The sequence below is a fragment of the Porphyrobacter sp. ULC335 genome (genome assembly GCF_025917005.1).
In the GTDB taxonomy this organism is placed as follows: Bacteria; Pseudomonadota; Alphaproteobacteria; order Sphingomonadales; family Sphingomonadaceae; genus Erythrobacter.
The window spans coordinates 2,708,042-3,159,357 of the sequence record NZ_CP078091.1 but is presented as its reverse complement, the minus strand read 5'-3'; the positions used below and the strand labels follow the sequence as shown (position 1 = coordinate 3,159,357).

Sequence of the window (451,316 nt, the reverse complement as noted above, 5' to 3'; positions counted from 1 at the left end):
CCGCGTGATCCGCGACTCCATGCCGGACCAGCACCGCGACTTCTACCGCCAGCTTCCTTTCATCGTGCTCGGTTCGGTCGATCCGGCGGGCGATGCTTGGGTGACGCTGCTGACCGGCAGACCCGGCTTCATGACGAGCCCCGATCCCAAGCGCCTCGCCTTTGCGGCGAAGCCCGATCCGCAGGACCCGGCAACCGCATCGCTGGCCGATGACGCCGCAGTCGGCCTGCTCGGCATCGAACTTCATACCCGGCGGCGCAACCGCATGAACGGCACGATGCGCCAGAAAGCCGATCAAGGCTTTGCCATCGCGGTCGAACACGCCTTTGGCAATTGCCCGCAATATATCCAGCTGCGCGACTTCGCCTTCGTGCGCGAGCCCGATGATTTTTCCGCTGTGCCCGCCGCACAAACGCTCGACATGGATAGCCGCCAAGTGCGCGCGATGATCAGCGCCGCCGATACGTTCTTCGTGTCATCCTATGTCGATGACGCGGATGGCCGCCACGTCGATGCCTCGCACCGCGGCGGCAAGCCCGGCTTCGTGCGCATCAACGATGATGGCTCGCTGACCATTCCGGATTTTGCCGGAAACCTCCATTTCAACACACTCGGCAATTTCCTGCTGAACCCCAAGGCGGGGCTGATCTTCCCCGACTTTGAAACCGGCGACATGCTGCACCTGACCGGTGATGCCGAGTTGGTGCTGGAATCCGACGAGATCGCCGCCTTCCAGGGGGCCGAACGGCTGTGGGTGTTCCGCCCGCGCAAGGTGGTGCTGCGGCCCGAAGCCTTGCCACTGCGCTTTGTGATGCAGGCGGGTGGGATGTCACCCAACAATCTGATGACGGGCGACTGGCAGCAGGCCGCCGCACGGATCGAGGCCGAAGAGTTCCGCAACAGCTGGCGCCCGTTCCGGATCGCACGGATCGTCGATGAGAGCAGTGTCATCCGCTCGTTCCATCTCGAACCTGCCGACGGCAAGGGCATCGTCACCCACGAAGCGGGCCAGCATCTGCCGATCCGCGTGCGCCCCGATGCCGCCGCCGAGCCCGTGCTGCGCACTTACACGCTCTCCACCGCGCCGTCCGACGGCTTCTACCGCCTCAGCGTAAAGCGCCAAGGGCTCGTCTCGAACCACTTGCACGATGATCTGGCGGTGGGCGACATGATCGAAGCGCGCGCGCCGGCGGGCGGGTTTGTCATCGATCCGCTCGAAGCCCGCCCTGCCGTTCTGCTCGCCGCCGGTGTCGGGATCACGCCGATGCTGGCGATGCTGCGCAGCATCGTGTTCGAAGGGCTGCGCAAACGCCGCATCCGGCAGACCTTCATGTTCATCGCCGCGCGCTCGCTGGCAGAGCGGGCGTTTGATCAGGAGATCGCCGCGCTGGTGGCACAGGCGGGCGGCGCGGTGCGGGTGATCCGGCTGCTTGAACTAACCGAAGGCGCGGCGCCCGGCATCGATTATGACTCCGAGGGACGCATCAGCGCCGACCTGTTCCGTCAAACCCTGCCGTTTGACGCCTATGATTTCTACATGTGCGGCCCGCCGCCCTTCATGCAGGGGCTGTACGATCAACTGAGCGACATTGGCGTCGCCGATGCGCGGATCCACGCCGAAGCCTTTGGCCCGGCCTCATTGAAGCGCGGCGAACCGGCCAGCGTGGACGCCTTGCCCCCGATTGCCGAAAAGCCGGTGCCGGTGGCCTTCATGAAATCGGGCAAGGAAGCGCGCTGGGATGCCGCTTCGGGAAGCCTACTTGACCTTGCCGAAGCACGCGGCCTGACGCCCGAATATAGCTGCCGCGGCGGTTCTTGCGGGACCTGCGCGGTGAAGGTGCTCACCGGCAAGGTGACCTATGCATCGCGCCCATCTGCCAAGGTTGATGCCGACAAGGCGCTAATCTGCTGCGCCGTCCCTGCCGACCCTTCAGCGGGCGGCGGAGACCGCTTGATCCTCGACGTTTAACCTCATCATCAAGGTACAAGAATTAATGGCGAAGAAAGTACTCCTGTTGCTGGCCGATGGCTTTGAACCGCTCGAAGCAGCCGGATTTACCGATGTGCTGGGCTGGGCGAATATCGACGGTGATGAGCCGATCGAACTCGTCTCGGCAGGCTTGCGGCCGCGCCTTCGCGCGACTTTCGGCTTCTCGGTTATTCCCGACGCTTTAGTCGCCGACCTCGACCTCGACAGCTTCGATGCGTTGGCCGTGCCCGGTGGTTTTGACGGTGCCGGGTTTTACGAGGACGCTCTGTCCGAGCCGTTCCTTGCGGTGATCCGCCATTTCGAGGCGCGCGGCCAGACGGTCGCATCGGTCTGCGTGGCGTCGCTCGCGCTCGGTGCGGCAGGGATTTTGCGCGGGCGGCGGGCGACGACCTATCATCAGGTGGGCGGCCAGCGCAAAGCCCAGCTTGAAGGCTACGGCGCGCAGTTCATTGACGAGGCGATCGTCATAGATGGCAAGCTGATCACATCGACCGGGCCTGGCACAGCCATCGAAGTGGCCTTTGCGCTGCTACGCGACCTGACCTCGAAGGCGGTTGCTGACCAAATCCGCGCCCAGATGCGCGTGCCTCGTCCCGATGCGACCTGGCAGATCGCGCCGCAGGTTCCGACGGCATGACCCAGCGCCCTGTCGATGTGGCGTTCACGCCCGCGGTCAAGGCCGCCCAGGTGCGCAAGGGATCGCGCGCCATTTACGAAGGGATGGAGATGGGCCAGTCTTTGGATGATCTTGCGGCCTTCATCGCCAGCGTCCGCAGCTTCTACCTCGCCACGGCCAGCAAGGAGGGCCAGCCCTATATCCAGCATCGCGGCGGCCCGCCCGGCTTCCTGCACGTGGTCGGAGAGCGCCAGCTTGCCTTCGCCGATTTCAAGGGCAACCGGCAGTTCATTACCACCGGCAACCTCTCCGAGAACCCTCGGGCTTATATCTTCCTGATGGATTACGCCCATCGCCAGCGGATCAAGATCTGGGGCACCGCACGGGCGGTTGAGGGCGATGCCGCGCTCGAACAAAGCCTGATGCCCGAAGGCTACCGCGCGCTGCCTGAGCAGGTCATCCTGTTCGATGTCGAGGCGTGGGACTCCAATTGCCCGCAGCACATTCCGCAGATGTTTCATGCCGATGATGTGCATCAGGCGATCGATCAGCGCGACGCGAGGATTGCTGAACTGGAAAACGAACTCGCGGCGTTGCTCGGCGCGGAATAATCCCTTTCGCGCTTCCGCGGTTCTCGGTCCAGCCGCCGACCTCTAACTTGCAGTTGTTATCGGATCCCCCCTCTCTCTCCCGATGACCATGCGCGGATGCTTCCCCCCGATTCCATCCGCATGCTGACCGGGCGGGGCTTCCCCCCCCTTTACCCCGCCCGGTCCTTTTTCATTCCCAGCCAATGGAGCCTGCCATGACCCGTCCGCCGCTTCCCCCCTTCACCGAAGCAACCGCGCGCGAGAAAGTGCGCTTGGCCGAAGATGGCTGGAACAGCCGCGATGCCGCCAAGGTGGCGCTTGCCTATACCGAGGATACGGCGTGGCGGAACCGCGCCGAGTTTCCCCGCGGGCGCGCCGAGGCGCAGGCGTTTCTTGAACGCAAATGGGCGAGGGAGCTCGATTACCGGCTGATCAAGGAACTGTGGGCCTTCACCGAAAACCGCATCGCGGTGCGCTATGCCTATGAATACCACGATGACAGCGGCAACTGGTTCCGCGCCCACGGCAACGAGAACTGGGAATTCGTCGAAGACGGGTTGATGCGCCGCCGCTTCGCCAGCATCAACGAACACCCGATCCGCGAGGAGGATCGCCTGTTCCGCTGGCCGCTGGGACGCCGTCCCAATGATCATCCCGGCCTGTCGGATCTGGGGCTGTAGGCGCGGCCATGCCGGTGGAACTCAGCCCCTCGGCCTTCAAAGCCGCCGTCATCGATGCCGATCATCCCGTCCTCGTCAGTTTCTACGCGGGCGGGTGCGGCCCGTGTCAGATGCAGGCCCCCATGCTGGATGCGCTCGCATCCCGGTTTCGCGGAACGGCCACGATCTTCAAGGTCGACGCCGGGCGAAACCCCGAACTGGCCGCGCTGTTTGCAGTGCAATCAGTGCCGACCATGATCCTGTTTGCAGGCGGCAAGATCGCCCGGCGCTTCACGGGCCTGACCGAAGGCCGCGACCTGATCACAGCGATGCTGGCCAGTCTGGACGATTGCTAGGCCGGCGTTACGCCTGCTGGTTCGCCCCACTTCATTGTGAGCCCTTGCGTTGGTCAGCGACGATCTGCTGGCGTGCCTCATCGCGATTATCACTGTCGCGAAGCGCGCTGGCGAGCCTGCCGGCCCGGTCGCTCCCGAAGCGCGTGGTGCTGCTTCCCAATACCTGTTCATAGGCAGCAATCCGGTCTGCCTTTTCGGCACGCGCCGACAGCACCGGCGGTGCCATCACCGCACCTGTCAGCACAAAGCCGGCCAAGGCTGCAATAAGCCCATCTGTATGATTTTGCATCGGAAGGCTCCTGCTCGCATGGACCGCGCCTTGCGGGTTCAGGCGTGAAGTAATCCGCGCGACGCTGCGCCAGAACGGCGAAACGGTGCAGCAGATCATTCCGGAGAATGGAACGCCACGGTCATGGGCGGATCAGGAGCGGATCAGGCAGCCACCATTGTCACAGGCGCAATGGATCATTGCCATAGGCCCGCATTCTCATCGCCCGGCGAATGGATAGATTGGCCTGATCAAGCGCTGCCCCATTCACGCTTCCGGCCTCTCGGGAACGACAATGCGCGCCAGCCGAAAGAGAATAGCCATGGACGATCCCTCGTCGAAGTGCGGCCAGCCCGCGATGGTGCTTGGGGAGGCAGAATGATGGACCTGTGCGTCGATTGCCTCAAGCGCGAAAACCCGAGCTGGACCGAGCGCTATCGCAAGGGATCAGCGGCGCTCCTTGCCTATGGCGCGGGGGTCTTTCTGCTCCCTGACAGCCCTGCCGCCTTTGCGCTCCAGGGCCTGTTCTTCCTCGCCGCGTTCCCGTGGATCGTGTGGCCGCTTGTTGCCGCCGCTCGTCCGAACAAGTCTTTCTAGGAGATATCCGATGCCCGAAATTGAAATCTACACCAAGGATTACTGCCCCTATTGCAAGATGGCCAAGGCGATCCTGCAGCGCAAAGGCGCAGCTTTTCTGGAACATAGCGTCAGTGACAATCCCGAGCTGTTCGACACCATGGTCAGGCGTGCGCAAGGCCGGAGATCCGTGCCGCAGAGCTTCATCGGCGGTGTCGGGATCGGCGGCGCTGACGAGCTTTCATTGCTGCAGGAGCGCGGTCAGCTTGATCTCATTCTGCAAGGCGAGCGATCGACCCTTGATACGGATGAGCCGTGTTTCCGCTGTCTTGTGCAATAGCCGGGCGAACAGCCCAGCATGCGTGAATTTGATGTTGCTGCCCCGGACCGTGACTTGGCCTCTGTCCGGGGCGGTGACGAAACGAGGCTAAAGCTGGAGCGCCATCTGCCTGACCGTTTCGAGCAGGCGATTGGCAAAGCCCCATTCATTGTCATACCAGCCGACAACGCGGACAAGACGTTCGTCCGTCACTTTCGCTTCTGCCAAGTCGACCGTGACGCTCGCCGGATTGTGGTTGAAATCGACCGAAACCAGCGGCTCATCCGTGGTGTCGAGTATCCCTTTCATTGAGCCGGCAGCCGCGTCGGCAAGGATTGCGTTGACCTCGTGTTCGTTCGTCGGCCGTGCCGCGTGAAAAACGAAGTCGATCAGCGAGACATTCGGCGTCGGCACCCTGATTGAAGCACCGGACAATTTGCCCTTAAGCTGCGGAAGCACCTCTGCCACGGCCTTGGTGGCGCCCGTTGAGGTCGGGATCATCGACATTGCCCCGCCGCGCGCGCGCCGCAGATCGGGGTGATACTGATCGTGAAGCCTTTGGTCATTGGTGTAGGAATGGACGGTAGTCATATGGCCGCGTTCAATGCCGATCATCCGGTCCAGCACGGCCGCAATCGGGGCGAGGGCATTGGTCGTGCAGCTAGCATTGGACACGATCGCGTGTTCCGGGCGGAGCAAGCCGTGATTGACGCCTTGCACCACGGTTATGTCGGCGTCCTTTGCAGGCGCGGAGATCAGCACCCGCCGCGCACCGCGCGCGATGTGGCCCGAGGCACTTTTGCGGTCGGTGAACTGGCCGCTCGCTTCGATCACAAGATCGATACCGACAGCTCGGTGATCCATCGCTGCCGGATCGGGAATGCGGGTCACGGCTATCCGGTGGCCGTCGACCATGATCCAGTTATCGCCGAATGCAACCTCGCCCGCCGCAGGTCCATGCACGCTGTCGCGTTTGTAGAGCGCTGCGCAGCTGTGCGGGTCCATCATGTCGTTGATGGCTGCAAGCGCGATGCCTTCCGGTCGCTGTTCGAGGATGAGCCGGGCCAAAAGGCGTCCGATCCGGCCGAAGCCGTTTATGGCAACTAGCTTGGTCAGGGGTTCTATCCTTGCTGTGGGGGGACGAGGCGCAGGCCGCTCACGATCACGCGGCGGGCCGGCAGTCGAGGCAGGGGCGATGCGCGGGCGAGCGTTCATGCATCGCATCACGGGCGGCCCGCAGCGCGGTGCGCACTCCCTCCTCGATCACCGGATGGTAGAAGGGGCTGTCGAGCATTTGCTGGACCGAACGGTCGGCCTCGACCGCCCAGGCAAGCAGGTGGGCGATGTGTTCGGCTGCCGGACCAACCATTTCGGCCCCGAGGAACTTGCCAGTTACAGGGTGGGCATAAACGTTGAGCCTGCCGACATTGCGTTTCGCCACGCGGGCACGCCCCTGCCCGGTGAAATCGACCGAGCCGGTGATGAAGCTCGCCTTGGCCTGCCTCAGTTGCGCGTGACTTTGTCCGACCATGGCGATCTGCGGGTCAGAAAACACCACGCCGATTGGCGTGCGGCGATGGCGCGGCGCCACGAAGGGAAAGCGCGCGGCATTCTCCCCGGCGATCCGTCCGGCATCCGAGGCTTCATGCAGCAGCGGCGCATCGGGCGCAGCATCGCCGGCGAGGAATATGGTGCTCTCGCCGATCCGGGCCGTGCGGCGATCCCAGCTGACTGGTGTGCCGTTTTCATCGAGCGCAATGCCCGCATGTTGCAGACCCAAACGGTCAAGATTGGGGCGGCGGCCGGTGGCAGCGATCAGATAGTCGAAGCGTTCCTCAATGTCCCGGCCATCGACCTTTTCGCTCACCACGACTTGGTCACCCTGGCGCTCGACAGCAAGAATTTCAGCACAAGGCGAGAAGCGATATTCAGCGGCGTAGGCAGCGTGTGCGGCCTCAGTCACACCCGGATCGGTCAGCGGGCCGACCCGCCCGCTGCGCCCGAACAGCTTGACCCGCACGCCCAACCGGCCAAGCGCCTGAGCCAATTCCAGACCGATAACGCCGTTGCCGAACACCGCGACGGATGCCGGCAGGTCATCCCAATCGAAGACATCGTCATTGATGATGAGCCGATCGCCCAGCGCATTCCATGCCGCAGGCCAAACGGCACGCGATCCGGTTGCGATCACCACGCGCCCAGCTTCGATTGCGGTTCCATCGTCCAGCATCAGACGGTCGGGGGCAGTGAAGCGGGCTGATCCGCTGATCTTGTGGGCATCCGGCCAGCCTTCAACATCTTCCAGAACGAAGCCGACAAAGCGGTCGCGTTCGGCGCGGACCCGGGCCATCACGGCCCTGCCGTCAACCTCGACCTGCGAGACCCGGATACCGAAGCGGCCCGCGTGATTGGCGTGATGCGCTGCCTCAGCTGCAGCAATCAGGAGCTTCGATGGCATGCAGCCAACCCGTGCGCAGGTCGTCCCGTAATGCGCTTCCTCGATGACGAGGACCGAGTCTGTGAAATTGCGCGCCGACTTGTAGGCGGACATTCCGGCGCTACCTGCACCGATAATCACGACATCGGCTTTGATGGATCCGGTCTGTGGCATCGCAATCTCGCTCGTTCAGTTGATGGGCGAGAAGTAGGGCTGCGGGGTTGGAGCAACAATCGCACAACGGGGAAACACTCCGTGCCGCGCGGCGGAACAATCATGGCTTGGCACCGATCTGGCCTCGTTGCGAAAATTCCCACAGATGGAATGAATCCTTGCGCGCAAGGCCCACTAATTCGCTCCGCCTGAGCGCTTAGACGTGTGCTAGGCGGCCCCGCTACTGAATCGCCATGACGACGGCAGCAGAGGACTGCGAGTTTGATGCTGAGGAACTGATATCGTGAAGAGAAGCGCGGTCACACTCAACCACGTGGGCATCCCTGCTCGTGATCCTGATGCCCTTGCTGCATGGTATGGCCGTCATTTCGAATTAATGGTCGAAGGTGCCTTCGCCTATGGCGATGGCTGGCTGATCGCCTGCGAACAGGCGGTCCAACCGACGAAGATGCCCGCGCATTTCGGTTTCATGCTGGACAGCAGGGGCGAGGTCGATCGCTGGAAAGCCTATTTCGACGATCAAGGTATCGGAGTGGACACCCAGCGCGGCGGCAACGCGATCTTCATGACCGACCCTGAGGGAAACATCTTCGAGATTTTTTTTGATCCCACGGTCTTTGTTGCGCCGCGGTAAGGGCCGAGATTTAAAAGCGGATCAGGAGGGTGAACGCTCGATGTCGCCTCCTGACAAAACTCGCCGTGTGGCAGGTTGCCCGTGAACGGCACGAAAGTCCCAATTTCAGCTGATCCGAGCTCCATGAACACGTGGCCGCTTTCAGAAAGTCGCAGGTCATAACTGGACGTCTGACTTGGGGTCGCTTTCAGAATTTCGTCTTTCGGCGAGAAACCCGCTGAAGCTGCCCGGCAGGTATCGGGATCGCGCATCCGCCTCGCTCATGGCCGCTCGTGGGTGGGAAGCGGACAAATCGTTCAGTGTGCTTGCTTCATCCGTTCAACAATGAATGCGGCTTTCGAACGAATGCTGGTGGAGCGATCATTGAGGAATGACCCTGCCAGAGCGATAAGGTCCGTATCATGTGAAGCATGGTCGATGATTGCCTCAAGCGCGACCTTTCGCACAGCGGTTGAGCGATCACGCAGGCCGCTGCGAATCGCTTCAGAACGATCAGAATGGATGGTCAGAGCCCGCTGCCAGACACGTGGCCGCCAACCGCTAATTCCCATCGGCTTATCTATCCAGAAGCGCTCCCCTGAGCCGTCAGTTGAGCGAGCATAGCCATACGCCAAGGTTTGTAGGGCGACGGCGCGCACTCCCGAAATTTTCGCCTCCACTGCGAGCAGCTTGAGGTGGGGGTCGATCCATTCGTATTGGAGTAGAGACCGCAGCCACGAGGGTAGTGGTCCGTTTCGTTGCCTGAGAAGCTGCGCCACGATCTCTGCTACCGCCTCCGGGCGAGCTACGAGCGCATCCATTGACTGTCGCTCGGCGTCCGACCAGCGCCGCCAAGTCGACCTACGCCCTGCCGTCTCAAGAAAGAATACGGATAGCACGTCGGGGCTAGTGAACGGTAGGCACCGATCCATGCAGGCTTTGGCGCTAGAACGAACCTGATGAACCCAGTCGTTCCGACGCCACGCCAAAGCGGCGACCAGAAAGGCATTGGGGATGGGGCCTGATATTCTCTCAAGTGCAGCTTGTCGCAGGAATCCGTTTTTGTGGAACAGAAAGAGAAACGGCAGCCCAGGAACCTCATCCAGCAGATCCCGATCACTCCTTTTCCCAAGGACGTTGCGATCAAACCAGCTTAGCTTCTGAGACCAGCTCCACAGCCCCGCAGCTGAGGCAATCGCTCCATCTGCATCGGCGATGGATGCCGGGCTTTGATTTTCCGTTGCCGCAATGAAATCGGCAATGGGCTTCGCAAGATCGGCCTTCGCCTCGCGCGCTGCCGCATATCGCTCGATTGCAGTGAGCAAAAGTGGCGAAAGTGCCTTGGACATTCCTCAGCTTAGTCGCGCAGCTGTATGGCAGCAACGGGGTCGGTAGCTGAAAGGCAGGAATTTTTCGCGACCGGGGTCAAGCCGCCGTGCCGCTTTCGGGATGTCGCATCGACCCTGCTCATGGCCGGTCGTGGGTGGGGAGCTGAATGGCTGCTTCGCGCTCGGACTGGCAGAATAATTGCCTCGCATCAGTGCCAAGGGTGGCACTCACGTAAAGTGGCCTTTGATGAAATTCGCGCGCTCGCTAACGTTGTCCCTCGGAACGATGATCGTCTCATAGTCGAGCTCGCTGAACGCGCTCACAAGGCGATCATACTCCGCAATCGCCTCTGCGAGATCGTGCCGACGGCTTTCATCGGTCGCGTAGATTTCCGGCCAAGGCGGAGCCAAAAAGACACGTGTATGATAGCGTTCGAACGGTGCGAGGGTGTCATGAATTGATTTACCCGTCGCGTGCTGGAGTGCAACAGCTGCATCAACCAAGCCGCGATCAAAGAAAACCCAGCCAGTCTCACTCGCAACATGTTTCCTATCGGCAGCGGCAAGCTCGATGGCTCGCTCGGCAAATGCTGCCTTATTCACCCAAGGCAGCGCGCGACCTTCGCCTCGTAACTCCTCTTCAACAATCCTCAGTCCAGGCTCGGAAACGATCGTGAACCCATCACGTCCTAACTTCGACAAGATTGTCGACTTGCCGGCCCCCGAGCAACCAGAGATGACAATATGCTTGGTCGCCAAAGCTACTCTCCATCGGGACGAATCTCAGTCAGTTAGAGCGCATCTGCAATGCGTAGGACCGGTGCGTGCGCTCGGGCGCGGTGCTTCTGGCGGCTCCTCCGCCTATTTGCTGCCGTTGGTGTCTATTGAAGACGATAGGGCTGCCGGTGATTGTCTGAAAACACCCAAGAGCTCAGGGTAGAAATCTGCGATCCTAGCCATGGCGTCGCGGTTCTTCTCATAGCGGCGAAGCTCGTCCACCAGTGCGGGGACATAGACAAAGCCGCGCCTCACCTCCTCGGCGACCTCGGCATTCGCAGCCTCTTCTCCCCGATCAGCAGCAGTGAGCCGCGAAGTGATCGCCCTAATTATGCTCTCATTGATGACCTGATCCCAACTGCCATAGCCTTCACGACGCATGGCCTCGCGAAGCTGGCCGAAGTTCCCCTCAGTAGCTGCCACTTGGGAAGAATGACGCGCCGTCAGCGGGTTAATCACGGTATGGGCGAACTCATGAGCCACCAGAGGCTGAAGCCTTGCGGCATCACCGAAGTCAACAGAACCCGCTGTAAGTGCGTTCGGCCCGATAAATGCAAATGCAGCCGACTGTCCTCGAATGCCATCGACGCGTGAGGCAAAGCCGCCATCGTGCAGAAGTGGCCCTAGAATAACTTGCGTCGAACCGAGCGGAATCCCCAGGTAGGCGACTAGGGAACGCGTTGAAGCCACCACCGTTGGTCGGGTCTGTGCGACCATCCGCTCGTATTCCGGCTGATGGGAGGCATAGAACTCTTCGAACCGACATTCCTGCGCGAAATCACGCGCTGACGCCCAAAAGCCGGCAAGGTTCTCCTCGCCGCCAGCGCTGGCAATAACGCTGTCGCCCAACGGGAACCGAGGCTGAAGCTCTGGAGGCTCCGAAAGGGAAATGAAGGCTTCAGGGACATTGTTGAAGTCGAACCCGTTTGCGGACAGCGCCGAAAACTTCTTCACCGCAGCATGTTCAGAGCAAGCCGCAAAGAAGCTTGCTGCGTCGCGCTTGTATCCGGAATCGAGATAGGAGACGAGGAAGTAGCCCGACAGAAGCTGTATGACACCCATAAGCTCGATCCGTTGATCGACCGTAACGGTGGTTTGTGAAACCGGTGCGGACCGAGGCTCTTCCAAGGGCGTACAAGCTTGGCTGGCTACCGCCAGCAGCGAAAGTGCCGCGATACGCATTCCAAGTCTCCCAAACTATCGAATTCACACGCTATCACAACTCCTTAGGCTCTGAAAATCAGGAAACGACCAAACACCGCAACGACCGCATCGGGGTCGGTATGAGAATTTCAGCTTCCGGCGGAAAACCCGTCGAAGCTGCCGGGCAGGTTTCAGAGCCGCGCTGGGCTGCGGCGGATGACTTCAAATGGGTGGTCAGCTGACTGACCATATGTGGGGAGGGTTGACCCCGGCCCTACCAAACGCCCAATCGCTTGGTGGACCGGTCGAAAGAGGAGCCGAGACTCTATCCGGGGATGTGGATCCCGCAAAGTTTGTTGCCGTCAGGATCGCGCACGTAGGTCAGGTGGATCGTCCCCATCGCTGACTCCCGCGGGCCGGGAGCGTCTTCGATTGACGTTCCGCCGTTGGCGACGGCCACATCATGAAATTGCTGAACTTGTTCGGGCGAATTGCACGAGAAAGCTACCGTAGCCCCGTTCGCCACGGTGGCAGGTTCATCGTTGATCGGCTGAGTGACGATGAAGTTTGTTCCGCCCGGGTTCGGGTAGAAGAGGCGCATATGCCCGCTTCCGGCAATATTGTTCATTGGCTCTGGCATTCCCAGAACACCTAGAACCGCGTTGTAGAACTGCCGCGACCGCTCGATGTCGTTGGAGCCTACCATTGTGTGGAACAGCAATCTCTTTCTCCCTCGCGTTTCGCGGACGCTTGTGGAGGCAGTGGGAGATCAGAGCAAGCGGCGAGTTACGAGCTTAGCCCTTGAAGACCTTAGGCCGAATGGCGGCAAAGTTCCGATTACAGCGGTTCCGGGCCCATGAACACGTGGCCGCTTTCAGGACGTCGCCGCTCGCAAGCAAACGTCCGCATGGGGGTCGTTTCGAGAAATTCCGCTTTTTGCCATATCATCAGGAAATCTGCCCGTCCGGTTTTGGGTGTCCGTCAGATCGAGCGCGCATACACGCGAGCTCATGTTGCAGTGTGACTTTATCATAGTGCTATAGCGAAGCCGTAGTGATCATCTTCATCGGTCACGGCCCGCCATTAGCTTAAATAATCATCTGATTTATTGGCATGATTCTGCATGATATCGTTTTGGTCCCGCTATCGGTCCCATTTCGGCATGGCGCACGATTGATAAGATCCAACAGGGTGTCGTGGCAGTGTGCACGGGCGCGCGATCCCTCCTCCGCTACCATTCAAGCGATTTGTCCAATTGATTCTAAATGATTAATTTCCCATTGGCGGAAGTTGGCACCACATCCGATCCCACACTTTGAGCAGGATGTAGTGGTCTCTCTTGGTCGATCATTGGACCATGATCCGAGCGGGCAAGAGCTCGCTCCCCAACAAGTCTGAAAAGCTCCTTGCTGGTCAGATTTAGATTTTTCGGTGCGCTGCGGTGCCGTTGGGTCAGCCAATCAGCAAACGCACCTCGCGACCCTGGCTCAGTCTGCTCCCGATCGTCAGTATAAATGTCTGCTCCCGAACCAGACTCAGTCGTTCACGATCGCCAGAATGAACTTCCGATTCCGCCCGGAGCCGCCATGCCGCTTTCGGGAATGAGCCTCGCCCCGCTCATGACCGAAGGTGAGCGACGGGATGAGCCAGTCGGCAGCATCCCGACCGATGAAGCCGAACGACTAAACATGGATCGTCGCTAATGGGTCTACGGCCTAGCTCGGTGACGATGGAAATGGTATGTTTGTGCAATTTCTAGCAAAAACGGAATATCCTTCATGGTCGCCAATTTTCGCGTAGCAATCATAAAAATTAAAAATTTTGGGATCTTTTGAAATGAATTTAATATAGTCAAAATTAGGGGACTTAAAATAGGATTTATTATCACGTTCATCTACAATTACCAAGTCAGGCTTAAATTTATTTAGGTCTTCGATAATTGCATTTCGGGCGTAATCCATTATTTCGACCATCTTCACGCAATCGTCTGAGTTTTCTGCGCAATTTAATGACTGCGCGCGATTATAGGCGCCGGGAATAAACCACTGCGCTGGAAACCGGCTTGCCCATGAACCTGAAACTTCGTTGACGAATGGAAATGCTGCCCAGACATTCGTACTCAGCACGAGAATTTTTTCATTATTATTCTTTACGAAAGGCTTGAAGGCCTCAGTCGTAGCGCTTCGGTAAGGCCCGCGAGCGATTTGTTGTCCAAGTGTGATAAGTGCAATCAGAGTGAAGCTTGAGACTATTATCATGTCACGCCTGATTACATGCCACCTGCGGACACAGAGCCACGCTACGCTCAGCAGCACAAAGGACGACAAAGGCAGGATGTGATAGTTCCATCCCTTGAACTGGAGCAGATACGCCGCGGCTGCCCCGACACTTGCGCTCGCAAAAAGCTGGGTTACCGGATCCGAGAATGCCCTAACAACACGCCGCGCTGCGACTATGCCCAATACCAGCCCAAAGAGTTCGGGCTTCAACAGGACTTGCTCTGCGCTTGCTCCGTAAGCCGCATATACGTCACGCGCGACGGGGACGATGGATACAAGATATGCGGGATGAACTATGACCACGAACGCCACGTAAGTGATCGTTATCCCAGCGAGTGCCAGCAGTCCCGGATCGAGGAGCGATCGAAGGTTGCGTTCCTGCCATAGCCGCACGATGGCGATGCTTGCAGGGATTACGAGAAAATGGGGTTTCAGCAACAAGCCGAGCGCTGCAAACAGGGCCAGCGCGATCTGGTGTGACACACCAATCTGCGGCGTCGCGGGACGAAGGATAAGGCCCAGCAAAAACGGCAGCGCGAAAGCGAGCATCAGATGTTCGCGCTGTCCGAACTCCGCAATCGGCAGCACGAAGAGTGCGACCGTGACGAACAGCAGCAGGGTGGTCCGTTCGATACGCTGCAATGCCGCAGCGTTCAGCACCTTCAACGTCCAGAGGCACGAAGTCAGGCAGAGTGCGCAGACATAAACGAAATAAGTTGTGGTTGGATTGCTCCCCAGCGCGCGAGAAACCGTTATCGCCGGAATGGTCAGGTAGAAGGCAAGCGGTGGATTTATCTCGATAATGTCTTCGTAAAGACGCGATCCATCGAGAAACATGCTGGTCGCGGTAATATACCAACTGGCATCGTGGTTGAGCGAGAATTGTGGATAGATCACCGCAGCGAGAAGGGCTACCGTGACAAGAAACCACGCGCTGGCGAGTGAACTTCCCGGCTTCAGGGTTGCGTGTACTGAAGTCATGTCGCTGCCCCTCGATCTACGCAGTTCCGGTTGATGTATTCGCACGGTGCGAGGTAGCAAGAGCGCGACGCGGATAAATCGAGCGATCGATCCCGTCCTGTTGCTGCCCAACAAGATGATGGTGCTGATCTGACGGCACCTTCGCAGGATCCAGCTGACGACCTTGCGACCGCGCCACTACGCGCGACCCGAAGCTGACTCCGGCTCGCCTTGCTGAAGGGGACGCTTGAACGCCCAGAACTTCGCCAGCAGGAATGTTACCAGGGGAACTGTCATCACTACAAGTAAACCATAGGCGTATGTCGGAAGGCCGCTGCTCTGCGTCAGCACAAGGATCGCGCTCGACAGCGCCAGACTTGCGAAGGTCACCACCAGATAGCGGGCAGCTCCGTTCCACAGTCCGCGCTGGCTGGCGAAGGTGACGCGGGCGTTGCCGAGATAGGAAACGATGAAAGCCGCTGCCGCGCCGCAAGCATTGGCGACCAAGCCGTCCAGCGCGGCACGGTCGATCAACAGCCAGGCCACGCCGACGTGGAGCAGCGTCGCAGTGGCTCCCGTTACGCCAAATGAGGCGATCTGGCGCAACAGGGCCACGCTATGCGCGCCGCTTGCGCGCCACCGCGAAGAGCGACAAGCCGATCGGAAAAGGAATCCGCCCGAGGAGCCCGACTTCGAGCGAGAAGATACCGGTCATAAGCGCGTTCAAGGGCTCGGGTGGCACAGCGTGATCGACCCCTCCGGCGCCGACCAGCCGCGCTATCAGCCGCTGGGCCAGTGCCAGCGGGAACAGCAAGGTGTTAAAGTAGCCTATTCCCGCAATCTCGAAGCCAGCCGCATGAAGTCGCTCCGCCAAGAGCGCCCGCGTGTAGCGCCGCTTGTGCTGATGCAGTACGTCATGATCTGACCACAGCCACGGCACAGCAGGCACGGTGAGCAGCAATGCCCCCCCCGGTGCCAGCCGCTCTCCTAACGTGCGCAGCGAGGCGACATCATCATCGATATGCTCGAGCACGTCGAGCATGGCGATCAGATCGAAGCGATCATTGTCGAAGCCGATCTTGTCGGGAAGCCTGCCATAGGCGACAGGCCGCCGAAGCAGGTTTGCGGCATGAGCCCGGGCATCATCGTTGAACTCGAAGGCCTGCACCTCCCCCAGCTTATCCAGCATCGCAAGATTGCCGCCATAGCCGCAGCCTGCTTCGAGCACACGGGCGTTGGCAGGAAGTGGGACAAACATGGAAATCAGCTGCGCGACAATCCGGCGGCGACCCACGAACCACCAGTGACGGTCCTGCGAAGCACGCAGCGACTGATAGGCCGCCAGTTCCATTTCAGAACCCCACTGTTTCGGCGACGACATAGAGCGGGCGGCCGCGAACCTGCACAGCGATCCGACCGACGTATTCGCCCATCAGACCGACGCTAAACAGGTTCAATCCGCCCAGGAAAAGCACAGCGACCATGATTGATGCATAGCCGGGTGTGTCGGCTCCTGAGATAATCGTATAGGCGATCAAAAATGCGGCGTAGGCGAAGGCGGCGAGCGATATGATCGCCCCGACCATGGTCCACACGCGCAATGGAAAGGTCGTCGATGCGGTGATCCCGTCGAGTGCCAGCGCCACGAGCCGCGAAACGCCCCATTTGGTGGAGCCCGCCTGGCGGGCAGGCCGTGCATACTCGACTGTTTCGGTGCGAAAGCCGATCCATGAAAACAAGCCCTTGTTGAAGCGGCACCGTTCGGTCATCTCGTTAAGGACGGCAACCGCGGCGCGATCAAGCAAGCGGAAGTCGCCGACGTCGACCGCGATGGGATGCTCGGCAAGGGCGTTGATCGTCTTGTAGAACATTCGGGATGTGGTGCGCTTCAGGAAGCTGTCCTGGAGGCGGTCGATCCGCTTGGCGTTGACGATCTGCGCCCCGGCCTGCCACTTGTCGATCATCGGTCGGATCAGTTCCGGCGGATCTTGCAGGTCGACGTCCATCGGGATCACGGCGTCTCCGGTGGCCGCTCTCAGCCCGGCAGACAACGCCGCTTCTTTCCCGAAGTTGCGCGAAAGCGAAATAAGCCTGATTGTGCGATCAACCCGGCACATCGCCCTTACGATTGCGGCGGTGGCATCACAGCTGCCATCGTCGACAAAGACGATCTCGAAGCGTGGCGCGGTCTCGCCGGTCGGCCAGCTTTCGGCAATTACAGTCCTGATCGCGGCTGCGAAATGGCCGACCGAATCTTCTTCGTTGTAAACTGGCACAACGATCGAGATCAGAGGTTCCGCCGGCGCCGTGTGGCTGTGCAGCTTGAAATCTTCAATCATGATGCAAACCAGGCTGTGTTATGTTCGACAAGCCGTAAGCTTTGGTCGCAGAGCGCACGTTTGCATGAGACTGGTTTACCGGCACTGCCCATCCTTTCGTTTCGGTCGGATCGAGCTTAAGGGACTATGGTTAAGAAAAACTTCATGGACTAAAGATTTCGGGGGCCGTCAAAGCTTTAGCTCATGAGCATGCCGCGCGTTCTGTTATTGCTGTTGCCGATGCGGTTCCCTCCTAATTGGAGCCGAAACAGTGAGGCTCCCAGCGCTAGGTCCTGAACCACCCCCGCAGCCGTCACAGGGCAAACCCTTTGACCCATATGCAGGCAGCAAGCCGGTTCAGTGACAGTTCCATATGACGTAGTCGGACCTGCTGGCTCCGAGTTTGGGTCAACGCAGTAGCGAACGAACTTGTTAATCACGTCTGATGCATCACCTCTGGCGAGCAATCGAGCGCTACACTGGCTGATTGGCGGAACATGATGGGCAGAGCTCACAGCCGTAGGGGTAAGGCTCTGCATAATTGGAGGCGGATTGCCATCAGATTGGTAGCTCCGCCAGTCACCAGTCCTCAGATGTCCGAAAATCCCCTGTTTTCCCTTTTTTGCAGCCATTTCGTGCTGGATGGCGTTCGGCATTTTTTCGATATCTCCGTAGGCGTCCGTAACGATTGGGGGCATTTCTGGGGGCATCAAAATGCAGTTTTGGGGGCACAGATGCTCAGCGAATTGATGCCAAGGAGCGTCATGGTTCGGTCGAGCCGGCTCTACCTTGATGTTGCGCTGCTGCCACACCGGACCGCCTACGGGCCGTTGAAGCGTCCTTGGAGAAGGACGAAAATCAGGAACAAGCGCAAACGACCAAGCTTCTGCCACTGGCCTGCCTGTACTGCTGCTGGCCGGATGACGGTGTTCTAGATACCCTGATATCGAGCGCCCGCAGACTGAACTACAACGCGATGCCGTTGTACGTCAGAGCGATCTCTTACGCAGACTTGAAGCCGATCTCCATGATGATCCCGGCTGCGGCGACACATTCTAGAGCGCCCCGATCAGATCGCACGGTTTCGGCCTCAGCTTCTGTCGCATCGACAGACCGCCCGTCCCGATCGCGGCATAGGCTCCGCCGGCAAAGGGGCCCCAGACGGGAAGCCCGTCGGCATTGGGATCACCGGCTCTGGCGAAATTGACCCAGTAATCCTGCAACTGCACCTGCTGACCGGATAGACCAAGCGGTTCACGATTCAAGATGTAGCCGATCTCCGCCGCGTGCGCGGTGAGATTGTCGCGCGGTGCGCCCGGCGCCGGGGCATCGAATTCATAGCGCCACACCGGCCATCTCCGCTCTGCAAGCAAGGCGGCCAGATTGCCTGCCGGACACCGGAATACAAAGTCGGTCTCGATCCGGGCTTCGATAGGGCCAAGGCGGGGGTCAGCGCCGGCGCTCTCCTCGGCGCGATAGAAGGCCAATGCCTTGGTCGCTTTCCGGCCCAGCCAGTGCTGGACATAGGCCGTGATATCGACGCTTCCCGGCGACGGCCCGAATTCGAAACGGTTGCTGCCGACAATCACGGGGCGCGGCGACGCGGCGGCCAGAAGCTTGTCCGGCGCACGATGCAGCACGTGTCCGTCGATTGTCGTGCGTAACCACAGGAAATTTTGGTCCCACAGGGCGGCATCGCGCAGTTGCAGGTCCGCCGCTAGCAGTGCCGCTGCGTCAGCCCGCCGCAACGCTGCCAGATCGCCTCCGCCTGTGAGGGCATCGAGCTGATCGCCAAGATCAAAGGCCGCGTCACGCGGCCGGAACGCCATGCCGAACCCGGGCGTCCCGCTTTGCATGATGGCCTTGTGGAAGAGGCCGCGCGTCAGGGGTGTGGCCAGCAGCAACGACACGTCCTGGCTGCCCGCGCTTTCTCCGAACAGCGTGACATTGCCCGGATCACCGCCGAAGCGGGTGATGTTGTCCTGCACCCACTGCAAGGCGGCAATCTGGTCCATCAGCCCGTAATTGCCGCTCGCCCCAGCTTGTTCAGCAGCCAGTTGACGGTGGGCGAGGAAACCGAAGATACCCAGCCGGTACTGCACCGCGACCAGGACCACGCCCTGCTCCGTGATGCGACTGGAAACCGTCCCGCCTGCCCCGCCAGCGCGGTTGGAGCCGCCGTGGATCCACACCATCACGGGAAGCCGCTGGCCCTTCAGCGGCGCCCGCACGTCCAGTGTCAGGCAATCTTCCGAGGCGAACAGATGGTTCGCGCGGTTCCATCCATAGTCGTTCTGCATGCAGGAAGGAGCAGGCTTGTCGACCTTGCGGATGCCCGTCCAGGGAATGACCGGGGCGGGCGGACGCCAGCGCCGGTCGCCCAGCGGAGGGGCGGCAAAAGGGATGCCTTCGAAAATGCGCGCATCGCCAGCCTCGCCGAGACGCCCCTGAACCATCCCGCCGCTGACCCGGACGGGCAGGTTTCCCGGTCCAGCCGCCTCCGAGGACGCGCCTATCAGCAGCAGACCCAAAACAAGCCCAACCCCCGTCTCGCGCCAACCGGTCGCCCTGTGCCCCGGTCGAACGCCCACTGCCGGGTTCACGGTGCGGCTCCCAGGGTGACGGTGCATGGAGTCCCTCTCGGCCGCGAATGCGGACGCTTGTCCCGAACTTGGCCAGAGGTTATCCATGGCCAAGGTTAAAGCAATCAAATTGATTTTATAATCGGAACGCGAACCGGACGTGCCTTCAGATCGCTTCTTCGCTTCGGCGGAAGTAGCAACTACAATCGACAGCCAATGCCCCTCTCAAGGATCGAACAATGCCCCAACAGTCCCGGAATGCCGTCCGCTTGTCGGGAACAAATCTCGAGCGGGCAGCCGATCACAACCAGCGGATCACGCTGCACGCGATCAGGGTTCAGGGCACAACCACCAGGGTCGAGCTGGCCCGGCTGACGGGTCTGACCACTCCGGCCATCGCCAATATCGCCAAACGCCTGATCGCCGATGACCTTGTCCACGAAGCCGGACAAGTCCGCGAAGGGCGGGGCCAACCGGCGATCAAGCTGAAGCTCAATCCCGACGCCTGCTTTGCGATCGGCGTCAATATCGACCGCGATCACATCGCGATTGCGATTGTGAACTTCGTTGGCGACACGCTGGCGCGCCGGGCGATCGAGATCGATTTTGCGTTGCCCGAAGATGTCCGCAATTTCTACCGCCAGTCGATCACCGAACTCGTGGCGGAATCCGGAATAGACGTGAGCCGCCTTGTCGGCATCGGCGTGGCCACTCCGGATGACCTTGGCTCGATCGAACTTGCCGGCCGGCCGAAGCAGTATTCGGCGTGGGACAAGACCGACATTGCCGGACTGTTCGTGGTGCCATATGCTCTTCCGGTGTTCATCGAGAACGATGCCGCCGCTGCGGCGATGGGCGAGCAGCAGCTGGGCAGCGGGCGGCGCTATTCAAGCGCATTCTACATCCTGATCTCGTGGGGCCTGGGAGGGGGTTTCTTTGCCGATGGCACCTATGTGCGCGGGGCTGACGGCCGCAGCGGCGAAATCGGTTTCCTCAATTGCCGGACAGCCGGGGGGCAGGCCGAACCCTTGCAGCAATGGGTTTCCCTGTCCGGGCTGTCGACGCACCTTCAGGCACAGGGTCTGAAACTGTCGGAACTGTTCGCCGATGAACAGAGCCCGGCGTTCACCAGGGCGCTCGACAGCTGGATCGATGGCGCCGTCGAACGGTTGCTCGATCCGATTCTGGCGATCAATTGCCTGCTGAACCCGTCTGCCATCCTGATCGGCGGGCGATTGCCGCTCAAATACCTCAAACTGCTGGAGGAACGGCTCAATGCCTCGCTCGCGGTGCATGCCGCCCATCTGCCCGGCATCGCTCCGATCGAGCGCGCCGAACTGGCCGAGGACGCGCCCACAGTCGGCGCCGCGATCCTGCCGCTGAGCCACTATCTCCTGCCCAAGGCCGCGACCTTGTGGAAACAGGAGCACGATGTGGAGCCGGACATCGAAAGCACCGGTGCCTGGATGCAACGGGCCTGAACGCCTATTCGGCGGCAAGCTCCAACGGATTCGTTGCTGCGCCTGCCTCTGCCGCAATGCCGAGGAAGATGGAGCCGAGCGGTCCGGCCTGATCGCCAAGCTCGGGAGCGACGATATAGGGCCGGTCCGTTGGCAGGCGCATATAGCCTGCCAGACTTTGTTCCAGCTGGGCTTCGATCCTTGCAAGCAAATGGGGCTGGCGGTTCATCACCCCGCCGCCAAAGGCAATGCGCCGGGGGCCGGTGGTGCAGACCATGTTGTGGCACAGCGCGGCCAGTGCGTTGACGACGATGTCCCAGACAGGATGATCCGGTGCCACGTGGGCGATCTGTTCGACACCCAGCCGCGCCTTGATTGCGGATCCCGATGCCAGTCCCTCGACACAGCAATCATGAAACCGGCAAATGCTCGGAAAGTCGTCTCCGGGCGTGCGCGGGATCACCATATGGCCCAGCTCTCCATGGAGCAGGCCTCTGGTCGCCATGCCGTTGACGATCAGGCCGACGCCGACCCCGGTGCCGACCGTGACATAGGAAAAATCGGAAAGACCGCGCCCGCTGCCCCAGGCCATTTCGGCCAGCGCTGCCGCGTTGACATCCGTGTCGACCCCGCAGGCGACGGGAAACTCGCTGGACAGGGTGCCCAGAACATCGAAGCCGCTCCAGTGCGGCTTGTTGGTTTCAAGGATGTGGCCGTAGAGCGGCAATGCCGGATCGAGGCAGATCGGGCCAAAGCTGGCAATTCCAAGCGCGCGGAACCTGCGTTCTGCCCACCATTTACGCAGCATATGCTTGATGGCGCCGAGCGTCTCTTCGGGATCGGAGGTCGGGATTTCGGCCTGATCGATGATTGCATCTGGCCCCGCAGCCAGAGTGCAGACGCACTTTGTTCCGCCCAGTTCCACTCCTGCTATCGGCATGGATGACTCGGAAAGATGGCTGCTGGCTGTCACGATCACACCTTCTGTCGATAGCGACGTTTGTGTTCTGGGCCGACGGGGCAAGCAGACCACACAGGTGTGTTCTGCTTGCCCGAGCGCCGGTCAGAATGTCAAACGGAGCGTCAGGGAGTAGCGGCGATCGCTCACGAATGCCCCGCGTTTTGCCCGCACGATATCCTCATCCCTTGCGAACAGGGCGAAGCTTGTCTGGGTGACTTCGTTGAGCAGGTTGTTAGCCTGAAGGCCGACCTTGATGTTTTCGTTGAACGTGTAGAACAGCGAACCATCCAGCTGCCCCGTCGGCTCGGCAAAGACCGGCAGGAACGGGAAGCAGCAGTCTCTCGTGCTGAGCAGGAACCGCGAGCGCCAGGAATAGGCCAGACGGGCGTAGAAACCGCTCTTTTCGTAGAAACCTGCCAGGTTGACGTTGTGCCGGGACAACTGCGGCAGCGGAAGCAGACCGTAGAGTGCGTTCACTTCACCCGGCGGGCGTGCCCCATCGCCGGTGCCGTTGGCAGGCGTGCTGGTGGGGATCTGGCCGGGATCGATAAACGTGTAGGATGCCTGCATCCCGAGACCCGAAAGCGCGCCCGGCAGGAAGTCATAGGTCTGCTGGTAGGCGAGTTCGAAGCCCTTGATGCTGGAACTGGAGTCCGTGTTGGCAGGCCCGTTCAGTACCACATCGTAGGTCTGGCCATTGTTGGTCGCCGAAATGACCCCCTGACCATTATTGTCGATCACATTGCTCAGGCGCTTGTAGAACAGCGCCGCCGTGAGCGAACCGACCGGGTCGAAGTACCATTCGCCGGTCAGGTCGAACTGCGTTGCCTCAACGGGGCGGAGATAGGGATTCCGGGAGTTTGACTGGAACACCAGATCGCCCGCCTGGGTCACCCCGGCATTCACCCCGATAAACGCACGCAGGTTGTCAAATGTCGGCCGCGAGATCGCCTGCGATGCAGCAAAGCGGAATTGCAGCTTGTCATTGGCATGGAAGCGGACGTTCAGACTGGGCAGGAAGTGGCCGAACTGGTTCCTTGCCGCCAAGGGCTCGCTGGCGCCATTGGCAAAGGCCAGCACGTTGGTCTGCTCGGTCGCGGAGAGGCGGCAGATCGGCGGGACCGGGTCCTGCGGCCCACGCGGTGCGGAGCAATAGGCGGTCACGCTCGGGAAGTTCGACGGCAGAACGGTCTCCCGCAGGGGAGCCGTCAGAGCGCCGAAGGACACGCCCAGCGTATCGACGTAACGCACGCCGATATTGCCGTCGAAGTAGGACCCGTTGCCCTTGTCGGTCGAGAAATCGACCCGGACATACCCCGCCATCGTGCGCTCGGAATTCCGGAACACCTCATTGGGGCAGAAGTAGGTGTTCACCGTGGCGCAGGCACGATCCTCGATCGGCTGGTAATTGCCGACAGCGCGGGCGGTGATGGTCCGCAGAAGCTCCTGCGTGCCTTCGTAGTTTTCGGCGAGGTTGCCTTTGAGGAAAACCGCACCCGGCGGCTGGGTGGATGCGCCGCGGAAGAAGTTGTCGAAGCCGACCACTTCGTACAGCGAAGAGTCGATCGTGGCGTAGGTTTGTGCTCCGTTCGGGCCGGTCCATGTTTCGGAGGGCGCGCCCCAGTTGTTGTAGTTGTTGTTGCGCACCACCTGATCGCGATCGGCATAGCGTCCGCCGACCCGCACGCGCCGCAGGAAGCCTTCGTCGCTCAGATCATATTCGGCATCCGCGCGGAACGCCCATTCCTCGCCGTTATTGTCATCACGATCGGTAAAGGCATCGCGGAAATACAGGCTATTGGGATTGGAGAAGTAATCTGCGGCGGTCGGCGTGGTGCCATTGGGCAGGCGGCCGATGCTGAAGTTGATCTGGGGAATGCGCCCCGAATTATCGATCTGCACATTGGACCACGTGGCCGTGTCGATGATCTGGTCGATCTCCAGCGCCCGCGCTTTCACATATTGCGCATCGAACATGAAGCGCAGCCGGTCAGTGGCCTGGAACTTCACTTCCAGACTGTGGTCATCGGTCCGGTAGTCGGTCAGGAAGCCCCGGTTCGACTGGGTGGTGAAGATCCCACCCTCCTGGAAGTTGGGGAGTTCGTTAAGGTAGTTGCCATTGCTCCAGCCTTGCTTGAAGCCGCCGGGCCGGTTGATGGAGCCGTTGAGGAAAACGCCGTTCTGGTCAAAGGTGTAGTTGGTGCCGGCGGCCGGGAAGGTCGCGTTGACGTCCGGATACCAGACGTTCGGCTCGATCGTCTGCTCGGTCCAGCTATTGCGCCCCTCGGTGCGCAGGAACGCTGCGGTTGCTTGCAGACGGTCGTCCGCAGAAGCGAATTGCAGTGCGGCAGCAATCCCGATCCTTTCGCGATCGAAGTCCTGCGTACGCACCCCGCCGCCGGTCGGGGCATAACACGAGGTTAGCCCGCCGCCGCAATTGAAGGTATCCGTCACGGTCGACTGGAAGGGCGAGCCCACGTTGAAGGTGCGCGTACCGTTGAAGCGTTCGAACGGCGAGGCGATGAACGCCGAGTCCGCGCGGGAATAAAGCTTCGAGTAGGTCACGGAAGCGAGGAAGCCGACCCGCGCACCGCTCGGCAGGTCCCACTGGTTGCTGTAAAGGCCGGTCACGTTGGGCGCCGTGCGCTCGACCAGATCGCCGTAATTCAACTCACCCGAGAGGAAGATGAGCTGCTTGCTCGAATCGAACGGGCGGCGGGTGTTGATGCTGGTCGTCCCCGATATCCCGCCTTCGATCATGTCGGCCGTGAGGTTCTTGAAAACCTCGATCGAACCGACCAGTTCGGGCGCGATGTCGTTGTAGCTGATTTCGCGGCCACCGCTCACGGAGAAGGTGTCGCGCCCGTTGAACAGGCCCTTGACGAAATTGAGGCCGCGGATCGTGACGCCGGAACCTTCGACCGAAAAATGCTGTGAATCCTCGGCCGATGCGAAGCGCGTGATCGCCACGCCGGGGACGCGCTGCAACGCCTCGTTGACCGAGCGGTCCGGAAGTGCGCCCAGATCTTCGGCGGTCAGCGCATCGACAACGGTGTCCGCGTTCTGCTTGATAGCCTGAGCGCGCTGAAGGCTCGCCCGCAGGCCGGTCACGATGATCACGTCTTCGGAGGATGCCTCAACGGACGCGTTCTGATCGTCCTCGCCGGTGCCATCGGATGCGTCCTGCGCCAGCACTGCCTGCGACCCGAAGGCCAGAACAGCGAGCGAGACACCGCAAGCCAGCTTCCCCAACGTGGTGCTCGAATCACTTGATCGCCGTTCGGCCATCGATCTTCTCCCCTCATGCCCTGCCTGTATCGGCAGTTTCCCGTGGCCCTGCTGGTTCACAGGGCCATTCCCTTCAAAAAATCATAAAGCGGCAGCGATGACAAGATAAAAAAATTTGGTTTTCTTATTCGGGCCTGATAACCCGATGCCAAGCGCGGTGGAAAATCGTGGAGGGTGGGAGCGATCGTGGCGGGCCGTAAGCCGATGAAAATCGTCATTATTGGCGGAGGAACGGCGGGCTGGTCCGCCGCCGCGGCCATCGCTCGGCTGCTCCCCGGAATAGCAGATGTTCGCGTGATCGAATCTGCGGATATCGGCATCGTCGGAGTGGGCGAGGCGACCCTTCCCCATGTCCGGCAGTTCGTGCAGCAGCTCGGGATAGACGAGGCCGCATTCATGCGCGCCACCCATGCGACGTTCAAACTTGGCATCGATTTCCGGGACTTCGGCCGCATCGGGGACAGCTACATCCACCCGTTCGGCACCTTCGGGCGCGAGCTGGCGCAGGTGCCTTTCCATCACTTCTGGCTGGAATCGCGGAAGACCGGCTCGCCGCCGGATATCGGCCGCTTCTCGCTCGCCGTGCAGGCCGCGCGGGCGGGCCGGTTCCAGATCCCGCGGGACGACGATCTCTCGCTGGCCTCGAGCTATGGCTATGCCTACCAGTTCGACGCGAGCCTGTTCGGTCCGTTCATGCGGGACTTCGCACAGGCACACGGTGCGCAGAGGACGGAGGGGCGGGTCGTGGAGGTCCGTCAGGACCCGGAAACGGGCGACATCGCCAGCGTCACCCTCGAAAGCGGCGAAAGCTTCGCGGCCGATCTGTTCATCGATTGCTCGGGCTTTCGCAGCCTGCTGCTGGGCGAAACGCTGGAAGAGGCGTGGGAGGATTGGTCCCACTGGCTGCCGTGTGACCGCGCCATTGCCATGCCGACCGCTTCGCCGCCGGGCGAGATCGAGCCGTTCACCCGCGCCACCGCGCTGGAGGCGGGATGGGCGTGGCGCATCCCGCTGCAGCACCGGGTCGGCAATGGTTATGTCTATTCGAGCGCGTTTCTCGATGACGAGACGGCGGCAGAGAGCCTGCGACGGACTGTGCAAGGCCCGGCGCTTGCCGATCCGCGGCTGCTGCGTTTCCGGGCCGGGCGGCGGCGGCAATCATGGGTGCGCAATGTGGTGGCCATCGGGCTTGCCAGCGGGTTCCTCGAACCGTTGGAATCAACCAGCATCTACCTCTCGCACATGGCAATCATGCGCCTGATCGAGCTGTTCCCGGTCGGCGGCATCAATCCCGCCGACCGGGCCGAGTTCAACCGGATGGTGGACAAGGAGTATGACCGGATCCGCGATTTCCTGATCCTGCATTATCACGCCACGACGCGCAGCGATTCGCCCTTCTGGGACCACGTCCGGACCATGACCGTACCCGACAGTCTGTCGGGCAAAATGGAGATGTGGAAGCGCACCGGCCGGATCGAGAAATACGGCGAAGGGCTGTTTTTCGAACCGAGCTGGATCGCTGTCTATCTGGGGCAGAACATTGTGCCCGAAGGCTGGGATACACGCGCCGCCTTGCCCGAACCCGATGGACTCGTGCGGGCGCTGGACGGGCTTCAGCAGGAAATCGGCGCGCTGGTGCAGGCGATGCCCGGGCACCGGGCCTTCCTGCAGGCAGAGGCGCAGCGGCTGGCCGATGCAGCGTAACGCGCGCGCCCCCTTGCGCACAGTGGCCGTCGCTGGTGATGGCCCGACCGGCCTTGCGGCAGCCATCGCCCTGCGGCGCGCTCTGCCGCGCTGCGAGGTTATCGTCATCTCCACCCCCGCTGACCCCGCGGCGCTTGCCGATCATGCCATCACATCCACGCCGCAAAGCAATGGCTTCCTGAGCCGGATCGGGATCGGGGAGGGCGGACTGGTGGTGCGGGCCGGGGCAAGCCATCGCGTGGCGGTGGAACTGGTCGGCTGGACGGGTCCGCAAAGCCGGTCATTGCATCCCTATGGCGCCGCCCCGCCAGAAGGTGCCGCGGCCCCGGCAGTTGCCGCAGCTCTGGCGGCGGAGGGCCGCTTCGCCCATCCCTCGGACGATCCAGCCTCGCCCTTGTCCGACATCGATTACGCCTTGCGGATCAACCCGCCGGCCTATCGCAGGCATCTGGCCGCCCTTGCGGCACAGATCGGGATCGTCAGCCGCCGCGCCGGATTGTCCGCCGCCGTGCCCGATGCCGAAGGCGGGATCGCGCACCTCAGGCTTGCCGACGGCGAAATCCTCGCGGCCGACCTGTTTGTCGACTGTTCAGGACCGGCGGCGCTGGTCGCGCGCGCCCTCCCCGGTGCGTGCGCCGCCGGGGCCGAGGTCGACTGGTCCCGCATCCTGCCCTGCGATCGCCTGTTGCTGCCGGCTGCGCCGCGGCCCCCTTGCCTGACCCCGCTCGATCGCGTCACGGCGACAGAATTCGGCTGGCGGTCCGAGGTCCATGGGCGCGATGGCACCCACGTCGTCTTCGCCGCGCATTCGGCGGCAGGATCGCCCGAAGCATGGGCGAGGGCGGCGGGCTTTGATCCGGCGCAGATCGTGACCATCAGACCGGGGCAACGCACCCGTATCTGGCAAGCCAATGTGGTATGCATCGGCGATGCTGCCGTCAGACTAGAACCGCTGCACTGGCTCAATCAGGCACTGGCCCATTCCCAGATCGCGCTGCTGCTGGAGCTTTTGCCGGGGTGCGACTCCGATCCGCTCGAGATAGCGGAATTCAACCGGCGTGCCGCAGCCATGGCTGACCGAGCGCGCGATTATGTGGCGCTGCATTATTGTGCGCCGCAACGGCCATCAGGTCCCTTCTGGGCCCATGCCGCCAGCCTCGAACGTCCCGAAAGCCTGCAACGGACCCTTGGCGAATTCGCCCGGCGGGGAAGGCTGCCATTCTTCGAGGAAGATTTCATGCCGCGCGAGGCATGGATTTTCGCAATGGCATCGATCGGGCAACAGCCAGCGCCGACGCCCAGATCGCTTGCTCTGTCTGAGGAACAGCGGATCGCGCTTGCCGATGCGCAGCAGGCCCGGGCGCAGTCGGCAGTCCGCATCGCGCCGCCCTATGCCGAATGGCTGGCATCCTATCTCAGGGGACTGCAATGAACGCCCATTCTCCCATCGAAACGCTGGTGATCGTCGGGGGCGGCACTGCCGGCTGGATGGCAGCTGCGGCGGCAAGCCGGTTTCTCGACGATGGCCGCCGCAAGATCGTACTGGTCGAATCCGAAGAGATCGGGACGGTCGGGGTCGGCGAGGCGACCATTCCCCCGATCCTCAGTTTCAATGCCAAGCTTGGGATCGACGAGCAGGACTTCGTCCGCGCCACGCAGGCGACGTTCAAGCTCGGGATCGAGTTCGTGAACTGGGGTGGCTTGGGCGAGAGCTATATGCACCCCTTCGGTTCGATCGGTCGCGATTTCGACGGGGTCGCCTTCCACCAGATCTGGGGCAAATTCCGCGAGCGGGCGAAGCTTGGCCCGATCACCGATTTTTCCATGGGCTGCGTGGCGGCGGCGGCCGGAAAGTTCGCGCCATCGTCCAGCGATCCGCGCTCGCCGCTGTCACAGTTGGGATATGCCTATCATTTCGACGCCGGGCTCTATGCGCGGTTCCTGCGCGATTATGCCGAAGCGGGCGGGGTGGTGCGCCACGAAGGAAAGATTGCCGGGGCCGAGCAGGATGCCAAGACCGGCTTTGTGACCGCGGTGGTCCTGGAGGACGGGCGCCAGATCGCCGGGGACCTGTTCATCGACTGCTCGGGCTTTCGCAGCCTGCTGCTCGGTCAGGCGCTGGGTGTGCCCTATCACGACTGGTCGGAATGGTTGCCCTGCGACACCGCCTTCGCCGTTCCCAGCGAGCGCACCGCGCCGCTGCTGCCCTACACGCGGTCGACCGCACACGGCGCCGGCTGGCAATGGCGCATTCCGCTGCAACACCGCACCGGCAACGGCCATGTCTATTGCTCGGCCTTCATGGACGAAGACGAGGCCTGCCGGACGCTGCTGTCACACTTGGACGGCGCAGCCCTCGCCGAGCCGCGCAAGATCGCCTTCACTGCCGGGGTCCGCGACCGGTTGTGGGAGAAAAACGTGATCGCGCTGGGCCTCTCGGGCGGCTTCATAGAGCCGCTTGAATCCACCTCGATCCACCTGATCCAGACCGGCATTTCCAAGCTGTTCTGGCTGTTCCCCGACAAGCGTTGCAGCGCGGTCGAGCGGGACGAATACAACCGGATGATGCGCGAACAGTTCGCCTATATCCGCGATTTCATCGTGCTCCACTACAAGGCGACGGCGCGGGACGACACGCCGTTCTGGCGCATGGTGCGCGACATGGCGATCCCTGACAGCCTTGCCCGCAAGATCGATCTGTTCCGCGAAAAGGGCCGCATCCTGCGTTATGACCATGACCTGTTCGACATCCCCAGCTGGGTCGCGGTGATGCTGGGCCAGAACATCATTCCAGACGGCTATGATGCCGTGGCCGATGCGCTGGATGACGAGCGTGTGCTGGCAGCGCTCCGGACGCTGTCGGGGAACTATGCCGAACAGGCACAGCGCATGCCTTCGCATGCGGAGTATATTGCACGGTTCTGCCTGGCTCCGGCGATGGAGGCGCACGCATGAACGGGCAGCCGCTCCGCAAGGTGCTGATCGTTGGCGGCGGCACGGCAGGGTGGATGGCTGCGGCGGCCTTTGGCACCGCGATGCCGAACATGGCGGTGGAGCTGGTCGAATCCGATGACATCGGGATCGTCGGCGTCGGTGAGGCTACCATCCCGCAGATAAACCTGTTCAACGCGATGCTCGGGATCAGCGACGCCGATATGCTGCGCGAAACGCAGGCGACCTACAAACTCGGGATCGAGTTTACCGACTGGCTGCATCATGGGCACAGCTATCTCCACCCGTTCGGCGCCTTTGGCGTGCCGATCAATGGGGTCGATTTCTGGCACTACTGGATCAGATCCGGCGGAAATCTGGCGGGCCTGCACGAATTCAACGCCAATTCGGTCGCCGCGGCTACCGGACGCTATGCCAAGATCAACCCCCAGCCGCCCGCCAATTCTCCCCTTTCCAAGCTGTTCAGCGCCTTCCACTTCGACGCATCGTTGTACGCACGCCTGTTGCGCCGCGTGGCCGAAGCGCGCGGTGTGACGCGGCACGAGGGCCGGATCGTCACGTGCCACCGCGATGGCGAAAGCGGGCTGATGACGGCGGTGACTCTCGACGATGGCAGACGGCTCACGGCCGACCTGTTCCTCGATTGCAGCGGGTTCCGCAGCCTGTTGCTGGGGGAGGCGATGGGGGTGGGCTATCGCGACTGGTCGGCGTGGCTGCCTTGCGACCGGGCGCTGGCCGTGCCGACAGAGCGCCATGAGGAGCCCCGACTCTACACCCGCGCGACCGCGCAAGGCGCGGGCTGGACGTGGCGCATTCCGCTGCAACACCGCACCGGCAACGGCTATGTCTATTCAAGTGCGCATGTTTCCGACGACGAGGCCGCGGCAACGCTGCTGTGCGCGGTCGACGGCACGCCACTTGCCGATCCCCGCCCGCTGCGCTTTGTCGCCGGACACCGGGAGCAATTCTGGGCCGGCAATGTCATTGGCCTTGGTCTGGCCGGCGGATTTCTCGAGCCGCTCGAGTCCACCAGCATTCACCTCATCCAGCTGGCGATCAGCCGGGTGCTCAATCTGATGCCGCGCAGCCTTCCCGCGCCGGGGGCAGCGGCCGAGTTCAACCGGCTATCGGTCAGAGATTACGAAGGCATCCGCGATTTCCTGGTCTTCCACTACTGGGCCAACCGGCGCGAAGAGCCGTTCTGGCAGGAACGCCGCGCCATCGATCCGCCGGGCGGCCTGATCCGCGAGCGGATTGCGCTGTTCCGGGAAACCGGCCGGATCGCGCATGCGGGCGATGACCTGTTTGCCGAGGCAAGCTGGCTGGCGGTGATGCTGGGGCAGGGGATTGCGCCCGGGGGACACTCGCCGATGGCCGATCTCGTGCCGCAACCCGAGCTTGAAGAGATCATGGCCATGCTGCGCAATGCCGTTGCCAAAGCGGTCACGGGGCTACCGATGCAGGCTGACTTCATCGCCGCACAAACCCGGGGCTAGCGCACCCCGAGGGCCCGCATCACAAAGGCGCGAATGCCCTGCGCTCTGGCCGGACCCGGCGCCCCGCCAACTCCGCGCGCGTGGGGCGGCAGATGGCTTGCCGCGTCGGCGGCCTGCGGATCGAACACGAAATGGTCGAACCAGTGCCGCCAGGCTGTCTTCTCTGTCTCCGGCAGATCGCGCACCGCCAGCATCGCATGGACAAGCGCTGCAAATGGTGACGAGTTGACCGGCGCATTGTACCAGTAATTGACCAGGATATTGGCGGGATCGAGCGCTTCGATGCAATGCCACCACAGGGTCGGCATGTAGATCGCGTCACCCGGTTCAAGCTCGGTCTGAATGGCGTGCTGCATGGCCTCGGCATAGCGCGGATAACGCGCAAGGTCGGGCCTGCGGATATCTACCATGCTGACCGGCTGTCCGGCGATCGTCACGTCGAGCGGGCCGACGTAGAGGTTTGGAGTCTGCGCTGGCGGAAAAAGCGTCACCCGCCGCCGCCCCAGTGCGGCAACGGCAATATTCTCGGAGATGTCGAAATGCGGGGCGACATGGCTGGCATTGCCGATCCACACCCGGGCGTTCGCCTGCGGGATTGACAGCGGCAGCGGATTGGCGGCGGCAAAGCCGGGAAGAAAGGTGTCGACGGGATTGGACCCGGCATAGATCGCGGGCGGATCCGTATGGTCGGCCAGCGCGAGGATCTGTTCGAATACCTTCGCAAAACCCACCGTGTCGACGGCGAAATTGTACCCCAGCATATCATCGGCATAGAAGAACCGCCCGCCAAGGCCTGGCCCACCAAGCATGGTCTTGGTCCCTGCGCCGGAATCGAACTGCGACAGGTAATCGAACGCCTGCTTGGGCCCGGAACGCCCTGCAGCGACCAGTGGCCAGTCACGCAGCAGCTTGCGGAACACAAGCGGTTCACCGGCGCTGGCAGCCGCGGCCAGCGCCGCGGCAGGGTCTCCCGCACATTCCGGCACGCGGCGCTCCACCTGCCAATTCCAAGGCTGCAACATCCGGCCCTCTCCTCCGGCTTCACGATCCCGCTTGATTCACCCTTCCTATTGCGCCATCCAATAAGATAAGCAAAATTATTTAATCCTTGGGAGGGGAACTTTGTGGCTCAGAATGGCCGGACCAGCCTTGCGTTTGCGGCTGTAACCACGCTCTTTTTTGCATGGGGTTTCATCACCTCCATGCTCGATCCACTGGTCGCGTCGGTCAAAGGCATCTTCACCCTCAGTGACTTCGAAGCCCAGCTCAGCGCCTTCGCCTTCTTCATCGCCTATGGTGTGATAAGCCTTCCGGCAGCGGTTTTGCTGACCCGCCTGTCGGCGGTGCCGACGATCAAGATCGCGCTGGCGATGATGATCGCAGGATGTCTGACGATGCTGTTTGCGGCCAACGTGGCCCTTTATCCGCTGGTGCTGGTGGGGCTGTTCATTCTGGCGAGCGGCATCACCGTTCTGCAGGTCGCGGCCAATCCCCTCGCTGCCGCGCTAGGCGCGCCAGAACGCAGCCATTTCCGACTGACCCTGAGCCAGACATTCAATTCGGTCGGCACCTTCATCGGCCCGATCATCGGGGCCAGCCTGTTCCTCAAGGATCTTGAGGTGAAGCCCGGGACTGTCGTGACCGAGGCCGTCCGCGCCACCGCTCTGGCAGGGATCGACCTGGCCTATTTCTGGATCGCAGGCATGATCGCGGTGCTGCTGCTGTTCTTCCATCTCAGCCGGCGGGTGGTCGCCATGGCCGCGCCGCCTGCCGACGGGGCCATGGCAGGACGCGGGATCAGGGCCACGCTTGCCGATGCGCTGTCCTCGCGTTGGGCAGTGTTGGGCGGGCTGGCGATCTTCCTTTATGTCGGCGCGGAGGTCGCGATCGGCACGCAGATGGCGTTGTTCCTCAATTCGGATCAGGTCTGGGGGCAATCGGAAGCAGCTTGGTCCTTCCCGGTGATCGCCTGGCTGTTCGGCAATGACGGTGTGCCCGGCATTTCGCTGGAGGAAGCGGGCAAGTTCACCGCGATCTACTGGGGCGCCGCGATGGTCGGACGCGCGGTGGGCTCGGTGCTGCTGGCCCGCGTCAAAGCGGCATGGTTGCTGGCGATCTTCACGGTGCTGGCGGCGTTGATGTGCCTATACATCATGATGATCGGCGGGACATCTGCCGGGTTTGTCGCGCTGGCGATCGGGCTGTTCAACTCGATCATGTTCCCGGTAATCTTCACGCTGACGCTGGAACGCTCGACCGCCGGTCAGGAAGCGACATCGGGTCTGCTGTGCACGGCCATCGTCGGCGGGGCGTTCATCCCGCTGGTGTCGGGCGCGGTTTCGGGCGCGACCAGCTACGCGGTGTCCTTCATTGTCCCGGCGCTGTGCTATGCCGCGCTGACAGGCTTTGCGATCGCGGCGGGCCGAACCTCGCCCAAGCGGCACGTCGATGCGCAGGCCGGTGGGCACTGAGGGTGAAGGCGCCCGCCTTCACCCTGCTGCTTGCGGTGCTGCTGTGTGGAGGGCCGCTGCTGGCCGCGCCTTCCGAGGCGGCACCGATCGACGCGCAAGCCACGGCGGAAACGCGCAACCTGTTCCGCAACATGCTCCTCATCGCGCCGCGCACTGTGCTGTTCGGCCACCAGAACACGCTGGCCTATGGCACCACGTGGCGCGACGAGGGTGCTGCGGGGCCTGACCGGTCGGACGTGAAGGATGTGGTCGGCGATTTTCCGGCTGTCTATGGGTGGGATCTGATGGACGCGGTCGGCACGCCTGCGCCCGGGACAACCCCGGTCATCGATGCAGACCGCCTGCGCGGCTATGTCCAGCGCGCCCATGCCCGCGGCGGCATCAACAGTTTCAGCTGGCACATGGACAATCCGGTGACGGGCGGCGATGCGTGGGACAAGACCCCCGCGGTCGCGCGGATCCTGCCGGGCGGCGACCATCACGAGGCCTATCTGTCCCGCCTCGATGCCGCCGCCGCATTTTTCCTGAGCTTAAGGGACCGGCATGGGCGGCTGATCCCGGTCTGGTTCCGCCCCTTTCACGAACAGACAGGCGATTGGTTCTGGTGGGGCAACGGCCACGCCGCTCCCGATGACTACAAGGCGCTGTGGCGCTTCACGGTCGAATATCTGCGTGACCATCACGGCGTGCACAACCTGCTCTACGCCTATTCGACCGATGTGTTCGACAGTGCCGAGGACTATTTCAGGTTTTACCCCGGCGACGAATATGTCGATCTGCTGGGGTTCGATGACTACCAGTCCGTCACCCCGTCCGGATCGGAACGGGTCCTGACCCATCGCTTGCGCATGGTGGTCCGCTGGGCCCGCGAACGCGGCAAGCTGGCGGCGCTGACCGAAACCGGGCTTGAGGCCATACCGGCGCGCAACTGGTGGACCGGGCGTCTGCTGAACGGGATCATCGCCGATCAGGAGGCACTGGGAATCAGCTACGTCCTTGTGTGGCGAAATGCCAATCCGGCCTTCGACCGCAAGGACCACTTCTACGCCCCTTACCCGGGCCAGAAGAGCGCGGCCGATTTCCAGCGCTTCTATGATGACCCGCGCACATGGTTCGGCAGCGATCTACCCAACCTTTACGCGGATCAGGGCGGATAGGACGCCGTGCAGCCCGCGATCTGGCCGGGGGCGGATTGGATCGCAGATTAAATAAATTTACTTGCCTTATTCGGCGGGCTTTTGCAGCATGGGATCAACCGGCCGGATGACGACAGGGCCTGACAGAGGGAGATTGCGAATGTCTTTGCGGGCGACCCTTGTGGCTGCACTGCTGGCGACGCCATGCGTGGTGGCTGCCGAAGTGCTTCCTCCGGCCGGGCCATGGAACGCCCGCTTCGTCGCAGGCGGGATCGGCATCGAACGCGAATTGCCGGCCAAATCCTCCCTGCTCGCGCCGAACGCACAATGGACGATCTCGGGCTGGGTGAAGCGCGATCCGGATACCTCCGGAACGATCGTGGCGATGGGCGCGGATGCACGTGCGCTGTCGCTCGACGCGCAAGGCCGGCTGGTCATGCGCACCGGCAATCTCACGGCGGTCAGCAAGGCGAGCGTCGCCGCCGGTCAGTGGACCCATATCGCCGTCGTGCGCAACGGCGCCGGCGTGACCTTCTACATCGATGGGGCAGTGGCAGGTAGCGGGCCTGCCGAGGATGTCGCCATCGCACCGCGCATCGCCATCGCCCCGGTGGAGGAAGGCAAAGCGCACCTTTCGGCAACTGTTGTTGGTCTTGGCGTCGATGACGCAGCGCTCGACGCCAAACAGATCAAGGCCGCAGCCGCACGCCGCCCGGATTTCGCGCTGGTCCACATCTGGACCGTGGGCAAGGGCTGGGAGTGGCAGAACCGCGCCAACACCGGATATTGGCGTCCGCAGGACCCGTGGACCTTGCCGCAGGGTAAGGCCGCATTCGACAAGCCGGTTGCCAAGCCGCTTGTCAGCCGGGAACCGCTGGCCGCCATTCGCGACGGGGTCTGGCAGATCAATGACTGGTTTCTCGCCGCCGCGCCCGATGTCACGCAGGGGGGCGATGCGCTCTCGCGGGCCGGGGCGCAAGCGGCAGGCTGGCATGCCGCAACCGTGCCGGGCACCGTGCTGACCACACTGGTCGACCGGGGCATCTATCCCGATCCCTATCGCGGGCTCAACAACATGGCGATCCCTGAAAGCCTTGCCCGGCAGGACTGGTGGTATCGCGCCGAATTCGATGTGCCTGCCGCCGCCGAAGGAAAGCGGATCGAGCTTGTCGTCAACGGGGCCAACTATGCCAGCGAGGTATGGGTCAACGGCGAGCGTCTGGGCGAGACGCGCGGGGCCTTCATCCGCGGGACCTTCGGCTTCGTGCCGCGGGCCGGCCGCAACGCCGTGGCAATCCTTGTCCACCCCGCGCCGCACCCGGGCACGCCGCATGAGGAATCGATCCTAGCAGGGCCGGGCGAGAATGGTGGGCAGCTGGCCATCGACGGCCCCACCTTCGTTGCTACCGAAGGCTGGGACTGGATCCCCGGCATCCGCGATCGCAACACGGGGCTTTGGCTTCCGGTCGAACTGAGGACGTCGGGCGCGCTCAGCATTGGCGACCCCCATGTCATCACCGATCTGCCTCTGCCTCGCACTGACAGTGCCGATGTGCATGTGCTGGTGCCGGTGACAAATCATGGTGATGCGCCGCTTGAAGCGCAGGTCGAGATCCGGTTCGACGATGTCATCGTCACCGCGCGTGAGACCATCGCACCCGGTGCAACGCGCGAACTGCGCTTCTCCCCGGCGACCCATGCCGCCTTGCGCATCGCCAACCCGCGCCTGTGGTGGCCCAACGGCTATGGTGAACCGGTGCTCCACGATATGGCCATCGCAGTGGCCGGGCCGGATGGCGCATCCGACACCCGCAAGCTGCGCTTCGGCATCCGCGAGGTCAGCTATGATCTCGGGCTGATGACCGGAGCGGGCAAACTGGAACGGGTCAATGTCCAGACCACCGACGGCGGGCTTGCGGGCGAACAGCTGATCGATGTGCGGCATGAACAGATATGGCAGACGCCGAGGGGCTATGCGGCATCGCTGACGCCCGCCGGAGAGCGATCGGCTGCGGTGGTTCCGGTCACCGATTATGCCATCCCCGAGCCGCATCTGGCGCTGCGCGTAAACGGCGTGCGGATCGCGGCGCGCGGCGGCAACTGGGGCATGGACGACGCCATGAAACGCGCCGACCGGGCGCGGCTCGAACCCTATTTCCGCCTGCAACGCGATGCCGGAATGAATATTATCCGCAACTGGATGGGCAACAGCAACCAGCCTGATTTCTTCGACCTTGCCGACGAAAACGGCATGATGATCCAGAACGATTTCTGGCAATCGACGCAGAATTTCCAGGTCGAACCGCAGGATGCCGCCCTGTTCCTCGCCAACGCCCGCGACACCATCGCGCGCTATCGCACCCATCCCTCGATCGTCATGTGGTTTGGCCGCAATGAAGGCGTGCCATACCCCTTGCTGAACGAGGGGCTGGACAAGCTGGTGTTCGAACTGGACGGCACGCGCTGGTTCACCGGTTCATCCAATGTGGTGAACCTCCAGTATTCCGGGCCGTACAACTATCGCCCGCCGGTGGGATACTTCACCGATCTGGCGACGGGCTTTTCGGTCGAGACCGGCACGCCTTCGCTCGCCACACTGGAATCGATCGAGGCGACCGTGCCCGAGGCCGATCGCTGGCCGATCAGCGACACGCTGGCCTATCACGATTGGCACTTCGGCGGGAACGGCGACGTCAAGACGTACATGGCAACGCTCGACCAGCGCTTTGGGGCGGGCACCAGCCTCGCCGATTTCGAACGCAAGTCGCAGCTTATGAACATCGAGACCTACAAGGCGATGTTCGAAGGGATGCAGGCGCATCTGTGGACGAAGAACACGGGTCGGATGCTGTGGATGACCCACCCGGCATGGCCGTCGAACCACTGGCAGATCTACAGCTGGGACTACGATACGCACGGCGCCTATTACGGCGTGAAAACGGCAAGCGAGCCGCTGCATATCCAGATGAACCTGCCTGACAACAGCGTTGCGGTGGTCAACACAACGCAGATGCCTGTCAGCGGGCTGGTGGCAAGCACCCGAGTTATCGCGCTGGATGGCGCGACGCTGTGGACGCGCGAGGACCGGCTGGATGCCGGCGCATACGCGGTCACCACGCTTGCTCCGGTTCCGCTTGCCGATCTGTTCGGCGTGCATCCGATGGTGCTGGTCGAACAGCGCCTGACGAAGGCGGACGGCAGTCTGGCCAGCCGCAATGTCTATTGGCGCGGCAAGGATGACGCCGCTTACCGCGCGCTCACGGCGATGCAGCAGATCGATCTGGAGACCAGCGTGGCACCGGCCCCGGCGCGCGCTGGCCACCGCGCTGTAACGGTGACCTTTCGCAACCCGGCGAGCACACCCGCGCTGGCGGCCAAGCTTACGCTTGTGGACGCTGCCGGCGCGCGCATCCTGCCGGCTTTCTATTCCGACAATTACGTCTCGATCATGGGCGGTCAGACCGCGCAGGTTACGATCGAATGGCCCGAGCGCACGCCCGACGGCAAACCGACCCCGGTGACGGCGAAGGTCAAGCTGCGGGGCTGGAATGTGGCCGGGGAAACCGCCGAGTGAAGCTGGCCACCCATCACGTCGAAAAGCCGTGGGGCCGGACCGATCTGCCCGCCGTGTTCGCCGCCCGCGCAGGAGCGATGACCGGCGAGGTTTGGTTCGATGCCCCGGAGCGGCCCTTGCCGCTTCTGGTCAAATGGCTGTTCACCTCCGACCGGCTGTCGATTCAGGTTCACCCCGATGACACGCAGGCGCGCGCCGCCGGTGCGGTATCGGGCAAGGAGGAGTGCTGGGTGGTGACCAGTGCCGAACCGGGGGCAAGCCTCGGTATCGGCACGCTGCGCCCGCTCGCCGCCGAAGAACTGCGCGCCGCCGTGCTGTCGGGGGAGATTGAAAACCTGATGGACTGGAAGCCGGTGCGTGCCGGCGATTTCTACTTCATCCCGGCCGGCACCGTCCATGCGATCGGCGCGGGCGTGACCCTCGTGGAAGTCCAGCAGAACGCCGACATCACTTACCGGCTTTATGATTACGGCAGGCCGCGCGCCTTGCATCTGGACGAAGGCCTCGCCGTATCCCGGGCAGAGCCCTACACCGATCCGCGTTCGGGCCGGATCGATCAGTCCGCCGAGCAGGCGCTGGTCGATTGCCCGCATTTCAGCCTGTGGCACATGCGCGGCGATGCGCTTGTGCAGCGGGCTGAAAGCGCAGCTGCGCGCTGGATCATTCCGCTGTCCGGCACGGCCGCGGCGGACGGCGCGTCGGCTGGCTGCGGGGAATGCCTTTATCTCGAAGACGCTGCCGCGATGTCGGTCACGGATGATTGTGCGGCGCTGGTCGCCTTCGCAAGGCCAAGCCATGGCGGCTAGAGTGATGCCATGGCTGCTGGCCGCCGCGCTGGGCACCTCGTCGGTTGCCGCCGCGCAAAAGGCACCCGATCTTGCGCTGACCCCGCCGATGGGATGGAACAGCTGGAACCACCACGGCTGCGACATCGACGAACAGCTCATCCGCGAAACCGCCGATGCGATGATCGCCAACGGGATGCGCGACGCCGGTTATGTCTATGTCAATCTTGACGATTGCTGGCAGGGCGAACGCGACAAGGATGGCTTCATCCAGCCCGATCCCAAGCGCTTTCCCTCGGGGATGAAAGCACTCGGTGATTATCTCCACCAACGCGGGTTCAAGTTCGGGATCTATTCCGATGCCGGCAGCAAGACCTGCGCCGGGCGCGCGGGAAGCCAGGGGTTCGAAAACCAGGACGCGCTGCAATATGCGCGCTGGGGGGTCGACTATCTCAAGTATGACTGGTGCAACACCGGCACCGGCCCGGCCCAGCGCAATCCGCGCGAAGCCTATGCCACTATGCGCGATGCCCTGCACCGCAGCGGGCGGCCGATCGTGTTCTCGATCTGCGAATGGGGCGACAACAAGCCATGGGAATGGGCTGGCGAAATCGGCCATCTGTGGCGCACGACCGGCGACATCACCAATTGCTGGTCGTGCCGGATCGGTCATGGCAGCTGGGAAAGCCTCGGCGTGCTCGACATTGTCGACAAGCAGGCAGGTCTGCGGCGCCACGCCGGGCCGGGTCGCTGGAACGATCCCGACATGATGGAGGTCGGCAATCTGCCCGAACTGGCGCAGAACCGTTCGCACTTCGCAATGTGGGCCATGCTCGCCGCGCCGCTGATCGCCGGGACCGACGTCACCGGCATGAGCCCGCAGATCGCCGAAGTGCTGACCAATCCCGGCATTATCGCCATCAATCAGGACAAGCTGGGCCTGCAGGGCTTCACCTGGTTCAAAAGCCCCGAGATCGATGTCTGGGCACGGCCACTGACCGGCGATCGCTGGGCCATCGCTATCGTCAACCGGTCGGCTGCGGCGCGCGCACACACCATCGACTGGGGCCGCGAGCCGCTGGGTGACGATCTCAATCAACGCTTCGCCAAGATCGGTGAGCGGCACTATCGCCTGATCGACGCCTGGAGCGGCAAAGCGATCGGGGATACGGCGCAGCCCCTGTCGGTCAGGCTCGCCCCCTTCGACAACGCGGTGTTCGTGCTGGAACCGCGCCCGTGAAAGTCGCCCCCGGCGTCATCGCCACCCCGGCACGGATCGCGCTGTGGTCTGCCGCAGCCGCGCTTGCAGGGTTACTGTTCGGGTTCGACGTCGCGGTGATTTCCGGCGCGGAACAGACCATTCAGCACCACTGGAACCTCAGCCCGCAACAGCACGGCCTGATCCTGTCGGCAGCCTTGTGGGGAACGGTTATCGGGGCGCTGGGCGGCGCGTGGCCGACCGACCGGATTGGCCGGAAGGGCGCGCTGATCGGCGTTGCCGTCGGCTATGTCGCGGCTTCGCTTGGCAGCGCGCTGGCGCAGGACCCTTGGACCTTTGCCGCCTTCCGGTTCATCGGCGGGCTGGCGATCGGCGTGTCCTCGATCGCCGCGCCTGCCTACATCAGCGAAATCGCACCCCCGGCGCGGCGCGGGCAATTGGTTGGATTATACCAGTTCAACATCGTCGCTGGCATTCTGCTTGCCTACCTGTCCAACTGGATCATCGGCGGGCAGGGCTGGCCGCACGCATGGCGTTTGATGCTGGGCGTGCAAGCGGTCCCTTCGCTGCTGTTCCTGTTTGCCGCCTGCGCGATCCCGGATAGCCCGATGTGGGAGCGCGCGCGGTCGGAGGGAGCGCCGCAGCATGCAAGGTGGGCCGACTACCTTAAACCGCCCTTGCGCAAGCCAGCCAGCCTCGCCTTCACGATTGCGCTGTTCAACCAGCTTTCGGGGATCAACGCCGTCATCTATTTCGCCCCCCGGATCTTCGAAATTGCAGGAATGGCCCAAAGCGCGGCCTTGCTGGCATCGGTGGGTATCGGACTGGTCAATCTGCTGGCCACCGGAATGGCGGTGCTGCTGATCGACAGAATCGGACGGCGTGCCCTGATGCTGGCCGGCGGAGTAGGGTATTGCATTTCGCTGGGCGCGGTCGCCCTGGCATTCGCCACAGGAAGCGGCGCGCTGGTTGTGCCGTTTGTTTTTCTGTTCATCGTCGCTCACGCCATCGGGCAAGGGGCGGTGATCTGGGTGTTCATCGCCGAGGTCTTTCCGACCAGCGCGCGGGCGCGCGGACAGACGCTGGGCAGCGGGACACACTGGATTCTGGCTGCACTGGTCACGCTGGTGCTGCCCTTTGCATTGGCAAGCTTTGCGCCAGAGATGATCTTCGGGTTCTTCTTCGTCATGATGGCACTGCAGCTTGTGTGGGTGCTGCGGGTCATGCCCGAGACGGGCGGGCTTGCGCTTGACGATCCTAGCCGCCCAAGCGGGCTGTGAGGCGGATGGCGTGCATAGGTGAGACGCCGTTCGGGCAGTGATTGCCATAGCACGTTAGCATGACATCAGAGTCATGCTCGGCACGATCTTGCCTGCGGCCCGATTTCCATGGCGCCCTAGCCTTGAGACAAGGGCCGAAGTTGCCGCCCGCAAACGTCTTCTCGCGGCTTTGGCATCGTCCTCAGGTGTGCAATTTGTCGATTACACGCCAGCACTGGCGGACGCTCCGGGCACGCCCCATCCCGGGCATGACTTATGACGGCGTTTATCCAAGCCCGGACGGCTACGAAATGGTGCAGGCGGTGATGGCCTGGCACGCCCGCTGATCCCCCCTCACAAGAATATGGCCCAAACCCGCCGATGCGCACTTTTTTACATTGACAATCATTCGCAATAGCAAGAAATGCGGGCCTCGAATCTGACCTGACGCGGAGCCCCGATGTCCCTTCCTCCTGTGCCTTTCCGCCCTATCATCGCCGCTCTGCTTGCCACCGTTGCCGCGCCTGCGCTGGCTGCGGGGGAAGCGCCGGCTGCCGATGTGGGCGAGGGGCAGACTGCCAGCACAACGGGCTCCAGCCAGGCGACCTCGATCATCGTCACCGCCAACCGTGACGACGACCGCCTGCCCGACCAGTCCGGCACCCTGATCTTCGCCGGCAAGCTGGGCGACATCGCCGTGCTCGAGAACATTCCCCCCGTGCCGTCGCGCAACCTGCGCGTTGCGCTGGCCGATATTCCGGGCCTGCTGGTCTCCGAAGTCTCGAACGGTTCGTGGGCCTCGCTGTCCTATCGCGGGCTGGGCGAGCCGCATGAAAGCTGGAACATCCTGACGCTTCAGGACGCGATCCCTGCCGTGCCGGACATGTATTCCTACCCCGCGGGCTACTTCATCCCGCCGCTGGAGATGGTCGAGCGGGTCGAGTTCATCCGCGGCGCGTCTGGCCTGCTCTACGGGCCGCAGCCGGGTGGGGCCATCAACTACGTGATGCGCGGGCCGCGCCGTGAGGCGGGCGTGGAAGGGCAGGCGCGCATGACAATCGGCAGCTGGGATGCACGACAAGGGCTCGCCAGCATTGCCGGTTCCAACGGCCAGATCGCTGCCGACGGCTTCATCCAGTACGCCGAGGGTGATGGCCCGCGCCGCGTCAATAGCGATTCCGAACAGACCACCGCGCGCGTGCGCGGCCATTATCTGGGCGACAATGTCACGGCGACGCTTTCGCTCGATTACTATCAGGGCCGCTTCGGCGAGCCCGGTGGCCTGACCCGCACGCGTATGGAGGCTGACCGTCGCGACAGCTCCACCGCGCTAGACCGCATCCGCCTTGAACGCTTCGCCCCGACGCTGGCGATCGACTGGCAGGTGGATGACGCGACTCAGGTCACCGCGCGCGCCTTCTACAGCCGGTTCGAACGGGAGAGCTGGCGGCAGGCAGGTGGCAGCTTCGGGCAGGTAACGCCCACCGCCAACGTGATCATCCGCCAGTTGCAGGTCTTCGACACGGCGGGCGTCGATCTGCGCGCCCGGCGTGATTTCGGCGGGCAGGGCCAGCACAGCGTCACCGTAGGCGTGCTGGGTCACACTTCGAACGCGCCGGTGTTTGTCGACAAGGGTGCGAGCAATGCCGATTTCAACGGCACGGCTGGCGCGCTGTCGCGGGCACAGCGCAGCGGCGATACCGCAGCGATCTTCGGCGAGGTGAAGCTCGGCTTCGGCAATGTCCAGATCGTCCCCGGCTTCCGGCTTGAGCGTCTGCGCCAGAGCGTGGTCGAAACGCTCGATCTTGGCCTTGGCAGTGCCACCGGTGGCGCGCCGGGTACGGCCAACGGCACGCTCGGCAACCGCGAGGATACGCAGACCGTTCCGCTCTATGGCATCGGCGTGACGTGGGATGCCTCGCAATCGCTGCGCTTCGTTGCCAATGCCAGCCGCGGGTTCAAGCCGCTGCTCTATAATGACGGCGTGACCTTCCAGGCCGGGATCGACGCGGCGGGCACTTTCGATGCGTCCTATGCCTTCACGGTCGAGGCGGGCCTTCAGGCCGAACCGGTGCCGCCGGTGCGGATCGATGCGAGCCTGTTCCGGGTCGAGTTCGAAAATCAGGTCGGCTTCATTTCTGGTCCGCTTCCTGCATCGGCCCCGTTCGGCGCAGTGGGCGCGGGCGGCGCGCGGCGGCAGAATGTCGGCAATATGCGCAATCAGGGCGTTGATCTGGCGCTGCGGCTCGATCTGGTCGGGCCGGAGGGCATCGCCAAGGGCGAGAACACGCTGCACCTTTCGACCAATCTGCAATTGCTCGATGCCGATTTCACCGATGGTGTGGCAGAAGGCTTCACCCCGCAATATGCCCCCGGCCACCTGCTGCGCTCCACGCTTGCCTATATCGGCAAGGATGGCGAACGCGCGGCGCTGGTCTTCACCTCGGTGGGTGACCAGCAGGGTGCGGACAACAACGTCGCGGACTTCTTCCTGCCGGGTTACGAGGTGGTCGATGCCTCGTTCGAATGGCCGGTGGCGGGCGGTTTCACCGTGGGGGCAGGGATCAATAACCTGCTCGACGAGGAGTATGCGGGACGCGTGCGTCCGGGCGGCGGCGGCGGGTTCGATCCGGGCGCACCGCGCAATTTCTTCGTATCGATCGGCTGGCGGGGCTGAGGCAAGCGTCCATTTCCCGTTCGCCCTGAGCTTGTCGAAGGGCTGCACTTCTCTTTTGGCGCCGCGTGCGACCCTAAGAAGGACGGTGCTTCGACAGGCTCAGCACGAACGGAGGTTTGTCAGGAGCACTGGCCGATATAGGCCAGCGCCTCGGCCTCGCTGATCACCTCGGCATATTTGGCCTGAAGGTCGAACAGGTTGGCGTCGTGCGGGGCCGCGTGCCGGTCGGCGCAAGCCTCGCGCACGACCAGCGGCACGAAGCCGTATTGCATCGCATCGAGCGCGCTGGCGCGGACGCAGCCCGAGGTGGAATAGCCCCCGATCAGCAGCGTATCGATCCCGTCAGCGTGCAGCGCCTTGGCCAGCCCGGTGCCGAAGAAGGCTGACGGGTATTGCTTAGTGAAGACCCTGTCGCCCGCGTGCGGGGTGAGGTCAGCGGGAAAGGCGCCGAGCGGCGAGCCTTCGATGAAGGCCTTCAGCACCGGCGCCTTGCGGTAGAACACGCCGCCATCCGATCCATCCGCCTTGTACTGGACGTTGGTGAAGACCACCGGCACGCCGCCCGCGCGCGCCGCTGCGGCCAAGCGGCGGTTGCTGTCCTTTGCGGCTGCGGCGGTGTCCATGAACAGCGCCGAGCCTTCGGTCAGGTAGGCCGTCACCACATCGACGATCAGCAGCGCTGGGCGCGATCCCGGCTGGAGCCGCCCTTCATAGACCCCGGCGTAATTGTCGGCTGCCGAGGGGCCGCCCATCAGATGATCCCTGCTTCCGCAAGCCGCGCCAGTTCCGCCGCATCGAGGCCCAGCCTTTCGGCAAACACCTCGGCATTGTCCTGGCCCGGCGCAGCGGGCGCGGGGCGGCGGATGGTCGAAGGGGTCTTGGAGAGCTTGGGGAAGGCGTTCTGCATCTTGATCTTGCCGCGCTGCTGCGTCTCGACCTCGATGATTGCCTCACGCGCCTGAAAATGCGGATCGGCGAGCATGTCCGGCGCGCGGTAGACCCGGCCTGCGGGGATCGAATACTCGATCATCAGCGCATCGACTTCGTCGACCGTCAGCGTTCCCGTCCAATCGTTGATGAGGGCGTCCAGTTCGTCCTGATGCACCCCGCGCGGGATGTGGGTGGCATAGCGCGGGTCGCTCGACAATTCTGGCCGCCCCATCGCCTGACACAGCCGCGCGAAGATCGCATCGCCATTGGCGCCGATCATGTAGCTGCCGTCGCTGCAAGTATAGACGTTGGACGGAGCGATGCCTTTCAGCACCGATCCCGAGCGTTCGCGGATCACTCCGTTGCGGTCATATTCGGGGACGAGGCCTTCCATCACCTGCAACACAGCTTCGTAGAGCGCCGAGTCGACCACCTGACCCTCGCCGGTCTTCTCGCGGTGGTGAAGCGCTGCGAGGACACCCATGCAGCCATAGGTGGCGCACAGGGTGTCGCCGATGGAGATGCCCATGCGGCTGGGTGGACGGTCCGGCTCGCCAACAATGTATCGCCAACCGCCCATCGCCTCTCCGATCCCGCCGAACCCGGCGCGGTCGGAATAGGGCCCGTCCTGTCCATAGCCCGACATGCGGGCGATGATGAGGCCCGGGTTCACGGCGTGAAGCTCCGCCGGGGACAGGCCCCAGCGTTCCAGCGTGCCGGGCTTGAAGTTCTCGATCAGCACATCGGCCTCGGCGATGAGACGCTTCGCAAGCGCCTGACCTTCCGGCACGCGCAGGTTGCATGTGACCGAGCGCTTGTTGCGGGCGATCACTTCCCACTGCACTTTCTCGTCGCCTTGGCCCCAGTTGCGCATCGGATCGCCCGCGCCGGGCGGCTCGATCTTGACGACGTCCGCGCCCATATCGCCGAGCAGCTGTCCGCAGAACGGCCCCGCGAGCAGTTGGCCCATCTCGACAACCTTGATCCCCTGAAGCGCGCTCATTCGGCGGCCTCCCGCAGGCCGTTGAGGGCGTTCCAGACCGGCTGGACGGGCGCGGGGAGGCCGGTTTCTGCCTCGCAATTGGCGCGCAGGACGTCGATGCCGGGGCCGTAATCGAACAGCGGAAGTTCGCCGCGCGATGCAGTCATGTCCGCGCGCAAACCTGTGGTGGCGGCGGCATCGACCGTGCCGTTTTCATCCGCGATCACCCCATAGGCGCGCGCGCCTTCGGAAGTGACGAGGCCCTGCCGGATTTCAAGGCCCACCAGCTCCGGATCGCGCGCCAGCGGGTCGCCCCAGCCGCCGCCGCCCCAAGTGATGAAGTGGAGCAGGTCGCCCGCCTTCACGGCCACGCTCTCGACCTTATTGCCGACGATTTCCTGCGAGCCGTCTGCGCGTTCCAGCACCTTCTTCGCCCGCGCTCCGGGATGGCCGCCGTTGACGCCCCACGGCGGCACGAACCAGCGGTCATCATGGATCGCGATCTCGCCGTCCGCGAGGAAGCGGTAGGTCATGTGGATGCCGTTGCCGCCGCGATGCAGACCCGCCCCGCCGCTATCGGGCGCGGTAGCATAACGCTCAATCCGCAGCGGGAAGTAGCGTTCCAGGAACTCGTTCGGCACATTGGTGAAGCCCGGCCACAGCGAATGCCCGTCCGGCCCATCGCCCAAGGGCCGCCCCGGAATTCCGCCAAAGCCAATCTGGAACAGCTGGAACCAGTCGCGCGTCCCGTCTTCGCGGCTGTCCCACCCGGAATAGAACAGGTGGGGGCTGGACGAGAACCCGGCGGCGTTGAGAAACTCCGGCGTTTTCTGGCCGAGCAATCCGCCCAGAATATCGAAGATGCGGCCCAAAGCGTGCGTCCGGCCCGACAGCGCAGCGGGGAAGTGGGGCTTCAGCAGCGAGCCTTCCGGTATGCGCACCTCGATCAGGTCGTAGAACCCGTCATTAAACAGGATCTGCGGATCGAAGACCATGATCATGTAGATGCCGAAGAACATCTTGAACATGTTTTCATTGAGGAAAAAGTTGATCGACGCGGCCGATTGCGGATCGGTGCCTTCAAAATCGAGGATCACGCGGTCGCCATCGCGCCACATGGTGCAGCGGATCTTGTAGGGGCCGTAGCCCTTGCCGTCGTCGCAGATGTAATCTTCGAAGCTGACGGGCTCCTCGGCCACGGCCATCGCCAGCAGCGACTTCATCGCGCGGTGGTTGCGAGCGAGCAGCTCCTGCGTGGCGGAGACGTAGACATCATCGCCGAAGCGGTCGGCCATCTCGACCACGCGGCGCGCGGCGACGCGGCAGGATGCGATGAGGGCGTTGAGGTCCGCCTGGCACCAGTCGGGCTTGCGGGTCTGGTGCATCACCAGCTTCATCAGGTCTTCGTTATATTCGCCGCGCTTCCAGATCTTGACCGGAGGAATGCGCACGCCCTCTTCGAAGATCGAGGACGCACCGATCGGCATGGAGCCGGGCACGGAGCCGCCGATGTCGCTCTGGTGGCCGAACATCGCCGTGTAGGCGAGCAGGCGGCCGTCCTTGAACACCGGCAGCATCACCAGCCAGTCGTTGGAGTGGCTGACCGCCCCGCCGCAGGAATAGGGATCGGACAGAAAAATCATGTCCCCGTCCTCAATGGTGCCGTCAAACTGCTTGAGGAAACCGTCGATGAAGCTGCCGAACTGACCGACGATCATCTTGCCCGCAGGGTCGGAGATCAGCGGAAAGGCGTCGCCCTGTTCGCGGATGCCCGGCGACATGGCGGTGCGCACAAGGGTCGCGTCCATTTCGATGCGCGCGTTGCGCAGGGCGTTCTCGATAATGTCGAGCGTAACCGGATCGATGGCGATCTTGGCAAAAGGGGTGGTGTTGGGTTCGATGATGCGAGCCGGCATGGTCTTAGCCCTTCGCTTTCAGAGTGATGAGGATGTTGCCGACCGCGTCGACGACCGCGCGGCAATCATGTTCGACCAGAGTGGTCGAATCCATTTCCGTGATGATCGCCGGGCCTTCGATCACGTCGCCCTGCCGCAGCTTGGCGCGGTCATAGATCACCGCCGGACGCTCGGCCCCGTCGATCCACACCGCATGATCTCGGATCTTGGCGGCGGCGGGATTGCCATCACCCTTGGGCAATTCTGTGGCGGGCAGGGCGGGGGCCTGCCCCTGCGCCACCGCGCGCAGGTTCACGATCTCGTGCGGGGTATCCATGTTGAAGGTGAAGAGGCGCAGATGCTCCTCGTCGAAGCGGGCGAGGATGCCTGCGATTCCGTCCGCTTCCAGAATATCCTGCGTGATCGTCAGCGGCACTTCAAACGCCTGCCCCGCATAGCGCACGTCGATTTCGAACAACGAGGTAATCTGGTCTTCGGGAATGCCGTCGGCGAGCAATTCGCTGCGGGTTTGCGCGGCCATCTCGTCGAGCACCGCGACGAGATCGGCGATGGTCGTATCCTTGGCGAGGCGGGAGAAGCTGCGCGCGGTCTCGGTGCGCATGCGTGTGGTGGCATCGCCCAGCGCGCAAAGCACGCCGGGGGAGACCGGCGAGATCGCGGGCCAGCTGCCCATCAGCCGCGCGACCGCATTCACATGCAGCGGGCCAGCCCCGCCAAAGCCCATCAGCGCGAATTCGCGCGGGTCGTAGCCCTGCTGGACAGAGATCATCCGCAAGGCGCCGAACATGTTCTCGTTGACGATATCGATGATCCCGCGCGCTGCCTCCATCAGGCTGATGCCCAGCGCATCGGCGATGGTCTGCACCGCTGCTTTCGCGCCCTCGCGGTCAAGCTTGAAGCTGCCGCCGAGAAGGTCTTCGGGCAGGTAGCCGAGCACCACGTTGGCGTCGGTCACGGTCGGCAGCGTGCCGCCCTTGTTGTAGGCGACCGGCCCCGGCACAGCGCCCGCGCTCTCCGGCCCGACGCGGAGCGCGCCGGTCAGCTGCGGCACGTGGGCAATCGACCCGCCGCCCGCGCCGACGGTCTTCACGTCGAGCGCCGAGGCACGGACAGACAAGTGCCCGACTTCGGTGGTGCGCTGGCGGCGCGGCTCCAAGCCCTGGATCAGCGCCACATCAGTCGAGGTTCCGCCCACATCCAGCGTCAGGATATTCTCGAAGCCCGCATTCTTCGCCACCCACAGCGCGCCGGTGACGCCGCCCGCGGGGCCGGACATGAGGATGTTGACGGGGTGCTCCTCGGCCTTCTGGCTCGACATGAGGCCCCCGTCCGAGCGCAGCAGCGAAAGGCGGCCCTTGAAACCCTCGGCCGCCAAGCGGTCGCGCAAGTTGGAGACATATTTGCTCACCACCGGACGCACTGCGGCATTGGCGACGGTCGAAAGCGTGCGCTCGTATTCCTGCATTTCCGGCAGGACTTCGTGGCTGAGCGAAACCGGAATGCCTGGCAGCTCCTCGGCAGCGATGGCACCGATGCGGGCTTCGTGCGCACCGTTGAGGTAGGCGTTCATCAGGGAGACGGTGAGCGCTTCGATCCCGTCACCCTTCAGCTTGCGCAACGCCACGCGCACCGCGTCTTCGCCAAGCGGCGCAACCTCGCGGCCCTGCGCGTCCATCCGGCCCGGCACTTCGACCGTGTGTTCCAACCGCGCGAGCGGCTGCGGCTTGGGCCACACGATCCACGCGGCAAGGCCGCCGGGCACGAAGCTGCGGGCGATCTGCATGATATCGCGGTAGCCCTGCGTGGTGACGAGGCCGACTTTCGCACCCTTGCCCTCCAGCACGGCATTGGTGGCCACCGTGGTGCCGTGCAGGAAATAGCTGATCTCCGCCGCGGTGATCCCGGCCTGCGCCAGAATCGCCTTCACGCCGTTGAGGATGCCTTCGGAGGAATCATGCGGGGTCGAAGGGGTCTTGTGCCGCCAGAAGGCGCCGCTCGCCTCGTCGAACAGCAGCAGGTCGGTAAACGTCCCGCCTACATCCACACCCAGCCTGTACGTCATGCCGTTTCCTCTTGTTATGCTGCGCGGGCGACAGCCGAGGGCAATTCGCGCCCCAGATGTCCCGCAAACCATTTGTTGGCGGCGATTGCCGCGTCCAGATCAATGCCGGTCGCCACCCCTGAACGTCCCATCATGTAGATAAGGTCCTCGGTGGCGATGTTGCCCGTCGCGCGCGGGGCGAAGGGGCAGCCGCCGAGGCCACCCAGGGAGGCGTCGAAGATGCGCACCCCCGCCTTGTAAGCCTCCCACGCATTGGCGACGCCGGTGCCGCGGGTGTTGTGGAAATGCGCGCGCATCGGGATCTTGTCAGCGAGCAATGCGCCGAGCTTCCCGAACAATTCGCCCGCCTCCCACGGTGTGCCGACGCCGATGGTATCGGCGAGCGCAATTTCTTCCGGGTGATCTTCGGCGATAGCTTCCGCGATGGCGAGCACGGTGTCGTGCTTCACCTCGCCTTCGAACGGGCAGCCGAAGGCGGCGCTGATGGTGACCTGCGCACGCAAGCCTTCCTCGCGGGCGAAGCGCAGCATGGCGCGGGTTTCGGCGATGCCTTCGGCGATGGTCTGGCCCTGGTTCTTCTGGCCGAAGGTGTCACTGGCGACGATGACGCAGCCGACCTGATCCACGCCGCGCGCTCCGTTATCCCGCGTGGCGAGCGCGCGCATCACGCCGCGCTTGTTGAGGACCAGGCCAACGTAAGTGCAGTCTTCGCGAGATGGCAGGCCAGCGATCACCGCCTCGGCATCGGCCATTTGCGGCACGCGTTGCGGGTGGACGAAGCTCGCCACCTCCAGCCGCCGCGCGCCATAGCCGATCATGCGGTTAATGAGTTCGAGCTTCACATCGGTGGCAATGATGTCCGGCTCGTTCTGCAACCCGTCGCGCGGGCCCACTTCGACCAGTTCGATCTGTCCGCCTGACATGATGAATCGCCTGTTGCTGTTGCCGGAGCCCGGGGATCGTCAATTACCCGGTTTGTATACAATTGCAATCATGCATGCAGCCAAGGTTGAGGTCAGGAACCGTAACGCGCGGGCTGCGTTGTTACGGCTTCGCCGTGTCATGGCCATTGGTTTTCGGGCCGACCGCATTGGCAAAAGTGTGGAACGCGCGGCGCAGGTGGCTGCCCATCACCGCCCGTGCCCAATCGGGGTCGCGGGCGGCGAAAGCCGCGACCAACTCGTCATGATCGCGCGCGGATTGGCGCAGGTCCTGGGCCGAGTAAGTGCGCGCCGTGCGCAGCACCACCGGCGCTTCCACCAGCTTGCCGAGCAGCTGCCCGAGGCGCGGCGAATGGGCGGCGTCGATGATCACTTCATGAAAGGCGCGGTTGGCATCGAGGAAGCGGCCCACGTCCGGCGCGCTCTGTTCGATCGCGGCCTTCAGCTCGCGGTTCAGGCGCTCCAATTCGGCGATCTGCCCCCGTGAAAGGCGCTTGGCCGCGCGTTCGGCAGCATGGCATTCGAGCATCTGCCGAAGGGTGAACATTTCCTCGATATCGTCGCGGCTCCAATCGGCGACGAACAGGCGCTTGGTATCGCTGCGCACCAGCAGCAATTCGTCCTCGAGCCGCCGCACCGCATCGCGCACTGGCGTGCGGCTGACCCCGGTGATCTGCGCCAACTGGTCTTCGGTCAGCTGCTCATTCGGCTTCACCGCCCCGCTCAGCAGATGGGCGCGGATCTTGGCATAGGCCTGTTCGGAAGCGCGGCTCATCGGGGGGTGACCTTGTGGAAAGGGGGCAATGCGGCTGCGGTCATGCGGTTCCCTTGTGCGATCAGCAGCTTCCCCCCGCAAGCCCTGCGGCGGCAAAAACACACTCCACGAATGCGTTTCGTCGCATTTGTGCAAAGTGCTTGACGGCGACGATTTGTATACAATAACCACGCATGCCGAGGCAACAGGGGAGTGCCCGTGAACCGCATCAAGGTTATCGTACCGATCGCAATGGATGAAGCCGGGGTCGCCAATCGCGCCCAGCAGCTTCCGGCCGATTTCGTCCGCCCGGGCTTTGCGCCAACCTTCGAGGCGGTGCGCTGGGGCGCGGCGCTCGGCGATTCCTATCATGACACCTTGCTTATGGACTGGACGGTGTTCCAGGCAGGCGTGACGGCCGAGGACGAAGGTTACGCCGGGGTGCTGATCGATACGGTCAGCGATTCCGGACTGTGGCCTTTGCGGTCGGCATTGCGCATCCCCGTCGTCGGCCCGGGCGAGGCGAGTTTCGCCGCCGCGATGATGCTCGGCAAGAAGTTCTCTGTCATTACCATGTGGCCGCAATGGTTCCCGCTTTACGAGAAGGTGCTGAGCCAGCACGGCTGGGAACACCGCTGCGCCAGCGTCCGATCAATCGACACGCGGCCCGACGTCACCGAGTTGCTCGAAGGCAAGGAAGAGGTCGTCTTTGCCAAGCTCAAGGCCGAGGCCCTGCGCGCCATCAATGAAGACGGGGCGGACGTGATCGTACTCGGTTCCACCACCATGCACCAGTCGGCCGCCTACCTCGCCAGCGAGCTTCCGGTGCCGGTGCTGAACCCCGGACAGGTCGCCTACAAGCAGTTGGAAACCCTGATCGAACTGGGCCTCACCCATTCGAAAAAGGCCTTCCCCGCACCCGAAGTGCCCAAGCACGCCGATATCCGAAAGGGCTGGTACTGATGAGCGAATGGCAAGAAGGCGGAGCGGGTCAGACGCCGCTGCCCTATCCAGTCTATGTCGATATCGTCACGAAGCGGTATTTCGACGGGGTCGATAACAAGCACATGGACAAGGTGCTGGATTGTTTCACGCCTGACGCGGTGCTGACCGAAGTGACCAGCAACACGGTGCATCAGGGACGCGAGGCGATCCGGGCGATGTTCGTCAAGCTGTTCGCCGATTTCGAGAGCATCTGGCACGGCAATTTCGTCCACACGGCTGATCCCGAAACCAACGCGGTCTGTTCGCAGTTCACGGTGCTGATCACGCCCCATGGCGGAGAGGAACTGCGGTACGAAAACTGCAACCGCTTCTATCTCAAGGACCGGTTGTTCCACCGCGTCTATGTCTACATGTCGGGTGACAACCTGCTGAAAGAGGGGGACGCCTGATGCAGTACGAACCCGTCATGACGCGCGCCGAGCTGATCGATTTCGCGCTGAACAAATACTTCGCCCGCGTCGATGCCAAGGACATGGAAGGCGCGCTGTCGTGCTTCCATGATACCGCGCTGTTCTGTGTGCAGACCGCCTTCACCCGCCACAGCGGCAAGGCCGAGATACGCCGCATGTTCGAGGATTTCTTCGGCGCCTACGAAACCATCATCCACCGCGATTTCACCTGCACCGTGGACGAGGCGAATGGCCGCATCACCGCCAGCTTCACCGCTGAACTGCACGATGCAGCCGGGCAGGTGACATTGCTCAACAACACCAATTTCTGGCGTCTGCGCCCCGGCCCCGAAGGCCCGAAGTTCCAGGAAGTCTATGTCTACATGAGCGGGGCCAACGTCCTCGTCTGATCCCTTCGTTTATCCTCTCGTTTCCTTTCAGGAGAGCCGTCCCATGAATGTCCGTTTGGTTCTTGCCTCTGGCGCGGCTCTTGGCGCCATTGCCCTTGCCTCGCCTGCCCTCGCGCAGGATGTCCCTGCCAGTGATCCTGCCGCAGAGGAGGAAGGCGGCATCGTCGTCACCGCCCGCCGCCAATCGGAAAGCGTGGCCGATGTGCCCGCCGCGATCACCGTGTTCGGTGCGGAAACGCTCGCCAAGACCGGCGTGCAGCGCGCCGATGACTTCATCCAGCTGACGCCCGGCGTCACCATCGTCACCGGTACGGCCGAAGCGGGCGACACCCAGATCAACATCCGCGGCATCAACGGCGCGCGCGATGCGGAAAGCTCGGTCGCGCTGGTGGTCGACGGTATTCTCAAGACCAACACCGCGCAGCTCAACCAGAACCAGGGCACGCTGCGGCAGGTCGAAATCCTGAAGGGCCCGCAGGGCGCGCTGTACGGCCGCAACGCGGCGGCGGGCGCGATTGTGCTCCAGACGCTGAAGCCGGGCGACAGCCTTGAAGGCGGGATGCTGGTGCGCGCGGCGCAGGACAACACCTATCTCGCCAACGGTTTCATCTCGACCCCGATCGGCGAGACTGCGGGTCTGGTGCTGTCGGCCAACTATTCGACGACCGACGGCTTCTTCCGCAACCGCTTCCTCGGCAATTCCAAGACGATTGACGATCAGGAAGTGTTCGGCGTCGACGCGCGGTTCGTGGCCGAGCTTGGCCCCAATACCGAACTCGACGTGAAGGCGCGCTATGCCGATCTGCGCGGCGCATCGATCAACTTCAACGCCGCCTTCCACCTGCCCAACTTCGCGGCGGTCGATCCGGCCTTCTTCGAGGATGTGAACGAGCATCCCTTCGGCTTCTATTCCAATATCCGCCCCACCAATGATCAGGTGACCTTCGAAAGCTCGGCCAAGATCGAGCATGAATTCGAAAGCGCCACGCTGACCGCATGGGTGCTGTACAGCGATGTCGACCAGTCGCTGACCGCTGACAGCACCTCGGCCGATTTCGCGCGCTTCACCTTCCCCGGCGCGACGCCGGCATCGGTGGCGGCGTCGAACGCCTGCTTTGCCAGCACCGCTGCGCTGACCGGGTTCGAGCTCAACGCGCCGACATTCATCGGCAACAATCCGGTTCCGTTCATCTTCGATCCGGTCAACGGATCCACCTTCGGCCCCTACAGCCCCACAACCTGTGACGGCACCCAGTTCCAGATCCGCAAGCAGGAAGACATCAGCGGCGAAATCCGCCTTGCTTCGAACGGGGATGGCGCGATCAACTGGCAGGTCGGCGCCTATTACCTGCATATCGACCGCGAAGTGGGCATCAGCCTTGGCGCGGATCTCGGGCAGGGGATCATCCGCGAGCTTTACAACGCGCCGGGGACAACCAACCCGACGACGCAGCTCTATCACGATGCCTTTACGACCGATGTCTACGCGCTGTTCGCCTCGGTCGATGCCGACGTTTCGGATCGCTTCAACATCAGCGTTGCGGGCCGGTATGACATCGAGGACCGCCAGGTCGAAAGCCTGGTGCCGGCGGTGCGCGATCCGATCACCGGTGGGCCGATCAACCCCGGTCAGACGGTGGTGGGCGGCAATGTCCAACCGATCGCCGCGCAGTCCGAAACCTTCAAGCAGTTCCAGCCGAAGATCTCGCTGCGGTATGAACTGACCGACGATATCAATGCCTACGGCAACTGGGGGATCGGCTTCAAATCGGGCGGGTTCAACAACCAGGGCTCTGCCGCGATTGTCGACAGCGCGTTCAATGATTTCATCGGCACCAATGTGCTGATCGATGACCAATACCGCAAGGAAGTCTCCAGCGCCTTCGAAGCCGGGGTCAAGGGCACTCTGCTGGACGGTGCGGTCACCTTCGATCTGGCGGGCTATTACACCAAGGTCGAAGACATGCAGTTCTTCGAATTCTTCGTCGGCGGCTTCGGCCTGCTGCGCGTGGTCTCGAACATCGACGAGGTCGAACTGTATGGCGCCGAACTCAACCTGACGGCGGAAATCCTTGAAGGCTGGACGGTGTTCGGATCAGGCAACATCACCGAAAGCGAGATCAAGGAAAACGCCTCGCGGCCCGTCACGGTGGGCAATAATTCGCCTTACACCGCCGATTACACCATCAATCTGGGCACCCAGCTTGATCTGCCGGTGAATGACAGCATCGATTTCGTCACCCGCGCGGATTACCGCATCACCGGGCCGACGTGGTTCCACACGCTGCAGGACGATACCAACCCGACGCTGTTCAGCGGCCTGCTGCCCGGTTCGGCGCTGGCGCTGCCGGCGGTGGTGGGCAATGCCGATTACTCGGTCTCGCAGCGTGATACCTTCGCGGTCATGGACCTGCGCGTCGGGATCGAGGGCGAGACTTGGTCGCTCACCGCCTTTGCCGAGAACCTGTTCAACGAAAAGTACTTGAACGAGGTGATTACTGCGGTTGAATTCGGCGGATCATTCATCTCGCCCGGCGGTCGTCAGCGGTTTGGGGTGGAGCTGGGTTACAAGTTCTGATTTCCGGGCCCTTCGGGTAAACGATCCGGGAACAGAAAAGCGAAGCGCGCGGGGAAAATGCGACCCTCCCCGCGCGCTTTTTGCTGTCCGTTGATTTGATCCGCTCCGTTACGGGGCGGGCGTTTCCGCCGCGGCGGCGGGCGCGCTCCACCATGACAGTGTCTGGTTGTCATGCGCCGATGTCCAGACGCCCTTCGGCGTCCACCGCAGCGCGCCGCTGCCCACGCTCGGCCCCATGCGGGCGCGGATCTTGAGCGTCTGGGGATCGATCACCACCATCGTCTGCTGCTCGGTGGTGCGCAGCCACACTGCGCCGTCGCCGGTGTCGATATCACCCCACTTCAGCGCATCGCCAATCTTGGCGCGGCCTGCCACTTTCAGGCTGGCCGGATCGACCTTGGCCACGGTGCCATCGCCCTGTTCCTGAACCCATACCGCGCCTTCACCCGCCGCAAGGAAGCCGGGCGTGTCGCCGAGCGTTACCTTGCCGGTGACGGCATTGGTGGCGGGGTCGATCCGTTCGAGCGTTTTGCCCTCGCTGCTCACCGCCCAGACGGCATCGAATCCGTAGGCGAGGTACCATGTCTCTGCCGTCACGCTGACGGTGGCGACGACGGCGTTGGTGGCGGGATCGATCCGCGCGACCTTGCCCGCCGCGTCGCTCGGCACCCAGACGGCGCCTGCGCCTGCGACCACGTTGGTCTCACCCTTGGGATTGGCGAGGCCGGTGGCGATTTTCGCCTCGACCGCGGCGGTGGCAAGGTTGATGCGCCACACCTCGGCCCCGTCGCAATTGGCGACCCACAGCGATCCCGCTGCAATCGCCATGGTGCCGCAGGGGCGGGGGACTTCGGTGCTGGCAAGCTTTCCGGTTGGCGACCACTTTTCGACCCGCCCGTCATTGGTGACCCACACCGCGTCGCCATCGACCGCAAGGAAATCGGCAAAGCCGGGCACCTTCAGCGCGTTTTCGACCAGATCGGGCGCGGGGCCGACGGCATCGGCGGGCGGCGGAGCTTCCTCGCAGGATGCAGTGGCCAGTGCGGCGGCGGTAATTGCGGCAAGCGGAAGGGCAACGGTTTTGCGGATCATGGCATGTGCCTCCATGCGCGGCAGGGGAGGGAGAGGGCGCACCCGGCGGGCGCATTTCCTGCCATCGTGGAGCCAATGTCTCCTATATTACGTTTCCAATCAATCGTAATAATTCGTGGTGGACAAACGCCCCAAAGGCGCGGATGTTCGCAAGCGCAACATAGGGGACGAATCAATGCTCCAATTGGCCCGACGCGCAGCCCGTTTCCTTCTCATCGCCTGCGCGCTTGCCTTGGCCGCCTGTTCGGGGGGCGAGGAAGAAGCTGCCGCGCCCCGCACCGAATTCAATGTCGGCTGGTCGATCTACGCCGGGTGGATGCCCTGGCCCTATGCCGAACAGGTCGGGATCGTGAAGAAGTGGGGCGACAAGTACGGCATCACGATCAAGTTCGTGCAGGTCAACGACTACATCGAAAGCGTGAACCAATACACCGCAGGCAAGCTGGACGGCGTGACGGTCGCCAACATGGATGCGCTGACCATTCCGGCAGCGGGCGGCAAGGATACCAGTGCGATCATCCTCGGCGATTATTCCAACGGCAATGATGCGGTGCTGCTGAAGGGTGCGGACGGGGTGGCGGGGATCAAGGGCCGCCAGGTGTACCTCGCCGAGCTTTCGGTCTCCCACTACCTCCTCGCCCGCGCGCTGGAGACTTCGGGGATGAAGCTGACCGACGTGAAGACGGTCAACACCTCCGACGCCGATATCGCCGCCGCCTTCGCTTCGCCCGATGTCACCGCTGCGGTTGCGTGGAACCCGCAGGTCACGACGATGAAGGGCGTGGCAGGGGCAAAGGCCGTGTTCACCTCGGCCGATATCCCGGGCGAAATCCTCGACCTGATGGTGGTCGATACCGCGACGCTGAAAGCCAACCCCAACCTCGGCAAGGCGCTGGCGGGCATCTGGTTCGAAACGATGGCGCTGATGGCGAAGCAGGACGCCGAAGGCGCGGCAGCGCGCGCGGCAATGGCCAAGCTGGCCGGCACCACGCCTGCCGAGTTCGAAGGGCAGCTGGCGACCACCTTCCTCTATACTGATCCCGAGGCGGCGGTGGCGGCGATGGGCTCGCCCGATCTTGTCACCACCATGACCCGCGTGCGCGATTTCAGCTTTGCCCAGGGCCTGTTCGGGCAGGGCGCGCGCTCGGCCGATGCGGTGGGGATGGAGTTCCCGGGCGGCGGGACGCTCGGCGACAAGGCGGCGATCACGCTGCGCTTCGATCCGACCTTCATGCAACTCGCCGCCGACGGAAAGCTCTAGGCGCATGCGCTGGGTGACCGCCAGCACCGGGCGGCGCGGGGCCTTCCTGCTCGGCGCGGCGCCGCTGCTGGTGCTGGCTATCGGCTATGTGATTGCTTCGGCCGCGCGCCATGCGGATAACCCCGCCGACAAGATCTTGCCGCTGCCCGGAGCAATGGCGACAGCCATGGCAGGGCTGCTGTTCGAGGCCGATCCGCTCTCGGGCCAATTCCTGTTCTGGGCCGATACGCTCGCGAGCCTGTGGCGGCTGGGGGCAGGGCTTGGCATCGCCACGCTTTCGGCGCTGCTGGTCGGGCTGGTACTGGGCGCGCTGCCGCCTGTCAGAGCGACGCTCGGTCCGCTGGTGACGGCGATTGCGGTGATCCCGCCCATCGCGCTGCTGCCGATATTGTTCATCGTTTTCGGGTTGGGAGAGACCGCAAAGGTGGCGCTGATCGTGGTCGGGGTCGCGCCCTTCATGATCCGCGACGTTGCCGGGCACATCGGCGCCCTGCCGCGCGAACAGGTGATCAAGGCGCTGACACTCGGCGCGAATTCCTGGGGCGTGATCCTGCGCGTTGCCCTGCCGCAGGCGATGCCGCGCCTGATCGAAGGGCTGCGGCTGTCACTTGGCCCCGCATGGGTGTTCCTGATCTCGGCCGAGGCGATCGCGGCGGATGTGGGGCTGGGCTACCGCATCTTCCTTGTGCGCCGTTACCTCGCGATGGATGTCATCCTCCCTTATGTCGCGTGGATCGCCGTGCTCGCAGTGGTGATGGACCTTGCACTCTCGCAGACGAGCCGCCGCCTGTTCGGCTGGGCCCACGCGGGGGCGCACTGATGGCGCTGCTCAGCCTCAGCAATGTCTGGGTCGAATATGGCGAGAAGGTCGTGCTCGAGCGGATTTCGCTCGATATCGAGGAAGGCTCTTTCGTCTCGATCATCGGGCCTTCGGGCGCGGGCAAGAGCAGCCTGCTGCGCGTGATCCTGGGACAGGAGAAGCCGACGCGGGGACGCATCACGCTGGACAGTGCGCCGCTGCCGCCGGAGTGCGGGCCAGACCGGGGCGTGGTGTTCCAGCGCTACTCGGTGTTTCCGCATCTGACAGTGCTGGGCAATGTGCTGCTGGGGCTGGAATTCGGCGCATCCCCCTTTGCTGCCCGCCTGTTCGGGGGCAAGCGCCGTGCCGCGATTGCCGAGGCCGAAGCCATGCTGGAGTCGGTCGGGCTGGCGGACAGCCGCAATCTCTACCCAGCGCAGATGTCGGGCGGGATGCAGCAACGGCTCGCCATAGCGCAGGCGCTGATCAAGCGGCCGCGCATCCTGTTGCTCGACGAGCCGTTCGGCGCGCTCGATCCCGGCATCCGCAAGGATATGCACGCGCTCATCACGCGGCTGTGGGGCGAGCACGGGCTGACCATCATCATGGTCACGCATGACATCAAGGAAGCCTTCGGCCTCGGTACGCGGGTGCTGACGCTCGACAAGCGCCGCCACGATCCGCACGCCCCCCACCGCTACGGGGCGGGGGTAGTCTATGACCTCGCGCTGACCCGCAAGCAGGCGGAGGAAACGCCCGAGGATGAGTCCGGTATTACGATTGACACGAAAGTTAATACCTGAAAAGGTCCGCCCATGAGCAGCCCCGAACCTTCGCGCCTCGCGCGCCTCAGCATGAGCCTTCCGGCCGAGCTGTTCCGTCAGCTCGATGTCATGGTCGAGGAACGCGGCCTGCCTTCGCGCTCGCAGCTGATCGCCGAGCTGATCCGCCATGCGCTCGCGGAGCATGAGGCGCTGACCCGGCCCGATGACATGCTCGCTGGCACCGTCACCATCGTCTACGCGGGCGGGGGTGGACGCGTGCGCCAGCAGCTGGCCGAGACACAGACCGCTTACCTCAAGGAAGTGATCTCCTCGCAGCACGTGTTCCTTGAGGAGGACCAGTCGCTGGAGGTGCTGCTTGTGCAGGGCCCGGCGGTGCGGCTGAAGCAGCTGTGCGACGCTTTGCGGGCCATCAGGGGCGTGCAGCAATTGCAGCTCGTCACCACCACCGCGCTGCTCCCGCCGCTCTACGAGCAGGACGCGCCGCCGACCAAGGAGGCCGCGGAATGAGCAGCACTGCTGATCCCAAAGCCGCGCGTGACCACGCCCGCGCGCAAGGTGGCACGCAGGTCGAGACCATGCCGGTGCTTCCGCCGGTCGCCGATGATCTTCCCGAAGGCGTGGCGGCCCAAGACCTGCTGTGGGAGGAGACCCTCGCCCCCGGCGGCTATGCTTCGCGGCGCATCGCACGCGGCACGCGGCTGCGGCTGATCGACAAAGGCGGCGATGCCTGTGCCAGCCTCAACATCTTCAACGCCGAGATGCCGACCGAGCGGCTGAATGTTGCCGATACGGTCAAGGTGCAGTGGAACGCCTATCTGGGCGCCGGCAAGCTGCTGCTCTCCGATATGGGCCGCGTGCTCGCCAGCATCCTCGAAGACGATGCGGGCACGCATGACACTTTCTGCGGTGTCTCCAACGCGGCGAGCAATGCGCGCAAATATGGCGAAGGGCGCAATTCGGGCGCCTATCCCAACGGGCGTGACCGGTTGATCCTGGGCGCGGCGAAGCACGGCCTTACACGCCGCGATGTCCACCCTTGTGTGACCCTGTTCAAGGGGACGAAGATCGAGGAGGGCGGCGCAATCACGCCGATCGTCGGGCCGTTCGCACCGGGCCGCGAAGTGCTGCTGCGCGCCGAGATGGACCTCGTCATCGTCATCGCCAATTGCCCCCACGTGCTCGACCCGCGCGCCGAATGGCACAGCACGCCGCTGCGGCTTACCGCATGGCGCGGTCCCGTCACGCCCGAACACGACCCCGTGCGCAACGCCACGCCAGAAGGGCTGCGCGCCTTCCTCAACACCGAGGACAACTACCGCCGCTGACCCCTCTTCCGAAGCAAGGCACACCATGACCAGCGATCCGGCCCTTTCCGGCCTTTCCGGCTCCATTGTCCACGACGAAATCGTGCCTGCGCGCGCGCCGTGGCTGCATCATGTCGCCGCCGGGCAAACGCTGCGCATCGTCGATGTCGAGGGCAACCAGGCGGTCGATTTCCTGATCTATTCCGCTGCCGATGATGCCGAGCGTTACTCGGCGCAGGATACTGTCGCGGCGCAGGGCAACCTGTTCCTCAAGACGGGCAGCGTGCTGCTGTCCAACGAGGGCAACCCGCTGATGACCATCGTCGATTCTGCCGTGGAGTATCACGACACCATCGGCGGCGCGTGTTCGTGCGAGAGCAATACACTGCGCTACGGCCATCACACCAAATACCAGCACGCCTGCGTCGACAATTTCCTTGAAGCGAACCTGACGCAAGGGCGCGGCAAGCGCGATATCGTCTCCAACATCAATTTCTTCATGAATGTGCCGGTCGAGGATGATGGGACGCTCGGCATCGTTGACGGCATTTCCGCGCCGGGGCTGACGGTTGATCTGCGCGCCGAGATGGACGTGATCGTGGTCGTCTCAAACTGCCCGCAGATCAACAATCCCTGCAACGGTTTCAACCCGACGCCGGTGCGCATGATCGTCGCCCAAAACGCAGCCTCATGAGCTTCGATACCGTCCTCATCGCCAACCGGGGCGCGATTGCGACGCGGATCATCCGCACTTGCAAGCGGATGGGGCTGCGGTCGGTGGCGGTTTATTCCGATGCTGACGCAGGTTCGCTCCATGTCAGCGCAGCAGACGAGGCGGTGTGCATCGGGCCGGGGCCGGCGGCGCAGTCCTATCTCAACGTCGAGGCCATCCTTGCCGCAGCGAAGGCGACCGGGGCGGGGGCTATCCATCCGGGCTATGGCTTCCTGGCCGAGAACGCTGACTTTGCCGAGGCCTGCGCCGCGGCGGGCATCGCCTTCATCGGGCCGACGCCGGACAATATCCGCACCTTCGGATTGAAGCATTCCGCCCGCGCTCTGGCATCGGCGCATGACCTCCCGCTAGCTCCCGGTACCGGGCTTTTGACCGGCGAGGATGAAGCTGCCGAAGAGGCCGCGCGGATCGGCTACCCCGTCATGCTCAAGGCGACTGCCGGGGGCGGGGGCATCGGCATGCGCATCTGCGAAAGCGAGGCGCAGGTGCGCGAAGGCTTTGCCGCAGTGGTCCGTCAGGGCGAGGCGAGCTTCGGCGATGCGGGCGTATTCCTCGAACGCTACATCGCCCGCGCGCGCCATATCGAAGTGCAGATCTTCGGCGACGGGCAGGGCCGGGTGATGGCCTTGGGCGAGCGCGATTGTTCGCTCCAGCGCCGTAACCAGAAGGTGGTGGAGGAGGCGCCCGCGCCGTGCCTCTCGGCCGAGAAACGCGCCGAACTGATCGCCGCCGCCGTGCGGTTGGGCGAGGCGGCGGGGTATCGCTCCGCAGGCACGGTCGAGTTCCTCTACGATGCGGCGCGCGACGACTTTTTCTTCCTTGAAATGAACACGCGTCTTCAGGTCGAACACGGCGTCACCGAGGAGGTGATGGGGATCGACCTCGTCGAATGGATGATCCGCGGAGCGGGCGGTGATTTCGCCTTCATGGATGCGCCTGCGCCGACGCCCACGGGCCATGCGGTGCAGGTGCGGCTCTATGCCGAAGACCCGGCAATGGATTACCGCCCGACCACGGGCACACTCGTCAACGTCGCCTTCCCGGACAATATCCGCGCCGAGACGTGGGTGATGGCGGGCAGCGAGGTCAGCGCTTTTTACGATCCGATGCTGGCGAAGCTGATCACTCACGCGCCCACCCGCGACGGGGCGATTGCGGCGATGCAGGCGGCGCTCGATGCCAGCCGCGTCGACGGGATCGAGACCAACCTCAGGTGGCTGCGCGATGTGGTGCGGCATGAAGGCTTCACCAGCGGCGCAGTCTCGACCCGGATGCTCGACAGCGTGACCACGGCGCGCCGCGCGGTGCGGGTGATTGCGGGCGGCACGGCCACATCGGTGCAGGACTTCCCCGGCAGGCTCGGGCTGTGGGATGTGGGTGTGCCGCCGTCAGGGCCAATGGATGATCGCAGCTTCCGGCTCGGCAACCTGATCCTCGGCAATCCCGAAGGCACGGCGGGGCTGGAAGTCACCGCGAGCGGTCCGACGCTACAGTTCGAAAGCGCGGCGACGATTTGCCTGACCGGCGCTGATTTCGGCGCGACGGTGGACGGCGTGATGGTGGCGCGGGGCGTCCCGCTCGCCATCGCCCCCGGACAGACGCTGGCGATGGGCCGCGCTGCGGGCGGGGGGATGCGCGGCTACATCCTGGTCGCGGGCGGGCTCGATGTGGTGCCCTATCTCGGGTCGTCGGCGACCTTCACGCTCGGGCAGTTCGGCGGCCACGCGGCGCGCGCGCTGGTGGCAGGTGACGTGCTGCATCTGGGCGCGGGCAAGGCGGGCGAGGGGCAGGCAGCGACACTTCCTGCGCTGGGCCGCGAATGGACGGTGCGGGTGCTCTACGGCCCGCACGGCGCGCCCGATTTCTTCACCGATGGCGATATCGCGCGCTTCCTCGAAGCCGAGTGGCAGGTGCATTACAACTCCAACCGCACCGGCGTGCGCCTCGTCGGCCCCAAGCCCGAATGGGCGCGGCGTGACGGCGGGGAGGCGGGGCTGCACCCCTCCAACATCCACGACAATCCCTACGCCATCGGCGCGGTCGATTTCACCGGGGACATGCCGATCATCCTCGGCCCCGATGGCCCGTCGCTGGGAGGCTTTGTCTGCCCCGTCACGGTGATCGCAGCCGACCGCTGGAAAATCGGCCAGCTCAGCCCTGACGACCGGGTGCGTTTCGTGCCGGTGAGCATCGACGACGCCATGACGGCAAACGCTGCGCCGCTCGCCGCGCCCACCGCAAGCGCGCCCGCTCGCGCCATCGCCGACCTTTCGCCGATCCTCGCCGAAATCCCCGCGCATGGGCAGCGCCCGCGCACCACCTACCGCCAGCAGGGTGATCGCAACATCCTCGTCGAGTATGGTGACATCGTCCTCGATATCGAACTGCGCATTCGCGTCCATGCGCTGATGCAGGCGCTTGAGCAGGCCGCGCTTCCCGGCGTGATCGACATCACCCCCGGCATCCGCTCGCTGCAATTGCATTTCGACGGCACCACGCTCGACCAGCCGCGCTCACTCGCCGCGCTGATGGCTGCCGAGGAGGCGATGGGCGATCTGGAGGATTTCACTGCCCCGTCGCGCATCGTCCACCTGCCGCTGAGTTGGCGCGATCCGGCGATCGAGGAGACGATCCAGAAATATATCGGCACCGTGCGCGACGATGCGCCGTGGTGCCCTGACAACATCGAATTCATCCGCCGCATCAATGGGCTGGCCGATGCTAAGGCGGTCGAGGATCTGATCTTCGACGCGAGCTACCTCGTGCTCGGACTGGGCGACGTCTACCTCGGCGCGCCGGTCGCCACGCCGGTCGATCCGCGCCACCGGCTCGTCACCACCAAGTACAACCCCGCGCGCACTTGGACGCCGCCGAACGTGGTCGGGATCGGCGGGGCCTATATGTGCATCTACGGGATGGAGGGACCGGGTGGCTACCAGCTGTTCGGGCGCACCATTCAGGTGTGGAACACGCATCGCCAGACCGACGCCTTTGTTGATGGCAAGCCGTGGCTGCTGCGCTTCTTCGACCAGATCCGCTTCTTCCCCGTGTCAGCGGAAGAGCTGACCGATTGGCGGCGCGATTTCCCGCATGGGCGGCGCGCAATCCGGGTCGAGGACAGCACTTTCCGCCTCGCCGATTACCGCGCGTTCCTGAGCGACAATGCCGAAAGCATCGCCGCCTTTGAAGCGACCCGCACGGCCGCCTTCGACGCCGAACGCGCTGCGTGGCAAGCCTCGGGCGAGTTCGACCGGGTCAGCGATCTGCTGTCCGAAGATGCAGGCGCGGGCGATGCGGCCGCCATCGAAGTGCCCGAGGGGGCAGACCTCATCGAAGCGCCGTTTGGCGGGTCGGTGTGGAAGCTGCTCGTCAGCCCCGGCGATACCGTGGCCGAAGGCGACGTGATCGCCGTGATCGAGGCAATGAAGATGGAATGCCCCTTTGAAAGCCCCGCCAGCGGCACGGTGGAGGCGGTCTACATCGCGGAAAGCCAGTCGTTGCAACCCGGCGCGCCGATGCTGGCTTTGCGGAGGGCCACATGAACCGCCTCAGCGCCAACGCGATCGCGCAGGCCGTGAACAGCGGCGAGACGACAGCGCTTGCGGTCATGGAAGAAAGCCTCGCCCGCCTCGCCGCCTATGACGCGCTTCAGCCACAGGTGTGGATCAGCCGCGCCTCGCCTGACGCACTGCGTGCTGCCGCCCGCGCCATCGACGCGCGCGTGGCGGCGGGGGAGCATCTGCCGCTTGCCGGTGTGCCCTATGCGGCGAAGGACAACATCGACGTCGCGGCGCTGGAGACGACTGCCGCCTGTCCCGCTTTCGCCTATCAGCCCGAGCGTTCGGCTACGGTGATCGAAAGGCTGGAAGCGGCAGGCGCGATCTGCGTGGGCAAGACCAATCTCGATCAGTTCGCCACCGGCCTCGTCGGCACGCGCAGCCCCTATGGCATTCCGCGCAACGCTTATAACCGCGACTACGTGAGCGGCGGGTCGAGCTCCGGTTCGGCGGTGGCCGTGGCGGCGGGGTTGGTGGCCTTCGCGCTCGGCACGGATACGGCGGGATCGGGCCGGGTGCCTGCCGCCTTCAATCACCTCGTCGGCCTCAAGCCCAGCAAGGGCCGGTGGAGCACACGCGGGCTGGTGCCCGCTTGCCGCACGCTCGATTGCATCACGGTGTTCACCGATGCGCTCGCTGATGCGCAGGCGGTGGATGCGGTGCTGGCCGGGTTCGATGCCGAGGATGCCTTCTCCCGCCCTACCGCCGACGTGCCTCTGACGGGGCGCCGTATCGGCGTGCCGCGCCGCGACCAGCGGGTGTTCTTTGGCGATGTTCACGCGGAGTATTTCTACGACCGCGCGCTCGGCGTGCTGGCAGAGCTGGGCGAGATCGTCGAGATCGATATTGCCCCGCTGCTGGAGGCCGCACGGCTGCTGTACGGCGGGCCTTGGGTGGCAGAACGCACCGCAGCCATCGCGCAGCTGCTGGAAAGCAATCCCGATGCGATCCACCCGGTCGTGCGCGAGGTCGTCGCGCCGGGAGCCGCCATGTTGGCGACCGATCTGTGGAACGGCATCTACCGCCTCGCCGAATTGCAGCGCCACGCCGAAGGCATGTGGGGCGAGGTGGATGTTCTCGCCTTCCCCACGACCGGCACCACCTACCGCGTTGCCGAACTGCTTGCAGCGCCCGTGGCGCTCAACAGCAATCTCGGGCTCTACACCAATTTCGTGAACCTGCTCGACATGGCGGCTGTCGCCGTCCCTGCCGGTGCGCGGGACAATGGCACCGGCTTCGGAATTACGCTGATCGGGCCTGCGCATAGCGATACGGCGCTGATCGCGCTTGCGGACACTTACCTGCGTGCAGCCGATCTTCCCCTGCCGCCACAGCTTGATATTGGAGAACGCATGGACACCGTCAAACTCGCCGTCGTCGGCGCTCACCTTGAAGGCATGCCGCTGCACTGGCAGCTGACCAGCCGCAACGCGAGCTTCGTCGGCGCTTTCACCACTGCGCCCAACTACCGGCTCTATGCGATGGCTGATTCTGTGCCGCCCAAGCCCGCGCTGGTGCACAGCGAGGAAGGCGCGGCCATCGCGCTGGAGGTTTACGAGCTGGGCGTGGCCGAGTTCGGCAGCTTCGTCACCGAAGTGCCGTCGCCGCTTGCGATCGGCACGGTGACGCTGGCCGATGGTAGCAGCGTCAAGGGCTTCGTGGCCGAGCCGCGCGCCCTGACGGGGGCAGAGGACATTACGCATCTGGGCGGCTGGCGCGCCTATATCGCTTCACGGTGATCTGATGGCGGGGCGGCTTACCAACTGGTTGAAAGGTCAGGGCGAGGGCGGGAGCGGGACGGCAGCGCCGGACGATGCCGTCGCACAGCTGCGCGCCGCCAAGGAAGCCGCCGAAGCCGCCAACGAGGCCAAGACCCGCTTCCTCGCCAGTGTCAGCCACGAAATCCGCTCGCCGCTCAACGCGATCTATGGCTATGCCCAACTGCTCGAGCGCAACGAGGGCAAGGACGCGGTCAGCGCCGCGCGGGTGATCCGCCGCAGCGCCGAGCACCTGTCGCACCTTGTGGAAGGCCTGCTCGACATATCGCAGGTCGAAGGCGGAGCGCTGCGATTGAGCCGCGAGGCGATCCGTTTTCCCGAATTTCTCGACCAGCTGATCGCGATGCTGGAGCTTCAGGCGCAGGCCAAGGGTCTGGCGCTGGTTCTCGACCGTCAGGAACACCTACCCGAGTTCGTCCATGCCGATCCCAAGCGTTTGCGGCAGGTGCTGATCAACCTCGTCGCCAATGCGATCAAGTTTACCGATCACGGTGCGGTGACGCTCAAGGTCGCCTATCGCAACCAGCTGGCGACCTTCACCGTTATCGACACCGGCATCGGCATCGCGCCCGAGGATACGGCGCGTATCTTTGCCCCGTTTGAACGCGTCGGCGGAGAGGCGGGTGAGCGGGCAGGCGTCGGGCTCGGCCTCGCCATTACGCAGGCGCTGGTGCACATCATGGGCGGAGAAATCCGCGTCGAAAGTGCGCTGGGAGAAGGCTCGCGTTTCACGGTGCGACTGATGCTCTCCCAGCCGCTTGCCCCGCCGACCGATCCCGCGCCGGAACCGGGCGCGGTGACCGGCTATCTCGGCCGCGAACGCTGGGTGGTGCTGATCGACGATGATCCGGCACATCTCGCGATGGTGCGCGGGTTGCTCGAACCACTCGGTTTTCAGGTGCGCACCGCCAGTGACGGGGAGGGCGCGCTTGCGCTGGCGGCGCAGGTGCAGCCCGATCTGGTGCTGTGCGATGTGATGCTGGTGGGTGAAAGCGGATGGGATGTCGCCGCCCGGCTGCGCCGCCGCCACGGCGCGGCGCTGAAGATCGTCATGCTGTCGGGCGAAGGGCCGCGCTCTGGCGGTCCGCTCGCCGATGGGCCGGCCAATGATACCTTCATAATGAAACCCTTCGATTTCACCGTGCTGCTTGATGTGATCGCTGCGCAGCTGGGGATGGAATGGGTGCGCGCGCCCGGTCTGTCCGGCACTGCTGCCGAAGCTCCGGGGGGCGCCGCGCCGCTGCCTTTCACGATTGCCCCGCGCGCTGCCGCCCATTGCGCCGAGATCGAACGGCTGGTGCGGATCGGCCATGTCCGCGCGATCGAGGCCGAGATTGACGCCATCGCCGCGCTCGCTCCCGAAGCCGCACTTCTGGCGGACCGGATGCGCGGCGCGCTCGACAGTTTCGATCTGAAGGCGCTCGCCAGCCTCGCCAAAGCGGTGCAAGCCGATGCAGCTTAAGGACTGTATCCTCGTCGTCGACGACAATCCGGAATCGCTCCGCTTCCTGGTCGATACGCTGGACGCCGGCGACATGACCGTGCTGATCGCGCGCAGCGGCGAGGCGACGCTGGAACTGCTCGGCGAGGTGCAGCCGGACCTCATCCTGATGGATGCGATCATGCCCGGCATCAGCGGGATCGAGACCACGCAGGCGATCAAGCGCAATCCGGCAACCGCGCATATCCCGGTGATCTTCATGACCGGCCTCAATGATCCCGAACACGTTGTCGCCGCGCTCGGCACGGGCGGAGTGGATTATGTGCGCAAGCCGATCGTGATCGAGGAACTGCTCGCGCGCATCCGTGTCCATCTCGCCAATGCCCGCGCGACCTATCGTTCGCGGCTGGCGCTGGGGCTGGCCGGACGCAGCCTTGCCGCGGTGAGCGAGGATGCGGCGCTGATCTGGTGCACCCCGCAAGCCGAAAGCCTGTTCGTGGCGATTGACCCGGCCTGGTTGCCAGATCGCGGGACCCTGCCGGAAGCGCTGATCGGCGCGGTGCAGGCGCTGCTCGCTGCCGATCCTGCGCAACCCTCCACCAGCGTCCGCACGACGGTGCGCGGCATGGACATCGACCTCGCCACGGTCGAAAGCGACCGGACGGGCGAGGTGCTGCTGCGCATCACCGAAGTGCGCGAGGGCGGGAAAATCGACGCGCTCCAGAAGCAGGGCGGGCTCACCCGGCGCGAAGCGGAAGTCCTGCTGTGGGTAAGCTATGGCAAAACCAACAAGACGATCAGCGAAGTTCTTGGTATAAGCCCGCGCACAGTCAACAAGCACCTCGAACAGGTGTTTCGCAAACTGGGGGTTGAAACGCGCGCAGCGGCCACAGCAATTGCCGTGCGGCACATGACTGACTGATACGTTCAAAGCTTGCATTACAAGCACTTGGTTCGGGGTCGCAGAATTCTACGTCATTTGGCCACTTCCTCGCACGCGCGAGGTCGCCATGGCTGTTGCGACGGGGAAAAGGGCAATTCTCTCGACTGGAGTGCGATATGGCCGGAGTACAGGTGGGCAAGCGGATCATTGGTGCGGATGCGCCCGTGATTGTCGGCTGGGAGAACATCGGCAAGGTCGAAGGCGGGCCGATCAAGCAGTTCGTCTTTACCTATTTCCAGCCCGCGATGCTCTTTGCCGCGATCCTGTTCTGGTACTACGCGCCCAACTGGCTCGCCGTCGCTTCGACCGCGATTGCTATCCGGCTCGGCTGGACGATCCTGCTGCTGGTCCTCGAATGGGTCAATCCGCGCTACGAGAGCTGGCAACTGACCTGGAAGGAGTTCGCCTCTGACGCCTTCTACGTGGGCCTCGGCATGACCTTCCTCGGGATGGTCGATAGCTACATCGGCGACGGCGTGATCATCAAGGCGGTGCAGGGCGCCTTCGATTGGGAGAAATTCAGCTGGTTCACCGGCCTGCCGCTGCTGTTGCAGGCGGTGCTGATCTCGATGATCTTCGATTTCGGCCAGTACTGGATGCACCGCGGGATGCACAATTGGCATCCGCTGTGGCTGACCCATGCGCCGCACCACTATGTCACCCAGCTCAACATCAACAAGGGCGCGGTCGGCAATCCGGTCGAGCTGTTCCTGATCGGATTGGGCATCGGCGGATTGTTCGACTTCCTGCCGCGCGCCTTCCTGCTGGCGGGTGCGATCGGGATGACGGTGTCGGTCTATCAGCACATCAATGTGCGCTTCAACACGCCGCGCTGGTGGCGCTTCATCTTCAACACCGTCGAACACCACTCGGTCCACCACTCGCAGGATTACGAGGCGACGCGCAGCAACTACTCGGGCACCTGGATCATCTGGGACCGCATCTTCGGCACCTGCGTCGATGGCGAGGCCGAGTTGCTCGGCATGGAAGGCGGGCGGCGGATGCACATCGGCGAGACGATGGTGTTCCCCTTCCGCGAAGGCTGGCGCAGCACCAAGGCCGCTTTGGCCAAGCGCTTCGGTAACTCCGCTGCGCCGCAGCTGGAACCGGCGGAGTGAGCGGCGAGGTTGCGGGAAAACTCTCTGCCGGACGCGCGCTGATGCCGCGCCTGAAACTGCCCTACATCGACCTCATCTGGCGGGTGCGCGGCGAAGTGCCGCTCGACCCGAAGCTGACACCTGCGGAGACCTTCGCCCGGCTTGAGCCCTTGCTCCGGACCCCCGGCACGACCTTGTCGGCGGATGGCAACACCCTGGCTTATACCAAGGACAACCCCAACCCGCAGGACAAGCTGGCCACCTTCACCCGCGGCCGCATGTGGATCGAGCCGGCCGGGGCGGGGGCGGTGCTGCGCTTTGACCTGTTCAGCCACGCGCTGCTGATGTGCTTCCTCGCGCCGCTGCTGTTCCTCGGCTTTGCGCAGTTGGCCGTGGCCCTTAATGCCTGGGAAGCTTCCGGTCCCGAAGCTGCCGAAAAGGCGGAGAAGAAGGACGAGAAACCAAAGCCGGTGAAGAAGCTCAACCCGGTCGACGAGTTCCTCGGCGCACCCGCGCCCGAGGACCCGAACAAGAAGAAAAAGGACGAGAAGAAAGAGGACGAGGGCCGCCATTCGCCTGATCAGGGCTATTTCATGGCGGGCCTGTTCGCGCTGATCTATCTGGTCGGGCGCTGGCTGGAACCGTGGCTGGTCCGGCGACGCTTGCGCGCAGCTTTGGCCAGTGTGCCGGAGACCGCGACACCCGCCTGATTGCGCCATTCCGGCGGCACCTGTTCTGCGTACCTCTCGGCCTGTCCTGCCCGCCCGCAGCGACGCCTTGCAACCCTTTCGGCTCCAAACCGTATATTGGGTGCAGCGATTGCAATTGATCGCCGCTGGCAAGGAACTAGCTGCGGATCATGCTTGAGAACCTCGACGCCCTGTTGCTCGCGCGCATCCAGTTCGCATTCACGGTGAGCTTCCACTTTTTCTTCCCGGCCTTTTCGATCGGGCTGGCGAGCTACCTCGCGGTGCTCGAAGGGCTGTGGCTGAAGACCGGCAAGAGCGTCTATCTTGATCTGTTCAAATACTGGCTCAAAATCTTCGCCATCGCCTTTGCGATGGGCGTCGTGTCCGGCATCGTCATGTCTTACCAGTTCGGCACCAACTGGTCGGTGTTCTCGGACAAGGCCGGCCCGGTGATCGGCCCGTTGATGGCTTACGAGGTGCTGACCGCCTTCTTCCTTGAAGCCGGCTTCCTTGGCGTGATGCTGTTCGGAATGAACAAGGTTGGCAAGCGCCTGCACTTCGCTGCCACGCTGATGGTGGCGCTGGGTACGTTCGTGTCGGCGTTCTGGATCCTGTCGGTGAACAGCTGGATGCAGACTCCCACGGGCTACGAGATCGCTGCGAATGGCCAGTTCCTGCCCGGCCCCAGCTGGTGGGACATCGTCTTCAACCCCAGCTTCCCCTATCGCCTCGTCCACACCGTGATGGCCGCCTACCTGACCACCGCCTTCGTGGTTGGCGCGGTGGGGGCGTGGCACCTGCTGAAGGACCGCGCCAATCCGCACGCGCGCACAATGTTCTCGATGGCGATGTGGATGGCCGCAATCGTCACGCCCTTGCAGATCTTCGCGGGCGACATGCACGGGCTCAACACCCTCGAACATCAGCCCGCCAAGGTCATGGCGATGGAGGGTCACTATCAAAGCCACCCCGAAGGCGCGCCGCTGATCCTGTTCGGCATCCCCGACAGCGAGGCGAAGACGGTGCGCTACGCTATCGAGATACCCAAGGCGTCCTCGCTGATCCTCAAGCATGATCTGAACGCGCCGATGGCCGGGCTCGACACGATCCCCGATGATCGCGAGCCGCCGGTCGGTGTCGTGTTCTGGAGCTTCCGCGTGATGGTCGGGATCGGCTTTGCGATGCTCGGCATCGGGCTGTGGAGCCTGTGGGGACGGGTGCGGCGCACGCTCTATGACATGCCGTGGCTGCACCGCGCGGCTGTGCTGATGGGGCCGAGCGGTTTTGCCGCCGTGCTTGCCGGATGGATCACCACCGAAGTCGGCCGCCAGCCTTTCGTGATTTACGGCCTGCTGCGCACCGCCGATGCGGCAAGCCCGCTCGATGCGCCTGCGGTCGCTGCATCGCTTCTCGCCTTCGTCGTCGTGTATTTCGCCGTGTTCGGCATTGGCGTGTGGTATATCCTCAAGCTGATGAGCAAAGCCCCGCACGCGGGCGAAACCGATATCAAGCGCGATATCGATGGCCCGATCCGCACCGCCGGGATCACCCCCGGCCCGACGCAGAACCCGGGCGGCGACGAACCGCTGCCGACCGAAGCCCCGTCCGAGAAGGAGCCGGTGTGATGGACCTTACCGTCATCTGGGCGTTCATCATTGCCTTTGCGGTCTTCGCCTATGTGGTGATGGACGGTTTTGACCTTGGTATCGGGATCCTGTTCCCGACTTTCCGTGTCGGCAAGGGCCGCAACCGCGCGATGAATTCGATCGCGCCGGTGTGGGACGGGAACGAGACCTGGCTGGTGCTGGGCGGAGGCGGGCTGTTTGCGGCCTTTCCGCTCGCGTATGCGGTGATCCTGCCCGCAACCTATCCGCTGATTATCGCGATGCTGCTCGGCCTCGTGTTCCGGGGCGTAGCGTTCGAATACCGCTGGCGCGATCCGGCGCACGAGAAATTCTGGGATGCGGCGTTCTTCGGCGGTTCGCTGATGGCGGCGATGGCGCAGGGGATGATCCTTGGCGCATTGTTGCAGGGCATCGAGGTCGAAGGGCGCGCCTATGCCGGAAGCTGGTGGGATTGGCTCACCCCCTACACCTTCCTCACCGGGATCGGCACCGTGGCGGGCTATGCGCTGCTGGGAAGCACCTGGCTGATCTGGAAGCTCGACGGCGGGGTGCAGGCCCATGCGCGCTATGTCGCGTTTCGGGCCGCGATCGCCACGATCGTGCTGATGGGCGCGGTCAGCCTCTACAACATCACGCTCAACGCCGAGTATGCCGCACACTGGCTCGCGACCCCGCAGCTTTACTGGGTTGCGCCGGTGCCGGTGGTGACGGCGATCATCGCGGTGGCGATGCTGCGGGCGATCCGGGGCGAGGGCAATTCCTCGCCGTTCTGGCTGGCGCTGGCGCTGTTCTTCCTCGGCATGAGCGGGCTGGGCGTTACGATCTGGCCGTACGTGGTGCCGCCGGGCGTGACGATCTGGGACGCAGCCGCGCCCGAGCGGAGTCAGGAATTCATGCTGGTGGGCGTCGCGCTGACCCTGCCGCTGATCATCGCCTACACCGCATGGGCTTATTGGGTGTTCCGCGGCAAGGTGGGCGAAGAGGGGTATCACTGATGTCCTCATGTAGCGAAGCGGTAGGACAACCAAGAACCCCCTCATGTAGCGAAGCGGGAGGACAGCAATAATGCTTGCACCACCCGAGCAACCACCGGAAGCCCCGCTCTGGCAGCGCCTGCTCTGGATGGCGGGCATCTGGGCGGCGAGCGTCGCGGTGCTGGGCGTTGTTGCCTATATCATCCGGCTGTGGATCGCGCCGTGAGCGTCAAGGTCTGGTTCGACGGTGCCTGCCCGCTCTGCACCCGCGAGATCGCGCTGATGCGGCGCTTGGACAAGCGCGGGAGCATCACCTTCATCGACGTGGCGGAGGGTAGCGATCCGTCCTGCCCCATCGACCGCGCGGCACTGCTCGCCCGGTTCCATGCCGAAGAGGACGGTGTGGTGCATGATGGCGCGGCGGCCTTCGCGGCGATGTGGCGCGCCATCCCGCTGCTCCGCCCGCTTGGCCTTGCGGCGCGCAACCAGACCGTGCTGCGGGTGCTGGAGGCGGCTTACATCCAGTTCCTCAAGGTGCGCCCGCGCCTGCAACGCTTCTTCGCCTAGAAACCGCTTGCCCTGACGCGGCGCTTCGGCTGATCTGCCCGCCAAACAAGCATCGCGCCGAAAAGTGGGAACCGGTTTTCGGCTTCAAGCGGTGCGAACACAAAATGCCGGGAGAGAACAGACACCATGAGCAATTTCGGCGCGATGCAGAACGAAGTTTACAACGCGGGCCTGCGCGGCATCCTGCCGACCTTCCCGGTCGATTTCGCCACGCTGGAAAAGCGCGCGCACGAAGCGCTGGGGCCGAGCCTGACCAACTATGTCGCAGGCGGCTGCGGCGACGAACACACGCAGGACCAGAATGCCTCCGCCTTCCATCACTGGGGCATGGTGCCGCGGATGATGGTCGATTGCGCGGTGCGCGACCTGTCGATTGAGCTGTTCGGCCATACCTATCCCGCCCCGCTGTTCATGGCCCCTATCGGCCTCAACGGCGAAGCATCGCAGGACCGCCACGGCGATATGGCCGCCGCCCGCGCATCGGCGCTGACAGGGGTGCCGTTCTGCGCCTCGACCCTCGCCAATGATCCGATGGAGGACGTGAAGGCGGCCTGCGGGGACACGCCCGCATGGTTCCAGCTTTACACGCCCAAGAACCGCGAGCTGGCGGAAAGCCTGATCCGCCGTGCGGAGAACGCCGGTTACAAAGCGCTGGTGGTGACGCTCGACACCTGGGTGACCGGCTGGCGGCCGCGTGACCTTAACGCTTCGAACTTTCCGCAGCTGCGCGGCAAGGTCTTGCAGAACTACTTCACCGATCCCGTGTTCCGTTCGCTGCTCGCCAAGCCGCCCGAGGAGGATCCGGCGGCGGCGATCTTCACCTGGGCGGCAACCTTCGGGCAGGTGCTGACGTGGGACGACATGGCCTGGTTCAAGTCGGTGACCAAGCTCCCCATCGTTCTGAAAGGCATCTGCCACCCCGATGATGCCCGCCGCGCGGTCGATCACGGAGCGGACGCGGTCTACTGCTCGAACCACGGTGGTCGGCAGGCCAATGGCGGGATAGCGACGATTGATCTGCTCGGCGACGTGGTCGCGGCGGCCGGCGACACGCCGGTGCTGTTCGACAGCGGGGTGCGTTCGGGCACTGATGCGGTCAAGGCGCTGGCGATGGGCGCGCGCGCAGTCGGCGTCGGGCGGCCCTATACCTACGGTCTGGCGCTGGGCGGCGCGGAGGGGGCCGCGTGGGTGTTGCGATCCATCCTCGCCGAGGCGGACCTGCTGATGGCCGTCAACGGTTATCCCACTCTGGCAGACGTCCGCGCGGCCGGAGTGCGCCGAACCGACCGCTAACTCGTGCCTCTACGTGCCAGACCGGAACAGGAATCTACGAATTCGTTTACGGAAAAGTGACCAATTTCGCGCAGACCCGCGTTAGGACTCCTTTTATCCACAGTTTTTGTGTTAGCTCACGCAGCATAAAAACAAGTGATTCGGGAACGCGCGACATGGAACGACCGACTATCTGGTCCAATCGGCCAGACCCGATGCGCCGCACTGTGTGTCTGAATGACGAACATTCGCGTCGGGCCAGATATGGGCGCCTTCAGCCGATGCAAGGTCATCAGACGCTGCTGTCGCGCCTCGCCAGCTTCATCGCCTGATTGTCAGCCGCCGGCCTTGGCCAGCATGACGAGCTTGGTATCGGTGAAGGCGAGATAGCCTTCTTCGCCGCCTTCCGATCCGAAGCCGCTATCGCCGATCCCGCCGAACGGGGTTTCGGGCGATGACACGATCAACTGGTTGATCCCCACCATCCCCGCGCGCAGGCTCTTGCCGAGGTAGTGCGCCTCATCAAGATCGCCCGAGAAGGCATAGGCGGCCAAGCCGTAGCGCAGCCCGTTGGCGATCCGCACCGCGTCCTCGATATGCTCGAAGGGCACGATCCCGGCGATCGGGCCGAAGGGTTCCTCGGTCATGAAGCGGCTGTCGGATGAGGGGTTGGCGATGACGGTCGGCTGGAAGAAGAACCCGCTGCCCGCGATGGCCGATCCGCCTGCAACAACCTCGCCGCGGTTTCCTCCCGCGTCGGCAACCACCTGTTCCATCGCGGAAATCCGGCGGCCGTGGGCCAAAGGACCCATGTCGACGCTTTCATCCACGCCCGGATCACCGACCTTGAGCTTGCCCGCCCGTGCCGCAAATTCGGCGACGAAGGTGTCGTAGATTTCCCTGGCCACAAGGAAGCGGGTGGGCGAGACGCAGACCTGGCCTGCATTGCGGAACTTGGTCGCCGCGCACATCGCCACGGCGCGGTCCACATCGGCATGTTTGCTCACGATTACAGGTGCATGGCCGCCAAGTTCGGGGGCGAAGCGCTTCATATGGGTTGCCGCCAGCGCGCCGAGCTGTTTGCCGATGGCGGTCGATCCGGTGAAGCTCACCTTGCGGGTGACGGGCGAGACGATCAGGTGCTCGGCAATCGGGCCCGGATCGCCGTGGACGAGGTTGAGCACGCCTGCGGGCACCCCTGCATCGACGAAGCATGCGACCAGCAATTGCGCGGAGGCCGGAGTGTTTTCGGCGGGCTTGAAAATCGCGGTGCAGCCTGCCGCCAGCGCGCCGGCGATTTTCTTGGCGGGCAGATTGACCGGGAAATTCCATGGCGTGAGCAGGATCGCCGGGCCGATGGGTTCATGCGTCACCATTTGCGCGATAAGCTGATTGCCGCGGGTCGGGATCAGCCGGCCACCCCGGCGCTTGGCCTCTTCACCAAGAAATTCAATCACATCGCATGAGCCGGTAATCTCGCCCAAGGCCTGCGCCCGGGGCTTGCCCATCTCTGCGGTGATGACCCGCGCAATCTCCGGAGCCCGCTCGCGCAGCAGATCGGCGGCGCGGCGCAGGATGGCGTGTCGTTCCGCGCCCGAGGTGCGGCTCCATGCCGGGAAGGCATCGTCTGCCGCCTTCAGCGCAGCATCGAGCTGGGCGGGGGAGGCCTTGGGGCATTGGCCGATCACCGCTCCGGTGGCGGGGTTCACCACCGGCATTGTCCCGGCCTCACCATTCTCGATCCAGCTGCCGTTGATGAACAGTTTGAGGGTCGGATAGGCAATCATCAGTGAGTTCCTCGGCATCGGGACGGGCGGCAATGTTTCACGCGAAACATTGCCGCAAAAGCGCGCTAACGGGGGTCTAGGTGGGGTCTAGACGGGGTCAAACAAGGGTCTAGAGCGCCACGACGTGCTGCTCGATCGCCCCGAAGATCGAATGGTTGTGCGTATCGCGCATTTCGATCCGCACCGTGTCACCGGCCTGCATGAACGGCGTTTTGGGTGCGCCATCGCGGATCGTTTCGATCATGCGGATTTCGGCAATGCAGGAATAGCCTGCGCCGCCCTCGGCCACCGGCGTTCCGGGGCCGCCATCCTTGCCCTTGTTCGAAACCGTGCCGGTGCCGATCACCGTGCCCGCACCCAGATTGCGGGTCTTGGCCGCATGCGCCACCAGCTGCGCGAGATTGAAGGTCGCATCCTTGCCCGCATTGGCCCGTCCGAAAGGCTGGCCGTTGAGGTCCACCATCAGCGGCAAGTGGATAAGCGCGTCGGCCCACGCATCCCCGAGCTCGTCCGGCGTCACTGCCACCGGGGAGAAGGCGCTCGCGGGCTTGGACTGGAAGAAGCCGAAGCCCTTTTCCAGCTCTGCGGGGATCAACCCGCGCAGGGACACGTCATTGACCAGCATCAGCAGCTTGATGTGCCCCGCCGCGTCTTCCGCCGAAACGCCCATCGGCACATCGCCGGTGATGCAGGCGATCTCGCCCTCCATGTCGCAGCCCCATGCGGCATCGCCCAAGGGGATATCCTCGCGCGGGCGCAGGAAGCTGTCCGATCCGCCCTGATACATCAGCGGGTCGTGGTAAAAGCTTTCGGGCACCGCCGCACCGCGCGCCTGCCGGACCAGTTCGACATGGTTGATGTAAGCGCTGCCATCGGCCCACTGGTAAGCGCGCGGAAGGGGGGAATGGGCTTGCCGTTCGTGGAAGCGTTCGCACGGCACGGTTTCATGCTCGACATCGCGGGCGAGCAGTTCCAGCTCCGGCGCGATGCGGTCCCAATCGTCGAGAGCGGCTTGCAGCGTCGGCGCGATATAGCCCGCCGCCGAGCAGCGCGTCAGATCCTTGCTGACCACCACCAGCCTGCCATCGCGCGTGCCGTCGTTCAGGGTTGCGAGTTTCATTTGCGGTGTCCTCCCAAGACGTTGTTCTATGTTGCGTCGATCTGGTTATCGGGATGCGCCGCTGCGAAAGCGGGCAGCGCGAGGCAGGCGGCCTCGATACGGGTCATGTGCGGGCTGGCGGTCAGATCGTAATCGAACCGCCGCGCATTCGCGAGCTGCGGGATCAACACGATCTCGAAAAAGCCGGGGGCATCGCCGTGCAGGAAATCGCCCGCGCCAAGCTGCGCCAGACGCGCCTCGACTGGGTCCAATGTGCGTGCCAGCCAGGTGCGATACCAGACGTCAATCTCGTCCTGCGAATGGCCGAGCGGGTCCTTGAGGTATTTCAGCACCGGCAGATTGTTGACCGCGTGGATCTCGGTCGCGATGGCATAGGCCAGCTCGCGCACCGTGTAGCGCGCCTCGATATCGCGGGGCAGAAACGCAGGTTCGGGATAGGCCTCGTCCAGCCATTCGAGCAGCGCCATCGACTGCGCCCGGTCGCGCCCACCGGCTTCCAGCATGGGCAGAGAGCCGAAGGGATTGCGGCTGGTGAATGCCGCGTCCTTGTTTGCGCCGGTGCGCAGATCAACCGGCACATTCTCGAAAGCGAGGCCCTTGAGATTGAGGGCGATGCGAAGGCGGTAGGACGTCGAGGAGCGAAAATAGCCGTAGAGTTTCATCGTGCTCATGCGCTTGCCTTCGCAGGCTTGGCATTGAGGGGCAAGGGGGTGCGCCTTTCAGGGTCGTGCGGATCGATCTTGTCCTCCACTTCTCCCCGGGCCTGACCCGCGGAGAAGTGTGGGTTTTTGAAACGCGGCTGCATTAGCCCCTCAGGCCGGCATCAGCACCCGGCTGACGGCATCCAGCAATTGCGCGGGCGGGCAGGGCTTGGCCAGCATCGTCGCGCCCGGAAAGCGCGCCGCGACCGCGCCTGCGTTGGCCGGTTCGGAATGGAGGATCACCGGCACATTGTCGTCGATCAGCTTCTGCGCCAGTTCATAGGTCAGCCCGTCGGCCAGCTCGATATCGAGCAGCGCAAGATCGGGTTTTTCCTTCTGGCAGGCGAGCATCGCGGAGGAAATTCCGGCATGCGGTCCTTCAACCTCGTAGCCCGCTTCCTCGAATGTGTCGCACAGATCGAAGGCGGTAATGTACTCGTCTTCGGCCACAAGGATTCGCAAAGCCATCGGTATTCTCCCGTCTTATCGAATCCCACGAGCGGGACTGTAACACGGATTGGACGTCAAGCTTGCGAGAATTCTATCCGTTCTTGCCGAATTGTGCAGCAAAGCCGTTTTCATCGCCTGCGGCCAACAACTTGGACTGTTCGACCCACTGGTCACGGGTAATGCGCCCTGAAAAGCGGCCGAGCTTTGCGTCGAGGCGTTCGACTTCATCCGGAGTCATGGCAGCGATCTGCGCAAAGGAATTGATGCCGAACTCTCCCAGCAAGGACGCGATCTTGGGGCCGAGGCCCTTGATGCGGGTCAGATCATCGCCTGCGCCGGGCGCCGGGGTGGTCACAACCGGGGCGGTTTCGGGGCCGGCTTCATCATCTGTGCCGAGCGGCGATGCGGCGACAGCCTGCGAGTTGGCTGCGGCAGAGGTGGCACCCTGAATGATCTCGATCCCGCGCGGGGCATCGATCAGCGCCTGATTGCGGGCGGCAGGCGCGGCGCCTTCGTCCAGCACGTCACGGCCGATGGCAGGCGCGGTGCCATCTTCATCGATCACGCGGGCCTTGCGGCTGGCGCGCGTGAACAGCCAGATGGCCAGCACCAGCGCAACCAGACCAAGCAGGATCAGCGGAAGATAGGAGGTCAGATCGGCGGCAATCATGCGTGTCTCTCCGGCAAGAATCGGAATGGTTTCGTGCCCTCTAGCAGCCTCGCCCCGCTTCGCCCAAGTGCAGGTTGCTTTTGCTCTAGGGCAGGTCGGCCACCGGATCGGGGACAACCTGCTTGCGGAACAGCACCTTGTCGCCATCGTCGAAACCGCGCCGCCAGATGGTGAAAGCATAGGTGCCAAGGATCGCGGGGATGCCGAACACCAGTTCGATCCACTCGGGCGTCCATGTGAAGGCGTATCCGACCACCACCGCCGGTGCGGCGGCATAGACCAGCGCCCAGCGCCAGTTGCTGACCGGCGCCTTGAGCAGGTGCTTGAGCAGCAGCGCCTTGACCAGGCTGGACACCGACAGCGCGATCAGCAGCGCGCCCGCCGCGCTGGCCGTCTCGAAGCCTTCGCCAAACCCGATACGTTCGGCGCCCTTGATGAGTCCTATGGTCAGCCCTGCCTGAAGCGCGATGATCCCGACCGATATGGCAAGGTTGCGCTTGCGGGCGATGTAGACAAGCACGCTCTCGGAGACGACCGCCATCGATGCGGCGACCTCGGCGGCGAGGAGGAAGGCAAGCGCAGCGGTGCCCGCGACATAGTCCGGCCCCCACAGCCCCATCACAGCCTCGCCCGGCACGCCCAGCACCAATGCGATGCCGAGCTGCACGGCGATGATCCAGAACCCCACCTGCTGCACCTGCGCGGCAATCGCGCCCATGTTGCCGATCCGCAGGTTCTTGGTGATGACCGGCGAGAGGATCGGTTCGAAACTGGTTTTCAGCTTCTGCGGCAGCGATGCGATCTGCTGCGCGGCGTAATAGATGCCGACCGCCTGCGGGGGCGCAAGCAGGCCGAGGATGAAGATATCGAGCAGCCGTGTGCCGCGTTCGATCGCGTCGGCCCCCACCAGCGGGAAGGCGCGCGAAGACATGGCGAGCAGCGCGCGGCCCTGGGGGTTCCAGCCTTTGGGAAGGCCATATCCGCGCAGGAACGGCCACAAGGCGGTCAGCAATCCGGCATAGATCGAGGTGATGAAGGCCAGCGCAAGGCCGCCGTCGCGGGTCGCGGGGATGAAGAAGAACACCCCGGCGCAAATCGAGATTGTCCACGGCTCGACGATCGCCCGCGCCCGAACCATGGTGGCGATGTCGAAGCGATAGGCCTGCGCGGCGAGCAGGATCTCGGTGACGGCGAAGGCGGGGATGGCAGCGACCAGCCAGATATCCGTTTGGCTGTTCATCCCGTTCGGGAACATCGGGTCGGGGAAGTTCAGCAGTAACAACGCCGCGGCGGTGGAAAAGCCGAGCGCCAGCAACAAGCCGTCATAGACGAGGTTGGTTTCCGCAGCCCGGTCCTGCCCCGCACCTTCGGACAGGCGCTGCGCCAGTCCGCGCTTTTCCCCCAGCGAACAGATCAGCGCGATAATCTCGATCAGCACCAGTGCCGAGGCGAAGCGGCCCAGCGCCTCGGCCCCGTAAAGGCGGGTGGCGATGACGAGGAAAGGGATACGCGCGATCAACCGGACGGCGAAGCCCATCGTGTTCGTCCGCCCGCCCTTGGCCAGCCGGGCGATGTCGTCGGTCGAGTCGGCGGCGGGGGCGGTCATGCGCCCGCACCCTCGGGCCGGTCGCGTTCGGCCTTGAGCGGGCGGGCCAGCAGCGCGGCAACGGCGTGGCGCGCGTCCTCGCCCTTCAGGATTGCATCGACCGCGGCGACGATCGGCATCGGCACGCCGCGCTTTTCGGCAAGATCGGCAAGAACCGGGGCGGTGAAGGCGCCTTCGGCGACGGTGCGCCGGTCCGCCATCAGGTCGGCGGCGCTGGCCCCTTCGCCGAGCGCCTTGCCGAGCGAGAAATTGCGGCTGGAGGTGCTGGAGCAGGTCAGCACCAGATCACCCAGACCGCACAGACCGGCGAGTGTCTCGGCCCGCGCGCCGAGCGCCTCGCCAAACCGTAGCATCTCGGCATAGCCGCGCGCGATCAGCGCCGCGCGGGCGTTCTGGCCCAGCGCAAGACCGTCAACCACGCCGCAGGCAATCGCGAGCACATTCTTGACCGCGCCGCCGATTTCCGCGCCGGTGACATCGTCGGAATAATAGGGCCGGAAGGCAGGCCGCGCGAGGGCGGGGGCAAGCCGTTCCCACTGCACACGTCCGCCGCCGCACGCCAGCGTGACGGCGGTGGGCAGGCCAGCGGCGACCTCATGCGCGAAAGTCGGCCCCGACAGCACGGCGATGGCGCTGTGCGGCGAGGCTTCGCGCGCGACATCGTTCATCAGCTTGCCGGTCCCCGCCTCGATCCCCTTGGAACACAGCACCAGATCGCGCGGCGGCGTGGCGAGGCCGGAAAGCACCTTGCCCAGCACCTGCGCGGGTGTGACGACCAGCACTGTGTCGATCGCAGCCAGATCGGTCAGATCACCCGTCGCGCGGATCGTCGGGGCGAGGGCGGCAGAGGGGAGGTAGAGCGGGTTGCGATGATCGGCATTGATGGCGGCGACCACTTCCGGCTCGTAAGCCCACAGCACCACATCGCGCCCGTCGCTGGCGAGCATCTGCGCCAGCGCTGTCCCCCACGCGCCAGCGCCGATCACGCCGATGGTTTCCGCTTGGCTCATGCTTTCACCCCCGCACCGCGGACCGCCTCGGCGCTCATGTCGAGCGGCCAGCGCGGGCGCGCCATGAAATCGAGCGGGTCGCCAGCGGCAAATTCGCCGCCAAGCGCGAGCCGCTCGCATCCCGCCCAGGCGATCATCGCTGCATTGTCGGTGCACAGCGCCAGCGGCGGTGCGGTGAAGCGCATTGCGTGCCTGGCGGCAAGTGCTTCAAGCGCCGCGCGCACAGTCTTGTTCGCGGCCACGCCCCCGGCAACCACCAATGCCGGGAAGGGGCCTGCGGTGTCCATCGCGCGCTGGAGCCTGTCGATCAGGCAATCGACGGCGGCTTGCTGGAAGCTGGCACAGATGTCCGCATTGCTGTGCGCGCCGCTGTCAGAGGCCCGCAGCACCGCGCTTTTCAGCCCGGCGAAAGAGAAGTGCGGTTCGCCCGATCCCTTCAGGGGACGCGGTAGCGGCACGGCCTTGGGATCGCCCTCCAGCGCCAGCCGCTCCACAGCAGGTCCGCCGGGGTAACCGAGCCCGAGAATCTTGGCGGTCTTGTCAAAAGCCTCGCCCAGTGCGTCGTCAATGGTCGTGGCGAGGCGGCGGTATTGGCCGACGCCTTCGACGGCAAGGATCTGGCAATGCCCGCCGGAAACGAGCAGCAGCAGATAGGGAAATTCCAGCCCGTCATCCGCCAACCGCGGGGAGAGCGCATGGCCTTCAAGGTGATTGATCGCCAGCAGCGGCTTGTCCGCCGCCATTGCCAGCGCCTTGGCGGTTACGAGGCCGACCATCACGCCGCCGATCAGTCCCGGCCCGGCGGTTGCGGCAATCGCGTCGACATCATCCAGCGCCACGCACGCTTCGGTCATCACCTTTTCGAGCATCGGCGCCAACCGCTCGGCATGGGCGCGTGCGGCGATTTCGGGGACGACGCCCCCATAGGGCGCGTGTTCGGCTTCCTGACTGGCGATGGCCTGCGCCACGATCACGCGGTCGCCGCGCACAAGCGCAACGGCGGTTTCGTCGCAGCTCGATTCGATCCCGAGAACGAGCGGCGTTTCAGAGGTGTGCGTGACCGATCCCATCCGGCTTCCATCTAGTGCCTGTGGAGGCTAGAGCAAGCGCGGCTATGACAGAAGCATCCTCAACGAGCCCGAGACTTCGCCTCGGCACCCGCAATTCTCCCTTGGCAATGGCACAGGCGGTCGAAACCCGCGCGCGCCTGTGCGCCGCCCACGGCTGGAGCGAGGACGAGATCGAACTCGTCCCCGTGCTGGCGAGCGGCGACAAGGTGCTCGACCGGCCTTTGTCGGAAATCGGCGGCAAGGCGCTGTGGACCAAGGAACTGGATCAATGGCTCGGCGAAGGCCGGATTGACCTCTCGGTGCATTCGGCCAAGGATGTCGAGACGATCCGCCCGCGTGAATTCCACTTCCCGGCCTTCCTGCCGCGCGCCGACCGGCGTGACAGTCTGGTGGGCGCAGCCAGCATTGCCGCCATCCCGCAAGGTGCGGTCGTCGGCACCAGTGCGCCGCGCCGTGCCGCGCAGCTTCTCAACCTGCGGCCCGATTGCAAGGTCGTGACCTTCCGCGGGAACGTGGCGACGCGGCTGTCCAAGCTGGCAGCGGGCGAGGCGGAAGTGACCTTCCTTGCCGCCGCCGGGCTTGAGCGGCTGGACCAGACCGAAGTCGGCGTGCCGCTGGGTTCGGACGAATGGATCCCCGCCGCCGCGCAGGGCGTGATCGCGATCGAATGCCGCGCCGATGATGCCACAACCACCGCGCTGCTTGCCGCCATCGATCACGCGCCGACCCGCGCCGAGTTGGAGGCAGAGCGTGCGCTGCTCGCCGAACTGGGCGGCACCTGCCACTCGCCTGTCGCGGTGCTGTGCGAATTGGCAGAGGGCGAACTCGCCATGCGTGCCGCGCTGTTCAGCCCGGACGGGGCAGAACGGATTGAAGGCACTGCAACCTTCGCACCTGGCGACCATGCACCGGTGAAGGCGCTGGCTGCCGACCTGCTGGCCCGCGCCACGCCTGCCATCGCCGCGCATTTCCGCGCTTCCGATATCCACAAGGGCGGATGAGCTTCCGCCTGCTCGCGCTGCGCCCGGAGCCGGGGCTGACCGCGACGCTGGACAAAGCCCGCGCGCTGGGCCTCGACATCACGGGGCAGGCATTGTCCGAAATCCGTGCGCTTGATTGGGTTTGCCCTGATGTGGCGGCAATTGACGGCCTGCTGATCGGCAGCGCCAACGCGATCCTGCACGGCGGCGACAATCTCGCGCTGCTGACCGGCAAGCCCGTTTATGCCGTGGGCGAGGCGACGGCTGCGGCCGCGCGCGCTGCGGGGTTCACCGTTGCCATGACCGGCAGCGGGGGACTTCAAGGCGTGCTCGATGCCATTGCCGGGCCTTGCCACCTGCTGCGCATCGCTGGCGAGGAGCACGTGCCGCTCACCCCGCCGCCCGGCGTGACTTTTGCCGAGGTGATCGCCTATCGCAGCGTGATGCTTCCGCTCGATCCGGTGGCTCAACTGCTGGCGCAGGGGGATGCGCTGGTGCTGCTCCATTCCGCCGCCACCGCGAGCCATTTTGCCGCCGAATGCGACCGGCTGGGCCTTGCGCGGGAACACATCACGCTCGCCGCGCTCGGCCCGCGCATTGCCGATGCCGCGGCGTCAGGATGGCGCGCGGTTCACACCGCCGCACGCCCTGACGAGGCTGCACTGTTGCAATTGGCATTTGACTTGTGCAGCCAGCCGCGCTCCATTCCCCACTCATCGCCCCGGCAGCCGTAACTACGGCGTCGGAGACGCAAAAAACATGGTCGCAAGAACGGATACAGATGGCATCGCAACCGGGACCATCGCTGCAAGATAGCGCCCGCAAGCCCGGATCGGGCCGGGCGCTTCTGCTTGCCGTTTTGCTCGCATTTCTCGCGGGCGGGGCGCTGGTGGGCTGGGCGGTATGGCAATATGTCGGGCCCGGCAGCGACCCTGCACCGCGTCAGGGAGTCGTGGCCGATGCGGGTGCGGGCGCAGAGCCCAAGCCTGCGCTCACCGCCAGCCCGACGCCGCTTGCCGCTGCCAAGGAGGCCGAGCAGGCGGTCGAGCGTGTGGCCGAACAGCAGGGCGGGCTTGACCAGCGTCTCGCTGCAGCCGAGCAGCGGCTCACCCAGCTTGATCTTCAGGCGCAGGCCGCCGCCGGCAATGCCGCCCGCGCCGAGAGCCTGCTGATCGCCTTTGCCACCCGCCGCGCTGTCGAACGCGGGGCCGAGCTTGGCTATCTGTCCGATCAATTGCGGCTGCGGTTTGGCGACCAGTGGCCCAATGCGGTGGGAAACATCATCGAATTTTCGCGCAATCCGATCCGGCTCGACAGCCTCGTCGCGCGGCTTGAAGGCCTCGCCCCGCAGCTGCGCGAAAGCGGCGAGGGCCCGTCGTGGGGTGCCTTCAAGCGCGAGATGAAGCAGCTGTTCGTGTTCCGCCGCGAAAGCACCCCTTCGCCCGAGCCGCAGCGCAGGCTCGACCGTGCGCGCTGGGCGCTGGAGCAGGGCCGCTATCAGGCGGCAATCGACGAGGTGAAGGGCATGCCCGGCGCGGCCAAGGCCGAGGCCTGGATCAAGGATGCCGAACGTTACAAGAAGGCGATGGACGCGCTGGAGGTGATCGAAACCGCCGCCGTGCTCGACCAGCGCGGCTTGCGTGACGGGGCGGGCAATCCGGTGCGGCAGTTGAGCCCGCTGATCAGGCCCTGAGGATTTCCGGCAGGTCGCCCGAAACGCCCCGCGCTTCGTCCATGAAGAAGCTCTTGAGCATCGGGGTGCGCTGCACTGCGGCCATGCCGAGCCGCCGAACCGCCGATGCAGCCTTCCCCGGAACGCCAAACAGCCGCGTCAGCCCGTCGGTCGCCAGCGCCACCATGAAGCTGTCGAGCCCGCGCCAGGTCTCGTAACGCTTGAGCAGTTCCGGATCGCCCGGATCGAGGCCGAGCCGCGCACCGTCTGCCAGCACTTCGACCAGCGCGCCCACATCCCGCAGGCCGAGGTTAAGGCCCTGACCCGCAATCGGGTGAATGCCGTGCGCCGAATCGCCGATCAGCGCGAGGCGTTCGGACGTGATCTTGGCAGTGTGGTGGAAGCCCAGCGGCCAGCTTGAGCGGTGGCCGACGGTCTTCACCTTGCCCAGCACGCCGCCCATGCGCTTTTCCACCTCGGCGAGGAAGGCGCGGTCGCCCAGCTTCATCACGCCTGCGCCGTCCGCTTCGGACACGGTCCACACCAGCGAGGAACGGTGCGTGCCATCGGCATCATCGTTCAGAGGCAGCAGCGCGAAGGGGCCTGCCGGGTAGAAGATTTCCCACGCGACGTTCCCGTGCGGCTTTTCGTGGGTCAGCCCGGCGATGATCGCGCGGTGCTTGTAATCCCACTTGGCGATCGAAATGCCCGCCGCGTCGCGGGTGGGCGACTGGCGGCCCTCGGCGGCGACCATCAACCGGCCTTTCAGCTTCTGCCCGTCTGCCAGCACGGCGGCGACGCCATATTCGCTGCGCTGCCGCTCGGTCACATGAGCCTTGGCGACCCAGTTGATGAGCGGCTCGCGCGCGGCCGCCTCGAACAGCGCGAGGCGCAAGCGGCGGTTGGGGAACATCCGGCCCAAGGTGCCGCCGCCCTCGCCGGGGACGAAATCGAGCCGTCCGGGCTTGTTCTGGTCGGTCACCGCGATGGCCGCGATGTCGCAGGCGAACTGCTCCAGCCCCTCGGCAATCCCGATATTCTCGAACAGGTGCCAGCTCGCGGTCGAGATCGCGGTGGCGCGGTCGTCAAAGCCTTCTGCGGTCAGCTCGGCCGGATCGGCGCGGTCGATCACGTGGCTCGACATGCCCTTCTTCGCCGCCGCCAGCGCCAGCGTCATGCCGACGAGGCCGCCGCCCAGGATCACCAGATCGCGGGGTTCCTGCGTATTGTCTGAAGTCGCTGTCACCTTGGCCGCTCCGATTGCGAAACTATCCCGTCATGCCTAGAGCTCTATCCGTGCGTCACGCAAGAATCTTCCCTTCGCTCACCCGACAATTCGCTGCATGGGTGCTTGCGCTTGCCGCAAGTCTGGTGCTGGCGCTGCCTGCGTTCGGGCAGGAGGCTGGGCCGCGCAAGGCGCAGTTCGGCGATGAGAATATCGCGGTCGAACTCCATGCCGAGGGCGCGCCTGCCGAGGGCAAGGAATGGCTGCTCGCGCTGCGCTTCACACCCAGCGCGCCCGAATGGCACGGCTATTGGTCGAACCCCGGCGATGCGGGGCAGGGGATGCGGCTGACGCTCGACCTGCCGCCCGATTGGGAAGTGGGCGAGGCGCGCTATCCAGTGCCCAAGCGGCTCACCATCAGCGGGCTGATGAACCATATCTACGAAGGCCCCTATACCGTGCTGGTGCCGGTCACCCCGGGGCCGAGCGTCAAAGGCTTTGCCGCAGGCGCGGTGAAGGGTCATATCGAATACCTCGCCTGCACCGACCAGATCTGCGTCCCGCAGGATGCGTTGCTCGAGGCGAAACCGGGCGGCGATTTTGCGCGGTGGCGGGCCGAGGTCGCGCCGCTGCTCGATGCCAAGGCGCGGTTTGCGATCACCGGCAAGACTTTGCGCATCGCCATCCCGCTTCCGGTGGGCATGGGCCTCAGCGATCCGCACGTGTTCATCGGCAACGAGCGGCTGGTTGCCTATGCCGCGCCGCAGACTTTCCGCCGGGTCGGCGATGTGCTGGTGGCCGAGATTCCGCTCGACCCCTATGGCACGGGCAAGGCCAAGTCTCTGTCCGGGATCCTCGCCTTTGGTGACGGGGGCGGGGTGCGCTTTACCGCGGCGCTGGGTGCGGTGCCCAAGGGCGGGGACATCGTCGCCGGAGCGCAGAACGCGCCCGCGCCGCCGCTGTGGACGCTGATCCTCGGCGCGCTGGTGGGCGGATTGCTGCTCAACATCATGCCCTGCGTCTTCCCGATCCTCAGCCTGAAAGCCATCGCGCTGGCCCGCGCAGGCGAAAGCGAGAGCCGTGCGCGCGCCGAGGGGCTGGCCTATACGGCGGGCGTCGTCGTCGCCTGCCTCGCACTTGGCGCGCTGCTGCTGGCGCTGCGGGCGGCGGGGGAGCAAGTCGGCTGGGCCTTCCAACTGCAAGAACCCGGCGTCGTGGTTGCATTGCTGGTGCTGGCCGCCGCGATCACCGCCAACTTTGCCGGACTGTTCGAGCTGCCGACGATCTCGATGAGCATGGGGGGCGAGCGCACCGGCGCCTTCGCCACCGGATTGCTGGCGGCGTTTGTGGCGACGCCCTGCACCGGCCCGTTCATGGCGGCGGCGCTGGGCGCGGCCTTGCTGCTGCCGATCCCGCAGGCGCTGCTGCTGTTCGCGTTGCTGGGGCTGGGGCTGGCGCTGCCGTTCCTTGCTCTGGGCTTCGTGCCGCCCTTGCGGCGGATGCTGCCCAAGCCCGGCGCTTGGATGGAGCGGTTCCGGCGGATCATGGCGGTGCCCATGGCGCTGACCGCGCTCGCGCTGCTGTGGCTGACGGTACAACTGGGGGGCAAGCCCTTCGGCCTGATCGCGCTGGTGCTGGTTGCGGGCGTGGTGCTGGCGCTGTTTGTGGTGGGCAAGCTGCAACGCGGGGGCAAGATGGCCTGGCCCGCCTTCGGCCTTGTCGCCGCGCCGTTCCTCGCCTTTGCCCTGATCGCGCTGCCTTCGGTCTATGAAAGCAAAGCGAGCGCTCCGAAGGCGAGCATCCACAAGCCGCAAAGCTTCACCCCCGATACGCTTGCCAAGGCGCGCGCGTCCGGCAAGCCGGTGTTCGTGTGGTTCACCGCTGACTGGTGTGTCACCTGCAAGGTCAACGAGGCCGCCGCCATCGAGCGCGAGAGCGTGCGCGATGCCTTCGAGAAGGCGGGCGTGATAACGATCGTGGGCGATTGGACGAAGCGCGACGAGGCGATCACGCAGTTCCTGACGCAGCAAGGCGCAGCGGGCGTGCCGCTCTACCTATGGTACGCGCCGGGAGCGTCAGCGCCGCAGCAATTGCCGCAGGTGCTCACCCCAGACCTGCTTGAGGCGCAGGCCTCAGGGGATCGGTGACAGCTCCGGCGTAAACTGCACGGTCTCGACCGGCGGCAACTTCGGCGGTTCACCACGGCACGCTTCGACCAGCGCCATCGGCAGCGGGCTCGGATTGAGCCGCACCAGCCCCGCGCCCGGCACCGTCACGGTCGCCTCGCGTTCGGGCTTCAGCGCGGTCCATTCGCGCTGGCCCGCAGGCACATCGCCCTGCCAGAAAGATTTGCCCGCAATCTCTGTCGCATCGACCGGGAAGCGTCCGATCCAGCCATTGCCGATCAGCGCCAGCAACGCAGATGCACCCTCGTCAGCCGGGGCGTGGCGGGTGATCCGCAGCTTGGCTTCGGGCGTGGCGGGGGAGAGACACTCGATTGCCAGCAACACCGGCTGGCCGGGAATGCCGTAAACCAGCCGCAGCGGATTAGCCGTGCTCGCCCAGACCGCGCCGGTGGTGTCGGGCGAGGGGATCGGCGCGGAAGGCCCGCGCGTGGGCGCATCCAGCGAAACCCGCGCCACGGCCGCATCGGTCGGCGGCGGCTTGCATCCTGCCAGTCCGGCGCAGAGCGCGAGCCCTGCCAGCAACGCGCCTAGGCGCACACGCGTGGGTCTCATCGGGCGCGGATGAAGTCGCGGATATCGGCCGAAAGCTTCGCCCGGTCCTCGTCGCGGATATACATCATGTGGCCCGCGTCGTAATATTTCCACGTGATCCGGTCCTGCGGAATGCCCGGCCGCTTCAGCGAATATTCCGCGCCGAAGAAGGGCGTGGCAAAATCATAATAGCCTTGCGCGTTGAACAGGCGCAGCTGCGAATTCTGGCGCATCGCCTGCCCGATCAGCGGCGCGACGTTGAGATAGGCACCGCGGAACGACCCGTCGAGGCTCCAGTCCCAATTGCGCCCGGGTTCGCGCCCGATCGACTGATATTCGCGGTCGGTCCGGTAACCCAGCGTATCGCGCGCCCAGCTGTTGATCCCGGCGGTGTAGCCCGCATCAATGCCGTAGAAGCTGGGGTCATTGTCTGGCGTCTCGCCCGCGCTGTCGTAATCAGTGCCGGTGTAGCGCGCGTCGAGCCTGCCGATGGTCTGGCCCCGGTCGCGCAGCAGCTCCTTGTAGAAGCGCTGGTCGGTGACACGCAGATTGGCGGCATCGAGATAGGTTTCGGACAGGCCGGTGAGTCGCGAGAGTTCCTTGCGCACCGCGGCGCGTTCTTCGGCGGGCAGGTCCTGCCCCTTGAGCAGCGCGGTGGCGAAAGGACCGATGGCAAAGCGGCGGGCCTCCTCGCTGATCGCCTCGACCGACTCCGCCTTGACCTTGCCGTGGTAAAAAGCGGCAGCCGCCATGTTGGGCAGGGTAACGACATAGGCCATCTCGTTGCCCGGTGTGGTGTCCTCCACGCCGAAATCGAGGATCGTCGAAATCAGGATCAGCCCGTTGAGGCCGACGTCGTTATAAGTGCCGCCTTCCAGCTCGTCGGCGACCATCGCGGTGCGGGTGGTGCCGTAGCTTTCTCCGCCGAGGAACTTGGGGCTGTTCCAGCGGCCATTATCGTTGATCCAGCGACGGATCACCTTGGCAACGGCGCGGCCATCTTGACGAAGACCGTAGTATTTCTTGGGATCGGTCCCCTGTGTCAGGTGGCTGAAGCCGGTGCCCGGCGGATCGATGAACACAAGGTCTGCGACGTCGAGCAGGCTGTCGGGGTTGTCGAGCAGCGGATAGGGGGGCGCGCCATCATCACGCGCGTCAGAAGGGATCGCGACGCGCTTGGGCCCGAAAGCGCCCATCTGCAACCAGACGGAGCCCGAACCCGGCCCGCCATTATAGATGAAGAACACCGGGCGCGTCGGGTCAGCGGGGGTTTTGATGTACGAGGTGGTAACAATCACCGCCTCGGCCTTGCCCGCATCGTCGGTCAGGATCGTATCGCCGATGGTCGCGCGGTAGGTGATGCGCTGCCCGCCGAACGTGCCCGCCAGATCGCGGGTGCGCACCTGCGGGGTGGGCGCGGGCTTGGCCGCAGCGTCGGACTTGGGTTCGTCCTGCGCAAGGGTGGGGACGGTGAGGGCGAGAGTGCTGGCAGCGGCCAGCGCGGCAAGGAATCGGGCGTTCATGCCGGTGAGGGTTGGCAGGGTTGCGCGGGCCATTCAAGGGGCGGGGCTAAGGCTTCCCACCCATCTTCTTGTAACGCGTCTTGCCGAAGCGGGTCTTGCGCGTCCCCGGCTTGCCCTCGTTGCTCCGCCCGACGATCGGCGCGCGTTTTTCGCCGTCGGGGATGCCGAGTTCATCCGCTTCCAGTCGCCGGATCTCGTCGCGCAATCTGCCCGCTTCCTCGAACTCGAGGTTCGCTGCCGCGTTGCGCATCCGCTTTTCGAGGTCTTCGATGTAGCTGCGCAGGTTATGCCCGACGAGGTTGTTGCGCTCCGGATCGCCGGTGTCGACCAGCACAGAATCCTGCGCCGCCGAATGCGCGACGATATCGTGGATGTTGCGCTTGATCGTGGTTGGCGTGATGCCGTGCTCGGTGTTGTAAGCCTCCTGCTTGGATCGGCGGCGGTCGGTTTCGGCGAGCGCGCGTTCCATGCTGCCGGTGATGCGGTCGGCATAGAGGATCACGCGGCCATCGACGTTGCGCGCGGCGCGGCCAATGGTCTGGATCAGCGAGGTTTCGCTGCGCAGAAAGCCTTCCTTGTCGGCGTCGAGGATCGTCACCAGCCCGCATTCGGGAATGTCGAGGCCTTCGCGCAGAAGGTTGATGCCGACCAGCACGTCGTACACGCCGAGGCGCAGGTCGCGGATCAGCTCGATACGTTCGAGCGTTTCCACGTCCGAGTGCATGTAACGCACCCGCACGCCGGCTTCGTGCATGAATTCGGTGAGGTCTTCGGCCATGCGCTTGGTGAGCGTGGTGACAAGCGTGCGGTAGCCCTTGGCGGCGGTTGCCTTGCATTCGACGATGCAGTCCTGCACCTGATCCTCGACCGGGCGGATCTCGACCGGGGGGTCGATCAGGCCGGTGGGGCGGATCACCTGTTCGGCGAAGACGCCGCCGGTCTGGTCCATTTCCCAATGGCCCGGCGTCGCCGAGACCGCAAAGGTCTGCGGGCGCATCGCGTCCCACTCGTTGAACCTGAGCGGACGATTGTCGATGCAGCTCGGCAGGCGGAAGCCGTATTCGGCCAACGTCAGCTTGCGGCGGTGGTCACCCTTGGCCATCGCGCCGATCTGCGGCACGGTCTGGTGGCTTTCATCAACGAACAGCAGCGCATTTTCGGGCAGGTATTCGAACAGCGTCGGCGGCGGTTCGCCCGGGAGGCGGCCCGTGAGGAAGCGCGAGTAGTTTTCGATGCCGGCGCATGATCCGGTCGCGGCGATCATCTCAAGGTCGAAATGGGTGCGCTGTTCGAGCCGCTGGCGTTCCAGCAGCTTGCCCTCTGCCTCCAGTTCCTTGAGCCGTTCTTCCAGCTCGAACTTGATGGCCGCCGCCGCCTGCTTCATCGTCGGCCCCGGCGTGACGTAGTGCGAATTGGCATAGACCCGCACCTTCTCCAGCGCGGCCCCCTTGGTGCCGGTCAGCGGGTCGAATTCGCTGATCCCCTCGATCTCGTCACCGAAGAAGCTGACGCGCCACGCCATGTCTTCATAGTGCGAGGGGAAGATTTCCAGGCTGTCGCCGCGCACCCTGAAGCAGCCGCGCGTGAAGGCGGCGTCGTTGCGCTTGTATTGCAGCGCGACGAGTTTGCGGATCAATTCACGCTGGTCGACGACCTCGCCCACCTTGATATCGAAGATCATCGCCGAATAGGTCTCGACCGATCCGATCCCGTAAAGGCACGAGACCGAGGCGACGATGATCACATCGTCACGCTCCAGCAGCGCGCGGGTGGCCGAATGGCGCATCCGGTCGATCGCCTCGTTCACGCTCGACTCTTTCTCGATATAGGTATCGGAGCGCGGCACGTAGGCTTCGGGCTGGTAGTAGTCGTAGTAGCTGACGAAATACTCGACCGCGTTTTCGGGGAAGAAGCTCTTGAACTCCCCGTAAAGCTGCGCGGCCAGAATCTTGTTGGGGGCAAGGATCAGGGCGGGGCGCTGCAAGGTCTCGATAACCTTGGCCATGGTGAAGGTCTTGCCCGAGCCGGTGACGCCGAGCAGCACCTGCGTCTTCTCGCCCGCCAGCGCGCTTTGCGTCAGTTCCGCAATCGCGGTCGGCTGGTCGCCCGCCGGTTCGTATTCCGAGACGAGCTTGAACGGAATGCCGCCCATCGACTTGTCGGGACGCGTAGGGCGGTGCGGGGTGAAGTCCGCGCCCGTTTCGGGCTCGTCCAGTCCCCTGCGGATCACGAGTTCGGCCATGGCCTATGTATGGGGAACAAAGCATGGACGTGCAAGGCGGCCCGCGGTGACTTGCGCGCTTTTCATGGCACGCTTTGCCGCAAACAGGGTTATGATCGCGAAACCGATCAGGAGACGAGGACATGAAGCGCATCACCATCATCGCGGCCGCCGGTGCTGCATTGCTCGCAGGCTGTTCGGGCGGGAATGCCGACGCCGACGGGAATGGCGAGGTTACCGTCAAGGAAGCGGCCAACAAGGCCGAAGCGGAGGGCCTCAAGCCGGAACCGGGCCTCTACAAGACCACCGTCACCATGACCGGGCTGAACATTCCCGGCATGCCGCCCGAAATGGAGGGCCACGGCGCGGGGCTCACCACCACCACCGAGGACTGCCTGACGCAGGAGGAGGTCGACAAGGGCTTCGAGGAAATGGTCAAGCAGGGCCAGAACGGCGAATGCACCTATGAACGCTTCGCGCTGACGGGCGGGAAACTCGATGCGGTGATGGTCTGCAAATCGGAAGGCCGCAACGTCCGCATGGAAATGACCGGCACGACCACCGCGACCAGCGCTGACCTTACCGCCAGCATGGCGATGGAATTCGACGGTGCGGGTGAGGGGACGATGAGCTTCACCGCCAAGCACGAACGGATCGGTGCCTGTCCGGCAAAGTAACCGCGGCATGATTTGTGTCGTATTTATTACACCTGTTACACTTCATTGAATATTCAGGCTCGCTGTGGCTAGGTGGCGGACATGGCTTCGCGCTTCGCCTTTGACTCTGTCCGTCTCCCCGCCCCGCTGCTGGCAGCGGGCGGCCGCGCGCATCAGGCCTACGCGGCAAGCAAGCTGGCACGCCGCGTCGCGCTGGCGCGGGAAGCGATCCCGGAGGGGCACGAAAGTGGCAAACCGCGACTCTTCCGCCTGCTGGGTGAGGCGCAGGTGCTGCTCGAACCCGTGCGCCGCCCGCGTCGCAAGCTGGCCATCGCGCCCACCGCCAACCCGCAAGTCGCGATGATCCTCCCCGGCTTTGCCACGCACCCGATGCGGATGCGCTATCTGGCGCGCCAGCTCGAGACCGCGGGCCATGTTGCCAAGCGTTGGGGCCTCGGCTTCAACTGGGGACCGACCGAGGAGAATTTCGCGGCGATCGAGGCGCGGCTGCTCCAGCTTTACGCGCGCCACGGCCGTCCCGTGGTGCTGATCGGGTGGAGCCTTGGCGGGCTTTATGCGCGCGAGATTGCCAAGCGGCAGCCGCACGCTGTGGCCAAGGTGATCTCGATGGGCTCACCGTTCAGCGGCTCTCCGCGCGCCAACAATGTGTGGCGCGCCTACCAGTTCATCACCGGCCATTCGGTTGACGCCCCGCCGATCGCGGCCGAGCTTCGCGTCAAGCCGCCGGTCGAGACTGTGGCGATGTGGAGCGCCAATGATGGCGTGATCGCTCCGCGCTGTGCTGCCGGTCGCATTGGCGAGCGTGATCGCGCCATTCCGGTCCGCTGCACGCACATGGGTTTCACCTATGACCCGCAGGTGATCGCCACCCTCCTTGCCGAGCTCGAAACCACGCGCGTTTGACCCGACGCGGCAGCGATCTTGCGCAAATGCGCGCAGGCGCTTTCCTTTTGCAAAACCGCGGTTAGATTGCTGCAATGCACCTAAGGGCTAGAACCCTGACAGAGTGTGCGGGGGTCAATGAACGCGGGTCACGGCAATTTCGATGAGATGTTCGATGGCGATGGTCGCACCCGGCCCGCCTATGCCGATTATTCGCGCTGGTATAACGAACAGCCGCCCGAATTCCTGCGTCGCAAGAACCGCGAGGCGGATGACACCTTCCGCCGCACCGGCATCACCTTCAACGTCTATGGCGAGGATCAGGCCGAGGAACGGCTGATCCCCTTCGACATGGTGCCGCGCATCATCACCGCGGCCGAATGGCGCAAGCTGTCGCGCGGGATCGAACAGCGGGTGCGGGCGCTCAATTCCTTCCTCTATGACCTGTATCACCGGCAGGAAATCGTGCGCGCGGGCAGGCTTCCCGAACGGCTGCTGCGCGGGAACGAGGCGTGGCTGGCCAACATGGTCGGCTTCACCCCGCCGGGCGGCATCTACACGCACATCGTCGGCATTGACCTCGTTCGCACCGGGCCGGACGAGTTCTTCGTGCTGGAAGATAATGCGCGCACGCCTTCGGGCGTCTCCTACATGCTCGAAAACCGCGAGACGATGATGGGGATGTTCCCTGATCTGTTCAGCCGGATCGGGGTGGAGAGCGTTTCCAACTACCCGCGCCGCCTTGCGCGCAGCCTTGCGGCTTGCGTCCCGCCGGCGTTCGAGGGCGGCAAGCCGACCGTGGCGGTGCTGACGCCGGGGATCTTCAACTCTGCCTATTTCGAACACGCCTTCCTTGCCGACCAGATGGGCGCGGAACTGGTGGAGGGCAGCGACCTGCGGGTCGTGGGCGGGCGGGTGCAGATGCGCACCACCAGCGGCTTCAAACCGATCGACGTGCTCTATCGCCGGGTCGATGACGAATTCCTCGATCCGCTCACCTTCAACCCTGACAGCGTGCTCGGGGTGCCGGGCATCATGGATGTCTACCGCTCGGGCGGGATCACAATCGCCAATGCGCCCGGCACCGGGGTGGCGGACGACAAGGCAATCTACAGCTTCATGCCAGAGATCGTCGAGTTCTACACGGGCGAGCGGCCCCTGCTGCCCAACGTCCAGACCTGGCGCTGCGCCGACAAGGACAGCCTTGCCTATGTGCTCGACAATCTGGCCGAGCTGGTGGTGAAGGAAGTGCACGGTTCGGGCGGGTACGGGATGCTGATCGGGCCGACCTCCTCCAAGCGCGAGATCGAGGCTTTCCGCGCCAAGCTGGTCGCGCGGCCGGAAAACTACATCGCCCAGCCGACGCTCGCGCTGTCGACCTGCCCGATCTACACCGCCAAGGGCCTGGCCCCGCGCCATGTGGACCTGCGCCCCTTTGTGCTGGTCTCGCCTGAGGGGATCGACATCACGCCGGGCGGATTGACGCGCGTGGCGCTCAAGAAGGGATCGCTGGTGGTCAACTCCAGTCAGGGAGGCGGCACCAAGGATACCTGGGTGCTGAAGGACTGATATGTTAGGCCGCACCGCCAACGGGTTGTTCTGGATGTTCCGCTATCTCGAGCGGGCCGAGAACACCGCGCGCCTGCTTGAAGCGGCGCTGCGCATGGCGCTGACCCGCGATGTTGTCACCGCCGAGGCCGAGTGGCGCTCGGTGATCGCGACGCTCGGGCTGACGCAGGCCTATCAGGCCGCGCATGATTCCTATGACGGCGTGGCGGTCTGGAACTTCGTACTGCGCGGCAGCACCAACCCCGGCAATGTGCGCGAGATGTTCGGCGCGGTGCGATCCAATGCCCGCATGGCCCGCACCAATATCTCCTCCGACGTGTGGGAAGCCGTCAACGAGAACTGGATGCGGATCGACCGGCTGCTGGCCCGCCCGGTCGGCCAGACGATGGTGGGCGAAGCGCTTGCCGCGATCCGGCGGGCGGGGACGCAGGTGCACGGGGCCTTCGACGGTTCGATCCTGCGCGACGACGGATACCACTTCGCCCGCGCGGGCACTTTCATCGAGCGAGCGGATTCCAGCGCGCGCATTCTCGACATGAAGTATTTCATCCTGCTGCCCTCGCTCTCCTATGTCGGGTCGAGCCTTGATACCGGGCAGTGGGAACAGGTGCTGCGATCGGTCGCAGGCGCGCGGGTCTATAGCTGGCTCAACGCCGGTCAGATCGAGGCGCGCGGCATCGTCGAATTCGTGGTGCTGGACGACCGCTTCCCGCGCAGCCTTGCCTTCTGCCGCAATGCCCTGCGCGATTGCCTCGGTGCGCTCGCCCGTTCGCATGGCGTCGAAGGCCGCGCGATCGCCCTGATGCGCGAGGCAGACACCCGCATCAGCCACCTCACCGTCGACCAGATATTCGAGGCAGGCCTGCACGAATTCCTCGTCGATTTCCTCGCCCGCGACGCCGCTATCGCCCGGGCGATTGCCGAGGATTACCGGTTCCACGCATGAGCAAGCTGACCCTCTCGATCCAGCACACCACCCATTATGCCTTCGCGCAGCCGGTGGTGCACGCGCTCCAGCGGTTGCGGCTGACGCCCAAGGAAACACAGGGCCAGCGCATCATCAACTGGGCGATGACCTTCGACAATGCGGCGGCAGAGGTCGAATATGACGACCAGCATTTCAACCACGTCACGCTGATCGGGCTGACCCCGGGCGCACGCGAGGTGACGGTGACTTGCGAAGGCGTGGTCGAGACAGAGGACAATGCCGGGGTGATCGGCCGCCATTCGGGCCATCTGCCGTTGTGGAGCTTCCTGCGCCAGACGCCGCTGACCCGCCCGGGCACCAAGCTGCGCGGATTGCTGCGCGAGGCTTCGGGCGGGGCCGATGCACCGCTCGATTTCCTCCACGCGCTGTCCGGCCTGATCCGCGAGCGCGTCGCCTACGAAACCGGGCGCACGCATTCGCGCACCACCGCCGAAGAGGCGGTCGGGCAGGGCGCGGGCGTGTGTCAGGATCATGCGCATATCTTCATCGGCGCAGCACGGGCGAGCGGGATTCCGGCGCGCTATGTCAGCGGCTACCTGATGATGGATGACCGCATCGAACAGGAAGCCACCCACGCCTGGGCGGAAGCCCATGTCGAAGGGCTGGGCTGGGTCGGCTTCGACGTATCGAACGGCATCTCGCCCGATCCGCGCTACGTCCGCGTGGCGACGGGGAGCGACTACCGCGATGCCGCGCCGATCACCGGCATAACGCAGGGTTCTGCCGCTGCCGAGGTGCTGACTGTGGGCGTCGCCGTGGAGGCGAAAGCCTCCGCCGCCAGCCAGAGCCAGTCCCAGCAACAGGGCCAATCGACACAATAGACAAAGCGCCCCGCCGCAGGCTTTGCGCCAGCGCCTGCTTCAAGCTAGGGCCGCGAAAACGCGCGGCGAACGGGGCAAACAGAGGATGACGGCATGACCTATTGCGTTGGCATGGTGCTCGACAAGGGCCTCGTCCTGATGAGCGATACCCGCACCAATTCGGGCGTCGACAATATCTCGACCTTCCGCAAGCTGTCTCACTGGAGCGTGCCGGGCGAGCGGATGATCGCGGTAATGACCGCGGGCAACCTTGCCACCACGCAGGCGGTGATCAGCCAGCTTGAGGAGCGCACCAAAGCGCCCGAGGACCGCGAGAACTGCCTGCTCAAGGGCGCGACGATGTTCCAGGTCGCCACCGAGATCGGCCGTCTGCTGCGCACCACCATCGAAGACGTGCAGCGCGTCAACGGCGATAACGGCAAGGGCCGCTTCACCGCCACGATGATCGTCGCCGGGCAGATCAAGGGCATGCAACCGCGGCTATTCATGATCTATCCCGAAGGCAATTTCATCGAAGCGAGCTGGGACACGCCGTTTTTCCAGATCGGGGAAACCAAGTATGGCCGCCCGATTCTGATCCGTGGCTACGACCGCGGCATGAGCTTCGAGGACGCGGTGAAGCTGCTGATGGTCAGCTTCGATTCAACGCTGAAGGCTAACCTGTCAGTCGGCCTGCCGCTGGATTTGCTGGTTATCGGCAAGGACCAGTTCGCTGCGACGCACGAACACCGTGTCACCGCCGAGGACGAATATTTCGACACGATTTCATCCGGTTGGGGAAATGCGCTAAGGTCGGCATTCCACTCGCTTCCACCCTATCGATTCAGCGATGACCCGTAAGGGATAGGCCTGATCTGGCTCCGATCCGGATCGATATTTTCTTAATTTATCAACAATTTAATGTGTCCGGGATATGGTAAATCCTCCGGATCGGCGCTGCTAATGCGTGAAAACGCACATAGGTTAGCGCAATCCGATCTTCATGACACGCAAAGCCAGCCTCCACTTCATCGATTCATGCAGCCGCCAGCGCGCCGAATTGGCGCGGGTTGGCTTCGCATTGGGCCACCATTGCGAGGTTTATGGTGACCTGTCCGAACTCGCGGTGCACCCGCCGCGCGAAGGGATCATCATCGCCCGCGATACCGCTGAAGAAGGCGGCGTGGGCATGATCCTTGACCGGCTGGGCAGGCTGGGCATCTGGCTGCCGCTGATTGCGGTGGATGTGCAGCCCCGACCGGGCCGCATCGTCGAAGCGATCAAGGCCGGCTCGCTCGATTATCTTGCCTTGCCGCTTGATCCGGAACGCTTCACCCGCTGCCTCATGCGCATCGAGAAGGAGGCCGAACAGTTCGGCGCCGCCCGCCGCCGCATGATCGAAGCGCGCGACCGCATCTCCACCCTTTCCTCGCGGGAACGTGAGGTGCTCGATTGGCTTGCCGAAGGCAGCAGCAACAAGGCCATCGCGCGTGAGCTCGATATCAGCCCGCGCACTGTGGAAATCCACCGCGCCAACATGATGACCAAGCTCGGCGCGCGCCACGCGGCGGAAGCTGTGCGATTGAAACTGGAGGCGAAGCTTGAACCCAAGATGAGGGCGTAGCGCTAACGCTTTGACCTGGCTCCATAAGGCCCCCCTTCGAGAGCCACGGCCGCCCGCAGCACGGGATGCAACAGGCTTCACCCACGGCGGCTCCGGCGCTGATCAGTCAGCAGGCCGGGGCCGCCTTTCTTTTTCCTGACAGGGGCAGGCAGCGCCAAGCGCCGCCCGGTTAGCGGCAGAATTTCGCGCCGGTGCCTTCAAGATGGAAGTGATCCTCGTGCGCGGCGTTGTATTCCGGGCCGAGCACCGTGCCGAAGCGCTTGCACGCACTCTTGTGCACCACCCGCAGGAATTCGCGGGTCGCCGCATCGCTGCCGTCCCAATCGCGCTTGAGCACGATCCGGCGGCCATCGGCGAGGACAAAGGCGGAAACGTCGATCGCCTCGGCGCGGGCATGGGCCGAACGCCGCTCGCTTCCGGCGACATTGCGGCAGGCATAGCTTCCCATCGTCTCGATTTTCGCAACCGGACTGCCAAGGATCTGGCGCGCCGCACGGTCGACGCCGAAGCGCGCCCAATCGCCGAACGCCTTGGCCACATTGCAGCGCACCGGCCCCATATTGGCGATGGTGAGCGGCGCGCGGTCCCCTGCCAGCGCCATCAGCTGGACCGTGCCAAGCTTGTTGCAACCGGGGGCGGCGTAGGTATCGGGGAGGGGATCAAAGCGCGCGCCGCTCGCGCCGAGATCGGCGAGGCAGGCGCCATCTTCGGCGCGTTGGGCATAGCTTTGCGGGGCAGAGGAAATCGTGGTGGCCGGGCGTGCGGGCGCACGGGCAGACTGGCTCGCCGCACCCGGAGCCGCGCCGCTGCTGCCGCCGGGGATCAGCGATCCGCACCCCGCCAGCGCCAGGGCGGCGGCGGTCACACTTGCTGCGCGAAGAATCTCCGAAGCCTTCATGGCTAAGGATTATTCCCCAAGAATGGTTAACAGACCGAAAACGTATTGGTTAATGCGACCTTTGACCGCACGCAGCCCGATCAGGGGAGCCGGTCTTCGATCTGCTCCCACAGTTCGATCTTCACCCCGTCCGGATCGAGCAGCCAGGCGAACTTGCCGTAACCCTCGTCAGCCTCGCCCAGGATGTCGACACCCTTGGCGCGCAGGGCCGCGACAAGGCCGGGCAGATCATTCACCCGCAGGTTGATCATGAACCCGCCGGTGCCGGGTTTGATATAGGCATCGTCCCCGAAGTGGCTGATCATCGAATAGGGGTGCCTGCGCGGCTCCTGCGCCCAATCGAATTGCGGGCCGTAGGGACCGTCGATCGCCAGTGTCTCGCGATACCAGGCGCGGCTCGCCTCCGGGTCCTTGACCAGATAGAACACACCGCCAAGTCCGGTCACCCGCGGGCCACTGTCTGCATTCGCCGCCATAAGCGCTTCTCCCCCGCAGGTATTATGCCTTAATGCGGGGATCGGTGGAAGCTCAGATAGTTTTGGGGCGCTGGCCGGTCAGAATGCTCACCAACACAATGGCCGCGAAGGACGCCGCAAAGCCCGGTACAATCTCGTAAAGGCCGGGACCGCCCATGAAGCTGGCGTTCCAGCCGAGCATGATCCACCCTGCGACCACGCCTGCGCCGGTCACCAGTCCGGCCACCGCGCCCGCGCCGGTCATCCGGTCCCAGGTCAGTGACAGCAGGATCAGCGGGCCGAAGGCGGCGCCGAAGCCCGCCCATGCGTTGGATACGAGGCCGAGCACCTCGCTGTCCGGGTCCGCCGCAATCACCAGCGCCGCCGCCGCGACCAGCCCGACCGAGAGCCGCCCGATATTCACCGCCTCTCGCTCGCTGGCGTTGCGGCGCAGGAACAGGCGGTAGAAATCCTCGGTCAGGGAGGAGGATGACACCAGCAGCTGCGAGGCAATCGTGCTCATGATCGCGGCCAGCAGCGCGGCATAAAGGAAGCCGGTCACTGCCGGGTGGAACAGCAGGTTGGCGAGCAGGATGAAGATCGTCTCCGGATCATCGACCACCAGCCCGTTGGCTTCGGCATAGGCGCGCCCGGCAAGGCCCACGGCGACCGCGCCGGTCAGCGAGATGACCATCCAGCCCATCCCGATGATGCCTGCGCGCGGGACATTCTCCACGCGGTCGATCGCCATGAAGCGGACGATGATATGCGGCTGGCCGAAATAGCCCAGACCCCAGGTCACCGCGCTGACCACCCCGATAAAGGTCGCGCCCTGCGTGAGGCTCAGGAAGCCCTCCTGCGGCACCGAGGAAAGCGGCGCGCTGCCGGTCCCGAACAGGATCACCAGCGGCATGACGACCAGCGCCACCATCATGATCATGCCTTGCACGAAATCGGTGAGGCTGACGGCCAGGAACCCGCCGATGGTGGTGTAGACCAGCACGATCCCGGCAGTGATGAGGATGCCGAGCATGTAGTCGGACAGGCCCGTCACCGGCAGCACTCCGGCAAAGGCGGTCGCAAACAGCTTGCCCCCGCCGACCATGCCCGATGCGGTATAGACGGTGAAGAAGCCGACGATCACCACCGCCGAGACGACGCGCAGCAGCGTGCCGGCTTCCGGAAAGCGGTTGGCGAGGAATTGCGGGATGGTGAGTGCATCACCCAGCCGCTCGGTCTGTTCGCGCAGGCGGGGGGCGACGATAATCCAGTTGAGCGCCGCGCCGACGGTGAGGCCGATGGCGATCCACGCCTCCACCAGCCCGCTGGCAAACAGCGCACCCGGCAGGCCCAGCAGCAGCCAGCCCGACATGTCCGAAGCCCCCGCGCTCAGCGCCGTGACCGCCGGGCCAAGCCCGCGCCCGGCGAGCAGGTAGCCCGATGAGTCCGCCCGGGTCTTCGCCCAGGCATAGACTCCGATGCCGATCATCAGCAGGAAATAGGCAGCGAGCGCCGCGAGGGTGTAGGTGTTCATGGGGCGGTGGCCTAACAAGCGTCGGGACGGTTGGCTAGCCGCGCCCGGCACTTGGCAACAGGTGACACGCCGATCATGCCGATCTAACCTGCGGTACGCGCGGGGGACGCCGGGCCGGACGGAGCAGGTCGTATGGAGCGCAGGGCTATGATCAAGGGGTTGCTGGCGAGCCTTGCGGGCCTGTTCGGGGCCGGGCGGGGCACGGCGCAGACCTCGGTGCCCAAAATCATCGTGCCGCGTATCACCACGCTGTCGTCCGACCATGCCCGCGTCAAGGCGATGCCGGGCTATCGCATCGAGGCGGTGGAAGGAGCCAGGGCGCTCGCCCGTTGGGAGGAACTGCGCGCGGGCGGCGAGGGCTATCCGGTAATTGTCGGCGATGCAGAGGCGCTCAATGCGCTGCTCGAACAGGTTGGGGACCATGATAGCCCGGACATCGCAGACACCCTTGCCAAGGCGGCAGCGCTGGATTGGTCGCAGGCGCTGAACGAACTCAAGTGCCGCACCCGCGAGGCACTGGCCGAATTCTCTGCCTCGGGCGAAATCGAGGACGCGCCAGAGCCGGAGGTCGGACTTTGGCCCGCCAGGCCCGACGTCGCATCCATGCCGAGCACGCCCTTCAACGTGCTGACAGGCGCGCCCTACGACGTCTGCTACATTCTGGTCGTACCCGCACGCCATGGCTGGGAAGTCCCCGCCTACACATCGTGGGGCGCGTGGAACGAATGTCCGCCGCCCGAACTCCACATCGCCGCCTTACGATCTTGGCACGAACGATACGGGGCCGAACTGGTCGGAATGAGCGCGGACGTGCTCGACGTCCGCGTGACGCGGCGGCCCGCTTCGCGCGAGGAGGCACTGGCCCTCGCGCGCGAACATTTCGATTATTGCCCCGATATCGTCTATCAGGGCACGGAAACGCTCGCGCCGCTCGCCGCGTCCTACATGGTCAGCGACTGGTGGTACTTCTGGTGGGATTGAGGCGGGGCGGCCGCAGCGCCCCCGCCGATCAACTGTCCTTCTTGCGCCGCATCTTCTTGCGCTCGTTCGGGTCGAGCTCGGCCTTGCGCAGGCGGATCGACAGCGGGGTCACTTCGACCATTTCATCGTCGTCGATATAGGCGATCGACTGTTCCAGCGTCATCCGGCGCGGCGGGGTGAGGCGGATCGCGTCATCCTTGCCGCTGGAACGGACGTTGGAAAGCTGCTTGGCCTTCATCGGGTTGACCTCGAGATCGTCGGGCTTGGCGTTCTCGCCGATGATCATGCCCTGATAGACCTTCATCTGCGGAGCCACGAACAATTCGCCGCGTTCTTCCAGCATGTTGAGCGCATAGGCATTCGCCTCGCCATCACCGTTGGAGATCAGCACGCCGTTGATGCGGCCTTCGATGGGGCCCTTGTAGACGTCGTACTTCTCGAACAGGCGGTTCATGATCCCGGTACCGCGCGTGTCGGACAGGAATTCGCCGTGGTAGCCGATCAGGCCGCGTGACGGGGCCGAGAAGGTGATGCGGGTCTTGCCCACGCCCGAGGGGCGCATTTCGGTAAGGTCGGCCTTGCGGCGCTGCATCTTCTCGACAACCGTGCCCGAGTGTTCGTCATCGACGTCGATCACGACCGTCTCGTAAGGCTCCATGCGCTTGCCGCCTTCTTCGCGGAACAGCACGCGCGGGCGGCTGATGCCGAGTTCGAAGCCTTCGCGGCGCATCGTTTCGATCAGCACGCCCAGCTGCAATTCGCCGCGACCGGCGACTTCGTAGGCGTCCTTGTCCTCGCTCTCGGTGACGCGGATGGCGACGTTGGTTTCGGCCTCGCGCAGCAGGCGGTCACGGATGATGCGGGTGGTGACCTTGCTGCCTTCGCGCCCGGCCAGCGGGCTGTCATTGACCGAGAAGCGCATCGCCAGCGTCGGCGGGTCAATCGGCTGGGCGGCGATGGGCTCGCTCACGGAAGGATCGCAGATGGTGTTGGCGACGGTCGCCTTTTCGAGGCCGGCCAGCGCGATGATGTCGCCCGCACGCGCGATTTCGACCGGAACGCGCTCGAGCCCGTCAAAGCTCATCAGCTTGGTGGCGCGGCCAACTTCGACAACCTTGCCGTCCATGTCGATGGCGTGGATCGGATCATTGACGCGGATCGTGCCCGACTGGACACGGCCGGTGATGACGCGGCCCATGAAGTTGTCGCGGTCAAGCAGCGTCGCAAGGAAGCTGAACTTGGCATCGGGATCGAGGCCGGGGGCGGGCACGTGTTCGATGATCTTCTCGAACAGCGGGGCCAGGCTGCCTTCGCGGCGCTCCTGATCTTCGCTGGCGTAACCATCACGGCCCGAAGCGTAGAGCACCGGGAATTCAAGCTGCTCGTCTTCGGCATCGAGGCTGACAAACAGGTCGAACACTTCGTCGAGCACTTCCTGCGGGCGGCCATCGGGACGGTCGATCTTGTTGACGACGACGATCGGACGCAGGCCCAGCGCCAGCGCCTTGCCGGTCACGAACTTGGTCTGCGGCATCGCGCCTTCCGCGCTGTCGACCAGCAGGATCACGCCATCGACCATCGAGAGGATGCGTTCCACCTCGGCGCCGAAGTCGGCGTGGCCGGGGGTGTCGACGATGTTGATGCGCGTGGTATCGCCATTTGCCCCGTGCCATTCGACACTGGTGCACTTGGCGAGAATGGTGATCCCGCGTTCCTTTTCGAGATCGCCCGAGTCCATCGCCCGTTCCTCGACCCGCTGGTTCTCGCGGAAGGTGCCGGATTGGCGGAACAACTGGTCGACCAGCGTGGTCTTGCCATGGTCAACGTGGGCGATAATCGCGATATTTCTGAGGGCGGACGACATGCGGGAGAAACTTCCGGTGAAAAGCCGGACGCTGGTCGTCCGGGGCAGGGGACAAGGGCAAGGCGCTTGGGGGCGCTCGCGTTAGGCAAAGTTTATGGCGGGTTAGCGACAGCGCCGGACGCTACGGCAAGCGCCGCGAGTGCCTCCATGTGCTGCGATGCAACATTGCCGGGCCGCCTAGCGCAAGCGGGCCGTTGGGGCAAGCGCCGGGGCTGCCAAGGCACGGCTACCGAGGGGAATCAGTGTGACTCTTGCGCAACATTATCGTGATTTGCCTTTGAAAAGCGCGGGTCTGCCGCTTGTGGCTGGCAGCGCACTGGCTTATCACGCCTCCTACACGATCACGGGAGAGAACGCACAAGGACGGTGCGTGTCCGCAACAGGACGCCGGGGTCGCGGGATTTTTGGAGAGGAGCTTCCATGCGTTCGACCTTCACCGGCACTGCCGGCGCCTATCGATTCACCTTGCTTGCAGGCGCTGCCTGCGCCCTGGCGATGCCCGGTGTGGCACTGGCCCAGGACGGCGAGCCTGAAGTCGATACGCCCGAAAGCAGCAATGTCATCATCGTTACCGCCTCGAAGCGCGAACAGACGCTTCAGGAAACCCCGATCGCGGTCTCTGTGACCAGCGGCGAGACCATCGAACGGGCCCAGATCCGCGACGTGCTCGACCTGCAGTCGGTGGTGCCTTCACTGCGCGTCAGCCAGCTTCAGACCTCATCGGCGACCACCTTCATCATCCGCGGCTTCGGCAACGGCGATAACAACTTCGGCATCGAACCTTCGGTCGGCGTGTTCATCGACGGCGTGTTCCGCTCGCGTTCGGCCTCGGCCCTGTCCGACCTCAACATGGTCCAGCGCGTCGAAGTGCTGAACGGGCCGCAATCGACCCTGTTCGGCAAGAACGCGTCGGCGGGCGTGATCTCGGTCGTCACCAAGGAACCGCAGTACGAATTCGGCGGTCAGGTCGAAGCGGTCTACGGCAACTACAACCAGATGTTCCTGCGCGGCGAATTGACCGGCCCGATCAGCGAGAACATCGCCTGGTCGCTCGACGGCACCTACCAGCAGCGCGACGGCTTCGGCCGGATCGTCAACCTCGACAATGCCGAGATCAACAACCGCGACCGCTGGGCGGTGCGCGGCAACCTGCTGATCGAGCCGTCCGCGGACATCAAGATCCGCCTGATCGGTGATTACGGCAAGATCAATGAAGTGTGCTGCCAGACCAGCAACCTCGTGGTCGGCCCGTCGACATCAGGCGCGATCGCAGGGGTGGGAGGACAGTTCCCGTCCGACTTCTTCAGCTTTGACAACTTCCTCAATGTCGTTCCGGTCAACACCAACGAGAACTACGGTTTCTCGGGCCAGCTCGACTGGAACTTTGGCAACCTGACCCTGACGTCGATCACCGCCTATCGCGAACTGCGCAATGCCTTCAACCAGGACATTGATTTCACCAGCGCAGACCTCTCCGTCGAGACCCGCGATCAGGGCGTCGACACCTTCACGCAGGAACTGCGTCTGACCTCGGACTTCGACGGCCCGATCAACTTCCTGCTCGGCGGCTACTACTTCGACGAGTCGATCCGTCAGGACAGCTCGCTGACCGTGGGTGATGATTTCCGCGAATTTGCCGCGTTCAGCGCGGCCAGCGGCGGATTTTACAACTCGGCTCCGGGCAGTGTCGGCTTCAACCCTGCGCGTAGCACCCTGCTTGCCGGATCGCTGATCCCTGGGCTGACCGCTGCGCAGCAGATTGCCGCAGGCGAGGCCTCGCTGCGTCAGGCAGAAGCAGGTCTTCGTCTGCCGGTTGGTTCGATCCTTGGCGGAGACTTCCTCACGCGGGAACGCTTCGCCCTCGACAACAAGTCCTGGTCGATCTTCGGCACCGTGGATTTCGAGCCGGTTGACGGTCTCGTATTCACCGCCGGGTTCAACTACACCGACGACAAGAAGGACTTCGAAATCGAGCTCGATGCGCTTGATCCGTTGGCCCAGATCAACGTGGTCGATGCGTTCATCGTCGGCGCGACCGGCGGCGCGGTGACCAACCGCGCGCAGTTCCAGGCGCTTCCGACTCTGAACCAGCAGGCGTTGCTGGCGGCGGCCCAATCGTCGGCCAACCCGCTGCTCGGCCTGGCGGCCCTGCAGTTCCAGACCCCGTCGCCCGACGTGCCGAACTCGGTCGAGCCGGGCCAGACGCGTGACGATCAGCTGACCTACCTGCTGCGCGTTGCCTATCAGGTGTCGAACGAGGTCAACCTCTACGCGAGCTATTCGACCGGCTTCAAGGCCAGCTCGATCAACCTGTCGCGTGATAGCCGTCCGTTGGTGTCCGATTACACCCCCGGTCCGCGCGGTTCGACCTTTGCCGCGCCGGCCTCGCCGATCATCAATGGCGGTCTGGCCACGCCCAACCTGACCACCGGCACCCGCTTCGCCGGTCCGGAAAAGGCGAAGGTATACGAACTGGGGATGAAGGCGCAGTGGGAAGGCTTCGGCTTCAACCTCGCGCTGTTCGACCAGACCATCGAAGGCTTCCAGAGCTTTGCCTTCACCGGCCTCGGCTTTGCCCTGCAGAACGCAGGCCAGCAGTCGGTGCGCGGTTTCGAGTTCGACAGCACCATCCAGCCTGACGATTCGCTGACCTTCACCTTCGCGGCGACCTACCTCGATCCGGTGTTCGACAGCTTCCCCGGCTCCGTGCTTGGCGATCTGTCGGGGCAGCGCGTGGGCGGTATTCCTGAGTGGAGCCTGCGCACCTCGGCGACCCATACGCTTGAACTGGGCGATGCCGGCACCCGCCTCATCACCCGCGTCGATTACAGCCACGAAAGCAACACGCCGATCAACAACGGCCTTCCGACCTTCAACCGGCAGCGGGGCAACACCCAGATCTTCGATCGCGAAGTCAACCTGGTGAACGCTTCGATGACGCTGGCGCTGGACAACGGGCTGGAAGTCGGCGCCTTCGCCCGCAACCTGCTCAACGAGCTGTACATCCTCACCAACTTCGACGGTGTGGCGCAGGGCGGTACGGTCTCGGGCTACCCGAGCCAGCCGCGCACCTGGGGCGGCGTGGTGCGTTACCGCTTCTGATCCTTCCCGGATCAAAACGATAAAAGGGGCCTCGCACCACATGGTGCGGGGCCTTTTTCGTTTGCAGACGCCGGTGTTCTGTGTTGGTTTGCAACACGTTCACATGCAACAAGGGGATTAGGCATATGAATTTCGCTGGCTTCTGGATTCGCGTTCTCGCCTACATCATCGACATCATTCCGCTGCTGATCATCGGTTTCGTGCTCGCGCTCCTGTCGGGAGAGGACCTGATCAACACTGACCCGTCGGCGCCGATCTATTCCTTCACGGATCTGATCGGCCTGATTGTCGGCATTGCCTATTTCGTCGGGTTTGAAAGTTCGGCCTATCAGGCCACTCCGGGCAAGATGGCGCTGGGCCTCATCGTTGTCGATACGGACGGACGGCGGATATCTCCGGCGCGCGCTTTCGGGCGCTACTTTGCGAAGATCCTGTCAGGCCTGATCCTGCTGATCGGCTACATCATGGTCGGCTTCACCGAGCGCAAGCAGGGCCTTCACGACATGATCGCAGGCACCTTGGTCGTTTACGGCAAGCCCGGTCAGGTTGGCTACGACCCCGACGTCTTCGACTGACGGGCTAGCGGCTGAAACGGGGGGAATTGCCGATGGATATCGGGCGCGTTTTCGCGACGAGTTTTGCCATGCTTCGCCAGCGGTTCTGGCTGCTGGTGGGGATGTGGGCGGTGTTCTTTGCCATCCAGCTGGCGGCCTCGATCGTGCTCGGCATCGGCATGGCGGTGCTGGGCATGGCGGGCGCTGCGGGCATGGGTGCGGGGATCGAGGATCCGGGCGCAATTGCCGGGCTGGGCGTCGGGATGATCGTCTTCATGGTGCTGTTCTACGGCGCTTACCTCGTCATCGTGCTGGCGCAGCAGGCGGCGATGGTGACGATCGCCTCCCCGCTGGAGGAGCCATCTTTCAGCGCGGCGATGACCCGCGGTTTCAAGAGCGCGCTGCCATTCTTCGGTATCGCGGTGCTGATGATGCTCGGCTATCTTGCGCTGGTCGCGCTGATGGCTGGCGTGCTCGGCGCGGCATCAGTGGGAGGCGGTACGGCCGGATCGGCTGCCGCCGTGGTGGTCGCGCTGGCATTCCTGCCGCTGCTGATCTTTTTCGCCTGCCGCTTTTCGGTGCTGATCCCGGTGGTGGCGGTCGATCAGGTGTTCAACCCGGTCGCCGCGATGCGCCGCAGCTGGTCGGTGACGCGGGGCAAGGTGCTGCGCATCATGCTGGCGTTTCTCGGCTTCTTCGGCATTACGCTGCTGGCGCTGGGCGTGCCCTTCGCCCTGCTGTTCGGTGCGATCTTTGCCGGACAGGACAACCCTGCTGCGGTGGCGGGAATTGCCATCATCGGCGTTCTCGCCATCATTCCGCTGTTCATCATCTACATGATGTTCACTTCGACCTTCACCGCAGCGCTTCATTCCGAAGTCACCGGCGGCGGGGCGGAGACGCTGGAAGAGGTCTTCGCCTGAAGCGCGCGGCCTAAAGCTCGCGCCCTATAGTTCTCTTAGCGCCCGCGCCGGTTTCGCTCCCAGCAGCGGGAGCGAACCGGCGAGCGCGAAGCCGAGCACCAGCGCCACGCCAAGGCCCAGCACGCCAAGCACCTCGCCCCAATCGGGCAGCCAGTCGAATTCGAACAGCTGGGTGATCACCACCCAGGCAAGCCCCCCGCCCAGCGCCAGCGCCACCAGCGCCAGCACCCCGGCGAGCAGGCCGTATTCGGCCAGTTGCAGCAGCAGGATCTGCCGCCTGCTCGCGCCCAGCACGCGCAGCATCACCGTGTCATAGGTGCGCGCCGCCCGCGCCGCCGCAATCGCGCCCATCAGCACCGCGAGGCCCGCCAGCACCGTCACCGCCGCCGCCGCCAGCGTGGCAAGGCTCACCTGTTCGAGCAGCTTGCGCGCCTCGACCAGAATGCCGCCCACCTCGATCACCGAGCTTGAGGGCATTTCCTTGACCAATGCCCGCAGCAAGCGTCCGCGCGCAGCGGTATCCGCGCCTTCGGGCAGGTCGATGGTGGCCGACAGGTTGTGCGGCGCATCGGCAATCGCATTGCGGCTGAACACCAGCGCGAAGTTGAAGCCCATGCTCTCCCAGTCGATCTCGCGGATATTGGCGACCCGCGCGGTGCGCTCCACGCCGAGGATGCCGATGGTGAGGTAATCGCCGACCTTCAGCCCCACCGCTTCGGCAAAGCGCGCATCGACCGAAACCAGCGGCTCACCCTTGTGGAACGGGCTCCACCATTGGCCATCGGTCAGGCTGTTGCCCTGAGGGAGGGTGTCGGCATAGGTCAGCCCGCGCTCGCCGCGCAGCGCCCATGCGCCTTCGGGGATCTCTTTCAGGTCGGCAACGCGGACCATTGTGTCCTTCGGCCCATAGGCGATCACCGCGCCGCGCATCGTCGGCACGGTGCGGATCGCGGCCTTGGGGAAGTCCTGCTGGATCAGCGCGAAGAAGCGCGGCTCCTTGTCGCGCGGCACGTCCAGCACGAAGTAATCGGGCGCTTCCTTCGGCACCCGCTGGGCGATGTTGCCATCAATCGCGCTCTGCACCGCAGCAAGCAGCACGAAGGCGGCGAGGCCGAAGCCCAGTGCTGTCACCAGCGCCCCCGTCGGCGCGCCGGGCCGGTGTATGTTCGATAGCGCGCTGCGCAGCAAGGGATTGGCCGGACGCGGCAGGCGGCGGGCGAGGGCCTGTATGCCCCAGCCAAGCCCCGCCAGCAGCACCAGCGCGCCGCCGGCACCGATCAGGAATCCGCCCGACAGCATCGGCTGCGCGGTGGTCAGCAGCGCCAGCGCACAGATCGCCGCAAGGCCGAGGGCCGTCGCCAGCAGCGCCCGCTTGTCCCGCGCCAGCGGCACGATGCCCGACCGCATCAGCGCCATCGCCGGGAAGGTGCGTGCGCGCAGCAGCGGAGCGGCGGCAAAGGCGAAGGCCACCAGCAGGCCGTAACTCGCCGCCAGCAGCAGCGCGCCCGGTGCGATGATGAAGCCGCTTTCGACCGGCAGCAGCCCTTGCAGCGCGCCCGCCAGCAGCGGTGTGACCAGCACGCCTGCGGCCAACCCCGCGATGCTTCCGGCAAGCGCCGCCACGCCGATCTGCATCGCATAAATGCGCACGATATCGCTCGATGTCGCGCCGAGCACCTTCAGCGTGGCAATGCTGGAACGGCGCTGGTCGAGATAGGACGAAACCCCGCCCGCAATCCCGATCCCTGCGATGACCAGCGCGGCAAGGCCGACCAGCGTCAGGAAATCGCTCATCTGCCGCACGAAGCGGTCTGCGCCGGGCGAAGCGCGATCGCGGGTGCGGATGTCGAACCCGGCGGTGGGGAACTGCTTGGTCAGCGCCTCCTCAACCGCGTCAGGATCAGCCGCAGGATTGGCAAAGGCGATGCGGTGCTTGCTCTGATAGAGCGCTCCCGGTTGCAGCAGCCCGGCCTTGGCAGGCACATCCTGCGCGACGATGATCGTCGGGCCGAGCTGGAAGCCTTCGGACAGGCGGTCCGGCTCGTCCCTGATGATGCCCGCTGCGCGCAGGGTGACGGTGCCGACCTTGAAGCTGTCCCCGACTGTGATGCCGAGCCGTTCCAGTGCGGTCTGCGCGATCCATGCATCCATGCCCGAAGGCGCACCCACCGTGCGGTCATCGGTGAGCGTCAGGGTGCCGAACATCGGCCAGCTGGCATCCACCGCCTTCAGCTCGATGGGCGCAGCGGCATCGGGCGTGCTGGCCATCGCCTGCATCCGGTAGCCGCTCGAAATCTTGCCATATTCGGCGAGGGCTTCGCGTTCATCCGGCTTGAGATCGCGCTGCCACACCTCGACTTCGAGATCGCCGCCCAGCAGTTCCTGCCCGCTGGAGGCCAGCTCGCGCTCGATCGCGCTGGTCAGCGTGCCGATGGCGGCCAGCGCTGCGGTGCCGAGGAAGATGCACACCAGCAGCAGCCGTAGCCCACGGAAACGCGCATTGAGATCGCGGCGGGCAATGCGCCACGCCGTCTTGATCGGCAGGCTCATGCTGCGGCCAGGGGCAGGGGGCGCGTGTCCGAGATGATCACGCCGTCCGCCATGGTCAGCACCCGCTCGCAGCGGGCGGCAAGGCTGGCGTCATGGGTGATGATCAGCAACGTTGCCCCGGTTTCGGCGCGGCGGGCGAAGAGGAGGTTGATGATCTCCTCGCCTGTGGCCGCATCCAGATTGCCGGTGGGCTCATCGGCGAAGATCAGATCGGGGCGCGGCGCGGTGGCGCGGGCGATGGCGACGCGCTGTTGCTCGCCGCCCGAAAGCTGGGTGGGGTAATGCCCGGTGCGGTGGCCGAGGCCCACGGCTTCGAGTTCGGTCAGCGCGCGCGGGCTCGCGTCAGCCATGCCCGCGAGTTCCATCGGGGTCGCGACATTCTCGGCCGCGGTCATGGTGGGGAGCAGGTGGAAGGCCTGAAGCACAATCCCGATCCGTCCGCGCCGAGCGGCGGCAAGGCCATCTTCCGAAAGGCTCGCGAAATCCGCGCCTGCCACCGTCAGGCTCCCGCCGCTGGCGCGTTCCAGGCCGGACAGCACCGCCATCAGCGAGCTCTTGCCCGATCCCGAAGGGCCGAGCAACGCCACCACCTCGCCGCGCGCGATGTCGAGATCGATGCCGCGCAGGATCGTGACCGGCGCGGCATTGCTGCCGAGGGTGAGGGTAAGGTTGCGGGCGCTGATTGCGAGAGAGGGACTTGTCACGCGGTTCCGATGGCATAGGTGAGGGGGAGCAACAAGCTACAGGTATGGAAGGCTCGCGGATGCACAAGCGCGGTTGGTCGAATATTGCGGTTATCGGGGCACTATCGCTCGCGCTGGCGGCGTGCGGGGACGCGGCGGACGAGCCCGCTGCGCCCGCAGGCGAGGTGGCCGAGGATGGCAACCCCGCGCTGCCCGCCGTACCGGTGATGGGGCCGGAGCGCAAAATCATTGCCTTCGGGGACAGCCTGTTTGCAGGCTACGGCCTCGACCCGCGCGATGCCTATCCCGAAAAGCTGGAAAACGCTCTGCGCGCCAAGGGCGTAAATGCCGATGTGATCAACGCCGGTGTGTCCGGCGATACGACCGCAGCGGGTCTCCAACGTCTGGAATTCACACTGGCGGCGCAGGATGTGCAGCCCGCGCTGTTCATTCTGGAACTCGGCGGCAATGACCTGCTGCGCGGCCTCTCGCCCGAGGAGACCAAGGAGAACCTCGGCAAGATGCTGGCTATCCTACAGGGCCAGAAGGTGCCAACCCTGCTGATGGGGATGCGGGCGCCCCCCAATTACGGGCCGGAATATCAGGCGCAGTTCGATGCGATCTACCGCGATCTGGCAAAGCAATATGGCGCGACGCTGATCCCGTTCTGGCTGGAGGATATCTACCGCGATCCCGCCCTGTTCCAGTCGGACCGCATCCACCCGACCGCTGACGGGATCGAGCGTTTGGTGGCTTCGACCTTGGGCGATGTAGAGGGGGCCTTGCCGCCGCTTGAGGGGGGTTAGACCCCCTCCAGACCCCTCTTAGACCCCCTCTAGACCCGTTCTACACCCCCTCCAGACACCCTCCAGACGGCGGATTCCTTGCGAATCGCGTCAAACGGGGCGAGTTCGGTGCCGGTCATCCAGACCTGCGCCTTGCCTTCGCGCAATCGCCGGAACAGCTCGACGCGGCGGACAGGATCAAGATGCGCGGCGACCTCGTCGAGCAGCAGCACGCTGGGGCGACCGGCAGCGGCAAGGATGCCGTGGGCGAGAGTGATCGCGATCAGCATCGCCTTCTGCTCACCGGTGGAACAGGACGCGGCAGGCTGACGGGTGGAGGCCATTTCCACTTGCAATTCATCACGTTGCGGGCCGGTCAGCGCGCGGCCCGCCGACCGGTCACGCGGACGGTTGCGGGCAAGTTCGGCACGCAGGGCAGTCTCGTCCAGCGGCCCGCCGGGGCGGTAGGTGAGGGCAGGACGGGCGAAGGGTTCGGGCGGGAGGGCGGACAGCTCGTCTGCCAGCCGCATCACCAGATCCGCGCGGGTCCGGGCAACAGCGGTGCCGTGATCCGCCGCCTGTGCCTCCACCGCATCCATCCAGCGGGGATCACCCTTGTTTTCCAGCAACTTGCCGCGTTCCCGCAGGGCCGTTTCGAGCGCATTGACCCGCCGCGCATGATCGGGCGCAATGGCCAGCGCCATGCGGTCCATGAACCGCCGCCGCGCTCCGGCGCTATCGGTGAAAAGGCCGTCCATTGAAGGGGTTAGCCAGCTGAGCGCAAGCCATTCAGCAAGGCTCGCCGCGCTCGCTGCTGCGCCATTGACCCGCACCAGCCGCCGCGCCGGGTTGCCTGCTTCGGTATAGGTGCCGATCCGTGCCGAGACGTTCCCCGCCTCGGTCAGGCTGGCGCCAATCACGAAGGGCAGGGGATCGCTGTCAGGAGTGGCCCGCCGCGCCAGATCGCCAAGGTTCGCTCGCCGCAAGCCGCGCCCCGGCCCGAGCAGCGAGAGCGCTTCCAGCAGGTTGGTCTTTCCCGCCCCGTTCTCGCCCACCAGCAAGTTGAAGTGCGCCGTCTCGCCAAGCGTCGTCGCGGCGTGATTGCGGAAGTTTTCAAGGCTGATGCGGCTGAGGCCCATGGCCTTTGAGCGGGTAGCGGGAGGGGGGCGACTTGGCCAGTGCGAGCGCGCTGAAATCGCCGATCCTAACCCTTGGTAGATTTTCCCAAGCTTTCGGATGGCTGAACGGGACGTTTGCTGGCTGAAAGCACCGAAACGGCAGAATTCCGCCACTTTTCGAGTTTGGCACACCTCCTGCAGTACACTTTGCATCCCCGGGACGGTCCCGGACAAACGCAAGAAACACTCAAAGGAGACCTCAAATGCTCGCCATCGAAACCTCGAACCGCCTGTTCGCCGCCGCTTTCTCGGTCGTGCTCTCGGCAGCCTTCTTCGCTTACGCAATCATCCCCGCCAGCCCGACCCTCGTCGCCTGATCCTCGCAACCATCACCCTCTCAAGGATACAAAATCATGTTCGGCTCTGACCAAACCGCCCGCTTCGCTTCCGCTGCCTTCGCCGTCGTACTGACCGTTGCCAGCTTCGCCTATGCGATCATCCCCGCCAGCCCCGGCATGGTCGCCTGATCCGCCAACCCATCATTGGAGACTGACTGAAATGAACGACATCATGGGCAATTCCGGCGGCAAGCCTCCCCGCGCCGGGTTCCGCCTCGACAAGGCTGACGGCAAGGTTTTTGGCGTCTGCGCCGGGATCGGCAACTACTTCGGCGTCGACACCATGCTGGTGCGGGTCGGCTTCGTCCTCGCGACGCTGCTGGGCTTCGGTAGCCCGGTGCTGATCTACCTGGCGGTCGCGCTGATCGCAGACTGAGTGCAGCGACAAAATGCGGACCCCGGTTTGTCGGGCCGCTGCACCTGATTGGAATGAACCGGGAGGGGCCCTTTGTGGCCCCTCTTTTCTTCACATCGCGGAAATACCGCCATCGAGCTTCAGCTCCGCCCCGGTCATGAAGCGGCTTTCGTCGCTCGCCAGATAGAGCACTGCGTTGGCGATATCATTGGGCTCGCCCACGAATTTGAGCGGGATCTGCCGCGCCAGCTTTTCCAGCAGCACTTCCTTGTCGAGCGATGCCGCCTTGGCGGTGCCATCAAGGATCGGAGTATCGACAAAGGTCGGGTGCACCGAATTGCAGCGGATATTCATGCCCTTCTTCGCGCAGTGCAGGGCGATCGACTTCGACAGCATCCACACCGCCGCCTTTGAGGCGTTGTAGGCGGGCATCGTATCGCTGGCGATCAGGCCCGCGATGCTGGAGATGTTGATGATCGATCCCGGCGCGTGTTCGCGCATCAGCGGCAGGGCCTTCTGGCAGCCGTGGAAGATCGAATTGACGTTGATGTCGAAGCAGCGCTGCCAGTCTTCAAAGGTGCAGGCTTCGATATTGCCCGGCACGCCGATCCCGGCATTGTTGACCAGCACGCTGAGCCCGCCCAGATGCTCGCGCGCGGCATCGACTGCGGCTTCCCACTGGGCGGGGTCCGTAACGTCATGGGCGATGCCGAATGCCGTGCCTTCCCCCATTTCCGCGTTGATGATTGCCGCCGTCTCGGCCGCGCCCGCGCCGTTGATGTCGGTCGCCAGCACCCGCGCGCCTTCCTGCGCGAGGCGGATGCAATGTGCGCGGCCAAGGCCCTGCGCGCCGCCCGTTACCAGGGCCATCTTACCCGCTACTCTGCCTGTCATGATTCAATCCTCTCCCAAGTATCCCGGTGTCAGTAGCATCGCGATGCGCACGTCTACCGCGTGCCCCGCGCGCCGCCACTCGGCCACGAAGCGCGACAAATCGCGCAGCGCAACCCGGTGGACGGTGATATTCTCGCCTTCTGTGCCGCCGCCTTCGCCGATCCGCTCAAGCCCGGTCGCCTTCAGCAGCGTGAAGCATTCCGAGACCATGCCGGGCGAGGAATAGAACTCCCCCAGCGTCTCAAGCTTCGCCGCGCGATATCCGGTTTCCTCTTCCAGCTCGCGCGCGGCGGCGGCATTGGCGTCTTCGCCTTCATGGCCGGCGTCATCACCGATCAGGCCGGCCGGAATCTCGAGGCTGAAGCGGCCCAGCGGCACACGGTACTGGCTGACGAGGATAACGTGGCGGGTGCCATCGGGGTCGTCATCCAGCGCGATGACCGCAGCGGCGCGAATGCCGCGCGCGCGGCCGACATATTCCCAGCGGCCGCGCTTCTTGGTGGTGATGAACTGGCCTTCCCACATCACCTCTTCGGGCAGATCGGCGTCGCGGTCTTTGATCACGGGAAGCTCCGTCGGGGCAGTCAGGGAGCGCCCTTCGACAGCTTCACAGGCGACCGGTCAAGAGCATTATTGGGGAAGTCCGGTCAAACCTCGATGAGCCGGTCGGGCAGCTCGTTTTCGTCATGGTTTCCGCGCGGGAAGTGCTCGGCGAGAACGAAACCGACGTCGCGGATGCCGACCGCCAGCCCCTCGGCCACGCGGCCCTTGCGGATGTGGGCGAGCATGTCGCCCATCGCCTCGCCCCACACTTCGGCCGGAACCTTGGAGGCAATGCTTTCGTCCGCAACGATCTCGGCCCGGTGTTCGCGCATAGAGAGGTAGATCAGCACACCGGTGCGCCCGGTGGTGCGGCGTTCCGCGCCCACCTTGAACTGGCGGACGGCTTGATTGTGGACGCGGATTGTCTTGGTGGGGCCGGGGATCAGCGCGAACTTCAGGGGCTGCCACTGCTGGATCAGCATCACGGCGATGAACTTGATGAGGCCGAGGCCGATCACCATGCTGGCAAGCTCGCCGGTGGTCCATTCATGGCCCCACCCGCCGAAAGACGCGTCCCATGCGTCGAGGAAGGGTTCGGGAAAAGCGGCAAACACGCTCATCGCGGTAAAGGCCGCTGCGGTTGCCCAGAGCAGTGCGACATCGGTGTAACCGTCCGAACAATCGGCGAGCACGGTGACGATCTCGCCAGAGGTCGCGCTTTCGGCTTCGGTTACGGCTGCGCCGACCAGCTGGCGCCCGGCATCATCGAGATAGGCCATGATCTACCACCCCCCCCGATGCGCCGCCGCCGCCGGAGGATCCGCCGCCGAACCCGCCGAACCCGCCGCCGCCACCGCCGCCAAATCCGCCGCCGCCATTACTGCCGCTGTTGATGATTCCGCGGGCAATCGCGCTGCCGACTTCCCACAGGATCACGTCGCGCGCGGTGTCGCCCAGATCGCGGCTGCCCCACGGGCCTGCGCCCTTGGAGCGATATTTGCGCCGCCGCCCGCGCCCGACGAGCAGCGGCAGGACGAAGAAGAAGAACATGAAGGCGATCCAGATCAGCGCGCCGACCGGAAAGCCGCCGTCGCTGCGGCTGCGCTGGGCGGCTGCGGCTTGCGCTGCCTCCTCGATGGCGATGGCATCCTCGGGGCTCTTGGCAAGGTGGGCGAGGATCGCCGCGACCCCGTCGGTCACGCCCGCGTCGAAATTGCCTTCCTTGAAGCGCGGCGTGATCACGTCGTTGATGACGCGGCCCGCCATGATCCCGCCGAACCAGCCATGGAGACCGTAGCCGACCTCGATCCGCAGCTTGCGATCATCGCGGGCGATTAGCAGAAGCAGGCCGGTGTCGCGTTTGGCTCCGCCGATGCCCCAGTCGCTGAACAGGCCGGTGGCATAGGTCTCGATCGGTGCCCCGCCGAGGTTCGGCACGGTGGCAACGATGATCGCCCGGCCGGTCTGCGCATTGTATGCGCGCAGTTCGGCATCAAGCTTCGCCTCGGTCTCGGCGGAGAGGATATTCGCTCCGTCATAGACCGGACCGTCAGGGCGCGGCGGATAGTCCTGCGCCTGCGCCACTGTGCCAAGGGCGAGCCAGACAAGGCCCGCCAACAGCAGCAGTGCCCGGCGCAGCGGGGCGGTCAGGGTGTTCACCTCAGTTCGCGGCCGCCGGGGTCTGGGTGCCGGTGATGCCGCTCATGTCGACCTTGGGGTTGGCCTTGGCCGCTTCGTCCGCCTCGAAATATTCGAGCGGCTTGGCGCCGTGGATCACGTTCGCGCCGATGCTGCTCGGGAAGGTGCGGATCTCGGTGTTGTAGTCACGCGCGAGGTCGTTGTAGCGCACCCGCTCGGTATTGATCTGGTTGTTGGCTTCATCGATCGCCACCATCAGATCGCCGAAGCGCGGCTGGCTGGCGAGTTGCGGATAGTTCTCGACCACGGTGCGCAGCTGGCCGAGCGCCTGGGTCAGCTGGTTCTGCGCGTCGTTGAATTTCTTGAACTCTTCGGGGTTCGACAGGTCATCGGTGGTGATGTTGATCGAAGTTGCACGGGCGCGGGCGTCGATCACACCTTGCAGGATGTCCTTTTCCGAGATCGCGGCGGCTTGCACCACGGCGACCAGATTGGGGATCTTGTCCGAACGGTTCTGCAGCGCGCTTTCGACATTGCCCCACTGCGCCTTGGCGGCTTCCTGCTTGGTCGGCACCGAGTTGATCCCGCAGGCGGCGAGGCTCAGTGCGGCCACGGCCGCAAAAGCGCCGCGCAGCATGGTGGTGAGTGTCATGTGGCAATCCCTCCTGAAATCGCGGGCAGGCCCGGCGACTGACGTTCTGTATTGCGCATATAGCACACCACTTCCCCGGTTCAAGCGGTGGACGGAGGGACGGCGCGGCTTGGCAGTCTTCTTCAAGGCTGCCAGAGAATGGTTAACTGGATCAATAAAGGGGATCAGCATGCTTTCGGAATTCAGGGCTTTCATCGCCAAGGGCAATGTCATCGATCTGGCAGTCGGGGTGATCATCGGCGCGGCGTTCGGCGCGATCGTCAAATCGCTGACTGACGAGATCATCATGCCGATCGTCGGCGCGATCTTTGGCAATATAGACTTTTCGGACCGCTACATCGTGCTGTCTGGTGAAGTGGCAGAAGGAACCCCGCTTGCCGCCGCACGTGAGGCGGGAGCCAATGTGATCGGGCTGGGCGCCTTCGCTTCGGTCATCATCAACTTCCTGATCCTTGCCTTCATCATCTTCATGATGGTCCGTTACGTGAGCAAGATTACCGCGCAGTTGTCCAAGCCCGAAGAGCCCGCCGCACCCGCCGGGCCGACCGAGATCGAATTGCTGGCAGAAATCAGGGATGCGCTGAAGAAGTAGGCTTTCAACTCCCCTCCCGCATGCGGGAGGGGGTTACTCACTTCACATTCAGGATTGCAGCGCTATATCAGCTGTGCCGGTTTCGACCGGATATGGCGATAAATGGCTGCGTATAATAGATGCAACGGACCCGGGGGCAGTACCCGGCGGCTCCACCAGAATCTGCGGTTCACCGCATGTCCTGATGGGGCCGAACCAGGATCGACGTGTGTTGAAAAGCGTAGTTTTTGCCCGGGCTGAGTAACCCGCATAAGGCTCAAAAACCATAAGTGCCAACGATAACGAAGCACTCGCAATCGCTGCGTAATTGATAGGCTAACGCCCTTCTTTTATTAGGCTAAAAAGCGCGGTTGGACCGAACCGGGCAACAGAATCGGATACCGGGGGCCCGGGGGAGCCTAGCAACAGAATCCCCCACCTTGCCGGTAGCTTGCGTTCAGTCTGTTATTGGCCGTGCTGGCTGGCCTTAAGCTCAGCCACTTCCTGCTCCAGCTTGATGCAATCGAGGATCTTCGCGCCCGCCAGGAACACCGCGCCGGTGGTTGCGAGGAACAGCAGCTTGCCGCCGAAGCCGGGATAATCTTGCAGATAGACCATGCCGCGCGCGCTCGACCCGAGCGCCAGCGCATAGATGATCAAAAACGCCTCAAAGCGGTTCTTGATCACGAACAGCCTTCCCAGCTTGCGAAGCATGGCGTCTCCCGACCCTTATGCGACCCGGCCTTTGCTGAGTCGCTTTAACATTGGGGTAACCTTACGCCCGGAGCCGGTGAGTCGCCAAATGCGTTAACCAAGCTGTCCCAGATTGAGCGCGTCCAGCAGGGCAAGCCGTGCTGCAATCACGCTCGCGGCGAGGGGCTCCGTCCCGATATCGGTCGGGTCGATCTGCTCGGGCCAATGGGCGGCGATGACGCTTTCGAGCAAATCGGCCTTGGCTTCATCGAGCAGGAAGCGCGGATCGACCGTCGCGGGGTCGCACACCACGCGCAGGCGCAGACAGGCGGGGCCGCCGCCGTTGGCCATCGACTGGCGCACATCGACGGGGATGACCTGCCGGATCGGGCCGTTGCCCGCGAGCATGCTTTGCGCCCAACCCCACACGCTCGGGCTGTCACGGCATTCCTCGGGCACGATCAAACCCATCGAACCGTCAGGCAGCGTCAGCAGCTGGGCGTTGAACAGATAGGTTCGGATCGCCTCCTGCAAGGTCACAGCGGAGGAAGGGACCTCCACCACCTCGAGCGCCGGGAAGGCATCGCGGATCGCGTCATACGCGCCCTGCTGGTCGGCGAAGGCCATGTCGTGGGTGAACAGCACACGGCCATTGGCGACGGCGACCACATCATTGTGGAACGCGCCCGCAGCGATAGCATCGGGATTTTGCTCGATGAAAACGGTGCGTTCGGGCGTCAGCCCATGGGCGCGGGCGACGAGGCGGCTCGCCTGCTCGTGCTGGCGGGCGGGAAAGCGGCCGCCGGGCCTGCCGTAAACGAACACTTCGACGCCCGGGGCATCGTGGCTTTCGCACAGTCGCATGTGGTTGGCCGCGCCTTCATCGCCGAAGGTGGGCGGCACGGCATCGTGAATTGCGAAGTGGCGCGCATCACCGAACGCGATTGCCAACTGGCGCTTGGTATCGGGCCACTCCTGCGCGCGGTGCAGCATGGTGACGAGGTTGGCGGGCGTCAGATGGCAGCGCCCGTCCGCAGTATCGGGCGCGGGCGAGACCGTAGCGGCATTGGCGGTCCACATGCTCGAAGCCGACCACGGCGCGGCGCGCAGCTGTGGGGGCTCGCTGCCGTCTAGGGCCAGCGCCTGTGTGAGCGCATTATTGGGCCGAGGCAGTGGCAGCAGGAAGCCCTGCACCCCCAACCGCGCGAAGTTCCCGCGCATCTTGGCCACGCCCTGCAGCGCCGCCGCGCGCGGATAGGACGGATCGCCCGCATGGCTCGCGCTGGCGATATTGCCGAGGCTCAGCCCCGCGTAATTGTGCGAGGGGCCGACGATCCCGTCAAAGTTGATTTCGGTCAGGCTCATCGCGCCACGCTCCACACCATGTCGCCTTCGCACACATCCAGCAGATCGGCGCTGGCGGAATCGATCGCGATGTTGCCATCCGCGTCGAGCACCCGCGCCCCGAAGCAGGCGCGGAACGTCCCGAGCTGCCCTGTGGCAAGGATCGCGCGCTCGCCTTCGCCGACTGCCAGCGAGGAAACGCGCGCATGGACCGCGTTCTTCACGCTGGTGACATTGTCGGTGCGCGCCACCATTGTCGGCCCGCCATCGAAGATGTCGACATAGCCTTCGGCGCGGAATCCTTCGTCCTCCAGCATCCGCATCGCCGCGCGGCCGGTGGGGTGGGGGACGCCGATCACGCTCCTCGCATCCTCGCTCAGCATGGCGATATAGACCGGGTGCTTGGGCATCAGGTCGGCGATGAACTGGTTGCCGTTGATCGCGTTGAAATAATCCGCGTCCTGGAAGCTCATCCCGAAGAAGCGGCCCGCAACGCCGTCCCAGAACGGCGATCCGCCGCGCTCATCGATGATCCCGCGCAGCTCGGCGAGGATACGGTCGGCAAAGCGTTTGCGGTGCATGGCGACAAACAGATAGCGCGAACGGGCGAGCAGCAGGCCGAGGCCTCCGGCGCGTTCATTGGGGTGGAGGAACAGCCCGCCGACCTCGCTCGATCCCTCAAGGTCGGTGACGAGACTGAGCAATTCGGCGCGCACGGTGCGGTCAAGCTCCTGCGAATACTGGGTCAGCGTGTTGAGGCGATAGGAATAGAACGGCCAACGCTGCCCGACCTGCGTCATCAGCTGGCAGGTGCCGCGCACCGCGCCGGTGCTGGCGTTCTCGAGCACCAGCACATATTGCTCGTCGGCGAGCGTTTCCCCAGCGCGCGCGAAGGCAACCTCCGCGCGTTCGAGCTTGCCCTTCAACGCGGCGCGATCCGGCGGCAGGTTGGTGAACCCGCCCCCGGTCAGCTTGGCCATTTCGTAAAGCGCTTCAAGATCGGCAGGACGCGCGGCGCGCAGGCGAAAGGTCAAGACAGGGCTCCTTGAGCAAGGCGTTCGATAACGCGGGCGGAAAGATGCGCGCGTTCAGCAAGGCTGCGGACGATCAGATATTCGTCCGGTGAATGGATTGCGCCGCCGCGCACGCCCATGGTGTCGACCACAGGGACGCCGCAGGCCGCGATGTTGTTACCATCGCACACGCCGCCGGTGGCCTGCCAACGGATGTCCTGCCCAAGCTCCGCCCCGCATGCGCGCACAAGTTCAAACAGGCGCTGGGCATGAGCGTCCACCTTCTTGGGCGGGCGGGTGACGCCGCCGTGGCGGTGCGTGGCAACCTGATGCGCGGTCTGGATGTCGATCAGCAGGTGGGTGAGGGCGTGATCGAACGCCGCGCCCGCCTCTACTGTTTTGGGCCGCACATTGAAGCGCAGCACCGCGTGATCGGGGACGACATTGTTCGCCGCGCCGCCTTCAAGCTTGGCAGGGTTGATGGTGATTTCGCCGGTCTCCAACGCCTTTAATCGCAGGATCAGATCGGCCGCTGCAACAATCGCATTGCGGCCCTCGTGCGGGTTGCGTCCGGCATGGGCGGACTTGCCGGTGATGGTGATCGAGTAGTTGCCGGTGCCGCCGCGTTCATGCGCCAACGTGCCATCGGGCAGGGCGGCGGGCTCGTAGGTCAGCGCGGCAAGCTTACCCGCCGCAAGCTCGGCAATCAGCGCGGCGCTGGCGAGCGAGCCGGTCTCCTCGTCGGAATTGATCAGCACATCATAGCCTAGCGCGCTCGCGGCGGCAGTCTGCTCGAACGCCATCAGCGCGTGGAGCATCACCGCGATACCGCCCTTCATGTCGGCCACGCCCGGCCCGTTCAGCGTCTCGCCGTCGAGCCACGACTGGCGCTGGAAGGGGTGATCTACGGGGAAAACCGTGTCCATATGGCCGGTCAGCAGGATGCGGCGGTTGGCCTGCGGACGCACGCGGACGACCAGATGCCGCCCGTGGGGTTTGTCGAAGGCGCTGCCATCGGCGGCAATTGCGGTGACCGGAGCGGGATCGACCAGTTCGACGGTACCGGGCAGCACCGCAAAGGCCTGCGCCAAGGCATCGGCCTGCGCGGCCAGCCCGGCGAGATTCGCGGTCCCGGTGTTGATCGCGCTCCACGCCTGCACCTGCGCCAGCATGGCTGCGCTGTCGATCATACCCGAGGTCCCGTCCATGTCCTCCCTCTAGCCGTGTGTGCGCGCGGGGCCAAGCCGTTGCAAACGGCTCTACCCTTTGCCATAGGGCGGCCCGAACACTGCCCTTGTCCTCTCCTCCCCAGGTTGATCCAAACCACGAGGACACCCATGACTGACATGACCACCCGCGCCGGCTTGAGCGTCGATTCCCGGCTCGCCGGATTGCTTGAAAACGAGGTGCTTGCGCCGCTCGGTCGGAATGTGGACGCGTTCTGGCAGGGCTTTGCCGCGCTGCTCGCCGAATTTGCACCGCGCAACCGCGCGCTGCTAGCCAAGCGCGATGCGTTGCAGGCGCAGATCGACGCTTGGCATATCGAGCGCGCGGGAAAGCCGCATGATGCGGCGGCCTACAAGGCGTTCCTGACCGAAATCGGTTACCTCGTCTCCGAGCCGGGCGACTTCCAGATCGGCACCCAGAACGTCGACCCCGAGATCGCGACGATGGCCGGCCCGCAGCTGGTGGTGCCGATCCTCAACGCCCGCTTCCTCCTCAACGCCGCCAATGCGCGCTGGGGGAGCCTCTATGATGCCCTTTATGGCACTGACGCGCTTGATGCGCCTGCCGCACGACCGGGTGGGTATGACGAGGAACGCGGGGCGGCGGTGATCGCGGCGGCGAAGGCGTTTCTTGATCAGGTGATCCCGATCGCACAATGCGACTGGCACGAACTTGAGGCGTCATCGCTGGATGACCTGTTTGCACAGCTGAGCCTGTTTGGATGCCAAGGCGGCGAGGAGGTTGTCGGCCGCACCGACAACTCTGTGCTGCTCCGCCACAACGGCCTGCACGTCGAACTCGTTGTCGATCGCAACCACCCCATCGGCCGGAACGATCCCGCTGGTATCGCCGACATCATGGTCGAATCCGCACTCACCACCATCGCCGATTGCGAGGATTCGGTCGCGGCGGTCGATGCCGAGGACAAGCTGCTCGCCTATACCAACTGGCTCGGCATCATCCGCGGGGACCTGTCGGAGAGCTTCGCAAAGGGCGGCAAGACCCTCACCCGCACGCTGGCGGGAGACAAGACCTACACCGCCACCGATGGCGCCACGCAGACCCTCAAGGGCCGCAGCCTGATGTTCGTGCGTAATGTCGGCCACCTGATGACCAACCCGGCGATCCGCCTGCCCGATGGCAGCGAGATCCCCGAAGGCATCATGGACGCGGTCTTCACCTCGGCGATCTCCACGCTCGACGTCGAAGGCCACGGCAAGTTCGGCAACTCGCGCTGCGGTTCGATCTACATCGTCAAGCCCAAGATGCACGGGCCGGAAGAATGCGCCTTTACCAATGATCTGTTCGACGCGGTTGAGGATTTGCTCAAGCTCCCACGCCACACGATCAAGGTCGGCGTGATGGACGAGGAGCGTCGCACTTCGGCCAACCTTGCCGCCTGCATCCACGCGGTGCGCGACCGGATCGTGTTCATCAACACCGGCTTCCTCGACCGCACCGGCGATGAAATCCATACTTCGATGCGGGCGGGGCCGATGCTGCGCAAGGGCGCTATGAAGGGGAGCGACTGGCTCAAAGCCTACGAGGCGCGCAACGTCTTCATCGGCCTCAAGCACGGCCTGTCGGGCAAGGCACAGATCGGCAAGGGCATGTGGGCCGCGCCCGATCTGATGGGGCAGATGATGGTGGAGAAGATCGGTCACCTGAAGGCGGGCGCGAACACCGCATGGGTGCCGTCACCCACGGCCGCGACGCTCCACGCGCTGCATTACCACCAGATCAATGTGTTCGACGTCCAGAAGGAACTTCCCGAACCCGCCGGGCTCGACGCGCTGCTGGCGATCCCGCTGGCCGAGGGCGCGAACTGGTCGGAGGAGGAAATCCGCGAGGAGCTCGACAACAACTGCCAAGGCCTGCTCGGCTATGTGGTGCGCTGGGTCGATCAGGGCGTCGGCTGTTCCAAGGTGCCTGACATCAACGATGTCGGCCTGATGGAAGACCGCGCCACCTTGCGCATCTCCTCGCAGCACATTGCCAACTGGCTGCTGCACGGGGTGATCACCGAGGCGCAGGTGATGGACAGCCTCGCCCGCATGGCCGCCAAGGTCGACGCGCAGAACGCGGGCGACCCGCTCTATGAGCCGCTGACGGGCAACGAGAACGGCGCGGCCTTCAGCGCGGCGAAGGAACTGATCTTCAAGGGCGTGGAACAGCCGAGCGGCTACACTGAGCCGTTGCTGCATGCTTGGCGCTTGCGCAAGAAGGGCGGCTGAGGCGGGGTACCGGTTCGCTGGAGGGTCTGGTGGCAAGCCAGCTTTTCAGGATAGGCTCTGCCCTCGTCGCATGGGGAGGACAGTGTGGACGGCAAGCGCGTAAAGGTTCTTTTCGAACAGGCAATGTCGCGTGCGGCAGTGGCCGAACGGCAGGATGATTTTGCGCTAGCCTTCGCCGAACTGGAACGGTCGCATATCCTTGGCCAGCGATGGCTGCTGCGGCACTTGCGTTCACACTGGGCCATGCTGCGAATTGCGCGCAAGACAGGTGATCGCCGCGAGGCTGCGGGCCAGATCACCCGCCTCATCGGATCGCCGTTGTTCTGGCTCGTCGGCTGGCTGCCCAAGGGCAATTCTGGCGGCGCCAATGTCAGTCCAGTCCAGCCGATGCCCCTGCAAGGGGATCTGGCGATCGAACTCGCAGGCTACAACGTTTGGTCAGATGTCGGCCAAAGGTTTGCCGTTGCAGCCTCGGTCGCAGCTATCGTGATCCTGCTAGGCTGACAGCGCCCGCGCCAGGCTGACAAACTCCGCCACGCTCACCGTCTCGGCCCGCCGCGTCTCGTCAATCCCGAGCGTCGCGAGTGCCTCCAGCGCGCCCGGCACGCCCTTGAGGCTCTGGCGCAGCATTTTGCGGCGCTGGCCGAAGGCCGCTTCGGTGAGGCGCTCCAGCATCCGGGCCGAGACGCCTTCCGGCATCGCGGAGGGTGTTACATGGACAATTGCGCTCATCACCTTGGGGGGCGGGGTGAAGGCGCTGCGGTGCACTTTCATCGCGAGCCGGGCCTCGGCGCGCCACTGGGCGAGCACGGCGAGGCGGCCATAGGCATCATCCCCTGCATCGGCGACGATGCGGTCAGCGACCTCGCGCTGGAACATCAGGGTGAGGGATTGCCACAGGGGCGGCCATGCCTCGCCCGATAACCAGCGCACGAACAACGCGGTGCCGACGTTGTAGGGCAGGTTCGAAAGCACGTGGAACGGCGTGTCGCCCATCAAGGCGTTGTGATCGAGCTTGAGGGCATCGCCTTCGATAACAGTGAGTTGTCCGGGAAAGCTCTCACCCAGTTCCGCCAGTGCGGGGAGGCAGCGGCGGTCCATCTCGATCGCGGTGACGTTCGCTCCGGCGCGGAGCAGGGCGCGGGTCAGGCCGCCGGGGCCGGGGCCGACTTCGAGCACCTGCGCGCCGGACAGGTCGCCCGGCAGCGCGGCAATCCGGGCGAGCAATTGTTCGTCCAGCAGAAAGTTCTGCCCCAGCGCCTTGGATGCGGCGAGGTTATGGCGTTGAATAACTTCGCGTATCGGCGGAAGATCAGCCATGCGCCGCTGCCCGCGCCGCCGCCATTTCTGCCGCCATCACGATTGCCGCAGCCATCGCGCCCGGATCGGCGAGGCCCTTGCCCGCGATATCGAAGGCGGTGCCGTGATCGGGCGAGGTGCGGATGATCGGCAGGCCCAGCGTCACGTTCACGCCTTCGTCAAACTCCAGCGCTTTCAACGGGATAAGCGCTTGATCGTGATACATGCACAGCGCCGCGTCATAGCCTTGGCGCGCCCTTGGCGTGAACAGCGCGTCGCCGGGGACGGGGCCGAAAGCGGCGATCCCCTCGGCTTGCAAGGCGGCGATGGCAGGAGCGATGATGCGTGCATCTTCGTCCCCGAACTGGCCGCCTTCGCCGGCGTGCGGGTTCAGCGCCGCAATCGCAAGTCTGGGCTGCAAGATACCGAAATCGCTGCGCAATCCTCCCGCGACGATGCGCGCCTTATGCATGATGAGATCCGCCGAAAGCAGCCCCGGCACTTCGGCCAGCGCGACGTGGACGGTCAGCGGCACCGTGCGCAGGCTTGGCCCTGCCAGCATCATCACCGCGTCGCGATAGGGCCGCCCGCAGGCATCGGCGAGGAATTCGGTCTGTCCGGGATAATCCCAACCGATCCCTGCCAGCGCGGATTTGGCGACCGGAGCGGTCACCAGCCCTACAGCCACCTCGGAAAGCGCGAATTTTGCCCCCCATTTGAGCGAGGCTAACGCGAGGCTAGCGCCCTCTGGAGAGGGTCTGGAGGGGGTCAAGGCACCATCAAGCCCCGCCAAAACCGGCAATCCTACGGCAGAGGCGAAGATTGCTTCGGACGGATCGGCAATCGGCACGATCGGGCAGTCGATCTTCAAGGCTTCGGCTGTCGCGCGCAGCAATTGCGGGCCGCCGACCACGAAGGCCGGCGGTGCCCGCCGCTCCGCCCGCAGCCGCATCCATGCGCCGAGGATCACTTCCGGGCCAATGCCCGCCGGATCGCCGAGCGTGATTGCCAGAGGGGCAGAAAGCGGCGTCAATTGTACTCGATATAGGCGTCGTTGCGCAGGTCGCGCAGGAAGCGCTGGGCGCGCTTGTTGACGCGCTCCTGCTCGATCTGGTCCATCACCGCCGCGAAGGTTGGTGCGCCCGAATCCTTGGGATCGTCCCGGCCGCACAGCATCAGAACGCGGACGCCTTCCTGAATGCCGCCGAAGGGCGGGGTGGCCTGCCCGATCTGGAGGTTGAGGATGATCCCGCGCAGCTGTTCGGGCAGGTTCGCCGCCTTGATCTGGTCGTTCGAGACCACTTCGGCGCCGATTGCCGCGGCACCCGCATCCACATCACCGCACCCGCGCAGTCCTTCGATGAAGGCACCGAATTCGTTGACCCGCGCTTCGGCCTGTTCCTGCGTGACGCCGGGCGCGAAGCTGATCGAGATCTGCTTGAGGCTGAGCAGCGCTTCGTTCGGATCGGCCATCAGCACCTGGCGCTTGTTGATCAGGTAGATAATCGAGAAGCCGCCCGGAATTTCGAGCGGACCCTGAAGCTGCCCCGCCTGCATGGTGCGCAGCGCTGCGCCCAGCTGCGGCGGGAGTTGCCCGATCCGCAGCCAGCCGAGATCGCCGCCGACCACTGCACTGCTCGCTTCGGAATACTGGCGCGCATAGGCAACAAAGCTGCCGCCCTGCTGCAATTGCTGCATGATCGCCTGCGCATTGGCGAGAACGGTGGCGCGGTTTTCCGTGGTGGCGGACAGGAAAATCTCGCCGACTCGATATTCGTCCGTGCCCTTGGCTTCGTTCATGCGCTTGAGCGAATCGTTCACCTCTTCGGCCGACACGTTGACGAAGGGCATGATGTTGCGGCGCAGGAGGTTCTCCCACGCCACTTCGCCTTCGATCTGGCGCTTGAGCGAGGCGGCCGACGAGCCGATGGACTCAAGATAGGCGTCCATCTTCTTGGTGTCGCCCGCGAAGTTCTGACCGGCCAACTGCGCGTAAGTCTGTTCGACTTCCTCGCGCTTCACTTCGAGTTCGGCGGCTTCCGCGGCCTGGATCTTGAGTGTTTCGTCGATCAGGTTGCGCAGCACCTGCACCCGCAGGCGCAGCAGTTCGTCTTCGGCGACCGGTGCCTCGGATGCGGCGGTGACCAGCGCCACGCGCTGATCAATCTCGGTGCCGGTGATGACGTAGCCGTTGACGATCGCCTTGGCGGTCCGCTTGTTGGGATCGGCCTGATTGAACAGGGTGATGTCCTCGGGCAGGCCGAACGGGTTCTCGGCCGTGGGAACGGCCACGGTCTGCGCCGGAGCGGCAACCGGAGTCAGCGCAAGGCCGATCATGCCGGCCACCGCCAGTGCGGTTCCGGTTCTGGCAAATAGCGCCTTGTTCAACAGCTTCACACTCACTTGTTCAATCCCGCCTTATGGCCAAAAAACCGCGCGACCCCTCACGCAATGGTCAGCCGTTTAGCCTGATCGGCTGAACGGAAGCTGAGCCTGGACTGATCCCGCAGGCGCGGCTCGCGCTTCTGAGCGCTGCCCTTAGAACGATTTCGCGCCGGTGCCAATTCGCGCGCGCGATTCGGACGGGCAAACTTCCGGCCTTACCGGAAGCCAAGATTGCGCACCGCGAAGAACAACTGGAACGCGTTGCCGCGCCGCGCATCGCCCGCGTCGATGAAGTCGCGCCGCCAGGTCGCGCCAAATTCGATGCAATCATCCGAATAGGCCACGCCGAGCCGGGTGCGGATGGGCTGGAAGCCGTCGGGCTGGAACACCGGGTCCTCTTCGCGGTCGGTCAGGTTGAACACGCCCGATCCGAACATGGACCACTTGCGTCCGATCGCCACACGGGCCGCGGCGCGCAGTTCCTCGCGGTCGCGCAGATCCTCGACCGTGGCAATGTCGCGGTTCAGGCGCAGGTAGCCGACTTCGAGATAGGTGCGCCGCGAACCGATCGCCGCGTCGATCTCGTTGCGGCGGATCGCGAAGCTATCCTTGTCGAGCCGGAAGCGGTGGGTGAACTGGACGAGATTGCGGAAGCGCACTTCGGTGCGGCCGACGAAATCGGTGACGCGTTCGGACAGGCCGGTGCCTTCGGGGAACAGGCCGGGCTCGACCGCTTCGAGGCGGAAGGACTGCCCGATCGTCGATTTGATCCGCCAGCCGGGACGCTGCAATTCCCAGTCGATCCCCCAGGTGACCCGGCTGCCATCCTCGACCCGGTCATATCCGGGGAAGCGGTTGAGCGCGAAGAGGTTCGAATCCTCAAGGTCGATGGCGCGCGCGTCTTCGTTGGGAACGGCAAGGTTGCGCACCTTGGGACTGGCGACGAATTGCACGCGTGGTTTGAACACCTGCGTGCCGCCGAACGCCTGCCCGACGAAAGGCCATTCGATATCGATGGCCGCGGTGGCAATGCCGCGCGTCGTCCAGCCTTCGGTGCCGCGGTAGCTGGGCGTGGTCGTCGCATCGACATTGTTGGAGTTGTAAACGTCGCCGCGCACCAGCGCGGTCAGCGTGACGACCTGACCCATGCCGGTCAGCCGCTTCAGATCCCACTGCGCCCCGGCAAAGGCGCGTTGCGTGTCCTGTCCGTCATTGCGCAGCAGGGCGAGGCTGTTGGCCTGGAACATGAGGTTCCCGCCCAGCACCTTGTTGGCGAGCTTCTGGCGATAATCGATGGCGGGCAGGGCGAGCGGCACCTGTCCCTGATCGGCATTGAGGCGCAGCGTCTGCGTCGCCCAGCCGGCGATGGAGAAATAGGAGAGATCGGTGATCCGCTCCAGATTGATGGTCGAACGCAGCCGGTCATCGCGGCTGAGATCATAGCGGCGCAGGAACGTGCGGTCGCTCGCAAGGCGGAGCGATCCGGTCAGGCTCCAGTCGGGCGAAAACTGGAAGCGGCCATTGGCGTCAAGATAGCCGCGCGGATCGCTCTGGAAACTTTCCGCGCCGGTGAAATCGGTCAGGCGGTCGCTGAAAGTGCCGTAGCCGGTGATCTGGTAGGCACCCTTGTCGGTAAGGTGCCGCCACTTGGCGCTGGCCATCGGGGCGACGTTGGAAAAGACATAGGCACCCAGCGTCAGATCGCGGTTGTCCGCCATGCGCCAGTAATACTCGCCGGATAGCTCCAGCCCGTTGACCTGCGTGATGCGGACATCGGGGACCAGAAAGCCGCTCGCGCCCTTGCCATCGGTGCGCAGGCCCAGACCCGGCAGCGGCAGGATGCGCGCGCCGAACAATTCGAGCATGGCGCCCGTAAACTGGATGGTGCTCGCCTTCTGGTTATAGACCACCCGCTCGGCCGTGATGCGCCAGCTGGGATCGGCCGCGCAGCCTTCGGCATCGGTGACGGGGCAGGCGGTGTAGGCGGCATCGTTCAACACAGCCGAGCCATCCGCATCGCGCGTCGCCGAGCGTGCGGCGAGCCGCCCGCCCGCGCGCAAGGCGATCAGCAATTCGCTCATCGCGCCGGTATCGAACTGTTCGGTCAGCTCGACCTGATCGGTGAACAGCTGGTTGCCCGCCTCGTCCACCAGCCGGATATTGCCGGTGGCGATGATCTGGCCGGTCTTGCGGTCCCACGTAACCTCGTCAGCCCGCACCGAGCGGTCTTCGGACCGCAGCAGCACATTGCCGCGCGCGGTGACGGTCTCGTTTTCATTATTGTAGCTGAGTTCAGTCGCCTCGAATTCGATCTGGGTTGCGGCGGCGGCGGGGGCGGGTGCTGCCGGCGCCGGTTGCTCCTGCGCGGCGAGCGGTGCGGCGGCACCGGCGAGCAGCAGGGCGAGGGCAAACGGGGATGCCAATCCCCGCGCCGGGAAGCGCTGGGCAGGGCGCGCAATATTGCGCGGTGCGACTGGCGAGCCTCCCGACATGGCCTTGCCTATTGCACCGCTCGCGCCTAATCGCAATCGCCATTGCACCCTCGGCATACGCGGTTTGTCGCAGGCCAAATGCGCCCTGCCAGCCGCGGCTTGCCGTGTCCTTCGGAGTTCCCATGCAGATCCATTTCACCGCCACCCCGCCGTCTGACGTCCGCCTCTATGCGCGGGTGGTCAATCAGGGAGCGGGGTTGGCCGGTATCGACACCGCGCTGGTCGAAGGTGCAGCAGCATCGCGCTTTGGCGGGCGGGCCGCGCAGGTTTTCGAAGGCTTTGCCAACGTCGACGGCGCGGTGAAGCGGATTGCTCTGGCAGGTGCGGGCGAGGCGGATGCCGCCGATCGCCGCGCCAATTGCGAGCGTGCGGGCGCGGCGCTGACCGCCAGATTCCTCGTCTCGGGCGAGACCGCGATGGTGCTCGATCTGGCGCACGCCGGCCTTTCGGCGAATGAGGCCGCTGCCGTGCTGCTCGGCCTGCGCCTGCGCGCCTGGCGGCATGACAAGTATCGCACAAAGCTCGCCGCCGATAAGCGTCCCTCGCTGACCACCGTCCACGTCACCGGAGTGCCCGAGGGCACCGAAGCCGCTTGGGAGCGCGAGGCAGCCGTGGCCAAGGGCGTGGAATTCACCCGCGGGCTCGTGACCGAACCGGCCAACATCATCTACCCTGCCACCTTCGTCACCGCCTGCGAGGAAGCCTTTGCCGGCACCGGCGCGGAAATCACCGTGCTGGGCGAAGCGGAGATGACCGCACTCGGCATGGGCGCACTGGTTGGCGTGGGTCTGGGATCGGAGCGCGAATCGAAGCTCCTCGCGATCCGCTGGAACGGCGGCACTCCGGGCGACAAGCCCACCGTATTCGTCGGCAAGGGCGTCACCTTCGACACCGGCGGCATTTCCCTGAAGCCGCCGCCGGGCATGGAAGACATGAAGTGGGACATGGGCGGCGCTGGCGCGGTTGCGGGCGCGATGCTCGCGCTGGTCACGCGCAAGGCCAAGGCCAACGTGATCGGCGTGATGGGCCTCGTCGAGAATATGCCCGACGGCAAGGCACAGCGCCCCGGCGATGTCGTCACCACCATGAGCGGCCAGACGGTCGAAGTGCTCAACACCGATGCCGAAGGGCGGCTGGTGCTGGGCGATGCGCTCCACTGGGCGCAGGAGCAATATGACGCGGCGCGGATCGTCGATCTCGCCACGCTGACGGGCGCGATGATCATCTCGCTGGGCAACGAATATGGCGGGATGTTCGCCAATGACGACACGCTCGCCGCGCAGCTGACGGCAGCGGGCGCGACCAGCGGTGACAAGCTGTGGCGGATGCCGCTCGGCCCAAATTACGACAAGCTGATCGATTCGCCGATCGCCGACATGAAGAACGTCGGCCCGCGCGAAGGCGGCTCGATCACCGCGGCGCAGTTCATCCAGCGTTTCATCAAGAACGGCACGCCCTGGGCGCACCTCGACATCGCGGGCATGGTCTGGTCGAACAAGCCCGGCCAGACGTGGGAGAAGGGCGCAACCGGCTATGGCGTGCGCCTGCTCGACCAGTTCGTGCGGGACGTGGCCGAGGGTTGATGCTGCGCATGTCCGGCCTCAAGTAGCGAAGCGGTAGGCCGGGCATGGCCAAAATGCGGAAAAAATCCGATCTGCCGACCAAAACCTGCCTCGCCTGCGGGCTGCCTTTCACGTGGCGCAAGAAGTGGGAGCGGGATTGGGACAATGTGAAGTATTGTTCCGATCGCTGCCGTTCGGGCAAAGGTTCCCGTCCTCAAGTAGCGCAGCGGTAGGACGGTAAGGAACGTGAAGCTCGATTTCTGGCAATATACCCACGACCCGCTTGAAAAGGTCGTCACCCTGATTGCCAAGCGCGCGGTGGGCGAGGGGCAGCGGGTGCTGGTGGTATCCTCCGACCCCGATCAACGCGCCGCAATTTCGCGCGCGCTATGGCAGGCGGGGGCGGAGAGTTTCCTTGCCAATGGCGAGGCGGACGCGCCGGGTGCGGAACGCCAGCCTATCCTTCTCTCTGCCGAGCCTGTTGCCACCAATGGCGCGAGCCACCTGATCCTTGCCGATGGCACTTTCCGCGACGCGCCCGGCTTTGCCCGCGTGTTCCTGCTCTTCCCGCCCGACGCCGCCCCTGCCGCGCGGACCGCATGGCGCGCGCAGGACGGGCGCGAGGATGTGGAGCGCGCCTATTACGCGCAGGAAGACGGGCGCTGGGTCAAGAAGGGCTGAGGGCTTGCGTCCGGCGCCACGATAGGGAATCTTCTCACCCGATTGGACGATTGGGGGACAGACATGCGCATCACGGCATTGGCCTTTGCGGCCTCGGCAACACTCGCTCTTGCGGCCTGCGGTTCGGAGAGTTCGGGCAGTTTCACCACATCGGACGGCAAGGATGCCGAATACCGGATCGACGCCGAGACCGGCGAAACCAGCATGACCATCGACGGCGAAAACGGCACCACATCGCTACGCTCCGGCGAGGGCGTGCCGCTCAGCCTGCCCGAAGGGTTCAGCCTGTTTCCCGGATCGAAAGTGCTGACCAACACGGTAGTGACCGAGGCCGGGGGCGGCGGGGCCATGGTCACCTACGAAACCGATGCCGCTGCCGACACAGTCATCGCGCATTACCGTGATCAGGCCAAGGCGGCGGGCTTCGACATCGCGGCAGAGCTGACCACCAACGGCACCATCACCGTTATCGGCGAGCGCAAGAGCGACGGATCGGGTCTGTCGGTCACCGCGACCAAAGGCGATGGCGTCACGACCGGCCAGATCACCATCGGCATCAAATAGCACCAGCGCAGGGCTTGGCTGACCATCAGCCGCTTTGGCGGTCCAGGGAGCCGCGCGCTGTCGCGCTGCGGGCGGGCTTGCCATTTTGCAGCGCAGCATCTAACGCGCGCGGCCAATATCCCCCCAAATCAAAAAGACGTTCACAGGAGCATTATCATGGCGGTTACCCGCACCTTTTCGATCATCAAGCCCGACGCCACCCGTCGCAACCTGACCGGCGCTGTCACCAAGATGCTGGAAGACGCCGGCCTGCGCGTCGTCGCTTCCAAGCGTATCCACATGACCCGCGAACAGGCCGAAGGCTTCTACGGCGTGCACCGCGAGCGCCCCTTCTTCGGTGAACTCGTCGATTTCATGATGAGCGAGCCGGTGGTGGTGCAGGTGCTGGAAGGCGAAGACGCCGTGACCCGCAACCGCGACATCATGGGCGCGACCAACCCCGCCGACGCTGCGCCGGGCACGATTCGCAAGGAACTGGCCCTGTCGATCGGTGAAAACACCGTTCACGGTTCGGATTCGGAAGAGAACGCCGCGATCGAAATCGCCTTCTTCTTCAACCCGGAAGAAATCGTCGGTTGATCTGGCTGACCTGAAGCTTCCAAAGGGCCGTCTCCGCAAGGGGGCGGCCCTTTTGCTTTGGGTCAGCTTCCGTTCGTGTCGAGCGTAGTCGAGACACTTGGCTACGGCCTCTCGACTGCGCTCGAGGCGAACGGGATCCGGTGTCAATCCGCCCCTTGGAACCGCGCCAGTTGCTCGCGGTGCGCATGGTGATGCCCGCTCTCGCTCGCCGCCATCGTGCGTCGCATTGCAGCGCGCGCCTCGGCGGTGAGGGTGAGGCCGAGATCGGCATAGACGCGGGTGATGGCGCTCTCCCAATCGGCATTGAGATCGTCGAAACGCGCGCGTGTGGTCGGGCCGTGCCATCCGGACAGAACCTCGGCCATGCGCGCCTCGCGCAGGGCGATCTTGTGCCGCCACCGCGTCTCGATTGCCTCAAGGCAGCAGCTATCGGACTGCATCGCCATCTGGTTCGCGGCAAGGCTGATCGCGCTGCGCAGCACCGCCTCCTGCTCGCGCTCGGCCATCACCAGCCGCGCATCAGGGAACAGCGCCAGCAGCGTTGCGAGGTCTTCGGCGAAGGCCGGGACTTTCAGCACGCGCGGCTTATCGGCAATGCCCCTGTGCGCGGCATCGGTCTTCAGGATGCGCGCGAACTCGCGGTAGATCGGCGCGGGGTCGCGGGCCTCGCTCCACGCCGAATAGGCCGGGATATGCCACTGGCTTTCGTAGATCGAATGGTGGAGCGCGGCGGAGATCCACGCCAGCTCCTCCTCGACCGCGGCGGGTGCCATCGGGTGGATCGACTGCATCCACGGGTTGAGCATTCCGAGCATCGCCAGTTCCATCGCCGCCTTCACCCGGTTCAGGCCGAGCGGGGCGGGAACGGGGTGATAGGCGTCGCAATAGCGGGTGTGCGAATGCGCCGGATCGGCGGCGAGCAGCGTGTGGATGCGGGTCGTGCCGCTGCGCATGTGCCCGATGATGATGATCGGCGGGGCGAGGGGGGTATTCAGCAGCTCGGGCCGATCTAGCCACAACGCGCCGAAGGCGAGGCGGTTCTTGACCACGCGCGACAGCTGCCCCCAGGCCATCGTCCGGCCCAGCGGGTTGAGACCGGCCTCGGCCTCGACCGCAGCGATAATCCGCGTGAGCCGCTCGCGGAAATCGGCAACGTCTTCGGCCGATCGTCCGCCATGCTCCACCGCCTCGGCCTTCGCGCCGTAGGGCTTGGCCGCGAGCGCCCACAGCGCGTCAGGATCGAGTTCGGGCGGGGGCAGCCAGCCGCGCTCCCACGCCTTGCCGAGAAATGTATTGGCCCGTTCCGCAAGTGGCCCGCGCGCCAGCAGATGGTCGCGAACCGGTGCCATCAGAATTCGTCCGCGATGTCCAGCAGCCGGGTCAGCCGCTTGGGCGCGACCGAGCGCCAGCTGCGCTGGAGCCACGCATCGACATCGCCCCAGTCGAGATCGGGCCGGTCGAGGATGATCCCCACCCAACCGCTCGCCCCGTAGAAGGCGGGCTTGAAATAGGTCTCGGGCTGATCCTCCACGAGGCCGTGGAGCTCGTCCATCCCGCTGGTCTTGGCGAGCAGCGCGATGCGGTCATGCCCGTGAGGGCGTTCGGAGAAATAGGCAAAATACTTGCCCGATTTGCCTTCACCGACGCGGAACCCGGCGGAGCCGAAGCTCTCCTGTTCGCTGGTTTCGGGCAAGGCGAGCGCGCGGGCGCGCAACTGTTCGAGCAGCCATCCGGGATTGCGCCAGCGGCTGACGTAATCGGCCACTGCGCGCGGATAGAGCTGGTGTTCGGCGAGCTTGACCCGTTCGGCGAGACTCTCCGCCGTCTCGCCCGGCACGATCGGCACGCGGACCTGCGCCAGCACCTCGCCCGCGTCCAATTCCGGCGTCACCAGATGGACGCTGGTCCCGCCGTGGCTATCCGCCGCTGCGATGGCGCGGGCATGGGTGTCGAGCCCTTTGTACTTGGGCAGCAGCGAGGGGTGGATATTGAGCATCCGGCCCGCCCAGCGCTCCACGAAGCCGTCCGACAGGATGCGCATATAGCCCGCGAGCACGATGGTGTCCGCGCCCGACTCCAGCACTGCGGCTTCCATCGCGGCGTCATGGGCATCGCGGGTCATGCCCTTGTGGGGCAGAGCGAAGGTGGCAATCCCCTCGGCTGCGGCCAGCGCCAGCCCTGCGGCGGCGGGATCGTTGCTGGCGACCAGCACCACCTCGTAAGGGCAGTCACCGATCCGGCTGGCATAGACCAGCGCAGCCATATTGGTCCCCGCGCCGGAGATGAGGACGACTATGCGGGCCTTTTCAGCCAAGGTGCGTCGCGCTCCAACCGGCCTTCGCCGACCAGGTCTCGATCGAGCCGCGCACGGTGCAGCCCTTCTCGCCCGCTTCGATCCGGCCCACCGTGACGACAGTCTCGCCAGCGGCTTCCAGCTTCGCGGTGACATCGGCGACCTTGTCGGCGCTGACAGCCAGCACCATGCCGACGCCGCAGTTGAAGGTGCGGGCCATTTCCTCGGGCTCGATGTGGCCCTGTGCCTGCAGGAAGGCCATCAGGCGCGGCTGCGGCCACAGATCGGCATCGACATGCGCGTGCGCGCCATCAGGCAGGATACGCGGGATATTCTCGAGCAACCCGCCGCCGGTGATGTGGGCCAGCGCGTTGATGTGGCCTTCGCGGATCAGCGGCAGCAGGCTCGCGACATAGATTCGGGTCGGCGCAATCAGCGCGTCGATCAGCAATTGCTCCTGATCGAACAGGGCGGGGCGGTTGAGCTTCCAACCCTTGTCCGCCGCCAACCTGCGCACCAGCGAATAGCCGTTGGAGTGGACCCCGCTCGACGCGAGGCCCAGCAGCACATCGCCCGGCGCCACCTTGTCGCCGGTCAGCTGCTCGCCGCGCTCCACCGCGCCGACGCAGAAGCCCGCGAGGTCATAATCGCCCGCCGAATACATCCCCGGCATTTCCGCTGTCTCGCCGCCGATCAGCGCGCATCCGGCGATCTTGCAGCCTTCCGCGATCCCCGCGATCACCCGCTCGGCGACACCGTTCTCCAGCTTGCCGGTGGCGAAATAGTCGAGGAAGAACAAAGGCTCTGCCCCCTGCACGATCAGATCGTTGACGCACATGGCGACCAGATCAATGCCGACTGTATCGTGCCGGTCATGCTCGATCGCGAGCTTCAGCTTGGTGCCGACACCGTCATTGGCTGCGACCAGCAGCGGGTCTTTATAGCCCGCCGCCTTGGGGTCGAAGAACCCGCCGAACCCGCCCAGCTCGCTGGTCGCGCCGGGGCGTGCGGTGGCTTTCGCCAGCGGTGCGATGGCCTTGACCAGCGCATTGCCCGCCGCAATCGAAACGCCCGCATCGGCGTAGGTGTAGCCCGAGCCTTGCGGCTTGCTCTCGTTTGTCCCCGAAGTCATGCAGAGGCCCATAGCCTTTCGCGCTTGGAATTCCACTCGCCATTGGGCAAAGGACAGGCGATTTTCCCCATGAGCGCTTCGCTTTCCCTCCTCGGCCCTGCTGCCGCCCATTCTTCGCCCCTGCGGCGGTGGCTGGGCGGTGCTGTATTGGCGCTTATGCTGCTCGGCGGCGGCTATGCCCTGCTGGCGCAGGTCGCGGGCGAGCGCGGGATCGCGCCCACCGCCGCCAGCGCCGATATCGAGGTGAAGGGAATCACCGTCGATGTGCAGGGCAAAAGCGCCGAGGACGCGCGCGCCAACGGCTGGCGCGAGGCGCAGCGCAAGGCGTGGGAGAAGCTGAAGGGGCCGAAACTTTCCGACAGCCAGCTTGACGGACTCGTCTCGGCCATCGTGATCGAGCGCGAGCGGCTGGGCCCCCGGCGCTATATCGCCACGCTCGGTGTGGTGTTCGATCGCCAGCGCGCAGGCAGCTATCTCGGCGGCGCCGCGCAACAGGTGCGTTCGGCCCCGCTGCTGCTGATTCCGGTGCAGGAATCGGGCGGCGCCTACATCACCTTCGAACAGCGCAATCCGTGGCAACGCGCCTGGGCCGAGTTCAATCCGGGGCAAAGCCGGATCGATTATGTGCGCCTGAGCGGGGCGGGCGGCGATTCGTTGCTCGTCAATTTCGGGCAGACCCAGCGCCGCAGCCGCGCCTGGTGGCGCTCGACACTCGACCAATATGGCGCAACCGATGTGCTGATGGCCTTCGCGCGGCTCGAACACCAGTTCCCGGGTGGGCCGGTCAGCGGGACCTTCGTCGCGCGCTATGGCCCGGACAGCCGCCCGCTGGAGACCTTCACCCTCAAGGCCGATAATCCCGACGCGGTGCCCGAGATGCTGGCGCAGGCGGTCGAGCGGATGGACCAGATCTTCACCGGCGCGCTCGCATCGGGCAAGCTGCGGCCTGACCCGAGCCTCAGGCTCGGTGCCGGGGGCGATATCGACCCGGCGATCCAGCGACTCATCGAAATCGGCCGCGCAGCACAGGCGCGCCGGTCGGCCGAAGCGGCCATCGCGAGCGGCGCGGTGCCGCGGATCGAGGCCCAGACCGTTACCGGGACGGAGCCGGGCGAGGCGGCGGTGCGCAGCATCACCGTCCAGTTCGCCACGCCCGATGCATCTACCTTCGACGCTGCACTGGGCGCGGTGCGCGGCACCGGCGGCGTGCGCGGCGTGGGCGTCACCAGCACCGCAATCGGCGGCACGTCGGTCATGAGCGTGAGCTTTGCCGGATCGCTCGATGAACTGGCCGCAGCGCTCGAAGCGCGCGGGTTCAGCGTGCGGCGCGGGGCGAACGCGCTCGCCATCAGCCGCTAGGCGGGGCTTGCCCATGAGCGAGCCGTCCCAGATCGCCCTGCCGCTGGCGGCGCGTGCGCCTGCTGCCGCCCAGCGGATCGTGGTCGGCAATGCCAATGCCCAAGTGATCGAAGCGCTTCAGACGCCAGAGCGCTGGCCGTTCCATGTCGCCGTGCTCACCGGCCCTCCGCGCTCGGGGAAGAGCTTGCTGGGTCGCTGGGCGCAGGGCCTCCACGGAGCGGAACGCCTGGAGGTGGTGGACGACGCCCGGAGCCTTGACGAGACCGCGCTGTTCCACCGTTGGAACGCGGTGCAACAGGGCGGAACGCGAGAGGGCGGGGCGCTGCTGCTGATCGCCAACGCTGACGCTGGGGGCGGCGCTGGATGGCGCATTGCCTTGCCCGACCTTGCCTCGCGCATCGGCGGATCGCTGCAACTGGAGATCGGCGCACCCGATGACGTCATGGCGGCAGAGCTGATCCTTGCCCATGCCGAGCATCGCGGGCTGTCCCTGCCCGAAGGCGCGGCCGACTATCTCGTCCCCCGCACCACCCGCAGTTTTGCCGCGATCGAGGCCTTGGTGGCGACAATCGACCGCATTTCTCTTGAACGCCAGACGCCCGCCACCATGTCTGTGTGGCGCGCTGCGCTTGAGGCCCTGCACGGGCCGGAGCAGCAGCGCCTGCTCTGAAAGCGCGCGGCCTGATTGCAATGGCTGCGCATTGGTGGGATGTTGAGGGGCCATGTTAGAGCAACTAGTCAGCTATCTGGACTCGATCCGCGCACGCGACCCTGCGCCGCGCTCGCGTTGGGAGATCCTGCTTTACCCCGGCGTCTGGGCGATGGGCTTCCACCGCGTGGCGCACTGGCTGTTTGAAGCGCAGCTTTATTTCCTCGCGCGCGCGGTCAACCACATCGCGCGCCTGCTGACCGCGATCGACATTCACCCCGGTGCCACCATCGGGAAGAACTTCTTTATCGACCACGGCTTCACTGTGATCGGCGAGACGGCGGAGATCGGCGACAATGTCACGATCTACCAATGCGTCACGCTGGGCGGCACCAATCCCGCCAACGGCAAGGGCGGCAAGCGTCACCCGACGCTGATGGACAATGTCATCATCGGATCGGGCGCGCAGATCATTGGACCGATCGTGGTGGGCGAGCGGGCGCGCGTGGGTGCCAATGCCGTTGTGACCGAAGATGTGCCCGCAGGGGCGACGATGGTCGGGATCAAGGCGCGATCGACGCTCGTTCCGGCCGAGGCGTGGATGCGCGATTTCGTGCCCTATGGCACCCCTTGCGATGATCCGCCGTGTGACGATCAGGGCCGCCCGCGCCGCGACTGCATCGAGAAGCTCGAATCCGAGGTCGCCACAATGCGCGAGGAGATGGCGGTGATGAAGGCGCTGCTGGCCGAGCGCGCGGCGCCTGCCGTTGAGGTCGCTGCCCAGCCGGTCGAGGCTCCGGCTGACACGCCGGTGCGACTGCGCAAGCGCGCATCCAAGGACTGAGCCCCGGGATGGCCGCACCCAAGACGCCGGGCGCCGCAGGCTTGGGCGCGGGCCAGGTGGTACCCTTTCCCGCGCGCGGTGCGGATCAGGTCGGGTTCGAGCGCGCAGAGCTGATGCGCATTCTCGATCTTTACGGGCGCATGGTCGCGGCGGGCGAGTGGCGCGACTACGCGATGGACTTCACCCGTCAGGCCGCCAGCTTCGCCGCCTTCCGCCGCACCGCCGAACGCCCGCAGGCGCGCGTCGAAAAGCGCCCCGCACTGCGCGGCAAGCAGGGCATGTGGACCCTCTTTGGCGAGCACGGCCAGGTCTTGAAGCGCGGGCATGATCTGGCGAATGTGCTCGCGCCAATGGAGCGGCGGCTGCTGAAGGCGGTCGAGGAGTAACGCGGAAAATTGAGGGGGGTGCCGTGAAATCGTGGCTTCGTGTCGGGCTGCTGGCAGCCCTCGTCGTATCGGTGCCCGTCCTGCCCCTTGAGGCGGGGGCCAAGTACACCGCGCAAGGTTTCGTCTTCGACACCGAGCAGAAACCTCAGGTGGCTGTTGTGCGGCCCGACATGTTCATGGGCATGCTCGATTCGGCCAATCGCCAGATCGTGGACCCCGAGTGGCTCGCGCAGGCGCATGTCAACTTGCAGGAAGCCTTGAAGCGCCACCCCGCAACGAAGACCGTGCAGTGGCGCTTCGATGACTGGAACGATCCGGCATCGAAGCCGCTTTCGCAGGGCTTCTGGAAGACCTTTCTCAATCTCAACCTCGATATCGCGTTCAAGGTGCCGCAGGGCAGCTTCCCGATCCCGCTGGATGCAAATCTCGGTCGAGCTACGAAGAACCTGCCCAAGGGACAGTTCGAATACCGTCTGCCGCCCAGTGAACTCGAGGAGGTTCGCGGGGCTAGTCTTGGCGCGCGCTACGCATTGCTTATCAAGATGCACGATGCCTACACGACCGATGGCGCCAAGCTGGGACGACTGCTCGGCGGAATGGCCAATGTGATGAGCGATGGCACCAACACCATGCCACCGCCACCGCATTTCGGGTTTTCGATGTTAGTCGATACCGAGGACGGGAAGGTCGTCTGGTATTACAATGACGGTGCGTTCGGCGGCGATCTTCGCAAGCCCGCTTCGGCGGACAAGCGGGTGGGGCAGATGCTGACCGGCTGGCCGACGCCGCGCTGAGCTTCCCGCCAAAAGCAAGAGGCCCGCCCCCTCTCGGGAACGGGCCTTGCTTTGTGATTGGCTCTAGGCTGGCTTACCCCCGCGCGCTGGCGGGGCCGGTGCCGGTGACCTTCTGCATCGCGCGCAGGATGTTGCCCGACTGCTCGGAGCCGGACTGCGGGGCGATCAGGTTGGTGAAGGCGTTGATCTCTTCCCAGCGGGCGGCGAAGCCTTCGACGGTGCGGTCTTCGTCCTTCAGCCACACGGCGTCGTTCATCACCGTCCACGAGGAGTGGAAGCCGCCAGCGCCCGCGCCGACGATGGCGTTGCTGGGCGCATCTTCACTGACGAGGAACAGCGCGGCCGGAACCACGTTCTCGGGCGCGAAGAGCTTGAAGGCTTCTTCGGGGAAGAGGTCCTCGGTCATGCGGGTGCCCGCGACCGGCGACAGGGTGTTGCAGCGCACGTTGTACTTCGCGCCTTCCAGCGCCAGCGTCTTGGTGAGACCTGCAAGGCCCAGCTTCGCCGCGCCGTAGTTGGCCTGGCCGAAGTTCCCGAACAGGCCGGTCGACGATGCGGTCATGAGGATGCGGCCATAGCCCTGCTCGCGGAAGGTTTCCCAGCACGCCTTGGTGGCGAAGGCCGATCCGGTGAGGTGGACCTTGACCACGAATTCGAAGTCGGCCGGTTCCATCTTGGCGAAGGTCTTGTCGCGCAGCACGCCCGCGTTGTTGATCAGCACATGGACGCCGCCCCACTTCTGCTTGGCGTCGGCGACCATCTTTTCCATCTGCTCGAACTCGGTGACCGAGCCGCCGTTGGCGATGGCTTCGCCGCCCATTGCCTCGATTTCGGCGACGACCTGCGCAGCCGCGTCCGAGGTGCCGGTGCCGTCACGCGAACCGCCGAGGTCGTTGACGACAACCTTGGCGCCGCGACGGGCGAGTTCCAATGCATAGGCCTTGCCGAGCCCGCCGCCTGCACCGGTGACGATGGCGACCTTGTCCTTGAAGCTGATGGTCATGTCTGTTCTCTCCTGTCTTGCGAGAGGGCGGAGCGCGATTGCGCTTTACGCCCGCGTAAACCGATATGCGGCGCGCTGCGTGGCACTTTCGTGAGCGCCTTGCAACAACGGAAAAGGCAGGAGGCGATGCCGTAGGGTCAGGCGGCGGGATCGAGGCCCGCCAGCGCGGGAATCAGGCCGTCAAACGAATCGATGACAGCATCTGCGCCCAGTTCGTGCGGGGGTCTGTCGCAATAGCCATAGGCGGCTGCGATGACCGGAACGCCGGCCGATTTGGCCGCCCGCACATCATAGGTGGAATCGCCGATGAAGACGAAGCGCCCGCCTCCCAAAGCCTCGCGCGCGGCGAGAACCGGGGCAGGGTGGGGCTTGGCGAGGAACTGGCCGTCATCGCCCTTGCCCATGGAATCGCCGCCGATCACGGTCTCGAATGTGTCGATCAGATCAAGCTGGGTGAGGACATTGCGGGCGAAGGCTTCAAACTTGTTGGTGACTACCGCCATGCGGATACCGCGCGCCGCCAGTTCGGCGAGGGCTTCGCGCACGCCGGGGTAGGGCACGGTATGCACGGCGTTGTGCGCTTCGTAATAGGCCAGCATCGCCTTGTAGAGCCGCTTGAACTCGTCCTCGGGCAGGCCGCCCTGGGCTTCGACCGCGCGGGCGAGCATGATCTTGGCCCCGCCGCCGATCAGATCCTTGGAACTTTCCACCGACACCTCGGCAAAACCGCCCAGCACCAGCGCATGGTTCACCGCCGCGCCGAGATCGCGGAAGGTATCGAGCAGCGTGCCATCAAGGTCGAAGCCGATTGCGTCGAAAGGAATGTGCGTCATGGGGTCTCCAAAGTCAGCGGCGCGGTGCCGGATGCGACTTCAAACCGCAAGCATTTGCTGGCAGGCGCTCCATTGCTTACAGGGGCTCTCATGACGACCACCACGACACATCCTTTCGCCGCCATTATCCTTGCCGCGGGCAAGGGCACCCGCATGAAAAGCGACACCCACAAGGTGCTGCACACAATCGCGGGCCGTGCCATGCTCGAACACCTGATGGCGAGCGTGGCGGAATTGGGGCCTGAGCGGACGGCGGTGGTCGTTGGCGCGGGGCGTGACCAGATCGAGAAGGCCGTGGGGGCGCGCGCGGCGACCTGCCTTCAGGAGCCGCAGCTTGGCACGGCCCATGCGGTGCAGCAGGCCGAAGGCGCCTTGCAAGGCTTCGCGGGCGATGTGCTGGTGCTTTACGGCGATGTGCCCTTCGTGAAGGCGGCCACGATGCGCGCGATGCTGGAGCGGCTTCACGGCGCGGATGCACCGGCTGCGGTCGTGCTCGGCTTCGAGCCCGCCGATCCGCTCGCCTATGGGCGGGTGATCGCGGATGACGAAGGCCGCATCCTCAAGATGGTCGAATTCAAGGACGCCGACGAAGGCGAGCGCGCCTGCCACCTGTGCAATTCCGGCCTGCTGGCCGCGCGCGCGGAAGACCTGTTCGCGCTGCTGGCGCGGGTCGGCAATGACAATGCACAAGGGGAGTATTACCTCCCCGATATCGTCAATATCGCGATTGCCGATGGCCGCAGCTGCGCGGTCATCACCGCATCGAGCGAGACCGAGGTCGCCGGGATCAACTCCCGCGCCGAGCTCGCACAGGCTGAAGCGCGCTGGCAGGCGGCGCGGCGGGTGCAGGCGATGGACGAGGGCGCGACCCTGATCGCGCCCAACACGGTGTTCTTCAGCTGGGACACGGTGCTGGGCCGGGACGTCACGATCGAGCCCAACGTGTTCTTCGGCCCCGGCGTGATGGTAGCGGATAACGTGCTGATCCGCGCGAACAGCCATATCGAGGGTGCGCGCCTTGCCAGCGGGGTCAAGGTCGGGCCATTCGCGCGCCTGCGCCCCGGCACCGTGCTGGAAGAGAACAGCTTCGTCGGCAATTTCGTCGAGGTGAAGAACGCGGTTATGCATGCGGGCGCCAAGGCGAGCCATCTGACCTATCTGGGCGATGCCACCATTGGCGCGGGCGCGAATATCGGCGCGGGCACCATCACCTGCAATTATGACGGGTACTTCAAGTACAAGACCGTGATCGGACCGGGCGCCTTCATCGGCTCGAACTCGTCACTGATCGCGCCCGTCACCATCGGCGCCGATGCGATTGTCGCAGCCGGATCAGCCGTCAGCCGCGATGTCGCTCCGGGCGAACTGCGCATGGTGCGCGCCGAACAGCTGGTGAAGGACGGCTGGGCCGACCGCTTCCACGATGCGATGAAGAAGAAGAAAGCGGCGGAGAAGAAGGGGTGAGGCGTACAGCCGCTCTCGCAGCGCTTGCCATGCTGGCCGCCTGTCAGGGCGAGCCGGTCGCCAGCCCCGCAGCCGATCCGGTCGCCGCGACGCCTTCGTCGGATGTTTCGCCCGCTCTCGCGGGAGAAATGGTGGAGCAGAAGCGCGTCCCTGCCGGAGCCTGCGCCGCTGACGAGATGCCCATCTTCACCTGCAAATTCGCCGACGGCAAACGTGTCGCGGTGTGCGGCGCGGGCGAGTGGCACGGGCGTTACCGCTATGGCGGCTCTACGTCCGAGCTTGAGCTTGAGGGCGGCAAATACGCCCACGCGATGTATTCCGGCGGCGGCGAATCGCAGATCGCCTTCGATAACGGCGATACGCGCTACGTCATCTTCAGCCGCATGGTGCGCACCGGCTTCGGCGAGGAAGGCAACAATCCGGCGATCAGTGATGGCATCGTGATCGAACGCGCGGGGAAATTTCAGTCGATCCGCATCTGCGATGATCCTGATCTCAAACCAATCGACATGAACGCCGCCAACGCGATCTGGGAAGACGAAGGCGAGCTGTTCACTGAAGAAACCATTCGCGCGGACCCCTTCGGCAATGAGTGACGATGCCAACTACACCTGCTGGCTCTGCGGCCGCCCGCTGGGCGACATCGTCCAGTGGCACCACCCCGTGCCCAAGGCGAAGAAGGGCAAGGTGAAGGTGCCGATCCATCCGATCTGCCACAAAACGATCCACGCCAACTTCACCAATAACGAGTTGGCGCGCATCGGTGACAAGCCGAGCGTGATCCGCGACAACCCTGCAATTGCCAAGTTCGTCACCTGGATCGCGAACAAGCCTGCCGATTTCGACGCACCGACGCGGTAGTCCAGCGCAACAGGCGATTGTCGGCGGGAACGATCCAAGCCTTCGCGGACTAGTAACATGCGGGGGCCTTGGATCAGGAGATACGCCATGAAAGCCGGACGCTGGATCGCCGCCGGAGTCGCCCTCTCAGCCGTGGGAGCAGCCGCCGTGTATGCCCAATACCGCCAGACCGAGCAGCCCGAGTTCGCGCTGGTGCGGGCTGATCAGGATTTCGAGCTACGCGACTATCCCTCGCTGGTGGTCGCCGAGGTGAGCCACACCGGTAGCCGAGAGCGTGCCAGCGGCGCGAGCTTCCGCCGCCTTGCCGCCTATATCTTCGCACAGGACCGCCCCGCAGGTGGCGATAAGATCGCCATGACGTCGCCAGTGCTTCAGGACGAGACCGCGCCGGGCGAATGGCGGATGCGGTTTGTCATGCCGTCCAAATACACGCTGGCAACCCTGCCACCCGCGCCCGCCGATATCGCCCTGACCCAGATGCCGGCGCGGCGGATGGCGGCGATCCGGTTTTCGGGCAATGGCGGGGCCAGCGATCTGGCGCTGATGGAAGCGCGCCTGCGCGACTGGATGATGGTGCAAGGCCTGATGCCCGCAGGCGAGGCGGAGTTTGCCTTCTACGACGCGCCGATGGTTCCCGGCCCGCTGCGCCGCAACGAGGTGCTGATCCCCGTCGCGGCCCAGTGATAGAGGTTCAGGCGTCCTGCATTCCGGTGGTTTCGCCACCGCTGGCGAGATAATCGGCTTCCCACTGTTCGAACTCGCTACGGCTGAGAAGATAGCGTTCGCGGGCCTCGTGGAAGCTGATCGCCCGGTCGTGGACCGCGCGCACGACTTCATCCTTGCGTGCCTTGGACCAGTGAACGCGGTGCGTTCTGGGCAGCTGGTTATAGCTCTTGATCGCGTCGGCAATCGAAATGTTTCTGGGATAGGCCATCACTTATCTTCCTCGTCACGCGTCATCGCCCCCGATGGGCCGAGTGTTGACGGGGAGACCTAACGAGACCTTGTCGAAAACGGTTAACAGAGCGTTGTTGAAACGCGCCGTGCCTCCTGCGCGACGAGTTGAGGGCAAAGTGTCGGACTGCTTTACAGGCACCCCGTTTGCCTCGCCGGGGTTAATGCAAAAGGGGCGACTCCGCGTGGAGCCGCCCCTTCGATTGCATCGCGCTGTGCGGCGCTTATTTGGCCGGACGTGCGTCCATCAACCGCTGCATCAGATAGATGAATTGCAGCGCCTGCAGCTTGGCGCGCTGGTCGTTGTCGACCCCGCCGGAGTGGCCGCCGGTGGTATCCTCGAAGTAGTAATAGGGCTGGCCGAGTTCCTTGAGGCGCGCCGCCCCCTTGCGCGCGTGCGCGGGGTGGGTGCGGTCATCAGCGGTCGATGCCCAGAGGAAGGGCGAGGGGTATTCCACGCCTTCCACGATCTTCTGGTAGGGCGAATAGCCCTCGATCCATGCCCGCTGCTCGGGAATGCGCGGATCGCCGTACTCGCCGATCCACGAAGCTCCGCGCCCGATCAGGTGATAGCGCAGCATGTCGAACAGCGGGATCTGCACGATCGCCGCACCGAACAGGTCGGGCCGCTGGGTGAAAGCGGTGCCGACCAGCAACCCGCCCTGCGAGCCGCCCTGGATGCCGAGGTGCTGCGGCTTGGTGTAGCCGCGCGTGACCAGGTCCTCTGCCACCGCCAGGAAATCGTCCCAGGTGCGCTGCTTGTTCTCGCGGATCGCGGTCTGGTGCCAGTTCGGCCCGAACTCGCCCCCGCCGCGCATATTGGCGAGCACATAGGCACCGCCCTTTTCGACCCACAGCTTGCCGGTCGTGCCGAGATAGCCGGGCAGGCGCGGCACCTGGAACCCGCCGTAGCCGGTGAGCAGCGTCGCGGTCGATCCGTCGGCCTTCATCCCCTTGGGCTTGACGATGAAGTAGGGGATCTTGGTCCCGTCCTTGCTGACCGCCTCGTGCTGTTCGACGTCCATGCCCTCGGGCGCGAAATAGGCGGGCGATGTCTTGAGCACCGCCGGCGGCGCAGAGCCATCGGTGTAGTACAGCGTGGTCGGCTCAAGGAAGCCGGTCACAGTGTACATGATCTGGTCGGTCTCGTCCGAAGACGCCGCGATGCCGACCGTTGCATTGTCGGGCAGGGCAACCTGCGTGCTGGTCCAGCGCCCGTCATCGAAGTTGAACTTCAGCACCTTGCCAACAACATTGTCGAGCAGCGCGACGTAGAGCCCGCCGCCGGTGACCGTGCTGCCCTGCTTGGTCTGGCGGTAGGCGGGGGCCCACACCAGCGACTTCTTCGCGCCGTTGGGGTTGGCCTTCCATTCGTCCAGATCGACCGCGACGAGGCTGTCTGCGGGGAAGGTCTGGCCATCAACCGCCCAATCGACATCGGGCGAGAACAGCAGGTGCCCGTCGACGATACCGACAGGGTTCGCCTTGGTGGGCAACTCCAGCTGGAGCCACTGGTTGTCCTTCCAGACATACCACAGCCGCTCATGGAAGCTGATCCCGCGATAGGCGATGCGGGCGTGGATGGTGCTGTCATTGTCGCGCAGCAGCGCCGCGCCCGACGAGACGTCCTTGGCATCGCCACGGAAGATTTCCGGTGCGTCGCTGATCGCGGTGCCGCGCTTCCATTCGCGGGTGGTGAAGGGGTATTCGCTTTCGGTGAGGGTGCCTTCGCCGAAATTGCGGCCGACCAGCAGGGTGTCTGCGTCCACCCATTCGATCCCGCCCTGGCTCTTCGAATCCAGGACGAAGCCGCCTTCGACGAACTGCTTCGTCGAGGTATCGAATTCGCGCATGATGGTGGCGTCTTCGCCGCCGTCGGACAGCGCGATCATGCACCTGTTCATTGCCGGCGGCAGACAGGTCGAGCCCTGATAGACCCACTCCTTGCCTTCCGCCTTGGCGAGCGCATCAACGTCGAGGATGGTCTCCCACACCGGCTTTTCGGTGCGGTAGCTTTCCAGCGTGGTGCGGCGCAGCAGCCCCTTGGGGTTCGCCTTGTCCTGCCAGAAATTGTACAGGCCATCCGGGCGGAAACTGACGAAGGGGATGCGGTCTTCGCTGTCGAAGATCGCCAGCGCCTCGGCCTTCAATTGCGCATAGCGCGGATCGGCTTCGAATGCGGCGAGCGTGCGCTCGTTTTCCTTGGCGACCCAGTCCAGCGCCTCGGGGCTGCGGGCTTCTTCGAGCCAGATATAAGGATCCTGCTCGGGGCCGGGAATGCCGGTTTCGGCGGCGGTGTCCTGCGCGATTGCGCCTGTTGTTGATGCGACGGTCATTGCGAGTGCCAATGCGAATGTGGAGACAAGTTTCAAGCGTCCTCTCCTCGGGGAATAAGCTGCGCGGTGTTGTGCCGAGGGAGAGGTGGAAAGGGAAGGGGATACAAACAAAAAGGGCGGACCAAGCGGCCCGCCCTTATGTATCTTTCTGGCTCGGAGGCCCTTAGCCCTCGACGTGCTCGGCAAGGACGGTGAGGCCCTTCTCGTTCACTTCGGCAAAGCCGCCGCGCACCTGAATGATCTCCGGCGGGGCGCCCTCCTTGGCGAAGACCTGCACCGCACCGTCGCGGATGGTGCTCATGAAGGGCGCATGGCCCTCGAGCACGCCGAATTCGCCCTCGGTGCCGGGGACGACCACCATGTGGACTTCCTCGGACCGGACGAGCTTGGCGGGGGTGACGAGTTCGAAGTGGAGGGGCATGTCGCCTTACGCCTCTTCAGCCATCTTCTTGGCCTTGGCGACCACGTCGTCGATGCCGCCGACCATGTAGAAGGCCTGCTCCGGAAGGTGGTCATATTCGCCGTCGACCACTGCCTTGAAGCTCTTCACGGTGTCTTCGATCTGCACGAACACGCCCGAGATACCGGTGAAGACTTCCGCGACGTGGAACGGCTGCGAAAGGAACTTCTGGATCTTGCGCGCGCGGGCGACGATCGTCTTGTCCTCTTCCGACAGTTCATCCATCCCGAGAATGGCGATGATGTCCTGCAGGCTCTTGTACTTCTGCAGGGTTTCCTGAACGCGGCGGGCGGTTTCGTAGTGCTCCGCGCCGACAACGCGGGGCTCGAGAACGCGGCTGGTCGAGTCCAGCGGGTCGACCGCCGGGTAGATGCCGAGTTCCGAAATCGCACGGTTCAGCGTGGTCGTCGCGTCAAGGTGAGCGAAGGACGCAGCAGGCGCAGGGTCGGTAAGGTCGTCCGCAGGAACGTAGATCGCCTGCACCGAGGTGATCGAACCCTTGGTGGTCGAGGTGATGCGCTCCTGCAGCTTGCCCATGTCGGTCGCCAGCGTCGGCTGGTAACCCACCGCCGAAGGAATACGGCCGAGCAGCGCCGACACTTCCGAGCCCGCCTGCGTGAAGCGGAAGATGTTGTCGACGAAGAACAGCACGTCCTGGCCTTCCACGTCGCGGAAATATTCCGCCATGGTCAGGCCCGACAGAGCAACGCGCGCGCGGGCGCCCGGGGGCTCGTTCATCTGGCCGAACACGAGCGCCACCTTGGAGCCTTCCGAGGTGGCGTTGCCATCGGCGTCCTTGGCGATAACGCCGGCGTCGAGGAATTCGTGGTAGAGGTCGTTCCCTTCGCGGGTACGCTCGCCCACGCCAGCGAAGACGGACACGCCGCCGTGGCCCTTGGCGATGTTGTTGATGAGTTCCTGGATCAGCACGGTCTTGCCCACGCCAGCGCCGCCGAACAGGCCGATCTTGCCGCCGCGCGCATAGGGGGCGAGCAGGTCGATGACCTTGATGCCGGTGACGAGGATCGCCGCGTCGGTCGACTGGTCGATGAACAGCGGGGCATCGGCGTGGATCGGCATGGTGCTTTCCGCACCGATCGGGCCGCGCTCGTCGATGGCTTCACCGATCACGTTCATGATGCGGCCGAGAACCTTGGGGCCGACCGGCACCGAGATCTGCGCGCCGGTGTTGATCACTTCGCTGCCGCGCGTGAGGCCTTCGGTCGCATCCATCGCGATGGTGCGCACGGTGTTTTCGCCAAGGTGCTGGGCGACTTCGAGCACCAGCGTCTTGTCGCCGTTGCGGGTTTCGAGCGCGGTGAGGATCGCGGGCAGTTCACCGGGGAACTGCACGTCGACGACAGCGCCGATGACCTGGCTGATGATGCCGTTGGTGGTCTGGTTGAGAGCGGGGGCGGTGGCCATTTTTCGTTCCTTGCAACAAGCTTCTGTTAAACGCCGGGGTAGTAGCAGCGCCCATTCGGTTGAATGGGATTTCCGTAGAAATTGGGCTGCACTGCGCGGCACAGTTCTTCAAATACGGTTGACGATTGTCTTGTGTTGATCGCGTCTTCCACACACTGAGCATAAGGCGATTTTCCCGGAACAGGTGGTCCGGCTTTGAGACGATCACACGCCTCTATCTCGCTTCTGATTCCAGCCTTTTCGGCGAGAGCAATGAGCCGATTCACGCCGGACGGTTCATCCGCAGCACTAACTGCTGAGCCGTCACTGACGGAACAAGCCCCCAAGAAGCCAAAAATAATGGAAGGCGCAATCACTCTCACAGCGCCTCCGCGCCCGCGATAATTTCGATGAGTTCGGTGGTGATCGCCGCCTGACGCTGGCGGTTGTAGATGATCGTGAGCTTCTGGATCAGCTCGCCCGCGTTGCGCGTGGCGTTGTCCATCGCGGTCATCGAGGCGCCCTGTTCGGATGCCTCCCGCTCAAGCAGCGCGCCGAACAGCTGGGTGCGCACGTAGCGCGGCAGCAGTTCTTCGAGGATTTCCTCCTCGGACGGTTCGTAATCGACCACCGATCCGGTGTCCTCGGCCAGCGTCGGCGCGGGGACGGGGATCAGCTGGTTGATGGTCGGGTCCTGCGCCAGCGCCGACTTGAAGGTCGGGTAGATCAGGTGCGCGACATCGAACCGGCCGGATTCGAACATGGCGATCAGCTCGTCGGCGATGGCTTCCGCCTCGTTGAAGCCCGGGGTCTTGACCGTGCTGGTGTCGAAGCCCGCGCCGATCAGCGTCGGGAACTCGCGCTTCAGCGGCGCGCGGCCCTTCTTGCCGACGAGGTAGAACTCCACCGTCTTGCCAGCGGCCTGCAATTCGCGCGCCTTCAGCTTGGCGGCCTTGACGAGGTTCGAGTTGAGACCCCCGCACAGCCCCTTGTCGGTGTTCACCACCACAAGGAGGTGGCGCTGGTCCGACCCGGTGCCGCCGAGCAGCTTGGGGGCGCTGTCGCCCGCAACCTTGCCCGCGAGGCTCGCCATCACCGCTGCAAGGCGCGTGGCATAGGGCCGGCCGGCCTCGGCCGCAGCCTGGGCACGGCGCAGCTTGGCCGCGGCGACCATCTGCTTGGCCTTGGTGATCTTCTGGGTCGATTTGACCGAGTTGATCCGACCTTTGAGTTCCTTCAGTGAGGGCACTTCAGGGCGTCCTTACGCGAACTGCTTGGCGAAAGCTTCGAGCGCGGCCTTGGTCTTGTCCGCGACTTCGCCTTCGAACTTCTTGCTGGTGCGGATTTCGGTCAGGACCGAACCGTGCTCGCGGCGCATGTAGTCGAGCATCTGGCTCTCGTACTCGTTGACGCGGTTCACGGGGATCGCGTCGAGGAAGCCGTTGGTGCCGGCATAGATCGACACGGTCTGCTCTTCGAAGGGCATCGGCGAGAACTGCTTCTGCTTGAGAAGCTCGGTCAGGCGCGCGCCGCGGTTCAGCAGCTTCTGCGTCGAGGCATCAAGGTCAGACCCGAACTGCGCGAAGGCCGCCATTTCGCGGTACTGCGCCAGGTCGAGCTTCATCGAGCCCGAAACCTTCTTCATCGCCTTGGTCTGGGCGGCACCGCCCACGCGCGACACCGACAGGCCGACGTTAATCGCCGGACGGATGCCCTGATAGAACAGGCCGGTTTCGAGGAAGATCTGGCCGTCGGTGATCGAGATCACGTTGGTCGGAATGTAGGCCGACACGTCGCCCGCCTGCGTTTCGATGATCGGCAGCGCGGTCAGCGAACCGCTGCCGTTGTCGCTGTTCATCTTCGCCGCGCGCTCGAGCAGGCGGCTGTGCAGGTAGAACACGTCGCCCGGATAGGCTTCGCGGCCCGGAGGACGACGCAGCAGCAGCGACATCTGGCGATAGGCCACGGCCTGCTTGGAAAGGTCGTCATACACGATCACGGCGTGCATGCCGTTGTCGCGGAAGTACTCACCCATCGCGCAGCCGGTGTAGGGCGCGAGGTACTGGAGCGGGGCGGGCTCGGAAGCGGTTGCGGCAACCACGATGGAATATTCCATCGCGCCGTTTTCTTCGAGCTGCTTGACGATCTGCGCCACGGTCGAACGCTTCTGGCCGATGGCGACATAGACGCAGTAAAGCTTCTTGCCTTCATCGTCGCCCTGATTGGCTTCCTTCTGGTTGATGAAGGTGTCGATGGCGACAGCGGTTTTGCCGGTCTGGCGGTCACCGATGATCAGCTCGCGCTGACCGCGGCCCACGGGGACCAGCGCGTCAATCGCCTTGAGACCGGTCTGCACGGGCTCCGAAACGGATTCGCGCGGGATGATGCCCGGCGCCTTCACTTCGACGCGGCTGCGCTTTTCGGCGACGATCGGGCCCTTGCCGTCGATCGGGTTGCCGAGCGCATCGACCACGCGGCCGAGCAGGCCCTTGCCGACGGGCACGTCGACGATGGTGCCGGTGCGCTTGACGACATCGCCTTCCTTGATCTCGCTGTCCGAGCCGAAGATCACGACGCCGACATTATCGGCTTCGAGGTTGAGGGCCATGCCCTGAATGCCGTTGGCGAATTCGACCATCTCGCCGGCCTGCACCTTGTCGAGGCCGTGGATACGGGCGATGCCGTCACCCACCGACAGCACGGTGCCGGTTTCGCTGACTTCGGCCTCGGTGCCGAAATTGGCGATCTGGTCCTTGATGACCTTCGAGATTTCTGCGGCGCGGATTTCCATGGGTTTGTCCTTTAGGCCTTCATGGCTTGGGCAAGCGAGTTGAGACGGGTGCGGATCGAGGCATCAATGCGCTGCGAACCGATGGTGACGACGAGGCCGCCCAGAAGGTCGGGATCGACCGAGGCGGTGAGCATGACGGTGCGGCCTTCGCGTGCCGTCAGCTTGGTCTTGAGAGCGGCGATCTGGTCGTCGCTGAGCGGGTGGGCGCTGGTGACTGTGGCGGTCACTTCACCGCGCTGGGCCGCAGCAATCGCCTTGAAGGCGGAGATGATCGCGGGCAGCTTGCCCAGCCGGCGATTGGCCGCGAGCACGCCGATGAAATTGCCGGTCAGGGCCGAAAGTTTCAGCTTCTTGACCACCGCCGCCATCGCTGCGCCAGCGACATCGCGGCCCAGTTCGGGATTGGTGGTCAACGCTGCCAGATCGCCCGATTCGGCCAGGGCAGCGCCCAGCGTCTCGAGATCCTTCTCGACCGCAGTCACCTTGCCGTTTTCGGCGGCGAGATCGAACAGGGCCGAGGCATAGCGTCCAGCCAGGCTAGCCTTGATACCGGCGGAAATATCCACGCGCGTGCAATCCTCTCGGAAGCTTCAAAAAGGTAAATTTGCTTGGGCCTTGGGAATGGGGCGTGCGCAATGGCTGCCCGCAAGGTTGGCGCGCGCCTAGCAATTGATTCCCGATGGTGCAAGCCGCGAGCGGCGGGAATTGTGCAGGTGCGAAGCGGAGAGGGGGCGAAGACTATGCCGCGCAGCCGCTCTTTGGTGGTGGAGCCCTTAGCTGTTGGTTGGACTTGATGCGGCGCAACACTTCGTCGATGGCCGTGATGCTACGGCGGTTGGCGGCTTCAATGGCGTCCTGGTCGTTGGATGCCGGTTCCTTACCGTCCGGGCCGCACCATGCGCTCTCTGAGGCCTGTTCGATGGCGCGTTCTTCTTCGGCGGTGCAGACTTCGTCCAGCGCTGAATTCTCGGAGGATACAGCTACGTAGAACCGCGTCGTCAGGCAGCGTTGTCCGTCAGCGAAGGCAAAGCATTCTACTTCGTAAGAGACCGGTGCACTTGACACGTCAGCAACGTCAGCAGGAAGCGGACTATTGCCGAAGACCCGCTTCAGCATCTGATCGCGCGTGCCGGTATAGATCACATCACAGGCTGCATCGCTCCCGCCTTTGCGGCGGCACAGGCAGGCATTGAGAGAAGCCCGCTCGACCTCGGAGAAGCCCGCCGCAACGGCCGTGAGGCGTGGGGTTCCGGGCTTGATTCGCGCAGCATCGGAGGCCTGCCAGTCGAGATAGCGCAGCACCATCCGCCCGCCCAGCAGAAGGGCCAGAACCCCCGCGATCAGCGCCAGCCACTTGGCCCGGTTCACCTCGCCGCTACTTCTTGGCCGTGCACGAATAGACCAGCCGCTCGTTGGGCCGCTCGGGCAGTTTGGAGATCAGCGCCGATTGCTGTTCGCCCAGGGTACGCGCCGCGTCGCTCACCCCGCAGGAAGGCGGCGCGTAGGCGGCGCGGGCCTCGCGCGCTTCGGCCAGTGCGTCCTGCCCCAACAGATAGCGATCGGTGCGCAGGGTGCGGGTTTCGGGATCATAGGTGTTGACCGCCACCGCAGAGTCCTCCTGCGCGGCGAAGACCCGTTGCCACTCGCCGGCCTGCCCGAGGCCATATTGCGTGCGTCCGTTGACACAGCCATCCGCCGACCATTCAAAGGCCACATCGTCAGTCTTGGCCGCCGTCACCCGGCTGCGTTCGGGCACCAATGTGCAGATCAGCGCGCCCTCTGAGGCGTCCGAGCCACCATCGGGGGCGGGTGCATCGCCGCCTTCTGCCTTGGCGACGGCGGCTTCGACCCGGTCATTGATCTCGGAAAGGCCCGGGCGGGTGAACCACAAGAGCACCGCCGCCGCCAGCGCCGCGGCCGAGAAGGCAGCGGCGATCCGGGTGTGGGTGCGGCGCTCGGCATCCCCGCGCCACACCATCGCAGCATAGCCTGCGCCGATGGCGCCCAGCAGCGCGATCAGCGCCAGCGCCATGCGGTTCTCACGCGCTTCGAGCACATCCATCTGCGCGGTCAGCTGCGCCTTTTCGCGCACCTCGCGCAAGCTTTCGGCACGCTCCGCCAGCGCTGCGCGGGCCTGTGATTGCGCGGCTTCGAGCCGCTGGCGCTCGTCGGCGTTGAGTTCCTCGATCGAGCGGCAGGGGAGGGTGTTGGTGACCGGCTCCACCCCGTTCTTGCGCAGGAAGGGCAGCAATTCGCGCAAGGACACCGCAAAGTAGAACTCGCCGTCCCCGCCGCTCGAATCCGCACTGAAGGAGTTGACCCCGATCACCCGCCCGCAGGGATCGAGCAATGGCCCCCCCCGAATTGCCGCGCGCGATGGGGGCGGTGTGGAGGATCGTGTCGAACTGCCGCGAGGGCCGCTCCCCCGACAGGTATCCGCGCGATTTGACGGGCGGCTGTGCGCGGAAAATGTCCCCCATATCAAGGCCCTGCGCCAGATCGACATTCATCGGATAGCCGACCGCCGATACCTCGCCAAGGTTGCTGTTGACGCTTGCCGCCAGCGCCAGCGGGGGGAGGCGAAGGCTGCCCTTGGCAATCTCCAGCAAGGCCAGATCGTTGCGCGGGGATATCGCCACCACCCGCGCAAAGGCCCCGCCTTCGCCCTCTGACGGGACGATTCCGATCCGCAGCGTATCATCCTGCGCGGCCTCGCTCACCACGTGGGCGTTGGTGACGATCCGGGTGGGCGAGACGGCAAAGCCGGTGCCGTGGCTGATGGGCGTGGGCTGGCCGCCTTCCTCGCCGATGATCACCACCCGCACCACCCCGCGCGACGCCGCATCGACATCGCCGGGATCGGCGGATGCGGGCAGGGCAAGCAGGGTCAGGAGCAGGGCGAGCGCGCCAAGAAGCCGGGTCATGGCGCGGGTTATAGCCGCTTTTTCGGCCAGCGCGAGATTGCACGCGACATTGAGCGCAAAGACCGGGGGTGCAGCGGGGGGAGGCTTGTGGCAGAGTGTTTCACGTGAAACATTTGCAGAACATCACCGATGATGACCGATGGCAGATCGCGCTGGCCAAGGACCGGCGGTTCGACGGGGCCTTTGTCACCGGCGTGCATTCGACCGGCATCTATTGCCGCCCCTCGTGTCCGGCGCGGGCACCTTTGCGCAAGAATGTGCGGTTCTATGCGACCTCGGTGCAGGCGGAGCAGGTGGGCCTAAGGCCTTGTAAACGCTGCTCTCCCAACACCCAAAGCGCTGAAGAGGCTTGCGTGTTGGCGGCGATTGCGGCGATCCGGGCGGCGGGAGAACAGGGGGCCGCGATGACGCTGGAGGCGCTGTCCGACCTCACGGGCTACACCCCCACGCACTTCCAGCGCCTTTTCAAACGCACCGTCGGCCTGTCGCCCGCCGCCTTCGCCAAGGCCCTGCGCGAGGAGCGGGTGCGGGCGGCACTTGGGCAGGGTCTAAGCGTGACCGAGGCCCTGTCAAAGGCGGGCTACGGGGGGTCTGAACAATTCTACACCGAAACGAAAGGCAGGCTGGGAATGAAGCCGGTTGACTGGAGCCGCGGCGGCGCGGGCAAGCGGGTGCATTGGGCGGTATTGCCGACCTCGCTGGGCGCAATGCTGGTCGCCGCGACCGACAAGGGCGTGTGCTGCCTGGCCTTCGGCGAGGGCGAGCCAGAACTGCGCGCCCGCTTTCCGAAGGCCGAGCTGTTCGCTGCGGGCGAGGATTTTAGGGCGCTATTCGCTCAGGTTGTGGAGGCGGTCGAGCAGCCGGGGCCGGGCTCCGCCGCGATCCCGCTCGACGTGAAAGGCACCGCCTTCCAGCAGCGCGTCTGGGAAGAACTGCGCCGCATTCCTTCGGGCGAGACGCGGTCGTATGGGGAGTTGGCAGCGGCATTGGGCAACCCCAAGGCCAGCCGCGCGGTCGGCGGGGCGAACGGGGCGAACCATGTGGCGGTCCTGATCCCCTGCCACCGGGTGATTGCGGCGGACGGCACATTGGGCGGCTATGCCTATGGATTGCAGATCAAGGCGGAGTTGTTGAAGCGGGAGGGGCGGTGAGGGGGGTAAACCTGCGCACTTACCAATCGCGCCAATCGTCGATTTCGGGCACCAGTGCCTTGTGTTTTGCCGCGTGCGCAATTTCTTCCAAAACAGCCATGATGTCTTCGCGCTCTTCGGTCTCGATCACGTTTCCGGCGGCTTCGTCCGCGGCGTTGAACCACTCCATCGTGCGCTTGAGCACCTTGCGGACGTCCGCCTTGCGTGGCTTGTCTCCCAGCGCCTGAATATCGCGGCACGCTGCATGGATCGCTGCACGAGCGTCTTTTGTGAAGTCTTCGGGCGGAAAGGGGGGCGAGGGCGACCAGCGGGCGAAGGGGGTTTCGCCCAGCAGGGTTTCGAGCGTCAGGCCTTTCAGCCTTTCGTTGTAACGCGCTTCTTTTTCCGCCTGCTCTCGCGCCGATTTGGCATCGCGCAAGGTTACTTCTTCCAGCAAGGCCTCGCGGTCATGGGTCCACCGCCATTCGCCCTCCGGGGCATGATTGGCGAATGTCAGCCATGCGGTGCTTGTGCCGAGGTCGCCGCGTAGGATGCTCGCGGCCCGCGCGCGCTCCTCGCCGGTCAATCTGCCATGGCCGAGAAAGCGCGGCTCGGTGAAGGCCTCCGCGATGTCCCACGTCTTTCGATACGCGCCGAAAACGGCTAGCCGCCCAGTGTGCGCGAAACGATGCTCGGTCAGAAGGCCTGCGCGCTCTGCTTGGGCTAGCGAGGGACGGCTCTGCCAGATGCCGTCGAGGATCGCGACGACCACGAGCAGGTCCGACACGCCCAGCACTTTGATCGCGGCATATCGCCCCGTCTCCTGCGGGGAAAAGGTGCAGAAGGGCCGCGTCCGGAAGGCATAGATATGCCCGACCTCGGGATGCGCGGGGATCGCGAGCTCATCCCCTTCCGGCTCTGGTTCTGGTTCTCGCTGCGGCTGCGGCTCAGACCGAGGCTGCGTCGGGTCCTTGCCTTTGCTTAGCCATTTCCTGATGCTGTCGAACACAGGCGCACCTCAATCCAACTTCGGCGGCATCCCCGGCTCGCACCTCGCCATTGCGCGCTGATATGCGGGCCGCGCGCCGATGCGCTTCAGGTAGGCTTGCAGGTTCGGCATCCCGTCAATCGCCATCCCGCTCATCGCCCGCGACGTCGTCAGCTGGAAGCCCATCATGATGTCGGCGGTGGTGAGCTGCGATCCGCCGAAATACTCTGCTTCACCCAGCCGCTTTTCGACGATCGCCCAGCCTTTCGCCACACGGTCGGCGACAAACGGCGGCAGCTCCTTGGCGCCCATGAACTGCGCCACCAGCGCCATCATGCCGTTGGTCATGAAGGTCGCGTTGGCCCAGTGGAGGTAGAACAGGTGGTCGGCGAAATCGGGGTGATCCACGCCCGGCACAAGCGCCGTATCGGGCGCATACTTGGCGATGATGTAGTCCATGATCGCGCCGCTTTCGCCCAGCACCAGATCGCCGTCAGTGATCACCGGGGCGATGCCCATCGGGTGAAGCGCCTTGTATTCATCGGGCGCGAGGCGGTTATCGGTGCGGCGGGTGTAGAGTTTGCACTCGTAATCGATCCCCAGTTCCTCGGCGAGCCAGACGATGCGTTCGGATTGCGACAGGCGCAGGTGGTGGATGGTCAGCATGGTGGGCTCCCGTTTCAGTTTCGCGCCCAGCTTTTGCGCGCGGGTTCGAGAGAGTCGAGAAACTTTTCCGCGCTTTCCAGATATTCGGCCTGCTTCGCCTCGCCCATGCGGTCCCAGGTGGCGAAGATGCGCCCGATCCGGTGATTGCTCTCCAGCCGCGCCCGGTTCGCGTCCATGAAGTGCCAGTAGAGCGGGTTGAAGGGGCAGGCGTTCGGCCCGGTCTTCTGGGCGACCTTGTAGCGGCAGGTTTTGCAGTAGTCGGACATCTTGTTGATGTAGTTGCCGCTGGCCGCATAGGGCTTGGTCGCAAGGCGGCCGCCATCGGCATAGAGCACCATGCCGGCGACATTGGGCAGCTCGACCCACTCGAAGGCATCGGCATAGACGGCGAGATACCAGTCGGCGACCTCTTGCGGGTTGATCCCGGCGGTAAGGCAGAAATTGCCGAGCACCATCAGGCGCTGGATATGGTGGGCGTGGGCATCCTCGCGGGTGGTGCGGATGCAGTCTGACAGGCAGCGCATATCGGTCTTGCCGGTCCAGAAGAATTCGGGGAGCGGGCGTGTGGCGGCGAGTTCGTTCGCCTCGGCCAACCCCGGCATGGTGTACCAGTAGAACCCGCGCACATATTCGCGCCAGCCGATGATCTGGCGGATAAAACCCTCGACCGAGTTCAGCGGCGCGCGGCCTGCGCGATATTCGGCCTCGGCGCGCTGGCACAGCTCCAGCGGGTCGAGCAGCCCGATATTGAGGCTGGTCGAGAGCATCGAGTGGTAGAGATCGTCCGACCCGTGGACCATCGCGTCCTGATAGGGGCCGAACAGGCTGAGGCGGCGGGCGAAGAAGGCCTCGGCGGCTTCCAGAGCCTGTGTGCGGGTGACGGGCCAGCCGAAGGGTTCCAGATCACCGAAGTGATCGGCGAAGCGCTGTCCGACCAGTTCGATCACCTCCTGCGTGATCGCATCGGGGGCGAACTTGGGGGTGGGGCGCGCGCGCAGGTCCTCCTTGGGCGGCTCGCGGTTCTCGCTGTCGAGGTTCCAGACGCCGCTGACGGGCTTTTCGCCCTCCATAAGCAGCCCCGTCTTGCGGCGCATCTCGCGGTAGAAATACTCCATCGTCAGGTGCTTGCGACCGTCCGCGAATTTGCGGAAATCGGCGTGACTGGCGATGAAGCGGGTGTCGGGAAGGATGCTGACCGGGCAGGGGAAGCGGCCCTCCCACTCCTCCATCGCGCGGGCCACGCGCCATTCGCCGCACTCGGTGACGCGCACTTCGGACGGGGCGTGGCGTTCGCAGGCGCGGGCAACCTCGCCGGTGAAACTGCCGGTGTTGGCGGGATCGTCGAGGCGGACGTAATCGACCTGCCAGCCCTCTGCACGCAACTCCTCGGCGAAGTGGCGCATGGCCGCAAAGATCAGCACGATCTTCTGCTTGTGGTGCTTCACATAGGTCGCCTCGTCCCACACCTCCATCATCAGGATGCAGGTTTCGGACGGGGTGAGGCCGTCGAGGCTGGCAAGATTGCGCGAAAGCTGGTCGCCGAGGATCGGCACGAGGATGGGACGGGTCATGCGGAGGTTACGCGGGGCACCCGTCTTTGGTTTCGTCAGACAAAGGAATAGGGGTCAATATCCACGCCCACCCGCACGCCGGGGGCGAAGTTCACGCCTGCGATCCAGTCGCGCAGCACCGCTTGCAGATTGGCGCTGCGCTTGGCGTTCACCAGAAAGCGATAGCGATAGCGCCCGCGCAGCAGGGCGAGCGGGGCGGGGGCGGGGCCGAGGATCTGCACATCCGCGAGGCGCGGGCGCACATCTCCCAGCCGCACCGCCGCCTCGCGCGCTTCCTTTTCGTCCTCGGAAGAGAGGATGATCGCTGCCCAGCGCCCGAATGGCGGCGCGCCGGCATCGCGGCGGCCTTGCGTCTCGGCGGCGTAGAAGGCGTCGCGGTCGCCGTCGGCCAGCGCGGCGATGACGGGGGCATCGGGGTGGCGGGTCTGGATCAGCACCTCGCCCGCCTTGGCTCCGCGCCCGGCACGGCCCGCAACCTGCGCGATCTGCGCATAGGTGCGCTCGCCAGCGCGCAGGTCTCCGCCTTCAAGGCCGAGATCGGCATCGACCACCCCCACCAGCGTGAGTTCCGGGAAGTGGAAGCCCTTGGTGACCAGCTGCGTGCCGATGATGATGTCGATCGCGCGCCCTTCCGCCATGGCGATGAACTCCGCCGCGCGGTCGGGGGTGTTGAGCGTGTCGGACGTTGCCACCACCACCCGCGCGCCGGGGAACAGGTCGGCGACTTCCGCAGCGATACGCTCCACCCCCGGGCCGCAGGCGACGAGGCAGTCGCTCTCGCCGCATTCGGGGCAGGCTTCGGGCACCCGCGTTTCGAACCCGCAATGGTGGCAGGCGAGGCGGGCGGAGAGGCGATGTTCCACCAGCCATGCGCTGCACGAGGGGCATTTGAAGCGGTGTCCGCAATTCCTGCACAGCGTCAGCGGGGCATAGCCGCGGCGGTTGAGGAACAGCAGCGATTGCTCGCCCTTGTCCAACCGGTCGCGCAGGGCATCGACCAGCGGCCCCGCCAGCCAGCGTTGGCTGCCGGGCTTTTCCTCGGTAAGGTTGATGAGCCGCACGCTCGGCAGGCTCGCGCCGCCGAAACGGGCGGGCAGGTCGAGCTTCGTGTAGACGCCGATATCCGCCATGTGCAGGCTTTCCAGCGCGGGCGTGGCGCTGGCGAGGATCACCGGCACCTTTTCGAACCGCGCGCGCATCACCGAAACGTCGCGGGCGTTATACCGCACGCCGTCATCCTGCTTGAAGCTGATCTCGTGGGCTTCATCGACCACGATCAGCCCGAGGTTGGCATAGGGCAGGAACAGCGCCGAACGCGCGCCGACCACCACCTGCGCAGAACCATCCGCAATCGCCCGCCATGCGCGCCGCCGCTCGGTTGATCGCAGCGAGGAATGCCACAGCACCGGCGCCGCGCCGAAACGGGCGGCAAAGCGGGCGAGGAAGTTCTCGGTCAGCGCGATTTCGGGGAGCAGCACCAGCACCTGCCGCCCCAGCCGCAGCGCCTCGGCCACGGGCTCGAAATAGGTTTCGGTCTTGCCCGATCCGGTCACCCCGTCGAGCAGGAAGGGGGCAAAGGCGCGCGCTGTTACGGCATCGACCAGCGTGCCTGCGACCTCGGCCTGCGCTTCCGACAGATCGGGTTGGTGGAAATCGGGATCGGCGGGCGGGTAGGGGCGGTCGATATTGACCGTCACCGGCCCCAGCAACCCCGCGCCCGCCATGCCGCGCAGCACGCCTTCGGATACGCCCGCGATGGCCGCCAGCTCGCGCATCGTGCCCTGTTCGCCCGCGAGCGCCTCCAGCGCGGCCTTGCGCTGCGCGGTGAGGCGGCCCGCAATCTCGGCTCCGGTCAGCCGGTACTCGGTCATTGTCGCCGGACCGCCCAGCGCCCCGCCGCTCGCCAGTGCCATCCGCGCAACGCTGGCGAGGGGCGCGCAGTAATAATCCGCTGTCCACTCGATCAGCCGCCGCAAGGGCGCGGGCAGCGGCGGCACCGGCAGCACCTCCAGGATCGGGCGCAGGCGTTCAAAGGCGATCTCGTCGCCCGGCAAGCGGCCTTCGTCCCACACGATCCCGGTGACCTTGCGCGGCCCCAACGGAGCGACGACCACGCTTCCCGCAGGCGCGCTCACCCCTTCGGGCAGCCGGTAATCCAGCGGGCCGAGCGCGGCGTTGAGGACAAGCAGGCGAATACGGTTCATGTTGGGGTTATATGGAGATCGGCATAGGGCAAGGGCAAGCATGGAGACCCGACAAATGACCGCAATTGTCACCACCCTATCGACCCGCCGCAGCCTGTTGGCCGGAGCAGCGGGGGCAGGCGCGCTGTTGTTGCTGCCCGGATGCGCCAGCATGGGCGGAGGCTTTTCCATGGTCGAGGCCGTGCGCCGCCTGCTGCTGCTCGCTTCCGAAAACGCCTTTGCACGCCTGACCGAGCCGGGCGGTTTCTGGGACGAGCAGGTGGCGCGCATCGGGCTCGATAGTGTGCTGGGTGCGCGCGGCGATGTGCTGTCACGCGTCCTCACTTCGCAGCTGTTCAAGGAGCGGCTGGAAGAACGCTTTGCCGGTTTCGCCATCGATGCCAGCTTCCGCGCTGCGCCGGTGGTGACCGATGCGATCCAGATCATCGGCTTCGAGAATGCGATTGCGCTTGTGCGCGGCGGTCCGGATGCGGCGAGCAGCTACCTGCGCGCGGAAGTCGGCACCGCGCTGCTCGATGCGGTCGTGCCCGAACTGGGCGAGGCGATCCGTGTCAGCCGCGATCCGCTGGTCGGGCAGGCGCTGTCGGCATTGACCGGGGTCGATGTTTCCGGCGTGGCCGACCGGCTGGGCCGCGAGGTCGATGACGCCATCTGGGGCGAAATCGCGCGCGAGGAAGCCGCCATCCGCGCCAACCCCGAGGCGACGCGCGATCCGATGCTGATCGGCGTGTTCGGGCTGGGCAGCCGGGTCTAGCGGGCAGCCAGAACTAGAAGCGGTAGGTTATCACCGCCTGCGGAATATGGCTGGTGCGTGCCGGCTGATCGCCGCGCGGGAAGACCACCATCCAGTAGATCGCGCCGACATCCAGTCGTTCGTTGACGCGGTGGACAAGGCTCGTCTGGAACCGCCACTGTTCGGTCGAGGTTCCTTCGTCGCGGCTGCGCGACTGGACGATGCCGAGCCATTCGACACCGGCCACCGCGCGCCAATCTTTTGCCAGCGGTTGATTGTAGGTGACACGCTGGCGCAGGCGCAGCTCCATCCGGTCAGCACCGTCGAAGAAGCGCTCTTCCAGGCGGGTGCGCGCTTCCACCCGGCCAAGTGTGAACGTGACTTGCTGGTGGGTGCGGATTTCGGTCAGCCCGGCCGTGTCGAACAGCATGATCCCGCCGCCGATGCGGGTTCGATCGGCAACTTGCTGGTCGAGAGCGACGCGGATGGTCTGCTGATCGGCACCCACTTCGTCCGCGCCGCGCCACCTTTGCGTGGCATCGATGGTGAGTGTGGTGTCCTCGCCGATCTTGCCGGTGGCAATGGCGTTGAGCCAGAATTGCGTGTCTTCTTCCCCGGCTTGCGCTTTCGACGGTTGCCAAGCTGCCAGCGTGGCGGCAAGCAGCGTCGCAATTCGCAAAGGCATCCGATTCATGCCCGCCACCTAGGCCCGCCGCATGGTGCTGGCTATCGTATTTCTACTGGAGTGAACCCATGAAATTCTTCGTCGACACCGCCGAGATCGAACCGATCCGCGAACTCGCCGCCACCGGCCTGCTCGACGGGGTGACCACCAACCCCTCGCTGATCGCCAAGTCGGGGCGAGATTTCATGGAAGTGACCAAGGAAATCTGCGCGCTCGTCGATGGTCCGGTCAGCGCCGAAGTGGTCGCGCTCGACCACGCGACCATGATGAAAGAGGCCGAAGTCCTGCGCAGAATCGCGGACAATGTCTGCATCAAGGTGCCGCTGACGGTGGATGGTCTGAAGACCTGCAAGGCGCTGACCAGCGAAGGCACGATGGTCAATGTCACGTTGTGCTTCTCGGCCAATCAGGCGCTGCTGGCGGCCAAGGCGGGGGCGAGCTTCATTTCGCCTTTCGTCGGGCGGCATGATGATAACGGCTTTGACGGGATGGACCTGATCGAGGACATCCGCCTGATCTACGACAACTACAATTTCGCCACTGAAATCCTTGTCGCCAGCGTGCGCCACACCACCCACGTGCTGCAGGCTGCGAAGATCGGTGCCGACGTGATGACCGCGCCGCCCAAGGTCATCCACGACCTTTTCAAGCACGTACTCACCGACAAGGGCATCGAAGGCTTCATGGCCGATTGGGCCAAGACCGGGCAGAGCATCCTCTGACGCTCCGCACTGGCCTGACGTTTTTGCGGCTTTCGCTTGTCATCTTAGTTGCTAAAGAAAACGGATAATGGCCGACCAGTCCCCGCTCGATCTGTTCAAACAGGCGCTCACCGGCGCGTCGCGGGCGATTGCGCGCGATGCGGAGGTCGAGGTTGCGTGGAGCGCGGATGTGCCGGGTGCGGCGGGCAACCGTTTCCGCGTGCCGCTGCCGGGGCGCGATCTTCCCGCCGATCAGGTGACCGAAGCGCGGGGCTTTGCGGATTCGTTCGCGCTGAAGCTGCGCCACCACAATGCCGCGCTGCACGCCAAGTCTGCCCCGCCTGAACCGATCGCGCGCGCCTGTTACGACGCGATCGAGCAGGTGCGGTACGAGGCGCTGGGCGCGAACCGCTTTGGCGGGATCCGAGCCAATCTCGACGCGGCGACCGAAATGCGCACCGCAGGCGACAAGATCGTGCGCGCGCAGAACTCTTCCGAAGTGCCGCTCCAAACCGCGCTCGCCCTGTTGGTGCGCGAGGCGCTGACGGGGGAGGCTATCCCCGCCAAGGCGCAGGGCGGGATCGAGCTGGTGCGCGATTTCCTTGAAGAGAAAGTCGGTAAGGATTTCGGCGCGCTGGCGGAAAAGCTCGCCGATCAGGAGGCGTTCCAGAAGCTCGCGCTCGACATGCTGCGCGAACTCGATCTGACCCGCCCGACCGATAACCCCGACCAGAGCGACACCGACGACGCCGATGATGACGACGCGCCCAGCGACGATGATCAGGGCGAGGACGACAATCAGGGCGAGGGCGATCCGCAGTCCGCCGAAATGGCCGGCGAAATGGCCGAAGGCGAGGGTGACGGCGAGCAATCCTCCGACGCCGAGACCGATAGCGACATGTCCGAAGGCGAACCGGGCGAGGAAGGCGACGCCTCCAACGCCCCCGTACGCCCCAACCGCCCGCAGGCCGAAGTGCCCGCCAGCGTCGACTACAAGGCCTTCACCACGAAGTTCGATGAGGAAGTCGCGGCGCCCGATCTGTGCGATGCCGAAGAACTCGACCGGCTGCGCGCCTATCTCGATAGCCAGCTGACCGGATTGCAGGGCGTGGTGACGCGCCTTGCCAACCGGCTCCAGCGGCGGCTTATGGCGCAGCAGAACCGCAGCTGGGATTTCGACATGGAGGAAGGCGTGCTCGATGCCGCGCGCCTCGCCCGCGTGATCATCTCGCCCGGCACGGCCTTGAGCTACAAGGTCGAACGCGATGTCGAGTTCAAGGACACGGTCGTCACCCTGCTGATCGACAATTCAGGCTCGATGCGCGGACGGCCGATCAGCATTGCTGCGATCAGCGCCGACATTCTCGCGCGCACGCTGGAACGCTGCGGCGTGAAGACCGAGATCCTCGGCTTCACCACCCGCGCATGGAAGGGCGGGCAGAGCCGCGAGGCCTGGCTCGCCGATGGCAAGCCGCAGAACCCGGGCCGCCTCAACGATCTCAGGCATATCATCTACAAGCAGGCCGACGAACCGTGGCGCCGTGCGCGCCGCAATCTCGGCCTGATGATGCGCGAAGGCCTGCTCAAGGAAAACATCGACGGCGAGGCGCTGATCTGGGCGCACAGCCGCCTGCTCTACCGCCCCGAAGAACGCCGCATCCTGATGGTGATTTCCGACGGCGCGCCGGTGGACGATTCGACGCTGTCGGTGAACTCGGCGGGCTATCTCGAGGCGCACCTGCGCAGCGTGATCGAGTGGATCGAGAAGGTCTCCCCCGTCCAGCTGGTCGCCATCGGCATCGGCCACGATGTGACGCGCTATTATCGCCGCGCGGTGACGATCATGGACGTCGAGCAACTCGGCGGGACGATCATGGAGCAGCTCGCGGAGTTGTTTGAAGATGAGAAGGGTGGCGGGAAGCGCTGAACTTCGGCGGCAACGTCTGCCAAAATTCGATCAGGGGCACCTGAAAATCGGTTGACCGAAACCGCAGCTTGCGGAATGTGTCGCGCTCAAGCAAGTTTTAGGGGCGGGTCGCTTGATTTCATCGATTTTCGTGCTGTTTATGCAGCCTGCCGTGTCCACCACGGAACCGGAAGCTGCGGCCGTCGAAGCGGTTGCCGAAACGCCCGCGGCCGAGGTCGCTGTGCAGCCTGAAGGCCTGCTTCTGCCCAGGACAACGCCGCTTATCATCGCGATCGACAAGGAGCTGGGCTCCAAGATCAGCCAGACGGGGGAGACTTTCCCGATCCGCCTGGCGCAGGCAGTGTCTGTCGAAGGGGTCGAGGTGCTGCCCGCCGGGATCACAGGGCAGGGCGAGGTCGTCCACGCCAAGAAGGCCGGACTTGCCGGGGCTGCGGGCGAACTGGTGCTGGCCGCGCGTTATCTCGATCTCAACGGCCGCCGGATCGAGCTGCGCAGTTTCCGCTTCATGGAGGCGGGCGAAACCTCGCTCGGCAAGGGGCAGGATAACACCGGTGTCTCCAGCATGACCACCGCCATCGCCGGACCGATCGGTTTCTTTATCGGCGGCGGGAACACCAATGTCATGCCGGGCACTATTGCCAACGCCAAGACCCGCAACGACGAACTATTCGAGCGCCCCGCGCCGGCCGAGGCCGTGCCGGCTGAGAGTGCTGAACCACAGGTTGAAAACAGGGAGGAACTACCGTGAAGAAACTGCTTGCTGCTGCCATGATCGCCGCTACCGCGCCGATTGCGCTGACCGCCATGGCGCCCGCCGCTTTCGCCGAGGAAAAGGCCGAAGGCGAACTCAAGATCCCGCCGCCGCCGCCCGGCAAGGGGCAAATTCTGTTCTACCGCACCGGCGGCATCAGCGGCGCAGCCCTGGGCTGCGCGGTCTTCGATGTTGGGGCCGAGGACAAGCTCAGCTCGCTGGGGTCGGGCAAGTATTTCATCCTCGTCTCGGACCCGGGCCCGCGCAGCTTCACCGTCAAGTCGCTGGAAACCAAAGATGCCATTACCCTCGAAATCGAGGAAGGTGAGACCCAGTTCGTCCGCTGCAAGATTAAGACCGGCTTCATGTCTGGCCGCGCCGACATCGCGCCCAGCACCGAGACCGAGTTCCGCGCCAAGCACAAGAACCCCAAGCTGGTCGATGCCGAGGACATGTCCGAAGCGGTCAAGGCGACGAACTATCCCTGACGCGGCGCGCTCCGCATAAAGATAAATTGTGGGCCGCTGGCGATTTTGTCGCTTGCGGCCCCTCTCTTTCAGGCTGAAGACCACGCCAATTCGGCCTGCCGTGGCGGGGATCACCGCGAAGGTGCGCCCAGACATGGATTGATCAGAAAGTTACGCAAATGAACGTCACCGAAGCCGTCACCACCCGCCGCTCGATCCGCAACTTTCTCGACAAGCCGGTTGATTTGGAAACCCTCACCCGCGTGATGGACAAGGCGCGCTGGGCGGCTTCGGGCTGCAACTACCAGCCGTGGGAAGCGAGCATTGTCACCGGCCAGCCGCTGAAGGACTTGCAGGCCAAGATGATCGCCGAGGGACCCAAGGCCGCCGAGTATGACTGGGCCGCGCCGGGCACCGAGGAAGCCTACAAGAAGCGGCTCGATGCGGTCTCGGCAGGCATGTTCGGCGCGATGGGCATCGCCCGCGACGACGGTGCGGGGCGCATGGCCGCGATGGCGCGCAACACCACCAGCTTCGATGCGCCCGCGGTGCTGTTCGTCTATTTCCCGCGCCTGATGAAGGAGCCGCAGTGGTCGGACGTCGGCATGTGGCTGCAAACCATCGCCCTGCTGCTGCGCGAGGAAGGGCTGGACAGCTGTTTCCAGGAATACATGGCGATCTTCGCGAACACGATCCGCGACTTCCTCGGCCTTGATCACGAACGCTACATGTTCTTCTGCGGCATGGCGATCGGCTACCGCGATCCCGACGCGCCGCTCAACAATTTCGAGCGCCAGCGCGTGCCGCTGGAGGAACACGTGAAGTTCATCGGGTTCTGACGTTTCGCGTCACCCCGGCGGAAGCCGGGGTCGCTGGCCCAAGGTGCCACCTTCGCCGCGAGCGATCCCGGCTTGCGCCGGGATGACGGAATAGGGCAAAGGCCCCGCCCATGACTGACGCGCCTTTGAAACTGTTCAACTCGCTCACCCGCCAAGCCGAGGTGTTCGAGCCCGTCCACCCGGGCGAGGCGCGCGTCTATACTTGCGGGCCAACGGTCTACAATTACCCGCACATCGGCAACATGCGCGCCTATGTCTTCGCCGATGTGCTGGGGCGCACGCTGAGCTGGAAGGGGCTGAAGCTCACCCACGTGATCAACATCACCGATGTGGGCCACCTGACCGATGATGCCGACGCAGGCGAGGACAAGATGGAGAAGATGGCGGCCGAGCGCGCGCAGTCCATCTGGGACATCGCCGAGCATTACAAGCAGGCCTATTGGGCCGATGTGAAGGCGCTCAACATCCGCCAGCCCGCGCAGTGGACGGTCGCGACCGACTACGTCCCGCAGATGATAGAATTCGCCAAGGGCATTGCGGACAAGCACTGCTATGAGCTGGAGAGCGGGCTCTATTTCGACGTTTCCACTGTGGCGGATTACGGGCGTTTGGCGCGCGCTGTGACCGATGATGGTGAGGGCCGCATCGAGGCGGTCGAGGGCAAGCGCAACGCCGCCGACTTCGCGATCTGGCGCAAGACGCCGGCTGGCGAGACGCGCCAGATGGAATGGGATTCGCCGTGGGGCAAGGGCGCTCCGGGCTGGCATCTCGAATGCTCGGTGATGAGCGGCGAGGTGCTGGGTTTCCCCTTCGACATCCACACCGGCGGGATCGACCATCGCGAAATCCACCACCCCAACGAGATTGCGCAGAACCAGGCGCATTGCTGCACGAATGGCCTCGATGATCCGAGGAATTCGGGCGCGCGGATCTGGATGCACAACAACTTCCTCGTCGAACGATCGGGGAAGATGTCGAAATCGAGCGGCGAGTTCCTGCGGCTGCAATTGCTGATCGACAAGGGGTATCACCCGCTGGCGTACCGGCTGATGTGCTTGCAGGCGCATTATCGGTCTGAGCTGGAGTTCAGCTGGGAAGGCCTCGGCGCGGCGCTGACGCGGTTGAAGCGGATGGTGATGCAGATTGAACGGTTGCGTGCCAGAGCGGAGGCAGAGCCACCGGGCACCGGCGATATGACTATCCGTCAGATCGACGAAGCAATATCCAATGATCTCAATACGCCACGTGTTTTAGAGAATGCTCAGCTTCTTTCTGAAGGGAAGGGCTACGCGTCGGACCGACTTGCCGCCATTTTCCTGTGTGATGAATTGCTGGGCCTCAATCTTGAAACGCTCACCCGCGCCGACCTGCGCATCCGGCCCAAGACCGCCACCATCACCGAGGCCGAAATCGAAGCCGCGCTCGCCCGCCGCAAGGAAGCGCGCGCCGCCAAGGACTTCGCCGCCTCGGACGCGATCCGTGACGAACTCGCAGCCCAAGGAGTTGAGGTGATGGATGGCGATCCGCTCGGCTGGGAGTGGAGGCTTGGCGAATAATCCCGTCTCCCCGGGCTTGACCCGGGGTCCCGCTTTTCTTTGCGCGTCCTCAAGGTAGCGGGGCCCTGGCTCGGAGTCCGGGCAGACGATCTGGACAGGGCAGGGCAACAACGCTAAACCAGTTGCATGATGCAACTTATCCTCTGGCTGATTCTCGCCGCGATCCACGCCATGCCGGCCTTGGCGTTCTTCCAGCCCGAGAAGCTCACCACGCTCTACCGGCTCCAGCCGGACAACCCGCTGTTCCTGCTGATGCATCACCGCGCGGGGCTGTTTGTCGCCGTCTTCGTTGCCTGCATCTTCGCGGCCTTCGTGCCGGAGGGGCGACGGCTTGCGGTGCTGGTCGTGGGCATCAGCATGGTGAGCTTCCTCGTTCTGTACTGGAAGGCCGGATCGCCTGCTCCCTTGGGCAAGATCGCGCAGGTCGACCTTGCCGGGCTGCCTGTTCTGGCAGGGGTGGCGTGGCTCGCTTTCCGGCAGTAACGATCCGGACATGACCATTCTCGCGATCTCCGGCCTGATCCGCCCCATGCTCGAACCGCGCCTGCCTGCGGGCCTTGATGTGCGCTGGTTCATGTCCGCCGAGGAAGCCAAGAGCGCCGTAGCGGACGCCGAAATCGGCTGGTTCGACATGAACGATCAGGCCGCAATGGCTGAAACCCTGCGCGCGGCCAAAAAGCTCAAGTGGCTCAATTCGATCTACGCGGGGCTCGATTTTCTTCCGATGGATGTGCTGATCGAGCGCGGGATCACCGTCACCAACGGGGCGGGGATCAACGCCATCACCATCGCCGAATATGTGGTGATGGGGATGCTCAACATCGCCAAGGGCTACCGCGAGGTGGTGCGCGCGCAGGACCGGCATGAATGGCTGCTCGACAGCCCCGGCAAGCGCGAGCTGGCGGGATCGAAGGCGCTGCTGCTCGGCTACGGCGCGATCGGCAAGCTGATCGAGCCGCGTCTTGCCGCCTTCGATGTCGATGTGAGCGTGGTGCGCCGCTCGCCGGGCGAAAACACCCTGGGCCCCGACGAATGGCGCGCGCGGCTGGGCGAGTTCGACTGGATCATCCTCGCTGTCCCTGCCACCCCCGAAACCGAGGGCATGATCGGCGCAGGCGAGCTGGCGGCGATGAAATCCGACGCGGTGATCGTCAACATCGCGCGCGGCTCCGTGATCGATCAGCCCGCGCTGATCGAAGCGCTAACGAACAAGGCCATCGGCGGCGCGTTCCTTGATGTGACCACACCCGAGCCGCTGCCCGCCGACCATCCGCTATGGTCGCTGCCCAATGCGCATATCTCGATGCACCTGTCGGGCCGCGCGCAGGACAAGATGTTCGTGCGCTCTGCAAACCGCTTTCTCGAAAACCTCGGCAGATATTTGCGCGGAGAGCCTGTCGCGCCGGTGTTTGACCCGCGTCTGGGGTATTGATCCCGCCCGCAGCGCGGCTTGGCGCTTTTCTGCAATACAAGGCGGCTATTGCGGTCCATCACCAAGCGCCAGCCGGAGGGCTGCGCGCAGCAATGGGGGGATTGCAGACATGAGCGAGACACAGAAGGCTTCCGATCTGTTCATCGAGTGCCTCGAGGCCGAGGGCGTCGAGTACATCTTCGGCGTGCCGGGGGAGGAGAACCTCGATTTCCTCGAAAGCCTGTCGAAGTCCGGCAAGATCAAGTTGATCCTGACCCGGCATGAACAGGGCGCAGGCTTCATGGCCGCGACCTATGGCCGGCACACCGGCAAGACCGGCGTGTTTCTGGCCACGCTCGGCCCGGGGGCGACCAATATGGTGACCGCGGTGGCCTATTCGCAGCTTGGCGGGATGCCGACGCTGGCGATCACCGGGCAGAAGCCGATCAAGAAATCGAAACAGGGCCGCTTCCAGATCCTCGATGTCGTGGCGATGATGAGCCCGATCACCAAATACGCGCACCAGCTGGCCAGCGCCGACAACATCCCCAGCCGCGTGCGCGAGGCGATCCGGCTGGCCGAGGAGGAAAAGCCGGGCGCGGTGCATCTCGAATTCCCCGAGGATATTGCCGAGGAGCAGACCTCCAGCCGCCCGATCCCCGCCAGCCTTGCCCGCAGGCCCAGCGCCGAGGAAAAGGCAGTGCGTCAGGCGGTGCTGGCGATCGAAGGCGCGAAGGCTCCGATCCTCGTCATCGGCGCGGGCGCGAACCGCAAGATGACCGGTCGGATGCTGCGCCAGCTGATCGACAAGACCGGCATTCCCTTCGTCACCACCCAGATGGGCAAGGGCGTGGTCGATGAACGCCACCCGCTGTTCCTCGGCTGCGCGGCGCTTTCGGCGGGAGACTTCGTCCACCGCGCGATTCAGGACGCGGATTGCATCGTCAATATCGGCCACGATGTGATCGAAAAGCCGCCCTTCTTCATGCACGCGGACGGGCCGACGGTGATCCACGTCTCGACCCGCACGGCCGAGGTCGATCCGGTTTACTTCCCGCACATCGAAGTGATCGGCGACATTTCCAACGCGATCTACCAGATCAAGGAGGACATCGTCCCGCAAGGCCGCTGGGATGTGCGCCGGATGCTCGAATACCGCGCCGCCGAAGTCGCGCACACCGCGCCGCTCGCCGCAGACACGCGCTTCCCGATTTTCCCGCCGCATCTGGTGGCACAGGTGAGGGGGGCGATGCCGGAGGACGGGATCATCTGCCTCGACAACGGGGTGTACAAGATCTGGTTCGCGCGCGGTTACAGCGCCTACCTGCCCAACACCGTGCTGCTGGATAACGCGCTGGCGACGATGGGCGCAGGCCTGCCGAGCGCGATGATGAGTTCGATGCTCTATCCGGATCGCAAGGTGATGGCGATCTGCGGCGATGGCGGCTTCATGATGAATTCGCAGGAGATGGAGACCGCGGTGCGCCTCGGCCTCAATCTCACCGTGCTGATCCTGCGCGACGATGCCTACGGGATGATCCGCTGGAAGCAGGCCAACATGGGCTTTGCCGATTTCGGCCTGACCTATGGCAACCCCGACTTCGTGAAATATGCCGAAAGCTACGGCGCGATCGGGCATCGGGTAACGTCGAGTGAACATCTCACCGACCTGCTGGCTCATTGCCTCGCCACGCCGGGGGTGCATCTGATCGATTGCCCGGTCGACTATACCGAGAACGACCAGATCCTGAACCACGATATCAAGCGGCTGAGCAAGGAGTTGTAGACCCATTTCGCAGACGCTTGTCATCCCCGCGAAAGCGGGGACCCAGGGGCGGCCATGGATAAGACCTATCACGTCTACATCCTCGCGAGCGGTCGCAACGGAACGCTGTATATTGGCGTGACAGGGGACCTCGCTGCACGGATCTGGCAACACAGAACGGGAGCCACAGAAGGATTTACCAAGCGCTACGGCGTGCACCGTCTTGTGCATGTGGAAGCGTTCGGTGACGTGAATGAAGCGATCCTGCGGGAGAAGCGGATCAAGAAATGGCGGCGGGCGTGGAAGCTCGAATTGATCGAGCGGGACAACCCGCAATGGCTCGATCTCTACGACCGGATCAACGCCTGAGACTTGCCGCTCTGGGTCCCCGCTTTCGCGGGGATGACACAGTTGGAGACATCGCGTGAAACTCAAATCCACCTACCCTCTCTACCTCAACAACAAGGCGGTGCAGCCCAACACCGATTTGGAGGTCACGGACAAATACACCGGCGAGGTCGCCTTCCGCACCGCGCTGGCCACGCCCGATGTGATCGAGGAAGCCATCGCCGGGGCCGTGCGTGCGGCCGAGCCGATGGCGCGGCTCGCGAGCTTCGAGAAGCAGGGCGTGCTGATGCACTGCGTCGCGCGGTTCAAGGAACGGTTTGACGAACTCGCCTATGCGCTGTGCGTGGAAGCGGGCAAGCCGATCAAGGATGCCGAGGGCGAGGTCACCCGCCTGATCGACACCTTCCGCATCGCCGCCGAGGAATCGGTGAGGAACTACGGCGAAGTCCAGCCGCTCGACATTTCGGCGCGGGCCAAGGGCTACATGGGCATGTGGAGGCGCGTGCCGATCGGGCCGTGCAGCTTCATCTCGCCGTTCAACTTCCCCCTCAACCTCGCCGCGCACAAGATTGCGCCCGCCATCGCGGTCGGCTGCCCCTTTGTGATGAAGCCTGCCAGCAAGACGCCGCTGGGCGCGATCATCATGGGCGAGGTGCTGGCCGAATGCGACATCCTGCCCGAGGGCGCGTTCAGCATCCTCCCTGCCAGCCGCGACGGGGCCGATCTGTTCACCGAGGATGAGCGGCTGAAGCTGCTGAGCTTCACCGGATCGCCCGGCGTCGGCTGGGACCTGAAGGCCAAGGCGGGCAAGAAGAAGGTCGTGCTCGAACTCGGCGGCAATGCCGCGGTGATTATCGATCGCGACGCCGATCTGGCCGACGCCTTGGAGCGGGTGATCTTCGGCGCCTTCTACCAGTCGGGCCAGTCCTGCATCGGGGTGCAGCGCATCCTGATCCACGACGAGGTTTACGACCGCTTCAAGGCGATGCTGGTCGAGCGCGCAGGCAAGCTTGTCGCGGGCGATCCCAAGGACCGCAACACCTTCATCGGGCCGATGATCTCGGACGGCGAGGCCAAGCGGTTGAAGGGCTGGATCGACGAGGCGGTTGCAGCGGGCGCGACCCTGCTGTGCGGCGGCGGCCTGTCGCGCGGCAATATGCTGGAAGCGACGCTGCTCGAAGGCGTGCCCGATGACGCCAAGGCCAAGAACGAGGAAGCCTTCGGCCCGCTCGCCATCCTGCAACGCTTCACGCATTTCGACGCGGCGCTGGAGGAGGTGAACAACTCCAAGTTCGGCCTGCAGGCGGGCATCTTCACCCGCGACCTGTTCCAGATGTTCGACGCGTGGGACCGGCTCGAAGTCGGCGGTGTCGTCATCAACGACGTGCCGAGCTACCGCGTCGACAACATGCCCTACGGCGGCGTGAAGGATTCAGGCCTGGGCCGCGAAGGAATCCGTTTCGCGATGGAGGACATGAGCGAGATAAGGAATCTGGTGGTGCGGCGGGTTTAGCTCCCCCTCCTCTTCAGAGGAGGGGCGCGAGACTTGGTGAGCGCAGCGAGCCTAGTCGCAGCGGGGTGGTGTATGCTGTGCGCTCGCTGCGCTCGCCACCACCCCCAACCCCCTCCTCTGAAAAGGAGGGGGCTAGAAGATCACCCCTCCTCCAGCAACAACAACACCGCCGTCACCTCCAGCCGCTCCATCGCGCCGAAGCGGTGGTCGACCTTGGTGATGGTGGCATCGGCGACCAGCTGGCCGGGCAGGGCGAATTCGTGATCGGGCAAGCGCTCGATCAGCTCTTCGCCCGCCGCGACCGCGTCCGGCCCGCAGAATTCCAGCACCATTTCATGCCGCGTGCCTGCGAAGGTGATCGACGCCCAGGCTTTCTCCTCGTGGGACAGCACCGTGCCCGCGCCGCCGGTCAGCTGCATCAATGCGGCCCGGATCCTGTCCGCGAGCGAACGGCGCGGGCGCAGGGCGGCGACGGATTTGACCTCGATGGAATCGAAATCGGCGAAGATATGCGCGAAGGGATCGCGCAGGCTTTCGGTCAGCATCATGCGGCTTCCTTCACAAGTTCGGCGGTGCAGGCGGCATAGCCTTGCATCCAGGCGCGGGTGCGCAATTCGGTATCGGGGCGGGGGATGCGACCCATCCGCAGATCGAGCACGAAGCGCGGATCATGGGCAGCGAGCCGCCCGAATTTGGTGGCGGGCATGGCGTGGGCCCTGAGGAAGGTTTCGATGGTCCGAAGCAGCATGGTTTGCGTCCCTGTTGATTGCTGATCTGGGTTATTGCGCATCGACGAATCACTCGATGTTCCTGTTTTGTCTCAAAACATTTCCTACTTGTCTAGGAAAAATCCTTCGTGTAGGAAGTTCCCATGAAGGAAACCCAACAGATTCCCGCCGAAACACCCTCCGGCCCGCGGGCGCGTTTGCTGGAATTGTCGCAGGTACGGGGCGTCAGCCTGGCCGCGCTCTCCGAATTGCTCGGGCGTAATCCGTCCTATCTCCAGCAATTCATTCGCAAAGGCTCACCCCGCAAGCTTGAGGAGCAGGACCGTGCCACGCTTGCGCGCTTTCTCGGCGTCGGAGAGGAGGAATTGCGCGAGGCGCAGGAAAATTCCTATACAAAGGCCGGCAGGACGCGCGATGCAGGTGACTGGGTGGATGTGCCGCGGCTTGATGTCGGCGCGTCAGCCGGGCCGGGCAGGGTGCCGGGCAGCGAAGCCGCCTTCGACACCTTCCGCTTCTCGCGCCGCTGGCTGGCGGAACAGGGGCTGGAGCGCGCGCAGCTATCAGCGATCACGGTCGAGGGGGATTCGATGGAGCCGCTGCTCAACAATGGCGACGAAATCCTCATCGATTGCAGCCCGCGCCCGTTCCGCGACGGCATCCACGTGGTGCGGCTGGGCGAGACGCTGATGGTGAAGCGCGTCGCCAGCGCGGGGCCGGGGCGGGTGGCGCTGCTCTCGCAGAATTTCGCCTACCCGCCTGTGGAGGTCGCGGTGGATGAGGTGACGATTATCGGGCGGGTTGTGTGGAAGGGGGGGCGGGTGTGATGGCGTGGGACACCACAGCGAGCGAGCTTGCTACGATCCTTCGGGAACGTGCGGGGGAACTCAGTCAGCGGCTGGGAGGGCGCGAAGGCACTTTCACGCTGCAAAACGGCCCGATCCCGTCAGTCCACGTGCACTGCGAGGACGTGACAGTGCGGTGCCATGTTGATCGGTGCGGCAATCTCGAATGGACCATCGATTTTCCGTGCGGGCTATTTGGCACACCGCGAAAGGGGGTCTGCGAAACCCATACAGATCTGCTCTTCGAGACTCTCAAATATGGCTTCGGGCTTGAGCCGCCAATTGCGACGCCGTTGACCAGAAAGAATGGCGTTGTCGTCGATGCGATGGATCGGCAGTTCACCGTCTTGTTCGAGGAGCTGGAATTCCTGACTACCCACCTGTTGTTCGAGCCGTCTAGGCGGGATCTGGCTGCGGCCTACTTGGCGGGCTGCACCAGTGGCTACAACAGTTGGCTTGCGAATGGGGCGTCCGACTGACTTGAAAGATGCCGGTGCGACTGTCATCTCCGGCGCATGACCGACACACCCAAGCCCACGCCCCCCATGCGCGCCGCGATCATCCCGGTGACGCCGCTCCAGCAGAACTGCTCGCTGATCTGGTGCACCAAGACCATGAAGGGCGCGCTGGTCGATCCCGGCGGGGATCTCGACAAGCTGAAAGAGGGCGTCGCCAAGGCGGGCGTTACGCTGGAGAAGATCCTCGTTACCCACGGGCATCTCGACCATTGCGGGCAGGCGGGGATGCTGGCCGACGAACTGGGCCTCGACATCGAAGGCCCGCATGAGGACGACCTCTTCTGGATCGACCAGTTGGATGACGACGGCCCGCGCTGGGGGATGGTGGCGAAAAGCTTCACCCCGACCCGCTGGCTCAAGCATGGCGACACGGTGACGGTGGGCGAATTGACGCTCGACGTGATCCACTGCCCCGGCCACACGCCGGGCCACGTGGTGTTCTTCCACGAACCCAGCCGCTTCGCGATTGTCGGCGATGTGCTGTTCCAGGGCTCGATCGGCCGCACCGATTTCCCGCGCGGCAATCATCAGGACCTGATCGATTCGATCACCCAGCGCCTCTGGCCCTTGGGCGAGGACGTGATGTTCATCCCCGGCCACGGCCCGACGAGCACCTTCGGGCGTGAACGCAAGACCAACGCCTTCGTCAGCGATTACGCGCTGAGCTGAAGCCGCCGATGGAAGGCCGGGTCATCGCCGTCGCGCGGGATGGCGCCCACCGTTTCTCGAAGGAGGTGGTGGAGGCGATCACCATCATCACCGGTCTGGGGGTCAAGGGCGATGCCCATGCGGGGACCACGGTCAAGCACCGCTCGCGGGTGAAGGTCGATCCCACTCAGCCCAATCTGCGGCAGGTTCATCTGATCCACGCCGAACTGTTCGACGAAGTGGCGGCGAAGGGTTTCACCGTCGCCCCCGCCGATCTTGGCGAGAATATCACCACGCAGGGGATCGACCTGCTCGCCCTGCCGCGCGGCACGGTGCTGGCGGTGGGCGAGAGCGTGCGGCTGGAAGTGACAGGCCTGCGCAATCCCTGCGCCCAGATCGAAACATTTCAGCCCGGCCTGCTCGGTGCTGTGCTGGACAAGGCGCCCGATGGCACGCTGATCCGCAAGTCCGGGATCATGAGCATCGTGCTGGCGGGCGGGGCAGTGCAGGCTGGCGACGCGATCAGAGTGGAACTGCCCGCGCCGCCGTTTCTCCCACTGGAACGGGTCTAAAGCACCCCCGCAGCCACCAGCGCCGCCACGACCGCCAGGCCGAGCTGCACCAGCATCGTGGTCAGCGTCCCGATCATCCGGCCGACTTGCGCCTTGCCGCCGTCCATGCCGAAGCCGTGCGCGATCCGGCTGAGGAAATAGGCTGCTGCGACATAGGCCAGCCACCAGCTTCCCGCGCCCGCCAGTTCGATCGCTGCGATCAGGACCAGCACGAAGGCGGTGTTCTCGACATAGTTCAATTGCGCGCGCATCCGGCGCTGGAGTGCCTCGCTCCCGCCGTCGCCTACGCTGATCTGGAGCGCGGTGCGCAGTGCGCCGATGCGAATCCCCAGCCAGATGTTGAGCACGGCGGCAGCCGCCGCGGCGGCGAGCGTTACAGGAAGCACGTTCATGGATGAGATCCCCTCGATAATGTGGCCCTGTGCTAGGGCGCACGCACGCGGGTTGCAACGCGCGAATTTTCCGGTATAGCGCGCGCCTTCCCGCCGCTGCTGGCCAAGGAATGCGCGCACCTGCTGCTGCTTGTGCGCCGCTCTTCCTTGCCGTAAGGGCGGCCTTCGAGAATCACGCCTTCGCTCAGCACAGTGCCGGTGGCGCGAACTAATGTATTTATTTGAGGAAATGGTGCCACCATGGCTGTCCCCAAGAGAAAAACTTCGCCCTCACGTCGCGGCATGCGTCGTTCGCACGATGCGCTGAAGGTTGAAGCCTTCGGTGAATGCCCGAACTGCGGTGAGCTGAAGCGCCCGCACAACATCTGCGGCCACTGCGGCCACTACAACGGGCGTCAGGTCGTCGCCGTCGGCTGATTGCCGGTGGCCTTCACCTTAGACCGGAGTAACGCACGATGAGCCTCCCGCGTATCGCTGTCGATGCGATGGGCGGCGATGAAGGCGTGCGCGTCATGGTCGAAGGCGCAGCGCTTGCTCGCCGTGATCACGACAAGTTCAAGTTCCTCCTCGTGGGGGACGGGAAGCGGATCGAAGCCGCATTGGAGAGCCACCCGAACCTGCGGGCGGCCTCCGAAATCCTGCATTGCGATGATGTGGTGGGCGGCGACGAGCTGCCCAGCAAGGCGATCCGCCGCGCCAAGACCACGTCGATGGGCCTCGCCGTCAATGCGGTGAAGACTGGCGACGCCGGCGCCGCGGTCAGCGCGGGCAACACCGGCGCGCTGATGGCGATGAGCAAACTCGCGCTGCGCACCATGCCGGGCATTGATCGTCCCGCGCTCGCCGCGATCATGCCGACCTTGCAGGCGCATGATGTGGTGATGCTCGATCTGGGCGCCAACACCGAAGCCGATGCCCGCAACCTCGTGCAATACGCAGTGATGGGTGCGGCCTATTCGCGGATCGTCAACGGCTTCGACAAGCCGGTCGTCCGCCTGCTCAACATCGGCACCGAAGAAATCAAGGGCACCGAAGAGCTGCGCGATGCCGCAGCCATGCTCACCGCCGCCTGCGCCAATGGCGGGTTGGAGCTCCAGTTCGATGGCTTCGTCGAAAGCGACAAGATCAACCGCGGCGAGACCCATGTGGTCGTGACCGATGGCTTCTCTGGCAATATCGCGTTGAAGGCGATCGAAGGCTCGGCGCGCTTCGTCACCGATCTGCTGCGGCAGGCCTTCACGTCGTCGCTGCGTTCCAAGATCGGCTTTCTGGTCTCGCGCCCGGCGACCGAGCTGCTCAAGCATCACCTCGATCCTAACAACCACAATGGCGCGGTGTTCCTCGGCCTCAACGGTGTGGTGGTGAAGAGCCACGGCAGCGCCAATGCCAAGGGCGTGGCCCACGCCGTCGCCGTCACCGCCCGCCTGCTCGAAAACAAGCTGACCGAGCGGATCGCGCTGGATCTTTCGCGGCTGGGTGAGGGCGCGCTGCGTCAGAACGGCCGCACGTCCACCGCCAATGACAGCGAGAAACCTGCGTGAGCGGTTCGCGTCTGCTCGGAACGGGTTCGGCGCTCCCCCGCCGGATCGTGACCAATGCCGAACTTGCGGAGCGGGTCGACACGTCCGACGAATGGATCGTCGCGCGCACCGGCATCCGGCAGCGCCATATTGCGGAACCCGACGAGACCACCTCCACCCTCGCCATTGCCGCGGCCCGCGCCGCGCTGGCGGATGCCGGGGTCGAGGCATCGAGCATCGGTCTGATCATTCTCGCCACGGCGACGCCCGACAACACCTTTCCCGCGACTGCCACCAAGGTGCAGGCCGCGCTGGGCTGCAATGGCGGGATCGCTTTTGATGTCGGGGCGGTGTGTTCCGGCTTCCTTTATGCTCTGGCAGTCGCCGATTCGCTGCTGACCACCGGCATGGCAAAGCGCGCGCTGGTGATCGGCGCGGAAACCTTTAGCCGCATTCTCGATTGGGAAGACCGCACCACCTGCGTGCTGTTCGGCGACGGGGCAGGGGCCGTGGTGCTTGAAGCGCCCTCTGCCGAAAACGCGGGGCCGGACGCTCCCGGCATCCTCGGCACACGGCTCCACGCGGATGGCGATCAGCACGATCTGCTCTATGTCGATGGCGGGCCGTCGAGCACGCAAACGGTCGGCCATGTGCGCATGAGAGGGCCGGAAGTGTTCCGCCACGCGGTGGTGAACCTATCCGATGTCCTCAAGGAAGTCCTTGAAAATACAGGGTTAAAATCCGAGGATCTCGATTGGGTCGTGCCGCATCAGGCCAATGCCCGCATTCTTGACGCGACCGCGCGCAAGCTTGGCATTTCGCCCGACAAGGTGGTGGTCACGGTGGACCGCCATGCCAACACCTCGGCCGCTTCGGTGCCGCTCGCGCTCGATGTGGCGCGCAAGGACGGGCGGATCAAGGCCGGCGATCTGGTCATGCTGGAGGCGATGGGCGGCGGATTTACCTGGGGTGCCAGCCTGATCCGGATGTGACGGGCCGAAAGCCAGCCTGTCTCTTTTGCTAACACTATTGCTGAAAACTGCACATTTCGCGCAGCATCGCTTTGCAAAGGCGCAGAAAAAATCGTAAGCAGCAAGCCTTCTTTCGGGTCGCGCCGCGAAGGAGAATTCGCATGATGCGTTCGGTTGGCACTTTGACCCGCGCTGATCTGGCAGAAACCATCAATCGCAAGATGGGCTTCAGCCGGGCCGAGTCGCTCGATATGGTAGAGGCAATCCTCGCCAAGATGAGCGATGCTCTCGCCAAGGGCGAAAACGTCAAGATTTCGGGCTTCGGCAGCTTCGTGCTGCGTGACAAGAATGAACGGATCGGCCGCAATCCCAAGACCGGGATCGAAGTGCCGATCACCCCGCGCCGGGTGATGACCTTCCGGGCCAGCCAGCTGCTCAAGGAACGCATCGCCAAGGGCTAAGGGCCAACAGGGGTAAAGTACCCCTCAGGCGAGCCAACACAGTGAGGTTTGATGACCGGTTTCGATGACGGCAAGGACGACGGCGCATTGCGCACGATCGGCGAAGTCAGCGAGGCGCTGGGCATCAAACCGCACGTGCTGCGCTACTGGGAAGCGCAATTCCCGCTGCTGAAGCCGCTGAAGCGCAGCGGCGGGCGGCGCTATTACCGCGCTGCCGATATCGAAATGGTCCAGACCATCGACCGGCTGGTGAACCGTGAGGGCTACACCCTCAAGGGCGCCGAGGCAGTGCTGCGCGCGGCAGCCAAATCCGCGCTCGACCGCCGCAAGGATGATCGCCGCGGCGGCGACAGGCGGGTTGACGCTGATGATGGTGAATTGCCGGGCGTGCGGCTGATGGTTTCCGAAGCACCCGAGATGACCGAGGTGATCGCGGGGCTGAAGGCGGTCCGCGCACGGTTGGCGGCAGCGCTGGGGGCCTAACGCCTACTCCGCCGCCAGCAGCGCGGCTTCTCCCAGATCGACGCTCACCAGGCGCGAGACGCCTTTTTCCGCCATTGTCACACCGAACAGGCGGTGCATCCGGCTCATCGTCACCGCGTTGTGGGTGACGATCAGGTAGCGCGTGGTGGTGGTGCGGACCATCGAATCCAGCAAATCGCAGAAGCGTTCGACGTTGGCGTCGTCCAGCGGCGCATCGACTTCGTCGAGCACGCAGATCGGCGCGGGGTTGGTGAGGAACAGCGCGAAGATCAGCGCGGTCGCGGTCAGCGCCTGCTCACCGCCCGAGAGGAGCGACAGCGATTGCAGGCGCTTGCCCGGCGGCTGGGCGTAGATTTCGAGGCCAGCTTCCAGCGGATCGTCGCTATCGACCAGCGCGAGATGCGCTTGCCCGCCTTCGAACAACCGGGTGAACAGCACACGGAAATGCCCGTCGACCGCTTCGAAGGCCGCGCGCAGGCGTTCGCGGCCTTCGCGGTTGAGGCTGCCGATCGAACCGCGCAACCGCGCAATCGCCTCGACCAACTCGGCCTGCTCCTCGGCGCTGGACCCATGTTCAGCCTCGATCCGGGCAAGTTCATCGGCGGCGACGAGGTTGACCGGCCCGATCCGTTCGCGCGCGGCGGTGAGCTTTTCAAGCTCGGTGGATTCGTCGGCGGCAGGGGCAAGGTCGGTCTCGTCGAAGCCGAAGCGTTCACCCAGTAGCGGCGGCGGGCACTGGAAGCGTTCGCCCGAGATGCGCGCCATTTCTGCGCGGCGCAGCTCCTCGTTCTCGGCGCGGGCGGCCAGGCTGGCGCGGCTTTCGCGGGCCTGGGCGAGGACTTCGGTACGGGTGGCAAGCGCAGCATCGGCGGCACGTTGCCGCGTGTCGGCCTCGCGCATCACCGCGTCAGCGGCGGCGAGTTCCGCGGCAAAGCGCGTGCGGGCTTCCTCGCCGGATTCGATCTCGGCGGAGAGCGCGGCAGGTTTGGCGGCGTGGACGGCGTGTTCGTCGGCGATTTCCGCAAGCCGCCGGGTGGTTTCGGCCATGCGCCGCTCGGCATCGGAGGAGCGCGCCTGCCATCCGGCGTGGTCGGCAGCTTGTGCCGCAAGCCGTTCACGCGCGACTGCCAGCGCCTGATCCTGTGCGGCCAGTTCGGCGAGGGCGGATTGCACCGCGGCGCGGGCGGCGGTGTTCTTCGCTTGCGCGGCTTCCAAGGCGGCGCGTCCGGCGTCCTTTTCAGGGAGGCGGGCGCAGGCTTCGCGTGCGGTTACGACTTCGCCCTTCGCGGCGGCGATCTGGGTTTCGATATCACCGGCGCTAGCGGCGAGTTCGGCGAGGCGCGCGGCGAGGCGATCCTTGGCGGCTTCGGCCTGATCGAGCCGGCGCAGCGCCTGACGTTCTGCCTCGATTGCGCCAGCGATGCCGCGTTCCTGCGCCACGAGGGCGGTCTGGAGCGCCGCCAACTCCTCGCGCACCGCCTTGTCCTCGGCCTCGGCCCGGGCGGCGGCTTCGCGCAAGGGGGGGAGGGCGGCGTCGAGTTCGGCAAAGCGGTTGGCGGCTTCAAGCTGCGCTGCTTCTGCCGCGCCTTCACCGCGCGCGACGAAGCCGTCCCAGCGGCGCAGGTGCCCGGCGCGGGTCACCAGCCATTCGCCCGGAGCCAGCGCGCGGCCATCATCGGCATCGACACAATGCACCAGCGCGAGGCGGGCGGCGAGTTCTTCGGGGCATTGCGAGAGGCGGGCGGCCAAGCTGTCGGCCACCGGCTTGGGCGCAGGCGCACCTGTCCAGAAGCGCCCGTCCTGCGGGCTGGCGGGGGCGCCCAGCGGCGATTTCCCGTCACGCCCCAGCACGGCGGCAAGCGCGCGTTCGTAGCCCGGAGCGACCGTCACGCGGTCGAGCGCGGTCGCCATGCCCTGCCGCCCGGCCTCCCGCTTGGCGCGGGCGTCGCGGTCACGGGCGAGGGCGGTGTGCTCGCGTTCGATCCCGGCGAGCTCGGCACGGGCAGCGGCCAATGCAGAGGCCGCGTCATCGCGCAGCGTCTGCAATTCACCCTTGCGACCCTGATCTTCGGCCAACTTTGCGCGCAGCCGGGCGAGTTCCTCCGCCGCGTCCTCGGCAGCTTCACGCGCGGCGATGACATCGGCCTCGGGATCGCCGCTCGCTGCCAAATCGGCGCGGGCGCGGGCGATGCGCGCGGCTTCGGCTTCGATCCGGGCGAGGCGGTTTTCGGCCTGTTCGACCGCCGCTTCGGCAACGCGCCACTCGGCTTCGACCCCGGCCTGATCGGCGGTTGCCTTGGCCAGCGCGAGTTCGGCGGCGCGGCTGGCGCGTTCCTTGTCCTCGGCCTTCTCGGCGATCAGCGGACGCGCAGCCTCGGCGGCGGCGACGGCGTCACGGCTGGCGGCGACTTCCTGCGTCAAGCGCCCCAGCGCCTCGACCGCCGCGCCGGTCAGCCGGTCGGCGTCGCTGCGGTCTTCCTCCAGCCGCTTGCGCTGCCGTTCCAGATCGGCAAGCCGCGTTTCGGCCGCTTCCAGCTTTTCGGCGAGCGCCGCCATGCGATGTCCGTGGGCGCTGGCATCATCGCGGCGGTCGGCAAGTTCCTCGCGCGCATCGGCGAGCGCCTGCGCGGCCTCGGCCTGTTCGCGCTGTGCGACCTCCACAGCCGCCTGCGCTTCGGCAACCTGAGCATTGGCCGCTTCGGCTGCAGCCCGCGCGGCCTTGGCGGCGGCTGCGGCCTCGCGCCAGCGTGCGAACAGCAGGCGCGCTTCGGCAGCCTGAATCCTGTGGGTGAGTTCTGTGTAACGCTCTGCCTGCTTGGCCTGCCGCTTCAACGAGGCGATCTGTGCGTCGAGGCCCGCCATCAGGTCTTCGAGCCGCGCGAGGTTCGCCTCCGCCCCGCGCAGCTTGCCCTCGGCATCCTTGCGGCGCACGTGCAGCCCGGCGATCCCGGCGGCCTCTTCCAGCATCGCGCGGCGCTCGGCAGGCTTGGCGGCGATGACCTGCGCAATCTTGCCCTGGCTGACGAGTGCGGGGGAATGCGCGCCGGTCGCCGCATCGGCGAAGGTCAGCGCAACATCCTTGGCGCGCACGTCCCGCCCGTTGACGCGATAGGCGCTGCCCGCGCCGCGCTCGATCCGGCGGGTGACGACCAGTTCATCATCGCGGTCATCGCTGGCGTGGAGCACCACTTCGGCAAAGTCGCGCGGGGGGCGGGTGGAGGTGCCCGCAAAGATCACATCCTCCATCCCGCCCGATCGCATCGACTTGGCCGAGGTTTCCCCCATGACCCAGCGGATCGCTTCGAGCAGGTTGGATTTGCCGCAGCCATTGGGGCCGACAACGCCGGTCAGCCCGGGCTCGATACGCAATTCCGCCGGCTCGACGAAGCTCTTGAACCCGCTGAGCTTGAGCCGGTGGATCTGCATCAGACTGACGTAGCGCCCCCGCCGTCAGCCTCAGCGCGCGCCGGCGCGCTGGAGGGCCGGTTCGACCACTTCCCAGGTCGTGCCTTCGATCTTCTTGCCGTTGAGGAAGAAGGTCGGCGTGCCGGCGATCTTGTCCTTGTCGTTATTGGCTTCGACGGTCTTCACCAAAGCTTCGATCTTGGCAGTGTCGGCAAGGCAGGAGCGGGCCTGATCGGCGCTGAGCCCGCGTGCGGCGAAGAATTCGATAAGGCCGGTCGCCTCGCCAATTGCGACAAAGCGCTGGTTGAGCGGCAGCGCGCTCGCCGCCTGTACCGCCTGCGGGTTGCCCTGAAGCCCGGCGAACACGCTTTCGAGGTTCCCCCAGACCTGATCGGACAGCGGCTGGAACTGTTCCTTCGCGCCGCACTGGGCGAGGCCCGCGATCACCACGTCGAAGGGATTGAGAAACGCCTCGCGCTGTTCGAAGCTGACAACGCCGCTGGCGACATACTTGTCCTTGAGCGTCGGCTTGCCGGTCTTGGCAAAGTCCGCGCAGTGGCCGCAGGTGTGCGAGGCATATTCGACCAGCTTGATCGGCGCATCGGGGTTGCCGATCATGTACCCGCCTTCGGGTGTTACGGTGACGGTGTCGGCCCACTTGGTCCCGGCCGGCGCGGCGATGGCGGGCAGTGCCTCGCCCGAGGCGGCACCATCAGCCGTGGCGGCATCGTCGCACGCAGCGAGCATCAGCGGCGCAAGCGCGAGCAGGGGGAGCGAGAACAGGCGGGTCACGGTCATCAGCTGGCAATCCTTGGTATGTCGAGCGGGAGAGAATAGCCCCTCACACAGCGGTGCAGCAAGCATTCGCCAAGGGGCTGTGAACAATTCGGATCAGCCGGGCGCAGCCGGGTTGTCCGCAGGAGCGGCGGTGAACTTGGCCGACAGCACCGGATAGAGCGCTTCCCAGCCGTGAACATCCTTCAGCAGCTTGCCATCCAGCGCGAAACTGGGCGTGCTGTTCACGCCGAATTCGGCACCATCGGCCGTGCCATTGTCGATCAGCGCCTTGGCAGCGGCATCATTGGACAGGCAGGCGTCCAGCGCGGCCTGCGATTCCCCGCGCTGGACGAGCATCGTCGTCAGCCCGAGGGCGTTGGCGGCGTTCATCCGCCCGGATTTGTCCGCGCGCATCCACAGCGCAATCTGGGTCTGCGGCGCAGCGCGTGCCTTGCCGAGCCAGTCTGCCTGGCTGAGCATCAGCGCCTGATGGCGGCCCTTGAACCCGGCGGGGTCGCCGCACTGGGCCAGCAGCGTGACTGTGAGATCCAGCCCGTTGCGGATCACCGGACGCACTTCGAGGGTGATCTTGCCCGGCATCAGCAGCACCAGTTCCAGCGCCGGTTCGCCGCGCGCGGCAAAGTCCGAACAGTGCGGGCAGGTGTAGCTGATGAATTCGATCAGCTTGGTATCGGCTTCCGGATTGCCGATGATGTGGCCGCGTGCCGTGCGGGAAATGGTCGTCTGCCAGTTGCCCGGATTGTCTTTGGGATTGAAAGCACTGCCCGGACGCGAAAGATCCTGCGGGGGCTTCTGCTGCGCGGTCGCGGCGCCGGTTGCCAGCGTCAGGGCGGCTGCGGCGGCGGAAAGAAGGAGGGGCTTGATCATGGCAGGTCGTCTTCCTGAGGGGGCGCGGCCTCGTTGTTCGAGAGGCTGCGGGCAAGCGATTCGAGGACTGTGCGCAGTTCCGGATCGCCGATATCGCGCAAGCTGTCGCCCAATTCCAGCGGGATCGGCTTCAATGATGGCGGCGGCTTGGCAGGGCGCCCGTCGGCGGGCGGCGTGACCGCGCCCTGCCGCAGCTTGACCCGGGCCACAGCGCGGTAACCGAAGAAGCGGTTCACCCGTTCGATAATCTCGGGGATGACCTGCTGGATCAGCGGGGCATGGGCGGCGACGACCACCAGATCGAGGATACCGTCAGCTTTCTCTCCCGGAGGAAAGCGGATCGCTTCCGGGCTGCACACGCGGGCGTGCTGGGGGCCGACAATCTCGGGCCAGCGGGTGACGACCGAGCTTTGCACGAAGCCGAAGCGGCGAAAGGCGGTGCGGCCGATTTCGGGGGTGAGATCGCCGATCGCCTTCACACCCCGTCCACGCGGGCGGGTGTAGGGTTTGGGCGCTGCCTTGCCGGTGGTTTTCTTGTCGCTTCCCATGATTGCCCCCGCCATGCCATAGGCCGCGCGTGACTGCCAGCATCTCCGATCAGCTTCTCGCATGGTATGATGTCCATGCCCGCGACCTGCCGTGGCGCGTGCCGCCGGGAAATGCGCTGCCGGATGATCCGGCGTGGCCGTACCGGGTGTGGCTGTCGGAAGTGATGCTCCAGCAGACCACGGTTGCGGCGGTGAAGCCCTATTTTGCCAAGTTCACGGCAGTTTGGCCGACGGTCGAGGCGCTGGCCGCTGCGAGCGACGATGACGTCATGGCGGCATGGGCGGGGCTTGGATATTATTCGCGCGCCCGCAACCTGCTCAAATGCGCCCGTGCGGTGGCGGAGCGGGGCGGCTTTCCCGACACCGAGGCGGAGCTGAGAAAGCTCCCCGGATTGGGCGATTACACGGCCGCCGCCATCGCGGCGATTGCCTTCGGGCGGCGGGCGGTTGTGGTCGATGCCAATGTCGAGCGGGTGGCGGCGCGGCTGTTCGCCATCGACGAGCCGCTCCCCGCAGCGCGCAAGGCGATCCGTGCGGCGACCGACAGGATCACGCCGGACACGCGGGCTGGTGATTTTGCCCAGGCGATGATGGACCTCGGAGCGCATGTCTGCACCAGCCGCGCCCCGCGCTGTCTGCTCTGCCCGCTGGCCGGGGATTGCGAGGGCCGCAAGGCTGGCGAGCCCGAACGTCTGCCGGTCAAGCCTGCGAAGAAACCCGTGCCCGAACGGCGCGGGGCGGCGTTCTGGATAACGCGCAACAACGGCGCGGAGGTGTGGCTCGTCACCCGCCCCGGCACCGGGATGCTCGGCGGAATGCGCGCCTTGCCGGACGATGGCTGGACGGCGCGCTCAGACGGATCGGGTGAGGGGCCGTTGGCGGGGGCGTGGCGCACGCTGGGCGCGGTGCGGCATGGCTTCACCCATGCGAGCCTGACCTTGCAGGTGGACGCACTCGAAACATCGACAGCACCCGAAGGCGAGGGCCAGTGGTGGCCGGTGGAGCGGATCGGCGAGGCGGGGCTGGCGACACTCTTCGCCAAGGCCGCCCAGCTCGCGCTCGCCGAGGATTAGATCACTCCGCCGCCGAGCGTCAGCCGGACGGCCGCAATCAGCAGCACCACGAGGCAGAAGTTGCGCCCGCCATCTTTCGACGACAGCGCGCCAAGGATAACGCCGACGACGATCAGCGGCAGGGCGAGCCAGTTGGCCCAGCCCAGCAGCGGGATCTGCGCGGGGATGACGATCACGAGGCTGACAAGGCCGACGAGATAGGCAAGTACGTTGAGCATGTGTCTTATATGGCTAAGGCACCTTCCGATTGCAAGCGCACTGCGGTTTGCGCGCGATTGACCAGCGCGGGCTCCTGCCGCAGACATGCCCGCGCACCCGTTTCGGAGATTCTGTCCCCATGCCCATTCACGACCTCGCCTCGCCTGCACTCTCGCGCCGCACGCTGTTCCGGAACAGTGCGCTGCTGGCGGGCGGTGCTGCGCTGACATCACTGCCGTTCGGGCGGCAATTGCTGGCGCATAATGTCGAGGAAAACTGGCCGAATGTCGCCGCGATGGCCAACAAATATGTCAGCTCGCGCAAGCTCGCCAACCTGTTCCTGACCTTCGGCTGGGGGCAGGAGGATCACGCCCACACCGTCGGCGGCGGCACGCTGGCGCTGGGCAAGCCGGCCGAGGTGGACGTAAACTCGCTCTACCGCATCTATTCGATGTCGAAGCCGATCACCGGCATGGCGACCATGATCCTGATCGACGAGGGCAAGCTTGGCCTCGACCAGCCGGTGCACGAAATCCTGCCCGCCTTCCGCGACATGAGGGTGCTGATCGATCCTGAAGGGCCGCTGGATGATACCGTCCCCGCCAATCAGCCGATCACCATCCGCCAGCTGCTCACCCACACGGCGGGCCTCGGCTACCAGATCATCAGCAAGGGGCCGTTGCAGAAGGCCTTCAACGAACAAGGCCTGATCGGCGGGCGGGTCAGCCGTATGCCGATCCCCGGCATCGAACCGGTCAAGCCTGCTCCCGGCCTTGCCGTCTGGGCCGACCGTCTCGCCGAACTGCCGCTGATGTACCAGCCCGCGACCAAGTGGAGCTATTCCTGCTCGATTGACCTGCTCGGGCGGGTCATCGAAGTGGCGAGCGGCATGGAGTTCGAGGCCTTCCTGAAGGCACGCATCTTCGATCCCTGCGGCATGACCAGCACGTGGATGCAGGTGCCCGCCAGCGAGGCGCACCGTCTGACCGACAATTACGGCATCGTCGGCGGCACGCCTTTCCCGATCGATCCGGCGCCGAACTCGGTGTTCCTCGATCCGGCCGAAGTCGCTGCCGGGGGCGGAGGATTGGTGTCGAGCCCCAAGGATTACGACCGCTTCCTGCGGATGCTGCTCGGCTACGGGCGGATCGACGGCAAGTTCGTGATGAGCGAGGAAGCGGTGCGGGTTGGCACGTCGAACCTGCTGCCTGCGACGGTCGACCTGACCGGCAGCTGGATCGCAGGCGAAGGCCATGGTGCCGGCGGCCGGACCAAGGGCGGGACCTTTGGCTGGGGCGGGGCGGCAGGCACGCTCGGCGCGGTCGATTTTGAACTCGGCCTGCGCACCGGCCTGTGGACGCAGTACATGCCGTCCGAAGCCTATCCGATCCGTGACGAATTCCTCGCCGCGGTGGATGCCGATCTCGCCGCGATGCGCGCGAAGAAGAAGGCCGCCTGATGCACGCACCTGCTGCCTCCGCGCCGGTCATGGCCTTTGCGGGCTCACCGCTCGACCGGGCGGATCACATCCGCGTCGATGACGAAGCGCTCGCCGGCCTGATGAACTGGCGTGCGCGGGTGCTGCTGCTTGATGGGCTGCTGCCGGGCGTGGACGATGCGGGCGGTCTGGTGTGGGGCAGCCTTGCCGACGTACCCGAAAATGCCGAACTGGTGTTTCTCGGGATGATGGACGGCAAAGCGCATTTCGTCCCGGTGCCGGGCGAGGGCGCGGAAGGCCCGGCCTATGCCATGCCGAGGGCGTGGCAGCTGATGACGCAGCTCTCCCCGCCCGATCTGGCGATCTATGGCGGGGCGCGCAGCCTTGCCGATTGGCACGCGCGGCACCGGTTCTGTGCGCGCTGCGGTTCGGGCACGAAGCTGGTCAAGGGCGGCTGGCAACGCCACTGCGACAATTGCGGCGCGGACCACTTCCCGCGCACCGATCCGGTGACGATCATGCTGGTCGAGCATGAGGGCAAACTGCTGCTCGGCCGCCAGCCACGCTTCCCGCCCAAGATGTATTCGGCGCTCGCGGGCTTTGTCGAACCGGGCGAGACCATCGAGGAAGCGGTCGCGCGCGAAATCCACGAGGAAGCGGGCGTGCGGGTGCGCGATGTGCAATATATCGCCAGCCAGCCATGGCCCTTCCCGAGCCAGCTGATGATCGGCTGCACCTCGGTCGCGGATGATCCGGAACTCACCATCGACACCACCGAACTCGAAGACGCGCGCTGGTTCACCCGCGAGGAACTGGAAGCGGCGCGCGCGGCTGGCGAGGCGGGGACCGACCTCCTCTATTTCCCGCGCCCCTTCGCTATCGCGCATCACCTCGTGACGTGGTGGCTCGACCGGTGACGGAACAGAAGCTCACCATCGACATCTATTCCGATGTCATGTGCCCGTGGTGCCTGATCGGTTATGGCCAACTGACCAAGGCGCTGGGAGAGCTGGAAGGCGAGATCGCGGCGGAAATCCGCTGGCGGCCGTTCGAACTCAACCCCGATATGCCGCCTGAGGGTGAGGAGCAGGAAGCGCATCTCCAGCGCAAATACCGCCGCTCCGCCGAGGAGGGCGCAGGCCTTCGCAACCAGATGAAATCGATCGCGGAAGGCGCGGGCGTGTCGCTGTCCTACGAGGCTGCCAAAGACGAGGGGGGTGAAGCACCGCCAGCGATGATGTGGAACACCCGCGATTGCCACAAGCTGCTCGGCTTCGCGCTGGAGCAAGCGGGGCCGCAGGTGCAGACCGCGCTCAAGCTCGCGCTGTTCCGCGCCCATTTCAACGAGCGCAGGCCGCTGGGCGACCGCGATGTGCTGCTCGATATCGCCGCCAGCGTCGGCCTGCACCGCGCAGCCGCCAAGGCCGCGCTCGACGATCCCGGTCTCGAAGCCCGCGTGCTGGCCGAGGAACAGCAAGCGTGGGACATGAACATCTCGGGCGTCCCGGCGATGATCGTTGAAGGCAAGTTCCTGATCCCCGGCGCGCAGGCCCCCGAGGTCTATGTGAACGCCCTGCGCCGCGTGGCGGAAAAGACCCGCGCGGCGGCGGGGTAGGGCGCTAAACCAGCCCCAGCCGTTCCAGCTTCATCGCCAGCTTGCCGGGCAGGGCATCGCCGATGTCCTCACCCTCGGCGACGTCCTTGGGGGCCTTGTCATCGGTGAGGTAGCGCCAGCCCTGATGCGCGCGTTTCGCCTGCTGGTGGACGCGGATCAGGCGCGGTTCCAGCACGATGTCCCAGCGCCCGTCCTCGGTCTTCTCGAAGCCGAGGATCGTCGAACGCGCGACGATGGCGTGATTGATGATCCAGAACAGCGATCCGCCGACGCACTCCTCGTGCCGGGTCGGCCGGTTGCGGGTGGTCAGGCAGATGCCCCCGCGCCCCTCATACCATCCGGCGAGATGGTCATAGCTTTTCGCGCCAAAGGCGATCTTGGTCAGGTGCAGCGGCATGGGGGGGCTTTCCGGCACCCCCGCGCCGGAGTCAACGACTGAGGTATTCGTCGAGCGTCAGATGGAGCTGGCGGATGCGCGCTTCCTGATAATTGCCGAGCGTCTGCGCCCCCTTGCGCGAGGCCTTGGCCCCGTCGCGCTGGAGTTTGAGGTTCTCGGTATCCTGATCGAGGATTTCCGCCAGCGCGAAGCCGGGGACGGTGGTGTAACTGTCCTCCACCCCCAGCCTGATCGGGGTGGCGGGCGGCGGGCGTTCTCCCGATGCGGGCAGGGGTTGCAGGACGAGGATTTCGTGCAAGCATTCGTCCGGCCCCAGCGGGCGGAAGCGGTAACAAAGGCGGATATTGATGCCGGGGAAGAAGAAGGCATTGGGGAAGAGGAAGTATTCGATCGAATCCATCATCTCGGTGGTGGAAACGCCCGACAGATCGGTGCCGAAAGCTGCGCCCAGTTCATCGCGGAGCAGACGGGCGTGTTCGGCACGGGCCGATGCGCCTTCGGGCAAGGCCGCCGGATCGCGGCCGAGTTTTCCGAACAGGGTCGCTTCGCTCACCTCCTGCCGGATATGCGGACTCGGCACGCCGACCGCGTGGATGAAGCGCGACACGTGCTTGCCGAAGATATCGTACTGCGCATTGGCGTCGGCGGCGGTGTAGACCGCCTGCGCGTGGGTCTCGAGCACGTGCCATGCTTCGAGAAACGCCTCCATCGCCATCTTCCAATTGGCGGGCAGCACCTTTTCGGTGTGCAGCGCCACATAGCGATCATCCATCGGCCAGAGTTTGAAGTGCTCCGGCATCACCTCAAGCTGGCTGGCCAGTGTCGGGGGGTTTTCGCCCATGTGGATGAACACGAACCCGCCCCAGGTGTCGCAGGCGACCTCATCAAGGCCGAAGTTTTCTTCGCTTACGTGCGGGAAATCCCAGCGGCACGGAACTTCCCGAAGCGTCCCGTCGAGGTTCCAGCTCATCCCGTGGAAGGGGCAACGGATGTTGGCGCGGCGCACCCCGCGTGAGCCTTCGGCGGCGAACTTCATGCCCCGGTGCGGGCAGGAATTGATGAAGGCGCGGACGACCAGGTCCGCGCCGCGCACCACCAGCACCGAGTGGTGACCGACGTCGTAAACATACCGGTCGCCCGGATCGGGGATGTGCTCCTCGCGGCAGGCCCATTGCCAGACGTTCGGCCACAGGCGCTCCAGCTCCTGGGTTTCGAATTCAGGGTCGATGTAGCGCGCAAAGGGCAGGTCTTCGTCGCCGAGGAAGGTGTAGGCCTGCTGGCGCATCGCGGCGGGGGGATTGTCCCCGTCGCCATCGAGAATGTCCTGCATCGAAGGGCCGGGGCAGCGTGCCTCTCCGGGAGCCAGCGCGGGGTCCGAAGGGGCGGTGAGATCGGGCTTGCTCATGCGCGCATGGCCTCGCGATTGTAGAGCGGGTCGTCCGGCTTGCGCTGGCCGATGATGAAGGGTGCTGCTGCAAGCATGGTGTCGCTCGCCGGATCGTCGCGCAGCCAGTCCACCAGTTCGGAGCGGTAGGCGATCTTCCACACGCCCTCGCGCCGCTCGTACCGGTCGACGTAGCGGCCTGCGATGAACAGATCGCGCTTCGCCCCGTCGCCGTCCGTGGTGCGGTGGTACGCCTGATAATAGACCTCGCCCAAGGCCTCGTCTGCCGAAGTGAAGTCGATCAGGTGCTGGCCGAGCATGTGGTGGTTGCGATCGTGATCCGCCAACGCCGCCATGCAGAACGTCGCGAATTCCGCAGGGCTGCCACTGAAAATGCCGTATTCGCAGGCCGCATCCGGCCAGAACTGCGCGGCGAGCAGGTCACCATCCAGCCGGTCGAGCCCGCGCATGTAGAGCGCGGCCAGATCGATGATGGCGAAGCGATCGTCCGCGCCCGCCATCAGGCGATACTCAACCCCCCGTCGACAATAAACGGCGCGCCGGTGGCGAACTTGCTCTCGTCGCTGGCGAGATAGACGACGAGATGCGCGATATCGTCAACCTCGCCCATGCGGCCAATCGGCTGGGCGACCGAGAATGCCGCGCGGGTCGCGTCGGGATCGGGCGTGCCGGCGATCACGCTCTCCACGTTGGGCGTCAGGATCGTTCCGGGCTGCACCGAGTTGACGCGCACCCCGTTCTGCTCGCGCGCGCAGTAGAGCGCGATGCTCTTGGTCAGCGTCACCACCGCCGCCTTGGCGCTGTTATAGGCGGCCAGATCGGGCGAAACCTTGTTGCCCGCCGCAGACGAGAAGTTGACGATCGACCCGCCGCCGCTCTTGGCCATCAGCGGGATGGCTGCCTTGCAGCCCATGAAGATGGAGTCGACATCGACCGTGTAGCAGCGCTTGAAATCTTCGGGGCTGATGTCGGCAATCGAGCCGAACACGGTGATCGCGGCGTTGTTGACCAGCACGTCGAGCCGGCCATGCGTGGCTTCGACCTCGGCGATGACCGCCTGCCAGCGCGCCCAGTCGGTGACGTCCTGCGGCAAGTAGCCGCAGCCCAGCTCCGCCGCCGTGGCGCGGCCTGCCGCCTCGTCGATATCGGTGATGATGACCGTCGCGCCCTCGGCCATCAAAGCCTTGGTCGCCGCCTTGCCGAGGCCCATCGCGCCGCCTGTCAGCAGCACAACCTTGCCCGCTACCCGTCCTGCCATCACTCTCTCCCCTTATCGTTCGGGAGAGGGTTAGAACGTGGCCAGACCCATCGCCACTGCCAAACCTAAGAAGGCGAAGAAGCCCATCGAGTCGGTGATCATCGTCACGAACACGCTGGAAGCGACCGCCGGATCCTGATCCAGCCGCTCGAAAATCACCGGCACCAGCACACCAGCAAGGCCCGCAATCGCGATGTTGATGATCATGGCCAGCGCAATCACCACCCCCATCATCGGCGAGAACAGGAAGCCTGCCGCCAGCCCGATCAGCAGCGCAATCGTGCCGCCATTGAGCAGCGCCACGCGAAACTCGCGCCACAATATGCGGCGGGTGTTGGAGCGGGTGAGCTGGTTCGTCGCAATCGCGCGCACCGCCACCGCCATCGTCTGCGTGCCCGCATTGCCGCCGATAGAGGCGACGATCGGCATGAGGATCGCAAGCGCCACCAGCTGTTCGATCGCCGCGCCGAAGAAGGCGATGATCGAGGAGGCGACCACCGCCGTCCCCAGATTGGCGATCAGCCAGCGCACGCGGCTGGAATAGGCCTCGCGCAGCGGCTCGTTGATGTCGCCATCGCCCGCGCCCGACATCAGCAGCGCATCTTCCGCCGCTTCTTCGGAGATGATGTGCACCACATCGTCGACGGTCATCTGCCCGACCAGTCGCCCGCTTTCATCCACCACCGCTGCAGAGATCAGCGCGTATTTCTGGAACATCAGCGCGGCTTCTTCCTGATCCATCGTCACCGGGATCAGGGTCTGGTCGCGCTTCATCAGATCGGTCAGGCGGACGTTGCGCGGCGTCGTCAGAATCCAGTTGAGCGCGCAGGTGCCCACCGGATGATGCCGCTCGTCGATCACGAAGACCTCGAAGAAATCGTGGTCGAGATCGCCGTCCTCGCGCAGGTAATCGATCAGGTCGCCGACGCTGAGATGTTCGGGAACCGCCACGAAGTGCCGGCTCATCAACCGCCCGGCGGTTTCTTCCGGATAGGCGAGCGCACTGGACACCGCCTCGCGGGTCTCCGGCTCCAGCTCGGCCATGACCGCGCGCTGATCGGCTTCGTCCAGATCCTCGATCAGCTGCACCGCGTCATCGGTGTCGAGCTGTTCGGCAATGGTCGCGACAGCCTGCGCGGACAAGGTGTCCATCAGGTCTTCGCGGACGTAATCGTTCAGTTCGGCAACCACGTCGCCGGTCATCAGGTCGCTGATGGTGGAGGCGAGCTGCGCGCGTTCGCGCGGTTCGAGCAGTTCGATCAGGTCGGCGATGTCGGCGGCGTGGAGCGGCTCGACCAGGTCATAGACCGCGCCCTTGTCGCCCGCTTCCAGCGCGACATGCACCTTGCTGACGAAGGAGGGCTTGAGGCGGTTGTCCTCGTCGTGGCGCTCGTCGTTGACGCGGTCGTCCGGACGCACCTCGGCCTCGCCGATATCGGCGATCATCAGATCGTCCTCGATGATGCGGTCTTCGGCCATATCGTGGCGGTTTAGGCAGGGAGGGGTGAAAAGCAAGCGGGGAGGGTGACACCCACGTTTTGGCTGCTAAAAGCGCGGCAAATTCCCGCAGGAGAAACATAATGGCCGAGACCCTTACCTTCACCCTCGACACCGGCGACGGCGAGTCCAAGGACGTCGTGATCAAGCTGCGCCCCGATCTGGCCCCCGGCCACGTTGCGCGCATCACCGAACTGGCCAGCGAAGGCTTCTATGACGGCGTGATCTTCCACCGCGTGATCAACGGCTTCATGGCGCAGGGCGGCGATCCGACCGGCACCGGCATGGGCGGCAGCGACAAGCCCGACCTCGCCGCCGAATTCAACGCCGAACCGCACGTCGAAGGCGTCTGCTCGATGGCCCGCGCGCAGAACCCGAACAGCGCCAACTCGCAGTTCTTCATCTGCCTCGACGATGCGCGCTTCCTCGACAAGCAGTACACCGTGTGGGGCCAGGTCACGAGCGGCATGGAACACGTCCACGCCCTCCCCAAGGGCGAGCCCCCGCGCAGCCCCGGCAAGATCGTGAAGGCGACTGTTTCCTAAGCAGAATTTGCTTGGGATTTAGCCAAGCGTTGATATGCTCCCCCGAACATCAGGTGCTTGGGGGAGCATATGACTTTGATTACCAGAATCCTGAAACCTGCGGCTGTCCTGGGCGCGGCGATCCTTCTTACCGCGGCAGCCTCGATTGACGAGCTTCCGGCGGCACGCAAAGGGCCATGCCCCGACGCCAGAGGCGGATGGTGCGATTTCATTCAGGACGGTGCCCGCAAGACCTGGCTCTATGCCCAGATGTCGCAGAATGCCTACCGCGCCGACCGGGGTGAGTATGCACTGCCCGATGGCATTGTGGCCGGTTCCCGCATCGAAAACGACATCGGTTTCGCCTACCGCATATTCGAGCGGTTCGAAGGCGCCGAACTCAAGGAAGTTGTGGTCGCCTTCCGCGGAACCGAAGGCTGGGCTGACTGGTGGCATGGCAATATTCTGGGCCGCCAGAACAGGCGCGGACTGGAAGTTGTCCAGCGCGTTTTTCAGGATCTTGCCGACCGCGGCCTGACCGATGTCGAGGTGTCGGTCACCGGGCATTCGCTCGGCGGGGGTATCGCCCACTATGTCTCGCTGCGCAAAATCGCCTTGTCCGATGGCAGGGAAGTGGCTGTGTCCCGCTCATATGTCTTCAACAATTCGCCGCGCTATTGGCGCGGGAACGGCAGCCAGTCGGTCGAGCGGATTGCGATGGTGGAATATGGAGAAATCCTGAAACTCGTTCGCGCCCCTGCTTCCGAAGCGACGCAGAAATACCTCTCGCTCAACTGCCGTTCCAACGGGCTGGGGGCGATCAAGGATCATTCGATGCACTATCTGGCGGGCTGCCTTACTTGGATTGCCGCCTATACTGATGAAGCTGCAGTCAAATCCGGCAGACTTAACCGGATCGACAAGCCCCAGTCGCAACGCTCTGACGATCCGCCCTACGAACTCGATTGAACGGAATTTCCAACGGCAGTAGTGGCGAAGTCACATGACTTTTTCCTCTCCCTCGAAAACCGCCGTAGTCACAAGCTGCTGGTGCCAGCCGGAACGCACGTCAGTAAAGGCGGCGGCGCCTTGCGCCTGACCCTGCGCCCGCTCGTCCTGCTGCTCGGCCTCGCCCTCTCCGGCTGCGCCACGCTTCCCGATATCTCGCAATCGCGCTCGCCCTGCCAGCTTGAGCCGGGCGGTTGGTGCGGGTTTGTGCGCGATGCGGCGGTGGAGGCGTGGCCCTATGCGGTCGCCTCGACCAACGCCTATACCGGCGATGACGACCTGTTCGCCAAGCCCGGCCGGGTGCTCCAGCGGATCGAGCACCTGCCGATTGCGCCCGAGGATGCGGACAAGGGCTTCAGTTACGAGCTGTTCAACCAATATGCCCCCGGATCGGGCGGCGATGCGGCCCGCAAGCCGGTTGCGCGGGTGCTCGCCTTCCGTGGCACCGATTTGAAGGGGCTGAGCGACATCTTCTTCGGCACGCTGCGCGGTGATCAGATCGCGCTCGCGCTGCGCTATTTCAATGCAGAACGGGCGCGGCTGGGCGATGATCTGCCGTGGGTGGTGACCGGCCATTCGCTGGGCGGGGCGCTGGCGACCGAGGTGTCGGACGCGCATCCCGAAGTGCGCGCCTTCATGTTCAACACCTCGCCCTTCTACCGCAACGAGGTGCGCGCCAATGCCTTGCGGCGGACCGTGTTCAACGAGCGCGGCGAGTTTCTGCGGCGGTTCGCACGCAATGACGAGCCGCCCGCGGCCAACGTCTTCACCATCAATTGCGAGCCGCGCAAGAACGCGATCGTCAAGCACAAGGTGCGCCCGCTCGCCGATTGCATCACTTGGATCGCCGCCTATGCCAGCACCGATGCGCAGGCCGTGGTGAGTGCCAACGGCATCGCCAAGCCTCTCGTCGAGTGCGGACCGGACGACAAGGCGCATCCCGGGCCGGGCTCCAAACCGAACGAGCCTTGCGTCCACAACAGCCTGCGCAAGGACAAGCCGAAGGGCAAGGACAAGGATCAGAGCGAGACCGGCGCAGCTGCGGGACAGTGAGATGCCGGTAAGCCGGTGTTTGTGGCCCCGCAGACCGCGCCTGACCCCCTCCAGACCCCCCTTAGACCCCCTCTAGACCCCCTTTAGACGCCGTTTGCGGCGATGTTTCATGTGAAACACTGGCTTTTGGCGGGTCAGGTCACGATGATTGAACCCGGACCCCATCGGCGCTAATGGCCCGCCGATCATGAAACCTTCCGCGCCTCCCCAGACTTACCGGGTCAAAAGCTTCGGCTGCCAGATGAACGTCTATGACGGCGAGCGCATGGCCGAGCTGCTGAGCGAGCGCGGCATCCAGCCCGCGGCCGAGGGTGAGGACGCCGATCTGGTCATCCTCAACACCTGCCATATCCGTGAAAAGGCTCAGGAAAAGGTCTATTCCGATGTCGGGCGGCTGGTGCTGGCGGGCAAGCAATCGGGCAAGAAACCGCTGATCGCGGTCGCGGGATGCGTCGCCCAGGCCGAGGGCGAGGAGATCATGAAGCGCGCCCCGGCGGTCAGCATCGTGGTCGGCCCGCAGGCCTATCACCGCCTGCCGGAAATGCTTGATAAGGCAGCAAAAGGTGAGCGCGCGACCGATACCGACATGCCCGCCATCGCCAAGTTCGACGCGCTGCCCCGGCGCCGGAAACGCGGGCCGAGCGCCTTCCTCACCGTGCAGGAAGGCTGCGACAAGTTCTGCACCTATTGCGTGGTGCCCTATACCCGCGGCGCTGAAATATCGCGACCTTTCAAGGATCTGATTGCCGAGGTGCAAAGGCTGGTCGAGGCGGGGGCGAAGGAGATCATGCTCCTCGGCCAGAACGTCAACGCGTGGCGCGGCGAGGATGACAGGGGCCGCCGCACCGGCCTTGCCGGTCTGATCCACGCCCTCGCCAAGATCGACGGGCTGGAGCGCCTCCGCTACACCACCAGCCACCCTAACGACATGGAAGACGCCCTGATCGCCGCCCATGGCGAGGTGGACAAGCTGATGCCCTATTTGCACCTCCCCGTGCAGAGCGGCAGCGACCGCGTGCTTAAGGCAATGAACCGCCAGCATTCGGCGGACAGCTATCTGAAAATCATCGAGAAATTCCGCGCCGTCAGGCCCGACATCGCCATCGCAGGCGACTTCATCGTCGGCTTCCCCGGCGAGACCGAGGCCGAGTTCGAGGAGACCCTCAGGATCGTCGACGAAGTCCGCTACGCCGCCTGCTTCAGCTTCAAATACTCCCCGCGCCCCGGCACGCCCGCTGCCACCATGGACGGCCAGATCGCCCCCGAGGTCATGGCCGAGCGCCTCCAGCGCTTGCAGGAGCGCCTTGCCCACCACCAATACGCCTTCAACCAGGCAAGCGTCGGCACAACCTGCAAGGTGCTGGTCGACCGCACGGGACGAGACCCCGGCCAGTGGCTCGGCAAATCGCCGTGGCTGCAATCGGTGTGGTTCGAAGGCGAAGCCGCGATCGGCGATCTGGTCGAGGTGACGCTGGCAGCGGCAGGGCCGGTTTCGCTGAAGGGGCTCGTCGGGCAAACCGTTTCAGTTTGACGACTTTCCACCGCTGCGTGTCAGTGCTGCGCTTGCTTTGCTCCCGCCCCGGCTTACCTTCGCGACTCAAGGGCAAGGGATCGTCCTTTGGCCCTCAAGCAAAGGACCTTATGGGCCGAAGACCCTCCCGTGCCGGACATCCGGCTCTCTCGCCCGATCCCCGCGGCATTCCGGAGCCCCGGCGCGCGCGTATCGATCTGACCTTCGAGAATCAGGCCTTGCTCGGGCCGCTGTTCGGTCAGTTCGATGCCAATCTGGTGCAAGTCGAAAACCGGCTCGGTGTGTATATCCATGCCCGCGGCCATCAGGTGGTGATCGAAGGGCCGGAGGATGACGTGGCCCGCGCCCGCGAGACGCTCAAGACCATGTATGACCGGCTGGCGCGCGGCGAGGCGCTGGATGCTGGCGCGGTGGAATCGCTGATCGCCATGTCGTCCGAACCGACGCTCGAAGGGATCATATCGGGGGATCAGGACGGCCCGCCGATCATGATCCGCACGCGCAAGAAAACCATCGTGCCGCGCTCTGCGACGCAGATCGATTACATGCGCAGCCTCGCCAAGGACGACATCATCTTCGCGCTCGGCCCGGCGGGGACGGGGAAGACCTATATCGCGGTGGCGCAGGCGGTCAGCCAGCTGATCACCGGGAGCGTCCAGCGCCTGATCCTCTCGCGCCCGGCGGTGGAAGCGGGGGAGAAGCTCGGCTTCCTGCCCGGTGACATGAAGGAAAAGGTCGATCCCTATCTCCGCCCGCTCTACGACGCGCTGAATGACTGCATGCCGCCCGAACAGGTCGAGCGGCGTCTGGCGAATGGCGAGATCGAAATCGCGCCCATCGCCTTCATGCGCGGGCGCACGCTTGCGGACAGCTTCATCATCCTCGACGAAGCGCAGAACACCACGCGCGAACAGATGAAGATGTTCCTGACCCGCTTCGGCCAGAACAGCCGCATGGTGATCTGCGGCGACCCGCGGCAGGTCGACATTCCCGGCGGTCCGCGCATGAGCGGGCTCAACGATGCGGTCGAGCGGTTGGAGGGGATCGAAGGCTTCGGCACCATCCGCTTCACCGCCGCCGACGTGGTGCGCCACCCGATCGTGGGCCGGATTGTCGAGGCCTATGAGGGTAATGGCGACGGGGAGGGGGCTTAAGCCGTGTCAGGTCTGGCGCTGTCCAAACCTGAAAGCACACATTAGCCTAGCGACCCCGAAGCGGCAATTCGCTGGGGCTGATATTTGAGATGTATGACAGCGGGTCGATCTGACATTCCAAAGCGCTTTGAGATAGCTCGCCGTTGGCAATGGCCAGCTGCCTTTGCCTCCGGCATCTTCTTTTTGAGCTGCTTTATTGGCTGGCCATTCGGCTTTTTCTGGCCATCGGCTGTTGGGATGGTCCTTTTCATTCCCGCCGTCGCGCTGTTCAACATCAAGTGTGATGCGTGTGGCTATCCAGCATTTCAGGATCATCGAGCCAACGAGCGATTGAAGATCGATAACCGATTTTGGACACGCTTTTGGGGCAAGGAATACGGCGTGCATTTGCCGCTTCGATCTGAATGTTCGAAATGCGGAACCCGGTTCGTGAATGAGGAAGGCTGACTGCGTAAACCCGCCATTCCGCTAACCACCCAACCCCGGCCATAATCAGGGGCGGCTGCATCGCCCGGAAGCGGACATTCCTGTTTAACCCCTCAAGGCCGTTTCTCACCGGTGCGAACCGCGCTAAGGGCGCGACCCATGCAGCTGGATATCGACATCGAAGATTGGCCCGCAGGCGAATGGGACGCGCTGGCGGAGCGCGCGGCGCAGGCCGTGGGGGAGGGCGAACCGCTGCTCGCCAATCCGCGCCTTCTTGCCAGCCTGCTGTTCACTTCGGACGCCGAAGTTCACACCCTCAACCGCGAATGGCGCGAGCGGGACAAGCCTACCAACGTGCTGTCATTCCCGATGCTCGAGCGTGAGGAACTGGAAGACCTCTCCGCCGAAGGCCCCCCCGAAATGCTCGGCGACATCGCGCTCGCTTACGAGACTTGCGCGCGTGAGGCCGCGGAGAAGGGCGTCACTCTGGCAGCCCATGCCACCCACCTGATCGTCCACGGGTTGCTCCATCTCGCCGGCCACGACCATGTCGATTCCGATGAACAGGCCGAAGCGATGGAAGCGCTGGAGACGGCGATACTTGCCAAACTGGGCATCGCTGACCCATATGGCGATTGAAACCAAAGGGAGCTGTTTCGAAGGCCATGGCCGATTCCCATTCCTCCGCATCTCCATCGGGAGACGCGGACAGTAGCAGCGGGCTTTGGCCTGCACTGCGCAAGATCCTCGGGTTTGAGGGCGCGCGTTCCTTGCGCGAGCAGCTCGAGGAAGCGATCGACGAGCACGAGGACGTGAACGGTTCCTCCAGCACCGACGACAGCAGCCATTCCGGCGGCGATCTGTCGCGGGCCGAGCGGCAGATGCTGCGCAACCTCCTCCATTTCTCCGAACATGATGCCGATGATGTGGCCGTGCCGCGCGGCGAGATCATCGCTGTCGAAGCGTCGATTAGTTGGGCGGAACTGGTCGCGGCCTTTTCCGAGCACGGCCATTCGCGCATGCCCGTGTACCGCGAGACGCTGGATTCGGTGATCGGGATGATCCACATCAAGGATGTGTTCGCCTTCCTCGCAAACGGCACCGAGCCGCCCGCGGACTGGACGACGCTGATGCGCCAGCCGCTCTACGTGCCCCAATCGCGCGGCGCACTCGATGTGCTGGCCGATATGCGCAGCCAGCGCGTCCACCTCGCCATCGTGCTCGATGAATTCTCCGGCACCGACGGGCTCATCACCATCGAGGATCTGGTCGAGGAAATCGTCGGCGAAATCGAGGATGAGCATGACGAGACCCCGCAGGAGTTGATCACACCCATCGGCGAAGGCATGTGGGATTGCGATGCCCGCGCCGAGCTGGATGACATCGCCAAGCTGGTTGATCCCCGCCTTGCCGAAGTCGAGGAAGCGGTCGACACGCTTGGCGGCCTTGCCTTCGTCCTCGCGGAGGCGGTGCCGCAGGTCGGCACAGTGCTGGAACATTCGAGCGGCTGGCGGATTGAGGTGACTGCAGGCGACGAAACCCACGTCACCCGGCTGCGGCTGCACCCGCCGCTAGATGCGAATGACGTGCAATAAGCGCAACTTTTTTTGCCTTTGCCGATTTTTTCTTCGATTTTTTGCATCCATTCGGCTTCTCAACCGTATCTCTCTGTATAAGGAGAGAACTGATCATGCCTGCTCGTCGTCTGCCCCCCCTGCGCGCGCTTGAAGCTTTCATGCGCACCGTGCGTCTCGGCTCGGCCCGGGCTGCGGCAGAGGAAATCGGGCTTAGCCCTTCGGCACTGTCGCGGCGGATCAGCAATCTGGAAGAATTCGTCGGCAAGAAGCTGTTCACCCGCGCGCGGCAGTCGATGCAGCTGACCGACGAGGGACAGGCGTTCTATGAAGCGGTAAACCCGCACATGGAAGCGCTCGCCCGCGCGGTGGAGAGCCAGTCGGACAATATCGCGCTGCTCCGCCTGCGGCTGGGCGTGTTGCCGATGTTCGGCAGCCAGCGCCTGTTCCCGCGACTGGGCGAACTGCGCAAGCGCCACCCGCTGCTGCATATTGACATCGACACTGCGCCGCATCTCGAAGACCGGGTGGGCGACACGCTGGACGCCGCGATCATCCTGTCACGCGGCCCGGCGAGCGGGCTTCACGCGGTGCGGCTTGACCACAATCTGGTGCACGCGATCTGCAGCAAGGACACGGCCCGCAATATCGGTCCGGACATCACCCCCGAGGCGATGACCAAGCAGACCTTCCTGATCCACAACGAACTGCCCGAAAGCTTCATGGCGTGGAAGAAGGCCAACGGCCTTGAACAGATGGATCCGGCGGCGATCGACCATTACGATTCGGGCGCGCTGATGCTGGAGGCCGCCGCGCAGGGGCTTGGCATTGCGATCATGCACGACGATCACCTGCGCCGCGCCAATGACAACCGGCTCATCAACCTCCCGGGCAAGCCGGTGGAGAGCCCCTATAGCTATTGGTTCGTGTGCAAGCCGGTGGCGCTGGAAAGCCGCCCGGTGCGGATATTCCACGACTGGCTGGTGCGCGCGGGGCTTTAGTCCGCAGCGTCGACCTTCGGCTCATAACGCACCGGCGCGACCGTGTGAGCGAATGGGCGCAGCGGCTTGCCGAGGATCTCGATCAGCGCCTCCTCGATCCGGCGGCGCGATTCCTGGCTGATGGCCTTGCGTCCGCGGAAATCCTCGGGGCTGAAGGGTTCGAGATAATGCAGGCGCACCTTGAAGGTGCCCTTGCGTGACAGTACCCGCTTGGCATTGTTGATGCCGCTTTCCTCGCCGATCCAGCCGATCCATTCGGCGACCGGGCCGTAATCGACGATCACCGGCTGCACCAACACGCCCGGTGGCGGGGGTTCCAGCACCGAGAGCATCGAGGTCTTGAACGGCAGCAGCGATTGCCCGTCGGTGGTGGTGCCTTCTGGGAAAACGGTGACTGACCAGTTATCGACCAGCGCTTCCTTCAGCGCGTTGATCTGTTCGGCCACCCCCATGCGGTGCTCGCGCTTGACGAAGACGGTGCGGTTGAGGCTCGCGAGCCAGCCGACCACAGGGGCCTCGGCCAGTTCCGCCTTGGCAACGAAGGCAGTGCCACTGGCCCCTGCGAGCGCAAGGATATCAATCCACGACAGGTGGTTGGCGACGAAGAACACGTCGCGCTTCAGATGCGTCCCGATGACCTCCACCTTCGCCCCGCAGACCCGTGCGGCATAGCGCAGGAACAGCATCGGGAAGGGCGAGCCATAGGCGAACACCCGGAACAGGTAATGCAGCGGCACGAAGACGAGGATCAGCCCGATCAGCGCCAGCGCGCGTCCGGTGATACGCAGCCGACCTGCGAAGGAGACCGGTGTAGCCTCCCCGCGCGCGGCGGCCTGCCGCAGTTCCTCGTCAGTCATTGCGCGCCATTAGTCATTACGGGAGAGGCGCACGCCGTAGAGCTCCATCCGGTGGTCGACGAGGCGATAGCCGAGCCGTTCGGCAATCTGGCGTTGCAGCGCTTCGACTTCCGGATCGACGAATTCCACGACCTTGCCCGTTTCGACATCGATCAGGTGATCGTGATGCGCTTCGGGCACGGGTTCATACCGCGAGCGGCCATCGCCGAAATCGTGCCGGTCGAGGATGCCCGCTTCTTCGAACAGCCGTACGGTGCGGTAAACCGTGGCAATCGAGATGCGCGGATCGACAGCGGCAGCGCGGCTATGGAGCAATTCCACATCGGGATGGTCGTCGCTCTCCGACAGGACCTTGGCGATCACGCGGCGCTGCTCGGTGATGCGCAGGCCTTTTTCGGCGCAAAGTTGTTCGAGATCGATTTTCTGGGTCAAGGAAAGCTCCATCGCCATGCGCGCCGCCCCATGGGACCAAGGGCCGCTCAAAAGCAGAACAGCCTCACCCCTACAGGGACGAGGCTGCTTGCTCAAGCTGGCTTGCCGCCCTCTCAACAGGGGCGATTAACCAAACTGACGTAATCCGTCCGAAGACGACGCCTGCGATCAGGCGGTCTTGCGGGGGCGGCGGGCCTTGGGTGCAACCGTGGTGCCCGGCTTGCGGCCGAGGCCGATCTTCTTGGCCAGATCCCGACGCTTTTCGGCATAGTTGGGAGCGACCATCGGATAATCGGCAGCAAGGCCCCAACGCGCGCGGTATTCTTCCGGCGACATGCTGTAATTGGTGCGAAGATACCGCTTGAGCATCTTCAGTTTCTTGCCGTCTTCAAGGCACACGATGTAATCGGGCTTGACCGAATTGCGGATCGCGACGGCAGGCTGCGGCTTCACTTCTTCGACCACCGGAGCCTCGCCAAGATTGGCAAGTGCGGTGTAAACGTTGGTGATGAGGCTGGGCAGATCAGTCACCGCGACATCATTGTTGCTGACATGTGCCGCGACAATGTCGCTGGTCAATGTAATAAGCGTTTCTTTCATATCGATTTCCAGGTCTTGCATGAGTTCCTCACAGGCGTCTTTTTGACCGCGCCGGCTATTACGCCATGACTCATGGCAGCAATCTTGGCAACTAGGTGGCTCTGCTTGTTCACCAGTTTGGGACGGTTTGCCCTAAACTAGATTGACCGGCCGAAAGTAATTGCGTCGATCCGTTCACCATTGGCCATCCTGTAATAGTTCCGCCGCTCGCCGATCGGTTCGAATTCGAACTTGCGATACAGATGGATAGCCGGATTACCTCGGCGCATTTCCAGAAAGATGCGCGCCGTGCCGCGTTTACGGGCGGTGGTGAACAGATGTTCCAGAAGTGCAGCGCCAACCCCGCGCCGTCTTGCGTCGGGATTGACGGCGATCAGCAACAGTTCTTCTTCATCGAGCACGTGGCGGGTCAGCACGAAGCCTGCCGGGGCCGGCGCGGGGCCGGGGCCATCGGCAATCGGCGCGCCCGCAGCATCGACCACCAGTGCGTGGGTGCTTGGCAGGGTCAGCGCATCGGCAACCTGCCGCCGGTTCCAGGCCTCGCCATAAGCCGGATCGAAGGCCGCCTCCATCACCGCCATGATCCGGTCGATGAGTTCGACGGAAGGGGCGGGCGCAGGCGTCATGCAGGCAGGCGTCCCGCCATCGGGGTCGCATCGGCCCCCCGGCCATAAGTCGGAGCGAGATTGCGGGTCAGGAGGGGAGAGGGGAGCAGCGGCACGGCCACAGCATCGGGCAGGATATCCAGCGCGGCCGCACCTTCGGCAGCACCGGCCAGCAGTTCCTGCGCACGGTTTCCGGCAGCAAAGGCATGGTGATGAACCGCGCGAGCGGCAGCGGGGGTCTGCGAAAGCACCTGTGTTTCGGGAAGGCCATCGGCAGCGAAATCCTGCACGAACCATTCGCCATGCCCGCCATTGGTGCAGACCGTGACGGGCGTGTCTGGACGTTCGGCCTGCGCTTGCGCCGCAATCAGGGCGAGGGTGGGATAGCCAAGCACCTCGGCCCCCCAGGCAAAGCCCAAGGCGCGCGCCGTCGCCAGCCCGATACGCACGCCGGTAAAGCTGCCGGGGCCAAGGCTGACGAGGATGCGACCGGCGCGGCCCTTGTCCGGAAGCGCTGCGATCATCGGCACCAGCGCTTCGGCATGGCCACGCCCGATCGTGCGATGGTCGCGCGCCAACAGCGTCTCGCCCTCGAACAGGGCGATGCTGCACGCTTCTGAGGCGGTTTCGATGGCGAGCGTCCGCATTGCCGCGCCCTGCCTCAGCCCGCACGCCCGCGCAAGCGCGAGATGCGCGTCAGGCGATGCGGTTGAAGCGTGCGAATTCGGGGCGCGGGGAGCGGTCGAAGATGCTGGCGGGATCGCCGTAGCCGACCGAGCAGATGAAATTGGCGCGGTGGCGCGGCTCGTCAGCGAAGAAGGCAGCGTTCACTGCGGCCTGATCGAAGCCCGACATCGGCCCGCAATCGAGCCCGATGGCGCGCGCGGCAAGCATCAGGTAGGCGCCTTGCAGCGATGAATTGCGGAACGCGCCTTCCTTGCGCCCTTCCTCGTCTCCATCGAACCAGCTTTTCGCGTCAGTGTGCGGGAACAGCCAGGGCAGTTCCTCGTGGAAGTCGATGTCGTAACCGATCACGGCGGTGACGGGAGCGGCGAGCACCTTGGCCTTGTTGCCCTCCATCACGCAATCGGCGAGTGTGGCTTTGGCCTCAGCCGATTTCACCCACACGATCCGCACCGGCTGCATGTTGGCCGAGGTGGGCGCCATCTTCACCAGATCCCAGATCGCGTGGAGCTGGTCGTCAGATACGGGCTTATCCAGCCAGCCATTATAGCTGCGCGCTTCGTTGAACAGCTGGGCCAGCGCCTCGCTGGACAGCACGTGGTCGTGGAACTGCAAAGTCATGCAGCGCGCACTTCGCTGACTTCGGGGACGTAGTGCTTGAGCAGGCCTTCGATGCCGTGCTTCAGCGTGGCGGTGCTCGACGGGCAGCCCGAGCACGAGCCTTGCAGGGTGAGATAAACCACCCCGTCGCGGAAACCGCGATAGGCGATGTCGCCCCCGTCACCGGCAACGGCGGGGCGCACGCGGGTTTCGAGCAATTCGTTGATCGCGGCGATCACCTCGGCGTCCTCGGGGCGCTCCTCGATGACCATCTCGTCCTCGGGCGGGGGCACGGCGATGCCGTTGCCGCTGGAAGCGAACAGCGGGGCTTCCGAGACGAAGTGATCGAGCAGGATGGCGACGACTTGCGGTTTCAGCCCACTCCAGTCCGCGCCCGGCGCTGCGGTTACGGAGACGAAGTCCGCGCCGAAGAACACGTTCACCACCTCGCCCGTGTCGAAGATCGCCTGAGCGAGCGGGCTCGCCTCGGCAGCTTCGGGCGTGGCGAATTCGCGGGAGCCTGCGGCCATGACCATCTGGCCGGGCAGGAACTTGAGCGCCGCAGGGTTGGGCGTCGTTTCGGTCTCTATGAACATGGGTTTGATTTAGGCGCGGCGGAGGCCAGCGGCAAGGGCGCGGACGCAGAAGCATTCACTATCGCTTCACATTTTGCAGCCCTATAGTCCGCACATGACGTCGTTCTCCCGCGCAACCCGCGCTTTCGCCATTCTGCTTGCCCCTCTTGCGCTGGTGCAGCCGCTGCTGGCCCAGCAGGCCGCGCCCCCGCCTGCGCCGATCCAGATCCAGCAGCCGCAACCGGCGGTGCCTGCCCCCAAGGCGCTTCAGGCCGATGGCACGGTGCCGTGGCTGTACCAGGGCTCGGACGTTCCGGTCGACGACAAATGGCTGTTCGGTCAGATGAAGAACGGGCTGCGCTATGCCGTCCGCCGCAATGGCGTGCCGCCGCGTCAGGTTTCGATCCGGGTGCGTATCGATGCCGGATCGCTGCACGAGACCGATAGCGAACAGGGCTATGCCCACCTTCTGGAACACCTGTTGTTCCGCGAGAGCAAATATCTCGGGCAGGCCGAGGCGATTTCCGCTTGGCAGCGGCTTGGGGCGACATTCGGCAGCGATGCCAATGCCGAGACCACGCCCACCCACACCGCTTACAAGCTCGACATTCCGAACATCGATCAGGCCAAACTGTCCGAAAGCTTCAAGCTGCTGTCGGGCATGATCCGCGAGCCGGTGCTGAATGACGCCAACGTCTCCGCCGAACGTCCGATCGTGCTCGCCGAGAAGCGCGAGCGGGGCGGGGCGGGCGAGCGCATGGCCGATCTCACCCGCAAGACCTTCTTCGCCGGACAGCGCCTCGCCACGCGCAACCCGATCGGCACCGATGCGACGCTCAAGGCGGCAAACGGCAAGGCCGTGAAGGCGTTCTATGACCGCTGGTACCGGCCTGAAAACACCGTGATCGTGGTCGCGGGCGATGCCGATCCGATGGTGCTAGCCGGCCTTGTCGAACAATGGTTCGGGGACTGGAAGGGCACCGGCAAGCCCGGCGTTGCGCCCGCCTTCGGTGATCCGGTCGCGCCTGCCGATGCGGCCACTCCGGCGGTCGCCCCGGCCGCGCCGATTGGCGAAATTGCAGTCGGCATCGAACCCGATCTGCCGCGCAGCCTGACCTATGCCATCATGCGTCCGTGGCGGAAGGTCGATGACACCATCGTCTACAATGAAGGCCTGCTGACCGATGCCGTGGCGCAGGCCATCATCAACCGCAGGCTGGAAAGCCGCGCGCGCGGTGGTGGCAGCTTCCTTTATGCGCAGGTGCAACAGGACGATGTCTCGCGCTCGACTGACGCGACCTTCGTGACCTTTGCTCCCCTGACCGGCGACTGGCAGGCCGCGCTGGCCGATGTGCGCAGCGTCATTGCCGATGCGCTGACCACGCCGCCGACACAGGAAGAAATCGACCGCGAGGTTGCGCAGTTCGATGTCGTCTTCTTCAACGAGGTCGAGCAGGAGAGCGTCCAATCGGGCAGCGATCTGGCCAACAATATCGTCAATGCGGTCGATATCCGCGAGACGGTCGCCGCGCCCAAGGTGGTGCTGGACGTGTTCCGCAACATGAAGCCGCGCCTGACGCCTGATGTGGTGCTGGCGCGCACCCGCGGGCTGTTTGAAGGCACCGTCACGCGATCGGTCTATGTCACACCGGCTGCGGGCGAGGCCGATGTCGCGGCGCTCAAGCTGGCGCTGGCGAGCGAGGCCAAGGTTGACGGCACCGCCCGGCTTGCAGCGCAGACCATTTCCTTCGCCGATCTGCCCCCCGTGGGCGAACCCGGCACCGTCACAAAGCAGGCCCCGCTCGGCGTGCTCGAGATCGAGCAGGTCGACTTCGCCAACGGGGTCAAGGCGCTGGTCTGGGCCAATGATGCCGAGCCGGGCCGGGTCACCGTACGGGTGCGCTTCGGCGCGGGCTGGCGCGCCTTCGACAAGGACAGTGCCGTCTATGCCGCTCTTGGCGAGCAGGCATTGGTTGGCTCCGGCCTCGGCGAACTCGGCCAGAACGAGATCGACCGGCTGGCGACTGGCCGCAAACTGGGCTTCGACTTCAGCATTGATGATGCGGTCTTCACCTTTACCGCGCAGACCCGGTCTGAGGACGTCAACGACCAGCTCTACCTGTTCGCTGCCAAGCTCGGCATGCCGCGCTGGGACAGGGATCCGGTGAACCGCGCAAAGGCCGGGTCGGAATTGGCCTATAACACCTTCTCGACCAGCCCCGGCGGCGTGCTGGGCCGCGATCTTGAATACCTCGTGACCGGTGGCGACCCGCGCTTTGCGACGCCCGATCCGGCGGCGCTGAAGGCCGCGACACCGGAGGAATTCCGCGCCGTGTGGGAGCCGCTGCTCAAGCAAGGTCCGATCGAGGTGCTGGTGTTCGGCGAATTCGATCAACCCGCCGTGGTCGAGCAGCTGCGCAAGACCTTCGGCGCGCTCCCCCCGCGTGAAGCGATTTCGCCCGAAGTCGCCGCGCGCGTCCCGCCGTTCGCGCCCGCAACCGACAAGCCTTCGGTCGTCACCCACCGCGGCGATGCCAATCAGGCCGCTGCCGTGGTCGCATGGAAAAGCGGCGGCGGTGTCGGCTCGTTGCGCGAAAGCCGTCAGCTCGAAATTCTGACCCAGCTGTTCAACAACCGCCTGATGGAGGCGCTGCGCGAGAAGGCCGGCGCGAGCTATTCGCCGCAGGTGTTCTCGAGCTGGCCGGCCGATCTTGCCAGCGGCGGGCGCATCACTGCCTTGGCCCAGCTGGAGCCCGAATTCGTGCCGGTGTTCTTCGCCGAGGCGGAGAAGATCGCGATCGACCTGGCAGCCAACCCCCCCCACAGCTGACGAACTGGCGCGGGTGACCGAACCGCTTGGCCAGCTGATCCGGCGGGCTTCGACCGGCAACCAGTTCTGGCTCTACAATTTGGAAGGCGCGACCACCGATCCGCAGCGGGTCGCCCTGCTGCGCACGCTGCTGTCCGATTACTCGCAGACCAGTCCGCAGGCGATGCAGTTCCTGGCCGACCGCTACCTTGCCAATAGCGAACCGTTCCGGCTGGCGATCATTCCCGAAGGGCAGAAGCTGGCCGAAGCGCCGCCCGCCGGTGCGGGTGCGAATGCTGCGCAACCAGCCATGATCGGGCGCTGATCGGTGCAGTTGCAGACAGTGGGCGGGAAATAAAGTTGTCCGAAGCGGCATTGCCGCTTTACAATTCAAACCCGCCTCCTGTAGCGGGCGCCCCCGCGCCATGCACTGTGCGCCGTTTGAGAAGAAAGAGTTGTGACTGTGCCCGAGACCTGGACCCCGGATAGCTGGAAGGCTCACGAAGCGCGCCACCTGCCGCATTACGAAGATGCGGCCGAACTGGCGGAAGCGGAAAAGACCCTCTTGTCCTATCCCCCGCTGGTGTTCGCGGGTGAGGCACGCGCGCTCAAGGCCGATCTGGCGCAGGTCGCGAACGGTCACGGCTTCCTGCTGCAAGGCGGCGATTGCGCCGAAAGCTTTGCCGAGTTCCACCCCAACAACATCCGCGACACCTTCCGCGTGCTGCTGCAGATGGCGGTCGTCATGACCTTCGCCAGCAAGCGCCCGGTGGTGAAGGTGGGGCGCATGGCGGGACAATTCGCCAAGCCGCGTTCTTCGCCGACCGAAACCATCGGCGACATGACCCTGCCGAGCTACCTCGGCGACAATATCAACGGGATCGATTTCGATCCGGTGTCGCGCCGCAATGACCCGGCCCGCATGGTGAAGGCCTATTCGCAGGCGGCGGCCACGCTCAACCTGCTGCGCGCCTTTGCAGGCGGCGGTTATGCCAATCTGCGGCAAGTCCACCAGTGGACGCTCGATTTCATGGGCCGGACGCCCTGGACCGAGAAGTTCGCACAGATGGCGGATCGCATCGGCGAGGCGCTCGACTTCATGGAGGCCTGCGGGATTGATCCCGGCACCGTGCCGCAATTGAAGGGCACCAGCTTCTATACCAGCCACGAAGCGCTGCTGCTGCCGTACGAACAGGCGATGAGCCGGCAGGATTCGCTGACCGGCGACTGGTACGCCACCAGCGCGCACATGCTGTGGATCGGTGACCGCACCCGTTTCCCGGGTAGCGCCCACATCGAATTCGCGCGCGGGATCGGCAATCCGCTCGGCATGAAGTGCGGGCCGAGCCTTGAGCCGGACGCGTTGCTGCGCCTGCTTGATGACCTGAACCCGGCCCGCGAAGCCGGCAGGATCACGCTGATCAGCCGCTTTGGTCACGACAAGGTTGAGGACGGTCTCCCCAAGCTCGTCCGCGCCGTCATGCGCGAAGGGCACCCGGTGGTGTGGAGCTGCGATCCGATGCACGGCAACGTCGTGAAGTCGGACACCGGCTTCAAGACCCGCCCCTTCGACCGCATCCTGCGCGAGGTGAAGGGCTTCTTCGCCGTCCACCGCGCGGAAGGCTCGCATCCCGGCGGCATCCATATCGAGATGACCGGGCAGGATGTGACCGAGTGCGTCGGCGGGGCGGTTGCGATCACCGAGGAACGTCTTGGCGACCGTTATCACACGCATTGCGACCCGCGCCTCAACGCCGAACAGTCGCTGGAACTCGCTTTCCTTGTGGCTGAAATGCTCAACGAGGCGGCAGGCGGGCGCGAGGCTGACGTCAGTCACGCAGCCTGACGAGGCGTGCTGCGCGCGCGGTTCGCGCGTAAAAACCTGACGGGTGTGATGATTTTCCGGTAGCTTCGCGGCTATCAGGCGTCTTTCCTGTGTAACGGCGGGCGGTCATGATCCGAATGTCCGTCGTCAAGCGGCAAGGGAGCACGCGCATGCATCGCAGCGAACATGAATATGCGAGAGCGGGCGACGGGGCGGCAGCGCTGGCCGGCCGGTTCCGCGCCACCCGCGCCCTGACCGAGGCGCTGGTCGCACCGCTCAGCGACGCTGATGCCTGTATCCAGTCGATGGACGACGCGAGCCCCGCCAAGTGGCACCTCGCGCACACCACGTGGTTCTGGGAGACCTTCCTGCTGCGCGAACATGCCAGCGGACACCGGCTACATGACGAGCGCTGGCCGTTCCTGTTCAATTCCTATTACGAGACCGAGGGTGCGCGCATCGCACGCGGGCAGCGCGGAATGCTTTCGCGCCCTACGCTGGCTGAAGTGCTCGAATGGCGCGCTGCCGTCACCGAGGCGATGGAGCCGCTGCTCGGCGATCCGGCATTGGCGGGCCTGATCGCGCTCGGGATCGCGCATGAGGAGCAGCACATTGAGTTGCTGCTGACCGACATCAAACACGCGCTGTTCCAGAACCCGCTCGGCCCGGCGATGTGGAGCGGCGCGCCGCAGGCACCGGCCACACCCGCCGCGCCGCTCGGCTGGCACAGCCATCCCGGCGGCATTGCTCTGGTCGGGCATCAGTCGGACGCTTTCGCCTTCGACAATGAAGGCCCCCGCCACCGCGTGCTGCTGGAACCCTTCGCGCTGGCTGACCGGTTGGTGACCAATGGCGAGTGGGACGCCTTTATCGCCGACGGCGGCTATGCCAACGCGCGGCTGTGGCTGGCGGACGGCTGGGGCTGGGTGCAGCGCGAAGGCATCGTTGCGCCCATGTACTGGCGCGACGGCCAGCACTTCACCCATCAAGGCTGGCAGGATCGCGACCCGAACGCGCCTGTTACCCACATCTCGTTCTACGAGGCCGATGCCTATGCCACATGGGCAGGGGCGCGGCTTCCCACCGAGTTCGAATGGGAGGCAATCGCGCGCGGGCAGGATGCCGCCACCTCTGACCCGGCGCATCACCCCGCAAGTGGCAATCAGCTATACTGCGCCGGGCCGGTGCTGCCGATGGGCTCCCCCGGCCTGTTCGGCGATTGCTGGCAGTTCACCCGTTCAGCCTATCTGCCTTACCCGGGCTTCCGTCCGGCGGGGGGCGCGGTGGGCGAGTATAATGGCAAGTTCATGAGCGGGCAGGTGGTGCTGCGCGGGGCGAGCTGCGTCACGGTGCGCGGCCATTCGCGCCCCTCCTATCGCAATTTCTTCTACCCCCATCAGCGCTGGCAATTCACCGGGCTGCGCCTCGCCAAGGACCTTTGAGATGACAGCGCAAACAGGTCTGAGACTGGTCAAGCGTGACGCAAGCGGCGTAGACCTCGCTTTCCGCGCCGATGTGCTCGCCGGGCTGGCAGAGCCGCAGAAGGCGATCCCTGCACGCTGGTTCTACGATGATGCGGGCTCGCAATTGTTCGAGGATATCACCCAGCTTCCCGAATATTATCCGACCCGCGCGGAGACCGAGATTCTCGAAACCCGGTCGGCGGAAATCGCCGATCTGATCGGCGCAGGCCGCGCGGTGGTGGAGTTCGGTTCGGGCTCGTCGGTCAAGACTCCGCTGCTGCTCTCGGCCATCGCGCCATCGGCTTACGTCCCGCTCGACATCGCGGGTGATTTCCTGCGCGCCTCGTCTGCTGATCTGGCGGCGAAGTTTCCGGGGCTGCCGGTGTGGCCGGTCGAGGCTGATTTCATGCGCCGGGTCGAACTGCCGGACGAAGTCGAAGACCTGCCCAAGCTCGGCTTCTTTCCCGGATCGACCATCGGCAACATGATCGCCCGCACCGCGACAGACCTCCTGCGCTCGATGCGCGAAACGCTGGGCGAGGGCGCTTTGCTGCTGATCGGCATGGATCTGGTGAAGGATGAAGACGTGCTGCTCGCTGCCTATGACGATGCGGCGGGGGTGACAGCGCGGTTCAACCTCAACCTTGCCGAGCGGATCAATCGGGAGCTTGCGGGCGATATTCCGGTCGACAAGCTGCGGCACGAAGCGCGCTGGAACGACATCTTCGCGCGGATCGAGATGCATCTGGTCGCAAGCGAGGACATCACCTTCACCGTCAGCGGCCAGCGCTTCACCATGTGGGAGGGCGAGAGCATCCACACCGAGAACAGCCACAAGTTTACCAAGCGCTCCAGCCAGATGCTTCTGGCCGCGGGCGGGTGGGAACCACGCGCGCGCTGGACGGACGAAGCGCGGCAATTCTCTCTGGTGCTGGCGGAATCGCGGCCCCCGCGTTCGGCGCCCTGAAACCTCCCCGCTGCCCAAGCGTTGGCGCGTGATGGACGGACATTCTGATATTCTCATCATCGGCGGCGGCATGGCGGGACTTTCTGCCGCAACCGCCCTCGCGGCGACCGGGCAGAGCATCATCGTGCTCGACAAGGGGCGCGGTCCCGGCGGACGGATGGCGGCGAGGCGTGTCGAAATCTCAGGCGAAAAAGTGAGCTTCGATCACGGCGCGCAATATTTCACCGCCCGCGATCCTGCCTTCCGCGAAACCGTCGCTGGCTGGGAGGCGGGCGGCGTTGCTGCGCGCTGGCCAGCTGCGGGTGATGACGCCTGGGTGGCGACGCCCGGCATGAACGCCTGCGTCAAGGCGATGGCGTCCAAGCTCGTTGTGCGCTGGGGCGTGCGGGCTGAACGCCTCTTGCGTGAGGGCGACCGCTGGCAGGTCGAGACGGATGGGCAGAGCTTCGCTGCCGCGACTGTGCTTGTGGCAGTCCCCGCAGAACAGGCGGCGGTCCTACTGGCCGACGCCGCACCCGATCTCGCCGCGCTCGCCGCCAGCGTGACCTCGGCGCCGTGCTGGGCCGTGATGGCGGGCTTTGATGCGCCGCTGCCCATCGCCGCCGACTGTTACCGATCGGACACCGGCCCGGTCAGCTGGGCCGCGCGGAACTCGGCAAAGCCGGGGCGAAGCGGGGTGGAAACCTGGGTGATCCACGCGAGCCCGCAGCGCAGCCGCGCATTGATCGACCTGTCCAAGGAAGAGGTCGCGCAGATCCTGCTCGCCGATTTCTTTGCCGCTACAGGGATCGCCCCGGTCACGCCGCAGCACATAGATGCGCACCGCTGGCTCTACGCCCTGCCGCAAGCGCTGAAAGGCGAGGGCGCGCGGTTTGACGCTGCGAACGGGATCGGGATTGCAGGCGACTGGCTCCACAGCCCGCGTGTCGAAGGCGCGTGGCTCTCGGGCCGCGCGCTCGCCGATGCGGTTGTTCAGGAGCGGCTTGCCAGCACGTCGTAGTGGTGGCCGCGCCCGTATTTGGTGAAGCGGGTGAAGCCTGAGGCGCGCAACAGCACCTCTATCTCGCCGGCGCTCGCCCAGCGGTCATCGACTTCGTAGAAGATCGCCTCGACCCGCGCGAAAGCCCCGGTCTTGGCGAGTTCGGCGATCACCACCGCTTCCAGCCCCTCGACGTCGATCTTGACGAACATCGGCAGCTCGCCCGCCAGCAGGGGATCAACCAGCGGCGCATCGATCGTCTGGATCACCACGCCGCCGCCCGAAGGCTTGCCCGCCTCGCGCCCGGCGAGCGTCGCGGTGCCGGTGTGATCGGCGGCAACGCTGATCTCTACTTCGCCCACGCTGTCAGATATGGCGAGCTGGTGCAGCACCGTGCGCTCCGCCCCGCCATTCAGCGCCACATTGGCCGCGAGCCGCGCATGGGTGGCGGGCACGGGTTCGAAGGCGATGATCTGGCGGCACTTGGGGTTCTGCGCCGCGATTAGGGCGTAGAGCCCTTGGTTGGAGCCGATATCGACGAACACGAAATCATTGCGCTGGCCCAGCAGCAGGTCCGCCAGATCGCGGCCATAGGTGCCAAAGATGCAATAGCGGAAGGTGGTGTCCTGCCAGTTCGGCACCATCAGCACGCCGTATGCCGAACGCACCGCAGCATCGCCCCGCGCGGCCATCACTGGCGAAAGCGCAGCGGCCTTCAGCTTGCGCGCGGTCTTGACCACGCCGTACCGCCAGAAATCGCTGAGACTAGCCAAGGGGGGCCTTTCTTTCGAGAAACGCGCCAATTGCATCGGCGGCCCGTTCAGCAGAAGCGCGCTCGCTGAGTGAGAAGGTCGCATCGATCAGCGCTTGCTGCGTGGCGGCATATTCGGGATGCGAGGCGACCGCAGCATCTATTGCATCAAGCAACCCGTCCGCGCTCTCCAGCACCGGCCCGGCGCGCCAGTGGAGGTAGTTGGGATCGCCCTGCCAGTCCACGCCATGCGCGTTGAGGAACAGGCAGGGGCGGGGCGTGTGCATGAATTCGTACACCTGGCTGCTGACATCGCCGATGTAGATATCCGCGCGGTTGGTATAGCTCATGTCGCTGCTCGCCGCGCTGCCGGTGTCGACGTGAATGCGCGGCTCTGCGCGCAGCTTGGGGCTGGGCGGGACAACCCGCGCGAGACTGGGCGGATCGACCGTCACCACCCACTTGCGTTCGAACAGCATCACATGGGGCGCGAAGATCAGGTTGTAGCGATCCTGATTGCGAAACGCTTCCAGCACCGCCGCGCCGTGCTTGAACCAGCTTGATAGCGCGGGCGAGGGGTGAGGGTTGTAGAGCACCGTCGGGCGGTCCGGGGCGGGGAAGGCATCGACAAAGCGGTTGCCGGCGCACAGATCGAACTTGGGATAGCCGACCAGTGCGATCTGCTCCGTGGTCAGGCCCGCTTCGGCAATCAGCCGGTCGCGGATCTTGGGCCCGGCCACCAGCACCAGATCAAACCCGGCGCTTTCCTTGTTGAACCCGATCGCCCGGTCGCCTGCGCCGTGGCGGGTGTGCACCAGCTTGACGTTTTCGAGCCCGTAGAGGGTCTTGAGCAGCAGCGAGGTCTTTTCCGAGACCACCACAGCATCGAAGCTGGCAAAGAAATCGAGGTTGTCGCGGTAGATCAGCAGTTTGTTCGCCGGGACAAGCCGCTCCAGCAGGTTCGCCAGCGCCTGCGATCCACTCCGCTTGAGGGTGAGGTGCACCAGTTCGACCTTGGCGAGCAGCGCCGGATCGGCCTGCCGCTCGATCTCGGCCCTGATCGCGGGCTTGGTGTAAGCGAGCACGATCCTGTGCTCGGCGCGCGCCGCCAGCGCCATCGCGATGGGGAGCGAATGCGCCAGCTGGTGCGTCTGGTCATGGTTGAAGAGGAAGCAGATGCGGCTCATGCGGCGGCTGCGCTCCAGTCAACCTGCGCCCACCCGCCTTGCGGTTCGGCATAGCGTCCCACCAGCACGCCCGCGTCGGCGAGGTTGAGGATCGGGGCGTCGCTGGCATGGTCGGTATAGGCGGCGAGGTGGACGTCCTGGCGGGCGAGACCCTGTTCAGCCAGCCAGGCCTCGACCCGCGCGACCTTTTGGCTGCCGTAGTTGTTCTCGCCATCGATCAGCGCCAGCAGGCTGCCGTCGCCCGTGCGCTGGTGCCGCGTGGCGATGCAGGCTTCGAAGCCAAGCGCCACTGCCAGCGCCTCGGCATAGATTTCGGGCGCAGCGGTGACGAGGACGAGGCGCACGCCTGCCGCACGGTCGGCGGCGATCTGCGCACGTGCACCGGGCTGGATATTGCGTTCAATCTGCCGCGCGACAAAGCGGTCGATACGCGGTTGCAGCGCGGAGCTCCGCACCACTTTTCCGACCAGCAGGCGCAGGCCGAACTGCTTGAGCGGCTTTCTCCCGTAAAGCTTCGCCTTGTAGCCCGCCATCGCCAGCACCCACAGCGGCACGCCCAGCAGACGCAGCGGATTGCCGGTCGCCGCCATGTGGACAAGGAACGGGGTGAAGGTCGGCGCGCGGGTCACCGTGCGGTCGAGATCATAGAGGGCGATGCGCTGCACCTTTGCCTATCCCCTCGCTGCCAGCAGGCGTTCAGCCAGCGCGTGATCCTCCGGCTTGTCGACGTCTACCCCCATGCGTCCGTCCGAAAGCAGCACCGGCGCCGCGCTGGCTCCCAGCTTTGCGCCCGCAGCCGCCAGGGCCTCGTGCACCGTCATGCGCCGCAGCAAGAGACGCGCCATCAGCACGGGACCGAAATGCGAGGCGAGCCGCAGCACCGATTTGCGGTCCTGTTCGACCCGCTCCCAGAATCGGAGCGCATTTTTGGCAGCCGGTGCGTTGAGGGCAAACAGGTTCGCGCCGGTATAGGCCCCGCCCTTGAAGGTCAGCCACGTCCGGCGGTTGGGGCCGACGGCCGCTTCGAGCCGGGCGCGTTCGACCATCGCGACGCTGACGTCGCTTGTGCCTGCCCCGGCGATGAATTCCCGGATGGTGGCGGGGGTGAGCATGACATTGTCGGCGGTCGTCACCAGCACCGGCAGGCCGATGGCGGGATCGCGCACGGCATCGCGCACCGAACCGCTGATGGTGCGGCCCGAAACGCGGGCGGTGATGCGCGGTTCGGCGGCCGCCCAGGCGAGATCCGGATGCCTCAGCAATTCGGGCGCGTTCTGTGCCAGCACCACGATTTTCCCGATTTCCGGCGTATCGGCGAGCGCCATCAGCACCCGGCCCAGCATCAATTCGCCCGCGACCGGGATCAGCGCCTTGGACTCAATCCCGAAGCTCGCGGCGAGCTTGTCCACTCCCGGACGCTGTCCGGCCAGCACCAGCGCGGTCCAGCCGGGCGGAACATGGGTCATGGGGGGAGAACCTCGGGCGTACAGTGGGGGCGGGGCGACGCTTCCCCTTTCAGACGCCGCCCACCTTTGTCAAGAATCGCCCGCTTTGGTCATGCCGCCATGGGCGCGGGACAATACTGCTTCAGGTAGTCACCATGCCCCGGCATATGCTGGACGAGATAGCGGATCGATTGCTCCATCTCGTTCACTTCGGTGCTCAGCTTGGCCGGGTCGATCGCGTCGGCCATGGCATTGTGGCCGCCCATGCTGATCCCCTGACCCATCATCACCGCCGCCCAGCTGGTCTCGGTGAACAGCTCGTCCTCCTCGCGGAAGATCTGGCCGTTGGCCTTGAAGATCTCGACCTTTTCCTTGAGCGTGTCAGGCACCTCCATCGTCCGCACATAGTTCCAGAAGTCGGTGTCGGTGCGCTGGGTGGCGTTGTAGTGGAGGATCAGGAAATCGCGGATGCGGGCATATTCGCGGCCCGTCAGGCGGTTGAAGGTATCCTCGTGCACCTGCGTGACCCCGTCGAGCGAGAGCAGCGAGATCAGCTTGTCGATCCCGGTGTTGATAAGGTGGATCGAGGTCGACTCCAGCGGCTCCATGAAGCCCGCTGCGAGACCCAACGCGACGACATTCTTGTTCCAGAACTTCTTGCGCCGCCCGGTGGTGAAGCGCAGCCAGTTGGGTTCGGCCTGCGGCTTGCCTGCGATATTGCCGAGCAGGATGTCGAGCGCCGCCTGATCTTCCATATAGCTGCTGCAATAGACATGGCCGTTGCCGTTGCGGTGTTGCAGCGGCACCTGCCATTGCCAGCCTGCGGCATGGGCGGTCGCGCGGGTGAAGGGCGGCGGCGGGCTGCCATCCTCGCGCAGGCAGGGCAGGGCGACCGCGCGGTTGCAGGGAAGATACTGGCTCCAGTCGTCATAGCCGGTCTTCAGTGCCTGTTCGATCAGCAAGCCCCGGAAGCCCGAGCAATCGATGAACAGATCGCCCGCGAACTGGCGGCCATCATCCAGCGTCACGCCGGTGACGAAGCCGCTCTCCGCGTCCAGCGCGACATCGGCGATCTTGCCTTCCTGTCGTACCACCCCGCGCGTTTCGGCAAAGCGGCGAAGGAAGGCGGCATAGCGTCCCGCGTCGAGGTGATAGGCGTAATTGACCGGCGGCAGATCGTCGCGCTGGTAATCTTCGGTGCGGGCGAACTTGCCGAAATAGGCGGCCATGGTCTCAAGGTTGAAGACCTGGATCGGGCGCTTGTCCCCGCCTTGCGCCATGCGGTGCCACACATGGTGGAAGCTGATCCCGCTCATCGTGTAGCCATAGGCGCCGAAGGGGTGGATGTAGCTGTCACCCAGATTGCCCCAGTTTTCGAACTGGATACCGAGTTTGAAGGTGCCGCCGACCTCGGCGAGCATTTCGCGCTCGTCGATGCCGAGCAGCTGGTTGAACCCGACAAAGGGTGGAATCGTTGCCTCACCGACACCGACTGTGCCGATGCTTTCGGATTCGATCAGCGTGATTTCCACAGCCCGGCCGGCCTTGATGCGCGAAAGTGCCGCCGCCGCCATCCAGCCCGCGGTCCCTCCGCCGACAATGATAATCCGCTCTATTGTCACGTTTTCCTCGATCCCAGTCGGGCCTCTGCGGGCCATTCGCGCGCGGGGCATGCCGCATCCTTACCTGTTGCCAGAATGCAATATGAACCGGAGATTACAAGTCTTGAGAACGCTCTCAAGATGCGCTAGAACCCGATTGCAGCCCGTAGCGTCAGGCACAAGACTGTCGCGCGGCATGGGGAGAGACTGACATCATGAAGATCGCACCGCTCGCGCCGCGTCGGCGTCTGTTCGCACTCGGCACGGCCTCCGCGCTGGCCATCGCCGCCACCAGCCCCGCTCTGGCGCAGGACGCCGCGGCTGACGATCAGGACGCTACCGATGAGGTTGCCGAGGATTCGGGGGAGACGATCATCGTCACCGGCTTCCGCGCCTCGCTGGAATCCGCGCAGAATATCAAGCGCGATTCCGACACCTTCGTCGATGCCGTCACCGCCGAAGACATCGGCGCGCTGCCGGATCGTTCGGTTGCCGAAACGCTCCAGCGCATCCCCGGCATCACCATCGGCCGCTTCGAAAAGACCACGGACCCTGACCGTTTCTCGGTCGAAGGCACCGGCGTGATCATCCGCGGCCTGCCCTTTGCGCGGTCGGAACTGAACGGCCGTGACATCTTCTCCGCCACCGGTGGCCGCGAACTCAGCTTCAACGATGTCTCGCCCGAACTTCTCGGCCGGGTCGAGGTGTTCAAGAACGTCACCGCCGACATGATCGAAGGCGGACCTTCGGGCACGGTCAATCTCGTCACCCGCAAGCCGCTCGACAAGCGCGGCACGCATATCGCCGGCACGCTTGAGGCAAACTATGGCGACCTGCGGCAGGAATGGTCGCCGGGCTTTTCGGTGCTGGGTTCGACCACCTACGAAAACAATGCCGGTTCGCTCGGCTTCCAGCTTTCTTATGCCAAGTCTGAACTGCTGAGCCGCACGGATGCCTCGCAGGTGGCAGACCCTTGCTACCGCCCTGCCAGTCTCAACGGGCCGTGCATCCGCGCGCAATCCGTGGGTTCGGGCGGCTTTGTGGGCAATCCCAACTTCACGGCCGGAAACTTCCCTCCCGATGGTGCGGTGCTGGTGCCCAAGGGCGCCGGGGTGCGCACCACCGATCTCGATCGCGACCGCGAAGCATGGTCGGCGGTTGTCCAGTACGAAGATCCCACCGGCAACTTCATCGCCACCTTTGAATGGCTGCGTGCCGAGGCGGGCTTCCAGTCCGAAGAATTCGCGCTGATCTCGCGCGTGGATGATGAAGGTCTGTTCCCTGTCGCGGCGGCTGGCAGCACGTTGCAGTTCGACGAGAACGGGTTTTTCCAGAAGGGCATTCTGACCCAGCGTCCGGGTGATGCCTATGCCACGCCGTTCGGTCGCGGCGGTATCCCGCTGGATTCGCTGCGTTTCGTTCGTGACACCAAGACGACGACGCAGGACTTCTCGTTCGACGTCAAGTGGAACATCACCGATCGCTTCCGGGTCAATCTCGAAGCGCAGAACATCTCGTCGGACCTGTCGCGGGATTCGGTGTTCGGGGCGCTCAGCACCTTCGCCAATGTCGACCTCGACCTGACCGGGCGCGTTCCGCAGGTGAACTTCCTGGCACCCCCGGGCGCGCCTGCCGATTACTTCACGGCCGGCCGCGACAGCTATTACTGGTTCGGCCTCGACAGCCGTGAAAAGAACGAAGGCGAATTGCAGAGCCTGCGCTTCGATGCCGAATACGACATCAGCGACACGGGCTTCTTCCGGGCCGCGCGGTTCGGTGCGCGCTGGGCCGAGCGCGATCGCACCACGCGCAACACCAATTTCAGCACGTGGGGCAACCTGTCGGCTGTGTGGGCTGGCCGCGCTGGCTGCGCCCCTTGGGGTGAAGGCAGTGGCTGTAGCCCCACTGCACCGGGAGTTCTGGTCTACCCCGATTTCGATCCGGGCCGCCGCTTCCCCGCCCAGAACACCAACGGCTTCGTGCCCGGCCGTTATTACACCGGCCTTCCGGGGCAGGAATTCGCTATCGCTGGCGGCGCGTTCGTGGATGATTTCCCGAACTTCGCGCAGTATCGCACCCCGTTTGGCGATAACTTCCAGCGTGGCGGGACTGCGCCCATCCAGAATGGCGGCGCGTTCTATTTTGGCGGGGATGATTTCCTCGGTGAATATCTGGCGGGCGAGACTGACCGCCAGTTCGAGCAGATCCAGAATTTTGGTCTCTCTCCCGAACGCTTCAACTACGGCGTCAACGGCCGCGTGCGGGCCGATGCGATCACGGGCGCACCCGTGCCGTGCGACATCGAAGGCGTCTATTGCCCCGGTGAAGTCTCGGTCGTCACCGAAGTGACCAAGGCCGCCTATGCCCGCGTCGATTTCGGGCATGACTTCGGCAACGGCTGGAACGTGGACGGCAATATCGGCCTGCGTTACGTCGAGACCGAGGTCCAGACTCAGGGCCGGATCGGTCTGCCCGACCCGCGCCGCTTCGATGACCCGCGAAACGGCTTCGCCAACGGCGACGGGATCGTCCAGGTTTCGGAAATCGCGGGGGCCTGTGCTGCCCCGCCGACCCCGGGCGTCCTGCGCGGCTTCTGCAGCCTTTCGCCTGCGCGACAGGCGGAGTTTGCAGCAGCGCACACCGGCGAAGAAGTCATCGATAACCGTGACATCACGTTCGAACATTGGCTGCCCAGCTTCAATGCCAAGCTCGACGTAGGCGGCGGGCTGCTGTTCCGTGTCGCGGCATCCAAAAACATCTCGCGCCCCGATCTCCAGCTGTTCCGCGCTGGTGGCGGGATCGGCGACAATACCAACGCACTGCAGATTGCAGGGGCGCAGGCGCTCGCCACCGGTCCGCTGTTCGCCCTGCAAACGGGCAACCGCAACCTGCTGCCGGTGTCGGTCTGGAACTATGACATGTCGGTCGAATGGTATTTCGACACGGTCGGCTCCGTCACTCTGTCGGGCTTCGTCAAGGACGTGTCCGGGTTCATCGACAACGGCTTCAGCCTCGTCGATTACGAAGCCAGCGTGCCGCTGGAGATTGTGATCGACGGTCCGGTCAACTCGCAGGACGGGATCCTGAAGGGCTTTGAACTGGCCTATCAGCAGACCTACGACTTCCTGCCCGGCTTCCTGAGCGGGCTGGGGACGCAACTCACCTACACCTATGTCGACGGCAGTGATTTCTCCAACCCCCGGTTGACGGGTGTGGGGGCGCCATCGGTCACCACCGGTGCCAACCGCCTGAACGCTGGGGCCTTTGTCGCCGGTCAGCCGCTGGCGGGGATTTCCAAGCATTCGTTCAACGCCACGGTCTTCTACGAGAAGGACTGGCTGTCGATGCGTGCGGCCTACAACTGGCGTTCGGAGTTCCTGATCACCCCGCGCGACGACATCTTCCCGTTCTCGCCGATCTGGCAGGAAGATTCCGGGCAGCTTGATGCCTCGATCTTCGTCACGGTGATGGACGGGGTGAAGCTGGGTGTGCAGGGCGTCAACCTGCTCGACGAAATCACCCGCACCAGTCAGGTCGTCGATTTCGACGGCAATCGCGTGACCCGTTCGGCGTTCCGCAACGACCGGCGTTATACCTTCCTCGCCCGCTTCGACTTCTGACGGGAACGACAACATGACAAAGGCAGGGCTGCTGAAGGCGGGGACGCTGACAGCGGCCCTGCTGCTTTTGGGGGCGGCGCCACCCGCGCCCGAACAGGCCATCGCACCGCGCGAAGGGGCGGGGTGGGAGTTGGTGTGGGCCGACGAGTTCGAAGGAACCGCGCTTGACCGTACCAAGTGGACGCCCGAGGTTTCGTGCTGGGGCGGCGGCAATGCCGAGCGCCAGTGCTATACCGACCGGCCCGAGAATATCGCGGTCGAGAACGGGATGCTGCTGCTGAAGGCGCGCAAGGAGCGCTTTGCCGGCCCCGCGCGCCCGCCAGAGATTGCCGACAATCCCAACCCCACTCTTGTCCAGTCCCACACCTCGGGCAAGGTGCGCACCATCGGCCTTCACGCCTGGCGCTATGGCCGGATCGAGGCGCGCGCGCGCGTGCCGGCGGGGCAGGGCACCTGGCCCGCGATCTGGATGATGCCTGACAATCCCGCCTATGGCCAATGGCCGCGATCGGGCGAGATCGACATTCTCGAAGCGGTCAATATCGGCGCGAAGTGCAAGGTCTGCGAAGGCGGCAAGGGCGAGAACCGCACCATCAGCGCGCTGCATTTCGGCGATTTTTCGCCGCAGAACCGCTTCGTCGATCACCGCAACACACTGCCCGGCCTTGCCCTGCCTTCGGACGATTTCCACGTCTATGCGGTGGAATGGGGAGAGGGGCTGATCCGCTTCCTCGTCGATGACCGGGTGCACCTCACGGTGACGGCCGACCAGTGGAGCACCGCGGCCCAGAGCGCCAAGGGCAACCCCGCCGCGCCCTTCGACCAACCGTTCTACATCATGGCAAACCTTGCCGTGGGCGGGCGTTTGTCGGAAGAAAACAATGCCAAGGGGCTTGCCGCGAAGAGCTTTCCCGCGCAATTCGCAGTGGATTGGATAAGGGTTTACCGCTGCGCCAGCGACCCTGACACGGGGCGTGCGTGCATCCGGTAATCTGGACGGGAATCAACGGGCAATGGCGCGGGTGCGCAAGACAGTCACAATCAGGGACGTCGCGGAGGATGCGGGGGTCTCGCTCCAGACCGTAAGCCGGGTGGTGAACGGTGGCCCCAACGTGCGCCCGCAATTGCGCGACAAGGTGCGCGCCTCGATCGAGCGGCTGGGTTACGTCCCCAGCCTTGCGGCGCAACGGATGAGCGGATCGCGCTCCTACATCATCCTTGCCATCAACGACCGCGAGCGCACGCTGGCCGACTGGCGCGAACGGCGCGGGACGGACTGGGTCGACCAGATGTTGCTCGGCGGGATTTTGACCTGTTCCAAGCATGGCTACCGGATGATGGTCGAACTGGTCGACACGCATTCCGATCATGTCGAGCGCGAGCTGGGCGCGGCGCTTTCCGCGTTGCAGCCCGACGGTGTGATCCTCACACCCCCGCACTCGGAAAACCGCCTGATCACCGAACTGCTGGCCGAACGGGGCATTCCCTTCGCGCGAATCGGATCGGACGCTCCGGGGCCGGGTTTTGCGCTGACGATGGGCGATGCGGGCGCGGCGCACCTTGCCACCACCCGCCTTGCCGAATTGGGCCACCGCCGCATCGCGATGATCGCCGGGCCTTCGCAATACAGCCTGTCCGGCTGGCGGATCGAGGGCTGGAAACGCGCTCTGGCCGAGGCGGGCTTGTCGCATGAGGGCCTGCTGGAAGTGGGCGACTTCGGTTATGAGAGCGGCACCCGCGCGGCGCGCGCGCTGCTTGATCGCATGCCCGATTGCACCGCGATTATCGCCTCGTCCGACCAGATGGCTCTCGCCGCGTTGGAAGTCGCCCGCGACAGGGGGCTCAGCGTTCCGCACGATCTGTCGCTGATTTCCTTCGACAACACCCCGATCGTGCGTTTCACGCAGCCGCCGCTCACCGCCATCGATCAGCCGATTGCCGAAACGGTCGCCCGCGCGGTCGAACAGCTCATCGCACGAGGGCCAGACGGGCACGAGGACGCGGTGATCGAAGTTGCGGCAGGACTGGTCGAGCGTTCCTCAACGGCGCCGCCGCCCGCTTCGCCATCGGACCGGGCTTGAACGCCCCCCAGGCCGCTGAGCCCCCCGAACGCCAGCCCCGCTGGTTCCTCGCCCTGTTCGCGCTCGCCGCTGCGGGGGGCGCGGTCGCCTATGTCCCGCTGCTCACCGTACTTCTGCCGCAGCGCATCGCCGATCTGCAAGGCGGAGAGGACATCGCAGCGCTGGCGCAGGTGACCTTCCTTGGTGCGGTGATGGCGAGCCTTGCCAACATCGCGGTCGGGATGCTCAGTGACCGCACCCGCGTGCGCCGTCCGTGGATCATCGCGGGGCTGATCGCGTCCAACGCCCTTCTGCTGGTGGTGGGCGAGGCCGGATCGGTGCGCGAGCTGGTGGTGCTGGTGATGGTCTGGCAGGTGGCGCTCAACCTGATGCTCGCCCCGCTGATGGCCTGGGCGGGAGACTGCTTTCCCGATGAGCAGAAAGGCGTGCTGGGCGGGGCGCTGGCCTTGTCCCCCGCGCTGGGGGCGCTGGCGGGATCGCTGGTCACCTATGCCGGGCTGGTCGAGCCGGGGGCGCGGCTGATGCTGGTCGCCCTGCTGGTGAGCGCGCTGGTGCTGCCTGCCGTATTGTTGGGGGGAGGGCGCGAGCGTCCTGCGCTGATGGCGCCCGCCGAGACCGCCGGGCCGTTTGCCGTGCGCGACCGGGTGGTGCTGCGGATGTGGGCCGCGCGCCTGCTGGTGCAGGTGGCCGAGGGCGGGATGTTCGCCTTTCTCCTGTACTGGCTGCGCTCGATCGCGCCCGGTTATCCCGAACACGGCGTCGCCAATATCTTCAGCGCGGTGCTGGTCTGTGCGGTGCCGCTGTCGCTGATCCTCGGGCGCTGGTCTGACCGCAACGCGAGGCCGGTACGGCCGCTGGTGGCGAGTGCGATATTGTGTGCCGCCGGGATGCTGGTGATGGCGGCCGCGGGCACGCTGGCATGGGCGATTGCGGGCTATGTGCTGTTCGCGGTGGCGGCGGCGATTTTCCTCGCTCTGCACGCCAGCCAGACCTTGCGCGTGCTGCCCGCCCCGCAAAACCGCGGGCGGGATCTGGGCGTGTTCAACCTTACCAACACCGTGCCGGGGATGGTCATGCCCGGTTTGACGGTTATGCTGGTGCCGCAGTTCGGCTATGCCGCGCTGTTCGTGCTGTTCGCGGGTCTTTCGCTGACCAGCGCGGCGCTGCTCGGACAGGTTTTTCGGCGTGCCTGAGCCCCGCGCTTGACGCTTGCCAAGATGGGCGCGCGGCGGCATAGCTTGATAACGTTCTCAAAAGAATACTACGGGTCTGGGAGGGTCTGGCGTGATGGCGCGTAACGGGTTGGGTCGGCTGGCGTGCGGCGCCGCGCTGGGTGGGCTTCTGGCGGGGTGCAGCGTCGCACCCGAGGTACAATCGGCCAGCGCGCCGGTGGTGGCCGCTCCTGCGGCGAACAGCCCGGAAGCCTTGCTCGCGGCGATGAGTATCGAGCGCAAGGTCGCGCAGATCATCCAGCCCGACATCGGCTCGATCACCCCTGCCGACATGCGCCAATACCGCTTCGGCACGATTCTCAACGGCGGCAATTCCGGCCCCTATGGCAATGACAAGGCCCCCGCGGCGGACTGGCTGAAGCTGGCCGACGAATATTGGGAAGCCTCCACCGCGCCGCTCCCCGATGGTGAGCCCGCAATCCCCGCGCTGTGGGCGACCGATGCGGTGCACGGCCATGCCAATGTGCCGGGCGCGACGGTCTTTCCGCACAACATCGCTCTGGGGGCGACCTTCGACACCGATCTGATCCGCCGCATCGGCGCGGCCACCGCGGTCGAGATTGAAGTGACAGGGCTCGATTGGACCTTCGCGCCCACCGTCGCGGTCGCGCGCGACGCGCGCTGGGGCCGCACCTACGAAAGCTATTCGGCCAACCCCGAGCTTGTCACCCGCTACGGCGCGGCGATGATCGAAGGGTTGCAGGGCCGCGCAGGCGCGACCGGCTTCCTCGGGCAGGGCAAGGTCGCTGCCACCGCAAAGCATTACTTCGGTGATGGCGGCACCGCGCAGGGCGTCGATCAGGGGGACGTCAACGGCGACCTCAAGGAACTGATGGCCATCCACGCCGCGCCATACCCCGCCGCGATCGACGCGGGCGTGGCCAGCGTGATGGCCAGCTTCAACTCGATCAATGGCACCAAGATGCACGGTAACAAGCCGCTGCTGACTGATGAATTGCGCGGCAATCTCGGCTTCGAGGGGGTCGTGGTCGGAGACTGGAACGGTCATGGCCAGATCAAGGGCTGCACCAATTCCGATTGCCCGCAGGCGCTGCTGGCTGGCCTCGATGTCTATATGGTGCCCGAGGACTGGAAGGCGCTTCATGCGTCGCTGGTGCGGCAGATCAAGGACGGGACGATCCCGATGGCCCGCCTCGATGAAGCGGTGCTGCGGGTGCTTCGGATGAAGCAGGCGCTCGGCATTCTTGATGGCGAAGTGAAGCCCTCCGCGCGCACCAATGGCGGCAAGTGGGAGCTGCTCGGATCGCCAGACCACCGCGCGCTGGCCCGCGAGGCGGTGGCAAAATCGCAGGTGATCCTCAAGAATGCGGGCGTATTGCCGCTGAAGGCTGGCGCGCGGATCGAGGTGGCCGGGGCCGCTGCCGACAACATCCCGCAGCAAGCCGGTGGCTGGTCGGTGACGTGGCAGGGCGGGGGTGATCTGACTGCTGCGGACTTCCCCGGCGCGACCTCGATCTGGAGCGGGATTGCCGCCGCGGCCAAGGCCGCTGGCAGCGAAGCTGTGCTCGCGCCCAAGGGCAGTGCTGCGAGCAAGCCCGACATCGCCATCGTCGTCTTCGGCGAGCAACCCTATGCCGAATTCGTCGGCGACCGGAAGGATCTCGCCTTCCGCGACGAGGAGGGACTGAACCTCCTCAAGGCGTATCGCGCGCGCGGGATCAAGACTGTCGCCGTGTTCCTGTCGGGCCGCCCCTTGTGGGTCAACCGCGAGCTCAACGCGGCTGATGCCTTTGTCGCTTCGTGGCTGCCGGGCAGCGAGGGAGCCGGCGTGGCCGACGTGCTGTTCGGCGCCGTCCAGCCCAGCGGGCGGCTCTCGTTCAACTGGCCCGGCGTCTGCGAAGGCGGCGGCGTCCATCAGGGCAAGGACACGCTGTTCGGCATGGGCTACGGGCTACGCTACGATGCCCCATCGCCGGCGCTGTTTCCTGCAGACGAGACCTGCGCTGCGCTCACCCATGATGCGGGTGCGACATGGTTCGCCAATGGCAAGCTGGGCGCGCAGGTGCAGGCGGTTGCCGATAATGCGCTGCTCCCCGATCTGCGCGGCGCAGGCAACGGCGTGGTCGTCACCGGTGTCGACCGCAAGGCGCAGGAAGATGCACGCCGTATCGCCTTCGGCCCCGGCACCAAGCTCAGCCTGACCGGGCCGGACAGCGGCGCGGCGTGGCGTATTTCCTATCTGGTCAGCAGTCGTCCCGCAGGGCCGGTCACGGTGACGGCGGGCGGCCAGCCGCTCGACATCACGCAGGGGCTTTCCGTGGCCGAGGGCAAGGGCTGGCGCGAGATGGTGCTGACACCCGCATGCCTCGGCAGCGCGGGTGGCAAGCTCACCTTCTCCTCCGTAGCCCCCTTCGCGTTCCAGATCAGCGAGATCACCCGCGACGACAGCGCGGCGACGGCGGAGTGCTCGTTCTAGAGCACGCCTCCAAACCTCACGGCGTCACGATGTCGAAACCGTGCGGCAGCGGATCCAGCGCGTCGACCAGCGTCTGCAAGGCGACAAGATCGCCTTCGATCGTGACACCGGGCATGGCCTGCACCGCGCTGACCGGCATCTTCACGAACAGCAGCGCCAGCACCGCACGGCGCGGGCCGCGGATGGTGACATCGGCCTCGGCTGGCAGCGCGCCGGTGCGACCGATCATCACTTCCCCGCCAACCTCCAGCGCCGCCTGTTCCTTGCGGTCGGGAATATCGATGGCGATGGTGAAATTGCGCGCGCTGGGGCGTTCGGGGGCAAAGCGGGTCGCGGCGGAATCGAGCAGCTCCTGCGTCGAAATCGCGGCGACCATGTCATTGCTCTGCGCCGCGCTGCCCTCGGCCCGTCCGCGCCTGAGGTCATTCGCCGCAGCTAGGAACTGGTTGCGCCAGATCGCGCTTTCGGCCTGATAGCCCTGTTGTTCGTAGGACTTCGCCAGCAGCCCCTTGGCGGCGGCATTCTCAGGCGCGGCAAAGACGAGGTTCTGAAGGAGGTCGGATGACCAGCGGTAATCGCCCCGCTTGAACGCGGTCTCGGCCAGTTCGAAGGTGCGCTCCTCGCCGCCCAGCGCCTCGACCAGCCGGTAAGCGCGCTCGACCGGCGGGTGGGGGTGGAGGTTTGCGGGGACAGCATCATACCAGCCGAGATAGAACTGGTAGATCGCCTTGGCGTTGTGGCTGATCGTGCCGTAATATCCGCGCGTCGACCATTCCTCGCCATTGATGCGCGGCGGCGACTTTTCGAGCGCCTCGGCGATTTCGTCCATGGTCTCGCCGCGGTTCATGCGCCGCACGGTCTGATCGTGGAGCCAACGGTAATTGTCGCGCTGTGCGGTGATCCATGCGGTGCCTTCTGCCCGGCCAAAGATCGGCCAGCAATGGCTGGAGATCACCGCATCGCTCTGCGGAGCGTAACGGATCGCGGCTTCATCGAGATAATGCGCCCAAGCCCGCGCGTCGCGCACCTTGGCGCCGCGCGGGGTCAGGATATTGTGCAGGCTGCAGGTGGCGATTTCGGCGGCGAGGAAGGTCTTTTCCGGCTGGACGAAGACGTTGAACTCCGCGGGAGCTTCGGTGCCTGATACCATCTGGAATTCGAGCCCAACGCCGTCCACCACCCGCGTCTCGCCGGTTGCGGCGATGGTGTCGGTTGGCGGGATCAGCGACAGGGTGCCTGCCGAAATCCCCTTGCCGATGCCGCTGCCCATCTGTGCGGTCACGCCGGGGGCAAGGCCGGTGCCGAACTGGTAGGAGGCACGGCGCATCATCGCGCCGCCTGCCATGACGTTTTCCGACGTCGCTTCCTCCATGAAGCCCTTGGGCGCGATCACCGGTACGCGGCCCGCCTTGACCGCCTCGGCATCGACCACGCCGCGCACGCCGCCGAAGTGGTCGCCGTGGCTGTGCGAATAGATCACTGCGCTGACCGGCCGCTCGCCCAAGGTCTGGTTGACCACATCAAGCGCTGCCTTGGCGGCTTCTGTGCTGGTCAGCGGGTCGATGATGATCCAGCCGGTCGCGCCGCGGATGATCGTCATGTTCGACACATCGAACCCGCGCACCTGCCACACGTTGGCGGTCACCTGATACAGCCCGTGATGCTTGAGATGGGTCATGTGTCGCCACAGGCTGGGGTTCACCGTCTCGGGCGCGGGGCCGGTGACGAAGGCATAGGCGTCAAGGTTCCAGACCGGCTTGCCATTGGCATCCAGAATCACCGGATCGGCGCGGGTGGCAAGGAAGCCGCGGGTAGAAAAATCCGCATCGCGCGTGCCTTCGGGCGGAAGCGCCTTCGCTGTCACGAGATGCTCGAAGCGGGTGGCCTGGGTCGCCCCGGCGGGCGCGTCCTGCGCTGATGCGCCTGCTTGCGCCGCCACAACCAGTGCGAGCGCCGCGCCTGCGCGCAATCCTGCAATATTCATTGTTGTTGTTACCCCTCTTCTCCCGCGCCTGTGATGCCCGTGCAGCGACACAGTTTCAAGCGGCAGGTTGAACAGGGACACATGTCTTCAATCATTCATATTATGGAACGTTTGCGAAGAAAGATTGAATTTTTCTGATCATCTCGGCGCGTCTAACAGGCCCCTACTTCTCCTCCCCACACCTGAAGGACCGGCGCATGGACCAGAGCAGTCAGATCACAGACAGCTTCCCGAACGCCAGTCATCGCGCGCCGCAGCTCACATTGGTGACATCGCGCTTCCGCTTGGCGCAGCCGGGTCATGCGGTGCCGGAAGACTGGCAGGCGGGGATCGACGGTTTGCTGACGTGGCTGGGGATCGACGCCGAATATGCGCCTGCCGCGCGCGGCCGCCTGCCGCGGATGGCGGAGTGGGCGCTGGCTGGCGGGCAAGGCTCGCGCCCTGCGCCGGTCTTTGCACCGTGGATCGGCTGGAGCCCGGCCGCCTTCCAGCATGGCGGCCTTCCCGGGCTGCCCGAAGCGCAATTTGTTGCCAGCTATCTGATCGAACACGCACGCGGCTGTGCGCCGGGCCAGAGCGGGATCGATGTGGTGCTGATGAGCCCGCACCCCGCCACCTGCATCGCCGAGGAAGCGGGAAGCGCCCCACTGCCGCGCGCCGCGGTGATGAAGGCGATGCTCCGCACGGCGCGGGCCGAAGGGCGCGAGCGGGTGGCGATCATCCTCCATGCCCGCCAGCGCAATGCGCTCGCCCGGCAGCTGCTGGCTGCGGGCAAGGGGCTGACCCGCGAGGGGCTGGAGCTGGATATCCTCACGATCGAGGACGCGCTTGCGCCGCTGATGTCGGGCCGCGCGCCGTGGGATGCGATCATCGCCATGCCCGATGTGCGCAGCATCATCTTCACCCTGCTGGCCGAGGCCAGCGGCGTGCGCAAGGCATGGCCGATGCTGTGGTTCGCGCAAGACCATCTCCGCCTGGTGACCAGCGAAACGCCGGGCGAGGCGATGACCCGCTCACCGCTTGATGCACCGGCGCTGATCCATGCACTGGCGCTGACCTTGCACGAAGCGGGCGCGGGCCGCGCGGCGTGGCGGTTGCATGACGCGTGGTCGCGGCTGCGCGATAGCGGCGTCACCACGACCGGTCGCGGCGGCGATGCGCCCTATGCCAAGGAAGTGCGCGATAGCGAGTTTCTCGCCCTGCTGGGGCAGGATTCCGCCGCCAGCCGCCGCCCGCAGCAGGGCTGGCGCGCATTAAAATTTGCACAAAATGCAATTGTTGGGAGCCAAGTGCCCGGCTTACGCGTTGTGTCCTGAAAATCGCTCGTTTCGTCCCGCCAGAAAGGTCGTTTCCATGCCAAGCCGCAAGATCGTTGCAAATGAATTGGCACATGTGCTGCGGCAGATTTCCCATCCGGACCGCATTCGCCTGTTGCTCAAGCTGCAAGCGGGCGAGATGACGGTGAACGATATTGGCGACGCTCTGGAAATTTCGCCGACGCGTGTGTCGCAGCATCTGGGTGTGCTGCGCGCGATCGCACTGGTCGAGACCGAGACGCACGGCCAGAAGCGCGTTTACCGCCTGGCCCAGCCCGATCTGGCGTTGTGGCTGATCGAAGGCATCGATTTTATCGCCCACCGCCTGAGCCGCGCGACCCCGGTCGATATCCAGCACGCCAAGCAGCTGTGGCAGGCCGAGGCTACCGAACCCGCTATCTGACTCCTCCGCCCGCGTCAGGCCGCGGGGCGGATCATCAGGCCGGGAATATCGGTCTTGGTCGGATCTTCCGAGCGCCGTCCGTAGCGTTCGACCAGTTCGCGCCATTCGACCACCAGCGTTCCGCCGGTGCTCTGGTGCAGCTTCTCCCAAGAAGACAGCATCTCCAGACAGGCGTGGTCGATATAATCGAGCATCTCGACATGGATGTGCACCTCTGACCCGAAGGGCGAGCTTTCGAGCGCCTGTCCAAGCTGCGGGATCGAGAAGAACGTCGCCGAACCCGTCATCCACAGATCGACGCGGTTGGTCTCGGCATCATGCTCGCGCCGGATGTCGAGGTGCGAGAAGGTGTAGACCAGCTTTAGCGTGGCAAGGCCGAAGCCGAGCACCACGCCGGTCAGAAGATCAATCGCCACCACCCCGATCAGCGTTGCGAAGTAGATCACCAGCTCCTGACGTCCGAATTCGGCGATCTTGCGGATCTGCGCGACGTTGACCAGCTTGTACCCGGTATAGACAAGGATCGCGGCCAGCACCGAGGTCGGGATTTCGTTGAGGATGAAGGGGAAGGCGGCGACCGCCAGCAGCAGCCACCCGCCGTGCAGGATTGCCGATATGCGCGTGGTTGCCCCCGCTTCGACATTGGCGGCAGAGCGGACGATCACGCCGGTCATCGGCAGCGCGCCAAGTCCGCCGCAGATCATGTTGCCGATGCCCTGCGCGCGCAGTTCCTTATCGTAATCGGTGCGCGTGCCGACGTGCATCTTGTCGACCGCCGTGGCGCACAGCAGCGTCTCTGCGCTGGCGACGAAGGCGAAGACCAGGCCGAGCGTCAGAATGTCGGGGTTGGTGATGCCGGCGAAAGCCTCGGCCGTCGGAATGTTGAGGCCGCTCGTCAGCGTCGCGGGCAGTTCCACCAGCGTGATCGGCAAGGCAAAGGCAATCGCGAAGGCGGTGCCGACCAGCACGCCAAGCAGCGGCCCCGGGATCAGCGCGAGCTTCTTGGGCTTGAACTGGTTCCACAGCACGATGGTGGCGATGGTAACGATCCCCGCCATCGCCGCGAGGTGATGCACCGAACCGTCAACCGGGAAGACCTTGATGATCGCTTCGGGAATGGCTGCGATGTTGAGCAACCCGTTGGCGCGCGGGGCATCGTCGAGCATCACGTGCAGCTGCGAGAACAGGATCAACACGCCGATCCCCGCCAGCATCCCGTGGATCACGGAAGGCGAAATCGCCCGGAACCACTGGCCCAGCCGGAACACGCCCGCCAGCAATTGCAGCGCGCCCGCAATCAACCCGACCACACCGAGCATGATGAGGCCGTGTTCCTGCACCAGCTGATAGACCAGCACCGCCATGCCTGCCGCAGGCCCGCTGACCTGCAAGGGCGATCCGGCAAGGCTGCCCACCACCAACCCGCCGACGATCCCGGTGACCAGCCCCAGCGCGGGCGGCGCGCCCGAGGCAATCGCGATGCCCATGCACAGCGGAAGGGCGACCAGAAACACCACGATAGAGGCAAGGAAATCACGCCCCATCACGGCAGGCGTCAGGCGGTCGGCAGCAGGGGCGAGCATAGCGGGGCGGCTCCGTGGGAAGGAATTGTCATGGGCAGGGAGGAGGGCGGGCCGAGGGGGCAGCCTACACTCGTGTTAGCAGGCGTGGTGCGCGATCACCGAGTTGGCGAGGTCGGCAGCGTAACGCTCTTCGACCGAAACCCAGGTGCCGGTGGCGTCGTCAAAGGCCGACACTTCGCCGGTCTTGATGTCGTAGACCCAGCCGTGCAGTTTCACCGCCTTCTGCGCCAGCGCCACGGCGACCGTCGGGTGGGTCTTGAGGTGCTGCAATTGCAGGATGACGTTCTGTTCGAGCAGCATCCGCATCTTGGCATCCGGGTCGAGCCCTGCGCCAATCGCCTCGACTATATCGACCGCGCCCTGCGAATAGCCGAGCCATTCGCGCACGTGCGGCAGGTTGGTCAACGCGGCGCGGTTCATCGCCCCCTTCATCGCGCCGCATTCAGTGTGGCCGCAGATCACGATGTTGGGGATGCGCAGCGCGCCGATCGCGAATTCGATCGAGGCGGTCATGCCGCCAGTCTGGTTGGTATGCGGGGGGACGATGTTGCCCGCGTTGCGGCAGATGAACAGTTCACCCGGATCGGTCTGGGTGAGCATCGCGGTCTCGATCCGGCTGTCCGAGCAGGTGATGAACAGCGCTTCGGGGCTCTGGCCGGTGCTGAGGCGTTCGAACAGTTCCTGCTTCTCGGGAAAGACCTCGCGCTGGAACTTGACCACGCCTTGGGCAAAACTGGGCATTCGGGGTATCCTTTCGATAGGTCTGTCAGTGAGACGAATTGGGGTCCGGCACGCTCCACAGGGCGCGCGCGGCGTCGATATGTTCGGCCTCCTCCAGCCGCTGGCGGATATCGACGAAGGGCAGCGCGTCGATGATCCAGTCGGCAAGGTGGGGGCGGGACAGGCAGTAGAAGTGGTTGCGCCCATCGCGCCGCTCTTCAACGAGCCGCTGGGCGCGGAGCAGGGCAAGGTGCTGGGAAACGCGGGTGGCGGGCAGATCGAGCGCGGCGGCAAGGCCGGTCACGTCTTTCTCGCCCAGCCGCAATTCCTCGACCAAACGCAGACGGTCGGCATGGGCGAGCAGCCGGAACAGATCGGCGAGTTCGCGCGATACGATCAGCCTGCTGGGCATGACGCTCTCCTCAAAGATGCAAACTCCTGCATATTTGCACGCTTGAAGCTATGTAACTTCGCATCATTGGTCAAGCGGGCGTGTCACCGGCAGGAATTTGCCCTTCCTCCTCAATCCTGCGGGTGACAGCTTGCGTAATGTGTGGTGTCAGGGGCGCCGCAAACCCCACAAGGACAGGGACGAGAGAGACATGAATTTCGAGCTCAGCCACGAACACGCGATGCTCAAGGAGCTGGTCGGCAAGTTCGTGCGCGATCAGCTGATGCCCTTCGAACAGACCGTTATGGCCCGCGAGAACAAGGGCGAGGGCACCTATCTCAACGCCGAGGAGACCGCCAAGGTCGATGCCGTCAGCCGCGAACTGGGCCTGTGGGGCCTGGATGCGCCCGAGGAAGTGGGAGGCATGAACCTGCCCATGGTGGCGATGGTCGGCGTCAGCGAGGAGCTCGGCAAGACGGTCGTCCCCTATTACCTCCCGCCCGATTCGCCGAACCTGCGGATGCTGATGGTTGCCGCCGATGAGCGCCAGCGCGAAGCCTATCTCGAACCCTATGTGCGCGGCGAGACGATCAGCGCGATCGGCATTTCGGAACCCGGTGCAGGCGCCGACCCGCAGGGGATGAAGACCACTGCGGTGCAGGACGGCGACGACTGGATCATCAACGGCCGCAAGATCTGGATCACCAAGGGCGCCGAGGCCGATTTCACGATCCTGATGGCGGTCACCGACAAGAACCCCAATGGCCGCAACGGCATGTCGGCCTTTCTTGTCGACCGTGACACGCCCGGCTTCAACGTGCTGCGCAAGATCCCGATGATCGATGGCACGGCGACCTATGAAATCGCGCTCGACGATTGCCGGGTGCCGGGCTGGAAGCTGCTGGGCACACGCGGTCAGGGCTTCGCGCCGATGCAGGTGCGGCTGGGCACGCGGCGGATCGAGATGGCATCATGGTCGATCGGCATGGCGCAGCGCGCGATGGAGATGATGATCGATTACGCGCCGCAGCGCACCACCTTCGGCAAGCCGCTGTCATCGCGCCAGACGGTGCAGAACTGGATCGCCGACGCCGCGACCAAGATCCACGCGATGCGGCTGATGACCTATGACTGCGCGTGGAAGATCGACGAGGGGCGTGACACCCGCAGCGAAATCTCGATGATCAAGAGCTTCTGCACCGAGAGCGCCTACGAGATCGTCGATCACGCGATGCAGCTGTTCGGCGGGATGGGGATGACGCGCGAACTGCCGCTGTACCTGATGAGCAACAAGCTGCGCACCATGCGCATCTATGATGGCCCGAGCGAGATCCACAACTGGGTCGTCGCCCGCGCGCTGCTGGGGACTTACGAATAAGCGAGACCAACCGCACAGCAAACGAGAAGGGGCGGGACAGCCGATAAGCTGTCCCGCCCCTTTTTTGTCAGTCCTCAGACCTCAGAACGAGCCGCGGATGCCGACGTAGAAGAACCGGCCGCGCACACCGATCGGACGCACCAGGCTGCCGAGGTAGGGATCGCGGTCGAAGGCGTTGTTGATACCGCCATAGAGGCTGAACTTGTCCGAGAAGTCGTAGCTGCCGAAGAAGTCGCTCACCATCGAGCTGCCGGTGTCGCGCTGCACCAGCGGCACGAAGCCGTTGTCGGGCTTGACGACGACCTTGCCGCCTTCGATCACCACGTCGACGACCTCGATGTTGTCGACACCGGGCGAAAGCTGGCTGCTTTCGAACCGCCCGCTCCAGCCGAGCGTGAAGGCGTCCTTGTTCCAGGTCACGCCGAGATTGGCGATCCATTCCGGATTGCCGAACTCGCCGAGATTGTCGTTGTCGATCGCCTGCGAGATCCGGTCCTGTTCAGCGATCAGCGGGTCGGGATTGGCCGTTCCCGGAGTTGCACTGAAGATCTGGGTGTTTTCGAGGAAGCGGGTGCCGGAGACCGCAAGGTTGATCGTGCCGAGATCGGTTCCGAACGGCACATCGAACTCGTAGGTCGCTGCGAAGTCGATCCCGCGCACTGCGAGCGAGCCCAGGTTGACGTTACCGGCGGTGAAGTTGTCGATCACCCCGGTCGTCGCGTTGCGGGTGATCTGCCGGCAGAACTGGTTGTCGGTGGTCGGCAAGTCGACGCAGGCTGCCGCAATCTGCACGCCGGTCAGCGAGCCCACCGCGCCGGTGATATCGATGTCGTAGTAGTCGGCGATCACGTTGAGACCGTCCAGAACGCCCTGCGGCTCCCAGACGAAACCGGCGGTGAAGGTGGTTGCTTCTTCTTCCTGCAAGTTCGGGTTGCCGCCGGTCGTGCCCGGACGGAATGCCGAAGCAAAGTTGGCAGGGTTGAAGCCGACCGGCACAAACTCGAGACAGTTCGCTGCGCGGAACGTGCTGCCGTTGTTGATGTTCGCCGCCGCGCAGGGGTCAGCCAGCAGGCCGATAGTCGCCGCCGTCACCGGGCCGAACAGTTCGGCAAGGTTGGGCGCACGCACCGCGACGGAATAGGTGCCGCGGAAGGTCAACGTTTCGTGCGGCTTGTAACGGCCACCCGCCGTCCAGGCGAGCGTCTTGCCGATGGTGTTGTAATCCGAATAACGGATCGCGCCGTTGATTTCGAGCAAGTCGATGAAGTTCATGTCCGCAAGCAGCGGCAGACGGACTTCGGCGAAGCCTTCCGTGACCTCGATCGAGGGATCCTGGAACCGCAAATCGGGCGAGGGCCGGACCGGCGAGCCGCTCGAGATCACCCCGCTGGTGATGCCGGGCGAATTCTGCAGCGGTGAAGGCGTGAACAGCGAGGTGTCCTTGCGCCACTCGAAGCCCGCCGCAAAGCCGATCGGACCGCCGGGCAGTTCGAAGAATTCCGCCGTATCGCCGGCAATCGAGCCGAGCAGCTGCTGCTGGGTCAGGATCGTCGAGTTGGTGATGTCGACAAAGGCGAAGTCCGCGCCTGCGCCGTTGATCGAGTTGGGCCCGAAGATGTTGATCGGCGCACAAACCCCGGTGCGCGGGGTGAAGCTGATCGCCCGGCCAGTACCGTCCGGGTTGCGCGGCGGACGCGGGAAGGGCGAAACGCCCGGCGCGGTGCCGTCAAGCTCGGAACGGCAGATGATGTCGCCGATTTGCGAGGTGTTCGGGTTGATCTGGACGTTCTGGCCGTTGCGGATCGCGGTGACGGTCCGGTTGTTCGCATTGAACGCAGCAAGGTTGCCGCTGGTCAGCGCAATCGCGTCGATCGCGTAGAAGTAGCGGTCATCCAGACGGGTGTTGCTGAACACCGATTCCACTTCGGTGCGGCCATAATTGTAGGACAGTTCCCACTTCCACCCGAGCTTCTCGAACTCGCCGCGCAGACCAGCCACGAAGCGAAGGGTAGAACGCTCGGTGTTTTCCTGCGGCAGAACGTCGATATCGAGAATGTCGCGCGAGACGCGGATATCATTGTTCAGCCCCAGACCCGCAAGCTGGTTGGCCTGGGCGCGAAGAGCCGTCGGAATGAACGGGTTGTCGAGCCGGATCGGAATATCGTCGTTGAACGGCGTACCGGTCGCATCGCGGCCCTTGGTCAGGGCGTACTTGCCTTCGAAGAAGGCCTCGATACCCGGCGTGATCTCGAAATCGGCGCCCGCCGAGAAGACCAGCTGCTCAAGCTCGGGCAGGATCAGCTCGTTGCTGTTGCCCCCGATCCCGTCACCGCCCGAAGCGTTGAACGGATCGACGAAGGTGCCCGCATTGAAGGCGCGCAGCGTGTTGCCATCGAAAACCTGTGCAATCGGAATGTTCGTGCCGGGAATGGTCGGAACCGACCCGTTCGGGTTGAGCGCGTTGATCGCATCGAAGGCGCTGGTCGGCGACGTGGGATCGAAGCGTCCGATGGCGATGATCCCGAGCGTGCTCGAAACCGGCAGTGTGACATTGGGGAAGAAAGCCTGGCTGGGTCGCTCGCCCGGAGGGAGGCCGAAATCGCCGTCCTCCAGTCCGAGCAGATCGAAGATCGCATCATTGGCAAAGCCGAGGCCGAAGATCCCTGTGCCTGCAAAGCTGCGGTCGGACGCGATCAGCGCTTCCTGCTTGCTGTAGTCGACCGAGAAGACCGCGCTGCCGCGCCCGTCCATGAACTCGCCGCCGCCTGCAAGGCTGATGCTGTAGTTTTCGGCATCGCCTTCATCGGAAATGCCGCCCTGCACGTTGAATTCAAGCCCTTCGAAATCGCGGCCCGAGCGCAGCGTGAAGTTGACGACGCCGGACACAGCGTCCGCGCCGTACACCGACGAAGCGCCGCCGGTCAGCACTTCCACGCTCTTGATGCGTCCCTGCGGGATCGCGCCGACATCGACCGCTGCCGAACCACCGGTGCCCGGCACGTGGCGGCGACCGTCTTCGAGAACCAGCGTCCGGACCGACCCGAGCTGGCGCAGGTTGAGCAGGCTGAGGCCAAGGTCGGAACTGTCTCCGGCGGCGGCTTGGTTGACCGAGTCAGCCCCCGGCAGCGAGCCCTGGAGTGCGGGAATGTTGCGCAGCTGCGTGGCAATATCCACCTGGCCGCTCAGCGCGATCGACTCGGCATCGATGACCGTGACCGGGCTGGTGGATTCGGTCGCGGCGTCGAGCGCGATGCGCGAGCCTGTAACGACGATCTGTTCGGCCTTGTCCTCGGCGGCGGGGTCGTCTTCCGCGACACTGTCCTGCGCGCTGGCCGTTGCCGGGGCAAGGCCTGCGACCAGCAGGGCCGCCGCGAGGGCGGGAAGCGATGACGACTGGAGGGTGAACTTCGAAATGCGCATGGTGTGTCCTCGCGTAGAAATGGCCGGGACAGGGGCCTGCGCCGCAGCGAGCGGTGCCGAACCTTGCCGTGTTCGCCGGATGCGCTGCCCCTGCGGAGGTCTCCCCGTCGGGCGCATCCTGTGCGGTCCTTCCTGCGCGTGGGCAGATACCTGAGCTTCGATGCCCCTGTTCGTCTGCCCCCAGACGATTGCGCGCCAGTGATCTGGCTTCACCCCATTGGTATTACGATCGGGCCAATGGGTGGTAAGTGGTCATTCGACGTAGTTGACCGGGGCAATCCGGCGTTGCCTGCCGCACTGTTACTGCAAAGACACAGGGGGATGCGCAGCCGTGTCGCGCGGGTTTGGCGCTCGCGCATTTGCGGGTTCGCGTCGTGCCATTCGCTCTGCTAGCACGCCTTGCATGAGCGAATGGATGGCTGAGGCGCGCGCCAGTATCGCGGCGGCGCGCGAATATTCGGAAATGGTGCGCGCTGCGGTGGAGCTGAGCGTCGCGCCCGGTGGGGCGGTCGATCCTGCCCTGCTGACCCGCGAGCAGCACCGCGTGCACGGCTTCGCATGGATCGCCGCCAGCATCGCTGCGCTGGAGGCGACGCTCGATTGGGCGGTGCGCGCGCAAGCGGCGGGGCGCTTCGGCGCGGCCGAGGAGCTCACCCTGCGCATCGGCTTTGGCGAATACCTCGCGCAGATCGCCTATGGCCTGCCGATGAGCGCCCACGAGGTCGTGCGCCCCTCAGCCTTCGGCACCGGGGCAGAGGCCGGCACCTTTGCTGCCCATCCGGCAGTCGCCCGGCTGCTGGCCGATGGCAACACGCCCGAAACCCGCGCCGCCTTTGCCGCGCTGCTCGCCGATGGCGTGCGTCCGGACGAGGGGCTGGGCGATGATGCGCTCGATCAGGTGCGGGACCAGATGCGCGCTTTCACAGCGTCTGCGATCACGCCCCATGCCCACCAATGGCACCTTGCCGATGCGCTGATCCCTGATGCGGTGATTGCCGAGATGGCGGCGCTCGGCGTCTTCGGCGTGTGCATTCCCGAAGAGCACGGCGGGCTCGGCCTCGGCAAGCTGGCGATGGCGGTGGTCTCGGAAGAGCTCTCGCGCGGGTGGATTTGCGCCGGAAGCCTTGGCACCCGCTCGGAAATTGCGGGCGAGTTGATCAGCGAGAACGGCACGCCGGAGCAGAAGGCGAAGTACCTGCCCCGCATCGCCGATGGTTCCTGCCTGCCGACGGCCGTGTTCACCGAACCCGATACGGGCAGCGATCTCGCCGCGGTTCGCACGCGGGGGGAGCGCCAGAGCGATGGCAGCTGGCGGGTGACGGGGGCGAAGACGTGGATCACCCACGCCGCGCGCGCTGATCTGATGACCATGCTGGTGCGTACGGAGACGGGCGTTCCGGGCTATGCGGGTCTCTCGATGCTGCTCGCCGAAAAGACGCGCGGCAGCGAGGCTGCGCCGTTCCCCGATGACGGCATCGACGGCAGCGAGATCGAAGTGCTCGGCTACCGCGGGATGAAGGAATATGCGCTCGGGCTGGATGGTTTTGCGGTTGCGGGTGAAGGGCTGCTGGGCGGGCGCGAGGGGCAGGGCTTCAAGCAGCTGATGCGCACTTTCGAAGGCGCCCGCATCCAGACCGCCGCGCGCGCGGTGGGGGTGGCGTGGAACGCCTTCGACCTCGCGCTGGATTACGCGCTGGGGCGCAAGCAGTTCGGGCAGGCGCTGACGCAGTTCCCGCGCGTGGCGGACAAGCTGGCGCTGATGGCGGCCGAAACCGTCATGGCGCGCGAGCTGACCTATGCCGCCGCCCGCGCCAAGGATTCCGCCACGCGCTGCGATATTGAGGCGGGGATGGCGAAACTGCTCGCCGCCCGCGCGGCATGGAGCGCGGCGGACAATGCGGTGCAGATCCACGGCGGCAATGGCTATGCGCTCGAATATCCGATCAGCCGGGTGCTGTGCGATGCGCGCATCCTCAACATCTTCGAAGGCGCGGCGGAGATTCAGGCGCAGGTGATCGGGCGCGGGTTGCTGACCGGGCAGGCGCGCGCTGCGGCGGCTTAAAGCAGGCGGCGATATGTGACCTGCTGTTCGCGCATCGGTTCGTGGAGCATTGCGCTCTTCAGATCGACATGGCGGGGACGATCGCCGCGCAGGCGTAGCAGCCGGTTGACCCGCCGGAGAAGATCGAACGGATCAAAGGGCTTGGACAGGAAGTCATTCGCCCCGGCATAGACGGCCTGAAGATGATCCTGCTCCCCGCTCATCGCGGTGAACATCATCACCGGCAGATCATAGAATTCGGCGGAGAGGCGCAGGCGGCGCAGCAGGGTCATGCCGGATTCGCCCGGCATCGCATGATCGAGCAGCAGCAGATCAGGCCGCTTGCGCTGCACGCAGGTCCAGGCGTCGGCGGCAGTGGTGACCCAGCCGCAAGCATGGCCTGCATCGATCAGCACTTCGCTGGTGAGTTCTGCGATCAGTTCGTCGTCGTCTGCAATCAGGATTCGCGGCATGGGAATGGTATCGCCCGGGCTGATGTTAGTTGATCGTCAATTAACCACGAAGCGTTGGGGCGCGCCTGCCGCGCCCCTTCGCAACATCCCTTATGCCGCCCCCAGACCTGCGCTTGCCCCCGCCTTGCGGCGCTGTAAGGGTTTGCAGCGATGATCAGCGATTCTCTCGGCGGCGCCTCCAGCAGCGCCCGCATCGGCCCGTTCTATGTGACACAAGGCATTCATAATCTTCGCGATTATGGTGGCTATGCGGCGGGGGGCGGTGAGCGGGTGCGCAGCGGCGTGCTGTTCCGGTCAGGCCAGCATATGGAAGCGAGCGACGATGATCTGGCGCTGATCCATGCGCTCGACATCCGCACCGTGATCGACCTGCGCGGCAATAGCGAGCGTGAGGGTTTCCCTTGCAGACGCCATGCGAACTTCGGCGCGCAAGTCATTGCCTATGATGGCGAAACGACAAACTCGCCGCCGCATGAGGGCGGGGGCGGGCCGATCGTCATGACCCCGCAAAAGGCGCGCGAACGGATGCTGGCGGTCTATACGCGGATGCCGGTCAACCCGGCGATGATCTGGGTGTTCCGTGAGTATTTCAACGCCCTCGACGCGAACGAGGGCGGCAGCCTCGTGCATTGCTTCGCCGGAAAGGATCGCACCGGCATCGCCGCAAGCCTGCTGCTCCATGTGCTGGGCGTGCATCACGATGATATCGTGGCGGAATTCCTGCTGACCAATGACGCGCCCACGCGCGAAATCCTCGAACGCCAGTCGCTCCCCCGGATGGAAGCGCACTATGGCGTGATCGAGCCCGAGGCGCTGCACAATCTGATGGGCGTTCTGCCTGAATATATCGATACTTACATCGCGGAAGTGACACGCGATCACGGCTCGCTCGACGCCTATCTTGCGACAATATTAGGTGTGGATGAGGCAAGAAAACAGCGGCTCAGAGCCAAGCTGGTGGCGTGACAATCGCGCTCCGCAGCCCCATATCGCTCTCCTGAAATTCACCCGAGGCACCCGTCATGGCGACCCACACCACCAAGATGCTCATCATCGGTTCCGGCCCGGCCGGCTATTCCGCCGCGATCTACGCCGCGCGCGCCATGCTGGAACCGATCGTCGTGCAGGGCCTCCAGCCCGGCGGCCAGCTCACCATCACCACCGATGTCGAGAACTATCCCGGCTTTCGCGACGTGGTGCAGGGCCCGTGGCTGATGGAGGAAATGCGCGCCCAGGCAGAGCATGTCGGCACGCGCATGATCTGGGACACGATCGTCTCGGTCGATCTCGAAAACGGCTCGCCCTTCCGCGCCATCGGCGACAGCGGCGATGAATACATCGCCGATTGCCTCGTCATCTGCACCGGCGCGCAGGCGAAGTGGCTGGGCGCTCCGGGCGAGATGGCGCTGGGCGGCAAGGGCGTTTCGGCCTGCGCCACCTGCGACGGGTTCTTCTACCGCGGCAAGAAAGTCGCGGTGATCGGCGGTGGCAACACTGCGGTCGAAGAGGCACTGTACCTCACCAACCATTCCGACAACGTCACCCTGATCCACCGCCGCGACAGCCTTCGCGCCGAGAAGATCCTGCAGGAGCGGCTGTTCGCCAATCCCAAGATCACCGTGCTGTGGAACAAGGGCGTCGAGAGCTTCGAGGCGGGCGAGAACGGTATGCTCCACCACCTCGCGCTGACCGATACGGTGACGGGCGAGGCATCGACGCTGGAAGTTGACGGGGCCTTCGTCGCCATCGGCCACGCGCCCGCGACCTCGCTGTTCGTCGGCAAGCTGCCGATGGACGAGAGCGGCTACCTGCTGACTGAGCCGGGTACGCCCAAGACTGTCATCCCCGGCGTCTTCGCCGCGGGCGACGTGACCGACCACGTATACCGCCAGGCGGTGACCGCGGCGGGGATGGGCTGCATGGCCGCGCTCGACGGGGAACGCTTCCTCGCCTCCCGCGCCCATGCTGTGCAGGAAGCGCAAGCGGCGGAGTAAGACCCGATCTAGTCCCCCCATCCCGGATCAAGTCCGGGATGTGAGAGACTTAAGCGCCTCAGAAAACCGCAATCCCTGCGTGCAGGATCAGCGCCATCAGTGTGAGGCTCGACAGCGCGAACAGCGCGAAGCGCACGATCACGCGGTTGACGGTCGCCTGCACGATCGAATGCAGCACCCGGAAGCCGACATAGGCCCAGGCGAGCAGGGTGTTGAACCCGTCACCCTGACCGATCACCGCCAGCACGATCGCCACTGCATAAAACAGCGTAGGAGCTTCGTGCAGGTGATTGTAATTGTCCGCTTTCCAGCTGACATTATCGGGCAGCTTGGCGCGCAGGCTGGCCCCGTCACTACCGACAAGGTTCTTGGCATCAATCCCGGCCTTGTTCATCGCGGGGATGCGGGTGGCATACATCCACACCCACATCACCATCGTCCACGCCAGCAGCGCAACGACGGGTTGAAGAATGTCCATTCCGATCATGGTCGTTTCCTTAAACTGGCAGGGCCGAGGGGTCGGCGAACAGCGTCGCCATCGCGGCGCGGATCGCCAACGTCAGTAGCGCCAGAGTCGAGACGATGAACAGCAGGAAGCGCACCGGTACCTTGTTGACGGTCGCCTGCCAGATCGAATGCACGATCCGCAGCGCGACATAGACCCACGCCAGCGTCACATCCAAAGCGCTCGCGCCCATGATCGCGAGGATCATCACTGTGGGATAGAACACCGTCGGCTGTTCCATCAGGTGCGAATAATTGTGCGCAGGCCAGTTGATGCGCGGCTCTACCGCGCCTTCAAGGTCCTGCCCCCGGCCACCGGGCCGCGCGCCGAGATCGATCCCGGCCTTCTTCAGTGCCGGCAGGCGCACGCCCGCCATCCAGAACAGCATGATTAGCGACCACACCACCAGCACGGCGGCGGGCGCAAGGATTTGCGCTTGCATCGATTGATCCCCTTCGAGTGCCTCTCAAGCGTGCAGACTGCGGGCGCGGGAATGGATTGTCAAATGCAACCTATCGCCGCTAGCATCCGGACATGCACCTTCTCCACGATCCTGCTGCACCAGCGGCCGCACCCATCGCCTTCGACGATTTTCTCAAGGTGGATATCCGCATCGGACGGATCATCCGCGTCGATCCATTCCCTGAAGCGCGCAAACCCGCTTTCAAGCTGACCATCGATTTCGGCCCCGGCGTCGGCGTGAAGCGGTCCTCCGCGCAGGTGGTTGATCTTTATGCGGCCGAAGAGTTGGAGGGGCGCAGGGTCGCCGCCGTGGTCAACTTCCCCCCGCGTCAGATCGGCAAATTCATGTCCGAAGTGCTCACGCTGGGCTTCCCCGATGCCGAAGGGCGCGTGGTGCTGTTTTCGCCCGATAGCGACGTGCCGCTGGGGGCGCGGCTGTTCTAGTTCTCAGAAGCCCTTGGTTTCGGGGAGGGGCGTGAATTCGGCATCATCCTCGGCCGGCAGCTTCATCCGGCCAAGCCGCCAGTCCTCGGCGGCCTGATCGATCCGCTCCTTGCGGCTGGAGACGAAGTTCCAGAACATGAAGCGTTCCCCCACCGGTTCGCCGCCCAGCACCATCACGGTTGCATCGCTCTGGGCGATGATCGGCACATCCGCGCCGGGATCGAGCACCGCCATCATGCCGGGGGACAGGATCTGTCCGGCCACCTCCATCGTGCCGCTGGCGACAAACACCGCGCGCTCGGAATACTCCGCCGGGAGCAGACGCCGCGTTCCCGCTGCCATCTGCCAATGCGCGTAGAATTGCGGAGAATGGATCGGGGTGCTTGCCTGCATCCCTTCGAGCGATCCGGCGATCAACCGTCCGCTCAGCCCCGGTTCGTCCCACGCGGGCAGATCATCGCCCGCAAGGTGCGCAAAGGCGGGATCGGTCTCCTCGGCTTCTGCCGGCAGGGCGACCCAGGCCTGGATGCCGTGCATCCGCGCACCGTGGGCGCGGGCATATTCGAAGCGTTCGGAATGGGTGATGCCGCTGCCCGCGACCATCCAGTTGACCTCGCCCGGATGGATTTCCTGATGCACGCCGATAGAGTCGCGGTGCGTGATCGCCCCGTCGAACAGGTAGGTGACCGTGGCGAGGCCGATATGCGGGTGGGGGCGCACGTCGAGGCTTTTGGGGATGCCGGGGGGAAGGTCGACCGGGCCGATATGGTCGAAGAAGATATAGGGCCCCACCATCCGCCGCGCGTGGAACGGCAGCACCCGCCCGACCGTGAACCCGCCGCCAAGGTCATGGGTGCGTTTGGTGATGATGCGTTCGATCATGGCAGGCACTCCGAAGCGGGGAAGTGCGGCCAAGATAGGCGATTGCGCGCAGATTGCAGCCCTTGCCGGGCAGAGGGTGCTTTGCCCGGGTCCTGCTGGGTGTCAGATGGACTTTAGCGGGGTTTAGACCCCCTCCAGACCCCCCTTAGACCCCCCTTAGACCCCCTCCAGCGGGTGTTAGTGCGAATGTTTCACGGGAAACATCACGCCGCAGCGGGGATCTCCGGAACAATGATGCTCCGCTCCCCGCCGAAATCCTCGCGCACCACGATCAGGCCCTGCCGTTCGAGATGATCTAGCAAGCGGCGCACCCGGCTGGGCGAGGCGCTGCCATAGAGGCGGCCGAGTTCCTCCTCGTCAGGCATGGCGGTGCCGAGGTGGGCAGAAATCAGGATCGCGAGGTAGGGGGCGAGAACATCGTCCTCAACGCCTTCTGCCGCCTGCGCGATGGCGGTCTGCGGGGCGTGCTCAATCTGGTCCAAGCCGCTGACGGCAAAGGCAAACATCCGGCGGAAGCGGGCAATGTCGACATGCGCGGACGGGATGCCGCGCTGGCGGCAACGGATGGCAAAATCGCGGAACAGCGTTGTCGCCGGACGGAAGGTCGCGCCTTCGGCCAGCGCGAGTTCGCGGACGACCTCCTCCAGGCTCTGCGGCGGCTCGGCAGGGGCGATGGGCGTGGGAGCCGGAGCGGGCTGCTGTGACACTTCTGCGGGTACGGGCGGGGCCTCGGCTGTAGGGACGACGCTCGGCAGCACGCGGGGGAGCGCGATGGCTTCCTCCACATCCTTGCGCGGAGCAGGGGGCGGGGGCGCGCGGCGCACGGGCTGGGGCTGGGCGGCGGCCTCGGTCAGGCGGTCGGTGAGCAGCGCCTCCATCGCGCCCTCGGCAGCTTCCGGCAGCGGGATCAGCGCTTGCGATCCACCGCGCCCGGACGTGCGCACTGCGCCGACATGGACCGCCACCGGACGGCGGCTGATCGCGGGGCCGAGGCCGAGGAACTGCCCGCGCTGGAGGTCGCGAATTCGCTCCGCCTGCCGCCGGTCCATGCCCAGCAGATCGGCCGCGCGCTGCATGTCGATATCGAGAAAAGTACGCCCCATCAGGAAGTTGCTGGCCTCGGCCGCGACATTCTTGGCCAGCTTGGCGAGCCGCTGGGTGGCGACAATCCCCGCCAGCCCGCGCTTTCTGCCCCGGCACATGAGGTTGGTCATCGCCGCCAGCGTGAGCCGCCGCACCTCGTCGTTCATCTCGCCAGCGGCAGCGGGGGCGAACATCTGCGCCTCGTCGACCACCACCAGCGCCGGATACCAGTGTTCGCGCGGGGCATCGAACAGCGCGGTCAGGAACAGTGCAGCACAGCGGATCTGCTGTTCGACCTCCAGCTCGTCGAGCGCCAGCACCACCGAGGCGCGGTGCTGGCGGACGCGCAGCGCCAGTTCCTCGATCTCCCGCGCGGAATAGGCCCCTGCGTCGATGACCACATGGCCGAAGGCATCGGCAAGGGTGACGAAATCGCCCTCCGGATCGATCACGATCTGTTGGACCTGCCCGGCGCATTCCTCCAGCAGGCGGCGCAGCAGGTGCGATTTACCCGAGCCGGAATTGCCCTGCACCAGCAGACGCGTGGCAAGCAGCTCCGCCAGATCGATGGCGATCGTCTGTCCGCTCTGGTCGCGTCCGATGTCGATGGTGGCTGTCACGCCGAAGGGATTAGGCAGGCGGCGGCCCCGCGCAAAGGGAGGGGCGCGAGTTTTCCAGCGATTAAAGCAGCCTCGCGCGAAAGGCGGTCACAGGCTGGCGAAAGTTGCTGCCACCCATTTCTGCACCATCTTGATTGCGGGGAGGCTGCGCATGTCGCGGTGGACGATCATCCACGGCGCGCGCGTCGGCAGGGGAGTGGCGTTCGGCAATTCGACGAGGCACTCTATCCGCGCCGCAAAGGGCAGCGGCAGGATGGCGATGCCGGCACCACCCACTACCGCTGCCAGCAACGCCCGCGTGCTCCCGGTGCGCATGGCGACTGCGTCCGACAGTCCGCGCTGTGTCACCCATTCCAGTTCGGGGAGACGGCCAAAGCTGTCATCATAGATCAGCAGCCTTTCGTCAGCGAGGTCGACCGCCTCGGGCGCGCGGCCCGAAAGATAGTCCACGGAAGCGAACAGCCCCAGCCGGATCTCAGCGAGCCGCCGTGCATAGAGGCTCGCGCCCTCGGGTCGTACCATTCGGACGGCAAGATCCGCGTCGCGCCCCGCGAGGCTCACCACATCGGCCTGCGACTGGAGGTGGACAGGAAAATCCGCCCCCATCGCCCACAACCTGCCGAGCGCGGGGGCCAGCACATCGGAGATCACGAATTCGGTCGCCGAAATACGGATCGGGACTGAATTCGCCCCTTGCCGCAGGCTTTCCGCCACGCGCGCCACACGCAGCAATTGTTCCGCGAGCGGTGCCGAAGCCTCAGCAATGGCGAGGCCTTCAGGGGTGAGCCGCACGCCATCGGACCGCCGATCGACCAGCTGCAGGCCCAGTGCGGTCTCAAGCGCTTCGATCCGCCGCGACACGGTCGAGATCGCAACGCCGCGGGCCTTGGCCGCCACGCTCAGGGTTCCGGCATCACGAATGGCGATCAGGTCGGCGAGGTCTTGCGGGTCAAGCGCGATTGTCGCGATCCTTGCGAAATACGAAAACTGGTTTGCGATATCGCAAGAAGGAGGGCGCGGTGCAATCGCCTAGGCTGCATCCACAATCTGGCAGCGAGGACAGGATGGAGCATCACATTCACGCGTTTCATGACACTCGGATCGGCGGGTGCGGGTTGGCACAGGCGGCAGGGACGATAGGGCAATGACCGGATTCCTCACGCGTCTTGGTGCGCGTCTCGACACCTTGGGCGCTGCCAGAAAGATGGCGCGCTTCCGCGATGGCTGGCCGGCCACGGCCTCGCCGAACATCAAGTTCCATCGCACTGCAAATGCGCAGTACCGATATTGCGATGCGGGGAGCGGGCAGACGATCATCTTTGTGGTGGATGGCCCGATGACGATCGAGGTCTATGGGCCGGTGATCGCCACGTTCAGCGCCCGCTTTCGGGTGGTGGTGGTCGAAATGCCTGCGATGGGCTTTTCCGTTGCAGGTTCCGCATTTGATTTCGAATTCCGGTCGACCAACGATGACCTTGCAGAATTCATCCGGGAGGTGTGCGGGGAGGGCAGCATTTTCGCCTTCTCCTGTGTCACCAGCCTAGCCGCGCTGGATATTGCCGCGCGGATGCCCGAGCTTGTCACGCACCTCACCCTTATTCAGGGAGGCGGGACGCAGGCCTTCGCCCGGTTCAAGGCAGGGCGCGATCCCAAGGGTATTCTGGCCCGTCCGATTTTCGGTCAACTCGCCATGGCCCGCATGGCACCCAAGCGGATGCCGAAGTGGTATGCGCTCACGGTCGGGCGCAAGGAGCAGATCCCGCATCTGTGCGAATGTGCCGAACGCTCATTTGCGCAAGGTGCGATGTGGTCGCTGGCGAGCGCCTTTCAGATCTACATGGCTAAGCGCGATGAGCTCCCGGCACCGCAGCAACCGATCCTGTCGATCTGGGGCGCAGCCGATGGTTCTCACCCTGCGGACAATGTCCATTCGCTGGCGCGGCTCTATGGAGACGTGACCTGTGTGACATTCGATGACCTCGGTCACACGCCCGAGATCGAGGATCCGGGCGCGGTGTTCGCCGCGATCACCGATTTTGTGGACCGGCGTTAGCCTCAAGCCGCGGGCATGACGTTCCGGGCCTCCCCAACGTCATGCACCGCAGGATTGGTATGCGGCGACGGCCGTTATTCGTGGCGCAAGGCGTCAATCGGGTCGAGCTTCGAGGCACGGCTGGCAGGGTAGTACCCGAACACGATCCCCATGCCTGCCGCGAACAGGAAGCTGATGATATTGATCGCCGGATCGAACACGAAGGGCACGTCGATCGCCGCTGCCAGCCCGATCGATGCGCCGAACCCCAGCGCTATGCCGACGAGGCCGCCCAGCGCACACAGCACCACCGCCTCGGTCAGGAACTGCAAGCGCACCTCGCGTGCGAGCGCGCCGATGGCGAGGCGAATGCCGATCTCGCGCGTTCGTTCCGTGACGGAGACCAGCATGATGTTCATGATCCCGATTCCGCCGACCAGCAGGCTGATCGAAGCGATCACCGCCACCATTGCGGTCAGCGCGCCGGTCGCCGCGCCCAGGGCCTGATTGATCTGCGCCGTGTCGATAATATTGAAATCATTAGGCTCTTCGCCTTGCAGCAGGCGCCGTTCGCGCAGCAGGTCGACCAATGCATTCTGGATCGATGCTGCGGCATAGGCGGTATCATACTTGACCACGAAATAATCGAGGTTGTCGTTCCCCCGGAACCGCCGTTGCACGGCCTTGAGCGGCATGTAGACCATATCGTCATCATCCGCGCCGCCACCGCCCTGACCGCGCTCTGCCATCACCCCGATGACCTGACACGATACATCGCCTAGCCGCATGCGTGCGCCGACCGGACTGGAGGCGCGCGGAAAGATCGCCTCTCGCACCTTCACGCCAAGCAAGCAGACGCTCTTGCCCGCCTCTTCCTCGTCGGGGAGAAAGGCCCGACCTTCCTTGATCGAGATGGTCTGTGCTTCGAGCAGTGGATTGGTGCCCCCCTCGACCCGCGTGTCCCAGTCCTGGCCGTTGTAGAAGGCGGTGGCGCTCGCCCCTACTCCGCCCGCCGCGATCTGCACCCCAGCGATCTGCTGTTCGACCGCACGCACATCTGCCTCGTCGAAGGGGCGGATGGTGCCGCGGGTGGTGCGCACCGGGAAGATGATGAAATTGCTGGCGCCGAGTGAGGAAATCTCTTCCTGCACCGATGCCGTCACCCCATTGCCCAGCGTCACCATCGTCACCACTGCCGCGACGCCGATGATGATGCCGAGCGTCGTCAGGATTGAACGCATGACGTGGCGGCGAATTTCGCGCAGCGCCAGCAGGATGGTGGTGCCGAGCATCATGCTGGTGTGCCCTCGGCTGTAAGGCTGTGCGCGCCGCGCTCGATCCGTTCGACCAGCCCGTCGCGGAACCGCACGATGGTTTTGGCGTAAGAGGCCATTTCTTCTTCGTGGGTGACCATCAGCACGGTGATGCCTTCACCGTTCAAGCGCTGGAGCAATTGCATGATCTCCACCGAACGTTCGCTGTCGAGGTTGCCGGTCGGCTCGTCCGCCAGCAGCACATCGGGCTGGGTCACCAGCGCGCGCGCGATGGCGACGCGCTGCTGCTGGCCGCCGGACAGTTCGGCAGGGGTGTGCGAAGCCCACGGCACCAGCCCAACCTGATCGAGTGCGTGCATTGCAGCCGCGCGCCGCTGGGTCTTGCTTTCGCCGCGGTAGAGCAGCGGCAGTTCGACATTCTCCAGCGCAGTGGTGCGGGCCAGCAGGTTGAAGCCCTGAAACACGAAGCCGAGATAGCGGCGGCGCAACAGGCTGCGCTGATCGCGGTCGAGCTTCTGCACCTCGACCCCGCGAAACCGGAACACGCCGCCCGTGGGCACATCGAGGCAACCAAGGATGTTCATCGTGGTCGACTTGCCCGACCCCGATGGCCCCATGATCGCGACAAATTCGCCGCGGTCGATGGTGAGGTCGACTCCCTTCAGGGCCTGAAACGCGGCCTCACCGCTGCCGAAGGTCTTGGTTATCCCCTCTAGCTGGATGAGCGGTTCTTCACTCACTGGGCTGCGGCCTTGATGCCGGTGACGACCTTCATGCCCGGCTTGAGCCCCTTGGAGGTGACGACAGTGCGCCGCCCGTCGCTGCGACCGGTGACGACCTCGATGGCCTTCAGGGTGCCGTCCGCTTGCAACACCTGCACCTGCTGGCGGCTGCCCACGCCGATGCTGGCTTGCTGCTTGCCATCCTCCAGCCCGATCTGCGGGTTGAACACGCCGCCACCGGCTTCTTCCTTCGTTTCGGGGCGGAAGCGCAGGGCGGCATTGGGCACCAGCATCGCGGTTCCGGTGTTCTGGGTTGCGATGGTCGCGGTTGCCGTCATGCCGGGGCGCAGCAGGCCATCGGGGTTCTGCACGTCGAGCCGCGCTTCATAGCTGACCACCGCTCCGCCCGCCGCCGAAGTTCCGGTGCCGCCGGAAGCCGAGGCCTGGGTCGTGCTGGCCGACGCCAGATCGACCCGCTGGAGCGTGGCGGGGAAGCGCCGTCCGGGATAGGCATCGACGGTGAAGGTCGCTTTCTGGCCGGGATTGACCTGCCCCACATCCGCTTCGTCGATCGACACGCGCAGCTGCATTTCCGACAGGTCTTCGGCGATTACGAACAGGGTCACGGTGTTGAAGCTGGCGACCACGGTCTGCCCCGGCTCGACCCGGCGGGCGAGCACGACGCCGGTAACGGGCGCGCGGATCACCGCGCGGGTGCGGGTGGTGAGGTTGCCGTTCAGCGACGCCTGAGCAGCCTCGATATTGGCGCGTGCCGAGGCGACCGCCGCGCGGTCACGGGCGACGGCGGCCTCGGCCTGTTCCAGCTCGATCTGCGAAGGCACGCGTCCGCCCGAGAGGCGCCGCACATCCTGCAAGCGGGCGAGCTGCACCTTGTCGATGTCGATGGTCGCCTGCGCCTGCGCCAGCGCGGCCCGCGCCGCGTTGAGATTGGCGCGCGACTGGGCGATCTGCTGGTCGATAATCTCGGTATTGATCACCGCGATCACCTGCCCCTTGGTCACGCGGTCGTTGACGTCGACCAGCACGGAATCGAGCGGTCCGGTCACTTCCGCGCCAACCTCGACCTGATTGGTCGGGCGCAGATTGCCTGTCGCGGTGACTGACAGGGACAGCGATTCCTGCGCCACGGCTTCGGTGATGTAATCGGGCTTGGGCGCTTCGCGGGTGCATTGCGCGATGCCGAGGATCAGCAGCAGCACGACGAGGCCGGGTAGCCAGTACTTCATCCAGCGCCGCCAGCGCGGGCGCGGCTTGGTGCCGAGGAATTCATCCACGCTCGGCTGCTCGGCGGGTTTGCTCAAATCGGTCACTGGCTGGGCCCCTTTGCCGCAATTTCTTCAATTCCCGCGCCCTCGGGCACCGACCATCCGCCGCCCAGCGCCCGCGCCAGACTGATGAAGGCGAGCGCGCGCCCGGCTTCGGCGTTGACCTGCGCAGTGCGCGTGCTCAGCAGCTGGCTTTCGGTCACCAGCAGCGTCTGGAAATCGATCAGCCCCGCCTGATACTGGCTGCGGGCAAGCAGCGCGGCGTTCTGCGCGCCATCGCTGGCTTCGATAAGCGCGGTGACCCGCGTTGCGCTGGTGTCGAGATCGACCGCCGATGTTTCCACCTCTTCAAGCGCGACGAGGATGCTCTGGCGCCATGCGGCCAGCGATCCGTCGGCGGCGGCTTGCGCGCCTTCGATCTGGCCGCGCACCCGCCCGCCGTCGAAGATCAGCTGGGAAAGGCTGGCAAAGACGTTGCCGGTTACGATATCGAACAGGTCGCCGACATTGACCGCGCTGGTGCCGATGGTGCCGCTGAGCCGGACAAGCGGGTAAAGCTGCGCGCGCGCGATCCCGACCCGGTCGAGATCGGCGGCAAGCCGCGCCTCGGCCCCGCTCACATCGGGGCGGCGGCGCAGCATGTCGGCAGGCACCGCGAGCGCAACGTCGGTCGGCGGCGCGGGAACGGCGCGTGGTGCTTCGGTCAGGGCGCGATAGACGCGGCCGGGCGGCTCGCCGATCAAGGTCGAGATCGCGTTGGCGACGGCGACGAGATCGCCTTCCAGCTGCGGGATGGTCGCCGCAGTCTGCGCCCGCTGCGTGCGCGCCTGTTCGACATCGAGGCTGGAGACCAGACCCGCCTGATTGCGCCAGCGCGCAATCTGGAGATTGTCCTCCTGATTGGCGAGTGTTTCGCGGGCGATGGCAAGCTGCGCGGCGAGCGAGCGGGCGGTGACCGTCTGGCTCGCCACCTGCGCGACGATCACCCGTTCCAGATCGCCGAGCGAATATCCCGCCGCGCGCAGATCCCCGCGCGCTGCATCGACTGAAGCATCGATCCGGCCGAACAGATCGGCCTCCCAGGATGCATCGGCGCCGAGCGAGAATTGCACATCGTCGTTGGCCAGATCACCCACATCGCGCCGCGCGCCGCTGCTGCCGTTGACGGTCGGCACACGGTCGGCGCGGGCCTGCCGCAGCCCTGCGCGGGCGGCCCGCAAACGGGTGACGGCCTGTGCCAGATCGAGGTTTTCCGACTGTGCCTGCGCGACAAGCTCTTCGACCAGCGGATCGCCGAGCAACACCCAATAGCGATCGAGCGGAATGTCGGCCCCGTCCGGTTCGGCCAGCACCCAGCGGTCAGGGATGGTCTGCGCGCTCGCCATGGCAGGCGGGGTGTCACGCGGGACGCCGCATCCGGTCAGAGCCAGCGCGGCAATGCCAACCGCAAGGCCCGCAGCCCGGCTCCGCTTCGCGGACACCACTAAAAGTGGTCCTGCTGCAACTTATGAACCAAGATACACGCCCCTTTGCAACCCAAGTTTTGCAATGCCTTATCGCACCGGATCCCCCAAACGGAAATGATCGATAAAGCCCACTTGCAAGATATGCATGGGCTAACAGCGCACTTGGATCGGCACAACGCAGGTTCGTCGGTTTTGAGACATCGCTCATCGATCAGACGAACGACTTGCATTTCGGCTTGGCGATCAATGCCCTGCCGTGCGTCCGAGCATATCCAGAACCGCATAGGCCGAACCGGGCGGCAAGGTGGCGGCGAGTTCAAGCGAGACCGCACCGTGCAGCGTCGACCAGATCAGCGTCTCCATCGCCCGCGCCTCGGCTTGGGGCATGCCGCGGGCGATCAGGCTGTCGCCATAGACTGACAGCGTCGCCCGCGCCCGCGCCACGGCCCGGCCGAGCGGGCTATCGCTCTCGTCGTCGCTCTGGCCCTGCTCGAACATCAGGCGGTAGGTGTGGGCGTTCCCCAGACCGAAGGCGATATAGGCGCGGCCTGCTGCCATCACCCGCTCATGCTGCGTGCCTTCAGCCGAGGCATAGGTCTGCTCCAGCTCCCCCGCGAACCGCTCGAACCCGCGGATGCGGACTGCGGCGAGGATCTCCTCGCGGTTGGCGAAATAGCGATAGGGGGTCATCGGGCTGACCCCGAGCGCGGCGGCGATCTGGCGCATCGAGACGTTTTCGGCCCCGCGCTCGGCAAACATCACCTCGGCCACATCGCAAAGCTGCGACTGGAAGCGGGTGAGGTCTTCATGGCTGAGGATGCGGGACAAAATCAGGGCTCCGTGATGCGCGCTACCGGATAAAGCAGGACGCTTGACTCCGCCAGCTTACGCTGTAAATTTACAGTGTAAATAATCATCGAGCAAGGACACGAGGCCATGGCAGCCATCGAAACCGACTATCTAATCATCGGCGGCGGCGCTGTCGGCATGGCCTTTGCCGACACAATGATCGACGAGAGCGATGCCCGCGTCACCATCGTCGACCGCCAGAGCAAACCGGGCGGGCATTGGAACGACGCCTATGGCTTTGTCGCGTTGCATCAGCCCTCGGCCTTCTACGGCGTCAATTCACTGGCGCTGGGCGAGGGTCGCAAGGATACCCACGGGGCCAATGCCGGTATGTACGAGCTGGCTTCGGGCGCGGAAGTCAGCGGCTATTACGAGCGGGTGATGCGCCAGAAGCTGCTGCCCTCGGGCCGGGTGACCTATCTTCCCATGTCAGAATACCGCGGGGACGGGCGGGTCGTCTCGCTGATGTCGGGCGAGGAAACGCAGATCACCGTGCGCCGCAAGACCGTGAACTCGGCCTATAACAGCCCGACCATCCCGGCCACCCACACCCCGCGCTTTACCGTCGGCGAGGGCGTGCAGCTGGTCCCGCCGGGCCAACTGCCGCGCTTGTGGCTTTCGCCCGAGCGTCCGTCGCGCTTTGTGGTCCTCGGCGCGGGCAAGACGGCGATGGATGCGGTTGGCTGGCTGCTTGCGATGGGCACGCCGGCGGATGCGATCCAGTGGGTGAAGCCGCGTGAAAGCTGGCTGATCAACCGCACCTGCACCCAACCGGGGTTGGAGTTTTTCGACGCGGTGTTCGGCGGGCAGTTGGCGCAGATGCGCGCCTTTGCCGAAGGTACGAGTGCCGACGACATCTTCGCCCGGCTGGAAGAAGCGGGTCTGATGCTGCGGATCGACCGGTCTGTGACGCCGACGATGTTCCACTACGCCACGATCTCCGCAGCCGAGGTCGAGGAATTGCGCCGCGTCACCAATGTCGTGCGCAAAGGCCGCGTGCTTGCGATCAGCGCGGACAGCATCACACTGGAGGACGGCAGCGAACCGGCGCTGGCGGGCGCGCTCTATGTCGATTGCACCGCCTCCGCGGTCGAAACGCGGCCCCCGGTGCCGATCTTCCAGGGCGACCTCATCGTGCCGCAACTGGTGCGCGTGCCGCAGCCGTGTTTCTCGGCGGCGCTGATCGCCTTTGTCGAGGCGCATTATCCCGATGACGCCGCCAAGAACGCACTCTGCCGCACGGTGCCGTTCCCGCACGACCTCAAGAGCTACCTCACTACCAACATCGTCAACCTGATGAACCAGGGCGCATGGCTGGGCGACGAGCGGCTGGGCGCATGGGTGCGGCAGAGCCGGCTCGACGGCTTCAGCAAGGTGGCTGCCGCGGTTGACCGCAGCGATGCCGCTCGGGTGGCGGTGTTGCAGGAGATGCGGGGCACGGCTCCGCTGGCGGTGCAGAACCTGATGCGGCTGGCGGCTGCCTGAGGCCGAGCCTGCTTCGGGCTGATGGTTCGTGTTCAACCGCGCCCGGCAGGTGCCGTGGCCACGGGAAGGTCGGCGCGGGGCGCGGGCGGGGCAGGCCGGTGCAGGACCAGCGCGGACAGACCGAGCCATGCGGTGAACATCACCAGATAGGGCCAGCGGCGCGGCCACAGCCGGGCCACCAGCAACGTGGCTGCCGCTGTCCCGGCAAGCGCGATCAATTCCGAACTTGCCGCTTGCGTGCCGGTGCCGGTGAGCGAGGTCTGAATCGCCGCACTGGCCCATTGCGCCGGTAGCAGCGCCAGCAGCCAATCCGGCAACGCGCCCGGCCTTGCCGCTGCGGTCGCCAGCATTGCCGCCTCGCCACCGACCACGGCAACGGCAACCCACCAGCCCTTGTCGGCGGCGCTGCGTGCAAACAAGGCGCCCCGCGCGGCGAAGCTGATGCTGGCGACGATCAGGGCCAGTCCGAGTGACAGCGTGTGCGGCAGCGGTGTCATGCCCAGCGCGCGGGCCAACACGATCAGGCCGAAGCCGGTCGCCAAGGCAAGTGCAACACCCAGCCACAGCCGCCCGGCAGCAGCGGCTGCAATCATGCCGACGCCCATCAGGCCGACTGCCAGGATCGGACCGGCCACGAGGGCCAGCGGCGTGGGCGCATTTGCTCCGCCAAGCAGCAGCATGGCCATGCCGGGCGCAGCGACACCGGCCAGCGCCGCGACCAGCCACGGCAGGAACCGCGAAAACGGGGGCTGAGCGCGACCGAAGGATATCATCGGGGAGACCCTTCTCTTTGTCAGCGATTCTGGTCTGAAGAAATTGCTGGCTGGGGCGGAAGGATTCGAACCTTCGCATGCCGGTACCAAAAACCGGTGCCTTACCGCTTGGCTACGCCCCAGCAAGAGGGGCGCTCTATAGCGGCTCGAATGCAGATGTGAAGGGGGCGAAACCACCTGTTCGCCCCCTTTTTCGCATTGCCTCAGTCGAGCCGCTTGCCATCGAAGTCGGCTGCGGAGTGGCGTTCCTTCAGCTGCGTGTCCTCATCGCCCCACACCTTGTTGACAATCCGCCCGCGCTGCACTGCCGGGCGTGCGGCGATCTCTTTCACCCAGCGGGCGACGTTCTTGTAGTCGTCGATGGACAGGAAGGTGTTGGCGTCGTTGTAGATCGTGCCGGTCGTGAAGGGGGCGAGCCACGGGAAATTGGCGATATCGGCAAGGGTGTATTCGTCGCCCGCAAGAAAGCGGCTTTCCCCGAGGCGCTGGTCGGCGACGTCGAAGATCCGCTTTGTTTCCATTGCATAGCGGTTGATCGGGTATTCGTATTTCTCCGGCGCATAGGCGTAGAAATGGCCGAAGCCGCCGCCGATGAAAGGTCCGCTGGCGACCTGCCAGAACACCCAGGACAGCACCTCTGCGCGGGCTGCCGGATCGGCGGGCAGGAACATCTCGAACCTTTCGGCCAAGTGGACGAGGATCGCGCCGCTTTCGAACACGCGGAAGGGTGCGTCGGGATTGCTGCGGTCGAGCAGGGCGGGGATCTTTGAATTGGGGTTCACACCCACAAAGCCGCTGGTGAACTGTTCGCCATCCCCGATGTTGACCGTCCACGCATCATATTCCGCGCCGGTGTGCCCGGCCTCGATCAGCTCCTCGAGCATGATCGTCGCCTTCACGCCATTGGGCGTGGCGAGTGAATAGAGCTGGAAGGGTTGCTCGCCGACGGGGAGTTCCTTGTCCTCGCGTGCGCCTGCGGTGGGGCGGTTGATGTTGGCAAAGCGCCCGCCGGAGACGGTTTCGGCGCTCCAGACGGCGGGCGGGGTGTAAGTGGCATCGGCCATGCGGATTACTCCTTTGGGCGCAGCAAAAGCGCGCGCTGTCGTGAATGCCTAGCTGGCGTGGCCGGAGCCCTATCGCAAGCTGGAACATCGCACGCGTCCAGCGCATTTCCTTGGCGATGGAAAAGCTGGTCTATGTTGACGACGCCCTGCCCGGCATCACCCGCAGGCGGGTGGGCAAGGGCTGGGCCTATTATGATCCCTCGGGCGCATTGATCCGCGACGGACAGGAAAAGAAGCGCCTGGGTGCCATCGCTCTCCCGCCCGCCTACATGGACGCGTGGTTCTGCCCCGCGCCGAACGGGCACATCCTCGCCACCGGTTATGACGATGCCGGGCGCAAGCAATATCGCTACCACCCCGATTTCCGCGCCCAGCAGGACAGCGCGAAATACGACTCCTGCGCGAGTTTCGGCAAGCTGCTCCCGCTGGTGCGCCAGCGCGTTGCGGAGGACATCGTAGGGCGCGGCGTCTCGCGAGAGCGGGCGCTGGCCGCTGTGGTGCGATTGCTCGACCTGTCGGCGATCCGCATCGGCAACGAGCACTATGCCAAGGCCAATGACAGCTACGGCGCAACCACCTTGCGCGCCGATCATGCCGAGGTAGGCAAGCGCAAACTCGGGCTCCACTTTGTCGGCAAAGGCGGCAAGGAGCACGATCTGGAGGTCAAAGATGCGGACCTTGCTGCGGCGGTGCGGCGCATGGAAGACCTCGACGATGCCGAAGACGACCATCTGTTCCGTTACGAAGGCGATGACGGCGAGGTGCGCCCCGTCACCTCGGGCGATGTGAATGCCTATTTGCGCGAGACGATGGGCGCGGATTTCAGCGCCAAGCATTTTCGGACCTTCCATGCCAGCAGCCTCGCTTTCGAAAGGCTGGCAAAGGGTGACGGCCATGTGAAACTTTCCCAGATGCTCGAACATGTCGCCGAACGGCTGGGCAATACGCCTGCCATTGCGCGCAGTTCCTATGTCCACCCGGCGGTGATCGCGCGGATCGACGGGCAGGAGGCGTGGCGCGCAGGGCTGAAGCTGCCGCGCCAGACGCGCTGGCTGACCCGCGCCGAACGCGGGCTGATCGCCTTTCTGGAGGAATGCGGGGCGGCGAGCGATTATCTGGCGAGCGAGACAGCCTAGGCAGCGCGCGCTCGCCGCGTTACAGCCGCGCGCAGCAGGAGACGCGCACGGATGAGCGAAGCCCACCCCTTTTACGACATGCACGAACATGGCTTCGTGCGCGTGGCCACGGCAACCCCGTGCAGCCGCCCCGCCGACGTTGCCTATAACACGGCGGGCGTGCTGGCCGAGGCGCGCAAGGCCCATGCGGCGAATGTCGATCTGGTGGTGTTCCCCGAACTCACCCTGTCGTCCTATGCGATCGATGATCTGCTGCTCCAGCATGCGCTGATCGAGCGGGTCGAGCAGGCGCTCGCCGAGGTGGTGGCGGCCTCGGCCGATCTCAGCCCGGTGCTGGTCATCGGCGCCCCGCTGAAGCGCGCGGACAAGCTTTACAATTGCGCGGTGGTGATCGCCCACGGGCAGATCCTCGGCGTGGTGCCCAAGAGCTTCCTGCCCAACTACCGCGAGTTCTACGAGAAGCGCCATTTCGCCCACGGGCGCGGCTGCACCGATCTGTGGATCGGCGTGGCGGGCGAGGAAGTGCCGTTCGGCACCGACCTCGTGTTTGCCGCCGCAAACCTCCCCGGCTTCCGCTTCGGGGTCGAGATTTGCGAAGATTTCTGGGCGCCGATCCCGCCGGGGATGACCGCTGCGCTCGCGGGCGCGCTGATCCTGTGCAACCTGTCCGCCTCGCCCGTCACCATCGGGCGCGCGGATGATCGCCATCTGCACTGCCGCTCCTCCGCCAGCCGCGCGATCGCCGCCTATGTCTATTCGGCCAGCGGGCACGGCGAGAGCACAACCGATCTCGCGTGGGACGGGCAGGGCGTGGTCTACGAGATGAGCACGCTGCTCGCCCAGAGCGAGCGCTTCGACCGTTCGGGCGAGCTTACCGTCGTGGACATCGACACCGAGCGTCTTGCCGCAGAACGGATGCGCAACCAGACTTTCGCCGATGCTGCCGAATGGGCAGGACGGCCAGAGGACACTTATCGCCGGATCGTCTTCGAACATGCCTATGCCGAGGGTGATATCGGCCTGGTGCGCCCTGTCGCGCGCTTCCCCTTCGTCCCCGACCGGCCCGAAAAGCTCGACGAGGATTGCTACGAAGCCTTCAACATCCAGGTCGATGCGCTGATGCGGCGGATCGAGTCGACCGGGGCGAAGAGCCTCGTGATCGGTATTTCCGGCGGGCTCGACAGCACGCACGCGCTGATCGTTGCCGCCAAGGCCTGCGACCGGCTGGGCCTGCCGCGCTCCACCATTCGTGGGTACACCATGCCCGGTTTCGGCACCTCGGATGGCACCAAGAGCAACGCCCACCGGCTGATGGCGGCAATGGAAATTACCGCGGGCGAGATCGACATCCGTCCTGCGGCGCACAAGATGCTCGAGGATATCGGCCACGCCTTTGCCGCCGGGGAGCCGGTGCACGATGTGACCTTCGAGAATGTGCAGGCGGGGCTGCGCACCGATTACCTGTTCCGCCTTGCCGGGCAGCACGGTGGCTTTGTGGTGGGCACCGGCGATCTCAGCGAGCTGGCGCTCGGCTGGTGCACCTATGGCGTGGGCGACCACATGAGCCATTACGGCGTCAATTCCGGCGTTCCCAAGACGCTGATCCAGTACCTGATCCGCTGGGTCATCGCGACCGGCCAGTTCACCGATGCCTGCGGCGAGGTGCTGGGCGCGGTGCTCGATACCGAGATTTCGCCGGAACTGGTGCCGCCGGGTGCGGACGGGCAGGTGCAATCGACCGAGCAGCTGGTTGGCCCTTACGAGCTCAACGACTTCTTCCTCCACCACGTGATCCGCTTCGGCCAGCGGCCCTCCAAGGTCGCGTTTCTCGCGTGGCACGCATGGAAGGCGCGCGGGGCGGGGCTGTGGCCGGCGGGCTTCCCGGATGCGAGCAAGAATGATTATGATCTGGCCACCATCGCCCGCTGGATGGACAAGTTCTGCGCGCGGTTCTTCGGCTTCTCGCAGTTCAAGCGTTCGGCCTTGCCCAACGGGCCAAAGGTCTCCTCGGCAGGTGCGCTTTCCCCCCGCGGAGATTGGCGCGCGCCGTCCGACGCGGTGGCAACCGTGTGGCGTGACGAACTGCGCGAGAGCCTGCCTGACGATGTCGTCCGCGAGGTGTTCGGCCCCCCTGCCAGCTGATGCCGAAGAGCCTGCCTCTCTCCGCGCTCGGCATCATGCTGTTCTGCAATGTCGCCTGGGCGCTCAATGTGGTGGTCAGCAAGATCGCGGTGAGCACGCTGGGGCTGCCGCCGCTGTTCTACACCGTGCTGCGTTCGGCAACGGTGCTGGCGGTGCTGTTCCCGCTGTTGCTGCGGCAGCGGCCGGAGCGCCTGCCGCTGGTGCTGCTGATCGGCTTTGCCATCACCGGCGGGAGTTTTGGATTGCAATTCATAGGCTTGCAGACCGCAAGTCCCTCTGCCGTCGGCATCGTCAACCTGTCGGGTGCGCCGCTGACGGTGCTGTTTGCGATCCTGTTTCTGGGCGAGGAAGTGCGCTGGCGGCGCGGGCTCGGCATGGCGCTGGCGCTGGGCGGCGTCGGCCTCGCCATTGGTGCGCCCTCCGACGCTGGCGATCCGGTGGGGCTGGGTTTCGCCTTTGCCGGAGTGCTGATCGGGGCCTTCGCCTCGGTCTTCGTCAAGCGGCTCGATATCGGCGCGGTGAGCCTTCAGGCATGGGCAGGGCTCGCCTCGCTCGGCGTGATGCTGCCGGGAACATTGCTGCTGGAAAGCGGGCAAATTGAAGCGGTTACAGCCGCACCGCTGGCGGTCGCGGGATGTGTGCTGTTTGCCGGGGTGGTCGTCTCGGTCGGGGCGCATTCGGCCTATTTCCGGCTGTTTCAGGCGCATGATGCCAACCTGATCGTGCCGATGACCTTGCTGACCCCGCTGCTCACCATCGCTTTCGGGACGTGGCTGACGGGGGACACCATCGGCTGGCCGCTGATCATCGGCGGGACAATGGCGCTGGTGGGCGTGGCGATTATCGTGATCCGCCCGAGTCGCACGATCTTCAAGCCGCGGCTGACCCGGCCCGACATGTAAACCGCCATGTTTCCCGTGAAACATCCCCGCTAACCGGGGCTAGCGGGGGTCTAAGGGGGGTCTGGAGGGGGTCTAACGGGGGTCTGGCACCTGCTTCATCGGGGCAAGGAGGGGGCGGCGCGATGATCGCGAACCGCCCCCCTTCAATCACGCCGCAATCTTGAGCGCGGCTTCCTGTGCGGCAGCGATCTTCGCTTCGCCGTCCAGCCCCATGATCCCGTCCGCCGCGACAATCTCGACATCGGTGATCCCGAGGAAGCCGAGGAAGAAGGTCAGCCAGCGGCTCATGAAGTCGACATCGCTACCCACCGGCGTCCCGCCGCTGGCGATGGCGAGATAGGCCTTCTTGCCCTTCAGCAGGCCTTCGGGGCCGTTGGCGGTGTAGTGGAACGTCGTCCCGGCGCGGGCGACCAGATCGGCCCAGGCTTTCAGCGTGGCAGGCGCACCGAAATTGTAGATCGGCGAGGCGATGACGATGGTTTCGGCGGCCTGCAATTCAGCGATCAGCGTGTCGGCAATCGCGGCCAGCTGCGCCTGTTCCGGCGTGCGGTCGGCTGCCGCAGTAAGGTTCGCGCCGAAGCGTTCCGCGCTGACATAGGGCAGGTCGTTGGCGGCGAGATCGCGGGTGGTGACGCTGGCGTCGGACTTCGCGGCGAGGCCATCGACAATCCGCTGACCCAGCCCGCGCGAGATCGAATCGGTGTCCGAACGGATGCTGGCGGTGACGTAGAGAATGTTGCTCATGGTGGGGTTCCTTCACTTCAGGAGAGGGGGTGGAGCCGGCCGGCGGGGGAGATGGGGGGAGGCCGGCTCCGGGGGTAAGCTTCCCCCTCCTCTTCAGAGGAGGGGCGCGAGACTTGCCAGCTTGCTGGCTAGTCGCAGCGGGGTGGTGGGTTGCTTCGCTCGCTCCGCTCGCCACCACCCCCAACCCCCTCCTCTGAAGAGGAGGGGGCCTACATGGCTACGCCGCGTCGACCAGCACGACCTCGCTGTCTTCGAGCGCGGTGATGGTGACGCTGTCGAGCGCGGTGATTGCCACGCCGTCGCGGGCGAGCGCTTCGACATCGCCGATCCGCACCTTGCCGGTGGCGGGGACGAGGTAGAGGTGACGATCGGCGCTGCGAGGCGTGTAGGTCACGCTTGTCCCCGCCTTGATTGTTGCGCCCAGCACACGGGCATCGGCGCGGATCAGCAGCGCGTCGTCATCATTCGCCGCGCCGCTGGCGAGCGGGATGAAGGCGCCGTTGCGGTCGTCCTTGGGGAACTGGCGTGCGCCCCAGCTGGGTTCGCCGCCGCGCGCGTCGGGGATGATCCAGATCTGGAAGATCCGGGTTTCCTCGCCTTCGAGGTTATACTCCGAGTGACGCACGCCGCTGCCCGCGCTCATTACCTGCACGTCGCCCGCTTCGGTGCGGCCTTCATTGCCCATGCTGTCACGGTGGGTGATCGCACCGGCGCGGACATAGGTGATGATCTCCATGTCGCTATGCGGGTGGGTGGGAAAGCCCGTGCCCGCAGCAATGGCGTCATCATTCCAGACCCGCAAAGCGCCCCAGTGGACGCGGGCCGGATCATGGTAATTGGCAAAGGAGAAATGGTGATGCGCATCGAGCCAGCCGTGGTTCGCGGAACCAAGTGTGTTGAAGGGACGCAGTTCAATCATGGCGTGTCTCCTGTCTTCGTTGAGGCGGAGATAGGCCACGTGGATCGAACGGATAAGTGCGATAAAACTTGCCAAGATGTTCGGATTATCTGAACATGCTTGGCATGAAACTCGGTGAACCCAGTCTCGATCAGCTGCGCATCTTCATCGCCGTGGCTGAACACGGCAGCTTTGGCGGGGCGGCCAAGGCGATGGGCCGCGCGGTCTCCGCCGTATCCTACGGCATCGCCCAGCTGGAGGCGCAGCTCGGCCTCAGCCTGTTCGCGCGTGAAGGATCACGCCGCCCGGTGCTGACCGACGCGGGCGAGGGCCTGCTGGCCGAGGCGCGCGGGATTGCCGACGGGGTCGATGCGCTGCTGGCGAAAGCGCGCTCGCTCCACGCCGGGCAGGAGCCGTCGCTGACGCTGGTGGTCGACGTGATGGTGCCGGGCGATGTGACCGCGCATGTGCTCGGCGAATTCCGGCGAATGTTCCCCACCTGTGCGCTGACCTTGCGGATCGAAGGGCTGGGTGCGGTTGCGGCCTGCGTCATCAATGGCGGATCGGACCTTGCCATCGGCGGCCCGGTAATCGGCGATAATGCCGCGCTGGAACGCCAGGCGGTGGGCGAGATCGACCTGATCCCGGTCGCCGCGCCCTCGCACCCGCTGGCCCAGCCGGACATCGCGCCGGGGGAAAGCCGCCGCCATCTGCAACTGGTGCTGACCGACCGGTCGCCGCTGACCGAGGGGCTGGAATTCTCGGTTCTGTCCCCGCTCACCTGGCGGCTTGGCGACCTGAGCGCCAAGCATTCGCTGCTCAAGGAAGGGCTGGGCTGGGGCAACATGCCGCGCGGCATGGTGGCGGGCGACATTGCGAGCGGGGCGCTGGTCGAGCTGGACCTGCCGGAAAAGCCGGGCGCCGATTATCGCCTCAACGCGCTGTGGCGGCGTGACACACGGCTGGGCCCGGCGGCCAGCTGGCTGGTCGATGCGTTCCGCGAGGGATTGGCGCGGTGCCCGACATAAAGGGGGCTCCGGCTGCACCTGTACCGGTACGCTGAACCGCGTTGCCGCGCGCCGTGCGACCGGTTGATTGTGCAGGTCATGAACCTTGTCTTCGATACGGCCGCACATCGCTTGCGGCGCGCAAGCCTGCGACCGGGCATGGTGTTGCTGTGGATCGCCTTCGCCGCCGTTTTCGCTGCCGTCCCGATCCTGCCCGACACCACCGCGCTGGCGCAGTACGAATCCTTCCCCTGTCCTTCTGGCCCGGGACCGGGGCAGGTGGGGATCGGGCCCGGTCCCGGCGGGGTGCCGATGTGCCGGACCACCACCAATGGCAATCCCGGCAGCGGCCCAGCGCCGGCCGTGCTGCCGAGCCGCTTCAACGCGGTCGCATGGCATCAGGACTATGAAGATTACTGGGCCGTCGGCGGCCGTCCCAGCCGCAGCGCCGCGGCAGTTGATGCGGTGGCTCTGTGCAATCAGGATACAGGCGGGGGATGCACGCTGGCCGCCTGGACGGAAAATGGCGCAGTGGCGCTTGCCCGGCGGGCGGATGGCAATGTTTATATTGGTCAGGCGGAGAGCGACGCCAGTGCCAAGCGCATTGTCCTGAATGATTGCAATGCGAACAGCGTGCTGCCGTGTGAAATCATTGGAACCCACGGCAGCAAGAGCGGCGCTCGCCGCCCAAGGGATCTCGTGCAGGCGCGCAGGATTTACGGCGCGGCGGCATGGATCGACGGTGATGGATACGATCGGCGGTTGTTTGTCGCGACCGGCCACCCTTCGGTCGCGGCAGCCGAACAGGCCGCGATAGATGCATGCGAGCGCAGCAAACCGCAGGTTAGCTGCACAGTCGCCATGCATACCGGCAACGGTTTCATTCAGGTGTTTCATGCGCAGGCCGCAAACGGCGATATGATCGACAGGCTCGTGCCTGAAAGGTCCGCGAAGCGGGCTGCGCAGGCCGCGCAGCAGATTTGCCGGAAGGAAAAGTCCAAGTGCCTTCTGCGCGGCAGCTATGACGTGCGGACGCCCGGTCTGTTCGTGCACGACTATGGTTCTGCCGCGACCGGGGAGCCCAGGAAATGATGAACTCGGCGATGAAGACGCTGATGCGGGTGGCGGCGGCTTCTTCCGGAAGAGCCAGGCGCCGACGATCGCCTCAACGCGCTGTGGCGGCGCGACACGCGGCTAGGCCCGGCGGCCAGCTGGCTGGTCGATGCGTTCCGCGAGGGATTGGCGCGGTGCCCCACCCGATAAAGGCGCGGATCATCTTTGTACTAGTGCACCGCAACGCGTTGCTTTGATCCGCGTTAGCGGACGACGGTGCTAGGCATGAGTATACGACTTTTTCTGGAAGCTGCCGCGCGTTTGGTCCGACGAGGGCTGATGCGGCCCGGTTTCGCTTTGGCGTGGCTGGCAAGCGCTGCCCTTCTCGCTGGCGTTCCGATCACGCCTGACACCACGGCTTGGGCGCAATTGGAGGCTTGGCCTTGTCCTGCCGGACCGGGACCGGGCGAAGTCGTGGTGGGGCAGGGTGTTCAAGGGGTCCCGATGTGCCGCGGCGGTCAGGGCGGCGCGCCGGCCTTGCTGCCCAGCCGGTTCAATGCCGTCGCCTGGCACCCCGACTATGACGACTTCTGGGCCGTGGGCGGGTATCTGTCGCGCAATGCTGCTGCCGATGCCGCAGTGGCTCTGTGCAATCAGGATACGGGCGGGGGATGCACGTACGCCTTCGGCGCAGAAAATGGAGCGATCGCGGTTGCCCGGGGATGGGATTCGGCGCTGTGGATCGACGACGGGCCGGACGGAGGCAGCGCGAAACGCAAAGCCTTGCGCAGGTGCAATCCGAACAACCTGTTGCCGTGCGAAGTTATCGGCACCCATGGCAGCAAGAGCGGCACCCGCCGCCCCAAGAATCTCGTCCTCGCGCGCAGGGTCTTTGGCGCAATGGCATGGCCTCGCAGTAATGGCGATCGGCGGATGTTCCTTGCGACAGGCCACGCAAATCCTGACGATGCCGCAAGCGCCGCGCTGGACCTGTGCACGCGCAATTCGCCGACGGGGGATTGTGGCGTGCAGATGAGCTTTACCAGCGGGTACGTTCAGGCGTTCAGGTCGCAAGCCGCGGCCACGGGCGAGCTGATCAACCGTGCCATCTCGGAAGTTTCTGCCAAACGGGCGGAACAGGCGGCGCAGGCGTTGTGCAAGGAGTTGAAGGAAAAGTGCTTTTTGCAGGGCAATTATGACGTGCGGAGCCGCGGCCTGTTTGTCCTCGACTTCGAGGCGCCGTTGCCCGCTGCTCCCAAGAAGTAGAGGATGATGCGATGACAATGCGGTTCCGCAAGGCTCTGTGGCAAACCGCACTCGTGCTGGCCTTGTCAGGCGCTGCTCACCCGGCGGCCGCACAGTCGAGCGCACAGGGGGACGCGGCGTCTGATTCCGGCAATACGCTGCCCACGGTGCAACTTTACGCGCAGCCGGGTGATGGCACAGGGCACGGATTTGGCGCTATCGTGCATAATCCGGACTATCTCGGCATCTGGATCGCGACCGGAGGCAAGGACCAGCAAGAACCGCTCCATGAAGCTATGGGGACTTGCCGATCCATGGTGGGCGAAGGCTGCGAACCGGTGGGCGCCTTGAATGCACCGGCGCTTGCAATCGGATACGGGCCGACAGCCGATTTCTATTTCTCGGTCGGTGCTACGCCGGAAGAGGCGCAGGCCAAACTCGATGAGAATTGTCGTGAGAGCTTTGGCCGCAACTGCACGTTCGGCCGCACCTTCGTGTTGCCCGACAGGGGCGTTTACGAGCCGGCCGATTACCGGAGGCGCGGCTATGCTGCGCTGGCGGGTGGCTGGGCGAATCTCGACAAGGATACTGCGAAGGAAGCAGACCAGCGCATCTGGTTCGCAACCGGGCAGGCGAGCTGGAAAGAGGCGATCGCCAAGGCGATGGAGCCCTGCATCGCAGCGCTCGGTGAAGCGCAATGCCGCTTCTTTACCGCAAGCGGCGATACGCGGATTGCCATCTACGTCGAAAAGACGGGCAAGAACGGCGGGTTCACGGTCAATCGCACGTCGGAACTGGTCATCGGCGATATCGTGGAGAAATGCAGGGCCACCGCCGATCAGTGCGAGCTGATCGATATCCTCGATCCGCAGGTGGAGAAGGTGCAGATGTACGACCTCTACACCGTCGCGGGGGTGCCCCTGCCGACCCAATAGCAGGCATGGGCCCTAGGCCGGAGAGTGCTTCAGGCCCGCCGCAGCCAGTCGAGCGCTTCGACCTTGGTCTCGAAATACTCGACCTCGGCGGCTTGGGCGATGCGGCGGTATTGCATCCGCACCAGCGGCGCGGCGTTCAGCACGGCGAAGCGCCGCAGCCCGTTGCGCGTGCCTGCCTCAATGGAATCGCGGATCGCATCGGCGGTGGCGCGGTCCTGCGGCATGAAGTCCTTGAAGTCGCCCAGCACATCGAACGGCGTTCCCGCCTTCATGAACGGCTTGGCCGCCTCGCCGAGTTCGAACAGGAAGCGCTTCATCCCTTCCGCATCCCAATAGCCGCCGATGGCGAACTGCACTTCGGCGCGGCTCGCATCGCTGGTGATGGTATGGGTGGGGGTCATCACGCTCATGCGCGCGAGTGTCGCGTAACGGGGTTAAGCGAGTGTTTCGCGTCACGCTTTACGTAGCGGTAGGCATTTCGCCCGTCTGCCGCTGATCAAGGCAAGCGCCCGAAGCACAGCGGCGGATCGCCATCCCGCCACGGCGCGTATTTCTGCATGACGGCGGCGAAAAGCGGGGAGGCGAGGTGCAGATCCAGCCAGGCTTGCAGATGCGGAAGGTGTTGGGCGGCGAACCATGCGGGATCGATTGCGGCAAACTGGCGGATGAAGGGGAACAGGGCAATGTCGGTGAAGGCGCGGGTTGGTCCGCACAACCACGGCGCAGCGGTCAACTGCTCCTCCAGCGGTATCAGCAATGCCAGCGCGGCGGCGCGGTGATCGCTGCCATCGTCGTCAGCGTAGCGCCCCGGATATTTCGCGCGGTCGAGGTGATGTTTGAACGGCCTGTCATTGGCCGCGATCAGCGCTGCATCTTCGCCGTGGAGCCAGCCTTCAGGATCATTCTGCGTGAGCGCCCAGCGCATGATATCGAGGCTCTTGTCAATCACCGTCCCATCCGCCAGCACCAGCACCGGGACAGTCGCCTTGGCTGAGGCTGCGATCAGCGCTGGCGGCTTGGCGGCAAGCTTCACCTCACGCAGCTCGACGGTGATCCCCGCCGCCCACAGCGCCATGCGCGCCCGTATCGCATAGGGGCAGCGGCGGAAGGAATAGAGGATGGGCCCGAACTCCATGCGCCTACTCATTCCTTCGGCGGGCGCACTGCGCCGACGTGCATTTCGCCGCGCGCCTTGGCGAGTGCCTCCTGCCGCTGGCGTTCGGCGTAACCGGCGCGCTGTTCGGGCGTGCGTTCGTGGATGCAGGCGGGGCAGCTCACACCATCCTCGTAATCGGGGTGAGCGAGTGCGACCTCGTCAAGCGGGCGGCGGCAGGCGCGGCACAGCTGGAAGGTGCCTTGCACAAGCCCGTGGCCGACGCTCACCCGCTCATCGAACACGAAGCATTCGCCCTGCCACAGGCTTTCATCTTCGGGCACTTGCTCGAGGTATTTGAGGATCCCGCCCTTGAGGTGGTAGACCTCCTCCACCCCTTCCGCCCGCAGGAAGCTGGTGGATTTCTCGCAGCGGATGCCGCCGGTGCAGAACATCGCGACGCGCTTCTTGCCGTCGAGCAGTTCCTCGCGGTGGGCGCGGAACCAGGCGGGAAAGTCCCGGAAGCTCGGCGTTGCCGGATCAACTGCTCTGGCAAAGGTCCCGACCGCAACTTCGTAATCATTGCGGGTGTCGATCACGAGCGTGTCCGGGTCCGCGATGAGGGCGTTCCAGTCGTTCGGGTCGACATAGTGGCCGACGGCGAGCGTGGGGTCGATATCAGGCTCGCCCATGGTGACGATCTCGCGCTTCACCCGCACCTTCATGCGGTGGAACGGCATTTCGGGGGCGGCGGAGAACTTCACGTCGAGATCGGCGCAACCGGGCAGTGCGCGGATGTGGCCGAGCACCGACGCCAGCGCATTGTCGGTGCCCGCAATGGTGCCATTGATCCCCTCGCGCGCGAGCAGCAGCGTGCCCTTGATCCCATGCGCCTCGCACGCGACCAGCAGCGGCGCGCGCAGAGCCTCGGGATCGGGGAAGGGCGTAAACTTGTAGAGCGCGGCGACCTGAATGGATTTCGTCATTTGTCGCCGGTGGGTTTGGCTACTGCACGGCGCCATGGCCGGGTTGCCGTGGCTGGCTTCCAGCAACTCTCGAGTGACTTCGCAAAGGCGTCAGCCCAGCCGCTGGGCAGGCCGTCACCGACATGACCCTGATAGCGAAAATCGGTAAAATAATTCGGGCGGAAGCGCACATCGATGGTGTCAAAGTGCATGATGATCGCAATCTCATCGGACGGTTCTTGGATCAGCGGCTCGCCAAACCAGCGCAATTCGTCGGTGCTGCGCGCATGGTTCAAGGCGGCGGGGCATGTAGCAAGATCGGCTTCCAGCCACTCCACCGCGCCATCATCGAGCGCTTTAAGCAGTTCCTTGCGTGACGAAACGCCGCGGGTGTGGAGGTCTTCCAGCAGACGGGTGCCGCGCCAGCGCGGGCGTTCAGGCTCTCCGTCATAGGGGGCGCGGATCATCCGTGCCTGCAGACGGTCACGGCACGATCGGTCACCCTCGGCATCCGCGTCGTGGCAACCTTTGTACAGAGCGATCGCATAGACCGGAAAGTCGTAGTCATCACCGAGATATCGGATCGTCAAAATCGGTGCTTCGACATATCTGCCATCGAAGAAACGTTCCGGATCGAAGGCTTCGGCTAGAACGGTCTGATGCAAGTCAAACCCGCGCCTGCTTTCCGCCTGCGCCGGGAGTGCTGCAACCAAAGCCAGCGTGACGGCAAAAATTCTCAAACCCGCATCACCCAGCCATGGGTATCCGCGATCCGGCCCGTCTGGATGCCTACCAGCGTCTCGCGCAGTTTGGCTGTGGTCTGGCCGATGCCGCCTGCGCCAATGGTGAACTCGCCATCCGGCCCTGCGACCTTGCCGACTGCGGTGACGACCGCCGCGGTGCCGCAGGCCATGACCTCGACGAGGCGGCCGCTCGCCGCGTCCTCGCGCCATTGGTCGATGGAATAGGCGGCTTCGGAGACCTTCAGCCCCTGCTCGGTCAGTAATGCGATCAGGCTGTTGCGGGTGATGCCGGGCAGGATCGTGCCGGTCAGCGGCGGGGTGATGACGGTGCCGTCGGCGAAGACGAAGAACAGGTTCATCCCGCCCAGCTCCTCGACCCACTTGTGTTCGGCTGCGTCGAGGAACAGCACCTGGTCATGGCCCTTGGCAAAGGCCTGGCCGGTTGGCACGAGGCTGGCGGCATAGTTGCCGCCACATTTGGCCGCGCCGGTGCCGCCTGGGGCTGCGCGGGTATATTCGGAAATCCAGATGCTCACCGCCTTGGCGCCGGACTTGAAGTAGTTGCCGGCGGGCGAGGCGATGACGATGAACTTGTATTTCTTGGCCGGACGCACGCCGAGGAAGGCCTCGGTCGCGATCATGAAGGGGCGCAGGTACAGCGATCCGCCCTCGACCGCCGGATACCAGTTACCGTCCACATCCAGCAGCGCGCGGATCGCGCCGAGGAACAGTTCGGGCGGAAGCGCGGGCATGGCGAGGCGCTCTGCCGAGGCATTGAAGCGCGCGGCGTTGGCTTCAGGGCGGAACAGCCCGAGTGCGCCGTCAGGGTGGCGATAGGCCTTCAGCCCCTCGAAGATTTCCTGCGCGTAATGCAGCACGCTCGCCGCCGGATCGAGCGGGATGGGCTGGCGCGGGCCAATGGTCGGGGTCTGCCAGCCGCCCAGCGCCTCGTCATAGTCGATCACCACCATGTGATCGGTGAACACGGTGCCGAAGCCCGGATCGGCGATCAGCGCATCGCGGGTGGCATCAGGCGTGGGCGAGGGGTGGGGCAGACGGGTGAAGTGCATGGAATGCGCCTAATCCTGCGCGGTGGAGAGAGCAAGATTAGACCGCTCCATTGCGTTAATGATGCGGGCGGATAAATCTAGATGCCCAACAGGGAGTAGCGCATTGTCGGCAAAACACGTCAGTATCGTTGCCACTCTCGCGCTGGCGGCGGGGTGCACGGCCGAACAGCCTAGCAAAGGGGATGGCACGCAGGAGGGCACAGCGGAGATTTCTGCGAACGCCATCACCTGCACTTACCCTGTCCGCCCTGGAGACACCGCGCAAACGATCCTGGAGCGGCTGGACAAGGACGCACGGCGTGAGGAGTTGATGGGCGGCGAGGGCGAGATGTTCGACGGCGTGGTGCTGTGGCCGGACGATCCGGGCAGGCGGCTCGAGCTATCCTTCGCCAAGGATGGCATCGGTGAGGTGACCTCGCTGCGTGTCGCCGGGGAGCGGCCTGACTGGAACATCGCCGGAGTTGGGCACGGGACCACACGTGCCGAGCTCGAGCGGCTCAATGGTGGTCCGTTCGAATTCTATGGCTTCGGCTGGGATTACGGCGGGCAGGTGTCCGACTGGAACGGCGGCGCGCTGGGCGATATCGAGGGCGGGTGCAGCCTCGGCGCGATGATCGGTGGCATGGAGGATGAGGCTGAGATGTTGCCGACGGAACTGGTGGGAGACCGCTCGGTGCGCTCCGATACCCCGTCGCTGCGAGCGCTCGACGTGAAGGTGTTCGACCTGTGGATTAACTATCCCTGATCCGCGAAAGCAGCCAAACCAACCGAGCCAAAGGCCCGCGAGGGTACGCGCGCGAGCCGCAGGCGCTCCGAAGCGAAGCGAAGGAAATAGCGCGGAGGCGCCTTCGCAACACAGAAGCGCAAATGAAAAGGGCAGTTCCGCCCGTCGGGGAACTGCCCTTAACATGGTCAGCGGCCGGAAGCGCCGCTCACAGAGCCTTACTTGGCAAGAGGATTACCGAGTATGCTCCGTAGGGATCTTCACCGACCTCGCTACTGAACCATGAGACATCGGATCACCTCCTTTCAAGCTTGTGAGCAGACCCGCCATTTCACCGGGGGCCGAGACGCGTGCGCCGCTGGTCTCAAGACACAATGTGATTCATCGCGGCGCCTTCTACAAGTCTTGTATATTTCTTTTCCCGCGTCATAATCTCCCCTCGCCGCAAGCCGCGCGGCACGTTGCGCCTGAGGGAGACCTCGGGCGTTTTTCATTTCGGCGCGGATTGTGGACAGGCTGGGGGCAAGCCTGTGGATAAGCGCGGGAGAATCGTTTCCCCCTTCGTCATTGCGAGGAGCCGAAGGCGACGCGGCAATCCATGGACCGGGGATCAATCAATGCGGCATCTTCAGGTCATGGATTGCTTCGCTATGCTCGCAATGACGAGGGTTAGCGGCAATCCTCGATCACCCGGCTCACTTCGGCGTGGCTGGGGAGGTAGAGCGGCGCATAGCCATCCACTTCCACCGCGAAGCGCCCTTTGCTCAGCGCCATCGCGTCAAGCAGCGGGTCGTTCGCCGCGATTTCGACCATTGCCATACGCGCGCCGGTGTCGGTTCCCGGGCGGGTTCGCAGCGGCCGGTCGGCGGTTTCGGTGCGGATGTGGACGCCGCGCTCGCCCGGCCCGCTGATCGACACGCCGAACAGCACAAGCCCGGGTGCGTCCGCCGGGCATACCAGCACCACGCCATAGGGCCGATCGGCGGCGAAGGTCGCTATCGTGCCAAGGGGGCCGCGCCGATATTCCCACGTTCCGGGCGTGGCAGGCTGATCCATCCAACCGGTCACGAGCGGCATCACCGGCAGAGGGCGGGGCGGCGGCACGGCCTCGATCATCGGCACACGCGGCGCGGGCGCGCGGGCGGTTGTGGCAGGCGGGGCCTTGGCGGCAGGCGCGCAGGACGCGAGCGCCAGTGATGCCACAACGAACAGGAGAGCAGCTTTCATGGCCGCACATTGCGCGCTAGAGCCTCGTCTTGTCTATGCCTGAACGCCCGCCTCCCACACTCAAGCCCGGCAAACGCCGCGTCGATCAACTGCTGGTCGAGCGCGGCCTCGCCGAAAGCCGCGCCCGCGCACAGGCACTGGTGATGGCGGGGCTGGTGTTCGCGGGCGAGACCAAGATCGACAAGCCCGGCCACCAGCTGCCCGAGGACGCCGCGCTCGATGTGCGCGGGCGCGATCATCCCTGGGTGAGCCGCGGCGGGGTCAAACTGGCCCACGCCATCGAGCACTTCGGGCTCGACCCGGCGGGCGCGGTGGCGATGGATATCGGATCGTCGACCGGGGGCTTTACCGATGTGCTGCTGACCCACGGGGCGGATCACGTGTTCTGCGTCGACAGCGGGACGAACCAGCTGGCGTGGAAGTTGCGCGAAGACTCGCGCGTCACCGTGCTCGAGCAACTCTCCGCACGGCTGCTGACCCGCGATCACATCACCCGCGATTGCAACTGGGTGGTGTGCGATGCGAGCTTCATCAGCCTTGCCAAGGTGCTCGATGTGCCGCTGCAACTGGCGGCGCCGCAATGCCGCCTTGTCGCGCTGATCAAGCCGCAGTTCGAAGTCGGGCGCGAGGAAGTGGGCAAAGGCGGGGTGGTGCGCGACCCCGCGCTGCACGCACGGGTTTGCGATGAGGTTCGGTTGTGGCTCGAAGGGCTCGGCTGGGATATACAGGGGATTGCGACCAGCCCGATCACCGGGCCGCAGGGCAATGTCGAATTCCTGATCAGCGCCTGCCGCAACGCATTGGGGGAAGATTCGTGATGAAGAACAAGCGCCTTATGATCATTGCGCTGGCTGCCGTCGCGCTCGGGCTGGCGGTTGCGCTTGGAGCGCTCGGCTAGGGGTGATCGAATTGGGGCAGTGCCCAAAAGAAAAGACCGGCAGCAACCCAAGGTTGCCACCGGTCTTAATCTTTCCCTGTCCCGACCTAGGCCGGGGCTGGTAATCCCGAAGGATTATTCAGCAGCCGGGGTTTCGGTAGCGGCCGGGGTTTCGGCAACCATCGCGTCGGTCGCGTCAGCGGCCGGGGTTTCGGTCATGGCCGGCTCTTCAGCAACAGCGGTGGTGTCGGCTTCGGTTGCAGCTTCTTCAGCCGGCTTCGAGCAAGCGGCGGTGGCGAGAGCGAGGCCGGCGACAGCGACGAGAGCGATCTTCTTCATGGTGTATTCCCCTATCGACCCTTGCGGGCCGGTGATGAGCTAAGCGCGTTATTATAACTCCCCGCCGCCAACGCGCTTTCGAATCACGGCAGGAATAAGGCAGCCTCTAGCAGACAGTTTCGCAGACCCCAAAGCGTTTCGTGACGAATTGCCCAATTTTTACCACATTTTTGTCCGCCCCCTCGGCTGAGGGGATTTGGAGTGGCCCACTTCGGGGCGATCCGGGGGGAATTTCTGACGTTCCGCCGCGCTTTCGGATGCCTTTATTTGGCTCTGGGCGTCGGCTCTGTTATCGCGTCGCTCCCGCTTGGCGGACAGCTGGAGAATCCATGAACGTTCTTGCTTCCCCTGCCCAATTGCGTGCGAGCTTCCTGCGCTGGGCATTGTTCATGGTGCCGCTGATCCTGCTGATCGGATTTGCTGCCGGGCAGTTGGGCGGGCCCGATACGCCGTGGTTCGCCGGTCTGGAGAAGCCCGCGATCTATCCGCCGCCGGTCTTGTTCGGGATCGTCTGGTCGATCCTGTTCATGCTGATCGGCCTCGCGCTGGCGCTGGTGGCAAGCGCTTGGGGCGCACACGGGCGGGGCATCGCGCTGATTGCTTTCGCGATCCACTTCCTCGTGACGCAGAGCTGGACGGCGGTGTTCTTCGGGATGCAGGACATGATCTCGGCGCTGATGGTGCTCGGCTTCGGCATTGCCAGCCTGCTTGTCGCGATGGCACTGGTGTGTCGCGTGCGGCGCGCGGCGGCGCTGCTGCTGCTGCCCTATCTGGCGTGGCTGTGCTTTGCCGGGGTGCTCAATTACCAGTTCATCGTCTCCAACCCCGATGGCGGCGCGCAAGGCGCGAACGGCGCGGAGACCCGCGTCGAATTGTGAGGCGTTTGGCAGCGAGTATTGCAAGCCACAGGCGGCGTAAGCCGATCATGTAAGCCGATCATAAGGCCGACCGGCCTCAAGTAGCAAAGCGATAGGCCGACAAGGACTCCGCCCGCAGCGACGCGATCTTCAGATCGTGTGAGCGAGGAGGTGCTTGCACTTCGGTGCAAGCAGCCCCAAAAAGAGAATATGCAAAGCCAGAACCCGATCATCGCCGACCTCGTCAAACTCGCCAACAGCGCCGCCGGAACCATGGCGGGCATGAGCCGCGAAGCCCGCGAAGGCGCGCGCGAGCGGTTGCGCGAAGCCTTTGGCGGCATCGATTTCGTCAGTCGCGAGGAATTCGAGACCGTCAAGGCGATGGCCCAGAAGGCGCGCGAACAGGCCGATGCGCTGGAAGCCCGGCTGGCCGCGCTGGAAGCCAAGAAGTAGCCACCTTCGTCGCCCCTGCGCAGGCAGGGGCCCAGGCAAGCTGGCGGACAGGCCACTAAGCCTCTAATGAGGGGCGATGGGTGGCTGGGTCTATATCATGACAAATGGTCCGCATGGCACGCTGTACATTGGCGTGACCGCTGATCTCGCCACGCGGGTTTATGAACACCGGGAAGGTCGCGGCTCGATCTTTTGCCGCAAGTACGGTTTAAAGCGGCTGGTTTACGCAGAGCGCCACGAGGCGATCACCGATGCCATCGCTCGCGAGAAAGCCATGAAGAAGTGGAAGCGCCAGTGGAAGCTGCGCCTGATCCGCAAGGATAACCCTGATTGGCTTGACCTGTTCGAGACGATCAATGCTTGAGCGCCCCGTCAAATCTCGTCGCCCCTGCGAAGGCAGGGGCCAAGATAGGCTTGCGGGGGGTGATGCAGAATGTATCCTGTCTCGGCCTACGCCGTGCGGAACGGAACACTTGCTTCATTCTACAAACGCCGGATGGGCCCCTGCCTTCGCAGGGGCGACGAAGAGGGGTGCTGCGGTGGCATGCCTGCGCAGGGGCGACGAATCGCTCAGATGAACCTGCGCGCATCCGCCATTCTGCTCGCCGCTCGCCAGCAGGGCGAGACGGGGGCCATTGCGCGTCTGCTGACTGCCGAGCACGGCCTCGTCGCCGCCTATGTGGCGGGCGGGCGCGGGCGGCAGATGCGGGCGGTGATGGTGCCGGGCAACCGCGTGGCGCTGGAACTGACCACCCGCGCGGCAAACCAGCTTCCCTTCGCGCGGCTCGAACTGGAACATTCGCGCGCGGCGATGATGACCGAGCCCTTGCCCGCCGCCGCGATCCAGTGGGCCTGCGGGCTGACCGCCACCGTCCTGCCCGAGCGTCAGGCCTATCCCGGAATTTTTCAGGCGCTCGATGCGCTGCTGGCGGCGATTGCGATTGCTCCGTCCGCGCGCGGCTGGGTGAGCGGGCTTATCGCTTATGAAACCCTGCTTTTGGGCGAACTCGGCTATGGCGGAGGCACGCCGCCGGACGCGCCCGATCTGCCGTCCCAGCTTGCCGCGCTGGCCGTGCTGGAGCGCCAGCTTTCGCACTACCTGCTTGCAGGCCACAGGGGCGATGTTATGGGCGCGCGAAGGCTGCTGACCGAACGGTTGGCGCGCATGGGGTGAAAGACAGCTTGGCCATGAAGATTGCAGTCCTGCCCGGTGACGGGATCGGCCCCGAAGTCACGGCCGAAGCGGTCGCTGTGCTTGAAGCGCTGGGGCTCCCCGGTCTGACGCTGTTCAGCGGCGATGTCGGCGGCGCGGCCTATCATCGTCACGGCCACCCGCTGCCCGAAGAAACGCTCCAGATGGCGCGCGAGGCCGATGCGGTGCTGTTCGGCGCGGTGGGTGATCCCTCGTGCGACGCGCTGGAGCGCCATTTGCGGCCCGAGCAGGCGATCCTTGGCCTGCGCAAGCATCTCGGCCTGTTCGCCAATCTGCGTCCGGCGCGAGTATTTGCGGGTCTGGAGCATCTTTCACCGCTGCGCGCCGATATCGCCGCCGGTCTCGACATGCTGATCGTGCGCGAACTCACCGGCGACGTCTATTTCGGCGCCAAGGGCCAGCGCGCCAATGACGCGGGCGAGCGCGAGGGGTGGGACGCCATGTCCTATTCGGAAAGCGAGGTTCTCCGCATCGCCCATGTCGCCTTCCGCGCGGCGCAGACGGCAGGCCTGCCGCTCACCAGCGTCGACAAGGCCAATGTGCTCGAAACCAGCCAATTGTGGCGCGATGTGGTGTTGGAAGTGGGGGCGGAATACCCCGAAGTCACGCTCGACCACATGTATGTCGATAACGCCGCGATGCAGGTGGTGAGCCACCCCGAACGCTTCGGCGTGGTGCTGACCGGCAATCTGTTCGGCGATATTCTCTCCGACCTTGCAAGTGCCGCAGTCGGTTCTATCGGCCTGCTGCCGTCCGCCTCGCTGGGCGAGCGTCAGACCGCGCACGGCACCTTTGGTCTCTACGAACCCATCCACGGCAGCGCGCCGGATATCGCCGGGCAGGGCAAGGCCAACCCGATGGCGACGATCCTCTCCGCCGCGATGATGTTGCGCCACTCCTTCGGTCGCGAGGCCGAGGCTGCGCGGATCGAAAGCGCGGTGGCCAAGGCGCTTGCCGATGGCATCCTCGGCGGCGATCTGGGCGGCAGCCACGGCACGGCAGCCATCGGCGCCGCAGTGCGCGAGCGGCTCTGACGGCCATGAGCCTCGACCTCGCCATCATCCTGCCCACCCTCAACGAGCGGGGCAATCTCGGCCCGCTGGTCGAGCGGATCGACCGTGCCATCGGCGCTGCGGCCTTGTGGGAAGTCATCATCGTCGATGATGACAGCAAGGACGGCACGGCAGACGAGGCGCGCGAAATTGCACTCACCGACCCGCGTGTGCGGGTGATCCAGCGCATCGGCCGGCGCGGGTTGGCGAGCGCCGCCATCGAAGGCTTCTGCGCGACCGCCGCGCCGTACGTTGCCGTGATGGACGCCGACCACCAGCACGATCCTGCGTTGCTGCCCGGCATGCTCGCCGCGCTCAAATCGGGTGAGGCGGAAATCTGCGTCGCCAGCCGCTTTGCCGAAGGCGCCAGCACCGCCGATTGGGCCGCGCCCGAGCGCGAGAAGCTGTCGACCTATGCCAATGCGCTCGCCCGCAAGATCACCGGCGTTGACCTCAGCGATCCGATGAGCGGATATTTCATGCTCCCCGCCGCCACCGCCCGCACGCTGGTGCCGCGCCTGTCGGGGATCGGCTTCAAGATCCTGCTCGATCTGCTGGCGACCTCGGACACGACCATGAAGGTCAAGGAATTCCCCCTCAATTTCGCGGCAAGGCGCGAAGGAGAAAGCAAGCTGGACCGCGCCATTCTGTTCGATTTCCTCGCCGGGCTGTACGACAAGACCCTTGGCAAGGTGATCCCGACCCGCTTCGCCCTGTTCGGCACTGTCGGCGCGCTGGGCGTGGTGGTGCACTTCGCCGTGCTGACAGCGTTGCTGTTTGCCTTTGGCGAGCGCTTCGCCATCGCGCAGACGGCCGCGGTGCTGGTGGCGATGAGCTTCAACTTCTGGCTCAACAACTGGCTGACCTACCGCGACAAGCGGCTGACGGGCGTATCGGCGCTGCTGCGCGGCTGGCTGGGTTTCATCGCGACCTGCGCGATCGGCGCCTTCGCCAATGTCGCGATTGCGACCTTCCTCGAAGGGCAAGGCGTGTTCTGGGCCGCCGCCGCACTGGCGGGCATCGTGGTCGGATCCGTCTGGAACTACGCCCTGTCGAGCCGCTTCGTGTGGGGTAGGTTTTAGGTAACCACTCGTCATTGCGAGCGAAGCGAAGCAATCCATGGCCCGACCGCGCGATTTTCAACCCGCCGTCTACATTATGGCCAACCACAAGAATGGCACGGTCTATGTCGGCGTGACCTCCGATCTTCCGCAGCGCGCTTGGCAGCACCGTGAGGGCACCATTGCCGGCTTCACACAGCGACACGGCTGCAAGCGGCTCGTCTGGTTCGAACTGCACGCCACAATGGAGCACGCAATTGCTCGGGAAAAGCAGATCAAGGGTGGCTCGCGGGCGAAGAAGATCGCGTTGATCGAGGCTGCTAATCCTGAATGGCTGGATCTGTTCTTTGGCCTGAACGGTTAGGCAATGGATTGCTTCGTCGCTGCGCTCCTCGCAATGACGAAGAAGAAAGCGTTATCTCCACCCCTCAAGCCAGGCCCAGACCAGATAGCTGTCCGGCCCCACCAGCGGTGTGCCGGCGATGATCGGGAAGAACCACGCGAAGATCGCCACCGATCCTGCCGGGATGCCCCACGCAAGCCACTTGCCGTAGGGCACACGGCGCAAATCGCTGCATGTCAGCGCCAGTGCGGCGAGCAGGAAGAAGCTCGGCACGAAATAGTGGTAGTAGAACTGTACCGGCTTGGGCGCGATCAACCATAGGCCGAGGCTCGCCGCATAGCCCAGCGCCGCCGCCAGCCGCGCCCAGTCGCGAACCCACATGCCGCGTATCAGGCACCACAGCAGCGCAGGCAGACCCAGCAGCATCGTCAGCGGATTGCCGATCAGCAGCACGCCGCGCTGCGCGCCGTCGATGGCCTCGTAGAGATACCAGATTCCCCGGGTGTTCAGCACCCATTGCGACCACGAGCTCATGTAGCGGTGCGGGGTTTTGAGCTGGCTTTGCAGCTCGAACATCTCGCGGTGCAGACCGATGAAGCCCTGTTCGGCCAGTGGCGAGGGATGGAGGGGGGCAGAAAGCCAGTAACCCGGCACAAAAGTCAGTGCGTAGACCGCCAGCGGCACGATCCCGAGCCACACGAAAGCCTCGACCAGCGTCACTCCCGGCACCGGCGCGCCACGGCGGCTGAGGAACAGGCGGCGGCGTCCGGCAAAGGCGCGGGCAATGAAGAAGGTGATCCCCGGCACCATTGCCAGCGGAATGGCGTTCCACTTGGCCCCCAGCGCAGCCCCGATCGCCACGCCGGTCAGGGCAAGGCGGATGCGGCCCTGTTCCGGGCGGGCGCAGGCGACGGCGAATTGCCACGCGGCCACCGCAAGGCTCGCCGCCATGACGATGTCGAGCATCGCGATGCGCGCGTGAATGAACAGCGAAAAGCCTGTCGCCAGCAGCACGCCGAAGGCGAGAGTCGCGAACCGGTCCTGGCTGGCATGCCACAGCGCGCGCAGGGCGGCGAAGTAGGCCAGCACCCCGCTCAGCCACGGCACGACCCGCCAGCCGAGCGGATTGTCGCCGAACAGCGCCATGCCGATCGCGATCAGCTCCTTGGCGAGCATCGGATGCTCGCGGTTGCGATAGGCACCCTGTCCCTCGGTAAGCAGCGCAAGGATTTCGCGCGCGGCGGGGATGTAATGAACCTCGTCGAAATAGAGGATCGAAGGGGTCGCCAACCGCCAGCCTGCCAGCAGGGCAAACAGGCCGGTCAGTGCCAGACACCACCCCAGCGGATCGCGCGGGTGTGGCGGCGTGTGTGTCGTGTGGGTGGGGGACGCTTGCGGCTCGGCCATGGCGGGCCCCGCGTTAGGCAGGGGCAGCCGTGGCCGCAAGGGTGTGTTTGTTGTCCACACGCCCTCCGGCGTCGATTATATTTACGCGACTGCTGTTTCGCGCGGCTGCTCAAGCCAGAACAACCGCGCGCACATCGCGAGCAGGCCGATGCTGGCAGTGGCGAGGATCAGGAATATCCACAGCGGAATGTTCATCCCAGCCGCCCGTGCGCGCGGCAGGATCAGGAACACCGCGACCGAAAGCGAGAACAGCAGATCATACCACACCTGCACGCCCCACAGGTTGCTGGTGTGGTTGAGCACCACTGGCAGCACGCCTTCGGCGGCGATGGTGACGGCGGTGAATGCGGCAAAGCCTGCGGAGAGCGCACCCGCCAGTACGGCATTGCCCGGCGCATCGGGACGCAGGACGATGAAAAGGACGGCGACGACGGCAAAAACCAGTCCGCCCCCGGCAAGGGCGAGAAAGGGAGTGAGGGTCTCGGGCATAGGGGTCTCCTTGCGACTCTGTAGCGAGTGCTACGTCAGCTTGTAACAGGGCGTAGCACTTGCTACAAGCTCCCATGCCCAAGCCGTCACTCAAGCCGCCGATGAGCAAGGAATCACTCCTCCCGCTGCTCGCGCAGGCGGTGCTGGCGCAGGGGCTGGGGCAGGCGAGCCTGCGACCGCTGGCCAAGGTGGCGGGGACGTCCGACCGGATGCTGCTTTACCACTTCGGTACCAAGGAAGCGCTGATCGCCGATCTGCTCGGCTTTCTCGCGCGCAGCTATGCAGCTTCGATTGACGCGGCGATGGCGGCGGACGCGCGCGCCACCACGCGCGGGCAGGCACTCGCGCGCATTCTCAAGCACGCCCGCAGCGAGGAGATGCGCCCGTTCCAGCAGCTGTGGTGGGAAATCGTCGCGGGCGCGGCGCGCGGCGTGCCCGGCTATCAGCCCGCCGCGCAAGCGATGATGACCGAATTGCTCGGCTGGCTGGAAGGGCAGATGCCCGCAGATGACCCCGATCCGGCAGGAGGTGCGCGCTATCTGCTCACGCTGATCGAAGGTGCGCTGATGCTCGCCACGATCGGTCATGCGCAAACCGCGCGTGACGGAATCGAGGCGGGCCTGCTTGCGGGCGGGCGTGCAGCGTCCTAGAGACGCGCCCCATGAAGAAGACCACCGGCATGGACCGCGCCGCCACGGCAAACTGGCGCCCCGCAACCCGCGCGCTGCGCGGCGGAACCTGGCGCAGCGAACATGGCGAGACCAGCGAGGCGCTGTTCCTCTCCTCGGGCTACACCTACGACGACGCCCAGACGGTCGCCGACCGCTTTGCCGGCACGGCGCAGGGCATGACCTATTCGCGGCTCCAGAACCCCACGCTTGCCATGCTGGAAGAACGCATCGCGCTGATGGAGGGGGCTGAGGCGTGCCGCACGCAAGCAAGCGGGATGGCGGCGATGACCGCGGCGCTGCTGTGCCAGCTGTCCGCAGGCGATCACGTGGTGGCCGCGCGCGCCGCCTTTGGCAGCTGCCGCTGGCTGTGTGACACCCTGCTGCCCAAGTTCGGCATCGAGGTCACCATCATCGACAGCGCCGACAATTCCGCGTGGGAACCCGCAATCCGGCCGAACACCAAGGTGTTCTTCTTCGAGACCCCCGCCAACCCCACGCTCGATATCGTCGATCTTGCTTACGTCTGCGGGCTTGCGAAGGCGCACGGGATCACCAGCGTGGTCGACAATGCCTTCGCCTCACCGGTCTTGCAGCGCCCGATGGAGTTCGGCGCGGATGTCGTCGCTTACTCGGCGACCAAGCTGATGGACGGGCAGGGCCGCGTGCTGGCGGGCGCGATCTGCGCCAGCAAGCAATGGATCGACGAGGTGCTGATGCCGTTCCAGCGCAACACCGGGCCGACGCTCTCCGCCTTCAACGCCTGGGTGGTGCTGAAGGGGCTGGAGACGCTGCCCTTGCGCGCTTTCAAGCAGAGCGAGCAGGCCGTGGCGCTGGGCCAGTTCCTCGAACCGCGGGTGACGGCGGCGGGAGGGCATATGCTCCATCCCGGCCTGCCGAGCCACCCGCGCCACAACCTCGCATTGGCGCAGATGGACGCGACCGGCCCGATCTTCGCGCTCGACGTGGGCAGCCGCGCGCGCGCCTTCGCTCTGCTCGATGCGCTCAAGCTGGTCGATATCTCGAACAATATCGGCGATGCCCGCAGCCTGATGTGCCACCCGGCCTCCAGCACCCACGCCGGCATGACTGACGAGGCGCGCGCCGCGATGGGCGTGACCGAAGGCCTGCTGCGCATCAACGTGGGCCTTGAAGACATCGCCGACCTCACCGAGGACATGGATCAGGCGCTTACCAAGGCGGGGATGTGATGATGAAGCATGGTATCGTTCTCGCACTGGCGACTTTGATGGCGACCGGGTGCGACAGTTCGGCGGCCCGGTCTGCTTCGGGGGCATCATCGGCCGACGCTGCCCGCGCCCCGGCAACCCAGCAGACCCCTCAGACAGACGCTTCGCCCGTCGGGGCGGCTACTGTTCCCCCAGCGCTGAGCGTGCCGGAGGCCGAGCGGGCCTTCGCCGATGCGGTGCGCGCAGTCGTGCGCGGGATCGGCGGCTTGGACGGGCCGGACGATATGCCGCGCCCGGACAGTGTCTTCACTCCCTTGCGCGAGGCCGGACTGGTCGGCGCCTCCTTCGATGGCGAGCAGGACTACAATGCATGGTCCCACCCTCGTAAACCGCTGCGGTTCCTCGGCCATGGCGTAGCCGTGGTGATAGCCGAGGACATGCGCGCAGGCTTCATCGGGTGCTGCGTCGATGAAGGCGTGACACTCTTCCTCCGCAAGGACGGCGACCTTCCCGCCTTGCAGCGATTCGCGCAGGAGCACCGCTGCAGCCTCAAACCCGCCAGCGAGGACTACTTCTTCGAAATCGCGAGCGACCCGCGCCGCCCGTGGGATGCCGGTGATCTGCTGTCGCTCAGCTGCCACTACAGGGATATCAATCGATGACAAAACGCGTTGAACTCGTCTTCGATTTCGTCTCGCCCAATGCCTACCTGATCTGGTGGCCGCTGCGCGAATTGCTCGACCGTTACGAGGCGGAGCTGGACGTTGTGCCGGTATTCCTCGGCGGGATGCACAAGCTTACCGGCAATGCTCCGCCGATGATCCGTGACGCCGAAGTGAAGGGCAAGAACGAGTACGCCATGCTCGAGATGCAGCGCTTCATCGCGAAGCATGGTCTCGGCAAGTATCGCCTCCACCCGCAGTTCCCGTTCAATTCGATCCTGCTCCAGCGGATGCTCTACGCTGCCGATCAGGACGGGCGCGGGGTGCAGTTCGCGCAAGGGCTGCTCAAGCCGATCTGGGAGGAAGGGATCGATGTCACCTCGCCCGAAGCGATCGGTGCCGCGGTGACTGCCGCCGGATTTGACGCCGCCGATCTCTTCGCCCGCGCGCAGACCGACGAGGTCAAGCAGGGCCTTGTCGCCAACACCGACGCGGTCGTGGCGCGCGGGGCCTTTGGTATCCCGACGATGTTCGTGGGGCCGAAAGGTCAGGGTGAAATGTTCTTCGGCAAGGAACGCCTCGGCCAGATCGAGGACCTGTTGGCGAAGGGCTGATGATGCGTCGGGCTTGCCTTGCGATCAGTCTGCTGGCGGCGCTTTCGCCTGCGTCGCTCGCCGCTGAACCGCCCGCTGCGCTTGCAGTGGATAGTCCGCCGCCCCCTTCGGACGTTCCCGAGCCACCGGTTGCCGCGCCACCCGGATTCCGCGTCCCGCCGCGGCCTGTCTATCCGGTGGAGGCGCTGCGCAACGACATCGGCGGGCGCTGCATGGTCAGCTTCACCGTCAATGCCGAAGGCGTGCCGCAGAACATCGTGCCCGACTGCGACCATCCCGTCTTCACGGCCCCCGCACGCGACGCCGTCGCGGCTGCGCGCCTCGACATGGGGGCAGAAGTGCAGGCGGGCGATGTGTTTCGCCTGCCGCTTCGCTTCCAGCCCGCGGATTGGGATTCGCCGCAGGACTGACCCTTCAGGACGTCGCAATTCTCTTGCCAACTTCGCGCCAAATCATAGGCTTGGCGAATCGGGGACGCACAGGGGACGCGAAGGGGCATGACGAAAATCGACCGGTTTCTGGCCGGGCTGGCATGGCTTGCCGCCGTGTCGCTTGGCTCGGGCATGGCCGCCGCGCAGGACGCCGCATCACCTGAAGCGCCCGCCGCACAAGCACCGGCTGCCACGGTCCCGCTCGAAGCGCCGCCGCCGCGCATTCCCGCCAGCCAGTTCGCCGGACGCCCTGCCTTGTGGGACACCAAGCTTTCGCCTGACGGTTCGATGTTCTCCTTCATGCGCCAGTCTGGCGGCGCGACGCAGTTCATCATTACCGCAACCGATACCGGCAAGCTGGTGCGCGCCTTCGGCACCGATCCTGCCGACGATGTGGAGTGGTACCGCTGGGTCACCAACGACAAGCTGCTGCTTTCGGTCTCCACCCCCGGCGAATTTTTCGGTGACGAGGTCCGCTACACCCGCCTGATCCTGGTCGAGATTGCCAGCGGCGAAATGGCCCCGATGTTTCCGCGCAGTAAAGTCGTCGAAGGTGACAATGTCATCCACTACGCCAAGGACGGATCCTACATCCTCGTCGCCATCCAGCCGACGGTTTATGACTATCCGTCCGTGATGCGCCACGAACTTGTGCCCGGCGGCAAGATTTCGACGGTGCAGGATCCGCGCGATGGCGTGTGGAACTGGGTCGCCGACGATCAGGGCGTGGTGCGCATGGGTAGCGGCTGGAAGGACGGCCGGCTCAAGATCTATTACCGCTCAGGCGAAGGGCGCTCTCTGGAACTGGTGGCGCGGCTGAAGGAAGGCGACCCGGTTGATGGGTACTGGGACGCGCTCCAGATCATCAACGGATCGGATGAAGGCTATGTTCTGTCCGAGGGCGAGAATGGCCGCGTCGGCCTGCGCCGTTTCAACTTCGCCACGCGCGAGGCTGTAGAGACCATCTACGAACATCCTGATTGGGATATCGACAGCGCAACCCTGCGCGATGGCAAGCCCTTTGCCGCCTTCTACACCGCCGACCGTGACGAGGTGCACTGGTTCGATCCCGTCACAGCCCGGCAATACCGCTCGCTGCGCAAGGCGTTGGGTGATGGCGAGGTGTGGATCATCAGCCGGTCCGAGGACAATTCGCGGATGCTGGTCTATGCCGGTAACGAGAGCGATCCGGGCCTGCTGTACCTTTACGAGCCTGCCGCCCAGATCCTCAAGGAAATCTCCCAATACCGCCCGGCGATTGATTTCAAGGCGCTCGCCAAGCCCAGGCCGGTGCAATACACTGCGCGCGATGGAACGCTGATCCGCGGCTATCTCACTCTGCCGCGTGGGCGCGAGGCCAAGGGCCTGCCGCTGATCGTGATGCCCCATGGCGGGCCGTTCGGCGTGCGCGACAAGCTTGAATATAATGACGAGGTCCAGCTGCTCGCCAATCGCGGCTATGCCGTGCTCCAGCCCAATTTCCGCGGATCGGGTGGCTATGGCGATGCCTTCTTCGAACTGGGCGAAGGGCAGGTCGGTCGCGGGATGCAGGACGATGTCGACGATGCGATGGACTGGGCCGTGGCCGAAGGGATTGCCGATCCCAAGCGGGTCTGTGTCGTCGGCGGCTCCTATGGCGGATACGCCGCCTTGTGGGCGGTGCTGCGCAATCCCGACCGCTATCGCTGCGCGGCGAGCTGGGCCGGGGTGACCGACTGGAACAAGATGCTCCGCTATGACCGGCGCTACCTCACGGCGCGCGCCAGCAAGGCGTGGCAGTCTCGGGTGCGGGGGGAAAAGACCTTCGATCTCGATGCGGTCTCGCCCTACCGCGTGGCTGCACAGCTTTCGCGCCCCGTGCTGCTGGCGCACGGCACCGCGGACAACAACGTGCCGATCAGCCAGTTCAACATCTTCGAGAAAGCCGCCCGCTCTGCGCCAGTGCCGCCGCAGACGCTGGTGATCAAGGACGAAGGCCACAGCTTTTCCAAGCCCGAAAGCGCGCAAAGCTGGTTCGAGGCGCTGGAGCGCTTCCTTGATGAACACAATCCGGCCGATCCAACGCCGCAGACCGTCGCCTTGGCGGCAGAGTAGGTCAGCCTTGCCGCAAGTGCAGCGAATGCATCGATAACTCTGATTGAATTGATCGAATGACTGTAAGGAATACGGATCAACACACTAAAATAATAGGATGTTATGATCTGACCCGAATTGGGGCAGGGGATTTTGCTACGTAAATCCCCCTGACTGTTTGCAAAGGTCTGCAAGAGCCTCCGGTGGGTATTGGCTGGCGACAGTCGCCAAGAAAAGCCTTCAGAATTCGGAGTTACCCCATGTCGATCCGCAAGCTTGCCAGGAAAGGTGCCGCCGTTCTTGCTGGTGCCATCGGCGTCGCCGCGTTGTTGTCCGCCTTCTCGATCAATGCGATCCGCTTCGGCGGCGAGATGCACCGCACCAACCAGCAGCTGCACGAATTCAACGCCGATATCCTGCCGCCGCCCGGATACCTGCTCGAAGCCTATTTGGAAACGAACCTGCTGGTGCGTGACCCCGCCACGGTCGGGGTCCGCGCAAAGCGGCTTGAAGCGCTCAAGCGGGATTTCTACGCCCGCGCCGGCCACTGGGCGGCCTCCGATCTGGAACCGGCTTTGCGTGAAGGCTTTGCCAGAACCGTGCGTGATGACGGCAAGGCATTCTGGACGCTGGTCGAACAGGTGCTGATCCCGGCTGCAAAGCGCGGCGACCGGGCTGCGCTTGATGCCGCGGCGGATGACATGGGCAAGGTCTATGCCGAACATCGCCAGCACATCGATACGCTCGTCAACGATGCTGCCGCGCATCAGGAGACGCTGGCAGATGACGCCGCGACCACGCTGGCCGGCACCACTGCGCTGCTGTTGCTCGCCGTTCTGATGGTGGGCGGGGGCGTTGCCGGGGCGCTGGTGCTGCTGCGCAATCGGGTGATCTGGCCGCTCGGCGAAACAGCCACGGTGATGGAGCGCATGGCCGGCGGCGATCTGGAAGCGGGCGAGCGCACGGTGCATGGCGATGACGAGGTCGGCACCATGACCCGCGCGATCGAGGTGTTCCGCGGCGCGGCGCGGGCGGAAAAGATCAATGCGGTGCGTCAGCAGGAAGTCGTCGATGCGCTTGGCGCCTCGCTCGGGCGGCTGGCTGATGGCGATTTCACCCATCGCATGACTTGCCAGCTTGCCCCGGAATACGAACCGCTGCGGGGTGCCTTCAACACCTCGGTCGAGCGGCTCGCTTCGATGATGCAGCAAGTCCGCCAGACCGCCGAAGGGGTGGGCACCGGCGCGCGCGAGATCCACAGCGCCTCAAGCGATCTGGCGACCCGCAATGAACGGCAGGCGGCCAGCCTTGAGGAAACCGCCGCCACCATGAACCAGGTGACATCGCTGGTGCAGGATAGCGCCGCCAATGCCGCGCGGTTGCAGGCGGCGATGTCCGGCACCCACGATCAGGCCACCGAAGGCGGCGCGGTGGTGCGCCGTGCGGTCGCGGCGATGGCGGCGATCGAAAGCTCTGCCGAACAGATCCGCCAGATCATCGACGTGATCGACGGGATCGCCTTCCAGACCAATCTGCTCGCGCTCAATGCCGGGGTGGAAGCGGCGCGGGCGGGTACGGCGGGGGCGGGCTTTGCCGTGGTCGCCAACGAAGTGCGCGCGCTCGCCCAGCGTTCGGCCGAGGCGGCGCAGGGGATCAAGGCGCTGATCCAGACCAGCAGCACGCAGGTCAGCGAAGGCGTGGCGCTGGTGGGGGAGACCGGCGCGCTGCTCGGCGGGATCGTGTCGCGGGTCGGCGAGATCAAGGCCGAGGTTTCGAACATCGCCGAGGTGGCCAGCACCCAGGCATCGAGCCTCGCCCAGATCAATCAGGCGATCAGCGACATGGACCGCGTGACCCAGCAGAACGCCGCGATGGTCGAGGAGGCGACAGCCGCCGCGCAAAGCCTCGCCCACGAAGCTGGCGAGCTGGCCGGGCTGGTCGCGCAGTTCAAGCTGGAGCAGGCGGGGCAGGACCACGCGTGGGGCGGCTTGCGGGTGGCGGCGTGAGCCACGCATGCGGCACGGCGGGGTCGCTGCGCCCCGAAATACGCCGGGCTGCGGAACACAGGTGGGATTAAGAACGTTGCCCCTCTTGTGACCCGGCGAAGAATCGCTAACTTGCGAGGCGACATGAAAGAGTTCTTCCAGCATGCCGCCACCACCGACGGAGTGACCGTGAGGGTCGCCGTCAACTACCTGCCGGAGCAGTCGCATCCGGAGGCGGGCAAGTGGTTCTGGGTCTATCACATCCGCATCGAGAACGCCTCGCACGAGGCGATGCGGCTGCGCACCCGCCACTGGCGCATCACCGACGGGCGCGGGATGGTGAACCACGTCGATGGCGAGGGCGTGGTGGGCGAACAGCCGCTGCTGACCCCCGGCCAGAGCCACGATTACGTCTCGGGCTGCCCGCTGACCACGCCGTTCGGTTCGATGGAGGGTTTCTACACCTTCGAACGCGCCGATGGCACGCCGACCGAGATCCGCATCCCCTTCTTCCCGCTCGCCGCGCCAGAGACGGCCGAGGGCCGTACGCCCCGATAGTTTGGGCGGTAAGTCTTGCGGGGCGGGGCCAGCGCGCCTAATTCACCGCCCGTGAAGCGCACCCACTTGCCCCTCAACGCCTTGCGCGTGTTCGATGCCGCCGCGCGGCACCTCTCCTTCACCCGTGCCGCGGACGAGCTGGCGGTGACCCCGGCGGCGGTCGGCCAGCAGATCCGCGCGCTGGAGGATGTGCTCGGCGTCGTCCTGTTCCGCCGCACCTCCAAGGGCCTCGAACTCACGCCCGAGGGCGAGGCGGGGCTCGATCCCTTGCGCGAAGGCTTCCTCAGCTTCGAGGAGAGCGTCTCCGCCATGCAGGCCGGACAATCCTCCGACCGCTACACCATCGCCGTCCCCCGCGAATTCTACGCCGAATGGCTCGCCCCGCGCCTCGCGGTGTTTCAGGCGGGCACCCCCGGCGTGCAATATATCCTCGCGCCTGACGAGCATGCCGACTTTACCGAGGCGAACCTCGATCTCGCGATCCGGCTGGCGGACGGGCCGGGGGAGCTGCAAGGCGTCCAGCTCGCCCCCGCGCTGCGCGTCACCGTCGCCGCGCCGCAATACCGCGATGCGTGGATCGACTGGCCGGGCATGCCCATGCCCGAGGGCCGCAATCCCTGCATCAAGGCGGGCAGCCCCGGACAGGCGCTCGCCTCGGCACTGGCGGGCATGGGGCGCACCATCCTGCCGCTCGCCCTGGCCGAGCGCGCCATCGCCCAAGGCCTCCTCACCGCCCTGACCGAGCCCGAGCCCGCCCAGCGCGCCTACTGGCTGCTCGCCCCCGCGCCGCAATGGCGGAGTAAGAAGGTGCGGAGTTTGGTGGGGTATTTGGCACCATAGCCCCCTCCTCTTTAGAGGAGGGGGTTGGGGGTGGTGCAGAGCCGGGCGCGACCCTTCGTGTCGCGCAACCACCCCTCGATCCCCTCCTTTGAAAAGGAGGGGAGGTTAGTCCTCTTCCTCCTCCCCCTCATCCCCCAGCAGTTCGTACCGGATGCGGTCGTAGAGCCAGTGGCCGGGCTTCACCATCCGCGCGTCGACCATGTGCGGGCTGCGGTGGCGGATCACGAAGCTTAGCATCGAATTGGCGCGCAGGTTGGACAGGCCGGCGTTGATGGCCCGCTCCATCGCGCAATCCTCCAGCCGCATCCGCCCCCGTTCAAGCGCCTCGTCCCACGCCCGCGCAAAGTCCTCCGCCCCCGGCTTCTCGCGCAGCTTGTAGAGCGCCTCCATGCTCTTGCCGATCTTGGTCGCCGCCTGCTTGACGATGCCGGTGGCAGCAAGCTCCGCAATGAAGGCGCGCTGCACATCCGGCAGGATGGAGTTGGAGCGCGGCGCCTTGTGGCAATAGGGGATGAAGTCGAGCAGCGGATCATCATCCGGAAAGCACGCCTCCCGAAACGCCGTCCGCGAGGTCGCCTGCCGCGGCGTGGCGCGGGTGTTGACGAGGCGGGGTTCACGGGCAGGGGAGGGCGCGCGTCTCGGCATAAGGCGGGGGGAGATTGCACAGGGCGGGGGAGTAGGAAAACACAAAGCCCCCGCCCCTTTAGGGGAGGGGGTTGGGGGAGGGGGCGGAGCCACAACGGCGAGCATCGCGCTGAACCGGCGCGCAGCGCCGCAAGGCCGACCGGCCGCCGCGCCTCATGGCGCGTAAGCCAAGCAGCGCGGACGCGCTGCGCCCGGCGCTTGAGGGGCTAAACAAACAACTCGCGGAGGGGAGGGGGTAGCGTCTGTGGGGTTTCTATTTGTTAGCCTTTTCACGCGCCACTTCCATGAATGAGGTCCAGAACGGAACGATCTTAGCTAACTCGTCTACGAACGGGAAATCTGTCCAGCCGATATGGTTAGGCATGATTTCTCGATGGATGGAATCTAATGACCAGCCGCGCCTCTCACTCCGAGATAACTCCTTAACGCTTTGCAAAATCGAAGAAGGGGTTCCCGAACGGAGAATGTGCTCCATCTCCGTCATACTCGTGAATCCAATTGGGATCATATCCTCCTGTAATGCATGAGGAAATCTCGAAAAAAACATCGCTTTGGCTGAAGCAAGGACCATCTGCTGCCTTTCAATTCCGGCTTGGAACCAGTTATCGAGCGTCAAAACAAGACCGACTGCATCCGGAGCTAATTTGGGAACACCTCTTCCCGATCGCGAACTATATGCGTGTCTCCAAATCTGAAAAACGGCCTTGATCATTTCATCGTATGGCCTCGGTCCCAGATCTCTGATGTCCGTAAAGCGCGTTTTGTACGGCAAGCGGGACGCTTTGCACTCAACTGCAACCTCATAGCCGTCCGTGGTTCCGAACAGGAATAAATCTGGAGTTCGGACTTCACCCTGACGAGTCATGTACGTAGTCTCGGAAATGAAGTTCAAGAGCGGCTGATATGTGCGAAGAAGAAGAGCAACGTAAGACTCAAATCGGCGTCCATAATCTTCGCGAACCACTGGGCCTGCGTCAATTACGTCATAGAATATGCCGGTCGATACCCGCTTGAGGATCAGCTCAGGTAAAGGGCAGAATAGATACCGTCCCTGGAAGCCGTCTCTTACGCACGGGTAAAGCCTGAAAGCGCTTGGCTTAAAGGCAATTTCTCCAGCGGCACTTCTCTCGCGGCGGCAAAGCTCTGTTATCTCGCTTGTGTTCCCGGTTATTATGTCTCTCGCAATTTTGGCCTTTTGATCGCTGATGCCAAGTAACGATACATCAATTTCCGCGTTGCAGACGGGAGACTTCATGAAAACAGATAAAAGCGCAAATCCGTACGAAAAAAATTCATCGACTGAGATACCAAACTTCTCGGAGAAGGCAGATGCGCAAGCACCCTGTCCATATATATACAAGCCCCTAAAGATCTCAGAATAGTTCGCGAATCCTTCCTGCCATTCAAACTGTTTGCTGCCGATATGAAAGAGATGATCAATTATGCTTTCAGGTCCGCCGTAAAGCGCTGCCTCGCTATTCTCAATGCGCCGCAACAAAGTTATAAGATACGCCCAATCATTCCAAATCTCTGGCCTGAAGAAATGATATAAACCCTTGGTTTTATGCTCGAAAAATTCGTTTAAGATAGTCTCCAGCTCCCAAGGCCTTACTCGGTATTTCCCAGCAAAATCCGAAGATCGAGCTTCCTCCGGGGCATTGAACATCTTGATTTGTGAGCCATCGCCGTCACTCGACTGCATCATGTGCAGCGACCAGACTCCCTTCAGAAAGCGCTCCGGTGACGTGTTGCTGAGTGCATAGTGCCATTCGGGCCTGAGATCGTTTAGAAGTTCGGCGGCTTCTTCTCGGTTCAAATTGTCTTCCATGGCCGGACGTTAGCTTGGTTTAGACTTCCTCGAAATTGAAAACCGCCCTCCAACTCCCGCCTTGACCCCCCACCCAATCCCGCCTAAGGGCGCGCATCTTCCGGTTAACCCCGGATTGAGCTGAACATTGGCGGTGCGTCTCCTTCCCGGTGGCAATCGTCAAAGTAACCCGGTGGCCGAAGGGCCGGACTTGGGTGGAGCGTTTCAGTCTCTTCGTCGTCCCGGGCTTGACCCGGGGCCGCTCTCCGCAAGCGTATCGCTGGCGGCACGAGATCCCGGGTCAGACCCGGGATGACGGATTGGCCTAGTTCTCCTCCCACCATCCGGCACAGGTGTCACCCTCATCAGGTGAAGTGAGAACTTAATGCCGACAATCAACCAGCTGGTCCGCAAGGGCCGCGTTCCGCAGAAGGCCAAGTCCAAGGTCCCTGCGATGGAGCAGAACCCGCAGAAGCGCGGCGTTTGCACCCGCGTCTACACGACGACCCCGAAGAAGCCGAACTCGGCGCTGCGCAAGGTGGCCAAGGTTCGCCTGACCAACCAGCGCGAAGTCATCAGCTACATCCCGGGCGAAGGCCACAACCTGCAGGAACACAGCGTCGTGCTGATCCGCGGCGGGCGTGTGCGCGACCTTCCCGGCGTGCGTTACCACGTCCTTCGCGGCGTGCTCGACACGCAGGGCGTCAAGGATCGCAAGCAGAGCCGCTCGAAGTACGGCGCCAAGCGTCCGAAGTAAGGTTTAACAGCGGCAAGGTCCGGCTCCGGACCGCTCGCCCTCCCGAGCACCCTACAGGGTAGTCTTTGGGTGGTCGGGAGGGGGAGCGGGCCGGAGCCGCAAGGCGAACCGGACGGTTCGCCGCACTCCGAAGGAGTTAAAGATATGTCACGTCGTCGTCGTCCCGAAAAGCGGGTCATCCTGCCCGATCCCCAGTACGGGGATCAGATCCTGTCGAAGTTCATGAACAACCTGATGTACGATGGTAAGAAGGCCGTCGCTGAAGGTATCGTGTACTCGGCGCTCCAGACTGTCGAGGCCAAGGCCAAGGCGGACCCGATCCAGCTGTTCCATGATGCGCTGAACAATGTGAAGCCGCAGGTCGAAGTGCGCAGCCGCCGCGTCGGTGGTGCGACCTATCAGGTGCCGGTCGAGGTTCGCCCCGAGCGTGCCCAGGCGCTTGCGATCCGCTGGCTGATCACCGCCGCGCGCGGTCGTCCGGAAACCACCATGGCAGCGCGTCTGTCGGGCGAATTGCTCGATGCGGCGAACAACCGCGGCAACGCGGTGAAGAAGCGCGAAGACACGCACCGCATGGCGGATGCGAACCGCGCCTTCTCGCACTACCGCTGGTAACACGCTGGTTGTAGGCAGCCGGGAGTAAGGTCTTCCGGCTGTCACAATCATCACTATATGGAGCGCGCTGCGGGCCACTTGTTGGACCGGGCCGCTTCTCCAACACCAAGGAACTCATCATGGCACGCAGCCATCCGATCGACCGCTACCGCAATATCGGCATCATGGCGCATATCGACGCCGGGAAGACCACCACGACGGAGCGGATCCTCTTCTACACCGGCAAGTCCTACAAGATCGGCGAAGTGCACGATGGTGCCGCGACGATGGACTGGATGGAGCAGGAACAAGAGCGCGGGATCACCATCACCTCCGCCGCCACGACCTGCTTCTGGAAGGTCGCCGACGGTCCGGAACACCGCATCAACATCATCGACACTCCCGGCCACGTAGACTTCACCATCGAAGTCGAACGTAGCTTGCGCGTGTTGGATGGCGCGGTGGCCTGCTTCGACGGCGTGGCCGGCGTTGAACCCCAGTCGGAAACCGTATGGCGCCAAGCCGACAAATACGGCGTCCCCCGGATGTGCTTCATTAATAAGCTCGACCGCACTGGCGCCAACTTCAAGTACTGCGTCCAGTCGATCATCGATCGTCTCGGTGCCAAGCCGGCTGTACTGTACATTCCGATCGGTCTCGAAGCCGACCTGAAGGGTCTGGTCGACCTCGTGCACAACCGCGCGATCATCTGGAAGGATGAATCGCTGGGCGCCGAGTTCGTCTACGAAGACATCCCCGCCGATCTGGCCGACGAAGCCGCGATTTATCGCAGCGAGCTGATCGAACTCGCCGTCGAACAGGACGACGACGCGATGGAAGCCTATCTCGAAGGCAACGAGCCCGACGTCGCAACGCTGAAGGCGCTGATCCGCAAGGGCACGCTCAACCAGTCGTTCGTGCCGGTGTGCTGCGGTTCGGCGTTCAAGAACAAGGGCGTGCAGCCCCTGCTCGACGCTGTGATCGATTACCTGCCTTCGCCGCTCGACATTCCTGACGTCCAGGGCGTCAAGATGGACAGCGACGAGGCCGATAGCCGTCCCCCGACGGACGAAGCGCCGTTCAGCGCGCTCGCGTTCAAGGTGATGAACGACCCGTTCGTGGGCAGCCTTACCTTCATCCGCATCTATTCGGGTTCGCTCAACAAGGGCACCTACCTGAACTCGGTGAAGGACAAGAAGGAAAAGGTCGGTCGTATGCTCGAAATGCATGCGAACGAGCGCAAGGACGTGGATGAAGCCTTCGCGGGCGACATCATCGCGCTGGCCGGCATGAAGGAAACCACCACCGGCGACACGCTGTGCTCCGAAAAGGCGCCGATCGTGCTCGAGCGGATGGAATTCCCCGAGCCGGTGATCGAGCTGTCGGTGGAACCGAAGACCAAGGCTGACCAGGAAAAGATGGGCATCGCGCTCAACCGCCTGTCGGCCGAGGATCCCTCGTTCCGCGTGTCGACCGATCACGAAAGCGGCCAGACCATCATCAAGGGCATGGGCGAATTGCACCTCGACATCATCGTCGATCGCATGAAGCGCGAGTTCAAGGTCGAAGCCAACGTGGGCGCGCCGCAGGTGGCTTACCGCGAATACCTCGCCCGCGAAGTCGAAGTCGATTACACCCACAAGAAGCAGTCGGGCGGCTCGGGCCAGTTCGGCCGCGTGAAGGTCACGGTCATCCCCGGTGAACGTGGTCAGGGCGTGATCTTCGAAGACGTGATCAAGGGCGGGAACATCCCGCGCGAATATATCCCGGCGATCGAAAAGGGCTTCCGTGAACAGGCGGCCAGCGGTCACCTGGTCGGCTTCCCGATCATCGACTTCAGCATCAAGCTGACCGATGGTGCGTACCACGACGTCGACTCGAGCGCGATCGCGTTCGAAATCGCCGCCCGCGGTGCCATGCGTGAAGTCGCGCAGAAGGCCGGTATCAAGCTGCTCGAGCCGATCATGAAGGTTGAAGTGGTCACTCCCGATGATTATCTCGGGGATGTCATCGGCGACCTGAACTCGCGGCGCGGACAGATCCAGGGCACCGACACGCGCGGCAATGCCCAGGCGGTCGAGGCCTTCGTGCCGCTCGCCAACATGTTCGGCTACGTCAACGAACTGCGCTCGTTCACGCAAGGACGCGCGAATTACTCCATGCAGTTCTCGCACTATGACGAGGTTCCGGCCAACGTCGCAGCCGAGGTCAAGGAGAAACTTGCCTAAGCCGGTTTGACCGTCTAGGGGCGGCGCCTGATTCAGCGGGCACCGCCGTTCTCCCGCGAACACATCGTTTCATTCAAGAAGGTACACCAGAGAAATGGCCAAGGAAAAGTTCCAGCGGAATAAGCCGCACTGCAACATCGGCACCATCGGTCACGTTGACCATGGCAAGACCACGCTGACCGCCGCAATCACCAAGGTGATGGCTGAAACCTACGGCGGCAGCGCCGTCGATTTCGCCAACATCGACAAGGCTCCGGAAGAGCGTGAGCGCGGGATCACCATCTCGACCGCACACGTCGAGTATGAATCGGCTGCCCGTCACTATGCGCACGTCGACTGCCCGGGTCACGCTGACTACGTGAAGAACATGATCACCGGTGCCGCCCAGATGGACGGCGCGATCCTGGTCGTGAACGCCGCCGACGGCCCGATGCCCCAGACCCGTGAGCACATCCTGCTCGCCCGTCAGGTCGGCGTGCCGGCGCTGGTCGTCTACATGAACAAGGTCGACCAGGTTGACGACGAGGAAATCCTCGAACTCGTCGAACTGGAAGTCCGCGAACTGCTGTCGTCGTACGACTTTGACGGTGATAACATTCCGATCATCAAGGGTTCGGCTCTGGCCGCTCTCGAAGGTCGCGATGACAACATCGGCAAGGATTCGGTGATTGCGCTGATCGAAGCTGTCGACAGCTTCATCCCGCAGCCCGACCGTCCGGTCGACAAGCCGTTCCTGATGCCGATCGAAGACGTGTTCTCGATCTCGGGTCGCGGCACCGTGGTGACCGGCCGTATCGAAACCGGCATCGTCAACGTCGGCGAAGAAGTCGAAATCGTCGGCATCAAGGACACCCGCAAGACCACCGTCACCGGCGTGGAAATGTTCCGCAAGCTGCTTGATCGCGGTGAAGCTGGCGACAACGTCGGCGCCCTGATCCGCGGCGTCGCCCGTGAAGAAGTCGAGCGTGGCCAGGTTCTCTGCAAGCCCGGTACGGTCAAGCCGCACACCGAGTTCGAAGCCGAAGTCTACGTGCTGTCGAAGGACGAAGGTGGCCGTCACACGCCGTTCTTCGCCAACTACCGCCCGCAGTTCTACTTCCGCACCACCGACGTGACCGGCGAAGTGATCCTTCCCGAAGGCACCGAAATGGTGATGCCGGGCGACAACGTGTCCATCGGCGTCAAGCTGATCGCACCGATCGCCATGGACGAAGGTCTGCGCTTCGCAATTCGCGAAGGCGGCCGCACCGTGGGTTCGGGCGTCGTTGCCAAGATCACCAAGTAAGGTTCTGCTCCCTCTGGGAGCGTAACTGAACGCAAAAAAGGCCCGGCCGCTCGGATGAGCTGCCGGGCCTTTTTTTGAAGAGCGCGGCCAGCAAAAGTGGGCACCGGTTTTGCGGTTCGGCCGCGCGGTGATTGGGGGCGGGCAGGGCGTCCTGACGGCATTTGCGCGGGTCCATTTCCGTCACGCGCAATTTCCTTTCAGATGCCTCTTGCCACGAGGGGGCGCTCTCCGTATAGGCGCGCATCCGCAGACGAGATTCGTCCCGTCTGTAACGAGTTTTGAGGAAGGCCGCCCGCCCACGGGAAACCGGAAGGTGCGGGACTGGCCTTTGTTTTTGGGAAATACCGGGCAACCGGTTGCTCCTTGGCTCTTTCGCATCGGTAGTAGGACATGGAAGCTCAGAATATCCGTATTCGCCTCAAGGCGTTTGATCACCGCGTTCTCGACCAGGCAACTGGTGAGATCGCCGATACGGCCCGCCGCACTGGCGCTCTTATTCGTGGCCCCATTCCGCTGCCGACGCGTATCGAGAAGTTCACCGTGAACCGCGGACCGCACGTCGACAAGAAGTCGCGCGAGCAGTTCGAGGTGCGGACCTACAAGCGGCTGCTCGATATCGTGCAGCCCAACGCCCAGACCGTCGATGCTTTGATGAAGCTCGATCTGGCTGCTGGCGTTAACGTCGAGATCAAGCTGGCCTAAGCCAGCCGAAATGCCCCCCGCTTCGGCAGGGGGCCTCTATCGTTGAGGCCATATGCGCCTCGCCTGACGATAGGGTGGATACCGCCGGATCGAATATCCGGGCTGCGTCCCCCGTCTCGCTCCAGCGGCCACCCGGCTTGCGGAGCACTCAGCCCGGACGGGGCGATGCATGACAATTTGGGCTGAACTGGGCTGCGGCGTCTGACGCTGTGGCCTGCCATGCACCTTGCGGATGGTCCGTAGGGTGCCTCTGTTGAGGAGTAACTGACGATGCGCACCGGCGTTATCGCAAAGAAAGTCGGGATGACCCGCCTCTTCCAGGAGGACGGACGGCACGTGCCTGTGACCGTTCTCGCGTTGGAAGATTGCCAGGTAGTCTCGCACCGTACTGAAGACCGCGATGGCTATTTCGCAGTCCAGCTCGGCGCGGGCGAAGCCAAGCAGAAGAACGTTGCCAAGCCGCAGCGTGAACATTTCGCCAAGGCCGATGTCGGCCTGAAGAAGCGCGTCGCTGAATTCCGCGTCGAAAACGCCGATGGCCTTGTGCCGGTCGGTTCGACCATCAGCGCCGAGCATTTCATCGCTGGCCAGATGGTTGACATCACCGGCCATACGCAGGGCAAGGGCTTCGCCGGCGCCATGAAGCGTTGGGGCTTCGGCGGTATGCGCGCCACCCACGGCGTTTCGATCTCGCACCGTGCCCACGGTTCGACGGGTAACCGTCAGGATCCGGGCCGCGTGTTCAAGGGCAAGAAGATGGCCGGCCACATGGGCGACCGTCAGCGCACCCAGCAGAACCTCGAAATCGTCCGCACGGATGCCGAGCGCGGCCTTCTCTTCGTCAAGGGCTCTGTCCCGGGCGCGAAGAATGGCTGGCTGCTGGTTCGTGACGCTGTGAAGCTGCCGCTTCCCGAAGGCGTGCCGTTCCCCGGCGCTGTGCTCTCGAAGCACGCTCCGCTGGCTGACGAGACCCCCTCGGTTGTCGAAGCTGCCGCGGAAGAAGCCATCGTGACCGAAGCTGTCGAAACCGACGCTGCGGCCACTGAAGAAAACAAGGAAGGCTGAGCCATGAAGATCAAGGTTCAGAAAATCGACGGCGGCAAGGCCTCGGGCGACATCGAACTGTCGGATGACGTGTTCGGCATCGAGCCGCGCGCCGACATCCTGCACCGGGTCGTGACCTGGCAGCTGGAAAACCGCCGCGGCACCGCCCGCCCGACGCGTGAGCGTTCGGACGTGGCCCGCACCGGCAAGAAGTTCGGCAAGCAGAAGGGCGGCGGTACCGCCCGTCACGGCGACCGTGCAGCTCCGATCTTCATCGGCGGCGGCAAGGCCCATGGCGCGCGCAAGCGTGACTTCGAGCAGTCGCTCAACAAGAAGATCCGTGCGCTTGGCCTCAAGATGGCGCTTTCGAGCAAGGCCAAGGACGGTCTCGTCGTGGTCGACACGCTGGAACTGGCTGAAGCCAAGACCAAGGCGCTCAAGGGTCACCTCGCCAAGGCCGGTTTCTCGGGCAAGATCCTGGTGATCGACGGCGAACAGGTCGATGCAGGCTTCAAGAAGGCCGCCGGCAACCTTCCGGGCATTAACGTGCTCCCGGCCATGGGTGCCAATGTCTACGACATCCTCAACCACGACACCCTGGTGCTGACCAAGGCTGCTGTCGAAAAGCTGGAGGCGCGCTTCAATGGCTAAGAAGCAGACTGTCGATGCGCGTCACTACGACGTGATCATCGCGCCGCACATCACCGAAAAGTCGACCCTCGCGTCGGAACATAATGCCGTGGTCTTCAAGGTCGCCAAGGATGCGACCAAGCCGCAGATCAAGGAAGCGATCGAGGCGATCTACGACAAGAAGGTCGTCGCCGTGAACACCCTGGTCCAGAAGGGCAAGACCAAGCGCTGGAAGGGCAAGGCCTATCAGCGCAGCGACGTGAAGAAGGCCATTGTCACCCTCGCCGAGGGTGACATGATCGACATCACCAGCGGTATCTGAGGCCAAGGGACAGGACACGAACAATGGCACTCAAGAACTATAAGCCGACCAGTCCCGCTCGCCGCGGTCTGATTTTGGTGGACAAGTCTGCCCTGTGGAAGGGCAAGCCGGTCAAGGCGCTTACCGAAGGTAAGCACAAGACCGGTGGCCGTAACAACAAGGGCCATGTCACCTCGCGTGGCATCGCGGGTGGTCACAAGCAGAAGTACCGCTTCATCGACTTCAAGCGTCGCAAGTGGGACATGCCGGCCACCGTCGAGCGTCTGGAATATGACCCGAACCGCACCGCCTTCATCGCTCTGGTGAAGTACGATGACGGCGAACAGGCCTACATCATCGCTCCGCAGCGTCTCGCCGTTGGTGACACGGTCGTGGCCGGTGAGAAGACCGACACCAAGCCGGGCAACGCCATGTTGCTGGGTCAGATGCCGGTCGGCACCATTTGCCACAACGTGGAAATGAAGCCGGGCAAGGGCGGTCAGATTGCCCGTTCGGCAGGCACCTATGTGCAGGTCGTCGGCCGTGACCGTGCGATGGTCATCGTCCGCCTGAACTCGGGCGAACAGCGTTACCTGCGCGCCGATTGCATGGGCACTGTGGGCGCTGTGTCGAACCCCGACAACGGCAACCAGAATTTCGCCAAGGCTGGCCGCAAGCGTTGGATGGGCGTCCGCCCGCTGACCCGCGGTGTTGCCAAGAACCCGGTCGATCACCCGCACGGCGGTGGTGAAGGCCGCACCTCGGGCGGCCGTCATCCGGTTACTCCGTGGGGCAAGCCGACCAAGGGTGCCCGTACGCGCCACAACAAGCAGACGGACAAGATGATTATCCGTTCGCGTCACGCGAAGAAGAAGAGGTAAGAGACGATGGCACGTTCCGTCTGGAAAGGTCCGTTTGTCGAGCTGAGCCTTCTGAAGAAGGCTGAAAGCGCGCAGGAAGCGAGCAACACCAAGCCGATCAAGACCTGGTCGCGGCGTTCGACGATTCTGCCGCAGTTCGTCGGGCTCACCTTCAATGTCTATAACGGGCACAAGTTCATTCCCGTTTCGGTTTCTGAAGAAATGGTCGGCCACAAGCTCGGCGAATTTGCGCCCACGCGCACCTTCCCCGGTCACGCTGCCGACAAGAAGGGCAAGCGCTAATGGGCAAGGCTAAGGCACCCCGCCGCGTCGGCGATAACGAGGCTCTGGCTGTCGGCACCACGATCCGTGGTTCGGCGCAGAAGCTGAACCTCGTTGCCGCACTGATCCGTGGCAAGAAGGCTGAAGAGGCGTTGAACATCCTCGCCTTTTCGAAGCGGGCAATGGCACGCGATGCGAGCAAGGTGCTCGCATCGGCAATCGCCAATGCTGAGAACAACCACAACCTCGACGTTGACGCGTTGATCGTGGCGGAAGCCTCGGTCGGCAAGTCGGTGACGATGAAGCGGTTCCACACCCGCGGTCGCGGCAAGTCGACCCGCATCCTCAAGCCGTTCTCACGGCTGCGGATCGTGGTTCGCGAAGCAGAAGAGGCGTAAGATGGGCCAGAAGAGCAATCCGATCGGTCTGCGCCTGCAGATCAACCGCACCTGGGACAGCCGCTGGTACGCCGAAGGGCGTGACTATGCGCAGCTGCTCAAGGAAGATGTCGCGATCCGCAAGTACATCATGAAGAACCTGCCGCAGGCGGCAGTTTCCAAGGTGGTGATCGAGCGTCCGGCCAAGCTGTGCCGCGTGTCGATCTATGCGGCGCGTCCGGGTGTCATCATCGGCAAGAAGGGCGCGGACATCGAAAAGCTTCGTTCGAAGCTTGCGACCATGACGCCGAGCGACGTGAAGCTGAACATCGTTGAAATCCGCAAGCCGGAAATCGATGCCAAGCTCGTTGCGCAGGGCATCGCCGATCAGCTGGTTCGTCGAGTTGCGTTCCGCCGGGCGATGAAGCGTGCCGTGCAGTCGGCGCTGCGTCTTGGTGCCGAAGGCATCAAGATCGTATGCGGTGGCCGTCTCGGCGGGGCGGAAATCGCCCGCGTCGAATGGTACCGCGAAGGCCGCGTGCCGCTCCACACGCTGCGTGCCAACATCGATTACGCCGACACCGAGGCGCTCACCGCCTACGGGATCATCGGGATCAAGGTGTGGATCTTCAAGGGCGAGATCCTCGCCCATGATCCGACCGCGCAGGACCGCCTGATGATGGAAGCCCAGACTTCCGGCGTCCGGCCGGCTCGTTGAGGTAACAGACCATGTTGCAACCGAAAAAGCACAAGTTCCGCAAGCAGTTCAAGGGACGGATCAAGGGCGAAGCCAAGGGTGGAACCACCCTGAACTTCGGCTCCTACGGCCTCAAGGCTCTGGAACCCGAGCGGATCACTGCGCGCCAGATCGAAGCTGCGCGCCGTGCCATCACCCGTCACATCAAGCGTCAGGGTCGTCTCTGGATCCGCGTGTTCCCCGATGTGCCCGTGACCAAGAAGCCTGCCGAAGTTCGTCAGGGTAAGGGCAAGGGTTCGGTGGAATACTGGGCAGCGCGCGTGAAGCCGGGCCGTATCCTGTTCGAACTCGATGGCGTGGCCGGTCCGCTGGCTGCCGAAGCATTCGAGCGCGCAGCGATGAAGCTGCCGATCAAGACCAAGGTTGTCGCCCGTCTGGGTGACACCAGCCACCTGGGAGGCGAATAATGGCCGACTTTGCGGACCTTCGCACCAAGACCGATGACCAGCTGTCCGCCGAGCTCACCGAGCTGAAGCGGGAGCAGTACAATCTGCGGTTCCAGGCTGCGACCAACCAGCTCGAGGCTCCCTCGCGCATCCGTCAGGTGCGCCGGACCATCGCGCAGATCAAGACGCTTCAGAACGAGCGCGCGGCCAAAGCCGCCGCTGTTAAAGCGTAAGGAGTAAGCACATGCCCAAGCGCATCCTCGTCGGTACTGTGAGCTCCGACAAGACCGACAAGACCGTGACCGTGCTGGTCGAACGCAAGGTGAAGCACCCCCTCTACGGGAAGATCATCCGTCGTTCGAAGAAGTATCACGCGCACGACGAGAACAACGAATACACCGTGGGCGACGTGGTGCGGATCGAAGAGACCCGCCCGATGTCGAAGACCAAGACCTGGATCGTCAAGGACCGGGTTGTGGCGGGTGGCGTGCAGGCGGTGGAAGCCGACCTCGACGTTGCGGCTGCGGGTAACTGAGTAACTGACGTTCAATCGGAACTCCCGGGCCCCGGTCGGATCGGGCGTCCCGGAAAGCCAATGAGAAGGAAGACGGATCAATGATCCAGATGCAATCCAATCTCGACGTCGCGGACAATAGCGGCGCCAAGCGCGTCCAGTGCATCAAGGTGCTGGGCGGGTCGAAGCGTCGTACCGCGGGCGTCGGCGATGTGATCGTCGTCTCCATCAAGGAGGCGCAGCCGCGCGCCAAGGTCAAGAAGGGCGATGTCCATCGCGCCGTGATCGTGCGCACTCGCAAGGACGTGCGTCGTCCGGATGGCACTGTCATCCGCTTCGACACCAACGCTGCCGTGCTGGTCAACAAGAACGAGGAGCCGATCGGCACCCGTATCTTTGGCCCCGTGGTGCGTGAACTGCGTTCGCGCGGCTTCATGAAGATCATCTCGCTCGCGCCGGAGGTGCTGTGATGGCTGCTGCCAAGATCAAGAAGGGTGACAGCGTCGTCGTGCTGTCGGGCAAGGACAAGGGGCGTACCGGTACGGTCGCTCAGGTCATGCCGAAGGACGGCAAGGTTGTTGTCGAGGGCGTGAACATCGTCGCCCGTCACCGCAAGCCCAGCCAGACCAACCCCCAGGGTGGTATCGACCGTTTCTCGGCTCCGATGCACATCTCCAAGGTTGCGATCGCTGATCCCAAGACCGGCAAGGCCACCCGCGTCCGCTTCGAAACGAAGGACGGTCGCAAGGTGCGTGTCGCCGTGAAGAGTGGGGAGACCATCGATGGTTGATTATACCGCACGGATGAAGGCCAAGTACGATACGGAAATCGTGCCGGCCATGACCGAGAAGTTCGGCTACAAGAACCGTCTTGAAGTTCCGAAGCTTGAGAAGGTCACGCTCAACATGGGTGTGGGAGAGGCGAGCCAGGACAAGAAGAAGGTCCAGACCGCTGCCGAGGAAATGGCGCTGATCGCCGGCCAGAAGCCGGTCATCACCATCGCCAAGAAGTCGATCGCGCAGTTCAAGCTGCGTGAAGGCATGCCGATCGGTTGCAAGGTCACCCTTCGCCGCGAACGCATGTACGAATTTCTCGATCGTCTCGTGACCGTGGCCATGCCGCGCATCCGCGACTTCCGTGGTCTGAACGCCAAGTCGTTCGACGGCCGCGGCAACTACGCGATGGGGCTGAAGGAACAGATCGTGTTCCCCGAAATCAGCTACGACAAGATCGAGAAGGTGCGTGGCATGGACATCATCGTCACCACCACAGCCAAGACCGATGAAGAGGCGCGCGAACTGCTGCGTCTGTTCGGCTTCCCCTTCCAGGGCGAAGCACCGGGCGCAAAGGCAACCGAACAGAAGGAGGCGGCGTGAGCCGCCTCCCCCAAAAGACACTAGGCAAGAGAGCTTAAGTCCATGGCGAAACTGAGTTCCATCAACAAGAATGAGCGTCGCAAGAAGCTCGTGAAGCAGTACGCTGCGAAGTACGAGAAGCTGAAGGCGATTGCTGCCGATGAATCGCTTGACGAGACCGAGCGCCTGGTCGCTCGCCTCAAGATGGCGGAGCTTCCGCGCAACGCAAACCCGACCCGGGTTCGCAACCGTTGCGCCACCACCGGCCGTCCCCGCGGCTATTACCGCAAGTTCGGCATCAACCGTATCGAACTGCGCCAACTCGGTAACAGCGGGATGATCCCCGGCCTGACCAAGTCGAGCTGGTGAGGACTGAACAATGGCAATGACCGATCCACTGGGTGACATGCTCACCCGCATCCGCAACGGCCAGCGCGCGAAGAAGGACTCTGTCCTGACGCCCGCCAGCAACCTGCGTGCAAGCGTGCTCGAAGTGCTTCAGCGTGAAGGCTACATCCGTGGCTACAGCGAAGATAACTCGGGCAAGCACCCCGCGCTGCGGATTGAACTGAAGTATTTCGAAGGCGAGCCCGCGATCAAGCACGTGGCGCGCGTTTCGAAGCCGGGCCGCCGCGTTTACTCGGGTTCCAAGGAACTGCCGACGATCCGCAACGGCCTCGGTATCACCATCGTCTCGACCCCGCGGGGCGTGCTTTCGGATGCCGAAGCGCGCACCCACAACGTCGGTGGCGAAGTGCTGGCGGAGGTGTTCTGATGAGCCGCATCGGTAAAAAGCCGGTGGCGATCCCTGGCGGTGTGACCGCCACGATCGACAACGGCACCATGACGGTGAAGGGGCCTAAGGGCACTCTCACGCTCGGGTTGTCGGACCTCATCGACTACAAGGTCGAAGAGGGCGAGATCTCGGTCAAGCCGGCCAATGACAGCCGCCAGGCGCGGGCCTTCTGGGGCATGCAGCGCACGCTGGTCTCTAATCTTGTCGAAGGCGTCACCGACGGCTTCACCAAGGTGCTGGTGATCAAGGGTGTCGGCTACCGTGCCAACGCACAGGGCCGCACGCTGAAGCTGCAGCTCGGCTACAGCCACGATGTCGATCTGCCGGTTCCCGAGGGTCTTGAAGTCAAGACCCCCGATCAGACCACCGTCGAGGTTTCGGGTACCGACAAGCAGGCCGTTGGCCAGTTTGCCGCTGAAATCCGCCGCTGGCGCAAGCCCGAGCCTTATAAGGGCAAGGGGATCGCCTATCGCGGCGAGTTTATCTTCCGCAAGGAAGGGAAGAAGAGATAAGATGGCAAAGCTTTCCCTTTTCGAACGTCGCCGTCGCCGCGTCCGCACTGCGCTGCGCGCCCGTGCCGGTGGCAAGCCCCGTTTGTCGGTGCATCGCACCGGTCGTCACATCTACGCCCAGATCATCGATGACGCGGCCGGCAAGACTGTCGCCGCTGCCTCGACGCTCGGCGCCAAGGCGAGCGGCGCCAATGTCGACGCCGCTGTCGAGGTTGGCAAGGCAATCGCCGAAGCTGCCAAGAAGGCGGGCGTGACGACTGTCGTGTTCGATCGCGGCGGGTTCCTGTTCCATGGTCGCGTCAAGGCGCTGGCCGATGCCGCCCGTGAAGGCGGGCTGGAGTTCTGATTATGGCTGACGAGAACACCATCGAAACCCCGGACGTGGCGGTTGTTGAAACTGGCGGCGACGCCGGCGAAGCCCAGGGTCGTCGTGGCCGTGGCCGTGGCGGCAACCGTGAAGGCGGCGGCGGCGATCGCGGTCGTGGACGCGGCGGTCGTGACAACAACCGTGGCGGCAAGCAGGAAGAAGATGACGGCATCATCGAAAAGCTGGTGCACATCAACCGCGTCTCCAAGACCGTGAAGGGCGGCAAGCGCTTCGGCTTTGCTGCGCTGGTCGTGGTCGGCGACGGTCAGGGCCGCGTCGGCTTTGGCCACGGCAAGGCTCGCGAAGTGCCTGAAGCGATCACCAAGGCGACTGCCGCGGCTCGCAAGAAGATGATCCGCGTTCCGCTCAAGGAAGGCCGCACCCTGCACCATGACGGCAATGGCCGTTTCGGTGCCGGCAAGGTGACCCTGCGCACCGCGCCTGCGGGTACCGGCATCATCGCCGGTGGTCCGATGCGCGCCGTCTTCGAGAGCCTCGGCGTTGCCGATGTGGTGACCAAGTCGGTCGGCACCTCGAACCCCTACAACATGATCCGCGCCACCTTCGACGCGCTGACTGAGCAGACTTCGCCGAAGTCGGTTGCCCAGCGTCGCGGCAAGAAGGTTGCCGACCTGCTTGGTCGGGGCGGAGCAAGTGCAGCCGAGGCGGAAGCCGATGCTGCCGCGATCGCGGAGTAACCGACAATGGCTACCATCAAGATCAAGCAGATCGGTTCGCCGATCCGCCGCCCCGCCAGCCAGCGCCAGATCCTTATCGGTCTGGGTCTGAACAAGATGCACAAGATCGTTGAGCGTCAGGACACCCCCGAGGTGCGCGGCGCGATCGCGAAGATCCCGCATCTGGTGCAGGTGGTCGACTAAAACTCAGGCAGGCCCCGCTAAGTCGGGGCCTTCCTTTCTATCAGCGCGACAAAAGCGAAAGCGAGTGCACACTATGAAGCTGAATGACATCCGCGACAATGCCGGCGCCCGTAAGGGCCGCATCCGGGTCGGCCGTGGTATCGGCTCGGGCAAGGGTAAGACCTCGGCTCGCGGCCAAAAGGGCCAGAAGGCGCGTTCCGGCGTTGCCATCAAGGGCTTCGAAGGCGGCCAGATGCCGCTTCACATGCGTCTTCCGAAGCGCGGCTTCAACAACCCGTTCGGCAAGGATTATGCCGAGGTGAATGTTGGCATGGTCCAGAAGTTCATCGACGCGGGCAAGCTCGACGCCAAGGCAACCATCACCGAAGACGCTCTGCGCGCTGTCGGTCTGGTGCGTGACGGCAAGGACGGCGTGCGTCTGCTCGGCAAGGGTGAAATCACCGCCAAGGTGACCTTCGCCGTGACCGGTGCGACCAAGGGCGCCATCGCTGCGGTCGAAAAGGCCGGCGGCAGCGTCGAAGTGGCACCCGCTGCCACTCCCGAGCACGAAAAGAAGCTCGCTCGCCGCGACGCCAACAAGGCGGCCAAGGCGGCAAAGGCGAAGTAATCGACAAAAGGTGGTGCGCGGGGGTTCGACAAGAGCCCCCGCGCTCCCTATTTACGCTCTCGCGCGCCGGACGGGTTCTCTTTGTAGAGCGAGTTCCCGCAGCACAGGCGCGCTAAGAATGGTTCGACAATGGCCGCCAACCGGTCATTGCCACCGGATCAAGAGCTAGGATCGACACAACGACATGGCATCACGCGCCGACAATATCGCGAGCAATCTCAACCTCGGCAATTTTGCCAAGGCGACCGAGCTCAAGCAGCGCATCTGGTTCACGATCGGCGCGCTGATTGTCTTCCGCTTTCTGAGCTTCGTTCCGCTCCCGGGTGTGAACCCGCTGATCCTGAGCGAGCTCTATCAGCAGACGCGCGGCGGGATCCTCGATCTTTTCAACGCATTCTCGGGCGGCAGCCTTGAGCGCATGAGCCTCATCGCGCTCGGCGTGATGCCTTACATCACCGCCTCGATCGTGGTGCAGATGGCCTCGGCGCTGCATCCGGCGCTGTCTGCGCTCAAGAAGGAAGGCGCCAGCGGGCGTCAGAAGCTCAACCAGTACACCCGCTATGGCGCGGTGCTGCTGTGCGCAATCCAGGGCTATTTCCTCGCGGTCGGGCTTGAGAGCTTCGCCGGGCAGAGCAACCTTCAGGCGGTCGTCGACCCGGGCTACATGTTCCGCATCGTGGCGGTTATCAACCTCGTGGGCGGGACCATGTTCCTGCTGTGGCTTGGTGAGCAGATCACCAGCCGCGGCATCGGCAACGGCATCTCGCTGATCATCATGGCGGGCATTGTTGCCCAGTTCCCGAGCTTTGCGACCAACCTGTTCGAAGGCGGCCGTACTGGCTCGATCGCGCCGTGGGTTATCATCGCGTTCCTTGCGATGGTCGTCGGCCTGATCCTGCTGATCTCCTTCATGGAACGCGCCCAGCGCCGTCTGACGATCCAGTATCCCAAGCGTGCGACGCAGCGTGGCATGATGCAGGCCGAGCGGTCCTATCTGCCGCTCAAGATCAACACCGCGGGCGTGATCCCGCCGATCTTCGCCAGCTCGCTGCTGCTTCTCCCGCTGACGATCACGCAGTTTGCGGGCAGCTCGGTCGATACCGAGAGTGGTTTCTACAGTGTGCTGCAGGCACTCAACCAGTACCTCGCGCACGGTCAGCCGCTCTACATGACGCTCTATGCGATTGGGATCATCTTCTTCTGCTTCTTCTACACGGCGGTGGTCTTCAATCCCGAAGAGACGGCGGATAACTTGAAGAAGAACGGCGGTTCCATCCCTGGCATCCGTCCGGGCAAGCGCACCTCCGACTATCTCGAATATGTGCTGACCCGCATCACGGTGGTTGGCGCGATCTATCTGACCGTCGTTTGCGTGCTGCCCGAATACATGATCGCGCAGACGGGCATTCCGCTGTTCCTCGGCGGTACGTCGCTGCTGATCGTGGTGAACGTGACGGTCGATACCATCAGCCAGATCCAGTCACACATGCTGGCGCTGCAATATGGCGATCTCATCAAGAAAGCGAAGCTCAAGGGTCGGATGCGCTGATATCCGACATTAGTCGGCTTGACGCAGACCCCTGCTTGGTTGAACCCACTAGTCTGAAAGAACGCGCCGGGCGCTGACCCGTGGCGATATTGGGGGACGGTTCGTGAACATCATTCTTCTTGGGCCTCCCGGCGCCGGTAAGGGAACGCAGAGCGCGGGTTTGGTCGAGCGGCATGGCATGCGCCAGCTCTCCACCGGCGACATGCTCCGTGCGGCGGTCAAGGCGGGTACGCCTGTGGGCTTGCGCGCAAAGGAAGTCATGGAGCGCGGCGAGCTTGTTTCGGACGAGATCGTTTCCGACCTGATCGACGCCGAACTGGCCGCCATGGCGGGCGAAACAGGCGCGATCTTCGATGGCTATCCCCGCACCGCCGCGCAGGCAGACGCGCTTGACGCTATTCTCGCCAAGAATGGCCGCGAACTCGATCATGTGATCGAGCTCGAGGTCAACGAGGACGCGCTGGTCGAGCGGATCACCGGGCGTTTCTCCTGCGGCAATTGCGGTGCGCTCTACCACGACACCGCCAATCCGCCCTCGACCCCCGGGGTTTGTGACACTTGCGGCAGCACCGAGTTCAAGCGTCGTCCCGACGATAACGAGGAAACCGTGCGGATGCGGATGCAGGAATACCGCGCCAAGACCGCGCCGATCCTGCCTGGCTACGAGGCGCGCGGCATCGTTACCCGGGTGGACGGGATGGCAGCGATTGACACGGTCGCCGGTCAGATCGACGCGATCCTCGCAAGCTGAACGGAGCGGGGACTTGTGTCCCCTCCGCTTTTGCCCCAGCGTCACACCGTGATCGCAAGGGAGGTCTTGCCATGAATCTTACCATGACAAAGGGCAGGGCGCTGCTCGGCTTCGCTGCGCTCGCCTGCGGAGCGCCTGCCGCCGCGGAGGTGACGCGAGCGACTGACTCCAGCTTCGTTTCGCGACACGAAGTGGTGGTTGAAGCAACACCGAAGGAGGTCTGGCTCGCGCTGATTTCGCCCGCGACCTGGTGGCGTTCGGAGCATACCTGGTCGGGCAGTTCCAAGAACCTGACGCTCGTTCCCCAGGCGGGCGGGTGCTTCTGCGAGACGATCCCCGAAGTCGACGAACCCGGCCGCTTCACGCTTGAGGGCAGCGTCGAGCATATGCGCGTGGTGCAGGCCTATCCCGAGCAGGCGCTGCGGATGATCGGCAGCCTCGGCCCGCTTCAGAGCGAACCGGTGACTGGTGTGCTTACGGTCGCGATCAGCAAGATCGACAAGGGCACGCGCATCGTCTGGGAATACAATGTCGGCGGCCCGATGCGTTACGAAATTCCCGTAATCTCCAAAGCGGTCGATGGTGTGATGGCCGCGCAGCTGGCCGCGTTGACGAAGCCGCTCAAGGTGGTGGCAATGCCCGCGCCGCCTCGGCCGCTGCTGCCTTCCGCACCGGCGACCGAGCCGCCGCCTGCAGTCGGGAAGCCAGCACTGCCGCCGGTTGGCGGCGCGGCCGGTCCTGCGCAGGGGGCCGCTCCCAAGCCCGAGATCAAGCCAGCGCCCATGCTGGCATCGCCGCCGACTGCCACTCCTGCTGCGCCCGTCGCTGCACCCAAGCCAGCGCCGAAGCCTGCCCCGAAAGCCCCTTCGGTCGAGGATGCGTTCGGCGATCTCGACGATTCACCCAAGAGCTAATCGCCGGACCAGCGGGTCGGGCAGGGTGCGCAGCTATCTTCTTGACGCGGGCCGGTTTCGTTAGCGGTCGGCGTTCTTGCTCCTTGCGGTTGACGGCTTGTGCGAATCAGCCTATGCGCGCGGCTCATTCGACATGTTCGAAGCAAGTTCGGCAGGCATCGCCCTTGCGCGTGCCGACCGGACTTTTTGCCGTTTACGATCTGGCCACCGTGTCAGTCGTCCGGTGAACGGACACAAGAATGAATGAGCGTTGAGATAGGAGCGGCCTTCAATGGTCGAACTCCTGTGGAGCATGGAGAAATAAGTGGCTCGTATTGCCGGGGTAAATATCCCCACCAACAAGCGCGTGATCATCGCGCTCACCTACATTCACGGGATTGGCCGTACCACCGCCGTCCAGATCGCTGACAAGCTGGGCATCGCGCACTCCGCGCGCGTGCAGGACCTTTCCGACGAGGAAGTCCTGCGGATCCGCGAAACCATCGATGCCGATTTCACCGTGGAAGGCGACCTGCGTCGCAACACCGCGATGAACATCAAGCGTCTGATGGATCTGCGCGCCTATCGCGGCCTGCGTCATCGTAGCGGTCTGCCCGTTCGCGGCCAGCGCACCCACACCAACGCCCGCACCCGCAAGGGCAAGGCCAAGCCCATCGCGGGCAAGAAGAAGTAAGCGAGCGGGGGTCTCCCCCTTTGTACGCTTTTTCCTTCTGACGAGCTAGAGGACAGTAAACGATGGCACGCGAACCAGGCCGTATTCGGCGTCGTGACAAAAAGAACATCACCAGCGGCGTTGCGCATATCAACGCCAGCTTCAACAACACCATGATCACCATCACCGATGCACAGGGCAATGCGATCAGCTGGTCCAGTGCCGGCGCGATGGGGTTCAAGGGTAGCCGCAAGTCGACTCCCTATGCTGCGCAGGTCGCTGCCGATGACGCGGGCAAGAAGGCCGCCGAACACGGCGTCCGCACGCTCGAAGTCGAAGTGAAGGGTCCGGGTTCGGGTCGCGAAAGCGCTCTGCGGGGTCTTGCGGCTGTTGGTTTCAACATTACCTCGATCCGCGACGTTACCCCGATCCCGCACAACGGGGTCCGTCCTTCCAAGCGTCGCCGCGTCTGATCCGCCGGGTTGGCGGTGACGCAGTGTGTCGCCGCCGCCCGAACGGGTCCGATGCCGCATTGCTTGTCTGCATCCGGCCCACCCAAGTTTGAACCGCCCACAAGGCGAATTAGGGGAAATCCATGTCCGTCAACACCAAGAACTGGCAGGAACTCAAGAAACCCAACTCCCTCGAAATCAAGGATGGCGGCGATCGTCAGCGCAAGGTTACCTTCGTGGCCGAACCGCTGGAGCGGGGCTTCGGCCTGACGCTCGGCAACGCGCTGCGCCGGGTGCTGCTTTCCAGCCTTCAGGGCGCTGCGATCACCTCGATCAAGATCGAGAACGTGCTGCACGAATTCTCGTCGCTTGCCGGCGTGCGTGAAGACGTCACCGACATCGTCCTGAACGTCAAGCAAATCGCGCTCAAGATGGAAGGCGAGGGCCCCAAGCGGCTCCAGCTTTCGGCCACCGGCCCGGGCGAAGTCCGCGCTGGCGACATCGCTGTCACCGGCGACATCGAAGTGATGAACAAGGATCTGGTGATCTGCCATCTCGATGAAGGCGCGACGCTCAACATGGAGCTGACCGCTGACACGGGCAAGGGCTACTCGCCTGCCGTCCAGAACCGTCCGGCCGACGCGCCGATCGGGCTGATCCCGGTTGACTCGCTTTATTCGCCTGTGCGTCAGGTCAGCTACAAGGTCGAAAACGCCCGCGTCGGTCAGGAGCTTGACTATGACAAGCTCTCGCTGACGGTCGAGACTGATGGCACTGTCACCCCGGAAGACGCCGTGGCCTATGCCGCGCGCATCCTTCAGGACCAGCTGACGCTGTTCGTCCACTTCGAAGACGGCATCCCGCAGCCGGTCGGCCAGATGATCGGCCACGCCGTGCAGCCGGAAGAAAGCGACGCCAACCAGCTCAACCGTTACCTCCTCAAGAAGGTGGACGAGCTGGAACTGTCGGTGCGTTCGGCCAACTGCCTCAAGAACGACAACATCATCTATATCGGCGATCTGGTCCAGAAGACCGAAGCCGAGATGCTGCGCACGCCGAACTTCGGCCGCAAGTCGCTCAACGAGATCAAGGAAGTGCTCTCGAGCATGGGTCTGCGCCTCGGCATGGACATCCCGGGCTGGCCGCCCGAGAACATCGAAGAGATGGCCAAGAAGCTCGAGCAGGAATTGCTCGGTTGATGAACTCGTGAGCCCCCGCGCAAGCGGGGGCTTGCACATTGGGCGACGGTGGCAGCCCCGATAGCCACCAGCACTGGGGTACCTCGAACGGCCCCTTTTCGAACGGAGTAAAGAATATGCGTCATGGTATTTCGGGCCGTAAGCTTGGCCGCAAGACCGGTCACCGCAACGCCCTGTTCCGCAACATGGCGGCAGCCCTGATCAAGCACGAGCAGATCAAGACCACGCTGCCCAAGGCGAAGGAACTGCGCCCCTATCTCGAAAAGCTGATCACGCTGGCGAAGCGTGGCGGCCTTTCGAACCGTCGTCTGGCGATGGCTCGCTTGGGTGACGAAGCCCAGCTCAAGAAGCTGTTCGAAGTCCTCGCCGAGCGTTATTCTGATCGTGAAGGCGGTTACACCCGCGTGCTGCGCGCTGGCGTGCGTGCCGGTGACGCCGTGCAGATGGCGATCATCGAACTCGTCGACCGTGACGAAGCTGCCAAGGGCCAGGATTCGGGTCCGGTGCAGGCCGAAGAAGATTACGAAGACGCGTAATCCGCGCTTCGAAACGATAGCGGGAAGGGCCGGGGCGGGAACGCTTCCGGCCCTTTCCTTTTGCCCGGCGCGGATTAGGGTGGCACGCATGATCCGCACCGCCTTTGCAGCCACAACGCTGCTCCTCGCCGCTGTCCCCGCCACTGCACAAAGCCAGCAGGAGGCGCTTGAGGCACGTTATGATCGCTCGCTGGCGGCGGGTTACAAGGCGCTGATGTTGTGCGGTGCCATCGCCAATGCCGAAGCGAACGGCACGAGCCGCACGCCCGAAAGCGTCATGCAGTGGGAACTGACCGGCATTCAGGCGCCGCTGGACACAATCGTTACCGAATTGCCTTTCGAGATCGTCCGCCGCCCGAGCGGGCAGATTGCTCATGTCGCGGTGCGCTGGGCAGAGGATATGCCGGCACGCGTGGCGCTGTATTATGGTCCGAAAACGGGCTGTTCGATCCTGCCGATCGGTGCGCCTGTGGATGCCAGCGATCCCGGTCAGTCCGTCGCGATCCCGCCCGAAGGGGCCTCGACCGCAAAACCGTCGGTGGAGCAGGCCGAAGGCGCCAGCACGTCCCGCGGACGTATCCGCAAGCCGCGTGACGAGCCGGGCATGCCGTGGACGCTCCTCATGGCGAAGGGGTTCGACCAAGACCGGCTTGGTACATACGGGAAGGGCGCCCGCACGACTGCGGTGGTGGTCCGGCGCTTCGCATCCGATGGGACCCGCCGCTTCGAGGCCGAAGTCTACGCCGATGGTTTCAGCGCCAGCACCCCGCAGCGGACCTGGTCGGTCGCCAAGAGCATTACTTCAACCCTGGTCGGCGCGGCTGTTCAATCGGGGGAAGTCCGCACAGATGATCCGATTGGCCTGAACTACTGGCGCGGTGGAGGGGCGGTTGATCAGCGCAACGCCATTACAATCGACCACGCTTTGCGCATGGCCACAGGGCGCTATTCCGATACGCCCGGCAACCGCACCGATCCGCTTTATTATGGCGGTTCCAGTGTCGATGAAACCGCGACCAAATGGCCGGTGCTGCACAAGCCGGGCACCACATTCCGCTATGCCAACAACGACACGCTGCTGGCGGTCAAGGCGATCGGGCAGTGGCTTTCATTTTACCCGCCCGATGAGTTCTTCGCCAAACTCGGGATGACACACACTGTCGCCGAGACTGACTGGAAGGGCGATTACGTTCTTTCCTCGCAAGTCTGGAGCACGGCAGGTGACCTTGCGAGTTTGGGGCAGCTTTACCTCAACGACGGTGTGCTCCCTTCAGGCGAGCGGATCCTGCCCGAAGGCTGGGTGAAATATGTCTCCACCCCGAGCGGGCCGCAGCCTCCCACCGGCACTTTCGGATACGGGGCGGGGTTCTGGCTGCTGAACAAGGAGGAGGACGTTCCCGCCGATACCTTCGCTGCAATCGGCAATCGCGGGCAGTATGTGGTGATCGTCCCTTCGAGGAAGGTCGTGATCGTCCGGCGCGGGGAGGATCCGGTCGGCTCCGGTTTCGACATCGCCGCCTTCACGCGTGATGTGCTCGCGGCGTTGCCGAAGGAGTAGCTTGGGTCCTGAGGCAGCGCGATCTGTTCACAAAAGGCGCTTTGAAGCTTAACGGTTCCTGTCACAGCAATTCAGCTTCGCCACAGTCCGAATCGCGCAAAAGCATCTTCGACACCGCAAGCAATTCCGCCCGCGGTGACTGACGAGGATTGCTTCCATGACCACCAAGACCCCCCGGCTGGCCTCCGGCAAATCGGTCCGGCTTGTGCTCGGCGCGGTTGCTGCCACTGCATTGTCCGTCGCATCCGTGACCCCCGCCATGGCGGATGACCGTCGTGATCGTGACGGGATTGGCGCGGGCGAGATCATTGCCGGCGCTGTGGTGATCGGTGGTCTTGCCGCCTTGGCAGGCGCTTTTGATGGCGACCGTGACCGTGACCGCTGGGATCGCGGCGACCGCTGGGACCGCGGTGATCGTTGGGACCGCGGCGGCGGCTATGGCTTCCGCGGCGGCTCGCGCGGGGCGGTTGACCGCTGTGTCCGCGCGGCGGAAAATCAGGCACGCCGCTTTGGCGGCTACCGCTTTGCCGACGTGATCGACGTCCGCGATATCGACCGCACCCGTGACGGGTTCCGCGTCCGTGGCCGGATCGACGTGGGCGGCGGTTGGGACCGTCGCGGCAGCGATCGCGGAAACTTCACCTGCCGCGTCGATGGTCGCGGCGCCCCGTTCATCGACTTTGACGGTATCCGCGGCCTGCGCTGATCGCCGTTAACCCCTTCGCGCGCCGTACCTGCCTTTTCTGGCGCGCGCTTCTGGTCGCCCCGTGCTCCCATAAGGAACGCGGGGCGGCCTCGTTTCTGCGCGGCATCCGGTTCAGCCCAGCGCAAGCTCGGCACGGTTAATCCTGCCGCTATCGGGGCGTTGGTGGGCGCTCGCATAGCAACAGGAGAGAGCAATGGCTCTTACGTTCCGCGCGCTTGCCTTGGCTGGTGCGCTTGCCGGTACCACCATGATCGCCGCTCCGGCGTCGGCCGCCTCGCTGCCATCGGGCCCTGCGCTGGGCGCACCTTCGGCCGCTTTTGATTTCAGCCGTTATGACTCTGCCAGCGATACGGCCGATTGGCGCTGCCGCCGGCGTTGTGGCTGGGGTGGAGGCTGGGGCGGCGGCTGGGGCCGCCATCGCGGCTGGCGTCGCAACCGGGTCGATGCGGGCGACGTGCTGATCGGAGCCGCGATCATCGGCGGCGTGGCGGCGATCCTCAGTTCCAACAACCGCCGCGAGCGTGAACGCGACCGCGATGTCGTGATTGTCGAGCGGGATGCCGATTTCCGTGATCGCGACTGGGACCGTGACCGCGACACGCGTTACCGCGATGATCGCCGGGCGGCCCCGCGCGGCACCGGTGCCTCGGGCCTCGATAATGCGGTCAACATGTGTCTCGACCGGATCGAGCGTGACGTTCGGGTCGACACGGTCGACAATGTCGAACGCAACGGATCGGGCTGGCAGGTCAGCGGCGTACTGTTCAACGGATCGCCCTTCCAGTGCCGGATCGGCAATAGCGGCCAGATCGACGCGATCGATTATGGCCAGGGTTTCACCGATGTCGGCTTCAATGCCAGCAGCGATGGCGCCGCGCCGCGCGCTGCCGGGCAGTGGGACGATCAGCGCTACGCCGACGCCCGCGCGGCGGTTGGCGGCACGGTGCGTCCCGATATCGCAGTGAGCGAGGCGACGATACAGCCCGGAGAGCCCGCGCTGCGCACGGCGGCCAGCACGGCGATGCCTGCCTATCCCGGCGGCCCGATTCCGGGCGAGGTCATTCCCGAAACGGTCGAAGAAGAGACCGGCGGCTAAGTCTCGGGGGAGGGGAGTCAGCTCCCCTCCTTCTCTCCGCCATAGCTGGGCAGGCCCCATTCCCAATGGATCGCCGCCGCGCGCAGGGTGAACCCGCAGGCAAAGGCGAAGCTCCACGCCCAACCATCATCCACGCCCAGCAAAGGCGCGGCCAGCATCCCTGCAACAGTCAGCGCCGAGGTGAGCGCGGCGGGGGTCACGTAAAGCTCCGGGCTCATAATGATCGACGGGCGGCCCGCCACGACATCGCGGATAATCCCGCCGACGCAGCCGGTGATGACGCCCATCAGCGCGGCAGGCACCGGCGGGATGCCGTAAGCGAGCGCCTTGGCACTGCCCAGCACGGCATAGGCGGCAAGCCCCGCCCCATCGGCATAGGCAAAGCCCTTGCCTTCCCACCACCGTACCGGCGTGAACCACGCGATCAGCGCGGTGCCAAGGCAGACGGCGGCGACCCAGGGATCGTCGATCCAGAACACCGGCGCACGGATCAGCAGATCGCGCACCGTCCCGCCGCCAACGCCAGTCACCAGCGCGAAGAAGGCCATCGTCACGAAGGTCTGCCGCAGCCGCGCCGCCAGCACCGCGCCCGACAGCGCGAACAGCGCGATCCCGGCGAGGTCGAGAAGATCGAGGATCGGAGTGAGGACGGTCGGGGTCATGAAACGGTCGGCGGTACGGCCGGCCGCGCCTTGCGACGGCGGAACATCAGCACGCAGCCGATCAGCGCTCCCGTCAGCGACAAGGCGGCAAAGATGATCAGCACCGGATGGCTGGTACCCTCCCGCTCGGAGATGTCCATGATGTGCAGGCCCCAGGCGAAGTCGAAGGCGCGCCACCAGCGGGTGCGAACCGCCTCGATATTGCCGGTGTCGCGCCCGACGTAAACATTGGTGCCGTCAGCAAGCTGCACCTGCCACACCGCGAGCGGGCGGCGGAAGTCGAACGGGGTGCGGTCGGCGGGGAAGAGCGTCACGCGCTCGACCTGATCGCCGCCGATCATGCTCTTTGCCACCAACGCGCGGGCGGCGGCGGCATCAAGCGCGGGGAGTGCCTTGCCGGTGGCGAAGTCGACCCGGCGGGTGGAGCCATCCAGTGATGTGAGGATCGCCACCGCGCGGCCATCCTGCATGGTGACGTGCATCTCTTCGAGCTGTGCGTCGGGCGCGGCAATCGTGCTGCCGGGCAGCACCAGCGGCGTCGCGGTCGTCTCGCGGCGCAGATGATCGCCGCGCACCGCCTCGATTGGACGCGCGACCATCAACAGGCCGGTCGCCAGCCACATGGTGATCGGCACGCCGACCAGCCAGCCGAGCCAGATGTGCCATTTGGCGAGGGAGCGCATGGGGATACGGGTCATGCGCCATGCCATGACGAAGCAGCCCTAGGAGTGCAATATCTGTCCGATGGCCTCGGCCGCCGCGATGCAATCGAGATCGCGCCAGCGCGGGCCGATGACCTGCATTCCGCAGGGCAAGTCAGCCCCGAGGTAGTTCCCGCTCCCGATCGGCAACACTGTTGATGGCAGACCGGGGAAGGTCGCCGTACCCGACCACATCAGGCCGCTGCCGCCAGGCTCGTCTGCGCCGTTGATGCTGATCGTCCCGCGGAACACCGCCTTGTCGCTGTGCGGCACCGCCAGCACCGGGGCGGGCGGTGCGAGGACGAAGTCATATGTTTGGAACAGCGCTTCCCACTGCGCGGCGTTGGCGGCCTGCGCGTTGAGCAGCGCAAACCAGTCGGTCGCCGTGGCGCGCTTGCCGTCCGGGGCTGGGGCACCGTTGGACATGACGATGTTCATCATCTTGATATAGCTGCGGTTCTGCTGCGGCTGATCGGGCAGGAGATCGCTGGCACGGTCGATCCTCACTCCGGCGCGGGCGAGCGCCTCCAGCGCGGCTTCGGTCGGGCCCAGCACGCTCGCATCGACCGGCGCGCCCGGCAGGCTTGTGATCGCCAGCAGGCGGCAGTCCTTGATCGGCTTCGGACGGCGGCGCAGCGGTACTTCCGCGCCGACCTCGACCAGCACGGCGAGATCGGGCGCGTTGCGAGCCAGCGGCCCGGCGATGCTCAGTGGGCCGTCAGCGGCAGCGATAAACCCCTCGCGCCGCGACATCCCCGGGAAATCATGCCCGTGTTTGGGGACGAGGCCCCAGGTCGTCTTGTGCCCCCATACCCCGCAGAAATGCGCCGGCACGCGCACCGATCCGCCGATGTCGGTGCCGTAGTCGCAAGGCACCATCCCGCTCGCCACAGCCGCCGCGCTGCCGCCCGACGATCCCCCGGGGGAGCGTTCCGCATTGTGCGGGTTGGCGGTGCGGCCATAGACCGGGTTGAAGCTCTGCCAATCCGTGAGGTCGACCGGCACGTTGGTCTTGCCGATGATGATCGCGCCTGCCGCTTTCAACCGCTTGACCAGCAGCGCGTCTTTCGGGGCGATCTGGTTGCGGAACTCGGGGTGGCCGAAGGTGGTCGGCAGTCCGGCGACGTCGAAGCTCTCCTTGATCGTCATCGGCACGCCGAACAGCGGCTGGTCGAGCGGCGGAGCGCCCTTGTCCATCGCTTTGGCGGTTTCGTAGGCGCGCTCGAAATCGGGGACCGCCAGCGCATCGATCGCGGAATCGAACTTCCCGACCCGCACGATCGCCGCATCAACCGCCTCGGCCACGCTGATCTTGCGCGTCCGGATCGCGAGCGCGGTCGCCAGCGCCCCGGCTTTGTCGGTCAGTTGCGGATAGGCCATGCGTGTCGTCTCCCCCTCGGCTTTGCCGGTCTAGCAAAGCCGGGGGAGGGCGCAAATCACATGTGGATAGGTTTCCCCGTCACCGCCATCGCCGCTTCCTTCAGGGCTTCGGCGTGGGTGGGGTGCGCGTGGCAGGTATAGGCGATATCTTCGCTGGTGGCGCCGAATTCCATCGCCACGCAAGCCTCGGCGATCATCGATCCGGCGAGGCTGGCGATGATCCACACGCCCAGCACCCGGTCGGTTTCCGCATCGGCGATAACCTTCACGAAGCCATCGGTGTCGCGGTTCGCCTTGGCGCGGCTGTTGGCCATCATCGGGAACTTGCCGACCTTGACGTTGAGCCCGCGTTCCTTGGCCTGTTCCTCGGAGATGCCGACGCCCGCGATTTCGGGTGCGGTGTAGACGACGCTGGGGATCACATCGTGGTTCACAATGCCGGTCAGGCCCGCGATGTTCTCGGCCACAGCGATGCCTTCATCCTCGGCCTTGTGCGCGAGCATCGGGCCGGGGACGACATCGCCAATGCCCCAGATATTCGGCACGGAGGTGCGGAAATCGTGGTCGATCTCGATCTGGCCGCGGCCGTTGGTGCTGAGGCCCGCCTTGTCGAGCGCGAGGCCATCGGTGTTCGGGCGGCGGCCGATGGCCACCAGCACGTGGCTGGCGGTGACGGTCTGCGCCGCGCCGCCTGCGGCCGGTTCGACCGTCAGGGTGACAGTCTTGCCGTCGACCTGCGCGCCGGTCACCTTCTGGCCTAGCATCATGGCCATGCCCTGCTTCTTGAAGATTTTCTGCGCTTCCTTGCGCACATCGCCGTCCATGCCGGGCAGCAGCTGGTCGAGATATTCGATCACGGTGACCTTGGCGCCCAAGCGACGCCACACCGAACCCAGTTCGAGACCGATCACGCCGCCGCCAATCACCACGAGGTGTTCGGGGACTTCATCGAGGTCAAGCGCGCCGGTCGAATCCACGATCCGCTTGGCCGCATTGTCGACCGTGACGCCGGGGAGGGGCGTGACGCTGGAGCCGGTGGCGATCACGATGTCCTTGGCGGTGACTTTCTCGCCCGCGACGGTGACGGTGTGTGCATCCTCGAATGCGGCATGGCCTTTCAGCCAGGTGACCTTGTTCTTCTTGAACAGGAATTCGATCCCGCCGGTCAGTTCGCCCACGGCCTTGGTCTTTTCCTGCATCATCCGCCCGAGATCGAGCGTCGGGGTGGCGGTGATGCCCCAGGTGGCGAAGTGGCCGTTGTTGGCCTCGTCAAACAGCTCCGAGCCGTGCAGCAGCGCCTTGGAGGGAATGCACCCGACATTGAGGCAGGTGCCGCCGAGCGTGGCGCGCGATTCAACGCAAGCCGTCTTCAGCCCCAGCTGCGCCGCACGGATCGCCGCGACATAGCCGCCGGGACCGGCACCGATGATGAGGACGTCGTAATCGTAGGAATGGTCAGCCATTTTTTTCTCCGTCGCCCCAGCGAAAGCTGGGGTCTCAGGCTGCGGGGTTCAAGCTTGCCGCTCTAGGCCCCAGCTTTCGCTGGGGTGACGGGCAAACTCAAAGATCAATCAGCATCCGGGTCGGATCCTCGATCGCGTCCTTGATGATCTTGAGGGCCGTCACCGCCTCGCGCCCGTCGATCAGGCGGTGGTCGTAGGACAGGGCGAGATACATCATCGGGCGGATCACGATCTGGCCGTTACGCACCACAGGGCGATCCTCGATGCGGTGGAGGCCCAGCACCGCCGACTGCGGCGGGTTGATGATCGGGGTGCTCATCAGCGAGCCGAACACGCCGCCGTTCGAGATGGTGAAGGTGCCGCCGCTCATGTCTTCCATGGTCAGCGTGCCCGCCTTGGCGCGCGCGCCGAAATCGGCGATGTCCTGCTCGATCCGGGCAAAGCCCTTCTTGTCGGCATCGCGGATGACGGGGACGACGAGGCCGTTGGGGGCCGAGACCGCGACCGAGATGTCCACGTAATCGTGATAGATGATCTCGTCGCCCTCGATATAGGCGTTGGCGGCGGGAACGTCCTTCAGCGCAAGGCACGCAGCCTTTGCGAAGAAGCCCATGAAGCCGAGGCGAATGTCGTGCTTCTTGGCGAACAGGTCCTTGTACTTGTCGCGCGCTTCCATGACGGCGCTCATGTCGACATCGTTGAAGGTGGTGAGCAGCGCGGCATTGTCCTGCGCGCTCTTGAGGCGCTTGGCGATGGTCTGGCGCATGCGGGTCATCTTGACCCGTTCCTCACCGCGCGCGCCGCCGGTGGAGGCAGGGGCTGCGGTCGGGGCAGGGGTCGGCGCAGGCGCGGGGGCCGGGGCCGGGGTGCCCTTGGCCTTGGCTTCGGCGGCGGCGAGCACATCTTCCTTGGTCAGGCGGCCATCCTTGCCGGTGCCCTTGATGGTCGAAGGATCGACCCCGTGTTCCAGCACCGCGCGGCGCACCGCGGGCGACATGGTCTGGGCTGCACCCGACAGGTCTTCGGTTGCCGCCGGGGCGGGCGCCTCTGCCTTGGCTGCGGCGGGAGCGGCGGCTGGTGCCGCAGCGCTGGCGGTCGCGCCCGCTTCGATGATCGCGATCACCGCGCCGACTTCGACCGTGTCGCCCACCGCCGCGCGGTGTTCTGACATGATGCCAGCGACCGGCGAGGGGACGTCGACCGCAACCTTGTCGGTCTCGAGGCTGCAAATCGCCTCGTCAGCGGCGACCGCTTCGCCCGGCTGCTTGAACCATTCTGCGATGGTGCCTTCGGTGACGGATTCGCCGAGGACGGGGACTTTGATTTCGGTGGCCATTTGAATGGGTTCCTGAAACTTGCTTCTGTATTGTATGAAGTGAGGCGGGCCGTTACAGCCCCAGCGCGGCGGCGATCAACGCCTCCTGCTGGGCCTTGTGGCGGCTGGCGAGACCTGTCGCGGGTGAGGCAGAGGCGTCGCGTCCGGCGTAAACCGGCCGCATTCCCGTGTGCCCGGAAGCGGTCAGCGATTCCTCGATGCGTTCGTTGACGAAGAACCACGCGCCATTGTTGCGCGGCTCCTCCTGACACCACACCACGTCCTGAAGGCTGGTCATGCGCGCCAGACGTACTGCCAGCGGATCGCCGGGGAAGGGGAAGAGCTGTTCGATGCGGATGATCGAGACATCATCGATCCCCGCGGCATCGCGCGCTTCGATCAGGTCATAGGCGACCTTGCCCGAGCACAGCACCACACGCCGCACCTTCTCGTCCGCGATCTCCTTCGTGTCGGAGAGGATGCGCCGGAACTGCCGGTCACCCAGGAAGTCCGCCTTGGCGCTCTTGGCCATCGGGTGGCGCAGCAGCGACTTGGGGCTCATGATGATCAGCGGCTTGCGGAAGCTGCGGAGCATCTGGCGGCGCAGCACGTGGAAGTAGTTCGCCGGTGTGGTGATGTTGCAAACGCACATATTGTCGTCGGCGCACAGCTGGAGGAAGCGTTCGAGCCGCGCGGAGGAGTGCTCCGGCCCCTGCCCTTCGTAGCCGTGCGGCAGCAGCATCACGAGGCCGTTGGCGCGCAACCACTTGCTTTCGCCGCTGGCGATGAACTGGTCGATCATGATCTGCGCGCCGTTGGCGAAGTCGCCGAACTGGCCTTCCCACAGCACGAGGCTGCGCGGATCGGCCATCGCGAAACCATATTCGAAGCCGAGCACGCCATATTCCGACAGCGTGGAATCGTGCACTTCGAACTTGCCGTGCGGCAGGGTGGAGAGCGGCACGTATTTGCGTTCCGATGTCTGGTCGACCCACACCGCGTGACGCTGGCTGAAGGTGCCGCGTCCGGAGTCCTGTCCGGACAGGCGCACGCCGTATCCTTCCATCACAAGGCTGCCGAAGGCGAGCGCTTCGCCGGTCGCCCAGTCGAAGCCTTCGCCGCTGGCGAACATCTCGCGCTTGGCAGCCAGCACGCGGTCGAGCGTCTTGTGAACCTCAAGATCGGCAGGAACTTCGGTCAGCACGCGGCCGAGCGAATCCAGCATCTTGGGCTCGATCGCGGTCTCGACCGAGCGGCGAGCAGTCTCGGGGTCAGCCGGCTTGTTGAGTCCCGCCCAGCGCCCGCCGAACCAGTCGGCTTCGTTGGCCTTGTAATTCTTGCCCGCCTCGAACTCTTCTTCGAGCAGCGCGACGAACTCGCCGGCCATCCGCTCGCGCGTGCCGGGTTCGACCACGCCTTCGCGCACCAGCCGCGCTTCGTATGAAACGCTGACCTTGGGATGGGCGCGGATCTTGTCGTACATCAGCGGCTGGGTGAACTTGGGCTCGTCACCCTCGTTGTGGCCGAAGCGGCGATAGCACCACATGTCGATCACGACATCGCGGTGGAAGGTCTGGCGGTACTCGACCGCGAGCTTGCAGGCGAAGGTCACCGCTTCGGGATCGTCGCCGTTGACGTGGAGGATCGGCGCCATCACGCCCTTGGCCACATCTGACGGATACGGCGAAGACCGCGCGAACTTGGGCGAGGTGGTGAAGCCGATCTGGTTGTTGATGATGAAGTGGATGCAGCCGCCCGTGTCATAGCCGGGGACGCCGGACAGCGAGAGGCTTTCCCACACCACGCCTTGCCCTGCGAAGGCCGCATCACCGTGGATCAGCACGGGGAGCACCTGATCCTTCTTCTTCAGGTCATCGCGGATCGCCTGTTGCGCGCGCGCCTTGCCCAGCACCACGGGGTTCACCGCTTCGAGGTGCGAGGGGTTGGGGACGAGGCTCATGTGCACCGAAATGCTGTCGAACTCGCGGTCGGTGGAGGTGCCGAGGTGATACTTCACGTCGCCCGAACCGCCGACGTCATCGGGGTTGGCGCTGCCGCCGGAGAATTCGTGGAAGATTACGCGGTAAGGCTTGGCCATCACGTTGGCGAGCACGTTCAACCGGCCGCGGTGGGCCATGCCGTAGATGATCTCGCGCACGCCAGCGCTGCCGCCGTGCTTGATCACGGCTTCCAGCGCCGGGATCATCGACTCCCCGCCATCAAGCCCGAAGCGCTTGGTGCCGACATATTTGCGGGCGAGGAATTCTTCGTATTGTTCCCCGCGCAGCACTGCGGCAAGGATCGCCTTCTTGCCCTCGGGAGTGAACTGGATCGTCTCGCCGGGCTTTTCGAACTTGTCCTGAAGGAAGCGGCGTTCCTCGGTATCGGCGATGTGCATGTATTCGAGGCCGACCTTGCCGCAATAGACTTCGCGCAGGCGCTGGTGGAGCTTGCCCACCGTGGTCCATTCCATGCCCAGCACGCCGCCGACATAGACGTCCTCGTTCTCCTTGCCCGCAAGGCCGTGCCATTCGAGCGTGAGGTCAGCCGGGCCTTCGCGCGCCGACAGGCCGAGCGGATCAAGCTGCGCCGCCATGTGGCCGCGCACACGATAGAGCCGCACCAGCGTCATCGCCGCGATGGAGAGGGCCGCAGCCTTCTCGACCGCCTTGGGATCGAGCGACTTGCCCGCATCCTTCGCCGCGGCCTTGACCGCGAGCTTCATCTCGGTCGGGTCCATCGCCGCGACCAGATCGGACGCGCTATCGGCCAGCGTATCGAGCCAGCCGCGCTTTGCCCACGAAGGGCCGGGCTGCGGGCCTTCCTGATCGGTGAAGGCGGGGATGAAGTTCTGCGGTTCGTTGCCCATCATGGGACTCCTGGGGAGGAGGAAGGATGGCCCCCCGCGCGGGGTCGCGAGGGGCCGGTATTCTAGACGGCGGTTAGGCCAGTTCTTTCAGCATCGCGGCAAGGGTTTCGCCCAGCAGCGAGGGCGAGGGCGAGACGCGGATGCCCGCATCTTCCATCGCCGCGATCTTGTCTTCCGCGCCGCCCTGACCGCCGCTGACGATGGCGCCAGCGTGGCCCATGCGGCGGCCCGGAGGGGCGGTGCGACCGGCGATGAAGCCGACCATAGGCTTGGCGCGGCCCTTGGCGCGTTCGGCCTTGATGAAGGCGGCGGCTTCTTCTTCAGCCGAGCCGCCGATTTCGCCGATCATGATGATGCTCTCGGTCTCGGGATCGTCGAGGAACAGGTCGAGCACGTCGATGAAGTTGGTGCCGTTGACCGGATCGCCGCCGATGCCGACCGCGGTGGTCTGGCCGAGGCCCGCCATGGTGGTCTGGTGCACGGCTTCATAGGTGAGCGTGCCCGAACGCGAGACGATGCCGACCGAGCCCTTCTTGAAGATGTTGGCCGGCATTATGCCGATCTTGCACTCGTTCGGCGTCAGCACGCCGGGGCAGTTGGGGCCGATCAGGCGCGACTTGGAGCCCTGAAGCGCACGCTTGGCGCGGACCATGTCGAGCACCGGAATGCCTTCGGTGATGCAGATGATCAGTTCCATCTCGGCATCGATGGCTTCGCAGATCGCGTCAGCGGCGAACGGCGGCGGCACGTAGATGCACGAGGCAGTCGCGCCGGTCGCGGCCTTGGCTTCGCGCACGGTGTCGAACTGCGGCAGGCCGATATGGGTGGTGCCGCCCTTGCCGGGGGTCACGCCGCCAACCATCTGCGTCCCGTAATCGAGCGCGGCCTGGGTGTGGAAGGTGCCGGTGTTGCCGGTCATCCCTTGGGTGATGACCTTGGTGTCTTTGTTTACGAGGATGGACACTAACAAGTTCCTTTACAATTATAGACGGTTACATTTGCAGCCGGAGTGCCTTGAGGCGTTGCATTATCTTTGATCGGGGCGAAGATTGGCGGCGTGAATTCCCAGCGGCCACCAAGTCCGTCGCCGTAATCCTCGAAGATGCTGATTTCGCCGCTTTGCCAACGAAAGCCGTGGGGCGTTTCTGTGCGGGGCGAAAAATCTCGATCGAGTGAGGCGACAGCACGGCTGATCGCCTCAGGATTGTCTTTTCCGGTATCGGCAAGCACAGAGCATGCCTTGCCGTCACCTACCTGAGCCAGCGCGAGCAAAACGGGAGAACCATTTCGTTCAAAGACCTCTGGCCAGTTCGCCGGATTCAAAACAGGGTCTCGCTCCGCCGCTTGGTCCGTGCCGCCCTTGCCTTGAACATAGTCTCGTGCCGCCTGTTTGATGAATGTCACCATCTCATCAGGATAGGGGCGTGACTGCCAGCCAGCATCCCGCAATGCGCTCGGGGCCGACGTAGAAACGTCGTCATTCCCGACCGCGTCGATACAGGCGTCAAGAGCCGCGGCAACGTCGCCATCAGTCGCTGACTCAAGCTCCCACACTGAATAGGGACGATGTCCGCCTCGCAGCAGTTCCAAGGCTGACGGCTGCGGTGGTTTCCCACCACAGGCCGAAAGCGCAACGGAAACTGCAAGCAAGGCGGTTGCGTTATGCAAGCGAGCTATCCAGCGCCTTGCACGCCTCGAGCAGTTCCTTGACCGCATCGACGCTGACGCCGAGGTTCGCCTTCTCTTCGTCGGTCAGGCTGATCTCGATCACGTCCTCCGCGCCGCCTGCGCCGATTACCACCGGCACGCCGACATAGAGCCCGTCGACGCCGTACTTGCCGTCAACCTGCACCGCGCAGGGGAGGATGCGCTTCTGGTCGTAGAGGTAGGCTTCGGCCATCGAAATGGCGCTGGTGGCGGGGGCATAGAAGGCCGAGCCGGTCTTGAGCAGCGCGACGATCTCGCCGCCGCCCGAACGGGTGCGCTGGACGATCTCGCCGAGGCGGTCTTCCGAGATGCCCTTGATCTTGGCCATGTCCTTCACGGGGATGCCGTTGATCGTGGAATAGGACAGCACCGGCACCATCGTATCGCCGTGGCCGCCGAGCACGAAGGCGTTCACGTCCTTCACCGACACGCCGAATTCCCACGCGAGGAAGGTCGCGAAGCGCGCCGAGTCCAGCACGCCGGCCATGCCGACGACCTTGTTGGCGGGGAGGCCCGAGAATTCGCGCAGCGCCCAGACCATCGCGTCGAGCGGGTTGGTGATGCAGATCACGAAAGCATCGGGGCAGTTGGCAGCAATGCCTTCGCCGACCGCCTTCATCACCTTGAGGTTGATGCCGAGCAGATCATCACGGCTCATGCCGGGCTTACGCGCGACACCGGCGGTGACGATCACCACGTCAGCCCCTGCAATGTCGGCATAGTCGTTAGAGCCGGTGATGCTGGCATCGAAGCCTTCGACCGGGCCGCACTGGCTAAGGTCAAGCGCCTTGCCCTGCGGGATACCCTCGGCCACGTCGAACAACACGATGTCGCCAAGGCCCTTGAGCGCGGCGAGATGGGCGAGCGTGCCGCCGATATTGCCTGCGCCGACGAGGGCGATCTTCTTGCGGGCCATTGTTCGGACTTCCTTCCCTGATCCATCGGGACGAAGTTGATAGACGCGCACAAGGCAGTGGCGCTGGTGCCTGCCCCCGTCCCAAGCGGCTGGGCACCCGTTACGAGACGGGCGGTAGGCGGCTCAAAACGGGATTGCAACCGACAAAAGGTCTTATGCGACAACTATCTTTGCAAACAGTTCGCAATTGCATTAATCGGGTTAGTCGGCGCATCAGGGAAACAGCGTAGCGCATCTGCCGTAGCGGCAAGCACCCGTTAAGGCATGACGATCAGGCGGGCACCAGATCACGCTCGGATCGGGCGGCGAGCCGTCGGTCGAACATCCGGGTGACCGCCAGCCAGTGGTCCTTGGCATCGGCATCATCGCGATGGCAAGCTTCTGCGGCGAGATCGACAGCAGCCTCGGCCGAGGCAAGGCCGTGCACTGCGAAATGGCGCAAGGCGGCAGTCAGCAGGGGATCGAACGCTTTTGGAGCGGGCCTTGCGTCGCCGTTATCATTGGCCGCCCGCGCCAGTGCCGGGGCCAGCAATCCCCGCCCCGCAGCGCGCCAGCCAAGACGACGGACAGGGTGATTGGCGGAGGCAAAGCGGACAGACATGAAGTGCGGCGTTCCCGTTATTGGCCGGCGCTTTGGGTCGCTCGGCAGTGGGGAACGCTCTAGCGGGGCGCCGCTAAGGCTTGGTGTGCCAACAGGGTTGCCAGCAGCTTAACCCTGTTCTGGCGGCTTACTCCGTTGACGCAGGCGCGGCCGCCGGCTGGGCTTTCCACTGGCCTGCGCGCGCATACTCGGCCTTGACCCCGCCGGTCGCGGCATAGGCTTCCGCCGGGGCCGAGGTGGCGAGCGGGACGGGGGCGGCGGCCCCGTTGCCAGCGCCAGCAGCCTGCTTGCGCACGGGTACGGGATCGAGCTCGTAAGCGATGACCGGATTGCTGCTCTCGCCCGGAACCGGGGCAGCGACCGGAACGGGGGCAGGGCTGGTGCGCCCGCTGACCATCGGCTCAAGCCCGGCATAGGCATTGGTAAACGCGCCCGCCTGTCCGCTCGTCCCGCGATTGCGGTAGAAACGGTGCGCGCCGATCGAGCCGATGTGGTCGAGGCTGCTCGCCCAGTAGGGATTGACCCAGAGCGTGTGGTAATGCGTGGCAAGCCCGACCGGAGCATAGACGCTGCCGTTCAAGGCTTCGGAGGCAATGCGCTGCGCCTGCGCCCAGCTTGCGCCGGAGGGGCGACGGGCCAGGCTGCCGTCACAGGTGAAGGTGAACTGGCACCCGGTCGAGCGTTCCGAACCCTGATACACGACGCCGCACACGCTGGAGGGCCACGCGGGGTGCGCCACGCGGTTGAGCACCACTTGCGCAACGGCGCGCTGGCCCGCCTCGCTCTCGCTGGCGGCTTCGTACCATACGGCTTGCGCAAGGCATTCCTGCGCGCGCGAATGGGTCATGCCGCTGCCGGGCGAGAAGAACGGCTTGGCCGCCGCACCCACATCGATCAGCGCGCCCAGCTCGCGCCCGCTCTCCGCGCCGCTGCCGAGCGGGTTGTCGGTGGGCAGTGCGACCAGCGCGGTCCCTGCTGGGTCGGCCATGTAGTAGAAGGCCGATCCGGGGAAGCTCATCCCCGGGTGTTCAAAGGGAAGCGCGGCTTCTGCTGCCTTGCGGGTGGCGAGCGCCGCTGTGCTTTCGACCGCGTTGCCGGGAAGCGTGGTGAAGCCGCCGGGTGCGGCCATCGCCGGCACGGTGATCGCCGCGAGCAATACCGCGATCCGTTTGCGCCAGGTCTTGCCGGGCATCGTCCAGCGGGTGCCTGAAGCAGGGGCCACGAAGGGGAAGGAGGTGAGCGGCGATGCCATGATCTGCGCTGCGCCTTACGCGCGGCGGCGGGCAGGGGCGAGGGCAGGGCAGGCCTGCGTCCCGTTTATGGACACCCTGCGGCCGCGCCTTAATCCGTTGCGCCGCAGGCGCACCCTTAGTCGTTGCGCCGATGGGTAAGGGGCCTTATCGCCCGCGCCCAGGACATGGCGCGGGATCGCATCACGATGGGGCTTGAAAGCTGGCGAAACGCGGCGCTGACGGGGGCATTGTGCCTCGTCGCGGCTTGCGCGCCTGCCGCGCCCGACACTGGCGGAGACGCTGCGCCCACCATCGTCAGCCTCAACCCCTGCCTTGATGCCATCCTCGTCGAAATCGCGCCGCCCGATCAGGTGCTGGCGCTGTCGCATTACAGCCGCGATCCTTCCTCGGCCTCGATCCCGGCAGGCATTGCCGCGCGCTACGGCGTGACCGGCGGCACGGCGGAGGAGGTGATCGCGCAAAAGCCCGATCTGGTGCTCGCGTCGATCTTCCTGCCGCAGCCGACCCGATCCGCGCTCGAACGCGCCGGGTTGAAAGTCGCGACCTTCGGCAGCCCGGCCACCATCGCCGAAAGCGTGGCGCAGGTGCGCGAGGTGGCCGCGCTGGCAGGGCGCAAGAACGCAGGCGAAGCGCTCGCTACGCGCATCGCCGCCCAGCCGCCCGCACCGGGCGAGCCGATCGACGCGCTGCTGTGGCAGCCGGGCGAGATCGTCGCGGGCGAGCAAACGCTGATCGCCGAACTGCTGCGCGAGCAAGGCTTCACCAGCGACGCGGCGCGGCGCGGGCTGGGGCAGGCGGACAGAGTGTCGCTCGAACACGTGCTCGCCGATCCGCCGCAAGTGCTGCTGGTGGCAGGCGATGCGGCGGGGCAGCGCCATCCGCTGCTGCAAGGTCAGTTCAAGGCAATGCATATCGCCACCTTCGATCCCTCGCTGATCTATTGCGGCGGGCCGACCATCCCCAAAGCGCGCGCGCGGCTGCGGGCGATCCGCGCCGAGGCGGAGGCACGGATATGAACCGCGCCAGCCTGATCTTCGCCGCGCTGCTTGCCGTGCTCGTCCCGCTCTCGCTGCTGGCCGGACGCGTATGGATCGCGCCCGCCGATTTCGGGCCGGGCAACACCCTGCTGATCCTTGCCGAGCTGCGCCTGCCGCGCGCGGTGCTGGCGGTTGTCATCGGGGCAGGGCTGGGGGCTGCGGGGGCGGCGATGCAGGGCTATCTCAGAAACCCGCTCGCCGATCCGGGCCTGTTCGGCATCGCGCCGATGGCGGCGCTGGGCGCAGTGGCGAGTTTCTGGCTGGCCCCGCTATTGCCGCCTGCAATTGCCGCATGGAGCCTGCCGGTGCTGGCGCTTGCCGGAGCAGGCCTCGGCATGGCGGCGCTCGCGCTGATCGCCGGGCGCACCACTTCCGACGCGGCGGGCGGGGCAGGCGGGGGCATCGCCCTGTTCACGCTGGCGGGCCTGATGTTGGCGAGCCTTGCTGGCGCGATGACCGCGCTCGCCATCACGCTCGCGCCCAATCCCTTCGCGCTGTCAGAGATCGTCATGTGGCTCAACGGCGCGCTGACCGACCGGTCGTGGCGCGAAGTGGCGATTGCCGCACCGCTCACCGCAATCGGGATCGCGGCGCTGGCGCTCGCCGCGCGCAGTCTCGACGCGCTGACACTGGGTGAGGAAGCGGCGCGTTCGCTGGGGATCGATCCGGGGCGTCTGCTGGTACTGCTGGTCGCGGGTGTCGGGCTGACGGTCGGGGCAGGGGTGGCGGTGGCGGGGATCATCGGCTTTGTCGGCCTTGTCGTGCCGCATCTGGTACGTCCGCTGACCGACCGTCTGCCATCGAGCCTGATCCTGCCGAGCGCATTGGCGGGCGCATGCCTGGTGCTGGCAGCGGACTCTATCGTGCGCGTGCTCCCGCTGGTCACGGAATTACGGCTGGGCATCGCCCTGTCGCTGATCGGCGCGCCCTTCTTCGGCTGGCTGCTGCTGCGGATGCGGCGGGGGAGGCTGTAGATGCTGGTCGCCGACAAGCTCTCCCTGATGCGCGGCAGGCGCGTGGTGGTGGATGATCTGTCCGCCGCGCTCCAGCCGGGGCAGATCACCGCCATCGTCGGCCCCAATGGTGCGGGCAAGTCGTCGGCGCTGCTCGGGCTGGCGGGGCTGCTGGAACCTTCTGCGGGAGGGGTGACGATGGACGGGCAGAGCCTCGCCGCGCTTCATCCCCGCATCCGGGCGCAAGCGATCGGCTATCTCCCGCAATCGCCCGACATCGCCTGGGACGTGGCGACCGAGAACCTTGTGGCGCTGGGCCGCCTGCCATGGCGTGACCGCGGCACAGCGGCGATCGAAGCCGCGATTGGTGCGCTCGCGCTGGGGGACTTGCGTCATCGCCCCGTCAGCCATCTTTCGGGCGGAGAGCGTGCGCGGGTGCTGCTGGCGCGGGTGCTGGCGGGCGAACCGCGCTGGATATTGGCCGATGAACCGCTCGCCGCGCTCGACCTTGCGCATCAATTGGCGCTGGCGGCGCATCTCAAGACGTGCGCGCAGGCAGGACAGGGCGTGGTGGTGGTGCTCCACGATCTTGCGGTGGCGATGAACCACGCCGATCACGTGCTGGTGCTGAAAGAGGGCCGCCTGATCGCCCAAGGCCCGCCCCGGAGTGCGCTTCAGCCGGAGATTATCGCGCAAGTCTGGGGGGTGGCAGCGCGATGGCTTGGCGAGCCGGGGCGGAGGGGGCTGGTGACCGGGCCCTGATCGGAACAGGCAGCGGGAGAGCCCGGGTAAGCTCAGCACGTCCTGTTCCGACCTTTCGACCGGCTCTTTGCCAGAGGGGCCAGGTTGCGACCCTGAAGGGACCCGGCCGGAAACTGCAGAGAGGCCTTCCGTGTGGCGACGGGTTGCCGATGTGGCGACTTCAGATTTTCTGTAGGGTGGGCTTAATTCGATTTAAATATATGAACTAACGCCTGAATTTGTTTTGATATCGTTCCCTTGAACCGCAACCGCCGTCGATATCGCTCTGGCTGTTAGCCCCGCATCGGGCACCAATGATCCCCTCGCCCGTTGCATCGCGGGCGGTGCGTTGCCATCTGGGGATGACGGGCGCGCCAGCCTCCCGCGCCACCTTGACCTTTGCGAACATTTCCGGAACATATCACGCCCATGAGCCTCACCACCATTTCCGTGCGCGGTGCGCGCGAGCATAATCTCAAGGGCATCGACATCGATCTGCCGCGCGATGCGCTGATCGTTGTCACTGGTCTGTCCGGCAGCGGCAAATCGAGCCTCGCCTTCGACACCATCTATGCCGAAGGGCAGCGGCGTTATGTTGAATCGCTGAGCGCCTATGCGCGCCAGTTCCTCGAAATGATGCAGAAGCCCGATGTCGAACATATCGACGGGCTTAGCCCCGCGATCTCGATCGAGCAGAAGACCACCAGCCGCAACCCGCGCTCGACCGTGGCGACCGTCACCGAGATATACGACTACATGCGTCTGCTGTGGGCGCGTGTTGGGGTGCCGTACTCGCCTGCGACCGGAGAGCCGATCAGCGCCCAGACCGTCAGCCAGATGGTCGACCGCGTGATGGCCCTGCCCGAAGGCACGCGCGCCTATCTGCTCGCCCCGGTAGTGCGCGGGCGCAAGGGTGAATACCGCAAGGAAATCGCCGAGTGGCAGCGGCAGGGCTTCACCCGCGTGCGCATCGATGGCGAGATCTACCCGATCGAGGAAGCCCCGGCGCTCGACAAGAAGTTCAAGCATGACATCGAAGTGGTGGTGGACCGGATCGCGGTGCGTGAAGGCATCGAGACGCGGCTGGCGGACTCCTTCGAACAGGCTTTGAAGCTCGCCGAGGGGCTGACCTATGTCGATCTGGCCGATGGCGTCGTGCCGGGGCGCGAGAACGAGGAACAGGGCGGCGCCATGAAAGGCGCAGGCCTGCCGCCCAACCGCATCGTCTTTTCCGAGAAGTTCGCCTGCCCCGTCAGCGGCTTCACCATCGAGGAGATCGAACCGCGCCTCTTCTCCTTCAACGCCCCGCAAGGCGCATGCCCGGCCTGCGACGGGATCGGCGAGAAGATGCTGTTCGACCAGCAGCTCGTCGTCCCCAACGAGGCGCTGACGCTGAAGCAGGGCGCGGTCGTGCCCTGGGCCAAGTCCAATCCGCCGTCGCCCTATTACATGCAGGTGCTCGCCAGCCTCGCCAAGGCTTACGGCTTTGACCTCACCACCCCCTGGAAGGACCTCGCGCCCGAACAGAAGCTCATCATCCTCCACGGCACGGGCGGGATGCCGGTGCCGCTGACCTTCAAGGACGGCCGCCGCGAATACACCGTCAACAAGGCGTTTGAAGGCGTCATCGGCAACCTCAACCGCCGCATGATGCAGACCGAAAGCGCGTGGATGCAGGAGGAGCTGTCCAAGTACCAGACCGCGCAGCCCTGCGAGACATGCGGGGGCAAGCGCCTCAATGAAAAGGCGCTCTCCGTGAAGGTGCCCAGCGCCCACGGGCCGACCGACATCGCCACCCCGGTGCAGATGAGCGTCGCCGATGCCAAGGCATGGTTCCTCGGCCTCGACCAGCACCTCTCCCCGCAGCAGAGCCAGATCGCCAAGGCCATCCTCAAGGAGATCAACGAGCGGCTGGGCTTCCTCGACAATGTCGGGCTCGACTACCTCAACCTCGATCGCACCTCCGGCACCCTGTCCGGCGGGGAGAGCCAGCGCATCCGCCTCGCCTCGCAGATCGGCTCCGGCCTCTCGGGCGTGCTCTACGTGCTCGACGAACCCAGCATCGGCCTCCACCAGCGCGACAATGACCGCCTGCTCGAAACCCTCAAACGCCTGCGCGATCTCGGCAACACCGTGATCGTCGTCGAGCATGACGAGGACGCCATCCGCGCTGCCGACTACATTGTGGACCTCGGCCCGGGCGCGGGGGTGCACGGGGGCGAGATCGTCGCGCAAGGGAACCTCAAGCAGATCCTCAAGGCCAAGGGATCGCTCACCGCCGATTACCTCACCGGCCGCCGCAAGATCGACGTGCCGGCCAAGCGCCGCAAGGGCAACGGGCACCACATCACCGTCAAGAACGCGCGGGCCAACAACCTCAAGGGCGTGACGGCCAAGATCCCGCTCGGCACCTTCACCTGCATCACCGGCGTGTCGGGATCGGGCAAATCCTCGCTCACCATCGACACGCTGCAAGCCGGCGCGGCGCGGGCGCTCAACGGCGCGCGGGTTATCGCGGGGGCGCATGATGCCATCACCGGCCTCGAATATTGCGACAAGGTGATCGAGATCGACCAGTCGCCCATCGGCCGCACCCCGCGCTCCAACCCCGCCACCTACACCGGCGCCTTCACCCAGATCCGCGACTGGTTCGCGGGCCTGCCAGAAAGCCTCGCCCGCGGGTACAAGCCCGGGCGCTTCTCCTTCAACGTCAAGGGCGGCCGCTGCGAGAAGTGCCAGGGCGACGGCCTCATCAAGATCGAGATGCACTTCCTCCCCGATGTCTACGTCACCTGCGAGGAATGCGGCGGCAAACGCTACAACCGTGAAACGCTGGAGGTGAAGTTCAAGGGCCACTCCATCGCCGACGTGCTCGACATGACGATCGAGGATGCCGAGGAGTTCTTCAAGGCCGTCCCCCCGATCCGCGAGAAGATGCGGATGCTCAACGAGGTCGGCCTCGGCTACGTCAAGGTCGGCCAGCAGGCCACCACCCTATCCGGCGGCGAGGCGCAGCGCGTGAAACTCGCCAAGGAACTCGCGCGGCGCTCTACCGGGCAGACGCTCTACATTCTGGATGAACCGACCACCGGCCTGCATTTCGAGGATGTGCGCAAACTGCTCGAAGTGCTGCACCGGCTGGTGGAGGGCGGCAACTCGGTTGTCGTGATCGAGCACAACCTCGACGTGATCAAGACCGCCGACTGGATCATCGATCTGGGGCCGGAGGGCGGCGTGCGCGGCGGGGAAATTGTGGCGGTGGGGACGCCCGAGACGGTCGTGAAGGAGCCGCGCTCGTTTACGGGGCAGTATCTGGCGCCGTTGTTGGGGGCCATATCTTGAGCCTGAGTACCCTTGTTCAAGCTTTGCAAGCCTGCAACTTGAAGATAGTCTCAGCAGAATGATCAGGACCCCACATTCTGACGCGTATCTTGAGTTGGCTTATCTCATCTTGGAGCAAGCTCGGATACCACTCGCGCCCCGCGAGATCATCCGAAGGGCATATCTACAAGAAATTATCCCGCCGCATTTGCATGGCAAAACTCAACATAAAACCCTCACGGCCCGACTGAGTGTGAATATTCTTGAGCATCGGGAAAATTCAGAGTTCTTTCGTCCGTGGCCAGGTAGATTTTTTCTTTCGAAATACATTGAAGACGAGTCAATTCCGCAGGAATACCGCACGCCGATCGTTGCAAAGCGCAGAGCAAGGCAGCTAAAAAAAGAGTATTCCGCCTACTTGCCGAAAAAAATCGTCGATAGCCACACCGCTCAAAGGTTGGATCGACGGATTTTCGCGGAATTAATTCGGTCTGGCACCATGCGTTATTCGTCAATTGGGTCAATACCAGACGGAGATTATCAAGTATGGAATTTCGCTTTTGTTAAGAAGGATTTGAAATTACTAAAGTACAGGCTTGGAAATTATAGAAAATCGCACCTAGGTGACGGAGAGCGCAATAATACTATTGGTTTCATATCACCTCTATCGCAACTGGACAGGTCGCTTTTCGATACAAAATTTCACGGTACTTTAGGTGCTTCCATAACCAACGTACTTGTTGACCTCGATTTACATCATACTCGATATCTTGCTGAGATTGAGGCGCGATCGAGGTTTCTTGGTGCGGCCATCGTCGAGTCGGAGGAATCTCAAGCAATTTTGGCAGTTTGTGAGATAAGGCTGCCGACAGGTTGCCCTGTCATGACTCGAAAACTGTCGATGAATGATTTAGCTTGGGTTGATCAGTCATCACTACGGCGAGATTCGAACGACTTAGAGCCTTGGTCGGAAAGTGTCGTTCGTCACTTTGTGTAGGATTTCCTTTTGGACATCAGCGCCATTCTGACATTGCAAGAGGAACAGCACACGATCCTTCAGTTGGGGAGAGATGATCGCGTTGTTCAGAAATGTTTGCAGTGGCTCGAAGGTGAATTAAGGAAAGGGCGTCACCCTTCTGACGCAAGAAACCTTCGTGCGGCAGTGCTACAATGCGTTGAGCGTAACGACCTTAAAGTTAAAAGATGGGCGCTTAACGTACTGTCCGAGCTAGGCGCGCTTGGTCAGATTGAGATACTGGATAGCGTCTTTCCTCATGTTGGTAACGACCCCGACCTCCTTGCGTCGGCTGTTAGGCTGCTGTTCCGAGAGGCTCGTCAGGGGCCCGCGTTGAACTTGCTTCAAGAGAAGGAAGTCGGCCTAGGTGCATTGGCATTGATTGCTGGCTCTGAGTATAGCGCCGAGCTCCGTAAGCGGCTTGTGGCTGAACGCATCCCTCTAGATCATGCCAGTCCTGAAGAGCTGCGAGCAGCGATAGTTCTAGCCGGTCGTGGGAAAGCTCCAGAGTTTCTTTTTGATAAGTCACACGAGAACCGCACTGCCATACCGAACCTAAATTTGCATGACGAACCTTCAGTTATAAAATACTCACTGTGGTATATGGCAGAGACGAATACCGAATTTTCGCACCTAAAAATAAAATTAGAAGAATATGACGCGTGTGATCCTCAAGTTAGGAAGTGGATACTCAGGTTACTATTTTCGAATGAAGCCGTTCTTTCTCAGAATATCGACCTGATTTCACATGCTTCCAAAGATGACGAAGTGGATGTGAGGGAGGAGGCCGCAATCGGTCTAAGAAATTCCTACGTGGACGGTGCTGCGAAAGAGGTAATTCGTTGGTTTACAAATGAGGGAATAGAGCCTGTTAGGCACGCAATTATCGATCATTTTGCGAAATTCGCGCATAGAAATGAAAGATATGAGTCAATAATCCGCGAGATTTATCGCTCGGAAACCTTTAGATCTCCTCTGCGTGGTAGGATTGAAGCGGCAGTTGCAGGGACAGAGCTATTCCGACAGCTTAGATTCTTTGAAATTAAAGAAGAGTCGGTCGACCTTTTCTCGAATGATAACGACATTGAAGGATTCATGATGCCAAAGTTGGTTCAGAATTTTCCAAATGCGCAGATCGGTGCAGTTACTGGCGGAGGGGCGATAAATATAGAGTATCAAACCGTACAAGGCGGGCTGTCACCGGACGCCGTTGCGACTTTGATTAAGCAGATTTTCGCTGTGACCGAGCTTCTCAGCGATGTCGATAGCCGAAAAGAGGGAGAGCTACTGCTCGATGAACTGAAGGCGCAGCCAAAAGAAGGATTCCTGAAAAGAGCTATCGGTTGGACGCAGACAATAACTTCGGGGGCTACTGCCGGTTCAGAACTGGTCAACGCTGGCACCGAGCTCATGACCACGCTCCAAGGCATTGGCGGTGTCGCTTAGTTCCCGGTCTCGGAAGTAAGCCTTTCCTACACCCCCGCACCCCCTCTAGCCTCCCGCGCGAGCGTCAGCCTTGCGCTGCCCGCGTTGCGTCGCCGCTGGTGCTGGCCTCCGGCGCGGTCTCGGGCCAGCGGGCGGCGGCCCATGTGGCGCGTGGGGGCGGGGCGGGGTGATGCTCCTTTGTCCCTCGCTTGGCCACGGAGCGCGCCTATGCCTGTTTACCGCCCCCATGATCCGGCCACCCGTCCGCGCGCGGAGGCAGGGCCGGTGCGGGATCCTGCGGATCGGGCGTTCCTCGCCAATGGGCTCGCGCATGGGGACGCGGGCCGGATCGGGAGGGGATTTCTCCGCCTACCGCTCCGCTGCATGAGGTGTCTTGGCGGCCTACCGCTCCGCGACATGAGGCGTTTTTGTGCGCCTACCGCTTCGCTACATGAGGCGCGTTGTCGGCCTACCGCTCCGCTACATCAGGCGTCCTGTGGGCCTATCGCTGCGCTACTTGAGGCCGGGTACCCGCCCATGTCCGAAGAAGCCCGCGCGGCGATCCTCGCCCCTGCGCAGGTGCTGCGGGGGGAGGGGGAGGGCCGGGCCCGCGCCGTCACGCCCCGCGCCGCGATCCGCCTGGCGCGGGGGCGGGGTGCGGCAGGTGCGCGGGGGGATTTCGGGGCTGAAACGGGGGAATTTGCGCCGGAACCGTGTCAGATTGCCCCAAGCCATTGAGCGCGCAGGGAAAAGCCCGAAACTCACCCCGCGCCAGACCCTCGCTAGCCCGCTCTAGACCCCCCTTAGACCCCCTTTAGACCCGTCTTGACCCCCCTCAGAGGCGGCGGTGCGGCAGGTGCGGGCACTCAGGGGGGAAACGGCGGTTTCGGGGTGGCCTGACCGGCCAACCCTGAACGGATCAATCCGCGATCAGCGCCAGTTCAACATCGGCATGGCCGCGAGAGACCATCCCCAGTTCCTCGGCAGCGGCGCGGCTGACATCGATCAGGCGGCCACGGGTGAAGGGTCCGCGATCATTGATGCGGACAACAACGCTGCGGCCATTCGCGGGATTGGTGACGCGCACAAGGCTGCCGAAGGGCAGGGTGCGATGCGCGGCGGTCATCTCGCCATTGTCGAACCGCTCGCCACTGGCGGTGCGGCGACCATGGAACTTGGCGGCGTAATAGGAGGCGCTGCCGCGGCCGACGACGACTTCCTGCGGGGCAGAGGGCGCGGGCTGCTCGATGGCGGGGGCGGGGGCGGTGACTTCGACGGTGGGCTGCACCGGCACCAGCTCGATCACGGCGGCGCTGGTGGCGGGGTCGATACCGCTAGCAGGCGCGTCAGGCGCAGCGGCGGACGAAGCGCCGAGCGGGGCAAGGCCGATCAGGCAGGCTACCGTCAGTGCTGGCAGGCTCCGGTTGGCGAAGCTGCGGGCACCGAGGCCATGTATGCGATTTTCCCTCCGCATGGCGGGGCCGATACAGGCGGGTCTGCGGGAATGGCAAACCAGGTTAGCATTTCATCGCCCCGAGGGTTCAGCCGAGGCACGAGTTGCACCCGATTTGCGATGAAGCGTTGAAGGGGCCGGGTAAGGTCAGGCCGCTTCTGGCGCTGCGACTCGGGGAAAGTGTCAGGGGTGGGGGTGTTCCGGCAGAGGCAGGAGCCGGAATGCAAATGGGGCCGGCATTGCTGCCGACCCCACTCTCACCGGCGTGTGGATGACCTTCGCTCGTGATGCTTCCGGCGAACCTTCAGCTTCCTCCGCTCCGGGCCATGCTTGGCGCCCGATGTCTAATCTCTCGCTGCCCGGTCTTGCGACTGGCCTTGCCAGAGCTTCGTCACCGGCGCTCGCGCCGGCATCCGGCTTCTGCTCCTACGGGCTTTTGCGTCTGCCTTCGGGCCGAAGCCTTTCCGGTTTTCGCTGCCGCGCACTCGCTTGGCCGAGACCGCGTTCCTTTACCGGTCACAAGAGCTGCGGTTTGGGGGCTTTCGCCGTTTCCGCTGCACTTCCGATCAGCCAGGTTCTTGGCCTGTCCGGTTTCACCGCGTCGCTCCCCTCCGTTAACGAGCCGACTTGCCTTTGGCCGAAGCCTCCCGCATGCCGTCTCCAGACGGGCGCGTGGACAGATGTCACCGCCATCCTTGGGATAAAAACCCCGGTAACTTCAGGGGCTTGCGGCTTTCCGTTCCAGGTGCTTCGTGTCCCGAAGACAAGTTGAAGGTGCGCCTGAATCGGCGATCTGACAATATTCCAGCCCGCGACTTTTCCACTTCCGGCGCTTTGGCCTGTGGACACGGGTGGATAAGTCAACGCTTCGTCGCAATTGTCGCAAGCAGCGCGCATTGGCGGCACGAAATCGCCTTCACACTGTCACGATAAGCGGTTCGGGCCGCTTCTGACAGCGGTCCGACTCGGTTCTCCCCATCGCGCTGTGCGGGATCAGGCGTCGCGATTGCGGCGGGAGAGCAGACGCAGGCGCAGGCCGTTGAGCTTGATGAAGCCTTCCGCGTCCTTCTGGTCGTAGGCCCCGGCGTCATCTTCGAAGGTCACATGGGCCTCCGAATAGAGCGAGTAGGGCGACTTGCGGCCCACCACGCTCGCCAGCCCCTTGTAGAGCTTCAGGCGCACCGTGCCGGTGACCTTGTCCTGGCTGTGGTCGATCGCCGCCTGCAGCATCTCGCGTTCCGGCGAGAACCAGAAGCCGTTGTAGATCAGCTCCGCATAGCGCGGCATCAGCTCGTCCTTGAGATGGGCCGCGCCGCGATCCAGCGTGATCTGCTCGATGCCGCGATGCGCGCGGGCATAAATCTCGCCGCCGGGAGTCTCATACATCCCGCGGCTCTTCATGCCGACGAAGCGGTTCTCGACCAGATCGAGACGGCCGATGCCGTGCTTGCGGCCAAGATCGTTCAGCGCGGCCAGCAGCGTGGCAGGCGACATGGCCTCGTCATTCAGCGCCACGCCGTCGCCCTTCTCGAAATCGACGGTGATGTATTCGGGCGTATCCGGTGCATCCTCGGGATTGACCGTGCGCGAATAGACGTAGTCGGGGGTCTCTTCCCACGGGTCTTCCAGCACCTTGCCCTCGGACGAGGTGTGCAGCAGGTTCGCGTCGGTCGAGAACGGGCTGTCGCCGCGCTTGTCCTTGGGAACCTGGATCTGGTGCTGTTCAGCCCATGCGATCAGCGCGGTGCGGCTGGTCAGATCCCATTCGCGCCACGGCGCAATCACCTTGATATCGGGATCGAGCGCATAGGCACTGAGTTCGAAGCGCACCTGATCATTGCCTTTGCCGGTCGCGCCATGGGCGATGAAATCCGCGCCGGTCTGGTGCGCGATCTCGACCAGACGCTTCGAGATCAGCGGCCGCGCGATCGAGGTGCCGAGCAGGTAATCGCCTTCATACCGGGCGTTGGCGCGCATCATCGGGAAGACGAAGTCGCGGACGAATTCCTCACGCAGGTCTTCGATGAAGATGTGTTCGTCAGGGATGCCCATCGCCTTCGCCTTGGCGCGCGCGGGTTCGATCTCTTCGCCCTGTCCCAGATCGGCAGTGAAGGTCACGACCTCCAGCCCGCGCTCCACGCTCAGCCACTTAGCGATGACGCTGGTATCGAGACCGCCCGAATAGGCGAGGACGACTTTCTTGATGTCGGACATTTGTCGCGCAGCTCCTGATTTGAGCGCGCCGTTAACAGCGGGGATCGGGAACGGCAATGACGATTGGCCCACATAGCAGGGCCGATCCGCAGGCAAGACCTTTAGCGGTTAACCAAAGGCAGTCATCATGATGCGACCTAACAACCTGAAACCGCATTATTTTTCATTGACATCAAAGTCATTCCTATCATTCTTGTTGGATCTGGTTTGAGGAGAAACGAGATGGTCGCAACTTGTCCTATGGAACCGCTTAGCATTCCCGCGAAAACAACCGCGCAAAAGATGATCGACGCGGCGATCTGTGCGTATTCGATTGTTGGAAAAGAATATCAGCCCATCTTCTTCTTCAACGAATCAGTGAGATGGGTCGATGGTCCGCAGGTAATCAGCGGCGGCGAGGAAAGGATCGACGCGGGACTTATCGGCGAAACCGATGATGGCTGGGTGGTGCTATCGTTGCGCGGGACGCTCAGCACCTTCGATGGCATCAAGTCATTCCTCGCATTTTTCGAAGACTGGCGGCAGGATGACGAGACGCTCCAAGTGCCGTTCGACCCGCCAGGCAGTGGCGGTTTCGGCAATGTCCATCAGGGTTTTCTTGATGCGGTGATGGCGCTGTGGCCCTGCATCAAGCATGATCTGATCACCCGCGATTGGAGCAAGCTTGAGGGCCTGCGTATTACCGGCCACTCGAAGGGTGCGGCCATGAGCTTCCTGTGCGCAGTGCTCGTGCATTATAGCAAGTCGTCTTTGCCGAAAGGCGGGCCGAAGCAGATCGAAGTTCATGCCTTTGCTGCGCCTCTGGCCGGAGATCCGGTTTTCGCCCAAAGATACGACGATATTCACCTTGAAGAGCATACCTTCCGCTATCAGCGGGAGAGCGACCTCGTACCCTTCCTGCCAGCCTACACGACATTCGACGTGCTCCATAAGTGGCCCTTTGAACTTGAACACCCGAAGATTGACGCGGTGCGGCTCATTCTTGAGTTCACTCACCGGGGATACAAGCTCGTCGGCGGGCTCGAATTCTACCCCGATCACACCGCTGTTTTGCAATGGCCGGCACCGCTCGGTGGAGACACGGGTCAGGACGCGGCGGAGACGGCCATACTGCGAGTGATCCACGCAGGAGCTGTCGGCCAGATCGCGGATGCCCATTCTGCCATCAATTCCTACTGGCCGTCGATCTTCGCGCACGAAATGCCCGCGCTGCCAGCGCAGAAGCTGGCCGAAGCGGTGCACGCCGCTCAGGTTGCCCATGTGCGGGCCCTCGCGGCTGGGGATTAGCGCGCGCGCAGCAATCCTCCTTTCAGAATTGACTGCTAAGTCCTTGTCCGGCGGAGCGACACCGCCGGACAGGGGATCATATGCTGACAATGTGGAGCAAGGCGCGCGAGCTGGCGGAACTGACCCCGCCCGAGCGTAATCGCTGGGTCGATTTCCTGCGTGCGGTGTCGATCATGGCGGTGGTGATCGGCCACTGGCTGATGGCGGGGCTGTATGTCGATGCGTCCGGGCAGCTGCTGCGCGGCGATCTGCTGTCGGTTGCCGAGTGGACGCATTGGCTGACCTGGGGTTTCCAGGTGATGCCGGTGTTCTTCCTTGTCGGCGGCTATGCCAATCAGGTGAGCTGGGAGGCGACCACGCGCAAGGCGGCGGCCGACAGGCAAGGCGTTTACCGCGACTGGCTGGCGAGCCGGGTGCAGCGCCTGATCACGCCCACTTTCCCGGTGCTGCTGGTGTGGGCTGCGCTCGCCGTGGTGATGACGCAGGTCGGCTTGCCGCGCGAACAGATCCGCATGGCGACAGAGGCGGCGCTGATCCCGGTGTGGTTCCTTGCGGTCTATCTGCTGGTGACGGCCTTCACCCCAATCGCGCAGCGCGCATGGCAACGGTTTGGCTGGGGGAGCTTTGCGATCTTCGTGCCGCTCGCCATGCTGACCGATTGGCTGACCTTCACGGCGAAGGTGCCATGGGTGAACTTCACCAATTTCCTCTGGGTGTTTGTCGCGCTCCACCAGCTGGGTTTCGCCTGGAGGGCGGGGAAGTTTGAACGCCCGCTATTCGCATGGGGCTGGTTCGCGGTGTCGCTGGCGATCCTCGTTTCGATCACGGTCTATGGCTTCTACCCGGTTTCGATGGTGTCCGCGCCCGGAGGCTTCTCCAACTCGCTCCCGCCGACGCTGGCGCTGTTCGCGCTGGGATCGATGCAGGTTGGCTTTGTGCTGGCGCTTGAGCCGGCGGGGCGGCGGATGCTGGATAAGGCCGCCATCTGGACCGCGACGGTGCTGATGAACGGCATGATCATGACCGTGTTCCTATGGCACCTTACCGCCTTCGTGCTGGTGATGACGGCGGACTGGCTGGTGCTGGGCGGGCTCGGCCTCGAACCCATTCCCGGCACGGGCGAGTGGTGGGTGACGCGGCCCTTGTGGATCGCGATCTATATCCTCGCGCTGCTGCCGATGATCGCGATCTTTGCGCGGCATGAGAGGAGCTTCGGCCCGATCCGTGGCGGGCGCACCGTGCCGCGCTTGCGCGCGGTGCTGGGCGTGCTGGCGATCTGCGCAGGGCTGGGGGCAACGGCGGGCCTGACGATTGCCAGCCCCGAGGGCGTTTCCGGTGTTCGCTGGTGGGTCATCGCCCTGCCGCTGGTGGGCGCGGCGCTGATGGGCTTCGGCCCTGTTTACCGCCCGCGCAACCGCCCCGGATCAACCGGAGAGCCGCCCGAACTGCCGATCAGATAATCCCGCGTGATCGGCAGGGCGTGGCGGCTGCGGACGTACTGGATCTGATAATTGCACATCCCCCCGTTCTCGAAGACGGTGGCCGCGCCGGCGAGGTAGAAGGTCCACATCCGGAAGAACCGCTCGTCATACAGCCCGATGATGGCCTCGCGATGCGCCATGCAGTTGGCATACCAGGCGCGGATCGTGCGGGCGTAATGCAGCCGCAGCGTTTCGACATCCGCAGCGATCAGACGGAATTTCTCGCTCGCGGCGAGCGTTTCGGACAGGGCGGGGATGTAGCCGCCGGGGAAGACATATTTCCGGGTGAAGGCGTCGGTGGTTCCCGGCCCGCCGAAGCGCCCGATGGTGTGGAGCAGCATCACCCCGTCATCCGCCAGCATCGTCGCGCAGCACTGGAAGAACGTCTCGAACTGCGCGCGGCCGACATGTTCGAACATGCCGACCGACACGATCCGGTCAAAGCGGCGACCTGATGCGGCGGTGTCGCGGTAATCCTCGAGCAGGATCGTCACCTTGTCCGCAACGCCCGCATCGCGCACCCGCTGGCGGGCGAGATCGGCCTGTTCTTCCGACAGGGTAATGCCGGTCACCCGCACATTATGGTGTTTGGCCAGATGGATCGCCATCCCGCCCCAACCGCAGCCGATATCGAGCACGTCCTGCCCGGGGGTAAGGGCCAGCTTCTTCGCAATATGCGCCAGCTTTGCCCCCTGCGCGTCGGCTAGCGTTGTCACCCCGTCCGGCCAATAGGCGCAGGAATACTGCCAATGCTCCGCATCCAGCATCAGCGCGTAGAGATCATTGCCGATATCGTAATGGTGGGCGACGTTCTTCTTTGAACCCACGCGGTTGTTGATCTGTTCGGCGGCGAAGCTTGCGCGGTTGATCAGGCGCTTCACCCGGCTCGGCGGGCCGATATCGCCGCCCTTGTCCCAAGGGTTGTTGGCGCGCAGCAGGCTGACGAGGCCCATCACATCGCCCTCGACGATCAGCAGGCGTCCATCGATAAAGGCCTCTGCCGCGCCCAGCCGTGGGTCCATGACAATATCGCGCGCCACCCGGTCATCGGTGAACCGCAACACGATCTCGGGAAATCCGGGGGCAGCGGCGCCATAGGTGCTGCTGCTGCCATCGGCAAAGACGATGCCTAGGCGGCCTTGTTTGACGGCGCGGGAAAGAAACCGGTCGAGGAGAGGCTTGCTCATGGAACTCCTTTCGTGGTTCAATCCTGTCGGGTTACCGCAAGGCGATGCTTTCACACTATTGCGGTCTTCCAGTCAGAGAGAGGCGGCGGGACAATGACGAATGCACAAACCACAATCACCAGCCATGCGGTTGAAGCGTTTCTCCAGACGGTTGAACCGCCTGCCAAGCGGGACGAAGGGCGGGTGCTCGATGCGATGTTCCGCCGTGTGACCGGCCAGACGCCGCGGATGTGGGGGCCCAGCATCATCGGTTACGGAGAATACCGCACCACCTATGACAGCGGCCGCGAAGTGCACACGATGCGCACAGGCTTCAGCCCCAAGAAGGCCAAGCATTCGCTGTATCTGCAAGGCGGGTATTCCGACCCTAGCACCGCCGCTGCCCGGGACGAGGCATTGGCGCGGCTGGGCAAGCATTCGACCGGCAAGAGCTGTCTCTATGTCAACAAGCTCGCCGACATAGATTTGTCCGTGCTGGAAGAGATCATCGCCGCCGATTGGCAGACCATGCAGCGATTGTTTCCGGAGGGCTAGATACCGGCGTACCACTGGTAACCGGCGACGTCCTCCCAGAACCCGCCCTTGCCCTGGCCGATCTCGTCGAAACTGGCGACGGCCTCGATCGCTTTCACATATTTCGCCTGCTTGTAGCCCAGTTGCCGCTCGATCCGCATCCGCAGCGGTGCGCCGTTCTTTTCGGGCAAGGGTTCGCCATTCAGCGTGTGGGCGATGATCGTCTGCGGGTGATAGGCGTCGACCATGTCGATGCTCTCGTAATAGTCGCGACCGTAGAGCACGTCGGCGCAGCGGAAGACGATGAAATTCGCGCCCTCGCGCACCTTGGCGGCATCAAGCAGCGCAGCAAGCTGCGGCCCCTGCCATTCGCCGATGGCGCTCCATCCCTCCACGCAATCGTGGCGGGTGATCTGGGTGCGCTGCGGCAGAGCGCGGACGTCGGCCAGCGTGAGGCTCAGCGGCTTGTCGACCAGCCCGCGCACCTCCAGTTTCCAATCAGAAAAGCCCTTGGCGAGCTGTTCCTGATAGGCCGGATCGGCGACCGTCACCGATCCATTGCCGCGGAAGGTCGGGGACCGTTCGGCGCGGGAGTATTCGGGCGCGAGCCCCTGCTTGCCGGCCAGTGCGCGGTGGATGGTGCGATGTCCGTCCTCTGCCGCGTCGAACAGGGTCTTGGCGGTTTCGCTGTCGTTGATCTTCGAACAGGCGGTGGCGCCAAGGGCAGCCATCCCGGCCAGCAACGAACGGCGCGGCAGGTCAACCATGGGCGGTCGCTCCGTCTTCGGAAGGGATGGGGGCAGGCTCGGCGCTGTCCGCGCGCCTGCCGCCGGTAAACATCTCGAGGATCAGCCGCCAATCGGTGATCGCCAGCAGGATGTGGATCACGAAAAAGCCGAAGATCGCCCAGGAGGCAATGAAGTGCAGCGATCGCGCGCTCTGGCGTCCGCCCAGCACGTCGAGAAGCCACGGCGCGGCAGCCTGAAAGCCGGGACTGATCGCAAGCCCGGTGAACAGCATGAGCGGCAGCAGCACGCCGAACACCATGCCGTAAAGAATGCGCTGCACCGGGTTGTAGCGATGCGCCGCCCCGCCGCCCGAATGCGCCCTGACCGAGGCGAGAACCGCGCCGAGCGTCCAGTCGCGCGGCGTGGTGGTGAGGTCGCGGCGGAAATGGCCGTTCATCAGCATCGCGATCCAGATGAAGAGCAGGCCCACGCCAAACGGCCAGGCCGCCGTGATGTGCCAATCGCGCGCAAGGGCGAGGTTGTAATTCTGCGGGATGGTCGCCCACCCCGGAAATTTGATGACTGAAAGCCACGCGTCCTTGGGATCGAAGCCGTAATCGCCCCAGTAGAGGTAGCGGTGGGCGTTCGAGATGTTCAGCCCGCTCATGAACAGCACGATGATCGCCGCTGCGTTCACCCAGTGCCACAGACGGGTCGACAGCGCGTGCTTTGTCATGCGGGGGTTCCCTCGGCCTGCTCGCGGGCGAGCCAGATGACGTCGCGCGGTTGATCCATCAGGTGCTGGCCGCTGTCGATGAACAGGCTCTGCCCGCTCGCCAGCGCGCCGCCGGATAGGAACAGCGCCGCATCGGCAATCTCGTCAGCGCCGGTCTTGCGCTGGAGCAGGTTGAGGCGGTGCGAAATCTCGGTCTCCTCCTCGCGCTGGTCATGGCTTGCCAGCACGGCCCCGGGCGCGAGGCCATAGACCCTGACGCCGCTGTCCGGATTGCCCTTGGCCAGCATGCCGATGGTGGCTGCCAGCGCGTGTTTGGACATGGTGTAACTGAAGAAATCGGGGTTGGTGTTTTCGATTTTCATGTCGGTGACATGGATCACGCTGCGCACGCCGGGAGTGCTCGCCGTGTGGGCGATGAAGGCCTGTGCCAAGCGGGCCGGGGCGAGCGCGTTGATCTGCATCGCCTCCCGGTTCGTCGCCGGATCGAGTCCGGTTACACCGTCATAATCAAAAACCGACGCCGAATTGACGAGGCAGCGCCACTCGGGACACCGCGCCGCCAGCCCGGCAACGGCGGCGACCGCAGCGTCGTCATCGGCAAGATCGAAACACAGCGTCTCGGCGGAAGGCAGCTGCGCGGCGAGCGCATCGGCTGCGGCGGCGGAGCTGCGGTAATGGATCACCACATGCCACCCGGCAGCGGCAAAGCGGCGGACGATGGCGGCGCCGATACGCGTCGCCCCGCCGGTCACAAGAACGGCGGGGCGATTCATGAGGTCAGTCCTGTCACGATAAGCATGACAGCTGCGCTATCAGTGCGGGGGCCGCGCTTCAATCGGGGAGCTGCACGGCCCGCCCGCTCTCAGCGCAGGATCAGCGGCAACGCAGCTCGCCCCGGTCGATCTCGCGGCCCAGCAGGCCGCCACCGATTGCGCCCAGCAGGGTGCCGACGGTGCGATCACCGCGCGTGTCGATGGTGCGGCCGAGCAGCGCGCCCACGCCCGCGCCGATCACCAGACCGGTCGTGCCGTTATCGCGGCGGCAGTAGTAGCGGTCGCCATCGCGCCAGATCCGGTCGCCGCGGTCGAGACGGCGCGGCTCGTGATAGCGGCCGCGGTCGTCATAGATGCGATCCTTGGCGCGTTTGCCCCAGGCTGGCGCATGGCGCGGCGGATCGGCCTGCACGGGCGCGGCCATCGGGAGCGTCATGGCTCCGGCGGCAAGGATGAGAGCGATCTTCTTCATGGCAGTTCCTTTTGGTTTGTCTGCTTCTGAGAGAGCTGGCTGCCGTTACGCAGTCGGCAGAGTAAAGTGCGAGGCGGCGGGGCGGTGTCCGGTCAAGCCGGACGCCCGCCCCTGATCCGCCCGCTTAGCGGCAGCGTGCGCCGCCCCGGTCGATTTCGCGGCCGAGCAGACCGCCACCAATCGCGCCGAGCAGGGTGCCGACAGTGCGGTCACCGCGGGTATCTACGGTCCGGCCGAGCAATGCGCCGACGCCCGCGCCGACCAGCAGGCCGGTGGTTCCGTCGGCACGACGGCAGCGCCAGCGGCCATCATTGTCGCGCCAGTAATCGCCGCGGCGGCCTTCATGACGGCGGTCGTCCCAATCGCGGTCACGGTCGCGATAGCGGCGACGGTCGCGGCGGTCGCGCCAGTCGTCGTCATCGTCAAAGGCGACGACCGAGGTGAAGGGCGCGGCACCATCGTTGAAGCTCGCGAAAATGGGGGCGGGGGCGGCCGGCAGTTCAGCGGCCTGCGCCGGAGCGGCAAAGGCGGCCATGGAACCAGCGGCGGCGATCAGGGCAAGGTGTTTCATATTGCGTATCCTTGTGGCGGCTCCCCGATGGAGCCCGACCCTTTTCGTTCAGGTTACTCGAACGCAGGATGAACGCGGCTTTCAGGAAACAGCAGGATTTGTTCAGCTGGCCGTGGGGTAAGATGAACCGTGCCTCAGATACGTTTGGCTGCGGCCTTTTCTCGCAGGCGCGGGGTGAGGGGCGCGAGTGCGGCAAGTTCGGCGAGTTCCGCCGCGGTTGCCTTGCCCGCAACCAGTGCCCGAAACACCCGCGCGACGCTCCAGTCGCTGGCACCGATCGCGACACGCTCAAGCGAGTCTCCGGCCGCCACTTCGCCTGTTTCGAGCACGCGGAAGTACCATCCAGAACGCCCGCTCGTGATGATCCGCGCAACCATGCCCTTGTGGCCGAAGCGGTGCTCGATCTTCCAGCAGGGCTGGCGCGGCTGGCTGACCTCGATCAGCGCCCCCCTGTCCCTTGGGCCCAGGCGGAAGCGGTCACCGATATGCACGTGCTCTTCGGTGAGGCCGGTGACCGCGAGGTTCGATCCGAAGCCGCCGGGTTCGGCGAGTGCGGGATGATCGCCGATTTCCCCTCGCCACCAGTCATGGTGATCCATCGGGTAGAGATGCAGCGCCATCTCCGGCCCGCCATGCACGCGCCGGTCGGCCTGTTCGTCGGGCGCGAGGCCTTCTTCGAGCACCTGCACACGCCCTTCGCGGGGGCGCTTGGCAATGGCGCTGAGTTCGGCGCCGTTGAAGGGGCGGGCGGTGCCGGTGCAGACGGCCTCGATAGTCCAGCGGTTCATGCTTTCCTCACGATAAGGTCGATCCAGTCGCGCTCCACATTGTCGAACCCGCCGGCCATGTAATGCCGGGTATCGACGATCTCCCAGCCGGGAATCGCGCTGTATTGCGCCGCAAGCCAATCGGCAGCGGGAAAGTTGTAGAACCGGCCAAGAGTATCGCGGGCCTCTTGGTCCCCGAGTTTGTAGCTGGCGAAATGCCAGCCACCGGGGCGCAAGGCGCGGTGGATGCGGGCCAGCACATCGGGCAGCGCAGCGCGGGGGCAGTGGAGCAGGCTGGCATGGGCCCAGACGCCGTCATAGGCGGCCTCGGCATCGAGCTCTTCAAAGGCCATGACGCGCGCGCCCACACCCCAACGTTCGTTGGCCTTGGCGACCATGGCAGGTGTCGCATCGGTCGCATCGACCGCGAACCCGCGCGCGGCGATCCGCGCCGCATCCTGCCCGCCGCCGCAGCCGAGTTCGAGCACGCGTCCGCCCACAGGCAGTTGGTCGAGGAAGGGATCAAGCTGATAGGAATGCGCCTGACCGAACTTCAGCACATAATGCGGTGCGCGGGTCTGGTAGAAGGCAATCGTATCGGGATCGGTGCTCACGCGCCTGCTGCTTCTGCCGCCTCGCGGTCGCGTTGGGCGCGGGACTTCTTCTCGGCTGCCGTCTTCAACTGCCCGCAGGCCGCGTCGATATCACGCCCGCGCGGCGTGCGCACCGGAGCGGAGAAGCCGCCCTCGAACACGATCTGCGAGAAACTGCGGATACGATCAGGCGTCGAGGTTTCGTAACCCGCACCGGGCCAGGGGTTGAAGGGGATCAGGTTGACCTTGGCCGGCAGGTTGAACTGGCGCAGCAGGCGGACAAGCTCGCGCGCGTCATCATCGCTGTCGTTCTTGTCGCGGATCATCACATATTCAAAGGTGATGCGCCGCGCATTGCTGGCACCGGGATAGTCGGCGCAGGCCTGAAGCAGCTGCTCGATCCCGTATTTCTTGTTGAGCGGCACCAGTTCATCGCGCACTTCCTTGCGCACGCCGTGGAGCGAGACCGCCAGGTTCACGCCGATCTCCTCGCCGCAGCGCTCCATCATCGGGATGACGCCGCTGGTCGAAAGGGTGATGCGCCGCTTCGACAGGGCGAGGCCGTCGCCGTCCATCACCAGCTTCAATGCATCGCGAACGTGATCGAAATTATACAGGGGCTCACCCATGCCCATCATCACGATGTTGGTGAGCAACCGGCCATCGGCGGTGTAGTGACCCGCCTCGTCATCCTCGTCGATCGCGTCGGCATCGCTGACCATCGAGCCTTTCGGCCATTCGCCCAATGCATCGCGCGCCAGCATCACCTGCCCGACGATCTCGCCCGGGGTGAGGTTGCGGACCAGCTTCATGGTGCCGGTGTGGCAGAACGAACAGGTGAGGGTGCAGCCGACCTGCGAGGAAACGCACAGGGTGCCGCGCGTCTCGTCGGGGATGAACACCATCTCGAAATCGTGGCCGTCGGCAGTGCGCAGCAGCCACTTGCGGGTACCGTCAACCGAGTGCTGCGCCTCGACAACATCGGGGCGGCCGATCACGAAGCGCTCCGCCAGCCACGGGCGCATCGGCTTGGCGATGTCGGTCATCGCCTCGAAATCGGTGACGCCGCGGTGATAGAGCCAATGGAACACCTGCTTGGCGCGCAGCTTGGCCGCCTTGGCATCGAGCCCGGCTTCCTCGAACAGCTCGCGGATGCGCGGGCGGGGCAGGCCGATCAGATCGACACGGCCATCGGCACGCGGCGTGATGTCGCGCGAAGCGGGGACCGGGTCAACGAGGCCCGGAATGGTCATGAGTGCGGTATCGGCCATGGAGGCTGGGCATATAGTCGCAGATGTGCGGTTTGACCAGTCAGCGCCTTTGCGCACATCCCACTGTGGCCGCATCGATCGCCGTGGCCGCGCCCGCCAGCGTGTAGCGGTCCGTGAAAACCCCGCCCTTTGCGCCTTTTGCCGAGACGCTCATCCGCGCTGCAGAGCGCAGAGCGGCGATGATCGCGGCATCATCGCGCGCATCCGCCGCCCAGGCATTGCGCCCCTTGGCGACAAGATCGAAGCGCTTGTCCCCCACCGCCAGCCGCACCGATGCCTTGTCGGCAACATCGCGGGACAACACCAGATGCACCGCCCCGCGCACCTTCTTGTCCGGCCAATGCGAGACGGTGGCATAGGCAGGCGCGGCGGGTGATCCTTGCGCCTTGGCGATGGCATAGCAGCGCTGCGGCTTGGCATCCTTGAAGGCGGCCCAGCTTTCATACACGCCAAGGCTCTCGCGCGCAGCCAGCGGCGCGGCGATCGTGGCAGCCAGGGCACAGGCGAGGGCGGTCACGCGGGGAAGCATGTTGACCCCGATTGCCCAGTGTCGGCGAATTTGCAACACCGCGCGTATGTCGGATCAGCATCGCAAACGCTCAAAGGCCCTGTCCTACTGGCTGCGGCACGCGCCGGAGCAGGGCGGAATCACGCTCGATCCTGGCGGGTGGGCAGAGACCCATGCGGTGCTGCTTGCGTTGCAACGCGATGGTCTGGAAACCTCGCCCGACCTGCTGCGCGCGGTGGTTGCGGAGAATGAAAAGAGCCGGTTCGAACTGTCGGAAGATGGCCATCGCATCCGTGCAAGGCAGGGGCATTCGGTCGCGGTCGAAGGAAGCTGGGAAGCCGCCACACCGCCACCGGTGCTGTTTCACGGTACGGTGGAGAAATTTCTTCCGGCGATCATGCAGGAGGGTCTGACCCGGCAACAACGCCATCATGTGCATCTGTCCCCGGACATTGAAACCGCGACCCGGGTCGGGCAGCGGCGCGGGTCGGCAATCATTCTCGCGGTTGATGCAGCGGCGATGGGGGCGGCGGGCTTTGCCTTCGCGCTGTCGAGCAATGGTGTCTGGCTGGTCGAAACGGTGCCGCCGCAATTTCTCCGGCGGCTGGATTCCACTCAGTCGTAAGCAATCGCCAACACTTCCCACTCGCGCGTGCCCGAGGGCAGAGTGACAATGCGCAGATCGCCCACGCCAGCTCCGCGCAGCGCGCGCGCCAGCGGGGAGTTCCAGCCGATCCGGCCTGCGCCCGCGTCCTGTTCGTCGTCGCCCACCAGTTGCACGGTCTGGCGATTGTCATCCTCGTCCGCGATTTCGACCTTCGCGCCGAAGAACACGCGGCCGCGGTCGATCTGTGCTGCCGGATCGACCACCCGCAGCGCCTTCATCCGCTTGATCAGATGGGTCAGCTCGCGGTCGATTTCGCGCATCTTCTTGCGGCCATAGAGGTAATCGCCGTTCTCCGAGCGGTCGCCATTGCCTGCCGCCCAGCTGACGATCTCGACAATCGCCGGACGCTCTGTGCCGAGCAGGTGATCATAGCGCGCCTTGAGCGCGGCCATCCCCGCTGGCGTGATCGGTGCCCCCTGAACCTTCATTGGCGCGGCTTCATTGCTCAGCGCAGGAAGGTGTCGACGGGGCGCGGCAGGCCTGCGGTTTCGGGATACATGTGCGAATAGGTCACCGCATTGCCGATGACGCGCATGATGTAATAGCGCGTCTCGAAATTGGCGGGGATCTTCTCGACCCAGGTCACCCAGTCGATTGCGCCGGTGCGCGGATCGCCGTTCTTGCGCAGCCATTCGTTCACGCGTCCCGGCCCGGCATTGTAAGCGCCCACGGCGAGCGGGTAGGCCCCGCCGTAATAGCTCATCATCCGCGCGAAATAGGCGTCACCCAACTGGATGTTGTAATGCGGCGCGCCGATCAGATCGGCGGCCATGTAATTCATGCCGAGCTTGCCCGCCTGTTCGCGTGCGGTGCCGGGCATCAGCTGCATCAGCCCCCGCGCGCCGGCATGGCTGACACGGGTGCGGTCGAATTCGCTTTCCTGCCGACCGATCGCGTGGACCATCACCCAGTCATTGACCGCAGACGGCGTGGAGACGACCGGGAATCCGATCCGCTCAAGCCCCGACAACCCGTTCTCGCCCGCCTTCATGCCGAGCACCACGGCCATCTCGTCCAGCCCGACTTCGTTGGCGAGCATCGCGGCCATCAGCATTTCGGTGGGCGTATCGGCCTCGTCACCAAGAGCTTCGAAGAAGCGGCGTTCGGTGCGCCAGTCGCGGCGGTTCTTGGCGAGCGCGCGGATCGCCTTGACGACGGGGCGGCTTTCGAACTCGGCGCGAACGCTGGCATCCATCGCAGGCTGGGGGAGACCGGCAAAGCCCGGCATCGGACGGCCAAGCGCCGACAGCGCGAGCTGGCCGTAATAGTAATCAGGCCAGCGCGCTGCCATTTCGAAATAGCGCGTTGCCTCAGCGCTCAATCCGGCCTGACGCGCGGCGCGTCCAGCCCAGAAATAGCCCTTGGCCTTGGTCAGCGGCGTCTTGGCTGCATCGCCATAGCGCGCAAACAGCGGCGCGGCGGTGGTTCCGTCGCCCAGCTGCCACAGCGCCTTGGTGCCGCCCAGCCACATCAGATCGGTCAGCCGGTCGCGCAAAGTGAAGCTGGTGAGCGACAAATCGGTGCCGGGGGCGAACAGGTCTTGCGTGGCACCGGCAATCCGCGCGGCATCCCCTGCGCCGGAGACTTCCGCGAGATCGAGCAGCTGGCCGACAAAGGCCTCGGGCTCGCGCGCCGGGCGGACAAAGGCGGGGCGGTTGGTGAACACTCGCGCGGCCTCGCCGTTCTGGCCGGTCGAGCGCAGGAACTTCACGAGATTGAAGACATAGCCCGGATCGGCCTCGGCCCCGGGAGGAACGGCGATTCCGGCCGCCTCTGGCCGCGCACCGCGCAGCAGTGACAGGCGGGCGAGGGCGAGGGGCCGCTCGGCTTCGGGAAGGTTCACCAGCTGGCGCGAGGCGGCATCGGCCTTGCCCTGCCACAGCAGCGCATCCATCCGCACCGCGTGATCGTCCGGCGTGAACTGCGCACCGTAAAGCCCGACGAGATACAGCTCGACCGGATCGCTCATCGCGCCGCCGCGCCATGCCTTGCGCGCTTCGGACAGGGCTTCGGGCCGCTGCACCGCAGCGAGCGCCAGGGCGTAACGCGCGCGAGCCGGGTTGGTGAGCGGCGGGTTGGCATCGAAGTAGCGCAGCAAATCGGCCTGCGGCGGGGCTTCATTCTCCAGCGCGGCTTCGGCCCGCTGGCGCAGGATGTCGATGCGCGGGAAGGTGGGGTAGGCAAGCACGAAACCCGCATAGTCGGCGAAGGTATGGGTGCGGCTGGCCTGCAGCACTTCCCAACGCGCCAAAGCGGCGTCGATGGCCGTGGGCTGACGGGCGACGAGATCGTTGCTGTTGCCCCAATCCTGCGCAGCCAGCGGCGCGCCGAACGTCAGACCCGTCCCGATCGCGAGACTGGCAGCATATATCCGTGACGAATTCAAAAACTTACGGACCATGCTGGACATAGTGCCAATCGGCTCCTTATCAGGCGCTGAACGATGGGATAACGGGGGAGAGACCCTCTTATTCCGATATCTAGCGATGAAGGCAGGACAAAGGCAATGTTCAGCGGTTCGATACCCGCTCTGGTGACTCCTTTTCGCGGCGGAGCGTTCGATGAGGTCGCGTTCCGGCGGCTGGTCGACTGGCAGATCGAGAACGGCAGCGCCGCGCTTGTCCCCTGCGGCACGACGGGTGAGGCATCGACCCTTTCCAACGCCGAGCATCACCGTGTGATCGAAGTGTGCATCGAGCAGGCGGCGGGCCGCGTGCCGGTGATCGCGGGCTGCGGATCGAACGACACGCGCAATGCGCAGCTGCACATGAACTTCGCCAAAAAGGCTGGCGCGGCAGCAGGGCTGTGCGTTGCCCCGTACTACAACCGCCCGAGCCAGCGCGGGTTGATCGCGCATTTCAGTTATCTCGCGGAAAACTGCGACCTGCCGATCGTGCTCTATAATGTGCCCGCGCGCACGGTGACCGATATTCTCGACGACACGGTGGTCGAATTGGTGCGCAAGTATCCCGACCGGATCATCGCCATCAAGGACGCGAGCGGGGACCTGAGCCGCGTCGCCGATCACCGCATGGGCATCGGGCGCGAGTTCTGCCAGCTTTCCGGCAATGACGAATTGTGGCTCCCCCACGCGGCGGCGGGCGGGCGAGGCTGCATCTCGGTGACGGCCAATGTCGCGCCCAAGCTGTGCGCCGAGTTCCACGAAGCTATCGCAGCGAACGAATTGAAGAAGGCGCGGCAACTGAACGACCGCCTGTTCCCGCTGCACTACGCGATGTTCTCCGACGCGAGCCCCGCGCCGGTGAAGTATGCGCTGAGCCGCGTCCACCAGTGGATCGAACCGGAAGTGCGCTTGCCGCTGGTCGAGTGCTCGGACGAAGCCCGCCGCGCGGTGGATGAGGCGCTGGTTCTCGCGGGGGTCATCCCCGCCTAAACCACCTCGTCCTCGTCCAGCAGGCGTTGGGCGCTCCCCTGCGGTTCGCTCGCCAGAATCGCTTCGGTGATCGAATCGATCTGCGCGCCGACCCGCTCGGGGTGGTCGATGGCGGCGATGTGGAACAGGGCGTCGCCCTGGTGGACGACGGGCAGGGTGGCGTGGCCGATGATGATCCCGTCGACCGGGCTGACCATCTCCTCGGCTTCCTCGCCGAACAGGCCTGCGACGCAGCCGAGCAGATCGCCTTTCCGCACCGGATCGCCGGATTCGCGCACCATCTGCGCCACCCCGCCACGCGGAGACCGCACCCAGACCGAACGGTTCGCCCGCGCCGGAATGCCGACCGCGCTCAGGCCGTCATCCGCTTCGATCATGCCGAGGTGGGCGAGCACCCGCTCCACGCCCTCAACCCCGGTTTCAATCGACAGGCGGTCAAACCGCAGCGCCTCGCCGGCCTCCATCAGCAGCATTTCGACCCCGTGCTTCTGCGCCTGATCGCGCAGCGAACCATCGCGCAGGGGACTCTCGATGATGACGGGCGCGCCGAACGCCATTGCCAGCTCCACCAGCCGCCGGTTGCCCGCGGCGATGCGGATCTGGGGGAGGTTGTAGCGGTGTATCGCCGCCGAATGGATATCGATGCCCAGCGTGCAGCGCGCCACCACCTCGCGGTAGAAAACATGCGCCAGCTGCCCGGCGAGCGATCCCCCTGCGCTTCCGGGGAAGCTGCGGTTGAGATCGCGCCGGTCGGGCAGGTAGCGCGAATGGGTGATGAAGCCGAAGATATTGGCGACCGGCACCAGCAGCACCGTTCCCGCCAACGCCGCAGGATCCAGCTCCTGCGCGAGCCGCTGGATCACTGCCGTGCCGATAATCTCGTCCCCGTGGATCGCAGCGCTGACGAACACCGCCGGGCCGGGCCGCGCGCCGTGCAGAACCCGCACCGCCAGTGACGAGGACGTGCCGGTTGCCAGCGTCGTGATCGGGAAGGCGACATCGCTGGCTGTGCCGGGGGCGACACTGGTGCCTGCGATGATGAACGGCTCTGGCGTGGTCATGCGCGCGGAGTTCCCCTGCTGCCCGGAAGGTGACGCTAAACCGCCGCCGCGCAAAGCGCAAAGCACGGTAATGTTTTGCCCCCTCGCTTTTTCGCGGCCCAGCCACTACATCGCCCCCCCTTATGGCACGCCCCAAACCCGTAACCTTCGACAAGCTCAAGATCGTCGCCGAGAACCGCCGCGCGCGGTTCGACTACTATATAGAGGACACTTTCGAGGCCGGGCTGGCCTTGCAAGGCACCGAGGTGAAGGCGCTGCGGGCGGGCGAGGCGAGCATCGCGGAAAGCTATGCCGAGGTGAAGGACGGGCAAGTGTGGCTGATCAACGCCAATATTCCCGAATACAGCCACGGCAACCGCCTCAACCACGAGCCGCGCCGCCCGCGCAAATTGCTGCTGCACGAACGCGAGATCGAGAAGTTCGTCGGCGCGGTGGAGCGCAAGGGCATGACGCTGGTCCCGCTGATGGTCTATTTCAACAGCACCGGTCGGGCAAAGGTCGAACTCGCGCTCGCCAAGGGCAAGCAGAACCATGACAAGCGCGCCAGCACCAAGGAACGCGACTGGAAGCGCGACAAAGCGCGCCTGATGCGCGACCGCGGGTAAAAATAGTCACGCAGGCACCGATTCATCTACTGGTCACCACGGCGATGCTACCCATATCCCCAATCACCATGCTGGCCTCATCGACCCTTTCCGATCCCGTCGCGGCTGCGCGCCTGCAAGGTCGCCGCGCATGAGCGTGCCACCGCCCCGCCAGCCCACCATCGCCAAGCGGTCAAAGACCTGGGCAATGGACATCATCCGCAAGAACACCCCGACGCGCGAGGAAATGGCGAATAACCGCTTTCTCGCCCCCGTCGCGCACCGCGTGCTTTCGCCCGAATTGTGGCGCTTCACGCGGCGCTCGGTGCCGCGCGGCGTGGCGCTGGGGTTGTTTGCGGCTTTCATTTTCCCCTTGGGGCAAATCCTGATTTCCACCTTCCTTGCGCTGCCGGTGCGCGCCAATGTGCCGCTGGCTGCACTGGTGACCTTTGTCACCAACCCCTTTACGCTGCCCTTCTGGGCGGCAATCGCCTACAAGCTCGGCGATTTCGTGCTGCATTTCGGCGCGACTGCCCCGGCGGTGGTCACAGCCAAGGCCGCCAGTAGCGGGGCATGGGCCTGGTTCGCAGACGCATACGAAGTCGCCGGTGCCACTCTGCTCGGCTATCTGGTGCTGTCGTTTGCCGCGCCTGTGATCGGTTACATCCTTTCTGCATGGGTATGGCGCGCCGTAGTGTCCCGTAAGCGGGCCAGACGGTTGAAGGTGATGGAAGCGCGTCTCGACCAGCGGCTCGGTGCGCAGTAGGAAGCGTTCCGGCGCATGCCTGCGCCGCCCGTTTCCATAGGAGCTGACCCGCCTTGTCCCGCCGCCCCGGCAATGATCCGAATCTTCTCAATACAACCGACGAAGCAGGTGCAGGCCTTCCGCCCGTCAACCTGATGCTGGCGCTTGGCGGCGCTGTGGTTGCGAGCGCTGCGGTGCTGTTCTTCGCCACCAGCAGCGGCCTTGTGGCGCTGGCCTTTGTGCTGGCAGCGGGCGTGCTGTTGGGCGGGGTGGTGATGCTCGACCGGATGCGCGATGCCCCTGAACGCGAGGGCGTGGCCGCGCCCGACTGGAGCGTCACGGTCGCAGCGATCGAGCGTGCGGGCGAGGCGATTGCCATTACCGACCGCGCCAATCGCATGGTTTGCGCCAATATCTTCTTCCTCGACAGTTTTGGCGCCAGTGCCGCGCCGCCTGCGCTGCCGTTCGGACGCAAGGCGCTGGAGGCGGTGACGCTGCTCGCACGCAACGCCTGGCGCGACGGGAGCGCCGCGCTTGAGGATGTGGAGGCTTCGGACGAGACGCGCTGGCAGGTTTCCGCCACGCGCGCCGGACGGGGGGACGATCACCTGATCTGGCGGCTGCGCCCGATCGTGCGCACCACCAGCAGCAACCTGCACGCGCTCGATCTGGCCGGGCCGTTCGGCAAGATGCTGAGCCGCGCCGGGATCGAGACCGCTATCACCACTTCCGATGGCGTGATCCGCGCCGTCAGCGCCGGCTTTGCCGAGCGGGCCGCCGGGGACGAGCGGGCGAGCATGGTGGGGCAGGATTTCGTCAGCTTCCTGCGCTCCGACGAACGCGACCGCATTTTCTTTGCCCGCGAAGGGCGGGGCGGAACGCCGCAGACGCTGGTCGACGTCCCGCTGGTCGATCCCGAGGAGCGGGTTACCCCCGCAGGCCCGGACGAGGCGACGTCCCTGATGCTGCTGATCGATTCGGGCGTGGGCATCGGTTCGGGCTGGGATGGCGCTTCGCAAGCCGGGGTCGCGCAGCTTGATGCACTGCTGGCGCAATTGCCGCTGGGCCTTGCCATGACCGACCGTGACGGGCGCTTCCTCTTCGCCAATGACGCCTTCCTGCGATCGGTCGCGCGCGAGGGGCGGGGGCTGCCTGCCTTCCCGACCGATCTCGTCGTGCGCGAGGACAAGGCTGCGCTGTCCGATGCGGTGCGCCGCCACGGACGCGGCCCTTCGACCAGCGGCGATGTTGCGGTGCGACTGGTCAACAGCCCGGAAGAGCCGGTCTCGCTCGGCCTTGCGGGCGTGCGGGGCCTTGGCGAGGCGGCGGTGCTGCTTTCGCTTGCCGACACCTCGCAGGAAAACCAGCTGCGCCGTCAGGTGGCGCAGGCCACCAAGATGCAGGCCGTGGGCCAGCTTGCGGGCGGCGTCGCGCATGACTTCAACAATGTGCTGACCGCGATCATCGGCAATTGCGATCTGATGCTGCTGCGCCATATCCCGGGCGACAGTGATTACGACGACATCCAGCAGATCCGCGCCAATTCCAACCGCGCCGCCGCGCTGACGCGCCAGTTGCTCGCCTTCTCGCGCCAGCAGACCTTGCGGCCCGAGATCATCCAGCTTCCCGACGTGGTCAGCGAGGTCAGCCCGCTGATCAAGCGGTTGCTGGGCGAGAAGATCACCTACTACGTCCAGCATGACCGCAACCTTGGCCCGGTGCGCGCCGATCCGCAGCAGATGGAGCAGGTCATCATGAACCTCGCCGTCAACGCGCGCGATGCGATCCAGTCGCGCGGGAATGGCACGGGGCGGATTTCGCTGTTCACCCGGACGTTGCATGCCAAGCAGGTGATCCAGCTCGGCTCCGAGGTGCTGCCCGCGGCGGACTATACCGTGCTGATCGTGCAGGACACCGGCGGCGGCATTCCGCCGCACGTGCTGCCCAAGCTGTTCGAGCCGTTCTTCACCACCAAGGAACAGGGCAAGGGCACCGGCCTCGGCCTGTCGACGGCCTACGGGATCGTCAAGCAATCGGGCGGGTTCATCTTCGCCGACAATATCGCGGACAAGACCGGCCACCCCGTCGGTGCGCGTTTCACGGTCTATTTCCCCGTCCACCGCGGCGAGATGCCCAAGAAGCGCGCGGCTGCGCCGCTGGTTTCTTCCGACTGGTCGGCAGGTGGCAAGGTGCTGCTAGTCGAGGACGAGGACATGGTGCGCGCCGTAGCCGAACGGGCGCTGACCCGTGCGGGTTACGAAGTCACCGCCTGCGCCAATGGTGAGGAAGGCCTTGCCGCCATCACCGAGGGCGGGACGTTCGATGTCGTGGTGAGCGATGTGGTGATGCCCGGGATGGACGGACCCGCCATGGTCCGCGCCATCCGCGCACAGCTTCCCAAGATGCCGGTGCTTTTCATGTCAGGCTATGCCGAGGAACAGCTGCGCCGCGATATCGACATCCCCGACATGCACTTCATCGCCAAACCCTTCAGCGTCGCATCGATCGGCGACAAGGTCGGCGCGGTGCTGCAACAGGCGCGCGCGGAGGCCGAGGCTGGCGCATAGGCGCGCGGCGGAAGTCGCATTTTCACCGGCATAAGCACTCCATTCACCTTGGAGAAAGCCGCAAGGTCGTTCATCGCGTGCCAGACACGATTGAAGGGGACTTGCATGATCTACCGGGCCATTATCGCAGGCGTCGGCGTTTCTGCTGCGGCACTGCTGGCAGCAGGCGCGCTTGCCCAGGGCGTCCCCGATCCCGATGCGACGGCGCAGGGTGATGTCGCGCTCACCATCTACAATAATGATCTCGCGCTGGTGCAGGATGTGCGCCAGCTTGCCATCGCGCAGGGGCAGAGCCGGGTCGAATTCCCCGACGTTTCGGCCCGCATCCAGGCCGAGACGCTGAGCTTTGCCGCAGCCAACACCACGATCATCGAACAGAACTTCGATTACGATCTGCTCACCCCCACCAAGCTGATGGAGAAGGCCATCGGCCAGACCGTCACCTTGCTGCGCACCAACCTCGCGACCGGCACCGAAACGCGCGAGCGCGCCAAGGTGCTCTCCACCGCAGGCGGCGTGGTGATCCAGATCGGCGACCGGATCGAGGTGCTGCGTGACGATGGCCTGCCGGTGCGCGTGATCTTCGACCGCGTGCCGCCGAACCTTCGCGCGCGGCCCACGCTGTCGGTCAATCTCGACAGCAGCCGCGGCGGCACGCGCCCGGTCAGCTTGCGCTATCTCACCGGCGGGCTGGGGTGGAGCGCGGACTATGTCGCGCTGTATAACGAGAGCGCGGGCACCATCGACATGCAGGGCTGGGTGACGCTCACCAACAACACCGGCACCACCTTCCACCGCGCCGATACCGTGCTGGTCGCGGGCGATCCCAATAATGGCGGCGGGCGCGGCGGTTACAGCCAGCGCGGCATGACCCGCGCAGGGACCGAGGCAGCGGACCGCGAGCAGCTCGGCGATTTCTACCTCTACCCGATCAGCGGGCGCACCACGGTCGCCAATGCGCAGACCAAGCAGGTGAGCTTCCTCGACGTGCAGTCCGTCCCCGCGCGCAAGATCTATGCGATCACGGTCGGCTTCGAGCAAAATGACCAGAACCCGCGCAACGTGGAAAGCCGTATCGCCTTTTCGACCTCGCGCGATCAGGGCTTGGGTGACGCGCTGCCGGCAGGCACGGTGCGCTTCTACCAGCGCGACCGCGAAGGCACCCCGCAGTTCATCGGTGAAAACCAGATCGGCCACACCCCGATGGGCAGCGACCTTTCGCTGGTGACCGGCGACGCCTTCGACATCACCGTGAAGGCCGAGATCGAGAAGCGCGAGGAAATCACCGCCTCGGAATGGGAAAAAAGCGCGCGTTACCGCGTCTATCAGGACGGCAAGCCGGTCAGCACGGTCGAGGTTGAACGGCCCAAGACCTTCTACCGCACGACCATGCGCTACACCCTCACCAATGCCAAAGCGGAAGCTGTGGCGGTGGACCTCACCCAGGTCGGCCTCAGCCGCAGCTGGTGGGGGGATGATACCCGCGTCACTTTCGAGGACATCAAGGGCGAACAATTGAACGCTGACCGGCGGCGCTACACCGTTCCCGTCCCTGCCGAGGGCGAGCGGGTTATCCGCGTGACCTACGAAACCCGCTACTGAGGCGGGTGATGCGGAACGCCGCAATCTGGCTGACCTGCGCGGCGGTGATCGCTGCGCCGCTGGCTGCCCAGACCTCGGGGCGCGAGGTGGTCGACGCCGAAGCGCCGTCCGACCTCGCCGTGACGATCTACCGCGATCCGGATCGCGGCGAGGACCAAAAGCTCAACCGCAACTATCCGCAGGGTTTCGCGATGATCAGCGAGACCCGCCGGGTGACGTTGCCCAAGGGCGAATCCACGATCCGTTTCGAAGGCGTGGCGGAAGGCATGATCGGCATTTCGGCGATCGTGACGGGGCTCCCCGGCGGCACCATCGAGAAGAACCGCAACGCCGAGCTGCTCTCACCCGCGGCGCTGGTCAACGGCACGCTCGGCAACCGCGTGACGATCACCCGCACCAACCCCGCGACAGGCGAGGCCAGAAGCGAGCAAGCCGTGGTGCGCACCCGTGCGGATGGCGGGCTGGTGCTGCAAACCGGACAGGGGTTCGAGGCGGTGCGCTGTGCCGGCCTGCCCGAAAAGCTGACCTTCGACCGCATCCCCGCAGGCCTTTCGGCAAGCCCGGTGTTCTCGGTCGATACCCGGTCGGATGAGGGCGGCACCTATGATGTGACACTCACATACCTGTCCTGGGGCTTCGACTGGCAGGCCAATTATGTCGGCACCATGCCCGATGGCAGCGGGAGCACCGGCGCAGGCGACGAATTCGCCATGAGCCTCTTGAGCTGGCTCACGCTGGTCAACGACAACGGGCAGAGCTTCGATAATGCCCGGCTCCAGATCATTGCCGGCAAGCTGAATATCGAGAGCGACTACCGGCAACTCGCCGACCCTCCGGTGGCAGAGCCGCTGCGGCTGACCTGCTATCCGCTTGGCAGCACAGCGGAGGGATCGCCGGTCGAATTCTATGCGCCTCCGCCTCCGCCGCCGTCACCCTTGCCAGCGCCCACGATGATGTATGCGCCGTCACCGATCACGGTCACCGCCTCTCGCATGCGGATGGCGGACATGGCAATGGAGGCCGCCGTCGTCACCGCCAGCGAGGAGAATCTCGGCGATCTCAAGCTGTTCCGTGTGCCCGGCCGCGTCGATGTTTCCGCCAAGGGAATGAAGCAGGTCGCCTTCCTCAACAAGGACGCGGTCAAGGCACGGATGATCTATGTGGCGACGTGCCTGCCCTATGACCGCGCCGATCCGGGTGGTACCCCGCCAACCGCCGCCGATATGCTGCTGGTGACCAAGAACGAGGACAAGAAGGGCCTTGGCATTGCTCTGCCGCAAGGGGCGATGACGCTGTACGAGCCGACTGCGCGTGGGCCGCAAGTGGCCGGTAAAACCTCCCTGCGCGATTATGCGCGCGGCCAGGATGTGGAACTGGATCTTGCACCGAGCGCGCAGGTGTTCTCCACCTGCACCCGGACGACCAAAGCTGTCACCGAAGTACGCAAGCGCAAATGGACGGGAATGCGCACCACGCTGACGAATGCGAACCCGCATCCCGTGCAGCTTAGGCTGCAAATCGGCTGGGCAGGGCAGTTCGACTTCCGCTTCCCGCAGCAGCAGGTGGTGGTGAAGAACGGCTACCAGACGGTCGAGGTGACGATCCCCGCCAACGCAACGCGCACAGTCGACTGGAAGCTGCGCCAAGCGGTAAGCGATTAGGCGCGGGCGTAGGCATGGGCCGATCTGGCCCGGTGAAAAAAATTTCGTTCCCTACTTGTTCCATGAGAACAAACGCGATACATAGGCTCCACCGGGCGGCGGAAAACTGATCTTCGCCCCTAGGCAACCGAAGGAGCGCGTGCGATGGCTACCCAATTGAAATTGGTGGAAGAGGACAAAAAAGCCGTGGACCGTCAAAAGGCTCTCGAAGCCGCGCTCGCACAGATTGATCGTGCATTCGGCAAGGGTTCGGCAATGAAGCTGGGCTCGAAGGAAACGATGCAGGTCGAATCCATTTCGACCGGTTCGCTGGGTCTGGATATTGCTCTGGGCATCGGCGGCCTGCCGCGCGGCCGGGTGATCGAAGTCTACGGGCCGGAAAGCTCGGGCAAGACCACGCTGGCGCTGCATGTTATTGCCGAAGCGCAAAAGATGGGCGGCACTGCTGCCTTCGTCGACGCGGAACACGCGCTTGATCCGGTCTATGCCAAGAAGCTGGGCGTCGACATTGACGAATTGATCGTCTCGCAGCCCGATACCGGCGAACAGGCGCTGGAAATCGTCGATACGCTGGTGCGTTCCAACGCGATTGACGTGCTGGTGGTCGATTCGGTCGCAGCGCTGGTGCCGCGCGCGGAAATCGAAGGCGAGATGGGCGATTCGCACGTCGGCCTTCAGGCCCGCCTGATGAGCCAGAGCTTGCGCAAGCTGACCGGCTCGATCAGCCGCTCGCGCTGCATGGTGATCTTCATCAACCAGCTGCGCATGAAGATCGGTGTGATGTACGGTAACCCCGAAACCACCACCGGCGGCAACGCGCTCAAGTTCTATGCCTCGGTCCGTCTCGACATCCGCCGCACCGGACAGATCAAGGACCGTGACGAGATTACCGGCAACGCAACCCGCGTGAAGGTGGTGAAGAACAAGGTCGCCCCGCCGTTCAAGCAGGTCGAATTCGACATCATGTATGGCGAAGGCATCTCCAAGATCGGCGAGATCATCGATCTGGGTGTGAAGGCCGGCCTCGTCGAGAAGTCGGGGAGCTGGTTCTCCTACGATTCGATCCGCATCGGTCAGGGCCGCGAAAACGCCAAGACCTATCTCAAGGAACATCCTGAAGTTTGCGACCGGTTGGAAGCTGCGATCCGCAGCCGCACCGATCAGGTTGCCGGGGAAATGATGGCCGGGCCGGACGCGGACTCGGACGACTGATCCCCAAGCGGGCGCTTGCCCGGCAGGAGTGTCCCGCTCCCCGGCTGTCCCACCGCGCCCGAAAACCCGGAACGCCGGCTTGTGCTCCTCCCCAGAGCGCAGGCCGGCTTTTCGCTTGCCCGGCGCGGCTGTTGGGTGCGCAGCACTGGTTTAGCAGCGTCGAGGGTGCCTCCAGACCCCCCTTAGACCCCGTCTTGACCCCCGTTAGACCCCGGTTAGACCCCCTCCAGACCCCGGGATTTTGCGCGCTCCATTGCGAAATCCCCGCGCTTTGCCTAACTGCACCGCCATGACCTCGACGAACGAAATCCGCCGCTCCTTCCTCGACTATTTCAGTAGGAATGGCCACGCCGCCACGCCGAGCGCGCCGCTCGTGCCCTACAACGATCCGACGTTGATGTTCGTCAACGCCGGGATGGTGCCGTTCAAGAACGTCTTCACCGGGCTCGAAACCCCGGCCAGCCCCCGTGCCGCATCCTCGCAGAAATGCGTCCGCGCCGGCGGCAAGCATAATGATCTCGACAATGTCGGATACACCGCCCGGCACCATACATTCTTTGAAATGCTTGGGAATTTTTCCTTCGGCGATTACTTCAAGGAAGAGGCGATCACCCACGCCTGGACCCTGCTGACCGGCGAATGGGGCCTTCCCAAGGACAAGCTCACCGTCACCGTATATCATACGGACGACGAAGCAGCCGATCTGTGGCGCAAGATTGCGGGCCTTCCCGACCACCGCATTATTCGCATCCCCACCTCGGACAACTTCTGGTCGATGGGCGACACGGGGCCTTGCGGGCCGTGTTCCGAAATCTTCTACGATCACGGCGAGCACATCTTCGGTGGCCCTCCGGGAAGCCCGGACGAGGACGGCGATCGCTTCGTCGAGATCTGGAACCTCGTATTTATGCAATACGAACAGCAGGTTGATGGCACCCGCCGCGATCTGCCCAAGCCGTCGATCGACACCGGCATGGGCATCGAGCGTGTCGCTGCCGTCCTGCAAGGCGTGCACGACAACTATGATACCGACACCTTCAAGGCGCTGATTTCGGCATCTGAGTCGCTCACCGGCGTCGCCGCGACAGGCGAGACTGCCGCCTCGCACCGCGTGATTGCCGATCACCTGCGCTCCACCAGCTTCCTGATGGCCGACGGCGTACTCCCTTCCAACGAAGGCCGCGGCTATGTGCTGCGCCGGATCATGCGCCGCGCCATGCGCCATGCGCACCTCCTCGGCGCGTCGGAGCCGCTGATGCACCGTCTCGTTCCGGCGCTCGTTGGCGAGATGGGCCAGGCCTATCCCGAGCTGACCCGCGGGCAGGCGCTCATCCAGGAAGTGCTCGAACGTGAGGAAACCCAGTTCCGCCGCACGCTCGACAAGGGTCTGAAACTGCTCGATGAAACCACTGGTGACCTGACCAGCGGCGGTGAGCTTGATGGCGAGATCGCCTTCCGCCTCTACGACACTTACGGCTTCCCCTACGACCTTACCGAAGACGCGTTGCGCGCCCGAGGGATCGGGGTCGACAAGGCCGGTTTCGACGCCGCAATGGCGCGCCAGAAGGCCGCAGCCCGCGCCGCCTGGAAGGGCAGCGGCGAAGCTGCCTCGGGCGAAGTCTGGTTCGACATCGCCGAACGCGAAGGCGCGAGCGAGTTCACCGGCTATGCCTCAACCAGTGGCGAGGGCCGGGTGGTCGCCATCGTCAAGGGCGGGGCTGAAGTGGCCAACGCCGCCTCGGGTGACGAGGTCGTGATCCTTACCAACCAGACGCCCTTCTACGGCGAAAGCGGCGGCCAGACCGGTGACGCGGGGACGATGGCGAGCCTCTCCGGCTTCAAGGCCAGCGTCACTGATACCTCCAAACCGCTCGGCCGCCTCCACGCCCACCAGGTGCGCATCGAGGCAGGCGCAATCGCGGTTGGCGACACGGTCGAACTCAAGGTTGATGCCGAGCGCCGCGATCGCATCCGCGCCAACCATTCGGCCACCCACCTTGTCCACGCCGCGCTGCGGGGCCGCCTTGGCGGGCACGTGACGCAGAAGGGCAGCATGGTCGCAGAAGACCGGTTGCGCTTCGATTTCTCGCACCCCGTCGCGCTCACGCCGGACGATATCGCCGCGGTTGAGGCCGAGGTGAACGCCGAAATCCGCGCCAACGAGACGGTCAGCACTCGGTTGATGACTCCGGACGATGCCGTCGCGGCAGGTGCGCTGGCGCTGTTCGGCGAGAAGTACGGCGACGAAGTCCGCGTACTTTCGATGGGCCGCGCGGGCGGGGAAGGCCGCAACTATTCGGTCGAGCTGTGCGGCGGCACCCATGTCCGCGCCACGGGCGATATCGGCGTGTTCCGCATCGTTTCGGAGAGCGCGGTGTCTTCAGGCGTGCGCCGCATCGAGGCGATGACCGGCGAGGGCGCGCGGCAATGGCTGGTCGCGCGCGAGGAAGCCTTGAAGTCAGCTGCCAGCGTGATCCGCGCGACGCCGGAAGAAGTCCCGGCGCGGCTTGCGGCGCTGCTCGATGAACGCAAGCGGCTCGAAAAGGAACTGGCCGAGGCGAAGAAGGCGCTGGCGCTCGGTGGTGGTGGCTCGGGCGGCGGCGCGGCTGCGGTGGACGAGACCGTCGCGGGTGTCACCTTCAGCGGTCAGGTGCTCGAGGGGCTCGATCCCAAGGAACTGCGCCCTCTGCTCGATGCCGCCAAGCAGCGGATCGGATCGGGCATTGCGGCGATCATCGCGGTCAATGATGGCAAGGCGAGCATCGCTGCTGCTGTCACCGATGACCTCACGGCACGGTTCAGCGCGGTCGATCTGGTGCGTGCGGGTGTCGAAGCGCTCGGCGGCAAGGGTGGCGGCGGGCGGCCCGATATGGCGCAGGGCGGCGGGCCGGACGGCAGCAAGGCGGCCGACGCGCTGGCAGCGGTGAAGGCGGTCCTGGAAAGCCAGCCGGCAGTCTGATCGTAGTCTAAGTTAGGCGCCCGATGCCGAGCTCGACGTGCGCAGCTTCGGCTTTTCGCTGAGGCCCCCGTCGCGTTCCAGCTGCTCGCGGAACTCGTCGCGCTTGGCGTGGATCGAGGCGATCACCGGGCCCATGGCCACGCCAATGTCGACCAGCACGGCTTCCGATAGCTGGAGCGAGCTTTCGAGCGTCTCGGGCACGGCGTGGCTGGCCCCGGCGCGGTACATGGCGGCGGCGTGATCGGTGTCGCGCGCGCGGGCTACGATCAGCAGGTCGGGGTATGTCTGGCGCAGCTTGGCCACGAGACGTTGGGCCAGCACCGGCTCGTCCATCGTCAGCACCACGGCAGGCGCGCGTTCCGCGCCAAGCCGCGACAACGTGTCGCCGCGCGCCGCATCGCCGAAGGTGGCGCGGTATCCGTCCCGTTTGGCGGCCGCGATGAGATCGGGGTTCGAATCGATCATCACGTAAGACTTGCCGTGGGTTTGCATCATGTCGGCGATCAACCGTCCGACGCGCCCGCCGCCGACGATGATGGTGCGCGCCTCCTCGCTGTCGTCATCGTTCTGCGCCAGGGCGACGCTGTCCACCCGCCGCGCAATTACCGCGCCAAGCTTGGCCAGAAGCGGGGTGATGGTGAGGCCGATGGCGGTGACCGTCTGCCAGAAGCGCGCGGTTTCGGCATCGAGCACCAGCGCGCTGGTGGCGGCGGCGAGCACGATCAGGGTGGTTTCGGATGGCGACGCCATCAGCAGTCCGGTCTCCGCCGCCGTGCCCCGCCGCGCACCCATCAGCCGCAGCAACACGCCGGTCACCAGCGCCTTGAACACCACCACGCCCACCACGGCGAGGGTGATGGCACCAATCTGCTCGGCAATCTCGGCAAGGTTGATGCTCATGCCGACGGTGATCAGGAACACGCCGAGGGCGAGCCCCTTGAACGGCTCCATGATCAGTTCGACTTCGGTGTGGTACTCGGTCTCGGCGATCAGCAGGCCCGCGATCAGCGCGCCGACGATGGGCGACAGGCCGACCAGTGCGGTGGCGAGGCTCGCCCCGATCACCACCAGCAGCGATGCGGCCAGAAACAGCTCGGGGCTCTTGGTGCGAGCGGCCTGGGCGAACAGGCGGGGAAGGGCGAAGCGGCCCACTACGAGCAGCACCGCGATCACCAGCCCGCCTTGCCACAGGGTCTGGATGATACCGCCCCAGCCTTCGTCGGCCGCATTGGGGGCCAGCGCGCCGAGGACGAAGATGATCGGGACGATCATGATGTCCTCGAACAGCAGCATCGATAGCGCCGCGCGGCCCACGGGCGATCTGGTGCCTGAAATCGGCAGGACGATGGCGGTCGAGGAAAAGGCGAGGGCAAAGCCCAGTGCCAGTGCGGCAGCGGTGTCCATGGCACCGGCCAGCCCCATGAACAGCGCCAGCGCGCTGCCGCTGATCAGCACCTCGAGCGCGCCGAGCCCGAACACCAGTTTGCGCATCGTCCAGAGACGGTTGAACGACAGCTCCAGCCCGATCGCGAACAGCAGCAGCACGATACCGAAATCGGCAAAGGGCGTGAGCGCTTCGGGGTCGCTGATGGTGATGTAGTAGAGCCAGGGTATTCGTTCGACCAGCGAGCCGAGGCCGAAGGGGCCTACGGCCACACCAATCAGGATGAACCCGATGATCGGCGTAATGCGGAAGCGGGCGAAGACAGGGATCACGATTCCCGCCGCGCCAAGGATCACCAGCGCATCGGACAGGAACGGAGAGAGGGTCAGTTCGCCAGCCACGCCTTGGGCTTAAAGGAGACGGGCAGGGCTGTCACCCTTCGCGCATGCAATAAAAAAGCCGGGCAAGCCAAAGGGCCGCCCGGCTTTTTGTGAATACGATCAGGATCAGGCCTGCTTGGCCATTTCCTTTTCGAGGTTCTCGACGATCGTCTCGAAGAACTGCTCGGTGGTCTGCCATGCCTGACCCGGGCCGATCAGCAGCGCGAGGTCCTTGGTCATGTAGCCCTTCTCGACAGTCTGGATGCAGACACGCTCGAGCGTTTCGGCGAACTTCACCACTTCGGGCGTGTTGTCGAACTTGCCGCGATACATCAGGCCGCGGGTCCAGGCGAAGATCGAGGCGATCGGGTTGGTCGAAGTCGACTTGCCCTGCTGGTGCTGGCGATAGTGGCGGGTGACGGTGCCGTGCGCGGCTTCGGCTTCGACCGTCTTGCCATCGGGGCTGAGCAGCACGGAGGTCATCAGACCGAGCGAGCCGAAGCCCTGCGCCACGGTGTCCGACTGCACGTCGCCGTCGTAGTTCTTGCAGGCCCAGACGAACTTGCCCGACCACTTGAGCGCCGAGGCGACCATGTCGTCGATCAGGCGGTGTTCGTAGACCATGCCCTTGGCCTTGAACTGTTCGGCGAATCCTTCGGTGTCGAAGACTTCCTGGAACAGGTCCTTGAAGCGCCCGTCATAGGCCTTGAGGATGGTGTTCTTGGTGCTGAGGTACACCGGCCAGCCGAGGTTGAGGCCGTAGTTGAAGCTGGCGCGGGCGAAATCGCGGATCGAATCGTCGAGGTTGTACATCGCCATCGCCACGCCGGCGCTGGGGAAGTCGAACACGTCGAGGTCGATCTTCTCGCCATTCTCGCCGTCCCACACCAGACGCAGCTTGCCGGGGCCGGGGATCAAGGTGTCAGTCGCCTTGTACTGGTCGCCAAAGGCATGACGGCCGACCACGATGGGATCTGTCCAGCCCGGCACAAGGCGCGGCACGTTATCGATCACGATCGGTTCGCGGAACACCACACCGCCCAGAATGTTGCGGATCGTGCCGTTGGGCGACTTCCACATTTTCTTGAGGCCGAATTCTTCGACGCGCTGTTCATCGGGGGTGATGGTGGCGCACTTCACGCCGACGCCATACTGCTTGATGGCGTTGGCGGAATCGACCGTCACCTGATCGTCCGTCGCATCGCGGTTCTCGATCGAGAGGTCGTAATACTTCAGGTCAACGTCGAGATAGGGCAGGATCAGCCTTTCGCGGATCCACTGCCAGATGATGCGGGTCATCTCGTCGCCGTCAAGCTCGACGACGGGGTTGGCGACTTTGATTTTTTGCATGCGATTTGCCCTATCCTTCTGCCCCGTCCGCGCAGGGCCGTGCTTTGACGACAGGAAGCTGTTCGGAGCCCGTCCAAGGCCCAAAGATCCCGGCCGCGCTTTAGCAGAGGTGTTCGGGCTTGCAAGCGCGGGGGTTGCAAATGAAACGCAACAACCGTTGCGCCGCGTGCAGGCACAAAAAAGCCCGCCGAAAGGGGCGGGCTGTTCTGCTTTAGCCGATGGTGGGCGTAGCAAGGATTGAACTTGCGACCCCTACGATGTCAACATAGTGCTCTACCACTGAGCTATACGCCCGCACCATCGGTTCAGCGCCCTTCCGAGCGCGGAGCGGCCCTTTATCGCAGCCCTTTGGAAGGTGCAAGCGATTCGAGCCGCCTGAATGTCAGACCCGCGCTTCGCCAGCTTCCTCGAACATGCGTTCGACTTCCAGCACAAGGTCGCGCAGGTGGAACGGCTTTGACAGCACCTTGGCTGCGGGCTGTTCGCGGCTCGCGCGCAAGGACACCGCAGCAAAGCCGGTGATGAACATCACCTTCGTGCGCGGGGAGATCTCCGCGCAACGCTGGGCAAGCTCGATCCCGTCCATCTCCGGCATGACAATGTCCGATAGCAGAAGGTCGTAATCGCCTGTTTCGAGCAGGGGCACGGCATCGGTGCCGCGGTCGACCGCGCTGACTTCATAGCCGGCGTTGGTCAGCGCGCGTTCGAGATAGGCGCGCATCGCCTCCTCGTCTTCGGCGAGCAGGATGCGGGGGGTGCGTGTCGCTGTCATGACGGGGTTGTTAGCAGCCCCGGCTTAAGAAATCTTTGTCTCTGCGACGGGTCGCATCCGGTACGACCCGCAATGCATGCGCGCAGGCGATGAGGCTTTGACAGGGCTGCACAAACCCTTCAGCAAGACAGGCGGTATGTCGACGCCTCCCCGCTCCCCCCGGCTTGGCTCAGGCCATAATGGTTCCGCTGTCCGGACCGCGGTGAGCGGCGGGGTGGTGCCGGGTCTGGACGACGCGCCCGCCTTCACCTTGACGAGTCCGCCGCGTCTGCGTCTGCCCGTGCTGGTGGCCGTGCCCCATGCGGGACGCGCCTATCCTCCGGCAGTCACTGCAAGGATGCGCGACGCGACGCTGGCGCAGTTGCGGCTAGAGGACCGCTATGTCGACCGGCTCGGCGTAGGCATTGCGCGCGAGACGGGCGCGGCCCTGATGGTCGCGCATGCGCCGCGCGCACTGCTCGATCTCAACCGTGCCGAGGACGATATTGATTGGGACATGATCGAGGGCGGTCGGCCCGATGATCTTCCGGATGCAGAACCCGGCCAGCGCAGCAATGCCCGGGCGCGTAGCGGCCTCGGGCTGGTACCGCGCCGCCTGCCGGGATCGGGCGAAATCTGGCGCGGGCGGCTTGCGCCGCAGGAACTTGCTGCCCGGATCGATGGCATCCACCGTGCCTATCACGAAGCGCTCGGCCAGGAATTGGCGCGGATTCGCGCGGAATGGGGCGCGGCCCTGTTGATCGACCTGCATTCGATGCCGCCCCTGCGCGCGGCAGAGGGCGAAGCGCGCGCGCCCTTGCTGGTGCTGGGCGACCGCTTCGGTGCATCTTGCAACAATACGCTGATGGGCCGGGCGCTCGGACACCTTGAGGCCCGCCGCATTCCGGCGTCGCAAAACCGCCCCTATTCGGGCGGCTATGTGCTCGACCGCCACGGCGCACCACATGCCGGCGTGCATGCGGTGCAGATCGAGGTGTGCCGCGCGACCTATCTTGACCGCCATCTGGCGGAGCCGGGCGCGGGCTTGCCCGCGATCGTCGCAATGCTGGTGGGACTGGTGCGCGAGCTTGGCGCGGAGGCAGCGCTGCTGGGCGGGGGTGACGGCCTTCGCCAGGCAGCAGAGTAGCAAAAGCCCGAACGCAAAACGGGCAGGCAGACCGTGGTCTACCCGCCCGTCATGCTATTCAGACAAACCTCAGCCTTGCGGCCTTGGCCCTGCGAAATCAGTTCAGCGCGGGCGCCGGACCGCCTTCAGCCGTCAGCGGCACCTTGCCCTGGGCGAGCTGACGCTCGAACAGGGTGCGCATCAGGTTCAGCGAGAACAGGTGTGCGTAGATCAGCATCAGCATGCCGTTCTTGGCGAGACCATCGAGCGTTTCGGCCGACAGTTCGCGCAGCTTGTTTTCATCGACCATGCGGAAACCGCGGTAGATGAACGGCTTGTCGGGCATGTCGTTGCGGGTGATCGCGATTTCGCCGTCCATCAGGATGTCGAGCTTGGCGAGCTCTTCCATGAACAGCTTGGTGCGCTGACCTGCTTCTTCGAAGCGGCGGCAGAAATCGAGCACGCCCTGCGTATATTCGGTCGGCTCACCCGTGGCGGTGAACATTTCCAGACCTTCGTCGAACTTGCCGAGCAGGTTCGCGGTCGGATCGAAGCACAGCGACATGTCATCATTGCCCTGCTGAAGCTTGGCGAGGATGAAGGGATAGCGGCGCGCATAGGCGGGCAGGTAGATCGCCTCGTTGATCTTCATGTCATCGCCGACGAAGGTGTTGACGCCTTCGTTGAGGCCGAACAGGGCGATCGGCAGCGGGCTTTCCCCGGCGGTGAACACGATCGGGAAGTTGCGCTGTGCATCGACGAATTCGTCCGATGTCAGCGGAATCGCGTGGGTCGCGGCCAGATAGGCGGCGCTTTCCAGCGTGCCGGCTTTCCAGTCGGCATGATCGCGGCTGTTGAGCGGCAGAAGGTCCTTGTAGAACAACGGAAGTTGCTGTTGCGGCGCGCTGGCCATGACGAAGTCTCCGACAAACGGTAGTGGATGATCCCCTCAGCGGAAAACCGAGCGCCCCGCCGAAAGCGCGGCCCTTAAGGCCTTGCTGCCGCGTGCGCAAGCCATGCACGTCAGGGGGTGGACAGGGTGTGGAGGAGTTTCCCCGGATTGAGCAGGCCGAGCGGGTCGAGCGCTTGCTTCACGCGCGACATCACTGCCAGCGCAACCGGATCGTGCAGGCGGGCCAGTTCGTCCACTTTCATCTGCCCGATTCCGTGTTCGGCGCTGATCGATCCGCCCCACCGCGTCACCAGATCATAGACCCGCGCGCTGACCGCCTTGCCTTCCGCTTCTTCCCATTCCCCGCGCACTGCGCCTCCGGGGGCGAGGACGTGGAAGTGGACATTGCCGTCCCCGAGATGGCCGAAAGCGACCGCGCGGGTGCCGGGGAAGGCGGCTTCGATATCAGGCGCGGCGGCCAGGATGAATTCTGGCATCTTCTCGACCGGCACTGAGATATCGTGCTGCATCGCCGGGCCAAGCGCGCGTTCGGCAGCGGATATGCCGTCGCGCAAGGCCCAGAAGGCCTCGGCTTGCGTATCATTGGCGGCAATCACAGCGTCGGCAACCAAACCATCGTCCATCGCGGCGGCGAGGGCGCCTTCCAGCGCTTCGCGCAAAGCCGTGCTGTCCTGAGAGGGCGATACGCATTCGATTAGCGCATTCCACGCATGGCGCTCGCCCAAAGGCGCGCGGGCGGTGGGCTGATGGGCGAGAACGGAGCCGAGACAATGCTCCGGCACGACCTCGAAGCCTTCCAGCGCATCGCCCAAAGCGCGCTCCACACGGCGCAGCAGCGTGCGTGCCTCCACAATCCCGCCAAGTCCCACCCATGCCGTTGCGCGGCCAAGGCTGGCGGGCAGCAGACGCAGGTTCGCTGCGGTGACTATGCCCAGCGTCCCCTCCGATCCGATCAGCAACTGCTTGAGGTCGAAGCCGCGATTGTCCTTCTTGAGCGGGGTCATCAAGTCCAGCACTTCGCCCGATGCCAGCACCGCTTCCAGCCCCAGAACCTGTGCGCGCATGGTGCCGTGGCGCAGCACCTGCGTGCCGCCTGCGTTAGTAGAAATCAGCCCGCCGATCGTGGCTGAACCTTTCCCGCCGAGAGTCAGCGGAAAGCGCATTCCGGCCTGGTCCGCCACATCGTGCAGCGTCTGGAGAATGACACCCGCCTCGCAAACCACCTGTCCCGCTTCAGCCGAGAGGCTGCGAACGCTGTCCATTCGCCGCAGCGAAAGGATGATCGCCGCGCCGCTTTCGTCCGGGGTCGCACCGCCCGCCATGCCGCTGTTGCCGCCTTGCGGGACAATCGGCACGCGGTGTGCGGCGCACAGCCTGACCAGCGCGGCGACCTCCGCAGCCGAGGCTGGCGAAGCAAGTGCCAGCGCGCGTCCGGTGTAGCGCCCGCGCCAGTCGGTCAGCCACGCGTCCATCCGGTCGGGGTCGGTGGTCAGCCCACGCTCTCCCAGCAGCGCTGTTGCCTCGGTCAGGAAGGCGTCGGAGGCAGCGGCGGAGCGCGGGGGCGGTGCTGGGTGGTTCATTGTTGCCCCCATGCCACACACGGCCATGAAATTACCATCGCCATTATGGGCACCTGTCCGTCAGTTAAGCCATGGTTCAAACGCCGACGCTAGAACACAACAAATCTTGTTGGCAACGCACGCTGGCAAGACTCCCGCCGATCCTGCCCCGCACGAGGAGAGATCACCCCCGCCGATGCAAAGCCTGCTCGCCTTCGCGGCGCCTTTGGCGCTGATGCTGCCAATGGTGGCGGAAACGGTTGATGCACCGGGCGAGCCGGCATTGGCTGCGGGCACCTCGGCCACGCAGTGTGACGCATCCGCAGAACTTGATGAGCAGCCAGCGGCGCTCAATCCCCTTTCGGCCTACCGGCAGTCGTCGGTTGTGCGTCAGGTGCGGATCGAACAGCGCGTCGTTGTCAGGATCGCCCCGGCGCCCGCCGATGCGCGCCGCAACCTCACCGCCGAAATGCCCCAGCAGCGCGCCCCTACGACCCGTTTCGAGGAGCGCGGCAAGGAAAAATGCGTGCCCCTGGCCGAGATCGCGGGCGTGCAGACCGGCAGCGGCAACCGGCTCGTCCTGTTCCTGCGTGACCGGCGGATGATCTCGGTCAACCTCGAAAAAGCGTGCCGCGCCCGTGACTTCTACTCCGGCTTCTATGTCGAGAAGAACAAGGACGGGCGGCTCTGCGTTGATCGTGACAGGCTGCAATCGCGCACCGGCGCACGCTGCCAGGTGGAGGCGATGCGCCAGCTCGTCGAAGTGCGAACCTGAAAAACACGCGCGCTCCCGCGCGATTCCTTGACTTTTGCGCCCATTTGCGGGAAAGGCGCGGCGGCCTGATGCTGCGCTCTTGCGTGCACACGGCCAGCAATCCCGGCAGCAAGACTGCCCGCTATTCTCGGACACCACACACCGCATGACCTTCGCCGATCTCGGCCTTTCGCCCGAATTGCTCAAAGCCGTCGAGGATGCGGGCTATTCCACGCCCACTGCCATCCAGGCGCAGGCGATCCCGACCGTGCTGATGATGCGGGATCTGATCGGCATCGCCCAGACAGGCACGGGCAAAACGGCGAGCTTCGTGCTGCCGATGATCGACGTGATGGCAGCGGGCCGCCGCCGCGCGCTGATGCCGCGTTCGCTGATCCTCGAGCCGACGCGCGAACTCGCTGCGCAGGTTGCCGAGAACTTCGAAAAGTACGGCAAGAATCACGATCTCAAGATGGCGCTGCTGATCGGCGGCGTGCAGATGGGTGACCAGTTGAAGGCCCTGTCCGACGGCGTTGACGTGCTGATCGCCACGCCCGGCCGCCTGATGGACCTGTTCGAGCGCGGCAAGATCATGCTCAACGGCTGCGAACTGCTGGTGATCGACGAGGCCGACCGGATGCTCGACATGGGGTTCATCCCCGATATCGAGTTCATCTGCTCCAAGCTTCCCGAAACGCGCCAGACGATGCTTTTCTCGGCGACCATGCCGCCGCCGATCGAGAAGCTGGCCAAGAAGTTCCTGACCAATCCCAAGCGGATCGAGGTCAGCCGGGCGGCTTCGACCAATGCCGACATCACCGCCTTCAAGGTGCCAGTGAAGTCGCGCTCGAAGAAAGACACGCTGCGCTGGTTCCTCGAGAACGACCTTGTCGAAAACGCGATCATCTTCGCCAACCGCAAGACCACCGTTCGTGAACTCAACCAGAGCCTTGCCCGCTTCGGCTTCCGCTCCAGCGAGATCCACGGCGACATGGATCAGGGCAGCCGGATCAAGGAGCTCGAACGCTTCAAGGCGGGTGAGGTCAACATTCTCGTCGCGTCGGACGTCGCTGCGCGCGGTCTCGACATCAAGGGCGTCAGCCACGTTTTCAACTTCGATACGCCGTGGCACCCGGACGATTACGTCCACCGCATCGGCCGTACCGGCCGTGCGGGCGCCAAGGGTCGGGCCTTCACCTTCGTCTCGGAAGAAGATGCCGAGGCGATTTCCAATGTCGAGAAGCTCACCGGCAGCCCGATCAAGGTGTTCGGCAAGGAAGATGTCCGCGTCGATCTGAGCGAAGTGATCGCCAAGGCCGAAGCGGCCAAGGTTGAACGCGTCGAGGACGGCGAGGAGCGCGAAGAGCGCAAGCCGCGCCGTGCCCGCGAAGAACGCGCACCCCGCGAAGAGCGAGCACCCCGTGAAGAACGTGCGCCGCGCGAAGAACGTGCTCCTCGCGAAGAACGGCCCCGCCGTGAAAAGTCTGCGCCGCGCACCGACCAGGTCACAGCGAGCGACGATCGCAAGCCGCGTCGCTATCGCGAGGATGACGAACCCGTCCCCGCGGGTGAGTGGAACGGTCCGCGTCCCGGATTCCTCGACGTCGGTTTCGGCTGACCGGCTGGCGTCCCGCGCACGGCAAACTGCGCGGCGGGCTTAACGCTTTCTTGGGCTGTCGGCGGCTAATCTGGCCGCATGATCGACACTGTCGTTGATACCTTGCGTAGGGAATTTGCCGACCTGCTGCCGCTCGCGGTGCTGTTCGGCGTTCTTGCCCTTGCGACCAAGCGCCGCGCTCTGGTCGAGGGCTTCAAGCGTGCGCGCCCCGAGATTGTTACCAACATCGTCCTGCTGCTGGTCAACGCCGCGGTGGTAGTCCCGCTGCTGGCGGTGCCGATCCTGACCGGCAAATCGCTGATCCCGCGCCCTGAGGTGCTCGTTGCCTTCTGGAAGTCCGTGCCGGTCGCTTTCAGCGTGCTCGCCGCGATCCTCATCATCGATTTCGTCGCCTATTGGCGGCACCGCTTCGAACATTCGCGCGTGCTGTGGCCGATCCATGCGACCCACCACGCGGATGAGGCGATGAACTGGTTCAGCCTGCGCCGCAAACATCCGCTCGGCGAGGCGCTGAGCATGATCATGGACGGCGTACTGGTGATCCTGCTCGGCCTGCCATTCTGGGCAATCGGGGTGGCCTTCATCCTGCGTGCGTGGTGGGGGTATTTCGTCCACGCCGATGTCCCCTGGACGCTCGGCATCCTCGGCAAGGTGCTGATCTCGCCCGCCGCCCACCGCCTGCACCACATCCGCGACGAGCAGCTGATGGGTTACAACTTCGGCAACACGGTGACGCTGTGGGACCAGCTGTTCGGCACCTACCGCGACCCGTCACCCTATCTCAACTGCGAGACCGGCATTGCCGAAGGCACCCGCGACGCGCTGGGCGAACTCGCACGGCCTTTCGAGGCGCGTTACTGGCGAAAGTCCGAAGCGCTGACGGCCGAACAACCGGCGAACTGACCCAGCGCTGTCCTGACGCCTAACCCACCACCGTTACAAAGCTATCGAGCACGCGCTTCTCGCCTGCGTCTTCGAACATGATCGTCAGCTTGTTGCCCTCCTGATCGATCACGCAGCCCGTACCGAACTTGGCGTGGGTCACCATTGCGCCGATTGCGATGTCGGATCGGGCGGGCGCGGCGAAGCTTGCAGCGGAGCGCGTGTTTTCGCGCACGCGGGCCGGTTTCGTTTCGTAGCCCGAGGTTAGCGCGCGCTGCCAGCCGGGGCCGCGCTGCTGCGCTTTGGCGGGATAATCTCGCGCGACGTGGGCGAAGGGATCTTCCTGCTCGCTCCAGTTTGCCCGCCACAGCGATGCGCCGCCGGTCAGCGTGGTTTCCTGCTCGATATGTTCGGCCGGCAGGTCTTCGATGAAGCGCGAGGGGATGCTGCTCGTCCACTGGCCGTAGATCCGGCGATTGGCGGCGTGGAGGATGGTGCAATGCCGCCGCGCGCGGGTGATCGCGACATAGGCGAGGCGGCGTTCCTCCTCCAGCGACGCAAGGCCCCCTTCGTCGATCGCGCGTTGCGAGGGAAAGACGCCTTCCTCCCAGCCGACGCAGAACACGTTGTCGAACTCCAGCCCCTTGGCGGCGTGGATCGTCATGATCGTCACCGTCTCGCCCGCATCCGAGCGCTCGTTGTCCATGACGAGGCTGACATGCTCGAGGAAATCGCCGAGCGTTTCGTATTCCTCCATCGCCCGGGCAAGTTCGGAGAGGTTCTCCGCGCGCCCCGCACTTTCCGGCGAACGGTCGGCGGCGAGCATGGCGTTGTAGCCTGATTCCTCCATGACCAGCCGCAGCAGATCGGCAGGCGACACGGTCTCGGTCGTCTCGCGCCAGTACAGGAACTGGCGCAGCAATCCGCCGATGGTGATGGCGGTGCGCTTGGGCAGCTCGTCGCTGTCCGCCAGTTGCAGCGCGGCCGCTGCCAGCGGCAGGCCGGTGCGGCGCGCATGGCTGTGCATCTGCTCAAGTGCCTTCGCGCCGAGGCCGCGCTTCGGCTGATTGTGGATGCGCTCGAACGCCAGATCATCCTGCGGCTGCGCGATCAGGCGCAGATAGGCGAGCGCATCGCGGATCTCGGCACGCTCGTAGAAGCGGAAACCGCCGATGATGCGGTAATTGATCCCGATCTGGATGAAGCGGTCTTCGAATTCCCGGGTCTGGTACTGCGCGCGCACGAGGATCGCGACCTGATCGAGCGCCGCGCCTTCACGCTCCAGCCGCTCGATGGCTTCGCCGACACGGCGTGCTTCCTCGGGCGCATCCCACACGCCGATCACCTTGACCTTGTCGCCGCCGTTGACCTCGGTCCACAGTGTCTTGTCATGGCGCTGGCTGTTCGCGCGGATCAGCCCCGATGCCGCGCCAAGGATGTGCGGGGTGGATCGGTAGTTCTGTTCCAGCCGGATCACTTCCGCGCCGGGGAAATCCTTCTCGAAGCGCAGGATGTTGGCGACCTCTGCCCCGCGCCAGGAATAGATCGACTGGTCATCATCGCCGACGACGCAGATGTTCTTGTGCCCCTGCGCCAGCAGCCGCAGCCACAGGTACTGGACCGCGTTCGTGTCCTGATATTCGTCTACCATGATGTAACGGAAGCGGCGCTGGTAATCGGCGAGGATATCGGGATGGCCGCGCAGGATGTTCAGCATGTGCAGCATCAGATCGCCGAAATCGCAGGCGTTAAGCTGCTTCAGCCGCTCCTGATATCGTGCATAGAGCGCCGTGCCGCGGCCATTGGCATAGGCCTCGTTCTCAACCGCATCGAGATCGGCGGGGTTAAGCCCGCGGTTCTTCCAGCGGTCGATCAGGCCCGCCAGCTGGCGCGCCGGCCAGCGCTTCTCGTCAAGATCGGCCTCCACGATCAGCTGCTTCAGCAGCCGCAGCTGATCGTCAGTGTCGATGATCGTGTAATTGTGCTGGAGCCCGACCAGTTCGGCATGGCGACGCAGCATCTTGGCGCAGATCGAGTGGAAGGTGCCGAGCCACGGTAGCCCCTCCGCCTGCGGGCCGAGGTGGTGTGTCACGCGCTCGCGCATTTCGCGCGCGGCCTTGTTGGTGAAGGTGACGCAAAGGATTTGCGAGGGATAGGCGCGCCCTGTCGCCACCAGATGCGCCAGCCGCGATGTCAGTGCGGCGGTCTTTCCCGTGCCTGCTCCTGCCAGCATCAGCACCGGCCCCTCGGTCGCGAGCACGGCAGCGCGCTGAGGCGCGTTCAGCCGCGCGGCATAGGCCGGGACCGGAGTAACGCCGGAATCGCGCGTGGCGGCGGGGGGTGGGATGTCGCTGTTCATGGTCTCATGCGAACAATTAGGGAACAATCGCCAAGGGGGCAAGGCCGTGACGCTGCTATGCGCGGCGGATGCGACAGAACGCAAACTCGGCCTGCCGTTTTTGCGCCACATTTTCCGCTCGACTGTGGCGCGGGCAGGGTGCGCGGCCTCGCCCGGCATTGCGCGGTATGCCCGCTGCCCCATACTTGGAACTGTCCGGTCAGCAGGGGACTGAGCGGCCGGACAGGCTCTTCGCGTTCGTCAGGCTTGGGTTAGTCAATATTGGAGATACCCATGCAAAAGTCCCTGAAAACATTCGGTCTCGCGGGCGTGGCGATGGCCCTGGTGATGACCCCCGCGATGGTAGCGGCGCAGGATCAGTCCGGTTCGGACACCACGACCGAAACCATGCCGCCGTCCTCGCCCGGCACGACCGCTACGCCCCCGACAACGCCGGGCACGCCCCCGACTTATCCCGATACGCCGTCCACCGATCCGAGCACAACTCCGCCCTCAATGCCGGACACGACTCCTGACACTGGCACGGGTCAGGAATGGGGCGACACCGGCACTCCGCCCGCGCAGGCACCGTCTGCGATGTCCACCGCCGATCAGGACACCAAGGTGCAGAGCTGGCCGGCCGAGCAGCAGACGGCCTACAAGGCATGGCCGCCCGAGACCCAGACCTACTTCTGGTCGCTCACCGAAGATCGCCAGAAGATTTTCTGGCGGATCGAGGACGCTGACAAGACGACACTTGCCACCATGGCCGAACCCCAGCGCGAGGCGACCTGGGCCGAGCTTGAAGCCCGGCTGAAAACCACGGAAGGCTAACCCTCCATCGCAGGGGGAACCGGGTCGGCACCCGGCGAAGCATCCAGCCGGAAGAGATGGAGCTTCCCCTTGCCGACCCGGTTTTCTGGCGTGACCAAAAACCTGGTGCGCCCTTCTGTACAGCGGAGGAGACCCTACTTGCTGAAGAGATGCATCGGGAACGTGGCCCAGAATGTAGCGATTTGTTCGGTCTCGTTCGTGGGATCAATGGTGGAGATGTGGCAACTCACCCACCCGGAACAGTCTCCGGGTTCGTACTCATGAGCACCATGTCATTGCGTGGTGTCGCCATGTCGTAAAATCCGACTATCGAGCATTTCTTTCCTTTGAAGCGCAGTTTGCACTTCTTTGACAAATGCGCCTCGGCCTCTTTGCGACTAAGACCGGACGACCAAAAGAACATATCGTCGTGAGTAGTATAAAGATAAAAATTGCTGTTCACCCCATGTGTGTCCAAGGCACATTCCATCCCCGTTGCGGATCTGCATCGGGCGAGGGCTTGTTCGGTAGCCTCAGCGTAGGTCGCTTTTCCGGTCGCCATCCAGACATGGCCAACCCATTCGGTGCCAACCGGTTCGGGCCTTGGGGAGGCAATTGCTCCGTACGATGCGATGCCTCGCGTTTCGGGCAAATGGGCAACAGTGCGCATGATGGGAATCATCACGGGGCGCTTTATGTGGGTTGAGGTGAAGGTCTCCTGCAACCGGCAGGCCTGCCCGGCTTCAGCGCACTGCTTGTGGAATGCCTTGATCGCATCGCTTTTCTTGTCACCCCATGCGGCGCGCATGTAACCGTCCGACCCCGGTCCGAATGCAGTTGTGCCGCCCGTGGATGAGCTTGCGACCACGCAGCCGCCACCCATGACCTTATTGCAGGCCTTCAGTGCCATGTCGGTTGCGTCCGAAACGGACATGGCGTTCCACACCGCCCAGACCTCGGTCGCGTCCTGGTGCCACACCAGCGCAGAGTGACCCGCCTGCCAGCTCTGGAGCAACGGAGCCGAATCCGCAGGACCACCACTGTCGTTGCCCTGACCGCCGTTATAGACATCTGGCGGTATGCAGCCCGGATTTCCGCCACTGGGAATCCCTGCGGGGCAGCTCTGGGCACTTGCCTTGTCAGGCGTGAGCAAACTCATGCCGAGCATCAATGCAGGTAGGCAGACAAGTCCAAAGCGGCGCAGCATATCAAGATCCGGTCTAAGGGTTTACACCGGAACTCAGCCTAATCGCCTGAAGGTGGGGCGCATATCTTTGGCAAAGCACTACTACATCGCGCTTCGTTGCGGTCTCATCGATCAAGACGAAAGAGCCACAGCTTCCCTTTGCCGACCCGGCGCTCTGCGTCGAGCATGAGGCCCTTGATGGCCACATCCTCATTGAAGGCGGTTTCGAGCGCGATCCAGGTTTCAGGCCCGATCCACCCGAGCCGCAACAACCGGTCGAGCGCGACCTCTCCCGCGCCCGATTGGTAAGGGGGATCGGCAAGAATCAGATCGAGTGGGCGGGTCGCCGCACGCAATTGCATCACCGAACCGGTTTCCACCCGGGTCTGCGCCTGCGCGCCCAAGGCGGTGATATTGGCGCGGATCACATCCACCGCCGCGCGGTCCTGCTCGACGAACAGGCAGTGGTCGGCGCCCCGTGACAAGGCTTCGAGCCCGAGCGCGCCGGAACCCGCAAACAGATCGGCGACCTGCAAGCCTTCGAAATCGCCCAGCCGGCTGGTCAGCATCGCAAACAGCGTTTCGCGTGCGCGGTCGGCTGTCGGACGTGTGGCTTCACCTTTGGGCGCGGCCAGCTTTCGCCCGCGCCATTGGCCCGCAATGATTCTCATTTCTTGGGCCCACGCGACGGGGTGTTGCGTGTCGGCGCCGGCCGCTTGCGCGCGCCTGCGCCGGAGCGCGGCGGGCGGGGGCCGTCAGCACCCTTGCGTGGGGCGTTGGTCAGCGTTTCGCGGCCTCCGCGCGCGGCAGGCGGTGCGGTCGGGATTTTGCGCGGACCTCTTTCGGTCGCATCTGCGGGTTTGCGCCGATTGGATGATGCGGCATCACCGCCGACTTGCGGGGCAGGGCGCGGCGCAGGCCGTGCCGAGGGTCCTTTTCGTGCTGGTGGGCGCGGGGGACGCGGGGTCTGCTCCGGGGCAGCAATCACCACCTTGTCGGCCTTTTTGACCCCGCCGCGCGGGATCGGCGTCCCGGTCATCTCCGACAGGAAATGCGCCACCGGCTTGCCGGTCAGCTCCACAGCCTGACCGCGCGGCAGATCGCCGATGTTGAACGGGCCGTAACCGGTGCGGATCAGGCGGTTCACCTGAAGGCCCAGATATTCGAGCACGCGCCGCACTTCGCGGTTCTTGCCTTCGGTGATGGTTATTTCGATCCACAGGTTGCGCCCGCTGCTGCGTTCGAGATTGGCGTCGATCGAGCCGTAGCGCACGCCTTCGATCTCCACGCCGTCCATCAGGTCTTCAAGCTGCGACTGCGTCACCACGCCAAAGGCGCGCGCGCGGTAGGTGCGCGGCACTGCGGTGGCTGGCAGCTCCATCGTGCGCTTCAACCCGCCGTCATTGGTGAGCAGCAGTAGGCCTTCGGTGTTCAAATCGAGCCGCCCGATCGGGATCAGCCGCGGGGTGCCGGGCGGAAGGGCATTGCGCAGCGCGGTATAGATCGTGGGGCGACCTGCCATGTCGCGCTCGGCAGTGATCAGGCCGGTGGGCTTGTTGAACGCGAAAAGCCGCGTCGCTTCGGCCGCTGCCACCGGATTGCCATCCACCGTGACGCCCTTGAGGCTGGCAAGGATCGTTGCGGGGGTATCGAGCACCTTGCCGTCCAGCGCGACACGCCCTTCGGCAATCATCCGCTCGATCTCGCGGCGGCTGGCGACGCCGGCGCGGGCGAGCAGCTTGGCGATGCGGTCGCCCTCGGGGCGATTTTCGGAGCGGGGGGGCTGGGTGGGCATGGGAGCGGCGACTAGGCGGTCAGGGGGTTGCCCGCAAGGCTTCGCTCACGATCTGGTCAAACCGCGCGATCCCGCCTTCCAGCGTGCCGAGCGTGATGTGGCTTACCGCGCCGCTGGAAAGGCCCTGCTGGCCAAGCTCTGCCGCGCGGAAATCCTCGCTGGCGAAGACCCCGCCGTCGAGCAGGTTCCAGCTCTTCTCCCAATGCGCCAGCGCCTTTTCGTTCGCGGGTGCCTCGGGAATGAGCATGAAATCCTCGACGAGAGTGAGATCGGCTGCCTGCGGCATCAGCACCATCACGTTCACGTAATCGGGGCTGGGGACGATGATCGTGGCCGGGAGCAGCTGGTAGGCAAAGGTCACCACCCGGCGTAAGCTTGCCATGTCGGTGAGGTCGATCCCCTCCATCTCCTCGAGCCGCCCGACTGCCGAGCGCTGGTGCGGGCCGATCTGGTCGCCTGCCGTGATCCCGTCCTTGAAGAAGGGGCCGATAGTGGAGGCGTGCAGGCGTGTCACATGATAGCTTTCGAGGAAGGCATCCATGATGAGCTTCCAGTTGCCCTTCACCGTGTGGAGCTTGCGCCGGAACAGATGCGCCTGCGGCAGACCGAAGGCGTCGAGATCATTACCCAGATTTTGGGCATCGCCGAAGTCGGCTTTAGCGTCGGGCGCGAACCAGATGAGGCCGCCTGCCTCGATCGTAGGCAGCTCCACGAGACCGTAATCGGCCTTGTCGAGCCCAGGGAAGGTTTCAGGGCGGGGCAGGGCCATCAGCCCGCCGTCAAGCCTGTAGGTCCAGGCGTGATAGGGACAGACGAGCCGCTTGGCGCATTGCACCTCGCTCCCCTCGACCAGTCGCGTGCCCCGGTGGCGGCAGACGTTGAGGAAGACATGGGCCCGGCCATCGTTGTCGCGGGTGATGAGCAGCGGGCGGCCTGTGGCATCATGCGGCACCGCCATGCCGGGATCGGGGAGCAGCGCGGAGGGAGCGATGACCTGCGGCAGCCGGTCAAACAGCGCTGCCTTCTCGCGCGCGAAATGATCGGGGCAGGTGTAATTGCTGGCCGGAACCGTCTGGATCCCGCCTGCGACCTTCGCGCGGTCCTCGCGGATCGCCTCGGCCAGCGCCAATTGGCCGGGAGTGGGGCGCAAACCGGGGACAGCGGTTTCAACCTGGTTCATGCTCTCTTTCCCAAACCTCTCGTGCAGGGCTAATGTCGCAGATATTCGCGCCAACGGGAAGGACGCTAGTGCATGGCCGGGGATACTGAGGCGAAGGTTAAGCCCGGCTGGCGAACGCTGTTTCGCGCGCTGCGCAGCCCCAAGGCCGGGTTCATGCTGGTTTTCGGCTTCGCGCAAGGTCTGCCCCCGGCACTGTTCCTCGGCACGCTCTACGCGTGGCTTTCCGAGGCAGAGGTCGATCTGGAGACGATGGGCGTTTTCTCGCTGGTGGGGCTGGCCTATGCCTTTCAGTTCCTGTGGTCACCCTTGCTCGACAAGGTCGATATTCCCGGATTGCGCAGACTGGGCAAGCGCAAGCAGTGGATCGCGCCGATGCAGCTTGTCATCGGCATCGCGCTGGTGGTGATGAGCTTCCTCGATCCCAAGAATGCGCTCGCCTGGTTCAGCCTGCTGGCCGCGATCGGCGCCTTTGCCAGCGCCACGCAGGACATAGCCATCAACGCGTGGCGGATTGATGTGGCCGACGAGGTGGCGACGATCGATATTCTTTCGACCATCACCCAGATGGGCTTCCGCCTTGCCTCGCTGGTGGGCGGCGCAATCGGTCTGATCATGGCCGACCGTTATGGCTGGCCGTTCGTCTATGTGATGTTCGGCGGCTTCATGCTGGCGATCGGCATCGCCGGACTGTTCGCGCCCGACGCGCATGTGACCGAAGACCGCGTGGCCAATGCCGCCGCCAACCGTGTCGAAGTGGCAGAGCTTTATGCCGTGGGCGAAGTGACTCCGCGTGTGCGCAACAGAGCCTTGTTGGCGGTTGGTCTGCTGTGGGCCTGGGCGATTGTCACGGTGGTGGTCTTCATGGTCCGCTCCATGACCGAAAGCCCCGAAACCCGCCCTGACGTGTCGGCTTTCACCACGAACTACGGCCCGCTGATCGTCCTTGCGACAATCGTCTTGCCCGCTTTCATCGCAGCCTGGGTGGTCAAGCAGAAGCGTGACGGCGTCAATGTGATGACCGCATTGCCGGAAAATGGAATGGAGCGCCCCATCGGCTTTGCCGACCATCTCTACCGCGCACTGGTGTTGCCGCTGGTCGAGTTTGTCAGCCGGATGGGGTGGTCGCTGATGCTGGTTCTGGCGCTGGTGCTGACCTACCGCATCACGGATTCGGTGTGGGGCGTGTTTGCCTACCCGTTCTACCTCAAGGAATTGGGTTACACGGGTGAGGAGGTGGCCTTTGCGTCGAAGATCCTCGGCATTTTTGCTGTGTTGATCGGGCTAGCGTTGGGGGGCTGGCTGATTACCGTGCTGGGGCGCATGTTCATGCTCACCTTCGGCGCCATCATCGCCGCCGCGACGAACCTGCTCTACGCCGATCTCGCACTTGGGGGTGCGCGAATGCAGGCGGCGAGCGATGCGATCGGCTTTACCTGGCTGGTGAACAGCACCGCGCAGGGGCTGGCACCATTGTTCTTTGTGGCTGCGCCGCCATCGGAAGGTCTGGCACGGCTGGCCTTTACGATCTTCTGGGAAAACCTCGCCATCGGCATAGCCGGGGCGGCTTACATCGCGTGGCTCTCGAGCATCGTGGCCAAGCGTTATGCGGCGGTGCAATTCGCGCTGCTCGCATCGCTGACGCTGCTGATCGGGACTTTGGGGCGCGGCGCGCTGGGGCAGATGATCGAGGTTCGCGGCTATTACTTCGTCTTCATCTTTACGGCCCTGATCGGCGTGGTGGCCGTGGTGCTGTGCGCGCTCGAATGGTGGCGGCAGGCGCGCGCTGGCGCAGCGAGCGGCGTGGTGCAGCCCGACCCGGTATTGGCGGCCTAGTCCGGTAGCTCGTTATTGAGCCGCAGCACTTCGCCCGCGAGGTAGAGCGATCCGGCGATCAGGATGGGCAACCCGTCGTCCGGGATCATCGCCAGAGCGCTCGGCACGTCGGGTGCGCGGCGGGCGGCGGGGCCGAAGGCGGAGGCGGGGTGCCATTCGTGTCCGGGTACCGGCACAGCCGTGATGCTCGCCAGCGAATGCCCGAGCGGACCAATCAGCGAGGCCGGGTCTTTACCCTCGATCATGCCGATGACGAGGTGGATGCGGCGCAAGGGATTGGCGGGATCGGCCACGCCAGCGCCGAAGAAACGCGCGATCGCCTGTCCGGCATCGGGGTTGTGTCCGCCGTCGAGCCATACTTCGCGCCTGTCCACCAGCGGGCCGGGGGACAGGCGCTGCATCCGCGCGGGCCATATGGCGGCGGCCAAACCCGCTTTCATTGCCGCCTCGCTAACCCGCACCTTGTCCTGAAACCGGAGCATCGCGACCGCGAGACCGGCGTTGTGCACCTGATGCCGCCCGGTAAGGCCCAGCCGGGCATGGAAATAGCAGGCTTGTCCCTCGCCATAGACCAGCACAGTGTTGTTTCCCGTCGGCTTGGCGGCCCACGCGCCGTAAAGGCCGCAGGGAAACTGCGGAGCGCCGACGATTGCGGCGACACCTTGAATGGCAGCCCGTGACTGGGGCAGGTGAAGATCTCCCATCGTCACCAGCGGAACGCCCTTCTTGGCGATTCCTGCCTTCTCGAACGCAATCCGCGCCATCGGCTCCTTGGGCACGCCTTCCTCGGGCGCGAGCAGGAAGCGTTCGTGATCCAGCCCCAGCGCCGCGATCCCGCAGGCCGCCAGCGCCTCGGGCTCCAGCACATTGGTCGCATCGAAGCGTCCGCCCATGCCGACCTCGGCCACGCAGACATCTGCGGGCGTGCGGCTGAAGGCGAGGAAGGCGGCGGCGATGGTGACTTCGAAGAAGCTGGGGCCGAGGTCCTCACCGGCGTCGAGCACCTCCTTGAGCACATCAGCCAGCATCGCGTCGGAAATCAGTTCTCCCGCCAGCCGGATGCGCTCGTTGTAGCGCACAAGGTGGGGCGAGGTGGTGACGTGGACCTTGTAGCCCTCCGCTTCCAGCATCGCGCGCAGGAAGGCGCAGGTCGAACCCTTGCCGTTGGTCCCCGCGACATGGAACACCGGCGGCAGTTGGCGGTGGGGATTGCCAAGCCGCTCCATCAAGGCGCGGATCGTCTCCAGCCCGAGCCGCCCTTGGGGAAGACTCAGAGCGGCAAGGCGATCAAGCTGGGCCTGAACGCGCGGGTCGTCGGATTTGCCGAAGTCTCTCATCGACTTGCCCACCCCCGGCCCCTCCCGCAAACGGGAGGGGAGAGTTACGCCGCCTTCACCGGCTGGAGATAGTCCAGCACTTGCGCCAGCGTGGCCTTCAACTCGCGGCGGTGGACGACCATGTCGACCATGCCGTGTTTGTGGAGATATTCAGCGCGCTGGAAGCCTTCGGGCAGCTGTTCGCGGATCGTATCCTGGATCACCCGCTGTCCGGCAAAGCCGATCAACGCGCCCGGTTCGGCAATGTGGATATCACCGAGCATCGCGTAGCTCGCGGTGACGCCGCCGGTGGTCGGATCGGACAGCACCACGATGTAGGGCAGCCCTGCCTGCTTCAGCCGCCGCGTCATCACCGTCGCGCGCGGCATTTGCATCAGGGAGAGAATCCCCTCCTGCATCCGCGCGCCGCCCGCCGCTGTCACCACGACATAGGCGCATTTGCGATCCAGAGCCTTTTGCGCACCTTCACAGAAGGCCTGCCCCACGGCCATGCCCATCGAGCCGCCCATGAAGCTGAAATCCTGCACACCGACCACGGCGGGGCGGGTATCGATACTGCCCGAACCGACGACGAAGGCATCCTCATGCGGGTTCGCGGCGCGCGCGGCCTTGAGGCGGTCGGTGTATTTCTTGGTGTCCTTGAACTGCAGCGGGTCCTCGGTGACCTTGGGCAGCGGCAGCACCTCGAAGCCCGGATCGAGCAGCAGCCCGAGCCGCGCATCCGCGCCGATGCGGCCGTGATGCTCGCATTTCGGGCAGACGCTGAGGTTATCCTCGTACTCGGCCACGAACAGCATTTCCTGGCACGAAGGGCACTTGATCCACAGATCCTTCTCGGTCGTGGCCTTCTTGTCGGCGGAGAAGCCGAGCGAGTTACGGACGCGGTTGAACCAGTTCATGGGCGGTGTCCTAACCTCTTTTGGTCGTCATTGCGAGCCGAAGGCGAAGCAATCCATGGACCGATGTTGCCGCGTGGAGCAAGGGCGGGCTATGGATTGCCGCGTCGCTGCGCTCCTCGCAATGACGAATTTCAGCGGGCGGTATGCACCGCTTCGGCGAGCGCGGCGGTGAGGGTCTTGAGATGGGCCGGAGCCTCAGCGCCATATGTGCCACAAATCTCCACCAGCGCAGATCCGACGACCACGCCGTCCGCAACCTTGGCGATGGCGGCGGCTTGCTCGGGGGTGCGAACGCCGAAGCCGACCGCTACGGGGAGATCGGTTGATTGCTTCATGCGTGAAACGTTCTCAGCGATGCTGGCAATTTGCGCCTGCTGCTTGCCTGTAATTCCGGCGACCGAGACGTAGTAAAGAAACCCTTCGCAACCAGCGAGCACTTGCGGCAGCCGGGCAGCATCGGTGGTAGGGGTAGCAAGGTAAATTTGGGCAATGCCCTTGGCGCGCAAGGCCGGGCCGAGCGCATCGTCTTCCTCGGGTGGAATGTCGACGCAGATTACGCCGTCAACGCCCGCAGCTGAAGCAGCCTCGGCGAACCATTCCGGCCCGCGCCGCACCATCGGGTTGGCATAGCCCATCAGCACCAGCGGCACGTTGGGGTGGCGGGCGCGGAATTCGGCGGCGTAGCGCAGCACATCGGCTGTGGTCGTGCCCGCACCCAGCGAGCGCAGATTGGCGCTCTGGATCGCGGGGCCATCGGCCATCGGATCGGTGAAGGGCATGCCGAGTTCGATCACATCAGCACCGGCTTCGACCAGCGCATCGAGATTGGCCGCAGTGTCGCCATCGCCTGCGGTGATGAAGCAGACGAGCGCGGGGCGAGGGGCGGCGAAGGTGGTGGTGAGGCGGTTAGTCACTTAGCCCTCTCCCCTTCAGGGGAGAGGGTTGGGAGAGGGGGCGAGGCCCGCAACACTGAAATGACCTCACTCAATCGTACCAACACACCCTCCATGTTGCCCATAACGTCGCTGTTCGAGAACCGGATCACAGTGTGACCTTTCGATTCCAGAAACCGCGTGCGGACCGCGTCATACGCTTCATTTGTCGCATGGCTATCCCCGTCGATCTCAATCACCAGCTTTGGATCGTTCGCCGCAAAGTCCACGATATAGTCACCGATCACCTTCTGGCGGCGGAACTTGACGTTCGCGAACCGCTCTGCCCGCAATGCCAGCCACATCCGCGTTTCCGGTTCGGACATTTCTTTGCGCATTGATTTGGCGCGTTGAGTGAGGATCGGATCACGCATAGTGGCTCGCTTTCTTCCCCTCTCCCAACCCTCTCCCCTGAAGGGGAGAGGGCTATTTGTTCAAAGCTCCACTCCCAGACGCTCCGCGACGGTGAAGATATCCTTGTCGCCGCCCCCTCATGGCAATCCAAGCGCAAAACGGCGATACGAGCAGCACGCCAAGGTATGATCCCCACGTGTTTTGGTCCGGAAGTGCGAACTCGCCCGTCTGTAACCTAAAGCCGATGCTTACCCCGACCGACATGGCAACCATGTGGACGATCGTCCATTTCACGAAGGCGGGAAGCGCATTCAAAGCTCAACCCCCAGACGCTCCGCCACGGTGAAGATATCCTTGTCGCCGCGCCCGCACAGATTCATCAGCACGATGCTGTCCTTGGGCATGGTCGGCGCGACTTTCGCCACGGCGGCGATCGCGTGCGAGGGTTCCAGCGCGGGAATGATCCCCTCGGTGCGGCACAGAAGCTGGAAGCCTTCCAGCGCCTCGTCATCGGTGACGGCGGTGTAATCGACGCGGCCCGATTCCTTCAGCCACGCGTGCTCCGGGCCGATGCCCGGGTAATCGAGGCCTGCGCTGATCGAGTGGCCTTCGGTGATCTGGCCGTCCTCGTCCTGCAACAGGTAAGTGCGGTTGCCGTGGAGCACGCCGGGAGTGCCGCCCAGAAGGCTCGCGGCGTGCTCGTCACCGTCGAGGCCGTGGCCCGCCGCTTCCACGCCAAGCATCTTCACCGATGCATCGTCGAGGAAAGGATGGAACAGCCCCAGCGCATTCGATCCGCCGCCGATGCAGGCGACCAATAGGTCGGGCAGGCTGCCGGTGCGGCTAAGCATCTGCGCGCGCGCTTCCTTGCCGATCACGCTCTGGAAGTTGCGCACCATCTCGGGATAGGGGTGCGGACCGGCCGCGGTGCCGATGATGTAGAAGGTGTCGTGGACGTTCGCGACCCAGTCACGCAGCCCTTCGTTCATCGCGTCCTTCAGCGTCGCGCCGCCGCTGGTGACGGGGATCACTTCCGCGCCAAGCAACTTCATGCGGAACACGTTGGGCGATTGCCGCTTCACGTCCTCGGCGCCCATGTAGATCACGCAAGGCAGGCCGAAGCGCGCGCATACCGTAGCGGTTGCTACGCCGTGCTGCCCCGCGCCGGTCTCGGCGATGATGCGGGTCTTGCCCATCCGGATCGCGAGCAGAATCTGGCCGATGCAATTGTTGATCTTGTGCGCGCCGGTGTGATTGAGCTCGTCGCGCTTGAACCACACCTGCGCGCCGCCCAATTCCTCAGTGAGGCGCGGCGCGAAATAGAGCGGGCTTGGACGGCCGACGTAATGCTCCATCAGATCGTCGAACTCGGCCTGAAACGCCGGGTCGGCCTGCGCCTTGCGGTATTCACGCTCGAGATCGAGCACCAGCGGCATCAGCGTCTCGGCGACATAGCGTCCGCCGAACTGGCCGAAATGGCCGCGCTCGTCGGGCTGGTTGCGGAAGGAGTTGAGAGGTGTGTTCATAGCCGTGCCGCTTTGCAGAAGGCGGCGATTCTGTCCATGTCCTTGAGGCCGGGCGCGCTTTCTACGCCTGAGGAGGTGTCGACCAGCGGCGCGCGCGTCAGGCGGATTGCTTCGGCAACATTGGCAGGGGTCAACCCGCCCGCAAGGCCCCAGGCAAGCGGCGCCTGCCATCCGGCCAGCAGACTCCAGTCGAAGGAGGTGCCGTTGCCGCCGGGCAGCGAGGACGCGGGGGCATCGAGCAGCACGCGGTCTGCCGCGCCGCGGAATTGTTTGGCATCCTTGAGCGCGGCGGCATCCTTCACCGCGAGCGCGCGCCAGACTTCGATGCCGGTCTGCGCGCGAAAGCGGGCGAGGGCGTCGGGGGTCTCGGCCCCGTGGAACTGCACCACGTCAGGCGCGACTGTGCGCACCGCTTCAGCGAGCACTTGCGCGGTGGGGTTCACCAGCAGCAGCACCGCCTGCACGTGCGCGGGAACCAATGCCCGCAACCGGCCCGCTTCGGCGAGGGACAGGTGGCGCGGGCTTTTGGCGAAGTGGACGAAGCCGACATGGCTCGCCCCGCTGCCGATCGCGGCTGCGAGGGTTTCAGGCGTCGAAATGCCGCAGATCTTGACGAGTGTGCCGGTCATGGCCGCCAGTTAGGCCGACCCGAGCCGCTTTTCCAGCACCACGAAAGTGATCGGCGGATCGCGGGGCACCGGGAAGGGGCGCGTTTCGCCGGTGCGGGCATAGCCGCGCCGTTCGTACCACGCGATCAGCGCGGCGCGGCTGTCGATCACGGTCATCTCCATTGCCGCGATGCCGAGGGCGCGCGCATGATCCTCCGCCGCTCCGAGCAACCTGCCGCCGAGGCCCGCCGATTGCAGATCGGGCGAAACGCACAGCATGCCGAGATAGGCGAGAGCAGCGTCCTTGCGAGTCACCGCCACGCAGCCGGTCAGATCTTGGCCCTCGCGCGCTGTCAGGATCGTCACCGCCGGATCGGCGAGCAGCGCTTCAATCTCGCCCGGCGCGATGCGTTCATCGTCGAGGATGTCGGCCTCATGGTTCCACCCCCGCCGCGCCGAGTCCCCGCGATAGGCCGCTTCGAGCAGAGCCTTGAGCGCGGGGGCATCCGCGGGGGTAGCGGTGGTGATCGTGAGGGTGTCGTGCATGGGGATTCAGTCGTTCTGGATCAGCCGTAGCAGCGTTCCATCCGGGTCAATCAGATAGGCGATGGTCAGTCCGCTCGGGTCGGGTGCGGCGGGATGGTAGCGGGGAATGCCCCGGCGCGCATCGGGCACGCCGCTCGCTGCAACCTGCGTCATCATTGCTGCGAGATCATCAAGCCGCAGGCAGCAGCTGAACGACGACTGGTAGGGATCAAGATCGGGAAAAGGGAAGAACTCGATCGTCACATCGCCGCGCGACAGGATCATCCACCCGTTCGAGCGATAATCTTCTTCGAAACCGAGTTTGGCATAAAACGCCGCCGTCGCGGCAAAATCACGCGCTGGCAGGTTGGGGGTCGCGTGGTCTGCCATCAAGGACTGCTATAACGTCGCTTCGATCGCCCGCGCCGCGGCGACCGGGTCTTCGGCGCGGCTGATCGGCCGGCCGATGACCAGCACGCTCGCGCCATTGTCGCGGGCCTGGCGGGGGGTGACGACGCGTTTCTGGTCGCCGGTGCCGTTGCCGTTGGGGCGCAGACCGGGGACGACGAAGTAACCGTCGCGCCACGCCTTTTTCACCATGCCGACTTCCTGACCCGAACACACGATCCCGTCGAGCCCCGCCGCGTGGGCGAGTTCGGCAAGGCGCATGACCTGCGTTTCGGCGCTGCCATAGACACCGGTCGAGGTGAGGTCGTTCGCGTCCAGACTGGTGAGCATGGTCACCGCGACAACCTTTGTCCCGGCTGCCGCTGCCGCCTTGGCATCCTCCATCATCGCGCGCCCGCCGCTGGCGTGGACAGTAACGATGGCGGGTTCATAAACGTGGATCGCCTGCATCGCGGCGGCGACCGTGTTGGGAATGTCGTGGAACTTGAGATCGAGGAAGATCGGCAGGCCGAGATGTGCAATCTCGTGCACCCCGTGGCTGCCGTGCGCACAGAAGAACTCGAGCCCGAGCTTCACGCCGCCGATATGCGCCTTGACCTTGGTGACCAGCGCCTTGGCCGGTTCAAGCTGGGGTACGTCGAGCGCGAGGTAGATAGGATTGCTCATTCGCCCGCGCCTCCATCGCTGCCGGTGTCGGAAGGGCTGAACACGTCCGCCGGTTCTCCCGCAGTTTTGCCGGAGTTTTCCACAGGTCTGTCCGCCGCGTGAGACGCGGAAGCCGCCGTGTCGAGATCGGCGCGATGCGCCAGCGCCGAGTTCTTCAGAGAATTCTCCAGCGTCCGGATGCGGCGGTTCAGCTGCCAGGTGACGCTGCGATGCAAGGCCCACATCGGCAGGAAGCCCGCCAGGAAAGCCAGCAGCGCCAGCACCGGCACCTTGGTTTCAAGCACGAGGTTCTGCCACAGCAGCAGTTCGACCGGCTGCCAGTTGTAGATCGCAAAGATCAGGAAGCCGAAGGCCGCCAGAACCCAGAAAATGGTACGAAGGATCTTCACGAGGCGCGCTTCTCCCGATGGCCCATAACCGGCGCGAACCTAAGCCATTCCGCCGATGAGTCCAGCACCCCTGCCGTCACCCGAAGACCCGCGCGAAGATCGTGTCGATATGCTTGAAGTGGTAGCCGAGGTCGAACTTGTCCTCGAGCTGTGCGGGCGTAAGCGCAGCGGTGACGTCGGCATCGGCCTTGAGCAGATCGAGCAAGGACAGCGCCCCGTCCGATTCCCACACCTTCATCGCGTTGCGCTGCACCAGACGATAGGCGTCGTCGCGGGTCAGCCCCGCCTGGGTCAGCGCCAGCAGCACGCGCTGCGAATGGATCAGCCCGCCCATGCGGTTGAGGTTCTTCTCCATCCGCACCGGATAGACGAGCAGCTTGTCGACCACGCCGGTCAGCCGCGCGAGCGCGAAGTCGAGCGTGATGGTCGCATCCGGGCCAATGTAGCGCTCGACCGATGAGTGGGAAATGTCCCGCTCATGCCACAACGCGACGTTCTCGAGCGCGGGGGTGACGGCGGAACGTACCACGCGGGCAAGGCCGGTGAGGTTTTCGGTGAGGATCGGGTTGCGCTTGTGCGGCATGGCCGAGGAACCCTTCTGGCCGGGCGAGAAATACTCCTCCGCCTCCAGAACTTCGGTGCGCTGCAAGTGGCGGATTTCGGTGGCGAGGCGCTCAATGCTGCTGGCGATGACGCCGAGCGTGGCGAAATACATCGCGTGACGATCGCGCGGGATGACCTGAGTGGACACCGGCTCGACCGCGAGGCCGAGCTGGTCAGCGACATATTCCTCCACCTGCGGATCGACATTGGCGAAGGTGCCGACCGCGCCCGAGATCGCGCAGGTCGCGATTTCGGCGCGCGCCGCCACCAGCCGCGCGCGGCAACGGTCGAACTCGGCATAGGCCTGTGCGAGCTTGAGGCCGAAGGTGACAGGCTCGGCGTGGATGCCGTGGCTGCGGCCGATGGTGGGGGTGTACTTGTGCTCTTCGGCCCGTGTCCTGATCGCGGCCAGCAGCGCATCGAGATCGGCCAGCAGAAGATCGCTCGCGCGGGCCAGTTGCACTGACAGCGTTGTGTCGAGCACGTCGGAGCTGGTCATGCCCTGATGCATGAAGCGCGCTTCTTCGCCCACCTGCTGGGCCACCCAATCGAGGAAGGCGATCACATCATGCTTGGTGACCGCCTCGATGGCGTCGATGGCTTCTACGTCGATCTTCGGATCGGTTGCCCACCAGTCCCATAGCGCCTTGGCCGCGCTCTGCGGCACCACGCCGAGGTCGGCGAGCTTCTGCGTCGCATGCGCCTCGATCTCGAACCAGATGCGATATTTCGCCTCCGGCTCCCACAGGGCGGTCATGGCGGGGCGGGCGTAGCGGGGGACCATGTTCGACTCCGGTTGGCGACTTTGGGGTAAGGCGTGTTCCGCGAGCGCCTAGGGAAGGGGGGCGATCAAGGCAAGGTCAGCGGGGTGTCGATCTGCCCCATCACCCGCGCTGCGGCGCGCCGCGTCATGTGGTTGTGGTCCCAGTAGTTGAGCTGTCCGTCCTGCATCACCAGGCAACGCCCGCCGGGGCAAAGCGTGTCGGCGGGGTCGATATAGGTGATACGCGGATCGCGCGCCGCCAGCGCCCGCAGGGTGGCGCTGACCTTGCGCCCTTCGGCCTTGGCGAGCGGGAAGCTGTCGCGGCAGGTCGCATTGCGCATGGCGCGGCAGCGCAGCCAGCCGCGTTCCATGTCGGGCCCTGCCGGCCATGCGGTGGGGGAATTGCCCATCAGGATCACCCGCGTTCCGGGCGGCAGGCGGTCAATGGTGCGCGTGATCGCGGCCAGCAGCGCAGGATTGGCCTTGGCCTCGGTATTGCCCAGCGATTCATCCGTTGCGCTGTCGAAAAGCTCGCGTTCCCAGCGCTGCGCCCAGATCACGGTCCCGACTTTGCGCGCATTCACCGTTTCGAGGAGTGTGTCCTTGAGCGCGTTGCAAACCTCGCCCTTGCCGTCGGTGCCGGGCCAGTTGGAAGCGCCCTCGGCGGCGAGGCAGCTGGGCTCGCTGATCACCGCACCGGGGCCGAAGCGTGCCTGCGCGGCTGCGTAATATTGCACGGCATGGCTGTCACCATAGAGGACGAAGCCCAATGAGCCTTCGGAAGGGATGGCCACCCGCAATGCTGCGCCATCAGGAATAATGCCGCCGACCCGCTGCGCCTCGGCCGCAGTATGCGGCAGCAGCGTGCGCGTGTATCCCGCCGCTCCGACTGCGAGCGGCACAGCCAGCGCCGCCGCACAGACTGCCAGCAACGCGCCGGGATGCGCCAGCCTCTGACGCCGCCGCACCGGTTCCTCGATAAAGCGCCACGAAAGCCAGCCGAGCCCGATTGATGCGCTCACGCACAGCGCCATGACGACCGGCGGAAGCGGGCCGAAGTGCATGTAATGCGCAAAGGCCAGCACCGGCTGGTGCCACAGATAGACGCCGAAAGAGATCAGCCCGAGCCATGTGAGCGGCCTGAAGGCGAGCACCTGTCCAGCCATGGTCTCGCGCCCCGCAAACAACAGCACCAGCGCCGCGCCGATGGTCGGCAGCAGGAACATCGGCCCGGGCGCAGGTGTCTCTGGCACGATCAGCACGAAAGCAGCGATGATCAGCCCAATGCCCAGTGCAGCCAGCCGTCCGTCGGCGCGCGGGGTGCGGGGGAGCGCCGCGCAAACCGCGCCGAGCATCAGCTCCCACAGGCGCGTCGGCAGGCTGTAGAACGCCGCTTCCGGCATCCGCGGTGCGAGCCACAGCGCCAGCGCGAAGCTGGCGAGGCCCAGCAGCACCATCATCGGCAGCATCAGCTTGCCATCGCGCCAGCGCCACATTGCCAGCAGCAGCAGCGGGAAGGCGAGATAGAACTGTTCCTCCACGCCCAGCGTCCAGGTGTGGATCAGCGGCAGGCTTCCTTCGACTCCGCCGAAATAGCCGACTCCTCCCGCGAAATGGATATTGGAGGCGAAGACCGATGCGGCGAAAAGCGCCTTGGCGAACTGGTGGAAGTCTTCAGGCGTCATGATCGCCCAGCCGCAGAGCATCGTGATCCACAGCATCACGGCAAGCGCCGGCACGATCCGCCGCACCCGCCGCTCCCAGAACGCCCGCAGGCTGAAGCGCCCGGCGGCATGTTCGCCAAGGATGATTGCGGTGATGAGATAGCCGCTGATGACGAAGAACACGTCGACCCCGGCAAAGCCGCCCGGCAGCAGCGCGGGCGCAGTATGGTGCAGCACCACCGGCGCGATGGCGAGCGAGCGCAATCCGTCGATCTCGGGCCGGTGCCCGATGGCAAGCGGCCCCGGCCGCGCTGATGCGGTCATCAGATCAGCCCCTTCGCCCTGAGGCTGGTATGCCCCTCGCGCCCGATGATCACGTGATCGTGGACGGTCACGCCCATATGCCGCCCCGCCTCGGCAATCCGCTGGGTGATCTGGATATCGGCGCGGCTCGGCTCGGGACTGCCCGAGGGGTGGTTGTGGACGAGGATCATCGCCGTTGCGCCCACATCCATCGCCCTGCGGATGACCTCGCGCGGGTGGATCGCGGCTTCGTCGATCGAACCGTCGCCGACGTGGTGATCCTCGATCAACCGGTTCTTGGTATCGAGATAGAGCACCCGCACACGCTCGACCGTCAGGTGCGCCATGTCCGTGGTGAGGTAATCGATCAGCGCCTGCCAGCTGCCGAGCACCGGCTTGTTGATGATCTCGCCCCGCGTCATGCGCCGGGCGGCGGTGGATACGGCCTTGAGGGCGGCGGCGCTGGTTTCGCCCACGCCCTTGACCCGCTGGAGCGCTTTGGGATCGGCATTGAGCACGCCTGCCAGACTACCGAACTGCGCGAGCAGCGCCTTGGCGACGGGCTTGGTATCGCCCTGTTTGATCGCGGCGAACAGCAGGTATTCGAGCACCTCGTAATCGGCCAGCGCCTCGGCCCCGCCGGTCAGCAGACGCGCACGCAGCCGCGCACGGTGGCCTTCCCCGGCGGATTTCCCCGCGTCGGACGAAGCCGCCACATTCTTTCCGAAATCGAAACCGTCTTCAGCTTCCGGCAATGCGCCCCCCGGAAAAGCGTTGATCCTGCAAGCCTCATTGCCTTTGGACGATGATGCGCGCAAGGGTTGGAGACGATGCCGGTGGCGGACGCGCAAGCTTTGGATGGACCGCAAGACGGCGGCGGGCGGCGGCTTTGGCCGCGCCGTTGGCGTACCCGGATCGCGCTTGGCGTGGCGGCGATCGCGCTGGTCGGCGGCAGCACCTCTTGGCTGAGCCGCGAGCAAATTGCCGCCGACGTGATCGACGGCTACCTCGCCGAAAGCGGCGTCGCGGCGACTTATGACATCGTCAGCCTGACCCCGCGCCAGCAGGTGATCGAGAACCTCGTGGTCGGCAATCCGGCACGGCCCGATCTCACCGTCCGGCGCATGGTGATCGAGCTGGGCGTAGGATGGGCAGGGCCCGAGGTGCGCCGCGTGACAGTGGAAGGCGCGCGGGTGTTCGCAACTTATCGCGGCGGCAAGTTCAGCCTCGGCGCGCTCGATCCGCTGGTGTTTACGGACAGCAAGGAGCCGCCTGCGCTCCCCGCCATCAATGTGACGCTGCGCGACGGGCGCGCTCTGCTGGACAGTGATTATGGACGGGTCGGGGTGAAGCTCGACGGGGCGGGGCGGCTGGATGATGGCTTTGCCGGAACCCTCGCGGCGACCGCGCCGGGGATCGGTGTCGAGGGATGCCGCGCAGGCAGCGCCACGCTGTATGGCAAGCTGACCACGACAAACGGGGCGCCCGGGATCAATGGCCCGCTGCGCCTCGCCGATCTTGCCTGCGGGGGCGCAAGCCTCGCACAGGCAGACATCGGCACCAAGGCGAGCCTGCGGCCCGATTTCGCCGCAGCCGAGGCCGATTTCCGTATCGAAGGCACGCGGGCCGCCTTTGCCGAATACGCGGGCGAGGGGCTGGCCGGCACGGCGGAACTGAGCTGGTCGCCCGGCCGCCTCGCGCTGGGGCATGATCTGGCGCTGACCGGCGTTGCCACCCCGCAGGGCAAGCTGGCGCGGCTGGCGGCTGAGGGCAGCTGGCGCGGGGCTCTGGACGGGGAGAGCGGCCAGTGGGAGGGCACCCTGCGTGGCACCGGCCTTGCACCCGCCACCGATTTCACCGCCAGCCTCGCCGCCATCGAGAAAGGGGCGCAAGGCACCTTGATTGCCCCGCTGATCGCCAAGGCGCGCGGCAGCCTTGATCGCAGTCTCAACGGCGCAAGCTTCCGTGCCGATGCGATCCTGCGCCACAAAGGGAGCGAAGCCTCGATCATCATCCCCGATGCGACCCTTTCCACCCGCAGCGGCACGCGCATTCTCGCGCTGTCACGCAGCAGCGCTACGCTCTCGGCCGCTGGCCTTTCGGGTCTGGGCGGCAATGTCATTGCGGGCGGGAAGGGTTTGCCGATCATCAACGGCCGGATCGGACAGGCGCGCGGCGGCGGCTGGACGATGCGCATGGCGATGGCCGAATATGCGGCAGGGGCCAACCGCATCGCAATCCCGCGCCTTTCCCTGCGCTCCACCAGCGGCGGGGCTTTTGCCTTTGATGGTCTGGTGATGGCGAGCGGCGACCTGCCCGGGGGCGGGGTGACTGACCTTAATGTGCCGCTGGAAGGCAGCTGGACGCCCGCGCGCGGTCTGGCGCTGGGCACGCGCTGCACGCCGGTGCGGTTTGCGAAGCTGGCTCTGTCCGGCCTCGCGCTCGATGGCAGGCAGATCACGCTCTGCCCCGAAGGCGGGGCGCCGATCCTCGCTTACGGCGATGCGCTGCGCTTTGCCGCGCGCACGGGGCCGCTCGATCTGGCGGGATCGCTGGGCGAAAGTCCGGCAATTCTCTCGGCAAGCAGTGCGGTGCTGCGCTATCCGCAGCCCTTCGCGGTCGAAAACCTCGCCGCGCGCATCGGCAGCGGGAACAGTGAAGTGCGCCTTGCCGCTGCCAGCCTCACCGGCAGCCTCGATGGCGCAATCGCAGGCGAATTCTCGGGCGGATCGGCGCGGCTCGCGGCGGTGCCGCTCGACCTTGATGCGATCACCGGCGGATGGACCTATGCCGATGGCGCGCTGCGGCTTGCTGGCGGGCAATTCACCCTGACCGACCGCCCTGCCGAAGGTGCCGCGCGTTTCTTCCCGCTGGCTGCCAATGGCGCGACGCTGACGCTCGCCGACAATCGCATCACTGCAGATGCAACGCTCCTCCACCCCGAATCGGGTCGCAGCGTCGCGAAGGTGGCCATCACCCACAACCTCGACACCGCAGCAGGCGGCGCGCGCATCACCGTGCCGGGAATCGCCTTCGACAAGGCGTTCCAACCCGAAGACCTGACTTACCTTGCCAAGGGCGTGATCGCCTTTGCCGATGGCACTGTCACCGGCGATGGCCGCGTGGACTGGCGCGGCGAGACCATCACCAGCAGCGGCACATTCCGTTCGGACGGCATCGATTTCGCCGCCGCTTTTGGCCCTGTGCGGGGGCTTAAAGGCAAGGTCGTCTTCACCGATCTCCTCAACCTCACCACCGCGCCGGATCAGACCGTCACCATCGCCGCGATCAACCCCGGGGTCGAGGTGCTGGCGGGCACGGTGCAGTTCGAGGTGAAGGACGGCACGCTGCTGGCGCTGGAAGACGCGCGCTTCCCCTTCATGGGCGGCACGCTGGTGATGCGTCCGCTGGCGATGGATTTCAGCCAGCCCGAGGAACGGCGCTACATCTTCGAGATCGTCGGGCTGGATGCCGCGCAGTTCGTGTCACAGATGGAGCTGAGCAATCTCAGCGCTACCGGCATCTTCGATGGCACGGTGCCGATTATCTTCGACAAGGACGGCAATGGCCGGATCGAGGGCGGCGTGCTTGTCGCGCGCGAGGGCGGGGGCAACATCGCCTATATTGGCGAGCTGACCTATGAAGACCTCGGCACGATGGGCAATTACGCTTTCTCGGCGCTGCGCTCGCTCGATTACAACCAGATGCGCGTCGGGCTGGGCGGCGATCTGGGCGGCGAGATTGTCACCAACTTCGATTTCGATGGCGTGCGGCAGGGGGCAGGCACCAGCCAGAACTTCGTGACCCGCCGCCTCGCCAAGCTGCCGATCCGCTTCAAGGTCAACGTCCGCTCGGAGAATTTCTACGAGCTGGCCACCATGGTGCGATCCTTCTGGGATCCCGAATTTGTCCGCAAGCCGGAAGATCTGGGGCTGTTCCGGCAAGACAACGGCCGGCTCGTGCCCATTGCGAAACCCGTTCAACCTCCCGAAAGCGAAGGCCAGCCATGATGCATCACGAATTGACCGCGCCAGAGCGCGCTGCCACATCCTCCCGCACAAGCGGGGAAGGGGCGGCAGCACCGATGGGGCGGCATTCGATATACAAGCGCCGGGCATTGATGGCCGCTAGCGCGATCCTTTCGGCGGGTGTGGCAGGATGTGTGAACATCGCAGCGCCCGACAAGCCGATCGTGATCGAGCTGAACATCAACATCCGGCAGGAAGTGATTTATCGGCTCGCAGAAGATGCAGCCAACACGATCGACGAGAATGCGGATATCTTCTGACCCCCGCGTCCGCCGAAATGGAGGAATGATTATGCGCAGTTCAATCCGTGCCGGACTTGCCGCCCTTGCCGTGCTTGGCGCGGTGGCGGCGCCCGCGCTCGCACAACAGCGCGATCCGGCCTACGCCGCCGCCCGTTCCGCCGGCCAGGTGGGCGAACAGCCTGACGGTTATCTCGGGATTGTCGGCAATGCCAACCCGGCGTTGCAGCGACTGGTCGATGACATCAATATCAAACGCCGCGCGGTCTATGCTGAAAAGGCCAAGGAAAACAGTGCTACGCTGGAAGCCTATGCGCTAACCGCCGGGTGTCAGGCCATTGCCCGCACCGTACCGGGCGAAAAGTATCAGGCGCCCGATGGCAGCTGGCAAACCCGCACCAGCGCCCCCCCGATCCGCGACGCGCGTTGTCCGTAGCTTGTTTGCGTGCCCGCCTCCGCGGGCACGTCCTCGGCGCTGATCCTCCCCCCGGATCAAGTCCGGGTTCCGGGCGCCTGCGGGCGGGCGGTCGCCCTTGCGGCTCGTCCGTTGGCGAACCGAGCCAATACTCAACCTTATCGTGTGGGAATGCATCGGTCGCACAGCGACCGCAAGGCCGACCGGCCGCCCGCAGCGATGCGACCTTCAGGTCGCATGAGCGAGGACTTCGCATCGCGGAGGCGATGCGGAACACAAAGCTCCCCGCGGAGGCGGCTGCGCAAAACAAGTTCGCAACTGCACAAAACTCGGCCCGCCTGATGTTGACACATATCTGCCCCCCTTCTAAGGGGGCGGCGCCCTCGGCGGGCACCTTGTTTCATGTGCCTTAGTCCTTCCTTTTTCGGGATCATGGCATGAGCGACGAGAAACCCGCACGAGAACCCATTCAAGAGGATGCGCGGATCGACGCGCTCGAAGCGCGGCTCAAGGCTGCACGCGAGCGTGAAGAACAGCGTAACCGGCCGAAGGTGCAGGGCGTCGATGCGAATTACAGCAGCGGCAACCGTGCTCTGGCCAGTCTTCTTGGGGGGATTATCGGCGGCCTGGTGATCGGCTTTGCGGTTGACGCATTGTTCGACATCGCGCCCTGGGGTCTGTTGGCCGGATTGTTCCTCGGAACGGCATCGGCTTTCAGAAGCATTATTCTGAGCGCGACGACGCGCCCCGCAGACCCGGATCAGGGGAGCGATAGCGAGGTCTAGACCCCCCTTAGGGTGGCTTTAGACCCCCGCTTGACCCCCTCCAGACCCGGCCTTGGGGGCGTGTTTCATGTGAAACATTTGGGGATCTTTCGATCGTGGCAGCCGAAGAAGGCAAGGTCGATCCGATGAAGCAGTTCACCATCGAGCCCCTGTTGGGCTCCGATTGGCAACTGGCTGACGGAATCAACATCGCGTTCACCAACTCCGCGCTGTGGATGGCGATCACCGCTGTCCTGGTATGGGTGTTCGTCGCAGGCGGCATGAAGCGCCAGCTGGTGCCCGGGCGCTGGCAGATGGCGGTCGAGACGATGACCGGCTTTATCGACGACCTGCTGGAAGCCAATGTCGGCAAGGCAGGGCGCAAGTATGTGCCTTACATCTTTACGCTTTTCATGTTCATCCTGTTCGGGAACCTGCTCGGCCTGGTGCCGGTCGGTCTGATCCCCGGGGTGCATGCGTTCACCTTCACCAGCCACTTCACCGTCACCGGCGTGCTGGCGATCATGAGCTTCTCGATCGTCTTGATCGTCGGTTTCTGGAAGCACGGTCTGCACTTCTTCTCGCTGTTCTGGCCGGCCAACACCCCCGCCTTCCTCGCGGCGCCGATCAGCCTGATCGAACTGGTCTCGTTCATGGTGCGCCCCTTCAGCCTCGCGCTGCGACTGTTCGTCGCCATGATGGCAGGCCACGTGCTGCTTAAGGTATTGGCAAGCTTCGTGATTGCTGGCGGCGGTGCCGGTCTCGGCCTTGGTGCGCTGGTCGGCATTCCGAGCTTCATCCTGATGGTTGCGATCAGCGCGCTCGAAATTCTGGTGGCTGGTATTCAGGCTTATGTCTTCGCGCTGCTGACCTCGCTCTACATCAACGACGCGGAAAACCTTCACTGAGGACGCCCCAAGGGGCTTTCTCCAAAACCCTCGCTAACAAACAGATTTTTATCAAGGAGTTTACTACCATGGACGCACAAGCTGCAGCTCTTCTCGGTGCCGGTCTCGCGGCGATTGGCGCTGGCCTCGCCGCGCTCGGCGTGGGCAACGTCTTCGCTTCGTTCCTCGAAGGCGCGCTGCGCAATCCGGGTGCTGCCGACGGCCAGCAGGGCCGCCTGTTCATCGGCTTCGCGGCTGCCGAACTTCTCGGCCTGCTGGCCTTCGTGATCGCCGTTCTGCTGATCTTCAGCTAAGACGACACGCGGTCTGGCCGGACGCTGCGGGGCAACCCCGCGCGTCCGGCGGGCCGATCAATCGGCGTACCGGCTAAAGGTCCATCATGCCTCAGATCGAACAAATCGCTGCAACACTGTCGAGCCAGGTCTTCTGGTTGCTGGTGTTCTTCGGCCTCACCTTTGTCTTTGTCGGACTGGGTATGGTGCCGAAGATCCTCGGCACGGTGGAGATGCGTGACAACCAGATCGCCGGCGATCTCGCCGCCGCTCAGGCCGCACGCGACGCGGCGAACAGCGAGGAAGAGGCCTGGCGTCAGCGGGAAAATGCCAATCGTGCGGCCGCTCAGGCGGTGATCGCCGAGGCCAAGGCCAGGGCGGCTGCGGCGAACGCAGCCAAGCTGGCCGAGACGCAAGCTCGTCTCGATGTGAAGCTTGCCGAGGCGGAAACCGCGATCGATGCCGCTCGCAGCAGTGCGATGGCCGAGATCGAGGGTGTCGCCGCCGATGCCGCACGTGACATCGTCGCCCGCGTCGCCGGGGCCGATATCGAACCCGCTGCCGCTGCGGCTGCGGTCAAGGAGGTGATGGCGCATGGCTGATATTCTGATGCTGCTCGCCAGCGGGGCTGAAGGTCATGCCGAACCGGGCGTGCTGGGCCTCGATTCGTACCAGTGGGTCGCGCTGGCGATGACCGTGCTGCTCGCGGTGTTCGTGTGGAAGAAGGTTCCCGGTGTCATCACCGGCGGGCTCGATGCCAAGATCGCCGAAATCCGCCGCGCGCTTGATGAAGCCAAGACCCTGCGCGCCGAGGCCGAAGCGCTTCGTGCCGAATATGCCGCGAAGATCGCTGGCGCCGAAAAGGACGCCGAAGCGATGCTGGCAGGCGCCCGCGATGAAGCTGACGCGATCCTCGCCAAGGCGGAGGCTGACAGCGAAGTGATGGTCGCCCGCCGTCAGCGGATGGCCGAAGACAAGATCGCCGCTGCAGAACGCGCCGCGATTGCCGAGGTGAAGGCCAAGGCCGTGACCGCCGCTGCGGCCGCCTCGCGCAAGCTGATCGTGCAGGCCCACGACGGCAAGGCTGACAAGAAGCTTGCCGACGAGGTCATCGCCTCGCTCTGAGCATCGCGGTTGGCTGATTAGGATAGAGGGCGGTCCGGTGTGGCCGCCCTTTTTCGTCGCGGTTCCTACTGCTACATTGATGCCCCCGAAGCAGGATGGTGCGAGGATATGATGCAGCGTTGGTTGATTGCTCCGGCCATGCTGTTGGCCGCGTCGCTCGCCGCGCAGGATGCGGCACCGGCAGAGCCGATAGTGCTATGGGGCGAATTCACCACGGCCACGCCCAAGGCTGACATCACAGCATTCAAGGCGAAATGGCCGAAGAAGCGCCCCGAGGTGATCCCAGGTTGCGCAGCCGAAATGGGCTATCGCACGATCAAGGGACGGATGGTGACAATCAACTTCATCGGCCAGGACCGCGACGCGGATTGCTTCAACCGGATGTACGCGCAGTATCTTCAACGCTTCGGCGCGCCCGAGACCGATACCACCACTTTTGGCTCGGTGATTGGCTATGGAGCGGGCGGGGTGCTTGATACGACCTCCGTCGGGATCGTGAACATCTGGCGCGAGGGCGAGAAGAAGATCAAGCTCGTCCGCAGCCCGGGCGATGGCTACAATCTGTTCTTCACGATCCGCGAAGACAAATACCTCTATTGACGTTCGGGCGAAGCTAGCCGCCCGGCACGAATACCACTTTGCCCACCAGCTCGCGCCGGGCCATTGCCTCGAAGCCATTGCGCCATTGTGACAAGGGCAGCACGCGGTCGATCGCCGGGGTGATCGCTCCGGCTTCGGCCAGCTTGCGGATCGCCTGATTGATTGCGCGGCCCCGCTCGGGGAAGCGGCGGGCATATTCTCCGGCGCGCAGACCGACGACCGAGAAGCCTTTGATCAGCGGGATATTGGTCGAAATGTCGGCGATCCGGCCCGAAGTGAAGCCGACCACCATCAGCTTGCCGCCAAAAGCGACGCAGCGGGTCGATTCATCGAACACATCGCCGCCGACGGGATCGAAGACGATGTCGGCGAGCGCGCCGCCGGTGACTTCGGCTACCTGCTCCCGGAACCGCCCTTCAGCCACGATCACCGCGTCCGGGCGGGCGAGGGCGGCGATGCGGTCAGCTTTGGACGCGCTGCCAGTGGTAGCAATCACTCTTGCACCCAACCCGCGGGCCAAGTCGCAGGCGGCAAGGCCAACGCCGCCGCTTGCTCCGTGGACCAGCACCCACTGTTCCTCCGAAAGGCCGCCGAGTTCGACGAGTCCGGTGAACGCGGTCGAATAGGCCGCGCCCATCGCGGCGGCGGCAGGGAAGTCCATGCCCTGCGGCATGGGCGAGAGCTTGTCGGCAGGGACGCTGGCGAATTCGGCAAAGGCGCCGGTCTTGTTGCCGCCCATGACCCTGTCGCCGGGGGCAAAGCCGCTCGCTGGGTCAGCCTCCACCACTTCGCCCGCAAACTCGAGCCCGCTGGTGAAGGGCACCTCGGGTTTGAACTGGTACTCGCCCCGCGTCATCAGCAGGTCGGGAAAGTTGAGCGACGCCGCGCGCACCCGCACCAGCACCGCGCCGGGCGCGCGGTCCGGTCGCGGAAAATCGGCCAACATCACACCCGACAGATCGGGCGAGAGGCTTTCGACCCTGAGGGCCTGCATGATGCTAGAAATTGTCCTTGGCTGCCCGAAGCGCCGCGAAGGTCTCGTGCGGGGCGCTACCGCCCCACTTGGCCATCATCGCCGGATCATCGGCGCGAAGGAAGGGGTTTGTGGCCAGCTCGCGCCGGAGCGTGGTGGGCACGGTCCATTCGTCCTTGGCACGCTTGGCCGCGATCTCGGCGGCATAGTCCTGCAAGGCGACATTGTCCGGATCGGCATGCAGCGCAAACTTCGCGTTCGATGCGGTGTATTCGTGCGCACAGTAGAGCAAGGTCTCGGGCGGGAGCGCCTTGATACGGCTGAGGCTTGCCCAGAACTGAGCCGGCTCGCCTTCGAACATCCGCCCGCAGCCCAGCGCGAAGACCGAATCGCCGACGAAGGCGATGCCCGCCGAGGGCAGATGGAAGGCGATATGGCCATTGGTATGGCCCGAAACGTCGATCACCTGCGCTTCCACGTCGCCGAGCTTCACCGTGTCGCCATGGGCGATGATGCGGTCGACCGGGAACTTGCCCTGGACTTCCGCGGGGGCGGTGATGGCGCAGCCCGTCGCCTCCTGAATCATCGCATTGCCGCCTGCGTGATCGGGGTGCCAGTGCGTGTTCCAGATCTGGGTGATGCGCCAGCCCTTCATATCCGCCTCAAGCAGGTACTGCTTGGCATCGGGGGTATCGATCGCGACGGTTTCGTGGCTGTCGGTATCGTGGACGAGATAGCCGTAGTTGTCGCTAAGGCAGGGGAACTGGTGAACGTGGATCATAGGGGTGACCTTACAGGTGCGGCCCCCAAAGGAAAAGGCCCGCCTGCTCGGTTGAGCGGGCGGGCCTTTCGGATTGACGAAGACGCTCGCCCGGAGGGGCGAGCATCCTCAAAACGCATCAATCGTCCTTCTTCTTCAGCGCGGCGCCGAGGATGTCGCCGAGCGACGCACCCGAATCCGACGAACCGAACTGGGCCACAGCTTCCTTTTCTTCGGCGATCTGACGCGCCTTGATCGAGAAGTTCGGCTTCTTCGAACGGTCGAAGCCGATCACCATCGCGTCGAGCTTGCTGCCGACCTGGAAGCGGTCAGGACGCTGCTCGTCACGGTCACGGCCGAGATCCGAGCGCTTGATGAAGCCGGTCGCACCGTCTTCGCCAACCTGAACTTCAAGGCCGCCGTCGCGCACTTCGAGCACGGTAACGGTGACAGTCTGATTCTTGCGCAGCGAGCCGCCGCTGGTGGCACCTTCAGCCGAAGGCGCGCCCTTTTCGAGCTGCTTCATGCCGAGGCTGATGCGCTCCTTTTCGACATCCACGTCGAGAACGATGGCCTTGACCATTTCGCCCTTGCGGTGAAGCGCCAGCGCGTCTTCGCCCGAGATGCCCCAGGCGATGTCCGACATGTGCACCATGCCGTCGACGTCGCCATCGAGGCCGATGAACAGACCGAATTCGGTGGCGTTCTTGACTTCGCCTTCGACTTCGGTGCCGACCGGGTGCTTCTCGGCGAACTCGTCCCACGGATTGCGCTGGGCCTGCTTGAGGCCGAGGCTGATGCGGCGCTTGTCGCTGTCGACTTCGAGCACCATCACATCGACTTCCTGCGAGGTGGAGACGATCTTGCCGGGGTGGACGTTCTTCTTGGTCCAGCTCATTTCCGAAACGTGGACGAGGCCTTCAATGCCCGCTTCCAGTTCGACGAAGGCGCCGTATTCGGTGATGTTGGTCACCTGACCCTGCAGCTTCATGCCGACCGGGTACTTGGCGGCAACGCCATCCCACGGATCGCTTTCCAGCTGCTTCATGCCGAGGCTGATACGCTGGGTTTCGGCGTTGATGCGGACGATCTGCACGGTCACCGTGTCGCCGATGGCGATCACTTCGCTCGGGTGGTTGACGCGCTTGTAGCTCATGTCGGTGACATGCAGCAGGCCGTCGATCCCGCCGAGATCCACGAAGGCACCGTAATCGGTGATGTTCTTGACCACGCCGTCGATGATCTGGCCTTCGACCAGGTCATTGATGAGTTCGCTGCGCTGTTCGGCACGGGTCTCTTCGAGGACGGCACGACGCGAGACAACGATGTTGCCGCGGCGACGATCCATCTTGAGGATCTGGAAGGGCTGCGGCACGTCCATCAGCGGGGTGACATCGCGCACGGGGCGGATATCGACCTGCGAGCCGGGCAGGAAGGCCACGGCGCCATCGAGGTCGACGGTGAAGCCGCCCTTGACGCGGCCGAAGATGCGGCCTTCGACGCGCTTGCCTTCGCCGAATTCGCTTTCCAGCTTGTCCCAAGCAGCTTCGCGGCGGGCACGGTCACGCGACAGCATCGCTTCGCCGTCGGCGTTCTCGACCCGGTCGACGAACACTTCGACTTCGCCGCCAACGGTCAGGCCGTGGTCGTCTTCGCCGCGCGAGAATTCCTTGAGGGAGATGCGGCCTTCGCTCTTGAGGCCGACGTCGATCACGGCGAAGCCGTTCTCGATTGCAGTGACGGTGCCCTTGACGACGCGGCCTTCGAAGCCTTCATCGCCGGCGCCGCCGAGCTGTTCGTTGAGGAGCGCTTCAAAATCAGCGCGGGTGGGCATTTGGGTTGCCATAGTCAGGTTTAGTCCTGTGTTCGTTGTGCTACCGGCCGCCGGTTTTTCCGGGGTCTTAAACTGCTTCCCGTGCACCATTGCGCGGGCTGGCAGGGCAAGAGGCCGACTTCCGCGCGCCGCCGAATGCGATTGCGTGCGGGTTCTTCAACCACTGAAGGATTGCTTGAACGGCCGCGCGCCTAGGCGAGAGCGGGCCAAAATGCAAGGGAAACCGCCTGTCAGCCGAGGCGCGTTTGGACCGCTTCGATGGCCGCTTCGATTGCGGCATCGCGGCCGAAGTGGGTGGTGTCGATCACGAGCGCGCCGGGAGCCGCCATCAGCGGGGCGTCGGCGCGGTTCATGTCGCGGGCGTCGCGCGCGGCGATGTCTCGCTCGATCGCGGCGAGGAGGACGTCGATCCCGCGTCCCGTCATTTCCAGCCAGCGGCGGCGGGCGCGTTCGGCGACGCTGGCGGTGACGAACAGCTTCACGGGAGCCTCCGGCGCGATCACGGTGCCGATATCGCGCCCGTCCAGCACAGCGCCGCCTTCCTGCAAGGCAAAGGCGCGCTGGCGTTCGTAAAGCGCGTGGCGCACGCCCGGGTGCACCGAGACGCGGCTCGCGAAGCCGCCGACCTCTTCCGAGCGCAGGGACGAATCTTCAAGCAGGCTCTCGGGAAACTCGCAGGCGGCCAGCGCATCGTGCGGATCATCGGGATTGCCGCCATTGATCTGCACCTGCCGCCCGACCGCTCGGTAGAGCAGCCCGGTATCGAGATGCGGAAGCCCGAAATGCGCGGCCAAGGCCTTGGCTATGGTGCCCTTTCCGCTCGCGGTCGGGCCGTCAACGGCAATGATCATTCGGCTTTCTCGCGCGCGTCGATGCGGTTCATCCAGTCGCGGTAAATCGCTTCGGCCACTTCGGGGCGTTCGGAGATATAGGCGTGGCTGCCGCCGGGGACGACCGCAAGTTCCGCGCCCGGCGTGAGCGCGACGAAATCCTGCACCGTGTCGATCCGCGCCTCATCATACTGGCCGACGACGTACATCACGCGGCTGCCGTCCACGCGGGGCAGCAGGTGGGTCGCATCATAGGTCGCCAAAGGGCCCGAGGCGCGGAACTCGGTCGGCCCCCACATGGCGTTGTAGACGGTCGCATTGAATCCCTTGCCGCCATAGCGATTGCGATAGGCCCGGGCTTCGGGCGAGGGGGCGGGGCGGTCGGGTCGGCCGTTGAATGCGCTGTAGAAGGCGGCGGTGGCCGGTTCGCACACCACGGCTGCGGGCGGATTAGGACCTTCGCAGGCGCGGATTGCAGCGGCGACGTCGTCGGGCAACTCGCGGATGAGGAGGTTGGTGCCCGTGATCCAGTGCGGCGTGGAAATGAAGGTGCCGCTCAGCACGGCCGAGGCTGTGTGTTGCGGATAGGCTGCGGCATACTCGAGCGCGAGGGCCGATCCCCAGCTGTGGCCAATCACATGCCAACGCTCCACGCCGAGTTCCTTGCGGATCGCCTCAAGCTCGGCAACGAAGCGCTCCGGCTTCCAGTTGGCGGGGTTCTCGGGATGGTCGGACATGCCGCTGTCGAGCTGGTCATACAGGATCACCGGGCGCTGGTCGGCAAGGCTGATGAGGTTCCCGAAATTGAGATGCGTGCCACCGGGGCCGCCGTGGATCATGATGACGGGCGTCGCCCCTTCACCGATCACGCCGTTGACCCGCGCCCAGACCTTGCCGCCCTCAACCGCGACGCGATGTTCCGAGGTCGCGACGGACCAGTCTGCGGCAGGATCAGTGGGTAGCTCGGCGTGCTGGGCTTGCGCTGCCAGCGGGAGCAAGGCGAAGGCAGCGGCGGCCAGGGATTTGGCGATCATGAAAAGATGTCCTCCACTTTGTCGGGTGTCATTTCACGCTCCTCTCGCGCGCGCCAGCGGAAGTGGAGGAAGCCGAAGGCGGCCCAGGCGGCAAGCAGATTGAGCCCGAGCTCGATCCAGAACTGACCGCCCGAAGCGCGCAGCCATGTCACCGCCGCCGCCGTCCCCATCAATAGCACCGCGGCCACGAACCGCCGCTTTAACGGGGATTGTCCGAGGTGCAGGAGCGTGCGCTTCATGCGCCTTCCCTATCCTCGATCGCGCGCCGCCGCCACGCCCTGATCAACCCGAAAATCGCGATTGCTGCCCAGAAGCCTTCCAGCACCAGGCTTGCCCAGTTTGTGTGGTAGATCAGCGACACCGTCAGTAACGCCGCACCCAGCAGGTTGGTGCCGTGGAGCGCGAAGGGATTGGTGACCTTCGCCAGCGTCAGATAGGCGTAGGCGCCGATGATGCAGGCTGTACCGCAAAGGCCGACGATACTCGGCCAATCGAGCGGGGTGTTCACGCAGCCGCCTCGTCCAGCAGGCCCATAAAGGTCGGGAAGCTGGTGTTGATCGGGCTGGTATCGTCCACGCTCACGCCATTGCGGCTGACGAGGCCCGCCACCGCCATGCTCATCGCAATGCGGTGATCGAGCCGGGTGGCGACGCTCGCGCCCTCGGGCGTGCCGGGAAGAGGCTCGCCCCCGCTGCCGTGGATCGTCAGGCCGTCCTCGGTCTCCTCGACCCGCGCGCCCGCCAGCTGGAGCGCGGCGGCCATGGTGGCAAGGCGGTCGCTTTCCTTGACGCGGAGTTCTTCAAGGCCGGTGGTGCGGGTGGTGCCGCTGGCGAGCGCTGCGGCGACGAACAGCACGGGGAATTCGTCGATCATGGCAGGGGCGATGGCCGGATCGACATCAATGCCGGTCAGCACAGCATGGCGTACGCGCAGGTCGGCCACCGGCTCGCCGCCCACTTCGCGGGCATCGACATCGGTAATGTCCGCGCCCATCTGGCGCAGCACCTGAAGCAGTCCGGCGCGGGTCGGGTTGAGGCCGACATTCATGATGGTGAGATCGCTGCCCGGCACCAGTGTGGCGGCTACCATGAAGAAGGCGGCGGAAGACGGGTCGCCCGGCACCGTCACGTCCATCGGTTTGAGGTCAGCCTCGCCGTGGATAGCGATCACAGTCTCGCCGTTTTCTTCGCCAACCTCCAGCTTCGCACCGAAGCCGGTCAGCATCCGCTCGGTGTGGTCGCGGGTTGGGATAGGTTCGATCACGCGGGTGATGCCGGGGGTGTTGAGGCCCGCCAGCAGCACCGCGCTTTTGACCTGCGCGCTCGCCACCGGAAGGCGGTAGGTGATAGGCACAGCAGGGCTGGCGCCGCGCAGCATCAGGGGGAGGGTGCCGCCCGCTGAAGCCTCGATCGAAGCGCCCATCTGTGACAACGGATCGATCACGCGCTTCATCGGGCGGCCCGAAAGGCTGGCGTCGCCGGTGAAGGTCGTTGTTATGCCGTGGCTCGCAACCAGCCCCATCAGCAGCCGTGTGGAGGTGCCCGAATTGCCCATGTCGAGCGCCTGCTTCGGTTCAAGCAGGCTGCCGACACCAACACCATCCACCGTCCAGGTGCCGTCTCCACCGCGGGCGATCTGCGCACCGAATGCGCGCATCGCCGCGGCGGTGGCCAGCACGTCCTCGCCTTCAAGAAGGCCGTGGATCGTGCTCCGTCCCACCGCAAGCCCGGCGAACATCAGCGATCGGTGACTTATCGACTTGTCGCCGGGGACGCGGATCGTGCCCTTCAGCGGGCCGACGGCGGAAAAACGGTGGTTGGTCATAAGGTCGCGGTCTTTGACAGCGCCCCGCGCTTCTGGCAAGGCGCGCCGCGCTAGTCGGCAGGGGCCTTGATAAAGGTCTTGCCGCAACCCACTATTCTTGATCAATCCAAACACGATTGTGCAGTTTTTGGCCCGCCCGCTGATCAGGGCCGGTCTGTTTTGAGGAATGACGATGGCGAAGCCTGAATGGGGTACCAAGCGTACCTGCCCCAAGTGCGGCGAACGGTTCTACGATCTGGGCAAGGATGATCCGGTGAGCTGCATCGAATGCGGCGAAACCTGGTCGCCGGAGCCGGTGCTCAAGTCGAAGCAGCCGATTCCCTTCGAGGAAGTCCAGAAGAAGGTCGATGTTGACGCTGACGCCGATCTGGGCGGCGATGACGATCTGGCCGATCTCGAAGACATCGAGGACATCGACGAGGACGGCGATTCGCCGGACAATGACGTCGACCTCGGCGGCGATGACGATCTGGGCGTTTCGACCGGGACCGGCGAAGACGACGGCGACGAAAACTGATTTTTCGCTTGCATGGGGGAGGCGGCCCCACTAATGGCCGCCTCCCGCGAGCAGGACACCATGTCCAGCTCGCATGATGACTGGTTCGGGGCCTTAGCTCAGCTGGGAGAGCGCAACACTGGCAGTGTTGAGGTCAGCGGTTCGATCCCGCTAGGCTCCACCAGTCACTATTGATCAAAGTCGGAGAGTTCGCTCCCTAACGGAGCCCCCTTCGCAACGCTGGCCGACGAGGTTTCGTCCGCCGGCGTTTTTCGCATGATGCGGACGCTGCGGCGTCGGCAAGGAGAAGTTGGCGATGTTCGACACGCTGTCAGACCGTCTTGGCGGGGTCTTTGACAAGCTCAAGGGCCGCGGCGCCCTGCGCGAGCAGGACGTGCGCGATGCGATGCGCGAAGTCCGCATTGCGCTGCTCGAAGCCGATGTCGCCTTGCCTGTTGCCCGCCGCTTCATCGACGCCGTCACCGAAAAGGCTGTTGGCCAGGACGTGCTGCGTTCGGTCACGCCGGGCCAGCAGGTCATCAAGATCGTCCATGACGAGCTGGTCGAAACGCTGGGCGGTATGGAGGTCGAAGGCCTGCGCCTCGATGCCAAGCCGCCGGTCGTGATCATGATGGTCGGCCTGCAAGGCTCGGGGAAAACCACAACCACCGCCAAGCTCGCCAAGCTGATCCGCGAACGCCACGGCAAGAAGGCCTTGATGGCCTCGCTCGACGTCAACCGTCCGGCCGCGCAGGAGCAGCTTGCGGTGCTCGGCACCCAGGTCGATGTTGCGACCCTGCCGATCGTCGCCGGCCAGCAGCCTGTCGATATCGCGCGCCGGGCGATGGAATCGGCGCGGCTCCAGAATTTTGACGTGCTTCTGCTCGACACCGCGGGCCGCCTGCATGTCGACGATGCGCTCATGGCCGAGATGAAGGCCGTCGCCAGCGTTTCGGCCCCGAACGAAGTGCTGCTGGTGGTCGACAGTCTGACCGGTCAAGACGCGGTCAACGTAGCCCAGAGCTTCAGCGGCGAAGTGCCGCTGACCGGTGTGGTGCTGACCCGCATGGACGGCGATGCCCGCGGCGGTGCGGCGCTTTCGATGCGCGCGGTTACCGGCAAGCCGATCAAGTTTGCCGGCACCGGCGAAAAGCTCGACGCGATCGAGCCGTTCCGTCCCGGTTCTGTCGCCGACCGCATCCTTGGCATGGGCGACGTCGTCAGCCTCGTCGAGCGCGCGGCTGCGACGATCAAGGAAGAGGACGCCGAAAAGCTCGCCCGCAATCTGGAGAAGGGCAAGTTCGACCTCAACGATCTCGCCATGCAGCTCAAGCAGATGCGCAACATGGGCGGGCTCGGCATGCTGGCGGGCATGATGCCTGGCATGAAGAAGGCCAAGGCGGCGATGGCCAACTCCGGCATGGACGACAAGGTCCTGCTGCACATGGAAGCGATCATCGGATCGATGACCGCCAAGGAACGCGCCAACCCCGACCTGATGAATGCCAAGCGCAAGAAGCGCGTCGCGGCAGGCAGCGGCACTGATGTGCAGACGGTCAACAAGGTCCTGAAGATGCATCAGGAAATGGCCCGCGCCATGAAGCAGATCAAGAAGATGGGCGGGCTGAAGGGCCTTGCATCGATGTTCGGCGGTGGCGGTATGGGCGGCGCTGGCGGCCCGATGGGCGGCATGGGCGGCGGCGGCCTCCCCGGTCTGGGCGGCCCCGGCGGGATGGGGGGTATGGGCGGATTGCCCGGCCTCGGCGGCCCACCGCGGATCAAGAAATAGTTTCAGTTCAATCGTTTCAGTTCAACATATCCATTCAATTTCAATCGAAAGGTAGCATTCCATGTCCATTTCCATCCGGCTTTCGCGCGGCGGTGCCAAGAAGCGTCCCTATTACCGCATCGTCGTCGCCAACAGCCGCAGCCCGCGCGACGGCAAGTATCTCGAGCAGATCGGCACCTACAACCCGCTGCTCGCCAAGGACAGCGCCGACCGCGTCAAGCTGATCGAAGACCGCGCCCGTTACTGGCTCGGCGTTGGCGCGCAGCCGACTGACCGCGTCGCCCGTTTCCTCGACGCCGCCGGCATCAAGGAACGTGCAGCCCGCGTGAACCCCAAGAAGGGCGAGCCGGGCGAGAAGGCCAAGGATCGCGCTGAAGAGCGTGCGTCCAAGATCGCCGAGGCTGAAGAAGCCGCACGCGCCGCTGAAGAAGAAGCAAAGGCCGCTGCGGCTGCTCCGGCTCCTGCCGCCGAAGAAGCGCCGGTCGCTGAAGAAGCTGCTGCCGAAGAAGCGCCCGCCGCTGAAGAAGCCGCCGCTGAAGAAGCGCCTGCTGCTGACGAACAGGCCGAAGGCTGATTGCCATGACCAAGCCCGTCACCCTCGCCGCCATCATCGGCGCGCACGGGGTGGCGGGCGAGGTTCGTCTGAAGCTGTTCGGCGAAGGCGTCACCACGCTTTCAAAGCACAAGAGCTTCAACGAAGGCGCTCTGACACTGCAAAAAATCAGGGACGACGGCAAGGGCGGCGCAATTGCCCGCCTCGCCGAAAGCCAGTCGCGGGGCGATGCCGAGAAACTGCGCGGCACTGCGCTGACTGTCCCGCGTGATGCACTCCCCCCGCTTGCCGAGGGCGAGTTTTACCACGCCGACCTTCTCGGCCTTCCGGTTGTTACCGATGCTGGCGAAACCGTCGGTAGCGTGCTCGCGATCGAGAATTTCGGCGCGACCGACATCATCGAAATCACCCGTGCCCCGGTGCCCGAGAAGGGCCCCAAAACCTTCATGGTGCCGATGATCCCCAAAGCCGTGCTGGATTGGGATGAACACCGGCTTGTTATCGGAGCCGATTTCGCCGAAGATTGACGGCGTGAGTGCTCTTGAAGACGCCCTCTGGCAGCGCATCGCCGATCATCGGATCGGGCCGGATGACATTTCTCTCACCTTTGCCGCCCGCCTCGCACGCGAAAACCGCTGGAGCATCAACCATGCCGAGCGGGTAATCGGCGAGTACAAGCGCTTCTGCTACCTTGCCATCACCGCCGGGCACGAGGTGACGCCATCGGACGCGGTGGATCAGGCATGGCATCTCCACCTCACCTACAGCCGCGATTATTGGCAGACCTTCTGCCCGCACGTGCTGCGCGCCGATCTCCACCACGGCCCGACCAAGGGCGGCGAGACGGAGCGGGCGCGGTTCTATCATCAATATGCTCGCACGTTCGCCGCCTATGAAGCGGCATTCGGCGAAGCACCGCCGCCGGATATCTGGCCCGGCGCGCATCGCCGCTTTTCCGTCGATCCGCGTGGAGTTCGCGTTAACTTTTCCGATGGTATCTTTCTTTCACGCCGGGTCGCTCTGGCGCTGGGCCTGCTGATCTTCGGGGCAGGATGGCTCGCGGGAAGGATAATGTGATGCAGCTGTTCTCGTCATGGACGGGCGGCGATTTCCTGCTGTTTTACGCCGTATTGCTCGGCTTTTCGGGCATTGCTGCATGGTGGATTCCCGCCAATCTTCGCCAGGCCGGGCGACGCTCCGTACCAGACGATCTGGAGAGTATCGCAATGCTGGCGGGCGGACGAACGCGGCTAACCGATTCGCTGCTTGCCGATCTTTATGTGCGCGGCGTGCTGGTTGAGGCGGGCAAGGACAGCCTTGCGGTGGCCGATGCAACACTGCCGCTGACCCCCGCGGCAAAAATTTTGCTGAGTTCGGGCGGACCTCTAACCCTTGCCGATGCGCGCAAGCAGATCGTGCTGCATGCCGATCGCGTCGCGGCACGATTGCAGCGCGCCGGCCTGATGCTGCGCCCTGAGGAATACACGCAACTGCGGTGGCTATCGATCGCGCCGTTTATCGCGCTGCTTGTGGTGGGCATCTATCGCCAGCGGGCGGGGAGCGCGCTGGGCGAACCGACCGGTTTTCTGGTGGCCCTGCTCGTTCTCACCGCAGGTCTGGCAATCTTCCGTTTTGCCAAGGCTGACCCGCGAACCGCTGCGGGGATCGCGGCGATAAAGGCATTGCGGGCCGACAACGGCCGCTTCTCGCGCGCGCCGCGTGCCGACGAAGCGGCGATGGCGGTGGCGCTGTTCGGGAGCGGAGTGCTGGTCGGCACGCCGTGGGAGCCGGTTCATGCGATGCGGCAGAAGGACTCGGGCGGCGGCGACGGCAGTGGCGGAGACAGTGATGGCGGCGGCGACGGCGGCGGCGACGGCGGCGGTGGCTGCGGTGGTTGCGGGGGCTGATTTCCCGGCGTAAGCGCACGCCATGACCAAGCTTTCAGTCGCCGTCGTGCAAGCCGCGCCGATCCCGCTCGATTTCGCTGGAGGGATCGAAAAGGCCGTGCGCCTCGCCCGCGAAGCTATCGACAGCGGCGCAAAGGTGGTGGCTTTCGGCGAGACTTTCCTCGGCGGCTATCCGCTGTGGCTCGATGACGCGCCCGGCGCGGCTCTGTGGGATCATCCCGGCACCAAGGCGCTGCACGCGATCATGCTCGAACAGGCGGTGGTCGCCAATGACGAGCGCCTGCTCCCTTTGCAGGAGCTCGCCGATGCGAGCGGCGCGATCATCAGCATCGGCGCGCATGAGCGGGTGCGCCGCAGCCTCGTCAACAACCAGCTGACCTTCCGTCCCGGCCTGCCGGTGCTCGATCACCGCAAGCTGGTGCCGACCCATGGCGAGCGCCTGATCTGGGCGCGCGGCGATGGCTCGACGCTGGGGGTGCATGAGGCCGAGTGGGGCCGGCTCGGCACGCTGATCTGCTGGGAGCACTGGATGCCACTCGCCCGCGCGGCGATGCACAATCTCGGCGAGGATGTGCACGTGGCGGCTTGGCCGACGGTGCGCGAAAGCCACCAGATCGCCTCGCGGCATTATGCGATGGAGGGGCGGTGCTTCGTGCTGGCGGCGGGACTGGTGCAGGTGAAGGATGATCTGCTCGACGGGCTGGAGCGGGTGGGCGGTGATGCCGTCGCGCGCGAGTTGCTGGAGGCGATCCCTGGCGAAGTGCTCAACAAGGGCGGCTCGCTGATCGCCGCGCCCGACACTCGCGTAATCGCGCAGGCGGGCGAGGGGGAGGAGACTTTGCTGGCGGAGCTCGACCTTGGCGAGGTGGGCGCGGGGCTGACCAATCTCGATACCGACGGGCATTATGCGCGGCCCGATGTTTTCGAGCTGATGGTCGATATGCGGGCGAGGGACGGGGTGCGCTGGGAATGACCTTCGCCGCCACCATCCTCACCCTCTACCCGGAGATGTTCCCCGGGCCGCTTGGCGTGTCGCTGGCGGGGCGTGCCATGGCCGAGGGCAAGTGGGCCTGCGAGACGGTGCAGATCCGCGACTTTGCCACCGACAAGCACCGCACCGTTGATGATACCCCCGCAGGCGGCGGGGCGGGGATGGTGCTCAAGTGCGATGTGCTGGCGCGCGCGCTGGACAGCGCGCCTGCTGCCGGGCGCCCCATTCTTGCCATGACCCCGCGCGGGAAACCCGTCACGCAGGCGCGTATCCGCGAGATCGCTGAAGGCCCCGGTGTCATCATCCTGTGCGGCCGGTTTGAAGGGTTCGACGAGCGCCTGTTCGAGGCCCGACCCGAGATTGAGCAGGTCTCCCTTGCCGACATCGTTCTCAGCGGCGGCGAGATGGCTGCGCTCACCATCCTTGACGCTTGCATTCGGCTGCTTCCCGGCGTAATGGGCGCGGCTTCCAGCGGGGATGACGAGAGCTTTGAACAAAGCCTCATCGAATACCCGCACTATACCCGACCTCAGGAATGGGAAGGGCGCACGATCCCCGAAGTGCTGCGATCGGGGGATCATGCGAAAATCGCTGCTTGGCGCAAGGCAAGGAGCGAGGATGACACACGGTTACGCAGGCCAGACCTTTGGGAACGTCATAAGGGCGTTCGGGTCCAGCCTGCCTCTGGCGCGCGGCGAAAAGACAAGGAACCGGACCAGTGAACCTGATCCAGCAGATTGAAGCCGAAGAAATCGCCAAGTCTGGCAAGGACATCCCCGAATTCCGCGCAGGCGACACCGTCCGCGTCGGCGTGAAGGTGAAGGAAGGCAACCGCGAGCGCGTTCAGAACTATGAAGGCGTCGTGATCGCCCGTTCGAACCGCGGCATGGGTTCGAACTTCACCGTGCGCAAAATGAGCTTTGGTGAAGGCGTCGAGCGCGTTTTCCCGCTCTACTCGCCGATCGTCGAGAGCATCACCGTGGTCCGCCGCGGCGTGGTGCGCCGTGCCAAGCTCTATTACCTGCGCGGCCGCACCGGCAAGAGCGCACGTATCGTCGAGCGCAAGATGAACGCGCCCAAGGCGTAAGGCTCATCAGCCAGCAAATTCGAGGGGCGGTGCCGCAAGGCGCCGCCCTTTTCGTTTGTGCCCCCCCCCAGTTCAACCCTTGCCAAGCCCCCTCGTCATTGCGAGGAGCGGAAGCGACGAAGCAATCCATGGCACATCGTCGGTTTATGGATTGCCGCGCCGCCTTGTGGCGGCTCGCAATGACGAGGTGAGCTTTGGATGCGTTCGGTTCTTGCAGCGGTTGCCTTGAGTGTCTCGACTTGTCTTACCACGCCGCTGTGTGCGGAGGACGTCATGCCTGAGGTTGCTCCCGTTCTCACCTTCGAACGCGTCTTCGCCTCACCCTCGCTAGACGGCCCTGCGCCGCGCCAGGTGAAGCTCGCGCCCGATGGCCGCTATCTCACCCTGCTGCGCAACCGCGCCGATGATCGCGAGCGCTACGACCTGTGGGGCTATGACATCCAGACCCGCGAATGGCGGATGCTGGTGGATTCGGAGAAGCTTGGCAGCGGGCGCGAATTGTCCGAGGACGAGAAGATGCAGCGCGAGCGTGCGCGTGTCGGCAGTCTCAAGGGGATCATCAGCTACCAGTGGGCGAGTGATGGCTCCGGCGTGCTGGTGCCGCTGGATGGCGATCTGTTTCTGGCGAAGCTCGATGGCACGGTTACCCGGCTAACCGACACCGAAGGCACCGAACTCAATCCCAAGCTCTCCAGCAAGGGCGGCTTCGTCAGCTTCGTGCGTGACCGGCGTCTGTGGGTCGGCCCGGTCGGCGGGGAAGCGCAGCCCGTCACCCCGCAGGAGGGCGAGACGATCCGCTGGGGCGAGGCCGAGTTCGTCGCGCAGGAGGAAATGGCGCGGCTTCAGGGTTATTGGTGGTCGCCAGATGACAGCCGCATCGTCGTCCAGCGCACGGATGAAGCCAGCGTCGGTATCGTCACCCGCGCGGCGATCGGGGCGAAGGGCACCAAGGTGTTCGACCAGCGCTACCCGGCAGCGGGCACCGACAACGCCGTGGTCGAGCTGTTCGTGATGAACCCCGATGGCACGGGCAGCGTGAAGGTCGACCTCGGCCTCAACATCGATATCTATGTCGCCCGCGTCGACTGGGCGCCGGATGGCAGCGCGATCTATGTCCAGCGGCAGGACCGCGCGCAGACGAAGACCGACGTGCTGCGGGTCGATCCGGCCACAGGCGCATCGCAAATCTGGTTCACCGAAACCGCCGCGCGCCCCGATTACTGGATAAACCTCAGCGACAATTACCGCTTCCTTGCGGACGGCAGCCTGCTTTGGTGGTCAGAGCGCGACGGGTACGGCCACTTCTATCGCTACGCGGGCGGTGCATGGACGCAGCTGACGCGCGGGGACTTCTCGACCACCACGCTGGTCGGAGTGGACGAGACCGCAGGCACCGTCACCTATCAGGCGACGACCGACGTCGTGACGCAGCAGATTTACCGTGCCCGGCTGGACGGGACGGGCGAGCCTGAATTGCTTACCGACCCCGCCTTCACCAACGGGGCGAGCATGGATGGGGCGGGCAAGCTGCTGTATGTCACCCGCTCTGCGCCGAACCAGCCTTCGCAATCGTACCTCGCCACACCCGATGGCAAGCAGGTCGCCTGGATCGAGGAAAACCGGGTCGAGGGCGAGCATCCCTATGCCCCCTTCCTCGCCGGACATGTCACGCCGGAATTTGGCACAATCGCCGCCGAGGATGGCACGCCGCTCCATTGGATGATGCTCAAGCCGACAATGGAGCCGGGCAAGCGTTACCCGGTGTTCTTCAGCCACTATGGCGGCCCGGGCCCGCAGATGGTGACCAAGGGCTGGAATGGCGCGCTGGCGCAGGCGGTCGTCGACAAGGGCTATATCTATTTCGTGCTCGACAACCGCGGCTCGGCCAACCGCGGGGTGGATTTCGAGCAGCCGCTCTATCGTGCGATGGGCGGGGCCGAGGTGCGCGACCAGAAGGCAGGGGCGCTGTTCCTCAAGAGCCTCCCCTTCGTCGATCCGGCAAAAGTCGCGATCTATGGCTGGTCCTATGGCGGCTACATGACGCTGAAGCAGCTTGAAGCCGATCCCGGCCTTTACGCCGCCGGTATCTCCGGCGCGCCGGTGACGCGGTGGGAGCTTTATGACACCCACTATACCGAACGCTACATGGGCGATCCCCGCGAAGTGCCCGAGGCTTACGAGAAGGCCAGCGCGATCCCCGATGCGACGAAGATCACCGATCCGATGCTGCTGATCCACGGCATGGCGGACGACAACGTGATTTTCGAGAACTCGTCGGAGCTGATCAGCGTGCTTCAGGAAAGCAACACGCCCTTCGAAATGATGCTCTACCCCGGCTACACCCACCGCGTGTCGGGCGAGAAGATCGGGCCGCACGTGTGGAACAGCATCTTCCGCTTCCTCGAAAGCCACGGGGTGACGCCGCCAAAGTGAGTTGGGGCGCGGGCGAATAGGTCTGCACACGCGCGATAGCGGTTGCGCTGGGGCCAGCGCACGCTATCTCGCGGCTGCGAAATCAAAGGAGAATGCCAAGTGGGTTACCGGGTGGCAGTGGTCGGCGCGACCGGCAATGTCGGGCGCGAAATGATGCAGGTTCTCGCCGAGCGCGAGTTTCCGTGCGACGAGGTCGCTGCGGTCGCATCCTCGCGGTCGGTCGGCACCGAGGTCGAATTCGGCGACACGGGCAAGATGCTCAAGTGCCGGAACATCGAGCATTTCGACTGGGCCGGCTGGGACATTGCGCTGTTCGCGGCAGGCTCCGGCCCGGCGAAGGAATATGCCCCCAAGGCGGCGGCGGCCGGTTGCATCGTGATCGACAATTCCTCGCTCTACCGCATGGACCCCGATGTGCCGCTGGTCGTGCCCGAGGTGAACCCCGACGCGATCGATGGCTACAAGGCGCGCAACATCATCGCCAACCCCAACTGTTCGACCGCGCAGCTGGTGGTCGCGCTGAAGCCGCTCCACGACTTTGCGACCATCAAGCGCGTGGTTGTGTCCACCTACCAGTCGGTCTCCGGCGCGGGCAAGGCGGGCATGGACGAGCTGTTCCAGCAGAGCCGCGCGATCTTCGTCGGCGATGCGGTGGAGCCGTCGAAGTTCACCAAGCAGATCGCTTTCAACGTGATCCCGCATATCGACAGCTTCCTCGACGATGGTTCGACCAAGGAAGAATGGAAGATGGTGGTCGAGACCAAGAAGATCCTCGATCCCAAGATCAAGCTCAACGCGACCTGCGTGCGCGTGCCGGTGTTCGTGGGGCACTCCGAAGCGGTGAATATCGAGTTCGAGAACGAGATTTCCGCCGAGCAGGCAATGGACATTCTGCGCGAAGCCCCCGGCGTGATGCTGATCGATAAGCGCGAGGACGGCGGCTACATCACCCCGGTCGAATGCGTCGGCGATGCGGCAACCTTCGTCAGCCGCGTGCGCGAAGATCCCACGGTCGAAAACGGCATCACCTTGTGGTGCGTTTCGGACAATCTGCGCAAGGGCGCTGCCCTCAACGCGGTGCAGATCGCCGAACTGCTCGGCCGCCGTCATCTGAAGAAGGGATAAGCCTCGATGCGCCTCGCTCTCATCGCGCTGGTTGGCGCCTTGGCTCTTTCCGGCTGCGATAGCGGCGATGTGCCGAGCCCGGCCGAGCGGCAAGAGGGCGAGATTGCGCAGGCACCGCTTGCGGCAAACATGGTCGAACTGCGCCCCCAGGGCCTTTCCACCGGGGCCGAGGCGTTTTTCTTCGCCAGTGGTCAGACGGAAATCGAAGCGGCGCTCGCCAAGGCGCTGGGTGCGCCGCTGCGCAGCGGCGAGAACGCGGAATGCGGGGCAGGGCCGATCACCTTCACCGACTTTGCAGGCGGCCTGACCGCGCATTTTCAGGACGGGCGACTGGTCGGGTGGAACTGGCACCTTGCGCAGGATGGCGACGCGCCGCCGACCGGTGTGATCAAGCTGCCGGGCGATGTGCAGGTCGGATCGGCCCGCAGCGTGGTCGAAGCTGCGCCGGGCTTTGCCAAGATCGAAGGCAGCACGCTGGGCGAGGAATTCGCGCTCGGCAACGAGATCGGCGGCTTCATCGCGGGCGACAAGGTGGAGATGCTCTACGCCGGGACACAGTGCTTCTTCCGCTGACAGCAAAGCCTATTCCGAAAGTGTAACCGGTCCGGCGGGCTGCTTGTTCTTGCGCATCAGCAAGGCGAGCGGTGCCGCTGCCAGTGTGATCCACATCATCAGCCAGAAATCGTCGACATAGGCGATCATCGCTGCCTGCCGGTTTACTTCGAGATCGAGCAACGCCATCGCCGTATCGCCGGCCATCTGGTACCGGTCGACGGTCGAGAAATCGATGATGCTTCCGGTTGCCGCCGTCACGTTCTGACCAACGTCGGCGTGCGAGGTCTGGATATTGCGCGCCAGCAGCACCGTCATCATCGATATCCCCGCCGAAGCACCCAGCGAACGGAACAGGTTGAGCAAGCTCGACCCGTCGGTGCGCAGGCGCGGGTGCAGCGTTGCAAAAGCACTCACCTGCAAGGGGATGAAGACGAGGCCCATGCCGAGGCCCTGGAGCAGGCCGCTGACGATCACGTGCATCTCGTCCACCTCGAGCGACCAATGCGCCATCTGCCACAGCGAGAAGGCGCAGATCAGGAAGCCGCTCGCCACCACGGGCCGCGCATCAACACCGCGGCGAATCAGAAGCCCCGAGAGCTGCATCGAGAGGAGAATGCCCACGCCGCGTGGCATCAGCACAATGCCGGTGTCGATCACGCCATAGCCGAACAGGTTCTGGAGCATCGGCGGCAACAGCGCCATGACTGCGAACATGACAATGCCAATCACCACCATGAAAGCGAGCGCGATCGCGAAGTTGCGATCGGCAAAAAGCGAGCGCTCGAACATCGGGGCACGGGCGGTAGCGAAGTGGATCACCACCATCCATGTCGCCGACAGGGTGAGCAGCAGGTAGACCCAGATCTCTGACGACGCGAGCCAGTCCTCCTGCGCGCCGCGATCAAGCATCAGCTGGAAGGCGGCGAGTGCAATCGCCAGCAGCAGGAAGCCGGTAATGTCGAAGCGCCGCTCGCGCTTCGGTCGTGTGGGAAGGTAGGTGACGAGGATCGCCAGAGAAGCCAGACCCACGGGCAGGTTGACGAAGAATACCCAGCGCCAGTTTGCGGTCTCGGTCAGCCAGCCGCCGAGAATGGGGCCAAGGATCGGACCGATCATGATCCCCATGCCCCAGATCGCCATGATTTGCGGGTGGCGGCTGGGGCGTGTGGCATCGAGCATGAAGGACTGGCTGAGCGGCGCGATGAACGCTCCAGCTACGCCTTGCAGCGCGCGGAACAGCACCATCTCCTCAAGATTTTGCGCAAGGCCGCACAGCATCGAGGCTAGGATGAAGCCCGCGACCGAACCGATGAACAGCCGCCGCGCCCCGATCCGGTCGGCAAGCCACCCGGTGAGCGGCAGCGCCACCGCCGAGGCGATGATGTAGCTCGTCAGCACCCAGGTAACCGTGTCGACCGTCGCGCCCAGCGAGGACTGCATGTGCGGCAGGGCGACATTGGCGATGGTGGTGTCGAGGATCTGGAGCAGGGACGCGGCCATCACCCCGATAATCATCAGCGGGTAATTGCCTGTTTCCAGCTCTGCCACATCGCGCGGCGGATCGGTCGGAGCCGAGATTGCACCAGCGCCGGGCGCGGCGCGGCTCGCCATGTCAGCGCTTGCCGCTGGTGTCGGTGAACACGGTGACCTCGGTCGAAAGCCCGGCGATCAGTCGGCGCGGGCTATCGCCTTCGATAGCGATGCGCACCGGCACGCGCTGAGTGACCTTCACCCAGTTGCCGGTCGCGTTCTGCGCCGGGAGCACCGAGAATTCTGCCCCGGTGCCTGCGCCGATCGAAGCGACGCTGCCCTTCAGCACGAGGTCGGGATAGGCATCGAACCGCACCTCTGCGCGTTGCCCGACTGCCATGTCGGCAAGGTCGGTTTCTTTGAAATTGGCCTCGACATATGTCGAGTTGGAGCGAACCAGGGTGAGCACGGGAAGGTTGGGGACGGCCTGCTGGCCGACCTGCAACCGGTCAGCCTGGGCAATACGTCCGGCGGCCGGTGCACGCACCTCTGTGCGCCGGAGTGAGAGCTCGGCGCTGGCGCGGCTCGCCTCGGCAGCGGCGACCTGCGGATTGACGCCGGGGACCGCTGGTCCGCTGGCAAGCCGCGCACGTGCCTCGCGCTGACGGTCTTGCGCTTGGCGGACGGCTTCACGCGCTTGCACAACCTGTTGCTGGGCGGCCTCGAAATCTGCCTTGGTCGAGAAACCCTTCTCGCGCAACGCACGCACTCGCTCGAACCTCGCCTCGGCGAAGGCGACGTCACTGCGCGCGGCCTCGATATCCGTGCCGGTGAGTTCCGACGCATTGCTCAAAGCAATCACATCGGCCTGAGCACTGGCGATGGCGGCATCGGCCTCGGCGATTTGAAGGCGGAACGGCTCGGGGTCGATCCGGAACAGCAGTTGGCCCGCGGTTACCTCATCTCCCTCGGCGACCTGGATATCGACGATCCTGCCACCCACTTCGGCACTGACCGAGACCATGTCCTGCTTGAGGTAGGCGTTATCGGTCGAGACCTTACCGGCGAGGCTCTGCCAGTAAACGAATGCCCCGATCGCGAGCGCAAGCGGCACGATCAGCATCAGTCCCCAGCGCAGCCACGGGCGACGCGGCGGTCCGTCTGCCTCGGGAGCTGCAAGCGCAGCGGCGGCCCCGGTGTCGGGTGCGCGGACCGGATCGGCCTCAGCCATGGGCGACTTCCGGCTGGCGGGCGACGACGATGTTGGCGGCTATCCGGTCAAGCAGGCTGCCGAACATCACCCTTTCGGCTGGGTCGAACCCGTCGAGCATATCCTCGAACAGCGCCTCGACGCTCGAGTTAAGGCGGGTCACGATGCCGCGGCTCTTGTCGGTAAGGTGCAGGATGCGTGCGCGCCGGTCGCCCGGATCACTCTTGCGCTCGATCCAACCGGCATCCTCCAACCTGTCGACGATGCGGGTGAGGGTGATCGGCTCTATTTCCAGCCGCTCTGCATAGAAGGCCTGGTTTTCCCTGGGGTGCCGCTCGAGCGCGAGCAGCAGGCGCGCCTGCGGACCGGTAAGCCCGAGGCCGCGCACGCGGTCGTCGAAGAGGCGGCGCAATTGCCGAGAGTTGTCCGCGAGTCGGTATCCGATGGCACTTATCATATGCCTACACATAATAAGTGCGCTTACTATCCTCAAGCGCCAAGCTGACCCTGTGTCCGCTGGCACCATGCGGCATTCCGCGCTAGCAGGCGGCCATGAGCGCTTCGATCCAGCATTTCGCCAGTTTCGACGGTACCCGCCTGGCCATTCACAGCGAGGGCGAAGGGCGTCCGGTGATCTTGCTGCACGGCCTGTTTTCGTCTGCACAGATGAACTGGATCAAGTGGGGTCACGGCGCGCGGCTTGCTGCTGCGGGTTTCCGGGCCATCATGCTCGATTTCCGCGTGCACGGTGACAGCGAAGCCCCGCGCGAGGCTCAGGCCTATCCCCCCGGTGTGCTGGTGCGCGATGTGGCGGCGCTGGCTGAGCATCTCGGGTTGGAGCCGGGCGGGTTTGACCTTGTCGGCTTTTCGCTGGGCGCGCGCACTGCGATCCACGCTGTCGCACACGGCATCCTTGAACCACGCCGTCTGGCGATTTGCGGGATGGGGGTGGCGGGGCTGGCCGGATGGGCGCGGCGCGGCGATCATTTCAAGCGCGTGATCGACGAGTTCGACACGATCCGTCCCGGCGATCCCGCCTATGCGGCGCGCACCTTCCTCAAGTCGCAAGGGGTTGATCGGGTTGCGGCAAGACTGCTGCTGGATGCGATGGATGACTTCGACCTCGCCGGCCTTGCCAACATCACCATGCCGACCGCCGTCATCTGCGGCGATGAGGACCACGACAATGGTTCGGCCGAGGACCTTGCCGCGATGCTCCCCGACGCACGCTATATCGAGGTGCCGGGCGGCCATATGAACAGCGTGACCAAGCCAGAGCTCGGCACAGCGATTGCAGGCTTTCTGGTGGCTTGATTCCCGCCGCCGAGGGGTTCAAACCCGCGCGCATTGTCACATGACTGACGGGAACCCCTGCCGATGAAATTTGCCGCCCCCTTGCTGCGCAGCGCTGCTGCGGTGCTCGCGATTGCCGTTGCCGTCCCGCTTGCCGCGCAAGATGCGGCGACGCCCGCCGCCGAAGCCTCAACCACCTATCCCGAGACGCCCGAAGGCGCGAAAGCATGGCTCGCCGCTGTCGAAGCCGAATATGCGGCTTTCTCCGTGGAATATGGCCATGTCTCCTGGATCAATGCCACCTACCTCAACCATGACAGCGATACGCTGGCGGCGAAATATGGCGCGGAGCTGACCCTGAAGCAGGTCGCCTTTGCCAACGAAGCGGCGCGCTACGCCCGCGTGGCAGGGCTGGATGCCGAGACCGCCCGCAAGCTCGACATGCTGCGCAACAGCATCTCGCTGCCTGCGCCCAACCGGCCCGGTGCGGCCGAGGAGCTCAACGATATCGCCACCCGCCTCGGGTCGGCCTACGGGCGCGGCAAGGGCACGCTGAACGGCCAGCCGATCAACGGCTCTGACATCGAGGCGGAGATGGGCAATCTCGAACGCACGCCTGAAGAGCTCAAGGAAATGTGGGCGAGCTGGCACGACAATGTCGGCGCGCCGATGCGCTCCGACTATGCCCGCATGAGCGCGCTCGCCAATGAAGGCGCCAAGGAACTGGGCTTTGCCGATTTCGGCGCGATGTGGCGATCGGGCTATGACATGCCGCCCGAACAATTCGCCGCCGAGACCGAGCGGATGTGGCAGGAAGTGAAGCCGCTTTATACTGCGCTCCACACCTATGTCCGGCGCAAGCTCAACGAGAAATACGGCGATGCCGTGCAGTCGCGCACCGGCCCGATCCGGGCGGATTTGCTCGGCAATATGTGGGCGCAGGAATGGGGCAATATCTACCCGCTCGTCGCCCCGGCGGGCGCGGGCGATATCGGGTATGATCTGACCGATCTCATCGCCAAGAAGAACCTCGATGCCATCGGCATGACCAAGGTGGGCGAACAGTTCTTCTCCTCGCTCGGCTTTGCCCCGCTGCCCGCCACCTTCTGGGAGCGGTCGCAGTTCGTGAAGCCGGCCGACCGCGAAGTGGTGTGCCATGCCTCGGCCTGGAATATCGACAATGTCGATGATCTGCGGATCAAGATGTGCATCAAGCCCAATGCGGATGACTTCATCACCATCCACCACGAACTCGGCCACAACTACTACCAGCGCGCCTATAACAAGCAGGACATGCTGCATCTCAATGGTGCCAATGACGGCTTCCACGAGGCCATCGGCGACATGATCGCGCTGTCGATCACGCCCGAGTATCTGGTTCAGATCGACATGCTCGATCCCAAGGACGTGCCGAGCGCCGACAAGGATATCGGCCTGCTGCTGCGTCAGGCGATGGACAAGGTGGCGTTCCTGCCATTCGGCCTGCTGCTCGATCGTTATCGCTGGGGGCTGTACGACGGCTCGATCCCCGAGGCTGCTACCAACACCGGCTGGAATGATCTGCGCCTGGAGTATCAGGGCATCGTGCCGCCCGTGCCGCGTGATGCTGCCGGTTTCGATGCCGGGGGCAAGTATCACATCGCAGGCAACGTCTCCTACACCCGTTACTTCCTGGCGCGGCTATTGCAATTCCAGTTCTACAAGGCCGCTTGCGATACCGCAGGGTGGAAGGGGCCGCTGCACCGCTGCTCGATCTATGGCAACAAGGATGTCGGCGCGAAGCTGAATGCGATGCTGGAAATGGGCGCATCCAAGCCCTGGCCCGATGCTCTCGAAGCGTTCACGGGCGAGCGGCAGATGAACGGCACGGCGATGGTCGAATATTTCGCCCCGCTGATGAAGTGGCTCGAAGAGCAGAACAAGGGTGAGGTTGCCGGCTGGTAAGGCCGGCGGCGACGCTATGCCCGTGCCGTCATTGCCCGTCAGGACACGTGGCGATGGCGGCACGGATCGAAAGGTTGGGGACCGGTAGGGTTCTCGCGAGGATATCGAGATAAGGGGACGTGTAGATGATTCGATGGATGGCGGTTGCGGCGCTTGCGGCATCATTGGCGGGCGCGGCACAGGCGCAGACTGTCACCGCAAACAATCCTGAAGGCCTGCTCGCGGCGATGAAATCGGCCGGGTACGAGGCCGAGCTGACCACCGATCAGCTCGGCGATCCGCTGATCAAGACCGAGATCAGCGGCTGGGAGGTCTCGGTACTGTTCTATGGGTGCGACGCAGAGACTAACACCGGCTGCGACTCCGTGCAGTTCTCGACCGGGTTTGATCGCGAGAAAGCGATGGACCCGGTTCGCGCGCTGGAGATTGCCCGCAAATGGCGGTTTCTGGCTGTCTCGCTTGACGAAGACGGCGATCCCTATCTGCGGTGGGATATCTTCACGGCCGACGGGATCCCGCAATCCGTTTTCATGGCTGCCTTCCGCCGCTATGGCGAAAGCCTTGATGATGCTTCCGAAATCATCTTTGAAGACGAGAAGTAGGCTGGCCTTGCTGGTGAGCGATGGCCGGGCGTAGTCCGCTCTTGCAGGTTGGTTGGCGAGAGCTGGTCAACCTGCCTGAACTTGGCCTTGCGGACATTCCGGCCAAAATCGATACCGGTGCGCGCACATCCTCGCTCCACGCCCATGTGCTGGAGGATTTCCAGCGCGGCGGAGAGCGGTTTGTGCGTTTTGCGGTCGATTGGGGCGGAGTGCGCCACGCCTGCGAGGCGGTGCATGTCGATGTGCGCGGCATCACCAGCTCCAACGGCGATCAGCAGACCCGCTTTGTCATAAAGACGCCTCTCACCATCGGTAATCTCACCTTCCGTGCGGAAATCAGCCTCGCGGATCGTTCCCAGATGCAATTCCCGATGCTGATCGGGCGCACGGCGCTGCGGCGGCGGATGGTGGTGGATAGTGGCCATTCGTGGCTGCAATCACCTGCGATAGCGCATATGGGGCGCATCCGCCGGTAGATAGCCGGTCTTGAAAGGGTCTGCATGAAAATCGCGATGCTGGCGCGCAACGCCAACCTCTACTCGCACCAGCGGCTGAAGCAGGCTGCCGAGGAACGCGGGCACACCCTCGACATTCTCAATACGTTGCGTTGCACGGTGCATATCGCCAGCCACCGCCCGCAGGTGTTCTACAACGGCGCGCCGATTGCTGCCTATGACGCGGTGATTCCCCGCATCGGTGCTTCGATCACCAATTACGGCCTCGCCATCCTGCGCCAGTTCGAGATGGCCGGGATCTGGTCGCTGAACGAAAGCGTCGCCATCGGTCGCAGCCGCGACAAGCTGAGGAGCCTTCAGATCCTCGCCAAGCATGGACTGGGCCTGCCGCTGACCGCCTATGCCAATGATCCCAAGCAGGCCGAGGAGATCATCAAGGCGGTCAAAGGCCCGCCGGTGGTCATCAAGCTGATCGAAGGCACGCAAGGCATCGGCGTGGTGCTGGCCGAAACAATGAGCAGCGCCAAATCGGTAATCGAGGCGTTTCGCGGGGCCAACGTCAACATTCTGGTGCAGGAGTTCATCAAGGAAGCGGGCGGCACCGATATCCGCGCACTGGTGGTGGGGGGCAAGGTAGTCGCGGCGATGAAGCGCACCGGCGCGGCAGACGAGTTCCGCTCAAACCTCCACCGCGGCGGCAGCGCGGGTGCCATCAAGATCACGCCCGAGGAACGCTCCACCGCCGTCCGCGCGGCCAAGCGCATGGGGCTTAACGTGTGCGGGGTGGACATGCTGCGCAGCAATCACGGCCCGGTGATCATGGAGGTCAATTCCTCTCCCGGGCTCGAAGGCATCGAAAAGACCACTGGCAAGGATATTGCCGGTCAGATCATCGATTTCATTGCCGCAAACGCGACCAACGGGACGACCAAGACCAAGGGGCGGGGGTAGGGCCCACGAATGGTCGTGTTCCACGTGAAACACCGTTCCAGCCAGTGGGCTAAACGGGTCTAAAGAGGGTCTGGCAGGGGTCTAGAGGGGGTCTAAACCCATCTGGACGCCGTCTGCGCAGGCTCAGGCGTTACGCGCCATCAGCCCGCCATCGACCGGGATTGCGACGCCGGTGATGTAGCTCGCCGCAGGCAGCACCAATGACAGGGTGATGTGCGCGACCTCTTCGGGCTCGCCATAGCGGCGCAGCGCGGTGCGGCGTTTGGCGAAGATCAGCTTGTGTTCCTCGGCCACGGCGTCGGTCATCGCGGTGCGGATCGGGCCGGGGCAGATGCAGTTGACCGTGATGCCTTCCGGCCCGAGATCCACCGCCAGCCCGCGCGTGAGACCGATCACGCCGGTTTTGGCCGCCACATAAGGCGTATCGCCGGGGGTCGCGCCCAGGCCCTCTGTCGAGGCGATATTGACGATCCGCGGCGCGTCGCTCTGCCTGAGGAATGGCAAAGCCGCTCGCACCATGCGCTGGTGTGCGGTCAGCATCACCGCAAGTGCGCAGTGCCACACATCCTCGTAAGCCGGGTCGTCCAACGCGCAGAAGCTGGAGACGCCCGCATTGTTCACCAGAATATCGATCCGTCCGAAATCAGCGGCAATCTGCGCGACCGTGCGGGCGATTGCGTCGCCATCCGCCACGTCGAGCGCATAGGCACGTGCGTCGAAGCCGCATTCGGCGGCCACGGCCTCGCAAGCGGCAAGATCAAGATCGACGATGGCCACATGCGCGCCCTCGGCCGCGAACAACCGGGCGGTTGCACGTCCCATGCCGCTCGCCGCCCCGGTGACAATCGCGACGCGTCCGGCGATGGAGCGGGAAGGGCTTGGGTGGGTCATCGGACATCTCTCCGGTCTATTCGCGCATTCGTGACAGGGATGACCATTTTATCCAAGCCACGCGCGTGCGAATCTCGCTATGGGGACAGCGGGGTGCGCATTGAAAGCAATGGAGGGAACCACATGAATACTCGCCGTCACTTGTCGCTATCTGTCCTGGCGGGGCTTGCCTTTGCCGCTGCGGTTCCGGCCGCTGCCGAGGACGCGAGTGTCGAAAGGCGCCTCAATGGCGCGGGTCTCAAGTACGAGGTTGATGACGACGGCGATTACAAGCTGACCTTCAATTATTCGGCGGAAGGTCGCACCCAGCTGGTGTTCGTTTCAGGCACGACCCAGACCGTGTCCGGACTGACCGTGCGCGAGGTGTTCTCGCCGGCAGGGCGCGTCGAAAAGGACGGGATCGGCGGCAAGGCGGCGCTCGAACTGCTCGAGGCCTCGGGCCAGCTGAAGATGGGCAGCTGGGAGATCCGCGGCGATGTGCTCTACTTCGTCATCAAGGTGCTCGACAGCGCCACATCGAAAGAGCTTTCGACCATGCTCGACATCGCTGCGGAGACCGCGGACGACAAGGAAATCGAACTTTCGGGCGACCGGGACGACCTCTGAAGGTCGCCCCGGCACCGCAAGCTTACCTGAAGGGCGGCTCGTTAAACGCGCGCAATTTGCGCGAGTGCAGCCGGTCGCCCTCGTCGCGCAGCGCCGAACAGGCGACGATGCCGATCTGGAGGTGGGCGGCGATGGCTTCCTCGTAGAACTTGTTGGCCTGCCCCGGCAGCTTGATCTCGCCATGCAACGGCTTGTCCGAGACACACAGCAGCGTCCCGTAAGGCACGCGGAAGCGGTAGCCCTGCGTGGCGATGGTCGCGCTCTCCATGTCGATCGCGATGGCGCGGCTCTGCGAGAAGCGCTTGGCTGACGAGGAGTAGCGCAGCTCCCAGTTGCGATCATCGGTGGTCACGACCGTGCCGGTGCGCATCCGCTGCTTGAGGTTCGCGCCCTGCACGCCGGAAACGTCCTCGGCTGCCAGCGCCAGCGCCTGCTGCACTTCGGCAATCGGCGGGATCGGCACTTCGGGCGGGAGCACGCAATCGAGCACGTGATCGTCGCGCAGATAGGCGTGGGCGAGAACGAAATCGCCGATCTTCTGGGTCGAACGCAGCCCGCCGCAGTGGCCGATCATCATCCATGCATGGGGACGCAGCACCGCGAGGTGATCGCAGATGGTCTTGGCATTGGATGGGCCGACGCCGATGTTCACCAGCGTGATCCCGCGCCCGTCTTCCCGGATCAGGTGATAGGCGGGCATCTGGTGGCGGCGCCACGCGGTGTCGTTGAGCTGGTTCTGCGCATGAGGGGTCGGCTCGCGGATATCGAGCCCGGCCGCGCCGGTCAGCGCGACATAGCCATTCTGCCCGATCTGCGCAGCGCCCCAGTTCACGAACTCGTCGACATAGCGGTGGTAGTTGGTGAACAGGATGAAGTCCTGAAAATCGCTGACTTCGCTGCCGGTGTAATGCTTGAGCCGCGCGAGCGAATAATCGGTGCGCAGGCCATCAAACAGCGAAAGCGGCATATCGTGATCGCCGTCGATCTCGATCCCGTCAGCCAGCTCGTCGCCGATCAGCGCAAGATCAGTCGACGGGAAGTGCGCGGCAATATCCTGCGGTGCGATCCCGACCATCGCCGCCCCGGCCTCGCCATCGAGCACGTAAGGGAAGGGGATTTCCTGGCGCGAGCGTTCGACCGTGACCTCGATCTCGTATTCGGCGGCGATCAGCTGGAGCTGTTCGGTCAGGTAGTGCGCGAAAAGATCGGGGCGGGTGATGGTGGTGGCGTAGGTGCCCGGCAATTCAAGCCGGCCGAAGGCGCGGCTGCGATCACGCGGGGCGCCGACGCCGTTATAGCGCAAGGTGATTTGCGGATAGGCATAGCTACCGTCGGCACGCTTGCTGGGCGCCGGGACAGTACCGTCGCGCCCGAAGGCGATCACATCGTCGCGCAAGGTGCGAACTGCGTCCTCGTAATGCTGCTGGAGCTGGTCGAGAATGGTCGGAATGTCGATCATGGCAGTTGTTCTGCTCCTTTGTTGTTATCGTTGTATGGCAACACCTTCGCGTGTGTGAGCCCTGTTTACAAGAAGGGCGCGAAGATCGAACCGACCTTCGCGCCCTTCCGCAATTCGTATGGCCGGTAAGGGCCAGAGGCTTATTCGTCGCCGCCGTCGAGCAGCTCGGCCGGGATTTCGCCGGGCTCGAGGCTGGTGTCGATGCGGGTCGCGTCGGCCTGTTCCTCGATCTCGCGCTGTTCGTCGTCGAACATGGCCTTCAGCACGTCGACGCCTTCGCTCTGCAGCTTGGCTTCGTCGTCCGAACGGGCCACGTTGGCCTTGACGGTCACGCGAACTTCGGGGTGCAGGGCGACAGTCACGTCATGCATGCCGATGTTCTTGATCGGCGCGCCGAGGATGACCATGCGCTTGTCCACGGTGTGGCCCTGATCGGCCAGACCGGCGACGATGTCGCGCACGCTGACCGAACCATAAAGCTGGCCGGCGTTCGAAGCGGCGCGGATCAGCACCACTTCTGCGCCTGCCACCTTTTCACCCTGCGCTTCGGCAGCGGTGCGGCGTTCGGCGTTCTCGGTGACCAGCCGCTCGCGGTTGGCTTCGAAGACCTTGCGGTTGGCTTCGTTGGCGCGAAGGGCCTTCTTCTGCGGCAGCAGGAAGTTGCGCGCGTAGCCGTCCTTCACAGTGACAACGTCACCGATCGAGCCGAGCTTTTCGATACGCTCAAGGAGAATGATGTTCATTGTATCTTCTCCTACTTCACGATGAACGGCAGCAGGCCGATCTGGCGCGAACGCTTGATCGCCTGGGCCAGTTCACGCTGCTTCTTCGCCGAAACGGCGGTGATGCGCGAAGGCACGATCTTGCCACGCTCGGACATGAAGCCCTGCAGCAGGCGCACGTCCTTGTAATCGATCTTCGGGGCGTCCTTGGCTGCGAACGGGCAGGACTTGCGGCGGCGGAAAAACGGGCGGGCCATCAGTCGCGCTCCTCACGGGTTTCGCGGCGCTTACGCTCGCGTTCGTTCTTGCGCATCATCACGGACGGGCCTTCCTCGTGTTCTTCCACGCGGATGGTCATGTAACGGATGACGTCTTCGTTGATACGGGTCTGACGCTCGAGCTCGGCGACCACCGAACCGGGGGCGTCGATGTTGAGCAGCACGAAATGCGCCTTGCGGTTACGCTCGATCTTATAAGCGAGCGACTTGAGGCCCCAGGTTTCGGTCTTGGTGACCTTGCCGTTGCCGGCCTCGACGATTTCGGTAGCTTGCGCTGCCAGCGCGTCAACCTGAGCCTGGCTCAGATCCTGACGAGCGAGAAAGACGTGCTCGTAAAGAGCCATCTTCGCGTCCTTTCACTTCAATGCCGATCGCTGGCTGATCCGCCCGCGAATGGACGGGGCCCCTCCGGCTTTCTTCGATATATCGCCGGGCGGTTCCCATGCGAAGCGCGGCCCCTTACAGCTTTGGCGCGCAATTGCAAGTCTTGTGCGGAAGGAACAGGCAGGGCACTCGGCGGTTTCACAACGCGCATCACAGGGGAAAAATCCGTGCCGTCAGGACTAGTCGCACTGCTGGACGACATTTCGGTCATCGCCAAGGCCGCGTCCGCCTCGATCGACGATATCGGGGTTGCTGCCAGCCGCGCCGGGGTCAAGACCGCAGGCGTTGTGATCGACGATGCGGCGGTCACGCCCAGCTACGTCACCGGCCTCAGCCCCGCGCGCGAGCTGCCGATTATCTGGAAGATCACCAAGGGCAGTCTGAAGAACAAGCTGCTGTTCCTGTTGCCGGGCGCATTGTTGCTGTCGGAGTTCCTTCCATCGGCGATTATCTGGCTGCTGATGATCGGCGGCGCGTTCCTGTGTTACGAAGGCGCAGAGAAGGTGATGGAGAAACTCGGCGCGGCCAAGCACGGCGCCACGCTTGAGGACGAGATTACCGATCCGGTCGCCTTCGAGAACGAGCGCGTGGGCGGGGCGATCCGTACCGACTTCATCCTTTCTGCCGAGATCATGGCGATCGCCCTCAACGAAGTGGCTGACGAGACGCTGGTGATGCGCGGTGTGGTGCTGGCGGTGGTTGCCATCGCGGTCACTGTGGCGGTGTACGGCGCGGTTGCGGGCATCGTGAAGATCGACGATCTGGGGCTTTATCTCACCAAGCAGGCCAGCAACGCCAAGCAGGCGTTCGGGCGGTTCCTGCTGCGCTTTGTTCCGAAGCTGCTGGTCGCACTGTCGGTGATCGGCACGCTGGCGATGCTGTGGGTGGGCGGCGGGATCATCGTCCACGGTACACACGAAGTCGGCTTCCATGCGATTTACGACATCATTCACGGCGCGGAATATGCCGTGAAGGGGGCGACCGGTGGCGTGGGCGGCGTGCTGGGGTGGCTGACCTATGCCGGTCTGTCGGCGGTGCTGGGGTTGATCCTCGGCAGCGCTATCGCTTTCGTCCTGCACAAAGTGCTGGGTGTGGGCGCGGACAAGGCGCACTAATCCAGCGGCCATGACCACACCTGTCCTTTACACCTGCGCGCGATCGCGGGGTCTGCGTGCGACCTGGGCTGCCGAAGAGGCGGGCGTCGAGATCGACCTCAAGATCCTCCCGTTCCCGCCGCGCTACCTCGCGCCCGAATACATGGCGGTGAACCCGCTCGGCACGGTGCCGATGCTGGTCGATGGCGAGACGCGGATGACCGAAAGCTGTGCAATCGCGCACTACCTCGCCACGCGAGAGGGCTACACCCCGCTGGCCATCGCACCGGGCGAGCGCGACTACGGCGAGTACCTCGACTACACCTACCACGCCGACGCTACGATCACCTTCCC

Annotated in this window: 438 protein-coding genes, 3 tRNA genes, 1 other RNA gene and 2 pseudogenes (2 of these 444 running past the window's edge); 247 read left to right on the top strand and 197 right to left on the bottom strand. The window is 64.7% G+C overall.

All coding sequences use genetic code 11. The annotated features are described in order from the left end of the window. From KVF90_RS15145 to KVF90_RS15125, 5 genes are all read left to right on the top strand, one after another. On the top strand, positions 1-1,969 hold the 3' portion of the coding sequence (locus tag KVF90_RS15145; RefSeq protein WP_264392398.1) for an FAD-binding oxidoreductase. Its footprint begins 89 nt before the window's first position; only the last 1,969 of its 2,058 coding nucleotides appear in the window; the start codon falls outside the window, past its left edge; it ends in the stop codon at positions 1,967-1,969. A 25-nt stretch (positions 1,970-1,994) separates the two neighbouring features. Then, complete coding sequence (locus KVF90_RS15140) at positions 1,995-2,627, top strand: DJ-1/PfpI family protein (protein ID WP_264392397.1); 633 nt, start codon at positions 1,995-1,997, stop codon at positions 2,625-2,627. Then, a complete protein-coding gene (locus KVF90_RS15135; protein WP_264392396.1) occupies positions 2,624-3,217 on the top strand; it encodes a pyridoxamine 5'-phosphate oxidase family protein in 594 nt (197 codons plus the stop codon). Before KVF90_RS15140 ends, KVF90_RS15135 begins: the two co-directional genes overlap by 4 nt. Before the next feature lie 194 nt (positions 3,218-3,411). Then, positions 3,412-3,876, top strand: coding sequence for a nuclear transport factor 2 family protein (locus tag KVF90_RS15130; protein ID WP_264392395.1), 465 nt, complete (start codon positions 3,412-3,414; stop codon positions 3,874-3,876). Between the two features lie 8 nt (positions 3,877-3,884). Continuing rightward, positions 3,885-4,211 (top strand): thioredoxin family protein, encoded by a 327-nt coding sequence (locus KVF90_RS15125; RefSeq protein ID WP_264392394.1) that lies wholly within the window; start codon positions 3,885-3,887, stop codon positions 4,209-4,211. A gap of 31 nt (positions 4,212-4,242) precedes the next feature. Here the strand turns inward: KVF90_RS15125 and KVF90_RS15120 are convergent, their stop codons facing one another. After that, positions 4,243-4,599 carry a hypothetical protein gene (locus KVF90_RS15120; protein ID WP_264392393.1) on the bottom strand — a complete coding sequence of 119 codons (357 nt, stop codon included), beginning with the start codon at positions 4,597-4,599 and terminating at the stop codon, positions 4,243-4,245. A 258-nt stretch (positions 4,600-4,857) separates the two neighbouring features. Here KVF90_RS15120 and KVF90_RS15115 point away from each other — a divergent pair, with 258 nt between their 5' ends. Together KVF90_RS15115 and grxC are read left to right on the top strand one after the other, a co-directional pair. After that, positions 4,858-5,076, top strand: a complete 219-nt coding sequence (locus KVF90_RS15115; RefSeq protein ID WP_264392392.1) for a hypothetical protein — start codon at positions 4,858-4,860, stop codon at positions 5,074-5,076. Positions 5,077-5,086: 10 nt separating this feature from the next. Next, positions 5,087-5,395 (top strand): glutaredoxin 3, encoded by a 309-nt coding sequence (gene grxC, locus KVF90_RS15110; RefSeq protein ID WP_264392391.1) that lies wholly within the window; start codon positions 5,087-5,089, stop codon positions 5,393-5,395. Positions 5,396-5,482: 87 nt separating this feature from the next. Here grxC and gap read toward each other — a convergent pair whose 3' ends face one another. After that, positions 5,483-6,490, bottom strand: a complete 1,008-nt coding sequence (gene gap / locus KVF90_RS15105) for a type I glyceraldehyde-3-phosphate dehydrogenase (RefSeq protein WP_264394545.1) — start codon at positions 6,488-6,490, stop codon at positions 5,483-5,485. A gap of 46 nt (positions 6,491-6,536) precedes the next feature. Then, the gene (locus KVF90_RS15100) at positions 6,537-7,985 is read right to left on the bottom strand and encodes a dihydrolipoyl dehydrogenase (protein ID WP_264392390.1); all 1,449 of its coding nucleotides are present in this window, start codon (positions 7,983-7,985) and stop codon (positions 6,537-6,539) included. A 283-nt stretch (positions 7,986-8,268) separates the two neighbouring features. Here KVF90_RS15100 and KVF90_RS15095 point away from each other — a divergent pair, with 283 nt between their 5' ends. Next, positions 8,269-8,619, top strand: coding sequence for a VOC family protein (locus tag KVF90_RS15095; RefSeq protein WP_264392389.1), 351 nt, complete (start codon positions 8,269-8,271; stop codon positions 8,617-8,619). Between the two features lie 296 nt (positions 8,620-8,915). Here KVF90_RS15095 and KVF90_RS15090 read toward each other — a convergent pair whose 3' ends face one another. From KVF90_RS15090 to KVF90_RS15050, 9 genes are all read right to left on the bottom strand, one after another. Beyond that, positions 8,916-9,947: a hypothetical protein gene (locus tag KVF90_RS15090; RefSeq protein WP_264392388.1), complete on the bottom strand. Its 1,032-nt coding sequence runs from the start codon at positions 9,945-9,947 to the stop codon at positions 8,916-8,918. A gap of 207 nt (positions 9,948-10,154) precedes the next feature. Next, positions 10,155-10,685: an AAA family ATPase gene (locus KVF90_RS15085; protein ID WP_264392387.1), complete on the bottom strand. Its 531-nt coding sequence runs from the start codon at positions 10,683-10,685 to the stop codon at positions 10,155-10,157. A 102-nt stretch (positions 10,686-10,787) separates the two neighbouring features. Beyond that, positions 10,788-11,885, bottom strand: coding sequence for a DUF4932 domain-containing protein (locus KVF90_RS15080; protein ID WP_264392386.1), 1,098 nt, complete (start codon positions 11,883-11,885; stop codon positions 10,788-10,790). A gap of 286 nt (positions 11,886-12,171) precedes the next feature. Next, the gene (locus KVF90_RS15075) at positions 12,172-12,567 is read right to left on the bottom strand and encodes a VOC family protein (RefSeq protein WP_054118497.1); all 396 of its coding nucleotides are present in this window, start codon (positions 12,565-12,567) and stop codon (positions 12,172-12,174) included. Positions 12,568-13,561: 994 nt separating this feature from the next. Then, the gene (locus KVF90_RS15070) at positions 13,562-15,106 is read right to left on the bottom strand and encodes a hypothetical protein (RefSeq protein WP_264392385.1); all 1,545 of its coding nucleotides are present in this window, start codon (positions 15,104-15,106) and stop codon (positions 13,562-13,564) included. Between the two features lie 177 nt (positions 15,107-15,283). Further along, on the bottom strand, positions 15,284-15,700 hold the full coding sequence (locus KVF90_RS15065) for a GtrA family protein (protein WP_264392384.1): 417 nt from the start codon (positions 15,698-15,700) through the stop codon (positions 15,284-15,286). Between the two features lies 1 nt (position 15,701). Continuing rightward, positions 15,702-16,436 carry a class I SAM-dependent methyltransferase gene (locus KVF90_RS15060; protein WP_264392383.1) on the bottom strand — a complete coding sequence of 245 codons (735 nt, stop codon included), beginning with the start codon at positions 16,434-16,436 and terminating at the stop codon, positions 15,702-15,704. A gap of 1 nt (position 16,437) precedes the next feature. Then, positions 16,438-17,424 (bottom strand): glycosyltransferase family 2 protein, encoded by a 987-nt coding sequence (locus KVF90_RS15055; protein WP_264392382.1) that lies wholly within the window; start codon positions 17,422-17,424, stop codon positions 16,438-16,440. A gap of 1,034 nt (positions 17,425-18,458) precedes the next feature. Beyond that, positions 18,459-20,033 carry a carboxylesterase/lipase family protein gene (locus KVF90_RS15050; protein WP_264392381.1) on the bottom strand — a complete coding sequence of 525 codons (1,575 nt, stop codon included), beginning with the start codon at positions 20,031-20,033 and terminating at the stop codon, positions 18,459-18,461. A 191-nt stretch (positions 20,034-20,224) separates the two neighbouring features. Here KVF90_RS15050 and KVF90_RS15045 point away from each other — a divergent pair, with 191 nt between their 5' ends. Next, positions 20,225-21,466 carry an ROK family transcriptional regulator gene (locus KVF90_RS15045; protein ID WP_264392380.1) on the top strand — a complete coding sequence of 414 codons (1,242 nt, stop codon included), beginning with the start codon at positions 20,225-20,227 and terminating at the stop codon, positions 21,464-21,466. 4 nt (positions 21,467-21,470) lie between these two features. Here KVF90_RS15045 and KVF90_RS15040 read toward each other — a convergent pair whose 3' ends face one another. Next, the gene (locus KVF90_RS15040) at positions 21,471-22,385 is read right to left on the bottom strand and encodes an ROK family protein (RefSeq protein WP_264392379.1); all 915 of its coding nucleotides are present in this window, start codon (positions 22,383-22,385) and stop codon (positions 21,471-21,473) included. Positions 22,386-22,508: 123 nt separating this feature from the next. Then, positions 22,509-25,694: a TonB-dependent receptor gene (locus tag KVF90_RS15035; protein WP_264392378.1), complete on the bottom strand. Its 3,186-nt coding sequence runs from the start codon at positions 25,692-25,694 to the stop codon at positions 22,509-22,511. A gap of 204 nt (positions 25,695-25,898) precedes the next feature. Between KVF90_RS15035 and KVF90_RS15030 the strand changes: the two genes are divergently transcribed. Genes KVF90_RS15030 through KVF90_RS15015 form a run of 4 tightly spaced genes read left to right on the top strand, consistent with a single transcriptional unit; the run spans position 25,899 to position 31,846 of the window. After that, on the top strand, positions 25,899-27,398 hold the full coding sequence (locus tag KVF90_RS15030) for a tryptophan halogenase family protein (RefSeq protein ID WP_264394543.1): 1,500 nt from the start codon (positions 25,899-25,901) through the stop codon (positions 27,396-27,398). Then, positions 27,388-28,830 (top strand): tryptophan 7-halogenase, encoded by a 1,443-nt coding sequence (locus KVF90_RS15025; protein WP_264392377.1) that lies wholly within the window; start codon positions 27,388-27,390, stop codon positions 28,828-28,830. The genes KVF90_RS15030 and KVF90_RS15025 overlap by 11 nt, the downstream gene beginning before the upstream one ends. Next, complete coding sequence (locus KVF90_RS15020) at positions 28,827-30,353, top strand: tryptophan halogenase family protein (RefSeq protein ID WP_264392376.1); 1,527 nt, start codon at positions 28,827-28,829, stop codon at positions 30,351-30,353. The genes KVF90_RS15025 and KVF90_RS15020 overlap by 4 nt, the downstream gene beginning before the upstream one ends. Then, positions 30,350-31,846: a tryptophan halogenase family protein gene (locus tag KVF90_RS15015; protein ID WP_264392375.1), complete on the top strand. Its 1,497-nt coding sequence runs from the start codon at positions 30,350-30,352 to the stop codon at positions 31,844-31,846. Before KVF90_RS15020 ends, KVF90_RS15015 begins: the two co-directional genes overlap by 4 nt. On the opposite strand, the gene KVF90_RS15010 is transcribed toward KVF90_RS15015, so the two are convergent. Beyond that, on the bottom strand, positions 31,843-32,868 hold the full coding sequence (locus KVF90_RS15010) for a cupin-like domain-containing protein (RefSeq protein ID WP_264392374.1): 1,026 nt from the start codon (positions 32,866-32,868) through the stop codon (positions 31,843-31,845). The genes KVF90_RS15015 and KVF90_RS15010 overlap by 4 nt on opposite strands. A gap of 102 nt (positions 32,869-32,970) precedes the next feature. Here KVF90_RS15010 and KVF90_RS15005 point away from each other — a divergent pair, with 102 nt between their 5' ends. From KVF90_RS15005 to KVF90_RS14975, 7 genes are all read left to right on the top strand, one after another. Further along, the gene (locus tag KVF90_RS15005) at positions 32,971-34,317 is read left to right on the top strand and encodes a sugar MFS transporter (RefSeq protein WP_264392373.1); all 1,347 of its coding nucleotides are present in this window, start codon (positions 32,971-32,973) and stop codon (positions 34,315-34,317) included. Positions 34,318-34,319: 2 nt separating this feature from the next. Next, positions 34,320-35,474: a glycoside hydrolase family 26 protein gene (locus tag KVF90_RS15000; protein WP_264392372.1), complete on the top strand. Its 1,155-nt coding sequence runs from the start codon at positions 34,320-34,322 to the stop codon at positions 35,472-35,474. Between the two features lie 139 nt (positions 35,475-35,613). After that, positions 35,614-39,027: a glycosyl hydrolase 2 galactose-binding domain-containing protein gene (locus KVF90_RS14995; RefSeq protein WP_264392371.1), complete on the top strand. Its 3,414-nt coding sequence runs from the start codon at positions 35,614-35,616 to the stop codon at positions 39,025-39,027. Beyond that, positions 39,024-39,833, top strand: coding sequence for a type I phosphomannose isomerase catalytic subunit (locus KVF90_RS14990; protein WP_264392370.1), 810 nt, complete (start codon positions 39,024-39,026; stop codon positions 39,831-39,833). Before KVF90_RS14995 ends, KVF90_RS14990 begins: the two co-directional genes overlap by 4 nt. Further along, positions 39,823-41,052, top strand: a complete 1,230-nt coding sequence (locus KVF90_RS14985; RefSeq protein WP_264392369.1) for a glycoside hydrolase family 27 protein — start codon at positions 39,823-39,825, stop codon at positions 41,050-41,052. The genes KVF90_RS14990 and KVF90_RS14985 overlap by 11 nt, the downstream gene beginning before the upstream one ends. Continuing rightward, positions 41,049-42,311 (top strand): MFS transporter, encoded by a 1,263-nt coding sequence (locus KVF90_RS14980; protein WP_264392368.1) that lies wholly within the window; start codon positions 41,049-41,051, stop codon positions 42,309-42,311. The genes KVF90_RS14985 and KVF90_RS14980 overlap by 4 nt, the downstream gene beginning before the upstream one ends. 439 nt (positions 42,312-42,750) lie before the next feature. Then, entirely contained in the window at positions 42,751-44,967 is a 2,217-nt protein-coding gene (locus KVF90_RS14975) for a TonB-dependent receptor family protein (protein ID WP_264392367.1), read from the top strand. Positions 44,968-45,086: 119 nt separating this feature from the next. Here KVF90_RS14975 and KVF90_RS14970 read toward each other — a convergent pair whose 3' ends face one another. The 6 genes from KVF90_RS14970 to KVF90_RS14945 all read right to left on the bottom strand — a co-directional run bounded on the left by KVF90_RS14970 (position 45,087) and on the right by KVF90_RS14945 (position 52,573). Continuing rightward, on the bottom strand, positions 45,087-45,719 hold the full coding sequence (locus KVF90_RS14970) for an isochorismatase family protein (protein WP_264392366.1): 633 nt from the start codon (positions 45,717-45,719) through the stop codon (positions 45,087-45,089). Continuing rightward, positions 45,719-46,900, bottom strand: a complete 1,182-nt coding sequence (locus KVF90_RS14965) for a CaiB/BaiF CoA transferase family protein (RefSeq protein ID WP_264392365.1) — start codon at positions 46,898-46,900, stop codon at positions 45,719-45,721. The genes KVF90_RS14970 and KVF90_RS14965 overlap by 1 nt, the downstream gene beginning before the upstream one ends. Continuing rightward, on the bottom strand, positions 46,897-48,795 hold the full coding sequence (locus tag KVF90_RS14960; RefSeq protein ID WP_264392364.1) for a hydantoinase B/oxoprolinase family protein: 1,899 nt from the start codon (positions 48,793-48,795) through the stop codon (positions 46,897-46,899). Before KVF90_RS14960 ends, KVF90_RS14965 begins: the two co-directional genes overlap by 4 nt. 4 nt (positions 48,796-48,799) lie before the next feature. Beyond that, complete coding sequence (locus KVF90_RS14955) at positions 48,800-50,857, bottom strand: hydantoinase/oxoprolinase family protein (protein WP_264392363.1); 2,058 nt, start codon at positions 50,855-50,857, stop codon at positions 48,800-48,802. Between the two features lie 14 nt (positions 50,858-50,871). Further along, the gene (locus KVF90_RS14950) at positions 50,872-51,780 is read right to left on the bottom strand and encodes a hydroxymethylglutaryl-CoA lyase (protein WP_264392362.1); all 909 of its coding nucleotides are present in this window, start codon (positions 51,778-51,780) and stop codon (positions 50,872-50,874) included. A 121-nt stretch (positions 51,781-51,901) separates the two neighbouring features. Continuing rightward, positions 51,902-52,573 carry a GntR family transcriptional regulator gene (locus KVF90_RS14945; protein ID WP_264392361.1) on the bottom strand — a complete coding sequence of 224 codons (672 nt, stop codon included), beginning with the start codon at positions 52,571-52,573 and terminating at the stop codon, positions 51,902-51,904. Positions 52,574-52,771: 198 nt separating this feature from the next. Between KVF90_RS14945 and KVF90_RS14940 the strand changes: the two genes are divergently transcribed. From KVF90_RS14940 to KVF90_RS14925, 4 genes are read left to right on the top strand one after another with little or no spacing between them, the layout of a single operon-like run. Then, a complete protein-coding gene (locus KVF90_RS14940) occupies positions 52,772-53,515 on the top strand; it encodes an aspartate/glutamate racemase family protein (protein ID WP_264392360.1) in 744 nt (247 codons plus the stop codon). Further along, positions 53,515-53,946 (top strand): nuclear transport factor 2 family protein, encoded by a 432-nt coding sequence (locus KVF90_RS14935; protein WP_264392359.1) that lies wholly within the window; start codon positions 53,515-53,517, stop codon positions 53,944-53,946. The genes KVF90_RS14940 and KVF90_RS14935 overlap by 1 nt, the downstream gene beginning before the upstream one ends. Next, entirely contained in the window at positions 53,946-54,356 is a 411-nt protein-coding gene (locus KVF90_RS14930) for a nuclear transport factor 2 family protein (RefSeq protein ID WP_264392358.1), read from the top strand. Before KVF90_RS14935 ends, KVF90_RS14930 begins: the two co-directional genes overlap by 1 nt. A gap of 43 nt (positions 54,357-54,399) precedes the next feature. After that, entirely contained in the window at positions 54,400-56,934 is a 2,535-nt protein-coding gene (locus tag KVF90_RS14925; RefSeq protein WP_264392357.1) for a TonB-dependent receptor, read from the top strand. A gap of 108 nt (positions 56,935-57,042) precedes the next feature. On the opposite strand, the gene KVF90_RS14920 is transcribed toward KVF90_RS14925, so the two are convergent. Beyond that, positions 57,043-58,026, bottom strand: a complete 984-nt coding sequence (locus KVF90_RS14920; protein WP_413676990.1) for a YncE family protein — start codon at positions 58,024-58,026, stop codon at positions 57,043-57,045. A 175-nt stretch (positions 58,027-58,201) separates the two neighbouring features. On the opposite strand from KVF90_RS14920, the gene KVF90_RS14915 reads away from it, so the two are divergent. The 17 genes from KVF90_RS14915 (at position 58,202) to KVF90_RS14835 (ending at position 76,872) form a co-directional block, all read left to right on the top strand. Next, a complete protein-coding gene (locus KVF90_RS14915; RefSeq protein WP_264392356.1) occupies positions 58,202-59,287 on the top strand; it encodes a putative urea ABC transporter substrate-binding protein in 1,086 nt (361 codons plus the stop codon). A gap of 4 nt (positions 59,288-59,291) precedes the next feature. After that, positions 59,292-60,107 (top strand): ABC transporter permease, encoded by an 816-nt coding sequence (locus tag KVF90_RS14910; protein ID WP_264392355.1) that lies wholly within the window; start codon positions 59,292-59,294, stop codon positions 60,105-60,107. Then, positions 60,104-60,889, top strand: coding sequence for an ATP-binding cassette domain-containing protein (locus KVF90_RS14905; protein ID WP_264394538.1), 786 nt, complete (start codon positions 60,104-60,106; stop codon positions 60,887-60,889). Before KVF90_RS14910 ends, KVF90_RS14905 begins: the two co-directional genes overlap by 4 nt. 51 nt (positions 60,890-60,940) lie before the next feature. Then, a complete protein-coding gene (locus KVF90_RS14900) occupies positions 60,941-61,378 on the top strand; it encodes a CopG family ribbon-helix-helix protein (protein ID WP_264394536.1) in 438 nt (145 codons plus the stop codon). Continuing rightward, positions 61,375-62,196, top strand: coding sequence for an urea amidolyase associated protein UAAP1 (locus tag KVF90_RS14895; RefSeq protein WP_264392354.1), 822 nt, complete (start codon positions 61,375-61,377; stop codon positions 62,194-62,196). Before KVF90_RS14900 ends, KVF90_RS14895 begins: the two co-directional genes overlap by 4 nt. Positions 62,197-62,221: 25 nt before the next feature. After that, on the top strand, positions 62,222-62,869 hold the full coding sequence (locus tag KVF90_RS14890) for an urea amidolyase associated protein UAAP2 (RefSeq protein ID WP_264392353.1): 648 nt from the start codon (positions 62,222-62,224) through the stop codon (positions 62,867-62,869). Beyond that, positions 62,866-66,450 carry an urea carboxylase gene (uca, locus tag KVF90_RS14885; RefSeq protein WP_264392352.1) on the top strand — a complete coding sequence of 1,195 codons (3,585 nt, stop codon included), beginning with the start codon at positions 62,866-62,868 and terminating at the stop codon, positions 66,448-66,450. Before KVF90_RS14890 ends, uca begins: the two co-directional genes overlap by 4 nt. Continuing rightward, positions 66,447-68,204, top strand: a complete 1,758-nt coding sequence (gene atzF, locus KVF90_RS14880) for an allophanate hydrolase (RefSeq protein WP_264392351.1) — start codon at positions 66,447-66,449, stop codon at positions 68,202-68,204. Before uca ends, atzF begins: the two co-directional genes overlap by 4 nt. A 4-nt stretch (positions 68,205-68,208) precedes the next feature. Then, positions 68,209-69,705 (top strand): ATP-binding protein, encoded by a 1,497-nt coding sequence (locus tag KVF90_RS14875; protein WP_264392350.1) that lies wholly within the window; start codon positions 68,209-68,211, stop codon positions 69,703-69,705. Further along, complete coding sequence (locus tag KVF90_RS14870) at positions 69,695-70,606, top strand: response regulator (protein ID WP_264392349.1); 912 nt, start codon at positions 69,695-69,697, stop codon at positions 70,604-70,606. The genes KVF90_RS14875 and KVF90_RS14870 overlap by 11 nt, the downstream gene beginning before the upstream one ends. Positions 70,607-70,743: 137 nt before the next feature. Beyond that, positions 70,744-71,745 carry a sterol desaturase family protein gene (locus tag KVF90_RS14865; protein ID WP_264392348.1) on the top strand — a complete coding sequence of 334 codons (1,002 nt, stop codon included), beginning with the start codon at positions 70,744-70,746 and terminating at the stop codon, positions 71,743-71,745. Next, positions 71,742-72,434: a hypothetical protein gene (locus tag KVF90_RS14860; protein ID WP_264392347.1), complete on the top strand. Its 693-nt coding sequence runs from the start codon at positions 71,742-71,744 to the stop codon at positions 72,432-72,434. The genes KVF90_RS14865 and KVF90_RS14860 overlap by 4 nt, the downstream gene beginning before the upstream one ends. 149 nt (positions 72,435-72,583) lie before the next feature. Further along, positions 72,584-74,038: a cytochrome ubiquinol oxidase subunit I gene (locus tag KVF90_RS14855; protein ID WP_264392346.1), complete on the top strand. Its 1,455-nt coding sequence runs from the start codon at positions 72,584-72,586 to the stop codon at positions 74,036-74,038. Beyond that, entirely contained in the window at positions 74,038-75,033 is a 996-nt protein-coding gene (cydB, locus tag KVF90_RS14850; RefSeq protein WP_264392345.1) for a cytochrome d ubiquinol oxidase subunit II, read from the top strand. Before KVF90_RS14855 ends, cydB begins: the two co-directional genes overlap by 1 nt. Before the next feature lie 70 nt (positions 75,034-75,103). Beyond that, on the top strand, positions 75,104-75,238 hold the full coding sequence (locus tag KVF90_RS14845) for a DUF2474 domain-containing protein (RefSeq protein WP_264392344.1): 135 nt from the start codon (positions 75,104-75,106) through the stop codon (positions 75,236-75,238). Further along, positions 75,235-75,579: a thiol-disulfide oxidoreductase DCC family protein gene (locus tag KVF90_RS14840; RefSeq protein WP_264392343.1), complete on the top strand. Its 345-nt coding sequence runs from the start codon at positions 75,235-75,237 to the stop codon at positions 75,577-75,579. Before KVF90_RS14845 ends, KVF90_RS14840 begins: the two co-directional genes overlap by 4 nt. Positions 75,580-75,705: 126 nt before the next feature. Next, entirely contained in the window at positions 75,706-76,872 is a 1,167-nt protein-coding gene (locus KVF90_RS14835) for an alpha-hydroxy-acid oxidizing protein (RefSeq protein WP_264392342.1), read from the top strand. 314 nt (positions 76,873-77,186) lie between these two features. Here KVF90_RS14835 and KVF90_RS14830 read toward each other — a convergent pair whose 3' ends face one another. The 8 genes from KVF90_RS14830 to tsaD all read right to left on the bottom strand — a co-directional run bounded on the left by KVF90_RS14830 (position 77,187) and on the right by tsaD (position 85,265). Then, positions 77,187-78,638, bottom strand: a complete 1,452-nt coding sequence (locus KVF90_RS14830; RefSeq protein ID WP_264392341.1) for an NAD-dependent succinate-semialdehyde dehydrogenase — start codon at positions 78,636-78,638, stop codon at positions 77,187-77,189. 109 nt (positions 78,639-78,747) lie between these two features. Beyond that, on the bottom strand, positions 78,748-79,758 hold the full coding sequence (locus KVF90_RS14825) for a fumarylacetoacetate hydrolase family protein (RefSeq protein ID WP_264392340.1): 1,011 nt from the start codon (positions 79,756-79,758) through the stop codon (positions 78,748-78,750). A gap of 26 nt (positions 79,759-79,784) precedes the next feature. Beyond that, the gene (gene maiA, locus KVF90_RS14820; RefSeq protein ID WP_264394534.1) at positions 79,785-80,420 is read right to left on the bottom strand and encodes a maleylacetoacetate isomerase; all 636 of its coding nucleotides are present in this window, start codon (positions 80,418-80,420) and stop codon (positions 79,785-79,787) included. Positions 80,421-80,570: 150 nt separating this feature from the next. After that, positions 80,571-80,927, bottom strand: coding sequence for a response regulator (locus KVF90_RS14815; protein ID WP_264392339.1), 357 nt, complete (start codon positions 80,925-80,927; stop codon positions 80,571-80,573). Positions 80,928-81,000: 73 nt separating this feature from the next. Then, complete coding sequence (locus tag KVF90_RS14810; protein WP_264392338.1) at positions 81,001-81,579, bottom strand: hypothetical protein; 579 nt, start codon at positions 81,577-81,579, stop codon at positions 81,001-81,003. Between the two features lie 85 nt (positions 81,580-81,664). Continuing rightward, positions 81,665-83,185 carry a lipopolysaccharide biosynthesis protein gene (locus tag KVF90_RS14805; RefSeq protein WP_264392337.1) on the bottom strand — a complete coding sequence of 507 codons (1,521 nt, stop codon included), beginning with the start codon at positions 83,183-83,185 and terminating at the stop codon, positions 81,665-81,667. Continuing rightward, positions 83,182-84,195, bottom strand: a complete 1,014-nt coding sequence (locus KVF90_RS14800) for an NAD(P)H-dependent glycerol-3-phosphate dehydrogenase (RefSeq protein WP_264392336.1) — start codon at positions 84,193-84,195, stop codon at positions 83,182-83,184. Before KVF90_RS14800 ends, KVF90_RS14805 begins: the two co-directional genes overlap by 4 nt. Beyond that, positions 84,192-85,265: a tRNA (adenosine(37)-N6)-threonylcarbamoyltransferase complex transferase subunit TsaD gene (tsaD, locus tag KVF90_RS14795; protein WP_264392335.1), complete on the bottom strand. Its 1,074-nt coding sequence runs from the start codon at positions 85,263-85,265 to the stop codon at positions 84,192-84,194. The genes KVF90_RS14800 and tsaD overlap by 4 nt, the downstream gene beginning before the upstream one ends. Positions 85,266-85,309: 44 nt before the next feature. Between tsaD and hemC the strand changes: the two genes are divergently transcribed. The 3 genes from hemC to KVF90_RS14780 are packed head-to-tail and all read left to right on the top strand — an operon-like array spanning position 85,310 to position 87,938. After that, on the top strand, positions 85,310-86,266 hold the full coding sequence (hemC, locus tag KVF90_RS14790) for a hydroxymethylbilane synthase (RefSeq protein ID WP_264392334.1): 957 nt from the start codon (positions 85,310-85,312) through the stop codon (positions 86,264-86,266). After that, positions 86,263-86,979 carry a uroporphyrinogen-III synthase gene (locus tag KVF90_RS14785; RefSeq protein ID WP_264392333.1) on the top strand — a complete coding sequence of 239 codons (717 nt, stop codon included), beginning with the start codon at positions 86,263-86,265 and terminating at the stop codon, positions 86,977-86,979. The genes hemC and KVF90_RS14785 overlap by 4 nt, the downstream gene beginning before the upstream one ends. A gap of 47 nt (positions 86,980-87,026) precedes the next feature. Then, positions 87,027-87,938, top strand: coding sequence for a hypothetical protein (locus KVF90_RS14780; protein WP_264392332.1), 912 nt, complete (start codon positions 87,027-87,029; stop codon positions 87,936-87,938). Here KVF90_RS14780 and KVF90_RS14775 read toward each other — a convergent pair. Next, positions 87,928-89,163 carry a UbiH/UbiF/VisC/COQ6 family ubiquinone biosynthesis hydroxylase gene (locus KVF90_RS14775; RefSeq protein ID WP_264392331.1) on the bottom strand — a complete coding sequence of 412 codons (1,236 nt, stop codon included), beginning with the start codon at positions 89,161-89,163 and terminating at the stop codon, positions 87,928-87,930. The two genes, KVF90_RS14780 and KVF90_RS14775, sit on opposite strands and share 11 nt — an antisense overlap. Positions 89,164-89,213: 50 nt before the next feature. On the opposite strand from KVF90_RS14775, the gene KVF90_RS14770 reads away from it, so the two are divergent. Continuing rightward, a complete protein-coding gene (locus KVF90_RS14770; RefSeq protein WP_264392330.1) occupies positions 89,214-91,289 on the top strand; it encodes a protein-disulfide reductase DsbD family protein in 2,076 nt (691 codons plus the stop codon). Here the strand turns inward: KVF90_RS14770 and KVF90_RS14765 are convergent. Genes KVF90_RS14765 through uvrB form a run of 3 tightly spaced genes read right to left on the bottom strand, consistent with a single transcriptional unit; the run spans position 91,275 to position 95,624 of the window. After that, complete coding sequence (locus KVF90_RS14765) at positions 91,275-91,880, bottom strand: hypothetical protein (RefSeq protein ID WP_264392329.1); 606 nt, start codon at positions 91,878-91,880, stop codon at positions 91,275-91,277. The genes KVF90_RS14770 and KVF90_RS14765 overlap by 15 nt on opposite strands. After that, positions 91,877-93,382, bottom strand: a complete 1,506-nt coding sequence (locus tag KVF90_RS14760; protein WP_413677034.1) for a S10 family peptidase — start codon at positions 93,380-93,382, stop codon at positions 91,877-91,879. Before KVF90_RS14760 ends, KVF90_RS14765 begins: the two co-directional genes overlap by 4 nt. 46 nt (positions 93,383-93,428) lie before the next feature. Next, a complete protein-coding gene (uvrB, locus tag KVF90_RS14755; protein ID WP_264392327.1) occupies positions 93,429-95,624 on the bottom strand; it encodes an excinuclease ABC subunit UvrB in 2,196 nt (731 codons plus the stop codon). A 122-nt stretch (positions 95,625-95,746) separates the two neighbouring features. Here uvrB and KVF90_RS14750 point away from each other — a divergent pair, with 122 nt between their 5' ends. The 7 genes from KVF90_RS14750 (at position 95,747) to KVF90_RS14720 (ending at position 102,143) form a co-directional block, all read left to right on the top strand. Beyond that, positions 95,747-96,280, top strand: a complete 534-nt coding sequence (locus tag KVF90_RS14750; RefSeq protein WP_264392326.1) for a DUF3617 domain-containing protein — start codon at positions 95,747-95,749, stop codon at positions 96,278-96,280. 81 nt (positions 96,281-96,361) lie between these two features. After that, positions 96,362-97,183 (top strand): esterase/lipase family protein, encoded by an 822-nt coding sequence (locus KVF90_RS14745; RefSeq protein ID WP_264392325.1) that lies wholly within the window; start codon positions 96,362-96,364, stop codon positions 97,181-97,183. Positions 97,184-97,300: 117 nt separating this feature from the next. Beyond that, complete coding sequence (locus tag KVF90_RS14740) at positions 97,301-98,731, top strand: circularly permuted type 2 ATP-grasp protein (RefSeq protein ID WP_264392324.1); 1,431 nt, start codon at positions 97,301-97,303, stop codon at positions 98,729-98,731. Between the two features lies 1 nt (position 98,732). Then, entirely contained in the window at positions 98,733-99,677 is a 945-nt protein-coding gene (locus KVF90_RS14735; protein WP_264392323.1) for an alpha-E domain-containing protein, read from the top strand. A 5-nt stretch (positions 99,678-99,682) separates the two neighbouring features. Then, entirely contained in the window at positions 99,683-100,540 is an 858-nt protein-coding gene (locus KVF90_RS14730) for a transglutaminase family protein (RefSeq protein ID WP_413677033.1), read from the top strand. Between the two features lie 93 nt (positions 100,541-100,633). Then, positions 100,634-101,380, top strand: a complete 747-nt coding sequence (locus KVF90_RS14725) for a proteasome-type protease (RefSeq protein WP_264392321.1) — start codon at positions 100,634-100,636, stop codon at positions 101,378-101,380. Between the two features lie 142 nt (positions 101,381-101,522). After that, the gene (locus KVF90_RS14720; protein ID WP_264392320.1) at positions 101,523-102,143 is read left to right on the top strand and encodes a response regulator transcription factor; all 621 of its coding nucleotides are present in this window, start codon (positions 101,523-101,525) and stop codon (positions 102,141-102,143) included. A gap of 169 nt (positions 102,144-102,312) precedes the next feature. Here KVF90_RS14720 and KVF90_RS14715 read toward each other — a convergent pair whose 3' ends face one another. The 3 genes from KVF90_RS14715 to putP form a co-directional block, all read right to left on the bottom strand. After that, positions 102,313-103,041 carry an extensin family protein gene (locus KVF90_RS14715; RefSeq protein WP_413676989.1) on the bottom strand — a complete coding sequence of 243 codons (729 nt, stop codon included), beginning with the start codon at positions 103,039-103,041 and terminating at the stop codon, positions 102,313-102,315. A gap of 80 nt (positions 103,042-103,121) precedes the next feature. Beyond that, positions 103,122-103,517, bottom strand: a complete 396-nt coding sequence (locus tag KVF90_RS14710) for a VOC family protein (protein ID WP_264392318.1) — start codon at positions 103,515-103,517, stop codon at positions 103,122-103,124. 52 nt (positions 103,518-103,569) lie between these two features. Next, positions 103,570-105,030, bottom strand: coding sequence for a sodium/proline symporter PutP (gene putP / locus KVF90_RS14705; RefSeq protein ID WP_264392317.1), 1,461 nt, complete (start codon positions 105,028-105,030; stop codon positions 103,570-103,572). 147 nt (positions 105,031-105,177) lie between these two features. On the opposite strand from putP, the gene KVF90_RS14700 reads away from it, so the two are divergent. Then, a complete protein-coding gene (locus KVF90_RS14700; protein WP_264392316.1) occupies positions 105,178-106,011 on the top strand; it encodes a DUF4253 domain-containing protein in 834 nt (277 codons plus the stop codon). A 28-nt stretch (positions 106,012-106,039) separates the two neighbouring features. On the opposite strand, the gene typA is transcribed toward KVF90_RS14700, so the two are convergent. Further along, positions 106,040-107,875 (bottom strand): translational GTPase TypA, encoded by a 1,836-nt coding sequence (gene typA, locus KVF90_RS14695; protein WP_264392315.1) that lies wholly within the window; start codon positions 107,873-107,875, stop codon positions 106,040-106,042. 420 nt (positions 107,876-108,295) lie between these two features. Between typA and KVF90_RS14690 the strand changes: the two genes are divergently transcribed. From KVF90_RS14690 to KVF90_RS14680, 3 genes are all read left to right on the top strand, one after another. Beyond that, the gene (locus tag KVF90_RS14690; RefSeq protein WP_264392314.1) at positions 108,296-110,977 is read left to right on the top strand and encodes a TonB-dependent receptor; all 2,682 of its coding nucleotides are present in this window, start codon (positions 108,296-108,298) and stop codon (positions 110,975-110,977) included. Between the two features lie 125 nt (positions 110,978-111,102). Continuing rightward, positions 111,103-111,552: an RDD family protein gene (locus tag KVF90_RS14685; RefSeq protein ID WP_264392313.1), complete on the top strand. Its 450-nt coding sequence runs from the start codon at positions 111,103-111,105 to the stop codon at positions 111,550-111,552. A 32-nt stretch (positions 111,553-111,584) separates the two neighbouring features. Then, the gene (locus KVF90_RS14680; protein ID WP_264392312.1) at positions 111,585-112,454 is read left to right on the top strand and encodes a hypothetical protein; all 870 of its coding nucleotides are present in this window, start codon (positions 111,585-111,587) and stop codon (positions 112,452-112,454) included. Between the two features lie 24 nt (positions 112,455-112,478). Here KVF90_RS14680 and KVF90_RS14675 read toward each other — a convergent pair whose 3' ends face one another. After that, positions 112,479-115,004 carry an ABC transporter permease gene (locus KVF90_RS14675; RefSeq protein ID WP_264392311.1) on the bottom strand — a complete coding sequence of 842 codons (2,526 nt, stop codon included), beginning with the start codon at positions 115,002-115,004 and terminating at the stop codon, positions 112,479-112,481. After that, on the bottom strand, positions 115,001-115,708 hold the full coding sequence (locus KVF90_RS14670) for an ABC transporter ATP-binding protein (protein ID WP_264392310.1): 708 nt from the start codon (positions 115,706-115,708) through the stop codon (positions 115,001-115,003). Before KVF90_RS14670 ends, KVF90_RS14675 begins: the two co-directional genes overlap by 4 nt. A gap of 59 nt (positions 115,709-115,767) precedes the next feature. Here KVF90_RS14670 and KVF90_RS14665 point away from each other — a divergent pair, with 59 nt between their 5' ends. After that, positions 115,768-116,493, top strand: a complete 726-nt coding sequence (locus KVF90_RS14665) for an arylesterase (protein WP_264392309.1) — start codon at positions 115,768-115,770, stop codon at positions 116,491-116,493. A gap of 29 nt (positions 116,494-116,522) precedes the next feature. On the opposite strand, the gene recF is transcribed toward KVF90_RS14665, so the two are convergent. Next, on the bottom strand, positions 116,523-117,611 hold the full coding sequence (gene recF, locus KVF90_RS14660; RefSeq protein ID WP_264392308.1) for a DNA replication/repair protein RecF: 1,089 nt from the start codon (positions 117,609-117,611) through the stop codon (positions 116,523-116,525). A 242-nt stretch (positions 117,612-117,853) separates the two neighbouring features. Here recF and KVF90_RS14655 point away from each other — a divergent pair, with 242 nt between their 5' ends. Genes KVF90_RS14655 through KVF90_RS14645 form a run of 3 tightly spaced genes read left to right on the top strand, consistent with a single transcriptional unit; the run spans position 117,854 to position 118,364 of the window. After that, positions 117,854-117,967: an enoyl-CoA hydratase gene (locus tag KVF90_RS14655; protein ID WP_264392307.1), complete on the top strand. Its 114-nt coding sequence runs from the start codon at positions 117,854-117,856 to the stop codon at positions 117,965-117,967. A 36-nt stretch (positions 117,968-118,003) separates the two neighbouring features. Then, the gene (locus KVF90_RS14650) at positions 118,004-118,117 is read left to right on the top strand and encodes an enoyl-CoA hydratase (RefSeq protein ID WP_264392306.1); all 114 of its coding nucleotides are present in this window, start codon (positions 118,004-118,006) and stop codon (positions 118,115-118,117) included. Positions 118,118-118,148: 31 nt separating this feature from the next. Beyond that, a complete protein-coding gene (locus tag KVF90_RS14645; RefSeq protein ID WP_264392305.1) occupies positions 118,149-118,364 on the top strand; it encodes a PspC domain-containing protein in 216 nt (71 codons plus the stop codon). 90 nt (positions 118,365-118,454) lie between these two features. On the opposite strand, the gene KVF90_RS14640 is transcribed toward KVF90_RS14645, so the two are convergent. The 5 genes from KVF90_RS14640 to KVF90_RS14620 form a co-directional block, all read right to left on the bottom strand. Continuing rightward, positions 118,455-119,237 (bottom strand): SDR family oxidoreductase, encoded by a 783-nt coding sequence (locus KVF90_RS14640; RefSeq protein ID WP_264392304.1) that lies wholly within the window; start codon positions 119,235-119,237, stop codon positions 118,455-118,457. 3 nt (positions 119,238-119,240) lie between these two features. Continuing rightward, positions 119,241-119,798 carry an NUDIX hydrolase gene (locus tag KVF90_RS14635; RefSeq protein ID WP_264394532.1) on the bottom strand — a complete coding sequence of 186 codons (558 nt, stop codon included), beginning with the start codon at positions 119,796-119,798 and terminating at the stop codon, positions 119,241-119,243. 86 nt (positions 119,799-119,884) lie between these two features. Then, positions 119,885-120,559, bottom strand: a complete 675-nt coding sequence (locus tag KVF90_RS14630) for a TPM domain-containing protein (protein WP_264392303.1) — start codon at positions 120,557-120,559, stop codon at positions 119,885-119,887. Beyond that, a complete protein-coding gene (locus KVF90_RS14625; RefSeq protein WP_264392302.1) occupies positions 120,543-121,439 on the bottom strand; it encodes a TPM domain-containing protein in 897 nt (298 codons plus the stop codon). Before KVF90_RS14625 ends, KVF90_RS14630 begins: the two co-directional genes overlap by 17 nt. A gap of 1 nt (position 121,440) precedes the next feature. Continuing rightward, positions 121,441-122,070 (bottom strand): LemA family protein, encoded by a 630-nt coding sequence (locus tag KVF90_RS14620; RefSeq protein WP_264392301.1) that lies wholly within the window; start codon positions 122,068-122,070, stop codon positions 121,441-121,443. A 169-nt stretch (positions 122,071-122,239) separates the two neighbouring features. On the opposite strand from KVF90_RS14620, the gene mscL reads away from it, so the two are divergent. Further along, entirely contained in the window at positions 122,240-122,662 is a 423-nt protein-coding gene (gene mscL, locus KVF90_RS14615) for a large conductance mechanosensitive channel protein MscL (RefSeq protein ID WP_264392300.1), read from the top strand. Positions 122,663-122,699: 37 nt separating this feature from the next. After that, positions 122,700-123,044: a transfer-messenger RNA gene (gene ssrA, locus KVF90_RS14610) on the top strand. 62 nt (positions 123,045-123,106) lie between these two features. Here ssrA and KVF90_RS14605 read toward each other — a convergent pair. The 4 genes from KVF90_RS14605 to KVF90_RS14590 form a co-directional block, all read right to left on the bottom strand. Continuing rightward, entirely contained in the window at positions 123,107-123,355 is a 249-nt protein-coding gene (locus KVF90_RS14605) for a hypothetical protein (protein WP_264392299.1), read from the bottom strand. Positions 123,356-123,448: 93 nt separating this feature from the next. Continuing rightward, positions 123,449-124,699 carry an N-succinylarginine dihydrolase gene (locus tag KVF90_RS14600; protein ID WP_264392298.1) on the bottom strand — a complete coding sequence of 417 codons (1,251 nt, stop codon included), beginning with the start codon at positions 124,697-124,699 and terminating at the stop codon, positions 123,449-123,451. Further along, positions 124,696-125,712: an arginine N-succinyltransferase gene (locus KVF90_RS14595; protein ID WP_264392297.1), complete on the bottom strand. Its 1,017-nt coding sequence runs from the start codon at positions 125,710-125,712 to the stop codon at positions 124,696-124,698. The genes KVF90_RS14600 and KVF90_RS14595 overlap by 4 nt, the downstream gene beginning before the upstream one ends. After that, on the bottom strand, positions 125,709-126,881 hold the full coding sequence (locus KVF90_RS14590; protein ID WP_264392296.1) for a hydrolase: 1,173 nt from the start codon (positions 126,879-126,881) through the stop codon (positions 125,709-125,711). The genes KVF90_RS14595 and KVF90_RS14590 overlap by 4 nt, the downstream gene beginning before the upstream one ends. Before the next feature lie 147 nt (positions 126,882-127,028). On the opposite strand from KVF90_RS14590, the gene KVF90_RS14585 reads away from it, so the two are divergent. Then, on the top strand, positions 127,029-129,152 hold the full coding sequence (locus KVF90_RS14585; RefSeq protein ID WP_264392295.1) for a malate synthase G: 2,124 nt from the start codon (positions 127,029-127,031) through the stop codon (positions 129,150-129,152). 84 nt (positions 129,153-129,236) lie between these two features. Further along, on the top strand, positions 129,237-129,656 hold the full coding sequence (locus KVF90_RS14580; RefSeq protein WP_264392294.1) for a DUF3703 domain-containing protein: 420 nt from the start codon (positions 129,237-129,239) through the stop codon (positions 129,654-129,656). Here KVF90_RS14580 and rsmA read toward each other — a convergent pair. The 4 genes from rsmA to KVF90_RS14560 all read right to left on the bottom strand — a co-directional run bounded on the left by rsmA (position 129,648) and on the right by KVF90_RS14560 (position 135,328). After that, positions 129,648-130,472 (bottom strand): 16S rRNA (adenine(1518)-N(6)/adenine(1519)-N(6))-dimethyltransferase RsmA, encoded by an 825-nt coding sequence (rsmA, locus tag KVF90_RS14575; RefSeq protein WP_264392293.1) that lies wholly within the window; start codon positions 130,470-130,472, stop codon positions 129,648-129,650. The genes KVF90_RS14580 and rsmA overlap by 9 nt on opposite strands. Continuing rightward, a complete protein-coding gene (pdxA, locus tag KVF90_RS14570) occupies positions 130,465-131,484 on the bottom strand; it encodes a 4-hydroxythreonine-4-phosphate dehydrogenase PdxA (RefSeq protein WP_264392292.1) in 1,020 nt (339 codons plus the stop codon). Before pdxA ends, rsmA begins: the two co-directional genes overlap by 8 nt. Then, positions 131,481-132,848: a peptidylprolyl isomerase gene (locus KVF90_RS14565; protein ID WP_264392291.1), complete on the bottom strand. Its 1,368-nt coding sequence runs from the start codon at positions 132,846-132,848 to the stop codon at positions 131,481-131,483. Before KVF90_RS14565 ends, pdxA begins: the two co-directional genes overlap by 4 nt. A 203-nt stretch (positions 132,849-133,051) precedes the next feature. After that, the gene (locus KVF90_RS14560; RefSeq protein WP_264392290.1) at positions 133,052-135,328 is read right to left on the bottom strand and encodes an LPS-assembly protein LptD; all 2,277 of its coding nucleotides are present in this window, start codon (positions 135,326-135,328) and stop codon (positions 133,052-133,054) included. A gap of 122 nt (positions 135,329-135,450) precedes the next feature. Between KVF90_RS14560 and KVF90_RS14555 the strand changes: the two genes are divergently transcribed. The 5 genes from KVF90_RS14555 to ndk all read left to right on the top strand — a co-directional run bounded on the left by KVF90_RS14555 (position 135,451) and on the right by ndk (position 138,714). Then, entirely contained in the window at positions 135,451-136,911 is a 1,461-nt protein-coding gene (locus tag KVF90_RS14555) for a leucyl aminopeptidase (RefSeq protein WP_264392289.1), read from the top strand. A 44-nt stretch (positions 136,912-136,955) separates the two neighbouring features. Continuing rightward, the gene (locus tag KVF90_RS14550) at positions 136,956-137,123 is read left to right on the top strand and encodes a DUF2256 domain-containing protein (protein ID WP_264392288.1); all 168 of its coding nucleotides are present in this window, start codon (positions 136,956-136,958) and stop codon (positions 137,121-137,123) included. Between the two features lie 13 nt (positions 137,124-137,136). Then, the gene (locus KVF90_RS14545) at positions 137,137-137,571 is read left to right on the top strand and encodes a DNA polymerase III subunit chi (protein WP_264392287.1); all 435 of its coding nucleotides are present in this window, start codon (positions 137,137-137,139) and stop codon (positions 137,569-137,571) included. A 63-nt stretch (positions 137,572-137,634) separates the two neighbouring features. Next, entirely contained in the window at positions 137,635-138,135 is a 501-nt protein-coding gene (locus KVF90_RS14540) for a hypothetical protein (protein WP_264392286.1), read from the top strand. A gap of 156 nt (positions 138,136-138,291) precedes the next feature. Then, positions 138,292-138,714, top strand: a complete 423-nt coding sequence (gene ndk / locus KVF90_RS14535) for a nucleoside-diphosphate kinase (RefSeq protein WP_264392285.1) — start codon at positions 138,292-138,294, stop codon at positions 138,712-138,714. A gap of 143 nt (positions 138,715-138,857) precedes the next feature. On the opposite strand, the gene KVF90_RS14530 is transcribed toward ndk, so the two are convergent. Genes KVF90_RS14530 through purM form a run of 3 tightly spaced genes read right to left on the bottom strand, consistent with a single transcriptional unit; the run spans position 138,858 to position 142,139 of the window. After that, a complete protein-coding gene (locus KVF90_RS14530) occupies positions 138,858-140,063 on the bottom strand; it encodes a sulfotransferase family protein (RefSeq protein ID WP_264392284.1) in 1,206 nt (401 codons plus the stop codon). After that, positions 140,063-141,028 (bottom strand): phosphoribosylglycinamide formyltransferase, encoded by a 966-nt coding sequence (gene purN / locus KVF90_RS14525; RefSeq protein WP_264392283.1) that lies wholly within the window; start codon positions 141,026-141,028, stop codon positions 140,063-140,065. Before purN ends, KVF90_RS14530 begins: the two co-directional genes overlap by 1 nt. After that, entirely contained in the window at positions 141,021-142,139 is a 1,119-nt protein-coding gene (purM, locus tag KVF90_RS14520; protein WP_264392282.1) for a phosphoribosylformylglycinamidine cyclo-ligase, read from the bottom strand. The genes purN and purM overlap by 8 nt, the downstream gene beginning before the upstream one ends. 69 nt (positions 142,140-142,208) lie before the next feature. Between purM and KVF90_RS14515 the strand changes: the two genes are divergently transcribed. The 5 genes from KVF90_RS14515 to KVF90_RS14495 are packed head-to-tail and all read left to right on the top strand — an operon-like array spanning position 142,209 to position 146,171. Beyond that, a complete protein-coding gene (locus KVF90_RS14515) occupies positions 142,209-143,498 on the top strand; it encodes a heavy-metal-associated domain-containing protein (protein ID WP_264392281.1) in 1,290 nt (429 codons plus the stop codon). 13 nt (positions 143,499-143,511) lie between these two features. Continuing rightward, the gene (locus tag KVF90_RS14510; RefSeq protein ID WP_264392280.1) at positions 143,512-144,168 is read left to right on the top strand and encodes an HdaA/DnaA family protein; all 657 of its coding nucleotides are present in this window, start codon (positions 143,512-143,514) and stop codon (positions 144,166-144,168) included. A 52-nt stretch (positions 144,169-144,220) separates the two neighbouring features. Next, positions 144,221-144,991, top strand: coding sequence for a serine O-acetyltransferase EpsC (gene epsC / locus KVF90_RS14505; protein ID WP_264392279.1), 771 nt, complete (start codon positions 144,221-144,223; stop codon positions 144,989-144,991). Positions 144,992-144,999: 8 nt separating this feature from the next. Continuing rightward, positions 145,000-145,377, top strand: a complete 378-nt coding sequence (locus KVF90_RS14500) for a DUF2794 domain-containing protein (RefSeq protein ID WP_264392278.1) — start codon at positions 145,000-145,002, stop codon at positions 145,375-145,377. A gap of 23 nt (positions 145,378-145,400) precedes the next feature. Then, entirely contained in the window at positions 145,401-146,171 is a 771-nt protein-coding gene (locus KVF90_RS14495; RefSeq protein WP_264392277.1) for a hypothetical protein, read from the top strand. A 73-nt stretch (positions 146,172-146,244) separates the two neighbouring features. On the opposite strand, the gene KVF90_RS14490 is transcribed toward KVF90_RS14495, so the two are convergent. Continuing rightward, the gene (locus KVF90_RS14490; protein ID WP_264392276.1) at positions 146,245-147,174 is read right to left on the bottom strand and encodes an SDR family NAD(P)-dependent oxidoreductase; all 930 of its coding nucleotides are present in this window, start codon (positions 147,172-147,174) and stop codon (positions 146,245-146,247) included. A gap of 137 nt (positions 147,175-147,311) precedes the next feature. After that, complete coding sequence (locus KVF90_RS14485; protein ID WP_264392275.1) at positions 147,312-148,007, bottom strand: HAD-IA family hydrolase; 696 nt, start codon at positions 148,005-148,007, stop codon at positions 147,312-147,314. A gap of 90 nt (positions 148,008-148,097) precedes the next feature. Here KVF90_RS14485 and glmU point away from each other — a divergent pair, with 90 nt between their 5' ends. The 4 genes from glmU (at position 148,098) to KVF90_RS14465 (ending at position 151,016) form a co-directional block, all read left to right on the top strand. After that, the gene (glmU, locus tag KVF90_RS14480; protein WP_264392274.1) at positions 148,098-149,471 is read left to right on the top strand and encodes a bifunctional UDP-N-acetylglucosamine diphosphorylase/glucosamine-1-phosphate N-acetyltransferase GlmU; all 1,374 of its coding nucleotides are present in this window, start codon (positions 148,098-148,100) and stop codon (positions 149,469-149,471) included. Beyond that, entirely contained in the window at positions 149,468-150,067 is a 600-nt protein-coding gene (locus tag KVF90_RS14475) for a hypothetical protein (RefSeq protein ID WP_264392273.1), read from the top strand. The genes glmU and KVF90_RS14475 overlap by 4 nt, the downstream gene beginning before the upstream one ends. Continuing rightward, positions 150,060-150,332 carry an HNH endonuclease gene (locus tag KVF90_RS14470; protein ID WP_264392272.1) on the top strand — a complete coding sequence of 91 codons (273 nt, stop codon included), beginning with the start codon at positions 150,060-150,062 and terminating at the stop codon, positions 150,330-150,332. Before KVF90_RS14475 ends, KVF90_RS14470 begins: the two co-directional genes overlap by 8 nt. A gap of 87 nt (positions 150,333-150,419) precedes the next feature. Next, the gene (locus tag KVF90_RS14465) at positions 150,420-151,016 is read left to right on the top strand and encodes an SOUL family heme-binding protein (protein WP_264392271.1); all 597 of its coding nucleotides are present in this window, start codon (positions 150,420-150,422) and stop codon (positions 151,014-151,016) included. A gap of 7 nt (positions 151,017-151,023) precedes the next feature. Here the strand turns inward: KVF90_RS14465 and KVF90_RS14460 are convergent, their stop codons facing one another. The 10 genes and pseudogenes from KVF90_RS14460 to KVF90_RS14415 all read right to left on the bottom strand — a co-directional run. Then, positions 151,024-151,266 carry a DUF1153 domain-containing protein gene (locus tag KVF90_RS14460; RefSeq protein ID WP_264392270.1) on the bottom strand — a complete coding sequence of 81 codons (243 nt, stop codon included), beginning with the start codon at positions 151,264-151,266 and terminating at the stop codon, positions 151,024-151,026. Positions 151,267-151,510: 244 nt separating this feature from the next. Continuing rightward, positions 151,511-153,658, bottom strand: a complete 2,148-nt coding sequence (locus KVF90_RS14455; RefSeq protein WP_319641035.1) for a prolyl oligopeptidase family serine peptidase — start codon at positions 153,656-153,658, stop codon at positions 151,511-151,513. Between the two features lie 127 nt (positions 153,659-153,785). Then, positions 153,786-154,043 (bottom strand): ATP synthase F1 subunit epsilon, encoded by a 258-nt coding sequence (locus KVF90_RS14450; protein WP_264392269.1) that lies wholly within the window; start codon positions 154,041-154,043, stop codon positions 153,786-153,788. Between the two features lie 6 nt (positions 154,044-154,049). After that, positions 154,050-155,507, bottom strand: a complete 1,458-nt coding sequence (atpD, locus tag KVF90_RS14445; RefSeq protein ID WP_264392268.1) for a F0F1 ATP synthase subunit beta — start codon at positions 155,505-155,507, stop codon at positions 154,050-154,052. 358 nt (positions 155,508-155,865) lie between these two features. Further along, complete coding sequence (locus KVF90_RS14440) at positions 155,866-156,735, bottom strand: F0F1 ATP synthase subunit gamma (protein ID WP_264392267.1); 870 nt, start codon at positions 156,733-156,735, stop codon at positions 155,866-155,868. A gap of 12 nt (positions 156,736-156,747) precedes the next feature. Continuing rightward, a complete protein-coding gene (gene atpA, locus KVF90_RS14435; protein WP_264392266.1) occupies positions 156,748-158,277 on the bottom strand; it encodes a F0F1 ATP synthase subunit alpha in 1,530 nt (509 codons plus the stop codon). 11 nt (positions 158,278-158,288) lie between these two features. Continuing rightward, positions 158,289-158,843 (bottom strand): F0F1 ATP synthase subunit delta, encoded by a 555-nt coding sequence (locus KVF90_RS14430; RefSeq protein ID WP_264392265.1) that lies wholly within the window; start codon positions 158,841-158,843, stop codon positions 158,289-158,291. Between the two features lie 172 nt (positions 158,844-159,015). Beyond that, positions 159,016-159,645, bottom strand: a complete 630-nt coding sequence (locus KVF90_RS14425; RefSeq protein WP_264392264.1) for a hypothetical protein — start codon at positions 159,643-159,645, stop codon at positions 159,016-159,018. A gap of 7 nt (positions 159,646-159,652) precedes the next feature. Next, positions 159,653-160,627 carry a hypothetical protein gene (locus KVF90_RS14420; protein ID WP_264394716.1) on the bottom strand — a complete coding sequence of 325 codons (975 nt, stop codon included), beginning with the start codon at positions 160,625-160,627 and terminating at the stop codon, positions 159,653-159,655. 49 nt (positions 160,628-160,676) lie between these two features. Continuing rightward, positions 160,677-160,997 (bottom strand): annotated as a pseudogene (locus tag KVF90_RS14415) (trypsin-like peptidase domain-containing protein); the annotation flags it as partial. A 51-nt stretch (positions 160,998-161,048) separates the two neighbouring features. On the opposite strand from KVF90_RS14415, the gene KVF90_RS14410 reads away from it, so the two are divergent. After that, positions 161,049-161,309 (top strand): hypothetical protein, encoded by a 261-nt coding sequence (locus tag KVF90_RS14410; RefSeq protein ID WP_264394714.1) that lies wholly within the window; start codon positions 161,049-161,051, stop codon positions 161,307-161,309. After that, a complete protein-coding gene (gene ada / locus KVF90_RS14405; protein WP_264392263.1) occupies positions 161,306-162,352 on the top strand; it encodes a bifunctional DNA-binding transcriptional regulator/O6-methylguanine-DNA methyltransferase Ada in 1,047 nt (348 codons plus the stop codon). Before KVF90_RS14410 ends, ada begins: the two co-directional genes overlap by 4 nt. A 19-nt stretch (positions 162,353-162,371) precedes the next feature. Here the strand turns inward: ada and KVF90_RS14400 are convergent, their stop codons facing one another. From KVF90_RS14400 to KVF90_RS14385, 4 genes are read right to left on the bottom strand one after another with little or no spacing between them, the layout of a single operon-like run. Continuing rightward, on the bottom strand, positions 162,372-163,340 hold the full coding sequence (locus KVF90_RS14400; protein ID WP_264392262.1) for a hypothetical protein: 969 nt from the start codon (positions 163,338-163,340) through the stop codon (positions 162,372-162,374). A 9-nt stretch (positions 163,341-163,349) separates the two neighbouring features. Beyond that, on the bottom strand, positions 163,350-163,985 hold the full coding sequence (locus tag KVF90_RS14395; RefSeq protein ID WP_264392261.1) for a glutathione S-transferase family protein: 636 nt from the start codon (positions 163,983-163,985) through the stop codon (positions 163,350-163,352). A 14-nt stretch (positions 163,986-163,999) separates the two neighbouring features. Next, positions 164,000-165,556: a cryptochrome/photolyase family protein gene (locus tag KVF90_RS14390; protein ID WP_264392260.1), complete on the bottom strand. Its 1,557-nt coding sequence runs from the start codon at positions 165,554-165,556 to the stop codon at positions 164,000-164,002. A gap of 35 nt (positions 165,557-165,591) precedes the next feature. Further along, on the bottom strand, positions 165,592-167,760 hold the full coding sequence (locus KVF90_RS14385; protein ID WP_264392259.1) for a primosomal protein N': 2,169 nt from the start codon (positions 167,758-167,760) through the stop codon (positions 165,592-165,594). A 55-nt stretch (positions 167,761-167,815) separates the two neighbouring features. Here KVF90_RS14385 and KVF90_RS14380 point away from each other — a divergent pair, with 55 nt between their 5' ends. Continuing rightward, positions 167,816-168,514 carry a DUF4197 domain-containing protein gene (locus tag KVF90_RS14380; RefSeq protein ID WP_264392258.1) on the top strand — a complete coding sequence of 233 codons (699 nt, stop codon included), beginning with the start codon at positions 167,816-167,818 and terminating at the stop codon, positions 168,512-168,514. 13 nt (positions 168,515-168,527) lie between these two features. Here KVF90_RS14380 and KVF90_RS14375 read toward each other — a convergent pair whose 3' ends face one another. Further along, complete coding sequence (locus KVF90_RS14375) at positions 168,528-169,187, bottom strand: DUF2490 domain-containing protein (protein ID WP_264392257.1); 660 nt, start codon at positions 169,185-169,187, stop codon at positions 168,528-168,530. A gap of 59 nt (positions 169,188-169,246) precedes the next feature. Here KVF90_RS14375 and fsa point away from each other — a divergent pair, with 59 nt between their 5' ends. The 11 genes from fsa (at position 169,247) to KVF90_RS14320 (ending at position 180,456) form a co-directional block, all read left to right on the top strand. After that, complete coding sequence (gene fsa, locus KVF90_RS14370) at positions 169,247-169,900, top strand: fructose-6-phosphate aldolase (RefSeq protein WP_264392256.1); 654 nt, start codon at positions 169,247-169,249, stop codon at positions 169,898-169,900. Positions 169,901-169,967: 67 nt separating this feature from the next. Continuing rightward, positions 169,968-171,806, top strand: a complete 1,839-nt coding sequence (cobT, locus tag KVF90_RS14365; RefSeq protein WP_264392255.1) for a cobaltochelatase subunit CobT — start codon at positions 169,968-169,970, stop codon at positions 171,804-171,806. A gap of 112 nt (positions 171,807-171,918) precedes the next feature. After that, complete coding sequence (locus tag KVF90_RS14360) at positions 171,919-172,554, top strand: hypothetical protein (protein ID WP_264392254.1); 636 nt, start codon at positions 171,919-171,921, stop codon at positions 172,552-172,554. Continuing rightward, positions 172,551-173,045 (top strand): DUF2846 domain-containing protein, encoded by a 495-nt coding sequence (locus tag KVF90_RS14355; protein WP_264392253.1) that lies wholly within the window; start codon positions 172,551-172,553, stop codon positions 173,043-173,045. Before KVF90_RS14360 ends, KVF90_RS14355 begins: the two co-directional genes overlap by 4 nt. A gap of 158 nt (positions 173,046-173,203) precedes the next feature. Then, positions 173,204-173,863, top strand: coding sequence for a nitroreductase (locus KVF90_RS14350; protein ID WP_264392252.1), 660 nt, complete (start codon positions 173,204-173,206; stop codon positions 173,861-173,863). Positions 173,864-173,973: 110 nt separating this feature from the next. Beyond that, on the top strand, positions 173,974-175,419 hold the full coding sequence (gene cysS / locus KVF90_RS14345) for a cysteine--tRNA ligase (protein WP_264392251.1): 1,446 nt from the start codon (positions 173,974-173,976) through the stop codon (positions 175,417-175,419). 126 nt (positions 175,420-175,545) lie between these two features. Then, the gene (locus tag KVF90_RS14340; RefSeq protein ID WP_264392250.1) at positions 175,546-175,902 is read left to right on the top strand and encodes a hypothetical protein; all 357 of its coding nucleotides are present in this window, start codon (positions 175,546-175,548) and stop codon (positions 175,900-175,902) included. A 10-nt stretch (positions 175,903-175,912) separates the two neighbouring features. Further along, a complete protein-coding gene (locus KVF90_RS14335; protein ID WP_264392249.1) occupies positions 175,913-176,851 on the top strand; it encodes a D-2-hydroxyacid dehydrogenase in 939 nt (312 codons plus the stop codon). A gap of 109 nt (positions 176,852-176,960) precedes the next feature. Continuing rightward, positions 176,961-178,616 carry an acetolactate synthase large subunit gene (locus tag KVF90_RS14330; RefSeq protein ID WP_264392248.1) on the top strand — a complete coding sequence of 552 codons (1,656 nt, stop codon included), beginning with the start codon at positions 176,961-176,963 and terminating at the stop codon, positions 178,614-178,616. Between the two features lie 54 nt (positions 178,617-178,670). Then, positions 178,671-178,964 (top strand): GIY-YIG nuclease family protein, encoded by a 294-nt coding sequence (locus tag KVF90_RS14325; protein ID WP_264392247.1) that lies wholly within the window; start codon positions 178,671-178,673, stop codon positions 178,962-178,964. 55 nt (positions 178,965-179,019) lie between these two features. After that, the gene (locus KVF90_RS14320; RefSeq protein WP_264392246.1) at positions 179,020-180,456 is read left to right on the top strand and encodes an aldehyde dehydrogenase family protein; all 1,437 of its coding nucleotides are present in this window, start codon (positions 179,020-179,022) and stop codon (positions 180,454-180,456) included. Positions 180,457-180,596: 140 nt separating this feature from the next. Here KVF90_RS14320 and KVF90_RS14315 read toward each other — a convergent pair whose 3' ends face one another. Together KVF90_RS14315 and KVF90_RS14310 are read right to left on the bottom strand one after the other, a co-directional pair. Then, a complete protein-coding gene (locus KVF90_RS14315; RefSeq protein WP_264392245.1) occupies positions 180,597-181,004 on the bottom strand; it encodes a hypothetical protein in 408 nt (135 codons plus the stop codon). Next, a complete protein-coding gene (locus tag KVF90_RS14310; RefSeq protein WP_264392244.1) occupies positions 181,001-181,204 on the bottom strand; it encodes a hypothetical protein in 204 nt (67 codons plus the stop codon). The genes KVF90_RS14315 and KVF90_RS14310 overlap by 4 nt, the downstream gene beginning before the upstream one ends. A 123-nt stretch (positions 181,205-181,327) precedes the next feature. Here KVF90_RS14310 and KVF90_RS14305 point away from each other — a divergent pair, with 123 nt between their 5' ends. The 4 genes from KVF90_RS14305 (at position 181,328) to KVF90_RS14290 (ending at position 183,764) form a co-directional block, all read left to right on the top strand. After that, a complete protein-coding gene (locus KVF90_RS14305) occupies positions 181,328-182,008 on the top strand; it encodes a S24 family peptidase (protein WP_264392243.1) in 681 nt (226 codons plus the stop codon). Beyond that, positions 182,008-182,505 (top strand): hypothetical protein, encoded by a 498-nt coding sequence (locus KVF90_RS14300; protein ID WP_264392242.1) that lies wholly within the window; start codon positions 182,008-182,010, stop codon positions 182,503-182,505. Before KVF90_RS14305 ends, KVF90_RS14300 begins: the two co-directional genes overlap by 1 nt. Before the next feature lie 66 nt (positions 182,506-182,571). After that, complete coding sequence (locus KVF90_RS14295; protein ID WP_264394528.1) at positions 182,572-183,213, top strand: MBL fold metallo-hydrolase; 642 nt, start codon at positions 182,572-182,574, stop codon at positions 183,211-183,213. Positions 183,214-183,221: 8 nt separating this feature from the next. After that, positions 183,222-183,764 carry an MOSC domain-containing protein gene (locus tag KVF90_RS14290; RefSeq protein WP_264392241.1) on the top strand — a complete coding sequence of 181 codons (543 nt, stop codon included), beginning with the start codon at positions 183,222-183,224 and terminating at the stop codon, positions 183,762-183,764. Here the strand turns inward: KVF90_RS14290 and KVF90_RS14285 are convergent. After that, complete coding sequence (locus tag KVF90_RS14285) at positions 183,761-184,156, bottom strand: MAPEG family protein (protein ID WP_264392240.1); 396 nt, start codon at positions 184,154-184,156, stop codon at positions 183,761-183,763. The genes KVF90_RS14290 and KVF90_RS14285 overlap by 4 nt on opposite strands. A 240-nt stretch (positions 184,157-184,396) precedes the next feature. Between KVF90_RS14285 and rpmF the strand changes: the two genes are divergently transcribed. From rpmF to KVF90_RS14260, 5 genes are all read left to right on the top strand, one after another. Continuing rightward, positions 184,397-184,573, top strand: a complete 177-nt coding sequence (rpmF, locus tag KVF90_RS14280) for a 50S ribosomal protein L32 (RefSeq protein WP_264392239.1) — start codon at positions 184,397-184,399, stop codon at positions 184,571-184,573. 38 nt (positions 184,574-184,611) lie between these two features. Further along, entirely contained in the window at positions 184,612-185,697 is a 1,086-nt protein-coding gene (gene plsX, locus KVF90_RS14275) for a phosphate acyltransferase PlsX (RefSeq protein WP_264392238.1), read from the top strand. Continuing rightward, positions 185,694-186,668 carry a beta-ketoacyl-ACP synthase III gene (locus KVF90_RS14270; protein ID WP_264392237.1) on the top strand — a complete coding sequence of 325 codons (975 nt, stop codon included), beginning with the start codon at positions 185,694-185,696 and terminating at the stop codon, positions 186,666-186,668. The genes plsX and KVF90_RS14270 overlap by 4 nt, the downstream gene beginning before the upstream one ends. Before the next feature lie 140 nt (positions 186,669-186,808). Further along, the gene (locus KVF90_RS14265; protein WP_264392236.1) at positions 186,809-187,108 is read left to right on the top strand and encodes an integration host factor subunit alpha; all 300 of its coding nucleotides are present in this window, start codon (positions 186,809-186,811) and stop codon (positions 187,106-187,108) included. Positions 187,109-187,159: 51 nt separating this feature from the next. Beyond that, positions 187,160-187,591: a MerR family transcriptional regulator gene (locus KVF90_RS14260; RefSeq protein WP_264392235.1), complete on the top strand. Its 432-nt coding sequence runs from the start codon at positions 187,160-187,162 to the stop codon at positions 187,589-187,591. A 3-nt stretch (positions 187,592-187,594) separates the two neighbouring features. Here KVF90_RS14260 and KVF90_RS14255 read toward each other — a convergent pair whose 3' ends face one another. The 4 genes from KVF90_RS14255 to KVF90_RS14240 all read right to left on the bottom strand — a co-directional run bounded on the left by KVF90_RS14255 (position 187,595) and on the right by KVF90_RS14240 (position 193,224). Next, positions 187,595-191,017, bottom strand: a complete 3,423-nt coding sequence (locus KVF90_RS14255) for a chromosome segregation SMC family protein (RefSeq protein WP_264392234.1) — start codon at positions 191,015-191,017, stop codon at positions 187,595-187,597. Between the two features lie 30 nt (positions 191,018-191,047). Continuing rightward, a complete protein-coding gene (locus KVF90_RS14250) occupies positions 191,048-191,794 on the bottom strand; it encodes a DsbA family protein (RefSeq protein WP_264392233.1) in 747 nt (248 codons plus the stop codon). 93 nt (positions 191,795-191,887) lie between these two features. Further along, positions 191,888-192,661 (bottom strand): DsbA family protein, encoded by a 774-nt coding sequence (locus KVF90_RS14245; protein WP_264392232.1) that lies wholly within the window; start codon positions 192,659-192,661, stop codon positions 191,888-191,890. After that, positions 192,658-193,224: a DUF721 domain-containing protein gene (locus KVF90_RS14240; RefSeq protein ID WP_264392231.1), complete on the bottom strand. Its 567-nt coding sequence runs from the start codon at positions 193,222-193,224 to the stop codon at positions 192,658-192,660. The genes KVF90_RS14245 and KVF90_RS14240 overlap by 4 nt, the downstream gene beginning before the upstream one ends. 14 nt (positions 193,225-193,238) lie before the next feature. Here KVF90_RS14240 and KVF90_RS14235 point away from each other — a divergent pair, with 14 nt between their 5' ends. Then, entirely contained in the window at positions 193,239-194,282 is a 1,044-nt protein-coding gene (locus KVF90_RS14235) for an A/G-specific adenine glycosylase (RefSeq protein ID WP_264392230.1), read from the top strand. Here the strand turns inward: KVF90_RS14235 and KVF90_RS14230 are convergent. After that, positions 194,279-194,500: a hypothetical protein gene (locus KVF90_RS14230; protein WP_264392229.1), complete on the bottom strand. Its 222-nt coding sequence runs from the start codon at positions 194,498-194,500 to the stop codon at positions 194,279-194,281. The two genes, KVF90_RS14235 and KVF90_RS14230, sit on opposite strands and share 4 nt — an antisense overlap. Before the next feature lie 119 nt (positions 194,501-194,619). On the opposite strand from KVF90_RS14230, the gene KVF90_RS14225 reads away from it, so the two are divergent. From KVF90_RS14225 to KVF90_RS14215, 3 genes are read left to right on the top strand one after another with little or no spacing between them, the layout of a single operon-like run. Beyond that, positions 194,620-195,939: a serine hydrolase domain-containing protein gene (locus KVF90_RS14225; RefSeq protein ID WP_264392228.1), complete on the top strand. Its 1,320-nt coding sequence runs from the start codon at positions 194,620-194,622 to the stop codon at positions 195,937-195,939. Next, positions 195,939-196,835 carry an NAD(+) diphosphatase gene (nudC, locus tag KVF90_RS14220; RefSeq protein WP_264392227.1) on the top strand — a complete coding sequence of 299 codons (897 nt, stop codon included), beginning with the start codon at positions 195,939-195,941 and terminating at the stop codon, positions 196,833-196,835. Before KVF90_RS14225 ends, nudC begins: the two co-directional genes overlap by 1 nt. Then, entirely contained in the window at positions 196,832-197,533 is a 702-nt protein-coding gene (locus tag KVF90_RS14215; protein ID WP_264392226.1) for a DsbA family oxidoreductase, read from the top strand. Before nudC ends, KVF90_RS14215 begins: the two co-directional genes overlap by 4 nt. 4 nt (positions 197,534-197,537) lie before the next feature. Here the strand turns inward: KVF90_RS14215 and KVF90_RS14210 are convergent, their stop codons facing one another. Genes KVF90_RS14210 through mgtE form a run of 5 tightly spaced genes read right to left on the bottom strand, consistent with a single transcriptional unit; the run spans position 197,538 to position 202,072 of the window. Continuing rightward, complete coding sequence (locus tag KVF90_RS14210) at positions 197,538-197,930, bottom strand: DUF1489 family protein (protein WP_264392225.1); 393 nt, start codon at positions 197,928-197,930, stop codon at positions 197,538-197,540. Between the two features lie 31 nt (positions 197,931-197,961). Then, entirely contained in the window at positions 197,962-199,335 is a 1,374-nt protein-coding gene (locus KVF90_RS14205; protein WP_264392224.1) for an aromatic ring-hydroxylating dioxygenase subunit alpha, read from the bottom strand. Beyond that, the gene (locus KVF90_RS14200) at positions 199,332-199,835 is read right to left on the bottom strand and encodes a nuclear transport factor 2 family protein (RefSeq protein WP_264392223.1); all 504 of its coding nucleotides are present in this window, start codon (positions 199,833-199,835) and stop codon (positions 199,332-199,334) included. Before KVF90_RS14200 ends, KVF90_RS14205 begins: the two co-directional genes overlap by 4 nt. Next, the gene (locus KVF90_RS14195) at positions 199,835-200,593 is read right to left on the bottom strand and encodes an SDR family oxidoreductase (protein ID WP_264392222.1); all 759 of its coding nucleotides are present in this window, start codon (positions 200,591-200,593) and stop codon (positions 199,835-199,837) included. The genes KVF90_RS14200 and KVF90_RS14195 overlap by 1 nt, the downstream gene beginning before the upstream one ends. Before the next feature lie 30 nt (positions 200,594-200,623). Beyond that, on the bottom strand, positions 200,624-202,072 hold the full coding sequence (mgtE, locus tag KVF90_RS14190; protein ID WP_264392221.1) for a magnesium transporter: 1,449 nt from the start codon (positions 202,070-202,072) through the stop codon (positions 200,624-200,626). A gap of 101 nt (positions 202,073-202,173) precedes the next feature. Between mgtE and KVF90_RS14185 the strand changes: the two genes are divergently transcribed. From KVF90_RS14185 to KVF90_RS14145, 9 genes are all read left to right on the top strand, one after another. Further along, positions 202,174-202,635, top strand: coding sequence for a peptidylprolyl isomerase (locus tag KVF90_RS14185; RefSeq protein ID WP_264392220.1), 462 nt, complete (start codon positions 202,174-202,176; stop codon positions 202,633-202,635). A 69-nt stretch (positions 202,636-202,704) separates the two neighbouring features. After that, entirely contained in the window at positions 202,705-203,583 is an 879-nt protein-coding gene (locus tag KVF90_RS14180) for a hypothetical protein (protein WP_264392219.1), read from the top strand. Positions 203,584-203,604: 21 nt separating this feature from the next. Next, positions 203,605-204,675: an alpha/beta hydrolase gene (locus KVF90_RS14175; RefSeq protein ID WP_264392218.1), complete on the top strand. Its 1,071-nt coding sequence runs from the start codon at positions 203,605-203,607 to the stop codon at positions 204,673-204,675. 187 nt (positions 204,676-204,862) lie between these two features. Further along, a complete protein-coding gene (gene miaB / locus KVF90_RS14170; RefSeq protein WP_264392217.1) occupies positions 204,863-206,206 on the top strand; it encodes a tRNA (N6-isopentenyl adenosine(37)-C2)-methylthiotransferase MiaB in 1,344 nt (447 codons plus the stop codon). A gap of 110 nt (positions 206,207-206,316) precedes the next feature. Continuing rightward, positions 206,317-207,360 (top strand): PhoH family protein, encoded by a 1,044-nt coding sequence (locus KVF90_RS14165; RefSeq protein ID WP_264392216.1) that lies wholly within the window; start codon positions 206,317-206,319, stop codon positions 207,358-207,360. Between the two features lie 93 nt (positions 207,361-207,453). Further along, positions 207,454-207,807: a hypothetical protein gene (locus KVF90_RS14160; protein ID WP_264392215.1), complete on the top strand. Its 354-nt coding sequence runs from the start codon at positions 207,454-207,456 to the stop codon at positions 207,805-207,807. Positions 207,808-207,945: 138 nt separating this feature from the next. Continuing rightward, positions 207,946-208,425: an rRNA maturation RNase YbeY gene (ybeY, locus tag KVF90_RS14155; protein ID WP_264392214.1), complete on the top strand. Its 480-nt coding sequence runs from the start codon at positions 207,946-207,948 to the stop codon at positions 208,423-208,425. 26 nt (positions 208,426-208,451) lie between these two features. Next, positions 208,452-209,381 carry a hemolysin family protein gene (locus KVF90_RS14150; RefSeq protein WP_264392213.1) on the top strand — a complete coding sequence of 310 codons (930 nt, stop codon included), beginning with the start codon at positions 208,452-208,454 and terminating at the stop codon, positions 209,379-209,381. Positions 209,382-209,476: 95 nt separating this feature from the next. Next, positions 209,477-210,361 carry a LysR substrate-binding domain-containing protein gene (locus KVF90_RS14145; protein WP_264392212.1) on the top strand — a complete coding sequence of 295 codons (885 nt, stop codon included), beginning with the start codon at positions 209,477-209,479 and terminating at the stop codon, positions 210,359-210,361. On the opposite strand, the gene KVF90_RS14140 is transcribed toward KVF90_RS14145, so the two are convergent. From KVF90_RS14140 to KVF90_RS14110, 7 genes are all read right to left on the bottom strand, one after another. After that, positions 210,358-211,218 carry a lysophospholipid acyltransferase family protein gene (locus KVF90_RS14140; RefSeq protein ID WP_264392211.1) on the bottom strand — a complete coding sequence of 287 codons (861 nt, stop codon included), beginning with the start codon at positions 211,216-211,218 and terminating at the stop codon, positions 210,358-210,360. The genes KVF90_RS14145 and KVF90_RS14140 overlap by 4 nt on opposite strands. Before the next feature lie 9 nt (positions 211,219-211,227). Beyond that, a complete protein-coding gene (locus tag KVF90_RS14135; RefSeq protein WP_069311290.1) occupies positions 211,228-211,650 on the bottom strand; it encodes a Fur family transcriptional regulator in 423 nt (140 codons plus the stop codon). Positions 211,651-211,818: 168 nt separating this feature from the next. Then, on the bottom strand, positions 211,819-212,271 hold the full coding sequence (locus tag KVF90_RS14130) for a MucR family transcriptional regulator (protein WP_264392210.1): 453 nt from the start codon (positions 212,269-212,271) through the stop codon (positions 211,819-211,821). Between the two features lie 116 nt (positions 212,272-212,387). Then, entirely contained in the window at positions 212,388-212,876 is a 489-nt protein-coding gene (locus tag KVF90_RS14125) for a GNAT family N-acetyltransferase (RefSeq protein WP_264392209.1), read from the bottom strand. Further along, a complete protein-coding gene (tsaB, locus tag KVF90_RS14120) occupies positions 212,873-213,502 on the bottom strand; it encodes a tRNA (adenosine(37)-N6)-threonylcarbamoyltransferase complex dimerization subunit type 1 TsaB (protein WP_264392208.1) in 630 nt (209 codons plus the stop codon). Before tsaB ends, KVF90_RS14125 begins: the two co-directional genes overlap by 4 nt. A 49-nt stretch (positions 213,503-213,551) precedes the next feature. Continuing rightward, positions 213,552-214,160: a malonic semialdehyde reductase gene (locus KVF90_RS14115; protein WP_264392207.1), complete on the bottom strand. Its 609-nt coding sequence runs from the start codon at positions 214,158-214,160 to the stop codon at positions 213,552-213,554. Further along, positions 214,157-214,735: a NifU family protein gene (locus KVF90_RS14110; protein WP_264392206.1), complete on the bottom strand. Its 579-nt coding sequence runs from the start codon at positions 214,733-214,735 to the stop codon at positions 214,157-214,159. Before KVF90_RS14110 ends, KVF90_RS14115 begins: the two co-directional genes overlap by 4 nt. Positions 214,736-214,829: 94 nt before the next feature. Here KVF90_RS14110 and KVF90_RS14105 point away from each other — a divergent pair. The 5 genes and pseudogenes from KVF90_RS14105 (at position 214,830) to KVF90_RS14085 (ending at position 222,778) form a co-directional block, all read left to right on the top strand. Further along, positions 214,830-217,848: pseudogene (locus tag KVF90_RS14105) on the top strand (M16 family metallopeptidase). A gap of 138 nt (positions 217,849-217,986) precedes the next feature. Then, complete coding sequence (locus KVF90_RS14100) at positions 217,987-219,369, top strand: class II 3-deoxy-7-phosphoheptulonate synthase (protein ID WP_264392205.1); 1,383 nt, start codon at positions 217,987-217,989, stop codon at positions 219,367-219,369. 149 nt (positions 219,370-219,518) lie between these two features. Then, on the top strand, positions 219,519-220,790 hold the full coding sequence (gene egtB, locus KVF90_RS14095) for an ergothioneine biosynthesis protein EgtB (RefSeq protein ID WP_264392204.1): 1,272 nt from the start codon (positions 219,519-219,521) through the stop codon (positions 220,788-220,790). Position 220,791: 1 nt separating this feature from the next. Beyond that, the gene (egtD, locus tag KVF90_RS14090; protein WP_264392203.1) at positions 220,792-221,778 is read left to right on the top strand and encodes an L-histidine N(alpha)-methyltransferase; all 987 of its coding nucleotides are present in this window, start codon (positions 220,792-220,794) and stop codon (positions 221,776-221,778) included. A 31-nt stretch (positions 221,779-221,809) separates the two neighbouring features. Beyond that, a complete protein-coding gene (locus tag KVF90_RS14085) occupies positions 221,810-222,778 on the top strand; it encodes an NAD(P)/FAD-dependent oxidoreductase (RefSeq protein ID WP_264392202.1) in 969 nt (322 codons plus the stop codon). Here KVF90_RS14085 and KVF90_RS14080 read toward each other — a convergent pair. From KVF90_RS14080 to KVF90_RS14060, 5 genes are all read right to left on the bottom strand, one after another. Beyond that, a complete protein-coding gene (locus KVF90_RS14080) occupies positions 222,751-223,530 on the bottom strand; it encodes an FkbM family methyltransferase (protein WP_264392201.1) in 780 nt (259 codons plus the stop codon). The genes KVF90_RS14085 and KVF90_RS14080 overlap by 28 nt on opposite strands. After that, positions 223,523-224,695 (bottom strand): CDP-glycerol glycerophosphotransferase family protein, encoded by a 1,173-nt coding sequence (locus KVF90_RS14075; RefSeq protein WP_264392200.1) that lies wholly within the window; start codon positions 224,693-224,695, stop codon positions 223,523-223,525. Before KVF90_RS14075 ends, KVF90_RS14080 begins: the two co-directional genes overlap by 8 nt. Beyond that, positions 224,692-225,360: an HAD family hydrolase gene (locus KVF90_RS14070; protein ID WP_264392199.1), complete on the bottom strand. Its 669-nt coding sequence runs from the start codon at positions 225,358-225,360 to the stop codon at positions 224,692-224,694. Before KVF90_RS14070 ends, KVF90_RS14075 begins: the two co-directional genes overlap by 4 nt. A gap of 6 nt (positions 225,361-225,366) precedes the next feature. Further along, on the bottom strand, positions 225,367-226,161 hold the full coding sequence (locus KVF90_RS14065; RefSeq protein ID WP_264392198.1) for an NTP transferase domain-containing protein: 795 nt from the start codon (positions 226,159-226,161) through the stop codon (positions 225,367-225,369). Between the two features lie 89 nt (positions 226,162-226,250). Then, positions 226,251-227,813 (bottom strand): tryptophan halogenase family protein, encoded by a 1,563-nt coding sequence (locus KVF90_RS14060; protein WP_264392197.1) that lies wholly within the window; start codon positions 227,811-227,813, stop codon positions 226,251-226,253. 143 nt (positions 227,814-227,956) lie between these two features. On the opposite strand from KVF90_RS14060, the gene KVF90_RS14055 reads away from it, so the two are divergent. From KVF90_RS14055 to KVF90_RS14035, 5 genes are all read left to right on the top strand, one after another. Beyond that, a complete protein-coding gene (locus KVF90_RS14055) occupies positions 227,957-231,361 on the top strand; it encodes a TonB-dependent receptor plug domain-containing protein (protein WP_264392196.1) in 3,405 nt (1,134 codons plus the stop codon). 13 nt (positions 231,362-231,374) lie between these two features. Beyond that, on the top strand, positions 231,375-232,352 hold the full coding sequence (locus tag KVF90_RS14050) for a glycoside hydrolase family 16 protein (RefSeq protein WP_264392195.1): 978 nt from the start codon (positions 231,375-231,377) through the stop codon (positions 232,350-232,352). Positions 232,353-232,374: 22 nt separating this feature from the next. Next, on the top strand, positions 232,375-233,442 hold the full coding sequence (locus KVF90_RS14045) for a LacI family DNA-binding transcriptional regulator (RefSeq protein ID WP_264392194.1): 1,068 nt from the start codon (positions 232,375-232,377) through the stop codon (positions 233,440-233,442). Further along, complete coding sequence (locus tag KVF90_RS14040) at positions 233,439-234,635, top strand: MFS transporter (RefSeq protein WP_264392193.1); 1,197 nt, start codon at positions 233,439-233,441, stop codon at positions 234,633-234,635. Before KVF90_RS14045 ends, KVF90_RS14040 begins: the two co-directional genes overlap by 4 nt. Before the next feature lie 94 nt (positions 234,636-234,729). Then, a complete protein-coding gene (locus KVF90_RS14035) occupies positions 234,730-237,111 on the top strand; it encodes a glycoside hydrolase family 3 protein (protein WP_264392192.1) in 2,382 nt (793 codons plus the stop codon). Positions 237,112-237,127: 16 nt separating this feature from the next. Here KVF90_RS14035 and KVF90_RS14030 read toward each other — a convergent pair whose 3' ends face one another. Continuing rightward, on the bottom strand, positions 237,128-239,095 hold the full coding sequence (locus tag KVF90_RS14030) for an alkyl/aryl-sulfatase (RefSeq protein WP_264392191.1): 1,968 nt from the start codon (positions 239,093-239,095) through the stop codon (positions 237,128-237,130). A 197-nt stretch (positions 239,096-239,292) separates the two neighbouring features. On the opposite strand from KVF90_RS14030, the gene KVF90_RS14025 reads away from it, so the two are divergent. Next, positions 239,293-240,411, top strand: a complete 1,119-nt coding sequence (locus KVF90_RS14025; protein WP_264392190.1) for a hypothetical protein — start codon at positions 239,293-239,295, stop codon at positions 240,409-240,411. A gap of 37 nt (positions 240,412-240,448) precedes the next feature. Continuing rightward, positions 240,449-240,814, top strand: a complete 366-nt coding sequence (locus KVF90_RS14020) for an ArsR/SmtB family transcription factor (RefSeq protein ID WP_264392189.1) — start codon at positions 240,449-240,451, stop codon at positions 240,812-240,814. A 14-nt stretch (positions 240,815-240,828) separates the two neighbouring features. Here KVF90_RS14020 and KVF90_RS14015 read toward each other — a convergent pair whose 3' ends face one another. From KVF90_RS14015 to KVF90_RS14005, 3 genes are all read right to left on the bottom strand, one after another. Next, the gene (locus KVF90_RS14015; RefSeq protein WP_264392188.1) at positions 240,829-242,397 is read right to left on the bottom strand and encodes a SulP family inorganic anion transporter; all 1,569 of its coding nucleotides are present in this window, start codon (positions 242,395-242,397) and stop codon (positions 240,829-240,831) included. 75 nt (positions 242,398-242,472) lie between these two features. Next, positions 242,473-243,138 carry a carbonic anhydrase gene (locus KVF90_RS14010; protein WP_264392187.1) on the bottom strand — a complete coding sequence of 222 codons (666 nt, stop codon included), beginning with the start codon at positions 243,136-243,138 and terminating at the stop codon, positions 242,473-242,475. A 25-nt stretch (positions 243,139-243,163) separates the two neighbouring features. Next, positions 243,164-243,529, bottom strand: a complete 366-nt coding sequence (locus KVF90_RS14005) for an ArsR/SmtB family transcription factor (RefSeq protein ID WP_264392186.1) — start codon at positions 243,527-243,529, stop codon at positions 243,164-243,166. Between the two features lie 190 nt (positions 243,530-243,719). Between KVF90_RS14005 and KVF90_RS14000 the strand changes: the two genes are divergently transcribed. Further along, positions 243,720-244,886, top strand: coding sequence for an acyl-CoA dehydrogenase family protein (locus tag KVF90_RS14000; RefSeq protein WP_264392185.1), 1,167 nt, complete (start codon positions 243,720-243,722; stop codon positions 244,884-244,886). A gap of 81 nt (positions 244,887-244,967) precedes the next feature. Here KVF90_RS14000 and KVF90_RS13995 read toward each other — a convergent pair whose 3' ends face one another. Then, positions 244,968-248,306, bottom strand: a complete 3,339-nt coding sequence (locus tag KVF90_RS13995) for a TonB-dependent receptor domain-containing protein (RefSeq protein ID WP_264392184.1) — start codon at positions 248,304-248,306, stop codon at positions 244,968-244,970. A gap of 403 nt (positions 248,307-248,709) precedes the next feature. Here KVF90_RS13995 and KVF90_RS13990 point away from each other — a divergent pair, with 403 nt between their 5' ends. Then, entirely contained in the window at positions 248,710-250,368 is a 1,659-nt protein-coding gene (locus KVF90_RS13990) for an acyl-CoA dehydrogenase family protein (protein ID WP_264392183.1), read from the top strand. Here KVF90_RS13990 and KVF90_RS13985 read toward each other — a convergent pair. Continuing rightward, positions 250,365-250,820: a response regulator gene (locus tag KVF90_RS13985; protein WP_264392182.1), complete on the bottom strand. Its 456-nt coding sequence runs from the start codon at positions 250,818-250,820 to the stop codon at positions 250,365-250,367. The genes KVF90_RS13990 and KVF90_RS13985 overlap by 4 nt on opposite strands. Before the next feature lie 150 nt (positions 250,821-250,970). Between KVF90_RS13985 and KVF90_RS13980 the strand changes: the two genes are divergently transcribed. Further along, positions 250,971-251,786 (top strand): tyrosine-protein phosphatase, encoded by an 816-nt coding sequence (locus tag KVF90_RS13980; protein WP_264392181.1) that lies wholly within the window; start codon positions 250,971-250,973, stop codon positions 251,784-251,786. 56 nt (positions 251,787-251,842) lie between these two features. Beyond that, on the top strand, positions 251,843-252,814 hold the full coding sequence (gene trxB / locus KVF90_RS13975; RefSeq protein ID WP_264392180.1) for a thioredoxin-disulfide reductase: 972 nt from the start codon (positions 251,843-251,845) through the stop codon (positions 252,812-252,814). Positions 252,815-252,872: 58 nt separating this feature from the next. Here trxB and KVF90_RS13970 read toward each other — a convergent pair whose 3' ends face one another. Beyond that, a complete protein-coding gene (locus tag KVF90_RS13970) occupies positions 252,873-253,301 on the bottom strand; it encodes an MAPEG family protein (protein WP_264392179.1) in 429 nt (142 codons plus the stop codon). Positions 253,302-253,311: 10 nt separating this feature from the next. Beyond that, complete coding sequence (locus tag KVF90_RS13965; RefSeq protein WP_264392178.1) at positions 253,312-253,761, bottom strand: MAPEG family protein; 450 nt, start codon at positions 253,759-253,761, stop codon at positions 253,312-253,314. A gap of 92 nt (positions 253,762-253,853) precedes the next feature. Between KVF90_RS13965 and KVF90_RS13960 the strand changes: the two genes are divergently transcribed. Beyond that, on the top strand, positions 253,854-254,225 hold the full coding sequence (locus KVF90_RS13960; protein ID WP_264392177.1) for a tRNA-binding protein: 372 nt from the start codon (positions 253,854-253,856) through the stop codon (positions 254,223-254,225). A 3-nt stretch (positions 254,226-254,228) separates the two neighbouring features. On the opposite strand, the gene KVF90_RS13955 is transcribed toward KVF90_RS13960, so the two are convergent. The 3 genes from KVF90_RS13955 to KVF90_RS13945 all read right to left on the bottom strand — a co-directional run bounded on the left by KVF90_RS13955 (position 254,229) and on the right by KVF90_RS13945 (position 257,770). Further along, positions 254,229-255,107 carry a pirin family protein gene (locus KVF90_RS13955; RefSeq protein WP_264392176.1) on the bottom strand — a complete coding sequence of 293 codons (879 nt, stop codon included), beginning with the start codon at positions 255,105-255,107 and terminating at the stop codon, positions 254,229-254,231. Between the two features lie 203 nt (positions 255,108-255,310). Further along, complete coding sequence (locus KVF90_RS13950; RefSeq protein WP_264392175.1) at positions 255,311-256,810, bottom strand: ATP-binding protein; 1,500 nt, start codon at positions 256,808-256,810, stop codon at positions 255,311-255,313. 87 nt (positions 256,811-256,897) lie between these two features. Beyond that, positions 256,898-257,770 (bottom strand): LysR family transcriptional regulator, encoded by an 873-nt coding sequence (locus tag KVF90_RS13945; protein ID WP_264394526.1) that lies wholly within the window; start codon positions 257,768-257,770, stop codon positions 256,898-256,900. A gap of 184 nt (positions 257,771-257,954) precedes the next feature. Here KVF90_RS13945 and KVF90_RS13940 point away from each other — a divergent pair, with 184 nt between their 5' ends. Beyond that, positions 257,955-258,863 (top strand): alpha/beta fold hydrolase, encoded by a 909-nt coding sequence (locus KVF90_RS13940; RefSeq protein WP_264392174.1) that lies wholly within the window; start codon positions 257,955-257,957, stop codon positions 258,861-258,863. Positions 258,864-258,937: 74 nt separating this feature from the next. Here KVF90_RS13940 and KVF90_RS13935 read toward each other — a convergent pair whose 3' ends face one another. The 5 genes from KVF90_RS13935 to KVF90_RS13915 all read right to left on the bottom strand — a co-directional run bounded on the left by KVF90_RS13935 (position 258,938) and on the right by KVF90_RS13915 (position 264,418). Beyond that, positions 258,938-260,134: an ABC transporter permease gene (locus KVF90_RS13935; protein WP_264394524.1), complete on the bottom strand. Its 1,197-nt coding sequence runs from the start codon at positions 260,132-260,134 to the stop codon at positions 258,938-258,940. Next, positions 260,134-260,856 carry an ABC transporter ATP-binding protein gene (locus tag KVF90_RS13930; protein ID WP_264392173.1) on the bottom strand — a complete coding sequence of 241 codons (723 nt, stop codon included), beginning with the start codon at positions 260,854-260,856 and terminating at the stop codon, positions 260,134-260,136. The genes KVF90_RS13935 and KVF90_RS13930 overlap by 1 nt, the downstream gene beginning before the upstream one ends. After that, a complete protein-coding gene (locus tag KVF90_RS13925) occupies positions 260,853-262,169 on the bottom strand; it encodes an efflux RND transporter periplasmic adaptor subunit (protein WP_264392172.1) in 1,317 nt (438 codons plus the stop codon). Before KVF90_RS13925 ends, KVF90_RS13930 begins: the two co-directional genes overlap by 4 nt. After that, positions 262,166-263,605, bottom strand: a complete 1,440-nt coding sequence (locus tag KVF90_RS13920; RefSeq protein ID WP_264392171.1) for an efflux transporter outer membrane subunit — start codon at positions 263,603-263,605, stop codon at positions 262,166-262,168. Before KVF90_RS13920 ends, KVF90_RS13925 begins: the two co-directional genes overlap by 4 nt. 228 nt (positions 263,606-263,833) lie before the next feature. Beyond that, positions 263,834-264,418, bottom strand: a complete 585-nt coding sequence (locus KVF90_RS13915) for a TetR/AcrR family transcriptional regulator (protein WP_264392170.1) — start codon at positions 264,416-264,418, stop codon at positions 263,834-263,836. 108 nt (positions 264,419-264,526) lie between these two features. On the opposite strand from KVF90_RS13915, the gene KVF90_RS13910 reads away from it, so the two are divergent. Further along, positions 264,527-265,924 (top strand): NAD(P)-binding protein, encoded by a 1,398-nt coding sequence (locus KVF90_RS13910; RefSeq protein ID WP_264392169.1) that lies wholly within the window; start codon positions 264,527-264,529, stop codon positions 265,922-265,924. 32 nt (positions 265,925-265,956) lie between these two features. Here KVF90_RS13910 and KVF90_RS13905 read toward each other — a convergent pair whose 3' ends face one another. The 3 genes from KVF90_RS13905 to yghU form a co-directional block, all read right to left on the bottom strand. Then, complete coding sequence (locus KVF90_RS13905; protein WP_264392168.1) at positions 265,957-266,697, bottom strand: hypothetical protein; 741 nt, start codon at positions 266,695-266,697, stop codon at positions 265,957-265,959. A 47-nt stretch (positions 266,698-266,744) separates the two neighbouring features. Then, positions 266,745-266,819, bottom strand: a tRNA-Gln gene (locus tag KVF90_RS13900). An 81-nt stretch (positions 266,820-266,900) separates the two neighbouring features. Then, positions 266,901-267,761, bottom strand: coding sequence for a glutathione-dependent disulfide-bond oxidoreductase (gene yghU, locus KVF90_RS13895; protein ID WP_264392167.1), 861 nt, complete (start codon positions 267,759-267,761; stop codon positions 266,901-266,903). A gap of 116 nt (positions 267,762-267,877) precedes the next feature. Here yghU and KVF90_RS13890 point away from each other — a divergent pair, with 116 nt between their 5' ends. From KVF90_RS13890 to KVF90_RS13880, 3 genes are read left to right on the top strand one after another with little or no spacing between them, the layout of a single operon-like run. Then, positions 267,878-268,897, top strand: coding sequence for a DNA topoisomerase IB (locus KVF90_RS13890; protein ID WP_264394522.1), 1,020 nt, complete (start codon positions 267,878-267,880; stop codon positions 268,895-268,897). A 51-nt stretch (positions 268,898-268,948) separates the two neighbouring features. Beyond that, the gene (locus KVF90_RS13885; protein WP_264392166.1) at positions 268,949-271,039 is read left to right on the top strand and encodes an NAD(+) synthase; all 2,091 of its coding nucleotides are present in this window, start codon (positions 268,949-268,951) and stop codon (positions 271,037-271,039) included. Beyond that, positions 271,039-271,941, top strand: coding sequence for a DMT family transporter (locus KVF90_RS13880; RefSeq protein WP_264392165.1), 903 nt, complete (start codon positions 271,039-271,041; stop codon positions 271,939-271,941). The genes KVF90_RS13885 and KVF90_RS13880 overlap by 1 nt, the downstream gene beginning before the upstream one ends. A gap of 147 nt (positions 271,942-272,088) precedes the next feature. Here the strand turns inward: KVF90_RS13880 and KVF90_RS13875 are convergent, their stop codons facing one another. Together KVF90_RS13875 and KVF90_RS13870 are read right to left on the bottom strand one after the other, a co-directional pair. Continuing rightward, positions 272,089-272,685 (bottom strand): FMN-dependent NADH-azoreductase, encoded by a 597-nt coding sequence (locus KVF90_RS13875; protein WP_264392164.1) that lies wholly within the window; start codon positions 272,683-272,685, stop codon positions 272,089-272,091. A 217-nt stretch (positions 272,686-272,902) separates the two neighbouring features. Further along, a complete protein-coding gene (locus tag KVF90_RS13870) occupies positions 272,903-273,604 on the bottom strand; it encodes a pirin family protein (RefSeq protein WP_264392163.1) in 702 nt (233 codons plus the stop codon). 104 nt (positions 273,605-273,708) lie between these two features. On the opposite strand from KVF90_RS13870, the gene KVF90_RS13865 reads away from it, so the two are divergent. From KVF90_RS13865 to KVF90_RS13845, 4 genes are all read left to right on the top strand, one after another. Beyond that, the gene (locus KVF90_RS13865) at positions 273,709-274,611 is read left to right on the top strand and encodes a LysR family transcriptional regulator (RefSeq protein ID WP_264392162.1); all 903 of its coding nucleotides are present in this window, start codon (positions 273,709-273,711) and stop codon (positions 274,609-274,611) included. A gap of 78 nt (positions 274,612-274,689) precedes the next feature. Next, positions 274,690-275,682, top strand: a complete 993-nt coding sequence (locus tag KVF90_RS13860; RefSeq protein ID WP_264392161.1) for a DUF4189 domain-containing protein — start codon at positions 274,690-274,692, stop codon at positions 275,680-275,682. 246 nt (positions 275,683-275,928) lie between these two features. Then, positions 275,929-276,909, top strand: a complete 981-nt coding sequence (locus tag KVF90_RS13850; RefSeq protein ID WP_264392160.1) for a DUF4189 domain-containing protein — start codon at positions 275,929-275,931, stop codon at positions 276,907-276,909. Between the two features lie 11 nt (positions 276,910-276,920). Next, the gene (locus KVF90_RS13845; protein ID WP_264392159.1) at positions 276,921-277,823 is read left to right on the top strand and encodes a DUF4189 domain-containing protein; all 903 of its coding nucleotides are present in this window, start codon (positions 276,921-276,923) and stop codon (positions 277,821-277,823) included. 29 nt (positions 277,824-277,852) lie between these two features. Here KVF90_RS13845 and KVF90_RS13840 read toward each other — a convergent pair whose 3' ends face one another. The 5 genes from KVF90_RS13840 to KVF90_RS13820 form a co-directional block, all read right to left on the bottom strand. Continuing rightward, on the bottom strand, positions 277,853-278,233 hold the full coding sequence (locus tag KVF90_RS13840; protein WP_264392158.1) for an STAS/SEC14 domain-containing protein: 381 nt from the start codon (positions 278,231-278,233) through the stop codon (positions 277,853-277,855). An 86-nt stretch (positions 278,234-278,319) separates the two neighbouring features. Next, entirely contained in the window at positions 278,320-278,958 is a 639-nt protein-coding gene (locus KVF90_RS13835) for a glutathione S-transferase (protein ID WP_264392157.1), read from the bottom strand. Between the two features lie 8 nt (positions 278,959-278,966). After that, a complete protein-coding gene (locus KVF90_RS13830) occupies positions 278,967-279,902 on the bottom strand; it encodes a rhodanese-related sulfurtransferase (protein ID WP_264392156.1) in 936 nt (311 codons plus the stop codon). Then, positions 279,899-280,546 (bottom strand): hypothetical protein, encoded by a 648-nt coding sequence (locus tag KVF90_RS13825; protein WP_264392155.1) that lies wholly within the window; start codon positions 280,544-280,546, stop codon positions 279,899-279,901. Before KVF90_RS13825 ends, KVF90_RS13830 begins: the two co-directional genes overlap by 4 nt. 71 nt (positions 280,547-280,617) lie before the next feature. After that, positions 280,618-281,694, bottom strand: a complete 1,077-nt coding sequence (locus KVF90_RS13820; RefSeq protein WP_264392154.1) for a branched-chain amino acid aminotransferase — start codon at positions 281,692-281,694, stop codon at positions 280,618-280,620. Between the two features lie 103 nt (positions 281,695-281,797). Between KVF90_RS13820 and KVF90_RS13815 the strand changes: the two genes are divergently transcribed. Next, positions 281,798-282,439 (top strand): hypothetical protein, encoded by a 642-nt coding sequence (locus KVF90_RS13815; RefSeq protein WP_264392153.1) that lies wholly within the window; start codon positions 281,798-281,800, stop codon positions 282,437-282,439. Positions 282,440-283,087: 648 nt separating this feature from the next. Here KVF90_RS13815 and KVF90_RS13810 read toward each other — a convergent pair. Continuing rightward, entirely contained in the window at positions 283,088-283,645 is a 558-nt protein-coding gene (locus tag KVF90_RS13810; protein ID WP_264392152.1) for a hypothetical protein, read from the bottom strand. A gap of 35 nt (positions 283,646-283,680) precedes the next feature. On the opposite strand from KVF90_RS13810, the gene KVF90_RS13805 reads away from it, so the two are divergent. After that, positions 283,681-284,463 carry a TlyA family RNA methyltransferase gene (locus KVF90_RS13805; protein ID WP_264392151.1) on the top strand — a complete coding sequence of 261 codons (783 nt, stop codon included), beginning with the start codon at positions 283,681-283,683 and terminating at the stop codon, positions 284,461-284,463. A 194-nt stretch (positions 284,464-284,657) separates the two neighbouring features. Here KVF90_RS13805 and KVF90_RS13800 read toward each other — a convergent pair whose 3' ends face one another. Further along, positions 284,658-284,861: a hypothetical protein gene (locus tag KVF90_RS13800; protein ID WP_264392150.1), complete on the bottom strand. Its 204-nt coding sequence runs from the start codon at positions 284,859-284,861 to the stop codon at positions 284,658-284,660. 329 nt (positions 284,862-285,190) lie between these two features. On the opposite strand from KVF90_RS13800, the gene KVF90_RS13795 reads away from it, so the two are divergent. From KVF90_RS13795 to KVF90_RS13765, 7 genes are all read left to right on the top strand, one after another. Next, entirely contained in the window at positions 285,191-285,739 is a 549-nt protein-coding gene (locus tag KVF90_RS13795; RefSeq protein ID WP_264392149.1) for a TspO/MBR family protein, read from the top strand. Positions 285,740-285,928: 189 nt separating this feature from the next. Beyond that, on the top strand, positions 285,929-286,171 hold the full coding sequence (locus KVF90_RS13790) for an accessory factor UbiK family protein (RefSeq protein ID WP_264392148.1): 243 nt from the start codon (positions 285,929-285,931) through the stop codon (positions 286,169-286,171). A 76-nt stretch (positions 286,172-286,247) separates the two neighbouring features. Further along, positions 286,248-286,535, top strand: coding sequence for a GIY-YIG nuclease family protein (locus KVF90_RS13785; RefSeq protein ID WP_264392147.1), 288 nt, complete (start codon positions 286,248-286,250; stop codon positions 286,533-286,535). A gap of 210 nt (positions 286,536-286,745) precedes the next feature. Then, positions 286,746-287,345 carry a DNA repair protein RecO gene (gene recO, locus KVF90_RS13780; protein WP_264392146.1) on the top strand — a complete coding sequence of 200 codons (600 nt, stop codon included), beginning with the start codon at positions 286,746-286,748 and terminating at the stop codon, positions 287,343-287,345. A 14-nt stretch (positions 287,346-287,359) separates the two neighbouring features. Next, the gene (gene leuB / locus KVF90_RS13775; protein ID WP_264392145.1) at positions 287,360-288,418 is read left to right on the top strand and encodes a 3-isopropylmalate dehydrogenase; all 1,059 of its coding nucleotides are present in this window, start codon (positions 287,360-287,362) and stop codon (positions 288,416-288,418) included. A gap of 5 nt (positions 288,419-288,423) precedes the next feature. Next, positions 288,424-289,518 carry a glycosyltransferase gene (locus KVF90_RS13770; RefSeq protein ID WP_264392144.1) on the top strand — a complete coding sequence of 365 codons (1,095 nt, stop codon included), beginning with the start codon at positions 288,424-288,426 and terminating at the stop codon, positions 289,516-289,518. A gap of 37 nt (positions 289,519-289,555) precedes the next feature. After that, on the top strand, positions 289,556-289,861 hold the full coding sequence (locus KVF90_RS13765; RefSeq protein WP_264392143.1) for a GIY-YIG nuclease family protein: 306 nt from the start codon (positions 289,556-289,558) through the stop codon (positions 289,859-289,861). Between the two features lie 51 nt (positions 289,862-289,912). On the opposite strand, the gene KVF90_RS13760 is transcribed toward KVF90_RS13765, so the two are convergent. After that, the gene (locus KVF90_RS13760; RefSeq protein ID WP_264392141.1) at positions 289,913-291,247 is read right to left on the bottom strand and encodes a phospholipid carrier-dependent glycosyltransferase; all 1,335 of its coding nucleotides are present in this window, start codon (positions 291,245-291,247) and stop codon (positions 289,913-289,915) included. Between the two features lie 81 nt (positions 291,248-291,328). Next, positions 291,329-291,736, bottom strand: a complete 408-nt coding sequence (locus KVF90_RS13755) for a hypothetical protein (protein WP_264392140.1) — start codon at positions 291,734-291,736, stop codon at positions 291,329-291,331. 74 nt (positions 291,737-291,810) lie between these two features. On the opposite strand from KVF90_RS13755, the gene KVF90_RS13750 reads away from it, so the two are divergent. From KVF90_RS13750 to KVF90_RS13710, 9 genes are all read left to right on the top strand, one after another. After that, complete coding sequence (locus KVF90_RS13750; RefSeq protein ID WP_264392139.1) at positions 291,811-292,386, top strand: TetR/AcrR family transcriptional regulator; 576 nt, start codon at positions 291,811-291,813, stop codon at positions 292,384-292,386. A gap of 11 nt (positions 292,387-292,397) precedes the next feature. Further along, positions 292,398-293,615 carry a trans-sulfuration enzyme family protein gene (locus KVF90_RS13745; protein ID WP_264392138.1) on the top strand — a complete coding sequence of 406 codons (1,218 nt, stop codon included), beginning with the start codon at positions 292,398-292,400 and terminating at the stop codon, positions 293,613-293,615. Next, a complete protein-coding gene (locus tag KVF90_RS13740) occupies positions 293,615-294,256 on the top strand; it encodes a hypothetical protein (protein ID WP_264392137.1) in 642 nt (213 codons plus the stop codon). The genes KVF90_RS13745 and KVF90_RS13740 overlap by 1 nt, the downstream gene beginning before the upstream one ends. Next, positions 294,253-294,870, top strand: coding sequence for a 2-hydroxychromene-2-carboxylate isomerase (locus KVF90_RS13735; RefSeq protein WP_264392136.1), 618 nt, complete (start codon positions 294,253-294,255; stop codon positions 294,868-294,870). The genes KVF90_RS13740 and KVF90_RS13735 overlap by 4 nt, the downstream gene beginning before the upstream one ends. Further along, positions 294,870-295,280, top strand: coding sequence for an energy transducer TonB (locus KVF90_RS13730; RefSeq protein WP_264392135.1), 411 nt, complete (start codon positions 294,870-294,872; stop codon positions 295,278-295,280). The genes KVF90_RS13735 and KVF90_RS13730 overlap by 1 nt, the downstream gene beginning before the upstream one ends. A gap of 87 nt (positions 295,281-295,367) precedes the next feature. Next, positions 295,368-297,395: an alpha/beta hydrolase family protein gene (locus tag KVF90_RS13725; RefSeq protein ID WP_264392134.1), complete on the top strand. Its 2,028-nt coding sequence runs from the start codon at positions 295,368-295,370 to the stop codon at positions 297,393-297,395. A gap of 239 nt (positions 297,396-297,634) precedes the next feature. After that, on the top strand, positions 297,635-299,380 hold the full coding sequence (locus KVF90_RS13720; protein WP_264392133.1) for a methyl-accepting chemotaxis protein: 1,746 nt from the start codon (positions 297,635-297,637) through the stop codon (positions 299,378-299,380). A gap of 123 nt (positions 299,381-299,503) precedes the next feature. Continuing rightward, positions 299,504-299,917, top strand: a complete 414-nt coding sequence (gene apaG, locus KVF90_RS13715) for a Co2+/Mg2+ efflux protein ApaG (RefSeq protein ID WP_264392132.1) — start codon at positions 299,504-299,506, stop codon at positions 299,915-299,917. Between the two features lie 51 nt (positions 299,918-299,968). Continuing rightward, a complete protein-coding gene (locus KVF90_RS13710) occupies positions 299,969-300,757 on the top strand; it encodes a LysR family transcriptional regulator (RefSeq protein WP_264392131.1) in 789 nt (262 codons plus the stop codon). 105 nt (positions 300,758-300,862) lie between these two features. Here the strand turns inward: KVF90_RS13710 and KVF90_RS13705 are convergent, their stop codons facing one another. Together KVF90_RS13705 and KVF90_RS13700 are read right to left on the bottom strand one after the other, a co-directional pair. After that, complete coding sequence (locus tag KVF90_RS13705) at positions 300,863-301,402, bottom strand: hypothetical protein (protein WP_264392130.1); 540 nt, start codon at positions 301,400-301,402, stop codon at positions 300,863-300,865. 253 nt (positions 301,403-301,655) lie between these two features. Continuing rightward, positions 301,656-303,230, bottom strand: a complete 1,575-nt coding sequence (locus KVF90_RS13700; protein WP_264392129.1) for a hypothetical protein — start codon at positions 303,228-303,230, stop codon at positions 301,656-301,658. 364 nt (positions 303,231-303,594) lie between these two features. On the opposite strand from KVF90_RS13700, the gene rpsL reads away from it, so the two are divergent. From rpsL to KVF90_RS13525, 35 genes are all read left to right on the top strand, one after another. Continuing rightward, positions 303,595-303,966 (top strand): 30S ribosomal protein S12, encoded by a 372-nt coding sequence (gene rpsL / locus KVF90_RS13695; protein ID WP_006831873.1) that lies wholly within the window; start codon positions 303,595-303,597, stop codon positions 303,964-303,966. A 144-nt stretch (positions 303,967-304,110) separates the two neighbouring features. After that, entirely contained in the window at positions 304,111-304,581 is a 471-nt protein-coding gene (gene rpsG, locus KVF90_RS13690; RefSeq protein WP_264392123.1) for a 30S ribosomal protein S7, read from the top strand. A 119-nt stretch (positions 304,582-304,700) separates the two neighbouring features. Further along, positions 304,701-306,788: an elongation factor G gene (gene fusA, locus KVF90_RS13685; protein ID WP_264392122.1), complete on the top strand. Its 2,088-nt coding sequence runs from the start codon at positions 304,701-304,703 to the stop codon at positions 306,786-306,788. Between the two features lie 94 nt (positions 306,789-306,882). Beyond that, the gene (gene tuf / locus KVF90_RS13680; protein ID WP_264392121.1) at positions 306,883-308,073 is read left to right on the top strand and encodes an elongation factor Tu; all 1,191 of its coding nucleotides are present in this window, start codon (positions 306,883-306,885) and stop codon (positions 308,071-308,073) included. A 390-nt stretch (positions 308,074-308,463) separates the two neighbouring features. Continuing rightward, positions 308,464-308,775, top strand: a complete 312-nt coding sequence (gene rpsJ / locus KVF90_RS13675) for a 30S ribosomal protein S10 (RefSeq protein ID WP_017665146.1) — start codon at positions 308,464-308,466, stop codon at positions 308,773-308,775. 270 nt (positions 308,776-309,045) lie between these two features. Beyond that, positions 309,046-309,840 (top strand): 50S ribosomal protein L3, encoded by a 795-nt coding sequence (rplC, locus tag KVF90_RS13670; RefSeq protein ID WP_264392120.1) that lies wholly within the window; start codon positions 309,046-309,048, stop codon positions 309,838-309,840. Positions 309,841-309,843: 3 nt separating this feature from the next. Then, entirely contained in the window at positions 309,844-310,470 is a 627-nt protein-coding gene (rplD, locus tag KVF90_RS13665) for a 50S ribosomal protein L4 (RefSeq protein WP_264392119.1), read from the top strand. Next, complete coding sequence (locus KVF90_RS13660; protein WP_264392118.1) at positions 310,463-310,771, top strand: 50S ribosomal protein L23; 309 nt, start codon at positions 310,463-310,465, stop codon at positions 310,769-310,771. The genes rplD and KVF90_RS13660 overlap by 8 nt, the downstream gene beginning before the upstream one ends. 23 nt (positions 310,772-310,794) lie before the next feature. Beyond that, on the top strand, positions 310,795-311,631 hold the full coding sequence (rplB, locus tag KVF90_RS13655; RefSeq protein ID WP_264392117.1) for a 50S ribosomal protein L2: 837 nt from the start codon (positions 310,795-310,797) through the stop codon (positions 311,629-311,631). 6 nt (positions 311,632-311,637) lie between these two features. Next, entirely contained in the window at positions 311,638-311,913 is a 276-nt protein-coding gene (gene rpsS, locus KVF90_RS13650; RefSeq protein WP_086609099.1) for a 30S ribosomal protein S19, read from the top strand. Then, positions 311,913-312,290 (top strand): 50S ribosomal protein L22, encoded by a 378-nt coding sequence (gene rplV / locus KVF90_RS13645; protein ID WP_067405065.1) that lies wholly within the window; start codon positions 311,913-311,915, stop codon positions 312,288-312,290. The genes rpsS and rplV overlap by 1 nt, the downstream gene beginning before the upstream one ends. Position 312,291: 1 nt before the next feature. Further along, on the top strand, positions 312,292-312,987 hold the full coding sequence (gene rpsC / locus KVF90_RS13640; protein ID WP_264392116.1) for a 30S ribosomal protein S3: 696 nt from the start codon (positions 312,292-312,294) through the stop codon (positions 312,985-312,987). 11 nt (positions 312,988-312,998) lie between these two features. Beyond that, on the top strand, positions 312,999-313,433 hold the full coding sequence (gene rplP / locus KVF90_RS13635; RefSeq protein WP_160761284.1) for a 50S ribosomal protein L16: 435 nt from the start codon (positions 312,999-313,001) through the stop codon (positions 313,431-313,433). After that, positions 313,433-313,645, top strand: a complete 213-nt coding sequence (gene rpmC, locus KVF90_RS13630) for a 50S ribosomal protein L29 (RefSeq protein ID WP_264392115.1) — start codon at positions 313,433-313,435, stop codon at positions 313,643-313,645. The genes rplP and rpmC overlap by 1 nt, the downstream gene beginning before the upstream one ends. 11 nt (positions 313,646-313,656) lie before the next feature. Next, positions 313,657-313,947: a 30S ribosomal protein S17 gene (gene rpsQ, locus KVF90_RS13625; protein WP_264392114.1), complete on the top strand. Its 291-nt coding sequence runs from the start codon at positions 313,657-313,659 to the stop codon at positions 313,945-313,947. 80 nt (positions 313,948-314,027) lie between these two features. After that, positions 314,028-314,396: a 50S ribosomal protein L14 gene (gene rplN, locus KVF90_RS13620; RefSeq protein WP_264392113.1), complete on the top strand. Its 369-nt coding sequence runs from the start codon at positions 314,028-314,030 to the stop codon at positions 314,394-314,396. Further along, positions 314,396-314,716: a 50S ribosomal protein L24 gene (gene rplX / locus KVF90_RS13615; protein WP_264392112.1), complete on the top strand. Its 321-nt coding sequence runs from the start codon at positions 314,396-314,398 to the stop codon at positions 314,714-314,716. The genes rplN and rplX overlap by 1 nt, the downstream gene beginning before the upstream one ends. Continuing rightward, positions 314,709-315,302 carry a 50S ribosomal protein L5 gene (gene rplE / locus KVF90_RS13610; protein WP_264392111.1) on the top strand — a complete coding sequence of 198 codons (594 nt, stop codon included), beginning with the start codon at positions 314,709-314,711 and terminating at the stop codon, positions 315,300-315,302. Before rplX ends, rplE begins: the two co-directional genes overlap by 8 nt. 42 nt (positions 315,303-315,344) lie before the next feature. Continuing rightward, on the top strand, positions 315,345-315,650 hold the full coding sequence (rpsN, locus tag KVF90_RS13605) for a 30S ribosomal protein S14 (protein ID WP_069310542.1): 306 nt from the start codon (positions 315,345-315,347) through the stop codon (positions 315,648-315,650). Between the two features lie 10 nt (positions 315,651-315,660). Further along, positions 315,661-316,056, top strand: coding sequence for a 30S ribosomal protein S8 (rpsH, locus tag KVF90_RS13600; protein WP_264392110.1), 396 nt, complete (start codon positions 315,661-315,663; stop codon positions 316,054-316,056). Next, a complete protein-coding gene (rplF, locus tag KVF90_RS13595; RefSeq protein ID WP_264392109.1) occupies positions 316,056-316,589 on the top strand; it encodes a 50S ribosomal protein L6 in 534 nt (177 codons plus the stop codon). The genes rpsH and rplF overlap by 1 nt, the downstream gene beginning before the upstream one ends. A 1-nt stretch (position 316,590) precedes the next feature. Continuing rightward, complete coding sequence (gene rplR, locus KVF90_RS13590) at positions 316,591-316,935, top strand: 50S ribosomal protein L18 (protein WP_160761276.1); 345 nt, start codon at positions 316,591-316,593, stop codon at positions 316,933-316,935. Between the two features lie 2 nt (positions 316,936-316,937). Then, complete coding sequence (rpsE, locus tag KVF90_RS13585) at positions 316,938-317,654, top strand: 30S ribosomal protein S5 (RefSeq protein ID WP_264392108.1); 717 nt, start codon at positions 316,938-316,940, stop codon at positions 317,652-317,654. A gap of 6 nt (positions 317,655-317,660) precedes the next feature. Beyond that, the gene (rpmD, locus tag KVF90_RS13580) at positions 317,661-317,837 is read left to right on the top strand and encodes a 50S ribosomal protein L30 (RefSeq protein WP_066529830.1); all 177 of its coding nucleotides are present in this window, start codon (positions 317,661-317,663) and stop codon (positions 317,835-317,837) included. A gap of 73 nt (positions 317,838-317,910) precedes the next feature. Then, positions 317,911-318,444, top strand: a complete 534-nt coding sequence (gene rplO / locus KVF90_RS13575) for a 50S ribosomal protein L15 (protein WP_264392107.1) — start codon at positions 317,911-317,913, stop codon at positions 318,442-318,444. Between the two features lie 184 nt (positions 318,445-318,628). Next, on the top strand, positions 318,629-319,993 hold the full coding sequence (secY, locus tag KVF90_RS13570; protein ID WP_264392106.1) for a preprotein translocase subunit SecY: 1,365 nt from the start codon (positions 318,629-318,631) through the stop codon (positions 319,991-319,993). A gap of 103 nt (positions 319,994-320,096) precedes the next feature. Then, positions 320,097-320,744: an adenylate kinase gene (locus KVF90_RS13565; protein WP_264392105.1), complete on the top strand. Its 648-nt coding sequence runs from the start codon at positions 320,097-320,099 to the stop codon at positions 320,742-320,744. 71 nt (positions 320,745-320,815) lie between these two features. Continuing rightward, positions 320,816-321,658 (top strand): SRPBCC family protein, encoded by an 843-nt coding sequence (locus KVF90_RS13560; RefSeq protein WP_264392104.1) that lies wholly within the window; start codon positions 320,816-320,818, stop codon positions 321,656-321,658. 304 nt (positions 321,659-321,962) lie between these two features. Next, positions 321,963-322,331 (top strand): 30S ribosomal protein S13, encoded by a 369-nt coding sequence (rpsM, locus tag KVF90_RS13555; protein ID WP_160761271.1) that lies wholly within the window; start codon positions 321,963-321,965, stop codon positions 322,329-322,331. A 62-nt stretch (positions 322,332-322,393) separates the two neighbouring features. Next, the gene (gene rpsK, locus KVF90_RS13550; protein ID WP_101791853.1) at positions 322,394-322,783 is read left to right on the top strand and encodes a 30S ribosomal protein S11; all 390 of its coding nucleotides are present in this window, start codon (positions 322,394-322,396) and stop codon (positions 322,781-322,783) included. 122 nt (positions 322,784-322,905) lie between these two features. Beyond that, positions 322,906-323,961: a DNA-directed RNA polymerase subunit alpha gene (locus KVF90_RS13545; RefSeq protein WP_264392103.1), complete on the top strand. Its 1,056-nt coding sequence runs from the start codon at positions 322,906-322,908 to the stop codon at positions 323,959-323,961. Positions 323,962-324,077: 116 nt separating this feature from the next. After that, positions 324,078-324,497, top strand: a complete 420-nt coding sequence (gene rplQ / locus KVF90_RS13540; protein WP_264392102.1) for a 50S ribosomal protein L17 — start codon at positions 324,078-324,080, stop codon at positions 324,495-324,497. Between the two features lie 88 nt (positions 324,498-324,585). Next, positions 324,586-326,055: a serine hydrolase domain-containing protein gene (locus KVF90_RS13535; RefSeq protein ID WP_264392101.1), complete on the top strand. Its 1,470-nt coding sequence runs from the start codon at positions 324,586-324,588 to the stop codon at positions 326,053-326,055. A gap of 157 nt (positions 326,056-326,212) precedes the next feature. Next, complete coding sequence (locus KVF90_RS13530) at positions 326,213-326,761, top strand: hypothetical protein (RefSeq protein WP_264392100.1); 549 nt, start codon at positions 326,213-326,215, stop codon at positions 326,759-326,761. A gap of 193 nt (positions 326,762-326,954) precedes the next feature. Then, positions 326,955-327,857 (top strand): hypothetical protein, encoded by a 903-nt coding sequence (locus tag KVF90_RS13525; protein WP_264392099.1) that lies wholly within the window; start codon positions 326,955-326,957, stop codon positions 327,855-327,857. Between the two features lie 17 nt (positions 327,858-327,874). On the opposite strand, the gene KVF90_RS13520 is transcribed toward KVF90_RS13525, so the two are convergent. The 11 genes from KVF90_RS13520 to KVF90_RS13470 form a co-directional block, all read right to left on the bottom strand. Beyond that, positions 327,875-328,519: a trimeric intracellular cation channel family protein gene (locus KVF90_RS13520; RefSeq protein ID WP_264392098.1), complete on the bottom strand. Its 645-nt coding sequence runs from the start codon at positions 328,517-328,519 to the stop codon at positions 327,875-327,877. Beyond that, positions 328,516-329,217: a hypothetical protein gene (locus KVF90_RS13515; RefSeq protein ID WP_264392097.1), complete on the bottom strand. Its 702-nt coding sequence runs from the start codon at positions 329,215-329,217 to the stop codon at positions 328,516-328,518. Before KVF90_RS13515 ends, KVF90_RS13520 begins: the two co-directional genes overlap by 4 nt. A gap of 24 nt (positions 329,218-329,241) precedes the next feature. Beyond that, on the bottom strand, positions 329,242-330,600 hold the full coding sequence (locus tag KVF90_RS13510) for an amidase family protein (RefSeq protein WP_264392096.1): 1,359 nt from the start codon (positions 330,598-330,600) through the stop codon (positions 329,242-329,244). Between the two features lie 56 nt (positions 330,601-330,656). Then, positions 330,657-332,063: a dihydrolipoyl dehydrogenase gene (lpdA, locus tag KVF90_RS13505; RefSeq protein ID WP_264392095.1), complete on the bottom strand. Its 1,407-nt coding sequence runs from the start codon at positions 332,061-332,063 to the stop codon at positions 330,657-330,659. A 97-nt stretch (positions 332,064-332,160) separates the two neighbouring features. Further along, positions 332,161-333,399 (bottom strand): 2-oxoglutarate dehydrogenase complex dihydrolipoyllysine-residue succinyltransferase, encoded by a 1,239-nt coding sequence (odhB, locus tag KVF90_RS13500; protein WP_264392094.1) that lies wholly within the window; start codon positions 333,397-333,399, stop codon positions 332,161-332,163. Between the two features lie 52 nt (positions 333,400-333,451). Further along, positions 333,452-336,247 carry a 2-oxoglutarate dehydrogenase E1 component gene (locus tag KVF90_RS13495; protein ID WP_264394520.1) on the bottom strand — a complete coding sequence of 932 codons (2,796 nt, stop codon included), beginning with the start codon at positions 336,245-336,247 and terminating at the stop codon, positions 333,452-333,454. A 73-nt stretch (positions 336,248-336,320) separates the two neighbouring features. Continuing rightward, the gene (gene sucD / locus KVF90_RS13490; RefSeq protein ID WP_264392093.1) at positions 336,321-337,211 is read right to left on the bottom strand and encodes a succinate--CoA ligase subunit alpha; all 891 of its coding nucleotides are present in this window, start codon (positions 337,209-337,211) and stop codon (positions 336,321-336,323) included. After that, the gene (locus KVF90_RS13485) at positions 337,211-337,837 is read right to left on the bottom strand and encodes a hypothetical protein (RefSeq protein WP_264392092.1); all 627 of its coding nucleotides are present in this window, start codon (positions 337,835-337,837) and stop codon (positions 337,211-337,213) included. Before KVF90_RS13485 ends, sucD begins: the two co-directional genes overlap by 1 nt. A gap of 70 nt (positions 337,838-337,907) precedes the next feature. Next, positions 337,908-338,870: a malate dehydrogenase gene (gene mdh / locus KVF90_RS13480; RefSeq protein WP_264392091.1), complete on the bottom strand. Its 963-nt coding sequence runs from the start codon at positions 338,868-338,870 to the stop codon at positions 337,908-337,910. 271 nt (positions 338,871-339,141) lie between these two features. Then, positions 339,142-339,471 carry a hypothetical protein gene (locus KVF90_RS13475; protein ID WP_264392090.1) on the bottom strand — a complete coding sequence of 110 codons (330 nt, stop codon included), beginning with the start codon at positions 339,469-339,471 and terminating at the stop codon, positions 339,142-339,144. A gap of 127 nt (positions 339,472-339,598) precedes the next feature. Further along, positions 339,599-340,723 carry a cell wall hydrolase gene (locus KVF90_RS13470; protein WP_264392089.1) on the bottom strand — a complete coding sequence of 375 codons (1,125 nt, stop codon included), beginning with the start codon at positions 340,721-340,723 and terminating at the stop codon, positions 339,599-339,601. A gap of 165 nt (positions 340,724-340,888) precedes the next feature. Between KVF90_RS13470 and KVF90_RS13465 the strand changes: the two genes are divergently transcribed. The 6 genes from KVF90_RS13465 to KVF90_RS13440 all read left to right on the top strand — a co-directional run bounded on the left by KVF90_RS13465 (position 340,889) and on the right by KVF90_RS13440 (position 349,237). After that, the gene (locus KVF90_RS13465) at positions 340,889-341,740 is read left to right on the top strand and encodes an ABC transporter substrate-binding protein (protein WP_264392088.1); all 852 of its coding nucleotides are present in this window, start codon (positions 340,889-340,891) and stop codon (positions 341,738-341,740) included. Beyond that, on the top strand, positions 341,737-342,735 hold the full coding sequence (locus tag KVF90_RS13460) for a FecCD family ABC transporter permease (RefSeq protein WP_264392087.1): 999 nt from the start codon (positions 341,737-341,739) through the stop codon (positions 342,733-342,735). Before KVF90_RS13465 ends, KVF90_RS13460 begins: the two co-directional genes overlap by 4 nt. Then, positions 342,736-343,476 carry an ABC transporter ATP-binding protein gene (locus KVF90_RS13455; protein WP_264392086.1) on the top strand — a complete coding sequence of 247 codons (741 nt, stop codon included), beginning with the start codon at positions 342,736-342,738 and terminating at the stop codon, positions 343,474-343,476. 408 nt (positions 343,477-343,884) lie between these two features. Beyond that, positions 343,885-346,797 (top strand): excinuclease ABC subunit UvrA, encoded by a 2,913-nt coding sequence (gene uvrA / locus KVF90_RS13450; RefSeq protein ID WP_264392085.1) that lies wholly within the window; start codon positions 343,885-343,887, stop codon positions 346,795-346,797. Between the two features lie 94 nt (positions 346,798-346,891). Next, positions 346,892-347,773 (top strand): winged helix-turn-helix domain-containing protein, encoded by an 882-nt coding sequence (locus KVF90_RS13445; protein WP_264392084.1) that lies wholly within the window; start codon positions 346,892-346,894, stop codon positions 347,771-347,773. A gap of 9 nt (positions 347,774-347,782) precedes the next feature. Then, positions 347,783-349,237, top strand: coding sequence for a hypothetical protein (locus KVF90_RS13440; protein WP_264392083.1), 1,455 nt, complete (start codon positions 347,783-347,785; stop codon positions 349,235-349,237). Positions 349,238-350,135: 898 nt separating this feature from the next. On the opposite strand, the gene KVF90_RS13435 is transcribed toward KVF90_RS13440, so the two are convergent. Then, positions 350,136-350,690: a septal ring lytic transglycosylase RlpA family protein gene (locus KVF90_RS13435; RefSeq protein WP_264392082.1), complete on the bottom strand. Its 555-nt coding sequence runs from the start codon at positions 350,688-350,690 to the stop codon at positions 350,136-350,138. Positions 350,691-351,662: 972 nt separating this feature from the next. After that, positions 351,663-352,883, bottom strand: a complete 1,221-nt coding sequence (locus KVF90_RS13430; RefSeq protein ID WP_264392081.1) for an argininosuccinate synthase — start codon at positions 352,881-352,883, stop codon at positions 351,663-351,665. A gap of 282 nt (positions 352,884-353,165) precedes the next feature. Here KVF90_RS13430 and KVF90_RS13425 point away from each other — a divergent pair, with 282 nt between their 5' ends. Together KVF90_RS13425 and KVF90_RS13420 are read left to right on the top strand one after the other, a co-directional pair. Next, positions 353,166-354,170, top strand: a complete 1,005-nt coding sequence (locus KVF90_RS13425; RefSeq protein ID WP_264392080.1) for a lipase family protein — start codon at positions 353,166-353,168, stop codon at positions 354,168-354,170. 80 nt (positions 354,171-354,250) lie between these two features. Further along, positions 354,251-355,630 (top strand): acyltransferase family protein, encoded by a 1,380-nt coding sequence (locus KVF90_RS13420; protein ID WP_264392079.1) that lies wholly within the window; start codon positions 354,251-354,253, stop codon positions 355,628-355,630. Here the strand turns inward: KVF90_RS13420 and KVF90_RS13415 are convergent. Further along, positions 355,570-356,838: an SAM-dependent methyltransferase gene (locus KVF90_RS13415; protein WP_264392078.1), complete on the bottom strand. Its 1,269-nt coding sequence runs from the start codon at positions 356,836-356,838 to the stop codon at positions 355,570-355,572. The two genes, KVF90_RS13420 and KVF90_RS13415, sit on opposite strands and share 61 nt — an antisense overlap. 93 nt (positions 356,839-356,931) lie before the next feature. On the opposite strand from KVF90_RS13415, the gene KVF90_RS13410 reads away from it, so the two are divergent. Next, a complete protein-coding gene (locus tag KVF90_RS13410) occupies positions 356,932-357,372 on the top strand; it encodes a DUF1801 domain-containing protein (RefSeq protein WP_264392077.1) in 441 nt (146 codons plus the stop codon). Here the strand turns inward: KVF90_RS13410 and KVF90_RS13405 are convergent. The 9 genes from KVF90_RS13405 to KVF90_RS13365 all read right to left on the bottom strand — a co-directional run bounded on the left by KVF90_RS13405 (position 357,369) and on the right by KVF90_RS13365 (position 363,791). Beyond that, positions 357,369-358,118: a molybdopterin-dependent oxidoreductase gene (locus KVF90_RS13405; protein ID WP_264392076.1), complete on the bottom strand. Its 750-nt coding sequence runs from the start codon at positions 358,116-358,118 to the stop codon at positions 357,369-357,371. The genes KVF90_RS13410 and KVF90_RS13405 overlap by 4 nt on opposite strands. Next, complete coding sequence (locus KVF90_RS13400; protein WP_264392075.1) at positions 358,111-358,815, bottom strand: cytochrome b/b6 domain-containing protein; 705 nt, start codon at positions 358,813-358,815, stop codon at positions 358,111-358,113. The genes KVF90_RS13405 and KVF90_RS13400 overlap by 8 nt, the downstream gene beginning before the upstream one ends. Further along, complete coding sequence (locus tag KVF90_RS13395) at positions 358,812-359,588, bottom strand: SDR family oxidoreductase (RefSeq protein ID WP_264392074.1); 777 nt, start codon at positions 359,586-359,588, stop codon at positions 358,812-358,814. Before KVF90_RS13395 ends, KVF90_RS13400 begins: the two co-directional genes overlap by 4 nt. A gap of 100 nt (positions 359,589-359,688) precedes the next feature. Continuing rightward, complete coding sequence (locus KVF90_RS13390; protein ID WP_264392073.1) at positions 359,689-360,060, bottom strand: glycine zipper 2TM domain-containing protein; 372 nt, start codon at positions 360,058-360,060, stop codon at positions 359,689-359,691. A 124-nt stretch (positions 360,061-360,184) separates the two neighbouring features. Then, positions 360,185-360,631, bottom strand: a complete 447-nt coding sequence (locus tag KVF90_RS13385; RefSeq protein WP_264392072.1) for a glycine zipper 2TM domain-containing protein — start codon at positions 360,629-360,631, stop codon at positions 360,185-360,187. Positions 360,632-360,765: 134 nt separating this feature from the next. Next, positions 360,766-361,419 (bottom strand): MOSC domain-containing protein, encoded by a 654-nt coding sequence (locus tag KVF90_RS13380; protein ID WP_264392071.1) that lies wholly within the window; start codon positions 361,417-361,419, stop codon positions 360,766-360,768. Then, the gene (locus tag KVF90_RS13375) at positions 361,416-362,012 is read right to left on the bottom strand and encodes a class I SAM-dependent methyltransferase (protein ID WP_264392070.1); all 597 of its coding nucleotides are present in this window, start codon (positions 362,010-362,012) and stop codon (positions 361,416-361,418) included. The genes KVF90_RS13380 and KVF90_RS13375 overlap by 4 nt, the downstream gene beginning before the upstream one ends. Further along, positions 362,009-363,262, bottom strand: a complete 1,254-nt coding sequence (rlmN, locus tag KVF90_RS13370) for a 23S rRNA (adenine(2503)-C(2))-methyltransferase RlmN (protein WP_264392069.1) — start codon at positions 363,260-363,262, stop codon at positions 362,009-362,011. The genes KVF90_RS13375 and rlmN overlap by 4 nt, the downstream gene beginning before the upstream one ends. A 40-nt stretch (positions 363,263-363,302) precedes the next feature. After that, entirely contained in the window at positions 363,303-363,791 is a 489-nt protein-coding gene (locus KVF90_RS13365) for a hypothetical protein (protein ID WP_264392068.1), read from the bottom strand. 1 nt (position 363,792) lies between these two features. On the opposite strand from KVF90_RS13365, the gene KVF90_RS13360 reads away from it, so the two are divergent. Next, positions 363,793-364,395: an RNA 2'-phosphotransferase gene (locus KVF90_RS13360; RefSeq protein ID WP_264392067.1), complete on the top strand. Its 603-nt coding sequence runs from the start codon at positions 363,793-363,795 to the stop codon at positions 364,393-364,395. Here KVF90_RS13360 and greB read toward each other — a convergent pair. After that, positions 364,386-364,865, bottom strand: a complete 480-nt coding sequence (gene greB / locus KVF90_RS13355) for a transcription elongation factor GreB (protein ID WP_264392066.1) — start codon at positions 364,863-364,865, stop codon at positions 364,386-364,388. The genes KVF90_RS13360 and greB overlap by 10 nt on opposite strands. 17 nt (positions 364,866-364,882) lie before the next feature. Beyond that, positions 364,883-366,838, bottom strand: coding sequence for a lytic transglycosylase domain-containing protein (locus KVF90_RS13350; RefSeq protein ID WP_264392065.1), 1,956 nt, complete (start codon positions 366,836-366,838; stop codon positions 364,883-364,885). A gap of 105 nt (positions 366,839-366,943) precedes the next feature. Between KVF90_RS13350 and dapA the strand changes: the two genes are divergently transcribed. Then, positions 366,944-367,831: a 4-hydroxy-tetrahydrodipicolinate synthase gene (gene dapA, locus KVF90_RS13345; RefSeq protein WP_264392064.1), complete on the top strand. Its 888-nt coding sequence runs from the start codon at positions 366,944-366,946 to the stop codon at positions 367,829-367,831. On the opposite strand, the gene KVF90_RS13340 is transcribed toward dapA, so the two are convergent. Next, positions 367,828-368,892, bottom strand: coding sequence for a succinylglutamate desuccinylase/aspartoacylase family protein (locus KVF90_RS13340; RefSeq protein ID WP_264392063.1), 1,065 nt, complete (start codon positions 368,890-368,892; stop codon positions 367,828-367,830). The two genes, dapA and KVF90_RS13340, sit on opposite strands and share 4 nt — an antisense overlap. A gap of 122 nt (positions 368,893-369,014) precedes the next feature. Here KVF90_RS13340 and smpB point away from each other — a divergent pair, with 122 nt between their 5' ends. The 7 genes from smpB (at position 369,015) to alaS (ending at position 380,222) form a co-directional block, all read left to right on the top strand. Continuing rightward, on the top strand, positions 369,015-369,497 hold the full coding sequence (gene smpB / locus KVF90_RS13335) for an SsrA-binding protein SmpB (protein WP_264392062.1): 483 nt from the start codon (positions 369,015-369,017) through the stop codon (positions 369,495-369,497). A 130-nt stretch (positions 369,498-369,627) separates the two neighbouring features. Then, on the top strand, positions 369,628-370,242 hold the full coding sequence (locus tag KVF90_RS13330) for a DUF2062 domain-containing protein (protein ID WP_319641031.1): 615 nt from the start codon (positions 369,628-369,630) through the stop codon (positions 370,240-370,242). Between the two features lie 134 nt (positions 370,243-370,376). Next, positions 370,377-372,788: a PAS domain-containing sensor histidine kinase gene (locus KVF90_RS13325; RefSeq protein WP_264394516.1), complete on the top strand. Its 2,412-nt coding sequence runs from the start codon at positions 370,377-370,379 to the stop codon at positions 372,786-372,788. Between the two features lie 105 nt (positions 372,789-372,893). After that, complete coding sequence (locus KVF90_RS13320) at positions 372,894-374,390, top strand: DUF4139 domain-containing protein (RefSeq protein WP_264392061.1); 1,497 nt, start codon at positions 372,894-372,896, stop codon at positions 374,388-374,390. An 8-nt stretch (positions 374,391-374,398) separates the two neighbouring features. Then, positions 374,399-376,051 carry a DUF4139 domain-containing protein gene (locus KVF90_RS13315; protein ID WP_264392060.1) on the top strand — a complete coding sequence of 551 codons (1,653 nt, stop codon included), beginning with the start codon at positions 374,399-374,401 and terminating at the stop codon, positions 376,049-376,051. Positions 376,052-376,195: 144 nt separating this feature from the next. Then, positions 376,196-377,263, top strand: coding sequence for a recombinase RecA (gene recA, locus KVF90_RS13310; RefSeq protein ID WP_264392059.1), 1,068 nt, complete (start codon positions 376,196-376,198; stop codon positions 377,261-377,263). 289 nt (positions 377,264-377,552) lie between these two features. Further along, positions 377,553-380,222 (top strand): alanine--tRNA ligase, encoded by a 2,670-nt coding sequence (gene alaS, locus KVF90_RS13305; protein WP_264392058.1) that lies wholly within the window; start codon positions 377,553-377,555, stop codon positions 380,220-380,222. Positions 380,223-380,234: 12 nt separating this feature from the next. Here alaS and KVF90_RS13300 read toward each other — a convergent pair whose 3' ends face one another. The 4 genes from KVF90_RS13300 to cpdR all read right to left on the bottom strand — a co-directional run bounded on the left by KVF90_RS13300 (position 380,235) and on the right by cpdR (position 384,108). Next, on the bottom strand, positions 380,235-382,007 hold the full coding sequence (locus KVF90_RS13300) for a cation:proton antiporter (RefSeq protein WP_264392057.1): 1,773 nt from the start codon (positions 382,005-382,007) through the stop codon (positions 380,235-380,237). 105 nt (positions 382,008-382,112) lie between these two features. Further along, positions 382,113-383,336 carry an NADP-dependent isocitrate dehydrogenase gene (locus tag KVF90_RS13295; protein ID WP_264392056.1) on the bottom strand — a complete coding sequence of 408 codons (1,224 nt, stop codon included), beginning with the start codon at positions 383,334-383,336 and terminating at the stop codon, positions 382,113-382,115. Positions 383,337-383,555: 219 nt separating this feature from the next. Beyond that, positions 383,556-383,630, bottom strand: a tRNA-Val gene (locus tag KVF90_RS13290). Positions 383,631-383,718: 88 nt separating this feature from the next. Next, entirely contained in the window at positions 383,719-384,108 is a 390-nt protein-coding gene (gene cpdR / locus KVF90_RS13285) for a cell cycle two-component system response regulator CpdR (protein WP_264392055.1), read from the bottom strand. Positions 384,109-384,244: 136 nt separating this feature from the next. Between cpdR and KVF90_RS13280 the strand changes: the two genes are divergently transcribed. Further along, on the top strand, positions 384,245-385,234 hold the full coding sequence (locus KVF90_RS13280) for an N-formylglutamate amidohydrolase (RefSeq protein ID WP_264392054.1): 990 nt from the start codon (positions 384,245-384,247) through the stop codon (positions 385,232-385,234). Between the two features lie 97 nt (positions 385,235-385,331). On the opposite strand, the gene KVF90_RS13275 is transcribed toward KVF90_RS13280, so the two are convergent. Continuing rightward, the gene (locus KVF90_RS13275; RefSeq protein WP_264392053.1) at positions 385,332-386,126 is read right to left on the bottom strand and encodes a SapC family protein; all 795 of its coding nucleotides are present in this window, start codon (positions 386,124-386,126) and stop codon (positions 385,332-385,334) included. 110 nt (positions 386,127-386,236) lie between these two features. Next, a complete protein-coding gene (locus KVF90_RS13270; protein WP_264392052.1) occupies positions 386,237-387,706 on the bottom strand; it encodes an FAD-binding oxidoreductase in 1,470 nt (489 codons plus the stop codon). Positions 387,707-387,881: 175 nt separating this feature from the next. On the opposite strand from KVF90_RS13270, the gene KVF90_RS13265 reads away from it, so the two are divergent. From KVF90_RS13265 to KVF90_RS13255, 3 genes are all read left to right on the top strand, one after another. Next, the gene (locus tag KVF90_RS13265; RefSeq protein ID WP_264392051.1) at positions 387,882-388,460 is read left to right on the top strand and encodes a hypothetical protein; all 579 of its coding nucleotides are present in this window, start codon (positions 387,882-387,884) and stop codon (positions 388,458-388,460) included. Between the two features lie 145 nt (positions 388,461-388,605). Beyond that, on the top strand, positions 388,606-390,057 hold the full coding sequence (locus tag KVF90_RS13260) for a DEAD/DEAH box helicase (RefSeq protein ID WP_264392050.1): 1,452 nt from the start codon (positions 388,606-388,608) through the stop codon (positions 390,055-390,057). 78 nt (positions 390,058-390,135) lie between these two features. Beyond that, positions 390,136-390,960: a sterol desaturase family protein gene (locus KVF90_RS13255; protein ID WP_264392049.1), complete on the top strand. Its 825-nt coding sequence runs from the start codon at positions 390,136-390,138 to the stop codon at positions 390,958-390,960. 19 nt (positions 390,961-390,979) lie between these two features. Here KVF90_RS13255 and KVF90_RS13250 read toward each other — a convergent pair whose 3' ends face one another. Further along, positions 390,980-393,298: an ATP-dependent helicase gene (locus KVF90_RS13250; protein WP_264392048.1), complete on the bottom strand. Its 2,319-nt coding sequence runs from the start codon at positions 393,296-393,298 to the stop codon at positions 390,980-390,982. 273 nt (positions 393,299-393,571) lie between these two features. Between KVF90_RS13250 and KVF90_RS13245 the strand changes: the two genes are divergently transcribed. Then, entirely contained in the window at positions 393,572-394,111 is a 540-nt protein-coding gene (locus tag KVF90_RS13245; RefSeq protein WP_264392047.1) for a hypothetical protein, read from the top strand. 226 nt (positions 394,112-394,337) lie between these two features. On the opposite strand, the gene KVF90_RS13240 is transcribed toward KVF90_RS13245, so the two are convergent. The 4 genes from KVF90_RS13240 to KVF90_RS13225 form a co-directional block, all read right to left on the bottom strand. Continuing rightward, positions 394,338-395,297: a DUF4189 domain-containing protein gene (locus KVF90_RS13240; protein ID WP_264392046.1), complete on the bottom strand. Its 960-nt coding sequence runs from the start codon at positions 395,295-395,297 to the stop codon at positions 394,338-394,340. Positions 395,298-395,401: 104 nt separating this feature from the next. Next, positions 395,402-395,947: a 16S rRNA (guanine(966)-N(2))-methyltransferase RsmD gene (gene rsmD / locus KVF90_RS13235; RefSeq protein WP_264392045.1), complete on the bottom strand. Its 546-nt coding sequence runs from the start codon at positions 395,945-395,947 to the stop codon at positions 395,402-395,404. Then, the gene (locus KVF90_RS13230; RefSeq protein ID WP_264392044.1) at positions 395,944-397,071 is read right to left on the bottom strand and encodes a pseudouridine synthase; all 1,128 of its coding nucleotides are present in this window, start codon (positions 397,069-397,071) and stop codon (positions 395,944-395,946) included. The genes rsmD and KVF90_RS13230 overlap by 4 nt, the downstream gene beginning before the upstream one ends. 19 nt (positions 397,072-397,090) lie before the next feature. After that, positions 397,091-398,251, bottom strand: a complete 1,161-nt coding sequence (locus tag KVF90_RS13225; protein ID WP_264392043.1) for an aromatic ring-hydroxylating oxygenase subunit alpha — start codon at positions 398,249-398,251, stop codon at positions 397,091-397,093. Between the two features lie 72 nt (positions 398,252-398,323). Here KVF90_RS13225 and KVF90_RS13220 point away from each other — a divergent pair, with 72 nt between their 5' ends. Beyond that, complete coding sequence (locus KVF90_RS13220) at positions 398,324-400,084, top strand: AmpG family muropeptide MFS transporter (RefSeq protein WP_264392042.1); 1,761 nt, start codon at positions 398,324-398,326, stop codon at positions 400,082-400,084. Here KVF90_RS13220 and KVF90_RS13215 read toward each other — a convergent pair. From KVF90_RS13215 to radC, 13 genes are all read right to left on the bottom strand, one after another. Continuing rightward, the gene (locus KVF90_RS13215) at positions 400,081-401,421 is read right to left on the bottom strand and encodes a bifunctional folylpolyglutamate synthase/dihydrofolate synthase (RefSeq protein ID WP_264392041.1); all 1,341 of its coding nucleotides are present in this window, start codon (positions 401,419-401,421) and stop codon (positions 400,081-400,083) included. The two genes, KVF90_RS13220 and KVF90_RS13215, sit on opposite strands and share 4 nt — an antisense overlap. A gap of 44 nt (positions 401,422-401,465) precedes the next feature. Next, positions 401,466-402,320: an acetyl-CoA carboxylase, carboxyltransferase subunit beta gene (accD, locus tag KVF90_RS13210; RefSeq protein WP_264392040.1), complete on the bottom strand. Its 855-nt coding sequence runs from the start codon at positions 402,318-402,320 to the stop codon at positions 401,466-401,468. A gap of 131 nt (positions 402,321-402,451) precedes the next feature. Beyond that, positions 402,452-403,234: a tryptophan synthase subunit alpha gene (trpA, locus tag KVF90_RS13205; protein ID WP_264392039.1), complete on the bottom strand. Its 783-nt coding sequence runs from the start codon at positions 403,232-403,234 to the stop codon at positions 402,452-402,454. Beyond that, on the bottom strand, positions 403,231-403,626 hold the full coding sequence (locus KVF90_RS13200) for an endonuclease domain-containing protein (protein ID WP_264392038.1): 396 nt from the start codon (positions 403,624-403,626) through the stop codon (positions 403,231-403,233). Before KVF90_RS13200 ends, trpA begins: the two co-directional genes overlap by 4 nt. A gap of 291 nt (positions 403,627-403,917) precedes the next feature. After that, a complete protein-coding gene (gene trpB / locus KVF90_RS13195; protein ID WP_264392037.1) occupies positions 403,918-405,132 on the bottom strand; it encodes a tryptophan synthase subunit beta in 1,215 nt (404 codons plus the stop codon). Next, complete coding sequence (locus KVF90_RS13190; protein WP_264392036.1) at positions 405,129-405,761, bottom strand: phosphoribosylanthranilate isomerase; 633 nt, start codon at positions 405,759-405,761, stop codon at positions 405,129-405,131. Before KVF90_RS13190 ends, trpB begins: the two co-directional genes overlap by 4 nt. Before the next feature lie 9 nt (positions 405,762-405,770). Beyond that, positions 405,771-406,286, bottom strand: coding sequence for a GNAT family N-acetyltransferase (locus KVF90_RS13185; RefSeq protein ID WP_264392035.1), 516 nt, complete (start codon positions 406,284-406,286; stop codon positions 405,771-405,773). Between the two features lie 6 nt (positions 406,287-406,292). Next, positions 406,293-406,655, bottom strand: coding sequence for a bleomycin resistance protein (locus tag KVF90_RS13180; RefSeq protein ID WP_264392034.1), 363 nt, complete (start codon positions 406,653-406,655; stop codon positions 406,293-406,295). A gap of 9 nt (positions 406,656-406,664) precedes the next feature. Beyond that, positions 406,665-407,339 carry an orotidine-5'-phosphate decarboxylase gene (gene pyrF / locus KVF90_RS13175; protein ID WP_264392033.1) on the bottom strand — a complete coding sequence of 225 codons (675 nt, stop codon included), beginning with the start codon at positions 407,337-407,339 and terminating at the stop codon, positions 406,665-406,667. Then, entirely contained in the window at positions 407,336-407,728 is a 393-nt protein-coding gene (locus KVF90_RS13170; protein ID WP_264392032.1) for a DUF1049 domain-containing protein, read from the bottom strand. The genes pyrF and KVF90_RS13170 overlap by 4 nt, the downstream gene beginning before the upstream one ends. Before the next feature lie 76 nt (positions 407,729-407,804). Continuing rightward, a complete protein-coding gene (gene purB / locus KVF90_RS13165; protein WP_264392031.1) occupies positions 407,805-409,115 on the bottom strand; it encodes an adenylosuccinate lyase in 1,311 nt (436 codons plus the stop codon). A gap of 65 nt (positions 409,116-409,180) precedes the next feature. Beyond that, entirely contained in the window at positions 409,181-411,082 is a 1,902-nt protein-coding gene (locus KVF90_RS13160; protein ID WP_264392030.1) for an acyltransferase family protein, read from the bottom strand. Next, the gene (radC, locus tag KVF90_RS13155; protein WP_413676988.1) at positions 411,082-411,816 is read right to left on the bottom strand and encodes a RadC family protein; all 735 of its coding nucleotides are present in this window, start codon (positions 411,814-411,816) and stop codon (positions 411,082-411,084) included. Before radC ends, KVF90_RS13160 begins: the two co-directional genes overlap by 1 nt. 75 nt (positions 411,817-411,891) lie before the next feature. Between radC and KVF90_RS13150 the strand changes: the two genes are divergently transcribed. The 9 genes from KVF90_RS13150 (at position 411,892) to KVF90_RS13110 (ending at position 419,412) form a co-directional block, all read left to right on the top strand. Next, positions 411,892-415,071: a YdbH domain-containing protein gene (locus tag KVF90_RS13150; protein WP_264392029.1), complete on the top strand. Its 3,180-nt coding sequence runs from the start codon at positions 411,892-411,894 to the stop codon at positions 415,069-415,071. Between the two features lie 110 nt (positions 415,072-415,181). Continuing rightward, positions 415,182-415,349 carry a YnbE family lipoprotein gene (locus tag KVF90_RS13145; protein ID WP_264394512.1) on the top strand — a complete coding sequence of 56 codons (168 nt, stop codon included), beginning with the start codon at positions 415,182-415,184 and terminating at the stop codon, positions 415,347-415,349. Between the two features lie 31 nt (positions 415,350-415,380). Continuing rightward, positions 415,381-415,764, top strand: a complete 384-nt coding sequence (locus KVF90_RS13140; RefSeq protein WP_413676987.1) for a YdbL family protein — start codon at positions 415,381-415,383, stop codon at positions 415,762-415,764. A gap of 416 nt (positions 415,765-416,180) precedes the next feature. Further along, on the top strand, positions 416,181-416,528 hold the full coding sequence (locus KVF90_RS13135; protein WP_264392027.1) for an AtpZ/AtpI family protein: 348 nt from the start codon (positions 416,181-416,183) through the stop codon (positions 416,526-416,528). A 125-nt stretch (positions 416,529-416,653) separates the two neighbouring features. Then, positions 416,654-417,415: a F0F1 ATP synthase subunit A gene (locus KVF90_RS13130; RefSeq protein ID WP_264394510.1), complete on the top strand. Its 762-nt coding sequence runs from the start codon at positions 416,654-416,656 to the stop codon at positions 417,413-417,415. A gap of 68 nt (positions 417,416-417,483) precedes the next feature. Beyond that, positions 417,484-417,708, top strand: coding sequence for a F0F1 ATP synthase subunit C (locus KVF90_RS13125; RefSeq protein WP_066530046.1), 225 nt, complete (start codon positions 417,484-417,486; stop codon positions 417,706-417,708). A gap of 86 nt (positions 417,709-417,794) precedes the next feature. Next, positions 417,795-418,289 carry an ATPase gene (locus KVF90_RS13120; protein WP_264392026.1) on the top strand — a complete coding sequence of 165 codons (495 nt, stop codon included), beginning with the start codon at positions 417,795-417,797 and terminating at the stop codon, positions 418,287-418,289. Further along, on the top strand, positions 418,282-418,812 hold the full coding sequence (locus KVF90_RS13115) for a hypothetical protein (protein WP_264392025.1): 531 nt from the start codon (positions 418,282-418,284) through the stop codon (positions 418,810-418,812). The genes KVF90_RS13120 and KVF90_RS13115 overlap by 8 nt, the downstream gene beginning before the upstream one ends. A gap of 39 nt (positions 418,813-418,851) precedes the next feature. Continuing rightward, positions 418,852-419,412, top strand: coding sequence for a hypothetical protein (locus tag KVF90_RS13110; RefSeq protein WP_264392024.1), 561 nt, complete (start codon positions 418,852-418,854; stop codon positions 419,410-419,412). Between the two features lie 13 nt (positions 419,413-419,425). Here KVF90_RS13110 and KVF90_RS13105 read toward each other — a convergent pair whose 3' ends face one another. From KVF90_RS13105 to aroA, 8 genes are all read right to left on the bottom strand, one after another. Continuing rightward, complete coding sequence (locus KVF90_RS13105) at positions 419,426-420,406, bottom strand: NADPH:quinone oxidoreductase family protein (protein WP_264392023.1); 981 nt, start codon at positions 420,404-420,406, stop codon at positions 419,426-419,428. A 4-nt stretch (positions 420,407-420,410) separates the two neighbouring features. Next, on the bottom strand, positions 420,411-421,166 hold the full coding sequence (gene gloB, locus KVF90_RS13100; RefSeq protein WP_264392022.1) for a hydroxyacylglutathione hydrolase: 756 nt from the start codon (positions 421,164-421,166) through the stop codon (positions 420,411-420,413). A gap of 118 nt (positions 421,167-421,284) precedes the next feature. Continuing rightward, positions 421,285-422,991, bottom strand: coding sequence for a 30S ribosomal protein S1 (gene rpsA, locus KVF90_RS13095; protein ID WP_264392021.1), 1,707 nt, complete (start codon positions 422,989-422,991; stop codon positions 421,285-421,287). Between the two features lie 218 nt (positions 422,992-423,209). Further along, positions 423,210-423,830 carry a (d)CMP kinase gene (locus KVF90_RS13090; protein ID WP_264392020.1) on the bottom strand — a complete coding sequence of 207 codons (621 nt, stop codon included), beginning with the start codon at positions 423,828-423,830 and terminating at the stop codon, positions 423,210-423,212. Continuing rightward, entirely contained in the window at positions 423,827-424,843 is a 1,017-nt protein-coding gene (locus tag KVF90_RS13085; RefSeq protein WP_264392019.1) for an alpha/beta hydrolase, read from the bottom strand. Before KVF90_RS13085 ends, KVF90_RS13090 begins: the two co-directional genes overlap by 4 nt. After that, complete coding sequence (locus KVF90_RS13080; protein WP_264392018.1) at positions 424,840-425,082, bottom strand: hypothetical protein; 243 nt, start codon at positions 425,080-425,082, stop codon at positions 424,840-424,842. Before KVF90_RS13080 ends, KVF90_RS13085 begins: the two co-directional genes overlap by 4 nt. Then, complete coding sequence (locus KVF90_RS13075) at positions 425,079-425,351, bottom strand: CBU_0592 family membrane protein (RefSeq protein ID WP_264392017.1); 273 nt, start codon at positions 425,349-425,351, stop codon at positions 425,079-425,081. Before KVF90_RS13075 ends, KVF90_RS13080 begins: the two co-directional genes overlap by 4 nt. Then, complete coding sequence (gene aroA / locus KVF90_RS13070) at positions 425,348-426,667, bottom strand: 3-phosphoshikimate 1-carboxyvinyltransferase (RefSeq protein WP_264392016.1); 1,320 nt, start codon at positions 426,665-426,667, stop codon at positions 425,348-425,350. Before aroA ends, KVF90_RS13075 begins: the two co-directional genes overlap by 4 nt. Before the next feature lie 172 nt (positions 426,668-426,839). Here aroA and KVF90_RS13065 point away from each other — a divergent pair, with 172 nt between their 5' ends. From KVF90_RS13065 to KVF90_RS13005, 13 genes are all read left to right on the top strand, one after another. Further along, complete coding sequence (locus KVF90_RS13065; RefSeq protein WP_264392015.1) at positions 426,840-427,184, top strand: TIGR02300 family protein; 345 nt, start codon at positions 426,840-426,842, stop codon at positions 427,182-427,184. Positions 427,185-427,271: 87 nt separating this feature from the next. Continuing rightward, positions 427,272-427,347 (top strand) — tRNA-Ala (locus tag KVF90_RS13060). Between the two features lie 132 nt (positions 427,348-427,479). Further along, complete coding sequence (ffh, locus tag KVF90_RS13055; protein ID WP_264392014.1) at positions 427,480-428,952, top strand: signal recognition particle protein; 1,473 nt, start codon at positions 427,480-427,482, stop codon at positions 428,950-428,952. Between the two features lie 61 nt (positions 428,953-429,013). Beyond that, a complete protein-coding gene (gene rpsP, locus KVF90_RS13050) occupies positions 429,014-429,526 on the top strand; it encodes a 30S ribosomal protein S16 (RefSeq protein ID WP_264392013.1) in 513 nt (170 codons plus the stop codon). Between the two features lie 5 nt (positions 429,527-429,531). Continuing rightward, positions 429,532-430,032, top strand: a complete 501-nt coding sequence (gene rimM, locus KVF90_RS13045; RefSeq protein ID WP_264392012.1) for a ribosome maturation factor RimM — start codon at positions 429,532-429,534, stop codon at positions 430,030-430,032. After that, on the top strand, positions 429,989-430,582 hold the full coding sequence (locus KVF90_RS13040; protein ID WP_264392011.1) for a glycine-rich domain-containing protein: 594 nt from the start codon (positions 429,989-429,991) through the stop codon (positions 430,580-430,582). Before rimM ends, KVF90_RS13040 begins: the two co-directional genes overlap by 44 nt. Then, the gene (locus KVF90_RS13035) at positions 430,582-431,412 is read left to right on the top strand and encodes a TIGR04222 domain-containing membrane protein (RefSeq protein WP_264392010.1); all 831 of its coding nucleotides are present in this window, start codon (positions 430,582-430,584) and stop codon (positions 431,410-431,412) included. Before KVF90_RS13040 ends, KVF90_RS13035 begins: the two co-directional genes overlap by 1 nt. A 22-nt stretch (positions 431,413-431,434) precedes the next feature. Further along, positions 431,435-432,385, top strand: a complete 951-nt coding sequence (locus KVF90_RS13030) for a carbon-nitrogen hydrolase family protein (protein ID WP_264392009.1) — start codon at positions 431,435-431,437, stop codon at positions 432,383-432,385. Continuing rightward, the gene (gene trmD / locus KVF90_RS13025; RefSeq protein WP_264392008.1) at positions 432,382-433,125 is read left to right on the top strand and encodes a tRNA (guanosine(37)-N1)-methyltransferase TrmD; all 744 of its coding nucleotides are present in this window, start codon (positions 432,382-432,384) and stop codon (positions 433,123-433,125) included. Before KVF90_RS13030 ends, trmD begins: the two co-directional genes overlap by 4 nt. Further along, positions 433,122-433,490 (top strand): 50S ribosomal protein L19, encoded by a 369-nt coding sequence (rplS, locus tag KVF90_RS13020; protein WP_160761177.1) that lies wholly within the window; start codon positions 433,122-433,124, stop codon positions 433,488-433,490. Before trmD ends, rplS begins: the two co-directional genes overlap by 4 nt. A 198-nt stretch (positions 433,491-433,688) precedes the next feature. Continuing rightward, positions 433,689-435,923, top strand: a complete 2,235-nt coding sequence (locus KVF90_RS13015) for a S9 family peptidase (protein ID WP_264392007.1) — start codon at positions 433,689-433,691, stop codon at positions 435,921-435,923. Between the two features lie 99 nt (positions 435,924-436,022). Continuing rightward, positions 436,023-437,048: an aspartate-semialdehyde dehydrogenase gene (locus KVF90_RS13010; protein ID WP_264392006.1), complete on the top strand. Its 1,026-nt coding sequence runs from the start codon at positions 436,023-436,025 to the stop codon at positions 437,046-437,048. A gap of 6 nt (positions 437,049-437,054) precedes the next feature. Continuing rightward, entirely contained in the window at positions 437,055-437,621 is a 567-nt protein-coding gene (locus KVF90_RS13005) for an aspartate-semialdehyde dehydrogenase (RefSeq protein WP_264392005.1), read from the top strand. A gap of 9 nt (positions 437,622-437,630) precedes the next feature. Here the strand turns inward: KVF90_RS13005 and KVF90_RS13000 are convergent, their stop codons facing one another. From KVF90_RS13000 to KVF90_RS12990, 3 genes are read right to left on the bottom strand one after another with little or no spacing between them, the layout of a single operon-like run. Continuing rightward, positions 437,631-439,214: an MDR family MFS transporter gene (locus tag KVF90_RS13000; RefSeq protein ID WP_264392004.1), complete on the bottom strand. Its 1,584-nt coding sequence runs from the start codon at positions 439,212-439,214 to the stop codon at positions 437,631-437,633. Between the two features lies 1 nt (position 439,215). Further along, positions 439,216-440,304 (bottom strand): HlyD family secretion protein, encoded by a 1,089-nt coding sequence (locus KVF90_RS12995; protein WP_264392003.1) that lies wholly within the window; start codon positions 440,302-440,304, stop codon positions 439,216-439,218. Further along, positions 440,297-440,740 (bottom strand): MarR family winged helix-turn-helix transcriptional regulator, encoded by a 444-nt coding sequence (locus KVF90_RS12990; protein ID WP_264392002.1) that lies wholly within the window; start codon positions 440,738-440,740, stop codon positions 440,297-440,299. Before KVF90_RS12990 ends, KVF90_RS12995 begins: the two co-directional genes overlap by 8 nt. Positions 440,741-440,835: 95 nt before the next feature. On the opposite strand from KVF90_RS12990, the gene KVF90_RS12985 reads away from it, so the two are divergent. From KVF90_RS12985 to rimK, 5 genes are all read left to right on the top strand, one after another. Continuing rightward, on the top strand, positions 440,836-441,597 hold the full coding sequence (locus KVF90_RS12985; RefSeq protein WP_264392001.1) for an alpha/beta fold hydrolase: 762 nt from the start codon (positions 440,836-440,838) through the stop codon (positions 441,595-441,597). Between the two features lie 63 nt (positions 441,598-441,660). Then, positions 441,661-443,520: a M2 family metallopeptidase gene (locus tag KVF90_RS12980; protein WP_264392000.1), complete on the top strand. Its 1,860-nt coding sequence runs from the start codon at positions 441,661-441,663 to the stop codon at positions 443,518-443,520. Positions 443,521-443,645: 125 nt separating this feature from the next. Next, a complete protein-coding gene (locus tag KVF90_RS12975) occupies positions 443,646-444,122 on the top strand; it encodes a YbjN domain-containing protein (protein WP_264391999.1) in 477 nt (158 codons plus the stop codon). Positions 444,123-444,142: 20 nt separating this feature from the next. Then, a complete protein-coding gene (locus KVF90_RS12970) occupies positions 444,143-444,598 on the top strand; it encodes an ATP-dependent zinc protease (protein ID WP_264391998.1) in 456 nt (151 codons plus the stop codon). A gap of 24 nt (positions 444,599-444,622) precedes the next feature. Further along, on the top strand, positions 444,623-445,528 hold the full coding sequence (gene rimK, locus KVF90_RS12965) for a 30S ribosomal protein S6--L-glutamate ligase (protein ID WP_264391997.1): 906 nt from the start codon (positions 444,623-444,625) through the stop codon (positions 445,526-445,528). Between the two features lie 123 nt (positions 445,529-445,651). Here the strand turns inward: rimK and KVF90_RS12960 are convergent, their stop codons facing one another. Further along, entirely contained in the window at positions 445,652-446,419 is a 768-nt protein-coding gene (locus KVF90_RS12960) for an SDR family NAD(P)-dependent oxidoreductase (protein WP_264391996.1), read from the bottom strand. A 123-nt stretch (positions 446,420-446,542) separates the two neighbouring features. Here KVF90_RS12960 and KVF90_RS12955 point away from each other — a divergent pair, with 123 nt between their 5' ends. Further along, entirely contained in the window at positions 446,543-447,025 is a 483-nt protein-coding gene (locus tag KVF90_RS12955; protein WP_264391995.1) for a hypothetical protein, read from the top strand. A gap of 22 nt (positions 447,026-447,047) precedes the next feature. Here KVF90_RS12955 and KVF90_RS12950 read toward each other — a convergent pair whose 3' ends face one another. From KVF90_RS12950 to rpsF, 4 genes are all read right to left on the bottom strand, one after another. Next, positions 447,048-448,484: an AMP nucleosidase gene (locus KVF90_RS12950; RefSeq protein WP_264391994.1), complete on the bottom strand. Its 1,437-nt coding sequence runs from the start codon at positions 448,482-448,484 to the stop codon at positions 447,048-447,050. Positions 448,485-448,624: 140 nt separating this feature from the next. Continuing rightward, the gene (gene rplI, locus KVF90_RS12945; RefSeq protein WP_264391993.1) at positions 448,625-449,227 is read right to left on the bottom strand and encodes a 50S ribosomal protein L9; all 603 of its coding nucleotides are present in this window, start codon (positions 449,225-449,227) and stop codon (positions 448,625-448,627) included. 11 nt (positions 449,228-449,238) lie between these two features. Continuing rightward, the gene (gene rpsR / locus KVF90_RS12940; RefSeq protein WP_264391992.1) at positions 449,239-449,463 is read right to left on the bottom strand and encodes a 30S ribosomal protein S18; all 225 of its coding nucleotides are present in this window, start codon (positions 449,461-449,463) and stop codon (positions 449,239-449,241) included. After that, a complete protein-coding gene (gene rpsF / locus KVF90_RS12935) occupies positions 449,463-449,828 on the bottom strand; it encodes a 30S ribosomal protein S6 (protein WP_069310429.1) in 366 nt (121 codons plus the stop codon). Before rpsF ends, rpsR begins: the two co-directional genes overlap by 1 nt. 207 nt (positions 449,829-450,035) lie before the next feature. Between rpsF and KVF90_RS12930 the strand changes: the two genes are divergently transcribed. Next, positions 450,036-450,983 carry a DUF808 domain-containing protein gene (locus KVF90_RS12930; RefSeq protein WP_264391991.1) on the top strand — a complete coding sequence of 316 codons (948 nt, stop codon included), beginning with the start codon at positions 450,036-450,038 and terminating at the stop codon, positions 450,981-450,983. A 10-nt stretch (positions 450,984-450,993) separates the two neighbouring features. Continuing rightward, on the top strand, positions 450,994-451,316 hold the start of the coding sequence (locus tag KVF90_RS12925) for a glutathione S-transferase family protein (RefSeq protein ID WP_264391990.1). Its footprint extends 328 nt past the window's final position; 323 of the gene's 651 nt are visible here — the first part of the coding sequence; its start codon is at positions 450,994-450,996; the stop codon falls past the right edge of the window.

What these genes read in the sequence shown, in the direction of transcription:
- KVF90_RS14330 (WP_264392248.1), top strand. Translation starts at nt 176,961, where the DNA reads ATGAGCGAGACACAGAAGGCTTCCGATCTGTTCATCGAGTGCCTCGAG.
- KVF90_RS13830 (WP_264392156.1), bottom strand. Translation starts at nt 279,902, where the DNA reads ATGACGAAATCCATTCAGGTCGCCGCGCTCTACAAGTTTACGCCCTTC.
- KVF90_RS13395 (WP_264392074.1), bottom strand. Translation starts at nt 359,588, where the DNA reads ATGAATCGCCCCGCCGTTCTTGTGACCGGCGGGGCGACGCGTATCGGC.
- KVF90_RS14845 (WP_264392344.1), top strand. Translation starts at nt 75,104, where the DNA reads ATGCTTGCACCACCCGAGCAACCACCGGAAGCCCCGCTCTGGCAGCGC.
- rpsH (WP_264392110.1), top strand. Translation starts at nt 315,661, where the DNA reads ATGGCAATGACCGATCCACTGGGTGACATGCTCACCCGCATCCGCAAC.
- KVF90_RS13065 (WP_264392015.1), top strand. Translation starts at nt 426,840, where the DNA reads ATGGCGAAGCCTGAATGGGGTACCAAGCGTACCTGCCCCAAGTGCGGC.
- KVF90_RS14085 (WP_264392202.1), top strand. Translation starts at nt 221,810, where the DNA reads ATGGACGGACATTCTGATATTCTCATCATCGGCGGCGGCATGGCGGGA.
- KVF90_RS14515 (WP_264392281.1), top strand. Translation starts at nt 142,209, where the DNA reads ATGAGCGCTTCGCTTTCCCTCCTCGGCCCTGCTGCCGCCCATTCTTCG.
- KVF90_RS13865 (WP_264392162.1), top strand. Translation starts at nt 273,709, where the DNA reads ATGAAACTCGGTGAACCCAGTCTCGATCAGCTGCGCATCTTCATCGCC.
- KVF90_RS12950 (WP_264391994.1), bottom strand. Translation starts at nt 448,484, where the DNA reads ATGATCGACATTCCGACCATTCTCGACCAGCTCCAGCAGCATTACGAG.
- KVF90_RS14395 (WP_264392261.1), bottom strand. Translation starts at nt 163,985, where the DNA reads ATGCTGACCATCCACCACCTGCGCCTGTCGCAATCCGAACGCATCGTC.
- KVF90_RS13200 (WP_264392038.1), bottom strand. Translation starts at nt 403,626, where the DNA reads ATGCGTGATCCGATCCTCACTCAACGCGCCAAATCAATGCGCAAAGAA.
- KVF90_RS13420 (WP_264392079.1), top strand. Translation starts at nt 354,251, where the DNA reads ATGCTGACAATGTGGAGCAAGGCGCGCGAGCTGGCGGAACTGACCCCG.
- KVF90_RS13080 (WP_264392018.1), bottom strand. Translation starts at nt 425,082, where the DNA reads ATGAAGCGCACGCTCCTGCACCTCGGACAATCCCCGTTAAAGCGGCGG.
- KVF90_RS14780 (WP_264392332.1), top strand. Translation starts at nt 87,027, where the DNA reads ATGGCATCGCAACCGGGACCATCGCTGCAAGATAGCGCCCGCAAGCCC.
- KVF90_RS12990 (WP_264392002.1), bottom strand. Translation starts at nt 440,740, where the DNA reads ATGATAAGTGCCATCGGATACCGACTCGCGGACAACTCTCGGCAATTG.
- KVF90_RS14920 (WP_413676990.1), bottom strand. Translation starts at nt 58,026, where the DNA reads ATGATCCGCAAAACCGTTGCCCTTCCGCTTGCCGCAATTACCGCCGCC.
- KVF90_RS14230 (WP_264392229.1), bottom strand. Translation starts at nt 194,500, where the DNA reads ATGCTCAACGTACTTGCCTATCTCGTCGGCCTTGTCAGCCTCGTGATC.
- cysS (WP_264392251.1), top strand. Translation starts at nt 173,974, where the DNA reads ATGACTGACGCGCCTTTGAAACTGTTCAACTCGCTCACCCGCCAAGCC.
- egtB (WP_264392204.1), top strand. Translation starts at nt 219,519, where the DNA reads ATGCATCGCAGCGAACATGAATATGCGAGAGCGGGCGACGGGGCGGCA.
- KVF90_RS14665 (WP_264392309.1), top strand. Translation starts at nt 115,768, where the DNA reads ATGCACAAGCGCGGTTGGTCGAATATTGCGGTTATCGGGGCACTATCG.
- ybeY (WP_264392214.1), top strand. Translation starts at nt 207,946, where the DNA reads ATGCAGCTGGATATCGACATCGAAGATTGGCCCGCAGGCGAATGGGAC.
- leuB (WP_264392145.1), top strand. Translation starts at nt 287,360, where the DNA reads ATGAAGATTGCAGTCCTGCCCGGTGACGGGATCGGCCCCGAAGTCACG.
- cobT (WP_264392255.1), top strand. Translation starts at nt 169,968, where the DNA reads ATGGCCGACCAGTCCCCGCTCGATCTGTTCAAACAGGCGCTCACCGGC.
- KVF90_RS14715 (WP_413676989.1), bottom strand. Translation starts at nt 103,041, where the DNA reads ATGAAGGCTTCGGAGATTCTTCGCGCAGCAAGTGTGACCGCCGCCGCC.
- KVF90_RS14895 (WP_264392354.1), top strand. Translation starts at nt 61,375, where the DNA reads ATGAGCAGCACTGCTGATCCCAAAGCCGCGCGTGACCACGCCCGCGCG.
- rplF (WP_264392109.1), top strand. Translation starts at nt 316,056, where the DNA reads ATGAGCCGCATCGGTAAAAAGCCGGTGGCGATCCCTGGCGGTGTGACC.
- KVF90_RS13185 (WP_264392035.1), bottom strand. Translation starts at nt 406,286, where the DNA reads ATGCACGACACCCTCACGATCACCACCGCTACCCCCGCGGATGCCCCC.
- KVF90_RS13090 (WP_264392020.1), bottom strand. Translation starts at nt 423,830, where the DNA reads ATGATCATTGCCGTTGACGGCCCGACCGCGAGCGGAAAGGGCACCATA.
- tsaB (WP_264392208.1), bottom strand. Translation starts at nt 213,502, where the DNA reads ATGCGGACGCTCGCCATCGAAACCGCCTCAGAAGCGTGCAGCATCGCC.
- KVF90_RS14590 (WP_264392296.1), bottom strand. Translation starts at nt 126,881, where the DNA reads ATGATCGACAGCGCAGCCATGCTGGCGCAGGTGCAGGCGTGGAGCGCG.
- rplP (WP_160761284.1), top strand. Translation starts at nt 312,999, where the DNA reads ATGTTGCAACCGAAAAAGCACAAGTTCCGCAAGCAGTTCAAGGGACGG.
- KVF90_RS14350 (WP_264392252.1), top strand. Translation starts at nt 173,204, where the DNA reads ATGAACGTCACCGAAGCCGTCACCACCCGCCGCTCGATCCGCAACTTT.
- KVF90_RS14045 (WP_264392194.1), top strand. Translation starts at nt 232,375, where the DNA reads ATGGCGCGGGTGCGCAAGACAGTCACAATCAGGGACGTCGCGGAGGAT.
- KVF90_RS14955 (WP_264392363.1), bottom strand. Translation starts at nt 50,857, where the DNA reads ATGACGTACAGGCTGGGTGTGGATGTAGGCGGGACGTTTACCGACCTG.
- KVF90_RS13245 (WP_264392047.1), top strand. Translation starts at nt 393,572, where the DNA reads ATGCAAAAGTCCCTGAAAACATTCGGTCTCGCGGGCGTGGCGATGGCC.
- KVF90_RS13535 (WP_264392101.1), top strand. Translation starts at nt 324,586, where the DNA reads ATGATCCGCACCGCCTTTGCAGCCACAACGCTGCTCCTCGCCGCTGTC.
- KVF90_RS14690 (WP_264392314.1), top strand. Translation starts at nt 108,296, where the DNA reads ATGCGTTCGACCTTCACCGGCACTGCCGGCGCCTATCGATTCACCTTG.
- KVF90_RS14250 (WP_264392233.1), bottom strand. Translation starts at nt 191,794, where the DNA reads ATGACCGTGACCCGCCTGTTCTCGCTCCCCCTGCTCGCGCTTGCGCCG.
- KVF90_RS14125 (WP_264392209.1), bottom strand. Translation starts at nt 212,876, where the DNA reads ATGACGCCTGCGCCCGCCCCTTCCGTCGAACTCATCGACCGGATCATG.
- KVF90_RS14050 (WP_264392195.1), top strand. Translation starts at nt 231,375, where the DNA reads ATGACAAAGGCAGGGCTGCTGAAGGCGGGGACGCTGACAGCGGCCCTG.
- KVF90_RS13365 (WP_264392068.1), bottom strand. Translation starts at nt 363,791, where the DNA reads ATGCTTCCCCGCGTGACCGCCCTCGCCTGTGCCCTGGCTGCCACGATC.
- KVF90_RS15090 (WP_264392388.1), bottom strand. Translation starts at nt 9,947, where the DNA reads ATGTCCAAGGCACTTTCGCCACTTTTGCTCACTGCAATCGAGCGATAT.
- KVF90_RS13725 (WP_264392134.1), top strand. Translation starts at nt 295,368, where the DNA reads ATGACGAAAATCGACCGGTTTCTGGCCGGGCTGGCATGGCTTGCCGCC.
- KVF90_RS14055 (WP_264392196.1), top strand. Translation starts at nt 227,957, where the DNA reads ATGAAGATCGCACCGCTCGCGCCGCGTCGGCGTCTGTTCGCACTCGGC.
- purM (WP_264392282.1), bottom strand. Translation starts at nt 142,139, where the DNA reads ATGACTTCGGGGACAAACGAGAGCAAGCCGCAAGGCTCGGGCTACACC.
- lpdA (WP_264392095.1), bottom strand. Translation starts at nt 332,063, where the DNA reads ATGGCTGACCATTCCTACGATTACGACGTCCTCATCATCGGTGCCGGT.
- KVF90_RS13295 (WP_264392056.1), bottom strand. Translation starts at nt 383,336, where the DNA reads ATGCAAAAAATCAAAGTCGCCAACCCCGTCGTCGAGCTTGACGGCGAC.
- KVF90_RS15025 (WP_264392377.1), top strand. Translation starts at nt 27,388, where the DNA reads ATGCAGCGTAACGCGCGCGCCCCCTTGCGCACAGTGGCCGTCGCTGGT.
- KVF90_RS15100 (WP_264392390.1), bottom strand. Translation starts at nt 7,985, where the DNA reads ATGCCACAGACCGGATCCATCAAAGCCGATGTCGTGATTATCGGTGCA.
- KVF90_RS13750 (WP_264392139.1), top strand. Translation starts at nt 291,811, where the DNA reads ATGCCCAAGCCGTCACTCAAGCCGCCGATGAGCAAGGAATCACTCCTC.
- KVF90_RS13005 (WP_264392005.1), top strand. Translation starts at nt 437,055, where the DNA reads ATGCGCCTCGCTCTCATCGCGCTGGTTGGCGCCTTGGCTCTTTCCGGC.
- KVF90_RS14995 (WP_264392371.1), top strand. Translation starts at nt 35,614, where the DNA reads ATGTCTTTGCGGGCGACCCTTGTGGCTGCACTGCTGGCGACGCCATGC.
- KVF90_RS13475 (WP_264392090.1), bottom strand. Translation starts at nt 339,471, where the DNA reads ATGTCTGTCCGCTTTGCCTCCGCCAATCACCCTGTCCGTCGTCTTGGC.
- KVF90_RS13755 (WP_264392140.1), bottom strand. Translation starts at nt 291,736, where the DNA reads ATGCCCGAGACCCTCACTCCCTTTCTCGCCCTTGCCGGGGGCGGACTG.
- odhB (WP_264392094.1), bottom strand. Translation starts at nt 333,399, where the DNA reads ATGGCCACCGAAATCAAAGTCCCCGTCCTCGGCGAATCCGTCACCGAA.
- maiA (WP_264394534.1), bottom strand. Translation starts at nt 80,420, where the DNA reads ATGAAACTCTACGGCTATTTTCGCTCCTCGACGTCCTACCGCCTTCGC.
- apaG (WP_264392132.1), top strand. Translation starts at nt 299,504, where the DNA reads ATGAAAGAGTTCTTCCAGCATGCCGCCACCACCGACGGAGTGACCGTG.
- rplN (WP_264392113.1), top strand. Translation starts at nt 314,028, where the DNA reads ATGATCCAGATGCAATCCAATCTCGACGTCGCGGACAATAGCGGCGCC.
- KVF90_RS13220 (WP_264392042.1), top strand. Translation starts at nt 398,324, where the DNA reads ATGGCCGGGGATACTGAGGCGAAGGTTAAGCCCGGCTGGCGAACGCTG.
- KVF90_RS14555 (WP_264392289.1), top strand. Translation starts at nt 135,451, where the DNA reads ATGCAGATCCATTTCACCGCCACCCCGCCGTCTGACGTCCGCCTCTAT.
- KVF90_RS15140 (WP_264392397.1), top strand. Translation starts at nt 1,995, where the DNA reads ATGGCGAAGAAAGTACTCCTGTTGCTGGCCGATGGCTTTGAACCGCTC.
- KVF90_RS14150 (WP_264392213.1), top strand. Translation starts at nt 208,452, where the DNA reads ATGGCCGATTCCCATTCCTCCGCATCTCCATCGGGAGACGCGGACAGT.
- KVF90_RS13805 (WP_264392151.1), top strand. Translation starts at nt 283,681, where the DNA reads ATGCCTGAACGCCCGCCTCCCACACTCAAGCCCGGCAAACGCCGCGTC.
- KVF90_RS14935 (WP_264392359.1), top strand. Translation starts at nt 53,515, where the DNA reads ATGAGCGAATGGCAAGAAGGCGGAGCGGGTCAGACGCCGCTGCCCTAT.
- KVF90_RS13740 (WP_264392137.1), top strand. Translation starts at nt 293,615, where the DNA reads ATGATGAAGCATGGTATCGTTCTCGCACTGGCGACTTTGATGGCGACC.
- KVF90_RS13860 (WP_264392161.1), top strand. Translation starts at nt 274,690, where the DNA reads ATGAACCTTGTCTTCGATACGGCCGCACATCGCTTGCGGCGCGCAAGC.
- KVF90_RS14985 (WP_264392369.1), top strand. Translation starts at nt 39,823, where the DNA reads ATGGCGGCTAGAGTGATGCCATGGCTGCTGGCCGCCGCGCTGGGCACC.
- KVF90_RS14960 (WP_264392364.1), bottom strand. Translation starts at nt 48,795, where the DNA reads ATGCCGGCTCGCATCATCGAACCCAACACCACCCCTTTTGCCAAGATC.
- hemC (WP_264392334.1), top strand. Translation starts at nt 85,310, where the DNA reads ATGACAGAAGCATCCTCAACGAGCCCGAGACTTCGCCTCGGCACCCGC.
- KVF90_RS14930 (WP_264392358.1), top strand. Translation starts at nt 53,946, where the DNA reads ATGCAGTACGAACCCGTCATGACGCGCGCCGAGCTGATCGATTTCGCG.
- KVF90_RS12975 (WP_264391999.1), top strand. Translation starts at nt 443,646, where the DNA reads ATGATTCGATGGATGGCGGTTGCGGCGCTTGCGGCATCATTGGCGGGC.
- KVF90_RS15125 (WP_264392394.1), top strand. Translation starts at nt 3,885, where the DNA reads ATGCCGGTGGAACTCAGCCCCTCGGCCTTCAAAGCCGCCGTCATCGAT.
- KVF90_RS13105 (WP_264392023.1), bottom strand. Translation starts at nt 420,406, where the DNA reads ATGCAGGCCCTCAGGGTCGAAAGCCTCTCGCCCGATCTGTCGGGTGTG.
- KVF90_RS13035 (WP_264392010.1), top strand. Translation starts at nt 430,582, where the DNA reads ATGCAGCTGTTCTCGTCATGGACGGGCGGCGATTTCCTGCTGTTTTAC.
- KVF90_RS13875 (WP_264392164.1), bottom strand. Translation starts at nt 272,685, where the DNA reads ATGAGCAACATTCTCTACGTCACCGCCAGCATCCGTTCGGACACCGAT.
- KVF90_RS13150 (WP_264392029.1), top strand. Translation starts at nt 411,892, where the DNA reads ATGCCGGTGGCGGACGCGCAAGCTTTGGATGGACCGCAAGACGGCGGC.
- KVF90_RS14240 (WP_264392231.1), bottom strand. Translation starts at nt 193,224, where the DNA reads ATGGCGGGGGCAATCATGGGAAGCGACAAGAAAACCACCGGCAAGGCA.
- KVF90_RS14315 (WP_264392245.1), bottom strand. Translation starts at nt 181,004, where the DNA reads ATGATGCTGACCGAAAGCCTGCGCGATCCCTTCGCGCATATCTTCGCC.
- smpB (WP_264392062.1), top strand. Translation starts at nt 369,015, where the DNA reads ATGGCACGCCCCAAACCCGTAACCTTCGACAAGCTCAAGATCGTCGCC.
- KVF90_RS14115 (WP_264392207.1), bottom strand. Translation starts at nt 214,160, where the DNA reads ATGACTTTGCAGTTCCACGACCACGTGCTGTCCAGCGAGGCGCTGGCC.
- KVF90_RS14815 (WP_264392339.1), bottom strand. Translation starts at nt 80,927, where the DNA reads ATGGCTTTGCGAATCCTTGTGGCCGAAGACGAGTACATTACCGCCTTC.
- KVF90_RS13040 (WP_264392011.1), top strand. Translation starts at nt 429,989, where the DNA reads ATGAACACCGGCTTGTTATCGGAGCCGATTTCGCCGAAGATTGACGGC.
- mscL (WP_264392300.1), top strand. Translation starts at nt 122,240, where the DNA reads ATGCTTTCGGAATTCAGGGCTTTCATCGCCAAGGGCAATGTCATCGAT.
- KVF90_RS13255 (WP_264392049.1), top strand. Translation starts at nt 390,136, where the DNA reads ATGATCGACACTGTCGTTGATACCTTGCGTAGGGAATTTGCCGACCTG.
- KVF90_RS13240 (WP_264392046.1), bottom strand. Translation starts at nt 395,297, where the DNA reads ATGCTGCGCCGCTTTGGACTTGTCTGCCTACCTGCATTGATGCTCGGC.
- KVF90_RS13115 (WP_264392025.1), top strand. Translation starts at nt 418,282, where the DNA reads ATGGCTGATATTCTGATGCTGCTCGCCAGCGGGGCTGAAGGTCATGCC.
- KVF90_RS14490 (WP_264392276.1), bottom strand. Translation starts at nt 147,174, where the DNA reads ATGACCATCAGCTTCAAGGACAAGGTCGCCATCGTCACCGGTGCAGGC.
- KVF90_RS14015 (WP_264392188.1), bottom strand. Translation starts at nt 242,397, where the DNA reads ATGCTCGCCCCTGCTGCCGACCGCCTGACGCCTGCCGTGATGGGGCGT.
- KVF90_RS13410 (WP_264392077.1), top strand. Translation starts at nt 356,932, where the DNA reads ATGACGAATGCACAAACCACAATCACCAGCCATGCGGTTGAAGCGTTT.
- KVF90_RS14700 (WP_264392316.1), top strand. Translation starts at nt 105,178, where the DNA reads ATGATCAAGGGGTTGCTGGCGAGCCTTGCGGGCCTGTTCGGGGCCGGG.
- KVF90_RS13225 (WP_264392043.1), bottom strand. Translation starts at nt 398,251, where the DNA reads ATGAACCAGGTTGAAACCGCTGTCCCCGGTTTGCGCCCCACTCCCGGC.
- KVF90_RS15135 (WP_264392396.1), top strand. Translation starts at nt 2,624, where the DNA reads ATGACCCAGCGCCCTGTCGATGTGGCGTTCACGCCCGCGGTCAAGGCC.
- KVF90_RS13810 (WP_264392152.1), bottom strand. Translation starts at nt 283,645, where the DNA reads ATGAAAGCTGCTCTCCTGTTCGTTGTGGCATCACTGGCGCTCGCGTCC.
- KVF90_RS14855 (WP_264392346.1), top strand. Translation starts at nt 72,584, where the DNA reads ATGCTTGAGAACCTCGACGCCCTGTTGCTCGCGCGCATCCAGTTCGCA.
- KVF90_RS15020 (WP_264392376.1), top strand. Translation starts at nt 28,827, where the DNA reads ATGAACGCCCATTCTCCCATCGAAACGCTGGTGATCGTCGGGGGCGGC.
- KVF90_RS13145 (WP_264394512.1), top strand. Translation starts at nt 415,182, where the DNA reads ATGGCCGCTAGCGCGATCCTTTCGGCGGGTGTGGCAGGATGTGTGAAC.
- KVF90_RS14835 (WP_264392342.1), top strand. Translation starts at nt 75,706, where the DNA reads ATGAGCAATTTCGGCGCGATGCAGAACGAAGTTTACAACGCGGGCCTG.
- KVF90_RS14825 (WP_264392340.1), bottom strand. Translation starts at nt 79,758, where the DNA reads ATGAAACTCGCAACCCTGAACGACGGCACGCGCGATGGCAGGCTGGTG.
- rpsN (WP_069310542.1), top strand. Translation starts at nt 315,345, where the DNA reads ATGGCGAAACTGAGTTCCATCAACAAGAATGAGCGTCGCAAGAAGCTC.
- KVF90_RS14200 (WP_264392223.1), bottom strand. Translation starts at nt 199,835, where the DNA reads ATGGCGGGCGCGGACGATCGCTTCGCCATCATCGATCTGGCCGCGCTC.
- KVF90_RS13960 (WP_264392177.1), top strand. Translation starts at nt 253,854, where the DNA reads ATGCACCTTCTCCACGATCCTGCTGCACCAGCGGCCGCACCCATCGCC.
- KVF90_RS13350 (WP_264392065.1), bottom strand. Translation starts at nt 366,838, where the DNA reads ATGGTCCGTAAGTTTTTGAATTCGTCACGGATATATGCTGCCAGTCTC.
- KVF90_RS14800 (WP_264392336.1), bottom strand. Translation starts at nt 84,195, where the DNA reads ATGAGCCAAGCGGAAACCATCGGCGTGATCGGCGCTGGCGCGTGGGGG.
- KVF90_RS15015 (WP_264392375.1), top strand. Translation starts at nt 30,350, where the DNA reads ATGAACGGGCAGCCGCTCCGCAAGGTGCTGATCGTTGGCGGCGGCACG.
- purB (WP_264392031.1), bottom strand. Translation starts at nt 409,115, where the DNA reads ATGGTCCCCCGCTACGCCCGCCCCGCCATGACCGCCCTGTGGGAGCCG.
- KVF90_RS14005 (WP_264392186.1), bottom strand. Translation starts at nt 243,529, where the DNA reads ATGCCCAGCAGGCTGATCGTATCGCGCGAACTCGCCGATCTGTTCCGG.
- KVF90_RS14915 (WP_264392356.1), top strand. Translation starts at nt 58,202, where the DNA reads ATGCTCCAATTGGCCCGACGCGCAGCCCGTTTCCTTCTCATCGCCTGC.
- KVF90_RS15055 (WP_264392382.1), bottom strand. Translation starts at nt 17,424, where the DNA reads ATGATTGAAGATTTCAAGCTGCACAGCCACACGGCGCCGGCGGAACCT.
- KVF90_RS14485 (WP_264392275.1), bottom strand. Translation starts at nt 148,007, where the DNA reads ATGACGCACATTCCTTTCGACGCAATCGGCTTCGACCTTGATGGCACG.
- KVF90_RS14735 (WP_264392323.1), top strand. Translation starts at nt 98,733, where the DNA reads ATGTTAGGCCGCACCGCCAACGGGTTGTTCTGGATGTTCCGCTATCTC.
- KVF90_RS13160 (WP_264392030.1), bottom strand. Translation starts at nt 411,082, where the DNA reads ATGACCGCATCAGCGCGGCCGGGGCCGCTTGCCATCGGGCACCGGCCC.
- trxB (WP_264392180.1), top strand. Translation starts at nt 251,843, where the DNA reads ATGGCGACCCACACCACCAAGATGCTCATCATCGGTTCCGGCCCGGCC.
- dapA (WP_264392064.1), top strand. Translation starts at nt 366,944, where the DNA reads ATGTTCAGCGGTTCGATACCCGCTCTGGTGACTCCTTTTCGCGGCGGA.
- KVF90_RS13400 (WP_264392075.1), bottom strand. Translation starts at nt 358,815, where the DNA reads ATGACAAAGCACGCGCTGTCGACCCGTCTGTGGCACTGGGTGAACGCA.
- rpsG (WP_264392123.1), top strand. Translation starts at nt 304,111, where the DNA reads ATGTCACGTCGTCGTCGTCCCGAAAAGCGGGTCATCCTGCCCGATCCC.
- tsaD (WP_264392335.1), bottom strand. Translation starts at nt 85,265, where the DNA reads ATGGGATCGGTCACGCACACCTCTGAAACGCCGCTCGTTCTCGGGATC.
- KVF90_RS13325 (WP_264394516.1), top strand. Translation starts at nt 370,377, where the DNA reads ATGCTGGCGCTTGGCGGCGCTGTGGTTGCGAGCGCTGCGGTGCTGTTC.
- rplB (WP_264392117.1), top strand. Translation starts at nt 310,795, where the DNA reads ATGGCACTCAAGAACTATAAGCCGACCAGTCCCGCTCGCCGCGGTCTG.
- KVF90_RS13840 (WP_264392158.1), bottom strand. Translation starts at nt 278,233, where the DNA reads ATGAGCGTGATGACCCCCACCCATACCATCACCAGCGATGCGAGCCGC.
- ffh (WP_264392014.1), top strand. Translation starts at nt 427,480, where the DNA reads ATGTTCGACACGCTGTCAGACCGTCTTGGCGGGGTCTTTGACAAGCTC.
- KVF90_RS14265 (WP_264392236.1), top strand. Translation starts at nt 186,809, where the DNA reads ATGATGCGTTCGGTTGGCACTTTGACCCGCGCTGATCTGGCAGAAACC.
- grxC (WP_264392391.1), top strand. Translation starts at nt 5,087, where the DNA reads ATGCCCGAAATTGAAATCTACACCAAGGATTACTGCCCCTATTGCAAG.
- KVF90_RS13085 (WP_264392019.1), bottom strand. Translation starts at nt 424,843, where the DNA reads ATGATCGCCAAATCCCTGGCCGCCGCTGCCTTCGCCTTGCTCCCGCTG.
- KVF90_RS13870 (WP_264392163.1), bottom strand. Translation starts at nt 273,604, where the DNA reads ATGATTGAACTGCGTCCCTTCAACACACTTGGTTCCGCGAACCACGGC.
- KVF90_RS14925 (WP_264392357.1), top strand. Translation starts at nt 54,400, where the DNA reads ATGAATGTCCGTTTGGTTCTTGCCTCTGGCGCGGCTCTTGGCGCCATT.
- KVF90_RS14165 (WP_264392216.1), top strand. Translation starts at nt 206,317, where the DNA reads ATGGGCCGAAGACCCTCCCGTGCCGGACATCCGGCTCTCTCGCCCGAT.
- KVF90_RS14965 (WP_264392365.1), bottom strand. Translation starts at nt 46,900, where the DNA reads ATGAGCGCGCTTCAGGGGATCAAGGTTGTCGAGATGGGCCAACTGCTC.
- KVF90_RS14195 (WP_264392222.1), bottom strand. Translation starts at nt 200,593, where the DNA reads ATGGCAGGACGGGTAGCGGGCAAGGTTGTGCTGCTGACAGGCGGCGCG.
- KVF90_RS13425 (WP_264392080.1), top strand. Translation starts at nt 353,166, where the DNA reads ATGATCGACGCGGCGATCTGTGCGTATTCGATTGTTGGAAAAGAATAT.
- rpsC (WP_264392116.1), top strand. Translation starts at nt 312,292, where the DNA reads ATGGGCCAGAAGAGCAATCCGATCGGTCTGCGCCTGCAGATCAACCGC.
- accD (WP_264392040.1), bottom strand. Translation starts at nt 402,320, where the DNA reads ATGAACTGGTTCAACCGCGTCCGTAACTCGCTCGGCTTCTCCGCCGAC.
- rpsS (WP_086609099.1), top strand. Translation starts at nt 311,638, where the DNA reads ATGGCACGTTCCGTCTGGAAAGGTCCGTTTGTCGAGCTGAGCCTTCTG.
- KVF90_RS13985 (WP_264392182.1), bottom strand. Translation starts at nt 250,820, where the DNA reads ATGCCGCGAATCCTGATTGCAGACGACGACGAACTGATCGCAGAACTC.
- KVF90_RS13795 (WP_264392149.1), top strand. Translation starts at nt 285,191, where the DNA reads ATGAACGTTCTTGCTTCCCCTGCCCAATTGCGTGCGAGCTTCCTGCGC.
- rlmN (WP_264392069.1), bottom strand. Translation starts at nt 363,262, where the DNA reads ATGGCCGATACCGCACTCATGACCATTCCGGGCCTCGTTGACCCGGTC.
- KVF90_RS14900 (WP_264394536.1), top strand. Translation starts at nt 60,941, where the DNA reads ATGAGCCTTCCGGCCGAGCTGTTCCGTCAGCTCGATGTCATGGTCGAG.
- KVF90_RS13720 (WP_264392133.1), top strand. Translation starts at nt 297,635, where the DNA reads ATGTCGATCCGCAAGCTTGCCAGGAAAGGTGCCGCCGTTCTTGCTGGT.
- KVF90_RS14945 (WP_264392361.1), bottom strand. Translation starts at nt 52,573, where the DNA reads ATGAGCCGCGCTTCCGAACAGGCCTATGCCAAGATCCGCGCCCATCTG.
- KVF90_RS13180 (WP_264392034.1), bottom strand. Translation starts at nt 406,655, where the DNA reads ATGGCAGACCACGCGACCCCCAACCTGCCAGCGCGTGATTTTGCCGCG.
- rpmF (WP_264392239.1), top strand. Translation starts at nt 184,397, where the DNA reads ATGGCTGTCCCCAAGAGAAAAACTTCGCCCTCACGTCGCGGCATGCGT.
- KVF90_RS14510 (WP_264392280.1), top strand. Translation starts at nt 143,512, where the DNA reads ATGAGCGAGCCGTCCCAGATCGCCCTGCCGCTGGCGGCGCGTGCGCCT.
- KVF90_RS14950 (WP_264392362.1), bottom strand. Translation starts at nt 51,780, where the DNA reads ATGTCAGGCGGACAGATCGAACTGGTCGAAGTGGGCCCGCGCGACGGG.
- KVF90_RS13530 (WP_264392100.1), top strand. Translation starts at nt 326,213, where the DNA reads ATGACCACCAAGACCCCCCGGCTGGCCTCCGGCAAATCGGTCCGGCTT.
- KVF90_RS13265 (WP_264392051.1), top strand. Translation starts at nt 387,882, where the DNA reads ATGCAAAGCCTGCTCGCCTTCGCGGCGCCTTTGGCGCTGATGCTGCCA.
- KVF90_RS14065 (WP_264392198.1), bottom strand. Translation starts at nt 226,161, where the DNA reads ATGACCCATGTTCCGCCCGGCTGGACCGCGCTGGTGCTGGCCGGACAG.
- KVF90_RS14140 (WP_264392211.1), bottom strand. Translation starts at nt 211,218, where the DNA reads ATGACTGACGAGGAACTGCGGCAGGCCGCCGCGCGCGGGGAGGCTACA.
- KVF90_RS14380 (WP_264392258.1), top strand. Translation starts at nt 167,816, where the DNA reads ATGACCGCAATTGTCACCACCCTATCGACCCGCCGCAGCCTGTTGGCC.
- KVF90_RS14710 (WP_264392318.1), bottom strand. Translation starts at nt 103,517, where the DNA reads ATGGCGGCGAATGCAGACAGTGGCCCGCGGGTGACCGGACTTGGCGGT.
- plsX (WP_264392238.1), top strand. Translation starts at nt 184,612, where the DNA reads ATGAGCCTCCCGCGTATCGCTGTCGATGCGATGGGCGGCGATGAAGGC.
- tuf (WP_264392121.1), top strand. Translation starts at nt 306,883, where the DNA reads ATGGCCAAGGAAAAGTTCCAGCGGAATAAGCCGCACTGCAACATCGGC.
- KVF90_RS13760 (WP_264392141.1), bottom strand. Translation starts at nt 291,247, where the DNA reads ATGGCCGAGCCGCAAGCGTCCCCCACCCACACGACACACACGCCGCCA.
- rpsP (WP_264392013.1), top strand. Translation starts at nt 429,014, where the DNA reads ATGTCCATTTCCATCCGGCTTTCGCGCGGCGGTGCCAAGAAGCGTCCC.
- rpmD (WP_066529830.1), top strand. Translation starts at nt 317,661, where the DNA reads ATGGCTACCATCAAGATCAAGCAGATCGGTTCGCCGATCCGCCGCCCC.
- KVF90_RS15035 (WP_264392378.1), bottom strand. Translation starts at nt 25,694, where the DNA reads ATGGCCGAACGGCGATCAAGTGATTCGAGCACCACGTTGGGGAAGCTG.
- KVF90_RS14375 (WP_264392257.1), bottom strand. Translation starts at nt 169,187, where the DNA reads ATGAATCGGATGCCTTTGCGAATTGCGACGCTGCTTGCCGCCACGCTG.
- KVF90_RS13135 (WP_264392027.1), top strand. Translation starts at nt 416,181, where the DNA reads ATGAGCGACGAGAAACCCGCACGAGAACCCATTCAAGAGGATGCGCGG.
- KVF90_RS14605 (WP_264392299.1), bottom strand. Translation starts at nt 123,355, where the DNA reads ATGCTTCGCAAGCTGGGAAGGCTGTTCGTGATCAAGAACCGCTTTGAG.
- KVF90_RS14255 (WP_264392234.1), bottom strand. Translation starts at nt 191,017, where the DNA reads ATGCAGATCCACCGGCTCAAGCTCAGCGGGTTCAAGAGCTTCGTCGAG.
- KVF90_RS13250 (WP_264392048.1), bottom strand. Translation starts at nt 393,298, where the DNA reads ATGAACAGCGACATCCCACCCCCCGCCGCCACGCGCGATTCCGGCGTT.
- KVF90_RS14910 (WP_264392355.1), top strand. Translation starts at nt 59,292, where the DNA reads ATGCGCTGGGTGACCGCCAGCACCGGGCGGCGCGGGGCCTTCCTGCTC.
- KVF90_RS13785 (WP_264392147.1), top strand. Translation starts at nt 286,248, where the DNA reads ATGGGTGGCTGGGTCTATATCATGACAAATGGTCCGCATGGCACGCTG.
- gloB (WP_264392022.1), bottom strand. Translation starts at nt 421,166, where the DNA reads ATGATCCACGTTCACCAGTTCCCCTGCCTTAGCGACAACTACGGCTAT.
- KVF90_RS14245 (WP_264392232.1), bottom strand. Translation starts at nt 192,661, where the DNA reads ATGATCAAGCCCCTCCTTCTTTCCGCCGCCGCAGCCGCCCTGACGCTG.
- putP (WP_264392317.1), bottom strand. Translation starts at nt 105,030, where the DNA reads ATGAACACCTACACCCTCGCGGCGCTCGCTGCCTATTTCCTGCTGATG.
- KVF90_RS14600 (WP_264392298.1), bottom strand. Translation starts at nt 124,699, where the DNA reads ATGAGCCTGACCGAAATCAACTTTGACGGGATCGTCGGCCCCTCGCAC.
- KVF90_RS14975 (WP_264392367.1), top strand. Translation starts at nt 42,751, where the DNA reads ATGTCCCTTCCTCCTGTGCCTTTCCGCCCTATCATCGCCGCTCTGCTT.
- greB (WP_264392066.1), bottom strand. Translation starts at nt 364,865, where the DNA reads ATGAAGGTTCAGGGGGCACCGATCACGCCAGCGGGGATGGCCGCGCTC.
- KVF90_RS12985 (WP_264392001.1), top strand. Translation starts at nt 440,836, where the DNA reads ATGAGCGCTTCGATCCAGCATTTCGCCAGTTTCGACGGTACCCGCCTG.
- trmD (WP_264392008.1), top strand. Translation starts at nt 432,382, where the DNA reads ATGACCTTCGCCGCCACCATCCTCACCCTCTACCCGGAGATGTTCCCC.
- KVF90_RS13455 (WP_264392086.1), top strand. Translation starts at nt 342,736, where the DNA reads ATGCTGGTCGCCGACAAGCTCTCCCTGATGCGCGGCAGGCGCGTGGTG.
- KVF90_RS14585 (WP_264392295.1), top strand. Translation starts at nt 127,029, where the DNA reads ATGACTGACATGACCACCCGCGCCGGCTTGAGCGTCGATTCCCGGCTC.
- KVF90_RS14830 (WP_264392341.1), bottom strand. Translation starts at nt 78,638, where the DNA reads ATGATTGCCTATCCGACCCTCAAACTGTTCATCAACGGCAGCTGGATC.
- KVF90_RS13120 (WP_264392026.1), top strand. Translation starts at nt 417,795, where the DNA reads ATGCCTCAGATCGAACAAATCGCTGCAACACTGTCGAGCCAGGTCTTC.
- KVF90_RS13850 (WP_264392160.1), top strand. Translation starts at nt 275,929, where the DNA reads ATGAGTATACGACTTTTTCTGGAAGCTGCCGCGCGTTTGGTCCGACGA.
- KVF90_RS12995 (WP_264392003.1), bottom strand. Translation starts at nt 440,304, where the DNA reads ATGGCTGAGGCCGATCCGGTCCGCGCACCCGACACCGGGGCCGCCGCT.
- KVF90_RS13215 (WP_264392041.1), bottom strand. Translation starts at nt 401,421, where the DNA reads ATGAGAGACTTCGGCAAATCCGACGACCCGCGCGTTCAGGCCCAGCTT.
- KVF90_RS13525 (WP_264392099.1), top strand. Translation starts at nt 326,955, where the DNA reads ATGGCTCTTACGTTCCGCGCGCTTGCCTTGGCTGGTGCGCTTGCCGGT.
- KVF90_RS14000 (WP_264392185.1), top strand. Translation starts at nt 243,720, where the DNA reads ATGAATTTCGAGCTCAGCCACGAACACGCGATGCTCAAGGAGCTGGTC.
- KVF90_RS14765 (WP_264392329.1), bottom strand. Translation starts at nt 91,880, where the DNA reads ATGAGACCCACGCGTGTGCGCCTAGGCGCGTTGCTGGCAGGGCTCGCG.
- KVF90_RS13790 (WP_264392148.1), top strand. Translation starts at nt 285,929, where the DNA reads ATGCAAAGCCAGAACCCGATCATCGCCGACCTCGTCAAACTCGCCAAC.
- KVF90_RS15060 (WP_264392383.1), bottom strand. Translation starts at nt 16,436, where the DNA reads ATGGAACTGGCGGCCTATCAGTCGCTGCGTGCTTCGCAGGACCGTCAC.
- KVF90_RS14890 (WP_264392353.1), top strand. Translation starts at nt 62,222, where the DNA reads ATGACCAGCGATCCGGCCCTTTCCGGCCTTTCCGGCTCCATTGTCCAC.
- KVF90_RS13495 (WP_264394520.1), bottom strand. Translation starts at nt 336,247, where the DNA reads ATGGGCAACGAACCGCAGAACTTCATCCCCGCCTTCACCGATCAGGAA.
- KVF90_RS14210 (WP_264392225.1), bottom strand. Translation starts at nt 197,930, where the DNA reads ATGCCGCTGCACCTGACCAAGATCGCCTTTGGCGCGAAAAGCTATGAC.
- KVF90_RS13800 (WP_264392150.1), bottom strand. Translation starts at nt 284,861, where the DNA reads ATGAAGAAGATCGCTCTCGTCGCTGTCGCCGGCCTCGCTCTCGCCACC.
- KVF90_RS14645 (WP_264392305.1), top strand. Translation starts at nt 118,149, where the DNA reads ATGAACGACATCATGGGCAATTCCGGCGGCAAGCCTCCCCGCGCCGGG.
- KVF90_RS13880 (WP_264392165.1), top strand. Translation starts at nt 271,039, where the DNA reads ATGCCGAAGAGCCTGCCTCTCTCCGCGCTCGGCATCATGCTGTTCTGC.
- uvrB (WP_264392327.1), bottom strand. Translation starts at nt 95,624, where the DNA reads ATGGCCGAACTCGTGATCCGCAGGGGACTGGACGAGCCCGAAACGGGC.
- KVF90_RS13315 (WP_264392060.1), top strand. Translation starts at nt 374,399, where the DNA reads ATGCGGAACGCCGCAATCTGGCTGACCTGCGCGGCGGTGATCGCTGCG.
- rimM (WP_264392012.1), top strand. Translation starts at nt 429,532, where the DNA reads ATGACCAAGCCCGTCACCCTCGCCGCCATCATCGGCGCGCACGGGGTG.
- KVF90_RS13430 (WP_264392081.1), bottom strand. Translation starts at nt 352,883, where the DNA reads ATGTCCGACATCAAGAAAGTCGTCCTCGCCTATTCGGGCGGTCTCGAT.
- KVF90_RS13260 (WP_264392050.1), top strand. Translation starts at nt 388,606, where the DNA reads ATGACCTTCGCCGATCTCGGCCTTTCGCCCGAATTGCTCAAAGCCGTC.
- yghU (WP_264392167.1), bottom strand. Translation starts at nt 267,761, where the DNA reads ATGGCCGATGCCACTTACACCCCGCCCGCCGTCTGGAGCGCCGAAACC.
- KVF90_RS14290 (WP_264392241.1), top strand. Translation starts at nt 183,222, where the DNA reads ATGGAAGGCCGGGTCATCGCCGTCGCGCGGGATGGCGCCCACCGTTTC.
- KVF90_RS13465 (WP_264392088.1), top strand. Translation starts at nt 340,889, where the DNA reads ATGGCGCGGGATCGCATCACGATGGGGCTTGAAAGCTGGCGAAACGCG.
- KVF90_RS15050 (WP_264392381.1), bottom strand. Translation starts at nt 20,033, where the DNA reads ATGCACCGTCACCCTGGGAGCCGCACCGTGAACCCGGCAGTGGGCGTT.
- nudC (WP_264392227.1), top strand. Translation starts at nt 195,939, where the DNA reads ATGCACGCACCTGCTGCCTCCGCGCCGGTCATGGCCTTTGCGGGCTCA.
- KVF90_RS14970 (WP_264392366.1), bottom strand. Translation starts at nt 45,719, where the DNA reads ATGGGCGGCCCCTCGGCAGCCGACAATTACGCCGGGGTCTATGAAGGG.
- KVF90_RS13435 (WP_264392082.1), bottom strand. Translation starts at nt 350,690, where the DNA reads ATGCGGAGGGAAAATCGCATACATGGCCTCGGTGCCCGCAGCTTCGCC.
- rimK (WP_264391997.1), top strand. Translation starts at nt 444,623, where the DNA reads ATGAAAATCGCGATGCTGGCGCGCAACGCCAACCTCTACTCGCACCAG.
- rpsQ (WP_264392114.1), top strand. Translation starts at nt 313,657, where the DNA reads ATGCCCAAGCGCATCCTCGTCGGTACTGTGAGCTCCGACAAGACCGAC.
- KVF90_RS13885 (WP_264392166.1), top strand. Translation starts at nt 268,949, where the DNA reads ATGAGCGAAGCCCACCCCTTTTACGACATGCACGAACATGGCTTCGTG.
- KVF90_RS14805 (WP_264392337.1), bottom strand. Translation starts at nt 83,185, where the DNA reads ATGACCGCCCCCGCCGCCGACTCGACCGACGACATCGCCCGGCTGGCC.
- epsC (WP_264392279.1), top strand. Translation starts at nt 144,221, where the DNA reads ATGTTAGAGCAACTAGTCAGCTATCTGGACTCGATCCGCGCACGCGAC.
- KVF90_RS14020 (WP_264392189.1), top strand. Translation starts at nt 240,449, where the DNA reads ATGCCAAGCCGCAAGATCGTTGCAAATGAATTGGCACATGTGCTGCGG.
- mdh (WP_264392091.1), bottom strand. Translation starts at nt 338,870, where the DNA reads ATGGCCCGCAAGAAGATCGCCCTCGTCGGCGCAGGCAATATCGGCGGC.
- atpD (WP_264392268.1), bottom strand. Translation starts at nt 155,507, where the DNA reads ATGGCCACCGCCCCCGCTCTCAACCAGACCACCAACGGCATCATCAGC.
- fsa (WP_264392256.1), top strand. Translation starts at nt 169,247, where the DNA reads ATGAAATTCTTCGTCGACACCGCCGAGATCGAACCGATCCGCGAACTC.
- KVF90_RS13765 (WP_264392143.1), top strand. Translation starts at nt 289,556, where the DNA reads ATGGCCCGACCGCGCGATTTTCAACCCGCCGTCTACATTATGGCCAAC.
- rplQ (WP_264392102.1), top strand. Translation starts at nt 324,078, where the DNA reads ATGCGTCATGGTATTTCGGGCCGTAAGCTTGGCCGCAAGACCGGTCAC.
- KVF90_RS13000 (WP_264392004.1), bottom strand. Translation starts at nt 439,214, where the DNA reads ATGGCGAGCCGCGCCGCGCCCGGCGCTGGTGCAATCTCGGCTCCGACC.
- KVF90_RS14655 (WP_264392307.1), top strand. Translation starts at nt 117,854, where the DNA reads ATGCTCGCCATCGAAACCTCGAACCGCCTGTTCGCCGCCGCTTTCTCG.
- KVF90_RS14650 (WP_264392306.1), top strand. Translation starts at nt 118,004, where the DNA reads ATGTTCGGCTCTGACCAAACCGCCCGCTTCGCTTCCGCTGCCTTCGCC.
- KVF90_RS13965 (WP_264392178.1), bottom strand. Translation starts at nt 253,761, where the DNA reads ATGCAAGCGCAAATCCTTGCGCCCGCCGCCGTGCTGGTGGTGTGGTCG.
- KVF90_RS13905 (WP_264392168.1), bottom strand. Translation starts at nt 266,697, where the DNA reads ATGATATCCTTCGGTCGCGCTCAGCCCCCGTTTTCGCGGTTCCTGCCG.
- KVF90_RS13520 (WP_264392098.1), bottom strand. Translation starts at nt 328,519, where the DNA reads ATGACCCCGACCGTCCTCACTCCGATCCTCGATCTTCTCGACCTCGCC.
- KVF90_RS12980 (WP_264392000.1), top strand. Translation starts at nt 441,661, where the DNA reads ATGAAATTTGCCGCCCCCTTGCTGCGCAGCGCTGCTGCGGTGCTCGCG.
- KVF90_RS14300 (WP_264392242.1), top strand. Translation starts at nt 182,008, where the DNA reads ATGGCGTGGGACACCACAGCGAGCGAGCTTGCTACGATCCTTCGGGAA.
- cydB (WP_264392345.1), top strand. Translation starts at nt 74,038, where the DNA reads ATGGACCTTACCGTCATCTGGGCGTTCATCATTGCCTTTGCGGTCTTC.
- rpsK (WP_101791853.1), top strand. Translation starts at nt 322,394, where the DNA reads ATGGCACGCGAACCAGGCCGTATTCGGCGTCGTGACAAAAAGAACATC.
- rplX (WP_264392112.1), top strand. Translation starts at nt 314,396, where the DNA reads ATGGCTGCTGCCAAGATCAAGAAGGGTGACAGCGTCGTCGTGCTGTCG.
- KVF90_RS14385 (WP_264392259.1), bottom strand. Translation starts at nt 167,760, where the DNA reads ATGAACCGTATTCGCCTGCTTGTCCTCAACGCCGCGCTCGGCCCGCTG.
- KVF90_RS14750 (WP_264392326.1), top strand. Translation starts at nt 95,747, where the DNA reads ATGAAGCGCATCACCATCATCGCGGCCGCCGGTGCTGCATTGCTCGCA.
- KVF90_RS14075 (WP_264392200.1), bottom strand. Translation starts at nt 224,695, where the DNA reads ATGAGCCGCATCTGCTTCCTCTTCAACCATGACCAGACGCACCAGCTG.
- KVF90_RS14865 (WP_264392348.1), top strand. Translation starts at nt 70,744, where the DNA reads ATGGCCGGAGTACAGGTGGGCAAGCGGATCATTGGTGCGGATGCGCCC.
- KVF90_RS13730 (WP_264392135.1), top strand. Translation starts at nt 294,870, where the DNA reads ATGATGCGTCGGGCTTGCCTTGCGATCAGTCTGCTGGCGGCGCTTTCG.
- KVF90_RS14745 (WP_264392325.1), top strand. Translation starts at nt 96,362, where the DNA reads ATGGCTTCGCGCTTCGCCTTTGACTCTGTCCGTCTCCCCGCCCCGCTG.
- alaS (WP_264392058.1), top strand. Translation starts at nt 377,553, where the DNA reads ATGACCTCGACGAACGAAATCCGCCGCTCCTTCCTCGACTATTTCAGT.
- KVF90_RS14325 (WP_264392247.1), top strand. Translation starts at nt 178,671, where the DNA reads ATGGATAAGACCTATCACGTCTACATCCTCGCGAGCGGTCGCAACGGA.
- KVF90_RS15120 (WP_264392393.1), bottom strand. Translation starts at nt 4,599, where the DNA reads ATGATCTGCTGCACCGTTTCGCCGTTCTGGCGCAGCGTCGCGCGGATT.
- KVF90_RS14010 (WP_264392187.1), bottom strand. Translation starts at nt 243,138, where the DNA reads ATGCCCAGTTTTGCCCAAGGCGTGGTCAAGTTCCAGCGCGAGGTCTTT.
- rpmC (WP_264392115.1), top strand. Translation starts at nt 313,433, where the DNA reads ATGGCCGACTTTGCGGACCTTCGCACCAAGACCGATGACCAGCTGTCC.
- KVF90_RS14785 (WP_264392333.1), top strand. Translation starts at nt 86,263, where the DNA reads ATGAGCTTCCGCCTGCTCGCGCTGCGCCCGGAGCCGGGGCTGACCGCG.
- KVF90_RS13745 (WP_264392138.1), top strand. Translation starts at nt 292,398, where the DNA reads ATGAAGAAGACCACCGGCATGGACCGCGCCGCCACGGCAAACTGGCGC.
- KVF90_RS14205 (WP_264392224.1), bottom strand. Translation starts at nt 199,335, where the DNA reads ATGAGCAAGCCCGATCTCACCGCCCCTTCGGACCCCGCGCTGGCTCCC.
- KVF90_RS14285 (WP_264392240.1), bottom strand. Translation starts at nt 184,156, where the DNA reads ATGAACGTGCTTCCTGTAACGCTCGCCGCCGCGGCGGCTGCCGCCGTG.
- KVF90_RS14725 (WP_264392321.1), top strand. Translation starts at nt 100,634, where the DNA reads ATGACCTATTGCGTTGGCATGGTGCTCGACAAGGGCCTCGTCCTGATG.
- KVF90_RS12970 (WP_264391998.1), top strand. Translation starts at nt 444,143, where the DNA reads ATGGCCGGGCGTAGTCCGCTCTTGCAGGTTGGTTGGCGAGAGCTGGTC.
- KVF90_RS14060 (WP_264392197.1), bottom strand. Translation starts at nt 227,813, where the DNA reads ATGCCCCGCGCGCGAATGGCCCGCAGAGGCCCGACTGGGATCGAGGAA.
- KVF90_RS13320 (WP_264392061.1), top strand. Translation starts at nt 372,894, where the DNA reads ATGATCTACCGGGCCATTATCGCAGGCGTCGGCGTTTCTGCTGCGGCA.
- ndk (WP_264392285.1), top strand. Translation starts at nt 138,292, where the DNA reads ATGGCGGTTACCCGCACCTTTTCGATCATCAAGCCCGACGCCACCCGT.
- rpsF (WP_069310429.1), bottom strand. Translation starts at nt 449,828, where the DNA reads ATGGCTCTTTACGAGCACGTCTTTCTCGCTCGTCAGGATCTGAGCCAG.
- KVF90_RS13140 (WP_413676987.1), top strand. Translation starts at nt 415,381, where the DNA reads ATGCGCAGTTCAATCCGTGCCGGACTTGCCGCCCTTGCCGTGCTTGGC.
- KVF90_RS13390 (WP_264392073.1), bottom strand. Translation starts at nt 360,060, where the DNA reads ATGAAGAAGATCGCTCTCATCCTTGCCGCCGGAGCCATGACGCTCCCG.
- KVF90_RS13190 (WP_264392036.1), bottom strand. Translation starts at nt 405,761, where the DNA reads ATGACCGGCACACTCGTCAAGATCTGCGGCATTTCGACGCCTGAAACC.
- KVF90_RS14295 (WP_264394528.1), top strand. Translation starts at nt 182,572, where the DNA reads ATGCGCGCCGCGATCATCCCGGTGACGCCGCTCCAGCAGAACTGCTCG.
- KVF90_RS13015 (WP_264392007.1), top strand. Translation starts at nt 433,689, where the DNA reads ATGCGTTCGGTTCTTGCAGCGGTTGCCTTGAGTGTCTCGACTTGTCTT.
- secY (WP_264392106.1), top strand. Translation starts at nt 318,629, where the DNA reads ATGGCATCACGCGCCGACAATATCGCGAGCAATCTCAACCTCGGCAAT.
- KVF90_RS13845 (WP_264392159.1), top strand. Translation starts at nt 276,921, where the DNA reads ATGACAATGCGGTTCCGCAAGGCTCTGTGGCAAACCGCACTCGTGCTG.
- pyrF (WP_264392033.1), bottom strand. Translation starts at nt 407,339, where the DNA reads ATGAGCAATCCTATCTACCTCGCGCTCGACGTACCCCAGCTTGAACCG.
- uca (WP_264392352.1), top strand. Translation starts at nt 62,866, where the DNA reads ATGAGCTTCGATACCGTCCTCATCGCCAACCGGGGCGCGATTGCGACG.
- KVF90_RS13660 (WP_264392118.1), top strand. Translation starts at nt 310,463, where the DNA reads ATGGCTAAGAAGCAGACTGTCGATGCGCGTCACTACGACGTGATCATC.
- rplV (WP_067405065.1), top strand. Translation starts at nt 311,913, where the DNA reads ATGGGCAAGGCTAAGGCACCCCGCCGCGTCGGCGATAACGAGGCTCTG.
- KVF90_RS14260 (WP_264392235.1), top strand. Translation starts at nt 187,160, where the DNA reads ATGACCGGTTTCGATGACGGCAAGGACGACGGCGCATTGCGCACGATC.
- KVF90_RS14760 (WP_413677034.1), bottom strand. Translation starts at nt 93,382, where the DNA reads ATGAACGCCCGATTCCTTGCCGCGCTGGCCGCTGCCAGCACTCTCGCC.
- rplC (WP_264392120.1), top strand. Translation starts at nt 309,046, where the DNA reads ATGCGCACCGGCGTTATCGCAAAGAAAGTCGGGATGACCCGCCTCTTC.
- KVF90_RS13735 (WP_264392136.1), top strand. Translation starts at nt 294,253, where the DNA reads ATGACAAAACGCGTTGAACTCGTCTTCGATTTCGTCTCGCCCAATGCC.
- KVF90_RS13890 (WP_264394522.1), top strand. Translation starts at nt 267,878, where the DNA reads ATGGAAAAGCTGGTCTATGTTGACGACGCCCTGCCCGGCATCACCCGC.
- rplR (WP_160761276.1), top strand. Translation starts at nt 316,591, where the DNA reads ATGGCAAAGCTTTCCCTTTTCGAACGTCGCCGTCGCCGCGTCCGCACT.
- KVF90_RS14185 (WP_264392220.1), top strand. Translation starts at nt 202,174, where the DNA reads ATGGCCGAGACCCTTACCTTCACCCTCGACACCGGCGACGGCGAGTCC.
- KVF90_RS14620 (WP_264392301.1), bottom strand. Translation starts at nt 122,070, where the DNA reads ATGACACTCACCACCATGCTGCGCGGCGCTTTTGCGGCCGTGGCCGCA.
- KVF90_RS14335 (WP_264392249.1), top strand. Translation starts at nt 175,913, where the DNA reads ATGACCATTCTCGCGATCTCCGGCCTGATCCGCCCCATGCTCGAACCG.
- atzF (WP_264392351.1), top strand. Translation starts at nt 66,447, where the DNA reads ATGAACCGCCTCAGCGCCAACGCGATCGCGCAGGCCGTGAACAGCGGC.
- KVF90_RS13835 (WP_264392157.1), bottom strand. Translation starts at nt 278,958, where the DNA reads ATGGAGTTCGGGCCCATCCTCTATTCCTTCCGCCGCTGCCCCTATGCG.
- KVF90_RS14035 (WP_264392192.1), top strand. Translation starts at nt 234,730, where the DNA reads ATGGCGCGTAACGGGTTGGGTCGGCTGGCGTGCGGCGCCGCGCTGGGT.
- KVF90_RS14130 (WP_264392210.1), bottom strand. Translation starts at nt 212,271, where the DNA reads ATGCAAGACCTGGAAATCGATATGAAAGAAACGCTTATTACATTGACC.
- atpA (WP_264392266.1), bottom strand. Translation starts at nt 158,277, where the DNA reads ATGGAAATCCGCGCCGCAGAAATCTCGAAGGTCATCAAGGACCAGATC.
- KVF90_RS13980 (WP_264392181.1), top strand. Translation starts at nt 250,971, where the DNA reads ATGATCAGCGATTCTCTCGGCGGCGCCTCCAGCAGCGCCCGCATCGGC.
- rplO (WP_264392107.1), top strand. Translation starts at nt 317,911, where the DNA reads ATGAAGCTGAATGACATCCGCGACAATGCCGGCGCCCGTAAGGGCCGC.
- egtD (WP_264392203.1), top strand. Translation starts at nt 220,792, where the DNA reads ATGACAGCGCAAACAGGTCTGAGACTGGTCAAGCGTGACGCAAGCGGC.
- KVF90_RS14340 (WP_264392250.1), top strand. Translation starts at nt 175,546, where the DNA reads ATGATGCAACTTATCCTCTGGCTGATTCTCGCCGCGATCCACGCCATG.
- KVF90_RS14540 (WP_264392286.1), top strand. Translation starts at nt 137,635, where the DNA reads ATGCGCATCACGGCATTGGCCTTTGCGGCCTCGGCAACACTCGCTCTT.
- KVF90_RS12955 (WP_264391995.1), top strand. Translation starts at nt 446,543, where the DNA reads ATGAATACTCGCCGTCACTTGTCGCTATCTGTCCTGGCGGGGCTTGCC.
- KVF90_RS13270 (WP_264392052.1), bottom strand. Translation starts at nt 387,706, where the DNA reads ATGAACCACCCAGCACCGCCCCCGCGCTCCGCCGCTGCCTCCGACGCC.
- KVF90_RS13995 (WP_264392184.1), bottom strand. Translation starts at nt 248,306, where the DNA reads ATGCGCATTTCGAAGTTCACCCTCCAGTCGTCATCGCTTCCCGCCCTC.
- KVF90_RS12960 (WP_264391996.1), bottom strand. Translation starts at nt 446,419, where the DNA reads ATGACCCACCCAAGCCCTTCCCGCTCCATCGCCGGACGCGTCGCGATT.
- KVF90_RS15040 (WP_264392379.1), bottom strand. Translation starts at nt 22,385, where the DNA reads ATGCCGATAGCAGGAGTGGAACTGGGCGGAACAAAGTGCGTCTGCACT.
- KVF90_RS14640 (WP_264392304.1), bottom strand. Translation starts at nt 119,237, where the DNA reads ATGACAGGCAGAGTAGCGGGTAAGATGGCCCTGGTAACGGGCGGCGCG.
- KVF90_RS15010 (WP_264392374.1), bottom strand. Translation starts at nt 32,868, where the DNA reads ATGTTGCAGCCTTGGAATTGGCAGGTGGAGCGCCGCGTGCCGGAATGT.
- KVF90_RS15070 (WP_264392385.1), bottom strand. Translation starts at nt 15,106, where the DNA reads ATGACTTCAGTACACGCAACCCTGAAGCCGGGAAGTTCACTCGCCAGC.
- KVF90_RS15045 (WP_264392380.1), top strand. Translation starts at nt 20,225, where the DNA reads ATGCCCCAACAGTCCCGGAATGCCGTCCGCTTGTCGGGAACAAATCTC.
- cpdR (WP_264392055.1), bottom strand. Translation starts at nt 384,108, where the DNA reads ATGACAGCGACACGCACCCCCCGCATCCTGCTCGCCGAAGACGAGGAG.
- KVF90_RS13705 (WP_264392130.1), bottom strand. Translation starts at nt 301,402, where the DNA reads ATGCCGAGACGCGCGCCCTCCCCTGCCCGTGAACCCCGCCTCGTCAAC.
- KVF90_RS13330 (WP_319641031.1), top strand. Translation starts at nt 369,628, where the DNA reads ATGAGCGTGCCACCGCCCCGCCAGCCCACCATCGCCAAGCGGTCAAAG.
- KVF90_RS14180 (WP_264392219.1), top strand. Translation starts at nt 202,705, where the DNA reads ATGACTTTGATTACCAGAATCCTGAAACCTGCGGCTGTCCTGGGCGCG.
- KVF90_RS13460 (WP_264392087.1), top strand. Translation starts at nt 341,737, where the DNA reads ATGAACCGCGCCAGCCTGATCTTCGCCGCGCTGCTTGCCGTGCTCGTC.
- KVF90_RS13130 (WP_264394510.1), top strand. Translation starts at nt 416,654, where the DNA reads ATGAAGCAGTTCACCATCGAGCCCCTGTTGGGCTCCGATTGGCAACTG.
- KVF90_RS13545 (WP_264392103.1), top strand. Translation starts at nt 322,906, where the DNA reads ATGTCCGTCAACACCAAGAACTGGCAGGAACTCAAGAAACCCAACTCC.
- KVF90_RS14450 (WP_264392269.1), bottom strand. Translation starts at nt 154,043, where the DNA reads ATGCCCCTCCACTTCGAACTCGTCACCCCCGCCAAGCTCGTCCGGTCC.
- KVF90_RS13770 (WP_264392144.1), top strand. Translation starts at nt 288,424, where the DNA reads ATGAGCCTCGACCTCGCCATCATCCTGCCCACCCTCAACGAGCGGGGC.
- KVF90_RS13275 (WP_264392053.1), bottom strand. Translation starts at nt 386,126, where the DNA reads ATGGCCAGCGCGCCGCAACAGCAACTTCCGTTGTTCTACAAGGACCTT.
- KVF90_RS15115 (WP_264392392.1), top strand. Translation starts at nt 4,858, where the DNA reads ATGATGGACCTGTGCGTCGATTGCCTCAAGCGCGAAAACCCGAGCTGG.
- KVF90_RS13515 (WP_264392097.1), bottom strand. Translation starts at nt 329,217, where the DNA reads ATGACCCGTATCCCCATGCGCTCCCTCGCCAAATGGCACATCTGGCTC.
- KVF90_RS14110 (WP_264392206.1), bottom strand. Translation starts at nt 214,735, where the DNA reads ATGTTCATAGAGACCGAAACGACGCCCAACCCTGCGGCGCTCAAGTTC.
- KVF90_RS14810 (WP_264392338.1), bottom strand. Translation starts at nt 81,579, where the DNA reads ATGATTGCCGCCGATCTGACCTCCTATCTTCCGCTGATCCTGCTTGGT.
- rplI (WP_264391993.1), bottom strand. Translation starts at nt 449,227, where the DNA reads ATGAACATCATTCTCCTTGAGCGTATCGAAAAGCTCGGCTCGATCGGT.
- KVF90_RS13405 (WP_264392076.1), bottom strand. Translation starts at nt 358,118, where the DNA reads ATGGTTGACCTGCCGCGCCGTTCGTTGCTGGCCGGGATGGCTGCCCTT.
- rsmA (WP_264392293.1), bottom strand. Translation starts at nt 130,472, where the DNA reads ATGGCTGATCTTCCGCCGATACGCGAAGTTATTCAACGCCATAACCTC.
- rplE (WP_264392111.1), top strand. Translation starts at nt 314,709, where the DNA reads ATGGTTGATTATACCGCACGGATGAAGGCCAAGTACGATACGGAAATC.
- KVF90_RS13385 (WP_264392072.1), bottom strand. Translation starts at nt 360,631, where the DNA reads ATGAAACACCTTGCCCTGATCGCCGCCGCTGGTTCCATGGCCGCCTTT.
- trpB (WP_264392037.1), bottom strand. Translation starts at nt 405,132, where the DNA reads ATGAACACACCTCTCAACTCCTTCCGCAACCAGCCCGACGAGCGCGGC.
- KVF90_RS13940 (WP_264392174.1), top strand. Translation starts at nt 257,955, where the DNA reads ATGACCGGATTCCTCACGCGTCTTGGTGCGCGTCTCGACACCTTGGGC.
- KVF90_RS13510 (WP_264392096.1), bottom strand. Translation starts at nt 330,600, where the DNA reads ATGGCCTATCCGCAACTGACCGACAAAGCCGGGGCGCTGGCGACCGCG.
- KVF90_RS13700 (WP_264392129.1), bottom strand. Translation starts at nt 303,230, where the DNA reads ATGGAAGACAATTTGAACCGAGAAGAAGCCGCCGAACTTCTAAACGAT.
- recA (WP_264392059.1), top strand. Translation starts at nt 376,196, where the DNA reads ATGGCTACCCAATTGAAATTGGTGGAAGAGGACAAAAAAGCCGTGGAC.
- rsmD (WP_264392045.1), bottom strand. Translation starts at nt 395,947, where the DNA reads ATGAGAATCATTGCGGGCCAATGGCGCGGGCGAAAGCTGGCCGCGCCC.
- KVF90_RS13970 (WP_264392179.1), bottom strand. Translation starts at nt 253,301, where the DNA reads ATGATCGGAATGGACATTCTTCAACCCGTCGTTGCGCTGCTGGCGTGG.
- rpsA (WP_264392021.1), bottom strand. Translation starts at nt 422,991, where the DNA reads ATGGCAACCCAAATGCCCACCCGCGCTGATTTTGAAGCGCTCCTCAAC.
- KVF90_RS13415 (WP_264392078.1), bottom strand. Translation starts at nt 356,838, where the DNA reads ATGAGCAAGCCTCTCCTCGACCGGTTTCTTTCCCGCGCCGTCAAACAA.
- KVF90_RS13340 (WP_264392063.1), bottom strand. Translation starts at nt 368,892, where the DNA reads ATGACCACGCCAGAGCCGTTCATCATCGCAGGCACCAGTGTCGCCCCC.
- KVF90_RS14470 (WP_264392272.1), top strand. Translation starts at nt 150,060, where the DNA reads ATGAGTGACGATGCCAACTACACCTGCTGGCTCTGCGGCCGCCCGCTG.
- aroA (WP_264392016.1), bottom strand. Translation starts at nt 426,667, where the DNA reads ATGACCAACCACCGTTTTTCCGCCGTCGGCCCGCTGAAGGGCACGATC.
- KVF90_RS14305 (WP_264392243.1), top strand. Translation starts at nt 181,328, where the DNA reads ATGAAGGAAACCCAACAGATTCCCGCCGAAACACCCTCCGGCCCGCGG.
- KVF90_RS14310 (WP_264392244.1), bottom strand. Translation starts at nt 181,204, where the DNA reads ATGCTGCTTCGGACCATCGAAACCTTCCTCAGGGCCCACGCCATGCCC.
- KVF90_RS13990 (WP_264392183.1), top strand. Translation starts at nt 248,710, where the DNA reads ATGAGCGAATGGATGGCTGAGGCGCGCGCCAGTATCGCGGCGGCGCGC.
- KVF90_RS14870 (WP_264392349.1), top strand. Translation starts at nt 69,695, where the DNA reads ATGCAGCTTAAGGACTGTATCCTCGTCGTCGACGACAATCCGGAATCG.
- KVF90_RS14225 (WP_264392228.1), top strand. Translation starts at nt 194,620, where the DNA reads ATGCCCATTCACGACCTCGCCTCGCCTGCACTCTCGCGCCGCACGCTG.
- KVF90_RS14560 (WP_264392290.1), bottom strand. Translation starts at nt 135,328, where the DNA reads ATGTCGGGAGGCTCGCCAGTCGCACCGCGCAATATTGCGCGCCCTGCC.
- miaB (WP_264392217.1), top strand. Translation starts at nt 204,863, where the DNA reads ATGAAACCTTCCGCGCCTCCCCAGACTTACCGGGTCAAAAGCTTCGGC.
- KVF90_RS14160 (WP_264392215.1), top strand. Translation starts at nt 207,454, where the DNA reads ATGACAGCGGGTCGATCTGACATTCCAAAGCGCTTTGAGATAGCTCGC.
- KVF90_RS13910 (WP_264392169.1), top strand. Translation starts at nt 264,527, where the DNA reads ATGGCAGCCATCGAAACCGACTATCTAATCATCGGCGGCGGCGCTGTC.
- KVF90_RS13125 (WP_066530046.1), top strand. Translation starts at nt 417,484, where the DNA reads ATGGACGCACAAGCTGCAGCTCTTCTCGGTGCCGGTCTCGCGGCGATT.
- KVF90_RS13030 (WP_264392009.1), top strand. Translation starts at nt 431,435, where the DNA reads ATGACCAAGCTTTCAGTCGCCGTCGTGCAAGCCGCGCCGATCCCGCTC.
- KVF90_RS14145 (WP_264392212.1), top strand. Translation starts at nt 209,477, where the DNA reads ATGCCTGCTCGTCGTCTGCCCCCCCTGCGCGCGCTTGAAGCTTTCATG.
- fusA (WP_264392122.1), top strand. Translation starts at nt 304,701, where the DNA reads ATGGCACGCAGCCATCCGATCGACCGCTACCGCAATATCGGCATCATG.
- rplD (WP_264392119.1), top strand. Translation starts at nt 309,844, where the DNA reads ATGAAGATCAAGGTTCAGAAAATCGACGGCGGCAAGGCCTCGGGCGAC.
- KVF90_RS14030 (WP_264392191.1), bottom strand. Translation starts at nt 239,095, where the DNA reads ATGAATATTGCAGGATTGCGCGCAGGCGCGGCGCTCGCACTGGTTGTG.
- KVF90_RS13230 (WP_264392044.1), bottom strand. Translation starts at nt 397,071, where the DNA reads ATGCCCACCCAGCCCCCCCGCTCCGAAAATCGCCCCGAGGGCGACCGC.
- KVF90_RS14530 (WP_264392284.1), bottom strand. Translation starts at nt 140,063, where the DNA reads ATGGCACCGGTTCGCGACCATCTGCTGGCGCGCGGGCCACTTGCGGAA.
- KVF90_RS15030 (WP_264394543.1), top strand. Translation starts at nt 25,899, where the DNA reads ATGAAAATCGTCATTATTGGCGGAGGAACGGCGGGCTGGTCCGCCGCC.
- KVF90_RS14390 (WP_264392260.1), bottom strand. Translation starts at nt 165,556, where the DNA reads ATGACCCGTCCCATCCTCGTGCCGATCCTCGGCGACCAGCTTTCGCGC.
- rpsL (WP_006831873.1), top strand. Translation starts at nt 303,595, where the DNA reads ATGCCGACAATCAACCAGCTGGTCCGCAAGGGCCGCGTTCCGCAGAAG.
- KVF90_RS14460 (WP_264392270.1), bottom strand. Translation starts at nt 151,266, where the DNA reads ATGGCCTATCCCAGAAACATTTCGATTGCCGACGCGATCAAGAGCTAT.
- recO (WP_264392146.1), top strand. Translation starts at nt 286,746, where the DNA reads ATGAACCTGCGCGCATCCGCCATTCTGCTCGCCGCTCGCCAGCAGGGC.
- KVF90_RS13820 (WP_264392154.1), bottom strand. Translation starts at nt 281,694, where the DNA reads ATGCACTTCACCCGTCTGCCCCACCCCTCGCCCACGCCTGATGCCACC.
- typA (WP_264392315.1), bottom strand. Translation starts at nt 107,875, where the DNA reads ATGTCGTCCGCCCTCAGAAATATCGCGATTATCGCCCACGTTGACCAT.
- KVF90_RS13560 (WP_264392104.1), top strand. Translation starts at nt 320,816, where the DNA reads ATGAATCTTACCATGACAAAGGGCAGGGCGCTGCTCGGCTTCGCTGCG.
- recF (WP_264392308.1), bottom strand. Translation starts at nt 117,611, where the DNA reads ATGGGCCTCAGCCGCATCAGCCTTGAAAACTTCCGCAATCACGCCGCG.
- KVF90_RS14465 (WP_264392271.1), top strand. Translation starts at nt 150,420, where the DNA reads ATGAAAGCCGGACGCTGGATCGCCGCCGGAGTCGCCCTCTCAGCCGTG.
- rpsE (WP_264392108.1), top strand. Translation starts at nt 316,938, where the DNA reads ATGGCTGACGAGAACACCATCGAAACCCCGGACGTGGCGGTTGTTGAA.
- KVF90_RS13955 (WP_264392176.1), bottom strand. Translation starts at nt 255,107, where the DNA reads ATGATCGAACGCATCATCACCAAACGCACCCATGACCTTGGCGGCGGG.
- uvrA (WP_264392085.1), top strand. Translation starts at nt 343,885, where the DNA reads ATGAGCCTCACCACCATTTCCGTGCGCGGTGCGCGCGAGCATAATCTC.
- KVF90_RS13380 (WP_264392071.1), bottom strand. Translation starts at nt 361,419, where the DNA reads ATGAACCGCTGGACTATCGAGGCCGTCTGCACCGGCACCGCCCGCCCC.
- KVF90_RS14675 (WP_264392311.1), bottom strand. Translation starts at nt 115,004, where the DNA reads ATGAGCCTGCCGATCAAGACGGCGTGGCGCATTGCCCGCCGCGATCTC.
- KVF90_RS14875 (WP_264392350.1), top strand. Translation starts at nt 68,209, where the DNA reads ATGGCGGGGCGGCTTACCAACTGGTTGAAAGGTCAGGGCGAGGGCGGG.
- KVF90_RS14550 (WP_264392288.1), top strand. Translation starts at nt 136,956, where the DNA reads ATGGCCAAAATGCGGAAAAAATCCGATCTGCCGACCAAAACCTGCCTC.
- glmU (WP_264392274.1), top strand. Translation starts at nt 148,098, where the DNA reads ATGACGACCACCACGACACATCCTTTCGCCGCCATTATCCTTGCCGCG.
- mgtE (WP_264392221.1), bottom strand. Translation starts at nt 202,072, where the DNA reads ATGGCCGAAGACCGCATCATCGAGGACGATCTGATGATCGCCGATATC.
- KVF90_RS14720 (WP_264392320.1), top strand. Translation starts at nt 101,523, where the DNA reads ATGACACGCAAAGCCAGCCTCCACTTCATCGATTCATGCAGCCGCCAG.
- KVF90_RS14500 (WP_264392278.1), top strand. Translation starts at nt 145,000, where the DNA reads ATGGCCGCACCCAAGACGCCGGGCGCCGCAGGCTTGGGCGCGGGCCAG.
- KVF90_RS14740 (WP_264392324.1), top strand. Translation starts at nt 97,301, where the DNA reads ATGAACGCGGGTCACGGCAATTTCGATGAGATGTTCGATGGCGATGGT.
- KVF90_RS13935 (WP_264394524.1), bottom strand. Translation starts at nt 260,134, where the DNA reads ATGCTCGGCACCACCATCCTGCTGGCGCTGCGCGAAATTCGCCGCCAC.
- KVF90_RS14630 (WP_264392303.1), bottom strand. Translation starts at nt 120,559, where the DNA reads ATGGCCTATCTCGATGATGCCGGGCGCCAGCTGGTCGGCGCAGCCGTA.
- KVF90_RS15080 (WP_264392386.1), bottom strand. Translation starts at nt 11,885, where the DNA reads ATGCGTATCGCGGCACTTTCGCTGCTGGCGGTAGCCAGCCAAGCTTGT.
- KVF90_RS14680 (WP_264392312.1), top strand. Translation starts at nt 111,585, where the DNA reads ATGGATATCGGGCGCGTTTTCGCGACGAGTTTTGCCATGCTTCGCCAG.
- KVF90_RS14685 (WP_264392313.1), top strand. Translation starts at nt 111,103, where the DNA reads ATGAATTTCGCTGGCTTCTGGATTCGCGTTCTCGCCTACATCATCGAC.
- KVF90_RS15130 (WP_264392395.1), top strand. Translation starts at nt 3,412, where the DNA reads ATGACCCGTCCGCCGCTTCCCCCCTTCACCGAAGCAACCGCGCGCGAG.
- KVF90_RS13470 (WP_264392089.1), bottom strand. Translation starts at nt 340,723, where the DNA reads ATGGCATCGCCGCTCACCTCCTTCCCCTTCGTGGCCCCTGCTTCAGGC.
- rpsJ (WP_017665146.1), top strand. Translation starts at nt 308,464, where the DNA reads ATGGAAGCTCAGAATATCCGTATTCGCCTCAAGGCGTTTGATCACCGC.
- KVF90_RS13280 (WP_264392054.1), top strand. Translation starts at nt 384,245, where the DNA reads ATGTCGACGCCTCCCCGCTCCCCCCGGCTTGGCTCAGGCCATAATGGT.
- KVF90_RS14025 (WP_264392190.1), top strand. Translation starts at nt 239,293, where the DNA reads ATGGACCAGAGCAGTCAGATCACAGACAGCTTCCCGAACGCCAGTCAT.
- rpsR (WP_264391992.1), bottom strand. Translation starts at nt 449,463, where the DNA reads ATGGCCCGCCCGTTTTTCCGCCGCCGCAAGTCCTGCCCGTTCGCAGCC.